This is a genomic window from Vibrio penaeicida (assembly GCF_030689305.1).
GTDB lineage: Bacteria > Pseudomonadota > Gammaproteobacteria > Enterobacterales > Vibrionaceae > Vibrio > Vibrio penaeicida_B.
The window spans coordinates 57,672-519,044 of record NZ_JAUYVM010000002.1 but is presented as its reverse complement, the minus strand read 5'-3'; the positions used below and the strand labels follow the sequence as shown (position 1 = coordinate 519,044).

Annotated in this window: 388 protein-coding genes, 4 tRNA genes, 2 pseudogenes and 1 riboswitch (2 of these 395 running past the window's edge); of the genes and pseudogenes, 172 read left to right on the top strand and 222 right to left on the bottom strand. The window is 43.6% G+C overall.

Translation table 11 applies throughout. The features are described 5' to 3' along the window. From Q8W40_RS05405 to tagH, 20 genes are all read right to left on the bottom strand, one after another. On the bottom strand, nt 1-875 hold the 5' portion of the coding sequence (locus tag Q8W40_RS05405) for an RHS repeat-associated core domain-containing protein (protein WP_305396212.1). Its footprint begins 3,541 nt before the window's first position; only the first 875 of its 4,416 coding nucleotides appear in the window; its start codon is at nt 873-875; its stop codon lies beyond the left edge, outside the window. Nucleotides 876-889: 14 nt separating this feature from the next. After that, the gene (locus Q8W40_RS05400) at nt 890-1,801 is read right to left on the bottom strand and encodes a hypothetical protein (protein WP_305396211.1); all 912 of its coding nucleotides are present in this window, start codon (nt 1,799-1,801) and stop codon (nt 890-892) included. A gap of 41 nt (nt 1,802-1,842) precedes the next feature. Continuing rightward, nucleotides 1,843-3,654 carry a type VI secretion system tip protein TssI/VgrG gene (tssI, locus tag Q8W40_RS05395; protein ID WP_305396210.1) on the bottom strand — a complete coding sequence of 604 codons (1,812 nt, stop codon included), beginning with the start codon at nt 3,652-3,654 and terminating at the stop codon, nt 1,843-1,845. 56 nt (nt 3,655-3,710) lie between these two features. Next, nucleotides 3,711-4,190, bottom strand: coding sequence for an Hcp family type VI secretion system effector (locus Q8W40_RS05390; protein WP_101115393.1), 480 nt, complete (start codon nt 4,188-4,190; stop codon nt 3,711-3,713). Between the two features lie 222 nt (nt 4,191-4,412). Continuing rightward, nucleotides 4,413-6,980 carry a type VI secretion system ATPase TssH gene (gene tssH / locus Q8W40_RS05385; protein WP_305396209.1) on the bottom strand — a complete coding sequence of 856 codons (2,568 nt, stop codon included), beginning with the start codon at nt 6,978-6,980 and terminating at the stop codon, nt 4,413-4,415. A gap of 35 nt (nt 6,981-7,015) precedes the next feature. Then, nucleotides 7,016-7,981: a type VI secretion system baseplate subunit TssG gene (tssG, locus tag Q8W40_RS05380; RefSeq protein WP_305396208.1), complete on the bottom strand. Its 966-nt coding sequence runs from the start codon at nt 7,979-7,981 to the stop codon at nt 7,016-7,018. After that, nucleotides 7,978-9,801, bottom strand: coding sequence for a type VI secretion system baseplate subunit TssF (tssF, locus tag Q8W40_RS05375; protein WP_305396207.1), 1,824 nt, complete (start codon nt 9,799-9,801; stop codon nt 7,978-7,980). Before tssF ends, tssG begins: the two co-directional genes overlap by 4 nt. Next, nucleotides 9,798-10,280, bottom strand: a complete 483-nt coding sequence (tssE, locus tag Q8W40_RS05370; RefSeq protein ID WP_305396206.1) for a type VI secretion system baseplate subunit TssE — start codon at nt 10,278-10,280, stop codon at nt 9,798-9,800. The genes tssF and tssE overlap by 4 nt, the downstream gene beginning before the upstream one ends. 9 nt (nt 10,281-10,289) lie before the next feature. Further along, nucleotides 10,290-11,093, bottom strand: a complete 804-nt coding sequence (locus Q8W40_RS05365) for a type VI secretion system accessory protein TagJ (RefSeq protein ID WP_305396205.1) — start codon at nt 11,091-11,093, stop codon at nt 10,290-10,292. A gap of 14 nt (nt 11,094-11,107) precedes the next feature. Beyond that, nucleotides 11,108-12,613 carry a type VI secretion system contractile sheath large subunit gene (tssC, locus tag Q8W40_RS05360; protein ID WP_305396204.1) on the bottom strand — a complete coding sequence of 502 codons (1,506 nt, stop codon included), beginning with the start codon at nt 12,611-12,613 and terminating at the stop codon, nt 11,108-11,110. A 39-nt stretch (nt 12,614-12,652) separates the two neighbouring features. Then, nucleotides 12,653-14,146 (bottom strand): type VI secretion system contractile sheath large subunit, encoded by a 1,494-nt coding sequence (gene tssC / locus Q8W40_RS05355; RefSeq protein ID WP_305396203.1) that lies wholly within the window; start codon nt 14,144-14,146, stop codon nt 12,653-12,655. Further along, on the bottom strand, nt 14,147-14,677 hold the full coding sequence (tssB, locus tag Q8W40_RS05350; protein ID WP_305396202.1) for a type VI secretion system contractile sheath small subunit: 531 nt from the start codon (nt 14,675-14,677) through the stop codon (nt 14,147-14,149). It lies immediately after the preceding gene. An 18-nt stretch (nt 14,678-14,695) separates the two neighbouring features. Continuing rightward, nucleotides 14,696-15,823 (bottom strand): type VI secretion system protein TssA, encoded by a 1,128-nt coding sequence (gene tssA / locus Q8W40_RS05345; RefSeq protein ID WP_305396201.1) that lies wholly within the window; start codon nt 15,821-15,823, stop codon nt 14,696-14,698. Between the two features lie 2 nt (nt 15,824-15,825). Then, on the bottom strand, nt 15,826-16,611 hold the full coding sequence (locus tag Q8W40_RS05340; RefSeq protein WP_101115383.1) for a PP2C family protein-serine/threonine phosphatase: 786 nt from the start codon (nt 16,609-16,611) through the stop codon (nt 15,826-15,828). 13 nt (nt 16,612-16,624) lie between these two features. Beyond that, the gene (gene tagF / locus Q8W40_RS05335) at nt 16,625-17,320 is read right to left on the bottom strand and encodes a type VI secretion system-associated protein TagF (RefSeq protein WP_305396200.1); all 696 of its coding nucleotides are present in this window, start codon (nt 17,318-17,320) and stop codon (nt 16,625-16,627) included. After that, the gene (gene tssM, locus Q8W40_RS05330) at nt 17,302-20,826 is read right to left on the bottom strand and encodes a type VI secretion system membrane subunit TssM (RefSeq protein ID WP_305396199.1); all 3,525 of its coding nucleotides are present in this window, start codon (nt 20,824-20,826) and stop codon (nt 17,302-17,304) included. The genes tagF and tssM overlap by 19 nt, the downstream gene beginning before the upstream one ends. Then, nucleotides 20,823-22,151: a type VI secretion system protein TssL, long form gene (gene tssL / locus Q8W40_RS05325; protein ID WP_305396198.1), complete on the bottom strand. Its 1,329-nt coding sequence runs from the start codon at nt 22,149-22,151 to the stop codon at nt 20,823-20,825. The genes tssM and tssL overlap by 4 nt, the downstream gene beginning before the upstream one ends. A gap of 15 nt (nt 22,152-22,166) precedes the next feature. Then, entirely contained in the window at nt 22,167-23,492 is a 1,326-nt protein-coding gene (tssK, locus tag Q8W40_RS05320; RefSeq protein ID WP_305396197.1) for a type VI secretion system baseplate subunit TssK, read from the bottom strand. Between the two features lie 31 nt (nt 23,493-23,523). Further along, nucleotides 23,524-23,985: a type VI secretion system lipoprotein TssJ gene (gene tssJ, locus Q8W40_RS05315; RefSeq protein ID WP_305396196.1), complete on the bottom strand. Its 462-nt coding sequence runs from the start codon at nt 23,983-23,985 to the stop codon at nt 23,524-23,526. Nucleotides 23,986-23,989: 4 nt separating this feature from the next. Then, the gene (gene tagH, locus Q8W40_RS05310) at nt 23,990-25,390 is read right to left on the bottom strand and encodes a type VI secretion system-associated FHA domain protein TagH (RefSeq protein ID WP_305396195.1); all 1,401 of its coding nucleotides are present in this window, start codon (nt 25,388-25,390) and stop codon (nt 23,990-23,992) included. A 309-nt stretch (nt 25,391-25,699) separates the two neighbouring features. Here tagH and Q8W40_RS05305 point away from each other — a divergent pair, with 309 nt between their 5' ends. The 3 genes from Q8W40_RS05305 to Q8W40_RS05295 all read left to right on the top strand — a co-directional run bounded on the left by Q8W40_RS05305 (nt 25,700) and on the right by Q8W40_RS05295 (nt 30,592). Beyond that, entirely contained in the window at nt 25,700-27,913 is a 2,214-nt protein-coding gene (locus Q8W40_RS05305; protein WP_305396194.1) for a serine/threonine-protein kinase, read from the top strand. 2 nt (nt 27,914-27,915) lie between these two features. Continuing rightward, the gene (locus tag Q8W40_RS05300; RefSeq protein ID WP_305396193.1) at nt 27,916-28,236 is read left to right on the top strand and encodes a hypothetical protein; all 321 of its coding nucleotides are present in this window, start codon (nt 27,916-27,918) and stop codon (nt 28,234-28,236) included. A 592-nt stretch (nt 28,237-28,828) separates the two neighbouring features. Continuing rightward, on the top strand, nt 28,829-30,592 hold the full coding sequence (locus Q8W40_RS05295) for a sensor domain-containing diguanylate cyclase (protein ID WP_305396192.1): 1,764 nt from the start codon (nt 28,829-28,831) through the stop codon (nt 30,590-30,592). Nucleotides 30,593-30,706: 114 nt separating this feature from the next. On the opposite strand, the gene Q8W40_RS05290 is transcribed toward Q8W40_RS05295, so the two are convergent. From Q8W40_RS05290 to Q8W40_RS05270, 5 genes are all read right to left on the bottom strand, one after another. Next, the gene (locus Q8W40_RS05290) at nt 30,707-31,927 is read right to left on the bottom strand and encodes a catalase family protein (RefSeq protein WP_305396191.1); all 1,221 of its coding nucleotides are present in this window, start codon (nt 31,925-31,927) and stop codon (nt 30,707-30,709) included. Beyond that, nucleotides 31,928-34,063, bottom strand: a complete 2,136-nt coding sequence (locus Q8W40_RS05285) for a di-heme-cytochrome C peroxidase (RefSeq protein ID WP_305396190.1) — start codon at nt 34,061-34,063, stop codon at nt 31,928-31,930. 153 nt (nt 34,064-34,216) lie between these two features. Then, nucleotides 34,217-34,591 carry a hypothetical protein gene (locus tag Q8W40_RS05280; protein WP_104399849.1) on the bottom strand — a complete coding sequence of 125 codons (375 nt, stop codon included), beginning with the start codon at nt 34,589-34,591 and terminating at the stop codon, nt 34,217-34,219. Between the two features lie 12 nt (nt 34,592-34,603). Beyond that, nucleotides 34,604-35,878 (bottom strand): ABC1 kinase family protein, encoded by a 1,275-nt coding sequence (locus tag Q8W40_RS05275; RefSeq protein ID WP_305396189.1) that lies wholly within the window; start codon nt 35,876-35,878, stop codon nt 34,604-34,606. A 4-nt stretch (nt 35,879-35,882) separates the two neighbouring features. After that, entirely contained in the window at nt 35,883-36,596 is a 714-nt protein-coding gene (locus Q8W40_RS05270) for a TetR/AcrR family transcriptional regulator (protein ID WP_305396188.1), read from the bottom strand. A gap of 782 nt (nt 36,597-37,378) precedes the next feature. Between Q8W40_RS05270 and Q8W40_RS05265 the strand changes: the two genes are divergently transcribed. From Q8W40_RS05265 to purT, 7 genes are all read left to right on the top strand, one after another. After that, a complete protein-coding gene (locus tag Q8W40_RS05265; protein ID WP_305396187.1) occupies nt 37,379-38,500 on the top strand; it encodes an AAA family ATPase in 1,122 nt (373 codons plus the stop codon). After that, entirely contained in the window at nt 38,501-40,693 is a 2,193-nt protein-coding gene (locus tag Q8W40_RS05260; protein ID WP_305396186.1) for a S8 family peptidase, read from the top strand. It abuts the gene before it with no gap. 553 nt (nt 40,694-41,246) lie between these two features. Continuing rightward, nucleotides 41,247-42,674 (top strand): exodeoxyribonuclease I, encoded by a 1,428-nt coding sequence (gene sbcB / locus Q8W40_RS05255; RefSeq protein ID WP_305396185.1) that lies wholly within the window; start codon nt 41,247-41,249, stop codon nt 42,672-42,674. 13 nt (nt 42,675-42,687) lie between these two features. Then, complete coding sequence (locus Q8W40_RS05250) at nt 42,688-43,050, top strand: CidA/LrgA family protein (protein ID WP_101115362.1); 363 nt, start codon at nt 42,688-42,690, stop codon at nt 43,048-43,050. Beyond that, nucleotides 43,050-43,724: an LrgB family protein gene (locus Q8W40_RS05245; RefSeq protein WP_101115406.1), complete on the top strand. Its 675-nt coding sequence runs from the start codon at nt 43,050-43,052 to the stop codon at nt 43,722-43,724. The genes Q8W40_RS05250 and Q8W40_RS05245 overlap by 1 nt, the downstream gene beginning before the upstream one ends. A 313-nt stretch (nt 43,725-44,037) precedes the next feature. Beyond that, nucleotides 44,038-44,925: a cytidine deaminase gene (cdd, locus tag Q8W40_RS05240; RefSeq protein ID WP_305396184.1), complete on the top strand. Its 888-nt coding sequence runs from the start codon at nt 44,038-44,040 to the stop codon at nt 44,923-44,925. 147 nt (nt 44,926-45,072) lie between these two features. Further along, nucleotides 45,073-46,248, top strand: coding sequence for a formate-dependent phosphoribosylglycinamide formyltransferase (gene purT, locus Q8W40_RS05235; protein ID WP_305396183.1), 1,176 nt, complete (start codon nt 45,073-45,075; stop codon nt 46,246-46,248). 118 nt (nt 46,249-46,366) lie between these two features. Here purT and Q8W40_RS05230 read toward each other — a convergent pair whose 3' ends face one another. Then, nucleotides 46,367-47,017 carry a thiopurine S-methyltransferase gene (locus Q8W40_RS05230; RefSeq protein WP_305396182.1) on the bottom strand — a complete coding sequence of 217 codons (651 nt, stop codon included), beginning with the start codon at nt 47,015-47,017 and terminating at the stop codon, nt 46,367-46,369. A gap of 558 nt (nt 47,018-47,575) precedes the next feature. Between Q8W40_RS05230 and Q8W40_RS05225 the strand changes: the two genes are divergently transcribed. Together Q8W40_RS05225 and Q8W40_RS05220 are read left to right on the top strand one after the other, a co-directional pair. After that, complete coding sequence (locus tag Q8W40_RS05225) at nt 47,576-48,100, top strand: hypothetical protein (RefSeq protein WP_305396181.1); 525 nt, start codon at nt 47,576-47,578, stop codon at nt 48,098-48,100. 136 nt (nt 48,101-48,236) lie between these two features. Beyond that, nucleotides 48,237-49,010: a RelA/SpoT domain-containing protein gene (locus tag Q8W40_RS05220; protein ID WP_305396180.1), complete on the top strand. Its 774-nt coding sequence runs from the start codon at nt 48,237-48,239 to the stop codon at nt 49,008-49,010. A gap of 235 nt (nt 49,011-49,245) precedes the next feature. Here the strand turns inward: Q8W40_RS05220 and ihfA are convergent, their stop codons facing one another. The 19 genes from ihfA to Q8W40_RS05125 form a co-directional block, all read right to left on the bottom strand. Next, nucleotides 49,246-49,542 (bottom strand): integration host factor subunit alpha, encoded by a 297-nt coding sequence (gene ihfA, locus Q8W40_RS05215; RefSeq protein WP_305396179.1) that lies wholly within the window; start codon nt 49,540-49,542, stop codon nt 49,246-49,248. Nucleotides 49,543-50,043: 501 nt separating this feature from the next. Further along, nucleotides 50,044-51,237 carry a hypothetical protein gene (locus Q8W40_RS05210; RefSeq protein ID WP_305396178.1) on the bottom strand — a complete coding sequence of 398 codons (1,194 nt, stop codon included), beginning with the start codon at nt 51,235-51,237 and terminating at the stop codon, nt 50,044-50,046. Continuing rightward, nucleotides 51,234-51,944, bottom strand: a complete 711-nt coding sequence (locus Q8W40_RS05205) for an ABC transporter ATP-binding protein (protein ID WP_305396177.1) — start codon at nt 51,942-51,944, stop codon at nt 51,234-51,236. The genes Q8W40_RS05210 and Q8W40_RS05205 overlap by 4 nt, the downstream gene beginning before the upstream one ends. A gap of 2 nt (nt 51,945-51,946) precedes the next feature. Beyond that, on the bottom strand, nt 51,947-53,170 hold the full coding sequence (locus tag Q8W40_RS05200; protein ID WP_305396176.1) for an ABC transporter permease: 1,224 nt from the start codon (nt 53,168-53,170) through the stop codon (nt 51,947-51,949). Continuing rightward, nucleotides 53,160-54,389, bottom strand: a complete 1,230-nt coding sequence (locus Q8W40_RS05195) for an ABC transporter permease (protein ID WP_305396175.1) — start codon at nt 54,387-54,389, stop codon at nt 53,160-53,162. Before Q8W40_RS05195 ends, Q8W40_RS05200 begins: the two co-directional genes overlap by 11 nt. A gap of 305 nt (nt 54,390-54,694) precedes the next feature. Next, nucleotides 54,695-55,384 (bottom strand): outer membrane lipoprotein-sorting protein, encoded by a 690-nt coding sequence (locus Q8W40_RS05190; protein ID WP_305396315.1) that lies wholly within the window; start codon nt 55,382-55,384, stop codon nt 54,695-54,697. A gap of 265 nt (nt 55,385-55,649) precedes the next feature. After that, nucleotides 55,650-58,070 carry a phenylalanine--tRNA ligase subunit beta gene (gene pheT / locus Q8W40_RS05185; RefSeq protein ID WP_305396174.1) on the bottom strand — a complete coding sequence of 807 codons (2,421 nt, stop codon included), beginning with the start codon at nt 58,068-58,070 and terminating at the stop codon, nt 55,650-55,652. 18 nt (nt 58,071-58,088) lie between these two features. Continuing rightward, a complete protein-coding gene (pheS, locus tag Q8W40_RS05180) occupies nt 58,089-59,072 on the bottom strand; it encodes a phenylalanine--tRNA ligase subunit alpha (RefSeq protein ID WP_305396173.1) in 984 nt (327 codons plus the stop codon). Nucleotides 59,073-59,628: 556 nt separating this feature from the next. Continuing rightward, nucleotides 59,629-60,783, bottom strand: a complete 1,155-nt coding sequence (locus Q8W40_RS05175) for a hypothetical protein (RefSeq protein ID WP_305396172.1) — start codon at nt 60,781-60,783, stop codon at nt 59,629-59,631. 9 nt (nt 60,784-60,792) lie between these two features. Beyond that, nucleotides 60,793-61,572, bottom strand: a complete 780-nt coding sequence (locus Q8W40_RS05170) for an outer membrane lipoprotein-sorting protein (RefSeq protein ID WP_305396171.1) — start codon at nt 61,570-61,572, stop codon at nt 60,793-60,795. A 49-nt stretch (nt 61,573-61,621) separates the two neighbouring features. Beyond that, nucleotides 61,622-63,979 carry an efflux RND transporter permease subunit gene (locus tag Q8W40_RS05165; RefSeq protein ID WP_305396170.1) on the bottom strand — a complete coding sequence of 786 codons (2,358 nt, stop codon included), beginning with the start codon at nt 63,977-63,979 and terminating at the stop codon, nt 61,622-61,624. A 179-nt stretch (nt 63,980-64,158) separates the two neighbouring features. Beyond that, nucleotides 64,159-64,947: a TetR/AcrR family transcriptional regulator gene (locus tag Q8W40_RS05160; RefSeq protein ID WP_305396169.1), complete on the bottom strand. Its 789-nt coding sequence runs from the start codon at nt 64,945-64,947 to the stop codon at nt 64,159-64,161. Between the two features lie 450 nt (nt 64,948-65,397). Next, nucleotides 65,398-66,804 (bottom strand): glucuronate isomerase, encoded by a 1,407-nt coding sequence (uxaC, locus tag Q8W40_RS05155; protein ID WP_305396168.1) that lies wholly within the window; start codon nt 66,802-66,804, stop codon nt 65,398-65,400. A gap of 87 nt (nt 66,805-66,891) precedes the next feature. Continuing rightward, nucleotides 66,892-68,391: a mannitol dehydrogenase family protein gene (locus tag Q8W40_RS05150; protein ID WP_305396167.1), complete on the bottom strand. Its 1,500-nt coding sequence runs from the start codon at nt 68,389-68,391 to the stop codon at nt 66,892-66,894. Then, nucleotides 68,391-69,605, bottom strand: a complete 1,215-nt coding sequence (gene manD / locus Q8W40_RS05145; protein WP_305396166.1) for a D-mannonate dehydratase ManD — start codon at nt 69,603-69,605, stop codon at nt 68,391-68,393. The genes Q8W40_RS05150 and manD overlap by 1 nt, the downstream gene beginning before the upstream one ends. Before the next feature lie 49 nt (nt 69,606-69,654). After that, nucleotides 69,655-70,971, bottom strand: coding sequence for a TRAP transporter large permease (locus tag Q8W40_RS05140; protein WP_305396165.1), 1,317 nt, complete (start codon nt 70,969-70,971; stop codon nt 69,655-69,657). After that, the gene (locus tag Q8W40_RS05135; RefSeq protein ID WP_305396164.1) at nt 70,971-71,615 is read right to left on the bottom strand and encodes a TRAP transporter small permease; all 645 of its coding nucleotides are present in this window, start codon (nt 71,613-71,615) and stop codon (nt 70,971-70,973) included. The genes Q8W40_RS05140 and Q8W40_RS05135 overlap by 1 nt, the downstream gene beginning before the upstream one ends. Before the next feature lie 15 nt (nt 71,616-71,630). Further along, on the bottom strand, nt 71,631-72,602 hold the full coding sequence (locus tag Q8W40_RS05130; RefSeq protein ID WP_305396163.1) for a C4-dicarboxylate TRAP transporter substrate-binding protein: 972 nt from the start codon (nt 72,600-72,602) through the stop codon (nt 71,631-71,633). Nucleotides 72,603-72,629: 27 nt separating this feature from the next. After that, complete coding sequence (locus Q8W40_RS05125; protein ID WP_305396162.1) at nt 72,630-73,322, bottom strand: FadR/GntR family transcriptional regulator; 693 nt, start codon at nt 73,320-73,322, stop codon at nt 72,630-72,632. Nucleotides 73,323-73,851: 529 nt separating this feature from the next. Here Q8W40_RS05125 and Q8W40_RS05120 point away from each other — a divergent pair. The 10 genes from Q8W40_RS05120 to Q8W40_RS05075 all read left to right on the top strand — a co-directional run bounded on the left by Q8W40_RS05120 (nt 73,852) and on the right by Q8W40_RS05075 (nt 82,316). Further along, entirely contained in the window at nt 73,852-74,991 is a 1,140-nt protein-coding gene (locus Q8W40_RS05120) for a PQQ-dependent sugar dehydrogenase (protein WP_305396161.1), read from the top strand. Between the two features lie 100 nt (nt 74,992-75,091). Then, nucleotides 75,092-75,637 (top strand): septation protein A, encoded by a 546-nt coding sequence (locus Q8W40_RS05115; RefSeq protein WP_305396160.1) that lies wholly within the window; start codon nt 75,092-75,094, stop codon nt 75,635-75,637. 205 nt (nt 75,638-75,842) lie between these two features. Then, on the top strand, nt 75,843-76,229 hold the full coding sequence (gene yciA, locus Q8W40_RS05110; RefSeq protein ID WP_101115342.1) for an acyl-CoA thioester hydrolase YciA: 387 nt from the start codon (nt 75,843-75,845) through the stop codon (nt 76,227-76,229). Nucleotides 76,230-76,337: 108 nt separating this feature from the next. Then, a complete protein-coding gene (locus Q8W40_RS05105; protein ID WP_305396159.1) occupies nt 76,338-76,529 on the top strand; it encodes a hypothetical protein in 192 nt (63 codons plus the stop codon). Between the two features lie 130 nt (nt 76,530-76,659). Continuing rightward, entirely contained in the window at nt 76,660-76,956 is a 297-nt protein-coding gene (locus Q8W40_RS05100; protein ID WP_101115340.1) for a YciI family protein, read from the top strand. A gap of 4 nt (nt 76,957-76,960) precedes the next feature. Then, on the top strand, nt 76,961-77,365 hold the full coding sequence (locus tag Q8W40_RS05095; RefSeq protein WP_305396158.1) for a GspS/AspS pilotin family protein: 405 nt from the start codon (nt 76,961-76,963) through the stop codon (nt 77,363-77,365). Nucleotides 77,366-78,156: 791 nt separating this feature from the next. After that, nucleotides 78,157-79,299, top strand: a complete 1,143-nt coding sequence (locus Q8W40_RS05090; protein ID WP_305396157.1) for an ABC transporter substrate-binding protein — start codon at nt 78,157-78,159, stop codon at nt 79,297-79,299. 48 nt (nt 79,300-79,347) lie between these two features. After that, the gene (locus Q8W40_RS05085; protein WP_305396314.1) at nt 79,348-81,063 is read left to right on the top strand and encodes an ABC transporter permease; all 1,716 of its coding nucleotides are present in this window, start codon (nt 79,348-79,350) and stop codon (nt 81,061-81,063) included. Then, on the top strand, nt 81,029-81,676 hold the full coding sequence (locus tag Q8W40_RS05080) for an ATP-binding cassette domain-containing protein (RefSeq protein ID WP_305396156.1): 648 nt from the start codon (nt 81,029-81,031) through the stop codon (nt 81,674-81,676). Before Q8W40_RS05085 ends, Q8W40_RS05080 begins: the two co-directional genes overlap by 35 nt. Continuing rightward, nucleotides 81,669-82,316: a CDP-alcohol phosphatidyltransferase family protein gene (locus tag Q8W40_RS05075; protein ID WP_305396155.1), complete on the top strand. Its 648-nt coding sequence runs from the start codon at nt 81,669-81,671 to the stop codon at nt 82,314-82,316. Before Q8W40_RS05080 ends, Q8W40_RS05075 begins: the two co-directional genes overlap by 8 nt. 82 nt (nt 82,317-82,398) lie before the next feature. Here Q8W40_RS05075 and Q8W40_RS05070 read toward each other — a convergent pair whose 3' ends face one another. Both Q8W40_RS05070 and ppk2 read right to left on the bottom strand, forming a co-directional pair. Beyond that, complete coding sequence (locus tag Q8W40_RS05070; protein WP_305396154.1) at nt 82,399-82,692, bottom strand: hypothetical protein; 294 nt, start codon at nt 82,690-82,692, stop codon at nt 82,399-82,401. 35 nt (nt 82,693-82,727) lie between these two features. Beyond that, complete coding sequence (gene ppk2, locus Q8W40_RS05065) at nt 82,728-83,474, bottom strand: polyphosphate kinase 2 (RefSeq protein WP_305396313.1); 747 nt, start codon at nt 83,472-83,474, stop codon at nt 82,728-82,730. 294 nt (nt 83,475-83,768) lie between these two features. Between ppk2 and Q8W40_RS05060 the strand changes: the two genes are divergently transcribed. Next, nucleotides 83,769-84,659, top strand: a complete 891-nt coding sequence (locus Q8W40_RS05060; RefSeq protein ID WP_305396153.1) for a LysR family transcriptional regulator — start codon at nt 83,769-83,771, stop codon at nt 84,657-84,659. 186 nt (nt 84,660-84,845) lie between these two features. Further along, complete coding sequence (locus Q8W40_RS05055; RefSeq protein ID WP_305396152.1) at nt 84,846-85,559, top strand: SDR family NAD(P)-dependent oxidoreductase; 714 nt, start codon at nt 84,846-84,848, stop codon at nt 85,557-85,559. A gap of 110 nt (nt 85,560-85,669) precedes the next feature. On the opposite strand, the gene Q8W40_RS05050 is transcribed toward Q8W40_RS05055, so the two are convergent. Next, nucleotides 85,670-86,824 carry an aminotransferase-like domain-containing protein gene (locus tag Q8W40_RS05050; protein ID WP_305396151.1) on the bottom strand — a complete coding sequence of 385 codons (1,155 nt, stop codon included), beginning with the start codon at nt 86,822-86,824 and terminating at the stop codon, nt 85,670-85,672. Nucleotides 86,825-86,952: 128 nt separating this feature from the next. Here Q8W40_RS05050 and Q8W40_RS05045 point away from each other — a divergent pair, with 128 nt between their 5' ends. The 9 genes and pseudogenes from Q8W40_RS05045 (at nt 86,953) to Q8W40_RS05005 (ending at nt 95,934) form a co-directional block, all read left to right on the top strand. Beyond that, nucleotides 86,953-87,822, top strand: coding sequence for an AraC family transcriptional regulator (locus Q8W40_RS05045; protein ID WP_305396150.1), 870 nt, complete (start codon nt 86,953-86,955; stop codon nt 87,820-87,822). A gap of 140 nt (nt 87,823-87,962) precedes the next feature. Beyond that, nucleotides 87,963-88,060: riboswitch (TPP riboswitch) on the top strand. A gap of 59 nt (nt 88,061-88,119) precedes the next feature. Continuing rightward, nucleotides 88,120-88,986, top strand: coding sequence for a bifunctional hydroxymethylpyrimidine kinase/phosphomethylpyrimidine kinase (gene thiD / locus Q8W40_RS05040; RefSeq protein WP_370693360.1), 867 nt, complete (start codon nt 88,120-88,122; stop codon nt 88,984-88,986). Between the two features lie 19 nt (nt 88,987-89,005). Further along, nucleotides 89,006-89,797 carry an ABC transporter ATP-binding protein gene (locus tag Q8W40_RS05035; protein WP_305396312.1) on the top strand — a complete coding sequence of 264 codons (792 nt, stop codon included), beginning with the start codon at nt 89,006-89,008 and terminating at the stop codon, nt 89,795-89,797. Between the two features lie 136 nt (nt 89,798-89,933). Continuing rightward, nucleotides 89,934-90,656, top strand: a pseudogene (locus Q8W40_RS05030) (ABC transporter permease); the annotation flags it as partial. A 52-nt stretch (nt 90,657-90,708) separates the two neighbouring features. Continuing rightward, a complete protein-coding gene (locus tag Q8W40_RS05025) occupies nt 90,709-91,659 on the top strand; it encodes an ABC transporter substrate-binding protein (protein WP_305396147.1) in 951 nt (316 codons plus the stop codon). Between the two features lie 13 nt (nt 91,660-91,672). Continuing rightward, nucleotides 91,673-92,350: a thiaminase II gene (tenA, locus tag Q8W40_RS05020; RefSeq protein ID WP_305396146.1), complete on the top strand. Its 678-nt coding sequence runs from the start codon at nt 91,673-91,675 to the stop codon at nt 92,348-92,350. Continuing rightward, nucleotides 92,347-93,132 (top strand): hydroxyethylthiazole kinase, encoded by a 786-nt coding sequence (gene thiM, locus Q8W40_RS05015; protein ID WP_305396145.1) that lies wholly within the window; start codon nt 92,347-92,349, stop codon nt 93,130-93,132. The genes tenA and thiM overlap by 4 nt, the downstream gene beginning before the upstream one ends. An 88-nt stretch (nt 93,133-93,220) precedes the next feature. Next, nucleotides 93,221-93,847, top strand: coding sequence for a thiamine phosphate synthase (gene thiE / locus Q8W40_RS05010; protein ID WP_305396144.1), 627 nt, complete (start codon nt 93,221-93,223; stop codon nt 93,845-93,847). 143 nt (nt 93,848-93,990) lie between these two features. Further along, nucleotides 93,991-95,934, top strand: a complete 1,944-nt coding sequence (locus tag Q8W40_RS05005) for a tetratricopeptide repeat-containing diguanylate cyclase (protein WP_305396143.1) — start codon at nt 93,991-93,993, stop codon at nt 95,932-95,934. A gap of 38 nt (nt 95,935-95,972) precedes the next feature. Here Q8W40_RS05005 and Q8W40_RS05000 read toward each other — a convergent pair whose 3' ends face one another. The 4 genes from Q8W40_RS05000 to Q8W40_RS04985 form a co-directional block, all read right to left on the bottom strand. Then, nucleotides 95,973-96,905 carry a class I SAM-dependent methyltransferase gene (locus Q8W40_RS05000; RefSeq protein WP_305396142.1) on the bottom strand — a complete coding sequence of 311 codons (933 nt, stop codon included), beginning with the start codon at nt 96,903-96,905 and terminating at the stop codon, nt 95,973-95,975. After that, nucleotides 96,902-97,600, bottom strand: a complete 699-nt coding sequence (locus tag Q8W40_RS04995; RefSeq protein ID WP_305396141.1) for a TIGR01621 family pseudouridine synthase — start codon at nt 97,598-97,600, stop codon at nt 96,902-96,904. The genes Q8W40_RS05000 and Q8W40_RS04995 overlap by 4 nt, the downstream gene beginning before the upstream one ends. 189 nt (nt 97,601-97,789) lie before the next feature. Next, nucleotides 97,790-99,412 (bottom strand): methyl-accepting chemotaxis protein, encoded by a 1,623-nt coding sequence (locus Q8W40_RS04990; RefSeq protein WP_305396140.1) that lies wholly within the window; start codon nt 99,410-99,412, stop codon nt 97,790-97,792. Between the two features lie 253 nt (nt 99,413-99,665). Then, nucleotides 99,666-101,000, bottom strand: coding sequence for a sodium-dependent transporter (locus tag Q8W40_RS04985; protein WP_305396139.1), 1,335 nt, complete (start codon nt 100,998-101,000; stop codon nt 99,666-99,668). 492 nt (nt 101,001-101,492) lie between these two features. Between Q8W40_RS04985 and cls the strand changes: the two genes are divergently transcribed. Next, the gene (gene cls, locus Q8W40_RS04980) at nt 101,493-102,947 is read left to right on the top strand and encodes a cardiolipin synthase (RefSeq protein WP_101115317.1); all 1,455 of its coding nucleotides are present in this window, start codon (nt 101,493-101,495) and stop codon (nt 102,945-102,947) included. A gap of 75 nt (nt 102,948-103,022) precedes the next feature. Beyond that, complete coding sequence (locus Q8W40_RS04975; protein WP_101115315.1) at nt 103,023-104,231, top strand: cystathionine beta-lyase; 1,209 nt, start codon at nt 103,023-103,025, stop codon at nt 104,229-104,231. Nucleotides 104,232-104,305: 74 nt separating this feature from the next. On the opposite strand, the gene Q8W40_RS04970 is transcribed toward Q8W40_RS04975, so the two are convergent. From Q8W40_RS04970 to pspA, 7 genes are all read right to left on the bottom strand, one after another. Then, complete coding sequence (locus tag Q8W40_RS04970; protein WP_305396138.1) at nt 104,306-104,869, bottom strand: DNA-3-methyladenine glycosylase I; 564 nt, start codon at nt 104,867-104,869, stop codon at nt 104,306-104,308. 113 nt (nt 104,870-104,982) lie between these two features. Further along, nucleotides 104,983-108,075: an efflux RND transporter permease subunit gene (locus tag Q8W40_RS04965; protein ID WP_305396137.1), complete on the bottom strand. Its 3,093-nt coding sequence runs from the start codon at nt 108,073-108,075 to the stop codon at nt 104,983-104,985. Next, nucleotides 108,072-109,151, bottom strand: coding sequence for an efflux RND transporter periplasmic adaptor subunit (locus tag Q8W40_RS04960; RefSeq protein WP_305396136.1), 1,080 nt, complete (start codon nt 109,149-109,151; stop codon nt 108,072-108,074). The genes Q8W40_RS04965 and Q8W40_RS04960 overlap by 4 nt, the downstream gene beginning before the upstream one ends. A 1-nt stretch (nt 109,152) precedes the next feature. Further along, nucleotides 109,153-110,187, bottom strand: coding sequence for an efflux RND transporter periplasmic adaptor subunit (locus Q8W40_RS04955; RefSeq protein ID WP_305396135.1), 1,035 nt, complete (start codon nt 110,185-110,187; stop codon nt 109,153-109,155). 131 nt (nt 110,188-110,318) lie between these two features. Then, on the bottom strand, nt 110,319-110,711 hold the full coding sequence (gene pspC, locus Q8W40_RS04950; protein ID WP_101115311.1) for an envelope stress response membrane protein PspC: 393 nt from the start codon (nt 110,709-110,711) through the stop codon (nt 110,319-110,321). After that, nucleotides 110,708-110,938, bottom strand: a complete 231-nt coding sequence (pspB, locus tag Q8W40_RS04945) for an envelope stress response membrane protein PspB (RefSeq protein ID WP_101115310.1) — start codon at nt 110,936-110,938, stop codon at nt 110,708-110,710. The genes pspC and pspB overlap by 4 nt, the downstream gene beginning before the upstream one ends. A 20-nt stretch (nt 110,939-110,958) precedes the next feature. Next, nucleotides 110,959-111,630 (bottom strand): phage shock protein PspA, encoded by a 672-nt coding sequence (gene pspA, locus Q8W40_RS04940; protein ID WP_101115309.1) that lies wholly within the window; start codon nt 111,628-111,630, stop codon nt 110,959-110,961. A 180-nt stretch (nt 111,631-111,810) separates the two neighbouring features. On the opposite strand from pspA, the gene pspF reads away from it, so the two are divergent. From pspF to Q8W40_RS04905, 7 genes are all read left to right on the top strand, one after another. After that, nucleotides 111,811-112,827, top strand: a complete 1,017-nt coding sequence (pspF, locus tag Q8W40_RS04935; RefSeq protein WP_305396134.1) for a phage shock protein operon transcriptional activator — start codon at nt 111,811-111,813, stop codon at nt 112,825-112,827. 176 nt (nt 112,828-113,003) lie between these two features. Then, a complete protein-coding gene (locus tag Q8W40_RS04930) occupies nt 113,004-114,626 on the top strand; it encodes an ABC transporter substrate-binding protein (protein WP_305396311.1) in 1,623 nt (540 codons plus the stop codon). Then, a complete protein-coding gene (locus Q8W40_RS04925) occupies nt 114,626-115,588 on the top strand; it encodes an ABC transporter permease (protein ID WP_305396133.1) in 963 nt (320 codons plus the stop codon). Before Q8W40_RS04930 ends, Q8W40_RS04925 begins: the two co-directional genes overlap by 1 nt. Continuing rightward, the gene (sapC, locus tag Q8W40_RS04920) at nt 115,575-116,462 is read left to right on the top strand and encodes a putrescine export ABC transporter permease SapC (protein WP_305396132.1); all 888 of its coding nucleotides are present in this window, start codon (nt 115,575-115,577) and stop codon (nt 116,460-116,462) included. The genes Q8W40_RS04925 and sapC overlap by 14 nt, the downstream gene beginning before the upstream one ends. After that, nucleotides 116,462-117,457, top strand: coding sequence for a peptide ABC transporter ATP-binding protein (locus Q8W40_RS04915; RefSeq protein ID WP_104402499.1), 996 nt, complete (start codon nt 116,462-116,464; stop codon nt 117,455-117,457). The genes sapC and Q8W40_RS04915 overlap by 1 nt, the downstream gene beginning before the upstream one ends. Beyond that, on the top strand, nt 117,454-118,236 hold the full coding sequence (locus tag Q8W40_RS04910) for a peptide ABC transporter ATP-binding protein (protein WP_305396131.1): 783 nt from the start codon (nt 117,454-117,456) through the stop codon (nt 118,234-118,236). The genes Q8W40_RS04915 and Q8W40_RS04910 overlap by 4 nt, the downstream gene beginning before the upstream one ends. Nucleotides 118,237-118,244: 8 nt before the next feature. Beyond that, nucleotides 118,245-119,042 carry a DUF2927 domain-containing protein gene (locus tag Q8W40_RS04905; RefSeq protein ID WP_305396130.1) on the top strand — a complete coding sequence of 266 codons (798 nt, stop codon included), beginning with the start codon at nt 118,245-118,247 and terminating at the stop codon, nt 119,040-119,042. Between the two features lie 181 nt (nt 119,043-119,223). On the opposite strand, the gene Q8W40_RS04900 is transcribed toward Q8W40_RS04905, so the two are convergent. Further along, nucleotides 119,224-119,613 carry a DUF2750 domain-containing protein gene (locus Q8W40_RS04900; RefSeq protein WP_305396129.1) on the bottom strand — a complete coding sequence of 130 codons (390 nt, stop codon included), beginning with the start codon at nt 119,611-119,613 and terminating at the stop codon, nt 119,224-119,226. A 76-nt stretch (nt 119,614-119,689) separates the two neighbouring features. Next, complete coding sequence (locus Q8W40_RS04895) at nt 119,690-120,547, bottom strand: MurR/RpiR family transcriptional regulator (RefSeq protein WP_201797037.1); 858 nt, start codon at nt 120,545-120,547, stop codon at nt 119,690-119,692. 292 nt (nt 120,548-120,839) lie between these two features. On the opposite strand from Q8W40_RS04895, the gene Q8W40_RS04890 reads away from it, so the two are divergent. The 7 genes from Q8W40_RS04890 (at nt 120,840) to Q8W40_RS04860 (ending at nt 128,590) form a co-directional block, all read left to right on the top strand. Then, nucleotides 120,840-121,394 (top strand): TRAP transporter small permease subunit, encoded by a 555-nt coding sequence (locus Q8W40_RS04890; RefSeq protein ID WP_305396128.1) that lies wholly within the window; start codon nt 120,840-120,842, stop codon nt 121,392-121,394. Further along, nucleotides 121,391-122,713 (top strand): TRAP transporter large permease, encoded by a 1,323-nt coding sequence (locus Q8W40_RS04885; protein ID WP_101115300.1) that lies wholly within the window; start codon nt 121,391-121,393, stop codon nt 122,711-122,713. The genes Q8W40_RS04890 and Q8W40_RS04885 overlap by 4 nt, the downstream gene beginning before the upstream one ends. A gap of 64 nt (nt 122,714-122,777) precedes the next feature. After that, nucleotides 122,778-123,830 carry a TRAP transporter substrate-binding protein DctP gene (dctP, locus tag Q8W40_RS04880; RefSeq protein ID WP_104402505.1) on the top strand — a complete coding sequence of 351 codons (1,053 nt, stop codon included), beginning with the start codon at nt 122,778-122,780 and terminating at the stop codon, nt 123,828-123,830. Between the two features lie 48 nt (nt 123,831-123,878). Then, complete coding sequence (locus Q8W40_RS04875; RefSeq protein ID WP_305396127.1) at nt 123,879-125,246, top strand: glutamine synthetase family protein; 1,368 nt, start codon at nt 123,879-123,881, stop codon at nt 125,244-125,246. A 52-nt stretch (nt 125,247-125,298) separates the two neighbouring features. After that, nucleotides 125,299-126,690 (top strand): aldehyde dehydrogenase family protein, encoded by a 1,392-nt coding sequence (locus tag Q8W40_RS04870; RefSeq protein WP_305396126.1) that lies wholly within the window; start codon nt 125,299-125,301, stop codon nt 126,688-126,690. Then, nucleotides 126,690-127,865 (top strand): iron-containing alcohol dehydrogenase, encoded by a 1,176-nt coding sequence (locus Q8W40_RS04865; protein WP_305396125.1) that lies wholly within the window; start codon nt 126,690-126,692, stop codon nt 127,863-127,865. The genes Q8W40_RS04870 and Q8W40_RS04865 overlap by 1 nt, the downstream gene beginning before the upstream one ends. A gap of 11 nt (nt 127,866-127,876) precedes the next feature. Then, nucleotides 127,877-128,590 carry a glutamine amidotransferase-related protein gene (locus Q8W40_RS04860; protein WP_305396124.1) on the top strand — a complete coding sequence of 238 codons (714 nt, stop codon included), beginning with the start codon at nt 127,877-127,879 and terminating at the stop codon, nt 128,588-128,590. Between the two features lie 40 nt (nt 128,591-128,630). Here Q8W40_RS04860 and Q8W40_RS04855 read toward each other — a convergent pair whose 3' ends face one another. Continuing rightward, nucleotides 128,631-130,250 carry a winged helix-turn-helix domain-containing protein gene (locus tag Q8W40_RS04855; protein WP_305396123.1) on the bottom strand — a complete coding sequence of 540 codons (1,620 nt, stop codon included), beginning with the start codon at nt 130,248-130,250 and terminating at the stop codon, nt 128,631-128,633. 259 nt (nt 130,251-130,509) lie between these two features. Between Q8W40_RS04855 and Q8W40_RS04850 the strand changes: the two genes are divergently transcribed. After that, a complete protein-coding gene (locus Q8W40_RS04850; RefSeq protein ID WP_305396122.1) occupies nt 130,510-131,316 on the top strand; it encodes an alpha/beta fold hydrolase in 807 nt (268 codons plus the stop codon). A gap of 219 nt (nt 131,317-131,535) precedes the next feature. On the opposite strand, the gene nagE is transcribed toward Q8W40_RS04850, so the two are convergent. The 5 genes from nagE to Q8W40_RS04825 form a co-directional block, all read right to left on the bottom strand. After that, nucleotides 131,536-132,987, bottom strand: coding sequence for an N-acetylglucosamine-specific PTS transporter subunit IIBC (gene nagE, locus Q8W40_RS04845; RefSeq protein WP_305396121.1), 1,452 nt, complete (start codon nt 132,985-132,987; stop codon nt 131,536-131,538). Nucleotides 132,988-133,364: 377 nt separating this feature from the next. Beyond that, complete coding sequence (locus Q8W40_RS04840) at nt 133,365-135,002, bottom strand: methyl-accepting chemotaxis protein (RefSeq protein ID WP_305396120.1); 1,638 nt, start codon at nt 135,000-135,002, stop codon at nt 133,365-133,367. Nucleotides 135,003-135,014: 12 nt separating this feature from the next. Then, nucleotides 135,015-135,260 (bottom strand): hypothetical protein, encoded by a 246-nt coding sequence (locus tag Q8W40_RS04835; RefSeq protein ID WP_101115290.1) that lies wholly within the window; start codon nt 135,258-135,260, stop codon nt 135,015-135,017. Nucleotides 135,261-135,343: 83 nt separating this feature from the next. Beyond that, nucleotides 135,344-137,404 carry a beta-propeller fold lactonase family protein gene (locus tag Q8W40_RS04830; RefSeq protein ID WP_305396119.1) on the bottom strand — a complete coding sequence of 687 codons (2,061 nt, stop codon included), beginning with the start codon at nt 137,402-137,404 and terminating at the stop codon, nt 135,344-135,346. A 257-nt stretch (nt 137,405-137,661) separates the two neighbouring features. After that, nucleotides 137,662-138,567, bottom strand: a complete 906-nt coding sequence (locus tag Q8W40_RS04825) for a manganese-dependent inorganic pyrophosphatase (protein WP_305396118.1) — start codon at nt 138,565-138,567, stop codon at nt 137,662-137,664. A 371-nt stretch (nt 138,568-138,938) separates the two neighbouring features. Here Q8W40_RS04825 and Q8W40_RS04820 point away from each other — a divergent pair, with 371 nt between their 5' ends. Together Q8W40_RS04820 and Q8W40_RS04815 are read left to right on the top strand one after the other, a co-directional pair. Further along, nucleotides 138,939-140,141, top strand: a complete 1,203-nt coding sequence (locus Q8W40_RS04820) for a quinone-dependent dihydroorotate dehydrogenase (protein WP_305396117.1) — start codon at nt 138,939-138,941, stop codon at nt 140,139-140,141. Between the two features lie 3 nt (nt 140,142-140,144). Beyond that, a complete protein-coding gene (locus Q8W40_RS04815; protein WP_126607286.1) occupies nt 140,145-140,327 on the top strand; it encodes a DUF1315 family protein in 183 nt (60 codons plus the stop codon). Nucleotides 140,328-140,456: 129 nt separating this feature from the next. Here Q8W40_RS04815 and Q8W40_RS04810 read toward each other — a convergent pair whose 3' ends face one another. The 4 genes from Q8W40_RS04810 to torE form a co-directional block, all read right to left on the bottom strand. After that, on the bottom strand, nt 140,457-141,413 hold the full coding sequence (locus tag Q8W40_RS04810; RefSeq protein WP_305396116.1) for a lipase family protein: 957 nt from the start codon (nt 141,411-141,413) through the stop codon (nt 140,457-140,459). Nucleotides 141,414-141,755: 342 nt separating this feature from the next. Next, nucleotides 141,756-144,218 carry a trimethylamine-N-oxide reductase TorA gene (gene torA, locus Q8W40_RS04805; protein WP_305396115.1) on the bottom strand — a complete coding sequence of 821 codons (2,463 nt, stop codon included), beginning with the start codon at nt 144,216-144,218 and terminating at the stop codon, nt 141,756-141,758. Nucleotides 144,219-144,239: 21 nt separating this feature from the next. Continuing rightward, nucleotides 144,240-145,424, bottom strand: coding sequence for a pentaheme c-type cytochrome TorC (torC, locus tag Q8W40_RS04800; protein ID WP_101115283.1), 1,185 nt, complete (start codon nt 145,422-145,424; stop codon nt 144,240-144,242). A gap of 44 nt (nt 145,425-145,468) precedes the next feature. Beyond that, the gene (torE, locus tag Q8W40_RS04795) at nt 145,469-145,645 is read right to left on the bottom strand and encodes a trimethylamine N-oxide reductase system protein TorE (protein ID WP_101115282.1); all 177 of its coding nucleotides are present in this window, start codon (nt 145,643-145,645) and stop codon (nt 145,469-145,471) included. Between the two features lie 490 nt (nt 145,646-146,135). Here torE and Q8W40_RS04790 point away from each other — a divergent pair, with 490 nt between their 5' ends. Next, nucleotides 146,136-146,924 (top strand): ABC transporter permease, encoded by a 789-nt coding sequence (locus tag Q8W40_RS04790; RefSeq protein WP_305396114.1) that lies wholly within the window; start codon nt 146,136-146,138, stop codon nt 146,922-146,924. Nucleotides 146,925-146,978: 54 nt separating this feature from the next. Here Q8W40_RS04790 and Q8W40_RS04785 read toward each other — a convergent pair whose 3' ends face one another. After that, nucleotides 146,979-148,892 (bottom strand): hybrid sensor histidine kinase/response regulator, encoded by a 1,914-nt coding sequence (locus Q8W40_RS04785; protein ID WP_305396113.1) that lies wholly within the window; start codon nt 148,890-148,892, stop codon nt 146,979-146,981. Further along, a complete protein-coding gene (nosP, locus tag Q8W40_RS04780; RefSeq protein WP_305396112.1) occupies nt 148,893-150,101 on the bottom strand; it encodes a nitric oxide-sensing protein NosP in 1,209 nt (402 codons plus the stop codon). It abuts the gene before it with no gap. Nucleotides 150,102-150,400: 299 nt separating this feature from the next. Here nosP and Q8W40_RS04775 point away from each other — a divergent pair, with 299 nt between their 5' ends. Then, a complete protein-coding gene (locus Q8W40_RS04775) occupies nt 150,401-151,069 on the top strand; it encodes a response regulator (protein ID WP_101115278.1) in 669 nt (222 codons plus the stop codon). 48 nt (nt 151,070-151,117) lie between these two features. On the opposite strand, the gene Q8W40_RS04770 is transcribed toward Q8W40_RS04775, so the two are convergent. The 11 genes from Q8W40_RS04770 to pedF all read right to left on the bottom strand — a co-directional run bounded on the left by Q8W40_RS04770 (nt 151,118) and on the right by pedF (nt 164,151). Continuing rightward, nucleotides 151,118-153,142: an insulinase family protein gene (locus tag Q8W40_RS04770; protein ID WP_305396111.1), complete on the bottom strand. Its 2,025-nt coding sequence runs from the start codon at nt 153,140-153,142 to the stop codon at nt 151,118-151,120. Between the two features lie 18 nt (nt 153,143-153,160). Beyond that, complete coding sequence (pqqE, locus tag Q8W40_RS04765; RefSeq protein ID WP_305396110.1) at nt 153,161-154,291, bottom strand: pyrroloquinoline quinone biosynthesis protein PqqE; 1,131 nt, start codon at nt 154,289-154,291, stop codon at nt 153,161-153,163. Next, nucleotides 154,263-154,541 carry a pyrroloquinoline quinone biosynthesis peptide chaperone PqqD gene (gene pqqD / locus Q8W40_RS04760; RefSeq protein WP_305396109.1) on the bottom strand — a complete coding sequence of 93 codons (279 nt, stop codon included), beginning with the start codon at nt 154,539-154,541 and terminating at the stop codon, nt 154,263-154,265. The genes pqqE and pqqD overlap by 29 nt, the downstream gene beginning before the upstream one ends. A 9-nt stretch (nt 154,542-154,550) precedes the next feature. Further along, on the bottom strand, nt 154,551-155,333 hold the full coding sequence (gene pqqC, locus Q8W40_RS04755; RefSeq protein WP_305396310.1) for a pyrroloquinoline-quinone synthase PqqC: 783 nt from the start codon (nt 155,331-155,333) through the stop codon (nt 154,551-154,553). 104 nt (nt 155,334-155,437) lie between these two features. Further along, nucleotides 155,438-156,346: a pyrroloquinoline quinone biosynthesis protein PqqB gene (pqqB, locus tag Q8W40_RS04750; RefSeq protein WP_305396108.1), complete on the bottom strand. Its 909-nt coding sequence runs from the start codon at nt 156,344-156,346 to the stop codon at nt 155,438-155,440. Between the two features lie 178 nt (nt 156,347-156,524). After that, nucleotides 156,525-156,596 (bottom strand): pyrroloquinoline quinone precursor peptide PqqA, encoded by a 72-nt coding sequence (gene pqqA, locus Q8W40_RS04745; RefSeq protein WP_101115399.1) that lies wholly within the window; start codon nt 156,594-156,596, stop codon nt 156,525-156,527. 133 nt (nt 156,597-156,729) lie between these two features. Continuing rightward, nucleotides 156,730-158,919: a 4Fe-4S binding protein gene (locus Q8W40_RS04740; RefSeq protein ID WP_305396107.1), complete on the bottom strand. Its 2,190-nt coding sequence runs from the start codon at nt 158,917-158,919 to the stop codon at nt 156,730-156,732. Continuing rightward, nucleotides 158,891-160,399: an acetaldehyde dehydrogenase ExaC gene (exaC, locus tag Q8W40_RS04735; RefSeq protein ID WP_305396106.1), complete on the bottom strand. Its 1,509-nt coding sequence runs from the start codon at nt 160,397-160,399 to the stop codon at nt 158,891-158,893. The genes Q8W40_RS04740 and exaC overlap by 29 nt, the downstream gene beginning before the upstream one ends. A 257-nt stretch (nt 160,400-160,656) precedes the next feature. Next, entirely contained in the window at nt 160,657-162,399 is a 1,743-nt protein-coding gene (locus tag Q8W40_RS04730) for a PQQ-dependent methanol/ethanol family dehydrogenase (RefSeq protein ID WP_305396309.1), read from the bottom strand. A gap of 344 nt (nt 162,400-162,743) precedes the next feature. Next, a complete protein-coding gene (locus tag Q8W40_RS04725) occupies nt 162,744-163,673 on the bottom strand; it encodes a substrate-binding periplasmic protein (RefSeq protein WP_305396105.1) in 930 nt (309 codons plus the stop codon). Continuing rightward, on the bottom strand, nt 163,648-164,151 hold the full coding sequence (pedF, locus tag Q8W40_RS04720; protein ID WP_305396104.1) for a cytochrome c-550 PedF: 504 nt from the start codon (nt 164,149-164,151) through the stop codon (nt 163,648-163,650). The genes Q8W40_RS04725 and pedF overlap by 26 nt, the downstream gene beginning before the upstream one ends. Nucleotides 164,152-164,390: 239 nt before the next feature. Here pedF and Q8W40_RS04715 point away from each other — a divergent pair, with 239 nt between their 5' ends. The 10 genes from Q8W40_RS04715 (at nt 164,391) to Q8W40_RS04670 (ending at nt 174,721) form a co-directional block, all read left to right on the top strand. Next, a complete protein-coding gene (locus Q8W40_RS04715; protein ID WP_305396103.1) occupies nt 164,391-165,545 on the top strand; it encodes an ABC transporter substrate-binding protein in 1,155 nt (384 codons plus the stop codon). A gap of 30 nt (nt 165,546-165,575) precedes the next feature. Continuing rightward, complete coding sequence (locus Q8W40_RS04710) at nt 165,576-166,565, top strand: YVTN family beta-propeller repeat protein (protein WP_305396102.1); 990 nt, start codon at nt 165,576-165,578, stop codon at nt 166,563-166,565. Beyond that, on the top strand, nt 166,562-167,293 hold the full coding sequence (locus Q8W40_RS04705) for an ATP-binding cassette domain-containing protein (protein WP_305396101.1): 732 nt from the start codon (nt 166,562-166,564) through the stop codon (nt 167,291-167,293). The genes Q8W40_RS04710 and Q8W40_RS04705 overlap by 4 nt, the downstream gene beginning before the upstream one ends. Nucleotides 167,294-167,302: 9 nt before the next feature. Continuing rightward, the gene (locus Q8W40_RS04700; RefSeq protein ID WP_305396100.1) at nt 167,303-168,073 is read left to right on the top strand and encodes an ABC transporter permease; all 771 of its coding nucleotides are present in this window, start codon (nt 167,303-167,305) and stop codon (nt 168,071-168,073) included. Nucleotides 168,074-168,741: 668 nt separating this feature from the next. Further along, nucleotides 168,742-170,523: a M28 family metallopeptidase gene (locus Q8W40_RS04695; protein ID WP_305396099.1), complete on the top strand. Its 1,782-nt coding sequence runs from the start codon at nt 168,742-168,744 to the stop codon at nt 170,521-170,523. Between the two features lie 912 nt (nt 170,524-171,435). Continuing rightward, entirely contained in the window at nt 171,436-171,654 is a 219-nt protein-coding gene (locus Q8W40_RS04690; protein ID WP_305396098.1) for a hypothetical protein, read from the top strand. Nucleotides 171,655-172,029: 375 nt separating this feature from the next. Then, nucleotides 172,030-172,272 (top strand): TIGR02647 family protein, encoded by a 243-nt coding sequence (locus Q8W40_RS04685; protein WP_104402540.1) that lies wholly within the window; start codon nt 172,030-172,032, stop codon nt 172,270-172,272. A 2-nt stretch (nt 172,273-172,274) separates the two neighbouring features. After that, complete coding sequence (locus Q8W40_RS04680; RefSeq protein WP_305396097.1) at nt 172,275-173,114, top strand: NAD(P)H-binding protein; 840 nt, start codon at nt 172,275-172,277, stop codon at nt 173,112-173,114. Nucleotides 173,115-173,122: 8 nt separating this feature from the next. Continuing rightward, nucleotides 173,123-173,761, top strand: a complete 639-nt coding sequence (locus tag Q8W40_RS04675) for a YdcF family protein (protein ID WP_305396096.1) — start codon at nt 173,123-173,125, stop codon at nt 173,759-173,761. 102 nt (nt 173,762-173,863) lie between these two features. Further along, nucleotides 173,864-174,721, top strand: coding sequence for a mechanosensitive ion channel family protein (locus Q8W40_RS04670; RefSeq protein WP_305396095.1), 858 nt, complete (start codon nt 173,864-173,866; stop codon nt 174,719-174,721). Nucleotides 174,722-174,868: 147 nt separating this feature from the next. On the opposite strand, the gene Q8W40_RS04665 is transcribed toward Q8W40_RS04670, so the two are convergent. From Q8W40_RS04665 to Q8W40_RS04650, 4 genes are all read right to left on the bottom strand, one after another. Further along, nucleotides 174,869-174,957 (bottom strand) — tRNA-OTHER (locus Q8W40_RS04665). Between the two features lie 15 nt (nt 174,958-174,972). Further along, nucleotides 174,973-175,059, bottom strand: a tRNA-Leu gene (locus tag Q8W40_RS04660). A 170-nt stretch (nt 175,060-175,229) separates the two neighbouring features. Then, nucleotides 175,230-175,305, bottom strand: a tRNA-Gly gene (locus tag Q8W40_RS04655). Between the two features lie 3 nt (nt 175,306-175,308). Then, nucleotides 175,309-175,382 (bottom strand) — tRNA-Cys (locus tag Q8W40_RS04650). A gap of 433 nt (nt 175,383-175,815) precedes the next feature. Between Q8W40_RS04650 and Q8W40_RS04645 the strand changes: the two genes are divergently transcribed. After that, entirely contained in the window at nt 175,816-177,879 is a 2,064-nt protein-coding gene (locus tag Q8W40_RS04645) for a GGDEF domain-containing protein (protein ID WP_305396094.1), read from the top strand. A gap of 65 nt (nt 177,880-177,944) precedes the next feature. Here the strand turns inward: Q8W40_RS04645 and pgsA are convergent, their stop codons facing one another. Genes pgsA through uvrY form a run of 3 tightly spaced genes read right to left on the bottom strand, consistent with a single transcriptional unit; the run spans nt 177,945 to nt 181,029 of the window. Further along, complete coding sequence (gene pgsA / locus Q8W40_RS04640) at nt 177,945-178,502, bottom strand: CDP-diacylglycerol--glycerol-3-phosphate 3-phosphatidyltransferase (RefSeq protein WP_305396093.1); 558 nt, start codon at nt 178,500-178,502, stop codon at nt 177,945-177,947. A 50-nt stretch (nt 178,503-178,552) separates the two neighbouring features. Continuing rightward, entirely contained in the window at nt 178,553-180,385 is a 1,833-nt protein-coding gene (gene uvrC, locus Q8W40_RS04635) for an excinuclease ABC subunit UvrC (RefSeq protein ID WP_305396092.1), read from the bottom strand. Continuing rightward, complete coding sequence (uvrY, locus tag Q8W40_RS04630; protein ID WP_101115258.1) at nt 180,385-181,029, bottom strand: UvrY/SirA/GacA family response regulator transcription factor; 645 nt, start codon at nt 181,027-181,029, stop codon at nt 180,385-180,387. Before uvrY ends, uvrC begins: the two co-directional genes overlap by 1 nt. Before the next feature lie 504 nt (nt 181,030-181,533). Between uvrY and Q8W40_RS04625 the strand changes: the two genes are divergently transcribed. Beyond that, nucleotides 181,534-183,897 (top strand): DNA polymerase II, encoded by a 2,364-nt coding sequence (locus Q8W40_RS04625; RefSeq protein ID WP_305396091.1) that lies wholly within the window; start codon nt 181,534-181,536, stop codon nt 183,895-183,897. A gap of 92 nt (nt 183,898-183,989) precedes the next feature. On the opposite strand, the gene Q8W40_RS04620 is transcribed toward Q8W40_RS04625, so the two are convergent. After that, on the bottom strand, nt 183,990-186,587 hold the full coding sequence (locus tag Q8W40_RS04620) for a CHASE3 domain-containing protein (RefSeq protein WP_305396090.1): 2,598 nt from the start codon (nt 186,585-186,587) through the stop codon (nt 183,990-183,992). Between the two features lie 472 nt (nt 186,588-187,059). Between Q8W40_RS04620 and Q8W40_RS04615 the strand changes: the two genes are divergently transcribed. The 4 genes from Q8W40_RS04615 (at nt 187,060) to Q8W40_RS04600 (ending at nt 191,015) form a co-directional block, all read left to right on the top strand. Continuing rightward, nucleotides 187,060-187,500: an ATP-dependent zinc protease family protein gene (locus Q8W40_RS04615; protein WP_305396089.1), complete on the top strand. Its 441-nt coding sequence runs from the start codon at nt 187,060-187,062 to the stop codon at nt 187,498-187,500. Then, nucleotides 187,500-188,405, top strand: a complete 906-nt coding sequence (gene rimK, locus Q8W40_RS04610; protein WP_101111393.1) for a 30S ribosomal protein S6--L-glutamate ligase — start codon at nt 187,500-187,502, stop codon at nt 188,403-188,405. Before Q8W40_RS04615 ends, rimK begins: the two co-directional genes overlap by 1 nt. Then, nucleotides 188,392-189,453 carry a succinylglutamate desuccinylase/aspartoacylase family protein gene (locus Q8W40_RS04605; protein ID WP_305396088.1) on the top strand — a complete coding sequence of 354 codons (1,062 nt, stop codon included), beginning with the start codon at nt 188,392-188,394 and terminating at the stop codon, nt 189,451-189,453. Before rimK ends, Q8W40_RS04605 begins: the two co-directional genes overlap by 14 nt. Before the next feature lie 191 nt (nt 189,454-189,644). Continuing rightward, complete coding sequence (locus Q8W40_RS04600) at nt 189,645-191,015, top strand: L-serine ammonia-lyase (RefSeq protein ID WP_305396087.1); 1,371 nt, start codon at nt 189,645-189,647, stop codon at nt 191,013-191,015. A gap of 185 nt (nt 191,016-191,200) precedes the next feature. Here the strand turns inward: Q8W40_RS04600 and Q8W40_RS04595 are convergent, their stop codons facing one another. Together Q8W40_RS04595 and Q8W40_RS04590 are read right to left on the bottom strand one after the other, a co-directional pair. Further along, a complete protein-coding gene (locus tag Q8W40_RS04595; RefSeq protein ID WP_305396086.1) occupies nt 191,201-193,294 on the bottom strand; it encodes a PTS sugar transporter subunit IIC/EAL domain-containing protein in 2,094 nt (697 codons plus the stop codon). Nucleotides 193,295-193,463: 169 nt separating this feature from the next. Then, entirely contained in the window at nt 193,464-194,246 is a 783-nt protein-coding gene (locus tag Q8W40_RS04590) for a nucleotidyltransferase domain-containing protein (RefSeq protein WP_305396085.1), read from the bottom strand. Between the two features lie 225 nt (nt 194,247-194,471). Here Q8W40_RS04590 and efpL point away from each other — a divergent pair, with 225 nt between their 5' ends. Both efpL and Q8W40_RS04580 read left to right on the top strand, forming a co-directional pair. Further along, nucleotides 194,472-195,038: an elongation factor P-like protein EfpL gene (gene efpL / locus Q8W40_RS04585; protein ID WP_126609230.1), complete on the top strand. Its 567-nt coding sequence runs from the start codon at nt 194,472-194,474 to the stop codon at nt 195,036-195,038. Nucleotides 195,039-195,042: 4 nt separating this feature from the next. Beyond that, a complete protein-coding gene (locus tag Q8W40_RS04580) occupies nt 195,043-195,363 on the top strand; it encodes an HI1450 family dsDNA-mimic protein (RefSeq protein WP_305396084.1) in 321 nt (106 codons plus the stop codon). A gap of 160 nt (nt 195,364-195,523) precedes the next feature. Here Q8W40_RS04580 and Q8W40_RS04575 read toward each other — a convergent pair whose 3' ends face one another. Continuing rightward, nucleotides 195,524-197,833, bottom strand: coding sequence for an immune inhibitor A domain-containing protein (locus Q8W40_RS04575; protein ID WP_305396083.1), 2,310 nt, complete (start codon nt 197,831-197,833; stop codon nt 195,524-195,526). 888 nt (nt 197,834-198,721) lie between these two features. Here Q8W40_RS04575 and Q8W40_RS04570 point away from each other — a divergent pair. The 8 genes from Q8W40_RS04570 (at nt 198,722) to Q8W40_RS04535 (ending at nt 207,864) form a co-directional block, all read left to right on the top strand. After that, nucleotides 198,722-200,101 (top strand): ABC transporter substrate-binding protein, encoded by a 1,380-nt coding sequence (locus tag Q8W40_RS04570; RefSeq protein ID WP_305396082.1) that lies wholly within the window; start codon nt 198,722-198,724, stop codon nt 200,099-200,101. A gap of 69 nt (nt 200,102-200,170) precedes the next feature. Then, nucleotides 200,171-201,118, top strand: a complete 948-nt coding sequence (locus Q8W40_RS04565; RefSeq protein ID WP_305396081.1) for a carbohydrate ABC transporter permease — start codon at nt 200,171-200,173, stop codon at nt 201,116-201,118. Continuing rightward, nucleotides 201,115-201,969, top strand: a complete 855-nt coding sequence (locus Q8W40_RS04560; RefSeq protein ID WP_305396080.1) for a carbohydrate ABC transporter permease — start codon at nt 201,115-201,117, stop codon at nt 201,967-201,969. Before Q8W40_RS04565 ends, Q8W40_RS04560 begins: the two co-directional genes overlap by 4 nt. A gap of 17 nt (nt 201,970-201,986) precedes the next feature. Further along, nucleotides 201,987-203,072 carry an ABC transporter ATP-binding protein gene (locus Q8W40_RS04555; protein WP_305396079.1) on the top strand — a complete coding sequence of 362 codons (1,086 nt, stop codon included), beginning with the start codon at nt 201,987-201,989 and terminating at the stop codon, nt 203,070-203,072. Next, nucleotides 203,069-204,781: an IlvD/Edd family dehydratase gene (locus tag Q8W40_RS04550; RefSeq protein ID WP_305396078.1), complete on the top strand. Its 1,713-nt coding sequence runs from the start codon at nt 203,069-203,071 to the stop codon at nt 204,779-204,781. Before Q8W40_RS04555 ends, Q8W40_RS04550 begins: the two co-directional genes overlap by 4 nt. Before the next feature lie 10 nt (nt 204,782-204,791). Next, nucleotides 204,792-206,402 carry a GMC family oxidoreductase gene (locus tag Q8W40_RS04545; RefSeq protein WP_305396077.1) on the top strand — a complete coding sequence of 537 codons (1,611 nt, stop codon included), beginning with the start codon at nt 204,792-204,794 and terminating at the stop codon, nt 206,400-206,402. Continuing rightward, on the top strand, nt 206,399-207,142 hold the full coding sequence (locus Q8W40_RS04540) for an SDR family NAD(P)-dependent oxidoreductase (RefSeq protein ID WP_305396076.1): 744 nt from the start codon (nt 206,399-206,401) through the stop codon (nt 207,140-207,142). The genes Q8W40_RS04545 and Q8W40_RS04540 overlap by 4 nt, the downstream gene beginning before the upstream one ends. An 11-nt stretch (nt 207,143-207,153) precedes the next feature. Next, on the top strand, nt 207,154-207,864 hold the full coding sequence (locus tag Q8W40_RS04535) for a FadR/GntR family transcriptional regulator (protein ID WP_305396075.1): 711 nt from the start codon (nt 207,154-207,156) through the stop codon (nt 207,862-207,864). A gap of 217 nt (nt 207,865-208,081) precedes the next feature. On the opposite strand, the gene rluB is transcribed toward Q8W40_RS04535, so the two are convergent. The 3 genes from rluB to rnm all read right to left on the bottom strand — a co-directional run bounded on the left by rluB (nt 208,082) and on the right by rnm (nt 210,632). After that, entirely contained in the window at nt 208,082-209,008 is a 927-nt protein-coding gene (gene rluB / locus Q8W40_RS04530; protein ID WP_305396074.1) for a 23S rRNA pseudouridine(2605) synthase RluB, read from the bottom strand. Nucleotides 209,009-209,136: 128 nt separating this feature from the next. Next, a complete protein-coding gene (locus Q8W40_RS04525) occupies nt 209,137-209,757 on the bottom strand; it encodes an L-threonylcarbamoyladenylate synthase (protein ID WP_104402567.1) in 621 nt (206 codons plus the stop codon). Then, the gene (gene rnm / locus Q8W40_RS04520) at nt 209,757-210,632 is read right to left on the bottom strand and encodes an RNase RNM (protein WP_305396073.1); all 876 of its coding nucleotides are present in this window, start codon (nt 210,630-210,632) and stop codon (nt 209,757-209,759) included. Before rnm ends, Q8W40_RS04525 begins: the two co-directional genes overlap by 1 nt. Before the next feature lie 390 nt (nt 210,633-211,022). Between rnm and Q8W40_RS04515 the strand changes: the two genes are divergently transcribed. The 7 genes from Q8W40_RS04515 (at nt 211,023) to Q8W40_RS04485 (ending at nt 219,290) form a co-directional block, all read left to right on the top strand. Beyond that, the gene (locus Q8W40_RS04515) at nt 211,023-212,588 is read left to right on the top strand and encodes an anthranilate synthase component 1 (RefSeq protein ID WP_305396072.1); all 1,566 of its coding nucleotides are present in this window, start codon (nt 211,023-211,025) and stop codon (nt 212,586-212,588) included. Between the two features lie 5 nt (nt 212,589-212,593). After that, entirely contained in the window at nt 212,594-213,172 is a 579-nt protein-coding gene (locus tag Q8W40_RS04510; protein WP_305396071.1) for an aminodeoxychorismate/anthranilate synthase component II, read from the top strand. A 69-nt stretch (nt 213,173-213,241) separates the two neighbouring features. Beyond that, nucleotides 213,242-214,240: an anthranilate phosphoribosyltransferase gene (gene trpD / locus Q8W40_RS04505; protein WP_305396070.1), complete on the top strand. Its 999-nt coding sequence runs from the start codon at nt 213,242-213,244 to the stop codon at nt 214,238-214,240. A gap of 5 nt (nt 214,241-214,245) precedes the next feature. Further along, a complete protein-coding gene (trpCF, locus tag Q8W40_RS04500; RefSeq protein WP_305396069.1) occupies nt 214,246-215,643 on the top strand; it encodes a bifunctional indole-3-glycerol-phosphate synthase TrpC/phosphoribosylanthranilate isomerase TrpF in 1,398 nt (465 codons plus the stop codon). 38 nt (nt 215,644-215,681) lie between these two features. Further along, complete coding sequence (trpB, locus tag Q8W40_RS04495; protein ID WP_305396068.1) at nt 215,682-216,872, top strand: tryptophan synthase subunit beta; 1,191 nt, start codon at nt 215,682-215,684, stop codon at nt 216,870-216,872. Continuing rightward, the gene (gene trpA / locus Q8W40_RS04490) at nt 216,872-217,678 is read left to right on the top strand and encodes a tryptophan synthase subunit alpha (RefSeq protein WP_305396067.1); all 807 of its coding nucleotides are present in this window, start codon (nt 216,872-216,874) and stop codon (nt 217,676-217,678) included. The genes trpB and trpA overlap by 1 nt, the downstream gene beginning before the upstream one ends. A 352-nt stretch (nt 217,679-218,030) precedes the next feature. Further along, a complete protein-coding gene (locus tag Q8W40_RS04485) occupies nt 218,031-219,290 on the top strand; it encodes a dicarboxylate/amino acid:cation symporter (RefSeq protein ID WP_305396066.1) in 1,260 nt (419 codons plus the stop codon). An 88-nt stretch (nt 219,291-219,378) separates the two neighbouring features. On the opposite strand, the gene Q8W40_RS04480 is transcribed toward Q8W40_RS04485, so the two are convergent. From Q8W40_RS04480 to Q8W40_RS04460, 5 genes are all read right to left on the bottom strand, one after another. Next, nucleotides 219,379-219,855: a helix-turn-helix domain-containing protein gene (locus tag Q8W40_RS04480; protein ID WP_305396065.1), complete on the bottom strand. Its 477-nt coding sequence runs from the start codon at nt 219,853-219,855 to the stop codon at nt 219,379-219,381. Nucleotides 219,856-220,050: 195 nt separating this feature from the next. After that, nucleotides 220,051-220,881: an alpha/beta fold hydrolase gene (locus tag Q8W40_RS04475; protein ID WP_305396064.1), complete on the bottom strand. Its 831-nt coding sequence runs from the start codon at nt 220,879-220,881 to the stop codon at nt 220,051-220,053. A 193-nt stretch (nt 220,882-221,074) separates the two neighbouring features. Then, entirely contained in the window at nt 221,075-221,470 is a 396-nt protein-coding gene (locus Q8W40_RS04470) for a nuclear transport factor 2 family protein (RefSeq protein ID WP_305396063.1), read from the bottom strand. A 59-nt stretch (nt 221,471-221,529) separates the two neighbouring features. Continuing rightward, nucleotides 221,530-221,922, bottom strand: a complete 393-nt coding sequence (locus Q8W40_RS04465) for a DUF6713 family protein (protein WP_370693359.1) — start codon at nt 221,920-221,922, stop codon at nt 221,530-221,532. 19 nt (nt 221,923-221,941) lie between these two features. Then, nucleotides 221,942-222,394 carry a methyltransferase family protein gene (locus tag Q8W40_RS04460; protein WP_305396061.1) on the bottom strand — a complete coding sequence of 151 codons (453 nt, stop codon included), beginning with the start codon at nt 222,392-222,394 and terminating at the stop codon, nt 221,942-221,944. A 197-nt stretch (nt 222,395-222,591) separates the two neighbouring features. Here Q8W40_RS04460 and Q8W40_RS04455 point away from each other — a divergent pair, with 197 nt between their 5' ends. Then, nucleotides 222,592-223,239, top strand: coding sequence for an amino-acid racemase (locus Q8W40_RS04455; RefSeq protein ID WP_305396060.1), 648 nt, complete (start codon nt 222,592-222,594; stop codon nt 223,237-223,239). 38 nt (nt 223,240-223,277) lie between these two features. Here Q8W40_RS04455 and Q8W40_RS04450 read toward each other — a convergent pair whose 3' ends face one another. The 6 genes from Q8W40_RS04450 to Q8W40_RS04425 all read right to left on the bottom strand — a co-directional run bounded on the left by Q8W40_RS04450 (nt 223,278) and on the right by Q8W40_RS04425 (nt 228,327). Continuing rightward, nucleotides 223,278-223,679 carry an MAPEG family protein gene (locus Q8W40_RS04450; RefSeq protein WP_305396059.1) on the bottom strand — a complete coding sequence of 134 codons (402 nt, stop codon included), beginning with the start codon at nt 223,677-223,679 and terminating at the stop codon, nt 223,278-223,280. 209 nt (nt 223,680-223,888) lie between these two features. Further along, on the bottom strand, nt 223,889-224,101 hold the full coding sequence (locus Q8W40_RS04445; RefSeq protein ID WP_305396058.1) for a hypothetical protein: 213 nt from the start codon (nt 224,099-224,101) through the stop codon (nt 223,889-223,891). A gap of 33 nt (nt 224,102-224,134) precedes the next feature. Further along, on the bottom strand, nt 224,135-224,821 hold the full coding sequence (locus Q8W40_RS04440; RefSeq protein WP_305396057.1) for a hypothetical protein: 687 nt from the start codon (nt 224,819-224,821) through the stop codon (nt 224,135-224,137). Between the two features lie 304 nt (nt 224,822-225,125). Then, nucleotides 225,126-225,347, bottom strand: a complete 222-nt coding sequence (locus Q8W40_RS04435) for a hypothetical protein (protein WP_101111366.1) — start codon at nt 225,345-225,347, stop codon at nt 225,126-225,128. Between the two features lie 139 nt (nt 225,348-225,486). Beyond that, a complete protein-coding gene (locus Q8W40_RS04430) occupies nt 225,487-226,671 on the bottom strand; it encodes a lytic polysaccharide monooxygenase (protein ID WP_305396056.1) in 1,185 nt (394 codons plus the stop codon). A gap of 219 nt (nt 226,672-226,890) precedes the next feature. Beyond that, on the bottom strand, nt 226,891-228,327 hold the full coding sequence (locus tag Q8W40_RS04425) for an aminotransferase-like domain-containing protein (protein ID WP_305396055.1): 1,437 nt from the start codon (nt 228,325-228,327) through the stop codon (nt 226,891-226,893). 333 nt (nt 228,328-228,660) lie between these two features. Between Q8W40_RS04425 and Q8W40_RS04420 the strand changes: the two genes are divergently transcribed. Both Q8W40_RS04420 and Q8W40_RS04415 read left to right on the top strand, forming a co-directional pair. Next, on the top strand, nt 228,661-229,404 hold the full coding sequence (locus tag Q8W40_RS04420; protein ID WP_305396054.1) for a metallophosphoesterase: 744 nt from the start codon (nt 228,661-228,663) through the stop codon (nt 229,402-229,404). A 107-nt stretch (nt 229,405-229,511) separates the two neighbouring features. Further along, nucleotides 229,512-229,970 (top strand): hypothetical protein, encoded by a 459-nt coding sequence (locus Q8W40_RS04415; RefSeq protein WP_305396053.1) that lies wholly within the window; start codon nt 229,512-229,514, stop codon nt 229,968-229,970. A gap of 57 nt (nt 229,971-230,027) precedes the next feature. Here the strand turns inward: Q8W40_RS04415 and Q8W40_RS04410 are convergent, their stop codons facing one another. The 11 genes from Q8W40_RS04410 to Q8W40_RS04360 all read right to left on the bottom strand — a co-directional run bounded on the left by Q8W40_RS04410 (nt 230,028) and on the right by Q8W40_RS04360 (nt 240,524). Then, nucleotides 230,028-231,137: an enolase C-terminal domain-like protein gene (locus Q8W40_RS04410; protein WP_305396052.1), complete on the bottom strand. Its 1,110-nt coding sequence runs from the start codon at nt 231,135-231,137 to the stop codon at nt 230,028-230,030. A 45-nt stretch (nt 231,138-231,182) separates the two neighbouring features. After that, the gene (locus tag Q8W40_RS04405) at nt 231,183-232,373 is read right to left on the bottom strand and encodes a UxaA family hydrolase (RefSeq protein WP_305396051.1); all 1,191 of its coding nucleotides are present in this window, start codon (nt 232,371-232,373) and stop codon (nt 231,183-231,185) included. Then, nucleotides 232,366-232,665, bottom strand: a complete 300-nt coding sequence (locus Q8W40_RS04400; RefSeq protein WP_305396050.1) for a UxaA family hydrolase — start codon at nt 232,663-232,665, stop codon at nt 232,366-232,368. Before Q8W40_RS04400 ends, Q8W40_RS04405 begins: the two co-directional genes overlap by 8 nt. Next, nucleotides 232,665-233,333 (bottom strand): RraA family protein, encoded by a 669-nt coding sequence (locus Q8W40_RS04395; protein WP_305396049.1) that lies wholly within the window; start codon nt 233,331-233,333, stop codon nt 232,665-232,667. The genes Q8W40_RS04400 and Q8W40_RS04395 overlap by 1 nt, the downstream gene beginning before the upstream one ends. 2 nt (nt 233,334-233,335) lie before the next feature. Continuing rightward, nucleotides 233,336-234,457: an ABC transporter ATP-binding protein gene (locus Q8W40_RS04390; RefSeq protein ID WP_305396048.1), complete on the bottom strand. Its 1,122-nt coding sequence runs from the start codon at nt 234,455-234,457 to the stop codon at nt 233,336-233,338. A 6-nt stretch (nt 234,458-234,463) separates the two neighbouring features. Then, nucleotides 234,464-235,324 (bottom strand): carbohydrate ABC transporter permease, encoded by an 861-nt coding sequence (locus Q8W40_RS04385; RefSeq protein WP_305396046.1) that lies wholly within the window; start codon nt 235,322-235,324, stop codon nt 234,464-234,466. After that, a complete protein-coding gene (locus Q8W40_RS04380) occupies nt 235,321-236,238 on the bottom strand; it encodes a carbohydrate ABC transporter permease (RefSeq protein WP_305396045.1) in 918 nt (305 codons plus the stop codon). Before Q8W40_RS04380 ends, Q8W40_RS04385 begins: the two co-directional genes overlap by 4 nt. A 76-nt stretch (nt 236,239-236,314) precedes the next feature. After that, a complete protein-coding gene (locus tag Q8W40_RS04375) occupies nt 236,315-237,634 on the bottom strand; it encodes an ABC transporter substrate-binding protein (RefSeq protein ID WP_305396044.1) in 1,320 nt (439 codons plus the stop codon). Nucleotides 237,635-237,710: 76 nt separating this feature from the next. Continuing rightward, nucleotides 237,711-238,859 (bottom strand): CaiB/BaiF CoA transferase family protein, encoded by a 1,149-nt coding sequence (locus tag Q8W40_RS04370; RefSeq protein WP_126608411.1) that lies wholly within the window; start codon nt 238,857-238,859, stop codon nt 237,711-237,713. Next, nucleotides 238,856-239,983 carry an extracellular solute-binding protein gene (locus Q8W40_RS04365; RefSeq protein WP_305396043.1) on the bottom strand — a complete coding sequence of 376 codons (1,128 nt, stop codon included), beginning with the start codon at nt 239,981-239,983 and terminating at the stop codon, nt 238,856-238,858. Before Q8W40_RS04365 ends, Q8W40_RS04370 begins: the two co-directional genes overlap by 4 nt. Next, on the bottom strand, nt 239,976-240,524 hold the full coding sequence (locus Q8W40_RS04360; protein ID WP_305396042.1) for a MaoC family dehydratase: 549 nt from the start codon (nt 240,522-240,524) through the stop codon (nt 239,976-239,978). Before Q8W40_RS04360 ends, Q8W40_RS04365 begins: the two co-directional genes overlap by 8 nt. Nucleotides 240,525-240,670: 146 nt before the next feature. Between Q8W40_RS04360 and Q8W40_RS04355 the strand changes: the two genes are divergently transcribed. The 12 genes from Q8W40_RS04355 (at nt 240,671) to Q8W40_RS04300 (ending at nt 248,403) form a co-directional block, all read left to right on the top strand. Further along, nucleotides 240,671-241,114: a MaoC family dehydratase gene (locus Q8W40_RS04355; protein ID WP_305396041.1), complete on the top strand. Its 444-nt coding sequence runs from the start codon at nt 240,671-240,673 to the stop codon at nt 241,112-241,114. Nucleotides 241,115-241,218: 104 nt separating this feature from the next. Further along, a complete protein-coding gene (locus Q8W40_RS04350; RefSeq protein WP_305396040.1) occupies nt 241,219-242,274 on the top strand; it encodes a Gfo/Idh/MocA family protein in 1,056 nt (351 codons plus the stop codon). Between the two features lie 197 nt (nt 242,275-242,471). After that, entirely contained in the window at nt 242,472-242,915 is a 444-nt protein-coding gene (locus Q8W40_RS04345; RefSeq protein ID WP_305396039.1) for a hypothetical protein, read from the top strand. Nucleotides 242,916-242,943: 28 nt separating this feature from the next. Continuing rightward, on the top strand, nt 242,944-243,225 hold the full coding sequence (locus Q8W40_RS04340) for a hypothetical protein (protein WP_305396038.1): 282 nt from the start codon (nt 242,944-242,946) through the stop codon (nt 243,223-243,225). A 127-nt stretch (nt 243,226-243,352) separates the two neighbouring features. Then, nucleotides 243,353-243,568 carry a DUF6434 domain-containing protein gene (locus Q8W40_RS04335; protein WP_305396037.1) on the top strand — a complete coding sequence of 72 codons (216 nt, stop codon included), beginning with the start codon at nt 243,353-243,355 and terminating at the stop codon, nt 243,566-243,568. 706 nt (nt 243,569-244,274) lie between these two features. Then, nucleotides 244,275-244,622: a hypothetical protein gene (locus Q8W40_RS04330; protein ID WP_305396036.1), complete on the top strand. Its 348-nt coding sequence runs from the start codon at nt 244,275-244,277 to the stop codon at nt 244,620-244,622. 251 nt (nt 244,623-244,873) lie between these two features. Beyond that, nucleotides 244,874-245,209: a hypothetical protein gene (locus tag Q8W40_RS04325; protein WP_022550338.1), complete on the top strand. Its 336-nt coding sequence runs from the start codon at nt 244,874-244,876 to the stop codon at nt 245,207-245,209. Nucleotides 245,210-245,303: 94 nt separating this feature from the next. Then, nucleotides 245,304-246,056: a class I SAM-dependent DNA methyltransferase gene (locus tag Q8W40_RS04320; protein WP_305396035.1), complete on the top strand. Its 753-nt coding sequence runs from the start codon at nt 245,304-245,306 to the stop codon at nt 246,054-246,056. A 54-nt stretch (nt 246,057-246,110) separates the two neighbouring features. Beyond that, complete coding sequence (locus Q8W40_RS04315) at nt 246,111-246,575, top strand: GNAT family N-acetyltransferase (RefSeq protein WP_305396034.1); 465 nt, start codon at nt 246,111-246,113, stop codon at nt 246,573-246,575. 104 nt (nt 246,576-246,679) lie between these two features. Then, nucleotides 246,680-247,276, top strand: coding sequence for a class I SAM-dependent methyltransferase (locus Q8W40_RS04310; protein ID WP_305396033.1), 597 nt, complete (start codon nt 246,680-246,682; stop codon nt 247,274-247,276). A 178-nt stretch (nt 247,277-247,454) separates the two neighbouring features. Next, nucleotides 247,455-247,835 (top strand): hypothetical protein, encoded by a 381-nt coding sequence (locus Q8W40_RS04305; RefSeq protein ID WP_305396032.1) that lies wholly within the window; start codon nt 247,455-247,457, stop codon nt 247,833-247,835. A gap of 232 nt (nt 247,836-248,067) precedes the next feature. Beyond that, on the top strand, nt 248,068-248,403 hold the full coding sequence (locus Q8W40_RS04300; protein ID WP_305396031.1) for a hypothetical protein: 336 nt from the start codon (nt 248,068-248,070) through the stop codon (nt 248,401-248,403). A 176-nt stretch (nt 248,404-248,579) separates the two neighbouring features. Here Q8W40_RS04300 and Q8W40_RS04295 read toward each other — a convergent pair whose 3' ends face one another. The 19 genes from Q8W40_RS04295 to Q8W40_RS04215 all read right to left on the bottom strand — a co-directional run bounded on the left by Q8W40_RS04295 (nt 248,580) and on the right by Q8W40_RS04215 (nt 266,356). Beyond that, on the bottom strand, nt 248,580-248,936 hold the full coding sequence (locus Q8W40_RS04295) for a YibL family ribosome-associated protein (protein ID WP_101111340.1): 357 nt from the start codon (nt 248,934-248,936) through the stop codon (nt 248,580-248,582). Nucleotides 248,937-249,019: 83 nt separating this feature from the next. Then, a complete protein-coding gene (yidD, locus tag Q8W40_RS28090; protein ID WP_370693358.1) occupies nt 249,020-249,355 on the bottom strand; it encodes a membrane protein insertion efficiency factor YidD in 336 nt (111 codons plus the stop codon). Further along, nucleotides 249,327-249,881 (bottom strand): GNAT family N-acetyltransferase, encoded by a 555-nt coding sequence (locus tag Q8W40_RS04290; RefSeq protein WP_305396030.1) that lies wholly within the window; start codon nt 249,879-249,881, stop codon nt 249,327-249,329. The genes yidD and Q8W40_RS04290 overlap by 29 nt, the downstream gene beginning before the upstream one ends. A 71-nt stretch (nt 249,882-249,952) precedes the next feature. Continuing rightward, nucleotides 249,953-251,695, bottom strand: a complete 1,743-nt coding sequence (locus tag Q8W40_RS04285; RefSeq protein ID WP_305396029.1) for an ABC-F family ATP-binding cassette domain-containing protein — start codon at nt 251,693-251,695, stop codon at nt 249,953-249,955. Nucleotides 251,696-252,065: 370 nt separating this feature from the next. Next, nucleotides 252,066-252,854, bottom strand: a complete 789-nt coding sequence (locus Q8W40_RS04280) for an IclR family transcriptional regulator (protein WP_305396028.1) — start codon at nt 252,852-252,854, stop codon at nt 252,066-252,068. Between the two features lie 157 nt (nt 252,855-253,011). Next, nucleotides 253,012-254,115: a mandelate racemase/muconate lactonizing enzyme family protein gene (locus tag Q8W40_RS04275; RefSeq protein ID WP_305396027.1), complete on the bottom strand. Its 1,104-nt coding sequence runs from the start codon at nt 254,113-254,115 to the stop codon at nt 253,012-253,014. 28 nt (nt 254,116-254,143) lie between these two features. After that, complete coding sequence (locus Q8W40_RS04270) at nt 254,144-255,004, bottom strand: fumarylacetoacetate hydrolase family protein (protein ID WP_305396026.1); 861 nt, start codon at nt 255,002-255,004, stop codon at nt 254,144-254,146. Nucleotides 255,005-255,029: 25 nt separating this feature from the next. Then, nucleotides 255,030-255,788 carry an SDR family NAD(P)-dependent oxidoreductase gene (locus Q8W40_RS04265; protein ID WP_305396025.1) on the bottom strand — a complete coding sequence of 253 codons (759 nt, stop codon included), beginning with the start codon at nt 255,786-255,788 and terminating at the stop codon, nt 255,030-255,032. Between the two features lie 10 nt (nt 255,789-255,798). After that, nucleotides 255,799-256,119, bottom strand: a complete 321-nt coding sequence (locus tag Q8W40_RS04260; RefSeq protein WP_104402387.1) for an L-rhamnose mutarotase — start codon at nt 256,117-256,119, stop codon at nt 255,799-255,801. A 9-nt stretch (nt 256,120-256,128) separates the two neighbouring features. Continuing rightward, the gene (locus tag Q8W40_RS04255) at nt 256,129-256,992 is read right to left on the bottom strand and encodes an amidohydrolase family protein (protein WP_305396024.1); all 864 of its coding nucleotides are present in this window, start codon (nt 256,990-256,992) and stop codon (nt 256,129-256,131) included. 221 nt (nt 256,993-257,213) lie between these two features. Further along, nucleotides 257,214-258,302: a Gfo/Idh/MocA family protein gene (locus Q8W40_RS04250; protein WP_305396023.1), complete on the bottom strand. Its 1,089-nt coding sequence runs from the start codon at nt 258,300-258,302 to the stop codon at nt 257,214-257,216. Between the two features lie 12 nt (nt 258,303-258,314). Then, nucleotides 258,315-259,604, bottom strand: a complete 1,290-nt coding sequence (locus tag Q8W40_RS04245) for a TRAP transporter large permease (RefSeq protein ID WP_305396022.1) — start codon at nt 259,602-259,604, stop codon at nt 258,315-258,317. Next, nucleotides 259,601-260,011 (bottom strand): TRAP transporter small permease, encoded by a 411-nt coding sequence (locus Q8W40_RS28085; protein WP_370693363.1) that lies wholly within the window; start codon nt 260,009-260,011, stop codon nt 259,601-259,603. Before Q8W40_RS28085 ends, Q8W40_RS04245 begins: the two co-directional genes overlap by 4 nt. A 178-nt stretch (nt 260,012-260,189) precedes the next feature. Beyond that, complete coding sequence (locus tag Q8W40_RS04240) at nt 260,190-261,182, bottom strand: TRAP transporter substrate-binding protein (RefSeq protein ID WP_305396021.1); 993 nt, start codon at nt 261,180-261,182, stop codon at nt 260,190-260,192. Between the two features lie 271 nt (nt 261,183-261,453). Beyond that, the gene (locus Q8W40_RS04235; RefSeq protein WP_305396020.1) at nt 261,454-262,743 is read right to left on the bottom strand and encodes a TRAP transporter large permease; all 1,290 of its coding nucleotides are present in this window, start codon (nt 262,741-262,743) and stop codon (nt 261,454-261,456) included. Then, entirely contained in the window at nt 262,740-263,225 is a 486-nt protein-coding gene (locus Q8W40_RS04230) for a TRAP transporter small permease (protein WP_305396019.1), read from the bottom strand. The genes Q8W40_RS04235 and Q8W40_RS04230 overlap by 4 nt, the downstream gene beginning before the upstream one ends. A gap of 95 nt (nt 263,226-263,320) precedes the next feature. Continuing rightward, the gene (locus Q8W40_RS04225) at nt 263,321-264,292 is read right to left on the bottom strand and encodes a TRAP transporter substrate-binding protein (protein ID WP_305396018.1); all 972 of its coding nucleotides are present in this window, start codon (nt 264,290-264,292) and stop codon (nt 263,321-263,323) included. Between the two features lie 116 nt (nt 264,293-264,408). Further along, the gene (locus Q8W40_RS04220) at nt 264,409-265,608 is read right to left on the bottom strand and encodes an N-acetylglucosamine-6-phosphate deacetylase (protein WP_305396017.1); all 1,200 of its coding nucleotides are present in this window, start codon (nt 265,606-265,608) and stop codon (nt 264,409-264,411) included. Beyond that, nucleotides 265,601-266,356 (bottom strand): glucosamine-6-phosphate deaminase, encoded by a 756-nt coding sequence (locus Q8W40_RS04215; RefSeq protein ID WP_305396016.1) that lies wholly within the window; start codon nt 266,354-266,356, stop codon nt 265,601-265,603. The genes Q8W40_RS04220 and Q8W40_RS04215 overlap by 8 nt, the downstream gene beginning before the upstream one ends. A gap of 258 nt (nt 266,357-266,614) precedes the next feature. Here Q8W40_RS04215 and Q8W40_RS04210 point away from each other — a divergent pair, with 258 nt between their 5' ends. Further along, entirely contained in the window at nt 266,615-267,838 is a 1,224-nt protein-coding gene (locus Q8W40_RS04210; RefSeq protein ID WP_305396015.1) for an ROK family transcriptional regulator, read from the top strand. Here the strand turns inward: Q8W40_RS04210 and uxuA are convergent. After that, nucleotides 267,835-269,025: a mannonate dehydratase gene (gene uxuA, locus Q8W40_RS04205; RefSeq protein WP_305396014.1), complete on the bottom strand. Its 1,191-nt coding sequence runs from the start codon at nt 269,023-269,025 to the stop codon at nt 267,835-267,837. The genes Q8W40_RS04210 and uxuA overlap by 4 nt on opposite strands. 89 nt (nt 269,026-269,114) lie before the next feature. Between uxuA and Q8W40_RS04200 the strand changes: the two genes are divergently transcribed. Both Q8W40_RS04200 and Q8W40_RS04195 read left to right on the top strand, forming a co-directional pair. Next, nucleotides 269,115-270,533 (top strand): mannitol dehydrogenase family protein, encoded by a 1,419-nt coding sequence (locus Q8W40_RS04200; protein WP_305396013.1) that lies wholly within the window; start codon nt 269,115-269,117, stop codon nt 270,531-270,533. A gap of 248 nt (nt 270,534-270,781) precedes the next feature. Next, nucleotides 270,782-272,545 carry a hypothetical protein gene (locus Q8W40_RS04195; protein ID WP_305396012.1) on the top strand — a complete coding sequence of 588 codons (1,764 nt, stop codon included), beginning with the start codon at nt 270,782-270,784 and terminating at the stop codon, nt 272,543-272,545. A 65-nt stretch (nt 272,546-272,610) separates the two neighbouring features. Here the strand turns inward: Q8W40_RS04195 and Q8W40_RS04190 are convergent, their stop codons facing one another. The 6 genes from Q8W40_RS04190 to Q8W40_RS04165 all read right to left on the bottom strand — a co-directional run bounded on the left by Q8W40_RS04190 (nt 272,611) and on the right by Q8W40_RS04165 (nt 280,175). After that, nucleotides 272,611-273,642: a LacI family DNA-binding transcriptional regulator gene (locus tag Q8W40_RS04190; protein ID WP_305396011.1), complete on the bottom strand. Its 1,032-nt coding sequence runs from the start codon at nt 273,640-273,642 to the stop codon at nt 272,611-272,613. Between the two features lie 121 nt (nt 273,643-273,763). Further along, on the bottom strand, nt 273,764-274,861 hold the full coding sequence (locus Q8W40_RS04185) for an ABC transporter ATP-binding protein (protein ID WP_305396010.1): 1,098 nt from the start codon (nt 274,859-274,861) through the stop codon (nt 273,764-273,766). Further along, nucleotides 274,862-276,532 (bottom strand): alpha-amylase family glycosyl hydrolase, encoded by a 1,671-nt coding sequence (locus tag Q8W40_RS04180; protein ID WP_305396009.1) that lies wholly within the window; start codon nt 276,530-276,532, stop codon nt 274,862-274,864. It lies immediately after the preceding gene. Between the two features lie 2 nt (nt 276,533-276,534). After that, the gene (locus Q8W40_RS04175) at nt 276,535-277,689 is read right to left on the bottom strand and encodes a carbohydrate ABC transporter permease (RefSeq protein ID WP_305396008.1); all 1,155 of its coding nucleotides are present in this window, start codon (nt 277,687-277,689) and stop codon (nt 276,535-276,537) included. Continuing rightward, nucleotides 277,689-278,690: a carbohydrate ABC transporter permease gene (locus Q8W40_RS04170; RefSeq protein WP_101111316.1), complete on the bottom strand. Its 1,002-nt coding sequence runs from the start codon at nt 278,688-278,690 to the stop codon at nt 277,689-277,691. Before Q8W40_RS04170 ends, Q8W40_RS04175 begins: the two co-directional genes overlap by 1 nt. A gap of 129 nt (nt 278,691-278,819) precedes the next feature. Then, the gene (locus Q8W40_RS04165; protein WP_305396007.1) at nt 278,820-280,175 is read right to left on the bottom strand and encodes an ABC transporter substrate-binding protein; all 1,356 of its coding nucleotides are present in this window, start codon (nt 280,173-280,175) and stop codon (nt 278,820-278,822) included. A 302-nt stretch (nt 280,176-280,477) separates the two neighbouring features. Between Q8W40_RS04165 and hutC the strand changes: the two genes are divergently transcribed. The 7 genes from hutC (at nt 280,478) to Q8W40_RS04130 (ending at nt 289,064) form a co-directional block, all read left to right on the top strand. After that, a complete protein-coding gene (gene hutC, locus Q8W40_RS04160) occupies nt 280,478-281,188 on the top strand; it encodes a histidine utilization repressor (protein ID WP_305396006.1) in 711 nt (236 codons plus the stop codon). Nucleotides 281,189-281,353: 165 nt separating this feature from the next. Next, nucleotides 281,354-282,562 (top strand): imidazolonepropionase, encoded by a 1,209-nt coding sequence (gene hutI, locus Q8W40_RS04155; RefSeq protein WP_305396005.1) that lies wholly within the window; start codon nt 281,354-281,356, stop codon nt 282,560-282,562. Further along, a complete protein-coding gene (hutG, locus tag Q8W40_RS04150) occupies nt 282,555-283,619 on the top strand; it encodes a formimidoylglutamase (RefSeq protein WP_305396004.1) in 1,065 nt (354 codons plus the stop codon). Before hutI ends, hutG begins: the two co-directional genes overlap by 8 nt. Before the next feature lie 88 nt (nt 283,620-283,707). Continuing rightward, nucleotides 283,708-285,390: a urocanate hydratase gene (hutU, locus tag Q8W40_RS04145; RefSeq protein WP_305396003.1), complete on the top strand. Its 1,683-nt coding sequence runs from the start codon at nt 283,708-283,710 to the stop codon at nt 285,388-285,390. Then, entirely contained in the window at nt 285,387-286,934 is a 1,548-nt protein-coding gene (gene hutH, locus Q8W40_RS04140) for a histidine ammonia-lyase (RefSeq protein ID WP_305396002.1), read from the top strand. The genes hutU and hutH overlap by 4 nt, the downstream gene beginning before the upstream one ends. Before the next feature lie 152 nt (nt 286,935-287,086). Then, a complete protein-coding gene (locus Q8W40_RS04135; RefSeq protein ID WP_305396001.1) occupies nt 287,087-287,812 on the top strand; it encodes a DUF3581 domain-containing protein in 726 nt (241 codons plus the stop codon). A 226-nt stretch (nt 287,813-288,038) separates the two neighbouring features. Further along, entirely contained in the window at nt 288,039-289,064 is a 1,026-nt protein-coding gene (locus Q8W40_RS04130; protein WP_305396000.1) for a GGDEF domain-containing protein, read from the top strand. Between the two features lie 6 nt (nt 289,065-289,070). Here Q8W40_RS04130 and Q8W40_RS04125 read toward each other — a convergent pair whose 3' ends face one another. After that, nucleotides 289,071-289,601, bottom strand: a complete 531-nt coding sequence (locus Q8W40_RS04125; RefSeq protein ID WP_305395999.1) for a GNAT family N-acetyltransferase — start codon at nt 289,599-289,601, stop codon at nt 289,071-289,073. Between the two features lie 219 nt (nt 289,602-289,820). Between Q8W40_RS04125 and Q8W40_RS04120 the strand changes: the two genes are divergently transcribed. Further along, complete coding sequence (locus Q8W40_RS04120) at nt 289,821-290,039, top strand: hypothetical protein (RefSeq protein WP_305395998.1); 219 nt, start codon at nt 289,821-289,823, stop codon at nt 290,037-290,039. A 60-nt stretch (nt 290,040-290,099) separates the two neighbouring features. Here Q8W40_RS04120 and ydiJ read toward each other — a convergent pair whose 3' ends face one another. After that, nucleotides 290,100-293,138, bottom strand: coding sequence for a D-2-hydroxyglutarate dehydrogenase YdiJ (gene ydiJ / locus Q8W40_RS04115; RefSeq protein WP_305395997.1), 3,039 nt, complete (start codon nt 293,136-293,138; stop codon nt 290,100-290,102). Between the two features lie 220 nt (nt 293,139-293,358). Here ydiJ and Q8W40_RS04110 point away from each other — a divergent pair, with 220 nt between their 5' ends. The 4 genes and pseudogenes from Q8W40_RS04110 to Q8W40_RS04095 all read left to right on the top strand — a co-directional run bounded on the left by Q8W40_RS04110 (nt 293,359) and on the right by Q8W40_RS04095 (nt 296,881). Next, nucleotides 293,359-294,039, top strand: a complete 681-nt coding sequence (locus tag Q8W40_RS04110) for a DUF3334 family protein (protein ID WP_101111305.1) — start codon at nt 293,359-293,361, stop codon at nt 294,037-294,039. A gap of 185 nt (nt 294,040-294,224) precedes the next feature. Continuing rightward, nucleotides 294,225-294,908 carry a DUF2786 domain-containing protein gene (locus Q8W40_RS04105; RefSeq protein WP_167404859.1) on the top strand — a complete coding sequence of 228 codons (684 nt, stop codon included), beginning with the start codon at nt 294,225-294,227 and terminating at the stop codon, nt 294,906-294,908. Between the two features lie 131 nt (nt 294,909-295,039). Continuing rightward, nucleotides 295,040-295,704 (top strand): annotated as a pseudogene (locus tag Q8W40_RS04100) (OmpA family protein). A gap of 133 nt (nt 295,705-295,837) precedes the next feature. Further along, nucleotides 295,838-296,881 (top strand): J domain-containing protein, encoded by a 1,044-nt coding sequence (locus Q8W40_RS04095; RefSeq protein ID WP_305395996.1) that lies wholly within the window; start codon nt 295,838-295,840, stop codon nt 296,879-296,881. Nucleotides 296,882-297,192: 311 nt separating this feature from the next. Here the strand turns inward: Q8W40_RS04095 and Q8W40_RS04090 are convergent, their stop codons facing one another. Next, nucleotides 297,193-297,327 carry a hypothetical protein gene (locus Q8W40_RS04090; RefSeq protein ID WP_305396319.1) on the bottom strand — a complete coding sequence of 45 codons (135 nt, stop codon included), beginning with the start codon at nt 297,325-297,327 and terminating at the stop codon, nt 297,193-297,195. Between the two features lie 299 nt (nt 297,328-297,626). Here Q8W40_RS04090 and Q8W40_RS04085 point away from each other — a divergent pair, with 299 nt between their 5' ends. The 15 genes from Q8W40_RS04085 (at nt 297,627) to Q8W40_RS04015 (ending at nt 312,734) form a co-directional block, all read left to right on the top strand. After that, entirely contained in the window at nt 297,627-298,061 is a 435-nt protein-coding gene (locus tag Q8W40_RS04085; protein ID WP_101111301.1) for a hypothetical protein, read from the top strand. Between the two features lie 420 nt (nt 298,062-298,481). Beyond that, complete coding sequence (locus tag Q8W40_RS04080; RefSeq protein WP_305395995.1) at nt 298,482-299,588, top strand: phosphoribosylaminoimidazolesuccinocarboxamide synthase; 1,107 nt, start codon at nt 298,482-298,484, stop codon at nt 299,586-299,588. A gap of 1,037 nt (nt 299,589-300,625) precedes the next feature. After that, complete coding sequence (locus tag Q8W40_RS04075; protein WP_305395994.1) at nt 300,626-300,997, top strand: acyl carrier protein; 372 nt, start codon at nt 300,626-300,628, stop codon at nt 300,995-300,997. Between the two features lies 1 nt (nt 300,998). Next, nucleotides 300,999-302,270: a beta-ketoacyl-[acyl-carrier-protein] synthase family protein gene (locus Q8W40_RS04070; RefSeq protein ID WP_305395993.1), complete on the top strand. Its 1,272-nt coding sequence runs from the start codon at nt 300,999-301,001 to the stop codon at nt 302,268-302,270. Nucleotides 302,271-302,325: 55 nt separating this feature from the next. Further along, nucleotides 302,326-303,561 carry a beta-ketoacyl synthase N-terminal-like domain-containing protein gene (locus tag Q8W40_RS04065; RefSeq protein ID WP_305395992.1) on the top strand — a complete coding sequence of 412 codons (1,236 nt, stop codon included), beginning with the start codon at nt 302,326-302,328 and terminating at the stop codon, nt 303,559-303,561. Further along, nucleotides 303,558-304,847 carry a beta-ketoacyl-[acyl-carrier-protein] synthase family protein gene (locus tag Q8W40_RS04060; RefSeq protein WP_305395991.1) on the top strand — a complete coding sequence of 430 codons (1,290 nt, stop codon included), beginning with the start codon at nt 303,558-303,560 and terminating at the stop codon, nt 304,845-304,847. The genes Q8W40_RS04065 and Q8W40_RS04060 overlap by 4 nt, the downstream gene beginning before the upstream one ends. Further along, entirely contained in the window at nt 304,847-305,737 is an 891-nt protein-coding gene (locus Q8W40_RS04055) for a hypothetical protein (protein ID WP_305395990.1), read from the top strand. The genes Q8W40_RS04060 and Q8W40_RS04055 overlap by 1 nt, the downstream gene beginning before the upstream one ends. Then, a complete protein-coding gene (locus Q8W40_RS04050) occupies nt 305,737-306,711 on the top strand; it encodes a polyketide synthase dehydratase domain-containing protein (protein ID WP_305395989.1) in 975 nt (324 codons plus the stop codon). The genes Q8W40_RS04055 and Q8W40_RS04050 overlap by 1 nt, the downstream gene beginning before the upstream one ends. Then, the gene (locus Q8W40_RS04045; protein ID WP_305395988.1) at nt 306,708-307,514 is read left to right on the top strand and encodes an alpha/beta fold hydrolase; all 807 of its coding nucleotides are present in this window, start codon (nt 306,708-306,710) and stop codon (nt 307,512-307,514) included. The genes Q8W40_RS04050 and Q8W40_RS04045 overlap by 4 nt, the downstream gene beginning before the upstream one ends. Continuing rightward, entirely contained in the window at nt 307,507-307,965 is a 459-nt protein-coding gene (locus Q8W40_RS04040) for a hypothetical protein (protein ID WP_305395987.1), read from the top strand. The genes Q8W40_RS04045 and Q8W40_RS04040 overlap by 8 nt, the downstream gene beginning before the upstream one ends. A 15-nt stretch (nt 307,966-307,980) precedes the next feature. Next, nucleotides 307,981-308,718, top strand: a complete 738-nt coding sequence (locus Q8W40_RS04035; protein ID WP_305395986.1) for an SDR family NAD(P)-dependent oxidoreductase — start codon at nt 307,981-307,983, stop codon at nt 308,716-308,718. 2 nt (nt 308,719-308,720) lie between these two features. Beyond that, on the top strand, nt 308,721-309,467 hold the full coding sequence (locus tag Q8W40_RS04030; RefSeq protein ID WP_305395985.1) for a 4'-phosphopantetheinyl transferase family protein: 747 nt from the start codon (nt 308,721-308,723) through the stop codon (nt 309,465-309,467). A 136-nt stretch (nt 309,468-309,603) separates the two neighbouring features. Further along, complete coding sequence (locus Q8W40_RS04025) at nt 309,604-310,074, top strand: GNAT family N-acetyltransferase (protein WP_305395984.1); 471 nt, start codon at nt 309,604-309,606, stop codon at nt 310,072-310,074. 18 nt (nt 310,075-310,092) lie between these two features. Beyond that, nucleotides 310,093-310,824, top strand: coding sequence for a glucose 1-dehydrogenase (locus Q8W40_RS04020; RefSeq protein ID WP_305395983.1), 732 nt, complete (start codon nt 310,093-310,095; stop codon nt 310,822-310,824). Between the two features lie 314 nt (nt 310,825-311,138). Further along, on the top strand, nt 311,139-312,734 hold the full coding sequence (locus tag Q8W40_RS04015; RefSeq protein WP_305395982.1) for a BCCT family transporter: 1,596 nt from the start codon (nt 311,139-311,141) through the stop codon (nt 312,732-312,734). A 112-nt stretch (nt 312,735-312,846) separates the two neighbouring features. Here Q8W40_RS04015 and Q8W40_RS04010 read toward each other — a convergent pair whose 3' ends face one another. The 3 genes from Q8W40_RS04010 to Q8W40_RS04000 all read right to left on the bottom strand — a co-directional run bounded on the left by Q8W40_RS04010 (nt 312,847) and on the right by Q8W40_RS04000 (nt 316,813). After that, nucleotides 312,847-313,233 (bottom strand): transporter, encoded by a 387-nt coding sequence (locus Q8W40_RS04010; protein ID WP_305395981.1) that lies wholly within the window; start codon nt 313,231-313,233, stop codon nt 312,847-312,849. 380 nt (nt 313,234-313,613) lie between these two features. Beyond that, the gene (locus Q8W40_RS04005) at nt 313,614-314,339 is read right to left on the bottom strand and encodes a phospholipase A (RefSeq protein WP_305396308.1); all 726 of its coding nucleotides are present in this window, start codon (nt 314,337-314,339) and stop codon (nt 313,614-313,616) included. Nucleotides 314,340-314,482: 143 nt separating this feature from the next. Then, nucleotides 314,483-316,813, bottom strand: a complete 2,331-nt coding sequence (locus tag Q8W40_RS04000) for a helicase-related protein (protein ID WP_305395980.1) — start codon at nt 316,811-316,813, stop codon at nt 314,483-314,485. A 236-nt stretch (nt 316,814-317,049) separates the two neighbouring features. Between Q8W40_RS04000 and Q8W40_RS03995 the strand changes: the two genes are divergently transcribed. The 3 genes from Q8W40_RS03995 (at nt 317,050) to Q8W40_RS03985 (ending at nt 319,999) form a co-directional block, all read left to right on the top strand. Then, on the top strand, nt 317,050-318,738 hold the full coding sequence (locus Q8W40_RS03995) for an NAD-dependent malic enzyme (RefSeq protein ID WP_305395979.1): 1,689 nt from the start codon (nt 317,050-317,052) through the stop codon (nt 318,736-318,738). 117 nt (nt 318,739-318,855) lie between these two features. Beyond that, entirely contained in the window at nt 318,856-319,179 is a 324-nt protein-coding gene (locus Q8W40_RS03990; protein ID WP_101111283.1) for a DUF3392 domain-containing protein, read from the top strand. A gap of 13 nt (nt 319,180-319,192) precedes the next feature. Then, on the top strand, nt 319,193-319,999 hold the full coding sequence (locus Q8W40_RS03985) for a SanA/YdcF family protein (protein WP_305395978.1): 807 nt from the start codon (nt 319,193-319,195) through the stop codon (nt 319,997-319,999). Between the two features lie 65 nt (nt 320,000-320,064). On the opposite strand, the gene Q8W40_RS03980 is transcribed toward Q8W40_RS03985, so the two are convergent. Beyond that, entirely contained in the window at nt 320,065-321,408 is a 1,344-nt protein-coding gene (locus tag Q8W40_RS03980) for a GGDEF domain-containing protein (RefSeq protein WP_305395977.1), read from the bottom strand. A gap of 410 nt (nt 321,409-321,818) precedes the next feature. On the opposite strand from Q8W40_RS03980, the gene Q8W40_RS03975 reads away from it, so the two are divergent. Then, entirely contained in the window at nt 321,819-322,643 is an 825-nt protein-coding gene (locus Q8W40_RS03975; protein WP_305395976.1) for a DUF2797 domain-containing protein, read from the top strand. A gap of 44 nt (nt 322,644-322,687) precedes the next feature. On the opposite strand, the gene Q8W40_RS03970 is transcribed toward Q8W40_RS03975, so the two are convergent. Continuing rightward, nucleotides 322,688-323,335 (bottom strand): 2OG-Fe dioxygenase family protein, encoded by a 648-nt coding sequence (locus Q8W40_RS03970; RefSeq protein WP_305395975.1) that lies wholly within the window; start codon nt 323,333-323,335, stop codon nt 322,688-322,690. Between the two features lie 367 nt (nt 323,336-323,702). Here Q8W40_RS03970 and Q8W40_RS03965 point away from each other — a divergent pair, with 367 nt between their 5' ends. The 4 genes from Q8W40_RS03965 (at nt 323,703) to cydC (ending at nt 330,623) form a co-directional block, all read left to right on the top strand. After that, entirely contained in the window at nt 323,703-325,421 is a 1,719-nt protein-coding gene (locus Q8W40_RS03965; RefSeq protein WP_305395974.1) for a hypothetical protein, read from the top strand. Between the two features lie 554 nt (nt 325,422-325,975). Further along, nucleotides 325,976-326,932, top strand: a complete 957-nt coding sequence (gene trxB, locus Q8W40_RS03960; protein ID WP_305395973.1) for a thioredoxin-disulfide reductase — start codon at nt 325,976-325,978, stop codon at nt 326,930-326,932. A 198-nt stretch (nt 326,933-327,130) separates the two neighbouring features. Next, the gene (cydD, locus tag Q8W40_RS03955) at nt 327,131-328,912 is read left to right on the top strand and encodes a heme ABC transporter permease/ATP-binding protein CydD (RefSeq protein ID WP_305395972.1); all 1,782 of its coding nucleotides are present in this window, start codon (nt 327,131-327,133) and stop codon (nt 328,910-328,912) included. Next, on the top strand, nt 328,905-330,623 hold the full coding sequence (gene cydC, locus Q8W40_RS03950) for a heme ABC transporter ATP-binding protein/permease CydC (protein WP_305395971.1): 1,719 nt from the start codon (nt 328,905-328,907) through the stop codon (nt 330,621-330,623). The genes cydD and cydC overlap by 8 nt, the downstream gene beginning before the upstream one ends. Before the next feature lie 136 nt (nt 330,624-330,759). Here cydC and Q8W40_RS03945 read toward each other — a convergent pair whose 3' ends face one another. The 8 genes from Q8W40_RS03945 to Q8W40_RS03910 form a co-directional block, all read right to left on the bottom strand. Next, nucleotides 330,760-331,677, bottom strand: coding sequence for a substrate-binding domain-containing protein (locus tag Q8W40_RS03945; RefSeq protein WP_305395970.1), 918 nt, complete (start codon nt 331,675-331,677; stop codon nt 330,760-330,762). A 98-nt stretch (nt 331,678-331,775) separates the two neighbouring features. Next, on the bottom strand, nt 331,776-332,546 hold the full coding sequence (locus Q8W40_RS03940; protein WP_101111273.1) for an ATP-binding cassette domain-containing protein: 771 nt from the start codon (nt 332,544-332,546) through the stop codon (nt 331,776-331,778). Next, nucleotides 332,543-333,616, bottom strand: coding sequence for an ABC transporter permease (locus tag Q8W40_RS03935; RefSeq protein ID WP_305395969.1), 1,074 nt, complete (start codon nt 333,614-333,616; stop codon nt 332,543-332,545). The genes Q8W40_RS03940 and Q8W40_RS03935 overlap by 4 nt, the downstream gene beginning before the upstream one ends. A 126-nt stretch (nt 333,617-333,742) precedes the next feature. After that, nucleotides 333,743-334,762: a sugar ABC transporter substrate-binding protein gene (locus Q8W40_RS03930; RefSeq protein ID WP_305395968.1), complete on the bottom strand. Its 1,020-nt coding sequence runs from the start codon at nt 334,760-334,762 to the stop codon at nt 333,743-333,745. 163 nt (nt 334,763-334,925) lie between these two features. Then, nucleotides 334,926-337,397, bottom strand: coding sequence for a hybrid sensor histidine kinase/response regulator (locus Q8W40_RS03925; RefSeq protein WP_305395967.1), 2,472 nt, complete (start codon nt 337,395-337,397; stop codon nt 334,926-334,928). Between the two features lie 3 nt (nt 337,398-337,400). Beyond that, entirely contained in the window at nt 337,401-338,135 is a 735-nt protein-coding gene (locus tag Q8W40_RS03920; protein WP_305395966.1) for a response regulator, read from the bottom strand. A gap of 212 nt (nt 338,136-338,347) precedes the next feature. Then, a complete protein-coding gene (gene serC, locus Q8W40_RS03915; RefSeq protein WP_305395965.1) occupies nt 338,348-339,430 on the bottom strand; it encodes a 3-phosphoserine/phosphohydroxythreonine transaminase in 1,083 nt (360 codons plus the stop codon). A 154-nt stretch (nt 339,431-339,584) separates the two neighbouring features. Further along, complete coding sequence (locus tag Q8W40_RS03910; protein WP_305395964.1) at nt 339,585-340,847, bottom strand: DUF945 family protein; 1,263 nt, start codon at nt 340,845-340,847, stop codon at nt 339,585-339,587. A 319-nt stretch (nt 340,848-341,166) separates the two neighbouring features. Between Q8W40_RS03910 and Q8W40_RS03905 the strand changes: the two genes are divergently transcribed. Further along, nucleotides 341,167-341,709, top strand: coding sequence for a hypothetical protein (locus Q8W40_RS03905; protein WP_305395963.1), 543 nt, complete (start codon nt 341,167-341,169; stop codon nt 341,707-341,709). Nucleotides 341,710-341,840: 131 nt separating this feature from the next. On the opposite strand, the gene Q8W40_RS03900 is transcribed toward Q8W40_RS03905, so the two are convergent. From Q8W40_RS03900 to Q8W40_RS03860, 9 genes are all read right to left on the bottom strand, one after another. Then, entirely contained in the window at nt 341,841-344,345 is a 2,505-nt protein-coding gene (locus Q8W40_RS03900; protein WP_305395962.1) for a hypothetical protein, read from the bottom strand. Between the two features lie 47 nt (nt 344,346-344,392). Continuing rightward, a complete protein-coding gene (locus tag Q8W40_RS03895; RefSeq protein WP_305395961.1) occupies nt 344,393-348,490 on the bottom strand; it encodes a zinc-dependent metalloprotease in 4,098 nt (1,365 codons plus the stop codon). 29 nt (nt 348,491-348,519) lie between these two features. After that, complete coding sequence (locus Q8W40_RS03890; RefSeq protein ID WP_305395960.1) at nt 348,520-349,377, bottom strand: hypothetical protein; 858 nt, start codon at nt 349,375-349,377, stop codon at nt 348,520-348,522. Between the two features lie 559 nt (nt 349,378-349,936). Further along, the gene (locus Q8W40_RS03885) at nt 349,937-350,794 is read right to left on the bottom strand and encodes an ABC transporter ATP-binding protein (RefSeq protein ID WP_224055447.1); all 858 of its coding nucleotides are present in this window, start codon (nt 350,792-350,794) and stop codon (nt 349,937-349,939) included. Nucleotides 350,795-350,802: 8 nt separating this feature from the next. Continuing rightward, nucleotides 350,803-351,669: an ABC transporter ATP-binding protein gene (locus Q8W40_RS03880; protein ID WP_305395959.1), complete on the bottom strand. Its 867-nt coding sequence runs from the start codon at nt 351,667-351,669 to the stop codon at nt 350,803-350,805. 18 nt (nt 351,670-351,687) lie between these two features. Next, the gene (locus Q8W40_RS03875) at nt 351,688-353,514 is read right to left on the bottom strand and encodes an extracellular solute-binding protein (protein ID WP_305395958.1); all 1,827 of its coding nucleotides are present in this window, start codon (nt 353,512-353,514) and stop codon (nt 351,688-351,690) included. Nucleotides 353,515-353,540: 26 nt separating this feature from the next. Next, a complete protein-coding gene (locus tag Q8W40_RS03870) occupies nt 353,541-354,584 on the bottom strand; it encodes an ABC transporter permease (RefSeq protein ID WP_305396307.1) in 1,044 nt (347 codons plus the stop codon). Nucleotides 354,585-354,586: 2 nt separating this feature from the next. Beyond that, complete coding sequence (locus tag Q8W40_RS03865) at nt 354,587-355,609, bottom strand: ABC transporter permease subunit (RefSeq protein ID WP_305395957.1); 1,023 nt, start codon at nt 355,607-355,609, stop codon at nt 354,587-354,589. Between the two features lie 822 nt (nt 355,610-356,431). Next, complete coding sequence (locus Q8W40_RS03860) at nt 356,432-357,019, bottom strand: TfoX/Sxy family DNA transformation protein (RefSeq protein ID WP_101114984.1); 588 nt, start codon at nt 357,017-357,019, stop codon at nt 356,432-356,434. A 417-nt stretch (nt 357,020-357,436) separates the two neighbouring features. Here Q8W40_RS03860 and Q8W40_RS03855 point away from each other — a divergent pair, with 417 nt between their 5' ends. The 5 genes from Q8W40_RS03855 to Q8W40_RS03835 all read left to right on the top strand — a co-directional run bounded on the left by Q8W40_RS03855 (nt 357,437) and on the right by Q8W40_RS03835 (nt 362,934). Next, nucleotides 357,437-358,360: an HDOD domain-containing protein gene (locus Q8W40_RS03855; protein WP_305395956.1), complete on the top strand. Its 924-nt coding sequence runs from the start codon at nt 357,437-357,439 to the stop codon at nt 358,358-358,360. Nucleotides 358,361-358,384: 24 nt separating this feature from the next. Continuing rightward, a complete protein-coding gene (locus Q8W40_RS03850) occupies nt 358,385-359,293 on the top strand; it encodes a lysine exporter LysO family protein (protein WP_305395955.1) in 909 nt (302 codons plus the stop codon). A 139-nt stretch (nt 359,294-359,432) separates the two neighbouring features. Beyond that, the gene (locus tag Q8W40_RS03845) at nt 359,433-359,945 is read left to right on the top strand and encodes a hypothetical protein (RefSeq protein ID WP_305395954.1); all 513 of its coding nucleotides are present in this window, start codon (nt 359,433-359,435) and stop codon (nt 359,943-359,945) included. A 126-nt stretch (nt 359,946-360,071) separates the two neighbouring features. Beyond that, on the top strand, nt 360,072-361,718 hold the full coding sequence (gene panP / locus Q8W40_RS03840) for a pyridoxal-dependent aspartate 1-decarboxylase PanP (protein ID WP_305395953.1): 1,647 nt from the start codon (nt 360,072-360,074) through the stop codon (nt 361,716-361,718). Between the two features lie 361 nt (nt 361,719-362,079). Further along, nucleotides 362,080-362,934, top strand: coding sequence for a MurR/RpiR family transcriptional regulator (locus tag Q8W40_RS03835; protein WP_101114979.1), 855 nt, complete (start codon nt 362,080-362,082; stop codon nt 362,932-362,934). A gap of 98 nt (nt 362,935-363,032) precedes the next feature. On the opposite strand, the gene Q8W40_RS03830 is transcribed toward Q8W40_RS03835, so the two are convergent. Then, nucleotides 363,033-364,337, bottom strand: a complete 1,305-nt coding sequence (locus Q8W40_RS03830; RefSeq protein ID WP_305395952.1) for an iron-containing alcohol dehydrogenase — start codon at nt 364,335-364,337, stop codon at nt 363,033-363,035. A gap of 287 nt (nt 364,338-364,624) precedes the next feature. On the opposite strand from Q8W40_RS03830, the gene Q8W40_RS03825 reads away from it, so the two are divergent. Then, a complete protein-coding gene (locus tag Q8W40_RS03825; RefSeq protein ID WP_101114977.1) occupies nt 364,625-364,888 on the top strand; it encodes a GrxA family glutaredoxin in 264 nt (87 codons plus the stop codon). Between the two features lie 177 nt (nt 364,889-365,065). Then, nucleotides 365,066-366,748 (top strand): aspartate:alanine antiporter, encoded by a 1,683-nt coding sequence (locus tag Q8W40_RS03820; RefSeq protein ID WP_104400751.1) that lies wholly within the window; start codon nt 365,066-365,068, stop codon nt 366,746-366,748. 70 nt (nt 366,749-366,818) lie between these two features. On the opposite strand, the gene fabV is transcribed toward Q8W40_RS03820, so the two are convergent. From fabV to Q8W40_RS03805, 3 genes are all read right to left on the bottom strand, one after another. Beyond that, nucleotides 366,819-368,021, bottom strand: a complete 1,203-nt coding sequence (fabV, locus tag Q8W40_RS03815) for an enoyl-ACP reductase FabV (protein ID WP_305395951.1) — start codon at nt 368,019-368,021, stop codon at nt 366,819-366,821. 152 nt (nt 368,022-368,173) lie between these two features. Further along, nucleotides 368,174-370,465 carry an acyl-CoA dehydrogenase gene (locus Q8W40_RS03810; RefSeq protein ID WP_305395950.1) on the bottom strand — a complete coding sequence of 764 codons (2,292 nt, stop codon included), beginning with the start codon at nt 370,463-370,465 and terminating at the stop codon, nt 368,174-368,176. A 70-nt stretch (nt 370,466-370,535) separates the two neighbouring features. Next, nucleotides 370,536-371,162: a TetR/AcrR family transcriptional regulator gene (locus Q8W40_RS03805; protein WP_305395949.1), complete on the bottom strand. Its 627-nt coding sequence runs from the start codon at nt 371,160-371,162 to the stop codon at nt 370,536-370,538. A 513-nt stretch (nt 371,163-371,675) separates the two neighbouring features. Here Q8W40_RS03805 and Q8W40_RS03800 point away from each other — a divergent pair. Continuing rightward, nucleotides 371,676-371,834, top strand: a complete 159-nt coding sequence (locus Q8W40_RS03800) for a hypothetical protein (RefSeq protein ID WP_180958482.1) — start codon at nt 371,676-371,678, stop codon at nt 371,832-371,834. Next, complete coding sequence (locus tag Q8W40_RS03795) at nt 371,821-374,037, top strand: hypothetical protein (protein ID WP_305395948.1); 2,217 nt, start codon at nt 371,821-371,823, stop codon at nt 374,035-374,037. The genes Q8W40_RS03800 and Q8W40_RS03795 overlap by 14 nt, the downstream gene beginning before the upstream one ends. Before the next feature lie 117 nt (nt 374,038-374,154). On the opposite strand, the gene Q8W40_RS03790 is transcribed toward Q8W40_RS03795, so the two are convergent. The 5 genes from Q8W40_RS03790 to Q8W40_RS03770 form a co-directional block, all read right to left on the bottom strand. Beyond that, entirely contained in the window at nt 374,155-374,832 is a 678-nt protein-coding gene (locus Q8W40_RS03790) for an ABC transporter permease (RefSeq protein ID WP_305395947.1), read from the bottom strand. Nucleotides 374,833-374,836: 4 nt separating this feature from the next. Next, on the bottom strand, nt 374,837-375,577 hold the full coding sequence (locus tag Q8W40_RS03785) for an ABC transporter permease (RefSeq protein ID WP_305395946.1): 741 nt from the start codon (nt 375,575-375,577) through the stop codon (nt 374,837-374,839). A 122-nt stretch (nt 375,578-375,699) separates the two neighbouring features. Continuing rightward, nucleotides 375,700-376,467, bottom strand: a complete 768-nt coding sequence (locus Q8W40_RS03780) for an ABC transporter substrate-binding protein (RefSeq protein WP_305395945.1) — start codon at nt 376,465-376,467, stop codon at nt 375,700-375,702. A 95-nt stretch (nt 376,468-376,562) separates the two neighbouring features. Then, nucleotides 376,563-377,333 carry an ABC transporter ATP-binding protein gene (locus tag Q8W40_RS03775; RefSeq protein ID WP_305395944.1) on the bottom strand — a complete coding sequence of 257 codons (771 nt, stop codon included), beginning with the start codon at nt 377,331-377,333 and terminating at the stop codon, nt 376,563-376,565. A 243-nt stretch (nt 377,334-377,576) separates the two neighbouring features. Next, on the bottom strand, nt 377,577-379,091 hold the full coding sequence (locus Q8W40_RS03770) for a hypothetical protein (RefSeq protein ID WP_305395943.1): 1,515 nt from the start codon (nt 379,089-379,091) through the stop codon (nt 377,577-377,579). Nucleotides 379,092-379,634: 543 nt separating this feature from the next. Here Q8W40_RS03770 and Q8W40_RS03765 point away from each other — a divergent pair. Further along, nucleotides 379,635-381,179 (top strand): DUF3360 family protein, encoded by a 1,545-nt coding sequence (locus Q8W40_RS03765; protein WP_305395942.1) that lies wholly within the window; start codon nt 379,635-379,637, stop codon nt 381,177-381,179. 306 nt (nt 381,180-381,485) lie between these two features. Continuing rightward, a complete protein-coding gene (pflB, locus tag Q8W40_RS03760; protein ID WP_305395941.1) occupies nt 381,486-383,762 on the top strand; it encodes a formate C-acetyltransferase in 2,277 nt (758 codons plus the stop codon). 98 nt (nt 383,763-383,860) lie between these two features. Here the strand turns inward: pflB and Q8W40_RS03755 are convergent, their stop codons facing one another. After that, entirely contained in the window at nt 383,861-385,741 is a 1,881-nt protein-coding gene (locus Q8W40_RS03755; RefSeq protein ID WP_305395940.1) for a methyl-accepting chemotaxis protein, read from the bottom strand. Nucleotides 385,742-386,017: 276 nt separating this feature from the next. On the opposite strand from Q8W40_RS03755, the gene Q8W40_RS03750 reads away from it, so the two are divergent. The 7 genes from Q8W40_RS03750 (at nt 386,018) to Q8W40_RS03720 (ending at nt 394,560) form a co-directional block, all read left to right on the top strand. Next, nucleotides 386,018-386,995, top strand: a complete 978-nt coding sequence (locus Q8W40_RS03750; RefSeq protein ID WP_305395939.1) for a lipid A deacylase LpxR family protein — start codon at nt 386,018-386,020, stop codon at nt 386,993-386,995. A gap of 193 nt (nt 386,996-387,188) precedes the next feature. Beyond that, nucleotides 387,189-387,929, top strand: coding sequence for a pyruvate formate lyase 1-activating protein (gene pflA / locus Q8W40_RS03745; RefSeq protein ID WP_305395938.1), 741 nt, complete (start codon nt 387,189-387,191; stop codon nt 387,927-387,929). 185 nt (nt 387,930-388,114) lie between these two features. After that, on the top strand, nt 388,115-388,771 hold the full coding sequence (locus Q8W40_RS03740) for an energy-coupling factor ABC transporter permease (protein WP_305395937.1): 657 nt from the start codon (nt 388,115-388,117) through the stop codon (nt 388,769-388,771). Nucleotides 388,772-388,916: 145 nt separating this feature from the next. Beyond that, entirely contained in the window at nt 388,917-389,417 is a 501-nt protein-coding gene (locus Q8W40_RS03735; protein ID WP_305395936.1) for a YfbU family protein, read from the top strand. A gap of 292 nt (nt 389,418-389,709) precedes the next feature. Continuing rightward, complete coding sequence (locus Q8W40_RS03730; protein WP_305395935.1) at nt 389,710-391,644, top strand: PrkA family serine protein kinase; 1,935 nt, start codon at nt 389,710-389,712, stop codon at nt 391,642-391,644. 91 nt (nt 391,645-391,735) lie between these two features. After that, nucleotides 391,736-393,004, top strand: coding sequence for a YeaH/YhbH family protein (locus Q8W40_RS03725; protein ID WP_305395934.1), 1,269 nt, complete (start codon nt 391,736-391,738; stop codon nt 393,002-393,004). Between the two features lie 11 nt (nt 393,005-393,015). Continuing rightward, the gene (locus tag Q8W40_RS03720) at nt 393,016-394,560 is read left to right on the top strand and encodes a SpoVR family protein (protein ID WP_101114957.1); all 1,545 of its coding nucleotides are present in this window, start codon (nt 393,016-393,018) and stop codon (nt 394,558-394,560) included. A 118-nt stretch (nt 394,561-394,678) separates the two neighbouring features. Here Q8W40_RS03720 and Q8W40_RS03715 read toward each other — a convergent pair whose 3' ends face one another. The 4 genes from Q8W40_RS03715 to Q8W40_RS03700 all read right to left on the bottom strand — a co-directional run bounded on the left by Q8W40_RS03715 (nt 394,679) and on the right by Q8W40_RS03700 (nt 398,835). Further along, nucleotides 394,679-395,242: a hypothetical protein gene (locus tag Q8W40_RS03715; RefSeq protein WP_305395933.1), complete on the bottom strand. Its 564-nt coding sequence runs from the start codon at nt 395,240-395,242 to the stop codon at nt 394,679-394,681. A gap of 61 nt (nt 395,243-395,303) precedes the next feature. Next, nucleotides 395,304-396,926 carry a hypothetical protein gene (locus Q8W40_RS03710; protein WP_305395932.1) on the bottom strand — a complete coding sequence of 541 codons (1,623 nt, stop codon included), beginning with the start codon at nt 396,924-396,926 and terminating at the stop codon, nt 395,304-395,306. 238 nt (nt 396,927-397,164) lie between these two features. Next, complete coding sequence (locus tag Q8W40_RS03705) at nt 397,165-398,508, bottom strand: hypothetical protein (RefSeq protein ID WP_305395931.1); 1,344 nt, start codon at nt 398,506-398,508, stop codon at nt 397,165-397,167. A 24-nt stretch (nt 398,509-398,532) separates the two neighbouring features. Beyond that, the gene (locus Q8W40_RS03700) at nt 398,533-398,835 is read right to left on the bottom strand and encodes a hypothetical protein (RefSeq protein ID WP_104400732.1); all 303 of its coding nucleotides are present in this window, start codon (nt 398,833-398,835) and stop codon (nt 398,533-398,535) included. 398 nt (nt 398,836-399,233) lie between these two features. Here Q8W40_RS03700 and Q8W40_RS03695 point away from each other — a divergent pair, with 398 nt between their 5' ends. Then, nucleotides 399,234-400,271, top strand: a complete 1,038-nt coding sequence (locus Q8W40_RS03695) for a glycosyltransferase family 2 protein (RefSeq protein WP_305395930.1) — start codon at nt 399,234-399,236, stop codon at nt 400,269-400,271. Nucleotides 400,272-400,274: 3 nt separating this feature from the next. Further along, nucleotides 400,275-401,045 (top strand): ChbG/HpnK family deacetylase, encoded by a 771-nt coding sequence (locus Q8W40_RS03690; RefSeq protein WP_305395929.1) that lies wholly within the window; start codon nt 400,275-400,277, stop codon nt 401,043-401,045. 46 nt (nt 401,046-401,091) lie between these two features. Here the strand turns inward: Q8W40_RS03690 and kdsB are convergent, their stop codons facing one another. From kdsB to Q8W40_RS03665, 5 genes are read right to left on the bottom strand one after another with little or no spacing between them, the layout of a single operon-like run. Continuing rightward, nucleotides 401,092-401,841 carry a 3-deoxy-manno-octulosonate cytidylyltransferase gene (gene kdsB / locus Q8W40_RS03685; protein ID WP_305395928.1) on the bottom strand — a complete coding sequence of 250 codons (750 nt, stop codon included), beginning with the start codon at nt 401,839-401,841 and terminating at the stop codon, nt 401,092-401,094. Next, nucleotides 401,842-402,021, bottom strand: a complete 180-nt coding sequence (locus Q8W40_RS03680) for a Trm112 family protein (protein WP_101114950.1) — start codon at nt 402,019-402,021, stop codon at nt 401,842-401,844. Then, a complete protein-coding gene (lpxK, locus tag Q8W40_RS03675) occupies nt 402,002-403,009 on the bottom strand; it encodes a tetraacyldisaccharide 4'-kinase (RefSeq protein ID WP_305395927.1) in 1,008 nt (335 codons plus the stop codon). Before lpxK ends, Q8W40_RS03680 begins: the two co-directional genes overlap by 20 nt. Beyond that, nucleotides 403,009-404,763 carry a lipid A ABC transporter ATP-binding protein/permease MsbA gene (gene msbA, locus Q8W40_RS03670; protein WP_305395926.1) on the bottom strand — a complete coding sequence of 585 codons (1,755 nt, stop codon included), beginning with the start codon at nt 404,761-404,763 and terminating at the stop codon, nt 403,009-403,011. Before msbA ends, lpxK begins: the two co-directional genes overlap by 1 nt. 28 nt (nt 404,764-404,791) lie before the next feature. Then, nucleotides 404,792-407,053, bottom strand: coding sequence for a DNA internalization-related competence protein ComEC/Rec2 (locus Q8W40_RS03665; protein WP_305395925.1), 2,262 nt, complete (start codon nt 407,051-407,053; stop codon nt 404,792-404,794). Between the two features lie 5 nt (nt 407,054-407,058). Between Q8W40_RS03665 and Q8W40_RS03660 the strand changes: the two genes are divergently transcribed. Further along, entirely contained in the window at nt 407,059-407,574 is a 516-nt protein-coding gene (locus Q8W40_RS03660) for a DUF2062 domain-containing protein (protein WP_101114947.1), read from the top strand. 160 nt (nt 407,575-407,734) lie between these two features. Here the strand turns inward: Q8W40_RS03660 and lolE are convergent, their stop codons facing one another. The 3 genes from lolE to lolC are packed head-to-tail and all read right to left on the bottom strand — an operon-like array spanning nt 407,735 to nt 410,888. Beyond that, nucleotides 407,735-408,976 carry a lipoprotein-releasing ABC transporter permease subunit LolE gene (lolE, locus tag Q8W40_RS03655; protein WP_305395924.1) on the bottom strand — a complete coding sequence of 414 codons (1,242 nt, stop codon included), beginning with the start codon at nt 408,974-408,976 and terminating at the stop codon, nt 407,735-407,737. A gap of 12 nt (nt 408,977-408,988) precedes the next feature. Beyond that, nucleotides 408,989-409,687 carry a lipoprotein-releasing ABC transporter ATP-binding protein LolD gene (gene lolD / locus Q8W40_RS03650; RefSeq protein ID WP_104400725.1) on the bottom strand — a complete coding sequence of 233 codons (699 nt, stop codon included), beginning with the start codon at nt 409,685-409,687 and terminating at the stop codon, nt 408,989-408,991. Then, nucleotides 409,680-410,888 (bottom strand): lipoprotein-releasing ABC transporter permease subunit LolC, encoded by a 1,209-nt coding sequence (gene lolC / locus Q8W40_RS03645; RefSeq protein ID WP_305395923.1) that lies wholly within the window; start codon nt 410,886-410,888, stop codon nt 409,680-409,682. Before lolC ends, lolD begins: the two co-directional genes overlap by 8 nt. A 177-nt stretch (nt 410,889-411,065) precedes the next feature. On the opposite strand from lolC, the gene Q8W40_RS03640 reads away from it, so the two are divergent. The 4 genes from Q8W40_RS03640 (at nt 411,066) to Q8W40_RS03625 (ending at nt 416,547) form a co-directional block, all read left to right on the top strand. Continuing rightward, on the top strand, nt 411,066-411,653 hold the full coding sequence (locus Q8W40_RS03640; RefSeq protein WP_305395922.1) for a PilZ domain-containing protein: 588 nt from the start codon (nt 411,066-411,068) through the stop codon (nt 411,651-411,653). Nucleotides 411,654-411,658: 5 nt separating this feature from the next. Next, entirely contained in the window at nt 411,659-415,117 is a 3,459-nt protein-coding gene (gene mfd / locus Q8W40_RS03635) for a transcription-repair coupling factor (RefSeq protein WP_305395921.1), read from the top strand. 80 nt (nt 415,118-415,197) lie between these two features. Next, complete coding sequence (locus Q8W40_RS03630; protein ID WP_305395920.1) at nt 415,198-415,962, top strand: peptidoglycan binding protein CsiV; 765 nt, start codon at nt 415,198-415,200, stop codon at nt 415,960-415,962. 39 nt (nt 415,963-416,001) lie between these two features. Continuing rightward, the gene (locus Q8W40_RS03625) at nt 416,002-416,547 is read left to right on the top strand and encodes a GNAT family N-acetyltransferase (RefSeq protein ID WP_305395919.1); all 546 of its coding nucleotides are present in this window, start codon (nt 416,002-416,004) and stop codon (nt 416,545-416,547) included. Nucleotides 416,548-416,677: 130 nt separating this feature from the next. On the opposite strand, the gene Q8W40_RS03620 is transcribed toward Q8W40_RS03625, so the two are convergent. After that, nucleotides 416,678-417,967 (bottom strand): NAD(P)/FAD-dependent oxidoreductase, encoded by a 1,290-nt coding sequence (locus Q8W40_RS03620; RefSeq protein ID WP_305395918.1) that lies wholly within the window; start codon nt 417,965-417,967, stop codon nt 416,678-416,680. 534 nt (nt 417,968-418,501) lie between these two features. Here Q8W40_RS03620 and Q8W40_RS03615 point away from each other — a divergent pair. Further along, nucleotides 418,502-418,984 carry a type II secretion system protein gene (locus tag Q8W40_RS03615; RefSeq protein WP_305395917.1) on the top strand — a complete coding sequence of 161 codons (483 nt, stop codon included), beginning with the start codon at nt 418,502-418,504 and terminating at the stop codon, nt 418,982-418,984. Nucleotides 418,985-419,113: 129 nt separating this feature from the next. Here the strand turns inward: Q8W40_RS03615 and ycfP are convergent, their stop codons facing one another. The 6 genes from ycfP to hinT all read right to left on the bottom strand — a co-directional run bounded on the left by ycfP (nt 419,114) and on the right by hinT (nt 423,559). Next, nucleotides 419,114-419,662 carry an alpha/beta hydrolase YcfP gene (ycfP, locus tag Q8W40_RS03610; protein ID WP_101115470.1) on the bottom strand — a complete coding sequence of 183 codons (549 nt, stop codon included), beginning with the start codon at nt 419,660-419,662 and terminating at the stop codon, nt 419,114-419,116. A 144-nt stretch (nt 419,663-419,806) separates the two neighbouring features. Continuing rightward, nucleotides 419,807-420,664: a phosphotransferase gene (locus Q8W40_RS03605; RefSeq protein ID WP_305396306.1), complete on the bottom strand. Its 858-nt coding sequence runs from the start codon at nt 420,662-420,664 to the stop codon at nt 419,807-419,809. Between the two features lie 79 nt (nt 420,665-420,743). After that, complete coding sequence (gene lpoB, locus Q8W40_RS03600) at nt 420,744-421,334, bottom strand: penicillin-binding protein activator LpoB (RefSeq protein WP_101115468.1); 591 nt, start codon at nt 421,332-421,334, stop codon at nt 420,744-420,746. A 9-nt stretch (nt 421,335-421,343) separates the two neighbouring features. Further along, nucleotides 421,344-421,736: a YcfL family protein gene (locus Q8W40_RS03595; RefSeq protein ID WP_104400715.1), complete on the bottom strand. Its 393-nt coding sequence runs from the start codon at nt 421,734-421,736 to the stop codon at nt 421,344-421,346. Continuing rightward, nucleotides 421,736-423,064 carry a COG3014 family protein gene (locus Q8W40_RS03590; protein ID WP_305396305.1) on the bottom strand — a complete coding sequence of 443 codons (1,329 nt, stop codon included), beginning with the start codon at nt 423,062-423,064 and terminating at the stop codon, nt 421,736-421,738. Before Q8W40_RS03590 ends, Q8W40_RS03595 begins: the two co-directional genes overlap by 1 nt. A gap of 144 nt (nt 423,065-423,208) precedes the next feature. Beyond that, nucleotides 423,209-423,559, bottom strand: coding sequence for a purine nucleoside phosphoramidase (hinT, locus tag Q8W40_RS03585; RefSeq protein ID WP_101115466.1), 351 nt, complete (start codon nt 423,557-423,559; stop codon nt 423,209-423,211). 360 nt (nt 423,560-423,919) lie between these two features. Between hinT and Q8W40_RS03580 the strand changes: the two genes are divergently transcribed. After that, nucleotides 423,920-425,911 carry a methyl-accepting chemotaxis protein gene (locus Q8W40_RS03580; protein ID WP_305395916.1) on the top strand — a complete coding sequence of 664 codons (1,992 nt, stop codon included), beginning with the start codon at nt 423,920-423,922 and terminating at the stop codon, nt 425,909-425,911. Nucleotides 425,912-426,158: 247 nt separating this feature from the next. After that, on the top strand, nt 426,159-427,322 hold the full coding sequence (locus Q8W40_RS03575; RefSeq protein WP_101115231.1) for a DUF1887 family protein: 1,164 nt from the start codon (nt 426,159-426,161) through the stop codon (nt 427,320-427,322). Nucleotides 427,323-427,398: 76 nt separating this feature from the next. On the opposite strand, the gene udp is transcribed toward Q8W40_RS03575, so the two are convergent. The 7 genes from udp to Q8W40_RS03540 all read right to left on the bottom strand — a co-directional run bounded on the left by udp (nt 427,399) and on the right by Q8W40_RS03540 (nt 436,507). Further along, nucleotides 427,399-428,157: a uridine phosphorylase gene (udp, locus tag Q8W40_RS03570; protein ID WP_305395915.1), complete on the bottom strand. Its 759-nt coding sequence runs from the start codon at nt 428,155-428,157 to the stop codon at nt 427,399-427,401. A 503-nt stretch (nt 428,158-428,660) separates the two neighbouring features. After that, nucleotides 428,661-430,949 (bottom strand): zinc/cadmium/mercury/lead-transporting ATPase, encoded by a 2,289-nt coding sequence (locus tag Q8W40_RS03565; protein WP_305395914.1) that lies wholly within the window; start codon nt 430,947-430,949, stop codon nt 428,661-428,663. 160 nt (nt 430,950-431,109) lie between these two features. Then, nucleotides 431,110-431,583, bottom strand: a complete 474-nt coding sequence (locus tag Q8W40_RS03560) for a response regulator (RefSeq protein ID WP_305395913.1) — start codon at nt 431,581-431,583, stop codon at nt 431,110-431,112. Next, nucleotides 431,570-432,907, bottom strand: coding sequence for an ATP-binding protein (locus tag Q8W40_RS03555; RefSeq protein ID WP_305395912.1), 1,338 nt, complete (start codon nt 432,905-432,907; stop codon nt 431,570-431,572). Before Q8W40_RS03555 ends, Q8W40_RS03560 begins: the two co-directional genes overlap by 14 nt. Nucleotides 432,908-432,911: 4 nt before the next feature. Further along, a complete protein-coding gene (locus Q8W40_RS03550) occupies nt 432,912-434,330 on the bottom strand; it encodes an SLC13 family permease (protein ID WP_305395911.1) in 1,419 nt (472 codons plus the stop codon). 144 nt (nt 434,331-434,474) lie between these two features. Next, a complete protein-coding gene (locus tag Q8W40_RS03545; protein WP_305395910.1) occupies nt 434,475-435,980 on the bottom strand; it encodes an MATE family efflux transporter in 1,506 nt (501 codons plus the stop codon). A 107-nt stretch (nt 435,981-436,087) separates the two neighbouring features. Further along, nucleotides 436,088-436,507 (bottom strand): CBS domain-containing protein, encoded by a 420-nt coding sequence (locus Q8W40_RS03540; RefSeq protein WP_126608373.1) that lies wholly within the window; start codon nt 436,505-436,507, stop codon nt 436,088-436,090. 786 nt (nt 436,508-437,293) lie between these two features. Here Q8W40_RS03540 and Q8W40_RS03535 point away from each other — a divergent pair. Beyond that, nucleotides 437,294-439,294, top strand: coding sequence for a bifunctional diguanylate cyclase/phosphodiesterase (locus Q8W40_RS03535; RefSeq protein WP_305395909.1), 2,001 nt, complete (start codon nt 437,294-437,296; stop codon nt 439,292-439,294). 311 nt (nt 439,295-439,605) lie between these two features. After that, nucleotides 439,606-440,583, top strand: coding sequence for a chemotaxis protein CheV (locus Q8W40_RS03530; protein WP_305395908.1), 978 nt, complete (start codon nt 439,606-439,608; stop codon nt 440,581-440,583). 188 nt (nt 440,584-440,771) lie between these two features. On the opposite strand, the gene Q8W40_RS03525 is transcribed toward Q8W40_RS03530, so the two are convergent. The 15 genes from Q8W40_RS03525 to Q8W40_RS03455 all read right to left on the bottom strand — a co-directional run bounded on the left by Q8W40_RS03525 (nt 440,772) and on the right by Q8W40_RS03455 (nt 460,423). Continuing rightward, on the bottom strand, nt 440,772-442,415 hold the full coding sequence (locus Q8W40_RS03525; RefSeq protein WP_305395907.1) for a methyl-accepting chemotaxis protein: 1,644 nt from the start codon (nt 442,413-442,415) through the stop codon (nt 440,772-440,774). A 336-nt stretch (nt 442,416-442,751) separates the two neighbouring features. Then, nucleotides 442,752-444,026: a sensor histidine kinase gene (locus tag Q8W40_RS03520; protein WP_305395906.1), complete on the bottom strand. Its 1,275-nt coding sequence runs from the start codon at nt 444,024-444,026 to the stop codon at nt 442,752-442,754. Continuing rightward, on the bottom strand, nt 444,010-444,684 hold the full coding sequence (locus tag Q8W40_RS03515; RefSeq protein ID WP_305395905.1) for a response regulator transcription factor: 675 nt from the start codon (nt 444,682-444,684) through the stop codon (nt 444,010-444,012). Before Q8W40_RS03515 ends, Q8W40_RS03520 begins: the two co-directional genes overlap by 17 nt. Nucleotides 444,685-444,921: 237 nt before the next feature. Continuing rightward, the gene (locus Q8W40_RS03510) at nt 444,922-445,191 is read right to left on the bottom strand and encodes a Rho-binding antiterminator (protein ID WP_305395904.1); all 270 of its coding nucleotides are present in this window, start codon (nt 445,189-445,191) and stop codon (nt 444,922-444,924) included. Between the two features lie 150 nt (nt 445,192-445,341). Continuing rightward, a complete protein-coding gene (locus Q8W40_RS03505; protein ID WP_305395903.1) occupies nt 445,342-446,646 on the bottom strand; it encodes an inosine/guanosine kinase in 1,305 nt (434 codons plus the stop codon). 309 nt (nt 446,647-446,955) lie between these two features. Further along, complete coding sequence (locus tag Q8W40_RS03500) at nt 446,956-447,930, bottom strand: ABC transporter permease (protein WP_305395902.1); 975 nt, start codon at nt 447,928-447,930, stop codon at nt 446,956-446,958. An 11-nt stretch (nt 447,931-447,941) separates the two neighbouring features. Continuing rightward, nucleotides 447,942-449,039, bottom strand: a complete 1,098-nt coding sequence (locus Q8W40_RS03495) for an ABC transporter permease (protein WP_305395901.1) — start codon at nt 449,037-449,039, stop codon at nt 447,942-447,944. Then, nucleotides 449,039-450,580, bottom strand: coding sequence for an ABC transporter ATP-binding protein (locus Q8W40_RS03490; protein ID WP_305395900.1), 1,542 nt, complete (start codon nt 450,578-450,580; stop codon nt 449,039-449,041). Before Q8W40_RS03490 ends, Q8W40_RS03495 begins: the two co-directional genes overlap by 1 nt. Nucleotides 450,581-450,871: 291 nt before the next feature. Further along, nucleotides 450,872-451,870 carry a BMP family lipoprotein gene (locus Q8W40_RS03485; RefSeq protein ID WP_101115212.1) on the bottom strand — a complete coding sequence of 333 codons (999 nt, stop codon included), beginning with the start codon at nt 451,868-451,870 and terminating at the stop codon, nt 450,872-450,874. Nucleotides 451,871-452,088: 218 nt separating this feature from the next. After that, a complete protein-coding gene (locus tag Q8W40_RS03480) occupies nt 452,089-453,285 on the bottom strand; it encodes a hybrid sensor histidine kinase/response regulator (protein WP_305395899.1) in 1,197 nt (398 codons plus the stop codon). After that, nucleotides 453,272-455,950, bottom strand: a complete 2,679-nt coding sequence (locus Q8W40_RS03475; protein ID WP_305395898.1) for an ATP-binding protein — start codon at nt 455,948-455,950, stop codon at nt 453,272-453,274. Before Q8W40_RS03475 ends, Q8W40_RS03480 begins: the two co-directional genes overlap by 14 nt. Further along, a complete protein-coding gene (locus Q8W40_RS03470; RefSeq protein ID WP_305395897.1) occupies nt 455,947-456,963 on the bottom strand; it encodes a substrate-binding domain-containing protein in 1,017 nt (338 codons plus the stop codon). Before Q8W40_RS03470 ends, Q8W40_RS03475 begins: the two co-directional genes overlap by 4 nt. A 193-nt stretch (nt 456,964-457,156) precedes the next feature. Then, entirely contained in the window at nt 457,157-458,131 is a 975-nt protein-coding gene (locus Q8W40_RS03465) for a TAXI family TRAP transporter solute-binding subunit (RefSeq protein WP_370693357.1), read from the bottom strand. Nucleotides 458,132-458,273: 142 nt separating this feature from the next. Further along, nucleotides 458,274-459,092: a 3-keto-5-aminohexanoate cleavage protein gene (locus Q8W40_RS03460; protein ID WP_305395896.1), complete on the bottom strand. Its 819-nt coding sequence runs from the start codon at nt 459,090-459,092 to the stop codon at nt 458,274-458,276. Beyond that, nucleotides 459,080-460,423, bottom strand: coding sequence for an aspartate aminotransferase family protein (locus Q8W40_RS03455; protein ID WP_101115207.1), 1,344 nt, complete (start codon nt 460,421-460,423; stop codon nt 459,080-459,082). The genes Q8W40_RS03460 and Q8W40_RS03455 overlap by 13 nt, the downstream gene beginning before the upstream one ends. A gap of 271 nt (nt 460,424-460,694) precedes the next feature. On the opposite strand from Q8W40_RS03455, the gene Q8W40_RS03450 reads away from it, so the two are divergent. Next, nucleotides 460,695-461,373: the 5' portion of a LysR family transcriptional regulator gene (locus tag Q8W40_RS03450; protein ID WP_305395895.1), read on the top strand. 203 nt of this gene lie beyond the right edge of the window; the window shows 679 of its 882 coding nt (coding positions 1-679); its start codon is at nt 460,695-460,697; its stop codon lies beyond the right edge, outside the window.

Here is a 461,373-nt window from a genome sequence, read left to right as displayed (position 1 = left end):
TCAATTTGCTTAAGCGTAATATCCCGTATTTGATTCAATTTCCATACGTCATTCAATAGGAAGAACTTGTATTGCGTTCCATCTGGCAGCGTGACAATTCTGTAACCATTCGCATGATGTAAGCAAGAGGCACCTGCTCGAATCTGGTAACTGATTGCCCCTTTGCCTACAGGTAAGAACTCGATGGTATCGCCAAGATCATCGACAAAACACCAGCTTTCTACATTCTCTTCTTCATCTCTAATTTCTAAGAATTCAAAACAATAACTATGGCGCCAACCAAGCCCCATCCCCTGGTCTTGCTGACAAAGTGAAGAGCGATAATGGCGAACCCATTTCAAACCTTCTAGGTTTGTAAAGTCCTCAAGAGATAAGAGCTCTTCACCTGTCACCATTGAAACTGGGTCACCGCCCGTTTCGTGATCTTTGGCACTCACAGGTGTATCGCTGTCGGATGAAGCACTTTCATTTTCTTGTGCCTCTTCCGATTTTCCATCTGAAGGCGCTTTTTTTTCTTCCTCTGCCTCTTCATACACGACTTCTTCAAGCTCTGGGCTTGAAATAGAAGGCGTCGACACTTCGACGAAGCAAAACAGCTTGCCGTTAGCCAATGAGTTGGCTAACGCTTGAATTTGGGCATTTTGGCGCTCAAACACCTTAAGTGGTGCTGAAGTATTCGTCACACTAAAGGTAGATAATTGACTAAGCAAAGCCAAAGACTGTGAATCTGATTTTGCAAATAAGAATTGTGCAAAATTTAACGCTTCACATTCGTCTTGGAACGACTTTAATTTCCCTTTTCCCTGCTTGGAGTTGGAAAAAGTATAAAGCTCAGATCCGCGTCGAATCGATTTACTGAAGTTATCCTTAATCATTAATTGCTAGCTCTTTATACACGCCATGTAAGTGCTGCTGCCGCCCTAAACTTGTTGTTAGACACATCAAGTTGAAAACAGTGAAAGCCATCCACCGGATTTGTTCTTTGCTCACGCTCTAGTTGGAGAATTTTCCAAAGACCGCTGTTAGCCCCTAAATCACCGACTTCTGTTTCAGTGAAAGAATAATCGCTCTGTTCGTTCACATATTTGTGAATATGATGAATTTCGTTACTCCATTCTTCGACGACATTTTCTGGTGCACCAAACGGGAGGCAGATCTTTGTAAACGAAGTGCGAGCCGACTTTGCTCCTGCTCTCATGAGAAAACGAATACTGTCGCCACATTGTTTATCCAACGTCGATGCATCAATTTGTCCCCATTCAAAAACAAGACCGTCTTTTGAGCTAACGGCTTTGACGAGGAAAAAACTGTCATTAATCGAGATTTCCGGCTCTGCGACTTCATCTTGAGTACAAAACGCCGAGGATGAATCTATGCCTAACAACCAAACCCCTGAATCAGAGTACTGCTGAATTAACTTATCGAGTTTGGCCAATGACATCAGAAACGAAGCTCGTCCATACGTATAAATCAACTTAGGCATAGAACTTCTTAATGGGTAGAAGTACCTTTTCAGTTCCTGATACAAAGGAGTGAAATCATCTGACGTTTGTTTTTCTGGCAAAAAAATAAGACAAGGAGCAGGTTCAGATACCTTCTCCAAGTCCGTGCGACACCTGTTAACAATGCCGCAAAGCCGAGAAACTAAGCTTTCTGATTGACTTGAGATCATTCGGTTCGCAGGACCCGAAACATGCTGCGAACTCTCCATATTCATTTCGTACTTCGATGTTTTCATCAAAACACTGTTTAAATTTTGGTGACCAGCTTTCAGTGATGCCGGTCTAAGCGTAAAAGGCATTCGTATTCCAATTAAAATGAAGCCTTCACTCTCTTGCTAAACTAGTTGAGAGCGATCTTCCCTGCTTTTAAATCAATAGCCGACCCATTTATTGCAATTTGATTGCCTTTAATATTGATTTCGCCAGAACTAGACATCGTTATCGATGCACCTCCAACTTTAATCTCAATATTCTTACCTGCGCTCAGGGATAATACTTCTCCTACGTCGATACTGAGGTTTTTCCCTACGTTATGCGCTTCATTGTTATTCACCGTTTCAACTTTGTCTTTTTCCACCAAGATATCGGCACTGTCTTCAACAACAGACTGAAAGTCTTTTTGTGAATGTAGGTAAACCAACTCTTTTCCTGGCTTATCATCAAATCTCAATTCATTAAAATCACTCGCACCACCTTTTACACTTCGGCTCTTAATACCACTTTGCGTTTTTTTATCTGGAAGCGCATATGGGGTTGCATTGGCACCGTTATACAGCGCCCCCATAACAATAGGTTGGTCAGGATCTCCGTTAATAAATTCAACGATTACTTCCTGCCCTACACGAGGAATAAATGTACTGCCCCAACCGTTTCCGGCACTTTGCTGGGCAACACGGATCCAACAAGAGCTTTGTGCATCTCGCTTTCCCTCACGATCCCAATGAAACTGGACCTTGATTCGACCATGTTTATCTACATGAATATCGCCTTCAGAAGGTCCTGTAACTATGGCCGTCTGGATACCTTGAACTCTCGGCTTTCCAAGAGGAATGGATGGTCTAAAGAGCTTTTTAACATCCATACAATAGAACTGAATTTCAACGCCCTGTGCCGAGTTGCCATGGCTACCAGTCTGATTAAAAACAGACGCGTTTATGGACACATGAGAAAGAACAAACTCTTTACCAACAAAGGCTTTATCTTCGTGATCTTCAAATTTGAATGTTTGCCCTGTAGTAAATGTGCGACAACTTGAATTACCAGAAAAGACTTGGCTTTCTCTTTGCAATGACTCAAGGATATGTTGATTGCGAAACGCATACTTATCGGCAGTTTCTTCTTCACCCATGTACTCGTAATATTCACTCATGGGTGGAGTGTAAGACACAGGCGTCATTAATACATTGTGGCTCGGTAAGCTATTTGGTTTGAGCATATCGAAGCCAGATAAACAGCTTGCTTTAGTCGTAATAGTTTGTGTTTCTTGCCAAGAAGATATGTGAGCTTGTTCTGAGCTCCCTGTGGTATGAATAACTTCAGCTTCGGCACTCGGTTGGTAAAAGCTCAAGTCATCAAATAGTTCTAACTTGTGACCCGATTCCTCATGAAGAAAGCTAAAACCAATCCCCTCTTCAGCCAAAAGTCTTAATATAAAATCGAGGTCAGTTTCGTTATATTGAACTTTAAATGTGTACTTCGAATAAGACTTATTGAGCTTTAAATTAAACTCAACAGCATGTTCACCCAATAATAAAGATACAATTTCTTTAACATCTTTATTTTGGAAGATTCGACTATTTTTCCGATAAGAACAAAGCGCTAATCTAGGCTGAATAGTTAGCTCAATGTCTTTATAATTTTCACCGTCATTACTCGAAGAGACTCGACTACCTATAATACGGGCGCTAGTAACAACACCGTGGAAATATCTAGGCGTATCTGTTACTGCTATAGAATTGTCCATTAGAATGACAGCTGGCCTACCAATTATTTGGCTAAGTTCACCTTGAGTGCCGTTAAAATAGGCTAAAGCTTGTAGTGAGAAAAGTTCTGAAAGCCCTTCATAATATTGAAAGCTATTCAGAATTATTGTGTCATACCCAAATGCGGTGGATATTTTTATAAAATTATTACTTTGTGTCGCTTTTTTCATTACAAACTTCTTACTAAGTTAAACAAGTGCGGGACAAAACTGCCCCGCAACATGAATTACATTTGCTGACCTTTAACGCCGCTGTAACCGTAAACAAGAGGAGCAACAACGTTGTTCTTGTCATCAGTTGGAGTAACAGTCATCATCATTTCTGTGTAAGAAATAGTGATTGTCTCAACTGGACGGTCGTCTTGGATAGAAACTGCGTAGTTTGAAATCATTGCATCAGTAAGTTCGATCTTCATGATTTCTTCCACTTTTTCACCTTGCTTAGTGATGTGGAATACAGCTGGTTTACCTTTACCGATTGTCGCTTCTTTGAATAGATCTGGAGAAGCGCGGTCTTGCAGTTTAGTGATAGTCAAGTCGTACAAACGAGTAGAGCTTGCTTCACGATCTTGAGCAGTACCTGTGTAAGAAGTAATTTCACGACCTACGCTCCAATCAACAGAAAGTAGAGTGATCAGATCCTTGTACTGCTCAGCAGTAGCTTCACCTTTAATATCCGCGTATTTAAGGTATGTATTTGCCTGCATGCTAATCTCCTATAGCATTGATAAATTCAACTCATATTTATGAGCAAGTAATTGCCCTTAACCAAATAAATTAGTGAAGGGTTGTTAATTATAAATTAGTCATTTGCGACTGATTGAATACGCGTTTTTATAACTTATATTCAATCAATTTAATAGCTTAAATTAATAAAAAAGCACTTAATTTGAATTGCACCGCAATTAAATTTGCTATTGATAATTCGCTTATTCGACATTTATAGAAATAGTATTTACATCACCTAAAACTGCCACTTTATTAATAGCTTTATCGTTAGAAATTGCGTTTAAAACTTCATCAGATATTTTTGGCAATAAGCTGTTTTGAATAATGGTTTGGATAGCTCTAGCGCCACTACCCTCTTCATTGCAATTGTCAATCAAACTGGAAATCAACTCATCAGAATAATCGAATTCTGCGTTATAGTTTGATGAAATACGCTTTCCAATTTTATTCAATTGAATTTTTGCAATACCTTGTAGCACCTCTCGGTTAAGAGGAATATATGGAATCACATTTACTCGACCTAAGAAGGCGGGTTTAAAGCTTTCCAACAAATCGTCTCGTAGTGCCGTCTTTAAACCATCAATGTCTGGGGCTAGTTCAGGGTCTTGGAATAGCTCCATTGTCGTATCTGTACCAGCATTGGACGTCATGATGATGATGGTGTTTCTAAAATCAATATCACGACCCTCGCCGTCTTTGATGGTTCCTTTATCAAAGACTTGATAAAACACATCTTGGACACCTGGGTGAGCTTTTTCCATTTCGTCTAAAAGAATAACGCTATATGGTTTTCTTCTAACAGCTTCCGTAAGTACTCCACCTTCCCCATACCCAACATACCCTGGAGGTGACCCCAGTAGTAATGAAACTTTGTGTTCTTCTTTAAACTCAGACATGTTGATGACAGTGACATTTTCCTCACTACCATAAACCTGTTCAGCAATCGCTAGCGCGGATTCTGTTTTACCTACGCCACTTGGTCCAGTAAGAAAAAATATACCATTTGGCTTAGTTTCTTCATTAAGTTGGGCACGTGCGGTTTTGATGACTTCCGACATCGTATGTAATGCATGATCTTGACCAACAACGCGTTCACACAACGTGTCTTTTAATGATAAAAGACTATTAATCTCATCGTTTTGAAGTTTTCCTAGCGGGATTCCCGTCCAGTCAGACACGATCTCAGAGACCAGTGCTTCGTTAACGTGTGAAAAGACCATTGGCGTCTTGTTTTCTGCCAGGGTTGCTTCAACTTCTACTAACCTTTCTAAAGCACCTTCTTTTTTCTCTTCAAGAACTTCGATCTTCAATTGCTTGGATTCGTCTACCAAGTTTGATTCTGTTTCCCAGACCGTTTTCAGTTCTGCGATTTCGATCGTTAAAGTATCGCTTTCTTCGTTTAGTGCAGCTAAAACCTCGGTGTGAGCATGACCAAGTGCCTGCTCTTTTTCGAGCTGGGCGATTTGTGCTGTTTTTTGTTCTAATGTCTTCTCAAGAGACTCAAGCTGCCCCGGTGTCCCAGACTGGCTTAGTGCCACTCTTGAACACGCTGTATCGAGGACTGAAACGGCTTTGTCCGGTAGTTGACGTCCATTAATATAGCGATTAGATAGATACACTGCCGCTTTTAAGGCTTCATTTGTAATATGTACGCCGTGGTGTTCTTCCATAACTGGCACAAGTCCACGAAGCATTTCTACAGCGAGTTCAGGAGCAGGTTCATCCACTTGAACAACTTGGAATCGTCGGGTTAACGCAGCGTCTTTCTCTACATATTTTTTGTATTCAGCCCACGTTGTCGCGGCAATGGTTCTCAATTCTCCTCGAGCCAAAGCTGGCTTAAGAATGTTTGCGGCATCGCTTTGACCTGCTTGCCCACCACTTCCTATTAGCCCATGAGCTTCATCGATGAACATGATAATTGGTGTCGGTGATTCATTGACTTCTTTAACAACTGACTTTAGTCGATTCTCAAATTCACCTTTCATTCCTGCGCCAGCTTGGAGTAATGCTAGGTCAAGTGACTTAATCGAAACACCTTGAAGCGCTGGAGGAACATCCCCTTGCACAACTTTGAGCGCAAGACCCTCAACTACCGCAGTTTTACCAACACCGGCTTCACCCGTTAAGATTGGGTTGTTTTGACGGCGTCTGAGTAAAATATCTATCATCAGTCGGATTTCGTTATCTCGACCTACAACAGGATCGATGTCTCCCTTCTTTGCCTGCTCCGTTAAATCAATGGTAAATTGGTCCAAAGATTTTGTAGATGCTTTCTGCGTTGGCGCTTTTTCTGCAACACTTCGCTCTTCGCTTTTCCAAAATTGCAGTAACGTTTCTGGAGTGACTTTATCTAGCTCATTACCAAAGGCGGATGAAACCGCAAATAATGTATCGTCATTCAACAATGCGTAAACCAGGTGCACAATATCGATCTGTTCATCTGAGAAATCGATACTTGAAGCCATCCACGCACTTTTTAAGATAGTTACGGTATGTGCAGATAAGCCTGGTACGGTTTGGCAGCCTGTTTTGAGTTTTTCTAGGCTCTTTTGAATGTCATCTTCTAACTTGAATACATTTAAATTGAAATGATCAGATAGAGTCTGAATTGTCGAGCCTTGCTGCTGAAGTATCGAAATTAGCCAGTGTGTCATTTCAATACTGTGATGAGTTCGGCTGCTCGCTAGTGCTGCCGCTTGTTCTAATGAAGATTTAGCATCACTAGAAAGCCTCTCTACTAACGCGGTTAGAGATAAAGATGTCATTGATATTTCCTTATATATCGCCTAACTGATATTGCTTAAATTCGAATTGTGATGGTGCCGCTTTCTGAACGTTTGTGAGGTGCCAGTACGCTTCCCAATGCTAGCCTTCCTCCCCCTTTTTTCAGTTGTACTTTAGGAAGGTGTTTGTATTGGGCGGTGAGGCTCCATTCAACCGAAGCGGTATTCCCAAGTAAGTCTTTGCACAACGCCTTAATTTCACGAATTCGTTCGCCATTGGGCATCATGCCGTATACCTGTTCTTGCCCTTTAGCAACAAACTCAACCATGAATCCTGCATTGACATTCCATGCTTTTCTTCCAAGACTCGCCCCGCGTCCAAGTTCTGAATACTGCCCTTCAGGTAGGCGTTTAGAACACAAACGCGTTTGCTCACATTCCGTTAGATGCATCCACTTCCCTTTAAAGTCGCGAATAATCACATCGCAACCGGAAAGAGATTCCATGCATGCTTGGACCGATCCTCGGCTTTTTACGGGCTGGCTAAATAAGCCCCCCCAATGAATTGCTCTGTTGCCCAAGTCTCCCGTCAAGGATCCTAAGACTTGATTCCATGATGAAAACTCATTCACAGAAACTTTTCGGTGCTGTACCGCCGGTTGGAAACTTTGCCAAGTTCGATAGAAAAGAGACAAAATTCGGTGGTTAAAAATGTCTAAAAAATCCTGTAGCGTAGGATCGTTATCCTTGAGTCTTTGTAAAATCAATTCACTATAATGTTTGGGTAAAACACCATTTTCACCCGTTAACCCAATCAGATTCGTCATTACGATTAAGCTTTGATTGCGCTTTGATTCCACGGTTGTGAATTCACCAACTTCGTATCCCAACTGTTGAGCAACTTTCAGTTCTATGGTTTCTTGACTTGGTAAATGGTCGGTCCCTAAATTCGCATTAGACTTCAAATAAAACTGTTCAATTAAGTGCAGAGATTCAAAAAGCTGCTCTTTGTCTAGCGCCTCTATAAAGTTTTCTCGCTTCATAGCAGTACCTTTTCACCACATAATGCAGGCCAGCAATGGAATACATCACCCGACCCTTTCAAAGTAATGCGTAGCTTTGTAAATGTGTTGATCTCTGCAAATTGAGCAAAGTATGTCGATAGAACATTTCCCAGTAAGAATATTTGTTCTTTAGATTGTGCACTTTCAGAAACTTCGAGAGTAATTTCAGTTCCGTGGCAAAAGCCCACTCGACCCTTTTGATTCACGCGTCCAGTTGCTGGCTCGACTTTCATCGACACAATAGAGTCGATCATTGACTTAGACTCTGGCGACGCTTTGAAGGCGTACAAATTCAATGTCTCTCTTAACGTTTGTAGCCCGCCGTCATCTGAAAAGTGGGACAACGTAAGTAACTTGGCGAATTGCCATCGTGAGCTTGAATCCATTGAAGGTCTTATGGTTTCCGTCGGAGCAACTAAACATCGTAAGCTGTCAAAATTATCTTTGACATCAGGCATATTTACATTTGGCATACCGCCGCCGAAAGGCAGTTTTTTGGGAAGATTTCGGTTACAACACCAAGCCTGTGCCGACATGACCCAATTGTCGCTTCCTTCAGGCGCGAAAATTTTATGATCTTTATCTATAAATGAAACGTAAACATCACGCCCGGGTTCATCAAAACCTCCCGCCCAGCTTTTGTCTTCTCTTCTCATGGTCCAAAAAATCTCATGCTCAGAAAGATAGTTTGTATGCTCTCCGGCATAAAATGGTGGAAGGCTTTGGTATTTCATTTGCCAGCTTCGCACACCAATTTCTTGAATACTGACTACTTCTGTCGTATCAGGTTCTAAATGCTCAGGGTGCAACGGAAATTCGTATTCCGACGCAACCACTCTTGTCGGCTCCATAGCATGACTGAACATATTGATGACGGGTGTACAGCCTAGTAAGACACTATCTTTTGTGACTTGCTTTTCCAACCAATCGCAACTCTGATCGAAGTAAATCCAAATCTCAGCTTCATCATTCCTACCAAACCAAACTGGATCGAGGCTAACGAGATCCGAAAAAAGAAACTTCTCAGGAAACAAGAAATATTCAACCAACAACCGGCTTCCAACAAAACTACGCTTACTATAAGGAACGACCGAAAATTCATCGGTATATCCTACAGGGCTAACGTGCCTTGGCGTAAGCTGGCGCGTTGTTTCGTCATCAACTACAACTGCCATACCAATCGAAGATTGCAGCAATAATTGCAGTAGGCGATAAGAAACTTGTGGCTGTCCGTTAAAGAAAAGCCGCAATGAATCGAAATCCAATTGGCTCAATTCGATTTCTTTACTCGCACCTTTTAACGTGAGCTTTAAAACCGATTTTGCTTCTTTCTCAATATCCAATAGCTGCCCACGAAAAGGGGCATTTTCAAACGATGCTTCACTAATATTTATTGGCAATACATCTGTTTTGTAACATGTTTTGAACTGACAAGACTTAAACCCGGGCGCTTCAAGTGAGACAGCCTCACCTTGTTTAACGGTTACTTTCGACGTAGCCGATTCATCACTGTCTATTTTGATCACACTCATCGAGGGAATAGGTGCATGAAAATCGGGGAATAGCTGCCCGATCAGAGCTTCCGTCAACTGAGGAAAACTGTTGTCTAAGCTTTGCCTAATTTGTGCAGTCAGAAAGGCGCAGCCCTCCAAAATCCTAGCTACATGTGGATCTTCTACTTGTTCTTCACTAAGTTTCAACCTTGCTGCAATTTTAGGATAAGTGCTTCCAAACTCCTGACCTTTATGACGCAAGTAAGCAAGTTCGCGATTGTAATACTTAAGAAACTCATCACTCATGCTGTTTCACTCACTTTAATTCCTAGGCTGACTGGCTCTACTTCTGAATCCAACACCAATTCATGATGCTTTTGTCCAAGCTCATAAACAGCACTTATTCGCAGCCGTAACACTCGTTCAACATCATCTTTGTCGTTGATTATTGACACGGAAACATCCTTAAACCTTGGCTCAAATTCCAGTAGCGTATCTTTTACAATTTTGCAGAGGTGCTGCTGTCCATCTTTGCTACTAAATGGCATAGATGAAAAGTCAGGTAAACCATAAGTAAGCAGAGACTGTCTAAGTTCGGGCAAAGAGTTGTCTACTTTTACCCAACTTAGTCTTGTATTTAATAGCGCTTCCACATCTCTAATTAAGCCACGGACAATCTGTTGATTGTTAAGCGGAAAATGCACATCTTCGGTATTTCTAGGGTCATGATCAATTAGCTTGTCCAATAGAGAAACACCACTACTAACGTGAGCACGCTTTTCCATAATGGCTTACTACGCTTCAGCGGTTTGCGGTGCTGATTCAATAGAGGTAACCGTAGCTAACGGCAACGCTCCTTCTCCGGCTAACCACACTTTTTGCCCTAAGCCAGCGAATACCACTTCCCCTGATACAGGTTTCCAATCGGTTTCTTTTCCGAGTTTATTGCCAGCAGTTTCGCTACGAGCATAGGTCAGCGGAATGTGAGCTTCGCCTTCAATTACGCCCTTAATTTCAAACTCAACAGGACGCCAAACCGTCTCTAACAGGTTGGTGGCTGGTTTGATATTGAGGTAAACCAATTGATCTAGTGGTGCTAGGTAGTAGTTGCCTGTTGAACTGAATAATTCAATAAAGCCGTTAAGAGAGTCATCTATATCGCGGACATCTTCGTATTGCGTGCCATTGATTAGTAATGGGGTACTAGGTCGTAGCTCTTCAAGCACCTTACTAATTGATTCAACATCCTCTTCTTTTTGTTCATGGATCGCTAAATTCAATTCAGTCAGCTTTGCATATTGCTCTTCATTAGAACCAAGGAAGTTCGCTGTCGCTCCGCCTTGGAAGAAATCTACTCGCGCCTGAGCGGCTTTAACTAAATGTCTAATCTGGCTAGCACCAGCCAAAAACTCCGGGAACAATTTTATTGCTTGCATTAACTGTTCGTCTGCTCGCTCTAACTGCCCGTCTATACTCAAAAGTTCAATGAAATAGCTACGAAGGGCTGCATCTTTTGGGTTTGATTTAATAGACTGAATTACAGAATCAATCGTTTCTTGTAACTTTGCTTGACGTAGCAATTGCTGCCAATCTGACATGTGACTTTCCTTATTTAAAACGCTTTATCTGGAGAGAGCTCTGTGATTAACCGAACACTTGAGACCATTTGATCAAGTTGAAAATGCGGCCTTAAATGTAATATTGAATAGTAGTGTCCGGGACTACCTTGTTTTTCTTTTACTTGGATTCGAGCCTCGTTGAGCGGGTACTTAGCCCTTAATTCATCTGAAGCTTCATCTGACGCTGTTGTATATTGATGCAGCCAACGTTGAAAATCGCTTTCAATTGTCACTGCATTTTGGTAACTCCCGACCTTATCTCTTCCCATTACTTTTATGTAATGGGCAATACGCGCAACACAAAGGGTATATTGCAGCATTGAAGAAAGTCGTGAGTTAACCGTAATTCCTTTTTCTTCGAACAACTTGGGTTTATGCAACGATGAGTTCGAAGTAAAAGCAATAAGTGGGCTATCTGGTACGGGTGATAATGGTATAAAACCACAATCCGAGAGTGCCAACTCTCTCGACTCAGACACCTGATAGTTTACCGGAGAACGATATCGCTTAGCTTTTCCCGGGAATTGAGTTTGGCTATTTACAGGAGGCACAATAACACCCTGCCCATAACTTCCCGCTTTAAGCCCTCTGATATGAGCAAACCACCCTGATTCGCTATAAGCTCTTAAAACCGTGGCGGCGAAACAGTAAGATGCACTTCCCCAAAGAAAATCACTTTCTGAATCACTCACTTTTTCTTTAAACGCGAAAGCTTCCAATCGACTTCCGTCATATTTATATGGCTGCCTCATCAAAACATAAGGTACGGTAACTGCAACAAATTTGGCATCTTCACTTGCTCTTACTGCGCGCCAGTTCTCATATTCCAATTGGTCGAATTGGGCTTGCACATCCAAGATCGTTGCCAGCTCGGAAAACGTATCGACACCAAACAAACTCGGCGTCGCAGACACTAAAAATGGACAAAAAGCAGCAGCCGCTGTTTGAGCAATCTTCCGGATTAGCGTCATGTCTCTATCAAGCTTATTCGTTCCCGCTTGATGTGAAATGCAATAGTCTCCAACAATCAACCCAAATGGTTCTCCACCAGGCGTAGAAAATTCATTCTGATAGATAAGCTTGAATAGACTACTTTGATCAAATTCTATTGCGCGCTGACTATCACGCCGTAACTCTTCCCAACTGCATGACAATATTTTGATTTTTGATTCTTGTTCAGAACCAAAACTTTCTTTCTGATTAACTAAATACTGTACACCACGCCAGCTTGATTCTAATTGCTGAAAGCAATCATCATGAAGAATCACGTTCAATTGCTCATTCAAGATTTCGTCGATCAAATCAATCACGCTTATTAAGCTTTGATTCATATCTTCAGAATTAGAAATATTGTTAGCATCACACCAAAATCGCAGTGAATGTGAGTCAGACTGAATATCTAAGAATCGATCTATCCAGAGAGCATCTAACGTTGGTTCGTTTGGCTTCTGTACGTCATGAACAAGCTGCTCTGGATCTGCAAATTGAAGTTCTGTCATAATTATTGTGGCTGACCCGAAGGTCAGCCATTTTTATCATTAGCTTCCTGACTCAGGAATTTTCGCAACTAAGCGCAATGATGCAGTCAGTTCTTCCATTTGCAGCCACGGCTTCAACCATGCAACGGCATTGTATGAACCTGGGCTTCCTGGAATTTCTTTTACTTCCACTTTTGCGTCTGCCAAAGGATATCTTGCACGAATTTCCTGACCACCACCTTCCGATGCATTCACATAAGTTAGGATCCAGCGGTTTAGCCAAGTTTCAACATCTTCCGCTTCCATAAAGCTACCAATCTTGTCTCGCGCCATCACTTTCAAGTAATGAGCAAAACGAGATGTCGCCATCATATAAGGAAGACGAGCCGAAATTGCAGCGTTTGCCGTCGCATCTGGGTTATCGTATTTCGCAGGTTTTTGACAAGTTTGAGCACCGAAGAATACAGCGTAATTCGTATTCTTATAATGACAAAGAGGCAAGAAGCCAAGTTTACCTAGCTCAGACTCACGACGGTCTGTAATCCCAATTTCTGTTGGGCACTTCATGTCTGGATCGCCATCATCACTCTGGAAAAAGTGTGTTGGTAAGTTTTCAACACGACCACCGCCTTCAGCACCACGAATAGCAGTACAGAATCCATATTTCGCGAATGCGTCCGTAAGCTTAGCACCCATTACATAGGATGAGTTCATCCAGCAGTAATCATTATGTTGGGCATTGATTGCAACACCTGATACTGGGTCTACATCAAACTCTTCATAACCAAACTCTTCAACAGGTGCTGTTGCTTCACCATATGGAAGACGAGCAAGTACTTTAGGCATCGTTAGAGAAACAAAACGAGAATCATCGCTTTCACGGAATGAACGCCACTGCGCATATTCTAGAGATTCAAATACTTTCTCGAGATCACGAGGCTTAGATAATTCAGTCCATTCGTCAAAGCCAAACAATGCTGGCGAAGCGGCGGATAGGAAAGGCGCAAAACCTGCGGCGGCTACATTAGACATTAAGCCTAATGTCTCAATATCTTCAGGGTGGTTAGTGAATTCGTAATCACCGATAATGGCACCATAAGGTTCACCACCGGCACTACCGAACTCAGATTCATAAACTTTCTTGAAGATCTGGCTTTGGTCGAACTCTACCGCTTTACTCAGATCTTTGTGCAACTCTTTTTTAGTCAGACTCATTAATCGAATCTTAAGAGTTGAACTGGTTTCTGAGTTAGACGTAAGGTAATGTAATCCGCGCCATGTACCCTCAAGCTTTTGAAGTTCAGGGTGGTGCATAACTTCAGCAAGCTGTTTAGAAATCTTAGCGTCTAGTGCTGAAATTGCTTCGCGGAACGTTACCGTTAAGTTCTTGTTCCATGTAACTGTACCTTTCATCGCTTCTTCAGTTAATGTTTTGATTAACTCTTCAGCACGAGAAGCCTCGGTTTGCTTAGTTGCACCGATAGCTTGGTCTAAGAAAGATACGCTCTGTTCACCAGTAGTGGGATCTAACTGCTGCTCAGTTTGAGTGCTCATTTACTCACCTCCTTCTTTCTTATCACCAGAACCATCTTCGTTCAGGTTCAATTCACCCGCCAACTGACTCAAGTTGTCGGTATTATTCAGAACAGATTCAAGGACATCTTCAAGCTCCTCTGAACGGTCCACTTTTGTCATAAGATCACGAAGCTTATTACGCGTTTCCATTAACTTACGTAGCGGGTCAACTTGGTTAACAATCGATGCCGGCTCAAAGTCCTTCAGAGATTTAAACTGAAGATCAACGCTGAACGTTGAGTCATCATCAGCCAACTTATTGTCAACCTTGAAAGAAAGACTCGGGCTCATTTTTTTCAAAACATCATCGAAATTGTCTCGATCAATTTGAATGAAGCGACGATCTTTCAAAGGCTTCAGAGCTTCAGTGTTATGGCCTGCAAAATCACCCATAACGCCTAGAACAAAAGGCAACTCTTTTTTCAGTGAAGCATTTTCAGTTTCTACATCGTACGTAATATGGACACGAGGCTTCCTTACTCGTGACAGTTTCGAGTGGATACTCGTCATAGGACTCTCCCTTTTTTGTTATTCACCATTTTGGTCTACTATGCCAACCAAACGGAAGTAGCCATTTTTGGCTTCTCCATCAGAAATAAGCTCTGCCAGTAGCTCTGGCAAAGGCATATCACACCACCTCACCACCTGTTCGATTGAGTACGAAACGGGAGAGTGCGGTTCAGTTTCTTTAAAAAAATCGGCTATCTTTTGCAATTGTTCAATTGCGTGTTCTCTTGAAGCTAAATTGGCTGCCAGTAGTTGCCCGGCTTGAACTGGCGCACTTGCTTCGTTAGTTTCAGATTCTTCTAAATCTGCAGGTAAATCTTCCAATACAGGTTCAGCTTCCACTGTAAGCTTGTCGCCCGCCAAGTGATTAAGCGCAGACTGGATAGCTTCAAGCTTCTTTTGAATATGAGAGCTAGGCATAACCTCACCACAGGCTTCATCCATGGAGTGGCTGTATCGGTCAAATGCTGCAATTGCCTGTTCTAGTTCGCTTCCCAACTGCAGATAAAACTCTTTCGATGTTTGCGCTACTGCATCTTGAATGGACTTGAGATCAACTGCCCCTGAATCAATTTTTTGACGTTTCTTGTCTTCGTCTAATCGCTCTAAATCGATGGCCTGCTGGTATTCCCAGTAAGCATAGGACTGACCTGTATAAGCTTCTGTTAGTGGAATGGAGGAAATAGGAAACAGTAGAGTCCCTTCTTTTTCCATACCATTCAGACCAATAATTGGTGTGACGCGTGTTTCTATCCCATCTTCGTCGGGCATTGGATGCAGTGTTTCCCAAAACCCTTCAATCAGGCCGGCAGCCAGCGAGTAACCTTCTGCAAAACCTTTGAATCCATACGCTCGGGTCATCGCTTCGATTAACCATGCAACGAGTTCTAAATCTTTGGATTGCCCGGTAAGTTGCTCAGGCACTGTCTCTAAGAAAGCACTCCAAAGATTTACATAGCTCAATAGTGGTTCTTCTGAAATGATCGCATTTCGCTCTTCATTTCGAGCAACCATTCTCAAGTCTTTTAAGCGAAAATATGCAGACTGAGGGCTGATATCTGATCTTGGATCTGTACCCGACGGGAGCTCAGAAGAAATAGGCAACAGTGCCTGCTCAATCCATTCAAAATCTGACGCTTCATACACCATGGTTAGCGACCTCTAGCAAAAATAGGGACGGTTGCGTCATTCGACTGTGCGACTTCTGCGGAATACTCAGCTGCCATCGCCTTGATAAGTGCGCATGTCACGTTGTCTTGCGCACCGCGAACTAACGCGGAATGCATTAAGGCTAAACCTGACTGGCTCACTGCATCAGCTTGTAACGTTCGTGATATTTCTGAGTTGTTAAGCTCTTTGGTTAATCCATCACTACACAGAAGAAACTGATCGCCAGGCACCAACTGACCCGAGACCTGATCTATAACAACATCGGGTTCAACACCAATTGCTCTGGTTATTACATTAGCCAGCGGATGGCTCTCTGCATCATCGAAGTTCAATAACCCTTGATCAACCAAGTCCATAACTTGGCTGTGATCACGAGTTTTTTGTACAAGTTGGTTGTCTCTCATCAAGTAAATTCGACTGTCTCCTACCCATAGGCAGTGATAGAAGCCATCTTGTATGTACAACAAAACCAACGTTGTACCCATGGTTTTACCGTCGAGGTTTGATTTTGCGTATTCATAAATTGACTGGTTAGCTTGGAGTACCGCACGTCTTAGATCGTCAATGGCAAAGTCTTGATGCTCATTTGCATACTTTTCAATTGTATCGACCAACATTTGACTCGCGATGTCACCAGCTTCATGCCCTCCCATTCCATCTGCTACTACCCAAACTCTTTTAGCGGACAAATCAAGAAGCGAGTCTTCGTTGTAAGGTCTCACTTTCCCTGGGTGGGTTTTTGAAAAGGTAAAGATATTCCAATTCATAATGTTTTACTCCTTACCAATTCCATTGGTCCCAATTACCATCCAACATGGCTGAAAACTGCCCAACGGCTGGTAAACCATCGGTAAAGGTCGAAATAGCCGGAATACTTTCCGATCCTTCCGTCCACCAGAAACACGTTCTTGGAAGTTGCGTTTTCAATAAATGTTGAAGGAGATGATCTCCTTCTAACGGAATTTGTTCTTCGTATATGAGGTTTTGAAACTCACCACTCATTGGGGTCGCTTTTAACACCGGATCGCGAGATAGAACAGCTTCCCACGCTTCGTTTAGCAACTGAGTATTCCATTGCTCTATCTGGAAATTATCCTCAAGTACAGCTAACGCCTGTTCTTCTGCCCTCTCACTCCAAGCTCTATCCAACCAGTATGAAATTGCGGTTCCATCTACAGGTCGAGCCAAAGTGAAAAAGTAGTAACGACCTACCGAATCTACGCTGGGAATCATCGTGCCAATCATGGCTTTTTCCCCACAAACATTGGCGGGTAATGCAAAGTTCCAAATTGGCGCATTCATGTAGTGGCTCGTCCAGCTTTCTTCTAGCTGTTCACGGCTGACAGCTAAAATAGCTTGTTGCCAATCTTGCCAAGTTTTCAAAAAATCCAATGGTAGGGACTCTTGGATGAAGTCCCCTTTTGCTGGAATTTTCCCAAAATAGCCCCATTGCTCTGTTATAAGGTTTGAGGGCATGAGAAACGCTCCATATCGTTCGACCAAAATGGATTAATTGTGCTGGTTGGGATCAGCTCCAATTGCACTTTATTGCCCTTAAGATCAATCATTACGATATTATCTTTTCTTGTTTCAGGGCGTGCTTTTAGGGATTGATCCAGCATTTTATATAGACCCCACTGCCCTTCATAGGTATGCGATATTTCTCGCGAGGAGTTCGGCGGTATAAATATAATGCGCGTTTCTGAGCTGCTTGAAGGCCACGACAAACTTTGTGTCCTTTCCGGTCCATGGCTATAAACCAACTTTTGAGAACCCAGCTCAAGCTTAAACTTTGAGATGTGTTGATCGAGGTATTTCGGTCTCAATCCAAAATCGATTTTGACTGAGTTATCTGATTCGAAAAACGTTTGTCGTATTTTTTCTGCGCGCTGGAATACAACAAGTGTTTCTTGGCTAACGCCGATTTCTTTTTCAAAACGCCAATTACGACCAGATGTATCAACAAACGGTTCCAAGTAGTCAGTGAAGAAACTGTCTAACGTTCCGCCGTAACCAAAGAAGCGTTTGAAATCTTTCAGGTTCACTTCTCGCTTAGCTGCTGGGCTAAACGGATAGCGTCCCTTAATGCTGCGCTCGTACGCCTTCACGACTTGTGATTTCCAAATCTGATTCAGGTGCACCTGTGAGCCTTTTTCTGCCAAGCGTGTTGATTCATGAGACAAACCCACTAACCACCGATTGAATGGTGAAGGTAAGATGGCATTTGTGCGTTTAAGAGAGCGAGCGACGTCTTCAGTCACCGTGCCATCCAAAATGCTCTTGTAAGCCAATTTTTGATTATTACCAGAGCTGGAAAGATCGGCTAAGTACTCACGTAAACCAACCAAAGACTGATTGATTAGCTCAAAGTCTTGCTGCTCAATCTTAACAATGCCTTTAAATGCTCTTTCTACTTCTTTTCCTGGAAGCGAAATCGCAAGGTTTGTATTCTCTGTAGGCATAAAGCGCCCTATGGCATTTTTCTTATTATGCAGAGCGACATCTGCAGCTTTCGTCGCGACTTCCGCTGCTACTTTCTCATTTTGGCTTAGTGAAACTTTTGTAAGCGACACTTCTTTTTGTACCGCTTTCAAGAAGGACTCAATAGGCCTTTCTGAACTCGAAAGTATGCGGCTTTGAATCAGGCTTAACTCTAAGCTTGGGGTCGCTTTAAGAGAGATGTCATTAATTAGAGATTCCCACTCATAAATGTAATCTCGGTAGTATCGCTCGCGTACGCCCTTAACTGCCAAATCATGATCGACAGTATGAATATCAATATTGTCCCCGTAGACCCAGTTATCTTCCATTAAGTTCTTCACTGTACGGCTTATTTGCATTTGGAAAATGCTATGGAAACCATTGAACGTGTAGAAGCCCGGAACACCTGCAGATAGAGGCTTTCCACTCTTTCTTTCAAATTGACTAAGACTCTGAGATCCCAAAACATCCGTAAGCCTGAAAGAAGGTACGTGGCTTTTGATAAACTGTAATTTCATACGCTGGTATGCGCGCTCAGCCAAAGGAAGCTGTGTAAGAACGTTTCTCGCATCTCTTACCGCATCGTGATTAACGTATAACCCTAAATCGTCATTTAGAAGTAGGTTTTTAGTATGCTGCATGAGCGAAGCTCGCTTTTCTTCATTGAACTCCCCTGGGAAATTCTTTTCGAAATAAAGCTCAAACCAACTTTCTACATGAACAAGATCAAATCTCTCTGTATTGAACAACATCAAATAGGTTTTTAGTGTTTCATACAGGTATTCACGGTGCGCTTGATTTTCATTCATTTCTTCAATCAACGCAGATTCTAAAAGCTTAGAAAAGTACCCCTTTAACGCTTGGTGATACGCCGCTTTTGCAGGCTGACCAATCTTGTCACCTTGGTACAAACCAAACTTCTTAATACCATCGACATCTTCGTAGTAACCCGCGTAACCCATAGGTAACTGCATGACTTGATCGAGCAATGCCAATGACTCAATTAGGTTATCTTCAAAGTTAAAGTCAATGCGTTTCACTTGACTGTCGATTTCTGCGATTCGACTGTCTGATTCATTAATGAGTTGCTTATTCCATTGGAAGCTTTGGAACCAAATCGCACCAAATGCCACAACACTGATTAGGCTAAACGCCAACGCGCCGTGTTTCACCCAACGGTTTTGTTTTTGATGATGACGGTTTACGCTGCCAAGGTACTGCTCTTTAAAAATGATGTCTTCAAACAAAGAGCGAATAAAGTAGCTTACCGATTCTTTGGAGCTTGTTTTGAGAGAAAGTTGAGACAGCCCGAGACCCGATGAAGTTTCGTTCATTACGCGGTCTATTGGCATTCCCTCTTGCACTGAACTAACGACAAAAACGCCACGAATCATCGTTGACTCTTCAAAAGCGTTTTTGGCAAAAATGTCACCTAAAAATTCATCAGCATTGGCTTGAAGCATGCGAAGTTGTTTAGGAAATTCAAAAATCAGCGCTCGCTTATCTAGATCGGTTTCTTGCTCAAGACGCTTATTCATGCGCTTATCTAGACTTTCGAGCATGTGATGAAATTCTTTATTGAAAAGAGAGATGACACCTTTTTCGTCATCACAAGATTCGGGGAACATGAACCCAAGTAACTGATCTCTTTCCTCATCTTCTAAATCGGCAAAGTACTCATTAAAGCCTGCAATTAAATCCGCTTTAGTAAACACAATGTAGATAGGAAATTGCATTCCTAACTGATTTTTTAGTTCTTGAATACGTGCTTTGATTGCTCGAGCATGCATTCCTCGCTCAGTGCGAGTTTGGCTCATCAAGCTGACCAAACTAACGGCAACAATTGCTCCATTAATAGGGCGCTTAGTTCTGTATTTCTTAAGTAAACCTAAAAAACCTAACCATGCTTTAGAGTCTTTTTCTGAATGGCTATCTTGAGTTGTATAGCGACCCGCAGTGTCGATAAGTACAGCTTTGTTGGTAAACCACCAATCACAATGTCTCGTTCCACCAATTCCAGAAAGAGGGTCTTGCCCTAAACTGTCAGACAGTGGAAACTCCAATCCAGAATTTGCTAACGCCGTAGTCTTACCCGTTCCTGGAGGACCGATTAAAACGTACCACGGAAGCTTGTATATACTTTGTTTTCCGCGCTTACCGGATTTGTTTAATACTTGGATCGCTTGGTCAATTCGACCTTTTAACAGATCAATCTCCGCTGCCGATTCTTCATCTTCTTGTGCGTTAACTTCAAGTAACGACTGTATGCTTTCGTCTTCTTCTTTTTTCTCTTTCTTTTGTTGACGAATATTAACCACACCCCAGATAAACATCAGACCGAGTAGGACTAGAAATCGCGATGTTTCACTCTTTAAAGGCTCATGACCCGCTACCGCTATCAATGGTCCAACTAGCCAGATCATTAGAGAAAGGGCGATCAAACCGATTAAGCCAACAAACCACTTTTGGCTGACAAATTTACCTACCGCTTTCAAACTCACTGTTCTTCTCCTGCTGCTCTTTGAACCACCATTAAGTCAATCTCGACCCGTCGGTTTTTCGCACGATTTGCCTCTGTATCGTTGTCAACAAGAGGTCTTGCATCCCCCATTCCTTCAGGAATCAATCGACCAACCAAGTTACTACTCGACGCAAGATGATTCGTAACTGAAGTCGCTCGTGCAAGAGATAAATGCCAATTAGATGGGAATTTACTTGTAAAAATGGGTTTATTGTCGGTATGCCCTACAATCATGATTCGACCTTTGGTCCCTTCAAGTGAACGCCCTACTTTGGATAAAACTGGACGAATATGTTGCACTAGTTCGGCACTTCCAGAATCAAATAACTCGTTGGCTGAGAACGAAATCCTCACTCGATCAGGCAACTGTTGAATCTCAACCATCCCACGCTCTGTTTCTGTCGCTAAATAGTCTTGAATACGCTTAGCCACAGGCGCAACGTCTGCCAAAGGTGTTGATTCAGTTATCTCTACAGAAGGGATAAGATTAAGCAGATTTGTAAATGTTTGGTTCGACTCTTCGTTGATTTTGTAATTGAATCCCATATACGTTGCAGCTAGTAGTGCGCCAGCAATAGATAGGGTTACCCATACAGGTGTACTTTCCGTCGTCTCTTCACCGATACGAACCTTATCTTGCCATCCATCACTAAGTACTTTTGGCGGACGCTCGCTCACAGCAGTAATAACATCATGCACTCTTTGTCTAAGACTGCGATGAGATTCAATCCCATTCTTTTCAAGTCGGTATCGCCCAATGAATCCTAAAGACATACAAATATATTGAAGCTGGAGAATATCTAAGCTTTCTGTTGGAGCAGACATGGCTTTGTCGAGGAAATCATAGAATTGCTCACCACCTTGCGTATTTGAGTAAAAAGTAGAGAGTAGTGAATTGTCCACCCAGATAGATTGACCACCCCAAACCGTATTTAAAACGGTTTCATCAATAAGGCAACATAAACAAAACCGCGCTGTATCAATATCTTGGTTACGAGCATTTTGTAAACGTAAGCGCGTTTCATAATCACGAACTTTTTGCACAAACGCATCACGCAATTGTTGTACATCACCATATTGAGCCGTTGCACGAATTTGCCCAACTAAAGACAAAACAACATTGGCTTCAGCAAGGAGCAAATTTTTTCCAAAAGCAATTACGCTTGATGATTTTTCTTCACGAATTACCTTCGTTAGCAATACTGTGCTGTCGCCTTCTTGTGGAGCAGGCGGTGTTGGCGCTGCTGGTGCAGGTTTCGCACCACCTCTTCGCCCTGGAGTGGGCTTCATTACAGTGTCTTCCATCTCTCTACTTCAACTTTATTGGTTAATTGTCCATAACTCGATATCAATACCTGGATAATTGCCAGATATATGAATAGCAAGACCACCACTTTCTTTTAGGCGTTGCCAGTAAGGACCTTTCTTGGTCACTTCAAAATACTGATACCCTGCTTGATAAGGAATTTGCCTAGGCACGACGGTTAATGGTGAAATGGCTATACCATGAAGCTGGTTGTTGATGAGATCTCGTATATTCTCGACAGGACCCAACTTAATTTGCGATGGTAGTTTTGCTCGTAATTCTTCACTAGCAACATCCGCTTTTATCGCTAAAACAAACTGACACTTCGATAAAATATTTTTGTCTGGAATGCTCGATACACGGATTCCATACTGCCTGATTTCAAGTGGTAACTTAGTCGCAGTTTGTTCAAGTACTACGCTTAAATACTGGCTGAGCATTTGGTGAACCACGTGGAAGAGTTCAGCCATATCTCCATGCTTGTATTTAGGGAGTACAGGGGGTCGTTTTGACTTGGTGGAAAATGTCGCGAGTTCACCAATCAAGCCATACAATGCGGTCGTCAATTGAAAAGGATGCAAGTCTGCACACTGGCTGAAATGGCGTAACGTTGTTTCGTGGCGATTTAGCATTTGTAACATAACAAAATCGACCGCAGATGCAGATGCCGATTTACCCTGCCCTAATCTCTGGGCTAGAGCATCTGCACGTATCTTTATCATCGCGACAATATTGTTTAGATATTTATGGATTGTCTCATTTTTATTGGCATTTAAAGAAGGCGGAATAAAATCCTGATCGAGAACAATCGCTCCTTCCGTCGTTACTTCCTTGATCTTTGCCACCCGAATGGAGTGATAACCAGGTAGCTTATCGTTAGTAACTTTTAGCTGGATACGCAGAGAGGCAAGCTGCAAGATTTCTTCATCTTGCCCTGTGACTACATCAGTAACCGACTGATCCGCATAAATATAACGAGTGACCAACTCCTCGGAATCAGAAGCAATGTTTTGTCCGCGCACTTTATCCGCAGGGATTGCTAGTACGATGAACACATCCTTCGCTTCTTGATCAACGTTTAGCGGATTAGGTGAATTATCCTTAACTGGTACATTCACCAAAGTCATGTCTTGCATGATTGCCTGACAGTGCTCTAAATGAAGTTGACCTTCTTTCAATAAGGCATGATTAAATTTTATAGAAGAGACACCCCAAGAATAGGGGGAAAGCAATTGTTGAATTTCTTTCGCCTCAAAATTGATGGCTCTTTCTTGCTGCTGGAAGTGTTGAGGGCGCAAAAACATGCCCTCACACCACGCGATGGGAGAAAAATCACTCATTAAATTAGAAAACCTATTTGTACTTCAGAAATTACTCAACAGCGATTGAAAGTTCACCAATTATTAATTTGTGCTTGTCATATCCCGTCTTATCTACAGGGATAATCTTACGCCAGTTTGCATTTTCAATATCACGGTATGCCGCAATCACACCTACGTATTTAACTTCAGCATTCATGCTAACTTCATAATGCTCTACGCTGCCTGGTGCAAATGTAAATTCTTGCTTGTTAATTAAGTCAGGACCAAGAACAACTTCCGGTTCTTCGTAAAGAGAAAAGAAATCTTGGCTTTCAAAAAGTGTATTTGAAGTCAGTTCATATACATGAATAACGACAGGAGAAGGGCGTCCATTTAGATCTGGGTTCGCTTTATTACTCACTTCGAACTCTAACGTCGCATAAGCCGGAACGACATAATTAGCTACCGAGCAACCCGTAAGCAGAAATGCAAAAAATAAACTTACTATTGATAATTTTGTTTTAATATTCATGTCCTCACCCTTTTTTCAAAGCCATTTCGTATGATTTCGCAAAGTCTTCTAAATAAAATGGAATTGAATTTCCTTCCAGCTCATTTGTTAGATCTAAATACTGTTTTTCGTAATTCTTCCAAAAATTCGCTTGAGTCTTTCCTGGAATTATTTTTTCTAATACGCCATCACCAGCATTCATAGATGAAATGTAATCTGGATTAAGCAAGCCCATAACACCTTTAACTGCGCCATCTACCCCTTGCATTAACGCTTTCTCGTGCTTTTCTATATCATCAAACGCTTCTTGGATTGCATTTTGTGGTCCGAGAAAACTTGAAGAGTTTCGATTATATAAATTATGTATTGCGTCTTCTAAATTTGCGGAAAACTTAAGCGGGTTGTTTTCATGTCGCTGAAATGCAGTATGGTTCAATCGGTTGGTTTGCTTGAATTCAGCACGATGATGAAGCGTGTCCATTAAGCCACCTAGTAGCAGTGAAAATGACTCTCCCAATTGTTTGAACCACTCATCAGAATGTTGAGTTGGAACCATATTTCGAGATATTCCCAGACCACTTAAAAATGCATCCAACTCATTGGAGTTGGCTTGCGAGTTTACTTGAAGAGGTGAATCTGGTGCTCTCTGCGGTTGACTTGGACGTGGAGCCGATCTGCCCGGTATTGGTCGTTCGATTTCGTTACTTGGTGTAGGAGAAACAGGCTGCGGATTTGACCGAGCTTGTAATACCGCCTCTTCTTTTTCAATGACCTTGTTCTGTACAGGTGATTCTTGAAGAGATGAACGAGCTTGCGTAGACTGTGCATGCTGCACATTTTCAGCAACGGGTGTGTCTCCCACTAACTCATTGGTTACGTGGGTTTCAGACAAATTGAAGAAATCGTCCGTAAGACCAATATCACTTTCGAAAACAGGCTCATTGGACAAGCTATTTACAAAATCATCTTGGAATTTATTATTCACCACTTCAGACTCGAATGGTTTTGATTGTTCAAAACTGCTTATGTCTGATTGACCAAAAATATTATGGTTATCGGTGTCATTATGAAAGTGAAGTGTATCTTGAGCACTGGATTTAAGTTCTACTAATATTTCATACTCACCAAACGTAATGATATCGTTATCATTAAGTTTTATTTCATTGCCACTACCAACTGGAGTTACTGACCTATTAATAAATAAGCCATTTGTTGATAGATCTCTTATTAAATAATCCTCGCCAAATCTAATTAATTCGGCGTGAACACTAGAAACCACTCTTTCTGGGTCAGGTAATATCCAATCACAACTTTCTGCTCGCCCGAGCTTAATTGAATCTTTGACATTATTATCACTAAATTCAAATTCGCTCTGTATTTCAGATGTGAATTTATGAAAGCTGTTTATAGACAGCACTATTCCCATAATAACCTCAAACCAACATTCTATAAATTTTAGTTTTATAAAAAAGAATAAACAGTTACTCTCATTATCAATGATAGATATAACAATAACATGCCAATTAAATTAGCCTGAACTATGATTAAAATAACTATTAATTTGAAATGTATTTTGCAACGAAAAATGATTTATACAGCGCAGTTCAAATTTTAAAAAATATTCACTTCACCAATTTTCTTTTGACTGTTATCTAAGCCGAAACTTTCGTTCGTAGTAATTGTTTCGAAATTCTGGGTGCCTAACCTTACTGACATTCAACTTGGAGTTCGCTAGATGTCAAAAGATAAACTTCCCCCTAAAGAGCCGACAAAACCACAAGATGGTGATCGCACTCAAATTGTTAAGATGGATCGTAAACCTAATGTTCCTTCGCCAAAAGCGAAAGAACCTTCTAAAACGTCAAGTAAGCCGGATCCGAAAAGCAAGGTAGAACCAACGCCCAAACCTTCAGAAACAAAGACTACTCCCGCAGTCTCTAAGTCAACCGATAAAGACGTAACAGTAAGCCCTGTATCCTCAAAATCACCAACCAAACCACCGCAAGCTAAAGCAACAAACACTCAAAATGTTTCAAACGCCGAAAGCCTAGTTGGTACTCTTGTTAAAGGGCGTTACAAGCTAGAAGCCTTGATTGGTCATGGCGGGTTGTGTGATGTGTACCGTGCCAAAGACAAAGTATTGGAGTCTTCGGGCTCTGAGTCTCCGTATGTAGCTTTGAAGATTCTGCAAAAAGAGTACACAAGCCAACCTGAAACAGCACGGATGCTGATTCGAGAAGCGCAAAACACTCAGAAACTAAGCCACCCCAATATCATCCGAGTGTTTGATTTTGGGGTCGATCAACAAATTTACTATCTCGTAATGGAGTACCTTGATGGGGAAACTTTAGAACAGCTGATCCAGCGTTCCCGCCCATCAGGTTTACAATATGGAAAAGCGCTCGCGTTATTGGATCAAATTCTAGACGCACTTCATTACGCGCATCATCAAGACATAGTGCATGCCGATCTGAAACCTGCGAACATCATGCTTAACTCTGATGGTCAGATCAAAATATTTGATTTTGGTGTGTCAAAGACTTTTAAATTAAAACAAGACCAATACGCTGCTGCTCGTAAAGAGACTAACGACAATGTCGGTGGATACACACCTAATTATGCCTCCATTAATCTCATTGATGGCAAAGACCCCAAGCATACCGATGATCTGTTCGCTTTTGCCTGTATCGCCTACGAGCTCCTAAGTTGCAAACATCCTTATGGTCGCAAACCCGCAAATATTGCTTTGAAAGAAAATTTAAAAGCAAAAAAACCGGACAATATGCCAGCCACAAAGTGGAAAGCGATCAACGATTACCTCGATCTAGAGAGCGATCCAAAACTCGACTCGGCTGAGAAAGTAAAGAGCTACTTGCATAAAAACCACACTCCAGCAATTGCAGCTGGAGTGGCTATTATAGGACTCATCGGACTGCTAGGCTACGGTTACGGTCAAATGACAACCGAAATCGAGCTTCATAAAGCTCGTATCAGCCAATTAGAAACGAGTATCCATAACCATGATAATCTGCTTGAGACATCGCATAGCGAAGTCATAAAACTGATAGACAGTAAGCCAAGCCATCATGACGTAATCTCGCAAGGGCTTTTGCGCCACCATAAAGACGCGATTATCTCTGAATTTGAAACTCAGATAGACGAAATCTTAAACGACAGAGAAAGCTCGTATCCGAACTACTACGCTATAGAAAAGGTTTTGGTAGAGGCTAAAAAGTACTACCCAGACTCTCATGAATTGGAAACAATTGTCGCTGACATTCGCTCGAGTAAATTATCGACCCTCTCTGTATTGGCACAGCGAATTAATACTCACCTTGAAAAAGGTCGTTATAGTAAAGCTGACAAAAAAGACAATGTTTTCAAGTTGTTCCTTGATCTGCAAACCATCAATTCAGATTATCAATTCAAACCATCTTCACTGGCTAATGACGTTTACGGTTCAAAATTTGAAACCGCACTTAAAGATAAAGATACGGTCACCCTTTCCGAACTCATCGCGGTTGGCAACACTCTTTTTGAAAGTGTAGAACAACACAAACCGCTGCTTCAAAAAGGCAATGAAATGTCTTCTGCTATCGAAGCTCTAAGCGCCTATCAACTGAGTTTAGACTCGGGTAACACATTACCGTACCCGTACGAAGCAGCTCGCGTTCTATATGTAGAAGAATTGAGTACATTACGTTCTTCACTCGATGCGTCCAACACAATTAAAGAACTGGATAACCTAGTCGGAAGCATCGATAATTTTGCAACAAAAGTACCTGGTGACTTTAGAGACGTTGCGAAGCTAAGGTCCGATACCGCGAATCGCTACTTGGAACTGTCTGACTTATTGCTGAATAAGAGAAAGGCTTCGCAGGCAAGAGCTGCAATGAAAAAAGCCAATGAATTATTGCAGAAAGTTGAGCAGTCCAAGCAAGGTGGTTAGTTTTGGAAAACTTATTCAAATTAATCAACGAAGCGAAGCAGACCAACACATTGGTGACGGATAGATACGGAAATCACTTTCTATTGCTTCCAAAAGAAGTGGTTCCTGCCGATGCGTCAGAATTTGCGGATAGAGTAAACGCGAAGCAATGGTTAAACATGTCTTCGGTTAGGCGTGTTAACTATCACGCTCTGTTTAATCAGGTATCCACTTCAAACCAATTAACTGTAGGTGTGTTCGACTTGGAATCTTCACTCAATCAGCTGCATCTTAAATTGGACAGAGGTGATATTGTCGCTCTCAACTTAGGTAGAAATCACTAGGTCAGTTCTCTTTCGTAGCGTATGAGCCAGATGGTAAATCTGGCTCATTTTTCTTAGCCTTTTAATTAGCGCCCTACTTCTTCCACGGATATAACTAAGATAAAGCTCAGTATTTCCCTCGAAATTCTAAAGAAAAGAACAGACTTTTATAAACCAGCGTCAAAAACCTGTTGTTCACCTGTATCAGTTCAAAAAATTGACCTTTCAAAATCCTCAGTTCTGTAATTTGTCATTATTTCTGCAATATTATCGACTAAAGTTAAGCCCCATCCTTAGGAAGAGGATGTCTTAAGCAGGTAATTGCTCATTTTGTTTGTATCATTTTTAAGATCGATATATCTTACTGATGATCTAGTAAGCTATTATTGAGCTAATAGAGTAATTTTTATGACTTTCTAGATAATTCAATATTATTATAAATATCAATAAAATTTAGCAACATAACGTAGTACAATAAATATCAATACTGTTGTGTTGTTTTTCTAAGCGAATTATGGAACGAGGAAAGCACTTGTTTACGTGCTATTGCATTTCAATGACAAATATAAAACCAAGGATGTTAGTGCGCTTTTTAAGCATCTTCGCAATAGCTATGTTGCAATTATTACTTTCAGCTGGTGCATCCGCATCTGTATTCCCCATCGAAGTGACAGGGGAAGAAAATGGCAAACGCCTTACCGGGCGATACCTTCTTTGGCACGATGCTTCGGGCAAAGCGGACATTAAAGACGCTATTCAATCTTTTGAGAATCAAGAGTTCAAGCCGCTAAGTACTAAGGGGTCTACTGGTTTGCAGCCAGGTGCCTTTTGGAGTATTTTTGCGCTGACCAATACAAGTGATGAAAAAATCACTCTCAATTTGGAATATATTGACCACCAACTCATCTACTTAGAAGCTTACCAACGCTCTGTTTCCAGTAATCATTATTCTATGATTGCAAACCAATTTTTAGGTAACTCATTCTCTGAAAGATTAGTTCCGCATCTGAGGTTTGTCGTTCCTGTTACTTTGGAACCTAACCAAACATATCAATATATTTTCCGGTACGGATCTGATGGTCAAGGGTATGTTTTCCCAGACATGCGCATCTGGTCTTCAGATAACCTAAACTATAGTCAAGCGGTTGAAATTGCACTTATTTCGGTTGGTATTGGTAGCCTACTTCTTATGGCATTAACGTCATTTGTTGTTGGTGGTGCCTCTGGCGACAGGGTTTACATTGCGTACGGTGTCTATGCCATCGCCAAAATATTCACTTGGCCAACCATTCTGGGCTTCACCCACATGTTCATCTTGCAAGACAATTTTCATTGGAGCTTGATGTCGTTAGGTGGCGCAATTTCAATTATGACTGGCATTATCTTTGTCCGTTCAATGCTCCAAACGAAAGATAAAACCCCAAAGCTGGATTGGGTGCTTCGTTTTATGATTTTGAATGCATTCCTACTGGCTTTAGCAGCACTGTTTAGGGAAACAACCTACTCCGTAGTCCTTATTACTATCGCATTACTGCTCTACCCTTTTATGGCTGTTGCCGGCATTATTCGCTGGATCCAAGGGTCTTTAGTCTCTGCCATCTACACCGTTGCATGGGGTATTTTAGTTGCAGGGCTTTTTGCGCAAGCGATGAGGGATTTAGGTTACGTAGAGCATAACTTCGCGACGTATTATTGGCCAGTGATTGCCTCTTTCAGTGAGATGGGAGTAATCCTAATAGCGATGGGAATTCGCTTGCTACAACTTCGTAAACGAAAAGACAACGCTGAAACCTTATATCGTCGTCAGTTGGAGCGAGCTAAATATGAGCTTGAAATGCTGGTTTCTGAACGCACACAAGCATTAGAGCAAGAAAAGCAAAGAGCGGAAATTGAAGCAAGAACCGACCCTCTTACAGGTATTAGTAACCGTCGTAGCTTTATGAAACTCGCAGAAGAGTCATTTGACCGAAGCATGTTAGAAACGAAACCTTTGGCAGTTGTCATGTTTGATTTGGACCACTTCAAAGAAATCAACGATCGCTTTGGTCACTCTACCGGAGATAAAGCACTCAAGCTTTTTGCCAGCACAATTTCAGGCAATATTCCCGACAACGCCATTTTTGGTCGATTGGGCGGCGAAGAATTTTGCATGGTATTCCATGGCGATCAAATGATGGCGATGGATATTTCAGAGTTTCTGCGTAGTACGATTGAAAACATATCCATAGACAACGGTGAAAGACAAGTTCGCTTTACCACCAGCGTCGGTATCTCTGTTTTGGATAACGAAAAACACATCGATCAACTGATTACAAATGCAGATAAGGCGCTATACAGAGCGAAATACTCAGGAAGGAATAAAGTCGTCGTTGATTAGAGTCTGTTAATCTAACCTTACTCAGCGATCAAACCTCTACAAATGTCCAAGCCCCTACACATATCAAATGCGTAGGGGCTATTTTTTTAACCTCAGATTGAATTATTCATCTCTCTAATAGAAATCTTTATTTCCATCCAGTGGCTTGGCGAGGTAGTCAAAATCTCGCTTCCAAGACCAGTTTGGCGTAGACGATATGATTCTTTCCATTTTACATTTCTCGGTTTGATTTTCTTTTAAGCACCACGATGTGGGTTCTGGTACGGAAGCCTTGTTCATCATATGACGGTAGTCAGAAACCGCTTTGTAAACCAATCTTCGTGCTTTATTTAAACTTCCAAGGGGCTCCCACTCACCCACGGCTCTCCAAGGATTCATAGAAACGTTTTCACAAAATTCAGATTGCTCAGGGCTGTTTATCAACTGAGGCGGAATATAAACCGTCGCAATTGGGATAAAGGGAGATGCCTTCTCAGACCAAATTACCGTCGCATCATCAATCGGCATGTAATGGCCAGTAAGCTTCTCTTGCACCATGAATTCAAAGCACGCGTCTCCATTTAAAAGTTGATTTTGGAGTTGGGTGTTTAAATAGTTTTCAGGCGATTTATCCACCTTTGATGGAAACTCCATTCCTTTACACGGTCTTGTAGAAAACTTGATCGCATTACTTCCCAGTTGGTAAGGAAGCATAGAGAAATACTGAGCGTCTAACGGGGTGTTAATTACCGTAGTCACGGTTTGAACAGCGCGGTAAAACTGTTTGGGATGAAACCTAGGGGGAAAGATACTGATAAACCACTTCGTGCGCTCAAACTTCGCTAAAAAGAGCATGTCCTCTGCGTAATCAAAAATATTGCGGTTAAAAAAAGCAGGGACGTTGGTCATGATAAAATCTTGATTCCCAGAATGTCCCAACTCGGGGGCTATTGGGTCCCCTTCAACATTCATGACTTTGATTGCCATGCCGCGAGCATCGCCCTTTTTATCAGCCTGAACGAGCATGTCACCGTTAGAAAAACGGATCCAGCTTGGGTACTCGTGCCCTACCTTGCTAAACAAGCTTTGCTGGAATCTTTCTGGAATATCGGGGTTCACAGTAAATGTGGCTCGCACACACCCCGTCGCTTTCGCGTGAGCATCTCGCCTGTACGGCCTTCCGTTATACTCTTCTGCACGGCGCGAAATTTCGCGCGCACTTATGATTGAGGATTGCACCGCATCGAGTTCAGGTTGCGACATTCCCATTTCAGTAGACATTTCATCCATCGAAATAGAGGAATAAGAAACCAAAGCCGCTGCCACACCTAAGTAAATTGACGTTAATTTAGCCATTTAGTGCACCTCCAAGGGATGGCTTTTAGCCGATTCGAATCGCGCTTCACAGGCTCTTTGTTCAGACTCGAAATAAGGCGCTTCTACATACTGATTCCAATGTTGAGGATCGCCCTCTAACGCCAGATCATAATCCGGATTTCCCAGCACCTTTAAGTACTCAAGCAGTTCCATTCTTTCTTTAACGCTCAGTAATGTGCCTATCCGACCAGTAACATCTGCATCGGTAAACAAGTGCCCCTTATTGCCATTACCATCGATTTTTGTGTCGTGTAAGAAGGCACCTTGCTTGATATCTGTCACGTAACCTAGGTGAATAGGGTCGTACTCTCGATTTCCAACATAGAAAGTTTTAGGTCGTTCACTTTGCGGAGAAAGTAAGTGATAAATAGAAGGAACCGAACCATTATGTAGGAATGGAGGCGTTGCCCAAACACCATGAAGCGGTCTCGATTTATAGGCTCGCTTATTTGCTATTCGGAAAGGGATGTTTAAGCCGTCGTACTCGGGGATCAGAGACTTATCAATATGGTCGTCTTGGTACAGTTTCGGAATCAATCTATTCAGTAAAATCTGTAAGCCATCTCCCGCATTGACAGGAGCAGAGTCAGGAATAATTTTACTCGCATCGTATTTGTGATCCATGTAGTTATTCGCCGCTGTTGCGTCTGTCCCGATGATTTTGGTATCAATCCACGGTAACGCCCACACCACCTCACGCCAGTCCTGACGGATCGCTCTACCCGCTTCATAGGTAATATCGCCATCCATGTCCCATTGCCAGTTCACATCATTTTGGTGAGCTGGGTTCGCTCCTTCATGAGATGCTACCGGCCACTGATACGATTCTGAACGATGAGGACCATGGCAAAACTCGCAGCGTTCGCGAAATAAGTTCTTTCCTTGTGTCGCCATAGCAATATCGATATCGCCGAGGATCTCTTCAGGCCATCTAGGCGGTTCTAGCGTTCTCAATTTGCCTTCAATACAATGCATTCCCGGCAAATCAATGACCGTTTCGCCAAACTCGTCCGATGTAAGGAGTTCACCATTATCATTAACCAATTTGATTGGCGCTAAAACCCCCAAACTCTCGCCAATATTTCGAGCCATCGGCTGGTTGGTAAATCCCGTGTATTGCACCCAATCAAATCGCCACATATCCCAGAGAAAAGGATAACTTACAGGGGCATCTGCGATTCGTAGGTTGCTGGGTTCATCTAGGTCGTAGCCAAACACTACATTCCCGATTCGGCCTACCGCGTCTGTTCTTCCTCGACCTTCTTCAACGGGATAGAACTTAGGGTTACCTGCTGTTTTAGCAAAACCATATCCTTTTACGAGAAAGGCTTTTAGCTCCTTTCTTAGCTTCATACGCTTATCCATATCTTCCCCAACAACGCGGTCGGCAAAGCGATTAAACTTAAAAGGGTCGGCATAAGTAAGAAAGGCAGAAGCGCCCAAAGACAAGATAAACTCACCCTGTTTTACATTTGAAATGCTGTGAAGTGCTTGTCCACCATCGACACGGAGCGCCTTTCCTTGGTAATGCAACTCACCGGTGTGGCAAGCCGCACACGTAATGTCCAGTTTTTCACGCTGCGTTTTTGGATCGATGTGCCTCCCGAAACCGATGGGTAAATTTCCGGGGTTCATGACGCTGGGCTGCTGACCAGGGTCCACGATAAACCCCCAACCTCTCATGTTATCGGTACTTGCTAGCATCCCTCTCGATAAAGGCATTTCGAGGTTCACTAACCAACTGTATTCTAAGCCAAGAAGTTCCGTTCCTTGAGGAGTAAAATAATAGGTTTCTCTATCATTTTCAGTCCACCCTTTGTTCAAATAATGAACTTCATTCACGGTCTCCACCGTCAAGTTAGGTGCTAAATACGCTTTAACCTGAAAATAGATAACAGCCAAAACGAAGATTGAAAATATCGAAACTCTAACCCATTTAGGGCCAATGGAAAGCCAGAGGTTCCATAACGCCTTTATAACCCCCAGCCCCCACTTGTATACTTTTAGTAAGAGCCTTAACACAACTCGGAACATCGCCTTTAGTGCTGTTAGTAGCGCTTTAAAAAGCCATTTAAACGGCAGAATAAGCCACTGAACTGTTTTTTCTAATTGCACATTGTTTTCCTGACATTGATAAATTGCCTGAAACAACAATGTTAATAAACATTAACAAAACACGCAGTAATTTAGCGCCAAAAGGAGATCTCACTATCGCTTTATGCCTTTTAATGCCTAGTATTTACACATTTAGCTCACCCCTTTACCTCCCTAGCCAATCAATCCCAAAACACCCACTGGTAAAAGAAGAATCCATTGAGGAAGAGAAAATAGAAGGTTAGGCAAATGTAAACGCCACGCCACCCAGAGAAAAAGAAGCGCAAACAAAATGTATTGAACGGAAATAAACATAACGCCAATATCCATGTTGGGCTTGTACGCCGAGAAAATTAACCAGACTCCGGATGAAAAGAGCACAATCGTCACCATGTGCCAACACGCATACATTGTACTTTTAACACTGGTTTTCATGTCTGTTAGTAGAAATGGACGCACTGGATCGTAATGCCCTGCTATTAAATGTACGAAAGCGCAAAAAATAGCCATGACTCCCGCCCCTAACCACCAGTAATTTGCAATATTCATATTCTTTCCCTTCTAAAGACTAAACCGAACCTTTGCTTGTGCCACTTGGCAAATTTGTAGGTAGCCATACAAAACTCGCTCATAAAACAACACGTCCGCCCGAGGGTTGAACGGCATTTTTTCATTGTGATGCGCTTTGTATGCGATCTCGAAACCTTGTTCCATATAGTGATCATGTTCAGCAAAATCGAACCCTTGCTCCGAGAAAATTTTAGATTTCCAGTTAACAAAATCTGGGAATAACGCATTAAACGCATCCAGTTCTGTAGGGCATGCATGCTGAACATAAAAATGAGCGCCTAGCGTTTTCACCATGGCGATGTCTTTATCACGGTAAGCTTTGAGTAAAAGAAGAAAGTTATCTGCGACTTCCCTTTCTATTGGGTAGGTGCTGCCAAAATCGATCACGTGTACGGTGAGATCTTTCGAGATGAGGAAATTGCCAATGTTCGGATCGGCATGAAAACGTTGCCCGTTCTTTAAACTATTGATAAACAAATCCGTCAGTTTTTGGCATACAACGTCCCTATCCGCTTTAGAGGGTTCGGATTCCAACCACTTATCTAAATGAATGCCTTCAACATAATGGGTGGTAAACACTTTGGATGTACACAAATGATCAACTGGCTTCGCGGTTTCTACACCTTCAATGCCGTCGGTTGAAAAAGCCTGTGTTTGTTCCAATTCATGTAAATAGTCGACCTCTTCAAGCAAACTCGCTTCAATATGAGGTAGAAGCTCACGAAAATCGTATTCCTTAGGCAGAAGTTTAATAAGGTGTTTGAGCGTAGCCATATCAGAGCGGATCGTTTCATCAATCCCGGGGTACTGTATTTTTACCGCAAGCTGGTTCCCCTCTTTATCCGAAGCAAGGTGCACTTGCCCAAGGCTAGCAGCGGCAAATGGAGCGGTCGAAAAGCTGGAGAAGATCTTTTCCGGATAGTCACCAAATTGGTCCTTAATCACCTTTCTCACCAAGGCTCTGTTGATACCCGGCACTTGATAACAGGCTTTGGAAAGCTCCTTTCTTATCGATTCAGGAATATAGACCTGATTCATACAAAGCATTTGCGCTACTTTCAATCCAGTACCGCGTAATTTCGTTAACGCACCAAACAGTATCTTCGCGACTTCTTCATCGACTATCTCTACGTTTTCACTAGACCTAGCCGATGCTAACCCCGCAAATTTCTTGGCTTTCTGGGTGAGCTTTTTGGCTCCTGCTTTCACAGCGGCTTCGACGACAACGGAGCTACGGCTCAATTTTCCTGTTGGAATATCTGTCATGTGGTTACCTCCGCTTAATGGTGCGAACGGTATTCATCGCTTTGGTTAAATAATCAAACCCAGAGAATAAGTGGTGTCGGAATAGGAACGAAACCATGTCGCTCGCTTTACTCATCACGCCACTCTCTAGAACAGACATCGCAAGCGCGAGGCTCAAATCAATCAACTGTGTGGTTTGAGTAAACTCCTCGGAGTCGTCTTTAAGCCAATAGACAAGAACACCTACGTAGTAGTCCCAAAATAAAGATGAAAGAAAGCTGCTACCAGGCTGGGGAACCAATTCCTCATTTTCATAAGCAGTATGCAGATACCCTTCAAATGTTTCTGAAATTTGATTTTTAACTGGGGACATGGCACCAAATTTGGCTAACGGAGAAAGAAACGCCAGCTCAAATGCTTCTTCCACAAACTCGCGATTAGATAGCAGTAGGCTTAAATGGGTTTCAAGAAATAGCTGAACTTTTTCGTTTAGCTTGTACTCATGAAAATCGGGGGTTTGATTCAATTCTTCTATCGTGTCTTCCACGATGCATTCAAAGTACCCATATAGGATTTTTTCTTTATTGGGGAAGTAATTGTAGATAGTGGCATCACCCACTTCCGCCGCCTTTGCAATTTTACGCATCGACACATTTTTAAAGCCATCGTCCGACATTAGCTCTACCGCTGCGTTGATGATCTTTCTTCTCACCTCAGCTTTCTTTTCTTTCATTTTCATCATAATCACCACAAAACCGAAAACACTATGGATAAAATATGATCAATAAGTGATTTTGTCTATAGTGTTTTCAATTTATTGTTTGTGACTTAAAAAAGAAAATGACACCTGTTTGAATTTACAACTCATAAACATTTGATTTTAAGACCTAACATAATGATGACATTAGACATTTATCCCTATGCAACAATTCACACCATCACCAAACAGTTTGAATTAGTCACAAACTGTATTCATCCCTAATTGAGACTCAGAGCCCTTTGCTCTAGCCCGCTTTATGCGGGCTTTTCTTTATCTCCCCTATTCCGTTTCTTGTTCTTTATCGCGAATCCAAATCGAAAGCTGCAAACACTCTAATTATTCAGTTCTGGTTTACCGGCCGCATTGTTTTTTTGGGATGGTTTGCAAATTGCAAAAACTCACTAATGTTAATTAAAAATATCACCACAAACTTATTTGGACGCAAATGGGAAACGTTAAAGTACTATTTTCTACTAGAAGAAAATTCATCACACTTACGAGCACAATCTAAGTTGCGTATTAGGGTAACCTTCAAAAATACTTTGGCGATATAAAAATGAAAAGCGCCTCACGTAAGGCTGTTTATAAATACAGTGTTAGTAGAATTTATACTTCCTGTCTTCAATATCTAGAACCGGGTCACAAGAGTTATAGTACCCACAATATCTTTCGTAAGAAATTTAGGAAAAAAGTTAACTTAACATCACTTTTAGTTCATCATGTACCATAATTTGTTCATAAAACATAACTTATAGTCAATCATGAAGTACTACACAGAAATCACTCACATTGTTAGTGGTGCGCTCAAAAGCGATAAGTCACTCGTTTCTGCTTATACACAACAGCTTATTGAAAAACTTAGTACCGACGGTGAAGTTTTAGCGGTAAAAGGACTAAGAGAACAACTAAACGCTACTGGCACAAGTGCAATAAAAAGTGCTAACAGCACGTTAAGTTTGTCTCGTCCAATTCCAGTAGAGAAAGACAATCGGTTTTCGTTGGCAGACAAAACTTATCCTACAGTTGAAGACTCTATTGTTTTTTTATCAGATGATAACGAAAGTACCGTAGACGCTTTTCTAAGCTACTTATTAAAAAAAGAACAACTACATAAGCTTGGCATTCCCATTAACCCTTCGCTTCTACTGCATGGTGAACCCGGAACGGGAAAAAGCAAATTAGCTAATTACCTAGCTGCAAAGCTTGAACTACCTCTAATAACTGCCAGAGCAGATGCGTTGATATCCTCTTACTTGGGATCTACCTCAAAAAACATTCGTTCGCTTTTGGAGTATGCTCAAAGCGAGCCATGCGTTTTATTCCTTGATGAGTTTGATGCAATAGCAAAAGCTAGAGACGATAAAAATGAGATAGGTGAACTAAAAAGAGTTGTTGTAAGTTTGCTTCAAAACATTGATAACTTAGGAGATACAATTTTAGTATCTGCAACAAATCACGTACATCTATTAGATCCAGCAATTGGAAGAAGGTTTCACTACAAACTAGAACTATTGCCACCCAAAGAAAGAGAACGAAGGAGCTTACTTTCATCATTAGTTTCTAAGTTCGATTTTGTTGATGAGGATATGGAGATTTGCGTAGTCGCTTCAAGAGGAATGACAGGTGCTGAAATCGAAATGGCAACGTATGAGTATCTCAGATTTGCAGTTATCAATGATCTCAAACCAACATATATTGGACTTCTTAAAGAATTATTACTAGTTATGCACCCTTGGCTAAGCTTCCAAGGTGACGATTCAAGATACGATGGTATTCATAAACTAAAAGAGCTAAATACCGAGCTATACACAGGTAAGCTTTTATCAAAATTATGGGATATATCCCCTAGTTACGTCAGTAGGTTATTGAAGGAACCAAAATAAATGAGCAAGGCCTATAATCCTATAAAACACGTTGAGTTCTCAATGGAGGATTACGTTCGTCCAACGGTAAATCCAGGAGGAAGCAACGAACCTCTTAAAAGTGTTACCGACAAGTTTAGATGTAGCCTCATCGAATCCTTAGAGGATGTAAAAACTAAGTTGCTATCCGGCAAAAATGGTATTGGATTAGATGTGTGTACTGCAGTAGTTGAATTGGAAGACAATGCAACAGCTAAGTCACACCGCCCAACCGACATATTTAATGAGCAAACTTGTCCGTTTTTTGGAGACGCCGGATACGGGAGAATGTTAATTCAAGTTAGCAGCGATGGTTTGAAACATCTAGTAAATAAAATTCGTCAAACTAAAACTAAGGGCGGCATTAAAGCGCTATCGGCTGTAAAGTCAATTTCCAATTACGAAGCCTCTTTAGTACAACCACACGAAACAGACACTGCGATGATTGTCCGTTTATTCCAATATGCCGATATGTCACTTAATCAAAGGATTGACGAAAGGTTTGAGAAAATCCTAGATGAGCTAGGCTGTAAGTGGCAAAAACATCGCTCTCAGACAGTTCGTTTGTACAAAGTTAGCTCTAATACGGGAGATCTAGTAGCTAATGCTCCAAAATTAACGATAATCCAAAGTGCTGTTATTTCGAATGGTATCACTATTCAGCCAATGAATAGTGATGGAATAGACACAGTTCAAGCAGAAATATCTCCACCAGACCCACTTATTGAATACCCGATTGTTGGTGTTGTAGATAGCGGTGTGAGTTTACATTGCAAGCCTTTATCTCATTGGCTTGTAGCACAAAAAAGAAAGGTTCCTGATACTTTTCGGGATTTGAACCATGGCACATTTGTAAGCGGGATGCTTTCAAATTCGCATTTGTATAATCAAGACCCTCGCTTCCCTAAATGCCAATCAAAAATAGTAAGTATAGAAGTACTTGGAAACAATATTGGTGATATTTACGATATTGTAAATACAATGTATGAAGCTGCTGATTCCTACCCAGAAATAAAAGTTTGGAACCTATCATTAGGTTCACCTGAAGCTGTTTCGATGCATGAAATATCTGTAATGGCACTAATGCTCGACGAGTTCCAAGAAAAATACAATTGTCTTTGTGTTATTGCTGCTGGTAACTACACGGAAAAAATGAGAGGGTGGCCTCCTTCAGAAAAACTCAACGACGGTATCTCAAGCCCAGGTGATTCATTAAGAGGTCTAACTGTGGGCTCTCTTGCTCATGTAGATGGACATGTAAAAAGCAAAGACCCTTCTCCCTTTTCAAGAAAAGGACCTGTATCTAACTACGTACAAAAGCCGGACGTAGTGCATTTTGGTGGTAACTTGCTAAACATTGGTGGTACCGCTATACCACTAGGTGTAAACTCTGTTTGTCCTAATGGTCTAAAACGAAACGATATTGGCACTAGCTACGCCACCCCAATTATATCAAATATCGCAGCTAATCTATTTCAGAAGCTCGGCGAAAAAGCCACCCCGAATCTAGTGAAAGCGCTGATTATTCACAATGCGAATATGGGGTTACCTTCTAACTTTAAAGACGAGCACCGACCATACTATGGCTGGGGGATTCCTAGTGATCTTTCGTCGATACTTGATGTTAACGACTACGAGGCGACTCTAGCATTTGAGGGGCATGCTCAAAAAAGTTTTGAAGTTGAAAAACTCCCATTCCCCATCCCTGAATGCCTAAGAACTGAAGAGGGCAAAGTTAGAGGCGAATTTTTCATTACTTTGGTTTATCAACCAGACCTTGATGCAAACCAGGCGTTTGAGTACTGCCAGGTAGAATTAAAAGTAGGTTTTGGAGAAGTTGGAGAAGATGGCGGTTTTACCTCAAAAGTCCCTCCTAAAAAAGATGCTCACCTCTACGAAGAGGACTTAGTAAAAAATGGGGATAAATGGTCTCCGGTCAAAGTCTACCAAAAGCGTTTCCCCAGAGGGATTGATATAGAAAATTGGCGTCTACGTGTAAAAATCTTAGGGCGTGACGGCTATGAAGCAGAAGGTGTGCAAGTGCCCTTCACTATCTTATTAACGATTAGAGATATCGATAAAGAGCAGCCTGTATATAATGAAATGGTCAATCTTATGGACGCGTACAACTGGAACGTTTCCGACCTAATTATCGATCAGCGAATCGAAGTGTAATCATTCCTACTTTCACTTTTCAAAGCTAGAAGTTGCTCCCTAAACTGAACGAACCGCCTAGCAATGTTTAAGTTTTCAAGGAATTTTTTAAGTCATCTACAGGCGGCGGAGAAAGCCGCCTTACTCTCTTATCCCTTAAAGTAACTCACAAGAACACGGGTGCTTTGTAATGCCCAAACGAAAATGGCATAACGCAATTACTAATCAGCAACTTCAATTGCTTTCTTCTACCCATGCACTGGCAGGATTGTGATATTTTCACCGTTGAGGTTATGGCCATTCGCTCAATACGTTGTCACCGAGCAAGTCGCTTATTGAGACAAGAATGACATTCACTCTAGCCCGCTTCATGCGGGCTTTTCTTTGTCTTTCCATTCCATTTTGTTTCTTCTTTAACCGGATATTGGATTGAAGGCCCCTTCTTCTTAACCATGAATCCAAATCGCAGGGTGAAAATGCGCTAATTATGCGGTTCTGGTTTACCAGCCCGCTTTGCAATGGTCTAATACAGAAAGAAATACAATGCGTAAGCAACAACAAATCGGAACCATTAATGCCTCAAGATAATCAGCCCTCTCTGTTTTTCTTCGATTACGAAACCTGGGGAACCAGTCCAGCCAAAGATCGACCAAGTCAATTTGCAGGCGTAAGAACGGATATGGATTTAAATATCATTGGCGAGCCTTTGGTTATTTATTGCCAACCGCCCTCTGATTACCTCCCCTCTCCAGAAGCGGCGCTTATTACTGGTATCACTCCACAAACGGCAGTGTCTAAAGGGCTTCCTGAACCTGAATTTATTCGAAAAATTCATGATGAGCTCTCTACTCCAAACACAACGAGCCTTGGCTACAACAGCATTCGATTTGATGATGAAGTTTCTAGGTACACTCTTTACCGGAATTTCTTCGACCCTTACGCATGGAGTTGGCAAAATGGTAACTCTCGTTGGGATTTGCTCGATGTGATGCGTGCTTGCCATGCCCTAAGACCTGAAGGCGTCAATTGGCCAAAACGCGAAGAAGATGGGCACACCAGCTTTAAACTGGAGCATTTGTCTGTCGAAAACGGGATAGAACACGAAAATGCCCACGATGCGATGGCAGATGTTATCGCAACCATTGAAATGGCGAGAAAAGTTAAAGAAGCGCAGCCTAAGCTGTTTGATTATCTCTTTAGTATGCGCCATAAACGAAAACTCAATGAGTTGGTCGATATCGTCAACATGACACCGCTAATGCATGTTTCTGGCATGTTTGGGGCGGAATGCGCGTATACCTCTTGGGTTGTTCCTTTGGCTTGGCACCCAACCAATCAAAACGCCGTGGCAATGGTTAACCTTGCAATGGATCCTACCCCACTTATTGAACTCAGTTCCGATGAGTTAAGAACAAGGCTATACACACGCCGAGATCAACTGGAAGAAGGACAATTGCCTGCTCCCGTTAAACTTGTTCACCTAAATAAATGCCCTGTTCTCGCACCGGCGAAAACGTTAACGGCAGAAAATGCCCAATTTATCGGAATCGACAGAGAACAGTGCTTGAAAAATTTGGCACTCATTAAGCAACACCCAGAAATTAGAGAAAAGCTTATCGAGCTATACCAAAACAAAGACGAGTACGATGTCGATCCAAACGTGGATACTCAGCTTTATAATGGGTTCTTTTCTCCGGCAGACAAAGCCACCATGGACATCATTCGAGAAAAAGCCCCAGAGCAATTAGCGGGGATGGAAATCAATGTTAAAGATGAACGCATTGCGCCACTTCTGTTCCGTTATCGTGCAAGGCACTACCCATGGACGCTCGACGAATCAGAGCAAGCTAAATGGGCTGCGCATTGTCGAGATTACTTCGAAAGTAATTTGCCCGACTACATGCAGAACCTTGAAAACTTAGTTCACGAACATGATGGTGATGAAAGAAAGGTATCGCTGTTAAAATCCGTATATCAATACGTAGAAAAACTGGTCTCATAAGGTTCGTTTGTAGATGTTGCAACGTGTTCTTGGTTACGTCATTTCCTTTCTGGTCATTATGGCTTGTCTGCTTGTTGGTTTGACTATCCAACACTTATTAGGGCTCGCGATACCCGGCAGCATATTTGGAATGTTGATTCTCTTTACGTTGCTGGTACTTGGGCTCATTCCGGTTGAATGGGTTCGCCCTACTTCACAGCTGTTTATTCGCTATATGGTGCTGCTCTTTGTGCCGATCAGCGTTGGGTTAATGAACCACTTTGACATGCTTGTCGATAACGCGCTCCCGATATTAGCGAGTGCAGTCGGCGGCACAGCCATTGTTCTCGTTTTGCTCGGACTTGGATTAGACAAACTATTGAAGGAGCCCAAATGATGTGGGTGCTCCTGACTTTAGCGGCTTTTTTCTTTGCTCGTGCAGTTGCAAGAAAACTCAATAGCCCAATTGCGAACCCGCTTGTTATTAGCGTTTCAATCATCATCCCGACACTGGTATTTCTAGATGTTGATTTTGACACTTACTACTCGCAAAACGAATGGTTTAGCTTCTTACTACAACCTGCCGTTGTTGCCCTTGCTTACCCTCTTTACGAACAGCTACCAGAAATACGCGCTCGCTGGCGGATCATATTACTGGCTTGCGGAGTGGGTAGCATTATGTCGATGTTTTCGTCGGCCATGATCGCCTATTACTTAGGAACCGAATTGCACCTTATCGCCAGTTTACTGGGTAAATCGGTGACCACTCCCATCGCCATGGAAGTGTCCAGTTACTTAGGTGGCGAGCCCGCCGTTGCCGCTATACTCGTTTTGCTTGTTGGTGTATTTGGGGCGGTTTTCGCGTATCCGATTTACAACTTGATTGGTGTTAAACATCCAATAGCACGAGGTCTTACAATGGGTACTGTATCTCATGCTCTTGGAACCGCTGCTTGCGCAGAGAAACACCCAAAAGACGCGGCATTTAGTTCACTCGCACTCGTCGCTTGTGGGGTGATCACGTCAATTCTCGCGCCTGCATTTTTTGCGTTGGTCGTGTGGTTAGGGTAACCAGCCTCTAACCTTCACGCCTCCCCCTCCTATCTCCCCTTATCTCTCCCTATATCGCTATTTTCGCTAGCTCCCACTTACTCCTATTTACTTTCACTTGCTCTCACTTTTGCTCAAATAACCGCTTAAAAAGCAATCTATTAATAAATTTGATGTCGGTCGCACGAAATTTCTATGTAATCAATTACAAGTTAGATGTCACTCACATAGTGAAACCAAATGACCGATTGCAGACATTTGTGTGATTTACATCACTGCGGTGGCGTGTATATTTTCTAGAATGAAATTGAACGTACCCCCAAAAGGACAAGAAATGAACGCTAGGATGTTAAAGGCGATTAAAGAGTTACCGACTCCACTCGCGGCTGCGATGGAGGCAATTGTTTCTAATCCGGATTTTAACGCGACCATATCACCGCAAGATTTTGATGAGCTTCTCACGGTTTCTGGCTTGAGTGATGAAAAATTGAGAGTCGCACTGTTGCCTGTTGCTGCAACCTATTCTCACGCCCCGATATCCAATTTTTACGTTGGCGCTATTGCTCGCGGGGTTTCTGGGCGACTGTATTTTGGTGCAAATATTGAATTTCTAGATGTACAGCTAGGGCAAACCATTCACGCTGAACAATGTGCTATTTCCCGTGCCTGGATGATGCAAGAGCGTGGGATTAAAGACGTGACAGTGAATTTCAGCCCTTGTGGTCACTGTCGTCAGTTCATGAATGAATTAAACACCGCTTCTGAACTTTCTGTACAACTTCCAAATCGAAAAGCAAAAACGCTCCACGACTATCTGCCGGAAGCCTTTGGCCCTCAAGATATTGGAATCGAGTCTGCGTTGATGACTGAAGTCGACCACGGTAAAACCATCGATTCTGATAACGATCTCGTCATCAGTGCGCTGGCGGCTCTAAATATTAGCCATGCTCCATACTCTCATAACCTAAGTGGCGTATCTTTACGCACCAAGTCTGGGTTTGTGTTTACGGGCGCATACGCAGAAAATGCTGCGTTCAACCCTAGCCTTCCTCCTCTGCAAGTCGCCATTATTCAGATGATGATGTTGAACATTTCACTGGATCAACTTGAAGAAGCCGTTTTAATCGAAATGCGTGATGCGACATCAAGCCACTTAGCGAATACTCAAGCAACTCTGGAAGCAATAAATCCAGACATTCCACTTGAATACATTTCACTATAAACCGTAACAACTCATACACATTAAGACCTTGAATTTACAAGGTCTTAATGTACTTGGTTGTGAATAACACAAAGCCTTAGCAAACGATTGCGCACCAATGAAAAATGAGTATGATCCGCCTCATATCACTCAAGATAAGGTCGAACAATGTTTGGTACAGCAACAGGTAAAAAGGCAACACGCGTTCTTCTACTGGGATCAGGAGAGCTGGGTAAAGAAGTGGCTATCGAGTGCCAAAGACTTGGATTAGAGGTTATTGCTTGCGATCGTTATCCGAACGCCCCTGCAATGCAAGTCGCCCATCGTTTTCACGTTCTGGATATGCTTGATGGCGACGCTCTCGCGAATATCATCGCCCAAGAACAGCCTGATTTTGTTGTTCCAGAAATAGAAGCCATTGCGACAGACAAACTGGTTGAACTTGAGTCACAGGGGTTAAATGTTGTTCCAACAGCAAATGCGACCAAGCTGACGATGAACCGTGAAGGCATTCGCCGTTTAGCGGCTGAAGAATTACACGTAAAAACGTCGCCTTATCGTTTTGCAGACAACTTTGCAGATTTTGTTAGTGCGGTTGAATTTGTCGGCACACCTTGTGTTGTAAAACCCATTATGAGCTCGTCTGGTAAGGGTCAAAGTGTTATCAAATCCGAATCGGACATTCAGAAAGCTTGGGACTACGCTCAGGAAGGTGGCCGCGCTGGCGCTGGTAGAGTGATTGTTGAAGGGTTCATTGATTTTGATTACGAAATTACCCAGCTTACCGTCAGAGCGGTCGATGGCGTTCATTTTTGCGAACCCATTGGTCACAGGCAAGAAGATGGCGACTATCGCGAATCGTGGCAACCTCAGCAGATGTCGGACAGTGCAAAAGCCAATGCACAGGAAGTTGCAAGCAAGGTAGTCAATGCTTTAGGTGGGCACGGAATCTTTGGTGTGGAGCTGTTTGTAAAAGGCGACGACGTCATATTTAACGAAGTTTCCCCTCGCCCTCATGATACTGGGTTGGTTACGTTAATCTCGCAGGAGATGTCTGAGTTCGCATTGCACGTAAGAGCCTTTACAGGTATGCCAATCAATCACATAACCCAGTATGGTACCTCTGCTTCAGCAGTGATCCTTGGTCAGGGTACGTCGACCGATATTCAATTTAGTGGCATTGGTGATGCATTAAGCAGTGCTCAAACACAGTTGCGTCTTTTCGGTAAACCGGATATTGATGGACGTCGTAGGCTGGGCGTGACTTTGACTCGTCGTGATACTATCGAGCAAGCGGTTCAAGATGCAGTAGAAGCGGCATCTAAGATAAAAATTGAATACTAGAAATAAGATTTTATGACTGCTCGGCTTACTTAGCTGAACTTGGTTAGCGCAATTGAAAAGCCAGCATACAATTATGCTGGCTTTCTCTTAATTTTAATTTGGGCAAAGCCGACTCACTCTATGCTTCCGGTTCTATCACCCAAATCTCTTCTGCAAATCGAGTTAATCCCTTTTGAATTCTAGGATGGCTTTCATCAGCATCTTCACGCGATACCCGTGTGATTTTAAACCCAGAGAACAATTCATATATCTCGGTTGCTGGAACACTGAATGGTGGCCCCGTCATTTCTTTTTGATCATAGTCCAATGAAACCAAAAGAATTTTGCCACCCGGAAGCAGTAGCGATTTCAGTCTTTCTACATAGTCACGTCGTATTTCTTTAGGTAAAGCGATCAACGCAGCGCGATCATAAACCAAATCAACAGGTTGTATCGGCGCTGTAAAATAATCGCCCGTGTAAATACTTAGCTCATCAAATTGATAAAGTTCATGCTGACCAGAAACTGTCGTGACGGTGGGTGTATAAAACTGCTCAGCAAAAAAGGCTCTAACAGCAATATCACTCAGCTCTACACCTTGAACGTCTTCGTGGAATTTGGCTAACCACACAAGATCTTCAGACTTTCCACATAAGGGGACAAATACCTTCTTTTCACGGCTAGGTTCGAGTAATTTCCAATGTTCAATTAAAACGGGGTTTACATCGGTTAAGTGAAACCCTATCTGGTTAGATGCCCATTTCTGATGCCAAATTTCTTGGTCTTGCATTACCATTCCTCAAGCTAATACCGTTTTGTAGAGAATATAGGATCGCCTCTTAAACGGAAAGAGATGATACTGATTGGCAAAGAAATGATATACCCAAGTTACCTCAAGATGTAGGATTCAGAGCCTTATATTCTGTTTCAGTTCAAGCCTCTTTATTTCAAAAAATCAGGAACGCGGCGGAATGATGAGTCCTTTCCAAGTTCTTTGACGAAGAAATGGGACAGAATATGGGCTCCCAAGGGCGAGTTTAACTGGCTTTCATACTGCGTTACCGATTTTTGATTTAGAACCACTAGATCTTCAAATCGATGCCTTGCCTGAAAGCCAGTTAACTCTCGCTGAACCTAGTATCTTGAGGTGACTTGGGTATACAAGCTAATTGGAACTAAAGTGCTAATTATTTGTTTCACTCCCCAGCAACGCTAGCAACTCAAATTGGGTGAACATCACACTTTCATAAAGTTTTGCGTTAAACCTTAGTTTCTGTCATGGATTTAATGCACTAATCACCGTAATTTGTGCCGCATAAAACTACAAATACAAACGTCAGGTTTAAAAATGGCTAATCGCACACTTATATTTGGCAATATAGGCGCGGGAAAGTCTGCTTTAGCAATAAAAATTTCGTCTATCACCGGGCAAAAACACATCGAGCTCGATGAATTAGCGTGGCACGACGAACAGCATTCTATTGCAGAAAAAATGCAGTTTCTTTCTAGTGAGCTTCAACATCTAAACACTTCGGGTAACTGGGTTGCAGAGGGCGTATTCGGACAGTCGCTTTCAAAGCTCATGGTAAAAACCACACAAGTTATATTTCTGGATATGCCTTTGCCTGTTTGTCTGAATCAATTGGATAAACGTTATAGAGATAAACTGCACGTTTCCGATCTGGAACGTCAAAAGCTATGGGCAAGATCATACTACCAAAGGGAAACCGCTAACTCTTATGCCTACCATAGTGAGCTTTTCGATCGTTTTTCAGGGCATAAAATAAGGATATCCGACGCAAAATCGCTGAAGGAATTCTGCGCCAAACTCGATCGCACAAAAAATGCGCACAACCTCACACTAATCGACTAAATATACCGCTAGGGGTTGGAACTTAACCCTTTCATCCCTATCTAATCTATATCTGCCAAATGCAGACTATTCAACTTCTTAACGCGTTCAGTACCCTTTTTGTACACAATTTACTGCGCTTAAACTAGGAGTATGAATGAACCTGTTTCTGAAAACTACGGCTTTGATGCTATTGCTTCTGAGTAAAGCACCTTTTGCTGCCGTAAACTCTCCAACGTATAACTCCGACTCTGCACGCTCTTCTGGTACTTCTCAAAACCAGCCAAATGCCAATGTATTTCGACGTAGCTTGAGCGGTCTGTATAGCATTCCTTCGACTAACGCTAAACCCATTCAACCTTATTCAGACTTTGATGTGTTGTATTCCAAAGCTCATCAAGCGCAATTTGAATTGGAGAACCTTTGTAAAACGGCTGGCATGTTGAGCGGAACAACCCCTTACTTCGCAGGTGTTAAAAGTGAATCCAGAGCAAAAGACAAAATTGAAAAAGAGTTAGACGGAAAGGTATCTAGGATTACCGATTTAGCGCGAGCAACCTTAGTTGCTAAAGACATTCCCAGTTTGGTTGCTGCCTACGAAATGCTTCATAAAAACACAAAAATTCTGAAAGTGAAGAATCGCTTCAAATCCCCTACACCTTCCGGTTACAGAGATCTTAATGTCTTGTTGGAATTGCCCGGTACTAAGCTCATAGCGGAGGTACAGTTGCATTTAAGTGATATTGCAGAAGTAAAGAGTGGTGCAGAGCATAAAATTTATCAGAAGATTCAGTTTATTGAACGTACGGCTGCGATTGAATCTAGAGAAATGAATGATATTGAAATTCAAAATATAAAACAGTTAAGGTCGAAAGCCAAAACCTTGTATCAAAACGCTTGGCAACCTTATATTGCGCCTCAGGCTGCTTGATAGCGTATTGCACAATTTACTAGAGTAGGAATACTAAGCTTATTGGAAGTGTTAAGCTGTTAACGCAATAGCAAAAAAATACACGAGATAGAAAACCAAGAAGCTGCCAGACTTAAGATTTATACCTTAAGTCAAGCAGCTTCAAGCAGTTGAGTTTCCCACGCAGCAAAACGAATACGTTTAAAACCACCACAAACCAAAATGACCGCAAGCGAATGCGGTCAATTTGCTTAGGCTACTTTTCAACCTTGATGTTTTCGACCCGGGCTTTTAATTTTTGACCTGGGCGGAACGTAACAACACGTCGAGCAGTAATTGGAATGTCTTCGCCCGTTTTAGGGTTACGACCCGGTCTCTGATTTTTATCGCGAAGATCGAAATTCCCGAAGCCTGACAGTTTTACCTGTTCGCCATTTTCTAGGGCTTTTCGAACTTCCTCGAAAAACACTTCAACCGTTTCCTTGGCATCCCGTTTACTGTATCCGAGCTTTTCAAACAGGTTCTCAGCCAAATCGGCCTTTGTGAGCGCCATAAAACTTCCCTCAAAGCTGTGTTAAAAAATAGCTACAAAAACTGTAGCGCCAAAGCACTTTGTGGGACCTTTAAGGTAGTTGAAGACCCCACAAACAAAAGTGTATGCCAAGCTTATGATTTTCGCCAATTTTTTTCTAATGCCATATTAAGCGCAAACTGTAAGTAGCTGATAATTTACTCAACAGAAGTAATGTTTTAAGGATTAATAAACCAAGAAACCCACAAAGTACAACACACAAACCCGCAAATCATATAAATAAAAGTGAAATAGACTATTGTAAATTTTGTGTACTTTTTACATGTTTTATTAGGTAATTCATAAAGTTGAGACAAAATTTGCGAACTTTTGCGATTAGAGACACATCATTTATGAAACAAAAATCAGATGGTTCAAATGCATAGCAACAAACAACAATCGGAGCTTGTTATGACTTTTAATGGATAAATTTACACACCAAATACCATCTTTCGCTTTCTGACTTTCGTCGGCACGTTCAACTCAGAAACTCCACTTAATTTGAGCATAAATAGCGGTACCGGATGTTTTACCGAATACGCTATTTTCTCTGCCATTAAAGCGCTGGATCACTCCGATCAGCTGCGCCTCATCTGAAATAGAGTAACTGGTGTTCGCACCTAAATAGAGAGAACCATCGCCATATAATGTAGAACTGGCTGTTAATCGCATGAGCGGGGATACATCGAACCCTAAGTCAACATTAGCGGTATGCTCATCGAAACTCATGGTTCTCGGTGAAGTCGGCTTGTTAAGATAGTTAGGGGTGCTATTTGGCTCTTGTGGTTCAGAGATATAAAGCGTAGCGACTCTTCCCAACCAGTTTCGTCTCCCACCGAAGCTATAATCCACTTCAACACTGGCTATGACAGTGGCGGTGAGTTCTATCTCTTTCCATTTGTCTTTAGTAGGTGAAAAATAGCTTACCTCGCCTCTTACGCCAGCGCCTTTAATATCGCCTGCAAAACCCGCTCCTACTACCGCATCCAGTTTGGCTTTGCCTACCATTAATTGGTAATCCCAACCCGAGTTATTTCCTAGATATCGAGCCGAGTAACTGTTTTGGTCATCGTCTTCGCTGGGTGAATACACCACGTCAAAACTGCTCGCGTAACCCAAACTTCGGCTGAGTTGTAATGCGTCTGCTCCACCTTTCTCCTCATAATCAAAATCATAGATAGAATAGGTGTTGTAGATATCATTTGGGTTCCATATTGTCGTCATCGCCCAGTTAATGCGAAACCGCCCAGCTCTGGCTCGCCAATCACTTCCGGAATAGTCTAGATAGGCTCGATCAAATTGTGTTGTTCCAATTTGACTGCCGTTGTCATGCCAGTTACTCGTTAAATCAAAGAACCCATCATCCTGACCGACTGCGCTTCCGTAATTGGGGTTGTTACTGACGGAATCTCCCCAAATAAAGCGGTTTCTCATGCTAACGTTAGCTCGAAGGGTCGAGCCGAAACGATATTCAAAGTTAAACCGCTGGTGTAAGAGATGATCAGTCGAATTAGCGTTTGAGGAATCGGGCATGTTAAAAGTAGCCATATACTTAATATAGCCACCCAAACCCCAACTTTTTTCGGGTACTAACCCTGGAATCTGAGCAAAGCTGGAAAACGAAGCACAAGTTGCAATCAGATAACTCGCTGAAAACAGATAACTTATCGATTTCATACCAGTTCCACGTCAACTCGTTCGTTTTGTTGCTTGTCTTCTGTCAATTGACCGTCTTCAAAAACGATCACGCGCTTAGCGCGTTTGATGACCCTTGGGTCGTGAGTGGAGAATATGAATGTAGTCCCCTCTTCATTGTTCAAACGCTCCATAATATCTAGCAGCTCCGCTGTGCTTTTTGCATCCAAATTTGCCGTTGGTTCATCTGCCATTACAAAGCGTGGTCCGGGAGCAAGCGCTCTCGCCACAGCAACCCGTTGCTGCTGCCCACCGGATAGTTTGGCAGGCACTTTGTGCATCTGATCTTTCAACCCAACGTTTTCGAGTAGTGCTGAAGCTCTGCTTTCGCACTCCTGAGCCGTTCGACCTTGTAACTGCATGACAAATTCAACATTTTCTAGAGCGGTCAACACAGGAAGCAAACTGTAGTCCTGGAAGATAAATCCAATATGATCCCGACGAAACGCTATCAGCTCTTTTTCTGGCAAATCACAAATATCGCAACCATCAATGCTGACCTTTCCTGCAGAAGGTGTATCGATTCCACCTAGCATGTTCAAGAGCGTAGTTTTTCCAGAGCCGGATGGCCCCATAACCGCGACGAATTCTCCTTGTTCAATCGTCAAATCTAGCGCTTTAACCGCATGCACGGGAAAGTCACTGTCTTGGTTATAGGTTTTGCGTAGCCCATCTATTTGAATAGTCATAATTAATGCTTCTCCGACATAGCTTGCACTGGTTGTTGCTTAAGAATTTGCCTTGCCGGATACAGTGCAGCAATGACACTGGCAAGAACGACCGTAAAGACAATAAGTTGATACTCTGATAGCTGGATGCGCGGATACAACACAGTGTCCACACCATAAGCACCTAACGCATCTGACATGATGCGGAGATCAAGCCCTGTATGATTCAAAATGAGAATCAAGGTTACGCTGGCTAGCACACCCAAACATGCCCCTAACGCGCCTAAGAACGTTGCTTCGCATAGAATGAGCGCGAATATTCGATGTTTTTGCATCCCTACTGCCATGAGCACACCAAACTCTCGTGTACGCTCAAAAACAGACATTAGGAGAATATTGACAATCCCGAAGCCCATCGCGATAACAAACACACCCAAAATTAAGCCGTTACTCGTGGCCATTGAATTTTGCGCCGACGCAAGCATCGGCTGAATTTGACGCCAACCTCGCGCTTCACTCTCATTAGGCAATATGGTGTTTATTGATTCTAAAAATGCTTCTATTGACTCGACCGACGGATCTTTTAGTAGGATGGCCACTTCATGTGAGCCTTCAATGCCGGCTAACTTCGTTAAATCGGATTTCCTTACATAGATATTTCCATCGTCAAAACTGCTTGAAGGCGTTTTGAACACACCTCTTACTCGAAACGCTGCACCAGCAACCTCATTATTGGTGTCTGAAAAAGTGAGCACCACTTTTGATCCGACCCTCAAGTTAAGCCTTTGTGCTGTTTTTTCAGAAACGAGAACGGGGTTACGGCCTTCCTTGCTTAACCAATCCCCTTTAATAATGTGAGATGACAGCGGCGTTATCTTCCGTTCTGAGTCCAAATCCACCCCATTGATTTTTATGCCTCTATTGCTTCTCGCAGACGCAACCATACCGTGGACAAGAAACCGAGCTGACATCTGCACTACTTCGGAACGACTTTCAATTGCCTTCAACATCGCCTCCGAATCCGGAATAAGCGCATTAAGATCTGGGTTGTCAGAATAAGATTTGTGATGAATTTGCACGTGGCTAGTTTGCCACGAGATGGCGTTACTCAGCATGCTATTCATTAAGCCATTCATAAAGCCCATGATGGAAACCACGCCAAGTAACCCAAATACCATGGCGCCCAGCATGATCCCTGTGCGAATTTTATTTCTCCACAAGTTGCGCCAAGCCAGTTTAATCAGCATGTGCGCCCCCTTTTAGTGCATTCACTAAATCCATCCGATACACCCTAAACATCGGGTAAAGCAGGCATAAAACTAACAGACCAATAATGATGGAAACCTGATTCACATATAGGCTTGCAGATAATGCAAAGGGAAGAATAGGCTCCATACCCGCTTCTAGCATAAGCGTTGCAGTGTCACCGGTTAGCTGGATAGGATTGAAGTAAAAGTAAATTAAGATTGGTGTTGCTAATAACATTCCAATAAAAGCGCCAAGCGCACCGATGAAAATAGACTCTATGCCAATCAATGCGAGTAAGCGGCTTCTGAGCAACCCTGTTGCTAGCATTACCCCAAACTCACGTTGTCGTTCTAACGTCATCATGAGAATGGTGGCAAATAGCCCAAAGCCAACAACACCATAAAGCACTAGCATCATAAAAATGCCCCCTGCTTTATCCATTTGAATGTTCTGGGCGGTTTCAGGAGAAAGGTCTCGCCAATCCCTCACTCGTACATCTGAACCAAAAGCGTCTTTTAACTCCTTTACCTTTCGGTCTATATCATTAAGATCTTCAACGTGTATAACCCAATTGGTGATTTGGTTATCTGTACTGAACATTAGCTTTGCTTGCTCAAGCGGAATGTAAACCAGCTGGTTTTCCAATTGGGGAATAGGAAACGAAATTAGCCCAGCTACCTTAAACAACCCTGCCGCGGTTTGTCCTCTGTAACCTTGCCCGTAAAGCACCAACTCATCACCGACAGACAAATTCATATGGCGTGCCAGTGATTCACCCACTAGTACTTCCTGATCTTCTGGATTCAGATAGTGGCCTTGAATCACCTTTTCACTAAGATTTGCATAGCGGTCTTCAAGGTCTGGGGAGATGCCAATAACCATGACACCTTTGGATTTTTCTTTCGCTGCTGCCAACGAAAATGATTCAATACGAGGGAGTAAGTGAGTAAATTCAGGGTCTTTTGTTACTGGGGAAATAAACTCAGTGGAACCCGGAATCAAATCATCAATACTGTTGCTCTCACCAAAATTTGGGTGCTGCAACTGAATTAACCCTGTAGAAAAACGAGCGCTGTTTTCGATACTGTTGGTGTAGGTCCCTTCTTGTAACGAGCGCATAACGAGCGAAAGAAACAACGCTAACGCCAATGCAGAAGCAGTGAGTAGCGTTCTGCGCTTTTGCCGCCATAAATTACGCCAAGCTAACGTAAATAGCATGATATGTCCTTAACGGAGTAAAGGCTGCCGATTCTGAGTTTAGGGTCTGTTGACCTTTCGAGCTGATTTTTGCAGCAATTTGTGGGTGATTTATACAAGGCAGAGCTTATTCGGTGTAGTCGCTCTACATCAATGAGCGATAACGCAGTAGAAATAAGCCACAAATGCTGCCCGAAGGGTTCTTTTCTATGCCTTTTGCTCTTTGTTGCAAGGTATTTGCTTAGAATGACTAGGCGTCACACCTTGCGCCGCGATTAAAAGGCATAGAAGTCGAACAAAATTTAACCACGAAAGGTCAACAGACCCTAGTCACGTAATGTTTTCATTTGTGATTGTGAGAAAAAGTCGTCACCTATCTCAAAATCAAACTGGGCTTCATGCGTGATCATTTCTGTTTTCTGACCGGGCTTATCTGCCGGAATCATTTCCATTCGAGTTGCAATATTTCGACCGCCGAGTTCTTTCACCTCATAGGTACTAAGCGTGTTCACTAACTCATCAAATTCGTCATAAAACTCCACCTTTCTTTGGAGATAGGTGTCTTGTGAAATCCACAATGTAACTTTGCTCCAGACAACAGGCGCATCCGGTTTGGCGGTTGCTTCAATCTTCCATGTTGATACCGAGTCAAACGTATCTTCTCCCGCCAGTTCATGGGTATAGTCGACAACAATGGAAGACTGGTTAATGAGATCATCATTGGTGAAGTCAGACCCCATCCAAGATTGCCCTAACATGGAAGGCGCAATTTTAATCACCCTCTCTATTCCGGGTATCCAGTTCCACATTTCACGATATCTTTTTAATGAAGTAGAGCCTTTGTCCTTTGCAGGCGCCGTGACCAAAACCAAAGAGAGATCTTGCCCTTTGCTCCAAGATTTCATGCTCATAGAACGAGCCCAATCAGGGCGGACAATGTTCATTGTAGAAACGGTGTAACTCGATTCGCCTCTCATTTGCTTATCGGAACGCTCAATAATTTCCGTTGCGTTCAGTGTTTTTCAGACGAAACACTCGTGAGGGGAAGTACCAATAAAAATATCGCTAGCCAACGCTTCATGTTGCCTCCTGTAAAAGATACATATCCAAGTAACCTCAAGGTATTTGGATATATGAACATGATGATATATTTTGGATTAACGATGCGTTAAGGAAGATCAAATTGCCAGACGATTTACAACTATCTGAATGAAAACGGGATAACAGGTACAAAAAAAGCAGGCTAATTCGCCTGCTTTTTGTCTATTTGGTAAGAATCAACTAGTCACGCAGTGAAGCGCCAAACTTCTCAGATACGTGAGCTACGATCGCATCAACAGCACCCGCAATGTCTGCGTCTTCTAGCGTGCGCTCTACTGATTGTAGTGTAAGCGCGATAGCTAGGCTCTTCTTGCCTTCTTCAACGCCTTTACCTACGTAAACGTCGAATAGCTTCGCATCTTTCAAGAACTCACCACCTTGCTCACGACAAGCGCTAACGATGTCGCCAGAAGCGACTGCTTCATCAACAACAACCGCAATGTCACGACGGTTTGATGGGAACTTAGAAAGCTGTACTGCTTCAGGAATCACTTTCGTGTTGATCGCTGACCATTCAACTTCGAATACGATAGTACGACCGTTTAGACCAAACTTACGCTCAAGCTCTGGGTGAACCGTACCGATTACACCTACCTGACGCTCTGTTTCAAGACCAGCATCAACGACGATAGCTGCAGATTGACCTGGGTGAAGCGCTGGGTTCGCTGCTTTATCTTCAGCAGAAAGCGCTGCGAAAGAGTAAGCGACTTCGTTTGCAGTTAACTCAAGAACGGCTTCTAGATCGCCTTTAAGGTCGAAGAAGTCCACTGTGTTTGTCTCGATATCCCAGTGCTCTTCACCGCGAGTACCTGCAATAACACCTGCAAGCATCGGCTCTTGACGCATACCGTTTTCAGCTGATTCACACGGGATGAAACGTAAACCGTACTCGAATAGACGAACACGTGGCTGTTGACGCTTCTGGTTATGAACCACTGTGTTTAATAGACCTTGAATAAGACCTAGACGCATCGCTGACATGTCCGCAGAAATTGGGAATGGCAGAATTAGAGGCTCAACACCTGGAACAACGAGCTTTTGCTGCTCTGGTTCAACGAAGCTGTACGTGATCGCTTCTTGGTAACCGCGGTCAACAAGTAGGTTACGAACGCGTTTTAGCGGGATATTCGCTTCAACGTGGTTGTGCATCTTAAGTGCAGCAGCTGGACGTTGGTTAGGAATATTATCGTAGCCGTAGATACGACCCACTTCTTCAATTAAGTCTTGCTCGATAGCAATATCGAAACGCCAAGTTGGCGCTGTTGCTGTCCAACCTTCGTTCGTGCTTTCTACCGATAGACCAAGACGCTCTAGGATCTCAGCCACATCGCTATCTGCAATATGGTGACCTAGTAAGCTATCTAGTTTAGTGCGACGCAGTGCAACTGTGTTTGCTTTTGGTAGGTCTGCCTCGGACTCAGCACCCACAACTGGCGCCACTTCACCACCACAGATCTCAACGAGAAGTTCTGTCGCGCGTTCCATTGCACTTGTTTGAAGTGCAAAGTCAACACCACGCTCAAAACGCATTGAAGAATCAGTGTGCAAGCCATAGCTACGAGCGCGACCACGGATGTGATCCGGTGCGAAGAACGCACACTCAAGTAGAACGTCTTTAGTCTCAGTCGTTACACCAGACTTTTCACCACCAAAGATACCCGCGATTGCTAGTGCTTTGTTGTGGTCTGCGACAACCAGAGTGTCTGAGTTTAGTTCAGCTTCATTACCATCTAGAAGAGTCAGCTTCTCGCCCTGCTCTGCTAGACGAACCACGATACCACCTTCGATCTTCGCTAGATCGAATGCATGCATTGGCTGGCCTTGCTCTAGAAGAATAAAGTTGGTGATGTCTACCACTGGATCGATAGAACGAATACCACAACGGCGCAGTTTTTCTTGCATCCATAATGGTGTTTCAGCTTGAACGTTTACGTTCTTAACTACGCGACCTAGGTAACGTGGACACGCTGCTGGCGCTTTTACTTCAATCGAAACTGTGTCATCGATAGCTGGAGCTACTGGGTTTACAGTTGGCTCAGTCACGTCAGAGCGGTTTAGTACACCAACTTCACGAGCAAGACCACGAATACTGAAACAGTCAGCGCGGTTAGCTGTTAAGTCTACGTCTACCGTTACGTCATCAAGACCTAGGAATTCGCGGAAATCATTACCGATAACAGCGTCTTCAGCCAACTCTAGAATACCATCAGATTCTACATCGATACCTAGTTCAGAGAATGAACAAAGCATACCGTGGGATGGTTGACCACGCAGTTTTGCTTTTTTGATTTTGAAATCGCCTGGTAGCACAGCACCAACGGTTGCTACAGCAACTTTGATACCTAAGCGGCAATTAGATGCGCCACAAACGATGTCTAGTAGTTCTTCAGCGCCAACATCTACTTTTGTTACACGTAGCTTGTCTGCATCTGGGTGTTGACCACACTCAACCACTTTACCTACTTTAACGCCAGTGAAAGAACCGGCAACAGGCAGTACGTCGTCTACTTCTAGACCCGCCATCGTAATTTGGTGTGTAAGCTCGTCAGTCGATACCGCAGGGTTTACCCACTCACGAAGCCATGATTCGCTAAATTTCATAGTGATGTATCCCCTGGATTACTTGAACTGTTTTAGGAAACGAAGGTCGTTCTCGAAGAACGCACGAAGATCGTTTACGCCGTAACGAAGCATCGCCAGACGCTCAATTCCGATACCAAACGCAAAACCAGAGTATTTTTCAGGGTCGATACCAACGCTGCGCAGTACGTTCGGGTGAACCATGCCACAGCCTAGAATTTCTAACCACTTACCATCTTTACGCTTAACATCCACTTCCATTGAAGGTTCTGTGAATGGGAAGTATGACGGACGGTAGCGAACCTCTAAGTCTTCTTCGAAGAAGTTCGTTAGGAAGTCGTGCAAAATGCCTTTTAGCTGCGCAAAGTTCACGTTCTCGTCTACTAGCATACCTTCCACTTGGTGGAACATTGGTGTGTGCGTTTGGTCGTAGTCGTTACGGTAAACACGACCTGGTGCGATGAAACGGAATGGCGGTTTACCATTTTCCATCGTACGGATCTGAACGCCAGACGTGTGAGTACGTAGCATAAGGTCTGGGTTAAAGAAAAACGTGTCGTGGTCAGTACGTGCTGGGTGATCTTCTGCGATGTTCAATGCATCAAAGTTGTGGAATGCATCTTCAATTTCAGGACCGGACTCAGTACTAAAGCCTAGCTCACCAAAAAACTGCTCAATACGCTCAACTGTACGAGTAACTGGGTGTAAACCACCGTTCTCGATACGACGACCCGGTAGAGTCACGTCGATAGTCTCTGCGGCTAGCTTCGCTTCTAGCTCTGCGCGTTGAAGCGCGTCTTTACGAGCTGCGATAGCTTGTTGAACAACGCCTTTCGCTTTGTTGATCTCTTGACCAGCACTGCGACGCTCTTCTGGTGGTAGTTTACCTAGGCTTTGAAGCTGAGCGGTAAGCTCACCTTTTTTGCCTAGATACTGAACACGCACTTCATCAAGTGCAACTAACGAATCCGCTGCTTCAATCGCAGCGTTCGCATTAGCAATGATCTCTTCTAGATGTTGCATCGTTTCCTCATCTACCTATGTAAAGAACATAAGTGGTAGTGTCTATAAGGTTTCCCTGATGGGATTCTTGGGTATTTTCAAATAGCGTTACATAGTAATCAAAGCGATGGTTAAATCCAAACCCAATTCCACTTTCATGCGCTTTACGAGTGAAAAAACATCAAAAAGTTGCGTTTGATACCCATTGTTAGCAAAAAGCGCTGCTTTCACAGGTTTAATCTACTTTGTTTGGGTTTGTGAAATTCATATCACCCCATCCCCAGAAACCAAGGCGATCAAATATGAGAAAGCACGACATCGGGAACAAATAAACATTAATATGCTCACAAAATAATGAATAAAAATTAAGTCTTTATTTAGGGGCTCAGGAATGAACGAAAATTTGCTTATTTTCGTTTGAAATACTGAGGGTTTAAACTAGGATTACTTATGTGGCGCAAGCTACAGTCTTACTCGCAAAACACTTTAAAGCCGGGCAGTGCCCGGCTTTGTTTTTTAGGTCGCTTCACGAATTTACAGCATTGAAGCGACTTATCTAAATTGCAGCGATTTAGCTCTAAAAATAATACTCCAATGACAGCTCTACAAAGTCATCTTGTCGGCCAAAATAAAGTAGATCTGTCGGCGTATCATTTTGCAGTAACCAAGCATCTACCCGCCACTTCCATTGATTATTGATTCGGCTTGATGCTTCCACCCTTCCGTTAAAAACATCGCTGTTGTCTAAGTCTTGCGTTACTCCAACAAGAAACTCTGTTCCTTCTGCGTCATTAGCGACAAGACGAGCACCAAAAAACACATCATTTTGCCCTATATTTTGTGCATTGTTTCCTCGGGAATCGTAAAGATATTCGGCAATCATTCCTACGTCCCAATCGGATTCAGCAAAGCCCACGAGGGTATATTCAAACCCAGCGACAACCCCAGTGTGATTATCAAAACTGTCACGGTAAATCGTTTCGAGTTTCCATAACCAGTCGCCTACAATCCCTTGAAGGTCGAAACCAACTTGAGACATCTGGGCGTAATACGGTTTTACTTCACTGCCGTTCATTCGAAAATAGGGATCACGGTTTGTACCATTAAAGTAAGATAGCCCGACATCCCAATCCCCAAGCATTTGGCTGTAGCGAAAAGCGAAATCAACATGTTGTTCTTCTCGCGACGACTCATACAATGCATCATCAGAAACGGGGAGTCTCAGCCTTCCATCCTCTCCTGCAAACGTTCGTTCACGGAAATACGGTAGAACCAATGCATCGACAATGCCCCACTCACGATCCATTGTTACCTGCACCATGGGCTGACCCAGCTTTTGCTCCCCATCCAAAGACTCAACCGAATCTGATTGGTTTACCACATCCACTAAGTGCGCCGATTCTGTTACTCCCCAGAACACTTTGCCAATACCTGCTCGCACTTCGTAGCTGTCAAACACATGCAAATATTGAAGCTCTCGAATATCTGCGTGTGTTCTTTCTTTATCTAAGCTGTCTAACCGAGCAAATGGCATAAAGCTCCACTCACCATTGCCAGACTCAGTCGTCCAATACCATTGAGGCTTTAGCACCAAAGAAGATTGCTCTTTCCCTTGTCCATCCAAACCGGATTGAAAAAACTGCCTGTGTTCCAAATTCACCTGACCACTAAATTCTGCTGCTGCAGGCAGTGCAATTAAAGCCGCTAAAGCAGTTGCTATTCGTAATGTCATCGCACTTCCCTATCGCACTCGTTTCAGCGTATTTTTGCTAAAATCACTGTCGCTTAACCCATTTTTGAAAGCGAGTTCTTCGGTGCTTAGAACCGTACTTTTCCCTGATTGGTGGTTCACCATTTTCATTGTGTGAGCACGCCAGTATTTATCCTCGTATACGCGATAGTCTGAAAACGTCAGTGTTTTTAATAATGAACGCTTTCTATCGTAAAACTCGACTTTCAATGGGCGGTAATGCATTTGGTCAAGCCAGACAAGCTGTTTGGTGTAACCCGAGTTTTTATCCGTCGGGATTTGCTCAAGCAGGAAGACAGGTTCCCCTTCTACGACATCATCTTGAATATAGCTAAATTGATACTTTTCTATTTCAAACGAACTTAGGTCTTCATAAGCGAACTCACTGCCCATAAAAGGACCAGATTTGTTACGCGAAGATATACGCTTCACTCGTTTTAACGCAGGGAGGTAAAGCCATTGGTCATCCGGTTCAGTTGCGTGTGAGTGGTTAAGAAACGCCGTTCCTTTAACATCACGGGGTTCGTCAAAAATCGTTAACCCTTTATCACCATCCCCATCGATTTCTAAAGATTTCAATCGCATTAGTCTTGAGCTGCTTTCACCCTGTGCATTTTTTAATACCATACTCATGGTCGCGATTGAATCTTGCCAGCCTGTATCTCTCGCTTTTCTTTCACTAGCAATTTCAAGCCCTTTGGCACTATCAGCAAAGACCTGTCCAGAGAACAAAACACTAGCCAGTAAAACAGAGGTATATTTAAATTTCATGGTGTAATCCTTTAATTCAAAGCAGGCGGCATCACCGCCTGCACAAATGTTATTGAGAGACGGTTCCAGGTTTGTTCAAAGAAACAGTGCGTTCAGTTTTTTCTTCTTCCACTTTGTCTTTATCAAACAGCATCAAAAGGGTCGGCAAGAATAAGAAGTCGACGACCAACGCTAGGAATATGACAAGCGCACTCAACTGCCCCATATCAGAGTTCAGGCGGAAACTCGACATTGCCAAAATTGAAAATCCAACAACCAAAACGACAGTAGTAATACCTAACGCTCTTCCAACAGTGTTAAACGCGTATCGAACCGCTTGCTCAGCGTCCTTACCTTCCTTACGGGCACGTTGATACTTGCTGAGGAAATGAACCACATCATCCACGACAATTCCCAACGTTAAAGTAACCACAACAGACAAGCCTAAGTTGATCTCGCCTGAATACAGCGCCCACATTCCAAATCCAATAACTGCTGGAGCCATATTAGGCACGATGCTGATCACCCCTAATCGAACCGAACGGAGTGCGAATATCATCAGTGCAGAAATCAGAATCAAAGTGATTGGAAGCGTTGCCAGCATGCTTGCCATGTTCGTTTCCCCAATATGGGCAAACATTAAGGTCGGGCTAGAGGCAGAAATTTCATATTGTGGTGCATTCGTTGCAAACCAGTTGTAGATACGGTTTTCGATATCAACCAGCTCTTTGCTCCCAAGATTCTGAGTGGTAAGAACCAACTTTACTGAAGATTTGTCCACATTGACTTGGTTGTTGAGATCTAAGCCGTAAGGCAACGACATTTCATACATCAACAAATACTGAGCCGCGAGTTCCCTGTCTTGAGGAAGCGTGTAATAGAACTCATCGTCACCATGCATGTTTTTATTCAATCGCTTGTAAACGTCAGCAAGAGAAGCAACATGATCGGTTTCTGGCTGAGCACGAAGCCAATCGGTGAAGCTTCCTAACGTTTCTAAGAAGGCTGGTGCTGCGATCCCCTGAGATTCTCCGGTTTTAATCGCGATGTTTATGTTCGTCATACCTGAAACGTTCGCTTCCATGAAATCTGCCGCTTGGCGAAATTCACTGGTATGGTCGAAATACTTCACGGATTCATCGTTGATTTCGTTTTGAGGAATCAAAACAGCAGAAACAACAATCACAACTACAGATAACGGAAGTAGGATTTTTCTTTGGTTTACAACGAAGCTGCCAAAACGATCCATATAGCTCGTTTTGCCCTCTTCTTGTGGTTTAACTTTAATTGGCAGTACTTTTAAGAGAGCAGGAAGAAGCGTTACTGAAAGCACGCACGCAATCATCACACCTAAAGCCGCAAGGTTACCGAAATCTCTTAATACTGGAGAGTCAGACATATTCATCATCAGGAACCCTAGAGCGGTCGTTACTGACGTGATCAAAATAGGCGTGAAATTCAGCCAGACACTATGTGAAATTGCTTCATTTTTGCTTTTTCCTTCAAGCATGGACTGGCGCATGGTTGCAATCACGTGAACACAATCTGCAACGGCAAGTGTCAAAACCAAAGTGGGTATATTGACTGTAGCGGTACTCAGGAACATACCCGCCCAACCTGATAGCCCCATTGTTGCAGCGACAGAACCGATGATAACGACGAGAGTTGCAACAACGCTTAAGAATGAACGTAACATGATGGTCAAGAAAACCAAGATGGCGCCGAGCATTGCAGGTACGAGGGTTGAACTGTCTTTCTGAGCAGAGACCATAAAGGCATCATTCAGTGCCACAATCCCAGCTTTGTAGAAGTCCACATTTGGGTATTGTGCTTCATATTTTGCAATTAACTCGTCTGCAAATGCCACCACTTCAATGAGCTCTGCTGTTTCATCTTTTTTAGGCAGTTGAAGCGTTACGTTAACAATCGTTACGTGACCATTCTCTGAAACAGCAGACTTTACGAGCACTGGCTCTGAAAGTGCTATCTCTTTAATTTTATTAATTCTTTCTGGTGTTAGTTCATAATCTTCGAACAAAAGATCTTCCACCAAGAGGTCATCTTCAAACGCTTCGGTATGTTGATAATTGGAAAGTGAATCCACGCGGCTTGAAAAAGGTACTTGCCATGCGTCTTCAGTCAGCACTTTAACCAATCCTAAAGTCTCTTCGCTAAAGACATTTCCATCGGCAGGGGCAAGGACAATCGCGAGATTGTCGGTTTTATTGAATGTGGCTTGAATCTCTTCAAAAGCTTGAAGTTGTGGGTTACTACCATCAAAGAAAATATTGTAGTCGCCACGGAAATAAAGATTTTTGCCGCCTATAATGGCTGCAACTAATAAGACGGTGGTTATCAATAATACCCATGGCGTATGGCTAATCGGGCTTCTTAATAACCTAGTGAAAAGGTTTTGTTCAACTTTCATCACACTCTCCGTTTGTGACGTTTCGTCATATACTTGCAATTTAAAACCAGCTCATGCTGGTTAAAATCACTCTACTAGATCAATTCGAGGTATTATTCCTCGATACCATGTAAAATATGACGAATCGTCACCGAAGAGCCTAAATAATCCCGCCTAAGCGGGTTTATTAGAAAGCTTACTTAGCGCCCTATAGACTCAAGGTAAGCAATTTCTTCAGCAAATATCTCTTGCTCAACCTTTTGACAGGTCTTGCGATAATCCCATTCAGTAGACAGCGGCTTCCATTGAAGCCCATCTAAAACAATATTAGAGTTTTGCAACACTGAGAAAGGGTCTTGCAAGCGATTTATACAGTAGCTGTTTGTCGAGTTTTTAGCGAGGGCGTTTGAACCAAACGCAACAGACCAATTTACAAATACGATGGCATCAGAGCTTAGACCAGGGCTGTATTTTAAATCCCCAACTTCAACCGCTTGTTGCACCAATTTATCCGCTTGATCAATGACCTGCTCTTCTAAGTCATTCAACTCTTTCACTCTTTCTGGAGAAGCTTTCTCCAAAACCCAAGGCGTTTTCGACGTTATCACGCAATCAGATAAAACAGGCTCTAGCCGAACATAAATTCTATATGCGGTGTGCATTGCCATTACTTTTTCGCGTGTTGTACCTTCGTAAGCCATTGAACGACCAAACATCATGGCTTCTTTTTTCAAAGAATGAATACAAAGTGCAAGTACAACGTCTTCTTTACTGCAAAAGTGGTTATAGATAGTACCTTTAGAGTATGGGCTGCGAGACGTTAGCTTATCCATAGTGAAATTGGCAAAACCTTGCTCTTTCACTAATTCTTGAGCGAGCTCAATCAGTTCCATTTCTCTGTTTGCAATAGCTTGCTGCTTCTTTGTCATCGATAAAGAGCACTTTTGCTTTGCGTACTTACTGTCTTTGCTACAACCAAATCCAAACATGGGTCGATCACCGTATAAATATAAACTTGCTCCTATCTCATTGTAACACGTCCACTATTTCTGTATAGGATGACACTTTCGTGACGATGCGTCATTTTTGACACTTCGTCATAATAGTATATTGAATGAACATATCAAGCGTTTTTATGAAAAACTTACCAATCACCACTGCGACAAATGAATACTAAGGTCTGCCAAACTAAAAAAATTAGCCTACAAACTTACGCATCATTAGGTATGACGAAATAGCTTTATAGACGTAGGGTATGCTTTGAGAGGATTACTAATGAGAATGCCTATAAAAGCAGCTTCCGCTCTAAGTAGCAGAACAACTAACATTTCAATGTCATTTCCTAGTTAAAGCAGAGTTTAAACAGTCGCTAGGAGTATAGTCTGAAAACTAAACTCCCAGCGCTACCTGAGAGGAATGGAGAAGCAAAACACGTAGCTTCATTGGTTAAAATAATTTTTGGCGTTATTGAAACAGATATCCTCGACCATTTGTCCCAACATAGGTAGGTCATTAGGAACTTCGCCCCTCTCTACCCATTGACCAATCATATTACAAAGAATACGTCGGAAATATTCATGACGAGTGTAAGAAAGAAAGCTTCTAGAATCAGTCAGCATTCCAATAAACAGACTCAGCAACCCTAACTGTGAGAGTTGCTTTAGCTGCCGTTGCATACCGTCTAGCTGATCGTTAAACCACCAGCCCGATCCAAATTGTATTTTCCCAGCGATGCCTCCCCCCTGAAAGTTACCTGTCATGGTGGCAAGAACCTCGTTATCTCTCGGATTCAGGCAGTACAGGATGGTTTTAGGAAGAGTATCTTCTTTATCCAATTCATCCAAAAACCTTGATAATGGTAGCGCAATGGGCTCATCCGCTATTGAATCAAAGCCGGTATTAGGACCGACAAGATCGAACATGCGGGAATTGTTATTGCGCAGTGCACCAATATGAAGTTGCATCACCCACCCTCTGCGGTGGTACTCTTTGCCCATCCATACCTGTATGGCAGATGAAAACGCAATTTCGTCTTTCTCTGAAAGCAGATTTCCCGACAAACGTTTTACTAGGATTTTGTTTAACTGTGAAATGCTGGGGATTTTTGAAAAATGTAACCGATCTAAACCATGATCTGCTGCTCGACAACCGTGACTTTCAAAATGATCTAACCGAGTAGTTAACACACTTAGCAGGTCTTCGTAATTTCGAATAACGGTGGATGTCGTTGAGCCTAATGTATGGAGATAATCGACAAAGTCTGGCTGACCAATTAGATAGACGCGGTCAGGGCGCCAAGTGGGTACAACCTCAACATCGAACGTTGGATCTTGTGCAATCTGTTTGTGGTAGGTTAACGAATCAACAGGGTCATCTGTCGTACCAACCATTCTTACATTCATCTTCCGCAAGATGTTTCTTGCTGAAAATTCAGGTTTAGATAGCATGTCATTGCAACGTCGCCAAATATCGTCGGCACTTTTCTCGTTTAGTAGCGTATCTATAATACCAAACGGACGCCTTAGCTCTAGACTGGTCCAGTGATATAAAGGGTTACCCATTGTTTTAGGGACGGTTGACGCCCAAGCTATGAATTTATCGTAGTCTGATGCTTTCCCTGTTATTCGTTCCTCATCGATTCCAACAGCTCGCATTGCACGCCATTTATAATGATCACCTTCCAACCATATTTGGCTTATATTGCAGAACTGGCGATCTTCTGCAATATCCTTTGGGTCGAGGTGACAATGATAGTCATAGATTGGCATCTTCGCCGCGTACTTATGGTACAACTCCGAGGCTATTGAGCTACTGAGAAGGAAGTCTTTGGTCAAAAATGTTTTCATTGATATTCTCTTGTCCGCTTCAGTTCATATTAATTTCACGTCACATTGGTACTGTGTGATGTTCATTTCAAGGAAAAGTTTATCTTGCTACAACCTAGATATTTTTAAGTAGCTAGCTACCGTCTCTAACATCCCTTCCCTATTAATCTGGTGGTAAATATCCGAAATTGTCTGTGAAACCTCGTTGTTATTACTGTTAAGTGCAGGCGGAAATATCGCAGTGAGAGACAAAATGCCTTCCACCGTATTTTCGTTAGCGCTCCCGTCATGGTACATCTTCAATACTTCAGCCATCGGATCCTTCACTTCAATATCGTTACCCAGCAAGTCAATCCCAGACACATACCGAATCCAAGCTGCAATACAAAACGCTTGCCAAGTAAAATCCAAATTGCGTTCTACCAAAATCTCGAGAGATGGAAGTATCCGTTGAGGGATCTTTATGCTTCCATCCATCGCTACTTGCCATGTTGAATGCCGTAAATTAGGGTTTTGGAATCTTGCCAATAATTCGTCTGCGTATTGGTTTACGCATACACCTTCTGGTGGGCTAATTGTTTGAGCTTGAGAGATCATCATTTCTTTTGCGACTTGGTTTAGTACCTCGTGACTCATTGCATCGGAAATCAATTCAAAGCCCGCTAAATAACCAATGTAAGCCAATAAAGAATGTGTCCCATTTAACATACGAAGCTTCAGCTCCTCGTATGGACGAACATCTTCAACAAAATTGACTCCTACACTTTCAAGCTCTGGTCGGGACCCAGAAAATTTGTCTTCAATGACCCATTGCCTGAAGGGTTCACAAATTACCGCGCAGGGATCAGGCACGTCCAACACTGTCTCTATGTCGCTGTGTAGTTCTTCGGACATAGATGGCGCGATACAATCCACCATGGAAGAAGGAAAAGCACCATGAGCCTTGATCCACTCGTATAGGTCTGGATTCGACAACATTGAAAAATCCAGTATCACGGCTCTCAACACTTCACCGTTTTCCCGAAAGTTGTCGCAAGAAAGCAGCGTAAAAGGCTTTACCTTGTTTAGTCGTCTTATTTCCAGCGCTCTGACCAAATAACCAATGGCTGTAATGGGATCATGGGGGTATTTAAGATCATGCTGTACGTGGTCGCTTTTGGTGTTCAAACGCCCGGTGTTCCCATCAATGCAGTATCCTTTCTCAGTGATGGTAAGCGTAACGACTTCGGTAATGGGATCCGCAAGCTTGTTGATGATGGTGTTCTTACCATCCAGAACAGGATGAAGAGAGTCAATAATACTGCCTACCACGCGAGTCTCTGATTGATCGCATGACTGCTCAGTAACACTAAACAAATGGTTTTGGGATCGAAGTGCTTGAATGGTGGGGTAGCCACTAAAAAGGCTTACCGCGCAAATGCCCCAATCACATTGATCATCTTGAGTGAGCAACTTGTCTAAAAATACCGCTTGGTGAGCGCGGTGAAATGCACCCAATCCAATGTGTACCATTTTGCTTTTCAATCGGCTTCGATCATAAGCCGGAAATTTGATGTTAGTGGGAAGCGTTGAGTTACTCAGATTATCCATATCAAGATGCTCATTCATTACCAATTCCAAACAGTGCCGTCAGTCAAGCGCGCAATCGGCAGATAGGCAGATTGATAGGGGTACTTTTCTGCTTCACGTTCATTGAATTCCACGCCGATACCCGGTTTATCACTTGGGTGCATCAGCCCTTGCTCAAATGACCAGTTCACATCAAAAACAGACAACATTTTCTCGGAATAACCCATGTATTCCTGAATACCAAAATTAGGCATCCACATATCCAAATGCAATCCAGCCGCTAACCCAACTGGTGAAATATCAGAAGGACCGTGAGCTCCCATTCTCACTTGATACAGCGACGCAAAATCGACAATGCGACGCATGTGGGTTATGCCTCCCGCATGGCAAACAGTCGCCCGAATGTAATCAACGAGCTGTTCTTCAATAAGCTGCTTGCAATCCCATAGTGAATTGAAGACTTCACCGACTGCTATTGGTGTGGTGGTATGCTGCCGTATTAGCCTAAATGCCTCTTGGTTCTCTGCTGGGGTTGGGTCTTCCATCCAAAAAAGCTTGTATTCTTCAAGGCTTTTACCTAACTGCGCGGCTTCCAATGGTGTAAGGCGATGATGTACATCGTGCAGAAGTGGATCTTCAAACCCAAACTCCGAGCGAATCGCCTCAAATATTGTCGGTGCAAACGCTAAGTATTTGTCGGTAGACCAAATCTCCTCGTCGGGGGCGTTTCCTTTAGACGCAGGTTCGTAAGTGCTGTTTTTTCCTTTGCTAACACCGTAGCTGCTTTCAATTCCAGGCACTTTGGTTTGTACTCGAAATGCGCGATACCCGAGCTCTCTCTGTTTTGCGTAGTCATCGATTAACTGTGAGATTGAATGCCCTGTCGCGTGCCCATACACCAATGCACCTTCTCGGGATGCACCACCCAGTAAGTCATACACTGGCATGTTGGCAGCCTTACCTTTGATATCCCAAAGTGCAACGTCGATTGCAGAGATCGCCGTCATCGTAACTGGTCCTCGGCGCCAATACGCACCGCGATAGAGTGACTGCCAAATGTCTTCGATTTTCCTTGCGTCTCTTCCTATCAATTGAGGGCAAATATGGTGTTCTAGATACGATACCACCGACATTTCGCGTCCATTTAATGTTGCATCGCCAAGACCTGTGATACCGCATTCTGTTGTGACTTTCACGATTACATAATTCCGATCTGGGCAGGTTACAAATACATCCACTTTTTCTATTTTCATGAGTTTTCCTTTCTTTCTAATAATGTTTGTCGTTTACTGCAGACGTCTTTTATCCATATGCAAGATCTGGCAAGAACAGCACCAGTTGAGGGAATACAGCCAACACTATGATGAGTAAGACAATCGCGATAAAAAAGGGAACAGAAGAACGAACATAATCTTTGGTCGGGCAATCTAAAATGGAGCATGCCGTAAACATGGCAATGCCTACAGGCGGGGTCATTCCTCCCAGTGTAATGATGGTCATCATTAAGATTCCGAAGTGAACAGGGTCTATCCCCACCCCTGTTACAATGGGGAGAAAGATAGGGGTAAGCAGAAGCACGTTCACGGTGGCTTCCATAAACATGCCAATAATCGCAAGAAAGATAAGAGTCAACGCGAGTAAAAGGTGTGGGTTGTTTGTCACGCTCAAAATACTCTCTGATAATGACTGTGGGATTTTATTGTCGACAATAATGTAGCCAAAAATTCCTGAAAAAGAGATGATCAGCATAATGACGGCATTGTCGATCACGGTATCATTCAGAACTTCTACAATCTTTTTGAAATCAAGCTCTTTGTAGGCAAATCGCCCCACCAAAAACGCATAGACAACGGCAAATGATCCTGCTTCTGAAGGGGTAAATATACCCATTCGAATCGATACAATAAGTAAAACAGGAAACAATATTGCCCAGTAACATTTGAGAAAAGCATCCTTTATTTCTGGCAATGGCGTTACGTGGTCTTGTTCTTTTACATATCCGCTCTTTCGCGAAACAATACTCACGGTAATCATTAAAAATACGGTTAATAAGAACCCTGGAATAATTCCGGCGAGAAACAACCTTCCAATAGACACCTCGCCGACAAAACCATACAGAATCAACCCAATACTTGGGGGAATGGTGGCGGTAATGAGCCCACTCATACCAATCGAAGCGGCGACAAATCCTTTTTTGTACCCTTTCTTTAGCATGGCTGGACCTAAAATTTTTGACTGCATTGCAACATCCGCAATTGCAGACCCTGAAATACCCCCCATGACAGCACTCAGTAAAACCGTGACTTGTGCTAATCCACCAATCATGTGTGCGGTAACAGTAGAACAAAAATAGATCAGCCTTTTCGTTATTCCTGCTGCATTCATTAAATTACCTGCAAGCACGAAAAATGGGACGGCTAGAAGGGCTGGATTTTGAGAAGCAACAACCATCTTCTGTATTGGGATAATAAAAGAAGACTTGCCATCAACAACAAAAAATAAAACACTGGATATCGCAATAGCAAAAGCCAGTGGCATTCTAAATACGAGAAAGACAGCAAAGCTTATCGCTAATATACTGGTAGGCGTAACCAAAAGATTAATAATATCTTGGATCATTATTTTTCCTCTTTTTTAAATAACTGTAGGATTTGGCCACGAACCATTAATACTCCACCTACAGGAACGGATGCGATGAGAAAAATATAACTCAGTGGTTTTGGGTTGCTATTTAAATCGAGAAAGTAGACTCCACAAGATAAAATCGTAAAAAACAAAGAAAATATAACAACGGCTTTGGCATTACTTTTCTTTTGATTAAACTTCTCTTCTGCTGCAATTAGAGTTGAGAATAGAAATATGGCAATAAAGGCGAAGGCCATTTCGCTGATCACAAGCGAATCAAAATTTCTTCTGCTACGCTCCACCAAATACCAACCGTAATAAACGATAAACAATAGAAACGCGACGATTATCAACGACCAAACCGCCCTTACAAATCTTCGAAGTCTCTCGGGTAACTTTTCTTCAAAGTACTCTACACCAATATGCTTCCCTTTACTTAGGGCAATATCAGCGCCTAAAAATATTACCCATCCAAAAAGCAATTTACCCAGATCATTCATCCACGCCTGTGGATAGCCTGCAGTGCGAAGCACCGCAGACGTAAAGATTAGGGATACAATAAAAAACAGAAATAAACAGGTTAGGTTTCTTTCAAAATCAAGGATCTTGCTATTGACCTTAAATACTAATTTTAACATCCCTAATACCTTTCATTACTTATTCAACGCATCCTGAAGTTCTTGGTATTCCTTTTCATATCCTAATTTTTTGAAAACAGGTTTAGCATTTTCAATAAATGGTGTTTTGTCTACCGGAATAAACTTAACTTTAAATTGATCTTTCATGATTTTCTTAAAACCTGATATTTTTTGGTTTGTTTCGTCAGAAGCGAAACTACCCGCTTTATTTGTCTCTTCTAACAAGATTTCTTGGAAATCTTTAGGCAAGCTTTCAAACCATTCATTACTCACTACCATTGCAGTCATGAGTTGAAAGTGTTCTGTTTCAGCCATGTATTTAACCGTTTCATGTAAGCTGGCGGCATACGTAGCCGGGATCTGAGCTTCAAACCCATCAATTGTGCCTTGCTGCATCGCTGTGTAGGTTTCTGACCAAGGTAAAGAAACAGGCATGGCACCAAGTGCTTTGATTGACTCTGACCACACCGGTGCTCCAGGTGTACGGATAAGCGTACTTTTCAAATCTTCTGGCTTATGTACTTCTTTATTTGTCATGAAGCTTCGGCTGCCTTGAAACCAATTAAAGGAAAGAACACGTAACCCAGAGTCCAGCAACTTAGTTTCCCAGTTTTTAAATACCTCTGTTTCGATGATTCTTTTCATCTCTTCATAATCTTTTGCTGCGTAAGCAACCCCAATGACGCCCAGCTCTTTCGCGAATAGACTTAGCCTTCCGCTATCAGTAAGAACGGCAATATTTTCCCCAAACATGGCCAATTCTTGGATATCTTCTACAGACCCTAATTGCCCACTTGGGTAAATATCGATTTTCAACTTACCATTTGTCCGGCTCTCAACCGCTTCTTTTAATGCAACGCTTCCGCTGTACATCGGATCTTTTTCACCCACCGAAATAGAAATTTTCAGCGAATAGTCTTTTGCAGCAGCGTACATTGGTGATAAACCCAAGATACCTGCGAGTGCCAGTGTTCCTAACAATTTCATTTTTGACTCCTTCCATAAAAAATGAGGTTACTGAGTTAGTTCTTTAATTATGTTACTGATGTGCTCATACATTGCGTTTCTAGCAGCTTCAGGCTCGCCATTTACAATCGCTTCATAGACCTCTTTATGGTCGTTTTCCCATCGACCTCTTGAAGCGGGTTCATCTGCTAATTCATCCATACGCTGCCAAATATCACCGGCCATATGGAGTGACATCAGCTCTTGATGGAATTTTTTGAACAATGGGTTGGTGCATGCATTTGCGATGGCTTTGTGAAACTGCCTGTCCGCATCGATAGACGTTTTTTTCTTCAACTCTTCATCCGAGAAAAACATCGAACTTTCCATCATCTTGATGCAATTAGTCAGCTCCTCGACTAACGCGGGGCTGTTATTTTGTGCCGCTCGAAATGCCATTTCTGGCTCAAGAATTAAACGTGCGTCCAAAATATCGTGTGGGGCAACTTGGATTTCAGTTTGAGCACTGACTAAAGGCTCTTTTCTAATAACGAATACGCCTGCGCCTTTTTTAATTTCTGCAATGCCAACTAATTCCAAATACACCATCGCTTCTCGGACAACCGTTCGGCTGACCTTCATCTTCTCAGCCAATTTTCGCTCTGGTGGAATCGAGTCACCGACTCGAATTTGATTGCTTTGAATTCTCTCAATGATGTCTTCTGCAATCTTCACATACATTCGACCTGAATTTTTTTTCATGCTTCCACTCTGCCTAAATCTCACCAAGTAAAAATCGACCACAGTTGAAAATATTGGTATGGACAATTTTCATACATTGACAATACCAATACAGAAAAAAGGGAATACTAACAATCTCAGTACTTCAACCATGATGAGCTGGGAATATTCAGACTTTTTATAGGGTTATGGAGTTTGATATGCGTATCGATTACTAACAAATTAGATTGCAACTAATTGATTTATATATTAATAACAGACTTGTGATCAACAGCATATTATATGGACGTGCTTTAAAGAAAATGAGATCTCGCTAACCTATTTCCCTTGATAGATAAGCAAGAAGATCCATTACCGTTAATAATGGTGATAATTATTACGATGATATTTATTAAGAAAAATAAATTGGTCTGTACAATTTAAGCAGCAATTCAAGTAAATACTGAAAGTGAATAAATTGACCTGATACTCACTGTCATTATATTCAAGGAATTTCATTTTTCTTTTATGGTCAAATAGAGCAATCAAAGCACTACGGGGAAAGCTTCCTATGTTTAAAAAGGCGATATTATTTAAAAAAGCGATATGGGTATCCATTGCTACTTTTGCGTTGGTTAGCCAAGCGCTTGCCGATCAAGCAACTTACACGTTAAATAAAATAGCTAAAGTGAAAGGCGCACCTTGGGGGCTGACATTTGTTGACGACGGTTTAGCGTTTGTGACAACCCGTGAAGGGAGTGCTTATCTTCTAGATGTTAGAACAGGTGACTTAGCCCGTGTATCTGGGCTCCCTGACGTTTATGCGCGAGGACAAGGGGGATTAATGGATGTCGCAATTCCCCCACAAAGCTTTGCGTCAAGTAACCCAACTGCAACGAACAAGAATGGCAAACAGCTCTATTTCACCTACAGTAAACCTGCTAAAGGAGGCTCTGCAACTGCGTTGGCAACCGCAAAGTTGGTGGGTGCAACTCTAAAAGATTGGAAAGATCTTATCGTCACCCAATCAATCACTGACACAAGCCGCCACTATGGAAGCAGAATCGCGTTTGATGATAATGAGCATCTGTTTTTCAGTATTGGCGATCGAGGTGAAAGGTCCAATGGTCAGGATTTGACGACACATGCGGGTTCCATACTTCGATTAACCCTCGATGGAGCACAACCAGCCAGTAACCCAGATTTAGGTGGGCAGGCACTTCCAGAGACTTGGAGCTACGGTCACCGTAACCCTCAAGGCCTATTTTTTGATAAACAATCTCAGCAACTTTGGTCTGTCGAGCATGGGCCTCGCGGCGGAGATGAAATCAACCTCATTTTGAAAGGCAAAAACTACGGTTGGCCTATCACCTCTCATGGAAAAGAGTATTGGGGACCAATTTCTGTCGGTGAGTCTGAAGAAAAAGCAGGAATAGAGCCGCCGAAGAAAGTTTATGTGCCTTCGATTGCGCCGAGTAGCTTAGTGCTTTATCGGGGAAAACATTACCCAGAGCTCAACGGAAAAATTCTGATCGGTGCTTTGAAGTTGACTCACATAAACGTGGTCGACCCACAGTCATTTGATGAAACTCGTTTGTTTGCCGATCTGGGTGAACGAATCCGATCAATAGCGATATCACCGAGCGAACACCTTTATTTCGGCACAGATAATGGGAATATCTTCCAAATATCAACAGCTAAAATGGAATAGAGACCTGATGCTACAAAGACGTTCAAACTATCTTGAGGTGCAGGCTTTATGTAGACTGGCTTGTATACCCAAGTGACCTCAAGAAAGGAAAATGATGTAAATGAAACAACTGATAGAATTTATTCCTCTCATTATTTTCTTCGTGCTTTACAAGATGTACGACATCTATGTAGCAACCGGAGCGCTTATTGTCGCGACCGCCATTCAAATTGTGTTGACCTTCATCGTCTATAGAAAATTTGAGAAAATACAGTTGGTCACATTTGCTATGGTCGCGGTGTTTGGTGGTATGACGTTATTTCTGCATGATGAAAGCTTCATTAAATGGAAAATCACTATCGTCTATATGGTGTTTGCGATTGGTTTATTTGTCACTCAACTAATGGGTAAACCCCTTATTAAGGGTATGTTAGCCAAAGAAATCAGCCTACCTGATTCTACATGGAGCAAAATCAATTACGCTTGGATTGGTTTTTTCTCATTTTGTGCAGCTTTAAATGTGTATGTTGCCTTTACAAGGTCTTTGGATATTTGGGTAAACTTCAAAGTATTCGGCTTACTAGCCGCTACCTTCGGTTTTATGATCCTTACCGGCATCTACATCTATAAACAGATGCCTAAAGACCAGCAGGAAGATAGCCAATAGCCCCTTGTTCAAAGATTAAGTCAGCTTTCTAGCTTCTTATCCTGAGTTTAGGTTATTTAGAAAGCCTCTAACGTTGTTTGAGGTCTTTTGTCTTGGTAGTATCCCCTCCCCCTAATTAACCCGACTTCTTTATGAGGCAATTTGCCTCTGCTGTTTTGGAAAAATAGATGCGTTATTACCTAACAAAAATAATGGGTGGCTATATATGAGCACACCAAAAGGGCAACTTCTTACTCGAACTTTAGCTATGCCAGGCGACTGCAATGCCAATGGCGATATTTTTGGCGGCTGGATTATGTCTCAGTTGGATTTGGCCGGCGGGATTTTAGCTAAAGAAATTTCAGGAGGACGAATTGTTACAGTCTCCGTCTCCAGTATTACATTCAAAAAACCAGTAAAGGTAGGCGATGTGGTGTGCTGTTATGGGGAATGTACCAAAATCGGGCGCACCTCAATGAGTATTGAGCTGGAGGTATGGGTTAAACCCGTCAAAGAAGATGGTGTTAAAGACCGATTTCAAGTATGTGAGGCGACGTTCAATTATGTAGCCATCGACAGTGATGGAAAACCACGACCAATCCCAACGAACTAACGAACTAACGAACTAACGAACTAACGAACTAACGAACTAACGAACTAACGAACTAAGCAAGGTGTCAGATGATTCATTTTCGACAAGGACAGTCTCGATTCAACTTCATTGGATACACCTCAAGCGATACCGAAAGATAAAGAGTTTTTTGGTGTTGAAGAAGGCAGCCCATTAATTTTCAAATGGTTTCCAATAGAGGAGGCCAAACAGCTCTCTATCTATCCAGAGTTTTTGAAAGAACGTTTGAGTGACCTTCCAAATCACTTAGAGTTCATCAAAGAAGATAAACTTCAAAAGTGATAAAGTTTTTCTAGTTGAAACTCACATTTTTAAGCCATTTAAAAATAAATATCTTTTGCAGAACAAGATCTTTGCTTTGAATCGGTTTAGTATCTCTCTAACTAATCAATTTGAACAGGAAGTCTTATCTATGTGGTACGTGATTTTTTCTCAGGATGTTGAGAATTCACTAGAAAAACGCCTAAGTGTTCGTGAGCGACACCTTGCTCGATTGCAAACACTCCAAGATGAAGGTCGTTTACTTACAGCAGGGCCAATGCCAGCAGTAGACAGTAACGATCCTGGTGCAGCGGGCTTCACAGGTTCAACCGTAATTGCAGAATTTGATTCTCTAGAAGATGCAAAAAGCTGGGCAGACGCAGACCCATATATAGAAGCTGGTGTATACGAAAACGTCATCGTAAAGCCTTTCAAGAAAGTGTTCTAACTTTATGTCGAAATATTCTTTAGCCAAAGTGATTGGCACCACATTGCTGTCTGTTGGGCTACTTGCAGGGTGTGCTTCTTCTGACAGCAAGCAAAAGCAAATAGAGCTTATTGCGCAGCATAGAGCAAGCGTTCTTTCTGCTGGTCTCCCAACTGAAGTTGGTGCTCTTAATATCATGAAAGCAAGAGCCAAGTCTGGCGTGGTTGAACTGCTCATGATTTACAATCAAGATCAGGGAAGAATTGCTCCACAAGAGCTTATGCATAACGCCATCAAATATTACTGTTCAAGCAATGAAGTGAAAGCTGCCTTAGAACAAGGCGTACGATATCGCTTAATGTTGCGAAATACTCGCGGGCAGTTAATCGTTGATCAAGCAGTCGCTATTGAGCACTGCGACAAAAAGTAGATTAGGGTCTGTTGAACTTTCGAGATGATTTTTGCAGCAATTTGTGGGGGATTTATACAAGGCAGAGCTTATTCGGTGTAGTCGCTCTACATCAATAGGCGATAACGCAGTAGAAATAGGCCACAAATGCTGCCCGAAGGGTTCGACTAGGCGTCCCCGCTCTATGTACTTTACTCTTTGTTGCAAGGTATTTGCTTAGAATGACTAGGCTACACACCTTGCGCCGCGATTAAAATGCATAGAAGTCGAACAAAATTTAACCGCGAAAGATCAACAGACCCTAGCAACGGCTATGTGAATTGGCTTAGTCATATCGCTCTATCCGTTCACTTGGCACTACTCCTATAAACGACACCGCTCCTATAAACGCGCCTAACTCGGCGCGTTTTTTATTACTTTGACTAGGTGCCACACGTTGCGCCGCGATTAAAAGGTCTAGAACTCGAACAAAATTCGACCACGAAAGTTCACAGAACCTAAAGAACTTCACAGAAAGTCCTCCGCATTAGACGATTAATTCACCCAATCAATCAAAAATGACCCTCTTTCATGGTCTTAAAGTTAAATTTTTGAAAAATTAAGCCATAATTGAAAGGAAACAGGCGTGAACGAGGTCTGATATTGCGACGGAATAGTTCACTGTCTCGATGTTGTTTTCACTTTTCAGGGGATTCGTTTTATAACGAAATTGGATGTTCGCAATCACAGCTTTCCTAAAGACACTTAAGGATTAAAGTCGAATCAGAAGTTACGTGGTTGCGCATTGTATTTATACATTTAAAAGGATAATCATGAAAAAGCTCATTTCTTCATTGTGTATTGCATTGCTTTCACTGCCAGCAGCGGCAACCGAGCAATGGAAAGACATTGAATTAAAAGCCCGAGGTCAAACCGTATTTTTCCATGCTTGGGGTGGCAGCCAACAAATCAACAACTACCTACGCTGGGCCGACAAGGAATTGCAACGCCGCTACGGTGTTGAACTGAAACACGTAAAAGTCACTGATATTGCAGAAACCAGTTCTCGTCTATTAGCCGAAAAAACGGCAGGAAAAAACAGTGATGGCAGCGTTGATATGGTTTGGATTAACGGTGAAAACTTCAAATCGATGAAAACCAATGAGCTGTTACATGGTCCATTTGTGGAAGGGTTACCTAGTTGGCAATATGTCGATAAGTCATTACCTGTCGATAGCGATTTCTCAGAGCCAACTCTTGGGCTAGAAGCACCATGGGGCGTTGGACAACTTGTTTTCATCCACGACTCTAAAAAGTTGAATAACCCACCAGCGACATTTACTGAACTATTAAGTTATGCGCAAGCTTACCCTAATCGTATTAGTTACCCTAAGCCACCGCAATTTCACGGTACAAGCTTTTTAAAAGCGCTGCTTATCGAGCTAACAAATAACGACTCTCGCCTAATGAAGCCTGTGTCGGATGCCGAATTTTCACAAATAACTCAACCACTTTGGGCTTACTTAGACAAGCTACACCCAAATAGCTGGAAACAAGGAAAGCAGTTCCCATCGGGTTCACAGCAAACGATGCAGCTATTGGATGACAGCCAGTTGGATTTAGCCATTACATTCAACCCTAACGCTGTCTTTTCTGCTCAAGCAGATGGGACGTTATCGGAAAGCACCAAAGCTTATGCAATGGACTCTGGCGCACTATCGAATATCCATTTCCTAGCCATTCCGTGGAACGCGCGTGCAAAAGAAGGGGCAAAAGTTGCCATCAACTTTTTGCTTAGCCCAGAAGCACAATCTCGCAAAGGCGACTTAGAAATATGGGGCGACCCAGCGGTACTGGAATCTAAGCACTTAACAGGCAGTGCACAGAACACTAAATTGTTTAAGTCCGTTGCCGAGCCACACCCAAGCTGGCAGATCGCGTTAGAGCAAGAATGGCTTAAGCGCTACGGTCAATAAACCTATTCCTCCCTCTTTTAAGGGGGAGGTTCAACACAGAAAGTCATGATGTTAAGACTCCTATATTTTTTGATGATCGCTGTATGTATCGCCCCAACAATCCCCGGATTTGTAGGTGTGGTTCTGTCATCGATAAATTACATTCCGCCGCTTGGCTATACCCAACCATCAATAAACGGTTTTCACGCCGTATTTGCTTGGAGCGGAATATGGGAGTCTATCTCTCTAACGGTTTTCACAACATTAGTGAGTACGTTTTTAGCGTGCATACTAACGTTTTTCATTCTGCAAGCGTGTTGGCGTTCTAATTTTTGGCAGAAGGTAGAACTCACCCTTTCTCCCCTACTCGCCTTGCCCCATGTTGCCTTTGCTATCGGCTTTTCATTTCTGTTTGCTCCAACGGGAATGATTGTAAGAGCGCTGCACCCTATTCTGGACATGATGCCTATATTTGGCGATACCGTTTGGGATTTTAATATTGTTCACAATCAAGTAGGTTGGGGATTAATCGCGGTACTGACTCTAAAAGAAATTCCTTTTTTGCTGCTCATGAGCATTCCTATTTTGCAGCAGCTAAAAATCAACCAAACCACGCAAGTCGCTCATAGCCTTGGATATAACGATGCACAAATGTGGTGGAAATGTATTTTTCCGCAATGGCTGCCTAAACTCCGGTTTCCGTTGCTTGCCGTATTGGCTTACGGTGCCTCAGTCGTTGATTTAGCTTTAATTGTAGGTCCAACTAACCCACCGACGTTTGCGGTTTTGGTTTGGCAATGGTTTAACGATCCCGATCTTTCTTTGCTTCCTCGTGCAGCAGCAGGAGCCGTTATTTTATTCTTCGTCTGCGCTTTGTTAATCGCAGTCTTGCGTGGCGTGGGGACACTTTCAGTTAAAAAATGCCGAGCTTGGCAGGTTGGCGGTCGATTCGGCATCAAAATGCCCGGTAAAACACTGTTCTTGGCCACAACGTTAATTGCATTTCTCACGTTACCTTTAATGGTCATTTGGAGTTTTGCCCAGCGCTGGCGTTTTCCCGACTTGTTCCCAACACGTTTAAGTGAACGTTTTTGGTCAAACGAATGGCAAGGTATCATTCCAACGGTGCTTGATAGCCTGTCGATAGCCATTATTTCATCGACCATTGCCCTTATTCTCGCTTTGGTTGGTCACGAATACCGTATTCGACATCGCGTGCATGTTCCGGGGTTCATTATTGCGATTCCGATGTTAGTGCCTCAGCTCTCTATATTATTTGGGCTCCAGATTACTACGCTGCTTTTTTCATCGGACGCTTACTATTTCTGGGTTTGTTGGGCGCATGTATTCTTCGCATTCCCATACGTATTTCTGTCGTTAGACGGTCCTTGGCGCAGCTACGACAATCGCTTAACTCAAGCCGCGCTCAGCTTGGGGAAATCCCCGTTCCGAGCATGGTGGTCGGTTAAAGCGCACATTCTCTTCCCTGCCATCATTTATGCTTGGGCTGTGGGTATTAGCGTGAGTTTGGCTCAATACCTACCTACGCTAATGCTTGGTGCAGGAAGGATCGCAACCATAACAACAGAAGCCGTCGCATTAACCAGTGGGCACGACAGACGAGTCACCGCTATTTATGCGCTTTGGCAGGCACTTTTGCCACTGATATTCTTCACCTTTGCGATGCTCACCAATCAGTTACAAAACAGACGTTTACGTCGTACACAATCAGTAAGGACAGAAAGCCTTCATGACGCTTCAGCTAAAAAACCTCGTCATCCATGATCGAGAAAACAAAGCCCTTTTCAATCCGATTTCTTTTGAGGTCGGAGACGGCGAAGTCTTTACTTTGATGGGACCAAGTGGATGCGGAAAATCGTCATTACTCAGCACCATTGCAGGGCACCTTTCCGACGATTTCAAATATTCAGGTAAGATCTTGATTGAAGACAAAGAGGTCGGCGACATTAGCCCCCACAAACGTAAAGTTGGGTTTCTATTTCAAGATGACTTGCTGTTTCCTCATCTAAATATTTGGGAAAATTTGGCGTTTGCTTTGCCCAACTCAGTGAAAGGCCAAGAAAGAAACCAACAAGCGATGTTGGCCTTAGAAAAAGTTGGGTTAGAGAAACTGGCAAACTCGTTCCCTAACCAAGTATCTGGTGGGCAAAGAGCCCGTGTAAGTTTGCTTCGCATGTTACTTGCTCAACCAAGAGTCGCCTTGCTTGACGAACCATTCAGTAAGTTAGATAAAGATTTACGCGTCCAGTTTAGAGAATGGGTATTCCAACAGTTAAAAGATGCAAACATACCCGCTTTAATGGTCACACACGATGAAGCCGACGTTCCAGCCAATAGTGCCTGCTTGAGCTGGCCGTGGGAGAAAGCCCATGCTTGATAGATTCAGTATTAAGGTAATTCGCGCTCCACTCAACTTGGTGGCTCAATCGCTGGATAAGTTAAACGTCACCGCTAATCAGGCGACATTTGTGGGGTTTCTTATCGGCTGTTTGGCATTTCCAGCATTGATTCTTCAAGAATACAGCTGGGCACTGCTATTTATTGTATTAAACCGGATTGGGGATGGCATTGATGGCGCGCTAGCCAGAAGGCACGGCATCACCGATTCAGGTGGCTTCCTCGACATCAGCCTGGATTTTCTCTTCTATTCGTTAATCCCCTTTGGATTCGTTGTTGCCAACCCAGAAGCCAACGCTATCGCAGGTGCCTTTTTGATTTTTTCATTTATCGGTACTGGGTGCAGCTTTTTGGCATTTGCGGTGATGGCGGGCAAACACAATATTGACAACCCGGTTTACACCAACAAATCCCTCTACTATATGAGTGGCATTACCGAAGGAACCGAAACCATAGCGTGTTTTGTGCTGTTCTGTTCATTCCCGCAATACTTCTCAGTCATTGCCTTTGTGTTTGGTTCTCTATGCTGGATAACCACATTTACTCGGATCTGGTCTGGTTTCCATACTTTGAAGAATATTGAGCATCAAAACGCCGTTGCCACTGACAACACTGATTAAAAAAATAAGAAGAGATCTTACGAAGACTCTTCTTATTTTTGCTTTTGCTACTGGTTACTTGATACTTGTGACCGCGGTTTTCTCACGCAGCCACAGGCTTCTTGTCCGATTTACTGATCTTTTTCGCTCTTTTTATCGCGGACTTTTTAGACACTTTTTTCTGTGCAACTTGAAAGGATTGTGCTTGCTTGAGTTCTTTCTTTGCTTTCTTTAATTTGTCTTTTGCAGCAATAGCGGCAACCTCTGCTTTTTCTGCTTGCTCCATAGCGCGCTTGGCTTCTTCTGCTGCTTGTTTGGCAAGTTGAACCGTTTTCTCGACTTCCTTTTCGCTCTTCTCAAACAGCTTCTTTAGTTTTTTTAGATCGTTTACTGGCATAGTGTTTTCTCCTTTTCTCATTCAGCCTGTTGGTCTTAACCTGCTTTTGTCATGTCTCTCGGGCTTCCCGCTACCTTTGGGTCTAACCGGTTAACGACATCATGATCTTTCCCTGGATAATCAATCATGCTCAAAAAATGGCGCATACAATTGATCCGTCCTCGCTTTTTATCGTCGGAGCGAATTACAGTCCACGGTGCGTCTTTGGTGTCGGTGTGAAACATCATGGCGTCCTTCGCACGGCTGTAATCATCCCACTTGGCTAGAGAAGCCATATCGACAGGGCTTAACTTCCATTGCTTAAGAGGATCGTTCTGGCGGGATTTAAAACGGCGAAATTGCTCGGTTCGGCTTACAGAAAACCAATACTTAAATAAGCGGATACCCGAATTGGCGAGCATGCGCTCTAGTTCGGGGGTTTGTCTCAAGAACTCTAAGTACTCGTCGTCTCCGCAAAACCCCATTACCTTTTCAACGCCTGCTCGGTTGTACCAAGAACGGTCGAATAAGATGATTTCACCTTTGGTTGGTAAATGCTGAATATAGCGTTGGAAATACCACTGATTTCTTTCTCTTGCATTTGGTTTTTCAAGTGCAATAACGTGGGCACCACGAGGGTTAAGATGTTCCATAAATCGCTTGATGGTACCGCCCTTACCCGCTGCGTCTCGCCCTTCGAAAAGAATGACAATACGCTCGTTGTTTTCTTTAACCCACCCCTGCAACTTGAGTAGCTCAATTTGCAGTTCGTGCTTGTGACGTTCGTATTCCACAACATCCATTTTTGTTTTATATGGGTATTTGCCGTCTGCATTCCACGGAATCTTGCCGTTTTTCGCGTTGAGGTCGAATGAGATTTCTGCCGATTTTTGCTTTTTAGCGGTCTGAATTACAGACACCGGATTTGAATTAGTTTGACTCATATACTGCGCTTTCCTTTTCATACGAACTTGCTTTTGGGGCTAAAGCCGGTGAGCTTCACAAAGATGTCTATTTCTTTACCTTAATTATGCTATGGTTATTCATGTAAATTAAATGTTATTCTTCTATAACTTCTATAACTTTTAATTATCGCCATGAACTTAATACAGCTTAAGCTTTTCAGTGATTTAGCTCGTGAACAGAGTTTTGTTAAAGTGGCTAAGTTGAACCACATTAGCCAGCCTGCCGTTAGTGTCCATGTTAAAAAGCTTGAAGATGCACTTGGTCAGCAGCTACTTTCTCGTACTTCTCAAACGACTCAGTTAACCCCTGAGGGGTTACTTATTTTGGAAGATGTGCGGGAAATTCTGCGCTTATGCGAAAACATCAAAATAAAATCAAATTACAGTACTGGTGTTTTAGAAGGGCATATTCGGATCGCCGCTATACATAGTGTAGGCATGTATGAGCTTGGGGACTTTCTTTCTGGTTTTATGAAGGCATTTCCTAAAGTCTGTGTTCATTTAGAATACGAGCACAGTGAAGCGATTTATGATGCGGTTCGAAAGGAAAAAATCGACATCGGTATTGTGGCTTACCCAAAGCCAAACCATCTAATAGAATCCATTCCATTTTCAGAAGATGAGTTGGTATTGGTCACGGGAAACAAACACAGGCTCAGCGGTAAAAAATCCATTTCCATTCAGCAGCTAAAAAATGAGCCTTTTGTGGCATTTGGGGAAGGTATTCCAACGCGCGTCGTTATAGATAAGCTTTTGCGAGATAGTAACGTCGACGTGAATATTCGGATGACACACAATAACGTATACACCCTTAAAAAAGCGGTTGAAGCGGAGATTGGGGTTTCCATTTTGCCAAATGAAACCGTTAAAGAAGAAGTTTCAAAAGGGACGCTTCACCGCATCCGTGTAACCGACATCGATTCCAAACGCCCTCTTTCAATTATCCGCCTTACCGCTAAAGACATATCGACGCCATTAGAAGTGTTTATCAAAGAGCTGCTCAATTTTGCTGATAAAACATAAAGTTGATATAAGGAGCCACTGATCAATCAAGATGTTTTTGATGGTGATTTAACTCTCCCTTTTGAAACCCTCAACCTGTGATATATTGGCGAAACGCGGTTCCTCCGAATTTTGTATTGCTTGCTACACAAGGAATCGCGCCAATAAAAACACATCGAATCTAATAAAAAATCGAAAGGTAAACTCATGGTAAAACATGCCATCATCACAGGTGCTAGCCGTGGCATTGGAAAAGCGCTCGCACTTTATTTCGCAGGGCAAGGATATTCACTCAGCCTAATTGCAAAAAGCAAAGATAACTTGGTGACTGCCCGCACCGAAATACTAGAGCTGAACTCAAAGATCGATATAGATATTTTCCCAGTGGACTTTGCGCAGCCTGAAAAAGTAGAGCAAACACTGACGCAGATCTTGAACGTGCACCAACGCGTTGATGTATTGGTAAACAGTGCTGGTATTTTAACCGCTGGTAACATTGATGTTTCTTTGGAAGCACTGTCTACACTGATAAACATCAACCTTGTCTCAACTATTCAAGTGACAAACCAAATTGCACAGCAAATGAAAAAGCAAGGACACGGGCATATCTTTAACCTTGGCTCAACGGCTGGGTTGTCTCCTGTGAGTAAGATTGCCGCATACTCTGCTTCAAAAGCCGCAATCGCTAGCTACACCGAGTCACTCTACACAGAAATGTTGTCTTGTGGCGTGCAAGTTTGCTGCTTATGCCCGAGTGTGGTCGATACGGATATGACAAACGATGGTCGCATTGATAATGCAGAAAAAATTGAAATCGACGATCTGTCGAAAGCAGTCGACTTTGTTATGAATCTTTCTTCCGGAGCGGCAATGGCAATGCTCCCTATTCGATGCAAAGTCATTGATTTAGAAAAAGCCTAATCGAAATAAGCATAAGTAGAACTGTCCTAAAAATATAAAGGTGACATTTTAAAACGCAAAGGGTGAACAGATAGTCTGTTCACCCTTTTTTGTCTCGTCAATCGAATACGTTAACAAGCCACCTTGTTCAGCCCGGTAACCAACCGTTTTACTGCTTCGACCAATTCATCTTCATTGGCGTTGGTAAAATTCAGTCGAATTGCCGATTTTTGCCCTTCACTGCTTGGATAAAAAACAGGGCTTGGTACAACCGCCACACCATTTTCTAATAAACTTTTCGCAAGCTCGTAGCTATCGCATTCAGGTAGCGTGACCCAGATGAACATCCCCCCCTGAACAGCTTGTGCATCACAACTTGATGGAAGATGTGTATCCAGCGCCTCTTTTAAGCACAGATAACGTTGGCGGTATAGATGTCGGATCGCTGTTAAGTGTTGCTCGAAATCATTGTGAGTGAGCAAACCCAAAAGCACCGCTTGCATGGGGACACTAGAATGCAGATCGGCACCCTGTTTAATTTTGATAAGCGGTTCTAGATATTCATGTTTTCCGGTCACAACGCCCATACGTAAACCTGGAGAGGCAATTTTAGAAAATGACCTTAAAACAATGGAATGTTGCGGACAGAAGTCTGAAACCATGGGTAAAGCGTCTCCTTCAAACCTAAGCTCTCGGTATGGTGCATCTTCGATAAACGCCACATTATGTTGCTTACAGAGTTCAGCGACGCTTTTACGCACCTCTACCGACCAGCAAACTCCGGTTGGGTTGTGGAAATCTGGCACCGCATAAAACATTTTAGGCTGCTCGGACACAAAGCACGCTTCAAGCTCTTGAAGGTTTGGTCCATCCTCGCCTTGTGACACCGTCACTATATTAGCTTGCACGAAACCAAAAACTTGCATAGCACCAAGGTAACTAGGCGCTTCCATGACGACTTTGTCACCAGGGTTAACATAGGCTCTTGCAATCAAGTCAAGACCTTGTTGTGAACCTGTACACACCATTGCTTGGTGCGTCTCTGGCAATTCATAAGCAGAGGATAAGTAATCCAGCAACGGTGGATAACCTGCCGTTAATCCATATTGAAACACATTGGGGTGCTCAGAAAGCTGTTCCAAAACGGGCTTCATCAATGAAATGGGAAATGTCGATTCGTCGGGCAAACCACCAGCAAGCGATATCACGTTTTTATCACTCGCCGCACTTAAAATTTCTCGAATATACGATGATTGGACTTGTTTTAACGATTGAGCGATTTCCATTTTTGTTCCGTTTCAGTATTGGGTACTGTCATTGATATTACGCACAGTTGTAAATATTTGTTTGTCCATTTATGCTTATCATTATGTCTATTTATGCTATTTGTTATTTCTGAAGAGATCACCAAGTTATGAACTCACAGCATGTCTCACGCATTAACGATGTTCTCTTTCATATACACCAAGACATAAGTGAAACCCTCAGTGTCAAAGAGCTTATGTCAATTGCCGCATACTCTGAGCAGCACTTTCACCGCGTGTTTAAAAGTGTTGTAGGGGAATCCATTCACCAATACATACGACGAACGAGAATGGAATACGCAGCAAACCAATTGATGTTCGATACAAACTCGCCCATTTTGGATATAGCCACACACTGTGGGTTTGCCTCTCTCTCTTCTTTCAGCCGCGCATTTAAAGCCACGTTTGATATGTCACCCGGAGAATGGCGCAAGCACGACTTAAAAGTATCGGATAAGCCTTACCTAAAAGATGAGGAAATCGCGCAAGGCTATAATCGGGTTGCACAACGTGAGTTACCCACCCCAAAAATAGTCGATGTTCAGGAAAGAATGGCGGCCTATGTACGACATAATGGATACAGCCGCTCCATTAGAAATGCGTGGCTAACTCTTAGTGCGTGGGCGAACAGTGAAGGCGTCACTTTCACCCATCAATATGGTCTGCATCACTCTAACCCTGCTTGGGTCGAACTAGATCAATGTCGATATGTCGCCTGTGTTGGTATAACGGAACCACTAAAATATCGTGGGGTGGTTAACCAAATGGTGATTCCCGGAGGGTTACACGCCGTATTTCGTTTAACGGGAATTTATGGTGAACTGCTCCCTCAAATCAGCGCCGTATTGGAAAACTGGCTACCAAAATCAGGCTTTAAACTTCGCTCGACACCAGCTTATGTGCATTATCACAAAAACCATTTTCTCAATGATGATGAAGCATTCGAACTCGACTTTTATCTCCCAGTACGCTTCTTTTAGCCCTAAATATACGCATGAAAATGCATTTGCTACACCATTAACCTCGCCACCCTTAATGACAATTAGCTCAATTATTAGACATGTGAACCATACTGAGGATCAATTCGTTGCCCTTTTAACGAGAATTGATATCATCGCGAAATAAATAGTCGGGGAGCCTTTAGGCTGAGATCGCATAGCGAGACCCGTTGAACCTGATTCAGTTAACACTGACGTAGGGAACTATACCTCTCACTTTCGATGGATCGATCTCGGCACCAATCCACTCTCAAGTCAGAACAGTTCTCGCACGTCTGTATGCGGGAGCTTTATATGACACTTTCTAATCAAGCAAGCAAAAGCCTTACTGCTGATACGCCCATCGTTTTAACCATTGCGGGTTCGGACAGTGGCGGCGGCGCAGGTATTCAAGCCGATATCAAAGCCATTTCGGCGACAGGCAGCTTTGCTTGCTCGGCTATTACTGCCATTACCTCACAAAATACCTGTGGTGTTTCCGCTATTTTCCCTATTCCTTTGGATCACGTTGCGAGCCAGCTCGATGCAGTGTTTTCCGATCTCAATGTGATTGCTGTAAAGGTAGGAATGCTGGCCGATTCAGGCATCATAAAAGTCGTTGCTGACAAAATTAGGCAATATCAACCTAAGCATTTGGTCGTCGACCCTGTAATGGTTGCCACCAGCGGAGATTTACTGCTTGAAGAAAGTGCCATCAGCACTCTAAAAACAGAGCTCCTTCCTCTTGCCGACGTTATTACACCAAATTTACCTGAAGGTGCAACGTTAACCGGATCTCCGGTGCCAACAACATTGTCAGAAATGGATCAAATGGTCGAAAAGCTTAGAGCACTTGGTTGTTCCTCTGTTTTGCTTAAAGGCGGCCATTTGGAAAGCGACAGTAACAGTGATGACTTGCTTATTTTTGCGGAGTCCGTAGAAACGTTATCCGCAAAACGAGTCGATACAAAAAATACTCACGGTACGGGCTGCACGTTATCTTCCGCTATTGCTTCTTACCTTGCCCAAGGACACGACCTTATTTCTGCTGCCACTTTGGCAAAATCTTATATTTCTCAAGCCATTAGCCATTCTGATGAATTAGATATTGGTAAAGGACACGGTCCGGTTCATCACTTCTTTAGTGGGCATGCAGATGTACGGTGAAAAACCGGATTTTTCCACCATGACTGGAAAGGGCCTTACCTTAAACATCGAAAAAGGTCACCTCCAGTATATCGATGCGGAAGCTCCGACGCTTTCGGGTATCAACATGACTATTCCTATTGGGGAATGGACATGCCTACTCGGAAGAAGTGGTTGTGGGAAAAGCACGTTATTGCGCCACCTAGCAGGTTTGCTTAATGACAAAGCAAATTGGGATGGTCAGATTGTGCTGGAGTCGATGGGGAACCGGAAAGTGGTTTCCATTGGCGACCAAATAGCCTATATGGGACAGCAAGATTTATTGATGCCTTGGTTATCGGCTTTGGATAACGTTTTGCTCAGCACTCGCTTTTCTGGATTTGGTTCAGCGAGTACTGCAAGCATTTGTAAACGTGAACAAAAAGAAAAAGCACTTCACCTCCTTGATCAAGTTGGGTTGCTCGATAAACAATCTCTTCTTCCACAGAAGATGTCTGGAGGAATGCGACAACGTGTCGCTATTGCCCGAACTTTAATGCAAGACAAGCCTATCGTGCTTATGGATGAACCCTTCTCCGCTCTCGATGCGGTAAACCGACATAAGCTACAAAACCTTGCTTGCGAACTACTAAAAGACAAAACCGTGTTACTCATTACCCACGATCCTCAAGAAGCCATTCGATTAGCTTCCAAGCTTTACATTATGCATAACACCCCCACTGAAGCGCAGTCACTACCCCTACCCATTACGGCGGTGCCCAGAAAGCTCGACACCGAATGTGCTGCACTACAACAAAGCATTATTGAAAGGTTGGAAAAAGATTATGAATAGTTCCAACCAAACCGATGCATCACAGACCAAGGCATTATCAAAAGCCTCTTCGTTATCGAGAGCTTTGTCTTCATCCAAAGCCCTGTCTTTATCGAAAACCATTACGCATAGCGATAACGTCACGTATCCGATTATCCGCGCAATCATTAGCGTTGGGGTGATGTTCGGGATTTGGCAGGCGATAGTCGTCATTTTCGACATGCCGTCATTCATTCTTCCAGCACCGTTAGACGTATTTGAGCGACTGATCGAAAGACAAGATGTTCTACTCAAACACACTTGGGTGACCGCGCAAGAAATCTTACTTGGATTACTGCTCGGGCTTTCAATGGGGTTGATTTTTGCACTGCAAATGTTGATGTTCGACCCATTAAAGCGTTGGTTGCTTCCGATTCTCGTCGCAAGCCAAGCTGTTCCTGTTTTTGCGATTGCACCTGTTTTAATGCTTTGGCTCGGCTACGGGATCACATCCAAAGTCGTGATGGCTGCCATCATCATTTTCTTCCCTGTCACCACTTGTTGCTATGACGGGCTGAGAAACACACCTACTGGATATTTGGATTTGGCCAAAACCATGGGCGCATCAAAATGGCAAACACTGCGCCACATTCAACTGCCCGCATCTTTACCCACCCTCGCATCGGGAATACGTGTGGCGGTTGTGGTTGCGCCAATCGGCGCGGTGTGTGGAGAGTGGGTTGGGTCTAGTGAAGGCTTGGGTTATCTCATGTTGCAAGCTAATGCTCGAATGATGATTGATGAAATGTTTGCCGCGCTCTTTATTTTATCTGCTTTGTCTGTGTCTTTGTATTTCATTGCCGACGAAGCACTTAAAAAGTTTATCCCTTGGGAAGGGTAATCTACCCCACGATTTTTTTGCCTAATTTGGGCATATTTAGAAGGAAACTATTTTGAAAAAGAACAACATTATCAGTGCAATTGCACTTGCTGCATCCACCTTTACATTTAACGTAAGCGCTGAAGAAAAAAGCCTCACTTTAATGCTCGATTGGTTTGTAAACCCTAATCATGGTCCTATTGTTATCGCTAAAGAACACGGTTACTTCAAAGATGAAGGGATAAAAGTTGAGGTTCAAGAACCTGCGGATCCAAGTACACCACCTAAGCTGGTTGCAGCAAACAAAGTGGATCTTGCCATTTCTTACCAACCCAACCTTACGATTGATGTAGCAGCAGGTCTGCCTTTGATTCGCTCGGCAACATTGGTTGCAACACCGCTAAATACACTCACGGTTTTGAAAGACAAAAGCGTTAAGAATTTAAGCGACCTTAAAGGTAAAAAAATCGGTATCGCCATCGCGGGTAATGAAGAGGCCACGATTGGCACCATGCTCGAAACAGGCAATGTAAAGTACAGCGATGTAGAAATCATCAATGTCGGATGGGCACTCTCTTCTTCTCTTGCCTCCGGTAAAGTTGATGCTATTTGGGGTGGGTTTCGCAACTTCGAAAGTAACCAGTTAGCACTTGAAGGCTATGAAGCCAAAGCGTTTTTCCCTGAAGAGCACGGCGTACCTACTTACGACGAATTAGTTTTTGTTGCCAACGCAAACACGCACGACAAAGACGCAATTAAAGCCTTTAACCGCGCGCTAGAAAAAGCGACAACTTACATTGTTAACCACCCTAAAAAGTCTTGGAATGAGTTCGTAGCGTATTCACCAGACACTCTCAACAACGAATTGAACAAACGCGCTTGGAATGACACACTCACACGCTTTGCTCTTCGCCCATCAGCAGTCGATCACAAACGATACGACGATTACGCTCAGTTCATGTTTGACAAGAAAATCATTCAGTCGCTACCTAAAGCTGAAGACTACGTCCCAAGCTTCAACTGATTGAGGTATCACTATGAATCATCAAGATTTGATCCAAGCGTGCCGCAGCGACTGGGAAGAATACACCAAGCATTCATTTGTTCAGCAACTAGCAAGCGGTTCGCTTGAACAACCTTGCTATTTACACTATTTGAAGCAAGATTTTCTGTTCCTAAAACAGTATGCTCGCGCATACGCATTGGCTATTTACAAAGCGAGAACCTTAAAAGACATGCGGGACGCGCTACCCAGTGTTCACGCACTTCTAGATTCAGAGATCGCTCATCATGTCTCGTATTGTAAGGAATGGGGACTAAGCGAAACCGACTTGGAAGCAGAAGCGGAAGATTTCGGCACCGTCGCCTACACTCGTTATGTGTTAGATGCAGGAATGACAGGCGATCTCATCGATTTGTATGCGGCTCTTGCACCTTGCTCTATTGGGTATACGGAAATCGGTCGACTACTGTTGAATGATCCTGCAACAAAAATAGAAGGAAATCCCTACGCCAGCTGGATTCAACTATATGGCGGAGAAGAATTCCAACAAAGCGTCGCCCAAGGTACAAAAACCATTGATAAACTTTTATCAGAAGTAGAACTAGATAGCCCTCGCGGCAAAAACCTAATTCAAGTGTTTAAAACCGCAACCCGTATGGAAGTGGCATTCTGGCAACAAGGGCTGAATGCGATCAAGGACGGAAAAATATGAATACTCAGGACATAGCAAAAGCACTCAGTGCCGTGAGAGACAATAAGCCTCTCGTCGTAAATATCACTAACTATGTGGTGATGAACAATACGGCAAACGCACTGCTCGCCATTGGTGCGTCGCCAATAATGGCGCATTCTCGTGAAGAACTAGCAGAAATGATGACATTCTGTGGTGCACTAGTCATCAATATCGGCACACTAGACAGCGTTTGGATTCCGCGTATGCAGTATGCGGTCGAGCAAGCAAACAAAAACGGTAAAGTCGTCATTCTTGATCCAGTCGGATGTGGTGCAAGCACCGTTCGAACTAAAATCGCGCGCGAGCTAGCTCAATCGGCTGAAAAACTGATCATACGTGGAAATGCTTCAGAGATCATCGCCATGGCTGGTGAGCAGGCGCAGAGCAAAGGTGTTGATGCACTGGATAGCAGTGACACAGCCATTGGTGCCTCAAATCACTTAGCTAAGGCGTTAAACTGCAACGTTGTGGTGTCTGGGGAGATAGATTACGTGGTCACTCCTTCTATGATCTACACGCTATCAAATGGTCACGCAATGATGCCGTACGTAACGGGAATGGGCTGTACCATGAGCGCATTAACCGGTGCTTTTGCAGCCATAGGCGATGAAACTGGGTTATCAGCGGCTGCCGTCTTAGGTGTTGCAGGTGAAATAGCAGCAGAAAACGCTGCAGGACCTGGTAGCTTGCAAGTTTCATTACTGGATACACTTTATCAACTCGATGAAGCAACTTTGATCGAACGGCTTAAATTGTCATAGCTAAAAAATGGGCATTCACTTAGGAGCGCTGTACTAGCAGCGCTTTTTCATATCTCATTGTACTCACCAAACTCATCGAGGATACGACATGAGCCCCTACACACTCTACCTAGTCACAGACGATAAACAGGACATCGATACGTTTTCATCAGTACTGACTGAAGCCGTAAAAGGTGGTGTCACTATGGTACAAGTGCGGGAGAAGCATGGGGATGTCCACGCTTTTATAGAAAGAGCCTTGTGCGCAAAGTCGATACTTGCTGGTACGGGAGTTCCACTTATTATAAATGATCGAGTGGATGTGGCACTTGCGGTCGATGCCGATGGTGTTCACCTCGGTCAATCCGATATGCCAGCAACCCTTGCCCGAAAACTGCTTGGTGAAAACAAAATTTTAGGATTATCAGTGGAAAGCAAATCGCAGCTCGAAGAAGCAAAAATGTTGCCTGTCGATTACCTCGGAATCAGTGCCATTTTTTCAACGCCAACAAAGTCTGACGTAAAGTACGAATGGGGAATTGAAGGATTAGTTCATGCCGTAAAAGGCAGCCCATTTCCAACCGTTGCGATTGGCGGGATCAATGAATCCAATCTATTGGATGTTGTGACCACTGGGGTCCACGGCATTGCTTTAGTCTCTGCGATATGTCATGCACCAAGCCCAAAAATTGCTGCTGAGAATCTTCTTTCCAACATTCTTTCTGCACAAAAATAAGAAGACAGATGAGAATTGAGTCAAATTTGAGCTTCAAGAGAACATTCAATCTAGAGAGAACACACATACCGTTCATAATGTTGTAAGTGCATGGTTGGCATAGTAACATTTCAACGCTTTGGTCACTTGGAAACTGAGCTTAAATGAAAAAAGGCGTATTGTTCTTCATATCCTGTTCGGGTTTAATGCTACTAAGTGTGCTCACTGTATACGTGATATTCTTCGAACCAAGTATTCAAAATCTATCTAATACACAGATCAAGGTCTATCACCCTAAAAATGAGCTCGCTAAAACCGAGACAGGTCGTAAAATAGTAGAAATAACTAACCTGTTGGAATCTCGCCCAAAAGAAGGGCAACAAGCGTTATTAGCTTTTGAAAAAACAATAGAAAATGAGATTTCCGCGCTAGAGTCCACATACTTTACTCTTGCTCAGCGTATCAACGCGATTAATAACAAAGATTCCGCACTAACAAAGTCAATTAATTTGCGATTAGAAGAGTTGTCAAATAATAGAAATTTATACTGGCTCAAGATCCAGCTATTGATAGAAAAAAGCAGTGAGATCAGTAGGCAGGGTAACTTAGCAACAGCATCTAAGCTAGTTAAGCAAGCAATTTCAGAATCCAAGCGTCATCACTTTTTATTTTTACTGCCGAGCGCTTACAACGTCGCTGGTTACATCAGTAACGCAGAAAATCTATTAATGGATGCGCAAACTTACTTCATGAAAGGAATTGAGGTGTCGAATAGAATCGGTGATACCAGTTATCTCATTCGATTTTATAACAATATTGGCATACTTTACCTACACATTGAAAAGTGGACCAAAGCACTAGAGTATTTAGATAAAGCTCAACACTCCCCAATTCCTTACGGGTTAGAAGCCAATCGCGTTCTTCAGGTGATTCATCTAAACAAAGCCTTCATTTACTCCAAATTAAATGAACTAGAAAACATGACGGCTTCTTACGAAGAATCACTCAAGTATTATGATGACAGACATGCCAACCCTAATTTGAAAACTCTGAAATTAAAAGGCGATACGCAATACTACGTTTTCTCGAAACAATATAAGCAAGCAATCAATGCAGCAAACACCTGTTCTCAGTATTCAGAGTCCTTTAAATATCCACTGCAATTGGGACAATGTCAGATTCAAAAAGCTGAAGCTCAACTCAAATTAGGCGACTATCAGGAAGCTCTGTACACCATTGAGGATACTATTGTCACATTCTCATCTATCAACCATAAACGTTGGTTGATTAAGGCCTATGAAAAGAAAGCTGACATTCTTGAAGCGCTAGGAGAAACGGGCAAAGCGCTGCTCATGTATAAACAGTACTACGAACAAGATAAAAATCACCTATTGAGTAAAGTTTATGACCTTGAACATGCTTTTGTGACTCAACATATGAAGCAAGAACAGGACCTGCTGAATGTTCAAAACCAGCTGGGAGCTGCACAATTGGCCAAAGAGAAACTGCGATTTCAAATCGCCTGTACTTGGATTTTTATTGCTTTAATCTTCATCATTTTCGCCTTGCGAAAAGCTTCTCTTATCAAGAATGAAAACAAAGAACTGCATGATCTATCGTACATCGACGAACTCACCAAGCTTCATAATCGGCGACATTACCAACGTCAACTAACTAGCGACGACATTTTAAGCCGAGAGCAACATTATCAAATCGCCTTATTTGACCTAGACAACTTTAAATCGGTCAATGATACCTTCGGGCATGACGTTGGAGACGAAGTACTCATTGAAACGGCTAAACGCTTGAGCGGCCTTGTATCCAGTGCTGAGTTGCTTATCCGCTGGGGAGGTGAAGAGTTTTTGGTGTTATTGAGGTCTGATAGTCACATAGAGACTCGCATCAATGCTATGTTGAAATGCATCAACAGTGAAGCTTTTCTTACGCAAGCTGGAGCGCTCGATATTACTGTCTCCATTGGTGTCAGCAAACCAGCTCTTCCAAGTGAGCTTTGCGACAGCGATGATAGCTTTCGCAAAGCGGATAAAAACCTTTACGAAGCTAAACGTTCAGGGAAAAACAGAGCCGTTTTCCCCAGTAGTGAGTAAATCTGAATTCGTTATTTAGACGCACGCTATTCGACGTTTTAAGAAAATACCATGGCTTTTAAACTCGAGTTTTCATCTCGGTCTTTAAACTCAGGTGGATTGTCTAGTCGGTATTGGTATGTGAGAGCGGGCGCTTCTCTCTTCATTCCTTGAACTAAAAAGTCGGGGCTTACGCTGGGTGAATTGACACAAGCGAGCACTTCCCCACCCTCTGTGAGTAAATCGGGTAAGCGGCGCAAAATCTTCTGGTAGTCTTTGGTGAGCGCAAAACTGCCTTTTTGAAATGACGGCGGGTCAATAACTACGATATCATAAGGTCCATACTTCTTTATTTTCCCCCATGATTTAAAAATATCATGCCCCATAAAACTAACAGAATTCAGGTTATGACCATTAAGTTTGTGATTGTCCCTGCCTCGGCTCAAACTCGATTTCGCCATATCCACATTCACCACTTGATCGGCTTCGCCCTCAATCGCTGCCACTGAAAACCCGCAAGTATAGGCAAATAGGTTTAATACCTTTTTGTGTTTTGCGCGCTCACGTACCCAGTCTCTACCAAAACGCATATCTAGGAATAAGCCAAAATTCTGGTTTTTACCCAGCTCCAATTGATACTTTAGCCCCGATTCCATCACCACCGGTTTTAGATCTGGCTCGCCCCAAATCGCTTCAAAAGGCGCACCATCTTGGTAACGGTGCTGAAGCAAAATGGCATTCAGCCCGCGTTGCAGGTACGCCTTGTTATTTGTTAATTCCAGTAATCCAACTTTCAGTTCATTTAGAAAATCAGGCTCTACAGATTTGAATAGGTGAACAACGAGCTGACCCTGTAGCCAATCTACAGTAAGTTGCTCTAGCCCATCCCAACACCGACCTCGACCATGAAACAAGCGTCTTACCTCATCAGGCGTTTGCTCAATAGCTAAGTCCAGTGCAGCCCATAACTGGGTTAGAGAATCTGTTTTCATTTTGTTTTCACTGTTGGCCATATTAGGTTCCAAGGAGTTGTCCACGCCTCTAGGGCTTCTTTTATTACTGGTGACTGCCATTTTTCGCCACAGTGAGCATGTTCGGCAGGATTACAGAGGAATTCGAAAAGATGGTCATCATACGTAAACCTGAGCGCATACGCATGGAGATACCCGCGGTCCGAAATAGAAGATGGATGGTAAATATCATCACCAACAATCGGAGAGCCTACCGATTTTAACGCGACTCTGATTTGATGAGTTTTACCTGTATAAGGCTTACATAAAAATAACCGCTCTCCCACTTCTCCAGCTGATGAAAAGAACTGTGTAATAGCAGGGTTAGTTTTACTGCCCATCAATTTCCAACTGGATCGGCGAGAGCGTTCCATATCACCCACAATCGTACCTTGCTTCTTTTTAGGCTTTTTTGCCCCAATCGCTAGGTAAAATTTTTCTATTTCACGCTGCGCAAACAGTGATGAGAGTTTACTGGCTGCTTTGGCATGCCTTGCCAGAATGAGCATTCCTGAGGTCATTTTATCTAAGCGGTGCACAAGATAGAGCTGTTCATCCCCTGATACTTTTGCGACCTCAATAGGCAAGCTAACGTCGCCGTCATCTTTATGCACACTGACACCGAAGTGTTTATTAATAATGAGGAAATCGGGATGGGTATAGAGGATTTCAAACATAAATGGCTCCTTCGCAGGCGCTGAATTATAGCGATTCCTACAGAAGAAGCCATTAAATACAATAAGCTCTTACAAACTTACTTGGTTTGCAAACTTAGAAAAATTACCAGCCTAGGTTATAGGAGAGCCTAATCTATTAGAAAACCCAAGTTATTGGAGAAACAAAGCCATTGGAAAACCTAAGGCTACTTAAGAAATTTTAAACTTCGAAACCAAGCCCTTAAGTTCATTCACACGCTCGCTTAAGCCTGTTACGTCGTGTGCACTACGATCGACTAATTGCAATGAGCTCGCAGAAATATCATTAATGGTGCTGATGTCGTTTGCAATTTCTTGAGTCACGGCCGTTTGTTCTTCAGTCGCGGTTGCAATGGCAGCGATCATTCCCTGTACCTGATTCGCACTTGCAACTATCTGATCGAGAGCCGCTCCTGCACCTGCGCTTTGTTCGACACCCTTCTCAACCAATTCAACACTGTCATAAGTAGAAGACATCACCTTCTGTGTACCCTGCTGGATAGCCTGGATAATTTCTGAAACTTCTTGGGTTGCTTGTGTAGTACGCTCGGCTAGAGCACGAACTTCGTCCGCTACTACAGCAAAGCCTCTACCCGACTCACCTGCGCGAGCAGCCTCAATCGCGGCATTCAGCGCAAGCAAGTTAGTTTGCTCTGCAATACCTTCGATCACCTTGATCACGCTACCAATTTGCTCACCGTGCTCGTTCAACTCGCGCATGCTCACAGACATTTCAGCCATTTGAGTTGACGCTTTCTCGATACTACCAACCATTTCTAAAATAACATTGCGTCCACTTTCCGCGGCATCGCCAGATTGCGAAGCACTGTCTGCCGTTGCGACGCTTTGCTGTGCAACTTCACCAATCGTTAGGGTGAGCTCCTCAGACGCGGTAGAGATCAAATTCGCCTTATCGGCTTGTTCTGTCGCACCCTGAGAAATAGACGTGGTGACCTGAGAAAGATCCGTTGTAACGGTTTCCACTTGCTCACTAACCTGCGAAATAGAAGTCAAAAGCGTTTTCAACGAACCTTGCATCGCATTGATGGAATCAGCCAGGTCTGATAACTCATCGCCACTGTTATCTACAATCTCATCAGATGTAAGATCACCATTCGCAATACTCTTTGCAACCACTTCCAATTTCTCAATACGACCAGTTAAAGACGAAGACAAACGATAGGCTATAACCAAAGCAATCAATGAACCCACTACCAGTAACGTCATCATCGTATTGCTCATTGATGACAAAGAATCATTTAGTGTATTTAGACCATTTTCCACGTCGCTTTTTTCTGCCGCTGATTCACGGTCTAGAAGTTTTTCCATAGGAACCATGGTTTTCGATTCTATTGCCATTTTCTTGGCATACAGGTCTTTCATTTGCTCTGCTGTATTCCCTTCGCGACTTGCTAAAGGAAACAGAGATTCTATTGAGCGTTTGTACTCAGAGCCAAAATTTCTAATTTGATTAACGGTATTTTTCGCTTGGGAGCTCGTTTCAATTTGCGCTAGGCTGTTCAGTGCACTTTCAAATTGACGGTAATTATCAATAAAGTCTGATTGCGCCGAGCTATCGCCTAGAATGACTCTCAAAGCATCACGCTGCATGTCTCCAGATTCATCTATCAAGGTAAGATAAAGCTCCATTCCCGGAACATCGTCTGTGCGGATAGCGTTTTCTAAATCGTGAGCCGATTTCACCTGGAAAAAGACGACTGTAACGGATATAGCCATTAAAAATATTATGCTGCCAAAAGCGGCCGACAGCTTTTGCTTGACTGAAAGATTCATAGAACGTCCTTAAAAAGCCCAGTGTAAGAGCCTAAAAAAATAAAACTAAAAAGAATAAAAATGGCAGAGCTCATATCATATGTAAGAAGAAGTGTTTCAATAAGCGTTGTTGATGTACAAAAGCCCCTCTACGTTTAGAAATGTATCTTACAGCATTAACAATATGACATTCGATTTATATTCGAACACAAAAAAGCCCTAGAGACTAGGGCTGAAGTGTTTTCTAATATTCTTATAATTAAGCTGTGATCTTCTACGCAAAGAACACCACAAGCATTAATACAGGGCAAACTACTCGTACATAGATTGGCCAAATTTTCCAAAATACCGAGTTCTCTACTTCAGGGTAACCCTGACGTATTTCTTCAAGTACTTTATTTCTATGCCAAATCCAACCAACAAGCAGTGCCCAAACTAGACCCAATATAGGCTGAGCGTACACCGTTGTTGCCTGTACGACTAAACCAAATAGCGAACCAAAGTTTAGAACGATAATCGCTGAGATTAACGTAATCACTCCACCTATCCATATAACGGCAGCAGTACGGGTTTGCTTTAATTCTTCTATCGCACAAGCAACCGGAACTTCCAACATGGAAATGGATGATGTTAGTGCTGCGATCATCATAAGTGCGAAAAACATCATGCTGGCTACAATCCCGAAGCTACCCATAGTATCGAACATTGCGGGTAGCACAGTGAACACCAATGTGTCTGAGCTTAGTAGAGCGCCAGTATCATCAAAAATTTGAACGCCATGCTGTTTTGCTACGAACATCGCGGGTAAAACAAGCAAGCCAGCGCAAATAGCGATGCCTGTATCGACAAGGGAAACCTGGACAGCTGTTTTAGGAATGTTGGTATCTTTCTTTAGGTAAGAGCCGTACACCATCATGGTTGCAACACCCAAAGACAATGAGAAAAACGCTTGCCCCATCGCACTCACCACTAAATCAGAGTTAAAGTGCGAGAAGTCAGGAACAAGGTACATTTTGAGCCCTTCAGAAGCGCCGTCTTGAGTAAGAATGTAGCCTATCATCACGACAAACAAGACAAGCAGCACAGGCATCAATCGGGTAGACCAACGCTCAATACCATTAGCAACACCGCTTCTTACTACATACATGGTTGCAATCATAAACATGATCATTAGAAACAGGTTTCGGCTATCACCAAAGCTTGTTAGCCATGTAGAGACCTCATTTAGCCCCACAATTTCCAACGCACTTCCAGCAAACTCACCAAACAACCAACCTGCAATAATGGCGTAAAAACTGAGAATAAGGGATGCCGCCATCATTGCTACAACACCTAAAAGTGCTGCACCCATCTTACCGTTTGGCCAAACGGCTTTAAGAGATCGAATGGGGTTGGACTGACCATACCGACCGATAGTGAGTTCTGCTATCAGCATAGGGCACGCCAACACAAAAACCATCACAAGATAAGTAATTAAAAACACCGCGCCACCATTACTGGCCGCTTGAGTTGGGAACCCCCAGATATTACCTAAACCGACAGCACTGCCCGCTGCTGCCATAATGAAGCCCAATTTAGAAGAAAATTGAGCACGAGATGTTGATGCCATAAATACCGCCTGATTAGACTCATCACTGTAAAATTAAGTTTACAGTGATTAATTTTCTTAATTTCAACTGAATAATGGCAAGTAAAACAGTTTGAGATTAGAATTGGAAGCGCCCACAGTCTATTTAATCAATAAATACTCAAAACCAAGTATTGTTCGCTTCTTTTTTAATCAAATCCAGATGCAAATCTTAATTAAAATTAAATATACAATATTAATTACCGCAACAAATCTGTACATTTTTTTCACATATACCCAAGTAACCTCAAGATGCTAGGTTCAGCGACCTCTCAACCAAAGAATAGGGAACTGGCTTTCAGACAAGACACCGATTTGAAGATTTAGTCGTTCAATAAAAAGCGCCAATATTCGGGCTATTCCACCCATTTCTCATTCTTAATAGGGATATGCGAGTAGTTGTTGTTTCTTCTTAAGCTCCTTCTGCTTATAGTGTTAGAATAATTTCGTTACCATCCTGATTTGTCGAGGAAAATGGAAAAGTTTTATCAGTTTGTCGCTCTGTTCGGTCTGGTTGCCTATTGGGTACTCGTTGCAGGGGTTACCATCCGCGTAGTGCTTAAGCGCAGAGCCGTCAGCGTTTCTTTGGCTTGGTTGATGATCATCTACATCATCCCAATCCTTGGTGTTGCATGTTACTTTCTGTTTGGCGAACTGAACCTCGGAAGAAAACGAGCTGAACGCGCTCAACGTATGTTTTCCCCCTACGAATATTGGTTCAATCAGTTGCACGATTGCCAAGCTCATCTTCCAGAATTAATGGAAGGTCAAATTTCCCAAATTCACGATCTGTGCTCAAATCGCACTGGTATCCCTGCTCTTTGTGGCAATACACTTTCATTACAAACTTCGCCTGTAAAAATCCTTCAGTCTGTTATTGAAGACATTAAGTCGGCAAAACACCATATACGAATGGAATTCTATATTTGGCACCCTGGTGGGCTGGCAGACTCCGTTGCATCCGCTTTGATACAAGCATCAAAGCGAGGAGTGAAAGTTCAAGTACTTCTCGATTCCGCTGGTAGCCATCGTTTTTTTAAAAGCCACTGGAAAGCCATGATGGAAACAGCGGGCATTGAAGTCATTCATGCGCTTGCCGTATCTCCAATGCGTGTATTCCTGCGTCGGCTAGATTTACGTCAGCATCGAAAAATCATTGTGGTGGATGACGAAATTGCTTACACCGGCTCAATGAACATGGTTGATCCTGCGCATTTCAAACAAGGTGCTGGGGTTGGTCAATGGATAGACGTCATGGTTCGAATTTCAGGGCCAACTGTTAATGTTTTGTCGGCCATTCATGCATGGGATTGGGAAGTAGAAACAGGTAAACGAGAATTTCCTACATTCCCTCACTGTCCTGTTGATCAAGAAAACGGTCTGCACCCAGTTCAAGTTGTACCATCGGGACCTGGGATGCCTGAAAACCTCATTCAGCAGGTTATGATTCTTTCTATCAATCAGGCGAAAGAATCCGTCAGAATCACTACCCCCTATTTTGTCCCGAGTGATCAGTTGCTAGAAACACTCAAAATGACAGCACAACGCGGTGTTAAAGTGCAACTTATCATTCCTCATCGCAATGATTCCATTATGGTGAAGTGGGCATCTAAGGCGTTCTATAGCGAATTGTTAAATTCAGGCATTGAAATCTATGAGTTCCGCGGCGGTTTGTTACACACCAAATCGGTCGTCATCGATCAACACCAATGTTTGATTGGTACGGTAAACCTAGATATGCGCAGCCTTTGGCTGAACTTCGAAGTAACTTTGGCTGTAGATGACGCTTCTTTCACAAAAGAGCTTTACTGGCTACAAGAATCCTACATAGAAAATGCGCATAAAATCGAGTCGGCTACCTGGTCGGAGCGAGGAATTGTCCATCGAATTTTTGAACGTGCCTATTTCTTACTCAGCCCCCTTCTTTAAAGGGAAATAACACTTGCTTTCTCCCCTCTTAAAATGGTTTAAATAGAGTAAATTTTAATGGGACAAGGAAAAAGAATGTCTGAGAAATACCAGACCAAGCTGGTCACAGCAGGACGCAGTAAGAAATGGACAAATGGCGTAGTTAACCCTCCAGTACAGCGTGCATCAACAGTCGTTTTCAATACAGTTGCAGAAAAACATAAAGCCACTTCGGAGCGCCAAGGGCACACTCTTTTTTATGGACGAAGAGGCACTCAGACACATTTTGCTTTCCAAGAAGCTATGGTTGAAATCGAAGGTGGTGCTGGCTGTGCACTGTACCCTTGTGGCACAGCAGCGATTACCAGCGCTATTCTTTCCTTCGTTGAATCTGGTGATCATATATTGATGGTCGACACCTGCTATGAGCCAACACGTGATTTCTGCAACGTGATGCTAAAAAAAATGGGCGTCGAGACAACCTATTACGACCCAATGATCGGAGAGGGAATTCGCGATCTCATTCAGCCAAACACTAAAATTTTATTTACCGAATCCCCTGGCTCTATCACCATGGAAGTGCAGGATTTGCCTACTTTGTCCAAAATTGCTCACGAAAGCGACATTATTGTTATGTTGGACAACACATGGGGAGCGGGCGTTAACCTTTCTCCATTTGAGCACGGTGTGGACATTTCGATTCAAGCGGCCACAAAGTATATCGTTGGTCATTCAGACGTGATGCTAGGTACAGCAGTCGCTTCGGAGAAATACTGGGATCAACTTCGTGAGCAAAGCTACCTGCTTGGGCAGTGTGTTTCACCGGATGATGCTTACTTAGGTTTGCGTGGTATTCGTACGCTGGATGTTCGTTTGCGTCAACATCACGAAAACAGCCTTAAGGTAGCCAAATGGCTAGAGTCTCGCCCTGAGGTCGACCATGTAAGACATCCAGCTCTAGAATCTTGCCCTGGTCATGAGTTCTATAAGCGTGATTTCAAAGGTTCAAATGGCTTATTTTCATTCGTCCTGAAATCCTCTTACCCTCGTGCCACCACCGCGCTATTAGATGGCATGAAACACTTTAGCATGGGCTATTCATGGGGTGGTTTTGAAAGCTTGATTTTGGCAAATGAGCCTAAAAGCTTTAACTACCTTAGAACGGTAGCCAACCCTAATTTCGAAGGGACACTAATCCGCCTGCATATAGGCTTAGAAGACACGGATGATTTGATCGCCGATCTAGAAGCAGGATTAGAGCGCTACAATGCCATCATTCTTGAAAAAGCATCGTTAGAACAATAGAACTCAATCAAAAGAAAACCCCCAGTACAGACACTGGGGGTTTTCATATAACGCCGTTTTTGCTAGACGCAAATTTAGGTCACTTTGTACTTAGGGCAATCCACGGTATGATCATTGACCATCCCAACCGCCTGCATAAATGCGTAGCAGATAGTTTCACCAACAAACTTAAAGCCACGTTTTTTTAAGAACTTACTCATCTCTTTTGAGTGCTCTGTTGACGCAGGCACTTGATCCGCAGACGTCCAACTATTCACTTTTGGTTTACCATCAACAAATTGCCAAAGCGCATTCGACAGAGAACCAAATTCCTTTTGAAGTTCTATGGTTGCACGTGCATTGCTGTATACAGAGGCGATTTTTCCTTTGTGTCTAACGACGTCATAATTTTCTATAACGTGCGCTACTTTAAGTTCATCATAAGTCGCTAACTTTTCAATGTCGTAATTTTCAAATGCGCTTCTATACCCTTCACGCTTTTTCAAAATGGTTATCCAACTTAAGCCGGCTTGCGCACCTTCAAGAGTGATAAACTCAAATAAAACTTGATCATCATAGACAGGAACTCCCCACTCAGCATCGTGATATTCCCTTTCCAATTCATGATCCGTTGCCCATGCACATGTAGTGTCTGCCATGCCTTTTCCTTAACATTCAACATCTGTCTAACAGTTTAATACTCTATACCCAAGTAACCTAAAAATACAATTAGCCCGCCGAGCGGCGGGCTAAGTTAAAGCTTTTTAGCTAGTTAGCTTTCCACTTTCACTCGATGAAATAGACGATACAACACAGGTACGACAATAAGTGTCAGTACTGTTGCAAAACCCAATCCAAACATGATTGTGACTGCCATTGGCTTAAAGAAGATATCTGGCAGAAGTGGTACAAGACCTAAGATGGTCGTAATTGCTGCCATACATACTGGTCTAACACGGCTTAACGCTGCATCAACCACCGCAATATATGGGTCTTTACCGGACTTCATCTCAATCTCAATTTGGTCCAGAAGAACAATACCGTTTTTCAGCAGCATGCCAGACAAGCTTAAGAAGCCCAAGAGCGCCATAAAGCCAAATGGTGTGTCAAACAGCAACAAGCCGCACGTTACACCAATGACGGCTAATGGAACTGTCAGCCATACGATCAATGGCTCTTTCACTGAATTGAACAAGAAAACCGTAATCAAGAACATGAATAGATAGCCAAGGGGCATCGTCTTAAACAAGGATTCCTGTGCATCACGAGATGACTCGTACTCACCGCCCCATTCTAGATAATAACCTGACGGCATTTCAATGGCCTCAATCTGGGACATCAGTCGTTTCTGTAGCGTCGAGGCAGTTTCTTCTCCTAATGGATCTGGGTCTGCCATTACTGTAAGCATTCTCTTGCGATCTTTTCTTACAATCAACGGGTCTTCCCAGCGAATGTCGTAGCCCAATGTGACTTGCTGCAACGGAATAAATTCACTAAGAGCTGGGCTCCAGATTCTCATCCCCTCAATGTTTCTCAAGTCAACGCGCTCTTCTTCTGGTAGGCGAGATACGATAGGCATTAACGTTGTGCCATCGCGATACACACCAATATTTTTACCAGAGAATGACATCATAAGAAGCTCATCAACATCTGATTTAGTGATACCGTAACGGCGCGCCTGACTTTCATTAAAGACAGGTTCCAGCACTTTGGTTCTTTCTCGCCAATCATGGCGAATGTTGTGCGTTCCTTTATCGGCATTCATTATGTCGATAACTTCTGCGGCAATACCACGAAGCACTGTTGGATCAGAGCCCACGACTCTCGCCTCAATCTTCGCACCGCCACCAGGACCTAGCTCAATGCGTTTTAGCTTGTAGTTAATCTCTGGGAAGTTAGCCTCGATGTATTCGCGCAAAGCTCCCATCAACGGCTCAAGCTTTTCGTGACTGGTCACTCTAGTGGTAATTTCACCATAAGCGGCATATGCCTTTTCAGGGGCATAAGTCAACATAAAGCGCTGTAAGCCTTGACCAGCTGTAGTCGTTATATGTTCTACACCGTCTTTATTCTCTAACCAGTCCGCAATCACTTTCAGCTTGGTGTTTGTCGCTCGTATATCCGTTCCTTCTGGCATCCAAACATCAACCATAAACATCGGTGTTGTCGATGATGGGAAGAACGATTGCTTAATTTTAGTGAATCCGTATAACGAAGCCATCAATGCAACGACAAGTACAACAACAGTCAACCATGCGCGCTTCATACAAAATTCTAAGAAACCACGGTAAAGCACAAATACCATACCGTTGTACGGGTCTGAAGGCTCTTTACTCTTGTCAGTTTTTTGCTCTTTAAAGAACATTTCCGCAAAGAAAGGCGTAAGTGAAATTGCGGTAAACCAACTTAACATCAGTGAAATCAGCAAAACCGTAAACAAGGTTCCACAATATTCGCCCGTCGCATCGTCAGACAATCCGATTGGTGCAAAAGCAGTAACGGCAATAACCGTTGCACCAAGAAGCGGCCATTTGGTTTGGGTTACAATATCGGTCGCAGCCTGCAATCTCGTTCGACCTTTTTGGGTGCCGATGAGTATCCCTTCCACAACCACAATCGCATTATCCACCAGCATCCCTAACGCAATGACCAAAGCACCCAATGAAATACGCTGTAAATCTATGGCTAGATACTTCATAAATATAAAGGTACCAAATACCGTCAGCATCAGAATCAAACCAATTAACAAGCCAGAGCGCAGCCCCATAAAGAACAGAAGCACGACAATAACAATCGCTACAGCTTGCCCTAAGCTGACCACAAATCCGCTAACCGATTTATCAACCTCTTTCGGCTGGCTGTAAATTTCTGATATTTCAATGCCGATGGGTTGCTGGTATTTCAGCTCAGCTAAGCGACGGTCAAACCTTTCGCCTACTTCAACAACATTTACCCCTTGGCTAAACGACACGCCTAAGTTCAGCGCAACTTGACCATTGTAATTAATGATATTTTTAGGAACATCTACGTATCCACGTTTTATCTCGGCGACATCTCGTAAAAAGATAAGCCCTTGAGCGCCCCCCTCCGTCAGAATCAAATCACCAAGCTTATCGACATTTTCGAACTCTCCTGTTGGCTGAATACGAATGTATTCATCGCCGATTCGAATCGCTCCAGCATCACTGACGGTGTTCTGAGTGGATAGAAGGTTGAATACCGTGCTTGGCGCAATACCTAATGTACTCATTCGCTTCATTGAGATCTCAATGAACACTTGCTCTTGCTGTTGCCCCGATACATTCACTTTACCGACACCATCAACAAGCTCTAAGTCTCGGCGAAGGTAATCAACATAGTCCAGCAATTCTTTGTATGTGTAACCATCCCCTGTGACTGCAAGTAGAATTCCGTATACATCCCCAAAGTCATCAATAACTTGAGTAGGGTTAACACCAGGAGGCAGTTGAGACTGGGTATCGTTCACTTTTCGACGAAGTTCATCCCATATTTGTGGTAAATCGTCGGGACCATAGTTACTTTTCATGGTCACACTGATTTGCGATAAACCACGTGAAGATGTCGAATTAACTTCATCGACATAAGTTAACTGCTGGATGGCTTTTTCAAGTGGATAAGTGACTTCCTCTTCAACCTGCAGCGGTGTAGCACCCGGATAAGACGTTATGATCATGGCATCTTTGATTGTAAATGCCGGGTCTTCCAAACGACCTAATCCAAAGAACGCCGATACACCACCTATCAAAAAGATAAGTGATACCATCCAGCTGATCACGCGGTTTTTAATGAAATACGCAGCAACGCCTTTCTCTTCAGGATTTAATGGCTGGTTTGCATTACTCATTGACCTGCCTCCTGCTTGACTAATTCTACTTTCATACCATTACGCAATCTCGCAACACCAGCGGTTACAATCCACTGCCCCTGCTCTAATCCCTCGATTATTTGAACTTCACTCAGGTTCACTTTTCCAGTTACGACTGGTGTTTTTTGCGCGACATTATTTTCGTCTATTACCCACACAAACTTATTGTCCCGGTCCAAATTGTCACCGTCGCTATTGAAAATCGCTTCAATGGGAGCGCTAATTCCTAAACGGAAGTTCAGCCCCTGGTTTTGACCTTGTGCCGCTACTTCAACGGCCATACCGTCCAGAATAATTGTGTCGTCCGGCATTGGCATGGTAAGCGTTACGTTGTAAGTCGCGGTTTTAGGGTCAGGCTCGGTGGTGTATTCCTTAATTACCGCTGGGTATTCCACCCCTTCTTTCAAACGCACGACAACTTGAATGTTTTCAATATCCAAATCTTTGGGCTGTGCAACAAACAATCTGTCTGGTATCTGGACTAACACATCCACTTGTTCGGTGCTGTGTATGTTCACGATATGCTGACCAACTTGAATATTTTCAAACTGATCGACGTTAACACGGGAAATGATCCCCGACATCGGAGCAAGCAGCTTGGTAAAGGAAAGATGAAGTTTGGCGAGTTCAAGTTCGGCTAATGCAATTTCTCTTTGAGCAGCAAGTTCATCAAATTGCGACTGAGCAAGTAGCCCCTTTTTTACCAAAGGCTCTGAACGACGGTATTGGCTATCCGCAACCGAGAACTTTGCCTGTGCATTATTGACTTTCAATTGGTAGTCAGTAGGGTCAAGCTGCGCAATCACTTGCCCTTTCTTAACGCGATCCCCTTCTTTTGGCGTCAGTTTGCTGATTTCACCAGACACACGAAAGCTCAACGCAGATTTGTCGGCAGCCTCAGCGACTGCGGGGAAAAACATTTGTTCTTTTTGAATGGACTCTCCAAGTTCAACGACTTTCACTCTGGGCAAAGGCTTGTCTTCCACCATGGCAACTTGACCGCAACCCGCCAAAACAGATAACGCAAGTAATGTTAAAGGTACTTTAATATTCATATTACAGCCCTCGCTCCTTAATCCACTCGCGCACTTTCATGCCTTCTTCCAGTTTGGAAACACCGGAGATAACAATCTGATCGCCATCTTCGAGACCGCTGATAATGTGATAGTTATCATCCAAGCTCACAGAAGTGTTCTCAACAGAACCATCGCTGTTTCTTTTCCATACAAAGGATTGCCCTTCACTCACCATTACAGCGCTTGAAGGAATCGTTGTTTCTCTCCCCTCAGGGATTTCCACACGCACAATACCTGACATACCAGGCAGTAAACCGACGTCTTCTGGTCTTTCCATCACCATGGTCACTTTATAACTATTGGTTTTTGGATCAGCTTCCGTATCTATTTCTTGGAAAGTAAGAGGGAATGTACGATCAAGGTACGTATCAAATTTCATTTCTGCAGAAACAACATCACCGATGGAAAAGCGACGGAACACATGTTCTGGAAGCTGGAAAACGACTTTCAAAATCCGATCGGTTTGGATGTTCATTACGCCTTGTTGAGCACCTACAAATTCAAAATTTTGGGCATTAACGATGGAAATCGTTCCACTATATGGAGCTTTAAGCGAGGCATAACTTACGTTTGCTTTGGCTTGATCTAGGCTTGCTAACGCCGAGCTATGATTTGCAGCGGCTTTATCGAAATCTTGCTCTGAAACCACCTTGTCTTTACGAAGTTTCTTGAATCGTAAATATTGGACTTCGGCCAAGTTAAAATTCGCTTGTGCTTGTTTCAACAATTGTTGGTATTCATCAGGGTTAAGCGTCGCAAGGATATCGCCTTTATTGACTTGCTTACCCGCAGTTGCTGGAATCGATTGAAGTTGCCCTGGCACGCGAAACGCCAGAACCGCTTTATCTCCGGCTTCAGAAGTAGCAGGGAACTCACGGAAAAGTTGCTTCTCGCTGAGGGAAATGGTGAGGAGTTTTGCTGGTCGGGAATCTGGCTCGGGTACTGGAGGTAACTCTCGACCACAACCAGCTAGAGTTACGACGGATAGAGCAAGTATATGAAATTTGAAACGCATAGCGTGTTCATCCATGTTTTGAAACTTCGTAATAACATAGATGAAAACGGATATGCGTTCCAGTGCAATTCAGAGATAAATGTATGAAATCTAACTTCTTGTTTCATGCTCCCTGAAACAGTTACAGAATGTTAGAGATTCTTGAACTCTCGATTGACTTTGAATGCGTCTGAGGTTACATACGCTTCCATGTTTTGTATCGAAGCTTCGAGATCAGACAGTTCACGTTCGAGGTTATGAATCACTTGGCTAGGAGTGCCCCCTGATTGCCAAGGTTTGCTTTTCAATTTGTGCTCAAATTGAGGTGCACTACTTTGTTTAATACTTTTCGGTTTCTTCTCTAGCATTAGCGCTAACGCGATGTATGCGACAATAACAAAGAAGCCAAAACCTAGTAACGCTGCTGACACGACCAAAATCCTAACCAACCAGATCTCGGCACCAAAGTACTGTGCTACGCCGGCACAAATGCCGGCGATTTTTCCATTTTCAGGGTCTTTATATAAGCTCTTCTTTTGGCTCATTGATTTTGCCTCCAGTTTGGCGATTCAGCATCGAGAATACGCTCTAGCGTTTGAACTCGTTGCTGCATCGACTCTGCGTGGCGAGTGATGGATTGCAGCTTTTCAAAGTCTTCGTCTGACAATCCCTGCGCCGTTTTTCGTTTGCTGCGGTAGTGCAGCACTAGCCATATTGGTGCCACAAAGATTAGAAATACAATCAGTGGGGCTGTGATAAACGCTGCTGACATACAGAGACTCCGTTAGTTAATTACTTGTCTTCTTTATTTTGACTCATTTGCTCTTTCATTTTTGCGAGCTCTTTTTCAATCTCGTCTTGTGCTTGCAACTCTGCAAACTCTTGATCCAGAGAGCGTCCTGTCGATGTAAAGCTGTCCGCTTCCGCTTCTAGTTCATCTATTTTACGCTCGTACTGCTCAAATTTGGACATCGCCTCTGCGGTGCGGCTAGTATGCAGGTGCTTTTGCACATCACGGCGGTTACCAGCGGCTTGGCGACGAATCACAAGCGCTTGTTGCTTGGCACGAGTTTCGTTGATCTTGGCTTCAAGCTTACCAATCTCACCGGTTAACTTAGTAATGGTTTCATCAACTAGCGTTTGCTCTGTGTGTAAGCCACGCGCCATTTCTTCCAGTTTTTGCTTTTCGATTAGCGCAGAGCGAGCCAAGTCTTCACGCTGTTTGGTAAGTGCAAGTGTTGCCTTTTCTTGCCATTCTTCGATTTGACGCTCTACTGTATCAACACGGCGAGACAATTCTTTTTTGTCTGCAATGGCACGAGCAGAGTTTGTGCGAACTTCAACCAACGTGTCTTCCATTTCCTGAATGATAAGACGAATCATTTTTTCAGGATCTTCAGCTTTGTCGAGAAGTGAGCTGATGTTTGAATTCACGATGTCCGCAAAGCGAGAGAAAATACCCATAATTGATCTCCTGTTTATGACTGTTCAACTTGGTATGGGTTCTATAATACACAATGCGTGCCAACTTTTATTTACCATATAATACAATTAGATAGATTAAAATATCATTTTCTCCTGTCTATGTTATGATTAATTGCACCAACACTTGGTAAATTTCGCCACCAGCTTAAGGAACGCATCGTGAAACAGCAAAATCTTATAGGGGAATCCCCTTCTTTTCTCTCTGTTCTCGATAAAGTATCAAGGCTAGCACCTATTGAACGCCCTGTTCTCGTCATTGGGGAAAGGGGGACGGGTAAAGAACTGATTGCCCAGCGTTTACATTACCTTTCAAAGCGATGGGATCAACCACTTGTCTCAATGAACTGCTCGACATTAAGTGAAGGATTAATCGATTCAGAGTTATTTGGGCATGAGGCTGGGTCATTTACCGGCTCAAAAGGCAAACATCAAGGTCGTTTTGAGCGAGCAGAGAATGGCTCTCTTTTTATGGATGAACTCGCTACCGCCCCCCTATCAGTGCAGGAAAAACTCTTGAGGGTAATCGAATACGGCGAGTATGAACGAGTGGGTGGTAGCCGAACGCTGTCTGCCGACGTAAGATTGATTTGTGCGACCAACGCTGATTTACCAGAAATGGCAGAGAATGGGGAATTTAGAGCAGACTTACTTGATCGCTTAGCGTTCGACGTCATTCACATCCCACCACTGCGTCACAGGAAAGAAGACATACTTCTACTCGCCGAGCAGTATGCCATTAAAATGTGCCGAGAACTCTCGCTGCCCGTCTTTATTGGTTTCACCGATCATGCAATACAATCTCTGCTTGATTATCAATGGCCAGGCAACGTACGAGAATTAAAAAACGTTATTGAGCGCGCTATTTATCAGCAAGGCGCTGGGGAATACCCTATTGATGAATTGGTATTCAACCCCTTTGGCACCGATTGGCAAACTGAGCTGGTTCCAAGCAAGGATGCCCCTTCTACCGACGACACGGTGGGCGATATTTCTCGTATGCAATTCCCTATCGACTATAAAAGATGGCAAGAAGACCAAGATCTCGCCTTACTGCACAAAGTCCTCGACGAATCCAAACATAATCAAAGACAAGCAGCGAAAATGCTCGGTTTGAGCTACCATCAGTTAAGGGGCATGTTGAGAAAATACAATCTCGTTGGTCAACAATCTGAGTAAAGTTTCATTTCAGCTTTATCCTTTGTGGAAAAGGGTGTGCGATGATTCTCATTTGCCCATTCGAAATCAGACTAATCATTTGGTCTGTCAGGTAAAAAATGTTAAATTAGCCAGATCGAGAGGTACTAATGAGCAGATACATTATTACCTCGTTAAGTGCCAGAATTCTCGTCTCTATGAAAGCGTTCATACAATTATCTTTAACCGTCGCCAGTGCATGGCTTCTCAGTGCATGCGGCGATGATATTGATCACAGCATCGTAAAAAAACAAGGCTTTGTTTATTGTGGTCAAAGTTCCCCTGTTTCATTTAACCCTCAACAAGTAGATAGCGGATTAACTGCTGAGGCACTTAGCCAGCAAGTATTTAATACGCTTTTAACGCTCGAGCCTGAAACACATGAACCAATATCCAGCTTAGCTACAAGTTGGGACGTCAATGAAGATGGAACCGAATACCTTTTTAATCTAAGAGAAAATGTGGAGTTTCAAACCGCGCCTTGGTTCACTCCATCCAAACCTTTTTCAGCTCATGATGTCGTCTTCAGTTTCGAACGCATTCTTAAAAGTTCACATCCGTTTCACTATTTAGGGCAAGGGCGCTACCCTTGGTTTGAAGGTATCGATTTTAGAGGGTTGGTCAAATCGGTCGAAGCGATTAGCGACAATCAAGTTAAGTTTACTCTCACTCGAGCAGACAATACTTTTCTCCCTAACATTGCGACACCCTATGCGGTCATCCACTCTAGCGAATACGCCGATAAATTGATCAAACAAGGTAATAAGCATCACATTGATACCCAACCAATCGGAACCGGACCCTTCTATTTGGATGAGTACCAAGCAGGTGATCTGATTCGAGTGAAGAAGCACGCAAAATATTGGCAAGGTGAACCCGCGATGGAGCAAGTGGTATTTGATATATCAACGCGCGGCACTGGTACATTGGCAAAATTGCTGCGTAATGAATGTGACGTGCTGTCTTCGCCTGTCTCTAGCCAGTTACCTATTATTATTGAAAATGACGAATTGGTTTTGCATGCAAAGCCTGCGATGAATGTAGCGTTTATTGCATTGAACACATCACACCCTGCATTAAAAGACCGTCGCGTGCGTAAGGCTCTTAACCTTGCAATCAACCGACAAGTAATCTTAGATTCCGTCTATTACGGTACCGGCTCAATTGCTTATACTCTTTTGCCACCTAGCTCCTGGGCTTATCAAAAAGACAGTATTCAAATTCGCTATGATCGCAACTATGCGTTGGCACTATTAGAAGAAGCAGGGCTATCCAAAGGGTTAACTCTATCCATGTGGGTTCCGTTGGAGCCGCGTCCGTACAACCCGAGCCCACGCAAAACAGCGGAGCAAATACAAGCTAGCTTTGCAGATATTGGCGTAACGTTAAATCTACTAACTGACGATCGGTTTAGCCGCGCAGAGCTAAACGAATTTCTACCAAATGTTGATATGTTGCTTACAGGCTGGACAGCTAGCACGGGCGACCCAGATAACTTCCTGCGTCCACTTCTATCTTGTAACGCTGAAAAAGCAGGGTTGAATGTCTCTATGTGGTGTAACCCAGATTTCGATTTCTTGTTGGACTTATCCCGAGAAACCAACCAACCAAGGTATAGACTAAACCTGTATCGTCAGGCACAAAACCTATTGAACCAAGAAATGCCCGTCATCCCCCTTGCACATGGTATTCAATATCAAGCCAACCACAATTCGTTGAGCGGATTTCAAATGAGCCCGTTTAATGTTCGCTCATTTCATACCGTCGAAAGGAGCGAATAATGTTTCTGTATACCATTCGGCGACTGAACTTATTCATTATCACTTTGCTGATCCTTACGTTTGTTGGGTTCAGTATTCTTAGGCTTGACCCAAATTCGCCTGCGGCGTTGGATGATCTGATTCCTGGCTGGTTTCAGTACATTGGCGAAATCAGTCAACTTGATTTCGGTCTAAACGCTCAAGGGACAGCTATTTGGGATGATTTGATGGTGGTCTTTCCGGCCACGTTAGAATTGTGCTTTTTTGCCTTTCTTATTGCATTAATGATCGGATTGCCCATTGGTACTGTCGCCGGTACTCGCCAAGGTAAATGGATTGATACCGTCATCTCATTTACTTCTATGTCTGGCTTTGCTGCCCCACTATTTTGGGTAGCCTTGATGCTGATTCTGGTGTTCTCGTTAAATTGGGAGCTTTTCCCTGTGGAAGGACGTTATGACCTGCTCTATGAAATCGACCACGTAACTGGGTTTGCCATTATTGATGCCATGTTATCTGAAAGCCCGCTCAGAGCACACGCGCTTCATAGTGTACTGCAACACTTAATATTGCCGTGTATTGTTCTTGCTCTCGCGCCTACCACGCAAATTATTAGCTTGATGAGGGCTTCAGTAGCAGAAGTGATGCAGCAGAACTATATACGTGCAGCCAAAATAAACGGTCTGTCCAAGTACGAGATTGTTATTGAACATGTCATTCGAAATGCACTTCCACCTATTATTCCCAAATTTGGCGTTCAGCTTTCTAGCATGCTGACTTTTGCCATTATTACCGAGTCCATATTCAATTGGCCTGGCATTGGACGTTGGTTGCTTGATGCACTCTCAAATCAAGATTACGTCGCGATTTCTGCGGGCGTTATGGTTGTTGCAACCTTTGTTTTAATTGCGAATATTCTATCGGATTTGATCGGAGCGTTTGCAAATCCTCTGGTAAGAAAGGAATGGTATGCTGACAAATAATGTATATCAGGAAGAACGCGTTCCTACACAGTTTGAGCATTTCTGGAATAGCTACCGGAATAACACCTTGGCGATGTTCGGGCTTTGGTGCTTTATCATTCTTCTGGTTATTACGCTGTTGTCCCCGTGGTTAACACCTCATGACCCACAAGCCCAAACCGCAAACTTAAGGCTGCCTCCTTCTTGGAATACTGAAGGTACTGTAGAGTTTTTCTTAGGAACAGACGATTTAGGAAGAGATATTCTTTCTCGGCTGATTGAAGGATCTCAGCTCACATTAGGTGCTGGGATTCTGATTACGTTAATCGCCAGTCTTATTGGCTGTGCTATCGGCATTTTGGCAGGCATGACCAAAGGGTTAATATCAAGTACGTTAAACCACCTACTCGACACAGTCATGTCTATTCCCTCACTCCTCTTGGCGATCATATTCGTTGCCTTTTTAGGATTTGGGGAGTTCAATATTCTATTGGCTATTTGTTTAGCGTTAATACCTCGCTTTATTCGATCCGTTTATGTGGCGGTTCACAATGAAGTGGAAAAAGATTACGTCATTGCAGCACGTTTGGATGGTGCAAAGAATATTCACCTACTTTGGAACTCTATTTTTCCTAATGTGTTGCCCGTGATCGCCGCTGAATTCACTATGGCGTTATCGGTAGCCATACTCGACATTACCGCATTAGGGTTTTTAGGACTCGGCGCTCAAGCTCCGAGTACCGAATGGGGAGCGATTCTTGGTGATTCTGTAGAACTGATTTATTCCGCACCATGGACAGTCACCCTACCCGGCTTGGTGATCATGTTTACAATTGTTGTTATTAATCTAGTTGGTGAAGGAACCCGACGCGCATTAAATGCGGGGACAGAATAATGCCACTACTCGACATCAGACACCTAACAATAGAAATTGAGACGCCGCAAGGTAAAGTGAAAGCTGTGGATCGCATGAGCCTTACCATGAACGAAGGTGAAATTCGTGGTCTTGTAGGGGAGTCAGGTTCCGGTAAAAGTTTGGTGGCGAAAGCGGTACTTGGTATCGCCAAAGACAACATGACGGTAACCGCAGATAGGCTTCGTTTAGGCAGCATTGATTTGCTGCAACTGACACCACGTGAAAGAAGACGCGTTATTGCTCGCGACATCGCCATGATTTTTCAGGAGCCTTCAACGTGTCTCGATCCCTCTGAGCGCGTTGGACGTCAGTTAGCCGAGTCCATTCCACGTGACTCTTTCGAAGGTCGATGGTGGCAATCATGGAAGTGGCGAAAAAAACAGGCTATGGCACTGCTGCACAAAGTGGGCATTAAAGATCATAGACGCATCATGCGCAGTTACCCCTACGAATTAACCGATGGGGAATGCCAGAAAATCATGATAGCAATGGCGATCGCGACCAAGCCAAGAGTGCTGATAGCGGATGAACCGACTAATGATTTAGATCCCATTACTCAGTCCCAAATTCTAAGACTGCTCAGCCGAATGAATCAGGTAAATAACACCACGATTCTCCTTATTGGGCATGATCTGACGACCATTACGCAATGGGCCGACAGAATCACCGTAATGTACTGTGGTCAATCAGTGGAATCTGCCGCAACAAAACAAATATTAAATGCACCTAAGCACCCTTATACCGTTGCTCTTTTGCAAGCCATGCCAGATTTTAACGATTGGATCCCACACAAGTCCAAATTACAGTCTTTGCCAGGCTCTATTCCGCCACTTCAGCATTTACCTATTGGATGTCGCCTTGGTCCGCGCTGCCCTCACGCTCAGCGCCAATGCGTTGAAATACCGCGAACTCAAAAAGTCAAAAATCATAAATTTAGCTGTCATTTCCCTCTGAATATGGAGAAACGTACATGAGCGCGTTGTTAGAAGTCCGTGACCTCAGAAAAACCTTTATCAGTCGCTCTGGTTTGTTCTCTAAAAAAGAGCAAGAGGCAGTAAAACCCGTTAGCTTCACCTTAGAAGCCGGGCAAACACTGGGCTTTATAGGGCAAAACGGTTCTGGGAAATCAACATTGGCTAAGATGTTAGCGGGCGTGATAGAACCAACTTCAGGAGAAATTCGTGTAATGGGGGAAAGATTGGAGCACCGCGATTACTCCACTCGTTGCAAACTCATTCGTATGATTTTCCAAGATCCAAACACATCTTTAAACCCCAGATTGCAAATCGGGACCATTCTCGAAGGCCCGTTGAAACGAAATACAAACATGTCGTCAGAAGCTCGAAAGATGAGAGTGAAAGACACATTGATCCGTGTTGGATTGCTGCCTGAACATGCCTATTTTTACCCTCAAATGCTGGCTACTGGTCAGAAACAGCGGATTAACCTTGCCCGTGCACTTATTCTTCAACCGTCTATAATTGTTGCTGATGAAGCTCTAAATGGTCTCGATATGGCCATGCGCTCTCAGATAATAAACTTACTATTAGAGTTGCAAGAAGAAATGGGTGTGTCTTTTGTTTATGTATCGCAGCATATTGGCATAATCAAACACATCACCGATAAAATAATGGTGATGCATGAAGGGGATGTAGTCGAATCGGGATCGACTCATGACGTGATTGCCAACCCATCTCATCAGATTACGCAACGTTTGATAGAAAGCCACTTCAATAAAGCTCCCGCACATTAGGGTTCGTTATGTCGAAAAGCACAAAATTTGCGTCTTATCTCATCGGCTACTTGGTGCTTTTCTCTTACCCAATTTATTCATATTCACAAACCAGTCATCGCTGGTTAGACACCGCTTATTTGGAAGAAGCATTTTACGAAGTTGCATTAAAAAACGAATACGAATCTGAAAAACAGAACGTTAGGAAGTGGCGCGAGCCCATCAAGATTTTTATTGAGCATAAAGTACCGGATGAAGGCATTCATACGGAGCTTGCACAAATGCATATAAAGCACCTCTCCTACCTCACGAATCACCCAATAAGCCTGACGAATAACTTAGAAGAAGCCAATATTATTTGGGTTTATACGCGATTAAGTCTTTGGGAAGACGATATCGTCAGAGTACTGGGAAAGCCTTCATTGCAGCATTCAGGCAAAGCCATCTGTATGGCGAATTTTAAAACTGATATAGGCGGAGAACTGATTAGAGGTGGAATAATCATTCCCGTTGATCAAGCGCGTTCTAAAGGGAAACTACTCGGCTGTGTGGTAGAAGAAATCACGCAGTTACTCGGGTTACCAAACGACTCCGATAAGGTATACCCTTCAATTTTTAACGATGCGTCGCCAGAAGATTTGCTTTCCCCGCTTGATGGATTGCTGCTAAAAATTCTCTACCACCCTTCGCTAAAAGTAGGTATGAGCAGAGAAGAAGCGGAGCCTATCGTGAAGCAGATTATCGCGGATTTCAAAAACGACGGTACGTTAGAAAGCGCTATTCGCGAAGTTAGGAAGGGAGAATTATACCCGCTTATGGGGTTTTAATTTGAACCGTTAGTACGTCTCGCCGCAAGATTGAATTTATGAGAGTAGTGGAAGAAAAATATACCCATGCATCTTCAAAACGCTTGGGTACTTCTTTTTGCATAGCCAAATTTTAAACAGCTAGGTTTAAACAGCTAAACTTTAAACAGCCACGTTTTAAGTAGCTGTGTTTTAGAAAGCTCTATTTTTTATTCGCTTGTTTCTTCAATTCAGAATCAAATTCATCGGGGAATAAAATCACCCCTTCTTCATTTTCATTTGGAAAAACAACCACAGAAAGTTCATCATCCGCTAAACCATGTGTCCATCTGCTGTGCCATTTATTCAAAGAAATAGGCTCTGGCTTACATTCTTCCCAATCACCATTCGCCCATGCTTGAGCAAATTCTTTGTTTGGCCAAACTGGGACACAATCTTCATCCTCAGTGTTTAGCATGACACAACCATGCTCATCAGTCAGGATCCAGATCTCTCTGTTTGCTACGACCTCTTTCACACAGTATTTCAGGCGCTTTTCAGTATCGTAACGATTAATGGTGTCAATTTGTTCTTGGTCAAGTTGCTTAGACATGAAGGGTGCTCATTCAGGACTGGAATGCGGGAATTCTTTAGTATTCTCCCCATCGAGTCAAACAAAATTCATCGGGTCATACAAACTTTTTAAATAATTTAGCTTTATCCAACAAAACTTCCAGATCTTTCATTCGGTTACTGGTTTCAGACCACGTTGCAGACTGTATAGCCTCGACAATAGCTTCCACTAAAAACGTAATAGCAACGGTCGAATCCCAAGCAGATGGCGCTTCAATTCGAGCATGAAACACATGCTGCGCCAATTTAACAACAGGTGAACCCCATTGATCGGTAAACAAAATCAATTCGACATCTCGACTTCGAGCGATTTCTGCCAACGTTAAAATGTCATTTTCATATCGCCTAATATCAAACACCACTAAGGTATCGCCCGGTTTCATGTTGATCACATAATGCGACCAGCTGTTTGCGTTCGGTTCAATCATGGTGACATTGGCACGAATGACCTGCATGTGCGTGAACATGTATTCGGCAATGGAGTGACTAATACGCCCTCCAACTATGTATAACGGGCTATCCGGCTTACTTAGCAGTTCCACCACTTTGCTAAAAGTGGCTTCATCCACCTGCGCAACTGTCTGCCTGATATTGTTCATCACCGTGTCTGCAAACCTATCCAAAAGGTGCGACTTTTCGTCCATGCTTGGAATAGAGGCGTGCTTTTCAATTGGGCTTTTCAGCGTATCCCCAATTTCCTCATGAATGCTACGCTGCATGTCAGGAAACCCAGTAAAGTCGAGCTTTTTCGCTAGGCGTACCACGGTAGGCGTCGAAACTTTTGCAGCTTCCGACAGTGAAACAACCGTTCCTAGACTCGAAGCTGGGTAGTTTTCTAGCATCACATTAGCAAGCTGCCTTTCTGCTCGCGTTAACTTAGCAAATCTTGCCTTTATCCTTTCTGAAACGGTCAAATCTTACTCCATGAAGTAGTGGCTCTATCAATAATGTCAGCCCACCTAATTGATAACATTGTAACAAACATAACACGAGATCAAAAACTGAAAAAATAATTTCTGTAAATATATTGACAGCAATTAATTTTCTGTAAATATAGGTACAAATAGATCAATATTTAAACATATTTAATAAATTAGTTATCTCTTGAAGATTGAAACGGAATTCATATCTTCTGGTGATATTGATTAATTATCAGATAGTTAATTGATATTAGCAGTAAGACCATATGGAACAATGGAGTCATTAATGGATCAGGATCCAGTCGCATCTTTACCTACACCCATTCGGTCATTTGTCCGCATAGTGGAAATAATAAATCGAAGAATTGGTCGGTTCGCCATGTACCTCGTCTTTGTGATGATTGGCATTTTACTTTACTCATCTATTTCAAAGACCTTCTTTTTCCCTTCCCTTTGGACATTGGAAATGGCTCAGTTTGTTATGGTGGCTTTCTATATGCTTGGCGGCCCTTACTCCATGCAACTCAATAGCCATGTAAGAATGGATTTGATCTACGGTAGCTGGAGTCCGAAAAAGAAAGCCATCATTGATAGCATCACTATCATCATGCTGCTGGTCTACCTTTCAATACTGTTGTACGGCGGAATATCGAGCACCAGTTACGCACTTGAATACGGTGAACGAAGCTATTCGGCTTGGCGACCCTATATGTCTCCCATAAAAATCATCATGTGTCTCAGTATCGTGTTAATGCTTTTACAAGCCATTGCGGTCTGGTTCAGAGACATCGCCACCATTATGTATGGCGACAGCTCTGAAAATGCGGAGGCGCAATCATGAGTTACGAAATGATCGCCCTGCTGATGTTCTCCGCCATGATGTTAATGCTGCTTACTGGTCAGCGTGTTTTTGCCGTTATCGGATCCATTGCAGTTATCGCTGCCCTTCTCCTTTGGGGAGATGGCGGATCTGAAATAGCCTTTAGCTCTGCCATTAAACTGATGAAATGGTACCCATTGTTGACCCTTCCGCTTTTCATATATATGGGTTACATGCTTTCAGAATCTGGAATTGCCGAAGATCTATATCGAATGTTCCATGTATGGATGGGACCACTCAATGGCGGTTTGGCCATCGGCACAATTGGCTTAATGGTCGTGATTTCTGCCATGAACGGGTTGAGCGTAGCCGGGATGGCTATTGGCGCAAGTATCGCTCTGCCAGAACTGCTAAGACGTGGTTACGACAAGATCATGGTAACTGGCGTCATCCAAGCGGGGAGCTCTCTGGGCATTCTTGTTCCCCCAAGCGTCGTTCTGGTTCTTTATGGCATGATAGCTCGGCAACCTGTTGGGCAACTTTGGCTCGCTGGCGTTTTCCCTGGGCTCTTAATGGCCACGCTGTTCATCATTTACATTGTCATTCGTTGCAAAATTCAGCCAAACCTCGGTCCTGCGTTACCCGAAGAAGAACGCAACGTCAGCTTTAAAGAAAAGTTACTCTTACTGCGCGCAGGTATTACCCCACTTCTGATTTTTGTATCCATGACTGGGCTGTTTTTGATGGGCGTAACGAGCTTAGTCGAAAGCTCCGCCGTGGGTGCAACCGCAGCGACGATTGCCGCAATTGCGAAAAAACGATTAAACCGTTCTGTAATGGAAGAAACGCTGCGCAAAACACTCGCAATTAGCTGCATGTTTATGTGGATTATCTTGGCAGCACTTTGCTTTGGGGCCGTTTTCGATGGTATCGGTGCCGTTAAGGCCATCGAAGGCTTCTTTATTGACCGCCTCAACCTGACCCCTTGGCAAGTGTTGATTTTAATGCAGCTCTCTTACCTTCTAATGGGAACATTTTTAGACGACACCGCCATGTTGGTCATCGTCGCTCCATTGTATGTTCCTTTAGTTGGCGCATTAGGGTTCGATTTGCTCTGGTATGGTGTGCTTTACACCATCACGTGCCAAATCGCGTACATGACGCCCCCCTTTGGCTACAACTTATTCTTAATGCGAGCCATGGCTCCACCTGAAGTTTCCTTGAAGGATATCTACCTCTCAATCATTCCTTTTGTCCTGATTATGATTTTTGGATTGATTTTGGTGATGGCCTTCCCACAACTGGCTTTGTGGCTACCTGAGTACCACTACAGCCGATGAAACATAACCTTAAGTGACACCCTTACACTTGGACAAGGACACCCATTCCATGGAGGAATAAAACATGTCTAGTAGAAGAGATTTCCTTAAAAAAGCAGGTGCGGTATCTGCTGCGGGTGCGACGGCGATTGTCGGCGCTCCTGCCATCGCAAACAGCAAAAAAACCATTAAATGGCGTTTGCAAACCTACGCTGGACCAGCATTGGGCGAGCACGTTATCAAACCAGCGGTCGATGCTTTTAACAAAGCCGCAAATGGCGAAATGGTTATCGAGCTGTTTTATGCCGATCAGTTAGTACCTACTGGTGAGCTTTTCCGTGCGATGCAAAGAGGAACCATCGACGCAGTACAAAGTGATGATGACTCTATCGCTGCGCCGGTGGATGTGTCCGTATTCGGAGGTTACTTCCCATTTGCTACCCGTTACAGCTTGGATGTCCCTGTACTCTTTGAGCAGTACGGGTTGAAAGAGATATGGCAAGAGGCGTATGGCGAGGTAAAAGGCGTGACATGGCTATCTGCTGGCGCATGGGATCCTTGTCATTTCGCGACTGTAGAACCCATTAACAGCCTCGCTGACTTAAAAGGTAAACGCGTATTTACCTTCCCTACCGCTGGGCGATTCTTGTCTCGCTTCGGTGTCATTCCCGTCACTCTCCCTTGGGAAGACGTGGAAGTCGCGATTCAAACAGGCGAGCTTGATGGGATTGCTTGGTCAGGAATTACAGAAGACTACACCGTAGGTTGGGCAGACGTGACCAAGTACTTCTTAACCAACAACATCTCTGGCGCGTGGTGCGGATCCTTCTTTGCCAATAGCGAACGTTGGGACGCCTTGCCTGAACACCTCAAAACACTGTGGAGACTTTGTATGGACAGCTCCCACTACTACCGACAGCACTGGTATTGGGGTGGAGAAGCTAAACTTCGTGTAGAAGGCGACAAACTTGCGCTCACTACCATTCCAGATGAAGAGTGGAAAACCGTCGAGCAGGAAGCGCTGAAATTCTGGGATGAAATCGCGAAAACCAGCCCTAGAACTAAGCGTGTGGTGGAGATATTTAAGAAATACGCCGCAGATATGGAGAAAGCAGGAAAGCCATATCGCTACAGCTAACAGGGTATAGCACCGGCTTGATTTAGCCGGTGCTTAGAGGATTGTAAAATGGATGCAAGATCAGTTAAAACCATCGAAGACGCCAAAAAAATTGTTGAAGAACGTGGTCTTACCCACATCAAAGTTGGGCTGTTCGATAACGATGGGATTATGCGTGGGAAGTACATGTCAAAAGGCAAATTCTTTTCATCTCTCGATAAAGGCTTTGCTTTTTGTGATGTCGTTCTGGGTTGGGATTCAAAAGACCAACTTTACGACAACACCACATTTACTGGGTGGCACACAGGATACCCAGATGCACCAGTAAAAATTCTGCCAGAGACGTGCCGAGACGTATTGGATGAAGACGGAATGCTTCTATTTATCGCAGAGTTCGACGAGAAAGCTGCCAACGTTTGCCCAAGAGGCACACTGGAGCGCATCCTTAAAAAGTTCGATGATTTAGGTTTAAACGCCTTTGCCGCGTTTGAATATGAGTTCTTCGTTTTTAACGAAACACCCAAATCCGTACGAGAAAAAAACTACCACAATTTGGAACCTATAACACCAGATTGGTTCGGTTATTCCATGGTCCGAAACTCCACCTATCTAGAGTTATACCAGCAATTGATCGACCTTGGTGAAACGATGGATTTTCCGATTGAAGGGATCCATTCAGAAACGGGGCCTGGAGTATTGGAAGCAGCGCTTGAAGTCGATAAAGCGATGGAATCCGCTGACAAAGCGGCGTTATTCAAAACTTACACAAAAGTTCTCGCCCAGAGAAATGATCTAATGGCGACCTTTATGGCGAAATGGAGCAACGACTACCCTGGTCAAAGTGGGCATATCCACATTTCGCTGCAAAACAAAGACGGCAGTTCCGCTTTTTACGACCCAAAAGGCGAACACAATATGAGCACGCTACAGCGTCACTTCGTGGCGGGTTTACAGCGCTTAATGCCTGACTTTTTATGCATGGTCGCCCCCACGATAAACAGCTATCGCAGAATGATTCCCGGCTTTTGGGCACCCACCCACTCCACATGGGCAGTAGAAAACCGAACCACGTCTTTACGCGTTATTCCCGGCTCGCCGAGCAGTCAAAGAGTGGAATACCGAATCGGAGCCGCCGACGGTAACCCGTACCTCGCGCTGGCTGCTGCTTTGGCTTCCGGTCTGTGTGGAATCATGAACAAATGGGAACCCGGTGAACCCATCGTTGGAAACGCTTACGAGCAGGATATTCCTGAAGACTTAAAACTCCCTGCAACACTCTGGGATGCTGCTCAACGCTTGAAAGGTTCTCAGCACGCGCGGGATATGTTTGGCGATGAGTTTGTGGACCACTTTGCCGCCTCTCGTGAATGGGAAGAGCGAGAATTTAGAAAAGCGGTAACGGATTGGGAAATGAAGCGCTACTTCGAAATTATTTAAGCTTATCCGTCGATATTGAAAAGAGCGAACACAAAAAAAGGTATAGGAAAACATGGAACAGAAAACCCTATCGCCGATCAATGGCAATATCTGCGTCACACGCACATTAGCATGCGAAGAAGACATCGCGCTTGCCATTGATAGAGCCAACAAAGCCCAAAAGGAATGGCAGACAACACCTCTAAAGGCAAGAAAAGCGATTTGCAAACAAGCCATCGAAAATTTTGTTGCAAACAAAGCGGTCCTTGCTGAAGAAATTACCATGATGATGGGCAGACCCATTTCTTACACGCAAGGCGAGATCATGGGCGTTGAAGAGCGTGCGCTCTCAATGATTGAGCAATCCGACAAAGCCCTTGAAACCATCACGCTACCAGAGAAAAAAGGGTTCACTCGCTACATCAAGCGCGTCCCAGTTGGAAACGTTTTGATCATCGCACCTTGGAATTATCCGTATTTGACAGCCATCAACGCTGTGATTCCGGCCTTGCTTGCTGGGAATACCGTGATCTTGAAACATTCTGCTCAAACCCCGTTGTGCTCAGAACGGTTAGTGGAAGCATTTAAAGGTACTGGTATACCTATTGGCACTTTTCAATATTTACATACAGACCATGCTTCCACTGAAAAACTCATTCAAAACCCCAGTATTCATTACGTCGCGTTCACGGGTTCTGTAGCTGGAGGCGAAATGGTGGAGCGCAATGCCGCAGGTCGGTTCATTGGTGTTGGGTTAGAACTTGGCGGCAAAGACCCAGCGTATGTAAGAGCTGACGCCAACCTAGACCACGCGGCTGAAACGCTGGTAGATGGTGCGTTCTTTAATTCTGGCCAATCTTGTTGCGGTATCGAGCGAATCTATGTTCATGAATCGGTTCACGATGCATTCGTTGAAAAAGCCGTTACTTTGACTAAGTCCTATCAACTCGGTGATCCCAATCATTCAGATACAACACTTGGTCCAATGGTGCGCACGGCGGCTGCGGATTTTGTGCGAGAACAAATTAATGATGCTTTAGCTAAAGGGGCGACCCCACTCATTGATGAATCTCTGTTCTCCACAAGTCAGGAAGGCACCCCCTATCTCGCCCCCCAGATTTTAACCAATGTCGACCACTCCATGAGTGTTATGACAGAAGAATCCTTTGGACCCGTTGTTGGCATTCAATCGGTAAGCAGCGATGAAGAAGCCATTCAATTGATGAACGACAGTGACTTTGGGCTGACCGCTTCCATTTTTTCTACTGATGAAGAAATCGCAAGCCGACTTGGAGAAAGCGTTCAAACTGGCACTTTTTTTGTCAATCGCTGTGACTATCTTGACCCTCAGTTGGCATGGACAGGTGTTAAAAATTCCGGTCGAGGGTGCACCTTATCTCCAATAGGTTTTGAAATGCTAACGAGACCGAAATCTTTCCACATTAAATCTTTGGGAGAGAAATAATGACACATGCAAACTGGAACTACCCAACAGCAATTAGCGTTGGAGAAGGCTGTTTGGATTCACTGGCCGAACACTGTAAACGCCTTAACATGTCGTCTCCCTTGTTGGTCACCGATCCATTCTTAGCGGATTTAGACATCGTGAGAAATGCGCTATCAAACTGCCAATCACACGGTGTTTCAGTGGGTTTATTTGCCGATATTCAAGGCAACCCAACCGATACCAATGTCAATCGTGGAATTGAGGCTTTCAATAATGGAAAACACGATGGCATTGTTGCGTTTGGAGGCGGTTCTAGCCTAGACGCAGCCAAAGCTATCGCACTTTGCGCCAAACAAAGTCTCCCATTATGGCGCTTTGAAGATGTCGGTGATAATTGGACCCAAGCCGATGAAAGCAAAATAGTCCCAGTAATAGCGATTCCTACCACGGCGGGTACAGGGTCTGAAGTGGGCAGAGCATCTGTGATTACCGACTCTCAAACTCATGTAAAAAAAATCATCTTTCACCCGAAAATGATGCCAGTGCAGGTGTTACTCGACCCCAACGTTACTGTAGGGCTACCAAATCACATTACAGCGGCAACAGGTATGGATGCGCTCTCGCACAGCTTAGAAGCTTATTGCGCTCCCGGTTATCACCCAATGGCTGATGGCATCGCGGTTGAGTCAATAAAACTCGTGAAGCACTACTTGTATCGAGCGTATCTAGACGGAACGGACATCGAAGCGAGAACTCAACTCCTCGTCGCCTCAAGCATGGGAGCGACGGCATTTCAAAAAGGGTTAGGTGCAATGCATGCCTTAGCGCATACCCTAGGCGGGTTATACGATAAACATCACGGACTGCTAAATGCCATTCTGATGCCCTACGTTTTGGAAGCTAATCGCGACAAGATCGAAGATAAAATGTTGGTGCTCGCAAGATCGCTTTCTCTCCAATCCCCCAGCTTCGACGCCGTACTTGAGTGGGTTTTGGGAATGCGTAAAACGCTAAACATCCCACACACTTTGGCGGAAATAGGGCTAGACGGAAGCGACGCAAAGCGAATTGGCGAGCTCGCCGTTCTTGATGCCGCGGCAGGTGGAAATCCGATTTTATTCAACGCTGAAGAGTATTCGAATCTGTTTATGCACGCTCTAACGGGTCAACCCATGAATCAACCAACCTCGTAGCGGTGAAGACTATGAAAATCGGTATACTGATCTGTGATGACGTCAATCCTAAGTTAGAGCCAGATCATGGCAGCTATAAAGATATGTTTACGCGGCTTCTGCATGCTGTAGATGAAACACTTCAGCTTCGGTTCTATTGGGTCAATCATTCCGAATTTCCTGACGATATTTCCGAATGTGATGCCTATATTACTTCCGGTAGTAAATCTGGTGTCATGGATAGCGACCAATGGATCCAAGATCTAGAGAGTCTGGTTCGTCAGATCCACCAGAATCATATACCTTTCATTGGGATATGTTTTGGCCATCAATTATTGGCTAAAGCGCTGGGAGGACAAGTTGACAGGGCTGATGTCGGCTGGGGAGTCGGTACGGCAATTGCTAAAATCGTCGCCCCCTACCCTTGGATGCACCCATACCAAGACACGGTAAACCTACTGGTTAGCCACCAAGATCAAGTTATATCAATGCCAGACGATGGTCAGGTTGTCGCGGGGAACGATTTCTGCCCCGTGTCCATTATGGTGGTCGGGAAAAGCTCACTTGGGATTCAGGCACATCCAGAATTTTGCGCGCCCTATTCAAAAGCCTTAATAGAGGTACGAAAAGACGCGATTCCAAAGCCTGTTCAAGACAAAGGCTTAGCGTCTTTAAAACTGCCGACAGACGGCTTGCTGGTTACTCAGTGGATGCTGAATTTCATTAAGCATGCCAGCCCCAAGTGAGGATGTTTGGCTAAGAATACTGGAAAGGTACGCTATCAGATTAACGAGTGTTTTCTAGAGAAGACTGCAAAATAGTCAGCTCCGACTGAACTAAGAAATCCTCGCTATCGACTTCTAGCTTAGTGGTTAGCTCTTTAGCGTCAGCATGTTGGCCAGATTGAATCTTCCAGTAAATCAAATCGAGAAGAATACTCGTCTCTGCGCGGCGCGATCCGACCATTTCATTGATCGCCAATGCTTCTTCCAAAGCAGTGATACGTACCTTGGTCTCTAGATTTTGACTTCGACTAAAGCGAAGCAATGCCATCATCTTTTGAGGGAAACTGGTTTGATTTGTATGGTTGCTTACCGTTAACTCTGCTCCCGCGACTGACGTGTGCCAAGGCGGTACTCCTACGCTCGGGATTGCATCAGAACCTAACGGAGAGCGCTCAAGACGCTGCCGATTTAACAAATAACCCAAGTAGTATTCGATTTCATTGCCTTGTTCCAACCAAAAGTAGTTGGCACCTATCACTTCAGAATAATGACTTTGGGATAAATGCATCTCCGCTTTATCTAGCTCACCTTTTCTCATCCACATTTCCGCTAACCATAAATGCGACATTGCGACAACAATGGCATCGGGTGAACTCTCTAACAAAGACCGCAGGTTTATTTGTGCTTCTTCTCTATTCCCGAGTTCCAATTGGCAAATTGCGTATTGAAGCACACTCCACTCGTGAGACAAATCAATCGTATATGAGGCAGCGAAATAGTGCTGAGCAAGTTTACACCCTCGCTGACTTAACGCGTGCTGCCCTTTCGCATACTCGTGCATCGCATTCACTTCAAACTCATATTCGGGTAACGCATCAACGTTCTTTGCTGGGCGCAGCAAGTGCACAATGCTAGACGCTATGCTCGGCATGCTAAGCGCCAAGTCTTGTTTTTCTATTTCGCCAGATGTTTGATTTAACTGTTCGTCCAAAATGGTATAGGTAATTATCTGCCTTCCCTGCTTTAACGATACGGAAGCAAAGATCGCTACATTTACACTGGCAGAAGAAAAATCTTTACTTCGCCAGTCTTCAAGAGCGTTACTCTTTGCTTTGAATTGGTTAGGAGGGTAAACCTGAACATCTGGATACAGCATAAGATCAGTGGCAAGCATGTCGCTTAAGCCATATTCAATCCAATGATAGGAATCAAGCTGGGTGGCATTTTCAAAGGGCAACACCGCTACTCTGATTTTTCTGTCAGAGAAATCCATCGAGCCCTCTTGGTTGAACACCCAAAGTAGTGTCACAAGTATTAGGAGTACACCGGACAGTACGGCAAAGCTGTTTCTTCGCCAGTGTGACGGTTGTTCATCCACTTGTGTAATGGGGGCAATCCATTTGTAGCCTTGATTAGGAATAGTTCGAATAAACCTAGGGCTAGAAGCCGAATCACCCAATAGCTTTCTCAGCTCCAACACGCTCTGAGATAAGGAACGCTCTCGATAATCTCCATTGGTCCAAAGCGCAGCTAAGAGCTCTTCTTTAGAGATAATACGTTCAGGGTTTTCAAGAAAATAGCAGAGAAGTTGGTGGACTTTATTGCGAACAGCGACGGGTTCATCATTAAGTATTAGGCACTCTTTCTCAGCATCAAACCTGTATTCCCCAAACTGAATCATAAATCCCTTTCTATATTTCATCGAATAGCTCAGAAGGTAAGAAGACTATCGCGAGCGAACTGTTCTTTCAATCAAGAATCGACGAATAAGGTGATCACTCTAATTGACGATCAATGCCCCTTCTTTTAAAGAATATAAATCTAAATTTGACATCTTTTGTAATCTCTTGCTTTTGAATTGATATCATTTTTAGTCATTTTAATTGAACAAGAAGCCTAGGCAATGCACTTTGAAAATCACATAAAACAAGGAGTTTAAAATGAAAAAGACGGTTTTTATATGCACTGGATTATTGTTCTCAGCAGCCACTTTTACCACCAAAGTATTCGCAACGGAGAACTTGGTTTTTGTGCATGGAGCTCACTTCAATGCCGAATCTTGGAAACGGGTATCGGATTCCTTATCTTCTAATATCCAACCGGTCTTCGTGAATCTGCCAGGACGAATGGAATCGGAAAATGCCGAAATCATCACACTCAGCTCATCTGCAAAGTCATTGTGTAGGGAAATCAGAGCACTGGAGGGTAACATCCATTTTGCTGCACATAGCCAAGGGGGAGCAATCGTCAACCAAGCCGTGGGGTTATGCCCTTCAAATCAATTCCAATCCATCACCTATGTAACGGCAGTTGCTCCTCAACAGGGGGAAACGGCATTCGGTTCGTTGAGTAAACAAGACGAAACGAATTATTTTGAAGGCGTTCGTTACAACGAAACAAGCCACCGAATGGTCATCGGAGATAGCACCAAGTTTGCTGAAACCTTCGCACAGGACGCGAATGCAAAGCAAAAGGATCTACTCCAACGCCTTTCCCTTTCTGAGCCCGCACATATAGCAGAAGAAAAGGTGGCATTTGAACACTCTAATATGGAACGAATCGACAAGCACTACGTCTTTGCTAATAACGACAAAATCATTTCACTGGAATCTCAGCTTAAGATAGCCAAAAACGCACAAATCAAAAGTGTGTACGCCATGCAGACAGGGCATCTACCCATGCTCACAGACAGCGAAGAGCTAGCCCGGATATTGAATTCGATTGTTCTATATCCCAGTCAAAAATAATCGGGACAGTTTATAGCGAACGTAACGTTAGCGCGGAGCTAAAAGTAAAACAAGGCAGGTAAAACGAGAATAAAAGTAAAATGGAAATAACATTACATCGGATGTAAAAGAAGAAAACCGAGCGTAAAAGCACGCTCGGTTTTAAAAAGGTTTTGTTCGGCAAACGGTGACTAATCGTAATTCAAGTAACTTAGGGGGAACTCTAGCCGAACAAAATTCTTATGCGTTTAGGTTTTTCATTGCCGCGGCAACTTTATCAACCTTGCCAACACCAACGATAACTTGGATAGATGTTTTACCCAGTTTAACCACACCAGCGGCACCTAGTGCTTTCAATGCTTCGTCGTTGATATTTTCTGTGCTCTTCACTTCAAGACGTAGGCGTGTAATACAGTTGTCGATTGTTACTAGGTTTTCTTTACCACCTAGCTCTGCAATGTATTTAGCCGCCAACTGATCGATGTTCTCTGCACCTTCTTCAGCCATTTCTTCACCACGGCCAAGCGTCTTAAGGTTGAACTTAGCGATAGCGACTCTGAATAGCACGTAGTAAAGCAAACCAAAGACTAAGCCCTGAGGGATCAGCATGTACCATTGGGTTGCTAGTGGGTTTTGGCTACTAAGAACGAAGTCGACAAGACCAGCGGAGAAACCGAATCCGGCCATCCACTCCATTGATGCTGCGATGAACAAGCTGATACCCGTTAGGACAGCGTGAATCAAAAACAGTACCGGTGCAAGGAACATGAATGAGAATTCAAGCGGTTCGGTAATACCTGTGAAGAAAGAAGCAGCACCTGCCGCCAACATAACAGAGAATACTTTGCCTTTATTTTTCTTATCTGCGCTGTGGTAAATCGCCAACGCTGCCGCAGGTAGACCAAACATCATGATAGGGAAGAAACCCGCTTGATACATACCAGTAACACCAGGAGTCGCCGTGCCATTTGCAATAGACTGAGCACCACCTAGGAAGTTAGGAATATCATTGATGCCAACTACGTCAAACCAAAATACTGGGTACAACGCGTGGTGCATACCAACTGAAAGGAAAAGACGGTTTAGGAAACCGAACAAGCCAGCACCTAGAGGGCCGAGATCTTGCAGTGCCGTGCCAAGAGAAAGTAGCGCATTAAAAATAACAGGCCATACCGTCATTAGGATAAACGACAGTACCATACCAGCGATGGACGTTAGGATAGGAACCAAACGCTTACCACTAAAGAACGCAAGGAACTTAGGCAATTCTACGTGTGAGAATCGGTTGTATATTTCAGCAGATATAATACCTACAACAATACCTACAAACTGGTTAGCAACGCGGTCAAATGCCATGTTGACATCGTCAGCTGAGATTCCTTGAAGCTGAGCTAACGTCGCAGGAGAGAGCAACGTAGTCACTACCAACCACATAACAAAACCCGACAAAGCTGCCGAGCCATCTTTATCTTTAGACAAACCGAACGCAACACCAACCGCAAACAACACAGCCATGTTGTCGATGATGGCAGCACCCGATTTAATTAAAAAGGCAGCAAGTACACTTTCACTGCCCCAACCAACTGGGTCTAACCAGTAACCTACACCCATCAAAATTGCAGCAGCAGGTAAAGTCGCTACCGGCACCATAAGTGCCTTACCAACTTTCTGCATATAACCTAATACGCTCATTTAAATCCTCAAGAAGTATTTCAAAATCTTTGGCGGATTTTACAAACGTAATTTCACGACGCAAAAAAACTCATCACTATTGTGCCTAGTGTCACTATTACGAACAAAAACAACACTAACTCTGGGTCTTTTATTGATATTTATATCTACTAAATATATAATAGATAGGTTTAACATCCAGTTAAAATCATATTAACAGTATTATAAATACCATTCAGGTATAGATATTTCGCAGCATGTAATTTCATTTAAGAATTCAAATTGATCCTTCAAACCCTCAAGTAAAACGTCATATGTAAAAACGCCAAAGGTATTAACTTTGGCGTCATAGTGAAAAATTAAAGTGTTTAAGCTAATTGCCTGACTCAAGAAAAATATTAAGCCAACTTAAATCGATTGATCATCCTCATCATATCTTCAGAGACTTGGCTTAACTCTTCACTTGCCGCAGCCATCTGAGTCGACTCGCTGGCTAATGAGTTTGACCCATCATTCAGACTGGATACATTTTGGTTGATGCTGTTTACCGTAACGGTCTGTTCTTCTGTAGCTGTGGATATTTGCTGATTCATACCTTGAATAGCATGAACTTCTTGCGCAATTTCATTCAGCGCATCACCGGCTGAAGACGAAATTTCAGAGGTATTGGTTGCCTTTTTAGCCCCTTTACTCATTACGCCTACGGCCTCTTCTGCACCTTCTTGAAGCTTCTCTATGATGGTTTGAATTTCAATCGTGGATTCCTGAGTTCGTAGGGAGAGCGTCCTCACTTCATCAGCCACTACAGCGAAGCCCCTGCCAGCTTCACCCGCACGAGCCGCCTCTATTGCTGCGTTCAGTGCAAGTAAGTTGGTTTGCTCTGCAATACCTCTTATAACCTCTAGAACGGTATCGACATTTCGGCTGTCAGTAGCAAGCTGAGTTATGACCTGACTGGCTTCCCCGATGTCTTCCGCCAAAAGCTGAGATTCACGTATGTTACGTTGAATGATCACCAAGCTCTGTTCAGTTTGTTTTGCCGCCTTCACGCTGTAATCTGATGCGTCTACAGTACGACCAGCTACCTCTTCAACTGCTGTAAGCATTTCACTCATCGCTCCTGCCAGCTGAGAAGTATCACTTTGCTGTTGATTCAAATTCACATCGACCGATGAAACCGACGAAGAAAGCTGGTTGGCAGAAGCTGCCAACTGGGTGCCCGCATCACTCACACTTCTCATGATCTCCTGAATTGAGCTAACAAAACGGTTAAAGTACTGCGCAAGCTCGATAAGCTCCTGACTTCCCTCTTCCTTCAAACGTTGCGTTAAATCACCTTCACCGCTTGATAAATCGCGCATAGCAGCAACGGTTTTATTAATTGGTGTGGTAATGGTCTTCACGAAATATGCGATCAGTGCAGAAAGCACAATCAGAATCATACCTGCATTGGTCATGGATATGATTTGCGACTGCTGAATATCTCGCTCAAGTGAGCTCATGTTAATGCCAGTACCAATCATCCATCCCCACTCATGGAAATAGTCGGCATAACTTGTTTTTGGAGAAAGCTCTGTCGCATCTGGTGATGTTTTCCACATGTAATCAACAAATCCACCTCCTTGTTTACCTGTCGAGTAGAGCTCTTCTACGAACAGTTTTCCATTCCCGTCTTTAAGTGGAAGGATATTGGTACCAAGCAATCGCTTCAGCCCAGACGCCAACTGGATGCCGTCTTTGTCTGCAACAAATATGTAGTTTCCGTTGTCAAATCGCATTGCGGATATCGACTCTAACGACAGCCTCTGCGCTTCTTCTTTCGATATTGAGCCATTCAGGCTTTGTGCATGGTAATAGTCAAGAACACCTACCGCCCCTTCAACGATTTGCTGAACACCACGCTCGTAGTTTGCTCGCATATGTTTTTTCGTGGCAGACGCATCCAATAGCGAATTTGCGATTAGCCCAACAGCAAACAGAACCAGTATCATCCATGCCCGCATACTTATGGGTGCGTTTTTTAGAGAAAAGTTCATAGTGCCTCCTCGTTACTCATGCGGACCAGTGACATTCTCACTGGCGTAGCAAAATTCATGGCTTTCATACAGCTGACGTAATGCATCTCTGCATTTTTTTTCATCTTTTGCATTGTCTTCAAAATGCTGAATGACTGTTTGAAACTGCTGCAAAATTTGACGAGAGCTTTCTTCCGATTTTTGGCAGACACCATGAGCGTCTTGTAACTTTTTATGCGACAGCTTTTTTCCCTGCGCACGTTTAAAAACACTATTCATAGCTAACCCCTGACGTTGTTTTTGTACGGTTCACAATGCGTATACCCAACCCATGGTCCAGTCATAGCGGTATACAGGTGACGTTAATTATCAAATTTATAAACATTAACTCTATTCAGCGCGCAATCGGGTAAATAGACTTTGCTATTTTTCACGTGGAGCAAGTAAGGCAGCCATAGTTGACCTTTTTCTCTATCGGCTCCAAAACCACTGAATGATTCGACATACTCTCCAGAACACTTGAAGATTTTTATTGCTCGGTTCACGAGATCGGAAACAAACAGGTATCCGTTTTCGTGGTCAATACTGGTAGGAAGCAAGAAATTATCGTTATTCGTTCCATACCCTTCTTTACCGAAGCTACGCACCCACTTTCCACTCTGATCGTACACTTCGATTCGGTTGTTATTCTGATCGGTTATAAAACTGATTCCGTTTGCATCGACAGTGATGTCAGATGGCGTATGGAATTCTCCATGCTCATCCCCAAGCTGCCCATAGGTATGAACTAAACCAGCCGCACCGGTTTCCGATAAACGCCAACGGCAAATTCGATTATTGCCAGAATCCGCAATCAGAATGTCATTGTTCGTTGGATCAACGGCAATTCCTTGAGGTTTATTTAACTGCTCAGGGCTAGCGCCTAATCCACCAAAAACGGTATAAGGAACCAGTTCACCTATCACATCGTTGTATTGCAACACAGTGACAATTCCACTTAGGTAATTACTCACTACAAGCAGTGGCACTTCCGGATCCAATTGACCAGGTAACGGCTTGTTAGGCGTTAATGCAGCGATGCCAAGTGAACCCGGCAGCATGGGTAAGCTTATCGGACGAGCGGAATTGCTCTTTCCATCTTCAGTGGCTTGAAGTTGGTAATTTCCTGCGTCAACCATCCAAAGCAAATCCTCTGGATCATCAAATTTGTCGTTTAAGAAAATTCGGATCATTGTTTGCTGCCATCGCTGAACCCATTCAGTTTGAGCAGACAACGCAATACTTAACCATGATGGAATACCAGCAGGCTGCATGGCTTTAAGTACCTGATCTTGTATCGAAAGCTGATGTTCTAACCAGTTTTGAATCGCAGGGGCGTCTCCTGTTTGCCCGCCGCTTTGCGCGGATGTCACGTCTCCAACGACAGAGGTTACAAAGTGAAGTTGCCCTGGGTTATCTCGTTCATCACCGACAGACTTCAGGACCTTTGTTGCCCGCGTTTTGCCTCCTTTTAAAGTGGCAAGATTGACTTTGTGTTTTTGGAGAGACGCAAGGAATGGTTCGGTAATCAGCATGGTTTGAGGTTCAGTCGATTCGGTGATCTGAACGGGCGCAAAAAATCCGTCCAGTTGCCCCATAAATTGACCATCGAGGTTATATATTGAAATAACGTTTGGTCCCCCACCGGGAATCAATACGCGATTCTGAATGACTGAAACGCCACGAGATAAATCAAGACCATCGATGTAGCATTTTCCGCGTTCACTAAAAATAATACCTTTGCCTTGCCAATCACAGCGCACGACGGTTGCAAACCCTGTATTAGCAATATAGATATTGCCCTGCTTATCCAAGCTTAACCCTTGAGGCCAGAGTAAATGAACGGGATCTCCTCCGTTTTCTGGGGTAATTTCATCGATCGTGTATTCAAAGTTGCCATCTTCGCTAAAAACCACAAGACGAGACTGGCTATCTGGTCCTTCATAAAATTCATCAGCGACACAGACTTTGCCTTCATGGACAACAATGCCATTCGGTCCCTTTAAGTCCACCTCGGGGTCATCACCAAATACTTTGATGGATTGAATATCAAGTTCTTCATTGTATTCAAGAATATGGACACGGAAGTTTCCTATGTCTGTAACGTATACCCAATTCTTTTCGGGGTGTGATAACAACCTAAATGGCATATTAAATTGCTGTGGGCCTTTACCTACTGTCCCAAAGCTGGCGAGAATTTGATCCATTTCTGAATCAAACACAAGGACGCGATTGTGCGCGGTATCGGCTAACCAAATCCGACCGAAACGATCTACGCAACTACCGACAGGCGTGTTAAGCGAAAGGTGTCCAGAAGATGAACACGGCAGTTCCGGCAACTGATCGACTGTTGTGCCGATATAGCTGTGATATGCAATTCCCATAATACCTAGCCTATTTTAGTTTTCTGTTCATGTTCTACCTAAAAAGAAGAATTCTCAGGTATACAATGATTTATATTTTTATGTGTACTGACACATAAAAAAGTAGCAGGTGATAGGTAACTCGCCAGTCGATGGAGCAGGAAATATCGAAATTATTATAGATTTAATACATATGTCATAGTTTGCGCTTAAAAAAGGACATAAAAAAAGCCGGAGCAAATGCTCCGGCTTCTAATAATACTTTAATAAATAAAGAGTTAAGCAAGCTCACCTTGAAGCCAAGGCCAGCCTTGTTTTTTACGGCTTAATGTGTTTTCCATCATTAAAATACCGTCTTTTTCATGCTTAACTAACTTCTCTGCCCACTCACCTTTGTAAAGAAGGCGAGTTTGAGAAGTCGTGATGTCAGTTAACATAACAGCAGCGAATGCTAGACCTTCTTCAGAACAGCGACGCTCTAGATCAGCTTCTAGGTCTTCAATCATGCCATCTACTTGCTCTAGAGTTGCAAGCTCAACCTGACCTACTACCACATCGCGACCGTTAAATGGGTAAGCTTTTAAGTCTTTCTCTACAAGTTCTGCCGCAGACAAACCTTCGATGTTTGTTTTTGCAATCAGAAGATCTTTGATGAATGTATCGACATCATCTACACCAGCAATTTCAGCCAGCGCGTAGACCGCATCTTTGTCTTTTTGTGTGCAAGTAGGAGAGGCAAATCCAACAGTATCAGACAAAATTGCAGACATCATCATGATCGCTAATGGCTTAGTGATTTCAGTCTCTTCCATCTTGAATAGCGCGAATAGAATTGTACAAGTACAACCTACAGGCCAAATCCAAGCTTCTAAAGGGTTTACTGTCATCACATCACCAAGACGGTGGTGATCGACAATACCTAGAATTTCAGCTTCACCAATATCATCAGGAGCTTGAGCTAAGTCTGTGTAGTCAACCAACCAAATGTTTTCACCTGCTACAGAAGTACGTAGCTCAGGTTGATCTGCGCCAGCAACTTCTAGAACGTGCTGAGTTTCACGGTTAATTTCGCCTTGGCGAATGCCTTTTGCTTCAAGTCCACGTGCTTTCAATAGCTCAGCGGTAACGATAGCACTACAGATGCTGTCTGTGTCTGGGTTTTTATGACCAACTACTAGAATCATTTTGCTTCCTAATTACTTTTAAATTTTGCCGACAATCACACAAAAAACCATACAAGAATCTTGGTGCCTGTGACGGTAGCTTTTTCAAAAGTCGTTACTTTACCTGATTTCAAAAAAAAGTCATTCCTGATCCGAGTTAAAAGTACGGTTTCGTCGCCATTAACTGTGTATATTTGATATATTTATAAATGATAATCGTTTGCATTCGCATTTTCATTTAATTAGAGTTAGTAACATACCAAGGCAAACTTGGTTACAAAAGAAAGTACCCTCTATGTTTTGGGGTTATTGCGAAATCTGATGGTTTTCGCAGTGAACCTGTTTCAATTGAAGGGACATAAAAAGTCAACCAATAACAAGGATAGAAAGTCATGAGCTTCCTAATCGGCGTGAGAAACCTCGTTCTGAGAGTGTTCTATCGCATCGTTCGCCCACTAATATTTCTTATGGAACCAGAACAAGCCCACTCTGTTTTGAAAAAGATTGGCGTTGTATTGGGTTCAAATGCCCTTACTCGCGGGCTAACTAGCTTACTCTTCAACTACGAAAATCAGGCACTGAATACAAAGGTAGATGGTGTTACTTACCGTAACCCTGTCGGTCTGTCCGCAGGTTTCGATAAAGACGGTGAGCTAACAAAGATTTACCCTTCATTAGGGTTTGGTCTCGCAGAGCTGGGGTCATTTACTGGTGAAGTTTGCCCCGGCAACCCTGGCAGAAGACTTTTCCGCATGGTGAAATCCAAAGCCATCGTCGTTTGGTATGGTTTAAACAACCAAGGCGCTGAAAAAATAGCGAAGCGATTGGCTAATGTTGACTTTGGCTCACTAAGAGTGGGTATCAACGCAGCTAAATCCAACGTCACACCGGAATTTGTTTTAGAAGATTCTATTCAGGATTACCTAAAAACCATGCATGCGTTTAAGGATATTGGTGACTACTTCACAATCAATATCAGCTGTCCGAACACGCAAGATGGTGAACCGTTTGTCGACAGAGGTAATCTAGACGCATTGCTCAATGCCGTTAATGATGAAATCCGCCCTCTCACCGACCGTCCAATTTACGTTAAGTTAGCCGCCGATATGACATTGGAAGAAATTAACATCATCGTTGACGCGTGTGTGGAACACAAAATGGACGGCGTTGTTCTAACCAACCTTGCTAAACCAGAAGGAAATGAAGAACACGTACCTGAAGAGTACCCATCAGCACAAGGTAAACTTCCCAAAGGTAAAGGAGCGATGAGTGGCTTGCCGCTTCAACGCATCTCTACTAATGTTATTCGTCATGTTTACCGCCGTACTCGTGGTGAGCTCACCATAATTGGTGTTGGTGGTGTATTCAGTGCAAAAGACGCTTACGAGAAGATCACTTCTGGTGCCAATTTGCTGCATATGATCACAACAATGATTTTCGATGGACCGCAAAACATCAATGAGATTAACCGCGGATTGGTGCAGCTTCTTAAGCAGGATGGTTTTAATTCGATTGAAGAGGCCGTTGGTTCAAGAAACCCACTGCCAGCTTTGAAACCAACTGAATTGCAGAATCAGGAAGACAAGGCAGCATAAAACATGAACGGCAATAGCTTTAATCTTATTGTACACGGTCTACCTGACGAACTTTATTCTGAATTTAAACGTGCCTTAAGAAAAGGCTATTGGCGTAATGGAATGCTAATGACGGAAAAGCAACGTGAAGCATGCCAACGAGCCATTCTGGTTCGTGAAACCCAACATCCCGTTGCACTGCAGTAATTAGATCCTAATGAAAGACTTCAAGGTTCGGCAGCAATGCCGAACCTTTTGTTTGTTAGCGATTATTGCTAATAGCTAGTTGCCAATGAATAGTTGGTTACCAATAAATAGTTGGTTACCAATAAATAATTAGTTGCCAATATCTTGAAAGAGGCTTGGTAGCGAATTGATTAGGTAAGTCACTTTAAACCACAAAATGTCCCACTCATCCAAAGTCCAATCAATGAAATATGGGTTAATAATGTAATTTAGCTCTTCACGAATTGGGGATATAAAATGGCGCGTTAAAGGTGTATCCCAAATAAATTTTGGAAAAGGCGTAAAATGTGAGTCACTCAAATAATAGATATCGCCATATTGCTTGGCATTTATGCCTATCACATCCGCATCTTGCTGCCAGTCTCCGTCTGAGACAAACTCACCAACGAAATTGTAGTTGTCTATAGCCGCAGCATGCAGGGTTAGCACAAACTCACTGCCAAGCTTTTCCGTGATATGCGATTTGAGGGCATCATTAATTCCCGTAGCATCGAAAGCCACCGTAGATCTACCCGTTACTAATGCGGCCACTGTACTTAACCCACCGCCTAAGCTGTGCCCCGTGTATCGAATGGTGTGATTTGGATAATCGCGCTCAACTTTTTCAGCCAAATTGATCGCTTGAAGAAACTGCTTGGGCACTTCGTCGTTGGATAGCATACCGTCAGTCACCCAGTCTGAAGTCCCTAATTCACTTCCTCGATAGGCTAAGACAACATTATTCCCTTTTGTAAACACACTCGCATTGAAACCAGATTTGCGAGACACATCTTTTACCCTTGCCCAGCCACTAGGTGTCCCAGATTGGCTGTAAACTTGCTCCGCAAACTCCAACAGTTCCAGCGCTTCTCGCGCTTTGGTTTCAGATGGGGGATTGTTTGGTGAATGGATAGTGCCAGAATCGCTTTGTGTGTATGCCATATTAGGGCTAACAACGTTATTGTAAAAATCCTCTAGGCTTTCTAGATCACTCGGTGAAACGGTAGCATGTGCGGAATATGAGCAACTCAGTACAGCAGATAAAACTAAAGTTTTCTTTAAAGACATAGTATTCCCTTACTTCTATTGGTTTTCAAATCCAGTGCCAGACTTTTATACCCCCTTGAAAGAAAGTGAACCTTGTTACTTTAGTCTATTGTTAACTTTCAACTTATAATTCAAATTGTTAACTAAATGTTAATTGAAAGTGTTTGTTTTTGAGCTCATTCGTACTTTCTAAACCCATGACTTTACGCATCACTATCACACAAATAAAGCTCAACAAGACGCATAGTAAATTAGAGAGTCCGAATGTTTTTTGAGCATTTTTAAGACTTTAGTCTAAAAAAAAGCCAACCATAAATGGCTGACTTTCTCAAAACTAAGACGACAATCAGGTTTAGCTTAAAGCTACATCACCTCAATAGGTCCGCCAAAGGATGTAACAGGTGGTACGTTTCCTGAGAACTTCTCGAAGTCTACAATACACGTATTAGCGGAGGTTGCTTGAGCCAATTCAGATGTTGGAATGTCCTGAGTTAAGGTATTTGGATCACCATAAGTACAGATCGCGCCTTCTTTTTCACTCAGCGGTCCATACCATGCACCCTCTTCAATACGAATAACACCTTGTGGATAGCTGTCTGTTACCACCGCCCCAGCCATTAACTGGCCACGGTCGTTGAATACACGTACTAAATCGCCATCTTTAATGCCTTTCGCTTTAGCATCAACAGGGTTAATGTAAACTGGCTCACGACCTTGTACCGCATACGTTGAACGAAACTCTTCGGATTCACACATTTGAGAGTGTAAACGCTTATCTGGATGACAAGATTGCAGCCAGTACGGATGCTTGTCTGAACCCGGTCCGCCATGAGAACGTTCTGTTTTCTCAAACCACATTGGGTGATCTTGGCAATGTTCGTATCCCATACGACCAATGGTGCGGCTCGAAATTTCAATGAACCCAGATGGTGTCCCCAATGCATTGATTTCTGGGTCTTTACGGAAATCAGCGTGACGCACCCAAGGTTTACCTGTACCAAAGTCCAGAACACCTTTCTCCCAGAATTCATCAAACTCAGGCATGTCGAACTTACCTTTGTTTGCGTTGCGACAGTCTTCATAAAGCGAGCGTACCCACTCCATCTCATCCATTCCGCGTGTGTACTCTTTGTGACGACCAAATCGACGAGTTAGCTCTGTAAAGATATCGAAGTCAGTACGAGACTGGAACAATGGATCCACCAACTTCTGCATCGCCACTAAACCGCGACCAGAATACGAACCGTACACGTCGATGTCGTTGCGTTCCCATTGCGTACAAGCTGGCAGTACGATATCGGAGAAACGACACGTTGCTGTCCACGCAAACTCGATGGTGACAACGGTTTGAAGTTTACGGAACGCTTTCTTCATACGGTTGCGATCCTGATGGTGGTGCCAAGGGTTGTTCCCAGAGATCACCATCATTTTGTAATCAGGCAGTTTTACTTTGGATCCGTTGTAACGAATCTCTTTGCCGGGCTCGAGCAAACAGTCTATCCAGCGAGCAACCGGAATGGTGCGACTGTATCCGTTGTAATCTTTGTTATCCCATTTTGGCTTCATGCCTTGGTCTAGGTTACGCGGGAAGCCACCCGGAGCAGCAAAGCCAGTAGAAGGCACACCGATACCAGAGTAATGGTGACCATAAGAAACCCCGCCGCCTGGCAGACCTATTTGCCCAACCATAGCTGCAACAACAGCTCCAGCCCAGTAAGGTTGTTCACCGTGTTCTTGGCGCTGAATACACCAACCAAATAGAATCTGTGTGCGACCGCTAACCAGCATGCGAGCAAACTCGCGAATCTTATCCGCTTCTACGCCACAAATTTCTGCCGCCCATTCTGGTGTTTTTTCAACTTTGTCTTTGGTTTCTCCAAGAACATATTGAATGAATGGGTCAAAACCTAAGCAGTAAGTTTTAATGAACTCTTTATCGTGCAAATCTTCTTTGTAAAGCACGTGCGCGACGGCCAGCATAAACGCCACATCAGTCATCGGGTTGATGTACATGTGATCATTTTGCAAGTAACGCTGTGTCTTGTTCTTCACAGGATCAACAGAGAGAACGTTGATCTCACCTTTCGCAACTTTTTCTTTAAGCTGCTCAAGGTAAGGGAACGATTCGTGTGTTTCACAGTTCCAGCCAACCTGAAGGTTTTTCACTGGATCGTTCGCCCACAGAATAATGTTGTCACTGTGCTCTAAGATTTCAGACCAAGACGTGCCTTGAGCATATACTTCGGTCGATCCCAATACGTAAGGCATAATGGTTTGACCCGCCCCCGTAGAGTAATCCCCTACTTTGGTAATGAAGTTACCGTGCATGCCCACCGCGCGTTGCATGTGGCTGGTACAGCTGTGGAATTGCCCCGTCTGACGCCAACCTGTCTGACCTGCGTGGAGTGCCCATGGACCGTAGTCTTTCTGCACACGCTCAAGCTCACGGTAGAAAAGATCCAGAGCTTCATCCCAAGTTACACGGATAAAACGATTGTTACCGCGTGTATCCGCGCTGTATTTGTGCTTCTTGAGCCAATCGAGACGAACCATCGGATAACGGACACGAGATGGGCTGTAAATAATGCCTTTAATGCCGTTAATCATATCCGTTGGGTGCGAGTCCATCTCCAGCGGTTTGATTTCTTGAACCTTGCCGCCGTAGATGTGGGCGCGAAATGCGCCCCAGTGAGAACCGGATACTTTCCACGTTCCCGTTGTTTCCGCTGCATTTGCTGAAGCCGATGCCAATAAGCTAGGGCCAATGACAGACGCTGCGCTCGTTGTCGCTACACCTTTAAGAAAACTTCTTCGTGTAATTGCCATTTCTTGTACTCCGTCTGACGCTTAGTGGTGACCTTCAGCAAAATCTGAAGAGTGTTTCTGTAGGTATTTCAATACTAGGGCTTCGCTGTCTTTATCAAAGTTTACGAATGCAAGCATTCCATTGAACATGCCCGGCCAGCCATTTGCCGTGAAGTGCGCTTCGTCTGGCTGTGTGTGACACACTGAACAGTTGGTTTGATAAGCTTCTTTTGCTTTGTCCCAGATTGGTGTTACGTCACCCAGCATGGCGGTTTTCTTCATCCACAGTTTCGTTTCTACACGTTGCCATGGAAGACCCGTCAGCTCGTCTTCTTTGGTTTCAAATGTTTTCACTAGATCTTCATTAACAGCGGTCTCTTTAAGAAGAGAACCAATAGCGATGTTCAAGCCAAAGTCTTCCTGAATAACACGTCCAAAGCCTTTCGCTTTACGCCAACCAGAAATTTCCACCAGTACCGCATCGCCTTTATCATCAACCACTTTTACCGTCGAAGCTGGGTTCAATAAGCCCGCTTCCTTGGTCATTCCAGCATCTTCATACATAGGCAAGTGACGAACACTTGTGACGCTGTTACCGGTGGAGTAATCAGTGTTAGAAGCCAGTTGTTCCAATTCACCAATCATGCCACCTGAGCTGTCCATATTTTTAGGCAAGTTGTGAGCGATGCCTTTGTGACAATCGATACAGCTTTGGTCTCGCTCCGCCGCATTTTTCATTTGAATGCGTGCGGCTGGCTTCATTTTCTCGAAGTCCATTGAGTCGTAGTTGTGGCAGTTTTTACATTCCAGTGACTTGTTTGCAGAGAAACGGTCCCACTCGTGTTTAGCAAGCTCAATGCGGCGTTCTTCAAATTTCTCAGGCGTGCCTAAGTCGCCAAAGATCTGCGCAAACACTTCTTTGGAAGCCTGCATTTTACGGGCAATTTTTGCCGTCCATTCATGTGGAACGTGACAGTCAGGGCAAGTAGCGCGAACACCTGAACGGTTTTGCCAGTGGATGGTTTCTTGTAGTTCTTGATACACATTGTCGCGCATGGTGTGACAGCTAACGCAGAACTCTTCTGTATTCGTCGCTTCCAATGCGGTGTTAAAGCCACCCCAAAAGATTACACCAGCAATAAACCCGCCCATTGTAAGCACACCCAAGCTGATGTGAACGGCCGGGCGAGTCATCGTGTGCCAGATTTTTACGATAAACGATTTCATGATCTGTTCTCTTTAAAAAATTCGCTCAAAAAATGGAAAGGTGTTTAGCCGTGTACGCCTGGAGGACCTAAGAAAAAGACCTGCAGCATCCAAACGATAAAACCGTATCCACCAACAAACATGACGCTTAATACGGGAAAGAGAACGACGGTAATTAGGAGAAAAGATTTCCACTCAAATGAGCGAACTTCTTTTGGTTCCACTTTATTAACATTACTCATACATTGCCTGCTTATAGTATTGATAATTTCATCTGCACCAAGCCCAGCGACCCAGTACACCTACAACTTATAATGAGAAATTTTAGAACGATCGAATCTTATGATTCAATGGTTTGATTCCTTATATAGCAAGCTATTCGACACTTTTTTGAGCTCATACAGAGATGTGTTTAATTAACATTTTATGTGTAAATTAATGAACAGATATGACAATTTAATATTGTTGCATATATGTATTGTTTGATGATTTTTTGTTACCAAACACTCTTTACTAGCGTTCAAGAAACCGAGAAAAGCCGCTTAAATTCCTAACCTATTCAGCAATAAATGTAGAATATTTGTTAAATGTAATCGCTTCATTTGTGAGAATTTGAAGCAAAATAAAGTGCCTATCCTCAAGCTATTCACCATCACTAAAAACTTGGATAAGTTGGGCTAACAAGCGGTAGGGATTTGAGTATAAAATGGAGGAAAAACAACCGAGGTTTCTATGCAGGAATCAATTGACATTGGCTGGGCTTACTTACTGCTTTTTTCTCTTACGCTTTGTATTCCCCTTTACATTAATCGTCACTTTCAACTTGGACTGGCAAAAGACACGCTCATCAGCGTATTGAGAATGACCGTTCAGCTAATTTTGGTGGGTGCATATCTGGAGTTTGTATTTGAACTCAATAGTCTAACATTGAATATCATCTGGGTTTTGGTGATGTCAGGCATCGGAACAAGTGCGATCATCGACAAAGCCAAACTTCCGTTAAAACCTCTCTTTTTACCAGTCATGTCAGGGTTGTTGATTGGTCTTTCACCCATCATCATTGTGCTTTGTGTTGTGATTGTTCAACCCACACCGGTATACAGCTCACAGTATGTTATCCCTCTATGTGGAATGCTCATTGGCAACAGCATGAATGCCAATATCATCATGCTTCAAAATTTGTTCAGCGCCTTTAAAGAACGAGAAGGTGAATACCACGCTGCGCTTTCATTGGGTGCCTCTCCGACCTACGCTTCATTGCCTTTCGTTCAAACCGCGATGCAAAAAGCGTGGTCACCTATTCTCGCCTCCATGGCGACCATCGGTTTAGTTACCCTACCCGGCATGATGACTGGGCAGATTTTGGGTGGAACATCCCCCTTGGTCGCAATCAAATATCAGTTGATCATTATGATTGCGATATTTGTCATGATGACCATATCGTTGTCGCTTTCGACCAAACTGGGGTTGCATAACGTTCTTTCAAAAGAAGGGCGGGTCTTGGTTTCGATAAAGAACTGATCCTGGTGTGTTGAAGAGGCTCAAGCTTTGGAGAGAATATTCGGGTGATGACCTTCAGCCTTGAGTAACCTGTGACTGGAGGGGGAGCTGAGAATTCGAATGCAACTGGCTAATAATGGTGGTTTTTAACCTAACAGGAGAAACGGGCTTATTGACCAACAGATAGCCACTTTCTCTTACTTGTTGCTTGAGTGTTTCGCTTCGATTTGCACTTAGCACAATGGTTGGTACAGAGTGGGGGCGATTAAGGTGTACATGCTCAGCAACTTCCAAACCTGTTTTACCCTCATCTAAATGGTAATCCACAATCAGCAGTTCAACCGAATCCGATGAAACATCACATTGCACCTGCAATGCAGCTAAAGACTCTGCCGTTACCACGTCACATCCCCACTGGCTAAGTAACTCCTTCATTGCCATGCAGATATTATTATCATTATCCACAACCCAAATTCGACACCCTTGCAAAGCAGCGCTTGCATCCAGCTCTTTCGGCTTCAGAATCGGCATGGTGGTTGCTTTCACGGTGCCATAAGGGACTAAAACCGAAAAACGCGATCCTTTGTGAAGTTCTGACTCCAATGAAATTTGGTGCCCTAGCACTCCTGAAATCTTATCTACAATGGCTAACCCTAGCCCCAGCTGGGTTCTGTTTTCTGCTTTTCTAGGGCTAAGGCGTTTGAATTCTTGGAACACCTCTTTTTGCTTGTCTTTAGGAATACCATCTCCTGTATCCAATACATCAATTCTCACGCCACTTTCAGTGCGGCGGCAGCCCAGTAAAACTTTACCCGACTCGGTATACCTTAATGCATTGGTCATTAGATTCCTGATGATTCTCGCAAGCAGTACGGAATCACTGTAAATTACAACTTTACTGGGGACGTACCTCACTTCCGTTTCAGACTCAAACGCTATTTGATGGAACTCATTGGCGATGTTGTCTAATAACTCGTTGAGAGCGAAAGGTTGCTTGTCTGCACGAATGGTTCCTGCATCCAACTTTGAAATATCAACCAGCATGGTGATAAGCGATTCAACATCAGAAAGGGAGTGATCCAATGAATCCACCAGCCTACGCGCGGGCGGTCCTAGCCTTTGCGCACGTAACGATCCTAAAAATAGCTGCGCAGCATTCAATGGCTGCAATAAATCGTGGCTGATAGCCGCGAGAAATTTCGTTTTTGATAGGTTTGCCAGTTCGGCTTCTTGTTTCGCCTCTAGCAGCCGACCTTGGATCTCCCGACGCTCAGTGACTTCTTTACTTAACTGGTTGTTCAGATCTTCCAGCTGAGCGGTTCTAAGCTGAACACGTTTTTCTAGTGTTTGATAAGACTGGCGTAATTTTTCACTAATGGCGGCTTCATACCTTGCCGATTCTGCTTCTTTGAGAAGAGTAATATCGGTGTACAGCATCACTAACCCACCATCAGCCGTTCGGCGCTCGCTCACTTGTACCCAGCGATTGTCTCGTTGCTGAAAAACTCTTCCGCCATGCAAGTCGGAATACGGCAGTTCTTTGACGATAAGCCCCTTAGTGTGCGCGAGCCTCTTTACTTCCGCCAGCGTGACGCTCGACATATCTAAGGAGATATCATGATCAAGCCAATATTGTTGAAATCGGCTATTGGAATGCACTAAATGTCTGTCTTTATCATACAAAGCAAACCCATCTGAAATGGATTCGATTGCATCAACAAATCGCTGTTGGGCGCGCTCGACTTTTTGGTTGGCAAGCGAAAGCGCTCGGTTGATGCTTTCCAGTTCATGAAGAGTGTTATTGAGCTCTTCGGTTTTTTCCCGAACCTGATCAGCCAACACAACGGAATGCTGAAATGCAGCGTATGGGTCAACTCGATGACTGTTGTCTTGCTCTACACGACGCACCAAAGAGTCGATGATTTTTTTCTGGCGTTCATTTTCTAATAACGCCTCTTCAAGTTGGCGTTTCAGCGCTTCGTCCGACATCTAGCCCACCTTTTCGCGCACTTCCGTCATATCAGAAGAGAGTTGATAAACATTGGGCTGACGGCCTATTGCGACGCCTGTTAGCGTCTGGTTCATATGCACGCCACCGAGCTGCTCTCCATAGGTATTAAACCCAACCATGCGGAAGTCGCTGAAAATGCTTTTGATGGTTTCTAACCCGTTAGTTTGCTCTATTTCCTTGCGTCGTAGAAAACAATCGCATCCGATAATGATTTCTAACTCTCCAACTCTTTCAGACACTTCACTGAGCTTTTGCTTCGCATTGGCGTAAATATCGCCCGGTTTCATCGCAGTAACGACAATGCCGTCATCAACCGCGCAGTAAAAATCCAAACTCAGATCATCATTTACTTTCTGAATAGACCGAATATAAAACTCCCCGCCCACTTTCACCGCTAATGGATGCAGAGCGTATATTTCTGGTCTGAGATCGTTGAGTAAGATCCCCACTTCTCTCGCATACACCAGTGCAGCAGGCTCAGCGTTGAATTCATAGACTCGACGGCATTCACTGTCGGCTTTCGTCACCACCAATTTACTTCCTAAGCTTTGAATGTGGTGCGTCGTGAAGACTTCAAAGGGGCAGGTAGTGTTGAACATCACCACAATGGCGGAATCGGCATAGAATTTACCGTCGAAATACACATGAGTATTTGCCAAGTTTTCATCGTCTCCGGCCGACCCTCCAAAATGCGGAATTCGACCCAGAGCCGTATCTAAAGTGACAAGGAAATTTTCTTCTTGCGGCGACAACCCATCTATTAAGGTAAGCACAAAACTACTGTGCTTTATGGGCGCTTTTAGGTGGCTTCGGCAATTTTCAAAAAGGGTTTCGACGCACTGCTGCGCAACACTTAACTCAAAATTTTCTAGCGGTATCACCATGCCAGATACCGTAAACGCGCTTTGGGTAAAGCCAATCGCACTGATGCTGCTTTTCGCATAACCGCTGCTGGTAATTTCCCCCGCCGAAGTGCACCCCATCACTTTGCAATGAGTAAATGCGCGATCCATTTCTGATTCAAGTTCTTTTAAATCGTAGGCAGCGGAGCAGAAGAATAAAACAAACCCAATGTTTGGGGTGTTCAAACGTGCAGCAAGCTCTCTTACCGCCTTAACGGCTTCAAGCTGATAGGATTCAGCCGTCACCACGGCAGCTTGGTCTGGTATTGGACTGGCAGAAAACATCCCTCTTCCTTAGTTGATATCTTTGGATCTATCTTTGATTAAAGAAACATGCATACATTCAGTCTAGCTTGGTCTGAGGCAACGTTAATCCTACTTAAGGAGGATATTTGTCGTTCATCTTCTCCTCATATAGTCGATGTCTCATTATTAGAACAAGCATTATAAATTGAGCTGATTACACTAAAAGGAACTACTAAAAATAGGGTTATTTACTTAGGTATCCGTAACCCAATGAAAATTAAACATAACGTCAGTAGGTACGAAGAATGATAAGAAAACCTTAAGGAAGAGGGATTCGCATGTACAAATTCTTGATTGCCGATGATCATCCGCTGTTTCGAGACGCCTTGGTCTCCGTCATTAGAGGACGATTTTTAGACTGCTCCATCCATCAAACGGAAGATGTTGCTACAACGTTGGAATACGTAAATGAGCATTCTGATACCGACCTAATCCTACTGGACCTAAACATGCCCGGCATGGGGGGACTTAACGGGCTACTTGAGCTTAGAAATCAAGCACCTTCTGTACCTGTCGCCATCATATCGGCCGAAACGAATAAGCAAACCATTCTTCAAACCATCGCGTATGGCGCAATTGGCTTTATTTCTAAATCCTCTTCTCGCGAAGAAATGACGAACGCATTTTCTCAAATAATTAATGGGAATGTGTATTTACCAGCCAACATCATTCGAGCAACAGACGATACCAAATTTTCTGGGCAACGAAACAAAGAACCCGCCTTTTCCGCTGATATGTTAAGCACTTTAACTCGTCGGCAGTTGCTGGTATTGAAATCCATGTCTCAAGGCAGTGCGAATAAGCAAATCGCTTACGACCTTAATATCTCTGAGACCACAGTGAAATCGCATGTCTCTGCGATATTGAAAAAGCTTGGTGTTCATAACCGAATTCAAGCCGTAGTTGGTGTTACCAATATCGACTTTGATCGCTACTTAAGGCGTTGAGCGGTATCCATGCGATAAGCACAACAAAAAATATAAAAACGAAATCGGCTATTTTTCCTGTTTCGCCTTTAAGTACGGAGCGAGTGCGGTTTTCCACATAGCAAATGTGAATGCGAGATCCGACGAACCCATTGAATCTGGCATTTCCAGTGATATGCCCAGTAACCGATAGGCTGTTTTGTAGAACTCGGGTTGAGACTTACTCAATTGCGATGCCATTAAGCCACGTGCGCCTTGAAAAACACCCTGTAATTCAGAAGGAGAAAGAGACTTAAGCCTAAAAGCTTGAATTTCTTCACACAATATTCTGCGTGTATGGTGAGGATTTTTATCGAAATGACTGCAAATTTCCAATGCATTCAACTCCGGTTTTATTGAACTGCTGATACTGTACAGCTGCCCGTTGAGGCGCATATTGATTATAGGCTTTCGCTGCATTAACCATTGCACCGCGGCGCACTGGTGAAAAATCGACACGGTTCTGGGCAAGCGAAACTTCATTCTAACGCTGTCGTGATTTTGCTCAATACAGACAATCGGTTCACGATGTAAGCGATCGGCATCGCTATGAGGCATATGATCAGGCATAAAGATCACCTGTTCAGACTTTAGTAAGTTGAGCATAAAGCCCGGGGGCTCATGTTGGCGAAAGTGATCATCAAAATGTTGCCAAAAGATAAGTGCAGAACAAGATAAATGAATAAACAAGCCGTGAATGTCGCTGTGAGCACCATGGATGGTTTGTTCATGAAAAGCCACAGAATGTCGTGTCGATTTAAAATGTTGGGTCACGTAATGGATGAGCTCATGAATCCATGTTTGATACGCAGTACATAAATTTGTATCGGCTTTAGGTAGCCGAGCGTAAATTGTCACCGTTTGATGGTGAATTGGCTCAGGCAACCAGTCCCCTATTGGTTCCGTTTGGCTTTTGGGCGTATGCATTTCATGAGTTAAAGGCTGGTTAGAAAGGTAAAGCGCCGTCAGGCTCTCTCCCCACTTTTTCACTGTGTCTCGGCGCTGCTCCATACAGTACCGAAACCACATATTTTGTGCCTCTTGGCTTTGAGTCCACTGGCTAGCCAACATGCTGAGATAACGTGCTATCAGTTCGTCAAATTCTCCTTTTGCACTTTTCATCCTTATGGTTGGTTTTGGATCAAGCAAGGTCGTCAGAGGCTGCAATTGGTAGCCGAGCGTTTGTAAGGTCGATTGAATATGCCCTTCACTAAGCATTTTGTAGATCTGGACCGCTTTTTTGTCCGACATTTTCAACGTCAACGTACAGTCACACTCATCGGTTTGAGCGCTCTTTATCCACCGAGTGGTTAACGGTAGCTTTTCAGGTTCATGCTTTATTCGGTAAGCCAGTGCGGTAATAATGCTTTGCCAAATGTGAGTCAGATTCCAGTCCCCTGCCGTTACAACACAGAAGTATTCTGGGCGGTAGTGATACCAATAGTATTGGCGTATCTCCGGTAACGACAAACGAGATATGCATTTTGCACTCCCCGAATACAGGGGATAATTGAATTCCTTGACGACTCGACATGCTTGTTGGAATTGTTCATTGTTTTCATACCCCTGCAACTCCTGATACAAGGCGCCTAGCTCTCCCCTTTGAACATAAGTGCCATCACGAATCTCGGCTTGCCATTCCTGTTCATTTAAAAGTGGGCAAAGCGTGGATTGAACAAAGTAATCCAACCCTAAAAAGGCATTGTCTTTGTGGCTGCCAGACAAGTGAAATCGTGTATTACCTCGGCGAGTTGTGGCATTAAACTCTTCCAATTCCAAGCTCGAACGCAGTTGCCAAAAGCGGCGAGAATCTGGGTATTTGTAGCACCCGCGTAAAACCATATGCTCTACAGCATGGGTAACACCGCTGTCGTCATACGAAGGCGTTTTGACCATAACAGAGGCAGAAAACTGCGGCTCCGGATCACTTCGATATAGGTTTGGGCAGTGCCAATGCCTCAAGCCCGAAGGATGCTCCCAACAAAACCAGACGTCTCCTTTGGGCGTGACCTTTTCTTGAGTTTGCTTAAATGGCGGAACACCTAAATCACTCATAGCCGTATCGACTCAAAATCAGGGTTTTGACATTAAAATGGTTTGGCTGTTTCTCATATGTCGCATAACCAGTTCATTGTGACAGCCAGAAGAAGCTTGGAAAATTGCATCGGTTATCTTGTGATGATGAGGCGATTTGCTGCACACGGGATCCGTTGCTGTGGCACTGCCCGTGAGTAACATGGCCTGACAGCGGCATCCACCGAAATCCGATTCCTTTTCATCGCAACTTTTACAGGGCTCTTCCATCCACTCAAACCCTCTAAAAGCATTGAAGCTCTCAGATTCATACCAAATGTGTTTTAAGCTTCGATTTTTAACATTAAGGAAAGGCAGATCCAGCACCGCTGCGCTGTGGCAGGGTAGAACTTTCCCATCAGGAGCAACACAGGTAAAGATACTCCCCCAGCCACTCATGCAAGGTTTGGGGCGTTCTTCATAATAGTCTGGGGTAACAAATATAAACTTGGGAGCATTTCTGTCGCAGGCGTCTCTGAATGCATTCACTTCGTATTCCGCTTGCTCAATTTCGGCTTTAGACGGCAGTAGCGATGCGCGATTTTCGAGTGCCCAGCCATAATATTGCGATGTGGCCAGTTCTACGTAGTCGGCATTCAGCTCACAACTCAATGCCATAATGCTTTCTATATTGTGAATATTCTGCCGAGTGATAACCGCATTCAGCACCATTGGAAATCCAGCTTCCTTCACGGCTTTTGCCATGTTCACTTTGTGCTGAAAAGCATTTTTCTTCCCTGCAATGGCATCACTCATTTCAGGGTCTGCTGCTTGAAGGCTTATCTGAATATGATCCAACCCTGCTTGTTTTAAGCCATCGATGCGCGATTGGGTCAAACCAATTCCTGAAGTGATCAAGTTAATGTAATAACCAAGATCGTGAGCATGCGCAACGATATCGGTGAGGTCTTTACGCATTAATGGCTCACCACCAGAAAGCCCCAACTGAACGGCACCAAGCTCCCTTCCTTGCTCTAAAACATCGAACCATTGTTCTGTAGAAAGTTCTTGCTCTTTACTCCCCAAATCAATGGGGTTAGAGCAATATGGGCAATGGAGCGGGCATTGGTACGTCAGCTCAAGTAGCAACCAGAACGGTGGTTTAATAGGGTTGGAGCCATTGTTTGTCATACGCTACATCCAGAAATTCGATGATGTCACTCTCAATATCTTCGTTCGGGTACCGAGCACATAGCCGAGTGATTGCAATACTCGGCGTCGTTTCTTGTTCGAACATCGCAAGCACCTCTGCTGCGCTGTCGCTTAACGTGACCATCCCCTCAGGAAACAGCAGCACATGGCTTTTCTGAGCTTGCTCGTATTGCATTCTAAAGGTCGGGTTTCGTTTCCATTTTTCGTTGAAGTTTTTCTTGCTATGCATAGCATCCCCTTATTCCTGAAAAAGGTTTCGGTGCCAGACAGCTTCGCTAGCGGTAAGATTTTGATATGGCGCTCGATTGAATTCATGCGCCATGCTAATGGCATCAAGCATTGACCACAAAATGTCGAGTTTGAACTGCAAAATATTTAGCGCATGTTGCTGTTTCTCTGCGCTATCAAAATGCTCTAGAGTGATCGCCAAACCCTGTTCGACATCTCGGCGAGCCTGAGACAAACGTTGCTGAAAATACGTTAAACCTTGTGCTTCAATCCACGGGTAGTGTTGTGGCCAAGAATCCAAACGGGATTGGTGAATCTCTGGTGCAAATAATTCGGTGAGTGATGAACACGCCGCCTCTTGCCACGTTGCTCTTCGCGCGAAATTGACATAGGCATCCACCGCAAATCTGACCCCAGGGAGTACCCATTTTTCGGCTACCACTTCTTCGCGCTTCAGCCCCACCGCTTCAGCAAGTTGCAGCCAAGCCTCAATCCCACCCCATTTTTCTTCCTGATTTACGTGACCATCGTGATCCAAAATTCGCTGCACCCACTTCCGGCGGATATCTGGGTGGCGGCAATTCGCCAGTATTGCTGCGTCTTTTATTGGTATCGAAATCTGGTAATAAAATCGGTTCGCAACCCAAGCTCGTATTTGCTCTGGGCTGCACTCCCCTTGGTACATTGCTTTGTGAAAGGGGTGATGAATGTGGTAAAGCGCTCCTTTGCTTAACAATGCTTCACGGAATTGCTCTGGCGTCATCGCAGCCGTAGCTTTATCTTGATGGCGCATGGCTTTATCTTGGTAACGCATGGCTCTATCTTGATGGTTCATCCCTTCACTTCTCCAAGTTTTCGCACACTTCCGAGTTCACCCGTGTTGAGATTGAGTGAGCCCTAAACCTCAAATTTCATTCCATCAAAGCCGACTTCAACTCCTGACCTGACCACTTGTAATCGCTCGAAGCCACGTTCATCTAAGATCGGATTGGTATTGTTGATATGGACCAGTATTTTCCGAGGCTTGAGAAACTGGCTAAGAAGCGCCAGCATGCCGTGTTTCCCACTTATGGGAAGGTGTCCCATCGATGTGCCCAAATCGCTCCCGACCCCTTCTAGGATCATCTCGTCATCTGTCCACAATGTGCCATCGGCTAAAATACAGTCGGCGTTGCTCATCGCCATTTCAATGTGAGAGCTTGGCTTTTCAAGCCCTGGTGCATACACCAGATTTCGACGCGTCCGTGTATCGGTCACACGAATAGCAATGTTGTCGCCAGGGTGTGGGTCATTTCGATGAGAAGAATAAGGCGGTGCTTTTGACTCCAAGTTAATGGCTTCAAACCTTAAGTGAGGGACCGAAGGGATATGCCAAGACTGCTCGTTTATCGTGTGCTGTTGGTAACCACCATGCCAATGTGAAAGCACATTCAATAAAGGGAAAGAGTCGGTTAATTCTGAACGGACTTGCTCTGTACAGTACAAATCCATGGGTAACCCTTCACGGAGGATCAACAACCCACTGGTGTGATCGACCTGAGCATCCGTTAAGACCACGGCTGCAATAGACGAACCACGTTTGCCCGTACACTCATGAATATCCGGATTTTGATTGATTTGCTGGCGAATATCAGGCGACGCATTAATGATGACCCAATGTTCACCATCTTCACTGACTGCTATAGAAGATTGGGTGCGAGATTCTGCTACGATCTTTCCGTTTCTTAAACCGCTGCACATGGTGCAATGGCAATTCCATTGCGGATAACCGCCTCCTGCTGCTGAACCCAGTATGATGACATGCATACCACTCTCCTTGTCCCTGGATTTTAACCATGTTGCTCGCCGACGCTATTCAAAGACGCTATTCAAAGACGCTATTCAAAGTAAGAAAACACAGGACATGCCCAAGGTCTATTGACCTTAACTACTCATCCATAGAAGCAAGCCCTGTCTTCTCATATCGCATCTAGAATCTGTCGACCTAGCGGTTACTGATGTATAACGTCACTTCCATACCTAAGCGAAGTTCCTTGTAAGCGGGTTTTTTCCACATGTGCACTGCTCCTTTGCTATTGTTCCTGAACTCCAGATTACGGGTTAGCCATAAAGTGAACTATCCTACTTTGTGATGAATTCTTTCCTACTTTTCAGAGCCGGTCCGATTTATACCTATATGTGGTATACGTTTACGTATCGGAAACAGCACTGACTGGGATCCGTCTTTGCTTTCGGCGTTTCTTAGCCCCGTACTTTTCTACTACACAACGATCTTTGTCTGCGGCAATAACCACACACTCCAAACACTGCACACATTCGTCGTAGTCGATACTCCCATTGAGCTTGATGGCGTCTATGTCACAGGCTTTATGGCATAGCTGACAAGGGCTGCCACATTCCTTTTTCCGATTAAGCCAACTGAATGCCCTAAACTTCCCTAGAACAGCCAACCCAGCCCCGAGTGGGCACAAATAGCGGCAGTACACTTTGTTGATCTTGAGTGCAATAAAAAGAAGTAAAAGCGCGTAGGCAACGAAATACCAATCACGAACAAACCATAATGTAATCGCTGTTTTGAACGGTTCTAACTCCGCTAGGTTTTCTGCCAACGTCAGTGAGGAGAAACTTGTTAGCACCAGTATCGCCAAAATCGGGTACTTAATGCCTTGAAGTCGGCTGTGCGTTTGTGGCTGAATTTTCCACTGCTTAATTTTCAGCTTTTTCGCTGCCAGCCCAATCAGCTCTTGCATGGCACCAAACGGACAAAGCCAACCACAAAATACGCCTCTTCCCCATAAAAAAAGAGAGACAAACACAAACAGCCAAAGAATAAAGATAACGGGATCAAGCAAGAAGACAGTGATTTCAAACCCATTCCAAACCGAAAGCAGTAAGGTGTAAATATTAACGACCGAGAGCTGCCCCTGCGCATAGAAGCCAAGAAAAAACAACGTAAACATCAAACACGCAAAACGAAATTGATGAAACCTATCAGGAAACGTTACCCAGTATTTTTGCCTTACAAACAGACAAGTCACCATTGCAAGGTACAGAATAACAATCGCAGTTTCGAGCCGCCACTGCTGCCAAATCTGTTTCCAAAGAGGTGTTGGTGTTTCTTCTACAACGGCTGGGTAGCGCCATAAAGTGTTGGGGATTTGATAGCTTTTCGTCACTTGCTTGATGTCGTATTCCAAAAAGCTTTTTTTTACGGGTACATTGAGTTGAAACGTAACGGGATGCGCCGGATCAAATCCACTGCTGCTTTTTAAGCGAAATACTTTGATCAGGTCAAATTCTGGAAAGCCTTTCTCCAGCTTGGGTTCGTAAAAACTATAGAAATCCTGATCTCGAATGTCGATGCTCACGTTCTGCTGGGTCACGCTAAACCTTGCAGGGGTAGTGCCCGACACAAAATCAGCAGCTAAAGGTGAAAAGCCACCACTGGACGATAGCAACAAGGCGATTTCGCCAGGTTCCAGTTCCTCCATAAGCCGCTGGTATTCAGAATCGCCCAACAGGCTTTTGCCTATTTGAGGTGGGTTGAGAAACGCCAGATTATAATTGAGCGCATAGTGAGGCTCGGGATTTTCTAGCAAACCCTGTGCTCGGTTTTCAGGTAACGCCAATAGCTGCGAAAATTCGCTTAGCGTCGCTTGCCAATTTAACACCAAGTTTTCACTTGTTAACTGCTGAAAGTCATACCTCTTGGGCGAATCCATTTCAAACTGAGCAACGGCGTTCGCACTGCCAAAACCATCCAGTTTATGGCGTGCTACCTTGCGAGCAGAGTTCAAAATCGTGTCATTTATCACCATCACCGACACGGTGGCTTTGGTTACACCATCAAAATATTGAGTTTTCCCATCGTTAGTACGGCTTTGTTTGCTGCCTACCAAAAAGCGATGCTGGATATTATGGTTAAGGTATTGAGCAATAAACGCCAGCATGGGTTCTTCGCCTAACCCGTGAAGGAAGATTGGCTCGTGATGTCGCTGGACTTTAATGCCCCGAATCACCCCTTTCACATCCAACCCAACTTTTAGATTGACGGTTTCGCCAGAGAATCCGGGGAAATGCGTTAAGTCATCAGATTCAAACACATAGCCCAACAGCGAATTGAGTTGATAGACAGGCGTAATGGCGAGCTCTTTTTCTTCTGGCAGTGTACGAGTAGCAGTAGGGAAAAAGGTGAGAATATCTTGGCTTGGATCCTGCCAGTCGTTCGCTAGACTATTAAAGCTGGAAGCCCACAAACAAAGAGCCACCAGCCATATTTGAAGGAAAAGCGATAAGCGCTTTTCCTTCATTTCTTTAGATGAGCCTAAGTACTCAGAAGAGCTCAAGCTTTTAGAAAAACCCGAGAGGATTAACATCATAGCTGACCAAAAGGTTTTTGGTTTGCTGATAATGTTCAAGCATCATCTTATGGGTTTCACGCCCGATGCCCGACTTCTTATAGCCGCCAAACGCAGCGTGCGCTGGGTACAAGTGGTAGCAGTTTGTCCAGACACGACCTGCCTGAATCGCACGCCCGACTCGATAAGCTTTGTTCACATCACGTGTCCAAACCCCTGCCCCCAATCCGTACTCAGTGTCGTTAGCAATTGCCACTGCCTCGGCTTCATCTTTAAACGTGGTTACGCCAATAACCGGACCAAAAATTTCTTCTTGGAAGACGCGCATTGAGTTCTCACCTTTAAAAATCGTTGGCTGTATGTAGTAACCGCCGCCGAAATCTTCCGCGCTGCCACCCATAACTACCTTCGCCCCTTCGTTGCGGCCGATCTCTAGATACTTCTTGATCTTGTCGAACTGCTCGTCGGATGCCTGCGCGCCGACTTGAGTATCAGTATCTAATGGGTTGCCATGTTTGATCGCTTTCGCTTTCGCCAAGACTCGATCCATAAATGCATCGTAAATGCTTTCTTGGATAAGCAACCTTGAAGGGCACGTACACACTTCACCCTGATTGAAAAACGCTAGAACAGCGCCTTCTGCTGCCTTCTCAATAAACGCTTCTTCTTGCTCCATGATGTCGGCAAAGTAGACGTTTGGCGACTTGCCTCCTAGCTCGACTGTCGAAGGAATCAAGTTATCTGCCGCGCAGCGAAGCACATGGTTACCAATGGCGGTGGACCCCGTAAATGCTATTTTTGCAATTCGCTTAGATGTTGCCAGCGCTTGCCCTGCTTCTGGTCCCATACCGTTGACGATGTTCAATACACCAGGAGGTAACAAATCACCGACTAATTCCATCAATAACAGGATCGTCGTCGGTGTTTGTTCAGCGGGTTTCAAGACAATGCAATTACCAGCCGCTAACGCAGGTGCCAATTTCCAAGTGGCCATTAATAACGGGAAATTCCATGGAATGATTTGCCCTACAACACCGAGCGGTTCGTGGATATGATAGGCAACGGTTTTTGAATCGATCTCTGCCGCGCTGCCTTCTTGCGCGCGAATACAGCCTGCAAAGTAGCGAAAGTGATCAACACACAGCGGAATATCGGCATTCAACGTTTCACGTACTGCTTTTCCGTTTTCCCATGTTTCTGCTACGGCAAGCATTTCTAGGTTGGCTTCAATGCGATCAGCAATTTTGAGCAATATGTTAGATCGCTCTGTTGCCGAGGTAGCCCCCCACGCATCTTTCGCTTTATGTGCAGCATCCAGTGCGAGTTCTATATCCGCCGCATCTGAACGAGGAATTTCTGCAATCACATCACCAGTACAAGGTGAGGTATTGGTAAAATACTGACCTTTCGCTGGCTCGACCCATTGACCGCCAATGTAATTTTGATAACGGGATTTGAAGCTAACAACCGCACCTTCCGTCCCTGGTTTTGCGTAAATCATAAGCACCTCTCTATTGGTATATGTCTAGACTGCAATGGGGGCTTTTGATTGTGAATGCCGCACCAATCAGCAGATAGACCTATCTTCTCAATACACCGCAATGGGCTCTATCCGCTGTTGGTTGGCAAAAGATCATCCTTTGGGATGAAGGCAGATTTCGCAGATAAAAAAAGCGCTACTCAGAAAGCAGCGCGAATAGGGGCATAAATTGCCTTTGTTTTGAAAAAGCCCAAGTCATCTGGGCTGATTAAAAGCGATTATTTCTTGGCAATTTCCATGGATTTAGGCAATTTGAACGTCCATACCATGCCGCCCTGATTGAAGTTTTTTACCCGTTTGGCGACATCACCGCCCCACAATGGTACAGCGCCCCCCCAACCTGAGAGTACGGATATGTATTGTTCGCCATCCATTTCCCAAGTAACTGGGCTGCCGACAATCCCTGAACCGGTGTTGAATTTGTACAGCATTTCACCCGTTTTATCGTCGAACGCCATCAAGTAACCCTCTGGGTTGCCAGTAAAAACCAACCCACCAGCGGTAGTCAGCACGCCGCCCCACAGTGGCGCGTAGTTTTTGAACTCCCAAACAATATCACCAGATTTAGGATCCACTGCTCGCAACACACCAATGTAATCTTCATGATGCGCCTGAATAGTAAAACCAGCACCTAAATATGCCGCGCCTTTTTTGTAGGCGGTGGGCTCATTCCATATGTCCATCTTCCATTCATTCGCTGGCACATAAAACAGCCCTGTATTTTGGCTGTATGCCATTGGCATCCAGTTTTTACCTCCAAGAAAGGAAGGAGCAGCGACCACTGTTTTCCCTTGCTTGCCATCTGCCGATTCTTGCGGATTACCCGGTCTGTTTTCTTCGTCGTATATTGGACGACCCTTTTTGTCTAACCCTTTCGCCCAAGAAATGGTTTCGACGAAAGGAAAACCTCGAATAAACTCGCCGTTGGTGCGGTTTAACACGTAAAAGAATCCGTTTCTGTCTGCGGTAGCGGCGGCTTTTATGGTATTTCCGCTGCTTTGGTAATCAAACGAAATGAGCTCGTTGACACCATCAAAATCCCAGCCATCGTGCGGTGTGGTTTGAAAATGCCACACTATCTTTCCATCATCTGGATCTATCGCCAATCGTGATGAAGAGAAAAGGTTGTCACCCGGTCTCATGTGGGAGTTCCACGGCGCTGGGTTACCTGTACCGAAGAAGAGTAAATCGGTATCTTGATCGTAAGTTCCACCTAGCCACGGCGCTGCACCACCGGATTTCCAAAGATCGGCTGGCCATGTTTTTCCTGCCTGCCCTCCTGAGATACCATTTTCGACTTTCTTTCCGTCTTTCCAGACATACCCCATGTGCCCTTCAACGGTAGGGCGTTCCCAAACGATAGTACCGGTTTTTGCATCATATGCTCTTACTTTTCCTACAATCCCAAATTCCCCGCCAGATACCCCAGTAATGACATTCCCTCTCACAATAATGGGGGCTGCGGTAATGGAGTAACCCGCGCGATAATCTTCTACTGTTTTCTTCCAGCGTACTTTCCCTGTTTTAGCGTCTAGCGCCACCAACTTAGCGTCGAGCGTTCCGAAGATGACGAGATCATCGTACAAGGCGACACCACGATTAATCACATCACAGCAAGGCATAATGCCGTCGGGCAATCGAGCATCATATTGCCAAATCTCGTCGCCTGTTCTTGCGTTAATGGCATACACTCGCGAATACGACCCAGTAACGAACATCACCCCATCTTTAATCATGGGTTGGGATTCTTGCCCGCGCTGTTTCTCTCCACCAAGCGAAAACGCCCATACCGGTCTGATTTCTTCAACGGTCTTTCTATTAACTTTATCGAGTGAACTAAATCGTTGAGCGCGAAGCCCTAACCCATAACTCACTATATCTTCAGGTGTTTCCTGATCTTTTAGGATATCTGCATCGGTTACACCTTGAGCGGCGCTGCTCGTAGATATCAACCCAGACATACCTAAAGCAAGCGACCAAATGCACCACTTCCCTTTCGATAACATCGTATTGCTCCTTTGCTTACTTTCTTTAGCTGATCGTTTAGAACGGCTGATCATGTAGAACGCACTTTCTTGAAGGACGGAATCTTTGCTAGGTCATACTCTCAAGGTCATAGCTTTGTATAGCTATGCCAGACAATGGCTTTGTAAGACACTAGATTTGCGAGAGTCCAGCTTCGAAGATCATTCGCTCTTATTCAGTGTGCTCGCGTTTAAAAATGAGGAAAATTGGACTCTGGATGAAGTTTTCTCATCCCTTAGTTGGAGGGAAAGTCTCCACCCTAGGGTGGAGAGGAATTGGGCTACTCGGTTACTAATTCTTTGTATAGTTCAGGAATAGGACAATCAATCGTCATTGCAAGACACCAAGCCTGCATTCGCCCATCAGAAAGCGTGGCAATAACCACATCTTCTAAGGCGTACGATAGCTGACGGTAATCGGCTTGAACCGCCATACCAATGTCCCACCGGAGAATACCTAAAGTGGGAAAATGCGTGTCCGAAAGTTTGATCGATTCACCAGACCGATTTTTCATCCACTGAACTTGCCCACCTAACCCCATTACCGCGTGTACCTCTCCGGTGTTAAGTGCACCAAATGCTAGCTGCAGGCTATTGTATGTTTTGGTGTTTTGACGAAAGCGCCCACCAAATGCTGTCGCGAAATAGAACTGAGGGACAGTATCTATCTCCACACCCACGGGAATGTATTGAAACATCGCAACCGTTTCTATTTGGGCATTCTTAGAAGCATCAAATGCCACTCGCCATCGCTCTGTTTGGTAAGGGGCAAACATGTACACGCGTTCATGTGCAGGTAAGCCAAGGTCGTCCCTTTTAAGTTGCCATTTTCTGTCATAGGGAACACGCATCATGACATCGGCTTTTACTCGCGTTCCGTCGTTTGTATGCAGATTTAACCCTTTCCATAAGTAGTTACGCATATCATCTTCAGCGGTTTCGTCTGCCGTCATCCATAAGAATCTCAACTCGACATCGAGCGCCTCTGCAAAAGCGCGGGCAAGTTCAACGTCAATGCCTTTTTCCTTTTCACCTTCAATGAATGAGTACGGTGGAAAATCACGATAAAACGCGACTTTGATGTAACCGCTATCGACAATGTCGTCCATCGAACGGGCAGAAGCCAGCATGGAAGGCAGCCATAAAATCGCCACCGCTAAGCAAATGTAGATGATCGCTTTCATATCAACTGTCTGGTGCAACAGATTCAAGCCAAGTCCGTATTGCCCATAACGCCTCTTGGTTTAGATGTTCCGTCATTTTTGGCATGTAAACAGCCCCGTTTCTGACTGCGCCATTCTGAACGCGGTAGACATACCATTCATCACCATCAAAGTCGGGTTCAAGAAAACGAAGATCTGGGGCGATGCCGCCAGAAATGCCCTCTAAACCATGGCATCGAGCACAGTTTTGGTTGTAAGCAGATGCACCAATTCGTTCTATTTCAGCGCGTTCACTGGCTTGCAGTTCGCGATATGGGTTGGTGTCTTGCCAATCTTCCCCTAGTTGAGGAATAGACGATGTGTCTATCGATTGGGGGGTGACATTTCCGTGTGCCGCCACTGGCTCGGATAAGAAAATCAGGCTTGGCACAACAGCGGCAACTGGCACCAAAAATCCACCTAAAATGGTTAGAACGGCTTTTCTCGGTTGCCATTTTTTACGTAACTTCCATATAATTTTTTTCATGATTCGTACTCCTTCACTTCACTATTTTTCTAGCTTCAGTGTATGGGTACATGGCATCGAACAAAATCATCCATAAGCTCCGTATTTTGTCATCCTTTAGGAGGAAATCGCCTGTTTTACTGGGTTACAGCATGGTCAAAACCAAACTTAGTTGATTAGAGTAGTCAGCAATAGGAAACGGAATCGGAGGCAGAATGCTTCATTTTTTTAGGCGAAGACCGCAGATAAAGCGAAGTTGGATGAAGATCGTTTTGATGGGTATTTCTCTGTCATCCTGTTCACATTACGCCTTTGCTTTGGACGTGAGCGTAGCTTATTTGAAGCTAGTTCAAGACGCGATAACAGCGACTCCAATTTACCTAAGACCTCACTCCGACAGTGGCAAAGCTGGAGCCGAATTATCCATTGAAGACAGCAACGGAGCTGGAAAATTCTTGGGGCATCAATACACGCTATCTACCGTAAGAGAAACCAGCCAAGACGCACTCGTGTCCCACGCCAAATCGTTTTATCAATCAGGAACGAAGCTCTACTTAGTGGATAGCGGCGCCGCGACGTTGAAACGCGTTCAAGCGGCTTTACCTCCTGAGGCACTGATATTTAATGTCAATTCAGCCAACCAAGCATTGCGAATCGATACGTGCCTCACCAATGTTTTACACACTTCGCCAAGCTATCGCATGTTGTCCGATGCCATAGCCCAATGGCTTCGGTACAAAAAGCTCACAAAAGTTCTGCTGATTACCGGTTCAACAGAGCAAGATTTAGAAATGGCAGACAGTGTTCGTGCAAGCATCAAACGCCTCGGATTACAGATCATCGCAGACAAACCATGGACATTTGATGCCGATTTAAGGCGCAGCACCGCCAAAGAGATCCCGCTGTTCACTCAATACAAAAACTACGACGCTGTTTGGGTAGTGGATGTGCACAACGTATTTGGTCAGTACCTCCCTTTTAATACCTGGCTACCAAGACCCATTGTGGGAACTCATGGGTTACGAGCAGACAATTGGCATAAAGCGATTGAGCAATGGGCCGCCATACAACTTCAGCATCGATTTTTTGAGCAATCGGATCGATTTATGAATGCTCATGACTACTCGGCTTGGGTTGCCATTCGTGCTCTCAACGCGGCAGTCACTCAAACGAACTCGGTAGAACCTGATCGTATTCTGAAGCACTTACTCAGCTCTACCTTCGAATTTGGTGCTTACAAAGGCAGAAAACTCAGTTTCAGACCATGGAATAGACAGTTACGTCAGCCTATTCCACTTGCTCATCCAAATGCGCTTGTCGCCTCCGCTCCATTGGAAGGCTACTTACACCCTTTCAATGACTTAGACACATTAGGGGCAGACAAACAGGATTCGAAGTGCGATTTAACGGATTAAAAAGGTATATAAATTTAAAAGGACAGGAAGATGAATCGGTATTTAACACGTTTAACCCTTTATTTGGTTTGCACATTACCGTGGGTAGCTGCTGCCTCTTTTGCGTCAGAGGTCGCCTATGTTTCTAATGAAAAAGACGACTCAATTAGTTTGATTGATATGGGCAGCTTAGAGGTGTTCAAAACGATCACCGTGGGCGATCGGCCGCGAGGAATTTTACTGAGCAAAGACAAGACACAACTCTATATCTGTGCCAGTGAATCGGATACCGTGCAAATATTGGATTTAGCCACGCAAGACATCATCGGAGAGCTGCCTTCGGGGGAGGACCCAGAGCAATTCGCTTTGCATCCGAATGGCGAAGTTTTGTATGTGGCCAATGAAGATGACGCCCTTCTTACTGTTATAGATATTCCATCCAAAAGCGTGATTACCCAAATTGATGTCGGCGTAGAGCCTGAAGGTGTCGCTGTGAGCCCGGATGGCTCGACCGTTATCGTTACCTCGGAAACCTCAAACATGGCGCACTGGATAGATTCTAAAACGAACCAAGTCGTTCATAACACGTTGGTTGATGAGCGACCAAGACACGCTGAATTCACCAAAAGTGGCGAAAGGCTTTGGATCAGCTCCGAGATTGGTGGCACTGTAAAAGTGATTGATACTGAATCAAGGCAAGTATTAAAAACACTCACCTTCAAACCGAAAGGCATCCATTCCCACAAAATTCAGCCAGTGGGCATTCAGCTTTCGAGCGATGGAAAATTCGCATTTGTCGCCCTTGGCCCTGCAAATCATATCGCGATTGTCGATCAACAATCTTTGGAAATTCTCGATTATCTCTTGGTTGGAAGGCGTGTCTGGCACATGGCGTTTAACGCGGCAGAAGACAAACTTCTTACTACAAATGGAGTCAGTGGCGACGTATCGATCATTGATGTCCCCAATCTAAAGGTTTTGAAATCCATCAAAGTTGGTCGCTATCCTTGGGGAGCCGTCATCAAAGAGACACCACAATGATTCCAGTTAGTGTTAAGAGCCTAACGTTTCAACGGGGCAATAGAATCACGCTCAAAAATGTCTCTTTCGAGCTCTCTGGTGGTATCACAATATTGCTTGGCCCTAATGGCTCTGGCAAAACCACTCTATTTTCATTGCTTACTCGCCTTCTTCCTCAGCAGGAAGGTGAGATTTTAATGTTTGGTCAAAGTTTGATTGAACAGCCTCAGCACAGCGCAAAAAATACAGGCGTGGTTTTTCAACAAAGTGCTTTGGATTTAGATTTAACCGGAGAACAAAACCTTTTTTACTACGGTGGGTTACGAGGGTTAAGCAGAACAGAAACCACCACTGCGTTTTTGCCTTTGGTTAAAGAGTTTGAATTGGAGAACACTTTAAAAAAGAAGGTAAGAGAACTGAATGGCGGGCACCGGCGGCGGTTGGAGATTGTTCGGGCGATGTTGCACTCTCCACGTCTATTACTTTTAGACGAACCAAGCTCTGGGTTAGATCCTGAAGTAAGGAACGTGCTCGTACGCTTAATACGAAAAACCGCCACACAAAGTGAAACATGCGTGCTTTGGGCAACGCACCTTATTGATGAAGTAGAGCCCAACGATAACGTGTTAATGCTGTTAAAGGGGAACTTGATTGAGCAAGGTAGCGTGAGTCAACTATGCCAAAAATACCGCTGTGATTCTGTTCAGCAATTGTATCAAACGTGCCTTGGCTCTGTTGAACTCAAATAAGGATGCAACGTGAACTATTGGTTTGGTTTTTCTAGCATTGTGTACCGTGAGTTTTTAAAGTTCACTCAGCAAAAAACACGCTTCGCCAGTAGCTTAGTGCGCCCCCTGCTCTGGCTAATCGTATTTGCAGCCGGTTTTAGAGCCGCACTGGGGATTTCGATAATAGAGCCGTACGCCACGTACATTAATTATGAAGAGTACATATTGCCCGGGCTGTGCGCCATGGTCTTACTTTTTAATAGTATGCAAAGCGCGCTCTCCATCGTGTATGACCGAGAAATGGGTTCGATAAAGCTGCTTTTGACTAGCCCCCTCCCACGATGGTTCCTCATATTATCTAAGCAAATTGCCAGTTCATTAGTTTCGTTACTTCAGGTTTATGCCTTCTTAGGTATTGCCTATTTATATGGGATTGAGCCACCAACAGTGGGTTTTTTCTATGCGCTACCTGCTTGCTTCATAACGGCGATGATGCTTTCAGGTCTCGGGATCGTAATCGCGTCCTACATTCATCAGTTAGAAAACTTTGCTGGGGTAATGAACTTCGTCATTTTCCCTATGTTCTTTATGTCATCAGCCCTTTATCCATTATGGAAAATGCAGGAATCCAGCGAATGGTTATACCAAATCTGCCGTTTTAACCCATTTACCTATTGTGTCGAGCTAATTCGGTACGCTCTCTATTCCCAATTCAATCAAATGGGAACAATAATAGTGATAACTCTTGCTCTATTATTTTCTTTATTGGCTTCCTCTCAATTTAATTTAAAAAAACAGTAGTCATGAGGTTTTATTATGATATAACATATCAATAGAAAACATAATTAAATCTACCTTGGTTCAAAAATTACGTAATATTAGTAATCTCAATTTCAAAACTTTAGCACTGTAATCAAAATTCACAGATCAATGTTAAATATTCTCTTTTCTTATTTACGAAACTTCTTTTAATTAATCATCAGTAATTGATAAATAAGCTCATTGCATAAACAATTAAACTAACTTTTTGTTTCAATATCATTTCAACGGTAGATTTATTGTAGCGTTCCGATAAGCTTTAGAATATTTATTGTTTAGACGCCAAGCTCAGAATAATATTCTACCCATGTTTTTTTTGGACCAATACCACACTTTGTCTTGATTATTTATTTTACAAAAAGTGTGATAAATAGAATTTTTATGCACTTAGACGGGTTGAAATGCAAGCTTTTGATTTTCACTGCATTTAGATCCACTTTCACATTTTATTTATTTTCCCTGTGAAAGATTATAATTATATTTGATATGCCCATTTTTCAATTACTACCATGGGTTGTTTCCCTATATCCGAAAAACCTAATAAGTGTGTAGCGCTCAACGCACGATTTATTTAAGTAAACGTTATTTAAATATAACTTCCTTGGATATAGAAACGGAACACTTAAAGTCAACTTCAAAGGAAATGAATAATGAAAATGGCGAACACTAAGTTATCTTTGATCGCGATCTCGGTCGCGTCAGTCATGCTCTCTGGCTGTACTCCTGAATTATACGCAAAATATGTCAGCGACCAGATAGAGAAAGACGCGGTAGTAAAGCATCTCGATAAATTAGAAAAGCGTGCGGTGCCCACTCCGGATGGTAGTGCTCTTACTCGTGCCGCAGGCACAAAAGGCTATAAACGTTCACTGAAATATATCGCTAAGAAATTAAGAAAAGCCGGATATAAGGTGACTAAGCAAGGGTTTGATTTTAGAAGCTGGCAAGAATTACCAAACACCTCTGTTACGGTTGATGGTAAAGCTCTCCTCTCAACTAAAGATGCAGGAGAAGGCGAAGTCGCTGATTACGCAACCATGTCATACTCCGGCTCATCGAATGGGACAGTTGACGGTAACATCGTTTTTGTCACACCTGACTTCCGTTTTGATCAACCAGACTATGATGATACAGATGGCTGTGAGGCGACCGACTTTGATGGTAAGGATGTCACTGGCAAAGTAGCGGTGATTCAACGCGGTGGTTGCTCGTTCAACGCGAAAGCGACGAATGCTCAAGCAGCCGGAGCAACTGGTGTGATCATCTTTAACCAAGGTAACTCAGAAGGGCGTAAAGGCGTAGTGGCAGGTACGTTAAGCCGCGACAGCACCGTCACTATCCCGACATTTGGTTTGCGTTATGACCTAGGTAAACAATGGTTCGACGACCTTGCCAATGGTGCGATCAACGCTTCCTTAAATGTTACCGTCATGAACAGAATCGTGAAAACACATAACTTGATTGCAGAAACTCGCCGTGGCGATGATGATCAGATTGTTATGCTAGGTGCACACTTAGATTCTGTTCCTGAAGGCCCAGGCATCAACGATAATGGCTCTGGTTCTGCAGGCTTACTTGAGTATGCGTTAACTCTTGCTGATACGGGTATCAAGCCTCGAAACAAAATCCGCTTCGCATGGTGGGCAGCGGAAGAAGCTGGATTAATCGGTTCAAACTACTACACCGAAGAACTGTTCAAACCTATTCTGGATGAAGCGCGTAAGCAAATCATGGAAGAACTAGGCATTGAAGATCCGGCCGATCTTACTGAAGAACAAAACAAACTGGTGGAAGCTCGTTACAACGAAATGAACAACGTGAAGTTGTATCTAAACTTCGACATGATCGGTTCGCCTAACTACATTTACGGTGTTATGGATGGCGACTTGTCTGACACGAAAGACAGCCCAGATAACGCGTATACTGGCGACTTCGAGCCTCCATTTGGTACATCAGACATAGAAACTCAGTTTATCAATTTCTTTGGTGACAATGGCGAGACAACTGTCCCTCAAGCACTTTCTAAACGTTCTGACTACGCAGGATTTGCAGATTGGGGAGTCGCATTCGGCGGGTTATTTACTGGTGCAGAGAAACTTAAGTCGGCTGAAGAAGTCGGTGAATTTGGTGGTGATATCGATGTCGCATACGACAAGTGTTATCACCGTGCCTGTGACGATTCTACTAACGTCAGTCACAAAGCACTGTTCATGAACACCAAAGCTCTAACTTATGTCACGACCTACTATGCAATGAGTGAAGACTTATTCCCAGAGCCAGCTGAACCTAAAGCAGCAGCACGACAAGCTCGTAGCTTCTCAGCGACATCAGCTCCAAAAGAAACACTGCGCATTGGTGAACGTCTGAAAGCAGCAGACAGCGTATCTGATCACGATCACTTCCATGGTGATTTTGACCAAGACTTCGAATAACACGGTCTGAATCCCAGCCATACTACTGGCTGGGATTTTTTTGCTCATTCTAACTTCGGTACCCACTTTCTTCAGGGTATTTTGTAATTTGAGTGTGCTTTGTTGATAGAGTCTGCTGACCTTTCGAGATGTTTTTTACAACAATCATCCGTTCCTGCAACCTAAATGCCTTTCAACCCTTATTGATAAACTTGTGGAAAAATATGTGCTACGGCTTATTTCTGCGAGGGTTACCCACAACCCAAAAACCCTTCAACCCCATTAAAATAAGACAACACTATTTAATTGGTTATTTCTGCACCACCTAAATTACTAACAAAACTAGCGGCTAACTCGCTAGGAATGGCACACGTTATGGAAATAGGTTTAGTGGAATAAGCGGTAGGTTACACAGCAAAATTAACAGGTATTAACATGAGTTAAATCTAGCTTAAAAAGCTTTAAATTCAATAACTAGATACAAGTTTCTCTATAAACCGTCAGCCCCAATCTATACTGATTACATCAACGGATTTACTGAGTGCCATTGCGTAAGCGGCGTGCAGTTAACTTGCGTCTCCGTTCAGATTTGTACTCTCGAAAACGAAAATCATAGGAATATCATACGCTGGTAAAGAGTGTTAACCGAGTTATCCACAGAAAATGTGGATAACATTTTTAAAACGTTGTCAGATCACAAAACAGTAATAAAAAAACACATTATTCAGATTTTTTACTACTGTCATTAAAGTGAAAACTGTATGAGCCATATTTCACAATAGTAAACTCAAATGGTTTTATACCCAGTAACCTCAGGGTATAGGATTCAGAGCCTCATAGTCGGTTTCATTTCTTCGACAACGAAGTGACACAGACTATGAACCCCAAAGGTGAGATTATTTGGGTATAAGATACAAGGATTGAACTTTGCGTATGGAATTTCAAAATCATCTGGCTAGACCATCAGTAAAAAGCACTTTGGGTTCAGAGCCCTCTAGCGATAGCAAAAATTGGCTTAAAGAGCCCGTAAAAGCGATTGTTAAACCTGCTTTGCGTGTTAACCCAGAAGAAGGGGTTACCACTGGCTTTGTTGGCAGTGCAACAGAAACAATTGCTGGTGTCATGACTCCGGAAAGTATGGTCTGGTACTAAACCACTACAATATCGAATCTAACCATGCAGATTCCTAGCGTTTCCCCTATAACGCCAGAGGCAAAGAGCTCCCTAACGAGCTCTTCTACTTGCTTGTCACTAACCTAATTAAATTCGAACAGTACACATTCTTCTATATACCCAAGTAACTTCAAGATGCTTGATTCAACGGCTTCTCTACCAAAGAATATGGAATATCTTAGCAACGAATATCAACTCCACCGGAACAATCCATCTGACAAGCAAAACAAGTACAAATAATGTGTCTACATTGCGACCAATTTGATTCAACCTAACAGATCTTTATTCCCATGGTTGTACATGCCTAATCAGCGTTTTAAGGTGAGAACAGATTAATCGCTAAGAGGTAGTTCCATGAAATACACACAAGATCATCTCGACGAATTGAACCTTCTTCTTCAATTCGATATCAGTAGCTCAGCCACTGGCATTAAAGTTCATCAAGACGCATCAGAGTCGGTACAAGGAGCGGTCCAGCGATTGTTTGAGAAAGGTCTATGTACACAAGCCGATGGTGGCTATTTAACGGATGAAGGTATCGAAGTGGCTGAACACGCCGACAAAGTCCTTCGCGTTTTAAGCACTGCAGGTGCTTAAGCATGAGAAAAATCGCCATTGTAGGCGCAGGCTGGCTAGGACTTCCCCTAGCCAAATTGCTGAAAGAAGCCGGTCACGAGGTTATTGCAAGTAAAACAACCCTCGAAGGTTGTGAGCAACTTAGGCAGGAAGCCATTGAAACGTTTCTGTTCCGCTTGTCTGAAAATGAACAGGAATGCGCTAACCAGCTCACCCAACACCTGAAAAACCATGACATTGACGTTTTGATAGGTGCATTTCCACCCGGCTTTCGCAAAGGAAACGGTCTGCATTATTTGAATCACTGGCAAGCTATGGTTAAAGCCGCAACCGACGCTGGTGTTAAGAAAATAGTAAAAGTCAGCTCCACGACAGTTTATCCTGAACAACCAACCAAAATGAATGAAGCGTGCGCTTCTCTTTCCATTGCACTTGAAAATAACGCATTTTCTGAAAAAGCTGTCATCATGTTGAAAGCTGAGCAAGCCATTATAGATTCTGGCTTGGACTACGTTGTGGTTCGATGCAGTGGTTTGGTTGGCGCAGATAGACACCCATCCCGTTTTGCCGCGAGGTTAAAATCGGTCAGTTCTTCTGCTCCCGCCAATATGCTGCATCAGGATGATGCTGTTGGCGTCGTCGCTTTCGCTGTGACCAATCTCCAAAATACCGTTGTCAACGCAACCAGCCCGTCAACCGTGAGTAAAGCGGAGTACTATCAACGAGCCATTGAATCTGTGAGTTCAGATAGTGTCCTTTCATTACCACCCGTGGTAGACCAACCCGGTAAAATGATCGTGACGGACAAATTGATTTCTTTGGGCTATCAGTACCTCTATCCGAGTACTTTAGATGCGCTATAGGAGAGTTTATGGCAACCCGGCTATATCAAGATATAGAAACTGTTTGGCATTACATGCAAATGCACCAACGTATTGAAAATGCAGATTGCATATTTTGTATGTGTAGCAATGATGAAAGAGTGGCGGAATACGCGGCTAGCCTCTATGTGAAAGGCATCGCTCCAAAATTGGTGTTTTCCGGAGCACAAGGTCGCTTAACTGAAGGCTTATTTGATCTCAGTGAAGCAGAACATTTTGCAGAAATCGCTAAGCAAATGGGCGTTCCCTCAGAAGATATATTACTAGAAACACACGCCACCAATTCAGGTGAGAATGTGGTTTTCACTGCCAATTTGTTTAGAGAAATTGATTTTTCCCCAGACCGGGTTTTGTTGGTTCAAAAGCCTTACATGGAAAGACGTGCTTACGCGACGTTCAAGAAACAATGGGACTTGCCATACGTAGAGGTGAACGTCACATCGTCTGGAGGCAAGTTTTCAGACTACTTCACCGATACGATACCCTCCAATTTAGTTATCGAAACCATGCTCGGAGATTTTGAGCGTTTGCAAACTTACCCTGAAAAGGGATACCAGATCGAACAAGACATCCCAGATGGGGTTATGCTTGCTTATCAGAATATAAAAGCGCGACCTTCTTTTTCTTAATAAAAAAGTGATAATCACAACTCAGCCCAAACCTCATTTGAGGCTTGGGCTGAGTATAAAAGAAGTGAACTCATAAAGAAGGCGCATAGCAGGAGAAATTTAATGGAAGTCTTGAATCAAGCTGTCGGCTTTCTTGCAGAAAATAAACTCATATCAAGTGCACTGCTGATTTTGCTCATTGTACTGGTTAGAAGAATCATCATTTCTTTGATCCGAGGTGACGTCAATTTCCTCACTGAAGACCAAAGAAAATGGATCTCTCGCACCAAAAACAGCGCGTTTTCAGTCATTATTATTACGCTATTTTTATTATGGCAATCTGAAATCAGTGAATTTGCACTGTCACTTACCGCAATTGCTGTAGCTGTTGTTGTCGCATCTAAAGAAATTATTCTGTGCTTTACAGGATCGATTCAAAGGGCGAGCTCTCGTTCATTTAGAATTGGAGATTGGATTGAGGTTGGTAACCTTTGCGGGGAAGTAATTGAGCACAATTTGATGGCAACAGTGATTCAAGAAATTGATTTGCACCACGGTAACTATAACTACACTGGAAAAACAGCAACACTACCAAACAGTATGTTTTTCAGTGTTCCCGTGAAAAATCTAAACTTTATGAAACGCTACGTTTATCACAGTTTCAATATTGTGGTTGGGGAGTTTCGTAACCTATACCCTATGTTCCCTAGCCTCTTGGCAAAAATTGATGACCACTGCGAAGACTTTATTGATGTCGCTAAACGATACAACGTTGTCATTGAACGTCATGCCGGCGTCGATTTACCTGGTGCAGAACCGCATATATCCGTTTCTAGCGCGAATACTGGCGAACAAATTGTTCATTTCATGCTTTTTTGCCCAACAGATCGTGCATTTGAAATTGAACAGCTGATTCGTGAAGATTTTATGGCTATGTATCAACGCCATTTCGGTCAGAACAACCCTGTTTCACTAACCTAAAATCAGATTGATAATTCGTACTGTGCTCCGCGTGCTACATACAAGAAACCAAGCGACTGGCTTGTTTTTTTAGTTGTATTGGAGCTTAAAAGTTTAGGTGGTTAAAAACGAAAAAATCTCGACATTTCTGTCGAGATTTCAGAATTTTGGAGCGACACACAAGGTTCCCGATCTTCAAGGCGTAATCGTGACCTCAACCTGGCAAGGTTGCGCTCTACCAGCTGAACTAGTGTCGCATAATATTCGAGAGATGGTGCCCCGGGCCGGACTTGAACCGGCACAGCGCGAACGCCGAGGGATTTTAAATCCCTTGTGTCTACCAATTCCACCACCAGGGCACACAATATTCATTGTGATGGAGACACCATCCTGATATCGCAGTAAAGCCATACCATTTTAATTTGTAGCGACACACGAGGTTCCCGATCTTCAAGGCTTAGGCATGACCTCAACCTTGGCAAGGGAACACCTTGCATCACAATTTGATGAAGTATCATCAAACAAAATTTGGAGCGACACACGAGGTTCGAACTCGTGACCTCAACCTTGGCAAGGTTGCGCTCTACCAGCTGAGCTAGTGTCGCAAATGGAGGCGCGTCCCGGAGTCGAACCGAGGTCCACGGATTTGCAATCCGCTGCATAGCCACTCTGCCAACGCGCCTTCAACTCAATCCGAAGAACTTAAATCAGTTCCTCTTGAGTACGGGGAGGCATTCTACGCATTCCCGCGAGAGCGTCAACTGTATTTTTTAGTTTTTTGATTCGCTTGGCTATTTTCCAGTCAAAACACGCAAAACAGTCATTTTAATCATCGTATAGCTAGGCTCTGTTGACCTTTCGAGATTATTCTTCAAGCAGTTTGCGCCCCTGTATCGAAGGCAAAGAGATAAGATTGATGCAGGGTATAAACTCGGCGAAACCGCGCAACATCAACAAGCGATAACACCGAGAATAGGAGCCTTCTCCCCGTCTATAATGGTGAATTCATCAATCAGCTCATTAGCCAAGTATTAATTGTGAGTTTTTCGACCAATCTTATATTTTTAAAAGTACGAGGTGCTATAATCTGCGCCTTATTATGATAGGGACCGTCAATGAATAACTCGCAATGGCAAACGGATCTGCTGCAACGCGTGCGCAATGTTTTCACCTCTGCCTCAGCAGAAGAAGTGATAGAACGGCAGCAAAAAATTCGCGAGTTATCAGAAAAGTACGGTCATTCTATTCCAGTAGAGTATCAATCTTTTTTTAGCGCCTACACACTTTATCGAGGTGGTAAATTAATTCCTGCGCTAAAGGAATTTTTTGATTGTGTATCCCTATGCCAAACCCACCAACAGCATTACCTTCTTCTTATTGCCTACTTCAATATTGGGACCATTTTCGGGTTACTAGGTGATCACTCTCATGCCAGTGAATTTCTGACAAAAGCAGAAAGGATCCATAAATACGGTGACAAGCGCCTAGTATCTCTAGTTAAAAACAACATTGGTGATCTATTTGCTGCAGTAGGACAACACCAGAATGCAATAAAATATTTTACTGACGCCATTAAAGGCCTGAAAGAGGATGAATTTCAATTTTCACTGATTTCCTACATTAATTTGGCGGGATCTCATATCGAATTGAAGCAATACGAAGAAGCTAAATCCATTTTCGATATCATTGAAACTCATGCTTCTGGAAATGTCCGATACCTCAGTTTTTACTATCAAAGAAAAGCAAAGTACTACATATCAATTAATGAAGTGGAACTAGCGAAGCAACAGCTCGACCTTGCAATAGAAGCCATCAAACAATGCAAAAACGATTACTATTTGTCTGAGATGACTTTAGATTATTGTGAGCTTTTGCTTACTCAATCCAATTGGGATGAACTAGACAATCATTTAGAAAACGGGCTTTCACTAGCAAGAGAGATTGGTGCCAACAAGCTGATTGATAAATTCAATCACATCTTGTTGTCTCGAGTTGAACAAATGCCATCTGGCGAAGAACGAGATCAGCACTATCAATTGATGTTTGCATCACTTCAAAAATCTCGTGAATCAGCGATATCACGAGAACGTGACTATTTAAGCCAGATCTATCAGCTAAATATGGATAGGCTGGCATTAGAATCAGCACAAGACATCAATAAAAACCTTCGTTTAATCAATAGAATTGGGCAATACCTCAGTACATGCGACAATTTCAAAGATGTTATCTTTCAACTGGTAGCAGACCTAAAAGGCTTATTTAAAGTCGGCACGTTAGCCATTGGTTTTTATCAACCAAAACGCAATCGTATCTTCGTAGAGCATTACTATGAAGATAGCGAAATAAAAGATTCGCATTACATCGACTTCTCAGAGCAGGCAACATTCTTCGAGTACTGCGGGAAAAACAAGTGCCCTCTCTACTTCAATGATATGACCGTAGATAAAAAAGTCGCCATGTTAGGCAACTCGGCAAAACACGGAAACAAAAACTCGCTGTTATTCGCCCCTATTACCATAAACGGTGAAGTAAACGCGATATTTACTATCCAAGCTGGTGATTGTTATGCGTATCAAACTTATCAGTATGAGCTTTTTCTCCAGCTAACAAACTATCTTTCAATTGCGCTTGAGAACCAGATAAACCGAAGAAAGCTAACGTTACTTTCTCAGACGGATCACTTAACAAGGCTTTGGAATCGCCAATCGCTTGATGCCCACTATCTTGATCTGCAAAAGCAGAATATCTCTGAGTACAGCATCGTGATGATCGACATTGATTGTTATAAACAGCTAAATGATTACTACGGTCATGTTGAAGGGGATAAAGTCTTGGTGGCGATCACGCAGTTGATAAAGGGAAATTGTGAGCTACTAGATGCCAAATGTTATCGCTACGGCGGCGATGAGTTTGTTGCCGTTATTCCTAATCAAAACGTAGACTCTGTGGCTCAAACGGTTCAGAACATACAACACTCTTTGTATGAATTGAAAATACCGAATAAACATTCCTACTGCGCTGATCGTGTTTCGCTCTCTATTGGTGTAGCACACTTTTTTCACAGTGCTTCAGACGTAAGCCTTTCTGATTCGTTACATCACGCCGACACGGCTCTCTATCACGCCAAACGCAGTGGAAGAAATCAGTTTGCAGTATCACAAATTAAAAAAGCGGATTAATCATCCGCTTTTTCTTTGAATCTTTTTATAGCCCGACTTTCGACCATCGATTATTCAATTGAACTCTATTGATGCTTCTCGTCTAGTAAGTCGTCTTTTGCTGCAGCTAAATACTGCATCATTGACCAATAGGTTAGGATTGTCGCAAGGTACAAAGCAGCATAACCTAGCCATACCATCCAGTCGTCATAGCGCCAAATGAGAACCCATAGAGCAAACATTTGCGCTAACGTTTTCACTTTACCAACCCAAGAAACAGCCACACTTGAACGTTTACCTATTTCTGCCATCCACTCGCGTAGCGCTGAAATGATAATTTCTCGAGCAATCATGGTAATCGCCGGAATAGTGATCCACCACGTTGCGTAATACTCTGTGATGAGAATGAGCGCGGTCGCCACCATCACTTTGTCGGCAACAGGATCTAAGAACGCTCCAAAACGCGAAGTTTGCCCTAGCTTACGAGCCAGCATGCCATCAAGCCAATCGGTGAACCCAGCAACCCAAAACACCATTGCCGCAGCAAAAGGGGCCCACGATGCAGGGATATAAAACACAATGACAAATACAGGAATCAGTACTAATCGAAGTAAGGTAAGAATGTTCGGTATGGTAAAACGCATATATATTTTAGGCTCTTAGACATTGCGCGCTTAATGGTGCGTCAAAACGGTTATTGTTTCAATGCTTGATGAATGTTTTCTGCCAAAGAAAGGCTAATACCAGGAACTTTGGCTATTTCTTCAACACTTGCACGCTTGAGCTCCTGTAATCCACCCATGTATTTGAGCAATGCTTGGCGTCGTTTGGGTCCAACACCTTCAATTCCTTCAAGTGCACTGGTTCTTCTGGTTTTTCCACGCTTGGCTCTGTGACCAGCAATGGCATGGTTGTGGCTTTCGTCTCGTATGTGTTGAATAAGGTGTAACGCTGGTTCATCCGTCGCCATGTTAAATTCATCGCCATCGGTCGTAATCATGGTTTCTAAACCAGGTTTACGCGTTATCCCCTTTGCTATACCAATGAGCCTTGGGCGCTTAGGCCAATCGTCCCAATGTTGTGAAATAATTTCGTGCGCACGATTAAGCTGCCCTTTACCCCCATCGATAAAGATAATATCGGGAATTTTCTCCACATCCAGTTGCTTTGAATAACGGCGTTCAAGCACTTGCCCCATTGCAGCATAATCATCGCCGCCGGTTATCCCTTCAATGTTATAACGGCGGTATTCTTGCTTCACGGGTCCTTCTCGATTGAAGACAACGCAAGAGGCAATGGTACTCTCCCCCATTGTATGGCTGATATCAAAACACTCCATACGTTGAATAGAATCCATGCCAAGATGTTCTTGCAGCGCTTTTACACGCTGGTTGATGGTCATCTTGTGGTTGATTTTGGTCGTAATTGCCGTGAGTGCATTGGTATTAGCCAACTTCAAGTAACGAGCTCTCGTCCCTTTTGGATTGGTTTGAATGGTAATTTTTCTGCCTGCAATCTCCGACAATATATCTTGGAAAGGCTCTGCATCTTCAAATAAATCTTGATCCAAGATAAGACGTGACGGGATGGTTCTCGCCTCGTTATGGCTCAAGTAATATTGGCTCAAAAAGCTATGGAAAACTTCATGCCTGTCGGTATTCTTCGGGATTTTTGGAAAATGACTACGACTCCCCAACACCTTGCCTTGGCGCACCATTAAAATGTGAATACACGCAACGCCATTCTCTTGTGCAAAACCAAGTATATCCAAATCATCCATTGAGTCTTCAGATACAAATTGTTGCTCTTGCACGCGTCGGATAGCTTGGATCTGGTCACGAAGTGTCGCTGCATCTTCAAACCGTAATTCCATGCTGGCTTTTTCCATTTTGGAAACAAGGGTTTCGACAACCTGCTTGTCTTTTCCGTGCAAGAAAAGACGCACATAATTGACGATCTCTGCGTATTCTTCATCGGAAATGATGCTGGATACACAAGGCGCAGCACAACGACCAATTTGGTACATCAAGCATGGTCTTGTTCGATTGCTGTATACCGTATCTTCACATTGCCTAACAGGGAAAATCTTTTGGATCAGGTGTAATGTTTCTCGAACGGCACCAGAATCTGGGTAAGGACCAAAATACTCGCCTTTTCGCTTTTTAGATCCTCGGTGCATTGATATGCGAGAGTGCTTATGCCCACTTAAAAAGATGTATGGATAGGACTTATCATCCCTGAGTAGCACGTTGTACTTGGGAAGATACTGCTTTATATAGTTGTGCTCTAAGATGAGCGCTTCAGTCTCGGTGTGAGTAACTGTGACGTCTATTTTGTCAATGTGACTGACTAACGCACGCGTCTTTTCGTTATCGACTTTTTTGCGAAAATAGCTTGAGAGGCGTTTCTTAAGATCTTTGGCTTTACCGACATAAATTACCGTCGACTCGGCGTTATACATTCTGTATACGCCGGGTTGACTGGTAACGGTATTAAGGAAGGAACCGGAATCGAACGTCTGAGACACTACAACGTCTCGGTGTCGATCATTCCGTGACGAATGGCTAAGTGGGTCAATTCAACATCGCCGCTAATATCCAGCTTGCTGAAGAGACGGTATCGGTAACTGTTCACCGTTTTAGGGCTCAGACTTAATTGCTCTGAAATGTCAGTTACTTTTTGCCCCTTAGTAATCATCATCATGATTTGAAGCTCTCGTTCCGAAAGGTCTTTAAAAGGGTTTTCAGATGCGGAAGAGAATTGGCTTAACGCCATTTGCTGCGCTATTTCAGGTGAAATATAACGCTGCCCAGAATGCACCATTCGAATAGCATTCACCATTTCGTCTGGTCCTGCTCCTTTTGTCAGATACCCTGCCGCTCCCGCCTGCATTACTTTAGTTGGGAAAGGGTTCTCTGTATGCACTGTTAGTACAATGATTTTTACATCGGGGTTAAACCGAAGCACTTTTTTTGTGGCTTCTAAACCGCCAATGCCTGGCATGTTCATATCCATTAAAACAACGTCAGCATGGTTATTTCTACACCACTTGACGGCTTCTTCACCGCTGTCAGCTTCCCCTGCTACGTTCATACCACGGACGTCTTCAATAATACGTCGTATCCCTGTGCGAACCAGCTCGTGATCATCTACAAGGAAAACATTAATCAAACTTGTATCTCCACACTAATTTTTTGGTTCTCGCTATGTTTTCAATTCACCATCCAGTGAACCAATCACATAAATATCAGATGAACTCATCATATCGCAATTCTGGCTTAAAAATTACAACGAATATGCGTCCTAACGCAAACTTTAGTCATAACTTATAATCAGACTCGTTAAGTCGCCCTCCATTTGAACCAAATTCCACCGTTTGTTGTAGGAATTTTAGTCACCTATAGAAAAGAATGCGAATTAACACTTTATTGATATTTCAGTAATACCAACTTAACGTCTTAAATTCCATTAAATAATCCGACGCAGACCTCATAAATAAAAATTCTAACTTATAACCAAACTGCAAAAAACGGATGGATCTGGCGTTATGTCAGCGAAATAAATGCAACCATGCTCTTACCTATTTATAGGGAAAAATCTCATGGGTGGCACACCTTTGGCGGACTCAGGTATACTCCATCACTATCTGTATAGCCATTTACAAAGGCACAAAGTTTGACCGTTCAAGATGGGTTCGTTTTAACAAGACAAGCACGTGATGTGTCTGGAAAGGCGCAAGTCGATTTATGGCTGAATACAGATGGGGGTCCCGTTCATGTCATCATCCCAAACCAGAAGCCTGTCTTTTTTATTGAGACAGAACAGAGCGTATTGGCTTCCAACCTTATCAACGATGCTAATATTGAACACCAAATTAAGCCATTGCCACTCACAACGTTCGATCAGACACCCGCGTCTGGCGTTTACTTTTCATCCATCAAAAATGCCAATGCCGCTTCTCAAATTCTTGCTAGCAATGAGCTGATTACGTACGAATCGGACGTACGACTTGCCGACCGATACCTGATGGAGCGATTCATCCAAGGCAGCATTCAATTTCAAGGTAACTTAGTACCGAAGCGAGATCACAACCAATACCTGAGTGCTCAATGTAAAAACGGGACCTATCACCCTACTCTGACTCAAGTATCACTCGATCTGGAATGTAGTGAGAAAGGCATACTCTATTCCATTGGGTTGGATAGCGAAATGGATAGCCGAGTCATTATGATTGGGGATCCGGAACCCTGTGACACAGCCGTTCAATGGGTAGAAAATGAATTTCAGCTACTTCAAGCCATGTGTGACTGGTTTACTCAGTTTGACCCAGACATTATAGTCGGTTGGAGTGTAATCGATTTTGATTTTCGATTACTCCATAAACGATGCGAGTGGCATAACTTGCCTTTAAAAATCGGTCGGGGTGGGCAAAACGCGCACTTTCGTCAATCGAATACCACCAATCAAAGCTTCATTCGAATTCCTGGCCGAGTTGTTCTTGATGGAATCGACACTCTGAAAACCGCAACGTATCACTTTCGATCTTGGTCATTAGAATCTGTATCACAAGAATTGCTTGGCGAAGGAAAAGACATTCACAACGTCCATGATCGTATGGATGAAATCAATAGAATGTTCAGAGAAGATAAGCCGTCGCTGGCCAAATATAATTTGCAAGACTGTAAGCTGGTCAACCGAATTTTTGAACATACCCATTTGCTCGAATTCGCAATAGAACGCTCAAAGCTAACGGGTGTCGAGCTAGATAGGGTTGGCGGATCGGTAGCAGCATTTACCAACTTATACCTACCTCGGCTTCATCGTGCTAACTATACCGCCCCTAACCTTCAGCCCGAAAATTGGCTTGCAAGCCCCGGTGGTTATGTCATGGATTCGGTTCCAGGACTATACGACTCTGTGCTGGTTCTCGATTTCAAAAGCCTATACCCTTCCATTATTCGTAGCTTTCTCATCGACCCATTAGGATTAATTGAAGGGCTTAAACTCGATATTGGCAACACTCAAGATTCTGCCGTTAAAGGGTTTCGTGGTGGGCAGTTTCACCGCGAAAAGCATTTTTTACCTAAAATGATCGAACAGTTGTGGGCAGCAAGAGACATAGCCAAAAAGAATAATGAGAAAGCATTCTCGCAAGCCATTAAAATTATTATGAACTCTTTTTACGGAGTGCTTGGTTCTTCTGGCTGTCGTTTCTTTGATACACGTCTTGCGTCCTCCATTACCATGCGTGGTCATGAGATCATGAAGCAAACTCGCACGCTAATCGAAGAGAAGGGTTATCAAGTTATCTATGGCGACACAGACTCTACATTTGTGGCCTTAAAGAAGCCGCACTCCCAAAAAGACGCCGATGACATTGGACATACTCTCGTGAACCATATCAACGAATGGTGGACGTCTCATCTCACCTCTGAATACGGCGTCACCTCTCACCTCGAACTTGAATACGAAACGCACTATCGGAAATTCCTAATGCCAACTATCCGAGGTTCAGAAGCTGGTTCTAAAAAGCGTTATGCTGGTTTAATTGGGGAAGGAAACGAAGAAGAAATCATCTTTAAAGGGCTAGAAAGTGCCAGAACAGATTGGACACCACTTTCTCAAGAATTCCAGCAAACTTTGTACGACATGGTGTTCCATGGCAAGGACCCGGAAGATTACATTCGCGAGTACGTCGAAAAAACCAAAAACGGAGCTTTCGACCATCAGCTTATCTACCAAAAAAGGTTACGTCGTAAGCTGGCTGATTATCAAAAAAACATTCCTCCGCAAGTAAGAGCTGCTCGGTTAGCTGATGAAAAAAATGCAGCCCTTGGTCGACCACTGCAATATCAAAACAAAGGCCGAATAGAATACGTCATTACTTTAAATGGTCCAGAACCAAATGAGTATTTACAAAGCCCAATCGACTATCAACACTACATAGATAAACAACTAAAACCTGTAGCAGACGCTATTCTCCCCTTTATTGGATTAGACTTTGAAAGCTTGAACGCGCCGCAGCTTGGGCTTTTTTAGTCTTTTCCTTTTCACCTTAAAAAAATGAGCCAGACAATATCTGGCTCTTTTCTACATTATGGATAAGTTAACTCAGTGTGAATGTTTAGCAGCTATGCACCTACTTTAAATTGTGCCACTAATGTTTTCAGCTTATCCGTCTGAGAAGACAAATCCCTAGCAGAAGACGCCGCTTGATTCGCTTGGCTGTTGGCATTTTTAGACACTTCGGAAACCGTTTCAACGCTTTCACGTACTGCGACGCTTGCGTTTGCTTGCTCTTCCGATGCCGCCGCTATACTGTCTATCATCGTGGCAACCGCTTCGGCACCTGCAACAATATCTTCTAAGCTTGTTCCCGCTTTTCCTGCCAGTTCCACCCCTTCTTCCACATGGCTAGTACCGGCGTTCATTCTATCTACTGCAAGCTTAGTTTCACTTTGAATCGCTTCGATTGAGCCTGCAATTTCTTCCGTTGCTGTCGTGGTTCTATCAGCCAACGTTCTCACCTCATCCGCAACCACCGCGAAACCTCGTCCGGCTTCGCCTGCACGTGCTGCCTCGATAGCCGCATTCAAAGCAAGTAAGTTGGTTTGCTCTGCAATGTCATTGATTACATTAATAATGTCACCAATCTCGGAACCGCGTTTACCCAATTCAGCCACACTTTTCGAAGACGCCATTACCGCTTCGTTAATGGAGCTCATACCCTGTATGGTGTTTCGAACAATATCACCACCAGAATTGGCGGTAACACCTGCTTCTTTGGCGCTACTTGTTGCATCAGTTGATTGCTTAGCCACCTCGGCAACGCTTTGCATCATTTCATCAATAGACGTTGAAATATGTTCCACTTGTTCAGCTTGAAGGTCGAGGTCTCGCGCCATTTGCTCACTTGTCTGGGCGATTTCATGCGTTCCTTCCGCGACTTGATTCGTCGTTGAAAGGACTTCTTGCATGGCTTGGTTGGTTTTGGAAACCGCTTGATTGAAGTTTTCTGACATTTTGCCCAACTCATCTTTGGAATCGACAGCAATACTCACGGTTAAATCCCCACCAGCAAGTTTACGCAACCCGCTTGCGACCTCCTCAACAGGTTGAACAATACTTCTCAATACAATCCAAGATACGGCTCCTCCTATCAATACCGCAGCTAAAGTACCAATAATAATGGTGTAAGCGGTGTTTTCCGTCGCCGACTCTGCGGCTCCTTGCCTTTGAATCATCAAACTTTCTTCTATTTGAATAAACTCGGCAATTTGCCCTCTAAACTTATCAAAATAGACTTTACCACGCGCCTCCCCAACCAATTTTGCTACGTCGTTCATTGTTTTGGCATCGCCAATTCTAGAGCGTAACGCAATAGCTGGCTCGGTGACATTCAACCTCCACTCTGAAATGGTTGTTCTGATTTCTTCAAGCAATTTGACTTGCGCTGGGTTATCGCTCACCGTTTTTTTCTGTAAATCAACGCCTTTATTGAAATTCTGAAAACCCTGTTCGTAAGGTGCTAAAAATTCCACTTTTCCTGCTAACAGGTAGCCTCGCATACCTGTTTCCATATCCACGGCTGCCGCTTGAATATCAATTGCCTGCGATATGACCTTATGTGTATGCTCCACCCATTTAGCCGACTCATTAAGTTCATTTATTGCGGCATTCATGCCCTCAAAGCTTTGCGCCGATTCTTTACTTCTCTCAACGATGAGCTTTTCTTCCTCAGCAATGATCTCGCCAATTTGCGCTCGGAACTTATCAAAGTACTGTTTGCCTCGCGCTTGCCCAACCAAGTTTGCAATGTAATCCATGGAAAGCGCCCCAGAGACTACTCGTTTTCTATCTGCAATAGCGGGTTCCGTTATGTTTTTGTTCCAGCCTTTAATGTTCTTTTCAATTGCACTAATTCTAGAAACTTGTATTGGGTTATCACTCACCTTTTCTTTCAGCGCTTTACTTATGTCGAAAAAACGACTTTTCCCACTGTTGTACGGTTCTAAGAATTCAGATTTGCCAGCAAGCAAGTACCCGCGCATTCCCGTTTCCATATCAACGGCAGCAGCAGTAAGGTCTAAGGAAAGGCGAATTACCTCATGGGTGTGGTTAACCCATGAGTTATTGGTTTCTAAATCTGAAATGGTTTGATAGGCATTGGCTGAAACCTCTCGTGTCGATTCTTGACGAGCCTGCAACAGTTTATTTTCACGACTGATAAAGGTCGCAATTTGTTCTCTAAACTTATCGAAAAACACTTTACCTTTTGCCTCGCCAACCAAATCGGCCATATCATCCATGGTTTTGGCGTTACCGATGTCTCGGCGTAACGAAATAGCAGGTTCTGTCACATTGGAAACCCAAGCATTAATGTTGCTTTGTATTTCAGAGAGGCGCTGAACCTGCGCAGGGTTATCACTAACGGTTTTTTGCAATTCAGAAACTAAATTGCCGAAGCGAGTTCGTCCATTAACATAAGGCTCTAAGAATGCTTCCTGACCCGCAAGCAGAAAACCTCGCATCCCAGTTTCCATATCCACCGCAGCCCCTTCAATTTTCATGGCTTGCTGTATGACTTTGTGCGTATGGTCCACCATATGACCTGATTCGTCTTGATTATTTGAGCTATTTAACGCGACGACTGAAAGAAAAATCAGCAGTACAAGTGGGATACCTGTGCCTAATGCTATTTTCAAAGTGAGGGATAAATTCTTAAACATACGAAACCTTAGCCTTACCTTTGAGCGCTTCGCACTCTGCAGATGTTGTTTTGTCAAATAGATGTGGAGGTAAATGCTCGGAGCCTGCTTATGAAGGTTATTTTATCCACACACTCTCTACGGGCAGTTGAGCTTACAAATAAAGATATAGACCATGAATCGTATTTTAGACAATGCTTAAACTAAATAAATGACGTGTCATCAGACCACCTAATGTAACCATGTAAACTTTATTATTGAGCTCCATATAACAGAGCCAAAAACAAGCTCTCGATAACCATCATTTTTTTTAATCTTGAAGATAAAAATGTTTGTATGACGCACGGAATATTCCTTGATACATTCGCCGCCACTGAGTACCTAAGAGGAAAATCAATCTCCTCCACTCAGATTAGTTATCCGTACTATAAAGGTCTGTCGACCAAGTACATCGCTTCATGGCTGTTCCCAGCCTTTACATTAAGTAATCGAAATGAATAAGAAGATCATCGTAGGGTGGCGAGAAGTGCTGAGCCTACCTGAACTTCGCCTAGATCGTATCAAAGCGAAAATAGACACAGGTGCACGGACTTCATGCTTACACGCATATAAGTTGGAAACGTTCATTCAGAACAGCACGCTTTGGGTACGATTTTGGATGCACCCAGAGCAAGACAACACAGAGCTTAGCCAGGTTTGTGAAGCCAAAGTCATCGATGAACGAATTGTGCGGGATTCTGGCGGTCATGAAGAGAAGCGATACGTCGTAGAAACTCTGCTTTCACTTGGTGGGAAGCAATGGCCTATCGAAATTACATTAACAAATAGAGAAAACATGCGATTCAGAATGTTGCTTGGCAGAACTGCCATGCAAGATCGAATCATTGTTGACCCAACCGAATCATTTTTAGTGCCACTTGAGGAGAAAAAATAGTGAAAATTGGCATCCTTTCTCGTAACGCGTCTTTGTATTCTACTCGCCGTTTAATTGAGGCGGCAAAGGATCGTGGTCATGAAGTTAAGGTTATTGATGCCCTGCGTTGTTACATGAATATCAACTCAGATAAACCTGAAGTGCACTTTAAAGGTGAGGAACTTACTGGGTTCGACGCTGTTATCCCAAGAATAGGCGCATCGGTAACGTTTTACGGTACAGCGGTGTTGCGCCAATTCGAAATGATGGGTGTGTTTCCAGTAAACGAGTCAGTAGCAATTACTCGTTCACGCGACAAGTTACGCTCGCTGCAACTACTTTCTCGCAAAGGAATTGGTATGCCTGTAACGGGTTTTGCAAGCAAGCCCGATGACGTAAAAGATTTATTAGACATGGTGGGCGGTGCGCCTGTTGTGATCAAACTGCTTGAGGGAACTCAAGGTATTGGTGTGGTTTTGGCAGAAACTAAAAAAGCAGCAGAAAGTGTTATCGAAGCTTTTATGGGGCTGAAAGCCAACATCATGGTTCAAGAGTTTGTAAAGGAAGCAGGCGGTGCAGACATCCGTTGCTTTGTCATCGGTGACAAAGTGATCGCGGCTATGAAACGTCAAGGAGCTGAAGGTGAGTTTCGCTCTAACTTGCATCGTGGGGGAACGGCATCTTTGGTGAAGATCACCCCGGAAGAACGTAAAACAGCCGTCGCAGCGGCTAAAGCTATGGGCTTAAATGTTGCAGGTGTAGATTTGCTGCGCTCTGAGCGTGGTCCTTTAGTAATGGAAGTTAACTCGTCTCCTGGTCTTGAAGGCATTGAAAAAGCAACAGGCAAAGACGTGGCTGGAATGATCATTGACTTCATTGAAAAAAATGCAGCAATTAAAGGAACTAAGACACGTGGTAAAGGCTAAAAGAAATCAGAGCTTTGAATTGCTCAATCACATCACGGAACCAGGTGAACGATCCACGTTTGAACTGGAAGCGGCGAAACTGTATACCCACTCACCACTTTCTATTCAAATTGAGGTGATCAATGGTAAATACGCTGGTCCCGTTATGATGGTGAACGCAGCTATCCATGGTGATGAGCTCAATGGTGTTGAAATGGTGCGCCAGCTATCGAAAACGATAGATCCCGCTAAACTCAAAGGCACGGTAATCGCTGTGCCTATAGTGAACGTATTCGGGTTTATTCATAAGTCACGCTATTTGCCTGACCGACGCGACTTGAATCGCTGTTTTCCGGGTTCAGAAAAAGGGTCGCTCGCTTCTCGAATGGCGCATTCGTTCTTTAGTAAGGTAGCGACTCGCTGCGATATCATTTTGGATCTTCACACGGGTGCCATACACAGAACCAATTTGCCCCAAATTAGAGCAAACTTGGACAATGACGAAACGCTAAGGCTTGCTAAAGCGTTTAATACACCCGTTGTTGTCGATGCAGCACTACGCGATGGTTCGCTTCGTAGTGAAGCGGAACGGCTTGGTATTCCAACTTTAACTTATGAGGCTGGCGAAGCGCTCCGGTTTGAGCCTATATCAATCAGCGCTGGTTTGCTTGGTATAAAGCGAGTTATGCAAGCAGCAGGCATGTTAAGGGAAAGCCGGAAGAAATACCCAGAGCCTGTGATAGCGAAATCGACAAACTGGACCAGAGCCAATAGCGATGGCATGTTACGCACAGTGGTTACTTTGGGTGAAAAAGTAGCGAAAAATCAGGTATTGGCATACATAAGTTCGCCTCTTGGTGATACCGAAACGTGCATCATTGCCCCCAAAGAAGGCATTGTTATTGGGCAACAAACATTGCCATTAGTCAATGAAGGCGATGCCGTATTCCATCTTGCATTCTTTACTCAAGATACTGAATTGGTTGAACAAGCTGTAGAAAGTTACATAGACGAAATCAGTGATGTTGAAAGCGATATCATCACTACCGGTCAATTAGCATTAACTTGAAATTAAACACACACCCGTTTAGGCCTTAATTATGATACCCAGTCAATATGACTGGGTATTTTTTGGCTCTAGCTCCCGATCTAATTCATTGCTCCGCCTCTAACTTTGAATATACGCAAACTCAAAATTACAATTACAATTACAATTACAATTACAATTAACATATTAATAACAATTACAGTGAGTAATGTATGCTTTCTATATTCGATATCTTCAAAGTAGGTGTAGGGCCATCGAGCTCACACACTAATGGTCCTATGATAGCGGGTTATCAATTTGGTCAAAAACTGATACCGGTTTTGCACAAGATATCTCGAATACAAGTTGACCTATTTGGTTCACTTTCCCTAACGGGAATTGGGCACCACACAGACAGAGCGGTATTGTTAGGTTTAATGGGGAATGAACCTTCTAACATCAATATTACCGACGCTAACCAGCTACTTGAAGAATGCTCGAAAAAAGACAAGCTCTTACTGTGCGGGAAACATTCCATCAAGTTTATTCGAGATGAAGATCTCCTGTTTCATAAAAGCGCTTTACCTCTCCATGAGAATGGTATGTCCATAACCGCGTACGATATCGATAATAACGAATGTACTAAAGAAATCTATTACTCGATTGGTGGTGGATTCATTGCAACAGAAGCCCAGTTAAATAACCCAAACAACGATGAAAAGCATGATGTACCCTACCCTTTTTCTAGTGCAGAAGAATTGTTGACCCAAGCGGAGAAAAATGGCTTGAGCCTTGGTGGGTTGATACAAAAAAATGAGCTGGCATATCGCTCCGAAGCCGATTTAGAAAACAAAGCTGACCAAATCTGGGAGGTAATGAGCCAGTGCATGGATAAAGGGTTTGAAACCGAGGGGATATTGGATGGTGGGCTTAACGTCACCCGACGTGCCCCTGCTCTGCTCAAAAAGCTGGAAGCTAATGCGTCAATAGAAACGGACCCAATGGAAGTCATGGACTGGATAAACTTATTCGCTTTCGCCGTCAGTGAAGAGAACGCAGCTGGCGGACAAGTGGTGACTTCCCCTACCAACGGTGCGGCTGGTGTTATACCGGCCGTATTAATGTATTACCACCAATTTTTGCGCCCACTAGATAATAAGCAGATCCGAGATTTTTTAGCCGTTTCTGGTGCAATTGGCATGCTCTACAAAATGAACGCTTCCATCTCTGGAGCCGAGGTCGGCTGCCAAGGCGAAATAGGCGTTTCCTCTTCTATGGCGGCCGCTGGGTTAACAGCCCTAAGAGGTGGCAGTAATGAACAAATTTGCATTGCAGCAGAAATTGCAATGGAACATTCACTGGGGATGACTTGCGACCCAATCGGTGGGCTTGTTCAAGTTCCCTGTATTGAAAGAAATGCAATGGGCGCGGTTAAAGCAATCAACGCGTCTAGAATGGCACTCAAACGAACCAGTAAGTGTCTAATATCTTTAGATAAAGTTATCGATACCATGTATCGCACTGGTAAAGATATGAATAAAAAATACCGCGAAACATCGCTGGGCGGTCTGGCTATGATTCATCTCGCGCCTCCGTGTGAGTAGCCAAATATCTGAGTTAATTGGATACGCAGTAATAGCATTAATTTCTATATACATAATGCCGATAAGGGAATAGGTGGAAAACACGCAAACCACTCAAACGACTAGCTGGGTATGTGGATGGATAGGTGATCGAGCTTATAGGTGAACGAGCTTATAGATAAACAAGCTGGTAGAATTGGCTGGTATCAAACTTTAGTTTTTTCTTTTCTCTCTTGGTAGTAACGGACAAATTCTTTGCTAGCAAGCGATTCACTGAAATACCAACCTTGTACTGAAATACCACTTCTTAAGGGAACAGATTCCAGTTGACTGCCCTTCTCAACGCCTTCTACCACCACATTTAGTTGTAACTCTGACGCTATTCCTAACAAGCTATTAAACACTTTTTTCCCTTTTTCTGTGTTCAGAGCATCTACAAAACTTCGATCTATTTTAAGGGCGTCTATTTCAAACTTGTTGAGATAGCTTAAAGATGAAAAACCGGTACCAAAATCATCAATGTAAATCTGGACACCCATGAGGTGTAACCGATTCATCACCATTGTTATTTTACGTTGATCAGACAGTAATGTTTGTTCGGTAATCTCAATATGTATATTGCCAGCATACGGAGTGACGAGCCGTTCAATTTCTTGTAACGTATGTTCATCCATGAGCGATTGAGGGGTGATGTTGATACTTACTTCAACATTTACACCTTTGCGTATCCAATAATCTAAGTCATTAACCACATTTTTAACGACCCAAAGATCAAGTTCTTTCATCATCCCTGCTTGTTCTAGCCACGGAATAAATCGATCGGGGTATTCCACGTTGCCACTCTTATCCTTCGCTCGAACTAACGCTTCACACCCTACAATTTCTAAGGTGTTTGCGTCGATTTGAGGTTGATATTCAAGGCAGAACTCTTTGGTACTAATATTTTCAAGATGACTTTCTAGATTAGCTTCATTTCTCACTCGGGTTTGCATGGTCGAAATAGGGTCATCGTTCAATGTAAATGCCTCTTCCTGCCGCCTCGTATAGCTGGTATCCAGTGCGGTGAAAAAGATAGCGTGCCGAGAATATGAGCGCTCTATCCGCAGAACAAATGGCAAATAAATTAAAGTCCCTAAAAAGATATTAAAAATTTGTAAGAAGACAGCTGCCATATCACCATTAGTTGCAATCCATGCATTCACAAGAACGGGGCTAAGAAAAGGCAAAGAAACACTTGGTGAAGACACCCAACCACTTTCAATTGCAAACAGACTCACCGCGACATTCATCATAGGAACTAAAATAAAAGGTATGATCAGCCTAGGGTTGAAAATAATAGGCAACCCAAAGAGCAATAATTCGTTCACGTTGACAGCGGCAATAGGTATGCTTGCTAAGGCAATCACTCTAAAAGACGGTTGTTTAGCAACCATCAATAAAGCGATGATCAACGAAAATGTTGCCCCACTTCCACCAATAAACACAAAGCTTCCCATAAAAGATAAATTCATATGATAGAAAGCTTCACCGCCAGAAATTACAGCGGAATGATTAAGGTTAATCGCCTCGATAAGTAATTCAACCATCGGCAGCAATGCATAATATCCGTGGACACCAACAAACCAGAAAACAGAATTCAACAAACTAAATACTAACCCAAATGAGTAGGGTTCATTGGCGTAATCCAACAGCCTCATATCCACCGATATGATGTTGGATAAAGATGTAATAAAAACCAAATTGACAAGAATGGTGCAGCCGCCAACCATGATAGCAGGCAATATTAGGTTGAGAGATTCTTTCACTATCTGACCAGCGTTGTCCAAGTTGGTTAATACACTCCACTTTTGCTTTACTAACCAACTCAAAATAGGGACAAAATACAAAGGTGTCACAATTGCCATGATGACACTGTACATAACCATTACTTGCTCGTCGGGAATGAGTTCTTGGACAACGACCAAATACGCTATGGACAATAAAGCTACGGGGGGTCTGGGTAAGCGATATTGCATCGCTAGAATCGTAGATATAGACGCGGTGAGCAAAATAGGGAATATCGCGGTTAGCTCTGAATAAACAGTAAAACTAACCTCAACCCATACTGGTCTGTCACTGTATGCAAAATCACCAATTGCGGCAATAAATAAGACTATAGAAGACAGCATTAAGCACGGAACTGTCCACAGCATGCCTTCACGCAATGCAAATAAGGAGGACCAAAAATACTTAGTGAAGGACTCTCGGTTTCCCCAAAGTATCAACGTTTTTAGCTTGTCTGCTCGATTCCATATCTGCATGTCAAATCTCGACAAAACCACTCTAGCTAACATTAGCACAGGGTTACAAAGAACCTCTTCCCGAAAGTGAGACCACACTGATTTCGTACTATCCACGGAAGATTTCAGGTCTTGAATACAAAAAAACGCCACATCCTGTGGCGTTTTCTGCTGATCCTATTCTTAGATTTTACCCAATTCGAAACTCTGTTTTTTCGTATGCTTTCACTAGCCACTTTCCGTAACCGTCGAGTATCCCAATAATAGAGCGTTTAGGTACTGGTTTACCTTGCAACAAAATAACAAGGCGTTGAATTTCAACTTTTTTCTTTGGGTAATAACGTAGAAATTGTTTCCCGCATTCTACTGGATTCTCTATCCATTGTTTATCTTTGTACATAATCAACGAATAACTGGCTCTAAGCAGCTTCTTTGCAATCACTTTTTGAAGGTAACGTACTTCAATATCGGCATTCGCTTTTGCAATTTTTTCTCTGTAGAGCGTTACCCAGTCCCCCACATCCATGTTCCAATGTTTGGCAATTTCCCAGCTGGGTTCGAAATCCCCAAAACTTTGTGAAAGATCTTCACCATGTACGCATACACAGCAATGCCTAAGCATAAAACCCCATGTAAAGATGCCATCTAAACTCAGAATTTCTGGCATCATGCCAAACTGGAATTGAATTCCGGTAATCAAGTGGTTGTATTGTTTAGAGAATCGCCATTTGATGGTTTTGACTATGGTGTGTTCTTTATCGGAGAGTGGCCTTTGGGTCACGATAACAATATCGAGATTGGAATGCCCTACTTTTGCACTCTTTCGAGCAACACTACCAAAAATATAAACACTGTGAAGGTTAGAGGTTAACCCTCTGGTAAGGAAAGCTAGTACTTCATTAATGACCGACTGAAAGTCGGGTTGGAAAGGCTGTTTAGGGTCGATAACCGGCAGTGAAGTGGCTGTGTTCAAAAGAGTATTCCGCATTTTTGACTGGAGTATGTAAACTCAATCATATTCGCCCAGCATTCGCGTTCGATCAAGTCTACTCGTAGAAATAATGCCAACTTATACTCCCATCCTCTTAAACCGGGTAGCTTGAGTAGACTATCATCCTCTTAAACTGGCGTGTTGAACCTAGCATATTGAAGTTACTTGAGTATAATTTCAGGTTGTAAAAATATTTAGGAATCTTATATGCCAAGGGCTAGCGAGTTAAAAAAAGGGTTTGCCATCATCTCAAATGGTAAAACACTGCTAATTAAAGACATTGAAGTGACCACCCCTGGTGGGCGTGGCGGCGCAAAAATCTACAAGCTACGTTGTACTGACCTGTCAAATGGCTCGCGCGTTGATGAGCGCTTTAAATCTGACGATGTTGTCGATACGACCGACATGGCAAAACGCAATGTTGTCTTCTCTTACATCGACGGCGATGAGTACATCTTCATGGACAACGAAGACTACACTCAGTTTAACTTTAAGCAAGACGACATTGCCGAAGAGCTGCTATTTATTAATGAAGAAACTCAAGGCTTACAGGTACTGGTTGTTAATGACCAGCCCGTTGGTCTGGAACTACCGTCTACCGTTGAACTGGTGATTGAAGAAACCGATCCTTCAATCAAAGGCGCTTCAGCGTCTGCTCGTACCAAGCCAGCCCGTTTTGCTACAGGCTTGACGGTACAAGTCCCTGAATACATTTCCACAGGTGATCGCATCGTTGTGCATACAACCGAACGTAAATACATGAACCGAGCTTAATAATATGACCGATTTAATTTCTTTTGATGATGTCATCGATGCCGCTTACGATATCTTCCTCGAAATGGCACCCGACAATTTAGAACCAGCCGATGTCATCATTTTTACGGCTCAATTTGAAGATCGCGGCGCTGCAGAGTTAGTCGAGACACGAGACGACTGGGTTGGTCATGTTGGATTCGACGTAGATAAAGAAGTTTACGCTGAAGTGAGAATTGGCTTGGTCAACGAAGAAAGCGACGAGCTCGACGATGTGTTTGCTCGCCTACTGGTTAGCCGCGACCCAGATAACAAATTCTGCCATGTACTTTGGAAAAGAGACTGATCGTTCCTTTGGCAATACGCTCTAACAAAAAAGCCCACAGACTTTATGTCGGTGGGCTTTTTAATTGCTACTAAGTTACTAGGTTACTAGGTTACTAGGTTACTAGGTTACTAGGTTACTAAATCGTAAGTGACTCAGTGAGTGAGAAAAAGTATCCCCGTTACCAAAGCTTCATTAGATTAACCGTTGCCGTACTGCCATCTTCGGCTTGATCCACAACCTGAAGTACAATTCCATAGTGTGGGGTTAATCTACCTGTCGCTGGGCGAATTGGGTTCGAGTAATCCTCCCAGTCTGCAAACATTGGGTTTGCGACAACATATGGGTCGTCTAATGTTAGCCCCTTCTTATCCACAAGGTGAATTTGCTTACCCGTTTTTGTGTTAAACGCAGCATCACGTACTTGATAGCGAGAAGTCGCTGGCGTACCGTCACTCCAGAACTGCGGGTTGCGATCCGCATCAACTACACCTAACCAACCTTCACCGGGGTGAGAAGCAACACCATTGTCGGTGTGAGAAGTGTCGACATACCAGAGCACCAGCCCCTCATCAAACGTCATGATGTGGTTGTTGCGATTGATGTGCGCAAGACCTTTATCAACACCTTCATGTTGACGCCACTCAGCAAGATAGTAGTGCTCGTGCTCAAAGCTGCCGTTATTCAGCGCCATGCCATCAAGGGTTAGCTCAGGTGCACTCGACTCCGCATTGAAGTAAGCCAAAGTTTGAGAATCTGCGCTAACGGTAACTTCATCAAACCAATACCCATTTTTCACGTATCCGCCATCCGTTAGATAGTTAAATGAAATGGTTACTGTCTGACCTGCGTATGCAGTTAGGTCAAACGTCGCGTCTACCCAACCATTCGAAACACCTGTAAAGCCGATGCCATAACCTATTTCGTGCGGATCGTAAGTGGTCGTAATGTTACCTGCAATAGGGGTTCCATTAACCAAAACTCGGCCAAAATCGTATTCGTCTTCTATGTCGTAGTTCACCTTAAACGTCAGTGCTGCCGATGCTGCATTTGGAATAGCCACATCAAAATGAATATTGGTGTTTAGGTTATCACCTCGCTGAGAGTAAAACGATTGAGCCCCTACAACATCCATTAACTTCACGATTTTCGGTGGAAGGTTAATACGTAAATAGTCGTGGTTTGCACCTTTCGAATTCGCCTGATCAAGCGTGATCGATTGAGGAACAGTATTTAGCTGGTCAAACTCGACCGTTTTACCATGTAGCCAATTTCCGCCCAACGAGTTTTGCAAGAACTGTCTCGCCCATGGGCTAAAGCCTGTTGGCTCAGTACCCGGGATCAACCCAGCCCAAGAACCAGAAGACATGATAGACCAATAAGAAACAGGTTCCCCTGGTGTACTTCCCCATTCATCCTGACCATAAACCGTGTCGTATTCGTCTGGAAGACCGAGATCGTGCCCATATTCGTGCGCCGCAACACCCGCCGCAGCGTCAATTGGTTGAATGGTGTAATCGTATGCGGCCATCAAACCACCCCAGTTAGGAACTGACGATGATGTGCCTTCAAGTTCAAAGACTTTACCCAAATTCCATCGATGCGACCATATCGCGTCGGAGCCCAAGTTACCGCCCCCAGCTTCTTGCCCAACACCGGAATGGAAAATCATGATGTGATCAACCAAGCCATCGGGTTCGCGGTAATTGCCATCACCATCTAGGTCATAACGGTCTTCAAGATCATAATCGCTCAGGTTTACATTTGGATCTGCGGCAGCAGCCACTAGTGCTTCCCTAACCAAATCACGAGCGTTTACATCTTTTGTGCTCCCCTTTTGTGCACCGTAAAAAGCGGCGGGATGCTGAGCTTTATACCACCCAGCTACGCCTCCAATTTGCGTATATGAACCACCAGATTGTTGTTCATAAAACTGCACCATAGAAATGAGATTCTTACCATTACTTCCCACGTAACCACTTTGACCAAATAACATATCTTGATAGTGTGAAGGCGTGTAATCGTCGTAGTAATTTGACGTTTCGTCTGGAGTAACCATATTGGCTGGATAGTCTGGAAACTCAATTAAAATAGCGAGAACTTTGTCTTGGGTAATCGATCCAGCCCATTCACTTTCAGGCATCGATCTCGCAATTGATGCTGGTATTTTGTCTGAAATACCAGAAGACATTAGCCCCAATAGGCGCTTATTTCTTTTTTCCTCAAAGCTGGCTAATTCCCCTTTTTCAGGTTTTTGAACATGAATAGAAGAAAGGTATGCATAAAGTGCCCTTTCAGATTCAGTTTCATTTGCTTCTTTTGAAATAACACCCGTCTTTTTCAGCATTGTGATCAATCTATCCTGATTAACCACCCCAAAATCAACGCCGTGAGAAGAAGGTGCGCCATGCGCGATAGTAGAAAATCCAAGTAGTGAGCATAGAATGCCCGCTGCTACTTTACTTTTTATTGGTAATACATGTGAACTCATTACAAGCCTTTTTTCCCTGATTATTTAATACATATTTGCCAACTGAATTGGTCAAAATTCCATTTATTAAAAAAGGCGATATATAGCAAACAATTCCATATCGTTAATTTTATAGATTATCTACAAACCTATATATCTAAATTCTAAAAGTTAAAAATATTAATATCCCCTTAGAATCTAACTCTATTAAGTAATACAAAGATAGGAATCTGTCCACTTTGAATAAAATAAATTTAATTAAAACAAACCTCTTATTAATCTAAATGTAATTACATGGTTCAGAGTTTATGATTGAAAAATCTCGCATTTACAGACCAAAAGAATACTCAACATAAAAGGTTAACAAAAATGAAATAAAAATAATGTTTATTAAAATCATAGCTTTGAAATGAATGACTACTTGTAATGATAAACTTAAATATAATAAAGAAGAAAACTAAACACTAGAGTGTTATTTTTTATTCACTTTTTTTAAATAAAAATATAACAAAAGTACAATTACTAAATATTGAATAATGATCTCATTCAGTTGAAATTAATAAAGTAGTAATTCAAAATTATTAAGACTATAAACTTTATTCCCACTCAATTTAGATTAACACCATATTGGTACGTTATTACATAACAGAAAGGTGTTGCTATTTTTATAATCAGAGAAGAAAAGAATTTATTAGCGCTCACTCCAATTTCTGTCTCATTTCTTAAAATCCTAGCTTTAATTCTGGTTTTTCAAAAATGCCCGTTGATCATTTTTTGTACAAATGTTTAATATATTACTAACAGTATTACTTAATCAACATTAAGTAATACTTATAGGTATGAATCAGCCTGAGTAGTGTGGTGATTTGGCAGAAGTAAGGAAAATGAGTTAACAAAAGGAAGATTGAAATGGACCGTTCAAACAGCAAACTGAACCCTTACCCTAAAGGTATGGACCGCAGAACTTTTTTAAAAACCTCTACAGCCGCCAGTGTTGCTTTGGCGTTTGGGTTGCCTGGAATGTCATGGGCAGATGCGCATGACCACATGCTGAGTACATTCCTAGCCGCAGATGTGGATTGGAAAGCTTATGCTGGTGAAACCATTGTTTTGGGTGCCATGGAACACCCTTGGGCACAAGCCATTGCTCCAACCCTCCCTCTCTTCGAAAAACTAACGGGCATTAAAGTCAAACTTCAAAAGCAATCGGAAACGGAATACGTGGGTGAAATGCCCGTCAAACTTGGGGCGGGATCGCCTGAGCCCGATGTCATGATGGTGCACGCTCTGGGGCAATTCATTAGTTCTGGCTGGTTAGAGCCACTTGAAGATTACTACGCTAACAGCGCCTTATTTGATGCAAATTGGTATGACGCAGACGATATATTCTCTATGGCCAACGACTTCCCCATTTGGTCTGACAAGGTTCGTTATAGTATGGCTGTGACCGCAGAAGCGCAGACCTTATTTTGTAATACCAACGCCTTTGCAAAAGCGGGAATATCGATCCCCAAAACATACGACCAATTATACAGTGCAGCCACCAAACTCAAGTCCAACCAAATGGCAGGTATTGTCCTGCGTTCAAAATCCGATGGTACAGCAGGAACCTGGCCCTGTGGTGGCTTCTTGTTCTCTTACGGCGGTGAAGTCATCAAAGAGGGTCACTGTGTACTCGATAGCGACGAAGCCATTGCTGCGATCGATATGTACGGGCGACTGCTCAAAGATGCCGGTCCACTGGGTGTAGGTAATTACCACTGGTATGAAGTGTTGAATGACTTTTCGGCGGGTGCAGCCGCCATTGCAATGGACTCATCCAATTTCGCAACCGATTTCCAAAACCCAGAAAAGAGTCTGGTGCACGATTCCACCACCTACGCGTCAATGCCTACGCATTTAAATCATACGGCTAAAGCCAACATTTGGACTTGGCAAGCAGGCATCAACCGACATTCAAAGAAAAAACATGCTGCTTTCTTACTGTTAATGTTCCTGAATTCCAAACCCGGTTGCGCACTGACCTCCGCCAATGGGTTGGCCACCATTCGTAATTCCGCATGGGATTCTAAAGCGTTTCAAGATCGTTTTGGTACCGATGCAGCAAAAGCCGCACTCGCCAACCTCAACTCGGGTGATGCAGAAATCTTCAAGGCTTGTTGGTTCCACCCTAAAGCTGCGCAAATTCTTGACGCGTGGGGCATTGCCATTAACGAAGTCGCAACTGGAGCAAAAACGTCAAAGACCGCCATGACGCTCGCCACCAACAAAATCAACGATATTTTGTAAGCCGCGAAGTACGAGTTCGCCTCTATAGCGATGAAACCACACATAAAGTTGGATAAGGAAGGTACGGAAATGAAGGCAATGTTGTCAAAGGATATGGCAGTCACCAAGCCCCCTAAAGCACTGCGATCGGCTAAGAGGCACCGTAGAAATTTTATTTTGGCGATGCTTCTGCCCGCTACCGCGGTTCTACTTTTAACAACGTTGTTTCCATTCTTACTCAGTTTGTACTTATCTTTTACCGACTACTCGTTACTGAACGCCGGTGAAAAGAGCTTTATTGGGTTTGGAAACTACAGCAAATTGTTTCAATCCGATGAGTTCTGGTCCGCCACCAAAGTGACGTTGGTTTTCACCATGGTGGCGGTCACGTTACAAACGGTCTTAGGTGTAGGCATGGCCGCCCTTTTGCACCATGAGTCCAAGCAAGCATCTTGGCTTCGGCTGCTTTTTTTACTTCCCATTGCAATTACACCCGTTGCCGCCACGTTCACCTTTCGGTTGATGTTCAACCCATCCTTAGGTGTATTTAACTATATGCTCACATCGATTGGGTTGGAACCCAGCGCATGGACAGCAGCACCTGAGTCGGCGCTACTTTCTCTTATCTTGGTGGATACATGGCAGTGGACGCCCTTCATCTTGTTGATCACCGCGGGAGGATTAGCCTCACTGCCCTCCGAGCCCGAAGAGGCAAGCGAAGTCGACGGCGCAAATGGCTGGCAAACGTTCTTTTATGTCACACTGCCACAATTGAAACCATACATAGCACTCGCCTTGCTGTTTCGAGTGATCGACGCCTTCAAAACCTTCGACATAATCTTTGTTTTGACCGGAGGCGGCCCCGGGATCACCACTCGTACATTAAATATTTTGGCGTATAAGCAAGGCATCGAATTTCTTGAAATGGGGTATGCGTCTGCCATCGCGATTGTCATGCTGCTCTTTACCTTAATCGTCAGTCAGGTTTTTCTTAGAAAGCTTGGATTATTCGACTTGAAAACAGGGAGCGCAACATGAACGGACGTAAATTCACTCCCAGCATCTTGATTGTTCGCCTTTTTGGTTCCATATGGGCGCGTCGTATCTTGCTGTATTTATTTGCGATTTGGTGCTTGTTTCCACTGTATTGGATCTTTTTAACGTCGTTGAAAACCCCTATCCAAGCCATGTCTCGTCCGCCGAGCTTTTGGTTTGAAGCCACACTGCAAAATTTTGAAAAAGTACTATCAAATCCAGCCATATTGGATTTCTTCATCGACAGCGCCATCGTCGCGGCGGGTTCAACCTTACTGAGCTTGCTTATTGGTGCACCAACGGCTTACATCCTTGCTCGTTTCCATTTCAAAGGACGTGGGGATTTTGGTTTTTGGATTCTGAGCACTAGGATGACGCCTCCCGTGGCCATGCTTATACCTTTCTTCGTCTTGTTTTTTCAACTCGGACTTTTGGATACGCATATTGGTTTGATCATTGCTCACGTCGTGCTCAACTTGGCTATCGTCGTATGGCTACTTCGTGGGTTTTTCTCTGAGTTACCGGTGGAACTTGAGGAAGCCGCCTACCTAGATGGCGACACCTATTTCAGTGCGTTTTTTCGCATCACCTTACCCCTTGCCCTTCCGGGACTCGCTTCTGTTGGGATCTTGATTTTCTTGCTGTCATGGAACGAATTTCTATTTGCACTCGTGCTCGGCGACAGCGAAGTCAGAACCGTGCCAATTGGTTTATACGGGTTCATTGGGTATCAAACCATCCGCTGGGCAGAGTTGTCCGCTTCCGCAGCGCTGATGATCGTTCCAATTATTGTTTTTATTGTTATTTTCCAACGTCACCTTCTAAGAGGCTTGACGATGGGATCATATCGTTAGTGTTTTAGGAGTAACCGATGACACAAGTTTCACTAAATGCGGTCAAAAAAGAGTGGTCCGGAATCAAAGCCGTCAATCAGTTTGACTTAGATATTGCGGATGGGGAGTTCATTGTTCTTCTTGGTCCTTCGGGGTGCGGTAAAACGACAACAATGCGGATGATCGCCGGTCTAGAGACGCCAACGTCGGGTGAAATTCGATTTGACGATACCGACATGACCGACCGTCTACCTCGAGACAGAAACATCGCGATGGTGTTTCAAAATTACGCACTTTATCCCCACATGACCGTAAGAGATAATATTGCATATCCGCATAAGATCGCCGGCGTAGACAAATCGACTCGCTATCAAAAGTCTCTTTACGCCGCAGAAAAAGTGGGATTGCTGGATTACCTAGACCGCAAGCCTAAAGCCTTATCGGGAGGTCAACGTCAGCGAGTTGCGCTTGCCCGAGCCATTGTTCGCAATCCGTCGGTATTTTTGATGGACGAGCCTTTGTCTAACTTAGATGCAAGACTAAGAGTTGATATGCGAGCCGAAATCAAGCGGCTGCAACGTGAAATGGCCGTCACCATGATCTATGTAACCCACGACCAAATCGAAGCCATGACCTTGGCGGACAGAGTGGTCATTATGTCTTCTGGCGAAATTCAACAAATCGGCACACCAGACGAAGTCTACGATGACCCTGCCAACCTGTTTGTAGCCGGTTTTTTAGGCTCCCCTTCCATGAACAAGATCCAAGGTCAGATTCAAAACCAATCTTTCCAAACAAATGCAGGAAACCTGCCAGCACAAGGTATAGAAGATAACGACACCGTTGTGTTAGGCATAAGACCGGAAGATTGCACCCTATCAAACCAACCCTCCCACCTAACTGGAAAAGTTTATGCCGTTGAACCTACCGGAGATTCCACGCTAGTGGTATGTAAAGTTGATGGTCAATCTATCACCTTAAAAGCCGACAAACATTTCCGCCCAGAGCTGGATGCAGACATTCATATTCAGGTCAATCCAGAACGTATTCTCTACTTCGATGACCAAACTGGGTTACGTCTGCGTAGCATGTCAAACGCCAGTAGCTTGGGGGCAGAAACATGAAAAAGAGGCGATCTCAAGCTTGGTTCAGCCCAATGGACAAAGACGGATTCATTCATCGAAGTTGGATGAAAAACCGAGGCGCGCCAGACGACATGTTTGATGGTCGACCTGTCATCGGTATCTGCAATACTTTTTCTGAACTCACTCCATGCAATGCGCATTTTAGAGAGCTGGTTCAGGAAGTGAAAAATGGTGTGCTCGAAGCCGGCGGTTATCCATTGGAGTTTCCTGTATTTTCATGCGGAGAATCGAACCTGCGCCCAACTGCCATGCTGTTTCGCAACCTTGCTTCCATGGATGTAGAAGAATCCATCCGTGGTAACCCGATAGACGGTGTGGTGCTCATGGCAGGCTGCGACAAAACCACTCCGGCGTTACTAATGGGTGCAGCCAGCGCCAATTTACCGACTATTCTTGTCTCTGGCGGTCCAATGCTAAATGGGCGATTTCGCGGGGAAACGCTTGGTTCAGGCACGGATGTATGGCGATTCTCAGAAGATGTTAGAGCAGGAAAAATCGACGTTAAAACCTTTATGGACGCCGAGTCTGCCATGTCTCGCTCTGCTGGTCATTGTAATACGGTAGGCACCGCGTCAACTATGGCCGTTATGGCTGAATCCCTTGGCGTCACCTTGCCTTACAACGCCACTTATCCTGCTGTTGATGCGAATAGAGCCCGAATTGCGAGGTTATCAGGTAGGCGCATTGTCGATATGGTCGAAGAAGATTTATGCCTAAATCAGGTATTAGTCCGAGACGCTTTCTTAAACGCCATTCGAGTCAATGGAGCCATTGGCGGGTCCACCAATGCCGTTGTGCATCTCCTCGCAATTGCTGGGCGTGCAGAGGTTTCGCTAACTTTGCAAGATTGGGACGAATATGGACGTGAGATCCCTACCCTTGTCGACTGCTTGCCCAGTGGCCGTTTTCTGATGGAAGAATTTTGCTACGCCGGGGGTGTCCCTGCGGTGATGAAACGTATTGATACGTCATTAAATTTAGATGTTATGACTGTAACGGGCGACTCATTGAAACACAATATTGGATCGGCGCAATGCTACAACGATGAAGTGATTCGCCCATTGAATAACCCGCTAGTTAAACAAGGTGGCATTGCCATTTTAAAAGGCAACCTCGCCCCTCAAGGTGCTGTGTTAAAGCCGTCAGCCGCCACCCCTGAATTAATGAATCACCGCGGCAAAGCTGTCACCTTTTCTAGTATTGAAGATTTCAAAGCGCGAATTGACTCTCCTGAGCTCGATATCGATAAAGACTCCGTTCTGGTACTAAAAGGGGCAGGGCCAAAAGGCTACCCCGGAATGGCCGAAGTGGGCAATCTGCCTTTGCCAAAAAAACTGTTGGAGCAAGGCGTGCGTGACATGGTCCGGATTTCGGATGCCAGAATGAGTGGTACGGCGTTTGGCACTGTGGTGCTGCATGTTGCCCCAGAATCCGCGGCAGGTGGCGCTATCGGGTTAGTGGAAGATGGAGATGTCATCGAACTGAACTTAGACCAACGCAAACTGCACTTAGAGGTGGCAGACGATGAACTACAAAAGCGTCGAGAACGTCAGGTTATCGCGCCTAGCCCAATCACCAGCGGCTATCAAAAATTGTATATCGACCATGTTTTGCAAGCCGACCAAGGTGCAGATTTGGATTTCTTATTGGGATGTCGTGGTGCAGGCGTACCACGCGAAAGTCATTAGGAGAAAAAGCGTGACGGATTACATTATTGTAGGCGGTGGCAGTTCAGCGTGCGTTGCGGCGAATCGTCTGGTAAAAAAGTACGGTGCAAGTGTATTGATGCTCGAAGCGGGCTACCCGGATCTTCACCCGCTTTTTAGCATGCCTGCCGGATTTATAAAAATGTTATCAGGCTCAAAGTACCTCACTTTTCATCATACTAAACCCCAAGATCAGCTTAACCAGCGCGTGCATGATATTCCACAAGGTAACGTACTTGGTGGAGGCAGCACAGTGAATGCCATGGTTTACATGCGGGGGTGCGAAGAGGATTATCAAAATTGGCATCAGGCTGTTGAAGGTGACGGCTGGAGCTACCAAGATGTTCTTCCTTATTACATCCAACAAGAAGGAAACCAGCGCCTGAACAACGAACTTCATGGTATTGATGGTCCCTTGAAAGTATCGGATCCCGTCCAAGTATGTGACATGAGCTTTTTGTACTTGCAAACCATGCAAGCCATGGATGTTCCTCTAACGCTCGATTTCAATCGAGGTGAACAATTTGGTACAGGTCTCATGCAAACCACAACATACAAAGGCCGGCGTTGCTCCGCTTCAAAAGCTTTCCTTTCTGACATCAAACATGAGGAAATATTTGAATTGAAGTTGGGTGCTAAGGTAAGCCGAGTTCTTTTTTTAGATAAGACGGCAATTGGTGTGGAGTATCAACATAAAGGGCAAACCTACACAGTAAAAGCCCAGAAAGAGGTGCTGTTGGCTGCAGGCGCGATAGTGACGCCACAGCTATTGATGCTCTCAGGGGTGGGTGACAAAAAACACCTAGCTGAACACGACATTGATGTAGTACACGATCTCCCAGGCGTTGGGCAAAACCTGCAAGATCACCATGAAGTTCCGATCGTTGTTTCTACCAAAGAAAAGCTGGGGTATTTCGGTGAAGACAAAGGGTTAAGAATGCTCAAAAATGGTCTTCAGTTTTTGCTACTTGGTAATGGTCCTGTCGCAAGCAACGGCTGTGAGACTTGTTCATTCATCAACCCCATCGATCCAAATGCGAGGCCAACCATTCAGCATTACTGTGTCCCAACCGTGTACTTAGACCGAGATGTGATGGATGTAGAGCCCACCCACGGTGCCACGTTTAATGCCTGTGTCATTCAACCCAAATCCCGTGGTAGCGTTCAACTGGCTTCCAACCGATCCGAAGACAAACCTATCGTTAATTCCAACTATCTTAAGCACCCAGACGATATGGCGTTGCAAGTCGCTGGCTTTAAATATTCACGGGAGTTGTTAAAAAAACCACCTCTTTGTGACGCAGTAAAAGAAGAAATTTTCCCCGGTCCATCATGCGTGTCGGATGAAGACATTATGGCGCACTGCAAACGTACCGTTAAAACGAACTATCACCCAGTGGGCACCTGCAAAATGGGAGTAGCAACCGATGAGATGGCCGTCGTCGATAGCTACCTTCGTGTGTTCGGTATAAAAGGCTTACGAGTGATCGACGCATCAATTATGCCAATAATCATTAGCGCCAATACCAATGCACCTGCCATGATGATAGCGGATTACGCAATTGATCGGATGATGGGTGGCTCAGCAAGGAGTTCATCATGACGGTTAAATACCCTGATTTACAAGGCAAGCATGTTTTGGTCACCGGTGGTGCAACAGGGATAGGACGCGCATTGTCATTGGCTTTTGATCAGCAAAACTGCAACGTCAGCTATTTAGATATTGATGCTGATGCGGGTAAAACACTGCAACATGAGCTTAAAAATGGTCGGTTTATTTCTGTCGATATTCGCGATGTATCCGCAATGCAACGAGCAATATCCGAATTGGAAACCGCGTTTGGTCCCGTAGATGTCCTCATCAACAATGCTGCCAATGATCAACGACATTCTTTAGCTGATTTGACCGTCTCCGATTGGGACAACCTAATGAATGTGAACCTTCGATCATACTTCTACAGTGCACAACATGTGCAAGAGAGAATGAAAATAGCCGGAGGCAGTATTATTAACCTGTCATCAATCAGCCATTTGCTAGGGATTTCGGGTTACCCTGCCTATTCCACTGCCAAGGCGGCGATCCACGGTTTGACGAAATCCCTAGCGCGCGAACTGGGGGAATCGAACATTCGGGTCAATACCCTAACCCTAGGCTGGGTTGCGACCGAAAAACAGAAGCAGCTCTGGTTAACCAAAGAATTGGAAGCAGAGTGGCTGAAGAACCAATGCATTAAAGAAATGGTAAAGCCGCGAGACATTGCCAATGCGGCATTGTTTTTGGCATCAACCACCTCATCAATGGTCACAGGGCAATCTCTGGTGATTGATGGCGGGCGAACTTAGGATGAAAAAAATTGACCAAGAAGCAGTTTTTACATGAACACGTAGCCACAGAAATTGGGCAGCGTGTTGTTAGTGGTCGTTACCCTCCAGGGGTAATGTTTGGAAATGAGCAAGACCTTATTGAAGAATTCAGTGTATCAAGAACTGCTGTCAGAGAAGCCATTAAAGTACTGAATGGCAAAGGAATGGTGGAATCTGTGCCGCGCTTGGGTTTAAGAGTTCGCCCCACTTCAGAATGGCACATGCTCGACAGTGAAGTTCTCTCTTGGGTGGTAAAAAGCTCTTTAAATAGTGATTTAATTGTTGAACTCTACGATTTGAGATTGGCATTTGAACCAAGAGCCGCTTACCTAGCTGCAAGCCGATTTTCAAAAGACGACGATATTGCGATGCGTCGTACATTACAAGGCATGACTTTGTACTTGGACGAAGAAGACAGAGTCCGACATGACTTAGCCTTTCATTGTGCCATTCTAGATGCGACGGGAAACCGATTTTATCGCTCTCTTGGTGACATGATATCCGTGGTTTTACAGCATACATTCCGACTTGCTCAGAAAGATCTGGATGACGAATCTTGGGTAGAAGAACATAAAAAAGTCTACGACGCGATTGTGGCAGGCAATGGGCAACTGGCAAGTGATTTAATGTCGTCTCTGCTGGAGAATGCTTTAAGTGATCTCAAGCAAGCAACGGGCACTAATACCAATCACAGTAAGTAAGTGTTCATAAATAGCGAAGGAAAAACGCTTGATAACAAGGCAAAAAATTTCGATAAGTAGTTATTCTACAATCAAATTTTTTAATGCAGTTATCGAGTGTTTTAACAAGCTAGAATGAGCAATTACTTACTACGATTGGTATAAAGTAGAACAAAGCTAGAAAAACAAAAGCCTCGCACATTGGCGAGGCTCTGAACAGAAAACTGTATGGTTTGGGTTAACCTTGGCGACGAGTCGATTTGGTTGGTTTCGCTGGCTTTCCAGGCTTACGTCGCTGGTTGCTTCTACCTGCTGGCTTGCTCACACGCTCTTCGTGACGCTTAACTGCGCGTCGGATTTTCTGGCTACGTGAACGATCACGGTTGCGAGATGAGTTGTGTGGATCAATCATTGAAGTCTTTTCTGGTTGAAGCTCGACCATCTCTCTCAAGTAGTTCACTTCTTTTAGTTCAAGCTCCATCCAACCGCCACGAGGCAACTTCTTGTCTAAGAAGATATCACCATAACGAACACGCTTAAGTCGGCTTACAGTCGGACCTTGAGATTCCCACAAACGGCGAACTTCACGGTTACGACCTTCATTGATTACGACGTAGAAAGTATGGTTCATACCTTCACCACCAGCGTAAACAACATCTTCAAAACGAGCCATGCCATCTTCAAGCTTAACGCCACGAACCAAGTTCTGGATCATTTTTTCGGTTACTTCACCGAACACACGAACAAGGTACTCACGATCAACCTGACGAGATGGGTGCATCAATCTATTTGCAAGCTCACCATCTGTGGTAAACAACAACAAGCCAGAGGTATTCGCATCAAGACGACCAACTGATACCCAGCGAGCCCCTTGAATTTTAGGCAAACGGTCAAATACCGTACGGCGACCTTCAGGGTCGTGGCGAGTACAAAGCTCACCTTCCGGTTTGTAGTAGGCTAGTACACGACAAACCACTTCTTCCGATGCTTTTACAGATACGTTATGTCCGTCAATACGAACAACTGCATTCTCATCTTCCAAGCGTTCGCCAAGCTTAGCAACGATACCGTTCACGCTAACACGCCCAGTTTTGATTAACGCTTCAATCTCACGGCGTGAACCGTGACCAGCACGCGCTAAAATTTTCTGTAACTTTTCGCTCATTTATTTACCTATGTGTCGCCTTCACAGACGTCGAGTGCAAAATTTGATGCCACCAGTTTGGTGGGCGCGTATTATCGCAGACTTTCACCATGAAAATCTAGGGGCTGTTTCTCTTTCGGTATGATTTCTTACTCAAATGCCGCCGGATCACCAGCACCAAGACGAGCAATAACAGGATCGCCTTCGCTAAAGTCAACCACCGTCGTTGGTTGCTCGCCTAGATAGCCACCATTTAGAATCACATCAACCGCATGTTCTAGCTTATCGCGGATGTCTTCAGGATCCGATTCCGCTACGTCACTGCCCGGTAAAATTAATGTCGTAGACATCAAGGGTTCACCTAGCGCTTCTAACAGCTCTAACGCAATCACATTATCTGGAACACGAATACCGATGGTTTTTTTCTTTGAGTTCATCAAACGACGAGGTACTTCTTTGGTGCCCTTGAAGATAAATGTGAAAGGCCCGGGAGTATTGCTCTTCAAAAGCCGGAATGCTGTATTGTCGACTCTGGCGTAAAGCGAAAGCTCCGATAAATCACGGCACAGCAACGTAAAATTATGTTTATCGTCCAGTTTTCGAATTCGACAGATGCGATCTAGCGCTTGTTTGTTTTCAAGCTGACAGCCGAGGGCATAACCAGAATCGGTTGGGTACACGACGACACCACCATTGCGAATAATCGCAACAGATTGGGTAATTAAACGTGCTTGCGGGTTTTCAGGATGAATGTAAAAAAATTGGCTCATTAATCTTCCTCGCTTACGAGCTCTTCGTCTCTTGAGTGTGGGGTGAGACCCCAATCTTTCCATACTGGCTCAACGCCAGAGGGCAGCCATAGATTTCTTCCCAGCTCCATCCACGGTGAAGGATAATGGAAGTCAGAACCTTGGGAAGCTAATAGTTTGTATTGTATAGCATAATCGGCAAGAGTGCGTCGTTCTTGTTGCGCTTGTTGTGGCTGAGCCACTTCCATAGCATCTCCACCCGCTTCACAAAACGCAGTAATAAGGCGCTTTATCCATTTCGCCGTTAACTGATATCGACCCGGATGTGCCAGTACCGCCTGACCTCCAGCTTGATGAATTGCATCTACAGCTTCAGGAATAGAACACCATGCAGGTGGGACATAGCCAGGGTTGTTGCGTGTGAGATATTTTTTAAATACTTGCTGCATGGTTTTCGCATAGCCATTATCCACGAGCCATTTAGCAAAATGCGCTCGGGTTAGCGAAGCTTCTCCGGCTATGGCTCTTACACCGTCTAGCACGCCTTCTTGAGTAACCTTTTCCAGCCTCTGTGCCATCAGCTCTGAGCGCTCAGTCCGTCTTTGCTTTTGTTCTTTGATCAACGTTTGGAGCGCTGGATGATCCGTATCCACACCGAGTCCAACAATATGAATGTCTTTGTTTTGCCAAACCGTTGATATCTCAATCCCATCAATCAACGTGAGTGGTAGATCATTTTCTCGAATGTACTCATGCGCAATAGGTAAGCCGTCAACTGTATCGTGATCGGTAATCGCAAGGGTATGCAACCCAAATTCGAGGGCTCTGTCTATTAATTGTGATGGTGTCAGCCGTCCATCCGATGCGGTGGTATGGCTATGAAGATCTATTTTCATATTTATGCTTGACTTTTTTTCCTTGCACTAGTTAACTAGTACACAGTTTCAGATTACGCACTAAGGTTGCTCATGTTACAGGAATTTAACTCACAACATAACGACAAAGTAACAGCAGACAATGTTGTAGCAAGCTTAGTTGCTGCTTCAAACATAGTTGTTGCTTCGTGGTGGCGTGTGTGGTTAAAACCTACGCGGGCTATTGCGTTAACCTGATTTATAGAATCTTGAAGAAATAGCCCGCTCACTGAGCGGGCTTTTTCGTTTTGTCGACTTACTCACATTCAACCGAACAATAATGCAGCAAAACAACGCTTTCCAAGATTGGGGCGAAGAGTTGAATATGCGAGTATGTATTTTGAGAAACGTGTTTAATCAAAAGGAGGTCTTGTGAATAAGGCCATAATGATAAAAGAGAAAGGACAAGTAACACTTCACCCAATGTCCGTGCCTTACAGCGAAGATCCTACACGCCTTTTTCAGGTGCTTTGCTCAGAAAAAACCAACAGCCTCTTACTTGAGTCTGCTGAGATCGATTCCAAAGAAAACCTAAGCAGTTGGTTGCTCGTTGATGCTGCTGTTCGAATTGTCTGTCGCGGTCACCAAGTGGTGTACGAAGCCCTAACAGAAAACGGTCGTCACCTGATTAAACGCCTTTCGACCAATTTACATCATGATGTTGAATATGTCTTAAGCGACGATAGCTTAGTTTTAGATTTCGAAGAACCTGATGCCAATTTAGATGAAGACAGCCGCCTACGTGAAGCCTCAAGCTTTGATGCGCTTCGTCTTGTGCAACACAGCTACGACCTTAAAAACAAAGATAAGCACACGATATTTATGGGTGGATTGTTTGCGTATGACCACGTGGCAAACTTCGAACCACTTGGACATGCAGACGCCACTAACTCATGCCCTGACTACGTATTTTATGTAGCTGAAACCCTTATGGTGGTGGATCACCAAACTAGACAGTGCACAGTTCAAGCTACGCAATTTGATGGTGATAGCTCGACAGAACAAACATTAAAAGCACGATTAGCAGATATAGCCGAAAAAAGTCATGAGCCAGCTCCGCTAAAAGACGCTCAAAAACTGGCTGACGTAAAGGCCGTTCCAAGCATCTCTGATGAGGTATTCTGCCAAACCGTTACCGACTTGAAAGAATACGTGGTAAAAGGTGACGTCTTCCAAGTCGTTCCGTCACGACGTTTTACGCTACCTTGTCCTTCGCCACTGGCTGCATACAAAGAACTGAAGCGCAGTAATCCAAGCCCATACATGTTCTACATGCACGATGAGCTTTTCACTTTATTTGGTGCCTCTCCAGAAAGTGCTCTGAAATACGAAACCACCACCAACCAAGTCGAAATCTATCCTATTGCAGGAACACGCCCTCGTGGAAAAAGACCGGATGGCGGTATCGATTTTGACCTAGATAGCCGCATTGAATTAGAACTGCGTGCAGACATGAAAGAAAACGCAGAACACATGATGCTGGTTGATTTAGCACGTAACGACGTAGCTCGTATCTCCGAAGCAGGTACCAGGCATGTTGCAGATTTACTGAAAGTCGACCGTTATAGCCATGTTATGCATTTGGTGTCTCGCGTTGTGGGGCAACTGCGTGAAGATTTAGACGCACTGCATGCTTATCAAGCGTGCATGAATATGGGCACGTTAACTGGTGCCCCAAAAATTCGTGCGATGCAACTTATACGTGATGTAGAAAAAGCGCGTCGGGGCAGTTATGGCGGTGCGGTTGGATACCTGACCGGTGAAGGGGATTTAGATACCTGTATCGTTATTCGTTCCGCTTACATCGAAGATGGTATTGCACAAGTACAAGCAGGTGCAGGTGTGGTTTACGATTCTAACCCTCAAGCAGAAGCCGATGAAACTCGCGGTAAAGCGCAAGCGGTTATTTCAGCAATCCAAACAGCGCATAAGGAGTAAAGAAGATGGCGAACTTAGTATTTGTAGACAACTTTGACTCCTTCACTTACAACTTGGTGGATCAATTTCGATCGCTTGGTCATCACGTCACCATTTATCGCAATCATATTGCTGCCGCTGTCATAGAAGAAGCCATTAGCAAATTAGAAAGCCCAGTTGTTGTTTTATCACCGGGTCCGGGCGCACCTTCTGAAGCGGGATGCATGCCGGAATTGATCCAACGCCTGAAAGGAAAAGTACCAATGATAGGTATTTGCCTTGGTCATCAAGCCATCGTAGAGGCATATGGTGGTACGGTCGCCGGCGCGGGTGACATCGTTCATGGAAAGGTGTCCATGATGGCGCATCAAAATCATGCGGCTTACCAAGGACTGCCCTCTCCTATTGCAATTGCGAGATACCATTCTTTAGTCGCGACATCGGTACCAGAATCACTGGAAATCACCGCGGAAGTCGACGGGCTTGTCATGTCCGTGGTAAATGAAGAAGATAAAGTCATTGGTTTTCAGTTCCACCCTGAATCGATCATGACCACGCAAGGCGCAAACTTGTTAGCAAACACCATTCACTGGGCACTGGCGTAGTAAGAATAAAAACAAATTACGGATACTCAGCCTTGCCGTCTAAGTCGGGGCAAAATGAAGGAAGAATTTATGGAACACATTATAAACAAGCTCTACGACCAGCAATCTCTGACCAAAGACGAAAGTCAGCAGCTTTTTGACGTCATCATCAAAGGTGAAATGGATCCTATTTTATTGGCCGCTGTTCTTACGGCTTTGAAAATCAAAGGTGAAACACCTAACGAAATCGCTGGAGCCGCTTCAGCATTACTGGCAAATGCCAACCCTTTCCCACGTCCAGATTATGACTTCGCTGATATTGTTGGCACGGGCGGTGACGGCTCTAACACCATAAACATCTCAACAACAGCGGCGTTTGTTGCTGCCGCGTGTGGTGTCAAAGTCGCAAAACATGGTAACCGTGGTGTTTCCAGCAAATCTGGCTCGTCTGACTTGCTGGACTCTTTCGGCATAAATCTCGCTATGAGCGCTGAAGATACGCGTAAAGCGGTGGATGATTTAGGTGTCGCGTTCCTATTTGCACCTCAATATCACGGTGGTGTGCGACACGCGATGCCTGTTCGCCAAACCATGAAAACTCGTACCATCTTCAATATTCTTGGCCCTCTGATCAACCCAGCTCGCCCAAACATTGAATTAATGGGTGTGTACGATGCGGCACTGGTTCGCCCTATCGCAGAAACGATGTTACAAATGGGTATGAAGCGTGCTGCTGTTGTCCATGGCAGCGGCTTAGATGAAGTGGCGATCCACGGCGATACGTTAGTTGCCGAAATCAAAGACGGTAAGATTGAAGAATATACGTTGTCCCCTGCTGATTTCGGTGTCAATACCCACCCATTGGAAGCCATTAAAGGTGGAGAGCCCGCTGAAAATCGCGCCATTATTACCGATATTTTGACGGGTAAAGGCACAGAAGCTCAGCTATCGGCGGTAGCAGTTAATGTCTCTTTACTACTGAAACTGTTTGGGAATGAAGATCTGAAGGCTAACACGCAAAAAGCTATTGATGCGATGAATTCTGGCAAAGCGTATGAACTCGTAAAACAATTGGCAGAGAGAGGCTAAACACAATGTCTGAACACATTACCAAGCACAACCGAGATATGGCTCAAGTGCTAGCAAAAATTGTTGATGACAAACACGTTTGGGTTGCCGAGCGTAAGAAATCTCAGCCTCTAGAAACATTTCAATCTTCGCTAGTGTCTTCTGACAGAAGCTTTTACGATGCTTTATCTCAAGATAAATCCGCGTTCATTTTAGAGTGCAAAAAGGCGTCCCCTTCCAAAGGGCTCATTCGTGAAGATTTCGATTTGGATTACATTGCCTCGGTTTACAACAACCATGCCAGCGCAATCTCTGTCTTAACGGATGAAAAATACTTTCAAGGTAACTTTGATTTCTTACCTCAAGTAAAAAAGCAAGTTTCTCAGCCGGTATTGTGTAAAGACTTTATGATAGACATCTATCAAGTCTATCTTGCACGTCATTACCAAGCAGACGCTATTTTGCTGATGCTTTCTGTGCTGGACGACGACCAATACAAAGCGCTTGCAGAAGTCGCTGACAGCTTGAATCTCGGTATTCTGACCGAAGTCAGCAACGACGAAGAACTTGAAAGAGCCATTGTGCTAAAAGCGAAAGTGGTCGGCATCAACAACCGTAACTTGCGGGATTTATCCATCGATTTGAATCGAACAAAAGAACTGGCACCTAAGTTACCTGAAGGTACGATTGTCATCTCTGAATCTGGCATTTATAACAACCAGCAAGTCCGCGATCTTGCAGAATATGCCGACGGTTTCTTGATCGGCAGTTCACTCATGTCTGAAGACAACCTTGAGCTTGCTGTCCGTCGAGTTTTACTCGGTGAAAACAAAGTCTGTGGGCTTACTCAAGCAGATGACGCTGCCAAGGTTTACCAATCTGGAGCGGTTTACGGCGGTTTGATCTTTGTTGAAAAATCCAAACGATACGTCGATGCAGATAAAGCTCGCCGAGTCATGAGTGGTGCACCGCTTCAATATGTGGGCGTTTTTCAAAATCATTCCGTACAAGAAGTCACTTCTATTGCTAATGATTTGGGGCTTGCGGCTGTCCAGCTTCATGGCGACGAAGACCAAGCATTTGTCGATATATTGAAAACAGCTCTTCCTGAACAATGCCAAATCTGGAAGGCATACGGTGTGACCGATAAAGCACCTCAGCTTTTAGAACAACACGTCAATCGACACCTATTAGATTCCAAAGTCGGAAATCAGTCCGGCGGTACAGGAGTCACATTTGATTGGTCGCTCATTGGTGAAGAAAAGAACGTCATGCTTGCTGGTGGGCTCTCGCCAGGAAACGTAAGAGACGCCGCGAATCTTGGTTGCCTTGGGTTGGATCTAAATTCTGGAGTAGAAAGTTCTCCGGGTCACAAAGATCAAACCAAACTAACCGAAGCATTTAAAGAAATTAGACACTACTGATCACAAACGAAAAGCTCGTTTAAAGTTAAGGAATTATCATGGCAAAACTTGATGCCTACTTTGGAGAATATGGTGGTCAGTATGTACCACAAATCTTGGTGCCAGCGCTTGAACAATTAGAACAAGCGTTTATTGATGCCCAAGAAGATCCCGATTTTCATGCCGAGTTTATGGGTTTACTGCAAGAGTACGCGGGTCGTCCAACCGCTCTAACGCTGACTCGTAATTTAACGAAAGGGACAAAAACAAAACTGTACCTTAAGCGCGAAGACTTGCTTCACGGCGGCGCGCACAAGACCAACCAAGTACTTGGTCAAGCATTACTTGCCAAGCGCATGGGTAAGAACGAAATCATTGCAGAAACAGGCGCAGGTCAGCACGGTGTGGCAACAGCATTGGCTTGTGCGCTTCTAGGCTTGAAGTGCCGCGTTTACATGGGTGCAAAAGACGTAGAACGTCAAAGCCCCAACGTATTCCGTATGAAACTTATGGGCGCGGAAGTGATTCCTGTACACTCGGGCAGTTCTACGCTTAAAGATGCCTGTAACGAAGCTCTGCGTGACTGGTCTGCATCTTATGAGACAGCGCATTACCTTTTAGGTACAGCAGCGGGTCCTCACCCATTCCCAACCATTGTTCGTGAATTCCAACGCATGATTGGTGAAGAAACCAAAAATCAGATCCTTGCTAGAGAAGGTCGACTGCCAAACTCTATCATTGCGTGTGTTGGCGGTGGTTCGAACGCCATTGGTATGTTTGCCGATTTCATAGAAGAAACCGATGTAGCACTTATTGGCGTAGAGCCAGCAGGTTTGGGGATTGATACTGACCAACACGGCGCGCCACTCAAACACGGTAAAACGGGCATCTTCTTTGGTATGAAAGCACCGTTGATGCAAGACAGCCACGGACAAGTGGAAGAGTCTTACTCTGTCTCGGCAGGTTTGGATTTCCCTTCAGTTGGTCCTCAGCATGCGCATTTGAACGCGACAGGCAGAGCGGAGTACGTGGCGATAAGCGATGATGAAGCATTGGAAGCCTTCCAAACTCTCGCTCGAAACGAAGGTATTATTCCTGCTTTGGAATCTTCTCACGCGCTGGCTTACGCCTTGAAAATGGCACATGACAACCCAGAAAAAGAACAACTGCTGATTGTGAACTTATCAGGTCGTGGTGATAAAGATATCTTCACTGTTCACGATATTCTTGAGAAAAAAGGAGCGCTGTAATGGATCGTTATCAAGCTATGTTCGCCCGCTTGGCTGAAAAAAACCAAGGCGCATTTGTTCCTTTTGTCACCGTTGGCGATCCAAACCCAAAGCAATCTCTGAAAATCATGGAAACGCTGGTCGAAGCAGGTGCAGATGCACTTGAATTGGGCTTCCCGTTCTCCGATCCGCTGGCGGATGGCCCAACGATTCAAGGTGCGAATATCCGCGCGTTGGATTCAGGAACCACACCCGATATTTGTTTTGAAAGTATTGCGGCAATCCGCAAGCAGCACCCAGACTTGCCAATTGGTTTATTAATGTACGCCAACTTGGTTTACGCAAACGGTATCGAGAGTTTCTACAAACGTTGCTCAGATGCTGGAATTGACTCTGTACTGATCGCCGACGTACCAACAAACGAAAGCAAAGAGTTTGTAGAAGCCGCGCACAAATATGGCATTCATCCTATCTTTATTGCACCACCAACTGCATCAGATGAAACACTCCAACAAGTGTCTGAATTGGGTGGTGGCTACACATACTTGCTCTCGCGTGCGGGCGTAACAGGTGCAGAAACAAAAGCGAATATGCCTGTCGGCGACATGTTGAGCAAACTTTCTCAATTTAATGCGCCACCAGCATTACTAGGCTTTGGTATTTCCGAGCCAGCGCAAGTTAAAGAAGCGTTGGAATCAGGTGCGGCTGGTGCTATTTCGGGTTCTGCTGTTGTTAAGATCATAGAGGCAAACGTAAGTGACGAATCAGCTATGCTTACTTCGCTTGCAAGCTTTGTTGAGCCAATGAAAGCGGCAACGCAAAAATAGTCAAGCGAGCTCAAACCAATCCGCTCGGAACACTCTGGCTATAACACTCTATACATGAAACAAAAACGCAACATTTGTGCTAAATGTTGCGTTTATTTTACGTAGCGTTTAATCATTTTTGTTTGTCTCCCTCGAACTCGAATAAACAACCTCTCACATATCTCTAGCAAACGATTGCCTTGCATATTTATTCAAATACTCACAGAGCACCTATTTTTTCTAACTTATTCACCTAGGTTATATTGATCGCATTTCGAATTCAGTGTAAAAAGCCAAGCAAGATTTTCATCTATTTTTGATCGTTAAGTTAGATGCAAAAACCATCATTGGTAACATATACAGCACAGAGGTTATGGAAGTGTTAAAAAATAAGGGTTTATTAAGTAATATCGGCGTTCAAGTCGTTATTGCTATGGTTCTAGGTACCGTTGTTGGCGCCTATATGGGAAGCTCTGCGTCATTGTTTGCGCCTTTAGGCTCAATCTTTATTGCGTTGATTAAAATGCTAGTGATCCCATTGGTTGCAGTCGCGCTGATTTCAGGTGCTGCTGGGCTAGGTGATAGCCACTCAGCAGGGAAAGTGGGTGTATTCACACTGGGCTTTTTTGCTGTTACCTCAGCACTGGCGGTGGCACTAGCATTGATAATGGGCTCTGTTTTTCAGCCGGGCGTCGGCATTGATGTATCTGGTGTCGAAAGTATGTTTTCAAACCAGTATGCCTCTAAAGGTGAGCTCCCTACTTTCTGGGCGACCGTTATCGGTATGATCCCGACCAACGTTTTCCAATCTTTGAATGAAGCGAACATTCTTCAAATCTTGGTCTTTTGCCTTTTCTTCGGGATCGCGGTTTCAAAATTAGAAAAAGAAAAACGCACACCACTTATCAATGGCGTAAACGCAATTGTTGATGCCATGGTATGGATGATTAACTGCGTTATGAAAATTGCACCAATTGGTGTATTTGGCTTAATGGCAGACGCTGTGGGTACTTTCGGATTCAGTGCTCTAACTGTTGTGATTAAACTCTTCTTTGTATACGTTGCTGCCATTCTGATTTTTGGCTTTGTTGTATACCCAGCATTGGTTCATATCTTTACGAAAACCTCAGCGAAGAAATTTATCTCTGCAATGAAAAAGCCTCAAGCCGTCGCGCTTTCTACGGCATCTTCAATGGCTACGTTGCCAGTAACACTAGATACCGTAGAGCACGAGCTCAAGGTACGAAACTCCACGGCTTCATTCGCTTTACCGCTAGGTGCAACCATCAACATGAGCGGTAACGCCATTTACTACGGTCTTGTGGCCATTTTCTTTGCACAGTTGTTCAATGTAGATCTTAGCCTTGCCTCATACGCCGCTATCATCGTAACGGCAACGTTGGGTGCGGTAGGTCAAGCTGGCGTACCTGGTCCGTCTTTCCTTGTTGTTGCGGTTCTATTGGCTGCCGGTATCCCTATTGAAGGCTTGCCACTGCTGTTTGCGCTAGATCGCATCTTCGACATGATTCGTACGGCTCTGAACATTACAGGTGATGCTGCATGTGCGGTTATCGTGGATTCGCTTATCGACGAAGGCGAGACTAACGCCCAACATAAAGTGCAAGACGCCTAGTTAAACTTTAGTAATAGCTAATTAAAAGAGACAAGAAGGAAGCCGATTGGCTTCCTTCTTCTTAATTTTTGTTGTGTCCGTGTATTGTTTACTTCTTCATTCGCTTTTCTATTTCTCTTTTTTCCCAGTCATCACCAAAAAAATTAAGCAAATCAAAGGCACGAACTCCCTGCGATACAATGCCGATTCCCCAACCAAACGCTACCCACCACGCCCACATGTATTCGGGGCTTGTCACTAGGTTTACAATAAATAAAAGCCCAACAGTGACAACGTAAGATAGCAAGCTGGAGTAAAACTTTTTCAAGCGTTTCACTTTTCTTGTTACTTGTACTTCTTCTGTATGAATACCTTCGTTCGTAACTGTTTCTACGTTTGTCATGGGTGTCTCCTGCTGTAAAGTTTTAATGTCTAATTCAAACACCGCTGCTAGTGATTTGAGAGATTCCATTCCTGGTTTGCTCCCCTGCTCTATCCTTTGGATGGTTCTCACACTCAACCCACTCATTTGAGACAGTTGTTCTTGCGACCACCCTCGATCATTTCTTAGAGCTTTCAAATTCATAGCAACGCCTTGTTGATGTGACTAACTTTACCCAAATTTAGACCTGACATTGAACGACACCTTGCCGACAAACACATGACAGTCTTTATTTTTCAATAATTTAGACTAAATCATACAGATAATAAATCAAGTATCTGTTTACAAAACTTGGAAGGGAATGGGGATATAAAAAGTACAGAAGCGTCTTTTTTAAGGTCACAGTTGGTCTACTTTAATTCCATCGTTTTTAATTCTGCTTTTTTTCAAGATGGCTTGTAGGTGTTTGGCAATAAGGGGGATGTTTTGCCAAAGAACAAAATGCCCTTCATTTTGTGCCCAAAAGAGTTTTGACGTTTTTGACGGAAGTTTATTTATTGCAAAGGATGAATTACCTGGGTCGGCAATGTCATCTTCTTCACCGTGCACAATATGAATTGGCATCGTCAGTGGTTCCCAATTCTGGCTGGCGAGTTTTTTTAGTTCGTCAGACAATGACATCATTTCAATATTAGATTGGTTCCACTCATCAGGAAGCAACCATTTCGCCAGTACGGTATCTGCAATGTAGTTGTACCATTTTGGGTGCTCTAACTCTGGGTCAAATGCAGGGGCGACCAATACCATCCCGTGCACTTTTTCTGGCGCGATTAGTGCCAGTTGCAACGCAATCGGGCCACCGAGTGAATGACCAACGAGTATATTCGCTTTCTCGTTTGATAAGTAAGGGAGAATGGCTTGGGCTTGGCGTCGAATAGAAGTTTCTGGTTCAGGGTTCGATGCACCGAAACCCAACCTATCGATAGCCACTAAATCGGCTATGGATTGCAAATCAGGGAGATCTAAATACCCTAAATACCCTTCTTTGGAGCCAGGGGAGCCGTGTATAAACAAAATTTGAGCATTGGAGTCGGCATTAAGACGCTCAATCACGCCTAATGTATTTGGAATGGGATTAGGTACATCTGCTGTACGAAGCTGGGCAAACACAACTGCAGTGATAAACACAATGCTGAAAACACTGCCCCAGATTTTCATTTTCTTCTTCACTTAAACCACCAGCCGCCTTACTTATCATTGCTCTAACAGAATAGGACCAATACAAGCTGCGCATCAATATTTCGCGCAGCAAGATTTTATACCCAAGTGATCTCTAGGGTATATTTTGCTACTGGATATAAAAGAACGCTGAAAACCTGAGTTTATTTCAGCTCATCGAGCTTAAAAAGATCTAGCCCGTGATTTAAAGGCTTTTCACCCAATTCTTCCGCCATTCTGGTGCGTCGTAATCATCGGGCCAATATTCTGTTTGCTTGGTAATTTTTCCGTTGAACACGGTGTGGAACGTCACCGCTTTTGCCACTTCTTTTCCATCCGTCACTGTCACATCACTCACCACTTGCGTTCCATCTTCTACTAAGGTGTTAATGGTAAACGTCCATTCGCCATTAGATGGGTATTCAGAATTGATAGATGCAAAATTCTCACGTCCAGAAATCAGTTCATTGGATTGTGGCCAAGTACATTCAAAGTCTTCGCTTAACCATTGCTGCGCGACGGCATGGAAATCGTTTCCAGCCATTGCGTTCCAATAATTTGCGACAACTTGCTTAGGTGTGAGATATGAGGTTTTTTTCACGTAGATATCCTTTTTCATCGTTATTGGGAATGCTCTACTACTCACAGGCAAACAGGTTGTTATTTGTGTACCACGGTTCCCTGTTTTTGCCCTGTCTGAAATATGAGGAAAACAGCACTGCAAATAGTGCCACCAAATATCCATAAATTAGACAAAAACGAATCGAATTCGTAATGTTCGTGAGTCATGAAAGCGGAGTGCAATATGCCATGAATAACGATGAATGTTGCTATAGCCGTTTGTACTTTTTCGATCTTACTCAGAAAATAAGTGGGCAACATAAACATCATAATGAGAAAGAGAGGGATATGAGCAAGAACAAACAAGGTTTGTGCATATTCCTCCGGTATCCACACTGTGAGTGGTAAAACCAACCAAGCGTGATGCATCATGGCGTCAATTTCATGTGCCACAAAACAAAATATTCCTATAAAAAAGAGTGTGTTCTTCATTCTTTACTTAACTATCAGATTAAATCCAACGACGTACCCGAGTTTGATATTCAGGGAATGCCTGTGGGAAAAGTTCTGCCAAGAACGCTTCTTCAGGCTTAATTTGGAAACGAGTAATGTAGTTTACAAACCCAATACAAAATGAGAAAGCCAGCCAATTGTTTAAGTAGAACCCAACACCTATCAGCACCAGTAGCATACCGAGATACATTGGATTACGCGTAAATTTATACACACCAGAAGTCACCAGTGCCGTTGTTTTATCGGTTAATGTTGGATGGAAAGTAGTATGAGCCATTCGAAAAGAAATCAGTCCCAGTATGGCAGTAACGATCCCTGACAATGCAAACAGTAACGCCAAGAAAGTAAGATTAATTGAGCCACTTATTGGAACCGCAGGCAAAAGCCACATACCCATTCCACAAATGACTGCGACTATCGGAGGAGGTAACTTCACTTCTAGCGCCTGCATCGACTTCCTTATATTATTTTCAGATTAGCTCAAACTACCGCAACCTATAGATATTGAAAAGACTTTACTCAATAACATAATGGAATTTGTGCCATTTCGCATAACAATTATGATATTTTGAATAATTCGTGTTACAGGCATTAGAACGGTAAGTGTTACCCTAAATACCTCAACAGATACGATACCGGATTTCTAATTTGAAAAATTTTGATATTGCTTTCTTGCACACTTCTGCTGTTCACATTGACACTTTTAACGAGTTAATCCGGAAGCATGCTCCCAATTTAAAAACAACATATTCTGTTTGTGAGGATATTCTCAAAGAAGCAACAGTAAACGGTGTGAGTGCCAGTGTCGCCAAATCAACCGAAGTAGAAGTTCGAAAACTTGCCACGCAATCTAAACTCACTATCTGCACATGTTCGACACTGGGTGGGATCGTTGAAAAGGTCGCTCTCCTCCATGATTTAAACGCCATTCGAATTGATCGAGCCATGGCAGACGCTGCGATCAAATACGACAATGTCCTTGTTCTCGCAGCATTGGAAAGCACATTATTGCCGACTAAAGAGTTAATGAATCAGTCCTGCTATAACACTCAAGCAATGCCAAATATAGAGTATCAACTGATTCCAAATGCATGGGAATGTTTTATGGAGGGAGATTCCGAAGGCTATTCCGACCTTATTGCACGCACTCTATTAGCGAAACAAGGCCAATTCGATGCCATTGTATTGGCGCAAGCTTCTATGGCTGTCGCGCTTTCAACAAAACCCTATTCCATTCCTGTGTTAAGTAGCCCTGAATTGGGAATGGTTACCGCGATTCAAGACTACTTTAGCTAGGGTCTTTAACATTGAGAGTTGACTGATTTAAAGCTGTATTAGTACGCCATAACACCGAGTACAAATAGTGCAATTAAACTGACAGCGGTTCCCGCAAAGACAACGCTCCGCGCAATTTTCCAGTTAACGTAATAGCAAATCATATGCGCGACTCGCGATGCAAAATACACCCACGCAAACAAATTTACCCAATACGGAGTTGCTGAGGATAAAACGGCAAAGATCGTAACAAGAATAAAGATGGCGACGCTTTCGTTTGAGTTCAGAAATGCGCGATTGACTCGAAACAGCAAGTTATCGTGGTCTGATGTAATGGTATGACCGGGTTTGTGCTTTTTGACTATGCCTGTAATATCGGCGACCAAGAGTTGGAGAAATATGAGTGCGCCTGTCAATCCAAAAACCAATACTACAGATTGGTACTCAGCTATAAATGACATATGAATCTTCCTTGATATAAAATTAGTCGCTCTACCTTACTAAAGCTTCCTAAAAATACCAATTAAACCTTCTGATTCGCGTGCAATGTTGATTAATCAAAATACAACAAAGCGAAAAGCCACCCAATGCTCCCAAAACTAGCGCACAAAAAAGCCATCGCGGTGGCGATGGCTTGATACGAAACAGTTTGTAAAAAGTATACTCAATACTACTGATTAAGCCCTTCTTGGTAGTCCTCATAACTCATTCGAGAATCATCCATACAACGTTCGTACTCTAGTTTATCTGCAATACTCTGACACTGATTCTGCTGCGAAGATCTTGTACCGTAGTAACCTTGTGGTCCAGTACAGCCAGCAAGTACAACTACTGCAGTAAAGAGCGAGATTGTTGTTAAGAGCGAAGTTGTCGCTGTTTTCATTATGAGTTCCCTATTCTGTTCCAGTCCGGGAATTTAGACCGTTTCCGTAATCTTTGGTTCGTTATCTTTTACAAAACTGTACACGCGGAATGTGTAGGCTGTGATCAAAACCAATAGAACAGAACTTATTGCTCCTACAAAGAAGTCGACAACCATGTTATCTATTTCTAACACGTTCAGTAGAATTGAAATGAAATACGTTGGCATAGCCTGAAGTAACGCCACTAATAAGTAGCCGCCCAAAATTGGCCATTGATGTTCTTTCGTCGCCGCCCAGCTTGATGACAATGCTTGGGTGTACGTTTTTTTCTCTAATACACAATAAAACTCAGCCAAGCAGAGTCGACCAATTAAGTAGATACCGGGAATGATCAATAGCATCATGCCGAATAAAATGGCTATGCCCATTAAAATGTACATAACGAGAAGCCTAACAAAAGCTTGGCTACCAAAATTATAACATTGAGAAGTGGTTAACGTGGCACCGTCATAACGCGATTGGAACAATACAACCAGAGCCGCTTGGTAAAGAGGAAGGAGTACAAAAGGAATAAGACTTATCATAATTCCCTGAGCGTTGGACATATCTTCAAAGTCCACAGGATTTAAAGCATAAAACAAATCCACAATCGCGATCACAGGTATCATGATCAAAAAAACACCTTGAATATGGCGCGCGTAGTAATTCCAAGATTCTTGAATGATCTTAAAGATGTCCATCGTATTCCCTAGCAAGTTAGCCTTGCCCAAAGCCTGTTATATAAATGCAGCCTAAAAATATAGTGTTTAAGGCAATCTTTCAAACATTTGTCGGCGATAACGCTTAGCAATCTCAAGATCTTAGCCTCTTGTAACCTCTCGTTACAAGATCCTGTGTATTTGCTGATGGAATGGATGTAGCTGAAAATAAAAAAGCCCCGAGACAGGGGCAAAATACAGAGTATGGCATCAGCTTGAGTTACTCTAAAACTGTATTGGGTTACACCGTTCTAGAGCTTCCGCGACTGACTAAGGAAGTAATGGATCAGGAGTTTTCGCCAACCGAGTCTTCTGCTTTGCTTGCCGTTCGAACCGCGACGTAACAGATGACCACCATAAGTAGGGGAATGGCCGCTGCCGTCACTTCAACCCAAACGTAACCCATGAAACTTTTCGCTAAAATCAAATGACCAAATACAAGCATTAGCGCACATACGATAGCAACGATAATCAATTTAACCTCTTGTGAGGCAGAATGTTTTTTCATGGTTCGACTCCTTGGTTGGACTTACTGATTTATGCCATAGATACATCAATGCTGGGTAGAACAGATCTTGCAAAAAGAAACCGAACAGTTGAGAAAGAAAACGCCTCCGAAGAGGCGTTGCAGAAACATAGTGATTGAATTAGCGCCAAGCACCCCACTTACCTGTCGTGCCCGGTTCTTCGCCTTTTGTCCACCATTGCGCAGTCCAACTACGACCTGCATGGGATACAACCGCGCCTTTTTCATAAGCTTTGGCAGCAACCCACGCGTCATTTGCTGGAGGAGTTGGTGGCGTTGGATCTACCGCTTTAATGAGTGAGAGTTGATAAGAAGGCTCTGCATTAGGGGCATGAACTTTGTTCGCCAAAACATTGGAACTGTCATACATGTAATGGTTCATCTCAGAATGCCAGATACCAATAAACCATTTCCCTTTGTTTTGATCATTAATTTGCGCTGCAATCAAACCAGCCCAGTTCGATTGGTTGTTTGCCGTGATTGGCAATTGAATATCGTGAATCTCTTGACCAGTAGGACTAAATGTACGGAACCGTGCGGTATCCCCAACTTCTACAGAACCAAAATCAGGCGCTACAAAATAGCCAAGCTCAGTTAGGTTTCTCGTTGGAGGCGTAGGATCAACGGGACCTGGATCTGGGTTCGTACCACCGCCATTCAAACGGATATCGCTGCAGTTGTAAAAACCTTCACCGCCTGGGTCTTTACGTTGCCAACGTGTGTAAAGTACAGCATCGCCAGTTCTTCCTTCTGGAATTTTTACTGTGAGTCGATACCTTCTATCGGGCCCGAGCACAACCTTATCGTTCCTGACCAGCATATCAAGATCAGACCAAGTTAACGGCGCATCCCCAGTGTACGAAGCGTTGGATAGATAGACCTGCCAATACGATGGATCATGAGGCGTGTCAGCATAAAAGACCAGTTCAAACTCATTGTTTGCGTCAAGTTGGACAGACGTTTTTTGCCAATGCGGTGACGCCACATCTAGGCCAGCTTTCGAGTTTGCACCTGCCGAACATAAGCTACCATCTTGGATTACCGCTTTGACATGTGCCATGTCTCCGTAATTGGCAACGTTCGCAGCAATTTCGTTTCTTTGTACGAAAGGAAAGGCACCCGAAACATCGAATGCCGCCTGACACGCTTGGTTAGGAATCGCATCAACCCAAAAACCACCATCTAAATAACATGTGTTTTGTCTCGCACTCGGGAACTCAACCCACCCATGCGCGTTGGCAAGGTTAGGCACCAAAACCTGCGATAATCCTGCCAGTGCGACAGAACAAATAGCCAGTTTATTCATTATTTCTCTCCGTTTAATTTTCCTGAACATGCTCGCTTTGGCGTAAATGTCTACGCGAAGTGATCAGCGAGCAATTTCAGATTAACAAAGCGAAAATAGGTCGGAGTTGAATGCAAGTTTATAAATGAAAAGGATTTGTTAAAACGATAAAGTGATTCCATAATCAATCGAACTCATTGCAACCATTTCGGTTGTTTTGCGCTTGAATTCAAAGTGACTTTATCTGTTTTCACGCAGCATATCTGAAAGGATCGAGGCGAGGGTTTTTATTGCATTCCGTGTTGTCTCGTCCCAGTCGAAAGAGCAGTTCAAACGAATATGATAACAAAAGTGTTGGTCAGAGCTAAAAAGGGTTCCGGGAGCTATTCCAATTTTTTGTTGAAGTGCTTTTAAGTAGACTTCTTGCGCCTTTACTCTTGCAGGCAATTCTAGCCATATGAAGTACCCTCCTTTGGGTTCCGTTACTTTAATCTCACTTGGTAACCAATCTTTCAACCCTTTTAAAAAGGCGTTTTGTCGTTGTTGCAGGGTTCTTCTTAGCTTTCTTAAATGCGTGTCATACCCGCCCGATTGAAGATACTCAGCAATACCCATTTGAGTAGGAATGCTAGCCGAAAGGGTCGACATCAACTGCGCCCGTTGCAGATCCTTTGCGTACTGACGATTGGCTACCCATCCAACCCGATAGCCAGGCGCTAAACATTTGGAAAAAGAACCGCAATGCAGGACTCGATGTTCAGAATCAAAATGTTTGGCAGGCAAAGGTTTGGTTTGATCAAAATACAATTCGGAATACACATCGTCTTCAATGAGAGGAACATCATGCATCGCCAGCATACCGATTAACTGGCGCTTTTTCTCTGGAGGCAACGAATGTCCAATCGGATTCTGAAAAGAAGTCATAAACCAACAGGCTTTGATTGGTAACGTAGACAGCGCTTCTTCAAACAATTCCAAGTTAATGCCAAACTTCGGGCAACTGGGGATCTCGACAACTTTCAATTGTAGCCGTTCAATAGCTTGCAGCGCGCCATAAAAAGTAGGCGATTCAACCGCAACTAAATCTCCGGGTTTCGTCAGAACTTGTAAACTTAAGTTCAGCGCTTCCATCGCTCCGGATGTCACCACAATATCGTCCGGTACGACATGAATGCCTTCAAGGTTATATCGCTGCGCAATACAGCGCCTCAGTGCATCGTTCCCTGGTGGTAAATTAGTGACTGTAGACTGAGGGAGCATCTTTCGCCCACTGCTCGCTAGGTTTCTCGTGAGCACTTGAAATGGAAACAATTCTGGGTCTGGAAACGCACTACTTAACGGAACAATGTCGTTATCACGTGTTTGTTGAATGACATCAAACAGTAAATCGTTAATGTTCACGCTATCTGATTGGTTGACAGATTCTCGAGTGCTAGGAAGAATAGGTTCAGGCTCTATAGGTGATACTTTTCTTGGTGAGACATAGTATCCAGATTGTGGTCTAGCTGTAACCCAGCCTTGGCTTTCCAGCAGCTGATAAGATTGCATAACAGTTGAGATACTAAAACCAGATGTTTTGCATGTCGCCCGTACTGATGGCAATTTGTCTCCAGCTCGCCAAACACCACTTTCTATCTGCGTTTTTATATCTTGTGCTAACTGCTCGTATCTCGTCATTCTATTGGGGCTTCCTTGGAGCTATTGTATCGAGCTCGAATAGTAGTCTCTCTTATTCGAATTTCCATCAAAACACTGATGTTCTATTTTCTATTTGTGAAGAGACGCACCGATTAGTCAGATATGCATCTCATACAAAGAAATGGGTCTGGATAAACGCTCCGTATGAAAGATAGTGCTTCTGTAACGTAGCTAGTTGGGTATATAGTCAACAAGAAAACTTTCGTATAACGTTCACAAGACGGTTCTGGCTCAGTTTCTAGTTGTTTTAACGAATAAGTTTTTAACAAATAAGTGTTTTCGAAGAATAAAGAATAAAGTGGTTTCAAAGAAATGGAATTCAGGCATCAACATATAAACGTATCTAGTTTCAATCGTGTATTCGTCATTGGCGATATTCACGGAAAACTAGGGCATTTAAAACACACATTACAAGATATTGATTTTAATCCTGATACCGATTTACTTATCTCGGTTGGCGACCTTATTGATCGCGGTCCGCAATCGGCTGAAACTTTACGTTTTTACTCAGAAAACGACTGGTTCCTCTCCATTATCGGAAACCACGAACTGATGATGTCTAATGCGATGTCGGTTTGGGAGCTTGAAAATAAGAATAAAGATCAGAGAAGGCTATTGGAGCTCTGGTGTAAAAACGGCGGTGATTGGGCACTAGAAGAATCGGTTGATACCTTAAGGAGCCTACAGGCAATTGTCGAAGATATGCCCAGTGCCATCACTTGTGACCTCCCCGATGGAAGAAAAGTCGGCATAAGCCACGCTCAACCTCACAGCCTTGATTGGACAGAAATGCAGAACTGGCAAGGCAATATGCTAGAAAACCCTAGGTGGATTTGGGGAAGAACGCGTATAAAAGGTGAACCATCGGATCCCGTTACGAATGTAGACTTCACCATTCATGGGCACACAAGAAGTGACAAAGTTGTCCGCATCGCAAACAGCTACTTTATTGATACAGCATCGCGAAATGACTACGCCGGAGAGTTCACAATGATCGAGATACTCTCTGGTGAATTTTTCTCTGGTATCACTTTGGAAGAGTGGGAAGGATTGTAGATCAACTTACTTGATATTTAACTCATTTTTCATACTGTTCAATTTGTGTTCTTGGCATAAGCTTAATTTAAGTTGACCTAAAGGAAGCAACGCTAAAGGAATGAAGAATGAAATTAAAATATTTACTTGTGACGCTGGCTTGTACTCTATCTTTTCAGATTGCTGCTAAGCCTAGCGTTAACGATATGCAGCAATGCCAAGCTCTCATTGATTTTATTGAACAAAAACTCACCAACCCACCAGCAAAATACAAATCCGACCTTGTAGATACGGCAAAACTGGGTCTGGGGAAATACGACGATTACATTCAAAGTGACATTGTCACACCTGGGTTGGTCGAGTTTAATGGGGGTGACAAAGCAAAAGCCGCTGAGATGCAGAAACAAGTGGATGCGTTTAAGTCTTCCTTAACAAAAGCTTTAAACCAAAGATACTCTCAATCAGGGTTGTTTATGGATCAAGTCGTGGCATTAAATGAATGCACGAAGAAAGCCGTTCCTTCGGGCGAAGCATTAGACGATCTAAAGCGTTCCATGGAATCATTAATCGCCTTAGTACAAAGCTAGAGCCCTCAATAATGCCAAGTACTTATTGTGCTATGATGCCCCTTATAAAAAGGGGCGTCATAAAATTTGAATGGTCGCGTTATCAATAAAATCCCAATCCAATTCCGCACCCAACCCTGCTGTTTCTGGGAGGTTGGCGTAACCCTTTTCTATAGGTAGCACCTGTTTCAAACCAAATGAAAATGTGTCCGTCGGATACAAGAGTTCAACATACGTCGTGTTGCTGATTGCAGCCGCCACATGCATATTCACTAACTCCAATGGATGGAAAATTGTGGTGTGCAGTTCGCAATTCATATGAAACGATTCCGCTAAGTTTGCCGTTTTAAGAACTCCGGTAATACCGCCGGACCAAGATACATCTGCTCTAACTGCATCATAAACACCAACCGACAGTGCTTCCGCAACAGAATAAGGATGATGCGGCAATACCTCTGCTCCCACAATGGGAATAGACACCTTCGACTTCAGCTTTTTAAGTGCGGTAAATGACTCATCGGGCAACGGCTCTTCCAACCACGCATAGTTCAACGCTTCCAACCCTTTAGCAAACTCCACCGCCTCTAAAAGTGAATATGACGCAACCGGATCGGACATAAGTGTGAAATCTTCACCAACCGCTTCCCGAACCGCTCTGTGAATCTCCAAATCTTCACGCATGTTATTACCCGGTGGGTGAATTTTGTATGCATGATACCCAGCGTTTTTTACTTCCAGCGCTTCTTTCTCGTAATCTTCCAGTGTTGGCAGCACCAGTGACGAAGTGTAAACAGGTACGCGCTGCCTTGAACCACCGATGTAGCGCCATAAAGGCTGCCCTGCATGCTGAGCGCCTAAAAGCCATAAGCAGCAATCAAAGGGACCATAACTGTACATAGGCAAGTGATGCCACCATCGATTAAGGGTTCGGTATTCCTGCCATAGCTTTTCTCGGTCGAATGCATTTTTGCCAATTAGAAGTGTTGGCATGCTAGACGCTGCTAGATGACCCGCCCCTAATGCTGACTTTCCTGCAAAACCAAACATGGACGCATTCATCCCGCATTCGGTTTTGAGTGTCACCACAAGAAAGTTCAACGCCTCTGATTTGCCTGCTTTCTTTAGCGCGTGCGCATTCATAGCTGTGTCTGTTTGACAGCAGCGTATTTCGACCTGTTTGATGATCATGATTGTTACCGTGATAGGTTTGAGGGTTGTTACCCCGAGTTAAGGCTACTTATAAGTAATTAAGCACTCAGCATGCCCCAGCGCCTCTGACTTGGTTTGCTGACCTTGCGCAACAGAAACAACGAGGTCCGTAATCTCATTGGCTACAGAATCCAGCCCAACACCTTCCAACACTTTGCCGGCATTCACATCCATATCATTGGACATGCGGCTGTATGTTTCTGGGTTTGCACAAATTTTAATGACGGGAGAAATCGCACTTCCGACTACCGAGCCTCGCCCAGTCGTAAACAACACCATATGAGCCCCACAGGCGATCAATTCTGTGATTTCTGCATTATCAGCGATGTTAGGAAAGCCGAACCGCACTTCGCCATCAGGCACAACATCCAGTAACCAAAGCCCTTCTTGAGTAGGCAATTCCGCGGGCTTGATTATGCCTTCAATCGGGCGTGTACCACTTTTGGAATACGCCCCTAAAGACTTTTCTTCAATGGTAGATAGCCCACCGTCTGCATTACCCGGCGCAAAGCTCGCAAAACCGAGTGTGCTGTAATAGCGAGCCGCCTTATCGACTGACTCAACCAGTGCTTTTGAAATCTCAGGTGTCGCACCACGCTCGCTCATATGTGTTTCACAACCGATCAGTTCACCTGTTTCTTCAAAAATACAGGTTGCTCCCATATCCACTAATGTGTCAAAGCTTAGACCTACAGCCGGATTCGCCGTTATCCCTGACGTGCCGTCAGAGCCACCGCAAATCGTTGCAACGGAAAGCTCACTGATATCCATATTCACTTTGGTTTCAGACGCCAATATGTCCATCACGCCCGTGACCCACTCTATCCCTAAATCAATGGCGTTTTGCGTGCCACCCACCTCTTGAATACTGATGGTACGTGAGGGTCTGCCACTGGCTTTGACCAGTTTATCCAACTTCTCTCTGTTCATGCTTTCGCACCCAAGAGAAACAAATAAGACCGCGCCAACATTTGGATGCGTCGCCAACCCAGACAACACGCGCTCTGCATGAGAATTGGGGTAACACCCCGGAAAGCCGACTTCATGCACGATACCCGGCGCGATGCCTTCAAAGTGGCGAACAATTTTGCTCACCACAAAGTGGCTGCACTCGACCAAATACGCCACCATTATTTGATTACGAATCCCTTTTCGCCCATCGCTTCTTAAATAGCCTTGCAAGTGAACTTGAGGGGTAGATATGGCATCACTCATGAACATGCCCTCCTCTTTGATGCGATGGGATATATTGGCTGTGGAGGTTATGAGTATGAATCAACTCCCCCGCCTCTACATCGGCGCTGCACTGCCCAATCGGCACACCGTACTTGATGATCAATGTGCCTTTTTTGAGTGCCATTCGTGCAACCTTAAACCCTACAGGTGTCGGTTGTTTAACCTCAATGACCAGCTCGGATCCTTCCATCGATACGACTTCTTGCTGGCGCAACTCCCGACAAGCAATTAACACATTGTCGTCCTCTTTAAGCAAAATCACCGACGCCATTAGAATTTACCGTATTGCAAATAGGCTTCCTGTGCATCCATTCCATCAAGAATCGCGCTGCGCACTTTGTTCTCAACTTTAGTGGATGCATAAGCGGCTTCGGCCACTGATTTAGCAATGGATTTAGGAATGATAATGGCACCATCGTCGTCGGCGAGTAAATAATCGCCGGGAGAGATAGTGACACCACCAATTTCAATCGGAACATCGAACCCAACCGGTTTCCAGTACCCAACAACGTCTTCTGGTGTATAGAATCGGTGCCACAACTGGAAACCAATTTTTCGAATAAACCCAGTATCTCTTGCTCCGCCATCCACCAAGCAGCCCAGTACCCCCTTGTGTTGAAGTGTCTCAGCCGAAAGCTCTCCCATGTGGGCAACCTTGTTGTCATTTGGCTGACATACCCAAATATGCCTAGGTTTTGCTTTGGAGAGTAACCCCGTCCATTCCAGCAAACTCTGATGACCATCCATAGATTGATCAACTTCACCCAGAATGGTGAATACGGGTCCGGCTAAGACTTGATCCGTAATAAGGGGGCGCAATTCACGAGGCAAAACATAGTTCGTCATGCCCTCTCCTCGCATTACATCATTGACTACACCGGTATAGCAGTGTTGGAGCAACTCTGTAATTTCATCTTGTTCACTGGTATGGCTTGTCATGGTTACTCTCCGTAAGAGCTCTCAGCTAAAAGGGACTGCTCGGTTCCTTTATCAAAGAGATGAATACGATCCAGCCCGATAGCAAATTCCAAACGCTCTCCGTTTCTCACATCCCTCGGGCTTAACATTTTCGATTGAACTTCTTTCTGCCCTATTTGCACGAACAAAATGGTCTCTGTGCCTTGCGGTTCAGAAATGATCACGCTTTCATGAAATGGCGTACTTTGTGCGCCGTTTTCCATACCATGCCCTACTGGGTAGAGATCATCGGGTCGGATACCAACCACAATTTTTTGTTCATGGGTCACTTTGCCTAAAAATCGTTCCGGCAGTTCAATCTCGTGTGCACCTTCCAAATGCAACAACCACTTCCCGTTTTGCTCATACGCGATGGCGTCGATCATGTTCATAGGGGGGCTTCCGATAAAAGAAGCCACAAACATGTTCGTTGGCGCATGGAAAATCTCCATAGGCGAACCAATCTGCTCTATGTAACCATCTCGCATCACCACTACACGGTCGGCCAATGTCATGGCTTCGACCTGATCGTGAGTCACGTACACCACCGTTGTTTTAACCGTTTGGTGGAGTTTTTTAATCTCGGTACGCATCTGCACTCTCAGCTTTGCATCTAAGTTCGACAGAGGTTCATCGAACAAAAATACGTCCGGCGTGCGTACAATGGCTCGCCCCATCGCGACACGTTGACGCTGCCCACCAGAAAGCTCGGCAGGCATCCTATCCATCAAACTGTCTAGCCCTAGAATCTGGGCCGCGTTTTGTACTCGTTTTTCGATTTCAGATTCTTCTATATTGGAAATTTTCAATCCAAAACCTAAGTTCTCTTCCACCGTCATATGTGGATATAGTGCGTAGCTCTGGAACACCATGGAGATGTTTCTGTCTCTTGGCGGTAAATCGTTTACCACTCTATCTCCAATCACTACGTCACCGCTTGTGATGCCTTCTAACCCTGCGATAATTCTTAGGGTGGTCGACTTTCCGCAGCCAGACGGACCAACCAAAACCACGAATTCATTGTGTTTGATATCCAAATCGACACCGTGAACTACTTCAGTTTTGCCGTATCTTTTTACTACCTTGTTCAGCTTTACGTCAGCCATAGATGTTTATCCTTTTACACCACCAAATGTCAGCCCTGAAATCAGGTGCTTTTGAACTAAAAACGTAAGAATAAGTGCCGGAATAATGATGATTACCGCCATGGCACACATACCTGCCCAGTCAATCGTAAATTGAGCGGTAAAATCCATTAACCCAACGGGCAACGTCTTACTGTCTGTGGAACGGGTAAGCTGACTCGCCAGTGCATATTCGTTCCAAGAGGTAAGGAAGGCGAAAATACCCGCCGATGCCAAACCCGATTTTGCTAAAGGAAATTCAATTTTCCAAAACGCTTGCCAACGTGTACAACCATCGACTTGCGCGGCTTCCGATAAGTCCTTCGGTATTTGTCGGAAAAAACCATCAATCAACCAGATCGTGAAGGGCACATTCAATGCGACATACACCAAAATCACCCCAAATTGTGTGTCTATCCAACCGAGCTTACTCCACAGAATGAACACTGGCAGGCTGAGGGCGATACCGGGGATGGTTCGCGAGAGCATTAAGCCCAAAAACAGAGCGTCTTTCCCTTTAAAACGATACCGAGCAAAAGCGTATCCACCTGCAATACCAATCAAAATGGCTATAACCGTGCTGGTTACCGCTATGATCAGGGAGTTCATAAAATAGCTGCCAACCGGAATCGCGATTTGATCCACCCCAACACCTAGTATTGACATGAAGTTGGATAGCCCGAATTCTTGCGGAATCCAAACCGGAGGCTTGGCTAGGATCTCTCCATTCGGTCGAAAAGCCGAAAACATCACCCAGACACCAGGGATACACATCAAGGAAATCAGTATGAATACCCCAACTCGAACCGCCAGTTTATGAAACGTGACACGTGTTGATGCCAAAATCATTGTGCACCTCCCATGAAGCGACGAGCCGCCATTAATTTACGAAAGAAATAGAAGGTAAAAGCGATAGAAAGCAGAATCGATACGTACGCCATCGCATTGGCTTGCCCCATTTTGGCGTTGTCGTAACCGACTCGCGCAATCAACGTCCACAATAGCTCAGTTCGCCCTGCGGGACCGCCTCCTGTCATCACGTCGACAATATCGAACGCTCGCGCCACATCCAGTGAGCGAATCGTCATCGCAATAAAAATAAAGGGCATTAAAAAGGGTAACGTAATGTGCCTAAACACCTGAATGGGTGAGCATCCATCCACTTTCGCAGCTTCAATTGGGTCTTGTGGCATCGCATATAGCCCTGCCAGTAATAAGATGGCAAAGACACTGGTACTCATCCAGATTTCAGCGATCATGATGGACATCATGGCCAAAGTGCCATCCACCAGCCACGGGATCGCTTGGTCAGCCCATCCTAGTGTTTGAAGTAAGTTGTTTAAAATGCCAATGTTGTCGTTAAAAACAAATTTGAACTGGAAGCCGACCAATATTGGAGAAAACATCATCGGGAACATCATTACAGTGCGTAACAAACGCTTTCCTTTCGTGATTTGATTCACCAACAAAGCGATGACTAACCCAAGCACCAGCTCCACATTTAAAACGATGGTTAAGAAAAACACCGTTCTTGCGAACACCCACCAGAAATCTGCGTCGGAAAATATTCGGCTGTAGTTTCTCAGCCCGATAAATTTCCAAAGTGTTTCAGGTCGAGTGATTTTGTATGGCGTAAAACTTGTGTACAGAGAAAATATCAATGGTAACAAGACCACGATGAGTATAGTGACTATTGCTGGTAATAGCAGCATATAGGGGACTGACTCTTCTCGGTGTACAAAACGCCGAATTGCTCGAAACATACCTATCCTTGTATTGGTTGAAAGCATTCAAGCTGGGTGGGTTTCCCCACCCTTATATGCTTATTTCCCTACAGCCTTATAAATAACCTGCGTCTTCCATCACTTCGCGTGCACCTTCAGCAGCATCATCTAACGCTTCCTTCACGGTTTTATCGCCAACGACGGCAGCCTGAAGTTGTGGCCAAATTTGGTTAGAAACTTCGATCCATTCTGGGATCAACGGCGGTGTAAACGCATCTTCTGCCATGGACTGTTGGAAGGTTTTGAATACCTGTACCATAAAGTCGTTATTCATGGCACGATTCGCTTCAATGATGTCTTCCCATACACGTTCGCGAGTGGGTAGCAAGCCTCGACGTGCTTCGAGGATTTGACCTTCATAGCTCGTTAAGAAAGTAATGAACGATGCCGCTGCCTGTTTGTTTTCACACGCTTCTGTAATAGAAAAAGTGTGAGACCCAGACCAACCCGTGCGTTTACCGCCCGAGCCTTTAGGCGCTTTGACTAACCCTATATCGCCTGCCACTTTGGAGTTTTTAGGGTCGTTGAAAAACGCAGCCCAACCAGCCCAATCCAAATCTAATGCAACCGTGCCTGAAGCAAATCCGAGCCCAGTATCATCCCACAAGTAGTTTGGCACCCCTGCTGGAACCGCTTTGGCTTCATACAAATCCACAAACCATTGCAGCGCTCGCTGACCTGCTTCGGAGTTAAAGGTTGGATTCCAATCTTTATCAAATAACGCGCCACCTTCTGCCACCAGCATCTCGTAGAAACGACCTGTGATTGCTTCGTCTTTACCGACATACTGGGTGCCGTAGAAGTTCGGTGGATCCGCGAAGAAAATCGCCTGATCTTTCACTTGGCTCCACGTTTCAGGTGGCGTTAAGTCATAACCGTATTTGGCTTTGAACTTAGACTTGTTGTCTTCGTCTTCAAACAAAGATTTTTTGTAGTAAAGATTTGAAATATCACTGTGCCTTGGCAACTGCACCAAGCGCCCATCAATGGTTCCGTGCTCAAGCGTCAGTGCAACAAACTCATCAAGTACACTCTTGCTGATCAACTTGCTGAGATCCGTATAAATAGAGCCATACTGAGGCGCGAAACTAGTATGGTTAGACGCCACACAATAATTGATGTTGTTGGCGGCGATATCTTGTTTGATTTCGCGATCTAACTCAAAATGGTTTTTGCGTGAAAGCACTTCGACTTTCATGCCCGTTTTCTTTTCCCACTTTGGAATCAAAGTGTAGAGAGGTTCATACTGCGCGCCCCCAATGAGCTTAACGCGTAGTACCTTGTCGTCTGCGGCATTTGCAACAGAAACAGAGGCAGTTAAACAAGCCAATCCAATGGCTTTAGTTAGTGTGTTCGATCCTAATAAACGCTTCATCATGTCCTCCATGACGCCGTCCTCCCTGTATTGAGAGCCGGCTAAAGATTAGTCGTAAAGATTAAACTTACGTGGGTCACTTAAGTAAAAACTCCTTGGTGATCGATCCGGTATGCTGACCTAGTGTTGGTGCAGCTACCTTGCTGTTCAAAACTTTCCCGTCAAACCTTATGGGTAGACGGGTTGTCAGTAATTCTTCTACATCTTGGTGTTCGAGTTTTTGAAGCATATCGAGGTGCTGAAATGCTTCTGTTTCAATCAAATCATCCCAGTTCAATACCTCCGATGCCCATACATCGTGTTGCGAGAATATCGACATCCAGTGTTCGGTCTTTTCTTCCAACAACTTGGTTTGTATTTGCTCTTTAATTTCATCTCGATGGCTAAACCACATTTTACTGTCGGTGTATTGAGCGATGTTTTCGTCGCCCATTAATTTCCCAAGCTGGTCAACTGGTCCCATCGCGATCGCGATATAGTTATCTTTGGTTTTATAGATGCCATAAGGCGCTGATAAATACGCATGAGCATTGTTCATTTGGCTACGTTCTTGTTTTTTCTTGCCGCTATTCAAGTACGTGGTAAGCACCTCAAACTGAAAATCAATCAACACTTCCATTAAGCTGGTTTCTACTTTACCGCCTTTTCCTGTGGACTGGCTTTTTACCAATGCTGCCAACACACCTTGAACCAATGCATTTCCCGCCAACATATCCGCGACGGCTAACCCCATTGGCGTCGGTGGCATATCGCTGTTTCCACTGAGCCATGTCAAACCAGATAGAGACTGCGCTAACAGGTCTTGTCCAGGGCGATTCACCCATGGTCCCGTTGTGCCATAACCAGAAACGGACCCATATATAACTGTAGGATTAAATTGACGAATTGTTTCATAATCCAATCCCAATCTTTCGATCACACCCGGCCGGAAATTCTGCAAAACGATATCCGCTTTCTTTAAGAGATTCTTTACTGCGGCAATGTCTTCAGGCTTTTTTAAATCGGCACAAAAGCTTTCTTTATTGCGGTTAATGGCTTGAAACAATGAATTCACACCACCCACATCGGTGTCTGTTAAGTACAAGTGCCGACATAAATCCCCTGAGCCTGGGCGCTCTATCTTGATTACACGAGCACCTAGATCCGCAAGCTTTAACCCTGCTAACGGTCCAGCTAGAAACTGGCTAAAATCGACTACCAACTTCCCTTCTAGTGGCAATGTCATCTTTTGCTCCTTGCGTACTCTTGCTGAATGTTTTCGATCGTTTTTTCCGTTGAAAGCTGGCCTTGTAGGCAAGCGTTAACCCAATCGCCTGCCACATCCTGAAATTGCATGTACCCATTATGTCTCGGGCGCAGATAGGCGTTTTCTAGCGTGGTTAATGTGTCTTTAAAAAAGTGGTTGGATTGCTGATTACAATGTTCATCCTGCCACGCAACCAAATTCCCTGGCTGCCCACCAGAGTTAAAGAAGAGATCTTTTTGCACTTCAGCGGAGGCGATCCAAAAAGCGTATTTCAATGCGATGTCTTTGTGTTGGGTAGACGCAGAGATAGCAATACCGGTTCCCCCCAATGTTGTGCCACCGACTGCGTTGCCACCAAATACTGGCGCGTCGCAAGAACACACAACATGTTGACGAAACCCTTCTCGCCCATAGTTGCTGTAGCCATACAAATAAGGGATGTATGCGGCATCTTCGCGACTGGCTAGCCATTCATAAGCACCAATGGGGTTCATAGAGAAGCAACGCTCATCCAGATGCTGGCTTACACGCAGAAGCTGGTTAAGTGTCGCGATGCCCTGCTCAGTAGCGACACCGTTTACATCGTTGCCAAATGGGTTTCCTTGGTTGGCGAGCACATTGTAAAAAGACATGAGTGCGTCGATAGGCTTTAACGGCCAAACAACCTTGCCGGCTTCCGCTAGTGCAACCACTTCATCCCATTCACGTGGAATACTGTCTAATTTATCGGGCCGGTATGCCGCTACAGGGGTAGCCGCGTCAATCGCCAATGCCCATTGGTGCCCATGAAAATACGATGGATGCGATTGCCCGACTGATTGCTCGGCTAGTGTTTCCAGTTGGTCGTCATAACCGTTTCCATCGAGAGGAAGCAGCAAACCGGTTTCGGACGCCGCACCAGCGTGAGGGTGATCAATCACCATTAAGTCGAACTCAGTGGTCATTTCTTCAAGAGGACGATCGGCAAACGCCTGCAAAGATCGTTTATGCCAAATGATCTCTACGTCTGGGTTAAGCTCTGCAAACTTATTTGCTGTCGCGACCATTGGGTCGTATCCGCGGCAGTGATCCCAAGTCATACCATGTAGTTTTAACTTACTCACCCGCTGACTCCTTCTTGCCGTCATTATCTTTATAGAGAACCGTCAATAAGTGCTCGCAATAAAGCACAAGCTCACCATCGCCCTTATAAACGCTGTAGCTCACGCGGACTAATCCCATCTCGTCGTACTTGGGTTCTTTCGATAAGTTTTTTCGCACGGTGTATATGGTGTCGCCAATAAAGGTGGGTTTGATAAAGCGGAGTTTGTCGTAGCCGTAGGAAAATGAATTGAGGCAGTTGGTTGCTACCAAACCCAAACCGTAGGAAAAAACTTGAGCCCCAGCCACCAATCGCTTACCAAAATGCCCTTCTTCTTTGGCAAAGGTGTCATCGGCAACATAAGGATGGAGATCCATTACCAAGCTATTAAATAGCATGGCTTCACCTTCAGAAATGGTGCGCCGTAATGATCGAATGGTATGACCGACTTCGAAATCCTCGTAATACCAATCTTCTGCATTCCAAACCGGAATATCAGCGTGGTCAGTGGGCATACCTTTTACCGGACGTGATGAAACGCCCACTGTCGGCTTTCTTTCCATGATAACCTCAACTTTAATTTCATATTCGAAATCTAATTTCAAAATCAACACTAGCACTTGACTAAAAAATGATCAACAATAAATTTCAAATATAAATCTAGATTGTGAATATGAAATTCGATAAGCGGGAAATATAGGTAACGACCATGGAACGAGCACGATATTTTGAAGACTACGAAGTGGATGAAATGCGCCTTACATTAGGCCGCACCATTACCGAAACGGACTTTGTAGTGCATGCAGGTCACACTGGGGATTTTTTCCCACACCATATGGATGAAGAATTTTGCAAGCAACAACCTTGGGGTAAGCGCATTGCCCACGGCACGATGACGTTTGCTATTGGCATCGGATTAACTGCAACAGAAATTAACCCATTCGCTTTCACTTATGGATATGAAAGGCTTCGCTTCCCGAATCCGGTCTATATTGGGGATACCATCAAAAGCCGAATTACCATAAGCAAGAAGATGGATGATCCGAAACGTGAAGGTTTTGGGCAAGTCACTGAAACGGTCGAAGTGCTGAATCAGGATGGAAAAACCGTTCTCTATTGCGAACACATATTGTTAGTAGAGAAGAAGAAATAAATACTTTCTTTTTCAAGCGAGCAGCTTTCACATATAAAAACTTTTTCGCATAACTGGCGAAACACCATCGCAAAGCGCTAAATTTAAATTCAAAGGAGTGAATAATGACAATGGAATTGCAGCAAACTTGGCCACAACCCAGTAACCCCAAACCAATTGTAATCATTGGTGCTGGCGGAATAGTTCATGATGCGCATTTACCGGCCTACAAAAAAGCCGGTTTTCATGTTCAGGGGATCTTTGATATTGATACTTCTAGAGCAGAAAAAGTCGCCAGCGACTGGGGAATCGAGACTGTATATAAAAGCTTAGAAGACGCCACCCAGTTTACTGATGTGGTTTACGACCTCCCTCTTCCCCCTGTTGCAGCCCCACAAGTGCTCGAAATACTCCCCGATGGCGTACCCGTTTTGATTCAAAAGCCTCTAGGCTTGGATCTTGAACAAGCAAAAGTGATCCGTAACATTTGCGAGCGCAAAAACCTCATAGCAGCCGTGAACTTTCAGCTTCGATTTTCTGCCATGATGCTGGCACTAAGAGACGTCGTTCAAAGCGGTAAACTGGGTGAGCTAACGGATATTGAAGTACACTTAAACATTCATACTCCGTGGGAGATGTTTCCGTTTCTACTCAAAATGGAGCGAATCGAATTGCTGGTTCACTCGATTCATTATATCGACCTCATTCGCTCAATCGCAGGTAACCCAAAATCGGTCTATTGCCGGAGCATGGCAGATCCACGCTCGCAAGACTTCAAACAAACCCGCACCAGCGCCATATTGGATTACGAATATCCTCTGCGCTGCCTAATGTCGATCAATCACAATCACGATTACGGTCGTAAAGCGCAAGACGCCAGTTTCCGCTTTGAAGGAACCGAAGGCTGCGTGATGATAAAAATGGGCGTCCTGCTGGATTACCCCAACGGCGAGCCTGATGAGTTTTTGTTTTGTGAACGGGGCAAAGAATGGCAATCCGTCCCACTTGAAGGCGGGTGGTTCCCAGAAGCGTTTATCGGCACCATGAGCAACATTCAGCGCTTCTCATCCGGTGAAGATGACACCCTACATACTGCTGTTGCAGACGCTTTCCAAACCATGGCGGTTGTTGAAGCTTGCTTCGAAAGCAACAAAGCAAGAGGGATGGATATCCAATACTAACTCATTAACCCCCACTCATTTAAAAAGGCTGCCAAGTGACATTGGCAGCCTTTTTTTGATGAAAGAGAGTTCACTCACACAACATTAATTCACAATAAATATGTGCCTAATTTCATTATATAATCCCCGTACTTTTAAAAACCACATACCTTATAGGATGAAGCGTAGATTCATTCACTTCAGTATTAGGAGTACAAATGGACAGATTCGAAGAAGCTGTAATGGAGTATATTTGCTCTAAACCCGATTGTTTTATTAAAACTCAAATGTCTTTACCGTGGGATGATAAAAATAAAATTGGAGGTAGTTTACCTGATTTTGTGGTGCTAGATTTCCGAGAAAAAACAGTCTATATCGTAGAAGTTACAACAGCTTTCAATATCAAAGGCATACTAACTAAGGCAAGTGAGCGCGAAGCTCGTTGGTATCGCCCAATTAGGAACTATGAAGCTGCATGGGTAAAAAACATAGTTGAGTGGGAGTTCCGTGTGTGCCTATTTTTACGGGATCAATTAGTTGACAAAGCAAAAAAAGAGGCGTGTGACTGGGAAGACGTAAGCATTATTTCTTTAAATTGTACTACTAACCCTTGGGAGTGGGAATGGAACAATGATAATGTTCCAAGTAATCCTTTAAGTTAGAGATTAGATAGTTGAAAAGGTATGTGGCATGCATCTAGAAAAAGCAAAAAAGCGAATCGATAAATACGTTAAGAAAGGCTTCAATGGTTACCCCCAAATAACATTGACATATTACGGGATGACAAAAGATTGCGCCACGGAAGTGGTTGTTCAATTTACACCATCAGAGGGCGATAGCATTCAAGAAGAGCGTTTCTCTTGTGAAACTGAAATAAGAAATAGTGAGTTAATACAAACAACACTAGTGAAGATCATAGACAGAACAAACGCTAAATCTGTCCTTGAAACTCAAGGGGTTGTCGCACTTTAAATTTTGTACTGCTGTTTTTGTTAACTAGCTGAGTTGGTTAAATGTGAGCTATAACACTTCAAAAAGACATGAAACTGAAAGCCAAGATCAGCAATCTAAGTGGTGCTATAAAGAATTAGGGGATCTAATGGAAAAAGTTGATTGGCACAGCAATCATATTGAAGACACCACTGTTATAACAGACACTTATAAAACAACTCAAAATGTTCGTCGGTACTTCAAATCCAAGCTTGGAGAAGAATTTAAATTCGACCGTAGTTTTATGCAGTGGATGCAAGAAGCGACCGGTCAAACAATGTCAGATGCTTGCCAAGAGTGGACTAATCGCCAAAAGTTAAAGTAACCAGTCAAACCCTCTTTCATCAAAAAAGCTGCCTACAAATAGGCAGCTTTTTTGATGGAAGAGAGATAGCTCGCACAAAATACATTTCCGCTCATTATGAGCATCATTGCACCGTATGATTATCAGAATTTAAAGACTAGTACCCTTCGAATAACGGGTATTTGGATTGAAAGCCAAGTTAATACCTCTAAGTATAATTATGTATTACGAAACTATAGGAAATGCCTTGTGATGAGAGTATTTAGAAAAATTTTATTAGCCTCAATGTTTGTTTCTCCTATGTGCTATGCGGAAAATATTCACTTAAACTCCCTTGAAATAAAATTCATTAGAGCTGTAGGCGACTATAGTGGTAGTACATACGACAATACGATTGAACTTTGGTTCACGAGCCCACTAGTTTGGCCTTCATCTTCTTGTACTGATACTCGTAGGGTATATGTAGATTCAAAACACCAACATATTATAAGTGCTGCCTATACTGCTTTTGCTGCAAACAAAAAAGTCAATGTTCATGTTGATTCAACACTGCCAAAACGAGGCGGTGCATGCGAAGTTTCATATTTGGACATTTTGAATAATTAACGTGGAAAATACCTATTTTGGATAAAAACGTGGCATTTTCTGTCTATTAAAAAGTGCCACAACTTCATCGAATTTAAGGTCCGAAATCACATGGAGAAACAGGGCAGTGCAAAGAGTGGAAATGAGTCCAAAAACCTTATTAAACGAAAAAGAATTCAGACAATATAGAAAAAGTAACAGAAAGTGGTTTCTTTTTCACACTATTATTCTGGTTTCAATCCTTGTAACAGTAGCTATATCAATTTTTTACAAAGAGTTAGAAATGAGTATTTATACTGGTTCTCTAGTTTTTCTGTACATTATTTCCCTAGGCGTCATTGCGTCAAAGAATAAGTTGAATTGGATTTTATGGGTGTTACTCACCTTTATCGCAATGTTTACATTACCAATAATAGGTATGCTCATTTCACATGCTCTGATCGCCAGAAAGGGATTTAAGAATAATTGGCTATCCAGCCTGGATACCTAAAAAGTACTGTCAACTCGCCCCATTAATTTTTGGTGGATAAATGGACTATGAAGATAGGTCTGTCTGACAGACTGAGATACCAATGAAAATGACCTAGTCAAACTAACGCACTTTGATTGAAGGAGAGTTCACTCACACAAAACACATTTTCAATAAATATGAATTAAGTTGCAATGTATAATCACCTCGATTTTACAGAGCTGATTTTGGTCTTTAAGACTCTGTTATTCATAATAAATATTGGAGAAAAAATGAAAAAGCTACTCTTGTTGTTATCTTTGGTGGTTTCTACAAATGCATTTGCCGCTTTCAATTGTGAGGTGACCGTTAATCGAGTACTCGTTTACGGAAATGGAAGTGTTAATATTCTGCATTCTGGCAGAAATGATTTTACCTATATATGTAATACAAAAGGCACATGGAAAGGCATCGATACCGTCACATGTTCATTGTGGGTTGGCATGCTGCAAAATATCCAAAATAACGCCAAGAAAGCGATATTTTATTATGGCGGACAAGGCACATGTGCAACGCTTCCAACCTATGGTAATACACCAGCCCCCGTATACATTGGTTCAATTCAGTAACGGTTAGGCAGATACAGATAGATAACACGATGCGCTACACGCCACTTGGTTTGGCGTTAGCGCTTATTCTTTTTTAAAGAGGGAACGCATTGAATTGAAACAAAGTAAATCGGAATTTTGGTCTGGTGAGGAATACGATGCCCAATATGGTCATTTATATTCCGCTGAAATTTCTTTTCTACAAGAGCTAGCTCAACAGAAAAATTTTAAGAGCCTATTGGATGTTTGTTGTGGGACGGGCATAGTTACCATTCCTGTATCCGCGGATCTAACACGCTGTGTAGGCATCGATTTTTCACTGCCCATGATCAACCATGCAAATAGTAAGTCACAAGGATTACTTAACGTAGACTTCCTTGATATGGATGCAACTGCCTTCGACTTAGGCAAAACGTTTGATTTGGTATCGATGACAGGTAATGCATTTCAGGCTTTCATCTCTGATGAAGACCTCTTGTCAGTTTTGAGCAACATCCGCCAACACATGGACCACAACAGCCTGTTTGTATTTGATACTCGGCTACGCGGTTTAACAAGCCTTGAAATGACGAATAGCTATGAACATTGGGATAGCTACATTAGCTCTACAGGTCTTGAAGTTCAGGTATATGGTAAAGGTAAGCAACATGAACACATCGCGAACACAATATTGCTCGATATTCGTAGGGAATATCAAAACAGCGACCAATACGATAGCCAGATCGAACTAAAATATCGCTCGTTAAGTGAAATCAGAGAACACTTAGCTCGCTGTAACTTAGAACTGGTTGAGCTTTACTCGAACTGGGAAAGATCACCGTTTGAGAACTCTTCTAAAAGTATCGTTGGGGTTGTCAGAGCGTTATAACATAATGCTAAAGATTCCCAGCTGTAAACATAGGTTAGATCAAAAGGAGCAAAATTGAACCACTTGGAATTGAAAGGTCCTGAAAAAGGGCTAGGAAAAAAATGTGAGCCTGTACTTCGCACTGTCCCTGAATGGTTTGGGCGCGAAGAAGCGCTGCGTGAATACGTTGATACGATTGAAACCTTAGATACCTATACTGCGTGGCAGAAAGATAAGTTGGTTGGGTTCTTTTCCGTCGATTACCACAATGACTACTCTGCTGAATTACATGTACTAGCCGTGGATAAGGAATACCATCGACAAGGTATAGGGCGAAAGTTACTGGTAGCTATAGAGTCAGACCTAAAAGCGAGAGCGATTAAGCTTCTCCAAGTTAAAACGTTAGGAACGTCTGCTTGCGACGATAACTACGACAAAACGAGACATTTTTATATAGGTATGGGCTTTTACCCTCTTGAAGAACTTGCGGATTTTTGGGGAAAAGGAACCCCTTGTTTACTTATGATGAAATGCATTTAACCTAATATTTGCCTCAACCAATAATGATGATTATATGGAACTTAGTAAGACATTAAATTTCCCAATTGGTGCAGTTTGGTTTTTCTCACTACAAGGTACAAAATATGGATGAAAACACCAAAAACTGGCGAATATTCTATAAGAAAGCGTTGTCTCGCCCTCATGCTAAACGTACTGAATTAGCGACAAAGCTGAATGAATCTAAATCCAACGTAGTTATAGATTGTGGCTGTGGAACAGGAAGCGACATTGATTACCTCGAACAGCAAGGGTATCAAGTGCATGGCTTTGATGTGAATCCTGATTCCATAAAAATTTGTCGAGATCGGTTCAAAACAAAACCTTTAGTGGATATCACCAAATCCTCGTTTGAATTGTATGATTACCCTCACTCTGGCGTTGTGATCGCCAATTCGAGCTTATTTTTTGCAGACCCCACTCATTTCAATAGGACTTGGGAAAAAATCGAAAAGTCGATAGAAATCGGCGGTGTGTTTGCAGGCGATTTTATGGGTGTGAAAGACAGTTGGGCTTCAAATTTTCGTCAGCCCACTACCCCATTGAGTGAACAACAAGTAAGAGGGTTATTCGTTAACTTTGAGATAGTAAGGTTTATTGAACGAGATGAAAGCTCCGAAACTACAATCGGAATTCTCAAGCATTGGCACACGTACTCTGTTGTTGCTGTGAAAAGAACGTAGCACCACACAACAGCGAGAGTTTTCCAATTCAAATTGAGTCATTTTGGCTAAAGATGATATGACTCGCACAGATAAGGAATCTAAGATATTCAATCCGATTTACTCTGTATACTCGCCCCTTTTTTGAAAACCCAAGTCCGTGTTGAAAAATGGACGTTAAAATGAAACGAGGGATCCGATGTTTTGGGGAATAGCTTTTTCGATCTATGTCATTTATTTATTAGGGATCATTCCTTTAAAGATATATCACTATTGGACTGGTAAAGAAACGAGTGCTTTAAAGGTAAAAATTGAAGAGTTTTCAGGTAGTTTATTTTTCTCTATTGGACTCATTGCGGTATATGGTCAAATCAACCAACAGTTTTTCTTTGTTCATGAGTTTTGGGTAGCTTGGCTAATTATCTATACTGCTTACTGTATTATCAGCCTTTTTTACTCACCAAAAATGCGGCATGTAGCGAATGTAGCAAGCAAAAAAGTACTTATCATTGGGACGATCATAGCTCATCTAGTATCACTTCCTTTGTATTACGCTGTGTTTATTCAAGCTGGTTTCTAGCCATCACAAATTGTCGAAATAACAAGCACGGCTTTTAATGCATAGCCCTAGCACAATGCTTTCAAAATCATGAAGGTGAGATCGCTCGCACAAGTCAAGTAGCCCACAAATATAAGCTTGGTGACCTTGTATGATGCTCCATAAATTTAGTTCACATTTAAAGTAGTATGCAGTAGCGGTAGTTCTCCGCTCTTGGCTACTTTATTGGGCGTTAGTTTGCTATGGAGAAAGCATGAAGTTTTTAGTAAAGATGATCCCAGTACTTTGTATGGCGACTTTTGGTGTTCACGGTGGCACTCAGACTGGCAAAGTAGAAACTCTATATGCGAGAGCATCCGATAATTTGCATCTTGTAACATTGAGTGGCGGTACTGCAAAAACTGGCTCCCCGAGTTGTGCAACAAGAGGTTACTGGCTGATTAGAGATGAAAACTCTGTCGCTGGAAAATCGCAGTTTAGCCAGTTACTTGCAGCAAAACTGGCTGGTGCAACTGTCACGATTACGGGTCTCAACACATGCAGCCGTTGGGGCGATGGTGAAGACATAAACACTATAGTAATTAAGTGATAGATACCTTTCACAAAACATAGCGTAAAGCATCATTTGTTTGATAATAATCGCAGCAAAAAGCCTATGCGGGCATTTCGATTTGGAAAGGACAGATGATAGTGATTTAGCAAATATTAGAGTGGGTGTTCAGGGTATTCTGAACACCCACCTTTTTTAGATTTGGGCTGAAAAAATTAGAACTTTTTCGGAGCGTAACCTGTCATTGCTTTCAACTGAAGTTCTTTACCCAATTTTGTCGTCGGGTGCACGACAACCAAGCCTTTTACTGATTTCTTCAGTTTGCCCATATCCGCTTGTTCAGCTTTAGTGATTTCACGAGAAAATGGCATATCAAGCAAGCTTTTACGCTCTTTGTTCATGTCGTACTGTTGCTTGTGCTTCATCGAGTTCGCTTTCTTGTTCATCTTTTCTATTTCATCAACAAACTTTGAAATCATTTCTTGATCGCCACGCCCTTTCGCTGCGTCTAGTTTACGTTGGCAGTTATCTAAACGGTTGTGAAGCTTTTGAAGTTCTTGCTTTAGGCTCATGGTGATCATCTCATTGAAACAGAAAAGGGCGGCGAGTGTAGCATAAGCTCCCTTACTGCCCTAGCTATAAATGGAACTGTACACTACCAAGAACAGTCGCACACGCCATCTGAGCAGTCTTTCTTGGTCCAAATGACATTGGAACAACAATCCGCATTCTGACAAAATTGATCGTTTTCTTTTTTGTCTTTTTTCTTTTTCCTATCTCGCTTCAAAGTATCGTTAGCGACTCTGCATGCTGAAAAGCGCTGTGAGATCCTTGTTCTTGATGAAAATACACCGTGCTCCTGAATGATTTTTTTAACAGCTTCAGAGCATGAATCCCCTTTATGCAAGCAGGCATGGGCACATCGAAATCCTTTATAAGGAGAAATAAAACGCTGGTAAAACCTAATAAGTACGACAGCTAGAAACCTCATTCACGCTCCTAAATTGCATCCACTCTTCTTTTAGTATTCCGTATCTTACGGAGTCGTAGTACTCGCCCTTATAGAAACGCACTTTTCGCAGCCTGCCTTCAAGTTTGAAGCCAAGTTTTTCGGCGCACTTCATCATTGCAGGGTTACCTGACCATGTTGTGAGCCCGACTCTTTCCAGTTCTCTAGTTGCAAATATATTCGAAACCCAAAGGGTTAACGCTTGTTGAGCGATACCTTTTCCCCATGCTTTCGAATCATAAATGACAATACCGGACTCCAACCAACGGGTGTTTTCATCTTCCCAATAACAGCTAACGGTTCCTACTTGTTCACCATTCCATTCAATTACCTGAATGTCTTCACCTTTGAGAAGCCGCTGAAACGTGGTTGTACGAAATATGTCTTCTGTTGGGCGTGTGTAGCCAAAGTAAGGACCATTGTATTTCGCCCATTCCTCGTCTTTGGTCACCAATTTATGTAAAGCCTGACATTCGTCTTCGAACGCCTTTCTGATAATAACAGTCATAGAAACACCTAAATATCCTGAACTCAGGATAAAAAGAAGCTCCCAATATGGGGAGCATTCATTTTTATATCTTATAGGTTTAACTTACTATTAATTAACGCAATTTCTTCTCGCCATTGCGACTGAAGCTTTGGCTTTTGATGCTTAGGCTTTCGAGCCAGATCGTCTTCAAGCCATATTTCTAGCTCCAATAACCTTTCGAGCATGATCTCTTCATCACTTTCCGAATGAACAGAATTGCTTACGTCCTTGGTGTTACTTTCCTTATTGAGTTCAGAAGAGCTGCCAATTTGGAGACCACCACTTTCAAAAGCCAAACGCTGGTACGCTTCATCAACGTCGAGGTACTCTTCCAGTTTTCCATCGGTCACTAGCCAAAATCGATTACAACTGGATTCGATAAGCCGACGATCGTGACTGACCACCAACGTGCCGCCTTGGAAGTTTCTTAAAGTTTCGAAAAGCTCTTCTTTCCCTTCTAAATCCAAGTGGTTGGTTGGCTCGTCCAGCATGAGAAGGTGGTAATTTGCGAGGGTTAACCCGATAAATAGCAATCGAGATCGCTCTCCACCACTTAGCTCTTTTACCTTTTGTTCGTGGCGGCTAAATGGAAAACCGGCACTGATTAATGAACGCTTTCGTACTTCTTCCGTTAAATTCCCGTAGGAATACAGCGCGTCGAGTAAGCTTTCCTCTCCGTTAAGCTGCTCTAAGCTTTGGTCGTAGTATCCGATGTTCGCTTTGGGATGAAGTACTATTCCTCCAACGTCTTGATCGTCGGTATACGCGTTCCAAAGCATGCGCATAAGAGAAGATTTACCACTCCCATTTCGACCCAATATCGCGACTTTATCACCACTTTTGATTTGCTGGTGAATGATATCAAATAGCAACGGAAGATGAAGCTGCGCTTTCACTTGGGTGTTTTCGAGTTCTAACAGGCGATTCGCTTGCATACGCTCACCCGACAAGGTCAGCGTCCACGGTGAACCTTGCGTAAGTTCGGTTTGCTGCTCGACCAATCGATCTTTGCGCTTTTCCATATGTTTGGCTTTACGAGCTAAGTCTTCGTTGTCGTAAACTTTGCCCCAAACGGCCAAACGCTTGGCGCTTTTTTCGATCCGGTCAATCTCCTTTTGCTCCGACTTGTGGCGCGCTTCATCAGCCATGTCTTTCTCTGAGAGCGCTTGCCTCGCTTCGCTACAAGGTAACTCAAAGCTATAGAGCCCTTTGTCTCTCATAATCCAAGTGGTATTGGTTACGCTATCTAATAGAGTCTGATCGTGAGACACCAAAACAAAGCTGCCACGCCACTCATTAAGAAAACGCTCTAACCATAGTAAGGTGGGTAAATCCAGATGGTTGCTGGGTTCATCTAAAAGCAATAGATCGGGCTGGGTAATAAGCGCTCTTGCCAGCAAGAGTTTCATGTGCTGCCCACCACTGAGGGAGGACGCAAGCTGTTGCCATTGGCTTTCGCTAAAGCCAAATTCCGCCAATAACGCTTCTACGCGCCATCGTTCATCGGACTCTGGTAATTGTTCTGCTAATGCTTCAATCAAACTGGCGTGCTCAACTGCGGTCGGAAGGTGCTGCTCTACGCTGGCAACCACACAGTGGTGTGCTTTGGTAACACTTCCAGTGTGAGAATCTGATTTGCCACTTAACACGGCAAGTAGCGAACTTTTTCCACAACCGTTGTGCCCAATTAAGCCAATTTTGTTGCCTTTTTGCAGGGTGAAAGAAATCGCTTCAAACAAAGTGCTTGAAGGTTGTTCAATAGTAAGAGTTTGTGCTGATAATAAAGTACTCATAAGTTTCTCAAGAATTGCGGGCACAATGCCCTTGTCAAACTACGCTGACAACAATCCAAGAGCTCAAGAGAAGAGCACTCTGAATAGAATGGTTTGTATTCGCTCAAGCCTGGATTATCGCAGCACGATATCGCAATGTCTTGAGTGGTTCACTATAGCAAAGTGACGTGCGCTAAACGGGCGACACACAAACATAATTAATTCCTCCTTTTTGGTTAGCGGGTAATACCCTATGTGGAACAATGGAAGAATAATAAGACGTGACTTGATAATAAGACAGCTTTGAGGTTAATGAGACATAAAAAAAGAGAAGTTCGTCACTTCTCTTAATTCGTTTAAGGTGTTCGCATTAATTAATTATATCAAAAGGTTACTGTATGCTGCCCTCATGAAGATTTCCACCCATCTGCTCGTTTAAATATTCAGCCGCTTCCAGCATAGCTTCGCGGCATTCTTTCCTGATGGCACGGTTATCGCCTTCAACACTTTCTATTAAAGGAATGGTCAAACAGGCGATTGCCTGCCCAGAATAATCCGTTATTGGTACTGAAATGTTGACGACGCCTTTAATGACATAGCTTTTGCGCTCTTCGTATCCTTTATTGCGAACTTTCGCTAGCTCCGCTTTTATCTGGCTAATGTCTTCTTCACTACCGGGAGGGTGGGCAAGGATAAACTGCTCCAACTCGCTGTCTGGCGAGTGCGCTAAAATAACGCGACCAGAAGACGCTTTCCACACATCCAATTTGGCGCCTAGGCGAACGCTCATCAAGTGGTATCCCGGAGAATCAACTTGCCCAATAACCAACAATTTTCCTTCAGATACTATGGCTAGATGAACCGATTGCTGAAGCTTTTCAGCCAGTGTATTCATAACCGGAACCGCAAGGGATGTTAGGCGTTTTATCTTTGGATAACGATGCGAGACTTCGAACAGCTTCGTGGTAAGCGCATACCTGTCGGTGTGAGAATCTAGCGACAAATAACCTCTATCGCACAGCACCACCAGCATTCTAAAAATCTCTCCGACACTTCTGCCTAATTCTCTGGCAATTTCGACCTGAGAAAGCCCAGAAGCATGGCTTGAAAGTACTTCTATGATGTCTAAGCCCTTTTCCAGGGCTGGCGCTTGATACTTTTTCTCTTCTTTCGTATCCAATGGTTTTCCTTACTGGTGAATAACTTGCTCCCAAGCTGCCTTTGTGGCGCTATACCCAGTAACCTTAAGATACTTGGGTACAAGACTGTCGCTTATTGGAACCAATACTACTGAATACTTTACCAAGTTTCATCTGCGAGACATCACTTCATTCATACTATGTGATCGCATTTTCCACTTTAGTTGTTTGCCGTATTTTGTCCCAATCCCAGTTTATACCTAAGCCAGACTCAGAAGGAGCAATAGCTTTACCATTATTTATTGAAAGTGTGTTCGATGTAACAGAACCTAACTGCGGGATATATTCTAACCAGCGGCTATTAGGCACTGAACAACATAACGATACATGCAGTTCCATTAAGAAATGCGGGCAAACAGATACGTTATACGTTTCAGCCAAATGCGCGACTTTTAGCCAAGGGGTAATCCCCCCTACTCTTGCCACATCGACTTGAACAATATGGCATGCGCCCCGCTCTAAATATTCTCGAAAACCACGCGTGCCGTACATGGACTCGCCGACCGCAATAGGCAGCCCTGCAGTCGCACACAATTGCTGATGACCCGAGATGTCTTCCGCTGGCATCGGCTCTTCTAGCCAACTGATTCCGAGTTCGGCGAATGCTCTGCCTCGCTTTATGGCTTCATCACGACTAAAGCTTTGGTTGGCATCAACCATGATGTGGTAGTCGTCACCCACCTGCTCTCTCACGTATTCCAATCTGCGAATATCTTCCGCTAAACTCGGTGAGCCGACTTTTACTTTGGAGCCACCAAACCCTTGCTGTTTAACCGCAATGGCATCTTCCGCAAGTTGTTCTGCCGTAAGGTGTAACCAACCGCCTTCAGTGGTATACAGCGGGATCTCATTTTTCGCTCCTCCCGCCATTTTCCACAATGGAAGCTGAGCTTTGATCGATTTTCTGTCCCACAGCGCAGTATCAATCGCCGCAAGTGCTAGGGACGTAATTGCGCCTACCGATGTGGCGTGTGAATGAAAATACAAAGAGCGCCAAATCTCTTCAATACAGTCCGGATCTTTCCCAATTAGCTGAGGCAAGAGGTGATCATTTAGAAGCGCAACGACAGAAGAGCCTCCAGTACCAATGGTGTAAGTGTACCCTACACCCGTTACACCGTCACTATCGGTAATTTTAACAATAGGTGTTTCTTGACAAACAAACGCCTGAATGGCGTCAGTTCGTTTTACTTCAGGAGTCAGATCGACCCAAAAAAGCTCTGCTTTCACTATCCGTGTCATGGCTTTGATTCCTTAACCCTGATTCCATTCAGGCATTTTCATACGAGACGGCAACTTGACTAGAAACACCCAGCCCATCGATACCAAGTTCTACGACATCGTTCTCTTTCAAATATCTAGGTGGGTTGAACCCTAGCCCAACACCAAACGGCGTACCTGTCGATATGACATCACCTGGTAATAAGGTCATATATTGGCTGATGTAACTGACTTGGTTGGCGATTGAAAACACCATGTCACTGGTGTTGCTGTCTTGCAGTATTTCACCATTCAAAGATAACCATAACCGGAGGCTTTGCGGATCCGCGCACTCGTCGGTGGTAACCAAGTAAGGTCCAAGCGGCGCAAAGGTGTCGCAGCTTTTGCCTTTTACCCACTGCCCTTCTTGTTCAAGCTGGAATTCACGTTCTGAGTAATCGTTGTGTAGCGCATACCCAGCAACATAATCCAGTGCTTCGTCTTCCGAGACATAACTGGCTTGCTTGCCGATAACAATGGCAAGTTCCACTTCCCAGTCGGTTTTCAGGCTGTTTTTTGGAATGATCACCGGATCATTTGGCCCACAAAGCGAGCTCGTCGCTTTCATAAACAACACTGGTTGGCTTGGGAGTGGCATACCCGATTCCTCGGCGTGTTTCTTGTAATTCAGACCAACGCATATAATTTTAGATGGGCGGCAAATCGGGGCGCCATAGCGTTCTTTTTCATCAAACTCTGGGCAATTCCCTTGGTGCTCGTCTAGCCATTTCGCCAACCTTTCTACACCGTCATTTTCAAAAAAAGCTTCGGTATAATCTTCACCAAAAGCGCTGACATTGATGCGTTTTCCATTGGCTAGTTCGACACCGGGCTTCTCTTGCCTCGGTTCGCCCACTCGAATCAATTTCATTTTGTTGTCCTTAGAATCATTCTGTTTAACGGAGTTGAACCACGCCACCATCTATGTCGTAGCTTACGCCTGTAATAAATTGGGCTTTGTCGCTGCAAAGAAACACTGCAATATCAGCAATTTCTTCCGGTGTCCCCATTCGCCCAATGGGTTGATATTCGCTGAGTACCTTGAACATTTCGTTTTTATTGTCGGGGTAGTGTTTATCTAAATACCCATCTACGAAAGGTGTATGAACTCGAGCAGGGCAAATGCAATTGCAACGCACCCCTTTATCAACGTAATCTCTTGCGACACTGAGCGTCATGGCGGATACCGCACCTTTAGAAGCGGAGTATGCAAACCGATCGGCTATACCTAATTTCGCAGCGATAGAAGAAAGATTGAGAATGGATCCTTTTGCCGATTGAAGCATTGGTATCAAGTACTTGGTGAATAAAAATAAGCCATTCACATTCACTGAAAATACTCGTTGAAGCTCATCCAGTTCGGTATTTTCAACGTTACCAATGTGTGCAATGCCAGCATTGTTAACAAGAATATCCAATCGACCAATTTGCTGTTTCAGTTCAGCAACCAAGCGCTTCACATCGGACTCCGAAGACACGTCACACGTTAACGCTGTGATCCGATCAGAACCAAATTCTTCCGCAGCACTCTCTAGGTGCTCTGGATTAATATCTACTAAAACGACATGTGCGCCCGCTTGATGAAAACCTTTAGCAATCGCTAACCCAATCCCAGAGGCTGATCCGGTAATAAGGGCTACTTTTCCCTGTAGCATGGGTATCTCCTTAATTGAGTTCAAAGACTTGTTCCATGTTTTGCCACCACGCTTCACCTGCTTCTGGTAACGGCTGCTGCATGGGTTTCATCCACGCCCACCATTTTTGAGTAATGGGGTCTGCAGCCATCGCAGCCATGTCACCTTCAAAGTCATGACCAACGTATTCAAAGTAGGCAAACAGCAAACCGTCGTGATGAAAAATGGAGTAGTTCTGGATGTGTGACGCTTTGATTTGAGCCAATACTTCAGGCCAAACTTCAGCGTGTGCTTTAACGTATTCGTCGTAATGTTCAGGCTTTAATCGGATAACTTGACCAAATTTCTTCATGAGCATCTCCTAACGTAGCCGTGACAAATAAAAACGTTGTGCCGTCTTATGGAAAAGGTGCTGGCGCTCTTCTTCTGTCCAATTTGAAACCATAGTGTTTAAGCGTTGATGCCATTCCTGAGCTGACTCCACTAAAGCCACTACCGGCCAGTCGGAGCCAAACATTAGCCTTTCTGCACCAAATGCAGTTTTTAGATAAGCAAGCACATCGCTTAGCAAGCCGTCTGTTTTTGAAAGATCCCCAGCTTGGGTAACAAGACCAGATACCTTACAAACAGAATTTGGCATCGCCGCTATTGAGGCAATATCTTGTTTCCATTTTTCATAGGCTTTTTCATCTTCCAAATAGGAGGCAATGGCAGGAATACCGCCATGGTCGATAACGAAATGCGTATCTGGGCAATGCTTGATGAGTGCTGTGGCATCCTCTAGCTCTTGAGGGCGAATACAAATATCGAAAGAAAACCCAGCATTACCTATCGCCTGAGCACCATGAATAAAAGGCGCTTGCAAGCAGTATCCTTGTGGTCGCTCCTCTGTATGAAGTACCTGTCTGAATCCAACGACATGTTTTGCTTCGCTGTGCACGCGTTGTAGATAAGGGACAATGTCGCTTCGTGTGACATCAAGAGATGCAACCATAGCGACAAGCGGAGATTGAGGATCTCGACAAAGCAGCCCTATAGCTTCAATTTCCTTACCTTTTTGGCTCTCAACGACATCCACTTCCACGTAGATGGCGTGATCGACGGATTTAAAATCGGATTGGTACATGTCCAAACTGAACGTTTTATTGAGCGCTTCAAATCCTGAGACCCATGGCAAATCGAACTCATTCAAATCCCATAGATGTAAGTGACTGTCTATGATCATTTCTGCTCTCCTTTTTCAGTTCGATATTTTAAATATAAAATTACATTTTAAATACGATATGTAAATCGATTTATGGCTATTATTTGATCAATTTAGCAGCTAGCGTGAAGTTGATCACGAAGCACCGTCTTTTAAGGAAGAGACGTTTCTTATTCGAAGAACCTTAAAATGAAAAAAGGCTCCACAATGGGAACCTTCTTGAAATGAGGTCGTTGCTTCTATTAGAGCAAGTTGTTGATGCTGACGACCTCTCCGCTCGCTAAAGATTGGTCTACAGCACATCCTATACTCGTCGAAATCAATGCTTCTTTCCCCGACGGATAACACCCTTCCAATGAGGAAAGGCTGCGGCCATTGATTAGCTCTTTCACCACATCAATGAAATACGACATGGAAGAAAACGTGTACCCTTCTGTAGTATTGCCAAACAATGGGTGGTCCTGCTCCAATGCCCCATAAGGGTTGACCTGCAAACTAGATGATTCGCTGCTGTGCGATGAAAAATAGCCTCTTTCTTGACTGTCCACTTCGGCAATTCCTTCTTCACCCACTAATTTAATGCCTTGGTTAACAATAGAAGGAAATGAACGTGGCAGTATCCAACTCACATCATAGGTAATCGACACACCGGATTGGTATACGACTTTCGCTTGAATGCTGTCCCAAGCCCCCTCAATCCCTTCAGATTCCAGTTTTCCTTTGAAGCCATGGGCATAGACTTTCTCGGGCTTGTCACCCGTTAACCAATAGACCAAGTCGTAAAAATGCACACCAAGAAACCAAGAAGGAGAGGATTTGGCAGCCCAGCTTCTCAGCCAGTCTGTCGGAACAACGATTTTGTCTTCCATATGCACGTAGCCATATTGAAGGGTGCCAAATTTATCGCGTTGAATGTCTTGCTTTAACCTTATGTGAGCAGGGTCGAAACGTTTATGAAAATCAACATACAAAAGAACTCCCGCCTCTTCACACATGGAAATCAATTGTTTAGTGCGATCTATGTTTACGTCTAGCGGTTTTTGAGAAAGTATGTGAACGCCGTGCTTGACCGCTTCCTCAATGATTTCGTAATGAAGGTGGTCGGGAGTCGCAATGGCAATCGCATCCAGTTTCGTGTTTCGCAGCATATCTTGATATCGGGTAAAGGTTTCCACACCAAATTGTTTTTTTCGTGTTTCTAAGATATCTGGGTTAACGTCGGCGAGAGCAACAAGGTTGACCCGACCCTGCCTTTGTTGATCATAAAAACACTTCAACATATGGGTGCCGTATACGCCCCCGCCCACCACAGCAATATTAATGTTACTCATTAAGCAAGTCCTTTATAAATATCCATAGAATAATTTAGGCAACCAAGTCGATACTTCAGGGAATACAATCAGAATGATGATAGAAGCCGTCAACGGAATAAAAAATGGCAGCACCGCTTTAAATACTTTCTCTATCGGTAGTCCAGAGACTCTTTCTAATATGAAAAGAACAATGCCAACAGGAGGTGTGATTACCCCCACCATTAAAGTAATGACCATTACCACACCCAGTTGTAATGGAGAAATACCAGCAGCCGTGATTACTGGCATAAAAAGAGGTGTAAATATAATGATGGCGCTGACTGTTTCCATAAAAAAACCAACCATCAGCAATATAAACGCAATCAAAAATAGAATAGCCGTGGGGTCAGATGTACTTGATAAGATAAGTTCAGATAATTGCCTTGGTAGTCCTAATCGAATAATCAAATACCCAAACAACGAAGCGGTAGCAACAATCAGCATGAGAGGGGCAATTTCTCTTGCCACTTTCTTCATTATTTCGATTAAGTCATTAACATTGATTTCTTTATAGACAAAAACACCAAGGACACTGGTATAAATCACCGCAACGACCGACGCTTCTGTTGGTGTAAACAGACCACCAAAAATACCGCTAAGAACAATAACAGGTGTCATCAGTGGCAAAAATGCACCTTTTAATGATTGGAACAACCGAGAGGTTGAGAAGGTACTTCTCGGCGCGCCCTTTCGGCTCCCCCAAATCCACACCGTCACGCTAAGTAATACGCACATCAAAAAGCCAGGTAACACCCCCGCTAAGAACAAACCTCCGATAGAGGTTCCAGACACCACACCAAACACGATCATAGGAATCGAGGGCGGAACCATAGGACCAACCGTGGATGAAGCCGCCGTTAATCCGACGGAGAAAGGCAATGGGAACCCTCTTTCCTTCATCGCTTTAATCTCTATTGCCCCAAGGCCCGCTGCGTCGGCTGCAGCAGAACCCGACATACCAGCAAAGATCAAACTGGACGCCACATTCACGTGCCCAAGCCCACCGGGAAGATAGCCGACCAGCGCATCGGCGAAGGAGAACAATCGCGTGGTTGCGCCTGAACGGTTCATGATTTCACCCGCAAGCATAAAAAACGGAACTGCAACCAACAAAAAGCTGTTTACGCCGTAGTACATGCGCTGAGCAACCAGATCGACAGGAGCGTCCATACCGAAAAGCATGACCATCGAAACCAGAGAGGTCACTCCTAAAGAGAGAGCAATAGGCATTCCAATAATAATTAGCCCTAACAGCAGCCCTAATATCAGAAACGTCGTCATATTATTTCATCCGAAGAGTTGTTACTCTTTAATTGGAAAGCCTTTAAGAAAAAAATACCCGCCATCAAAAAGGTACATATAAATACAATAAGAAATAGATACCCAACCTCAATAAAGGGTACCGTTGGTATTTCTGCACCCCAGTTGATCATCATGTAGCTGTAATTCCCATATGAGCAGACAGAAAAAAACACACCACAAGTTATCGATATCCCTTTATCCAAATAACAAGAAACTCTTGTGCTAAGTTTATTTTTAATCGTACTGACCTTTACATGAGCATCGTTAATGGTCGCGAGTACACACCCTATAAATATGAGCAAAATATAGGAGATTCTGGTCAATTCCTCCGTCCATGGAATAGACTGTTGTATGAGGTGCCGGTTGACTACTTGTATACTGACCATTAGTAACATGATGATGAGTAAAAGTAGTATGCTTCCATTTAAACACTTTTTTACTTTATCCATGCTTCTGCCCTTCAAGTTCTCACTTTCGCTCCTTTATTCGATAACAAAGGAGCGATTGATGTACCCAAGTATTGCTCTTCAAACCTCTAAAAGCAGACCTGAGTCTAGAAGAGCGCTACTTCGCCGCTTCTTTCACTTTTTGGTACAGGCCCGGTTTTAGGAAGGTATCGGCAATTTCTTTTGATTTAGACATCGCTGCCGCAAACTCTTGCGGAGATACTTCTACCACCTCGGTACCCGCCTCTTTCAAGGTCTTGATGTAAGCGGCTTCAGCGTCAGCGAGCAATCCATCGCCAAATTTTGCCGCTTTCTTCGCGGCTTTTTCTATAATGGTTTGTTCGTCTTTACTCAGTTTTTTCCATTTACGTTCAGAGATTTGAATCTTATATACATCCCTTACGTGACCGGTTAACGCGACGTATTTCTGAACCTCATAAAATTTCGCGTTAACAATGGCTTCTAGTGGGTTTTCCTGTGCTTCCACCACACCTGTTTGCAAAGCGGTATACAACTCAGTAAAGGAAATGGTGGCAGGAACGGGTTCTAATTGCTTCCAAATGGCTATCCACAATGGGTTTTCTGGTAGACGTAATCTCAGCCCTTTCATATCAGAAGGTTTTTCGATTCTGCGGTTGGAAGACACATTGCGTGCACCTCGGTTCATCACCGCGAGCGTTCTTAGCCCTTTTTTCTCAAGCATCAACTGGTCAATTTCTTGCCCAATCGGACCGTCGTAGACTTTGCGAACGTGTTCCACACTCTCAAAGAGATAAGGAACCGATAAGAAGTATTCTGGTAACCAATACACAACATCGGAAATGCCCGCCAATGACATGTCAGTTGAACCGATGACCAATGACTCCAGTATTTCCCTTTCGTTCCCTAAAGCGCCATCACTAAATAAATTAACTTTAATCTCGCCATCAGACTCACTTTCAACGAATTTCTGAAACTGAGTCATGGTTTGTCCAATCTGCCCACTTCCGCCTGCAAAGCCTGTTGCGAACGTAATGTCTGTTTCCGCATTAACATGGCTAGTCATGAGAAAGCCGAATGACAATGCTAACAAGCCGCTTTTTACCTTTGGTAAGTACGTAAAGATGTTCATAAATTTCCCTTTCTGTTTTAGGGTCGTTAACCCCAGTCCCAACCTGAGCCTGCCTTCGTGTTATAGGCTCAGGACTTGACCCACCTACATCCTATTAAGTAGATCATCCCATGTTCCTTTTACTTCTTTCAGCCTCTCTGTTAGGTACAACCTTTAATTTAATTACAGATACTGTAAATAAATAAACCTACACCTGTGCCTAGCCAGCTAATCCACGCCTAGTGGTTCGCTATCTAGGCTTCAAAAAAACCACAATTTACAGATTTTTAAACTACAGAAGTGATGGCAACCACAAGGTAATCGCAGGCATATAAGTCACCAGCATAAGCACGACAACCATCGCCAAATAGAAAGGCAACATGTGCCGAGCCGTGGTTTCTATTTTAACCTTACCTATTCCACACCCGACCATCAGTGAAGTGCCAACCGGTGGAGTACACACGCCAATACCTAAATTGAGCAGCATGATGATGCCAAAATGAATCGGGTCGACACCTATGGTTTTAGCTATGGGTAAAAGAATGGGGGTCAGGATAAGAATCAGCACCCCCATGTCCATTAACATCCCCAAAACCAGCAGCAGTATGTTGATGGCTAACAGCACCACATAAGGGTTATCGGATAGCCCCAAGATAAAATCAGCCAGTAAACTTGGTACGCTGAGGAACGACAACAAATAACCAAATGCAGAAGAAGTCATGATAATCGCGATCACCATCGACAGTGTTTTCATGGTGTCGCTCATGATTTTCTTCATTTGAGTACGGTTGACGCTTTTGTACACCAGTACTGTGACTAACAACGCATACGCCACCGCAACTGCCGCAGACTCTGTTGCGGTAAAGATGCCTAACACTATCCCACCGATAATAATAACGATGGTAAATAACCCAATTGAAGCTTCGCTGGTAATCGCTATCCCTTCTTTAAGCGAATACTTTTTTCCTTGCGGGTGACCATGACGTATCGCCAATAATCCACACAGAATCATCAAGGAAACACTCAGTAATATGCCTGGCACATAACCTGCGACAAACAGCTGGCTAATCGGTAACCCACCAGCGGCCAACGCGTAGTAAATCATATTCTGGCTTGGCGGAATCAATACCCCCTGCACAGAAGATGTCACAGTAACCGCTACCGAGTATTCCGCTGGGTATCCACTGCGCTTCATGGCTGGAATCAAAAACGACCCAATCGATGCCACATCTGCCACTGAAGAGCCCGAAATGCCACCAAAGAACGTACTGGCGACCACATTACCCTGTGCCATCCCGCCTCTAAATCGACCTACTAGCACTTCTGAAAAACGCACCAATCGGTCAGAAATCCCGCCTTCCGTCATTATGCTGCCGACGAGAATAAAAAATGGCACCGCAAGAAACGTAAAGCTGAACATGCCGTTGACCATTCGTTGCGCCACAAGCAACAGTGGAAGGTCCAACTGCCAAGCGGTAAGCACTGAAGATATGCCTAGCGCAAAAGCAATAGGCACTCTTAGTAGCATTAAGGTTAAAAAACTACCCAGTAGTACCGCAATCCCTACTTGATCCGCACTCATAAAGATCCCTCTTCTTTTTCCCTTACGTCTCCCGTCACAATGTTGGTGATCGCATTAATAAGAGTCAGAATAGCCCCAACAACGGCTGAGTAATAAAGTAGCTGCTTTGGCAAACCGGAAGCAGGAAGTATTTGTGCTCCTGCAATGTTTACCAGCGTTTGCGCATTCATTAGTAGAATGAAAGAGAAGCCAGCAATACAGAAATAGGCAAAGTAATCGAGTGACTTACCAATTGGGATTGGCGCTTTGTCTCGCAAGTAAGTGATGGCAACATGAGAATGCGTTTTCACTCCCACAGCAATAGACAACATTCCGTACCACACCAAAAACAACATAGCGACTTCTTCAGACCAACTGGTTGGTTTATTGAATACATATCGTAAAACAACCTGCATGACCGTTATCACGACAATCAATTCGAGTAGTCGATTAGCCACCCATGCAACAATTTGATTTATTTTCGTTATTAGCAGACTCATCATTTTGGCTCCGAGAGCTTTGTGCTTGCCTTACCCCTACGTTCAATCACAACCCTATGTTTCAACGTAACCCTACGGTTTAAGGCAAGCACTCCGCACTATTTCACTGCCTTAATTTTGCTAACAAGAGGTAACAGTTTCGGAAATTCTTCATACACTGGCTGAACCGCTTCTTGGAAAGGTGTATTGTCGATAACCGTGACTTTCACACCCGCTGCAACCACTTTCTTTTTTGCATCAATGTTGGCGCGAATCATCAGGTCTCGCTCAAAAATCGCCGCTTCCTTCGCTGCTCTAGAGATAGCTTCGCGCTGATTTTGAGGAAGGGAGTCATATTTCGCTTTATTCATGATCAGTATAGCGGGTGGGCTCAAATGGCCATCTTCTACATAGTTTGGCGCAACTTCATAGTGACCAGATGTTAGATAGCTAACGTAGTCGTTCTCAGCACCATCGATCACACCTGTTTGTAAGCTAGAAAACACTTCACCGTAGTTCATGGGTGTCGCTACGCCGCCAACAAGGTTGACCATGCTGATCGAAATAGGTGATTTCTGAACTCGGATCTTTAGCCCTTTCATGTCTTCGATAGAGTTTACAGGGTTGTCTTTCGTGGTATAAAAACTGCGGGTTCCCGCTTCCATGTATTCGAAACCGATCAAGCCGTATTTCGCCATATCGGCACGAACTTCATCACCTACTTCACTATCTAAAACACGGTATTTGTGTTTCACATTTTTAAAGATATAAGGAAGCGTAAACACACCGATACTCGGAGACACGTTCGCCAGAGTCACACTGTTTACGCGAGTTAAGTCGATAATCCCAGCTTGAGTTTGCTCAATGGTTTCAGCCTCTTGCCCTAACTGAGCACCCGAGAACACTTTGACTTTTATCTCTCCGTTTGAATATGTGGATGCAAGCTCGGCAAACTTATGCATCGCCACGGTAACGGGGTTGGATTCCGGCTGGTTTTCTGCCAAGCGTAACGTTGTTGCCATCGATAAGCTCGGCATCAGTATTGCTGCAACTGTGCAACTAATTAAACCTTTCGTTAGTGTCCATTTCATGTCCTATACTCCTTGTTTACTCGGCTATTCCTAAGCCAAATATTGGGTTATTGAGCGGGATACGCTTTCGCCATGCCGCCTGTTCCTTTATTCATTTCACGGTGTCGCTTAATCGCCTATTTGTGGCTCTCTTTTATCGTGTGACTGATCGAGTGCTTACCTAAATACGCAGCCATTAAAAATGGACCACCAGGGGTTAAAGACCATTCAAGAAACTCTGCTCTATCCCCTACTCTAGGCAATGTGTTTGAATGTGATAGCAATTGGAGCGGGTTGTGCCGTGTGATTTGGAGCAGTTCAGACATCGTAAGATCACACCACTTCATTGTGTCACGTAGCATTTTGTCCATTCGTGCTGATGAACCCGCAAAGTAAGGTGAACCAGGAATGCGAACCACTCCATCGGAACAAAGCTCAATCTCAGCTTCTCCCAACCAGTAACGCCCCGGTTGCTGCGATAATCCTCCAGCTGCTGTCGCATCCGTTGTTAAAACAGCACGTGGTAACGTTTTTGCGCGCAACCACGTCTTAAGCATTTCGGGTTTCACATGAAGCCCATCGGCAATGAAACTGGCATAGAGACCATCATGAGCCAATTGCGCCATCAGTGGGTTATCCACCTTATGCAGTTGATGCGCCAAACCGTTTCCTAAATGCGTCGAAAGAATCGCGCCTGCGTTTACTGCTTCACTTATTTTTTCTGAGCTTGCATTGGTATGCCCTAACGCTACGGTAATCCCTTCCGATTTGAGAAATGAAATCAGATCAATCACGCCGTCAATTTCAGGAGCAACCGTCATGAGCTTGATTGGCTTCGAAGACAACGACTGCATTTTTTTAACAATGGCAACAGAACCCGGAATCATCGCTTTTTTCGGATGTGCTCCAACAAAACCCTCTTTTGGAGACAAAAATGGTCCTTCAATGTGATAGCCCATAACCATTTCTTTGCCCAAAGCACTTTGCTTTACGGCGTCGTCTAACTCTTGAAGGAGGCGGTAGAGTTTGCTTTCTTCGGCCGAAATTAATGTTGGTAAGCAGCGGGTCACGCCACATTCCAGCATTGCCGACAAAGCGCTATCCAACTTCTCGGCTGTTACACCATAAGAATTAAAATCAAGCCCATTGAACCCGTTGATTTGAATATCCACTAGCCCCGGAGTAACAACGGATTCCTGCTTATTCATATCAAGACAAAATGCCGGCACTTCGTTTGTGATCCGAGAGATGATGCCTAATTCATTGATGTGATATCGCATCAAAGGCCGATCATCACCTGAATAGACCAGCAGGCTTTTCAAACTAGCGCTACTCATCTCGACCTCTTAGGTTCAGTAAGCTTGCGGCGTCATTGTCCAAAAATACGGATGTAGAAGGGTGCTTTTGCAACACAGACGCCGGATGAAGAACGGATAGTTCTCCTTCTAAGCAGTTTCGAACAGCTTGCGCTTTCCTCTTCGATGGCACGGTACAAATAATGTGTTCACTTTTCAGAATCTGCTGAATAGACATAGATATCGCGTGGGTAGGAACCTCTTCCAATGAAGCAAACCATCCTTCGCCTAACTGCTGTTCTCGACATGCTTCATCTAATTCAACTTGGATGTACGGCGTGGTCACCTCAAAGTCAGCGGGTGGATCATTAAACGCTAAGTGACCGTTTTCACCAATTCCAACAAACGCAACGTCGATACTTACTGCGACCATCTTCTCGTTGAGCTTTGTTAATTCTTCATGAAGGGGAGACGCATCTCCACTGACATAAGTGATGGAATGAAGACCTAGCAGTTTATCGGCAACTCGCTCTCTCAGATAACGTCTAAAGCTAGCCGGGTGTTCATCACTCAAGCCCACATATTCGTCGAGATGGAAAATGGATACCTTTGACCAATCAATTCCTGCGTCAACGATCAAATTAGAAAGCATTGAAAACTGGCTGGTGCCCGTAGCCAAAATCACGTTAGCATGCCCTTTCTTTTCAATAGCTTGTTGAACGAGCTGCGCTCCGTGCTGGGCAGCTGCTGCCCCCATAGATGCTTCGTCTAACCATCTAGATAATTCCATTATTTCTTACTCCACAAATCTGGTTATGTGCGAATCACATGTTCATTCTTTAAACACAAATCTGTCATTAATTACACTTGCTGTAAATAACTATTTTTTACACAATGTGTAATTATATAAGTGAGCTTTTAGAAAAAGCGGATAGGCGCTACTTTCAACTATTTGTTTTTTATTGGATAAAAGACAAGGTCCTAGCCAGATTCACGTCGTTGCCAATCCCATAATTGAATGGCAAAAATTTGAAGGAAATCACCATTTATGCCGTCTGCATCAACCTCAAAAACGTCGACTAACCTCTCTTTTTGTGAACGTCTCGCGACATCATTGGAACAACTCGATTCGCAATTGAGCCAACTTTCTGACAAACGGAAAAACCAGCTATTACGTGCCATTTTTAGCCAGCCAGCACCTACTAGAAAAAGCTTAAGCCAAGAATACAGATTGCGCCCCGCGACGGTGACTGAACTGGTTGGGGAGCTTATTGAACTGGGTTTGGTTATCGAAGATCGAACCATTAATCCATCGAAGCCAGGGCGACCTGAAGTGTTTTTACGCGTTCAGCCTAACGCGCTGTCGGGTATTGTCATTACCATCGATTCACTGACCATTTATGCGCATCTTATTAACTTGAAGGGCGAAGTTGTTGGTTCGTCTTCAAAAACGCTTAACGACCACGAGCTTTCAAACCAACAAATATTGAATCAGTTTGAAACACTGGCAAATACCTTAATCCAGTCGTCTCCAGAGTCCCACATTGTGGGCATCACCTGTTCATTACCGGGCTTAGTGGATGAAGATAAGGTGAGTTGGGTCTACGCCAATCGTTGGCCTGAAGTAACCAACCTATCTTTCGAACCTCTTTCTAACAACACCAAACTGCCCGTTAAAATAGCTAAAAACCTCAACAACGAATTACGAGCTCGTTTACTTCGCCACCCAGAAAACAAGAAAGATTCAGTGCTGAATATTCATTGGGGTTACGGGATCGGAACATCCTATGCGTTGCGCGGACAAGTACTTCATACCCCCATAGGTGGTTTTGGCGAACTGGGGCAAACGTCCATTTTTATAGGAGAGAAACTGGTCACGGTGGAATCGGTTGCCTCTCTTCGCGCAATTGAAGGGGAGCTGGAAGCACACATTCAAAATGTTCCAGCCAACGAAGCAGGGTTCGAGGAGATGTTCAATGATAAAGAGATCACCGATTTACCCGTGATAAACCAAGCAATAGAGCTAATGAGCGCCACACTAATGAATGCGTTTTTGGTTCTGTTTCCTCAACAGATCGTGATTACCGGTCCTTTTGCGCAAAGCCCAGAAATATTCAAACGTTTAGAGCAACGTTTTGCCGAAAAACTACCCAAATTTGTATCAAGGGAGGTTTCGCTGCATGTCGGTCAGCGCGCCAAAGCGGATGAACTATTTGGCGCGCTTTCGCCGCTATTTCAAACTGAAATACTCACGCGATTAAAAAGCCGTTAGACATTGCTCGACTCTAACATCCGCTTGATGCCGAGCTCTAGCCCACGGAATTCAGCGAGCCCTTTTAAGCGACCTATGCACGAGTAGCCAGGGTTAGTCGATTTGTTCAAATCGTCTATCATCTGGTGCCCGTGATCTGGGCGCATAGGAATGGAACGGTTATTGCCATTTCCTCGCCTTCGGGACTCTTCTTTCAAAAGTGCCAACACTACCGAATACATATCCACGTCCCCCTCCAAATGGGCAGCTTCATGGAAACTTTGCGGGTTAGATTCTCTCTGAGTCGAACGCAGGTGCGTGAAAAATACCCGGTTGTGAAAGGCGTTAATCATACTCACCAAATCATTGTCTGCTCGAACACCGTAGGAACCTGTACAAAAGGTAAAGCCATTATTTTCACTTGGAACAGATTCCGCCAGCCAAGTCATATCTTCAATGGTTGATACAATTCTTGGGAGCCCCAAAATGGGTCGCGGAGGATCGTCGGGGTGAATCGCCATTTTGATATTATGCTGTTCGCATATTGACATGAGTGCATCAAGGAATAGTTTAAGGTTAGAACGAAGAGCCTCCTTGTCGATTCCATCGTAACGGGAAAGGTGAGCGCGAAACTCATCCAGTGTATACCCTTCTTCTGCCCCCGGAAGTCCAGCTATGATGTTTGCCGTTAGCTTATCAATATCGTCTTGATGCATTTGAGAAAACACGTCACGAGCAGCTGCTTGTTCAGCTTCACTGTACTGCTGAGCGGCTCCCTCTCGTTTCAGAATGTGCAGCTCAAATACAGAAAACAGTGTGTGGTCAAACCGCAACGCCTTTGAGCCATCAGGCAGCTCATATCCCAAGTCTGTCCGTGTCCAATCCAGAACTGGCATAAAGTTGTAGCACACGGTATCAATGCCACATATTGCGAGGTTTTCTAGGGTTTTCTTATAGTTTTCAACCCATTGTTTCCATTCATCTGTTCGGAGTTTTATGTCTTCATGCACGGGCACACTTTCTACAACCGACCACGTTAACCCAGCGCTTTCTATTTGATTTTTTCTGATCTTGATCTCTTCAACGCTCCATACCTCTCCATTAGGGATATGGTGTAATGCAGTGACGATTCCTGTCGCACCTGCTTGCCTAATATCTTGTAAAGACACGGGATCTTCCGGCCCGTACCAGCGCCAAGTCTGTTCCATAACTCACTCCATTTGAATGATCGCTTGATTGAAAATAATTAATAACATAACCTGTTATTAATTATTTTGTAAATACCACTGGTGAAAATATGAGCTCTGAAATCGTCAAAAGCGTACCGACAAAGGTTGTTCATTTAGGGTTTGGGGCGTTCTATCGTGCACACCAAGCGGTTTATTCTCACGAGGCAATGGATGCTAAAGATCCGTGGGGGACGTGTGTGGTAAGCCTATTTAGCGGACAGCCAATGATATCGGCTCTAACGGAGCAAAATTATCAATACTCTGTCATTGCTAAGGGGGACGGCGGTGCGAATATCACTAAAATTCAATCCATTAGCAACGCTCTGCATCCTACGATTCATGGCAAAGACGCGATCTTGGATACGATGGCGTCAATCGATACCCACATCATCTCGCTCACCATTACTGAAAAAGGGTATTGCATAAACCCTCAATCTAGGCAATTAGATACAAGTGACCCTCTCATTCTGCATGACTTAGCCAAGCCCAGTTCCCCACGTTCGGCAATTGGTTACATTGTGGAATCTTTGAGAAGGCGATTTGAACGAAATTTAGAAGGGGTAACGGTACTTTCTTGCGACAATATCCCAAATAATGGAGAAGCCGTTCAAAACGCGGTGACGCAATTTGCCGAGTTGGTTTCCCCCGAACTCGCGCTTTGGATAGACCGAGAAGTCACTTTTCCATCATCAATGGTTGATCGAATTACGCCAGCCGTCACCAACGAAACCCAACAAGAAATCGATCGTATCGTGGGAGAATACGACCCCTGCGGCATCATCACCGAACCTTTTAGCCAGTGGGTGATAGAAGATAACTTCCGTTATGGCAAACCAAACTGGGAAATGGCGGGTGCTCAATTTGTTGAGGATGTCACGCCCTACGAAGACATGAAATTGAGAATGCTCAATGGGGCGCATTCTTTCATTGCCTATTTGGGTTACTTAGCAGGTTACAAAACGGTGGCGGAGACGATTCAAAACAAAGACTTCGAGATAGCGGTTCGACGGCTCATGACATCGCAAGCGCAAACGTTACAAATGCCTCAACATGAATTGGAAGTGTATAAAGAGTCGCTTATCGAGCGTTTTCGCAATACTCAACTGAAACATAAAACCTGGCAAATCGCGATGGATGGTAGCCAGAAATTGCCGCAACGGATCCTTGCTCCTTTCACACTTCGCTTGCAAGCCGATCAAAACTGTGACGATTACTATTTGGCGATCGCAGCTTGGATACGATACGTAAGCGGAGTGGACGACAGTGGAGAAAGATTTGAAGTTAAGGATCCAAAATCAGCACAGTTCGATACTATTCACAAAAGCGCCCAACCTAACATTCTGGTCGAACAATTTGTTCAGATGGAGGACGTGTTCGGCGCTCAATTAATCCACAACGATACCGCCGTTGCAGGGATCAGGAATGCGTATGAATCCATCGCACAACATGGTGCGAAAAACACGCTGAAAAGGTTCAACGTGTCCTAACTAATCGCTAGGTCTGGCAATACAAGTGACTGCCACATAACATTATCACCAACAAGCTTAGGGTCTTTTCTTACACAGTTCACACTTTATAAATATTGATTCTGTGTAAAGGATTGCATTAGTGACTATTTATGCCAATTTAATGCGAAATTAACATTCTCAAAATTACGCTGCTTCCAAGTTTCATATAAGGCTCAACTTTCCCCAAAAACGTCATTGCTGAGCCGTTAACCTAACTCGGAAGAACAATGAAAAAGTTGCTAGTTACTACGGTTTTATTAGGTCTCACTGCCTGTGGCGGAGGGTCCGGCTCAGAAACAACCACCAATCCAGTGACACCAACCCCCGCGCCCACTCAACCAACAGAGCCTGCTAATGGGTCGGGTATCTCAGCCAAGTGGAAAGTGTTTGCCACCATCTCTCTGCCAAATGGCGATTATGTTTCAGCACGTTCGGATCAGCAAACAACGAAAATACACCAAGAGCTGCCTCTTATTCCCGCTCCTAATGGCTACGAATTGTTAAATCAAACCACGGCTTTAGCGCAGTTCGCTCAGTGGACGATTACCAACCCAGACAATTCAGTAGTAACGAGTGACGCCAAAAGAACGGTATTACTTCAGCTAAGAGAGGAAGGAACTTATCAAATAGAAATGTGCGTTTCTGAAACCAGCACGATTGTGAGAGCGTATCCTTTTTGCGCCAATTTTGACTTGATCGTCGCTACGCCAAAGTCTCATCCAAAACTCATGTCTAATGGCACGCAATTGAATGTGAGTGCATCTGATCTGGTTTCAGGTACGAACGCCGTTTTTGATGTCGTCACTTTAGACAGTTCTGATCGTGGACTGGCTACTGTGAATACTGAACGCACAACGTTAACCTACGAAACGTTGGATGAATACGCCTATCTTTCATCAAGTGAACGAGAAGAAGTTCGTTTGAATGTACAGGCTAGCAGCGACAGCGAACGTTGGTCTGGTGTTATTGATGTAGTTATTAACGGCACCAACTCGACACCAGAATGCACAGTGCAAACCAGCACGATCACCATTCCAGAATCTGCCCTCGACAGTGAAACGTTCACAAAAGTCCCTGCAGGTCATTGTTTTACTGTTGGATCAAACTCGCTCTCAGCCAATTCTGACTGGCAAGGCTCCATTCATAACAACACTACCGATACCCTTCTCGGTATCTTCCGTTATGCGGGTGTGGATTCAACAGACAACGTTCTTCATATGAAAACCACATCACCAGGGAAGATAACCCTATCTAAGAAGCTGTATGGTGGTGATATCGATGGCAACAAAGAATGGAACATTGAAATCATCGATAACGAGAACGTTGCACTGCCCGAAATAAAGGATTGGAAAACGCATCAAACTCTCTCTATCAATGAACGTCACCAATTATCCGTTCAAGCGGAAGGTGAAGCGCAAAATTGGATTTACCATTGGCGCGTCTCGGATGTGTCATTTGGTGAGAAGCAAATCATCCACGTTGCAACCAAATCACCCGATTTAAATTTGGGCGCGTTCTCAAACAGCAAAAACGTGAAAGTCGAACTAGTCACCGACAACCGACATTATTTGAAGAGTCAATCCGCCAGTTTCGGTCGCGATTCACTCGTCATTGCTGGAATGAAAGGGTCGCACAAAAAATATAAGCAGTACACGCTGATACGAGGAGATGAGCCAACACCGCCAGCGGTCATCGTTAAGGTCAACGGTCAAGACTACAAAGCTGGTTTACACAGGTTGCGATTGGATAGAAGTGAGAAGTTAACGATTGACGGAAGTGCCTCTGTATACAATGAGAATGACGCATTCCTCAAATTTCATCACATTAAGAACTTCGGTTCTAATAGTACGGTAAATTGGGTAAGCGATCAGGCAACTCACACATACAACAACACTCTAGACGTAATGACACATCATTTTTGCATTACCGGAAAGTTCCCATGGACAAGTTCGGAGAATTCTTGTGTGAAACTGCATATTCTGAGCAAGTAATTTTTCATACACTCAATCTCTCTTTTATCCCCAATCCGTCGATAAGTGGTGCGGGGATATTTGATTCAAGCACTGGTCCGAACTTTTAGCTCACTGTCGATTACACAGCTTTTCAATGGTTCCTTACCTAAAATCATGTACGCTGCCAGTCGCCCTTTCTCTCTTTGAGCCTGATGGATCGTCGTTAGTCCTGCTGTTTCAGCCTGCGGAATATCATCAAACCCAGACACTCTCACATCGTTAGGTACTGACAACCCAGCATCCTGACACGCCTGTATCGTGCCTAATGCAATCACATCGCTCATGCACAAAATAACATCTGGCTTGCTTATTTTAAGCGCCTGCTTTGCGGCTTGATAAGCATCGCCAAACGAATTGTCTGGTACGTTCCAAATGTGTTTGTCTTGCAGAAAATGTCCTGTCTTAGCTTTGATCACATTCTGCATTCCTTGTAGGCGTCGATTAGACACAGACATATTGGAATCCAACAAATCACTGGTCTGAATGGGTTCAACCTTGGGCGAAGCCGTCAGCCTTAACCCCAAAATGCAGACTTGCTTAAAGGGTTGCCCAAGTGTGTGATTCGAGATGAGAGAAGCCGCCCCCTCGTCATCGGTATTGATGTGGCAAACACCATCAATATCCACATCGACTGAAACCATAGGTTTGTGTTGGCGAATCAGCCTTGCCAACATTTCATCGTCTTTTGGTGGACCATAGACAATAAAGCCGTCGGCATACGCATCGAAAGAACGACTCTCAGCGAACCCGACTCGGCTAGGAAGTAAGAGAATGTTGATGTTCTCTTCGTCAAACACTTCGGAAACACCCGTTAAGAACTGCGTTGCGATGGGATCGCTAAAGTTATATTGAAGGCGCTCTGCGAGCGACACACCAATAATGCCAGACTTCCCAATTTTCAAGCTACGGGCCGCAGCATTAGGACCGTAAAACCCCATTTTTTCACATTCAGACAAAATGTGCGCCCGAAGCTTTTCTGAGAGTTGGTTGGGTCGGTTAAAGGCATTAGAAATGGTCGCGGTCGATACACCAAGAGCGAGTGATACGTCTTTTAATGTCAGCTTTTTCGCGTTCATAATAACCTTTAACTTCCTTATATTGACTTGAAAGATCCAAAGCAGAAAGCGCCCCCATTACCCGATGGGTCGCTTCCCCTTTAAGTGCCACTTTTGCATGTGGACCACATAGATTATCAGTTTACTTCCGTAATGTTTGTCCTTTTTCTGAGTCAAACAAATGGATTGCGCTAAGATCGAGATACCCAATGAAATGGCTGTTTTCTGAAGAAAAATCATCATCAGCAGGAACTTCTAAAGACAATGGTTGGTCGCCAATTTCAGCGCGGATCAACATGCTCGCTCCCAAGAGTTCGTAATCCACCAGCTTGCATTGTACTGTGGCATAGTTGGTGTGCCCTACAAATTCCGGTTTCAAGTGAATGTCGGTTGGGCGAAGCCCCAAGGTCACTTTGCTGCCGTTGGTTGGGCGTTCAAAATCCTCTGGAACAGGAACACTTTCCCCGTTCAAAGGAAGCACTGCCGTCTCGTTTTCTTGCTGAACAATGGTATCGATCATGTTCATACTTGGATTCCCGATAAAGCCTGCGACAAACTTGTTCACGGGGCGGTTAAAGACTTCTTTGGGTGAGCCAATTTGAGCAATAATCCCTTTTTCCATGATGACGATTCTGTCTGCCAGCGTCATTGCTTCTACTTGATCGTGGGTGACGTAAATCGTTGTGGTTTCAAGTTCCTTGTGCAGCCCTTTAATTTCTGCACGCATTTGCCCCCTCAACTTGGCGTCTAAGTTCGACAATGGTTCATCAAACAAAAACAACTTGGGTGTTCGAACCATGGCTCGCCCCATCGCTACACGCTGGCGTTGACCGCCAGATAGCGCTTTTGGTTTTCGTTCGAGTAATGGCGTCAGCTCCAACAAGTCCGCAGCCCATTCAACACGCTTGTCGATGGCGTCTTTCGACATTTTCTTCAGCTGTAATGAAAACGCGATATTGTCGTACACAGACATATGGGGATAGAGGGCATAGCTTTGGAATACCATAGCGAGATCGCGATCTTTCGGGTCTACGTCGTTAATGCAGACATCATCAAGATAAATCTCTCCACTGCTGATGTCTTCTAGCCCTGCCACCATTCTTAATGTGGTCGATTTACCACAGCCTGAAGACCCAAGCAGTACAACAAATTCACCATCTCTGATCTCTAGGTCAAATCCTTTAACAACCTGAGTGCCGCTGTAGTCTTTTTTGACATTTTTAAATGTTACCGATGCCATTTATTTTTCCTCATTCCCAGAAGCTGCTAACTCACCCAGCTTTGCAATTAAGCCACCAGCCGAAGGCACGCTTAACTGATCATTCAAAAGCGTATGCGTTAAACCGATGTCTTCAACAGAAGCGATATCAATCCCTTTTTCGCTTAAGTTTTCGATAACCACCTCGTTACCAGTTAGGTTCAAAACGACGAGTAAGCGGGTGCCATTTTCAAATCGTTCAAAACTGATCAGATCCGCGTGCAGTTGATGCCACTTAAACTGACCCGTTTTTAGTGTTGGCTGTGTTTTTCGCCACGCAATGAAACGTTGCACAAATCGCAAGACCGAGCTTTCTTTCTGTTGCTGCAGTTCTGGATTTAATGCCAAATGTGCTGTTTCTATCGGCAGCCACGTTTCAGCATTCTGGCTAAACCCGCCATCGCTATTCCAAACCATCGGGGTTCGGCAGCCATCTCGCCCCTTGAAATCAGGCCAAAATTCAATGCCAAACGGGTCTTGAAGATCATCAAACCCTACCGTCGCTTCAGGTAAGCCCAGCTCCTCACCTTGATAGATGCAAGCGCTGCCTCTTAAACTGAGTAAAAACACTAAGCTGGCTTTGGCTAATGCTTCTCGGTCCAGCACGTTGCCTTGTTTATCCGTGCCCCAGCGAGAAACGCTGCGAACGACATCGTGATTGCTCAATGCGAAGCAAGGCCACCCCGACCCTAGGTTTTCTTCAACGCGTTCAAGCGTATCCTTTATATACGACGAAGTATGATCTTCACCCAATAATTCGAACGTGTAAGCGGAGTGCAATTTGTCGCCATTAGACGTGTAAGACGCCATCACTTTTAACCCTTCAGGTGCGCCAATTTCACCGACGGTAAAGCGATCAGGGTACTCATCCAAAACCGCTCGCAGTTTCTTCAAAAATTCTAGATTTTCAGGCTGCGTCAGTTGGTGACAGTGATATTGATAGCTGAATGGGTTTTTCTTATCTGTCCCCACAAACTGCTCTTCCGGTTTTCTCACGGGTGGATTGTCTCTGAGCTGTTGGTCGTGGAAAAACATATTCACCACATCCAACCGGAATCCATCCACCCCTAAATCCATCCAGAACTTTGCTGTATCTAAGGTGGCTTGCTGAACCTCTGGGTTATGGAAGTTCAGATCCGGCTGCGAGGTTAAAAAGTTGTGCTGGTAGTACTGCTGACGACGGCTATCCCACTGCCATGCCGAGCCCCCAAAAATACTGAGCCAGTTATTCGGTGGTGTGCCGTCTTCTTTTGCATCAGCCCATACATACCAATCAGCTTTGGGGTTGGTTTTGTCTTGTCGGCTTTCTTTAAACCAAGCATGTTGATCGCTGCTGTGGCTGTATACTTGGTCCACAATCACTTTAAGCCCCAGCTTATGCGCTTCATCCAACAACGTTTTAAAATGCTCTAACGTGCCAAACATCGGATCTATCTCGACGTAGTTGGCAATGTCATAACCAAAATCATCCATGGGCGAGGCAAAAATAGGCGATAGCCAAATCGCATCTACCCCTAGGCTCGCAATGTAGGGCAACTTGCTGGTTATCCCATTTAAGTCGCCAATACCATCACCGTTGCTGTCCATGTAACTGCGTGGATAGATCTGATAGATCACCGCTCCGCGCCACCATTCTATGTTTGAGTTTTCCATGATTATCCTCCCTTAACCGAACCGGACAGCAATCCGCGAACAAAATATCGTTGTAACGATAAAAATACGACAAGCGGTACGATGATCGTTATGAACGCACCACTCGTTAAAATTTCCCAGTTATCCCCACGCGATCCCAGCAGTTCACGAAGTTGCGCCGTGAGCACAATTTTGTCGCCACTGTTTCCTAGGTACACCATGGCCACCAGCAAATCATTCCACACCCATAAGAATTGGAAAATAGCGAACGATGCCAGTGCGGGTAATGAAAGCGGCAGCACCACCTTGATAAAGGTTTGAAAATGATTGGCTCCGTCCATGCGCGACGATTCCATGATTTCTTTTGGCAAACCCGCCATATAATTCCGCAGCAGATAAATCGCCAGCGGTAGCCCAAACCCTGTATGGGCTAGCCAAACACCGGGATACGATTTGGTCGCCACGTCGAAAAAGCTTCCGACCTCGTTGTACAACCTAAGCACCGGTATCAACGACATTTGTAATGGCACAACCAATAAGCCAACAATGATGGCCAACATGATGCTTTTACCTCTAAAATCCATCCACGCTAATCCGTAGGCAGCAAATGCCGCGATCATAATGGGAATAAACGTGGCCGGTATCGTCACCGTAAGTGAGTTAACAAAAGCTTGTCCTACCCCTTCCGAAGCCAATACCTCTATGTAGTTTTCAAAGGTAAATCGAGGTGGAATATTTGCCACATGGAAAATCCGTTTGCCTCTTTTATGCGTAAACGGTGCATCGGATTCCCAGCGATATTCACCATTTTCCATCACCGTTAATACACTGCCGTTTTTCAACTCAACAGCCTCACCGGGTAGATGTTTATCGATTTCTTTCGCCCGTTCACCCCAGCTGTCTACCGTTCTTCCTGAATTTTCTTCAAACAAGTTACCTGCAATGACATATTGGTCACCATCGCGGATGGCACTCCCTTTCTTCCCAGTTCTGACCACTTCATTTCGCTCTGTGGTGACCATGGCGGTCCACCAACCACTGATCGCAAGCTGGTCTTTGTCGCGCACTGAGCTCACCAACAATCCCAACGTTGGTAAGGTCCACGCCAGCACGAAGAACAAGATCAGGCCATGTTTAAAAAGCGTACCTGCAGACAGCTTTTTTCTGTTTCTTTCCATCACTCTTCCCTTGCCTTCTTAATGTTCCACAACATAACGGGAATGACCGCTACCATAAGAACAACGGCTATTGCACTTCCTTTGCCGAAATCCCCTCCCCCTCTGAACATCCAATCGAACATGAGGTTGGCCATCACTTCGGTATCCCACTGACCGTTGGTCATGGTAAGAACGATGTCAAAGACCTTGAGAACAAGAATGGTAATGGTGGTCCACACGACCAAGATGGTCGGTATAATTTGAGGCACCAGAATTTTGACAAAAATTTGAAAATCGTTCGCACCATCGAGTTTTGCTGCTTCGAGTACTTCCTCAGACACGCCTCTCATTGCCGCACCTAACAGCACCATGGCGAATCCAGTTTGAATCCAGATTAGAATGACCATGAGCAAAATGTTGTTCCAAAATGGCAAGGCGATCCATGCTTGAGGTTCTCCCCCTAACGCCACGACGATGGCATTCAATAGCCCAATTTGGTCGCTGTCGGCGCCTCGGTAGTCGTATACAAATCGCCAAATGACGCTGGCACCAACAAATGAAATAGCCATAGGTAAGAAAATTAATGTCTTGGCTACCTGCCCCCACCATATTCGGTCGGAAAGGTAGGCAATCACCAAGCCAAAAAACGTGCTTAGCGTAGGCACTAATATCAACCAAAGCAGATTGTTTAAGATGGCTTGAGAGAATTCTTCATCCCCGAATGCCCAGCTGTAATTACTCAACCCGACGAAGTCCGTTGCCGTGCGGTCATACATAGACAAACGCAGGGTTTCCACAACGGGATAAACGAGAAATATAAGCAGCAATAGCAAAGCAGGGCCGACAAAAATAAAGGGTTGCAGCTTAAGCCTAAGCTGATCCTTTTTTCGCTTTTCCTCACCTTGTAAGTGCTTACTGGATAAAGCTTTCTCTAAGCCAAAATACGCCGTGTAGTAAAAAGCAATCGATGCTATTACCGCAACAAGCATGGCAAACAGAGAATCTAGGAGTTGATCGATCAAAATCGTTCTCCATAACGTAGAAATTGAATGGTTAGGGCGAAGCTCATTGCTACGCCCTTATTGGCAGTTAGTGACACTTGGTCGCTAACCTAGGTCTGTTGACCTAATGGCTCTATTGGAATAATCGCTTTACTTGATGTCATCCCAGCTTTTCTGAATCGACTTAGTGACTTTCTCAGCGGACTCTCCACCTACGTAGTCCACCATGCCCGTCCAGAATGAACCTGCACCCACAGCACCCGGCATTAAGTCAGAACCATCAAATCGGAAAGTGGTCGCATTAAGTAGTATTGCACCTTGCTTTCTCTGCGCGTCGTTTTCATACGTCGCGATATTGACGCCTTTGTGTGCCGACAGGAATCCACCCTGTGCCATCCAAAGTTCATTCGCCAATGGGGTTAACAAGTAATCCATCACAGCGCGTGTCGCCGCAGAATCTTTTGTTACCGCATAAGCCACACCGGCACCTAAAACAGGGTTACCCAAGTCTTTGGATTCATAAGAAGGGAAATAAAAGAAATCGGCATCTTCACCTATAACTGTCCCTTTAGGGAAAAATGCTGGGATGAAGCTTGCTTGGTGATGCATAAAGCATTTGGCTGGCACAGTGAACAAGCCTTTAGGGCTGTCGCGGAAATCTGTTGTGCCGACAGAAGCGCTTCCACCAGCCACGTATTTGTCGTTCAGTGCAAAAGCACCAAACTTCTCAATGGCATCAATAATTCGTGGATCGCTAAATTTAATGCTGTTGTTTACCCAACCGTCGTACACTTCCGGTTTTTGGGTTCTTAACAGTAGATCTTCCACCCAATCGGTCGCTGGCCAACCTGTTGCACCACCAGATCCAAGTCCAATACACCAAGGAGTATTGCCGTCTTTTGCCATTTGTTCCGTTAACGCTAACAATTCTTCCATTGAATTGGGTGTCTCATATCCTGCATCTTCAAAGTTATCTGGGGAGTACCAAACCAAAGACTTAATGTCGGTTTTATAGAAGATCCCATAAAACTCTTCTTTTCCTTCCTTATTTTTATAGGTACCCAGATCAACCCAAGAATTACCTGCAGCGTAATTTTCTTTAACATAGTTTGAATACTTATCACCTAACGGCACCAGCAAATTTTTAGACGCCAAGTCCGCTGCCAACCCCGGTTGAGGGAACGCGGCAATATTCGGCGGGCTACCTGCTTGAGTATCAATCACGATTTGTTGTTCAAAGCCATCCGAGCCTGAATATTGAACTTCCACGCCCGTCGCTTTTTCAAAATAGGCGAGCACATTACGTATTTTGGTGTCTTCCGGAGCCAAAAAAGGTCCCGCCATCGTTACCGTTTTCCCTTTTAGATTAAGCCCTTCAAAAGCTTTGAGATTATCCCAAGAGAAATACCCTTCTCCTTCTGGAAAAAGTAGATCTTGCGACCATACACTTGTAGACAATGATGCCGCGACTGCGGTAGCGAGTAACTGGACTTGGTAGCGTTTCATTTAAAGTTCCCTCTTAACGTGTTTTCAGCGTGGTTGATGTCTAGAAAGCCAGCTCATTACCTAAAAGGGAAAAATTAGAAGGCGAGGTTAGAAGCTTTTTTCTTAACATTTAATTAACCTTAAACGTTTAAGTTAATTTAAAGCGTGATTTTGATCGAATTTTGAACACTTATTTGAGTCTCAATTTCGATACACTTGACGTACGGTAGACTCACTATAGTTAAAAAATGTGAGGTTGCTGACTTGCTATCTGAACGGAAATTGCGCATCATTTGTATAGTCAATAAAGGACGAAAGCAGTCATGACAGGCGCTCCGCTATATATACAAATCAAACGCTACATTCAGGAAAAAATTGATTCAGGTGATTGGCCTGTAGGTCACAGAATCGCGACTGAACTCGAACTCACAGAGCAATTTGAAGTGAGCCGAATGACAGTAAACAAAGCCATTCGAGACTTGGTGTCTGAAGGTAAACTCAAACGCACACCTCGTTTGGGCACGTTTGTATGTGCTCTAGAAGAGAAAGCCGAATCCCCCCTGCTCGATATTCGAAATATTGCTGAGGAAGTGTCTTCTCGCGGGAAGCAATATCACAGCCAAGTGCTGACTCAGAAAGCACTTAAAGCAGACGACATAATTGCCACAAAGTTAGGCGTTATGTTAGGTAGCGACGTTTTTTACAGTGAAATTATCCACTTTGAAGACAAAACACCCATTCAGCTTGAAGTGCGTTGGGTGAACGCTGTCTATGCCCCTAACTACCTTAAGCAGGATTTTTCAACCATCACGCCAAATCAATATCTATCCGACAACTGCCCACTGAGTGCAATTGAACACACGGTAGAAGCGATTAACCCCGAAGTAACCATAAGGGACGCGCTGGAACTGAAAAACTATGAGCCATGTTTATTGTTGAATAGAAGAACGTGGAGCGGAGATAAGCTAGTCAGCTCTGCACAGCTTTATCACCCCGGCACTCGCTATAAATTAAGCTCTAAAATCGATATTTAGCCGCACAGTTACCTATCCCAATCTACGCCCTTGATGTGCTCAGACATTTCGGTTTGAGCACATCAAATTCACTCCCATGATCACACTTTTCTAACATCTCTCTTGCTCCGTTTTCTTAATTCATCTATTTATTTGTATATACATTTAAATTCAAAAGATGAAATCATGCTTCGGAAACTCATTAACGCGAGATTGGTCACCATGGTGGCTGGCACACAGGGTTACACCGTTTCCCCCTCGACGTCAGTGCTGATCAGAGATGGAAAAATCGATGCCATTGGCGATTCATTCTCAGCGAAAGTGCCTGAATCCGACACGATCGATTGTCAAAATAAATTAGTGACACCAGGTCTTATCGACTGCCATACCCACTTGGTATATGCAGGTAATCGAGCGAACGAATTCGAAATGCGTTTAACGGGTGTGCCTTACGAAGAAATCGCCAAACAAGGGGGAGGCATTCTTTCAACTGTGAAAGCCACCCGTGCAGCAAGCATTGAAGAGTTAGTTGAGCTTTCCCGCCCAAGAATGGAAGCGTTGCTCAATTCCGGTGTAACCGCGATTGAAATTAAGTCTGGCTATGGTCTTACACTCGAAGACGAATTAAAGATGTTGCGTGCCGCTAAGTTATTGGGCGAGCAATACGACGTACATGTAGAAACCACATTACTCGCCGCCCATGCTGTCCCTCCTGAATACCGTGACAATCCCGATGCGTACATCGACTTGGTTTGTAACCAGATTATTCCGGCAGCGGCAACTGAAGGGTTGGCATCAGCGGTGGATGTTTTTTGTGAGTCCATTGGTTTTAGCCTAGCGCAAACTGAGCGTGTTTTTGAAAGTGCCAAAAAGCACGGACTTAAAGTCAAAGGGCACACCGAGCAGCTATGTAACTTAGGTGGCAGCGCGTTGGCGGCGCAGCATGGCGCACTTTCGGTAGACCACATAGAGTATCTAGATGAAGCCGGAGTAAAAGCAGTAGCAAGCGCCGGATGTGTCGCTACTTTGCTGCCCGGCGCGTTTTATTTCCTGCGTGAAACTCAGAAACCACCTATTGATTTACTGCGACAACACCAAGTCCCTATGGCAGTTTCAACCGATATAAACCCTGGCACTTCCCCTTTTGCCAGCTTAACACTCATGATGAATATGGCCTGCACCTTATTCAATTTAACGCCGGAGGAAACGTTAAGAGGTGTCACTGTTAACGCTGCTCAAGCGTTAGGTTTACAAGATCGAAAAGGCAAAATACAAGTCGGTTTTGATGCAGATTTCGCTGTATGGAACATCGAACACCCAGCCGACCTGAGCTATCAAGTTGGTATCCAGCACTTACATGCTCGTATCGTCAACGGAGAATGGATTCATGTCTAAACAAAGATTTGAGTGGCAAGGTCGAAACGACATAGAAGACGGCGAGCTCGGTCATCGGGTTCATCATGTCATCCGCCATGGCACACCAAATAATGCAAATTTAGGCGACGTCACCATCTTAGGTTTCGCGTGTGACGCTGGTGTAGCAAGAAATAAAGGTCGAACCGGAGCACAAGCGGCACCAAACAAAATTCGGGAAGCGCTGGCCAATATGGCTTGGCACGAAACCACCCAGTTATTTGATGGTGGAACGGTTGTTTGCGAAGGCGATCAATTAGAGCAGAGCCAACATGCATTGGCAGACGTACTTTCCTCCACGCTTAAGCACACCCCAGCAGTTACCTTGGGTGGTGGGCATGAAATAGCTTGGGCTTCCTTCTTAGGGTTGGCTAAATTTCTAATCAAAGAACAGAAACAAAAAGAACAACCTGATCCCAGCGGAGACGTCTCCCCTCCCCGAGTCGGCATAATCAATTTCGATGCTCACTTTGACCTGAGAGTATTCGATTCTAACGGTTTGGATTTCAATAGCTCTGAACTGAGCGGCTCTGAATTAACGACCGCGAAAGAAAGCATCCAACCCAGCTCAGGAACGCCATTTAATCAAATCCACCAATACTGCCAAAAACAAGGCTGGGCATTTAACTATGCCTGTCTAGGAGTGAGTGCAGCAAGTAACACTAAAGCCCTATTTAAGCGCGCGGACGATTTGGGGGTTTGGTATGTCGAAGACACGCAAATGCGCGCGGGTACGCTAGCCAAGCAGTTGACTCAGTTACAACGATTTATCGACCAAAACGATGTGATTTATCTGACCATCGATTTGGATGTTTTCCCTGCTGCCACTGCTCCAGGAGTCAGTGCACCAGCAGCCAAAGGGGTGAGTATGGACATCTTCTCGCCCTATTTTTCATTAATTTTGAATAACTATAAAAAACTAAAAATTGCAGACATTGCGGAATACAACCCGAGATTTGATATCGACGGTCAAACCGCAAGGCTTGCCGCTCGGCTGTGTTGGGATATCGCGGCATCGATGTCGCGTAACCAATCCTAACGGCTTTGCCAATGCCCTATAAGTCGCTGAAAGTGACAAAGGCTCGCAGCAGTCTGCCCAATAACCTGAATTCATAAAGGAGTATCCGATGACGGATCCAAGACTCGATACAACAAGAACCATTCGTGCCCCTCATGGAACGAAACTTCGTGCGAAATCGTGGCTAACAGAAGCACCGCTGCGCATGTTAATGAACAATCTTGACCCTGATGTTGCTGAACATCCTCATGCGCTGGTTGTATACGGTGGCATTGGTCGTGCAGCTCGTAACTGGGAATGCTACGACAAAATTGTCGAGGTTCTGGAAAGGCTTGAAGACGATCAAACGTTGCTGGTTCAATCCGGTAAGCCTGTTGGGGTATTCCCGACTCACAAAAATGCACCACGTGTTTTGATCGCCAACTCCAACCTCGTTCCTCATTGGGCAAACTGGGAACATTTCAACGAACTCGATAAAGAGGGGTTGATGATGTACGGGCAAATGACAGCGGGTTCGTGGATTTACATTGGCTCTCAGGGCATTGTTCAAGGCACCTACGAAACGTTTGTTGCGGTGGCTAAAAAACACTTCGATGGACAAGCAAAAGGACGCTGGGTACTCACCGGTGGATTAGGCGGTATGGGTGGTGCGCAACCTCTAGCTGCAACAATGGCCGGTTTTTCAATGCTTGCAGTAGAATGCGATGAAACACGCATCGATTACCGACTGCGTACTGGCTACGTCGATAAAAAAGCCACCAGCATTGATGAAGCACTTCAAATGATCCAAGACTCAGACACACCTATCTCTGTTGGCTTATTGGGCAACGCGGCGGATATTTTCCCAGAATTGGTTAAGCGTGGTATTACGCCAGATGTCGTCACCGACCAAACATCAGCACACGATCCACTCAATGGCTACCTTCCTCAAGGTTGGACAATGGAAGAAGCCAAAGCGCGTCGCCTTGAAGATGAAGCAGGTGTAGTGAAAGCCGCCAAACAATCTATGGCTATTCAAGTTCAAGCGATGTTGGATTTGCAAAGCCAAGGTGCTGCGACACTCGACTACGGCAACAACATTCGTCAAATGGCGCTGGAAGAAGGCGTAAACAATGCCTTTGATTTCCCAGGGTTTGTTCCTGCTTACATTCGACCTTTATTCTGCGAAGGTATTGGACCGTTCCGTTGGGCGGCCCTTTCTGGTGACCCAGAAGACATTTACAAAACCGATCAAAAAGTCAAAGAACTGATCCCAGACGACCCACATTTGCACAACTGGCTGGACATGGCTCGCGAACGCATCCAATTCCAAGGTTTGCCTGCGCGTATCTGTTGGGTTGGTCTAAAAGATCGTGAACGTCTTGGTCAAGCATTCAATGAAATGGTGAAAAACGGTGAGCTAAAAGCGCCTGTTGTCATCGGTCGTGACCACTTAGATTCAGGCTCCGTTGCCAGCCCTAACCGTGAAACGGAAGGCATGATGGACGGTTCTGACGCTGTGTCGGATTGGCCGCTGCTTAACGCTTTGTTGAACACGGCGGGTGGTGCAACATGGGTATCGCTTCACCACGGTGGTGGCGTGGGAATGGGTTTCTCTCAACACTCCGGTATGGTGATCTGTTGTGACGGTTCGGATGATGCGTCTGAGCGTATCGCCCGCGTATTACATAACGATCCAGCAACAGGGGTAATGCGCCATGCTGATGCAGGGTACGACATCGCGAAGAACTGTGCGAAAGAGCAGAAATTAGATCTGCCAATGCTAAACGAAGAACTAAGCCGCCTGAAATGAGTGAGAAACCAATGATCAATTTAGAACTAAACCCAGGAAACATCAGCTTAAACCAGCTACGCCAAGTAAGCCGCGCGCCAGTCAACTTGTCGCTCGACCCATCGGCTATTCCGGGTATCGAAGCAAGCACTCAAGTGGTTAATGAAGTAATTGCAGAAAACCGAGTCGTTTATGGCATTAACACAGGTTTTGGTCTTTTAGCGAATACGCGTATTGCCCCAGAAGATCTCGAAGTGCTGCAAAAGAGTATTGTACTTTCTCATGCAGCGGGTATCGGCACACTGATGCACGATGAAACCGTTCGCCTAATGATGGTTTTGAAAATCAACAGTTTGGCTCGTGGCTACTCTGGCATCAGACTGCAAGTCATTAATGCGCTAATCACGCTTGTTAATTCGCAAGTTTACCCGTGCGTCCCTCAAAAAGGGTCGGTTGGTGCGTCTGGCGACTTGGCACCACTGGCGCACATGAGCACCGTATTGCTCGGTGAAGGTGAAGCGCGCCACAATGGCAAGATCATCTCCGGTATCGAAGCACTGAAGATTGCAGGTTTAGAACCTATCACCCTTGCACCAAAAGAAGGGTTAGCGCTACTGAACGGTACACAAGCTTCAACCGCTTTTGCGTTGGAAGGCCTGTTTGCTGCTGAAGATTTGTTTGCCTCAGCAACCGTGTGTGGTGCAATGTCGGTAGAAGCTGCGTTAGGTAGCCGCCGCCCATTCGACCCTCGTGTTCATCGAGTTCGTGGTCACCGCAGCCAAATGGATGCCGCGGCAGCGTACCGATACCTACTGGATAACAGCAGTGAGATCGGCGAATCCCATACCGACTGTGAAAAAGTTCAAGACCCATATTCGCTGCGCTGTCAGCCGCAAGTTATGGGAGCATGCTTACAGCAAATTCGTAATTCCGCCGAAACATTGCAAGTTGAAGCTAACGCGGTTTCTGATAACCCATTAGTTTTTGCAGATGACGGCGACATCATTTCGGGAGGCAACTTCCATGCAGAACCTGTTGCAATGGCAGCCGATAACTTGGCGCTAGCGATTGCTGAAATAGGCAGCCTATCTGAACGTCGAATGGCGTTACTGATCGACAGCGCATTGAGCAAGCTTCCGCCCTTCCTTGTCGATAATGGCGGTGTAAACTCGGGCTTTATGATTGCTCAGGTAACGTCGGCGGCGTTGGCGAGTGAAAACAAAACCCTAGCCCATCCAGCTTCGATCGATAGCCTTCCAACATCAGCTAACCAAGAAGATCACGTATCTATGGCAACGTTTGCAGGCAGGCGCTTACGTGATATGGCAGAAAACACCCGAGGAATTCTTGCCGTTGAGTATCTTTCAGCCGCCCAAGGGCTAGACTTCCGTGCACCATTGAAGTCTTCTTCACGCGTAGAAGAAGCAAAGAATATTCTGAGAGAGAAGGTGTCTTTCTACGATAAAGACCGTTATTTTGCTCCAGATATTGAACAAGCCAACGCATTGTTAAAACTGGCTGTTCACAACCACCTGATGCCAGAAAAGACGCTAGCGTCGGTATAGCAAACTGTTTGAACGGTATTTGAACAAACTGTCTTTTTGCGCACATAACCATAAGATAACCTCCCTTCGGGGAGGTTAATTTTCACTGGATAGACCATTTATCAATAAATGTCGGATATAATCGCGGCAGTTTTTGTAATTAACCGTGAATTATGTTTCTAACACCTTATTTCTCAATCCAAGACAACCAATTTCAGTTCACTCGCCAGCAAGCAAGTCATTTTGCTAAGAAAGTGGCGGGCGACTACAACCCAATCCATGACGAAGATAACAAGCGCTTCTGTGTTCCTGGCGATTTGTTGTTTGCCGTTCTGCTGAACCAGGAAGGCGTAAGCCAGAAAATGCGATTCGATTTTTCGGGAATGGTTTCGGAAGGCATTGCCTTGTCTGTAGAGGAAAAAGGAAAAACAGAAAGCGCGCTCGTCGATGCAAATGGCAAAGAATATTTGCACATGCACCATGAAGGTGATGTATCGACAGACGCCAAGTTCATTGAATGCCTGACGAAATCTTATGTGCAGTTTTCTGGCATGAACTTTCCTCACATCATGGTGCCTCTCATGGAGGACAAACAAATGATGATTAATTGCAAACGTCCACTCGTCATGTATGAAAGCATGGAAGTCGAGTTCAATCGTATCGATTTGTCTGAACCTTCTGTCGAGTTTGCAGGTGCGACGTTTGATATTGAAGGCAAGCGCGGACAGGTAACGCTTAACTTCCGCTTTACAGAAAATGGTGAAGTGGTTGGTAAAGGCGTCAAACGCATGGTTGCGTCTGGTCTTAAACCATATGAAAAAGAAGCCGTCGATGATTTAGTCGAACGTTTTAATGCTCGTAAAGACGCCTTCATTGCCGCACAAGTCGAAGCCGCTTAAGCTCTATTTCGCACTCAATTTCTTTAATCCCGAGCAACGCTCGGGATTTTTATTTCTGCTTCCTTTTTCAAGTTTGTCGCCTAATTCACAATCCACTCAGTTTCTATGCAATCCTTTGACTCTATTTGGGTAGAGTTTGTTATACTTTTGTAAAATAACATTGCTTTCCGGTACCTCAAACATGCAATTCGGTGTTTTGAGTGCTGCCTCGATATGAGGTTTATGTATGCTAAGAAAAAGAACGCCCGAATGGATGGCGTCTAATTACGGGCTACTGGAACTAAACGAGCATCATAAGGTGCTGCGTTTTATTACCATTGTTTCATTGCTCACCTTTTTGCCGTTTTCGATTAAGAATGTTGTGCTGGGGGAATATGTCTATGCTGCACTGCTGATCACCTTTGAACTTTCACTGTTATTAGAAGTGTATTGGTTTTACACCAGGCAACGTCCCATGATCAGTTATCTGCTTCCTGTGACGTTGCTCGTGGCGTGCGGGATTTTTGCCATTCCAATACTGGGGATCAATGGGTCCTATTGGGCGTTTCCTATTGCGGTATGCGTTGTTTTTGTTATGCCCACCAAAATATCGCTGATCTTTAACATTATTATGATCATCGGCATTGCCATTACAGGTTATTTCTACATTGACCACTACGCCCTACTTCGCCTTGTTGGGGCACTCTCCATCACCGCATTCTCCTCTCTTTTTGTCACCACTTCGTTTCTTAACTTGCAAGACAGATTCAAAGAGCTGTCTATTACTGACTCAATGACTGGCGCATACAATCGCGCTCAACTCGATGCCTTTTTAGGAACAGCACTTGAACTTCATCAGAAGACAGGGCTTTCTTCCACGATCGCACTTATCGATATAGACAACTTCAAACAAGTGAATGATAGATTTGGTCATGATGTGGGCGACTTGATGATTCAGTCAGTCGTGAGGATTTTCAAAGAAACGGCTCGCCCCAATGATTTCATTTTTCGCTTAGGGGGCGATGAGTTTTTGATTTTGTATAGAAAGTCTGGCTTGAAAGACAGTTACATCCGATTGGAAAAGTTGAGGCAGAAAGTGTCCGAGTTACGTATACACAATAATCTTTCCGCATCGATTAGTGCGGGGATAACTTCTTCTAACGCAGACATCAACATCAGCCAATGGATGAAAAGCGCGGATCTCTCACTGTACAGCGCGAAACACAACGGTCGAAACAGAATAGTACACCACAAGGAAAAATGTGCCGGATAAAACGAACTACAGTACGTGGAGGTTTAATCGATATTCATAACAGTCAATCATACACCCGTTGATGCACGTGAAATCGTTAACTGTGCCTGTATGTTGGAACTGGTTATTAAGGAGCACTCTTTGGGAAGCGACATTTTGTGTTGCGGCGTACGCCCTAAGCGTTTTCAAACCTCGGTAGGTTTTTGCATAATGAATCAATTGCTGAGTCGCCAATGTCGCTAGACCTTGCCCACTTGAGCGTTCGGCAATTCGATACCCTACCCACGCTTCACCTTTCTTCATATCAATACCATGCAGATTCGCACGTCCGAGGATCTCACCCCGACCATTCTTTATCAAAGTCGGCAGCATCGTCATGCTTTGATAATCCTTCAAGCATTCTCGAATGTGCAGGTTTACGCCTTTCATGCAATAAAAACCTTCCGGTCTTTCATCAATAAACGTTTCAAACCATTGCCGATTAGCACGTTCAAAACGCAGCAAATCTTCGCAATCTAAATAGCTGAGTACCGGAAACGTGAACAGATTATCTTGCACCGCAATGACCTTTATTCAGATGAGCCAAATGAAAACAAATAGTGAACTCTATGCAGTAAAACCACAAATATTGAAGTGATAAATTTTTTAGATTGTTGAGATTGATAGCAAAACGGCAATGCATCGTTTTGCACACTTTCTTAGCAAAGTGATAAGGAGCGATGTTCATCACCCCATCAAAATGATACGTTATAACAAAACACAATTGGAACTAAATTTATGACTACGTCTGTTATACCAAGCAACTTTGCCGAATGGCGTCATTGTATTACCGTTGAATGTGGTATTTCATTAACACCGAGCTATATTGAAAAGCGAATTCAAGCTTTGCAATCCGAGAAAGACGAGCACACAAGGCAATTTGTAAGGCTTTATGGAGAGCAGTATAAGCAGCAGGTTGTAACTTGGTTTGAGCGTGCAAAAGCGGAAGCAGCCTAAAAATGAAAAAGCGAAGCCTAAGCTTCGCTTTTTCTATTATTTAACAAATAAGTTTGGGCTTTAGACCAAGGTAAGTAGAGCCTGCAGTGGATGCTGTAATTTCTCGCTAGCAAATCGCTTCACTTGGCTTCGACAAGAGTAACCCGTTACAAGGCAGCGGCTCTTGTCAATAGAGTCCAATTTAGGTTCCCAGCTCAGACCATAGATATCTTTAGACATCGTAAGTTTATCGACTTCATGCCCAAAAGTACCGGCCATACCACAACACCCAACAGGAACCGTATTTAATCGAGCGCCAAAATGGGAGAAGATGGCACCCCACTCTTTTTCTGCGTTCGGCATTTTTGTTTTCTCGGTACAGTGTGCAAACAAATACCAAGGTTTATCTTCACTGTCTTTAGACAAATTCAGCTCGTTCAATCGAGGCAATAGCCATTCGTGAACGGTAAGTACATCAAACTCCCCTCTCTTTGCACCCAATACTTCTTGGTACTCATCGCGGTAACAAAGCACTAACGCAGGGTCTACTCCCACCATTGGAATGCCCGTATCTGCGACAAGTGAAAGAAAATCTGCCGTGTTCTTAGCCGACGAGGCAAACTGAGAAAGAAAACCTTTTATATGCTGGGCCTTGCCGTTGGGTTTGAATGGCAATAACACAGGCTTTTTCCCTAGCTTTCTAGCCAGTAGAACAAAGTCTTCAACCACTTCCGCATCATAAAAACTGGTAAATGGGTCCTGAACAATGAGTACATAGTCTTTCTTGTCACTCTCTGATAACCCATTCAGCAATTTCAAATCAAACTTCGTGCTTTCATAAGGCTTTAAGCGCTGAACGAGCGTTGGCACACTCATTAGCGGTGCATCAACGTACCCTACGGTTTTAACCGTTAAGGACTGTACCCACTTTTGATTCAACGCTAAATTCACAGTTTTGGGGATTTTTGCCATCAATGGCAACATGGTTTCAATGTTGGCGACCAAATAATCTTTAGCCGGACGCTGGTATCGAGAGTAGTAAATATTGAGAAAGCGAGAGCGAAAGCTCGGCACATCCACTTTTATTGGACATTGACTTGCGCAAGCCTTACAGGCTAAACACCCATTCATCGCTTCGTATACTTCATGAGAAAAATCATACTCATGACGCTTGTTAATCGTATTTCTGACTCGATTCAGAAGCGTCTTAATCGTGGCACTGCCTTTCAATGTTTGCTGTTCTAAATCCAGAATATCAATCCCGTGCTCAGTCAGCTGCCTAAGCCATTCGCGTACCATCCCAGCCCGACCTTTAGGCGAATGGCGACGGTCTGCTGTTACCTTCATCGATGGGCACATTGGGGAGCTGGTATCGTAATTAAAACACAATCCGTTACCATTACACTCCATTGCCTGCTTAAAGCTATCACGCACCTCTACGGGGATTTTCCTGTCATACATTCCACGTTTGGCGTCGGTCACTTTAACCAATTCGGCATCACTACCTAGCGGCGTACATATCTTGCCCGGGTTCATTTTATTGAGTGGATCAAACGCGGCTTTTACTCGGCGAAGTTCTAAAAATAGTGACTCTCCAAAAAACTCTGGACCGTACTCAGAACGATACCCTTTACCATGCTCACCCCACATCAGTCCGCCATATTTGGCGACAAGCTTAACCACATCATCAGAAATCTGATGCATCAACGCTTCTTGTTCTGGGTCGCATAAATCTAAGGCAGGACGAACATGAAGTACGCCAGCGTCAACATGACCAAACATTCCGTAGTTTAAATTTTTAGCATCTAACAGCTCACGAAATTCCTGAATGAAGTCCGCTAAGTTTTCAGGTGGCACACAGGTATCTTCTGCAAATGCGACGGGTTTTGCTTTCCCTTTTGCTGCACCAAGTAAACCAACCGCTTTTTTACGCATGCCATAAATACGGCCAATGCTCGCGAGATCGTTACATACCTGATACCCAATAATGCCGCCTTCTTCACTCTCCAACATTTGGTCAAGCTTGCTCGTCAGGCTTGAGACTTGATGCTCAACCAGTTCGCTATCTTGACCAGCAAATTCAACGATGTTGATACCTAGCATCTCTTTGCCAGGAACGTCCGTGAGCAATTCACTCACGGTATGCCAAACAATATCCTGCTTCGCTAAATTCAATACACGAGAATCGATGGTTTCAACAGACAGAGCACTTGCTTCAACCATAAAAGGGGCGTTTCTAAGCGCAGAATCAAACGTGTTGTATTTCACGTTTACAAGTGTTCTGGCTTTCGGAATCAAAGTGAGATTAAGTTTGGCTTCAGTAATAAAGGCCAGAGACCCTTCCGCTCCACACAATACACGAGTGAAATCAAATGAATCCTCTTCCTCATTTAAGGCGTTTTTTAAATCATAACCCGTTAAGAAGCGGTTGAGTGGAGGGAACTTGTCTACAATTTCGGCGCGCTTTTGGCGGCAGACTTGCTCAGTAACGGATAACGCTTGATGAGCAAAGGTCCCTTCTTCAGGCTCTACATCACTGAGATCACTTTCAATGAGTGAGCCATCAGTAAAAACAGCCTGAAGTGACAATACGTGATCCGAGGTTTTACCGTACACGAGCGAACCTTGCCCAGAGGCATCGGTGTTGATCATACCACCTAGCGTCGCACGGTTACTGGTAGAGAGTTCAGGGGAAAAGAAAAAGCCGTACGGACGAACGACATCGTTCAGCTTATCTTTTACGATCCCAGTTTGTACTCGAACCCAACCCTCTTTCTCGTTAATTTCCAACACTTTGTTCATATGACGAGAAAGGTCGACAACAATACCTTTTGTTAAAGATTGCCCGTTTGTCCCTGTTCCGGCACCTCTCGGCGAAAACGTCACTTTTTGATATTCCGGCTGATGTCCAATTCGTCCAATCAGCTGTACATCTTCTGTCGTTTTGGGGTGAACAACGGCTTGAGGCAACTGCTGGTATACGCTGTTATCGGTAGCAACAGCTAAACGACTAGAGTACATAGACTCAATATCGCCTGTAAAACCAGCACTTTGAAGTTCTTCGAGGTATTGTTTAACTAAAGGATCAACATCCGATTGGTGTTGTAGTCTTGGTAACATTATGCTTCCTGCTCCCTTGTGGCTGATCCGTTCAGCCGGGATAAAAATGGTTTAGACATTGCGATTTATTTTTTGATTTTCGTCACTTTACAACATTTCAGAGCTTGATAAAAACAGAAAGTACGCATGAAATTAAAACGTTTGCTTACTTTTTTGAATTTTTCGTCCACACTTCAATACAAGCAAACATTTTCTCCTATCGTTGTTAAGCGAATTCTATATGAAAAAAAATAAAATAGTTACAACAGAAGATATCCTTTTAAAGCTGTGTCAATCGGTTTCTGGTGTGCTTCAATCTGCTACGAATTCTAAAATCTCATACTCTGCTATGGTACAAAAGATCAATAAAACAAGTCTAAAACCTGATTTTGGATGTTTTGTACTGTTTGATGGTGGGTTTTCAGGGTTGGTCGTCATCAACTTTACGGCTCAGTCTGCGCTAGAGCTCTATCAAAACTACATGCGTAACATGGGTATGCCAGAAGAAGAGCTCGCCATCTTGCACACTTCTGATGAAGTCGGTGACGTTCTGGGTGAACTGATGAACCAACTTGTTGGTGACTTTACGAATAAAATCCGAAAAGAGCTGCAAACCAACATTACGCAAAACCAACCTAAAATGCTGGCCATTAACAAGCAGGTCATGCTTTCAGTTGATACGAACTTAGATAGACCGCAAGCGCGACGTGTGTCTTTCTCTACAGAGAAAAACAACATTTTCTATTTAGAGCTCGCAATGGACAAAACGGAATTTATCCAGCTTGAAGAGTTTGAAGCAGAGGATGAAGCCAGCGTTGATGACATTCTTGAGCAAGAGCAAGCAAAATCAACAACAAAAGTAGAAGATATTCCACCTTCAGATGATATTGCAAGTGATTTGCTTGATGAGCTGGGCATCTAAATAACACTTGAACTCAAGTTAGCGCAACAGGCTAATTTCAATGTGTTAAGTTGCTTGGACATTTAAACTTTCAAACGCCACGGTAAACCTACTGTGGCGTTTTTACCATCTATAGCGCATACCTCTTCCCCTCTCCTTTCTAACACGGTAAAATGGTCGACTTTTCAAATTGACTTGCTGTGGACATGGACAAAAAAAAAGCCCTAAAGAAAATTGCCAAATGTTTGGAGCTAGGTAACTCTGCTAACGTAAACGAAGCCGCTAACGCCATTAAGATGGCGCACAGTTTAATGCTCAAATACGGGCTTGATAAAGACGATATCGAATTTATCAAGATGGGAAAAACACAGTCCAGCCACCTGCTACCCGCTAGTGTTTCTTCTACTCTGCTTAGGATCATTAGGGGGATAAACACTAAGTTTGGTGTTGAAGCTGTTTTGCTTAACCACAAAGGTCTCAAGAAGTTAGAGTTTATAGGTGAAGCCGACAGGGCCATTTTTGCTGCGTTTGCCTTCGATATCATTTATCGCGAAATGAATGAACAAACCGGTCAATTTAGAAATGGCTTTGCTGGCTCTGGTACAAGCAGTGCTGAAGTTCAACGACGTGTTTCTTCTTTTCTTTCTGGTTGGATTGAAGGCGCTTTAGAGAAGCTGCCCGAGATTGCACCAGATGATGACTCTAACAACAAAATCAATAACTACATCGACAAAGAGTTCCAAAATATTGATCGCGAAACCTTCAAACAACAATTAAAAGAAGCGATGAAGAACATTACTGCGGATTATGAAGTTGGTTTGAAAAAAGGTCGCCGCGTATCTGTTAACCGCCCTGTCGAAGGTGGACAGGCACCCAAACTCCTCAAGTAACTTATTCGACAAATATCCAATTCCATAAACGCCCAGTCGGGCGTTTTTTTGTATATAAACACAAACAGAACACCATGTTGTATTATTAAAAATATAGGGTATGATGCTCGATATAATCAAGAGAGGCATCTATGAAATTTCTATCCTATCTTCTTATCGGCACTTTCGCTTTAACTGGTTGCCAAGCAACTCAGCGTCACAATGCGACAACAGGTCAAACTGAAACTAATTCCGTAACGAAAGGTGTCATCCTCGGTGCATTAGCTGGCGCAGCTGCTGGTGCCGTCACGGGTGACGACAGCAAAGACAGACAAAGACGAGCGTTGTATGGCGCGCTGGGCGGTGCTGCTGTTGGCGGTGGGGTCGGCTATTATTTCGATAAACAAGAAGCTGAGTTCCGCAACACATTGGTCAATTCCGGCGTACAAGTCCAACGACTCGACGAAAACCAACTATTACTTATCATGGAAAACGGGATCGGTTTCCAATCTGGATCTTTTGCACTAGACAGTCCAATTCACCAAACATTAAACGGGGTTGCCGCTGTAATCGCACGCTACCCTAGACTAAACTTGTCGTTAATGGTCATACTGACAGCTCCGGCAGTGACACGACCAATCAAGTATTATCCGAACATCGTGCCATACAAGTCGAATCCTATCTTATTGGGCAATCTATCAAATCGGGAAGAATCAACGTAAAAGGGTATGGCGAGCGTCATCCAATTTGCGACAATGCGACAATTCAAGGACGCGCTTGCAATAGACGTGTCGAGATTCAAATACTGCCTATGTAATCCAGCATATTGGTAGAAGCTCAACTAAACTTAATGGTGTATTACGTTTATTGTTATGTCCTAGCATCTTGAGGTGACTTGGGTATAAAATCAGCCCCTCTGGGGCTGTTTTTATCTCTATCGAATTGGCTATATGAAACCTTTTTTATTTATTACCGCTGTCTTCTTTTCCATTGTGCTATCGAAAGCTAATGCTGCCTCTATTGAGGAATTGGAATCAAAAGCAAACAAACAAGACCCAGTTGCTCAGTACTCTTTGGCTCAGGCGTTCTTTCAAGGTAATGGGGTTCCCAAAGATCCGCAATCTGCCATTGTTTGGCTTAGGAATTCTGCCGAAAACGGATACCCTTTGGCTCAGCTCAAACTCGCTAATGCGTATGACTCAGGGCTCGCTATTGAAGAAAACCGAGATAAAGCAGTCTATTGGTACACCAAATCTGCCGTTCAAGGGCTTGCACGAGCTCAGTTAAAGCTGGGTGCCATTTATGAGCGCTTATATCGTGATTCAAAGAACATTGGTGATTTAGAGACCGCAGAAGTGTGGTACCGAGTGGCGCTAGAAAACAACAGCCATCAAGCAGAAAGCGCGTACAACCGCGTTCTGGAAAATCAATTCAATCACAGAAAAGCAGCGCAACTTGGTCAATTTGATCAATTAGACAAAGCGCACGAAGAACGAGTCTCCTCCGAATCACAGAATGCACAAAACGCACCGCCTCCTCCCATTAAAAAAGACTTGGATTGGTATCTAATCAAATACGAAAAAGAGATCATATACGGCTCAGCAGGCTTCGCTCTATTCGTGCTAACGCTCGTTGCTATGATACTTGTCGGCAAGAGTCGAAGAAATAACAAAAATGCGGCATTAGAAAGCAAGGTTTCAGACCAATCACAGCAATCCAAGAAACTCAGAAGAGAGCTAGAGAAAGCACATAAACAAATTCTAAAACAAAACGGAATGCTGGAAGAACTCAAGTCTGCCACTAAAGATCAGAAGTTTCATATCGCATGTGCGGTGTTCGGATTTAACCCCAAACGTTTGCCTAAAAAAGATGTGATCAAGAACCGTTACAAAAAGCTCTGCCGCGTATATCATCCCGACGCGAATGGCAGTGATGAAGAGATGCGACGGTTGAACACAGCGCTAAAGCTCATTTTGCAACAAAATGTTAATTAAATGTAACTTTTACTTAACATTTCAATTGTCGATATGTCATAATTTTCTGCTTATATGTACCCAGAGTCTTTACTCACTGAACACACAGCTCCATTAATGAATGTGTTTGACCAAGATTGAGCTCTTTCTTGTAATGTCGCCTTAGGAATTTCATTTGGAATTCTGATGAGCTCTTTTGAAATGCCATAGAGTGAATGAGTACCTCGCGGCGGAGTCAACACACTTAGAGAGTAAAGACCGAGATGTTTTGAATAGGGGGAAATGTGTTCGAAATTGAAGGAATTTGCGATTGGTGTAAAAGACCAAGCTATCTAACTCGCCATAATTATGTCGATGGTAAATATCATCATTCTTGCGAAAAATGCAATGATTTGGCAAAGCTTGATGTTCGTCAGTTTAATTTGGCTGAACAACAATTGAGAGACCAACGCGAAGAGTAATTCCATTAGTACACCAATATAGAAAGCGCCTTTATATGGCGCTTTTCTCATTTTTGCTTGCCAATACTTCAAATCAAAAAATCATCACTACTGTACAACACTGTATAGAGTACAGAGGCACCACCACAGCCACCTCCTAACCTGTTTATTTAAACAGTATTAAGAATTTCCAAATATCACCTATATATCAATAACTTAAATTAATATCGAAAAATAAAATCAAAAAAATATTAAAAACATGCTTGCTAAACAACCAAAACAACATTACTGTTAATCCATACAGTATGTATAAGGAAACAGTAACCATGTATGACTTACAGCGTGCCAAACGAAATCAACACACTTCACTTAACCGTTTTAATGCGTCGACTTTTGACAAAAGTTCTACCGAATCCGGATCTAACGTTGATCGATGTGCTGAACTTGCAAAGCTCTCGCAAGGTTCAAAGTGGGTACTGTTAACGAACGAATGCCCAAAACCACAGGCATCGACATTAAAGCGCTATCAGATTAACGCTAAACATTTGCTCCAAATGATGCCATCAAGAAAGATGACCGAGAAGGAAGTGGTATTAAAGGCACTTCAATCAGGTAATGCCAGTGCTGTGATTGCAAGCAAGAGTATCTCTGCCATCGATCAGAAACACTTGCTACAACGTGCAGCTCAATTAAATTGCACCTTACTTTTCACGCACGATGCGTCGGAGCTTTTTCCTGTAGAAGGTTCATTAGTACACTAATTATCTAACAGGAGATGGGTCTATCTATCCTTCATGCCCACTTCTAGTGAAACTATCCATACTGTTCATATTCCACTGCTAGCCCCATTCTGGGGCTTTTCTTCTTTTTAAAACAGGTGGAACAAATCAGCTCCGAAGCCCAGCAGAACGATTCTGCGCTGCCAAAATAGGCATACAGGTCTTTTCACTGGCAAACGTTTGCTTTTTGTCTGGAACAGTAAAAAAGTTCTGGTATCATGCGCAACATCTGCACTTTTCGGAGTTGGCATTACCACTCTGAGGTTAGTTTGGTCTCTTCTCGTATAACAGCAACAGCGTACTCATCGCTGTCATTTATTCGGGCTTTCAAAACCTTTTAGAGCAAACCAAACTGACTCTTTGTGCCCTCTTTGACGTTTGAAATTAGATAGGAATGTCGCAATGAGCTTAGCTGATCAAGTACTTGCCGTTAATGATGATCTCCCAATTCGTACTAACAAACCCGTTCATAGCGGTAAAGTTCGTTCGGTTTACTGGCTAACAGAAGAAGACAGCCAAAGACTGATCAAAGAAAAAGGGTATGACGTTTCACCAGACGCACCTTTGGCAATCATGGTTATTAGCGACAGAATTTCAGCTTTTGACTGCATTTGGCACGGTGAAGGAGGATTAAAAGGGGTACCTGGAAAAGGTGCCGCATTAAACGCCATCTCCAATCATTGGTTCAAGTTATTCAAAGATAACGGCTTGGCCGACAGTCATATTCTCGATATCCCTCACCCATTTGTTTGGATCGTACAAAAAGCAAAACCCGTTATGATTGAGGCTATTTGTCGTAAATACATTACCGGCTCAATGTGGCGCGCCTATGCAAATGGCGAACGCGAGTTCTGTGGCATAGAGCTACCTGAGAACCTAGAAAAAGACAAAGCCCTTCCAGAACTGCTCATGACACCATCTACAAAAGGAATCTTAAAGGGTATCCCAGGTGTCCCTGAAGCCGACGATGTCAACATCACTCGAAAGAACATCGAAGATAACTACGAAGCTTTCAATTTTACAAAAGCAGAAGACATTCCCCATTACGAGAACCTCCTGAAAGAGGGATTTGAAGTAATCAGCAAAGCACTGGCGGATGTTGATCAAATTTTTGTTGATACGAAATTTGAGTTTGGTTACGTCACCGATGCATCTGGTACAGAGAAACTGATTTACATGGACGAAGTGGGAACACCTGATTCGTCACGCATTTGGGATGAAGCGGAATACAGTGAAGGTCGGATTGTTGAAAATTCAAAAGAAGGCTTCCGACAGTTCTTACTAAACTATTTCCCCGAACCCGACATCCTACTGAACAAAGAACGTATGGATGAGCGTTTTGCTCTTGCTGAGAACAACGACCTGCCAGAGTCTGCTCTTATGAATATCTCCAAAACCTATATCGGTATCGCTGAAAAAATCACTGGCAAAGAAATCGTCCTGAGCGATAATCCTAAACAAGAAATCATTAACGTTCTTCGTAGCCAGTACAACCTTATCGTCGATTAATACGACAGAACTCTCCGGTTCATTTATTAAAAGCCAGTTCATCATTGAGCTGGCTTTTTTGATTTGCCCTTCTTGCTCTCCACACAGTCTTAGAAAGTGTGACAATGATCCTTCATTTAAACCCAAACGCACTGTAAACGGAACTAACCTCTCTTTACCTTATCGACTTATTGCATATTTGCAGCTAAATTCATGACCTTCAGCTGGCACCGCTATAAGCAGAACTTTTCTGTCTAATCGGGGATACTTTGTCGTTACCACATAGGATTGCTTTGTAAATGATGTAGTTGTAGCAAGAATGGGCTTCTAGGCCGTAATAACGCACTATGCCTAATTACACATCGGAGCCAAGGAAGACATTAGCGGTAGGGTCAACAGAGCCTAGACACACTCCCCCTTTATGCATGGGAAACATATTGAGTTCATATCATTATACGATTTTAAGTATATTTTCAGCCTTGAAATCTAGATTACTAACGCAGTATATCTGAGTAATACTCGAGCTTCATGATTCAATTCATTTTTGAAGTACGTATTTATTGTACTTCAGAAAAGATAAAACATGTATATCTGTAACTATGCGAATAGAAAATTTAAGTGCCCCATATTGATGCCCAAAATGGATTAATAATCAGTATCAATATCATTTATTACATTTCACTATCAACCGCTTGCCTGTAATTTATAAATTAATAAGTAAATTATTTTTCGCTTGTTTTGATCTAAATCTATTTTTTCACAACTTGTCTTATATTAAAAAAATAATCGTTATTTTTAATTAATCATTTAATCAATTTTAACATTTAAAATAACAAAAAAATCAATAAAGAAAGTTCAAAAGGAAATAACCTTAATGATATAAAAATTATTTAAATTTATTATAAAAATGCGACGCAGTGCTAATTCTTTTTATCATTAGTAAAAGGAAGGATTAATATCGCCTAGATTTTTTTACTATAAATTATTGTTTTACAAGGCTTTTTTAATCATGTTAGAGTTTTAAAAGATGTCCAGACACACAGTAAAAAGGAAATACAATGTTATTTAATGAAGTAAGTGAAATTCTAGTAGAAGTATTAGGTGTTGAACCTGAAGAAGTAACAGAACAGGCAAATCTTGTTGATGACCTCGCTGCAGAGTCAATAGATTTTGTCGATATCATTTATTCAATCGAACAAAAATACCAACTTAAAATATCGGCTGGAGATATATTCCCAGCATTTTTACAAGAAGAGAACTTTTTAAACCCAGAGGGAAAGGTTTCCGGAGAGGTAATTTCTCGACTAAGAAGTGACTACCCTCATTATTCCGATGAAGTTATAAATGAGTTTATAAATAGCCAGTCGGCGGATGTATTTTTCAAAGTCGATAGTTTAGTAAACTTCGTTTCTCAAAAACAGGCAGCATAATATGAAACCTTCAGATGTCGTCATTACTGGAATGGGTTTATATACATCATTAGGAAACACAGTTCCGGACGTATGGAATCGAGTTCTAGATAACCAATCCGGAATTAAACTAATCAGCCACCAAGACTGGCTGTCTGGTCATGGTGTTCATCTGCTGGCTTCTTGCAAAGACTCGTTTGATTTTTCCAACTTCTATGGAAGTTGGAATATCAATAAAAAAAACTTGAGAAACATGGGCAGAATAAGTTCAATGTTCTGTCATTCTGTACTGAGCGCACTTGAAGGTGCGGGGTTCAATTCTCATAAGTCACTACCGAGGCACTCTTCAGGAATGATCGTCGGAACAGGCGTCTCGCTGTGCGATGAGCATCAGCCCACTCCTCCCGCTTCACGAAATCCAAAGTGGTTTCTCGATACCTATCCAAACATTGTACTTGCTCAATCTTCGGTTGCGACTGGGATCACTGGTTATGGAAACACCATCGTCAATGCATGCACTAGCGCCAGCCTGGCTATTGGGCAAGCTTACAATATGATTCGCTCTGGCGAGGCAACTGTTATGGTTGCAGGCGGTGCTGATAGCCGACTTTCACCTTCGTTTCTGTCGGGATTTAGTCAACTCAACATGCACTCTAAAAGCGACGATGCGATTCGCGCCATGCGGCCATTCGACAAACTTAGAGGTGGGTTTGTGCTTGGAGAAGGCGCAGGTGCATTGGTGCTTGAAAAGCGAGAGCACGCGATTCAAAGAGGCGCCAAAATACTGGCTAGCGTCGCAGGTTTCTCTTCGTCAATGGACGCCTTCAGGATGACCGATCCCTGCCCGAAAGGAAAAGCGAAAGCGATGCGTGGTGCACTTGCCGACGCCAACCTGCAGCCACATCAAATCGACTACATCAACGCACACGGCACTTCAACGCTATCCAACGACAAAGAAGAATCGAAAGCGATTAACGATGTTTTTCAAAATCGCTGTCCATTAGTCAACAGCAGTAAAGCAATGTTGGGGCATACATTAGCAGCGAGCGGCGCAATTGAGTCCATCATGTGTGTCCAAAGCCTTATCTCCCAGACATTGCACGCCAACCCAAATCTCGATCACCTCGATCCTTCATGTGATATCAATTTGGTTGGGAAGTCCCCGATTTCCCACCCTCTTCGTTACTGCATGAACAATTCAAGTGGGATAGGAGGATCCAACACCACTTTAATATTTGAACGCAATTCGATACCTGGGGCAGACACAGAACACGCTAATTCCTTTCAAATTTAGCCTAGGATTCTGTTTCGTCTCAGAGCTAGTTAGTCTCGTAAAATAAGGAATACTCATGCCAACACCTGTTGCGGTTATTACCGGACTGGGCGGGTTTACTTCGCTCGGAATAACCCTAGAAGAACATTTAGCAGGCCATCAGCAAGCCGAAACTGGGATTCGATATGATGACACTTATCCCTATCCGCTTGGCGCTGTGCCCAATTTCAATCCACGCGATTTTATCAAAGACAAAAAATCCATTCGAATGATGACTCCCCAAGTTAAGCTCGGTGTATCAAGTGCGGCATTAGCTTTTAGTGATGCGCAGCTGGATGCCAACCAACTTGCCCAATATGAAGAAACCAGTGGTGTCATCTACGGCTCTTTTTTCTGCCAAGGATTTCAAAACAGTACATCGCCCTATCTTGCAAGCTTGAACGATGATCTTTCCGTCAACTATGAATCGTTAGGTTTGGAGCATTATCGACAATTCCCTCCCCTATGGATTTTACCTCGCCTACCTAATACGACTGGCGGGCAAGTGTCTATTCAATATGGGCTACGTGGAATGAGTTACAGCATTGTGAATGGTCCGGCTGGAGCCGTCATGGCGGTAGGTGAAGCGATGGAAGCCATTCAAGATGAACGTGCTAGCCGTATCCTTGCTGGCGCTTCAGAATCAGAAGCCTCGCTCGACCATACTTTTAGGCTTGAACAAAAACACCCTGTCGCTAAAACGTTGAACGATGAAGGCATTGTATCTGCTGAAGCTGGGGTTAGTTTTGTCATTGAAAACGGTGACATTGCGAGTCAGCGTGGTCTCGATCATTATGGTGAAGTCACCGCTTATCAAAACAATTACTTACCCAAGCTTTTTAAGCAACCAAAACAGAGCACCATTGCTGCCATTGAAGCGCACTTCAGAAAGCTGTTACACAAAGCGAATACCCATTCATCAAACATCGATGCCATCCAACTGACTCTCTCTGGCATTCCAGAGCTAGACGAATGTGAAGCACAAGCCGCACTTAATGTTTTTGGTGGTGAAGTCCCGATTGTTTGCTCAAACGACTACACCGGATTTGCCTACGGTGCTGCCGGAGGTTGCTCGTTACTTTATGCCTGTTTGCAGTTAAAACACCAATACCTTGCTCCTGTTTTGAACATCGAACGTAAGCCATTGAATAGTGGTCTGAATTACGTTTCGCATTTACGCAAAGATATATCGCTAAAACAGATCATTTGCCATCACATTGACTATCTCGGCAATGAAGTCAGCTTATTGATAAACAAGGAGTCAGAATCATGAAACGCGTGGTCGTAACCGGTATGGGAGCCGTCAGCGCATTTGGCGCAGGGTCAGAAAATTTATGGCAATCATTATTGGCTGGTGAGAATGGCGTCAGATCCATCAACCACTTGCCAGTGAGCGGTGACATCGTATCTATTGCAGCCACGATGCCTTCAATGGAAAAGCACATTGTTGCGAACAAGAAATTAGCATCCATCTCCACGGCGGATCCATCCATTAAAAAATTCTTCCTTGCTATTGAAGAAGCCGTCAATCAATCGGGGATTGATTTCTCAGACCCGAACTATCAAGACACCGCTTGTATGATCGCTGACCGCCCCTATAGCGCGACAATGGATGTCGATATTTATTTACCCACTTTTGCAAAAGCCACCAGTAACGGTGAGGTCGATCTTGAAGCTTGGCTAAGAGAGCTTCGGCAATGCCCTGCTCTTGCAGCTCGAACGCAAGTCGATGATACCGACAGCATTAATCATTTTACCTCACGCTATTACGACCTTACAGGTCCAAGCTTGAGCGTCGGGACCGCCTGCGCTTCGGGTAACAATGCCATTGGCGAAGCGTTTGAGAAAATTCGTCGTGGTCGAATGACGTCTGCCATTGTTGGCGGAGCGTACGATTTCGACCTAAATGCCATGATCGGCTTCACCCGTATTGGTGCACTCACGACCAATCCAGACACAGATACCGCTTGCCGACCTTTCGACGCCGAACGAAGCGGTTTTGTTATGGGAAGTGGTTGTGGGGTGCTCATCCTAGAAGAACTAGAGTCAGCACAAAAACGAGGCGCGAACATTTTAGCGGAAGTAACGGGATATGGTTCTTATACAGACGGATATCGAGCTACAGACCCAGACCCAGAAGGAAGAGCAGCGTGCCGGACTCTAACAGGCGCATTGGATACTGCTGGGCTGAAACCTGAGCAAATTGACTACATCAACGCTCATGGCACCTCCACCAAGATGAACGACAAAACAGAAACCAATGCGATTAAAAAGGTGTTTGGTGAGCATGCTTACAATATTCCTGTCTCTTCAACTAAATCCATGATTGGACACGGAATAATGGCAGCTGGCGCATTAGAGGCCATCGCGTGTATAAACGCCATGCGCGATGGTGTGATACACGGCACACGCAACTACCAAACGCCCGATCCAGAACTCGATTTGGATTATGTCGCGGAAGGCAAGAGAGAGTTGGAAGTTTGCCACGCGATGTCGAATAACTTCGGCTTTGGTGGTCAAAATGCCACGGTCATATTTTCTAAGTTTGGAGAATCATAATGACCTCTAGCCTGATACAAAATAACCTTGAATCTCAATATTTTGAAAATCAAACCCTGCGCAGCATTCTGAACATCAATTTAACCGAACATCGCTATTTGTATTCACACAAAATCAGCGGTGAGGTAGTGATCCCAACGGTTTTCTTGCTGGAATACGCGGTTGCGCTATTACAACAAAGCCCGTTTATTGAAGAATTTGAAAACGGGGAACTCGACATTCAAAGCTTCTCACTGTGCAACATCAAATCTAGGCGCTTTATCCAAGTTCAGCAGAACATCGATAACAAACTGTACATCGAATGGAGCAAACAAGAAGACATTTACAATTTATCGATTGGGTGCGACAAACTCTCTAAAGGCGGAAGCGTCATTCGCGCAGACGTACTCGCCCTCACTGCGACACTAGAATGCAAGCGAGATAACGTTCCTACTCACAATAAACCGACTGATGTAGAGCCCATCGAGATATCGGTATTACATAACTTCCGTAAGAAGTCCGCAGCCATTATGGGTTCGCTGTTTGCCACAACGAATTTTTGCTACGAATGGTCGCCAACGGAATGTTGCTTAGACGGTTACTCCGACCTTAAAGATAGCCTGCATTACTACCTTGGCAGCAGTGCCGATATCACCTTTGCCACGCCTGCTCATGGTGCCATTTCCGGCGTGCAGTACCTCGTCTTTTATTCTTACCTGACCAATCGACCTGCCTGGCCAGCCGATATTGAATCGATGAGATTTTATGGTCCTGTAAAAGAATCACTCCTCATTACACAAGTCTCCCGAGGAAAGGATGACGGTCACGTAAACGTTACTGTGTGGAATAGCTCAGACATGAGCCTAATTGTGGAATTCAAGAACTACCAATTGCAGGAGAAACGCAACTAATGACGACTTCAACGCCTTTTTTCATTCATTGGGCTGATTCCATCCAAAAGACGGAAGATCGAGTACAACTCAACATAACCATCGACCCCAACAAAATGGTGGCTTTAAAACATCATGTGTTTAATCGCCTTTGCCTATTTCCATTTGCGTATACAACAGAGCTGCTGGTACAAACAGCCGCGCACTGCGCCGATGTCGACAACCCTTTTCCGCTGTATATCGAAAAGGTCGAACAACTTCGCGGCATCGCCATTCCTTTTGGTCAAACTCAATCACTCTCAGTGAATTGCTTCAGAAACAGTGCGGGAAAATTCGAGCTCAGCTTAACGATGGACTTAACCAACAAAAACGGAAAAGTAATTCGTAAAGATTGTGTCGTCGCAACGGCTACCATTGACGTTCAAAGCCAGCATGTGATCGGTCATCATAGCGATAAACCGAAAGCACTAAACCCGCTGAAATTACCACAATCGCTTTACTACCAAACGTTCCATCCAACTCATGGACCATTATTTCAAACGATTACAGGCGATATCTATCTGGACGATGAACTGGAAGGCATTGCCGGAAAGTTCAATTTAGCGCAATTGGAAAACTGGCAATCCATCCAGCCTGGTCTGAGTTTCTGGTTATCACCTTTGGCTTTCGATTCCGTTTTGCAACTTTCTGTTCTTAATTGCATTCAAATTGAAAGCACGACCAAACCTCAGTTTCACGCCAAACTGCCTGTTCAAATGGAAGGTGCTTATTTCCCAACGTCTTTCTCAGCCGACACTGAATACACCATGCGTGGCTTTGTTGATAAGGTCGATGACAAAGACCAACAATCGCGATTTTGCGTAACAAAAGAGAATGGCGAACACGTTGCTTGGCTCTCTAGTGTGACACTGCGCCGCGCTCCTCATAAACATTTTGAAGCTCGTAATCTCCTAGAAGATTTCAAGCAATATCGACATGAAGAGGTAACCTTGTGAAGTACACCACCCCCAAATTTGAGCTTAGCTATGCAGTCAAAGGCAACCAGAACGCAGAAAAAACGCTGGTTTTCCTAAATGGTATTTTTCACGGGGAACCATCTTGGATCAAACAAAGTCGTTTTCCTTTTTTTAAGAAAGAACACAAGCAAGTGTTTATTGATTACCCTGGATGCGGCGAATCACGCGTATCTTCCACGTTCTCATACGATCAATTGTGTGATGCTATTGCGGGGTTACTTGAAGAACTACAACTGCCGAACATCACGTTAGTCGGATACTCATTTGGTGGAATATTGTCGCTGGAGCTGGCAAAACGAAATCCTCGCCTTATTAGTCAGCTTGTGATGGTGAACTCGGCAATCGATATATCGATGAAAGGCAAAAAAATGATGGCCAGCGTGAAACATATGCTGGAAACCGATGTGCCGCTCGCCACCATATTCCAAGGGACATACTCTTGGTTTTTTAGCGATGACTATTTGGAACAATTAGAGGACTTTCAAACGCAAGTAGTCCAGCGATATGTCGAATACAACCACAACAGGCATTCAGTCATTGCTTTTTTAAACGCGATCGGTGACCGCTCGAATGTCGATCCACTGCCATTAACAATACCCGCATTATTGGTAGGAACTGAGGGCGATTTTATTTGCCCGCCCAAGCTACAAAAAGCGCTTGTCGATTCGAATTCTACATTCGAGTGGGCTTGCCTACCGCTAGACACACATGCCGCGAACATCGAAGCGCACGCACTCGTAAACCAAACCATTCGCGCGTTTCTGGAGTCCCAATATGATTAATCCATTTTGTTTGTACGTCACCAACGCTGAGCAGCAATTACAAAGGTTTCCTGTCTCAGCCGAACAAGACCTACCCGATGAAGTAGTCAAAACGCTGGCCGAAACAAAACAGCCGATAGTTTTGAGCTACCAAGGAAAAAGCGACGCAAATGCGTTGAATGAGTTGTTCCAAATTTTCCACAAGCTCTATCGCCCTTTAATGCGAAAACGCGGTTGCCAAGTATGGGTCCACTGGGGACAGAGCGACAACGCCATCATTCAAAAGGGAGCTCAAACGCTCTGCCAAATTGCAGCAATGGAGCTTGCGGGGAAAAAAGCTCGAATCAACTTCATTAGTAGTGATAAAGCAATGGACAAAAGCACTTATTTTCAATTACTTGAACTCAAAGGCTGCGAATACCTAACCGCGCAGTCTGTGCAATGGAATGTTGTAAATGACCAATTATTGTAGGATTAAGGGCATAAAATGAAAACGGTATTAATTACAGGCGCAGGGCAAGGGATCGGAATGGCCATCACGCAGCAGTTTTCTCAATGTGATTACGCGGTATACCTAAATATCAGAACACTGACACCAGAAATAGAATCGCGAATTGCTTCACTGCAAGCCGATGGCGCTGTTGTTCTTCCCATTATTTTCGATATCAATAACGAGGCGCAAACACTGAAGGCTCTAGGATCAATAGATAAACTCGATGTTCTAGTGAATAACGCTGGAATACTTCGAGATAACCTCATCCCCCAAACATCAATGGAAGACTGGCAATCGGTACTTCAAACCAATTTCTATTCTGCTCAAGATATGTTTACGCAATGCACCCCATTACTTAAAAAATCGGATGCGCCTTGCGTGATCAATATGGCTAGCATCTCCGGTGTACGGCCAAGGGCCGGTCAAGGTGCTTACGCCGTTGCTAAGGCAATGTTGATTGAATGGACAAAGCAACTTGCCAGTACTCCGCCCACCGCTCTCCAAACCTTAACAACTTATGCGATTTCCCCAGGGCCGGTAGCCACAGAGATGATAAAAAAGGCACCTTGGTATAAACAACCAGGCGCATTTGATCGCATTCCTCTAAAGCGGTTTGCTCAACCAAATGAAGTCGCTGAATTGGCCGTTAGCCTTGCAAGATACCAGCGACTGAGTAACGGTCAGAATATCGTCTTGGATGGTGGATTTACTCAGACGACCAAAACTGCATAGCCATGGAGTCAAACACTCATCCTATGGCAACGCCACAACCAAACTCTGTCGACGTTTGGTTGTGGATTCCTTGCAAGAATTGGACACTCTCAAAGCTTAATGACCTGTCGAAGTCTGAGCGCACGCAATTTCAATTGAAGCCAGAAATAGCACGATGGCAATTCGCTGCCAGTAAGTTGTTTCAGCGTCATGTATTAAGTATGTATATCAATAGAGAGCCAAGCCAACATGTTGTCTTGAAGAAAACGTTCGGAAAGCCTTATTTGGATAAGGAATCTCTGCAATTTAATGCGTCGCACAGCCAAGGAATAATGTTAGTTGCCGTTACTTCCAAAACTGAAATAGGTCTCGATATTGCTGTTCACAACCATGCATCTAAATGGAAACGAAGAGCCAGGAGTGTTTTGCACGAAAACGAATGTGTTGAGAATGCCACGCAGTTTTACCATTTGTGGGCACTAAAAGAATCACTGCTAAAAGCGACTGGCGAAGGGCTAATTCATGGCTGTCGTCACTTGTGCCTCAACTCTGACGACCTAAATACAGATGGCTTAGGTAGAGATGGCTTAAGTAAAGACGGTTTAAATACAGATAGTATTAGCAACAACTCACTCATTACTTATACCAAGCAGACTCAGCAATGGTGGAGTTATTTGATCCGGTCGCCTATTCGCCATGCGAGTTTAGCAGTATCGAGTAACGCGCAGTTAAATGATGTCAGAATAATGAGTTTCATTCCTCAATCGTGATATTGAATAATCGCACCAGTAAGTCGTCTCATTCCTAATGAGCTCTACATTCATTTGGTGGAGCTCATTTTTCTTGCTCACCTAAAGGCATATTTGATAGTATTCATTATCATTTAGAAATAAGAAACAACAAGATATGGAAATCAAAATCGACAAATTAGACGGTAAAGAAATCGTCGCTCTTCTCAATGAGCACTTAGATGATATGTACGCAACGTCTCCGCCAGAAAGTGTCCACGCCTTAGATCTAGTCGCATTAAAAAAGCCCGAGATTACGTTTTGGTCGGCATGGGACAACGGCGAGCTACTTGGCTGTGCAGCCTTAAAACAACTTGATTCGTCCCATGCGGAATTGAAGTCTATGCGTACGGCTAAAACAGCTCGAAATCGAGGTGTGGCCTCAAACTTATTACAACATTTGCTTTCTGTGGCGGAAGATCGAAAATACGAAAAGATCAGTTTGGAAACAGGCTCTATGGATTTTTTTAAACCCGCTCGCACCTTGTATGAAAAGAATGGATTTGTCTACTGCACACCTTTTGCTGACTACCAACCGGACCCGAACAGCCAATTCATGACAAAAGATTTGCTTGAAAAAACCTCTTGAGAACTCTAAGGAATACATATGAACAAGGTTGTGATCGTTACGGGTGGAAGCCGAGGTATCGGAAGAGCTACCTCTCTCCTATTGGCTTCAAAAGGCTATCGAGTATGTGTGAATTATCGAACGCGTCAAAATGAAGCCATCGAAACCGTTAAGCTGATTGAAAAAGAGGGAGGCAAAGCCATTGCGTGCGCCGCCGATGTATCCGTTGAAGCCGACGTTATTCGTTTATTTGATACCGCAGAAAGAGAGTTTGGAACGCTCACTCACTTAGTCAACAACGCCGGAATTCTATTCACCCAATCTCGCCTAGTGGATATGGATCTTGAACGCTTTAACAAAGTAATGGCAGCCAACGCCACCAGCTGCTTCTTATGTTGTAGAGAAGCGGTGAAACGCATGGTTGAAGGTGGGGCTATTGTAAATGTCTCTTCCGCTGCATCAAGGTTGGGAGCGCCGTTTGAGTACGTGGATTACGCCGCCTCCAAGGGCGCGGTCGATTCGTTAACCAAAGGTCTTTCTTTAGAGGTTGCGGCTCAGAACATCCGCGTTAACGCCGTTCGTCCTGGGCTCATTTACACAGATATTCATGCCGATGGTGGCGAACCCGGTCGTGTTGATCGTCTCGCTTCTTCTTTGCCTTTACAAAGAGGAGGGACGCCAGAAGAAGTGGCCAATGCAATTGCATGGTTACTATCTGATGAAGCTTCTTATGTTACTGGCTCATTTACAGAAATTGCTGGTGGGCGATGACCCAATATGCGGCAGTACGATATGTCATTTAGTTCTAACTGCAAAAGACCCTAAATAAATCATCCATTCTGTAAATAAAATGAGTAAGATTTCTGCTGCATTTTGTAATCTTAACGTGATAGGATCGCACGCTTTTATGATCAACCTCACAGTTATTTTTCGCTGTGAGGGAAACTCACAATCTGATATCAACCACTTATCTGGACTCGTCACATACATATGTGGGCGAATTTCTAGAGCATCGACTGGCGAACGTACCTAACTTCATCGCCGTAGAAATGCTTGGTTTATCAGTTTCAAAAGCGAAAAATTATATGTCTAAAACTATCCTGAGTCCTGAACAGCCCAGTATTGCAGAGGCTGACAGCTCAGCGATTCAATCTGCTCAACATGCCAGTACAACCCTCCAGAAACTTGGATTCAACAACCCTGTATTTTGGCTGAGCGGAAGTTTCCTTTTAATGTTTGTATTGCTTGCTCTCGTTAACACTTCACTACTGTCATCTATAATCAACTCTGGATTCACCTATGCCACTCAGTGGTTTGGCGCATTCTGGCAAATCTTATTGCTGGTAAATTTTGTAATTGGATTAGTGCTAGCGCTCGGTCAAACGGGTTATGTGCGCTTAGGTGGTCTCGCTCTGCCTGAAATTGACACATTCAAATGGCTTTCTATTGTACTTTGTACGCTACTGGCTGGCGGTGGAGTATTCTGGGCTGCTGCTGAACCCATCGCACATTTCGTTTCTGCGCCACCTATATTTGATGAATCTTCAGCAAGAGATATGGCGATAAACGCCCTTTCCCAATCTTTCATGCATTGGGGGTTTCTTGCTTGGGCAATATTGGGCTGCTTATCGTCAGTTGTGTTGATGTACCTTCACTACGAGAAAGGATTGCCACTTAAACCACGTACGCTGCTCTACCCAATTTTTGGCAACAAAGCGATTCACGGCAAGCTAGGCAACGCTATTGATGCGGTATGTATTATCGCTGTAGCCGCTGGTACGATTGGACCAATTGGGTTCCTTGGCTTACAAGTAAGCTACGCGCTGAACGCGTTGTTTGGCATTCCAGACAGCTTTGCTACGCAAACTATGGTTATTCTCTTTGCCATGGCTATGTATACCCTTTCAGCATTGAGTGGGCTCAGCCGCGGTATTCAATTAGTTAGCCGTTACAACATTATTCTTTCCGTTGCGTTAGTCTTCTTTATTCTTATTGCGGGTCCAACAAGCTTTATCATCGATGGTTACATGCAAGGTATGGCAACCATGATCGATAATTTTGTGCCTATGGCTTTATTCCGAGGCGACACAGGCTGGTTGAGTTGGTGGACCGTTTTCTTCTGGGGATGGTTTATTGGTTATGGACCAATGATGGCAATCTTTATTGCTCGTATTTCTAGAGGTCGCACTATTCGACAGCTGATTCTTGCGGTAAGTGTTGCTGCACCACTGATCACTTGTTTCTGGTTCAGTATTGTTGGCGGTAGCGGATTGGCGTTTGAGTTGGCAAACCCTGGTGTGATTAAAGCTGGCTTTGAAGGATTCAACTTACCGGGTGCATTACTTGCTATTACTGAGCAGTTACCTTACTCAACATTGATCGCTATTTTGTTCTTAGTTTTAACAACAACGTTCATTATCACAACAGGTGATTCAATGACTTACACAATCAGCGTTGTTATTACTGGCGACACAGAACCAAATGCAATGATGCGTGCATTTTGGGGCGTAGTAATGGGTTCAATGGCGATTGTCTTGATATCTCTCGGTCAAGGGGGAATATCTGCATTGCAGTCTTTCATCGTGATCACTGCGGTTCCGGCATCGTTCATCTTAGTGCCTTGTTTGTGGCAAGCGCCTAAAATCGCTCATAAGATGGCAAAAGACCAAGGCATTCTGTAATGTGCTGGTCCAACACACTCTAGAGTCTGTTTAGCCAAATAAAAACCCCTGAATTCGATTCAGGGGTTTTCTCTTTCTAATGCATTCAATTAAGCACTCAGGTGCCTGAAATTTACTCTTGTTCCAACACGATTAGAAACTGGTCTTCATTCAGATCCGTGATCACCGAGTGACTCTTCTTACCTATATTGGCTTTCTGCTCTTGTTCTAGTTCATAAGGCATAATGAGAGTAATTTTCTCGATCCCTTCAGCTCTTGCCAGCTTCACTAACCTAACAAGGTTTGTTTCATCACTATTTTGAGCAGACATTGCAGATAAAGCCTGATCCCAGATTCTATCTTGCGGAGTTTGCATTTGATTCAAGCTGTCTTTCCACACCACGCCAAAGATCGGCGCGAAAGACTGAATCGCCTCCAAAAATGTCCATTTCCTGCGGCAAACTACACCTAAAAACGTGGTGTAATCAAAAACAATGTCCGCCGTTTTAGTTTTATCCATAATGCCCCCCGACATTGAGAATAGCGAAATATCCGAAGACTATTTCTTAAAACACAACGCCTTTGCATCGTTGTTTGTCACCTTTTGGTATGTATTACAAAAAGGTTTTGGCTGGGTCAAGCGAACCCTAACGCCATATTAGCAATACCACCTAAACCGTTACGGAATTGCATATAAACTCACTATTAACCACAATTTGCTATATAGCAATATGATATAAAACAATCGTCTGTTATGACCTTATTTCACAAGAAAAGGCTATAAAAAAGTACGGTTATTTACACAATATGAACATAGTTGAAATGAATCAAAGGAAAAGATTTGGAATCCTGTCAGTTACTTGGCTGGTGAATCAACTTAGCCAACTAAATGAAGACAACTTATTGCCAATTAACCAGTTTAAGACCAATCCCAACTCGAGTGTGGCTGTGGTTGTATTCAATCAACGTTTCTCCGTAGCCATGGTAAACCTGGGTATATAAGCCGACAAAGTCATTCATATAGAACGTATACCCAGCTTCAACACCACTTCGATCTGTATCAAAATTGTAAAACCCGCTTAAATCGAAGACACCAAAGGTCGAGTGAATCTTCATCCACGCATTCCATGGCGCGTAGTACTCTGCGATATCTGGGTTTTCACCTGTCCGACCGAACACAGACCAAGCATGAATGCCGTATTCAAAGGGTCCATCAAGCAGTTCAAGAGCGAGGTAAGCTCTATCCCAACTGCGAGATAGTGACGCAGTTTGCCCATTAGATTGGTGTTTATAACCTAGCTCAATATTGTTGATGATGAATAGATCAGGACGATACATCACAAAAATTTGCGGCTTGTAGTTTGTTTCACGAAAAGGAGAGGAAATTTTATTGTTCGCTACTTGCCATAATGACGTTTGAGAATAAGCGGCTACCAAGGATGAATTTGAGGTAAATTGCAGCAAAGGAAATGAAAAGGAAAACTTAAACTTCGCCTCAAGTGATTGTAGCTCTCCGGCACCTTCAAACCCACCCGCTATGTAGTCTGCTTTATTGATGTCATTGGTATAACTTCCAATAACATACGTATCCTCATAGGAAGAAATACTACTTAGGCTTTTAGCCATCAACGGACAAGAAAAAGCGATTGATATTGAAATTCCAACAATGGCGAATAATGGTTTTTGCACAGGCGGCAACCTTTGTCTTTTTATTAGTGTTTTCAAGTAGACAAGCAAAGATTACGCCAAAACCCCAAATAAAATAGCTCTTAGTTTTTAATATCAACTATTCGGCTGGCTTTGCGATACTGCACACGCCATCCGCTCCAACGTGGCAACTCCCAGCGTTTAGGGTCACCTTTTCTTAGACCGCGAAGGTACAAAACATGGACGAGCTTTTTACTTGGGAAATACTCTACGGTCAGTTGCAAATCGCCGATATTGAGAAGAGTTGGAAATTTTTCATCAAAATCCTCTCTTTCCCAATATGGAATACCTTCGAATTGAATATCTTCCGGATCAAGTAATTCAAGATCCGCAAGTGTTTCAACGCCGAGGTCTCGTAACTGTTGCTCTAGCCAGCACGCTGCACTTTCTACTTTGTCTTCGGAATTGTTTTTTTCCAGTGCTTTGTACAAGTTCCACGCCGCGATATCCGCTTTGAGTTTTTCTGCAAACCCTTTCCACGCTTTGCCTTGAATAAGGGCATTGGCAACCGATTCCACACCTTGTGGTTCACTCAAACGTTCGGCAATTACCCGACCTGCGTAGAGATATTGAGAGCGTGTAACCCACTCTGCTTCAATTTTTATCATGTCGCCATTTGCCCACTCTCCGATATCCAGCGCTTCTATTTGCTTCATCGCCATGGGCAACATTATGGTCGCGAGGTTTAGCGTTTGTTTGACCCCTCTTCCCGGTAAGCTGTGCTGATCCAGTACGACTGCCACTTCTGCTGTATCGGGAAATCGCGAATCCCTTCCGACCGTCAACTCACTGTAGCCATTGCCCAGAGCTTGCCTACGTTTCTCTCTACGAACAAAAACAAGCTCGGGATGAAGCCGCGCGATTTCATTTACAAATACGTTTGAATCGAACCGAGACGCAACCTCTAAATCGGGTAGCGATAGCGCATCCCGCATTTGTCTCGCTAGTGCTTGTGCTTCGCTCAGTACTTGCGCATCAACAAAAATGGCATCACATGACTCTCCGCGAATAAGTTTGATCAGGGTGAGTGCGTCGCAGCCTTTGGGTTCCCATTGGTTGAGTTTTTCTAACTTGTCTTCACTTTCTGGCAGCTTGAAGAGGCGCGCTGGTGTACATAAGACAGCACTTAGATCCACCATCGCTTCGCGCAATGGTTTGGTGGGTAAACGAGTCAGTAAATCTGCGTACAATGCATCAATAGGAAGTGGATAGAGAATTTTGCCATGAGTGGTAATTACACCTTGATCATCAATTGCGCCCATTTGCGTGAGTCGCTCAATGGCTTGTGCGACCGATTTTTCTGGTAGTGGTTCAAGAAAGGTTAATGTGTCTAAAGGATACCCACAACTGGCACTGGCTAACATCGCCTCGGTGAGCTCTTCGCGGTGCAATTCTGGTGGTGTTGCTGCATCGAGTGGCGCGTGCTCCCCGAACAACCGGACACAAATACCGTCTTGAACGCGCCCCGCCCGCCCCGCTCTCTGCTTCGCGCTCGCTTTTGAAATGTGCTTTAAGCTAAGTACCGTTCGACCATTTCTTTGCAAAGTCCGCCTTTCCAACCCGCTATCTATCACCACCGAAATATTGGGAATGGTCAGTGAGGTTTCTGCTACGTTGGTTGCCAATACTACTTTCTGCTGGTCCTGTCGCTTCAAAGCCAGTTCGCGTTGAGTATCCGATACAGAAGCATGAAGAGGCGTAACAAGCACATCATCTAGGCTAGACAGGGCTTGTTGGCATTGTGTGATTTCTTTTCTACCCGGTAAAAAAACAAGAATGTCACCTTCGGTTTCTTGTAAACAGTGCTCGACCTCGGTTCGCACTTTTTGTTCGAGCCCCCTGATATCGGGTAAGTGCCTTGTATCCTTTGCGCGATAACCAACACTCACAGAATACACACGCCCCTCAGCGTATATTCGTTTTCCGCCTATGTAATCAACCAATCTTTGGGACTCTAGAGTTGCGGAGGTAACAATCAAGCGATGCTGCTCTTCACGGCGTAATATAGAAACAAGAAGATCCGTATCCCAACGCCTTTCGTGAAATTCATCCACCATCACCGTATCAAAATTACTCAGTTTGTTTTCAGAGTACCAGCGCAGCGCCACACCAGGTGTGACAAACACTACTTGAGTGTTTTCGGAATAGAAGCTTTGCAGTTTGATTGCATAGCCGATCTTGTCGCCAAGCTTTGTTCCGTCTTCCTTCGCCAAATATTCAGCCAGTGAGGTACACGCTATTCGCCTTGGTTCAACCACCAATATTCGACCAAATTTTGCAGCCCATAGCGGCAACCGAGTCGATTTACCTGATCCGGTTTCAGCCTCAACAACTAAATGGTGCTGATCTATCAAAGAATCAAATTCAGGTTTTATCGCGTCGATTGGAAGCATGTGAAAAGGTCGTCTAGAGAAATTTGAAAATATGGCGCAGAGTATATACCCAAACCTAAGTGGTATACATGGAGAAAGCACGTTGCGCTTTTGTGAGCTCCAAATAGTAGTTTGTGGAACATAAACTTCAAACTATTGCTAATTAATTAGCGAATTAGAGAAGTTCGGTTTACAAGAATGTAACCAAACCGCTATCATTTCAATCTACGCCCGATACATGTCTTACCGAGTCACTAATGAATAACGATAAACGCCCTTTATATATCCAATACGCGGGTCCAGCTCTTCTGAGTACGCCTCTTTTAAACAAAGGCAGTGCTTTTTCCGCAGAAGAACGCATTTCTTTTAACCTTGAAGGTTTGCTGCCGGAATCGACCGAAACAATACAAGAACAAGTTGATCGCGCATATCAACAGTATAAAAACTTCGAAAGTGATATGGATAAGCACATCTACCTGCGTAATATCCAAGACACGAATGAAACCCTTTTCTATCGCTTAGTTCAAAATCACATCAGCGAGATGATGCCAATCATCTATACGCCGACAGTTGGTGCGGCTTGTGAGAATTTTTCGAACATTTACCGCCGCGGTCGAGGTATTTTTATCTCCTACCCGAACCGTGATCGAATTGATGACTTGATCAACAATGCCACCAACCACAATGTAAAAGTGATCGTAGTGACAGATGGCGAGCGAATCCTTGGTCTGGGTGATCAGGGGATCGGTGGCATGGGTATCCCTATTGGTAAGCTAGCGCTTTATACGGCATGTGGCGGTATCAGCCCAGCCTATACTTTACCAATCGTGTTGGATGTTGGTACTAACAACCCTCAACGTCTTGCCGATCCAATGTACATGGGCTGGCGTCACCCTCGTATCACTGGTGCTGAATACAACGCATTTGTTGAAGAATTTATGCAAGCCGTCCAGCGCCGCTGGCCAGATGCATTGATTCAATTTGAAGATTTTGCACAAAAGAATGCAATGCCTCTTCTAGAGCGCTATAAAGATCGCGTTTGCTGCTTTAACGACGATATTCAAGGCACGGCTGCCGTTACAGTAGGTTCTTTGATAGCGGCTTGCCATGCGGCTGGAAGCAAACTTTCTGAGCAGCGCATTACTTTCTTAGGCGCAGGCTCCGCTGGCTGCGGGATTGCTGAAGCCATCATTGCTCAAATGGTCTCTGAAGGTCTATCCGATAAACAAGCGAGATCACAAGTTTACATGGTCGACCGTTGGGGCTTGCTTCAAGAAGGCATGCAAAACTTGCTGGATTTCCAAAAGCGTTTGGTTCAAAAAGATGCCAATACTAAAGATTGGGAGTCTGATGACGCTGGGTTCTCTCTATTGGAAGTGGTTAAAAATGCCAAGCCAACCGTATTAATTGGTGTTTCTGGTGCGCCGGGCTTATTCAGCAAAGAAGTTATTCAAGCGATGCATGACGGTTGTGATCGCCCTATTGTGTTCCCACTTTCGAACCCTACAAGCCGTGTTGAAGCGACGCCAAACGATATCATTCGCTGGACGGATGGCGCTGCGCTCGTTGCAACTGGAAGCCCGTTTGCTCCTGTGATTCATGATGGTAAAACGTTTGAGATTGCTCAGTGCAATAATAGCTACATTTTCCCTGGAATTGGCTTGGGCGTTCTTGCGGTTTCTGCGTCACGTGTGACGGATGAAATGCTCATGGAGTCAAGCCGAGCGCTGGCAGAATGTTCACCTCTAGCCCAACAAGGAACTGGTGCATTGCTTCCTCCACTGGAAGAAATCCATATGGTTTCCAAAAAGATTGCGTTCGCCGTTGGGAAAAAAGCCATTGAGCAGGGTGTTGCACTAGAAATTACAGACGAAGCCCTAGAAAAAGCCATTAACCAACATTTCTGGCAACCAGTGTACCGTAAGTATAAACGCACAGCGTTCTAACATAACTTGATGAGTTTCTAGTCAATTTACACAAATTGTCGGCACAAATGCACGTTTCATTCAGAAAAGCCCTTTATGGGCTTTTCTTTTTAGCATGAAACCGTAAGATTAGTGGTTATGTTAGAGATACTTACCACTCTAGGAACGAAACTGGTTCCCTACCTATCTGAAATTTCCACAGCCGTAATTGCCTGTGGATTGGTGGTGTTTGGTTCGGATATTAACCGAGTTATGCGCCGCGTACTTTCTGGCCATCACTTTATCGTACGAACTTTTGCTTTCATTGCTATCAATGCATTTGGGTTTGGTTTTTTCATTGTGAAAATGTCTCCTCTTCTTTCACAATGGCTAACGCGGCTTGATCGTGATTGGCTAGTGATAGCCTTACTATTATGGTTTACTCTTGTGGGTATCTGGGCACAGCGAAATCGGCAGGTTTGATATTGGAACTAGCATGCTGAAACTCTCTCTACCATCTTCACTTATCTTATGGCTTCGCAGAGCAGCGTTGGTCATTCTACTGTCTGGAATTACCTTACTCGGCACGCTCATTTTCATTGATCGCTGGATAAGTTGGCAAACCGAATCGCAAGTGTATTTTGAACCTGAAACGCTTCCCGATCACGATGTCGCACTGGTTCTAGGTACTAGTAAGTACATTGGTAGAACCCTCAACGACTTTTACACCCACCGCATCAACACAGCTATTCAATTATTTTTGGATAAAAAGGTGTCGTCTTATTTATTGAGTGGCGACAACGCCCACCGCTCCTACAATGAGCCATGGACCATGAAGCGGGATCTTTTAAAAGCGGGTATTCCTGAAGATGCCATCTACCTCGACTACGCTGGTTTTAGAACTCTAGACTCAGTAGTAAGAGCAAAAGCCATTTTTGATGCTGATGATTTTATAATTGTGACGCAAGCATTCCACTGCGAGCGTGCTTTGTATATTGCCAATTATCATGGAATAAAGGCTGTGTGCTTGGCAGTACCGGGGCCCACTGGATCGGGTGGCTGGTTTGTTCGTATAAGAGAAGTGCTTGCGAGAGCAAACGCGCTAATCGATCTCTATATTATTGATAAGCAACCTAAGTTCATGGGACCTAAAGTTCCAATTGAAAACATCGAAGGTCCACACTTACCTATCCCACCTCTCGATAGTCACTCTTCAGAGCAAGTAGGCAACGCACAAACATCAGAAGAGACTCTAGAAAAAGAAATCAAAAAAGAGGGCTCGCCTGAGCCCTCTATGCTCTAAGCTCTAAGCTCTAAGCTCTAAGATACAATATTTACTAATATGAGCCTGAGTTCATTGGGTTTGCGCTAACCGATCTGCTCTGATGCTATCTCACAGCGCCGAAAGTGAACTTCAACTCGATCACGTCCTAGGTGCTTGGCTTGGTATAACGCTTCATCGGCTCTGGCCATGGTTTCGGTCATTCTTTCATTTTCCATCTCTGCCACACCCGCACTACACGTTAACGGTTCGCCGTGAAGCCAAACATGCTCTCTAACATTGCATAGGATGCGCTCAGCAATTTCTTGAGCCTGTTCCAATCCGCTATCTCGACAGAATACAATGAACTCCTCTCCTCCCCATCTCACTAAGTGATCACTAGGTCGGATAACAGCACTGACCACAAGAACGAACTCCTTCAATATGTCGTCCCCAATCTGATGACCAAAGGTATCGTTGATTCTCTTAAAATGGTCTATATCCAAGTAAATCATCGACAATGTATCTAAGCCGGCTTCCGTCTGCTTGGCAGCGTTATCCAACCAGTTTCTTACTGAATGGCGATTCCTTGCCCCAGTCAGAGCATCAACTTGCGCCATTTCGGCAAAACGTGTGTTTTGTTGACGTAACCGGTCATTAACCGTCTTCAGGTGGAGGTGTCGTGCATTCGCTTGGCTGATGGCTGTCAAGCTTCTACTGTGATCGAACCAAAAGAGTGCCACACCAAGTACCGTCCATATCAGTACCAAAGTAAGCATCAGCTTTTCTCCATCAACAAAATGCCCTTCGAATTCTATGCTATATATTTTGATGTCATGCTCACCAAGCCCTGTGTGTGAACCTGTCGCGATCTCAAATAACACCACATTGCTGAATTCTGGAGCAGCGTGCTCGATATCAGTATCAAAATCCGCTAACCACCAAGTCATTACTTGGAAGTTCTCCATCGGAATAACAAGTGCGCCTTTCCCGACGCCTGGAGCGAACTCTAAACCATTATATTTAACGGAATACTCGTTATCTGCCCTTGAATAGGCTGAGTTATAGTTCCTTAAATACACTCTTAATCGGGCTTCTGGGTCGTTAGTATGGTAGTCGATATTCAGCCTAACTGTATGATAGTTAGATAAATCGATTCCCTTCGTTATATCATTAGAAAGCTGTATAGAAACCGAGCAATATGGCCATGCATATTCACTCCGTTTTAACTGACATTGAAGATGCGCTTGATGCCCTTCCACCTGCATACTCGACTCCGTAGAGCCACCTGATTGCCTGTCATCTGTAGACAAAAAGGCAAAATGTTCAGGCGAAATTACTAGGCGCTGCGTATCCCCAAATTGGTAATAAAGTGTTATCACCGACAATGTACCAAACAACAACACCAAAAAAACTTTTTGTACAAAGCTCATTTGATGCTTTCTATTCATGCTACACCTCATATTACATGTGTAAAACCCTATAAAAATGGAACTGGAGTCACACAATAATGCATATGTGCAAGATACCATAACTGCACTTATAAGCACGTATTTTATGGTGAAAATGAAGTCATAATTTAGTAAATAAAGATGTACATCAATAAAAATCAATGACAAAGAACACCATTCTATATTTAGCTCAAAACACAATAAGAGCCCCGCAGAACATTAATGGTTAGATTTCGTTCAACCTATACCGCTTTAGCACCAATTGGTGTAGGGAAATAAGGTCGACTTCCCGTAATACCTGTAAATCCCATTCGGGGATAATTGATAACTTTGCTAAAATCTAGAAACAAAACAAACACACCTAGGGTCTGTAGCCCTTAGTAACGGTGTGAACAAATAAGAGTAATGTCATGTCAATCAATACAAAAGGTACTCTGAAAAAGCTGAGTTCTCAGCTTTCAGAAGGTGTCGAATATTCCCTACCTGTCGGCGAAGATCGGGTTGGGCTAAATGCGTTTATTGGAAAACCCATTAAACTCACCCACACTGGTAACATTTTCTGTAGTTCTTGCGGTAAGAAAACCAAAAAAAGCTACTCTCAGGGTCACTGCTTTGTTTGCATGCGAAAGCTTGCAAGCTGCGATATGTGCATAATGAAGCCTGAAACTTGTCACTACGAGGAGGGAACTTGCCGAGAACCTCAGTGGGGCGAAGAGAATTGCATGGTCGACCATTACGTCTATCTATCAAACACCTCAAGTTTGAAGGTGGGAATTACGCGTCATACGCAAATTCCGACTCGATGGATTGATCAAGGTGCCACGCAAGGGCTGCCTATCTACAAAGTAAAGAATCGTCATATATCGGGTTTAATCGAAGTGGAACTCGCTAAACACGTCGCTGACAAAACGAACTGGCGGACGCTTCTAAAAGGCGATGCTGAACCACTGCCATTAGAAGAACTTGCTAAAGAACTGATGCCTCATGCGAATGAAGTCATCAAACAAGTTAAAGAGAAATATGGTGAAGACTCCGTAATACCTCTTGTTGATGCTCCCACCGAGATTACTTACCCAGTACTTGAGCACCCAACCAAGATCGTATCTCATAATTTTGACAAGAATCCAGAAGTGACGGGGGTTCTCAAAGGCATTAAAGGTCAGTACCTTATTATGGATACGGGCGTGATAAACGTTCGTAAATTCACTTCATACGAAGTCACGTTTGAAGCCTAGTAGAACAAGTTAGCTGGAGTGCGTGTGCTCTCCAGCTTTCTCGATTACATAGCCAGGTTGCCATCCGTCGCAGTTAGAACAAAGACGTCCATATGACCTTCGTTATCACGAATGATTGATCGAATGGGCTGGGCGTTATGCCATAACTTGTGATCGTCAAGAATCGCAATTTCTCCATTCTCTAGGACTTTTCTAAAAAATGGGGCTTCATGGTTATCTTGATAAAGCATGATCTCTCCGCCTACGATGTTGTGCCTGTCTATACCCACTATTGCAATATGATCAAAGCCATCCTGGTGAACTCCTTCCGGGGCGACTGGCGTTTCATCAAAAACCGTCGCGATGCGTATCTGGTGGATTTCGATTTCCTGACCACAGGGCAACGCATTGGCTTCGACAAACAGCTGACACATTTCATGCATGGCATCCCCACTTAAGGTATCAGCCTCAATGCCTTCAAATTGACGAATCACATCTCCCTGAAAGTGGTTGATATTTTCCGACTGCACGAAGTTGTGTCTATTCACTTCTTTCAAGCTATTCAACTGAAATTCAACAACAGAGTACCGTCGCAGCCGATATTTTCCATCAGCGTGTTTTGTATGAGGTAAGGAATCAAATGAAGGAGATAACTGAGCGATAGCATTATGGCTAAGTTGAGTGATTTGCAATGTACTTTCATGCGAAAACATAGTGACGCTCCTAGAAGCTTTTTAGCTACACATCATTCACAAACTATTTACATCAAGAATCGACCACTTATTCTGCTGGATCAAATTTTTCACATCACATATGTCGCCTTATTACCAAATAAAGAATATAGAACTGCACATAACGCGAATTAAAGATAGATAAACCAGCAATTCACTTGGTCGTTTATCAATATCAAAACTCTCCACTAGGCATAGTTGTAACACTATGATTTAAATGAATATTAAGTCATCATTGTGATTCAGTTCTTATCTATTTGACTTCTCTCTACTTTATTCGCACAACAGATTGTTATTTAGATCAATAAGTTCTATTCTCGGACGCTATATTTATAAAAGGAGTAGGCTAGTGAATAAGTTGGTCATCGCTGCAGGTATTGCTGCAGTGGGAGCTGGTGGATATCTTTACACCCAGCAGCAGGCATCTCAGTCCGTATCTGTCTTAGATCAAATCCCGTCTGATTCAGCGTTTGTTTCAGCACAATTGACACCACTGGAACTGGACAAATTTTTGGGTTCCATGGGCAGCGTCCCTTCAATGGATGACATTCTGGAACTAACAGAAACTGATCCACAGCAGATGACGAATCGTGAGACTTTCTTTATCACGCTTGGCGATACTTACTTTAAAGCTATCCAAAGTGGCGAAGCATACAAAGCAGCCTTTGGTGCGCCAGACACGCTAACGAGCTATGTATACCTCGTGGGTTTAGCACCTGTGTTTAAATTTGATGTTGCTGACGAACAAGCCTTTTGGGCAACATTCGATAAAGTAGAAACAGACAGTAATTTCAAGCATGTTGCTAAAAAAGTCGGCGATGTGGCTTATCGCTCGTACAGCATGGCTGAAGAAAACAATGAAACAAAACTTGAGTTTGTTGTCGCTGTTCATCAAGGCATTGCAACCATTACCCTAGACTCTGCAGACTTTGGGGCAACAAGCCCTCTCAAGGTTGCTTTGGGTGTTGAAGCACCAGTGCAGTCAGTGGCGCAAGCAGACACCATAAACAAGATGCTTGCGGCGCATCCTGAGCTTGGTAAAGACTCTGTTGGTTACCTAGATCATCAACAGTTCGCGACCGGCTTCACAACAACTGATGGCAACTTGCTTGCGAAACACATCACCAAAATTAGTGAGCTAATCAACGCAGAGAGTCCGTCTTCGGAGAACCCGTTGGCCATTGTTCAATCGGAGCAATGCAAGACTGAAATCGCTGGTATTGCTGCAAACTGGCCAAGAACGGTATTCGGTGCAACCATCAATGAAAACACAACGATGGACATGGATATTTTAGTTGAGAGCAAAAACTCTGTTGTCCTGGATGCACTTAAGTCTATCCGTGGCTTTATTCCAGCATTGAATGACACACAAAATAGTGCGCTGTCATTTGGATTGGGTGTTGATGTGAACACATTGGCGCCAGCTCTGAATGCGATTTGGCAAGATAGCCTAGCGACGGGATACAGCTGTGCCCCTCTAGCAGAAATGCAAGCAGGTCTTCGTCAGGCGAACCCGGCGATGATTGGTATGGCAACAGGCTTTGTAAATGGTCTGAAAGGTGTAAGCTTCAACCTGTTTGATTACGGTTTTGGTGAAGGCGAATACGGTGAAGAGCTGAACATGCTGGATGCGTCGGTATCAATTTCAGCAGATAACCCAGTTGCACTGTTCCAAGCGGCTCAAATGATGGAACCTTCCCTATCGCAAATCCAGATTCCAGCAGATGGAACACCGGTTGAAGTTCCGCCACAACTGGCTGAGCAATTCGCAGACATTGGTACAGTCTATGTCGCATCGAAAGGCAACCATCTGTCGTTCTATACTGGCGAATCGGCAACGAAAGCAGCGACGAACCTGTTTGGTCAAGCTCTTGAGTCCAATGGCTTGTACAACACTTACATCAACTACAGCAAACTATTTGGTCCGTTTGTTGAGATGATGGAACGCAGTGGTGAACCAGTTCCTGCGGAACTAGAGCCGTTCATTCAAGATGATATCGAAGCGAACATGACGTTTGATGTGACAGACAAAGGCTTAGCTTTTGAAATGAGCAACATTCGCTACTAAGCCAATCTCTAAAAAGCAGTTCGCTGTAGAGTAATTCGCCATAGAGCAGCTCACTATAAAGAAAATGATGCTTTTATGCCTTAGAAGCTTCGTTAATTGAACAAGAAACCACCAAGTTTTGGTGGTTTTTTTTTAGCTCGATAAAAACAACATCCCCGACCAACCAAAAATAAGAGATATACCCAAGTAACCTCAAAATGCATAGTTCAGCGAGAGTTAACTGGCTTTCAGGCAAGGCACCGATATGAAGATCTAGTCATTCTAAATCAAGAATCGGTAACGCAGTATGAAAGCCAGTTAAACTCGCCCGTGGGAGCCCATATTCTGCCTCACTTCCTCGTCAAAGAACTTGGAAAGGACTCGTCATTCCACTGCGTTCTTTTCCTTGAATTGAGGCAGAATATGAGGCTCTGAATCCAGCATCTTGAGGTCACTTGGGTATACGTTCTAATCTATAACCATTTAATTGCCCTAACTGCGTTGCAATTACTTTCTTTCGTCCCCACTATTTTTTACAATCTACCCAAAATAATTATTCAAATTTCGGAGTCCTAATGAGCGACGTAAAGCACTGTAGTCTTTTAATTCTTGGTTCTGGTCCTGCAGGTTATACCGCAGCCGTATATGCTGCGCGAGCAAATCTTAACCCAGTTCTTGTCACTGGTATGCAACAAGGCGGACAGTTAACCACCACTACAGAAGTAGAAAACTGGCCCGGCGACGCAGAAGGGCTAACTGGTCCAGATTTGATGGAACGAATGAAAGAACATGCTGAACGTTTTGAAACTGAAATTTTGTTCGACCATGTCAATGAAGTTGATTTCAGCGAGCGCCCTTTCCGCTTGAAAGGCGATTCAGCTGAGTACACGTGTGATTCACTTATTATTTCTACTGGCGCTTCTGCAAAATACTTGGGCTTAGACTCAGAAGAAGCGTTCAAAGGACGTGGCGTATCGGCTTGTGCAACTTGTGATGGTTTCTTCTATCGCAATCAAAAAGTGGCGGTTATTGGCGGTGGTAACACTGCCGTAGAGGAAGCGCTTTACCTATCGAACATTGCTTCTGAAGTTCACCTTGTTCACCGCCGTGACACGTTCCGTGCAGAGAAAATTCTCGTTAAGCGCCTGATGGAAAAAGTAGAAAGCGGAAACATCGTTCTTCACACAGATCGCACCCTAGACGAAGTACTTGGTGACGACATGGGTGTAACTGGTGTTCGCATTAAAGAAACGCAATCAGACGCAACTGAAGATTTGGATGTAATGGGCGTTTTCGTCGCGATTGGTCACCAACCAAATACGGCGATGTTTGAAGGTCAGCTAGACATGAAAGACGGCTACATTGTGGTTAAGTCTGGTCTTGAAGGAAATGCAACGCAAACCAGTATTCCAGGTATTTTTGCTGCGGGTGATGTTATGGATCACAACTATCGCCAAGCAATCACTTCAGCAGGAACAGGTTGTATGGCGGCGTTAGATGCCGAAAAATTCTTAGATGGTCTAACTGATTAATTCTACAACAGACCAATTCTCTGAGTGACTCGCTATCTAATCGAGCAGCTGACCACTTAGATTGATTAAAAATCCGGCTTCATTACCGGATTTTTTGTTTTTATTTTCGACTCTTACGAAGCTTACCGCTGCATCTTTGGCACACTTAGGTATATAATCCCCCTTTCAAAAATAAATTCTGAATTTAAAGTCTCTTACATGGACAAACATAAGCAGCGCGCCTTAAATAAATGGCTCAAGCAACAAAGCAAACTCGCCAAACGCTGGTTAATGATTACCGTCGGTCTGGGCGTCATATCTAGCCTCTTCCTTCTCGCTCAAGCAGCTCTGCTGGCCACCATTCTTCATCAGCTCATTATTGAAAACGCCGACAAATACGACTTGCTTCCTCATTTTGCAGGTTTAGTGGGTGCCGTTATCGGAAGAGCAATTTGCAGTTGGGGTCGAGAATTAGCTGGGTATCGCTGTGGCGAACAGATCCGCATTTACGTAAGACAACTTATCCTCGATCGCCTTCGCGAGCTCGGACCTGCCTACATAAAAGGCAAACCTGCTGGTAGCTGGGCAACCTTACTGCTTGAGCAGGTAGAAAACCTCCAAGACTTTTTTGCCCGTTATTTACCTCAGGTATCACTGTCTGTACTGGTTCCGTTTGTTATTTTAGTGGTGGTTTTCCCAACAAACTGGGCTGCGGGGCTTATCTTTTTAGTGACGGCTCCATTAGTCCCCTTATTTATGGCATTGGTCGGCATGAAAGCCGCCGATGCTAACCGTAAAAACTTTAAAGCGCTGCAACGCCTATCCGGGCATTTCTACGACCGATTGCAAGCAATGACCACGATTCGTCTGTTTGACCGAGCGCAATCGGAAACCGATGTGATGCGAGGCGCTTCTGAAGTCTTGCGCTCACGTACTATGGATGTCTTACGCGTCGCGTTCCTATCTTCAGCCGTTCTAGAATTCTTCACGTCTATCTCTATCGCCATTACCGCGGTTTACTTCGGTTTTGCCTTTATCGGTGAATTGAACTTTGGTTACTATGGCGCAGCCATTACGCTGTTTTCAGGCTTGTTTATCTTGATTCTGGCTCCTGAGTTTTATCAACCTTTGCGTGATCTCGGTACTTTCTATCACGCCAAAGCCCAGGCCATCGGTGCAGCGGAAAGCTTAGTCGAGTTTCTCGAAACAGACGTCGACAGCGTTACCTCGGGTACATCGGAAATTGCCAAATCCGAACCGATATCTCTAAAAGTGAAAGATTTAAAAGTATTCAGCCCAGAAGGAAGTCAATTACTTGGTCCTGTCTCGTTTGACTTAGATACCAGCCAAACGACAGCAATTGTTGGTCCAAGTGGTGCCGGGAAAACCAGTCTTATTAACGCCATACTAGGCTTCTTGCCGTATGAAGGACGCATAGAAATCAACGGCATTGATTTAAAAGAGGTCGATTTAATCAGTTGGCGTAAAAACATAAGCTGGGTGGGCCAAAACCCCCTACTCCTGAACGGTTCTATTTTGGAAAACGTTACGTTTGGTCGTGAAACGTCTACAGAAACTCTAAATCAAGTTTTGAAAGACAGCTATGCCAATGAGTTTGTATCTCAACATGGTTTAGATTACATGGTCAGTGATCGATCAGGTGGTCTTTCTGTCGGTCAGGCACAACGACTCGCACTCGCAAGAGCAATGCTACAAAATGGCGAATTTTGGATTCTTGATGAACCCACTGCCAGTCTGGATGCAAGAAGTGAAAAATTGGTACTGGAAGGCTTAGCGAGCCAGATTAAATCCAAAACGACGCTGATGATTACCCACCAACTCTCACCATTGAAAGACGTCGACAATATTTTGGTTATGGCAGATGGACAAATCGTGGAACAGGGGCATTTTGACGCTCTCAATCAACAAAATGGCTTGTTTTCAGACATGCTGAAGTCGACTATGGATTCACACAGCGATAAGGGGAATCTAGATGCGTGATTTATTGCCCTATCTGAAACTCTATAAGAAGCATTGGTTTGGTTTATCGCTAGGCATGTTACTTGCCTTCGCAACGTTATTCGCTTCTATTGGGTTGCTGACGTTGTCTGGCTGGTTTATCGCAGCTTCTGCTGTGGCTGGTTTGTCTATTGCTCGTGAAACCTTCAATTACATGCTGCCCGGAGCGTTTGTACGTGGTTTCGCAATGAGCCGAACGGCTGGTCGCTGGGGTGAACGCGTTGTGAGCCACAATGCAACGTTCAAGCTTCTTACCGATTTACGTATTTTCTTTTTCGAAAAACTAACTCCGCTGATCCCAGGTAAAGTTGCCAACATTCGCGATGCTGATCTACTCAACAGATTAGTCGCAGACATTGATGCAATGGACCACGTGTACCTGAGGCTTATTAGCCCACTAGTAGTCAGCACGCTTGGTATTATTTCACTGACGGTTTTTCTTTGCTGGTTTGATCCAGTATTAGGGTTAACCTTGGGTGGCATTCTACTCTCCCTAGTCTTTATCTGGCCCATCATTTTTTATAAGTTAGGTAAGCTCAACGGTCAGCAACTGACGCTCAATAAATCGGACCTTCGGGTTGCTACGCTCGATTGGATTCAGGGTCATGCCGAACTGGTGCTGTTTGGGGTTGAAGAACGCTACCGCCGTAACATTGCGGATAAGCAAACCGATTTAATGGTAAACCAAGCAAAACATGCCCGAATTACAGGGCTTGCTAGTAGCCTTCTTATGCTTGCCAGTGGTTTGACATTAGTGCTCATGATTTGGCTAGCGGCAGATGGCGTCGGAGGACGAGCACCTGATCCTTATATTGCAATGATTGCATTCGCGACAATGGCGAGCTTCGAAGTGCTGATGCCCATCGCTGGCGCGTTCCAATATTTAGGGCAAACCGTCACATCGGCTAGACGCCTCAATGAAATTATTCATGCTGACCCAGAAGTCACATTTGTGGAGCAAAGTACCACTCAGCCCGCTCATTTCTCGATGGAATTGTCTGACGTGACATTTGGCTATGACCCTTCGGTTCCGGTTGTTAAAAACATTAACTTGTCGGTTGAGCAAGGGGAAAAAATAGCGATTGTTGGCCAAACAGGCTCTGGGAAATCGACCTTGCTGCAATTGGCTACGCGAATTTGGGATCCACAATATGGTTCAGTATCCATTGGTGGGAAAGATCTTACTCAATGGAATGAAAGTGCCCTAAGACAATCCACTTCGGTGATTAGCCAACGTGTCGATATCTTAAATGGCACTTTACGAGATAACCTTACTATCGCCCTACCGGATGCTGAGGATGCGCAGCTTATTGATGCGCTAGTACAAGTTGGGCTGTCTAAACTGAATGAAGACAAAGGGTTGGATACTTGGCTTGGCGAAGGCGGCAGGCAGCTTTCTGGCGGTGAGAAAAGACGAATCGGCATCGCTCGTGCCATTTTACGCCGTTCCCCTATTGTCCTAATGGATGAGCCAACCGAAGGTCTAGACAAGCAAACCGAGCAACAAATGGTTGCCTTATTTGAGAAACACTTTAGCGACAAGACCATGATATTCATTACCCACCGATTAGTCGGTTTGGACACCATGGATAAAATTTGCCTCATGGAACAAGGTGAATTTATTGAAACAGGCAGTCACGCTGAACTCATAGAGAAGAAAGAGCGCTATTATCAGCTTTGCCAAACGCTATAACTCGCCTTTGCACCATACGTAAATTGGCGCATGTAAAAATGTGAAATAAATTGAAGCCAGAGTCCACGACTCTGGCTTTTACTTAAGTGATCTCAAAATAATGCATAAGCACTTTAACGAAGTTTGAAGGCGTTACTTACCAACCGGAAAACGCCCTGTAATTTGATGCGTTAATAAATTCAGGCTGAATCAAGACGAGCTCTTTCTCTACCTTTCCACCGCCAATCAGTTCAAGCCCTATTTGCACAGCTTTGCTGCTCATTTGCGCCGGAAACTGTGCTGCCGTCCCCAGCCAGTTTTGACGATTTTCCTTTAATGCCTCAATCACTAAAGGTGCACCATCAACGGAAGTTATCCAAACATGGGCACCAGATTGAAGCAATGCTTGCTCTGCACCTAACGCCGTTGGATCGTTAATCGCAAACACTCCATCTATCTTTTCATAGGCATGAAGCGCATAGGCCATGGCTTCTAAGCCGCCATCATAGCTGCCCGTTCCGTTGAGGTTCGCATCCAGTAATTCAATGTCGGGGTAGTCATTAAGAACGGATTTACAACCCGCAACACGATCTAAACTGGCAGAAACAGGAGGGCCATTGATGATAAGAACTTTGCCTTTTTCATTGAGTTTATTCACTAGGTTCAAACACGATATTTCGCCCGCTTGAATATTATCCGTTGTAATAGTGACATCCGCGCCCGAAGCTCTTACATCTACCGCTATTACGCGGATTCCGGCGCGTTGTGCGCGGATTACCGCTGGTGCAATCGCTAATTCATCGGAAGCGACAAGCATGATTAAGTCCACTTTTTTATCAATAAAAGACTCAATCTGCTGGATTTGCCGATCTAAATCGTAAGCGCTAGAACGAACGATAACGTCGATACTTTTGTTCGGTAATTCCGCCACTTCCGACTTAATGCTTTTAATCATTTTGACAAAATAAGGGTTGGTAAGATCAGCAACTGACACGCCAATAGAATAGTCAGAACTTGCGTAAACTCTGGGAACCAAAGCAACACTCACCATCAACAAAAGCAAAAATTTACGCATACATGACACCTTTATTTTCCAACTCCCCCTTTGGACAAGGAACCTTTGCAACAGACGTTCAAATAGTGCCATCAAAGGGGGAAGTTGTTTTGTATTATTCAGGCAGCTGTGCCCGGTTCTACCGCTCCTGTCATAATAGCAACCGCGTCCGACATAGAGTGTGTTTTCGGTGTAATTATATCTGCACGTTTACCCAGTCTGTGAACATGAATACGATCCGCGACTTCAAAAACGTGGGGCATATTGTGGCTTATCAGCACCACTGGAAGCCCTCTGTCCCTTACCTGACGAATCAAGTTGAGTACTTTTCTGGATTCTTTCACACCCAAAGCGGCTGTAGGCTCATCCATGATGACTACTTTACTACCAAACAAAGCTGACCTTGCTACCGCAACGCCCTGTCGCTGACCACCAGACAACGTTTCTACCGTTTGGGTTATATTTTGAATGGTCATCAAACCAAGATCCGCTAACTGCTGCTTTGCCCTTTCATTCATGGTTTTCTTATCCAGCATGCGAAAAACTGAACCCAGTATTCCGGGGCGACGAATTTCGCGCCCTAAAAATAAGTTATCGGAAATATTCAGAGCGGGTGCGACCGCCAAGTTTTGGTACACTGTTTCTATGCCCATTTCTCTTGCGTTCATCGGGCTTTTAAATGAAACCGCCTGCCCATCTAACTTCACTTCACCTGCATCAGGAACAAGTGCTCCCGATAACGCTTTAATCAAGCTGGATTTCCCCGCACCGTTATCACCAATCACTGCCAGAATTTCACCCTTATAGAGATCAAAATCCGCTCCATCCAAGGCCGTGACTCGACCGTAACGCTTCACTAATCCTCTTGCTTGCAATACGACATCACTCATACCGATACCTTTCTGATCCAATGATCCACACCAACCGCAACAATAATCAACGCCCCAACGGTAAACTCTTGCCAAAGCACATCCACACCAAGCAGAGCCAAACCGTTTCGAAACACACCTACAATGAGCGCACCAATCAGAGTACCGAATATAGAACCTCGCCCACCAAACAAGCTGGTTCCACCAATCACCACCGCGGTAATGGAATCGAGGTTGGCGGTGTAACCCGCTTGAGGGCTTATCGACCCAATTCGACCAATTAACACCCACGCTCCAATGGCACAAACGAAACCAGCGACCACATAAACCGACATCAATATCTTCTGAGTACGAATACCGGCTAGTCTGGCGGCATCTGGATCGTCGCCCGTGGCGTAGACATGCCGCCCCCATGCCGTCCAATTCAACGCATACCAAATAACGACAAAGAGCACGATCATGAGCATAGAGCCGTAGGTTATCCGCGCACCAAATAATTCGACGGTTTCGCCCATCCATTGCAGCAATGGCGCATTCTTGGCAATGGCTTGAGAACGAATAGTTTGGCTGTTGGAATACCAAAGGTTCAGTGCGAAAAAGATGTTCCACGTACCCAGTGTTGCGATGAATGGGGGAAGCTTAAAGCGCGAGACCAATAAACCATTAATCATGCCCGCCAAAGTACCCACCAGCATGCCTATACCAAACGCCAAAACGGGGGGTAAACCAAAATCCATCGCCATGCGCCCCATAACAACGGAACATAAGACCATAATCGCGCCCACCGACAAATCGATTCCAGCGGTTAAAATGATGAGCGTTTGAGCAATACCAAGTACACCAATAATCGTAACTTGCTGCAGGATCAGTGACATATTGAATGGGTGTAAAAATCGGTCACCAATCAGAAAACTAAAAATGGCAACCGCCAAAATAAGGACTAAAAATGGGGCTGCGGTCGGCTGATTATGTAAAAACCTCTGCACGTTTAAGCCAATCGAAGTTGGCTCTTTAAATTCAGCAAAGCTTTTGTCCGTGTTTTGCTCCGCTGTTTTTTCAAAATTGGACTCTGATGACGAAGGGTGTGTCATAGCGTTTTCCTTAACTTTTTACATCTGACCTGATCGCACTCGACGTTTCGATCAGGTTTGTTCCTCATTCACCTCAATATAATTTAGGTGAATGAGGATTACGCTTTCATTAGTGAACTCTGAACACTACCCCCAACACTTACCTAACCCTTGCGCTGATGTTGAAGATGCAACTCCATCAACGGGTTCATCTGTAATCAGCTCAACGCCGGTATCAAAGAAGCCCTTACCAGGGGTCGCTCCGGGTTTAACACCCGACTTCGCGTATTCCGCAATAGCCTCTACGCCCAGAGAGGCCATTTTCAATGGGAACTGCATCGACGTTGCACCGATCACTTTGTCTCTAATGTTTTCTACGCCCGAACAACCACCATCAACCGATACAAGGAGCACGTCTTTCTCTTTTCCAACCGCTTTTAGTGCCTCGTATGCGCCCGCTGCTGCTGGTTCATTAATGGTGTATACCACGTTAATACTCGGATCTTTTTGTAGAAGATTTTCCATTGCACGGCGACCGCCCTCTTCAGAACCTTGGGTCACGTCATTACCGACAATACGAGAGTCATCTTCATCACGCATTTTATTTGCGTCTTTGACGTCAACACCAAAACCTTTCAAAAATCCTTGGTTACGAGCGACATCGACAGTAATACCAGCAGTACTTAAGTCTAATAACGCAATTTTGGCGTCTTTCGCTTTTGCACCCAGTTTGGCTTTTGCCCATTTACCAATCAGTTCACCTGCAAGAAAGTTGTCGGTAGCAAACGTTGCATCGGCAACATTGGCTGGAGAAAATGGCGTGTCCAGAGCAATCACAACTATGCCGGCTTTACGAGCACGCTCGATAGAAGGTGTTAATGCGACAGGGTCACTTGCGACGATCAAAATGCCCTTCGCGCCAGATGAGATGAGATTTTCTACCGCTTGAATCTGTGAATCGTTATCTCCATCGTATCGCCCAGCGAAAGAACGCAATTCCATTCCCAATTCATTCGCTTTGGCTTCCGCCCCCTCTTTCATCTTGACGAAAAAAGGGTTGGTGTTGGTTTTGGTAATTAAACCCACAATGGTTTTGTCCGCAGAAAATGCATGAGGTGCGCTGAACATGGCAGCCGTTAACGCGGCGATGGTGACTAGCTTTTTCATGGTTTACTCCCTTACAAGTTATAAATCCAAGGTCAGTTCCTTCCTTGGTTTTACAAAAGTGACAGGGAAAAACTAATGAATGATTTCAAAGCGAAGAAAACTCGTTAACAATTGAAATAATACATCTAGCCTTTTGATTTAATGGGATTATTTATGTGCACATTTACGATATGTTGATCATCGCTTTTAATTGTTCGTACTGAAAAGGTTTGGCGATAAAGCGCCATTCAGGATTGAAATGATGGTGTTCGATTAGAGATTCAATCGGTAGCCCTGAAGTGAGTATAACGGGCAAACTAGGGTTATCAGAAGCAAGAGTCTGGCGTAGCTGAACACCGTCTTCAGTTGAGCCCAAATTCACATCGGAGATAACCAAGTCGCATGTATTTACCGCCAAATGTTCCAGCGCATGCTGCACTGAATGAACCACACTCACTTCGAACTCCATTAGTGCAAGCTGCTCTCTAATAACACCGGAAACTTCGATGTCATCTTCGACTAATAGAACCGATGCATTACGCTTAACAGTAATAGCGGGGTCACTGAATTTTTGTTGTCCATTCTCTAATTTAGGCTGCTGACCAATTGGAAGAATGAGCTTAACGCTTGTGCCTTGTGAAAGAGACGATTGAATGTCGATCTCCCCTCCACTCTGTGTAACAAACCCATAAACCATACTGAGACCTAAACCGCTCCCTTCACCAGTTTGCTTGGTCGTAAAAAATGGCTCTAACGCGCGCTGCATCGTTTCTTCACTCATTCCATCACCGGTATCAATAACTTCTAGAATAATGTGTTCACTTTGGGACGATTTATATGTCGACAGCGTGAGTTCTCCACCATTGAGCATAGCCGAAGAACTATTCAAAATTAAGTTTAAGAGCGCATTCTCCAACTGAGAAGGGTCAACATAGATGCACTGCTCCCCCAGTGCCAAATCAGTATTTACTGTGATATTCGGCGTTACGCAGTAGGCAGAGATGTCTAGAACACTCGCAATTAGGTCATCCACGGGCACCCATTCCGGATACAATTGCTGCTTGCGGCTAAATGCCAACAGCCGCTCCACCAGCTGGCTGCCTTTTTCTGTCACTAAGAGCGCTCTGGAAAGATATTTTTCTTGGCTTTCACTGAGGTTTGGCAACATTTCAAGCAATTGTAGATTCCCCATGAGTGAGGCCAGTAAGTTGTTAAAGTCGTGCGCGACTCCACCTGTAAGCTGCCCCAGCATTTCCATTTTTTGGGCTTGTTGTAGTTGCTGCTCTATCGCCTTTCTTTCTGAGAGATCACTGTAAAGTGTTACAAAGCCACCTTCTGGCATAGGCTGGCTCCGAAATTCAATAATTCTGCCATCATCGAAATAGCGCTCAAATACTGCTGAACGGTCTTTCCTTTCTTCATTTAACTCTTGTAGCTCTAGCGTTTCTTGCATTAAGTTGCGCGTGCGAAAAGGTGTTCTTGCCATGAGTGTTTGTAAGTCATTTAAAGGCATGCCAACCTTCACTTCATTAGGTCGGAGCTTAAATAACGTCAGGTAACGTCTATTCCATGCAACCAAGTTATCTTGATCGTCAAACACACTGAGCCCATCTTGGATATTGTTGAAGATGGCTTCGAGCAAATTCTTTTGAACTCGCAAATCTTCTGTTACTCGGACTTTTTCGATGGCTTCTTTTTGGAATGCTTCGAAGGTTCGAGCCAGCTCCCCTATTTCATCATTACGCTGAATATTCGCCACGGCGATATTGGTCTTACCTTGCGCTAAGCTCGACATTTCTTCGGTCACTGTTTTGAGATCTCTGGTCAACACGGAGTTGAACCGGTGGAGATAAATACCGCTCAGCAGCAACAGTAATATGATGATAGATATAAACACAGTCGCCCGATCTATTGCCCGTTCGGATTGCTTTTGTTGAAACCTCAAATGTTGCTGCAAGGCAATCACAAACTCATGTACCGATGCGGTCATTTGATCCGATTGCGCCCGAATGGAAGAAAGAACATAGGCATTGTTACGGCGAACCTCAGACACATTTTTCTGCTGGGCTTTGAGCTCCGATAAAATATTTGAGATTCCAGAAAGTGCTTGTTGATTCGTATACGTTTCCATTTGTTCAATGAGAACGTGGGGCACAGCCATTGGATTTCGAGTAAAGGCGTTAATGAATACCTTTCCTTGACTGTGAGCCATTAGAGGATGCAAGTCGAATTGAAGTGAAAGAAGGTCTTCACGAGTGAAAAGCTCTTTCGTTACGTTGGCTAGCAAGGCTTGAATGGATGTATCCAGCGTTTCTACTTTTTTCAACAAGGTATCTTTGGCTTCTGGATTGTTTAGGTGGTCCGCTACGGACTTAAGATCCTTGATTTTTTCTTGTAGCCTTTGGCTCTCATTTTGAACATGGAATGGTCTTGCAAAATCCGCGGCATAAGGTGCCATTGCCGCCACTTGAGCAACGCTTTCTGAAAGACTGAGCGCGGTATTGATATCTTCGAGGGTTTCTGAGGCAATGTCGTCGATAAGAGCCTGGTTCTGCTGGGTGGTATAGACAAAAACACTGGCAAGAGAAAGGGTAAGCAGCAAAGTACCAACAACCGAAAATAGGAGCTTAGTGCGGATACTCTGCAATCGAATCATAGGTTAACCTACCCGAGTTACGTTGCTGCTAAACACGTAACCTACACCTCGTTCCGTTTGAATGAACTCGGGCAACCGTGGGTTGTTTTCAATTTTCCTTCGTAATCGGAGAATGAGGACATCAACCGTTCTGTCACTCGAATCCGAGGCTAGACCATGGGTTTTATCCATCAGTTGATCCCGTGACAACACGCAGTTTGGTGAGGTAATTAACGCTTGAAGCAGTGTAAATTCTCCGTACGTTAAACTGACCTCCTTACCCGATTCGTGAAGAAGCTGTCTTGTCGACATATTCAGGCTCCAAGGTCCAAAGCAATATTGTTCGTGCTCTACGTGAATTGCCTTCGTTTGCGTTAAGTCTGACCGTCGAAGCAATGCATTGACACGAGCAATCAGTTCCCGAAGGTTAAACGGCTTCATCATATAATCATCAGCAGCGATTTCTAAGCCGATGATACGGTCGGTTTCATCACCTTTACCGGTAAGCATCATGATTGGGACTGTGCTTTGTTCCCGAATTGCCTTTGCTAGCTGCAAACCATCCTCTTGCTTCAACCGTAAATCCAACAATATGACATCAGGATTGTATTGTTTGAACGCAGACATAAGCTGATCGCCATTCTCAGCCAATATGACATTATGCCCTTGCTGAGATAAGGCATCTCCAAGTACATCTCGAATGTCTTGGTCGTCATCCACAACAACGACTGTGCGAATACTCTTTTCCTTGAGTTGCAAACTTCAGCTCCAAATTGTGAGAAATTTTATTGTGATAACACTCATTTAGTCAGTTTGGCGAACAAATGCTCAAAAATTGTGACTTGTGTAAAGTCTATACCTTATAAACACCCTTTGCTTTGAGCACGTAAGACAATCAAATAGCGCACGAAAAATGGAGACAAAAAAACCCAGCACATGGCTGGGCTCTTAAAATTAAACTTTGTGAATTGTTAGGCGTATTCGATCTCGAACTGCTTCATAAATTCAACTAAAGCTTGCACACCTTCTAGTGGCATTGCGTTGTAAATAGAAGCACGCATACCGCCCACTGCTCGATGACCTTTTAACGCCTGTAAACCGGCTTCTTGAGCTAACTCTAAAAACTTACCGTCTAATTCAGGTTTCGCTAACTGGAAAGGTACGTTCATGCGCGAACGGCTGTTTGGGTGAACCTGATTGCGATAAAAATCAGAAGCATCAATGTAATTGTACAGTAGATCTGCCTTCTCTTTGTTTACCTGCTCTATTGCTTCTACGCCACCTTGCTCTTTCAACCATGCAAAAACTAGCCCAGATAAATACCATGCATAGGTAGGTGGTGTGTTAAACATGGAGTCTTTTTCAGCCAATACCTTGTAATTAAGAATGCTTGGAAGTGCATCTGATGCCAATTCAAGCAAGTCTTCACGAACGATTACTATACAAATACCCGCTGCACCGATGTTTTTCTGAGCGCCTGCGTAAATAGCACCGTATTGAGATACATCGATTTTGCGAGACAGAATAGTGGATGAAAGATCCGCAACAATGGGTTTATCTGTAACAGGCAGTTCTGTAATCTCTACGCCATCAATAGTTTCATTCGGGCAAAAGTGTACATAAGCAGCGTTTTCATCAATTTCCCACTCAGAAGGTGGAGTAACCGCAACTTTGCCATCAACTTCCGTTTTCGCGTCGATAACGCGAGGTTGGCAATATTTCTTTGCTTCCGTTACAGCACTTAGCGCCCAGTAACCTGCATCAACATAGTCTGCTGTTGTTTTATCGCCGAGCAGATTCATTGGTACTGCCGCGAACTGAGCGCGAGCACCACCATGGCAAAACAACACTTTATAGTTGTTAGGGATGGACAGGAGATCTCTTAGATCTTGTTCTGCTTTTTCAGCAACAGCAATGAATTCTTTACTGCGATGGCTGATTTCCATTACCGACGTGCCAATACCATTCCAGTTGATGAATTCAGCTTGCGCTTTTTCCATTACCGCTTTAGGTAAACCTGCTGGGCCTGCACTGAAATTATAAATCGGTTCCATGATGAAGAATGCTCCTGCGTTAAAATACAAATCGAGATTTACATCAGTAATACCACTTTTTGAGATCGGGAAAAAGAAAAAAACGGAGAAAACACAAAAAAAGAAGTCTTATGACTTCTTTTTATATTCAATTCGCTATTTTCGGTAAAGAACTCTACTTACCACCAGCCATCAAAGGCATGAATAGTGCAAGAAGTGGTATTTGCTTCCCGCTAGAGAAGGTTACCTGACCATTAATCAGCTTCGCATTCAAACCAACACCTTTGGCGTCTTCGCTAGCAAACTCCATAATCAAAAGCTCATCTATGTTTTCTCGCACAAATGGATAGGATTGAAGTAGCTCATTAGAAATAAAAGCGTCCAAATTTCCCTCAACGACATTCAATAGTACAGATGCATTTTGAGAAACATTTTTTTGCCCAGAGGGAACGGTTAACTGCCATGCTGATTGGAAGTCCCCTCCATCCAAATTGAGTGCAAACTTGTTAAGCTGAACGCCAAAGCCGGTTTCGACCAATTGATCCAGCAACGGCATACTTTCGTTCATTCGCTCTTCTGTCAGGTTCTCGCCAGTCCCATAAATCGAAATAAGTTGCTCTAGTGCTTGGCTGTTAATACCGTTAAAAGCAAAATCTAGCTCCAAATCTCTGGCGTGATTCTCCCCAGTTGAAGCACTTTTAATGGAGAGTGTTTGCACGCTGTCAAATTTTTCACCTGATTCGTCTTTATTGGTTTTCAGCACATATTGCAGATCTTCAAGTTGAAAATCGTTTTCCCCAGAAGCTGATGAAAGCTGAAAACCTTTGACGCTGATGTTTTGCTGGCCAACCCACAAGTCCCCTTCACGTTGCCCTGCCCCTTCACCAATAAAGCTGTTCAAAACCAAATTGTCGCCGTTCGAAAAGTTAACCGACGCTTTTGGCACAGTAACTGTCGCTTCTAACGCACCAGCAACAGAGGCTACACCTTGTGCTGCATACTGACCGACAATAAGTTCGGCACCTTTAGAGTCAGTAAAATTAAATTTTCGTCCCACTAACTCAAAGTGAGTGTCTCCGTTCAATTTAGTCTGGGTCGCCAGCTCGAATTGAATGAGCAGTGAGTCCTTCACATAAGAATGCGCATCGATTCCAACCAAGCCATGGCTTATATCATGCACAACTTCGATTGAAGCAGGCAAACCGTCGGCTTCTAGGCTTTTGACTAACTGCGGGTCGGTGATTGTGTAGCGAGTGATTGCAGTCGCAGAAAAGTAACCTCTGTCGTATTCGGCTATCTCTGCTTTAACAGAACTGCTATTTAAATTTTGTACACCATCTTCGATAACTTTTTGCGCTATCTGACCGACTGCAAGTGGCCAACATGCCACCAGAAGAATAGCACCGCCAATGGCGCCCATTTTTTTAAGAGAATGCATGCTGTCTTTAATATGAAGTTAAAAAACGCAGTCTACATCAATTTACGCAAGAAGTGGAAAGCGTATGTATATCTAGAAACACTTCCATTTTAACCGTGTAAATACGCGAGCAAGATGTAACCAAACACATTGAATTGCGTGACGAAGAGGGAATTTCAGTCAATATGGTTAGAAAACCTCCACAAAAATGGAAATTCTTTTAAATTTTTGATGAATCCTAGGTTGGATGCATTATCATATTCCCTAGTAATTCAAAGAACTTAAAGGCTTTGCTCTATCATGCACTGCCTGTACCAACTACATAAGGTTTGTCTAAATTATGCGTAAGACACTGTTAGCCATTGGTTTGATGGCAGTATCTGCTTCTTCATTTGCTGCCGACAAAGACAACGTCGCGTCAATGAGCAACTTTAACTACGACTATGCTGAAGCTCGAATTGGTGCAAGCCCAATGACGTTTGGTGGTGGTTTTAGCAAATCAGTTCACCCAAATGCACATATGGTTGCCACCATTGATTCTAGATTTAAAGGTGACTTCAACCTAGCTGCAGGTTTTGGATTTCATGCTCCTGTAAACAACTGGGCTGACCTTACAGGTGAAATGCTGTTCCGCGCGGTTGATAACGATAGCCAAGATATCGATACCGGGATGCAAATCAACCTTGGTGTACGCCAGTGGCTTGGTCCACAATTTGAGGTGGGCGGTAAAGTGGGTTACGTATCCATTAAGCAAAAAGATGAGTGGACAGGCTCTGTATACGGTCGCTTCCATTCAACGGAACTGTTCTCAATTGGTCTAGAAGGCTTACTAAATGACTTCTACGGCGACCAATTTATGATGACAGCAAGATTTAAGTTTTAATCTTATTTCCTAGTTAAATTTAAAAAGCCAGAGACTTTAGTCTCTGGCTTTTTTGTGTTTGGTTTTCGCTAGTTGTCGGCTCAATTTAATGTTGATGTAAAAAAGCCCCAACTTAGTGTTGGGGCTTTGAGTTAAGGTTGCTCAGGCTCTTTTGGAAGAAGAATCGTCGGGATGTGTTCTACCCTTAATGTTTCAACATGGTCATTTGCTTGTCTAGTTGAAGAAAGGGGACCTCGTATTGGGTCAAACCAATTTAAAACCTTAGGTGTACGATGAATTGTAACTTCAAAAAAATCACTTTCTGCGTAGTTAGTACTTAGGTTTTCAAAATCATTACTCGTATCATATAAAAACGCACAATTTTCACCATGTGTTGACACTCTACCGAGTCTAAAAATATCTCCCTTGGAAGAAATCACTTCCGATACAATTAGCTTCTTACCTTTGGAGGCAGCTCCGTCATCATATCCAAGTTCACTACAAGTTCTATTAAATTCCAGACTTAATTGAGGGTAGATATTTTGTTCCGGAGCTTTTTTCTCTTCGCCTTGAACATAAACAAGATTAGCGTCTACATAGTCTGGAGATTGCGCTCGCTTGCTTGTTTTCGCAAGTGTCAATATAGCGCCACTGAATCGATTTACATAAAGGGGATCCCCATTAAAAAAAGCGTCTTTGCCATACTGAAAAGATGTAGTAGACCCAAAAACAAAGCTTTCAATAGGGTCTATATCCTCTACTGTTGCTACCTCATAGACGCCTTGGTGATAAGTCTGATTGCCGAGCACATCAGTTAAAGTAAATGCAGTCAACCCAGTTGAACCCTGTGAGTTGAACCAAACGTCAAGAGCATAGGATTTATCATCTATAATTAAATTTATTTTACTATCATTTGAGGTGTATGTACCAATTTCAAAATACTCAGGGTTTTGAGGGCAAGCAGAGTAATTTGAGGCTTGGAAGGTATTTGAGAATACTTTACCCGAATCAAATTTAACCAGCTTACATTGAGCATAAAGATCTTTAGCAGCTGTAAAAGGACTCGCTTTAAAACCAAATATATTAGACTCTAGAGTTCGAACGTTATTAGCATGAGCCAACGACTTGACGGTGATCTTAACAAATTCTTCCGATACAACGACATGATCTAATACGTTTCCGTCTTTGCTTAATACCTCATGTTGATAGGTATACCCAACGGAGTAATTACCAACGGCATTATTAGCCACGTTTCCATATATAACCCATTGCTCAGAGGTTTCTAGCGCTTTTCTATCATCCTCAGTGACGTTTTCCATCATAGAAAGCTTATGCTCAATTGCGTTTGGTAAATTCTTTAACTGACCAAGTGTCAAATCACCAAAAGAAGCATCAATACTTAAATTAAACCGCTCTTCACCAACGCTACTGGCTTCTATACCCGGAGAAAACAACTCTCCAGTAGATAGCTCGACGAAAATCGTATCACCACCAGTAACTGATTCCTTGAATATCGAAGCTAACCGTTCAAGTTCACGTTTCCCGGTTGTAGTTAATGTTGGCTTAAGATACTTTGGCTCGACATCTAAAGTGAGAATAACGTGCGAATTTCGCTTTTCTTTATCTTTTACTATCTCAGTTGCTTTAAGAATAAACTTATTAAGACCATCCAAGTAAGGAGTACCAGAAATAGTCAATTGAGTATCAGACACGCTCAATTCAAGACCATTTAGAGAAGTCAGTGGTTCGCCTAAAGTACTTAAAATTTCAAGATTAACTTTCCCTTCAAATAGGTTAGATATGTCAATATTTTGGGTATTTAACTCTGAGCCAACTTTCGCAGATAATCCTTTAACTGTATCACTCAAAGCTTGAAGCTTACTGTTTTCGGACGAGAAGTATGCCTCCGTTCTTACAGAATCGACGTATACAAAGCCGTCCCCAGCATCGTCGATGTCGCCAGTAATATATGTATTGTGATCACTTAACACATTCTCACTTAGTGAATTAGCTTCTGAGACAAAATAAGGTAACAAATCTGTAAGGTAGTCATCATTACCAGATTTTTCTGCTTCTACAAGAGACAGCGCTACTTTGTGTACTTTTTTGGCAAATAAGCTGTTATCAGCTACGAAATCGTAGCTCAAAATATCTAAGTTATCTGGTGCACCTAGCACTTTTAACTCTGACTCAATAGTCTGTGCAGCCTGAGCAACGTATAAATCAATTGAGTCAACAGAACCAGCCTTTAAGCGCTCAGCCTCACGATATACTAAATCCGTGAAAGGAGATACAACTGTAGAACCATTTGGAGCATGAAGCTCAAACGTTCTTAAAACAGCATGATAAGGTCTGTCTTGATCTGCTGTTTCATACGGAACAGCAATGGCTCCCAGTGAGTGCTTTAATTCATCGGTTTTTACTAAAATTAAACCAGACTCGCTTGTAACCCCAATTTTTTCGGTATTTTCAAAAACACCGTTATCATTCTTATCAAGATATACATTGGCATTAGATAAGTAACCATCTATGACCCTAATCTCTGTATGGTCTGAACGGCTTTGAGCTATAGGACTTGTTTCGTTTTTATTCGAATCTCCACCGCATGCCGTTAATAACATCGCAGGGATAAGACTCGCTAATATTGTTCTTTTCATTTATCTCTCCATGAATCGGCCAGGCTTTGACACCTGACCGAAAAATTTTAGAACTGACTTACTCTCTGATTTTCATCAATAATAACTAGGTTTCTCAATCCAACATCATCAACCTCTTTAATCGTCGCTGCTGCTGGTGAGCTAACATAAGACCTAATAGTGTTAGCACTAATATCAAATAGCTCTCCTAAGTTCGCATTTTGATAGCTGCCTGAGTATTCGGCTATAAATCTAGAAACTGATTGAGTATTACCAGTCTTATAGATATCCCAAGCTTTGAACACTATGTCTCCAGCTACACTAGTTGCTGTACCTGCGTAATCGAGATTATTTGTATACATACATCCAAGCTGACCAAGAACGTAACAATCCTTTTCAGCGTCAAAAACGAGTGTGCCTGAGCTAATTAATTGATCTCTTACTGTCCATAGAGCTTCCAAATACACGGCCCAGCTAAACAACCATTCACGGGGATAGCTTTTTGAGTTGTAGTGAGCAGTTACCGCATCAAAGAATACTTTTGCGTCAAGACCAAATGACGCAATCTCTTGAGCTTCAGTGGAAGACTTAAGAAAACTTTGTTCTGCTTGAGATGTAGTAGCAGCTGTAGCTGATGCATCTATGATTGGACTTAACGTACGCGCTCTTAACTCTAGGTGAGTATTCAATTCAGTAATTGAGTAGGATTTAAGTTTATAGGTATCCGTGCTTAGAATATCGCTGATCATAGAATGGCCAATAGAGTTATCTATTCCAGCAAAGTATGTCTCACCTAGGATATTGATATATTTTGGGTTAGAGGATACCCAACCGCCGTCACGTAAGCCTATTTTCTCTAAAAGCTCAAATGCTTCAGGTTTAAACAAATCTGTTCTATAACTATCATTTTTCGTGATCGTATATAAAAGCGCCTTAGAGATCGGAGTAGATCCGCTATTATTCGTTCCATACCATCGATTAAGGTGCCAAGAAAGTCTTCCTGGTGTCGGCGAAATCTCTACATTCGTCCAGGCTGGCTTGTAAGTAGTAACTGATACCGTTCTACCTTCAGAGTCTACAAATTCGTATGGATTAAGTACTTTAGAAAACTCACGCGCAACCGCTGTTTGATCTGATACGGAAGGAAGTGGAGTCCCTAAAGTCCAGTGATTAACTAAAGTATCAATTTCTTGGCGAATACCGGGTAGATCAGCTAGGGCAAAATCGATACCTCTCAGTCCAGATGGTTTTAGGAGGTATTCCAAAGCTAGAAGTTTGTCCAGCCAAATTCCCAAATGATCAACCTCATATCCAATGTATGAAGCATGCTCTGAGCTCGCTCTATTTGTAAGAGTGACCTTGTTTAGGAAGTTACCATGCTTAGATTCTGCTATAACACTATAACCATACATTTGACCATTAATTGGTCTGAGGCCTGCTTCAAGTGCATTTACCAATTTTTCGTCAAAACAAGAGTTAGGGAGATGATTTTGTTCTGAATATACGTTACCACCAGTAATACCAGCAACCCAGTTTAGAGCACTAAGAGGCCAGTTTTGTCGTACTTGATAAATCTCCCCATACCCACCACGGCTACTTGGAGCGTGCACTGTTACGTCAACTTCACAAGTTTTCTCAGGTAATTTTAAAAGATCTAAGTAAAAATAAGCCTGTTTATATGCTGCGCGAGTGATATCACAACGATTTTCTTCCTCACTATTGGAAGGAGAAAGACATGCTTGTATAGGGTTGAGTTTTTCTGAAAATCTGTACTCACTAGCATAGTCATCAGCTACCATATTACCGCGGTCAAATGTGCGATGTAAGGTGATGAATTTAGATAGATACCTATTGTTTTCATTGAACTCTACGCGATCTCTACGAGCAGTTCTTGACTCGAAAGTAGTGTTATATCTGTTTATAACACTTTGAGTAATTTCCTCGTGACTTGTACCTTCATCGAATACTAAACAGCCTGTTTCTGAATTGCTACGACCTCTACCGTCAGTACAGAAACCAAAGTATTTAACCTCTTTTCCATCGCTATTTAGAGTCGAACCGTTGACTAAAGAAGAAAGAGCGGATTTCTGGGAAAGATCATTTCTCTTAGCTTGGTCTAGTTCAGCTAAGTCATACATGTCCGTCTGGATTACCGCTTTTGCTGAATTTATTTCAGCATTTGTCAGACGTTCTTCGTCAATCTCTTGATGAACTTCAACTTTTCGTTGATAAGCAAATCTAAGGGCTGCACGATCATATAGACCAAATGCAGGATGCACATTGATTTCCGATGGAGTGTAATCCATGATCGAAGAAGTAGCAGAGATGCCCTTCAATCCAAGAGATTGAGCTTGGTGAGCCGTATAAAAGTTGTGATGGTCAAAGGAGCCAGCAAAGTTGTGGCGAAGACCTATATTATGTCCAATTTCATGGACAAGAGTAGTTAGATATTGATGAACAGTAAACGCATGGGTTACTGCACTACGTTGTTCTGAAGTCAAGTCACTCCATGATTTAAGTTTTCTGTAATCGAGATGTGCATCCGGGTTTACAAAGTAACCTTGGTTAACAAAGTCTAACTCCGTAATATCGGTCTTGTTTGCAACAATCTTTGAAGATACAGAATATAACTCAGCAGGATACATGTTGTTTGCCATCATGTGCTGCATCTTTTCGCGATCTTGGGCTAATTCGACTTCAATATCGATACGATCTTCATACCTGACTTCTTCAGCCGGTAATTCCATTTCAGATTTTGCCGCTGCTAAGTCAGATTTTTCAGTATTAGCGGTGTGCAGCTGTGACTCTGTTACCGAGACATTACTTACAATTGATGAAGAATTATAAGTTGAATAACCTTGGGATGAACTTTGATTATATGGTGAAGATAACTCATCTTTATTATAAAGCCTTACCAACTCATCCCAGCCTGAACTAACACCCATTTTTGAAACGCCAGGATACATAATTGTGTATGCACTAACGATTTCGCCCGTTAATGGGTTTACAGTACTTGGACCAAAACCTAACAAACCTGAACGACTGGCTTCTGGAACAATATGAATAACGTTAGAACGAATGTCTCCAACTTTTGCATTCACTGCTTCAGTTTTATTTGTAATTACAATTTCCGGAATCAGGCGACCATTAGGGGAAAAACGATCTTGCAAACTATTATTGATATACTCAAATCCTTTAATAGTTGCTTCTAGCCAAACTTTATTTACAAGGTTCCCATTGGCATCTTTTCGGAAAAATTCATCGCTTAGCTGGTACTCAATACGATCTTTTCTAGGGTCGAAACGATTAACGAAATAACCTTCGTAGCCATTTTGATTTGAAATGTAATTTTCATCTAACTTTTCATACGACGTTTTGAAAAAACCAAAGCGATTGTGTTCTTCCAAGTCATAATGAACAGCTTGATATCCCGGAGTGGCTAGCTTATCTAGACGAACTAATGAATAAAAAACATCTGCTTTTTCTGGGTTGCCAGCTTTAGAGACGATATTGTGTTCATGCTCAATGTTGATTACACCTGCGTTCTTAGGATCGAACTCAAGGTGAGTCAGAGATTTGCTTTGTTTATCACCTAGCCACTTCTCGAAGAAATATTGCTCATCATGCATATCTAAACTAACAAAATCAGGCGTAAAGTGAGTTTTTTGCCACCACCTTACATTAGGATCAGATATTTTCTCTTCTGCATTGGTACAGTCACCATATGAATCTTCTTTACATTGATAACCTTCATAAGTACCAGTGATGGTGAACAAACGTGGTTCATTATGTTCTTGTGGGAATCGAGTTGTTTCCCCTTCAAAAGTAATGTCACCTTCAACTAGCTCAGCCACTAGACCATCTTTAGTAAACTTGAGCTTTACAAGTCTTTCGCCATTAATATAGTCGTACGCATATGGCGTATTTCGAGATGTTCTGGAAAGATCACCCATAGACTGTTGAAATAACCACAAACCATCAACTGGAATTTCGTAGCAATCAACACAATTCTCATCGCTTATTTTGCGAGGAGTACCCGCTGTCAGACTAGATAGAGCATATTCATACACATCTCTATCTACATATTCGTATGCTTGGTCATCAGCACCACAGCCTACTAGTGCTGCACCCATTGCTGTGACCAAACTCAGTTTCTTAAAATTCATAAGTAACTACCTGTTGTTGTTTTTATTTCCTAAAAAGAAATCTTTGCTGTTGCGACGTAAACCGCTTTTTCACTATCAAAGAGTTCAATATTTCCTAGAGTGCCTCGCTCGGCATCTGCGTATACGCCACTGGATGAAGCGCTTAGAGAAAGACTTATGTTATCTGTCGCTTTGTAGCTGCCGGATAAGCTTCCTTGATAGCTAAAACTGGATCTTCTGCTACCTTGATAGCTGATCGTATTACCGCCGAGAACGGAAGCAGAAAGCGAAAACTTACCAATTGAATAGCTACTTCCAGCTGATATCGAATAAGTCCATTCGGCTAAAGATTTACCTGCAATGGTTTTATATTTATGGAAGCTCTTTCTTACTCGAGGTGATAATGAAAAGCTAACATCTGAGATCTTATAACTCACCGGTAATGCAAGGCGGAATGCTGTATTCAATTGGTCTTTTCGTGAAGCTTCAGACGTTGGAATAGTAAATTGTCCGCTGATAGAGACATTCCCACTATCACCAAACTTGGTAAGGCTAGAATGTGACAACCCAATTACTGAATCAGTAAAGAAATCACCTGTTTTATCTTCTAATGCCCTCCTCGCCCCTGTGGATACAAAAGCGCTATAGTCTCCTTCAGTTGCCGAAAAACTAGCGCTCCATGTTAAGGTACGTGAAGAACGATAATCATCTGGATGATAAATATTGGTTTGATAACCGAGCGATAAACTACCGCCATATTTGGTTTCAACGACTTCTTCCTGAACGGCACTGTTCGCTACTTCTTCTTGTTTAACTTCCTTTTGCTCATCTGCCAACGCATTACACGAGGCTAAAACACCAGTCATTAAAACAAGTTTTGGCAACGCAAATTTATTTGTGTGCTGCATAAACGTTTCCGTTTTTCCTGTTTAGTTTTCCTAAATTTGAAGTGCACGCGACCTTCCCTAAAAAATGAAAGGGATAAAAAGGTTTACTGAAATTAACTCAGTCGCTACTCTTCAAAATATCAACAGTAATTAAAAGGCATAAATATAGTGCGCTCACTAAATCAGAACGTGTTATAATATAACAATATTAACTACTGAGGTTTTATTCAGATATATAAAATAAATAATCATGGCGACTATAAGATTTTTCATAGCTATTATTCATTAAATATAACTAAATAATTCTATAATTAGATTTGATGCTTATTCATATGCTGTCTTTCCTGTAATTCCTTTTACGATATAAAGTGAGTATTAAATACTCAATCAAGCCCAGCCAAGACTTTGTTATTTTTGATATGATATATAGTCTGTTTATTATCCGTATGAGCAAACTATATTTAAATTGATAGGCGATAACCTAGTATTAACTATCTCTTAATTTTATATAAAGTTCATCTTATAGAGTGTATCTAATTATTAATATTCGACTTACTTCATCTTTTAAATGTAAATATTTCTAACCATCTATTAATAATCTTTCATTTTCATCTTTCGAAGGTGGTTTTGTATTTTTATGCTCACGGTATTTAGGGTGCGTGATCGGTATCGCTGATAAAAGTGTTTTGGTGTAATCCGCTTGGGGATGGTCATATATCTCTTTTACATTCCCTAGCTCAACAATCTTACCAAAGTACATTACCGCAACTCTATCCGATACATGGCGAACAACGGACAAATCATGTGAGATAAAAATCATCGCAAGATTCATCTCCTTTTGTAATCGAAGCAATAAGTTAAGAATCTGTGCTTGTACTGAAACATCTAATGCAGATACAGATTCATCACATATAAGAAGCTTAGGCTTTAGCGCTATCGCTCTGGCGATGCCTATACGTTGGCGTTGCCCACCTGAAAATTCATGCGGATAACGTTCAACTGAATTAGCAGGTAATCCTACTTTTTCTAGTAATTCCAGTACCCATTTCTTACGTTCCTCATTGGTCCCCACACCATGGATCACATAAGGTTCTTCTAAAATCATTCCGATCGTATGGCGCTGGTTGAGAGATTCCATTGGGTCTTGAAAGACAATCTGCATGTCTTTACGTAGGGGGCGCATTTGTCGTGGGCTTAGTTTGGTTATATCTTCACCTTCGAAAAATATTCTGCCTTCTGTTGGTTCAAATAGCTTTAATATTGTGCGCCCAAGCGTGCTTTTCCCACATCCAGATTCGCCAACCAACCCCAGTGTTTCACCACGAGCAACAGAAAACGAAACACCGTCTACTGCTTTTACGGTGTAGCCCTTCTTTAAAATCCCTTTACCAGACACAAAATGCTGTTTAAGGTCAACAATTCTTAGTACTTCATCCATAACAGCCATTAGCCTCTAAACTCGGGAAATGCGTTAACATCTATTGGTTTAATTTCAATGGGTTGCTTTGGCTCATCATCTAAGCTTGGCATAAGACCCATCAACCTTTCTGTGTAAGGATGTTGAGGGTTGTCGAATAAATCGAATACATCAGCATATTCGACAACTTTACCACCATACATTACTGCTACGTCATCGCATATTTCCGCAACAACACCAAGATCATGAGTAATGAATATCATCGCCATTCCCGTCTCTTCTTGAAGCTCACGCATAAGATCAAGAATTGAAGCTTGAACCGTCACATCAAGTGCAGTGGTTGGCTCATCGCAGATCAAAATATCAGGCTTACAAGCCAATGCCATTGCAATCATGACACGTTGCCTCATTCCACCAGATAGATTATGCGGGTATTCGTTTAACCTTTTTTCAGGCATTGGAATACGTACTTTTTCAAGCATTTCAAGCGAGTATGCATTCCTTTCCGCTCTAGAGAGTTCTGGACGATGCAACTCCAGAACTTCGTTCAACTGCCTACCTATCGTATGTACAGGGTTTAGCGCGGTCATTGGATCTTGAAAAATGATCGAAATATTATCACCGCGCATTTTGTACATTTCTTCAGGTGGAAGAGTGACAAGATCGGTTCCGCGGTACAATATTTCACCTTTAGTAACCCGACCATAAGGCTTTGGGAGAAGCCCCATGATGGACATGGACGTGACGCTCTTTCCACACCCTGATTCGCCAACGATACCTAAGGTTCTACCAGCTTTTACATCAAAGTTGACCCCATGCAGAATTTTCACTACGCCATCGTCGGTCGTAAATTCTGTTTCTAGGTCCCTGACACTTAATATTGTTTCCGCAGACATACCACTACTCCTGACTGACTAAAGCTTGTAACGCGTATCCATAACCGTTACTGGTTCGAATGTTTTTCCGCTTTTTACTGCTTTCTTCGTTGCTTTCTTTTCTTCTTCATCAATCCAGAACGTGTGAAGACCTACAACACGATCAATTGGGAAAATGCTGTCAGTAAAACGACTCATTGCTTGCGCTGGGTATTTCAGGTAACGCCAGTGAGCTTCACGAGTATAAGGCACCATGTACCCAGGGACGATTACATGAGCTTCTGTAATTTTCTGTTGAATTTGATGAGAGAGCTTATGCTTTTTCTCTACATTAAATTCTTGTCTATACTGCATGATCAGCGCATCTAGCTCCGGTGAGCTAAAGTTTGTATGGTTATTGGTTTGAGCTTTGTTAGCATTAGCAGAATGGAAGTATTCCCAATACGCTGGAACTTCACGTCCGCCCATATTAAGGAAAGCGAGTTCATGCTTTTTCTCTAAAATAAATTTAAATGCGGATGAGCCGTCTACCAGATTCAATGAAAAATCAATTCCAGCTTTCTTTCCTTGTTCTCTAAGAAATGCAATTCGAGGGGTCCAAGAGTTGTAGCCATAAGTAATAGCAAAACTCAGTCGATCTCCTTTTGCGTTAACTCTAATACCATCAGCCCCCATTTTGTCGAACCCAGCTTTAGCAAAGAACTCACCTGCTAACTCTGGATCAAACGTAGGTGGAACAGGGTTTGGCATATCGTATTTGCCATGACCAAAGCCCATTGCGTGCGGCTTACGAGAGTAGTCGCCACGAGTAATTTTATCGATCATTCCATCGTAATCAGTAGCATGCATAATGCCCTGACGAAGATTGATATCATTCAAATGAGCCTTAGAGGAGTTAATCCAAACGCCGCCAGCTCCTTGAGGTCTTTCATTAAAGCCCCAAAAGCGGTGTATATAACCTTTTTGGTAAGGTTCCGTATTGGTTTTTTCGTGCCAAATTCCAGGAAGGATGACACTAAACGCGTCTAAGTTTCCTTTTTCAAAATGTTTGCGGGCAATATCGTTATCACGAATCACTTTGAAGCGGATTTTCTCTACATTGAAACGATTTTTGTAATACTGATTGCTGTATCCCCACCAGTCGTCGCCGACATGTTTAAAGGTTAGGCTTTTCCCTTTTTTCACTTTGTCTAGATAATATGCGTAAGTCGTTGGTTCACTTTTAAAGTTGTACTTACGAACAAAGTTATCGTCAATTCCATCGCCGTTTTCATCTTTGGATGGCTTGTAAAAATGCTCGGGTCTTGGCCGAAGGCTACCAAGCATACGTAGTAGTTCATCTGGATTTTTTTCTATGGCAGATACCGCAGCGATTGTGTGTTCGTCAATCTTAACGACATCAGCAATTTGCTCTGTGTAGTAAGTATTATACCAAGGCGCAACAATATCTTTTGAGCGGAAGAACTTTAAGATAAAAACAAAATCGTCTGCCGTTACCTTTTCACCATCAGACCACTCAGCCTCTGGGTTCAATTTGAAATAAACCGTTTTATTATCACCAGCAAATGCCCACTCATTTGCTAAGTCAGGAATCCACTCTAAAGTATCAGGGTGTTGACCAACCAGTGATGGAACGCTGTCTAGAAAGTACGAACGTAGTCCTGAATTCGAGTCGGGACCGACACTACGCAAGGTTTGTGGAAAGCTGAGGAGATGTGTTCTGTAGGTTCCACCACGCTTGGCTTCTTCTGAACCAATCAAAGGTTCATCCCAATTTGTTTCCCAGTTTAACCCTTCCGGTAACGAAGCTGCTTGAGCTGCAAATCCTGTTGCAGAAAGCAACGCAGCTATGACTATCTTTTTCATAAACATTCCCTATTTGATTATTCTAGTTATACGTAACGAGTAAATTTCTTTGGATCAAAGGCTGCACGTATCGCTTCACCAATGAAGGTAACCATAATAAGTACAGATACGATTGCTACAACTACCGAAGACACAATCCATGGTGAGTCCAAGTTAGATTTGCCTTGTTGTAACAACTCGCCCCAGCTTGGCGTTGGTGGACGTAGACCCAATCCTAAATAATCCAATGCAGTAAGAGCGGTAATGTTGGCAGCAATGGTAAACGGAGCAAGTGTCACGATCATAACCATTGTATTGGGCAAAATGTGCTTAAACAGAATTCTTGAAGTGCTAGCACCCAATGCTCGTGCAGCCATTACGTATTCACGAGCCGACTCTTTGTAAGTCATGGTTCGCATATACCAAGTCAAACCCATCCAACTAAAGAGAACATTTATGGCAACAAACAGCGTGAAAGTGGGCTGAGTGATCGATACCAAAATCATAATGACGTAAAGGAACGGGACCATTGACCAAACTTCGATAAGACGCTGAACAAAAAGATCAAACTTTCCGCCAAAAAAGCCCATTGCACAGCCAACAGCGGTACCTATCGCGTACGAGATAGCCATGGTGAGTAATGCAAAACCCATCGCAATTCTAAAGCCATAAACAAGTCGAGCTAGAATATCGCGTCCAATAACATCTGTTCCTAAGTAGTGCTGAGTTTCTGCGTTAGGAGACGTTGGAGGAAAATCGCCACTAAAATCTTGTTCATACGGGTTCCAAGGAACAATTGGCATTAAAATAAAATCATCAGTATCGGTCGTTGCAAAAGACTTAGCTAACTCACGGTAATTGGCTTCACCTGAATGTGTCTGCCCAAAGGTTTCTGCAAGGTGAACATCACTCACTACTGGGAAAAACCATTCACCCTGATACTTAACAACCAGTGCTTTGCTATTTACAAAAACTTCTGCAAATAGAGACGCAACAAGCAGTACAGATAAGATTAGGAAAGACCAGTAGCCACGTTTAATCTCTTTAAAACGTTTGACTTTCTTTCTTGTTAAAGGCGTTAAATTCAACATCATCACGCTCCAAACTTCACACGTGGATCGACCAGCGCAACACAAATATCAGACACAATATTGCCGACTAAAAGCATTAAGGCATTAATGGCGACTATCCCCATAACAACTGGGTAATCTCGCTCCATGATGGATTCATATCCAAGTAAACCAATGCCATCAATATTGAAAATTACTTCTATTAAGAAAGACCCAGACATAAAGAACAATAAGGAGTTGCCAAAATGACTAGCAATTGGAATCAAACTATTGCGTAACGCGTGCTTTCTTACTGCTTTTTGAAACGGTAAGCCTTTGGCTATAGCAGTACGAATGTAATCTGAGGATAGGTTTTCCATGAGGTTATTTTTCATGGTCATAGTGAGGGTTGCGAAGTCACCAATTAGATAACAAATTAGAGGTAAAATTGCATGCCACATAATGTCTTTGACGCGTTCGTAGACCGTTTCATAATCGTCAAAATCATCCCCTACAAAGCCTCCCATAGGAAACCACTCTAGGTTATAGCTAAACCACGTAATAAGCAGTACGCCCACGACGTATCCTGGTAATGCATACCCTAGAAAAATAAGAATCGAAGAAGATGAATCAAACACACTGCCGTGCTTGAGGGCTTTGTAATAACCCAATGGGATGGATATGAAATAACTGATGAAGAAGGTCATACCGCCGTAAAACAGAGAAACAGGCAATCTCTCAGCGATCATATCGGTTACAGGTTCGTAGTAACGAGTTGATTCTCCAAAATCTAGAACAACAAGTTTACTTAGCCAGTCAACGTAGGCTTCAAGTACAGGTTTGTCTAATCCATAGAATGCGTTTAATTCTGCCATTTGGTCTTCTGATAAGGCAGAACTGTCACCCGCCACCGATGTTGACGCGCTGTCTCCTTGTGGCTGCATGTTTGCGAGCATTCGCTCAACTGGTCCACCAGGGACAAACCGAGTAATGGCGAAAATTAAAATGGTTATTCCTAAAAATGTTGGAATAACAAGCCCTAAGCGGCGTAAAAAATAAGATAACACGTACCGACCTTCTCCGAGTCTTTTGCTTCTCCGCCATAAAAATGTCATTCACGTACTATAGTATTCATAGTGCCATGAAGTTAGGCGGAGCTGGATTGAACATCATTGTCCCAGTACCGCTTCAAATTTAGCGAGACTGAACTATCTTAGACGGTTCTTGTCAGACTAGATCTGAAACTACCTTATTCCATTATATTTATGTGTTCCTTATATGATACGCGGTATCAAATTCCTGATTACAGCAAACGTTTCCCTAAGCTAAAGAAAAACTAAAGACATATCGTCTGATGATTAGCAAAAAAATAGCTTTAACAATTAAACAATTGGTTATAATCAAATTTTAACACCAAACTAACAAAGAAAAACAGTTAACAACTTCGATACGAGAACTATACTTCATTCGTGTCATTTCATTTGTAAATATGTCTATTTGTAAATATGGAGAATTAAAACCCAATATAGATCTCATAAGTGATACTTACCCCTATTAATACCTACTCTATTAGAGCCAGACATCAAAGTTAAAAATCCGGCTCACTTATTAAGACCCTATTGACATAATAAACAGAAATAAGTATATGTAGGTTTGTTTGAATAATATTCTCTTAATATAAAGCGGTGAATAATCGCATAGAGCTAATGGTTGATATTAACTAGTGACCCGACACCACTATTAACAGAACCCTCAATTGTCACTTTTCTTAATGTACTCTTTTTAATCCTCGCACTTTCAATACCTACATAACTATCAATTAGACACCTGACAGTTACACAAATATTAAAAAAGGCTCGCTAGTGCGAGCCTTTTTGCTAATTCAATTTTTACGCTTCCTGACACAATGCAAGCAATTCATCCTTTTGCTGCTCTTGAATCAGTTTCCAGTGACAACCTTTTACTGCACCAGCAAATTTCCATAACAAACGAATATCCACTTCGCCGCCATATGTTTGCTTAACACGTCTAAATACATCAACAGGACCTAACCGCATAAAAGTACTGACATCTTCTACACCGGATTTTTTCACCATTCTTTCTAAGGTTAATTGCATGTTTGGGAGATCACGCAATCTTCTACTGTCTTTAGACTTTTGAAAAGCTCTTTGCTGTTTAGAGAAATTTATAGATGCTCGAACGATGCTTTCTAGCTCCTCGTGCATGGCGTCAAACAAATCAGTAATGTCGTAATAGTTAACAATAGCTGTTGTTTGCTTTTTAACATGCTTATATTTTTCACATCCAAGCTCTACCAATTTCTTATCTAGGTTTCCACCGCCTCGAATAAAAATTGTTTCATTAGTAATTAGTGCGTACATCGCTCCTTCGTTGAATAAGCCAATTCCACCGAACATTGATCGTTTTTGATAACTACCAAACTGATCAACAAAATCATAGAACATTGATTCCTTCATGTTCTGTAACCTCCAAACTTATGTGTTAACCCCCCGATCAATACACAAGCGCCGAATATTAAATAAATATCGACTTTAGAGATGCAACCAAATATACGGTTACAAAAAACACTTCAAAATTAGAAATGTGACTCGAAGTTTATGATGAAATTTACCTTTATGAAACCGCATACTTAACTGAATGAAATAAGTTAAGATATTGCTCACAGTAACTCTGTATCAATAAGCAAAAAAGTGAATACTAATCACATCTTTATGTAACAGAGGTAATTAATCACAGTTAAAATGTCGTAAACGCTCGGTTTATTGAGCCTTTATGTACTGAAATGCTGGACTTTTTTTCTTGTGCGTTTTGTTGCGCGACCTATAGATAGCGCGCTAAAATGGAGCCCATATTAGACTGTTCTAAGTACCCAAATGAATCATTTATCATTTTACTGGTTACCTCATAACAACCAGTTACTGCTCCAAGGGCTTGAGTCCGAATTTGCTCAATTAGTAGAGCAATCCATAAATACTGGCAAGATCAGTCTTCCGCCAATTCCAGACGCTGTCTTAAAGATCCAGCAACTTTGTACAATGGATACCACTGGTATTCCAGATATTGCTGAGTGTCTTATGGAAGATCCAAGCCTTACCGCTGTGGTTATTCGAGTCGCTAATTCTGTGGTTTTTAATCGCAGAAATATTACCTGTACTGATTTGCAAACTGCGGTTTCTCGATTAGGCATCCTTCGCGTTCGAGATATAGTGACAGCGCAGGCAATCGAACAGTTAAAGAATTCGGTTAACCTTAATAAAGAATGCAATCATGTATTAACAAATAGCGCATCGGTATCTCGTAGGTTAGCGGCAACGATGGTTCTTGTTGTTCGTTCATTCCAAGCGACAGAAGACGGTGAAAAGTACGAATACATGGAAATAGAGAAAGCGCTTCTCAGCGGTCTACTGGCCGACATTGGTGTTTTCTGTCTTGTTAACGAATACCACCTATACCTTGATCGAGGAAATTACCTTGATTACGACATAGCACTTCAAATTTTCCAGTCTCGCTGTGCTGTTACCAGCCAACTTGTACTAAAAAGTTGGGGATTTGATCGAGACTTTATTGAAGTCGCGACGAATAAATCGGTAGAAGAACAAGCGCATCCAGTCACCTACTTGGATGTTGCCCGAATAGCGAACCATCTCCTAATGTTCCGTGATGAAGATGATGAGATTGACGAACACGAAGTTGAATTCGATGTTGATGGCGCGGAAGTGCTCTATGAATTGAGTAATCTATCGGACTCTGAATTCGAAAATGAAATTAAAAAGATAATGAATTCAACTGGGTTCTAATCTCTCTGATATTTTGAGGATTTTATGTATTCAGGGATGATTCTGATATTCACGCCTTTGGTGATTGGTTACCTCCTTCCTTTCACCAATAAATCTTATTTGGATTACGTCAACCGAATCACGCACTACTTAATCTATTTTATTCTATTTTTGATGGGCTTGAGTCTCGCGGCACTGGATAATCTTTCTAGTAACCTCCAACTCATTCTTAAAATAGCAATGACCTTTTTCTTTGTTATTGGACTTGCTAACCTGCTAGTCCTGCCCATTCTAGATAAGTATTTCCCTGTGCAAACCGAAAGCACAGCTACTAAGTTGCCATTCCACAAGATGATGATGGAATCAGTCAAATTAGTACTCGTCGTATCTTTAGGCTTGGCTATTGGCTTATTATCCCTCTTCTCTCTTCAATGGGTTGATCAAACGAGCGAAGCCGTTCTTCTATTTCTTTTACTCTTCATTGGAATTCAACTAAGAAATAGTGGATTAACCCTAAAGCAAATCTTGATTAATAAGCACGGCATGCTGATCGCATCAGCTATAATCTCAACATCTCTATTTGGTGGCTACATCACATCACTATTGCTAGAAATCGACCCTTTCCAAGGCATGGCGATGGCTTCGGGGTTTGGCTGGTATTCATTAGCTGGTATTTTAATGGGCGACGCATATGGTCCTGTATATGGTGGCGCTTCATTTATACTGGAACTTGCACGTGAACTTGTAGCACTTGCCTTAATACCAATGTTAATTCAAAGATTCCCATGTACCTCAATTGGCTATGCAGGGGCAACTGCAATGGATTTTACTCTTCCGATAATACAATCAACTGGTGGAATACGGTGTGTTCCCATTGCGATAGTGAGTGGGTTTATCTTGAGTTTGTTGGTTCCAGTCCTAATGCTATTTTTTGTATCTTTAAGTGGAACATAAGCTAACAGCGTCTAATATCTCAAAGAGTTAGAGATGAAACGTTTACCTCCACCAAATCAACGATTAAAATAAGGTTATTCAGGCATCAATAATTTAACAAACCCAAATAGCCTGAAGTCTGACTCTAAAGGAACTCGCAATGAAACGTTTTGCCTTCGCCCTACTTTTAGCTAGCTCATCAAACTTTGTGCATGCGGATCAAGCATTGTGCTTAGAAAAGAAATACGACAATTATGTTGATGCTTCTTTGACTTGGTATGAAGACCTCGTCTCTTTTACTATTCAAGATAACCCTGCACTCACCGATGTTGGTCAATGGTTTTTGAACGGACGAAAGAATCACTTCGAGCTCAATAGAGAAGCTGTGCATTACTATTTGAGCAACGACCCTAGCAAAGTTTCCACAGAACGATCAGTTGAGGCATGGTTAAAACTTGAGCAAAAAGAAATCAAAGTTCTCGCATCCAGAAGCGATAAACTTGGTCAACTCGCTAAAGTCACCTTCGATGATCGTCAATCTCAACCACATTCCCAAAACTACGAATTAAGAACCGCCTTTGCTGAACTCCTGAGTCATCCCAAGAAGATCGACAGCGCTTTGAACAAGTACAACCAAAGCATCAGTAAGCTAGAACAGGAACGCTGCCAGTAACGCACTGGCACGTCAGGTTAAAGTTTCGGCAAACATGCAAAACGGTAATAATTAAGACGGGACTTTGTGCCCGTTTTCGTTTAGATTGACCCGCTTGCAAACGTAGAAATATAAGTAAATAAGGTTATGGTATCTGAGAATAAGACAGCAGATGTAAGCTTTGAAAGTTTGCTGAAAATATTTACTGTGCCGGAAGCACCAGATTCAACACTTGGTCATATCGAGAATAAGTTATCGCAAAACTTAAACCAGTTTTTGCGAGAACATATCGTTGCTGAAGAAAAGCCTTTGGCCGACATTGAAAAGCAATTCTCTAACCCCTATTTGCCCGAACAGCCTCAGTTTGTATCTGAACACACGCAAAGCTTACTGGACAATTTAGTTTCTCAATCAGTTCACACTTCAGCGCCAAGCTTTATTGGTCACATGACCTCGGCACTCCCTTACTTCCTGATGCCGCTTTCAAAAATCATGATTGCGTTAAATCAGAACTTGGTAAAAATTGAAACGTCGAAAGCATTTACCCCGCTTGAACGCCAAGTGCTCGGAATGCTTCACGGGTTAATTTACCAAGAAACGCCCGATTTCTATCAGAAATGGATGCACAGCGCGAACCATTCGCTTGGTGCTTTTTGCTCTGGTGGAACCATCGCAAATATCACGGCACTATGGGTTGCGAGAAATAACGCTCTTAAAGCAGACGGTGAGTTTACAGGTGTAGAAAAAGAAGGTCTTTTCAAAGCCATGAAGCATTATGGCTATGACGGTTTAGCTATTTTGGTATCCGAACGTGGTCATTACTCCTTAAATAAAGCCGCAGATGTACTTGGCTTAGGAAGAGATTGCTTGGTTTCTGTTAAAACCGACAACCAAAACAAACTTTGCCCGAATGATCTAGAACTAAAAATTTCCGACCTAAAGCAACGCAATATTAAGCCTTTCGCCATTGTAGGAGTCGCTGGGACTACGGAAACAGGCAACATCGATCCATTAGAAGATATCGCTCGAATCAGCCAAGCACACGGTTGCCACTTCCATGTCGATGCAGCTTGGGGTGGTGCAACATTAATGTCTAATAACCACCGTCATTTACTCAAAGGCATCGAGCTAGCGGATTCCGTAACAATTGACGCTCATAAACAGCTATACATCCCTATGGGTGCGGGAATGGTGCTCTTCAAAGATCCGAGTGCCATGACTGCCATTGAGCATCATGCCCAGTATATTTTGCGTAAGGGTTCGAAGGATTTAGGCAGCCATACATTAGAAGGATCGCGTTCAGGAATGGCAATGCTGGTTTATTCAAGCATGCATATTATCAGCCGACCTGGTTATGAATTACTTATCGATCAGAGTATCGATAAGGCAAAATATTTTGCTTCTCTCGTTTCCAAACAACCCGACTTTGAGCTGGTGACTGAACCTGAACTTTGCTTACTCACATATCGATATATTCCGGTAGTGACAAAGCAAGCCCTTGAAATTGCGAGCGACGAACAATTAGACGAATTGCATGAAGCATTAAATGCGTTAACGAAACAAATTCAGAAGAAGCAACGGGAAACAGGTAAAACATTCGTTTCTCGAACCCGATTGAACCCTGAAAAATGGGGCTTTAGGCATACCATCGTATTTCGCGTTGTACTCGCCAACCCACTGACTACTGAAGACATACTCCAATCGGTTCTTCAAGAACAACGAGAAATTACGGCTGAGTTGCCGAAATTGATGACTCAAGTGACTGAGCTTTCTAAGAAAATATTGGACAAATAGCTCAGCACTGAAAAAATACGCAACTCTACACACATATTTTTGAAATTTACAAAAATGAAATTTTCTTTCCACCATTGAAAATTGATCACAGTAAAATAGGCGCAAATAGCGCTATTTGAGCGATTTCTCCAACAATTGGATTTCGGAACTGAAATTAAGTTTGAGGCTTGTCATATTATAGACATTTAATTCCCAAATTGCGGGTCTTTTAGTCAACCAACAGACCACCTTAGTTTATACTCGTCTGTATAAGCCATTGACCATCATCGATCATTCTGACTCGCTCCTTGTGGGTCCCATTTTACAGAATAAATGAAAAGATCGAGTCAATGAAGATGTTCTCTATACCTTTGTGAACGCGATGAATACATTAGAAAAAATACAGAAAAATTTGGAGAACTTCAGCAAGTCTGAACGTAAAGTTGCCGAAGTGATCATGGCATCTCCTCAAACCGCCATACACTCTAGTATTGCCACGCTTGCGAAAATGGCAGACGTTAGTGAACCAACCGTTAACCGATTCTGTCGTCGTCTGGATACCAAAGGTTTCCCAGATTTTAAACTTCATTTAGCTCAAAGTTTGGCGAATGGTACGCCTTATGTAAACAGGAACGTCGAAGAAGACGACGGACCCGATGCTTACACTCATAAGATTTTTGAATCGACTATGGCGTGCTTGGATGTTGCCAAAAATAGCATCGACTCAATGCAAGTTAACCGAGCCGTAGATCTTCTTACTCAAGCTAAACGTATCTCGTTCTTTGGTTTGGGGGCATCCTCTGCTGTTGCCAAAGATGCACAAAACAAATTCATCCGCTTTAACATCCCAATCAGTTGCTTTGAAGACATTGTGATGCAGCGTATGAGCTGCATCAACTGCACAGACAACGACGTTATCGTTCTGATTTCTCATACTGGTCGAACAAAGAGTTTGGTTGAAATTGCCAACCTCGCCCGAGAAAATGGCGCAACCGTTATAGCAGTTACAGCAAAAGATTCGCCACTTGATCGCGCTTCATCACTGTCTATTTCATTGGACGTGCCAGAAGATACGGATGTTTATATGCCAATGGCAAGCCGTGTTGTTCAAATGACGGTTATCGATGTTCTCGCTACAGGCTTTACGCTACGTCGCGGTTCTGGGTTTAGAGAAAACTTAAAGCGCGTCAAAGATGCACTGAAAGATTCACGTTACGACAAAATAGCGCAATACTGAGCCTAAACTGATCTGCTAAACCAAAGGCAGTGGCAGTTATCTATTTGGTGACAACTATATATCGATCTATTTAATACGGAGCCTTATGGCTCCGTTTTTTATTCTTCCTTTTCAAAATCATTATCTAAGGTTCGTTGACCAAACGCTTCCATGCTTTCTGTTTGTGAAGCCCGATCTGTTTGTGAAACCAGACCTGTTTTTGAAACACGATATTGCTCAGAGGTCCGGGTTATAGGGTGAGGAATCGCTCCCGTACATGGGCATACTTTTGACAATATATAGATCAGCCGATCGTAATTAAGCGGTATTGGATTACCTTTAATTGCAACGGTGCGCAGCGCGTCTTCCGCCACTTGCTCAAATGAGGTGTTACAAACTCCAAAAGTAGAAAGTTTAGGCAGTTTCAGCTTGTCGAGCATCGCACGTACCCAAATCACGCTGTCTTCTACATGCGCATCATCTTGTGCTGTTATGATCTGAGCAATTTTTTTGTAGCGGGATAATATATCTTCTCGCCCAAGCTGTTCCGCCGCATGAATGTTTTCCAGCATAACGTAGGGCGCTAATTGCGCAGTGATCACGCTATGAGGAGCTTTTAGTTTTCCACCTAGGGCAAATGCTAATCCATGGGCGGCACCCAACTTGGCATTGGTGGTTGCCATCCCACCCAACATTGCTGCAAAAGAAATGTCGGAGCGCGCTTCAGGGTGGTCATCTAAGCACGCAGGCAAAATCGCGCCTGAAAGTCTGCGTAGCCCCTCTTCACAAATCATATCCGTGAGCGGATTCGGATCGCCACACACGTATGCTTCCATTAAATGGGTAAAAGCATCCATCGCGCCTCTTCCTGAGGTTTGTGGCTCGGTCCCATACGTGAGTTCAGGATCTATAATGGCAAGATCTGGCAGCATATCAGGGCTTCGTAAACTCACTTTTACTCTATCTTGCCCAGAGCGAAGCACCGCATTCTTGGTCACTTCTGCACCAGTACTAGCGGTTGTAGGGATGGCAATAAAAGGAATCGGTTTTGATTTCAAAGGAACATCTCGACCTACCACTTCAACGTAATCGTAAAGATTACCTTGGTTTGGAATAATGGCTGCCAGAGCTTTCCCAGTATCAATTACGCTGCCGCCACCAATCGCTATCACCATTTCTGGGCGAAACTTTCTGCCTTGCACAGCTATCTCTTCAATCATCGCAATAAAAGGCTCACTTGAAATGGCGACATGATGAAAACGGATAGATTGCGAATTAAAATATTCAATGATAGGTAAAGCACGATTTCGATCTTCACCAGTAACAAGCAGAGCACTGTAGCCGTATTGAGAAATGGCCGATAGAGACGATGCTAGCGCACCTTCACCAAATACAATTTTTGTCGAAGTCATAAATTGAAACATGCAACCACCTTAAAAAATGCATAGTTTGAGCAGAGTGCCCTAGCGCACAGACTTGAACATTGATTTGCTTCAACTCCCCATTATTAATATTAGGCTTAAACCCTATTTTGACATCCCTTCGAATCAATCCATATTAGCTCGATAGCATAAATTGATCTTTGCCGAAAATCACAACTGTACTCCATAAAAAATTGATAGGTAGTACCTATTGAAGCAAATGGTTTTCCATACTTTATTTCCCTAGCCTATTCAGGCATAGTGGCACCATTAGAACAAAGGAGAAGAATATGTTTGTAGTGATTTTTGGTCGTCCTGGTTGCCCTTTTTGTGTGCGTGCAAAAGACCTTGCTGATAAATTGAAAGAAGAACGTGACGACTTTAACTACCGTTACGTTGATATCCATGCAGAAGGCATCAGCAAAGCTGACCTAGAAAAAACCGTAGGTAAGCCAGTTGAAACTGTGCCTCAAATTTTCGTTGACCAAGACCACGTTGGTGGGTTCACCGAATTTGAAGCATACGCAAAAGAAAACTTGGGTCTATACGATTAATCCCAAGACTCTGATTTTATTAAATTGCAGCTCGTTTCGACGAGCTGTTTTTGTAGGTTTGAATAACTAATAAAAAAATAAAGAAAAAGCGAACAAATCCCTTATTCCCTTTGACACTTTCAGTTACACTTCACATTCCTTTTCCATTCTGTCGCAGCGATTCCGAGTTAAAGAGCAGTGAACATCGATATCGTCACGTTATTAGAGCAAAACCCTATTTTGCTTATCTTCGTCGTGCTTGCCATTGGGTTAGGCATCGGCAAAATTCAATTTGGTCGTATGCAATTAGGCAGTGCCATTGGGGTATTGATTAGTGCCATACTCATGGGTAATCTTGGCTTTTCCTTTAATGCCGACGCATTAACCATTGGTTTCATGCTGTTTATATTTTGTGTAGGTATAGAAGCAGGACCAAACTTCTTTGGTATTTTCTTTCGCGACGGCAAGCATTATTTTATCTTGAGCCTTACCGTCCTCAGCTCCGCACTCGCTATAACGTACTTTGTGAGCAGTTATCTCGAGCTTGATTTTGGATTCTCTGCCGGAATGATGGCGGGTTCTTTAACGTCTACACCTATTTTGGTGGGTGCTCAAGATGCATTGAAAACGGGCTTAGCCACTGTACCGTCTGATATCACAATGGATAAAGTCCGTGAAAACCTCTCTGTTGGATACGCTATTGCCTATCTGGTTGGATTAACCAGTATGATTTTAATGGCTAAGTTACTTCCCAAATTTCAGAGGCAAAACCTTCATGATTCGGCCACACAAATTGCTCAAGAACGAGGGCTAGATACCTCCGCCCAGCGAAAAGTATATTTGCCCATTATTCGAGCCTACCGAGTTGGTACAGAATTGGTGGATTGGACAGACGGTAAAAACCTAAGAGAGCTGGGTATTTATCGCCAAACGGGGTGCTACATTGAGCGTATTCGACGAAATGGGATCCTAGCTCATCCAGATGGCGACGCTATCTTACAGCAAGGAGACGAAATCGCTTTAGTTGGTTACCCAGACAGTCATGCTCGACTGGATCCAAGCTTCAGAAACGGGAAAGAAGTGTTTGACCGAAATCTATTGGATTTGCGTATTGTTGAAGAAGAAATCGTTGTAAAAAGCGACAGCATTGCCGGTAAAAAGCTTTCGGATTTGAATCTTTCCGAATATGGGTGTTTCTTAAACCGAGTAGTGCGCGCGCAAATTGAAATGCCAATGGATTTGAATATCGTGCTTGCTAAGGGAGACATCCTTCAAGTAAGCGGGGAAAAAAGTCGCGTTATGGGTTTAGCTGAGCGAATCGGTTTCATCTCTATCCACAGTCAAATGGCCGACTTATTAGCATTCTGTAGCTTTTTTATTCTAGGTATTTTATTTGGTTTAATCACCATGACATTTGGGCAGGTGACTTTCGGGCTAGGGAATGCTGTTGGGCTTTTGCTCTCTGGGATAACTCTGGGATTCCTACGTGCTAACCACCCTACTTTTGGCTACGTTCCTCAAGGTGCCTTGAACATGGTCAAAGACTTGGGTTTAATGTTCTTTATGGTAGGCATTGGTTTAAGTGCTGGTGACAGTATTGTTTCTTACATGTCGAAAGTGGGCCCTCAGATATTAGGCGTAAGTTTACTTATAAGCGTAATCCCCGTCATGATTGCTTATCTAGTGGGCGCTTATGTGCTGAAGATGAACAGAGCACTATTAATTGGTGCTATTGTCGGTGCAAGAACGTGTGGCCCTGCAATGGATGTCGTCAATGAACAAGCTAAATCTACGATTCCGGCTTTGGGCTATGCGGGCACGTACGCGATCGCCAACATCTTGATGACTCTCGCTGGTACATTCTTGATCATCATTACCTAGGGTTATTACTTTTACTCAGGCATAAAAAAGGCGCTCACAGAGCGCCTTTTCATTAATACATTACAACTGGTTAGATATCTTGAACGTCGAATTCTACCAGTGGATTCACATCGGCTTCGTAGTCAACACCTTCGCAACCAAATCCGAATAACTTCAAGAACTCTTCTTTGTACTCAGCGTAGTCAGTTAGCTCTTTTAGGTTATCTGATGTGATTTGTGGCCAAAGTTCACGGCAGTACTTTTGAATGTCATCACGCAGTTCCCAGTCATCCAAACGCAAGCGGTTTTTGTCATCGACTTCTGCTACAGAACCATCTTCTTTGTATAAACGCTCGCTGAACATACGGAAGATTTGTTCCATACAGCCTTCGTGAACGCCTTCTTCGCGCATCTTCTTAAACACCATAGCAATGTAAAGAGGCATAACAGGAATAGCGGAGCTAGCCTGAGTAACAACCGACTTAAGCACAGCAACATTTGCGCTGCCGCCTGTGGTGCTAAGTTTGTCATTTAACGCTGTCGCTGCACGGTCAAGGTCCATTTTCGCTTTACCTAGCGCGCCATCCCAGTAGATAGGCCACGTTAGCTCAGTACCAATGTAGCTGTATGCTACTGTCTTACAACCTTCTGCCAAAACGCCAGCTTCTGATAGTGCTTGGATCCATAATTCCCAATCTTCACCACCCATGACTGTCACGGTATCTTTAATTTCCTGCTCGGTAGCAGGTTCAACACTCGCTTCAATGATTAGGTCTTTGTTTGTATCGACCGCTGTAGACGTGTAAGTATCACCGATAGGCTTTAGAGATGAGCGGATCACTTCACCTGTATCCGGAAGCTTACGTACTGGAGAAGCCAGTGAGTAAACCACCATATCGATCTGACCTAGGTCTTCCTTGATCAGATCAATTGTCTTTTGTTTTGCTTCATTTGAGAATGCGTCGCCATTTAAGCTTTTTGAGTACAAGCCTTCTTCTTTCGCTAGCTTGTCAAATGCAGCAGAATTATACCAACCGGCTGTTCCTGGTTTTTTCTCTGTGCCTGCTTTTTCGAAAAACACACCAATGGTTGATGCACCACCACCGAAAGCAGCGGCAATGCGTGAAGATAGGCCGTAACCGCTTGAAGAACCAACAACGAGCACGCGCTTAGGGGCATTTTTGATAGGACCTTGTGCTTTCGTATATTCGATTTGTTCTTTTACGTTTGCTTCACAGCCAACTGGATGTGTAGTGGTACAAATGAAGCCACGAATTCTTGGTTTGATGATCATATTCATTTCCCTTTAAAAAACGTTGCTAGGATAAAAGTTTACACACCGTTTAGCACCTAATTTCTTACAAAATGAGAAAGTGGTTGGAGCTGTTTGATCAAAAAAAGCGCTGCATTTCTGCAGCGCTTTTCCAATACAGGATAAATCCACGCTTACGCGACGCTATTTAGCGAAACCTCATTCGTTTTGTGAGTACGCGTTTCGACCAAATCATGGCTAAAGTGATCCACTTGGATTGCCATGTAGCGAAGTTTGTCTGCACTTAAGATTTCGTCCACTTCGACTTTGTTCAAAATCTTATGCTCGAGTGCTTGATCCAGTCGAACATTGAGTGGGGCTTTCTTGTCGATTTTGCCTTCTCTTATGCCTTGGATGACCTTGCGCTCATGACCTCTTACTTTGTACATAGCCATGAATGCATTTTCCATTAAACCAACAGGATCGTCGTTATCTTTACCGACATAACAGAGATGAGTTAGGCGATCTCGGTGGGCTCCAGGGGTCATTAGGCTGTTCGCAATCGCAACAGCATTATCATCCGATGCTTTCTTGAATCGGTTCCCCAGAGGGAAAACCAAGAAATTAAGGAATTTACCCGCAACTTTAGACGGGAAGTTTGAATACGCTTCTTGCAACGACTGAGCAGCATGGTGAAGACAATGGTTCATGGCGTAATGGACGTAATCCAAATCGGACTGCTGTCTACCGTCGTCCTCGTATTTCTTTAGCACTGCTGAACCCATGAATAAATAGCTAAGACCATCTCCCAATCGGGCGGAAATCATCTCTTTTCTCTTGAGTTCCCCACCAAGTGTCAGCATGGCAACATCTGCACTAATAGCCAAGGCACGGCTTAAGCGAGTCATGTGTTGGTAGTACTCTTTTGTTTCGCCGCTCATAGATGCAGAAACAAACTTGGAACCCGTTAGGGCAGCACCAAAAGCGCCAAAGGCATTCTTAGTTGCATGGCCTATATGCTTGAAAAGCAAGTCATCAAACTCTTTCGCTCCTTCTTTGGAGTCTGGATTCGCTGCCGCTTCCATTTCCTTCAATACATAAGGATGACATCGCGTTGCACCTTGACCAAATATCATCAGGTTGCGGGTCAAAATGTTCGCCCCTTCCACCGTAATCGCGACTGGAATTCCTGAATAATGGTGCGCCAGGTAATTCATCGGTCCTGTTTGAATTGCACGACCTGCGTGAATGTCCATTGAATCGTTCAGAATATCCCGCGCAATTTCTGTCATGTGATATTTAGCGATAGCGGTAACAATCCCTGGCTTTTCCTTCATGTCCAGTGAAGTTGTCGTTAGCGTGCGGGTGGCTTCAAGAAGGTAAGTAAGCCCCCCAATGCGACCCATGGCTTCCGCTACACCTTCGAACTTACCAATTGACATACCAAATTGTTTACGGACGTATGCATATGCACCCGTCGTACGCGCCGATAAATGTCCTATCGATGTGCCAAGGGCTGGTAATGAAATACCACGACCTGCAGAAAGGCATTCCACCAGCATCCGCCAGCCCTTTCCGGCATATTCAGATCCACCGATCAACCATTCCATAGGAATAAAAACATCGTTTCCGCGAGTCGGTCCATTCATAAACGCCAGACCGAGTGGATCGTGACGCTCACCCAATTCAACACCTTGGTGATCAGCTGGAATTAACGCACAGGTAATCCCTAGATCAGGGTTATCTCCAAGCAGTCCTTCTGGGTCTTTGAGCTTAAAGGCTAAGCCCAATACCGTCGCGACCGGTGCAAGGGTAATGTAACGCTTGTTCCAGCTAAGCCGAATACCAAGTACTTCTTTACCGTCATGTTCACCCATACAAACTGTTCCCTGATCAGGTATACCACCTGCGTCAGAGCCCGCTTCAGGGCCAGTTAAAGCGAAACAAGGAATATCACGACCATCAGCCAGACGCGGCAACCAGTAGTCTTTTTGTTCCTGTGTTCCGTAGTGAGAAAGCAATTCTCCGGGGCCAAGTGAGTTTGGCACCATCACACATACTGCGGCGCTGATGCTCTTTGTGGCAATTTTGGTCACAATGGTTGAATTGGCTAAAGAAGAAAACTCCCGTCCACCGTACTCTTTGGAAATAATCAATGAAAAGAAGCGCTCTTTCTTCAAATAGTCCCAAACTTCGTCAGGAAGATCTCGATCGTGCCTGACGATTTGGTCATCATTCAACATCGAGAGCAACGTTTCTAATTCATTATCAACGAAGCTTTGCTCTTCATCCGTCAGTTCAGGTTTAGGATATTGATGCAACATATGCCAATTTGGGGAGCCGCCAAACAGTTCGCCATCCCACCATACGCTGCCTGCTTCCATTGCCTCTTTCTCGGTGTCAGAGAGTGGTGGAAGCACTTTTTTGAAGAATTTGAACGCAGGGTCACTGACCCATTTTCTTCTTAGTTGTTTTAGAGAGCTCATGTTTCAGTCCTTTTGTTTCTTTATATAACTGATATTTATTTTTATTGGTTAGGTTCTGTTGACCTGTTTTTTAGTTTACGGCAACGCCTGCCGCTAAATAGGGTATGAGTTGGTCAATGATGGCTTCTGAGTCCACCTGTTTATCAAAATCATTAAAAGCAATTTCGGCTAATGCTTGGCTTGAAGCCATGGTGAATACACAAGTTCCTAGAGTGAAGTGTAGCCGCCAGAAAAGTGTTTCAGGAGTCAGAGAGGGGTTCGCTTTGCTAACCGAAGAGGTAAATTGAGTTAGTACTTCGTCATAACGCGTGGTAATGAACCAACGCAAGTGCCCCTGCACATCGGTATACCCTCGCCCAATCAATGACATGAATCGGCTCGCACCGTTTGGACGAAGCGTGTTTAAAGAAAGAAGCGGCTGCTTTAACGTTTGGAAGACCTCTTCCATTGAATAGTCCGTTGCTTGATTTAACTCGGAAAGCGCCCCCCCCAATGCAGGCATGAAAGCCTCTAGATATCTATTGAGCACTGCTCGTACTAAGGTTTTTTTGTCTCCGAAATGATAATTAACAGAAGCTAAGTTCACGTTCGCTTTACTTGTTATGGTTCTTAACGAAGTATCATTAAAGCCATGTTCAGCAAAGAGCGCTTCTGCAACATCTAAGATTTTGTCTTTGGTTTTATTCTTTGCACTCATTTCAATCACTCGTATTAAACGCTTGTTTGAAAATATACTCCTCTACAACTTATTTAACAAGGCGATAACATCACAAATCCATCACCTCATCGGTAACCACTTTTAGAAACTAGAAAAAATTTTAAAAATAATTTGAACTAAACGAATTTTGGTTAGTCCTAATTAATGTAACAAGCAGAGCATTTTGAGTTTAGGGCCGTATTAGACTGATTTAATCACTGTAACTTGTTACAAACGCTGCTTTTTTCTTATTAACTCCTATTTGTATCCGCCCAAATCCTTGTGGTTTGGGCTTTTTTTATCACTAAAACCCACTAGTACCTCACACACCAATTCATTTAATAATTAGCTCAATCTTTTCTCCCGAACACGATCCAATAATCACACCAAGACTAATTTATCAGCCACAACACTTTGTTTATTTGATAAAAATAAATAACATTATTTATTGTAATGATTTCTTGTGACAGTCTTCTATATTTTATTTTGAGGCTTACATTAGGGAGACATTACATGAACAAAGTCATCGTTGGCGGCTTACTTACCTTAGTTATGGTTTTAGGACTAAGTGGCTGTGACAGTAGTAGTTCTGCTGCTCAATCCCAAGCAACACCAACTTCTCAGTTGGTTCTTCCAGAACAGTTGGAGGTTGTGACTAATGAAAACAATTAAAATATTACTCGCCAGTAGCGTTCTTTTCTCTGGAGCAGGGTTGGCGGCTTTCGACGATATTGGAACCGATTACTCAAATGCTAACCAGAGGTCACATGTGTGGATTGAGGCGTTAGAGCCTATTGAGCTCGTAAACAGTATTTTGTGTTTTACAGCTCAGTTCAAAGCGACCAATTTTGCTAATCAAGGTCCCTATCTTGTTTTAGCTGATGAAGCTGCATGTTTTGATAACGAAGACGATGGATCAACTGGGCAGTCCTCAGGTGCAGCTAATTCCCCCGCTTATCTAAAAGCGGTGGCAAACGTTACTCGTGCGTCAGACAGTGACCCTCTCGTGATTAATGTCTGGATTCCAGAGATGTCTGGTGGTGATGGTGACCAAGCCATCAAATTTAAGGCTGAAGTGACATCTGGCGCGAGCGAAAGCAATCCATTTGGTGCCTTTACATTTAATTTCGAACTTTTCGACCAATTGGAAGGCACACAAAATGGTGCAGGTGAAATTGTTGCCTCGGACTCCGTCGAAAACTCCATTGGGTTTACTTTATATGAGTCCAGTACACGAGGAGCTGACACATATGTCCAAAGCGCAAGTGTGGTAATGAGCGCCGATAGATCAACGGGTAGCGCAATTACTTCAGCCGATCGTGGCAGTAATACTGGCAGCGCATACGCTTTGGCGTTCAATTCCAACAATGTATTGATCCAAAACGCCACAGACATTGACAGCCTCCCCTTTAAAACGGGCAGTAATACCGGGCAATGTCTAGACAGAACCCAGTTCAATGATTCCGTACATAGATACGATTTGTTTAACGCATCGACAGGAGCCAGCATTTCACTAAACAGTGGATTCTCTTTCCGCTATGACAGCAACAATGATTCACAAGTGGATGCCTACGGACATGTTGGGTACTGGGGAGTATGGACAGAAGGTGATACTACACTACCAAACGGGACAACTTTAGTAGCCGAAGATGAAAGTACAGGGACAAGTCAAAACTACACGTTGGTTACAGCACCAGGACGCTTAATTAAAAATGAAGTGAAAACGCTTGCTTTAAGTAATGCTCGTGGCGTTATTTTTTCATATTGGGATTCAAGCGTTTATAGCGCTGGTTACAATCAATGGGTTGTGAAATATCTCACGGTCAATGACGACTCTGTTGGTACTGATGGTTTCTATATTACCGACGGACTTAACTGGGGGGATAACGGGCAACAAATCACAGATGTGACCGACCAGCTGATATCGATATCCGCAGGTGAGTCTATCTACATGTGGTCTGAGCAACTTGGGGGAGAAGTAAAATACTTATATGGCAGTACAAGCTTAACTTTCTACGAACAAACCTTCATTAATGGCAGCGAAGTGGGGGTAGGAGATTTACTGGAATCAGGTTCTGTTGCCCTCAAGTGTTTTGACCGATGCCCTGTCGGTACGCTTGATTTGAGCGATTTAGCGAGCTTTGATGGTTCAGGTAGCCCTTATTCTGCACAAGTCGCCAACGTTGCTTCCGCTATTGATTTCTCATTCTCTGACTCAGGCAGTAACACACTAACATTGATGCGAACAAGTAATAGCGAGCCGGTTCAATACAACTCATCCATTACCAAGCAACAGTTAAATAACTCGCCTTACAACTGGGGTGTGAGATCAGGGCCAATGGTAACAAGTGACGTAGCAGCAACCATGACTAACATTTGGGATATTTATGACCCTAGCGTTGTGACCACCTATTATGTGTGGGAAACAGGGATCAGCCAATGGAACCAGCTCTCCACTGTTCGTAATAGCCAAAACAATATTGTCACCTTTGATAAACCAATTCAGTTCAGTTATACGCACAGTAATGCTAATGACCGCTCCGGTAGCGCAGGAAGCTATGCTGGGCAAACGTTCATGCTGAACTATGGCGGTAATGGCGACTTGTGGGGAATTCCCTATGAGAAGCAAGGTAATCAATATCGACCTAAGTTCTCATTGGCGGATGGTACGCTTGTTGGCCCTAGCGACATCTACGTGGTGAAAGCAATTGAAATCGAGCAGCAAATGCAAGACGCGACTGGGCAATGTACTGCACTAACCCTAGAGGAGCCTGCCGTGCCTGTGCCCACCTCCATCTCTGGTAATGCCAATATTGGGGTGATGCCAACGGTATCAGGGGAGCCATCTGTCATTGCAGGAGAGATCGTAGAATAAACGAATGAGCCCAAACTCAAAAAGCTCAATGCATCGGTTTTCATCCTCTGCATTGAGCTTTTTTTAATGCTTCTGTTTTTGTTTTATACCCAGATACTTTTGGTTCGATAAGAGCTGTTAGGAAAGCGGGCGTAAGTAAGCCAGAAATCTTTTCTCCGCGACTTTGAAGCAACCCAAAATGATGAAGGTCAGCCCCATATAAAACAGCCCAGCCGTTAAAAATGATTCGAAGGGAGCGTAGTAACGAGAGTTCACCAACCTAGCTGCCCCCGTCAAATCCATGATGGTAACGATGCCTGCTACTGCCGAACCATGAAGCATAAATATCACTTCATTACTGTATGCTGGCAGTGCTCTTCTCAAGGCACTTGGCAAAATAATTCTCCGATATGTCTTCCAAGTACTCATTCCGTATGCTTTTGCGGCTTCGACTTCCCCTTTAGGGAGCCCATTAATCGCGCCACGTATAATTTCAGCGGTATAAGCCGAAGTGTTCAACACAAACGCAACAAGCGCACAGAACCAAGCGTGTTCCCACAACGTATCTTTCACCGGAAAGAACTGATCCATTCCATAATAAATCAGATAGAGCTGAACCAAGAGCGGGGTTCCACGAAAGAAATAAATGAAACCCCAAGATGGCGTACTAATCAGATAATTCGCACTATTACGCGCTACCGCCAAAGGTATCGCAACCGTCAACCCAATGATCAGTGCCAAACCGACTAACCACACCGTGGTCCACAAACCTTCTAAGTAAACCGGGAAACTTTCTATTATCAATGAAAAGTCCATGGGATTACCTCGCGTGAATACTGAACTTACGCTCTACAAGCTTTAGGAAGCCAGTAGAAACGCTGGTAAAAATGAGAAAGATAACGGCAACAGTCATGTAAAAAGTGAAAGGCATTTTAGTTGAGCCCGCAGCCAAAGAGCTAACACGAACCATATCTTCTAAACCAATAATGGATACTAGAGCCGTCGTTTTGAGCAATACCAGCCAGTTATTACCGAAACCAGGTAATGCATGACGAATCATTTGAGGCAACAAGATACGTCGAAAGGCGAGAACATTACTCATGCCATATGCTTTACCGGCTTCGAGCTCACCTTTGTCCACCGCCATGATAGCGCCACGAAATGTCTCCGCCATGTAGGCCCCGAATATAAACCCTATCGTCAACACGCCTGCAACAAACGGGCTCACATCAATGTAATCCGGTAGGTAGGACACCCACTCATGGTCTGGATTGCTAGACGTCATCCACTCGTTCAACCATTCATTGATCGAATACAAGCTATTGTTAAGAAGAATCTGACCACCGAAGAAAATCAACATCATCAGAACAAGATCGGGTATGCCGCGAATGACGGTTGTGTACAACGTAGCGATGGCACGAGCCCAGCGATAAGGTGCGAGTTTGGCGAGTGCGCCTAGCATTCCTAATGCCATCGCAAGAATCAGTGACAGGATCGCGACTTCAATTGTAAGTAACGCGCCCTTTAATATCGAGACTTCGTATCCTTGAAGATCCAGCATATTTACATCCAGTAATACAACGAGCTGAGAAGAAAAAATAAGACCGTTTTTTTGAAGTAGCAGAGGCTGAAAAGCCCCTGCTTTTGTCGTCTAATCTTCTTTATTGAAGAGAAAAGCGGAAATTAATCGCCGTATACGTCATAGTTGAAGTATTTAGCAGCAATATCTTGATAAATGCCTTTCTCGCGTAGAGACTTGATTGCTTTATCAAGTTTAGCTGTAAGATCTTTATCTTGTTTGCGAACCGCGATACCAAAGCCATCACCAAACCACTTAGGATCGGTTAGCGAAGGACCCACAAACTCATATGCTTCCCCACCGTCTTTGTTAAGCACGCCTTCTTCAAGTGCAGATGCATCACCCAAAACCGATGCGATTCGCCCATTTGCTAAATCTAAGTAGGCCTCATCAAATGAGCCGTAACGTACAATCTCAACAGCCTTGTAGTTATCTGTTAGGTATTTGTCGTGCGTTGTGGCACGCTGAACACCAATCTTCACACCATCAAGGTTGTCAAAATTAATATTTGCACCTTTTTTAGCAATGAATTTGTTTGGAATCAGTGCGTATTTACCAGTGAAATCGATTTTCTTTTTACGTTCTTCAGTGATCGACATTGCCGCAATGATCGCATCGTATTTGCGAGCGAGAAGCGAAGGAATAATACCATCCCAGTCTTGTGGAACGATTTTACATTTCACAGCCATCTCTTTACATAGAGCATTGGCCATATCCACATCAAAGCCCTTCAAAGAACCATCAGCTTCCGTCCAACTAAACGGAGGATAAGCGCCTTCAATTCCAAAACGTACTGTCTTCCAATCCTTTGCTTGAACAGTACCAGCAATAGCCGTAGCTGCTAAAGTTGCAGCGAGTAACCATTTTTTCATTTCCATACTCCTGTGAATGGTTTCAAATATTGTGTTTACTTACTTTGGTGCTTAATGACCAATTATTCTTAAATCAATACTTAAGCAAACAATGCTTAGTAAATTGAAGATATAAACTGCTGAAGCCTTTCGGATTCAGGGTTTGTAAATAGTTTAGATGGATCTCCCTGTTCTTCCACCAAGCCTTGATGCAAAAACATGACATGATTAGAAACATCGCGAGCAAAAGCCATTTCATGTGTGACGACAAGCATGGTTCTGCCCTCTTCCGCGAGATCACGCATAACCCCCAACACTTCACCAACAAGCTCCGGATCTAGTGCCGACGTCGGCTCATCAAATAACATAACTTCTGGATCCACAGCGAGTGCCCTTGCAATTGCCGCACGCTGTTGTTGCCCACCAGAGAGATGACCAGGATAATAATCTTTACGCTCGTAGAGACCCACTTTCTTCAGCAGTTCTTCTGCCTTTTCTTTCGCTTCCGCTTTTGGCACACCCAACACATGAACAGGCGCTTCCATAACGTTCTCTAAAACTGTCATGTGTGACCATAGATTAAACCCTTGAAAAACCATGGCTAAACGAGAACGGATTCGTTGCACTTGCTTTTCATTTGCGGGTAAAGATTCGCCACGACGATTTTGCTTCATTTGGATCAACTCGCCGTTAACCCATATTTCGCCAGCAGTAGGCGTCTCAAGTAGGTTGATACATCTAAGGAAGGTACTCTTTCCTGAACCGGAAGAGCCGATAATTGAAATTACGTCCCCTTTATGGGCTTCTAGTGAAATGCCTTTTAAAACTTCGTTCTGTCCGAATGTTTTGTGCAGTTCTTTTATATCCAGCGCGGTTACATCCTTCATGCGCTTTTACTCCCTGTATTTTTCCGACTGCAAGGTACTCCGACCTCTAATTGTGTTACAAGCTAGCATTCAAGAAACCTTCTTGCAACATATTATTAACTTTGAAATTTTCATTATTCAGACAATATAACTGAATAAGTATTCATCGACCAGACTTTATCATCGGTAAATCTGGATAATGATGTAAAAAGAGCCTCTTTAATGAGGCTCTTAAAAGTTAATTTTTGTGACGTCAAAAATGCGTTAGTTCACGCTATTCGAGATCGTAATACTTGTTTTACCCATTAACGAAATATAGCGTGTCTTTTCAGATGAAGGCTGTATTACCGGACCATTTACGTCGAAGTTGTTACTCGCCGTACCTGACGCCAGATTTTGGACATCAATAAAGTTGGACATAAAGTGCTGAGTCATAGCAGTGCTTGTCTCACTCAATGATCCCAGCCCGATTTCTATTCTATTGGAAGAAGATGGAGATAACGCTGAATACTTGCTCTCCATCAATACCTGAGTACTACGAGGCATTGAAATAATCGTTTGGTAATAGTTGCTTCCATCCGACGTATTGGAGCGGACATGAACACGCTGGATGTTGTAATTTGAAGCGGTATACCCTTGGCTTTCTACACAGCGTGTACCACTACAGTTAGATGTCGTAACAGACGCTGCAAAATTAGTCAGAGTTGGGGGAGTGATAGTCTTTGCGGTTGAATTAACAGAATACATTCCTTTATACGCCCAAGACCCGTTAGTTGTTGTGCCGTTGATTTTCATTGCCCATGTGCTGAATGGACCATTTCCATCAACAAATGAAAAGTTTGTGCTTGACTGATAGATTGGCTGCCACTGATAAAGATGCCCATTGTGAGATACTTCTATCTCGTTTCCACTAGATAAGGTTAAGTCCGTAAAGCTTATACCTGGCTGGACTAAATTGGTGTCGGAAAGCGTAACCGTTTTGTTATCGGGGTGAGTGTTCTGATTATGTGCGAAGTCACCACCAACAAACGCATAATTCCGTAAATCTAGCGCCTGAGAACTTGTGTAGGTTTCATACTGTGTGAGTAGAATTTTTTCAGTCGCCGGAATTGGCGCGATAACAGGAATTTTGTTTGGAAATGTTGCCACAGCACCAGAAACGCTCTTATCAATGTAGCTTGATTGCACGTATTTAGATGCAGGGGCATTAACCGTAATACCCGCGTTTGTGTCTGGAGTGATTGAAGAGGGGAGCGCTTCTCCGGTTGAATAACAAGAGTATGCGCCAGGTTTACGCAAGTTGAAGACCATATTATTTATAAATGGTTTTTCAACAGAATAAGAATACAGTGCTCTTCCTGAACCGATTAACCCATCCACTTCTTCAACGGTGACATATCCATTCGCTGGAATGTCGTCATAGTTAATACTTACCGTACCGTAAGCGTTGGGGGCTAGTTCTTTTACCAGTTTACCAATCGAATTATGTATCGATGTCACTACATTTTGTGTAGCACGGTATGCATAGATGCGCTTTGAATTGTCATTCGTGTCTATCGCGTAAACTGCACAATCGGCATTTGCTGAACTAGGCACTTCTGACCGCAGATTAACAAGTTGCCAGTTGTAGATTGTTGGTGCTGGGGGTGGAGTAGGCTCAGGGGCTGGAGGTGTTGGTGGCTTGCTATTACTACCCGTGCTGCTTTTGCTCTCTGAGCCGCAACCAGACAATGCCACCAATGAGGCGACAATAATGGCGCTGTACTTCATCTTGTTCATTCTTTATCCCCAAAAGTGGCAACCTATTGCCACTGAAAGTTCATTTCTCTTTATAAGGACATAAAAGCAAAAACCAAGCCATGTTTTTTAACTCTTTAGGTTTAATACAAAAAAAGCGCAAAAACGGATTTTTAAAAACGTTTTTATCGTACTGAAAATGGTCAATTCATCTGATTTCTCATGACCTTATTGATAGGAATCATGTTTTTACAAGTCGACCTGATAGGTGCTTCGCAAATTTTGTATATTTCCAAAAATAAACGTAACCAACTTACGTATTCTGTCCTGCCTCTCATGCTTACACCGCCGTATTGTAATTTTATTTCATCTTTAGCCTTAAAGTGATCAAGATCAATCATTCAAAAGCGGCTGTTGATAAACTCGCATTAAACGAAAAAACAAGAAATTAGTCCGAAATTTAGTTTCATATTATGCCAAACTAGCTCAATTATTTCGTGCTACTAATTAGATTGATGAATGGTGATATCTTTTCTCCAATTCATCGCTTTGAAGAATTACTAACTTTAAGAAAACGAGGATTCTATGTCCGACGCCGTCCATAAAGACAACTCAGACGCAATAGATGAAAAAAGCTATAGCGAACTGCATAGACCAGCTTCAGAATTCGACAATCGTTCCGATTATCTAGATCACGAGCTTCAAATCATGAAGCCTCGCCGCTACGGTTTGAACCTTCCAGGTCGCGACTTTCGATTTGAGCTTGAAGATCTGGTCCCTGCATTAGCGGGCACCATTGGCATTATTGCAATGTACTCAGCCGTAATGATGTCATGGGCAGACGGTCTTACTGCTGCTTGGGATCATGTTAATCTCGGTAAAGAGTTTGCCATTGAAGTCGCACGAGTAGAAATGCTTATTCCTGCCCTTCTATTTTGTATTCTGGCATCTGGATTTATAAACCCTAGGGCAAACTTAGCCGGTAACCACGGTCCAATGATTCCACTAATCGGTACGATTGCTCTTGCCGGTGCTCACCCTCTTGCTCTAGCAATTCTTCTTGGTGTCTTTGGTCTCCTTCTCAGCTATTTCAAGGGAGGTTCAAAACTGGTTAACCTCACCTCGGAAGGCACCGCTGGTGGCTTACTCATATTCCTCGGCTTTACTGGAACCATGAGCCAAATTGGTTCTATTCAAAGCTGGGCGACAGGCCTACAGTCGGCAGATGTTGCCGCTGGTAGCATGGGTTACGTCGGTTTAGTTGTGTTAGCTGTCACCATCGTTATTTATGCGTTTCTTGCGAAAATCAACATGCGCTGGTTAGCCATACCGGTGTGCGCTGCTGTCGGTTTAGTGATTGCACTCGCACTGGGAGCAAGTTTCGACCTTAGATTTGAAACAGAAATGGGCTTACCTAACCTAAACCCTGTTTATTGGTGGGGAAGCACAGAAACAGGTTGGCAATTAGGCTTACCTACCATGCAGCACTTTATTGCTTCGTTGCCTTTCGCCATTCTAGCCGTTGCGATGTGGTCACCAGACTTCCTTGGACACCGAATTTTCCAAGAATTGAACTACCCAAAACGTACAAACAGAGTACTGATGGATGTCGATGACACCATGACCATGTGTTCGGTTCGCCAAATGGTTGGTACAGCAGTCGGTGGCGGTAACATCACTTCTTCATGGGGTACTTACATGATCCCAGCCGCCATTGCTAAACGTCCAATTCCTGCTGGTGCGATTTTGCTTGGCTCACTGTGTATCATTGTTGCCATACTTGGTTTCCCAATGGATGTAGCGGTTTGGCCCCCAGTTATGCGAGTAGCGCTGTTAGTAGGTGTATTCCTTCCGCTTCTTGAAGCAGGCATGCAAATGGTTAAAGACACCAAAGACTCACAAGCTGCTGGTATCTGTATATTTGGCAGCGCAGTTGTTAACCCAGTACTTGCATGGGCAATCACTATGTTGCTAGACAACAACGGCCTTATTGGTGACAAAGAGCGCTCAAAGAAACTTTCTTTTATAGACAGAGTTGTGATCCCTGGTGGTGTACTCATTATTTGCTTAATTGCTATGCTGGCAGTTGGTATGCTAGAAAGCCAATACGGGCTTACATCTTGGTTATAAATTAAAATATTTTGTGGGTGACAAGCTTTGTCACCCACTTTTTATCAACTTTTTTTGATATTTATTGATTTAGTTTAAGGTTTGCAAAAATTTTTTAGCCTATTCTAAGACACGAAGAAAAAAGAAAGCACTTTTCAAATTGTAGATAAAAATGAATAACCAGTAGCAACATGCATGGTTTCATGAAGAAAAATCGAGACTATTCATATTGTTATTAATTAGAGTGTACTGCTCCTTAAGAAAAGGATAGCTGGCTCAACGGCGAAGACAGTACGGTTTTTTTGCTACTAAAAAGGTAGGTATGTCATGGCAGAGCAATTTGCTAAAGCTTGGGAAGGTTTTGCTAAAGGTGACTGGCAAAACGAAGTTAACATTCGTGATTTCATTCAAAAGAACTATACGCCATATGAAGGCGACGAATCTTTCCTAGTATCTGAAGGCACTGAAGCAACAAACACGCTTTGGGCTAAAGTAATGGAAGGCATTAAGCTAGAAAACAGCACTCACGCTCCTGTTGATTTCGATACTTCTGTTATCTCTACCATCACGTCACACGATGCTGGTTACATCAATAAAGATCTTGAGACTATCGTAGGTCTTCAAACAGAAGCTCCGCTTAAACGTGCAATCATGCCTAATGGCGGCGTACGTATGATCGAAGGTTCTTGTAAAGCATACGGTCGCACTCTTGACCCGCAAGTTTCTAAAATCTACTCGGAATACCGCAAAACACACAACCAAGGTGTTTTTGATGTCTACTCTCCAGACATCCTAAAGTGTCGTAAGTCTGGTGTTCTAACCGGTCTTCCTGATGCATACGGTCGTGGTCGTATCATCGGTGATTACCGTCGTGTTGCACTGTACGGCGTAGATTTCCTAATCAAAGACAAGGTTGCTCAATTCCACTCTACTCAAGATCAACTTGAGTCTGGTGAAGATTTGCAAATGACAATGCAACTTCGTGAAGAGATTCAGGAACAACACCGCGCACTAGGTCAGTTGAAAGAGATGGCTGCTTCATATGGCTATGATATTTCTGCTCCTGCGACTACTGCTCAAGAAGCGATTCAGTGGACATACTTTGGCTACCTAGCGGCAGTTAAGTCTCAGAATGGTGCAGCAATGTCTCTCGGTCGTACTTCTACGTTCCTTGATGTGTACGTTGAGCGCGATATTGCAGCAGGCATCATCACAGAAGAACAAGCTCAAGAAATGATCGACCACTTCGTAATGAAGCTGCGTATGGTTCGCTTCCTACGTACTCCTGAGTACGATGAGCTATTCTCTGGCGACCCAATCTGGGCAACAGAATCTATGGGTGGTATGGGTATTGATGGTCGTACGTTGGTTACACGTACTAACTTCCGATTCCTAAATACGCTATACACTATGGGACCTTCTCCAGAGCCAAACATCACTGTACTTTGGTCTGAGCAATTACCTGAAGGCTTCAAGAAGTTCTGTGCGAAGGTATCTATTGATACTTCTTCTATACAGTACGAAAATGACGATCTAATGCGTCCAGACTTCAACAACGATGATTACGCTATCGCATGTTGTGTATCTCCAATGATCATCGGTAAGCACATGCAGTTCTTTGGTGCTCGTGCAAACCTCGCTAAAACACTTCTTTACGTTATCAACGGTGGTGTTGATGAGAAACTGAAGATGCAGGTTGGTCCGAAGAGCGAACCAATGACTGAAGAGTACCTAGACTTCGATAAAGTTTGGGCAGGTCTAGACAACCTAATGGATTGGCTAGCGAAACAGTACGTAACAGCACTAAACGCTATCCACTACTCACACGACAAGTACAGCTACGAAGCAGCGCTTATGGCTCTTCATGACCGTGACGTTCTTCGTACTATGGCTTGTGGTATCGCTGGTCTTTCTGTTGCTGCTGATTCTCTGTCTGCTATTAAGCACACTAAAGTTAAACCAATCCGTGATGAAGACGGCATTGCTATCGATTTCGAAATCGAAGGCGATTACCCGAAATTTGGTAACAACGATTCACGTGTTGATGACATGGCTTGTGAACTTGTTTCCAACTTTATGGCGAAAATCCGTAAGCTTAAGACTTACCGAAATGCAGTACCAACTCAATCTATCCTAACTATCACTTCTAACGTGGTATACGGTAAGAAAACAGGTACTACACCAGACGGTCGTAAAGCCGGTGCTCCTTTCGCTCCTGGTGCTAACCCAATGCACGGTCGTGACGAGAAAGGTGCAGTCGCCTCTCTAACATCAGTTGGTAAACTTCCGTTTGCTGATGCGAAAGATGGTATCTCTTACACATTCTCAATCGTACCAAACGCACTTGGTAAAGAAGAAGATTCACAACGTGCTAACCTTGCTGGCCTAATGGATGGTTACTTCCACCATGAAACAGGCATTGAAGGTGGACAGCACTTGAACGTGAATGTTCTTAACCGTGAAACGCTAGAAGATGCTGTTAAGCACCCAGAGAACTACCCTCAGCTAACAATCCGTGTATCGGGCTACGCTGTTCGTTTCAACTCTCTGACCACTGAACAGCAGAAAGACGTTATTGCTCGTACTTTCACTGAATCTCTGTAATCACTGAGTTCTAAAATACAAGCCCCCGAAAATTCGGGGGCTTTTTTGTTTTATAGCGTTTCCAATTGGCATATACCCAAGTGACATATACGCAGTGACTAAACTGCAAATTGATTGCATTCTTTAATTAATACACCAGATCGTTCATCTACTCGGCTGCTCGCCTCTCTAAGCTGGGTATTATTTTCTTCAATTGTGCCCATTGAGGAGGATATTTGAGACATGCTATCCGCCATGGATTGACTGGTGGTTGCCAACTCTTTAATCGATGATGAAATTCGCTCGGTTTGTTCCGTAGCCTCGCTGACTTGCTCGGTAATCAACTTCAATGCTTCCATCGCTTCATGGCCTTTTTCTCGCCCCTGCTGCATGGACGATTCGGACTGCCCAATGTATTGAATCACTTCAGCACTCTCTTTTTTCATGGTTTCAATCGTACCCGATATTTCGGCGACAGCATCAACAGTTCTTACGGCCAAGCTTCGTACCTCGTCTGCAACAACGGCAAAACCTCTGCCTTGCTCACCCGCTCTAGCGGCTTCGATAGCTGCATTCAGCGCAAGCAAATTGGTTTGCTCAGCGATACCATTGATAATATCCATAACGGAATCCACTTTTGAAGAAGCATCCTCAAGAGCATTGATGTGAGTCGCTGCACTTCCGAGGATTTTCCCAATATCCTCAATTGAATCTATTGCGCTGGTAATGATCGTTGCACCCTCTTGTGCTGACTCACTGGATTTTTCACTCACTTGCACCACCAAATCCAGACTACTTGATACTTCTTGCGTAGTAACGCTTACTTCCTCCGTTGCCGAAGCCAATACTTGAGTTTGACCCACAACATCGTGTTGACTTGCCACTAAATCATCCAAGCCAGAGTTCAATTCATTCGCGTTAGATGCTAGCGCATTACTGCTGTGCTGCACGCCTTTAACCAACTTACCCAAGTTTTCACACGCTTGATTAATATTGAGTGCCAAGCGATTGAACTCATCATTTTTGTTGTTCGAAACGGGCATTCTCTGAGATAAATCCCCGCTGGAGACAAGCTCGAGAATCTGCGTTACCTTTTTAAGCGCACGTGATATGGATATGTTCTGTGATACAAAAATAAACAAAGTAAACAGAGCTAAAACGAAACAAGCGATCAGTGTAGAAAGTTGCACTGTAGAAGACGTTTGCTGCGCTGCCTGCCCATACTCCGTACTGATCACATTCATTTTCGCGCCTAGCTGTCTAACGACAGTTTGCACATCTTTCTGTCTTTGAAAGAGTGATTCTTCGACAGATTCTAGTTCAACGGATAATTCGCTGACGCGAGCAGAATGTGCTTTAAATAACTCCACTTCTTTTTCATATAAGTCGAGCATTGCGTATGAATTTGACATATTGATAAACATTGCCAACGCACGGTTGAAGTACTTTAGATTCTCTTCATTGGGTTGCAAAAGATAAGTTTGCTGCGTCTTCACCATATTCTGAAAATCGGAATTGATGCTCACCATTCCGGTTTCAGCAATCTTTGCCTCTATGGTATTGGCTAGCTGTTTTAATTCACCCAGTTTTCCATCATCAACATTAAACCCCATCTCTTGCCTTATCGCTAACCATGGTGCCAATGCATCCTGATACGCCGAAATAGACTCAACAAAGCTTTCCGCTCCATCGTGCAGCCCAACCTCAGCTAACATCGCTTTTTTCCCCAATGCCTTTTGAGAGATATCTTCAAGCATGGCGTTAATTTCTTCGACCTGCTCTCCAGTCATATTGTTTAAGCGCGCCGCTAAATCCAATAAACTGATTTGCGTTTGACCGATTTCGGCAACGCCTTCGTGAATAAACCCCTGATTTTGATACTGATGAGTTACCGAGCTGATTTTTATTGAAATAAACACCGATAACCCAGCAAAACCTACCATCAGCGCTGCTAGGTATATCCATACTTTTTGCTTCTGTGAGAGCGCAAAACTTGTCATCACTCCCTCCTCTACTTTGGAAATTCAGACTAATAAACCAATGTTGGTACATTCAATGTTCGAAAGTACTATTAAGTATACGACGACACTTTAGATTAATTTACAATTTTCTAACATTTGATTATTGACAAATGCATCATTAATTATTTCAAACTTCTACACATGTCTCTTTTTGCAAAAAGTTATTCGCTTCCACTTACTTGATTTATTGCATAAAAGTTGGGAAAGTTTCACATTGCGTATATCGAGTTCACTTACTAAGGAGTCAGTATTGATATGAAGGCTGTCTGGATTCCCGTTATTTTACTGTCGCTGTCTTCTTTGACTGCGCAAGCCAAATCGCACTTATCTCTCACGATGGACAATGACTCTTTAGTAAGGAGCGATGAAGATTACAGTAGTGGTATTCAGTTAGGTATTCTGTCTGAATTAGATTCAAGTGGATCCAGTGAGCTAAGCCATTCCTTAAGCACAATAGGTTTTGGGGATAGCAATGCTCGCTATTATTGGAATCTAAACATTGGGCAAAAACTATGGACTCCCACTGATATTGAATCCACAACGCCAAAGATGAATGAACGCCCATACTCTGGAATCAGTTTCATCAGTGGCTCACTGATCGCAAGAACAACCGAAAAACACCAAACTCTCAATGTTATGCTTGGGACAATGGGAAAAAATGCCCAAGCCGATTCTGCGCAAGTTTTTGTTCATGATCTAATTGGGTCTGCTCGCCCCCAAGGTTGGGCATACCAAATTGAAGAACCTTGGGTTTACCAATTGGGTTACACGCAACAAAGCTTGCTTCATAGAAGCTCGGGTTATTTTGAAAATCACGAATCTGAGGTTAGTTGGATCAATCGAGCAGCATTAGGGAACTTTCGCACCGAAATAGGCAGCGGCGTAATGTGGCGAATGGGCGCAGAGCTTGCTAATACTTTTGGGTCAGCTGAAATTAAGTACGACAACCCAGCACATAGACTTCATTTAGATTATGGTCGCACTGGATGGTTTGTATTTACTGGACTCGAAGCTCGATATCGCTTTAACGACATCACAATTACAGGAAAGCGCCCACCTCTAGTCCCACTTGTTTCTGTAACTCACTTACAGTCTACTGCCGTTCTAGGTGCTCTAGCGCATTACAAAGAGATTGGTGTATCGCTCTCTTACTCCCTTAAAACGCCAGATTTTAAGGAAGACCAAGCTCGTTTTCACGCGAACGGGTCCGTCTCTCTGTTCTGGGTATTCTGATGTTTTTTATACCTTTATCATTGATAGCTATTGTAAATGGCTATCATTTCGATCTCAAATGTTCATTATTTCTATTCGCGATGTTTTGCAAAATAATAATTTTGCCCTTCAGACCAAATAACCTCAGTTTTTCCTAGGGTACGCTGTCATTTTGTAATAAAATGACAGCAAATAATTCCTAAGAGATTAGCTCATGTCTACTACTGGTCGTATTCATTCTTTCGAATCTTGTGGCACGGTGGATGGTCCGGGAATACGCTTTATTGTGTTTCTCCAAGGCTGTCTAATGCGTTGTAAGTATTGCCATAATCGAGATACGTGGGACACTCACGATGGCAAGGTAGTGAGCGTGGACGAAATCATTAGCGAAGCAAAGTCTTATAAGCACTTCATGAGAGCTTCTGGCGGTGGCGTCACCTGCTCAGGAGGTGAAGCCATGCTTCAACCTGAATTCGTACGTGACTTTTTCCGAGCAGCCCAAGAAGAAGGGATGCATACCTGTTTGGATACTAACGGGTATATTCGGAAACATACTGAGGTTGTCGATGAAGTGCTTGAAGCCTCAGACCTTGTCATGCTTGATATCAAGCATATGAAAGATGCGATTCATCAAGACTTTATTGGTGTTTCCAACAAGCGTACTTTAGATTTCGCACGATACCTTCACAAAATTGGGCAAAAAACTTGGCTTCGATATGTCGTTGTACCTGGGTACACAGACGACGAAGAGGCCGCGCATATGCTCGGTGAGTTTATTCAAGATATGGATAACATAGAAAAAGTGGAGTTGCTGCCCTACCACAAGTTGGGCGCACATAAATGGGAAGCGTTAGGGCACGACTACCCACTTGAAGGGGTTAACCCACCACCGAAAGAAACGATGGATACGATAAAAGGAATACTTGAGCAATATAACGACAATGTGAAATACTAGTTTTCATGTAAGCCTTATACTCAAGCTATACAGAGTAACCAATCATGAGCAAAGCCAGCATAATGCTGGCTTTGCTGTATTGATACCCAAGTTACCCTCGAGTATTGAAATAGCGGCGCTAAACTCTCGATTTTGAAACGTTCGGGTGTGTTTTCACAAAAGTTCGTGCCCTTAGGAATTACACTATGTCGATACTTCAGTTTCTTTGTCTCGCCGTTACTGCCTTTGTCGTACAACGATGTTGGGCTGATACAAAGCACGTCTTTTTTCCTAAGTTCCTAAGCGAAAGATCTTTTCAGAATCTCACTATCATTACCTTGGCAATACTCTTTTTTCTCTGGCAAACCAAAGCAGGAGTCAAAAGCGGATTAGACATTCACTTTCTTGGTGTAACCGCTTTTACTATGATGTTTGGTTGGCGCGTCGCCTGCTTTCTTAGCCTGCCTATCTTTTGTGCACTCGCCATTTTCAACCAGTGGTCATTAATAGAGTTACCCGTACAAATTACAATTTCAGGCTTCATCCCTATTTTCTTAAGCTATTTCATATTTGCCCTTAGCTACCATTACTTACCCAAAAATGTCTTCGTTTTCATTTTTGTCGCTGGTTTTTTCAATGCCATGTTTGTTGGCAGTACACACCTTCTACTGAAAGGAAGTTACTATCTTTGGCAGGGTTTGTATGATTTCACTACTGTAATGGATAACTTCTTCATTCTAATTCCCTTAATGGCATTTCCCGAAGGTCTGCTTAACGGGATGACATTAGCGGTACTTTGCGTATATAGACCAGAATGGTTGCGCGTATTCTCAGACAGGCATTACCTTTTCCCTAACAAGTAGAATTCTCAGGCTTGCAGTAGCACGAAAATATCCGCTCAATCTCCAACCAAACCTTATTAAACATGTGTTGAGATCATGTTTCGTTACGGATATTTGCTGTTACTCTGTTTCGTAGATTAAGTAATAAAATTTAAGAGACCATGCTATGGAAATGACGAACGCTCAACGACTCATTTTGTCGAACCAATACTACCTAATGTCGCAGATGGATCCGCAGAATGCCGGAAAATATCAACGTCTTCAAACGATTGTAGAGCGTGGATATGAGCTACAAATGTTGGAGCTAAATAAGGACTATGGCTGTTTGGACGAAACGCAGTGTCGAGAGATTCTCGAAATTATGGAAATGTATCATGCGATGCAAGAATCGAACAAAATGCTCAGCCACGATGAAAGAGAGAACGTCGATCAGCGTAGACTCAACTTTTTAGGGTTTGATATCGCAAGTGAATCACAGCTTGTTCACTATGTGCGTTTTCTCGTCGACTCTGAAGGGTTGTACTCTCAATTCGACAAAGGCGAACATCACTTCAACGCACAAATGCCAATGCTTGAAAAATACCAAAGAATGCTGGCATCTTGGAAGCGTTGTCCACGTCAATATCACCTCTCATCGGCTGAGTTTAATCAAATCTTCAACGCTTAGTCCTATTTTTTGACCTAAGTCTCTCACATTGTTTGATATTTTTATCAAAGCACCACTGTTATGTGGTGCTTTCCTATTGCAGCCGTAGCTTGCGCAGCACTCCAGCCTGTTTGAATCACTTCAAGCATACTCATACAAACCCGTACTTGCTTCATACTTTTTCCTTAAAAAATCGAAATAAATATCGAATTAATAAGCAGAATTCAAAATCTGGGTCTAATCTTATTTAGTGAAGGACGTGACATTTTCGCTGTTAATTAGTCGATTTGACAGGTTTAGAGGGGTATTCGCTATGAGCATTTTTGACCACTACCAGGCTCGCTATGAAGCAGCCAAGGATGAAGAACTATCGCTGCAAGACTTTTTATCGCTATGTCGTGAAGACAAAAGCGCCTATGCCAATGCAGCTGAGCGCCTATTAATGGCGATTGGAGAACCTGAAGTCATCGACACCGCATTAGACCCGAGACTCAGCCGTATTTTCTCTAATCGCGTGATATCCAGATACAAAACCTTTGAAGATTTCTACGGTATGGAAGATGCGATAGAACAAATCGTTTCTTACCTAAAACATGCCGCTCAAGGATTAGAAGAACGAAAACAAATTCTATACCTTCTGGGTCCAGTTGGTGGCGGTAAGTCATCACTCGCTGAGAAACTGAAAGCCTTAATGGAAAAAATGCCAGTCTACGTTCTTTCCGCTAATGGAGAGCGAAGCCCAGTCAATGACCATCCTTTCTGTTTATTCAATGTTAACGAAGATGGTGATTTGCTTAAAGGTGATTATGGCATCGAAAAACGCTACCTACGCTCCATCATGTCTCCTTGGGCAGCAAAACGCCTAACGGAGTTTGGTGGTGATATTTCCAAATTTAAAGTCGTGAAAGTAAGGCCATCTATCCTTGGTCAAACTGCGATCGCGAAAACGGAACCGGGTGATGAAAACAACCAAGATATTTCATCACTGGTTGGTAAAGTCGATATCCGTCAACTTGAGCACTTCTCACAAGATGACCCTGATGCGTACAGCTACTCAGGTGCATTATGTCGAGCTAACCAAGGCTTGATGGAATTCGTAGAGATGTTTAAAGCGCCAATTAAAGTTCTGCACCCTTTACTTACTGCTACTCAGGAAGGTAACTATAACGGTACTGAAGGGCTTTCGGCCTTGCCATTTGATGGCATGATTCTGGCGCACTCGAACGAATCAGAGTGGCAGACCTTCCGCAACAATAAGAACAATGAAGCCTTCCTCGATAGGGTGTACATTGTAAAAGTTCCTTACTGCTTGCGCGTTTCGGAAGAAGTTAAAATCTACAAAAAACTGTTGGATCACAGTGAGCTTTCAAAAGCGCCATGCTCTCCAAGCACATTGGACATTTTGGCTCAGTTCAGCATTCTTTCTCGTATGAAAGATCCAGAGAACTCATCCATTTTCTCGAAAATGCGTGTGTACGATGGTGAAACACTGAAAGATACCGATCCGAAAGCGAAAAGCTACCAAGAGTACCGAGATTTTGCAGGCGTCGATGAAGGTATGTCGGGTCTTTCTACTCGTTTTGCATTCAAGATTCTTTCTCGCGTATTTAACTTCGATCAATCCGAAGTGGCGGCGAACCCTGTTCATCTTTTCTATGTCATTGAGCAACAGGTAGAACGAGAACAGTTCCCACAAGACATGGCAGAACGTTACTTAGAGTTCTTGAAAGGCTATTTAGTACCTAAATATGTCGAGTTTATCGGAAAAGAAATTCAAACCGCCTACCTCGAATCATACTCCGAGTACGGTCAGAACATCTTCGACCGTTACGTAACCTATGCCGATTTCTGGATTCAAGATCAAGAGTATCGCGATCCGGAAACAGGGCAATTGTTTGACCGTGCCGCGCTTAATAATGAGCTAGAGAAAATTGAGAAAACGGCAGGTATCAGTAATCCGAAAGATTTCCGAAACGAGATCGTTAACTTCGTATTACGTGCTCGTGCGAACAACAAAGGGCAAAACCCCGTTTGGACCAGTTACGAAAAACTCAGAACGGTCATCGAGAAGAAAATGTTCTCGAACACAGAAGAACTGCTTCCTGTTATTTCCTTCAATGCGAAAACTTCAACCGATGATCAGAAAAAACACGACGACTTTGTCGCTCGTATGATGGAGAAGGGCTACACCAAGAAACAAGTTAGATTGTTGTCGGAATGGTACCTACGAGTACGTAAATCCTCTTAGTACCAAGTGTCTTAGATATGGTGACTGGCAAATATTGCCAGTCACTCATGACACACAGTTCGACACTTTGACGTTTCAGAGGGACTAACGTATGGCGCAATTTATCGACAGAAGGCTCAATGGCAAGAATAAGAGCACAGTCAACAGACAACGCTTTTTACGCCGCCATAAAGAGCAAATTAAGGAATCGGTAGCCGATGCCGTGAATCGCCGATCTATCACCAATACAGAAACAGGTGAAGATATATCGATTCCACATAAAGACATCAAAGAGCCAATTTTTCATCAAGGACAAGGAGGCGTCAGAGAACGCGTTCATCCAGGCAATGATCAATTCATCACTGGAGACAAAATTGAGCGACCAAAAGGCGGTCAAGGAGGCGGCTCTGGCGAAGGTGATGCAAGTGCTGATGGCGAAGGTCAAGACGACTTTGTTTTTCAGATTTCAAAAGACGAATATCTCGATATTCTTTTTGAAGATCTGGAGTTACCTAACCTTCAAAAAAACCAAATCAATAAGATCACAGAATGGAAAACCCATCGCGCTGGTTTCCAAACCGCTGGTATTCCAGCCAACATCAGTGTGGTGCGATCTCTTCAACAATCACTCGCGCGAAGAACAGCGTTAACTGCTGGCAAAAAGCGCCTGCTTGCAGAACTAGAAAAAGAGTTAGAGCGAATTGAAAGCAACGAACCCGCTCAACCTTTAGAGGAGAAGAAACTTCAAGAGGAAATCATAGAACTTCGTCAGCGTATTGCGCGCGTTCCGTTTATTGATACTTTTGATTTGCGTTTTAAAAACTACGAAAAGCGCCCTATTCCGTCGAGCCAAGCGGTCATGTTTTGTTTGATGGATGTGTCAGGATCTATGGACCAAGCAACTAAAGACATCGCAAAACGCTTTTATGTGCTCTTATATCTATTCTTAACAAGAACTTACGAGAATGTCGAAGTCGTCTTCATACGCCACCATACTCAAGCGAAAGAAGTCGATGAACATGAATTTTTCTATTCGCAGGAAACGGGCGGCACCATCGTATCCAGCGCTTTGAAATTGATGAATGAAATCGTAAAAGACAGATACCCAACTAACGAATGGAATATCTACGCAGCACAAGCATCAGATGGGGATAACTGGGCAGATGATTCCCCGCGCTGTAAAGAGCTTTTGGTGAACAATATTTTACCTGAATGTCAATATTACTCCTATATCGAAATAACAAGAAGAACCCACCAAACCTTGTGGCATGAATACCAAAAACTCGAAGACGCATTCGACAATTTTGCCATGAAAAATATTCGTACTGTGGATGATATTTTCCCAGTATTTAGGGAACTGTTTCAAAAAGAAACGGCATAGGGAGGCGCACTATGGCGACTAAAGCAGCTAAAAAAACAGCGACAAACAGCAAGCGCTTGCCAGATGGTCCGGATTGGACATTCGAACTTCTGGAGCGTTACCACAAAGAAATCAAAAGGGTAGCAGAACACTATCGCTTAGACACCTACCCTAACCAAATTGAAGTGATCACAGCGGAACAAATGATGGACGCATACTCAAGCATTGGTATGCCTATCAATTACAATCATTGGTCATTTGGCAAAAAATTTATCCAAACCGAACAAAATTACAAGCACGGTCAGATGGGTCTTGCGTATGAAATTGTAATTAACTCAGACCCATGTATTGCGTACCTAATGGAAGAAAACACCGTAACCATGCAAGCCTTGGTTATGGCTCATGCTTGCTATGGTCACAACTCTTTCTTCAAAGGCAACTACCTGTTCCAAACTTGGACGGATGCAAGCTCCATTGTCGATTACCTATTATTCGCTAGAAACTACATTACCGAGTGTGAGGAAAAGCACGGTGTAGACGAGGTTGAACAGCTGTTAGATTCCTGCCATGCGCTAATGAATTTCGGTGTCGATCGATACAAACGCCCCGAAAAAATCTCTATTGTGGAGGAGAAGGCACGGCAAGAAGCTCGCGAGGAATACCTTCAATCTCAAGTTAACGAGCTTTGGAAAACGGTTCCTAAAAGCGAGGAGAAGGAGCAGTCTCAAAAGATTCGTTTCCCAACGGAACCTCAAGAAAATATCTTGTACTTCATTGAGAAGCACGCCCCACTTCTAGAGCCTTGGCAGAGAGAGATAGTACGTATTGTTAGAAAAGTCAGCCAGTACTTCTACCCTCAGAAACAAACACAAGTCATGAACGAAGGTTGGGCAACATTTTGGCACTATTCCATACTGAATCATTTGTACGATGAAGGCTTGGTGTCTGAGAAGTTTATGCTTGAGTTCTTGCATAGCCACACCAATGTTGTCGCTCAGCCTCCATACAACAGCCCTTACTTTAGTGGCATCAATCCGTATGCTCTGGGTTTTGCGATGTTCCAAGACATTCGTAGAATGTGTGAAGACCCAACCGATGAAGACAGAGAGTGGTTCCCAGATATCGCAGGAGCAGATTGGTTAGATACATTGCACTTCGCCATGGCAAACTTTAAAGATGAAAGCTTCATCAGCCAATACTTGTCGCCTAAGTTAATGCGTGACTTTAAACTCTTTGCTATCAGTGACGACGACAGAAAAAACCACATAGAAGTCAGCGCAATACACGATGAAGTAGGTTATCGCCAAATCAGGGAGAAACTGGCGGCACAATATAATTTAAGTAACTTAGAGCCAAACATTCAGGTGTGGAATGTAGACGTACGCGGCGATCGATCGTTGATCTTGCAATATGTCCCTCATGATAGGATCCCATTAGGCGACAGCCATCAAGAAGTATTGAAACACCTCTATAGGCTTTGGGGATTTGATGTCATTTTGGAGCAACGGAATGAATCTGGAAGAAAAGAGATACTAGGCAGTTGCCCTGAACGTGAAGACTACAACTCTGAAATCTAAGCCAATAACTCGAATTTACCAATCCTCCTATTTGCCCACGAAGTCTGTGGGCTTTTTTGCGTTATGAAAAAGAAAAGCCAGCTATATCAAGCTGGCTTAAAACTAGCAATTGCTACGATTACTTAAAAACAAATTGGATGGTCTTGGCTTTAGGGCTCTTGGTTGAAACCGTCAGCTCAACGTTATCAATGGTGTAGGTCCCATCAGTAAATAGAGACTTATCCGTTTTTAGTGAATGAAGATTGTTTGGAGTTGAGAACGAATAGTCATTCGGAATGATAATGACCGTTTCATCTTCATTTGTGGAAACGGATGCCAAAGTTATACCTGTCCCAAATTCTGGCGTGCCTGGTGCACTCAGCTTCAGATCATTGACTAGTGTTGGGTTTTCCATCATCCAGTCAAAGCGATTATTTTCAGCATTGAACCACAACCAGAAGTGGCCGTTCTTGGTATTCAAATGAATCAATTGCAAAGTATTTTCCGTTGGATCGAACCCATTGAGTTCAACCGTTTTAGATCCATTCACTTCAGAAACTTTACTTGGGTTTACTCTACCTAGTCGATATTGAAAGTACGGTAATACTTCTTGACCAACCTCGCCTTTTCCGCCCATTACGCCGTTGTATACGCCATAATTGAACGCTGAATATTTATCGAACTCTTTATGATACTTTTCCATTATCTCTTTGTTTAATTTTTCTGTTTTATTCCAATCGCAAGATTGATCAAAATTAAACGGGTTACCAGTGCTTGTAGGAGCAAGGAGAAACTGAAGCATGCCCCAAACCTAAACCATGTAAATACTCGTGCGCAAATAGAACCTGATCTGGCTTCAAGCTCTTGCTTTCGCTGTCCAGCCCAAGCTTAGAAACGCGTGATTGACTTGTGAGGTCACTGTTGATTAAAAAGCGATTTTTAAGAACAGTTCCATCCTTTAGGGTAACTGTCTCATAGATGTTTCCGTAGTTGCTCAAACCTAGGTTGTTTTTGGCAATATAAACAAATGCCAATTGGTCATACTGAGTTATGTCAAGCTTAGAACCATCTTCAGCAAGTATCGATTGGTAAAAAATTTGGTCTTTATAAGGCAGTAGAACTTTATTGTCATCGTTTGTTTCTAAACCTGTCACATTCAGTTCAGTAGCGACAGTTAACTGCACATCTTTGGCTAAGGTCGATTCTAGATACTTATCAACATTTGACTGTTCACCAAATCTAGCAACAACTTCTTGGCGGATACTATTCGACGGGAGCGTATAACCATCAACAACGACAGGGATAACCGCTATGTTGATTTGTGGTTTAGTCACGCGGCATATCATGCGAATGCGGTCATCATCAGAACGATACACTTCCGTTAGTGCCGATTTCACATCACCAGCGCAATTTGAAAAATCATGGACAGTGTTTGATGTTGTGATAGATGAACACTGCTTTATGCTAGTTTTCAAGCTTGCATTCATCGAATCTGGGGCATTACTTAAAATCGCATCAAGCGCATCAGATGGAGACTTACCTGCTATAAATTTCTGAATATCAGAATCTAATACAGCGATATCCAATATCTGTTGCTGAGGCAAAAATGCCATATGTTCAGGTAAGTGCCACTCTCCGCACTCTGGTGCAGAATTCACCTGTTTTTTATATGCAGCTTGGTCAAAAGCAACCACAGAGCTAACATTACCTGCTTTATCTAGGTTCAGCGTTTTACCCTTTAAATTAGTAACATCGCCTAACAATTGCTGCCCAGCACTGGTCGCAAGAGCTTTCAATAATTCACGCTCTTTCGCACCTTGCTTTTGTGCTTGAGCCAGTGAACGTGCAACGACTTTCGCCTTATAACTTTCATCATCGGAATCCGAAAGATAGTTGTGAAAAACTTTGCTTGAATCTAATCCAAGCTTCGTCGCGAAAGCTTCTTTAGTTAAATTTTCTTTCACGGCGATATCAGTGATAGGGCTAACCACCCCATAATTTAACTTCGACTGAAAAAACACATCGTTAGCAGACAGAACGTTAGAGTTTGAGAAAGCTTTTACTGCTATTGCGTTATCTTGTCTTACACAAACTACCGCTTTGCTTGAACTGCTTTTCGTTTTGATCGCCCCCTGTGAGTTCGTCTTACCTAGGTATTGGTCACACTTTCCATCATGGTTGCTGTCCAAGAAAACATCAGCATTTGACAAATATTGCTCACCACCTAGTGCAATAAGAGAGTAGGAATTGGATCCTGCGCTTGGTTTCGTTGGTAAAGTAGGCGGTGTTATTGGAGAAGAAGAGTTTGAATCTTTGTTACAACCAGAAATCATAACGGTAAAAGCGGAGACCACTGCCATGGTCATCAGGGAACGATTAAATTTCATAAATTTTACTCAAAGCGATTAGATGAAATAGTTATTTTTAGGCAGATTTCAGTTCCCTTGATTGAGCTGCAAGCGCATATTACCAATTAACGCCCCAACCAAATGTAAGGTCGTGTAAGCATCGTAATTTGTACTCGCTTTGAATATCACCTCTTTAAATCATAAGTTATTAATATAAAAAGCCAGCAACCTTTCGTCGCTGGCTTACAAACCTCACTTATCAGTTCAAACTTTTGAACTACTTGATACTTTCCCAAGCTTTTGAGTCCACATCATTTTGCTTGTAAGCAACGTCTGACAAAACCAGATCGTTGATCGCTCTTAAGATTTTCTTTTCCTCTTCATCCGTAATATTTGATTCAGTGTGTACTATGTGATTGTTTGAATCGGAAGAGTCTGTAATCGTAAAAGAACCAAAATCTGGTGAGATAACAAACGATGTTGGGTTGTATAGACCGCTACCATTAAGGACGTCGTTCAACCCGAACTGACCAATTAGGTTCATTAGTTTTATGCCGTTTATGTCGGTTGGGTTTATTGAAGCATTTCGACCCACTACGATCCCATTCTCAGTATCAAATAAGTCTATTGTGGACCCTGACGCACGGTACTCGACCAGATGAACCTTGTCTGTTTCGCTAACAAAGCCAGGGGCAAGTTTTCCAGCGTTTTCAATTGCAGTGCCAGCTGAATATTCAAGCACACCATCAACAGTGCGTTTTGCCTCTATTTTAAATGACTCACTGTCCGAGCCACACTGCTTACAAGATACATTACTCGTAAATTCGCTGACCGAACCCTTTACTTCGTCACTTACACGATATCTTCTAAAAATGCCATCGTCTGGAGTACCCTCAGAGTTAGACTGATAAAAAGTAAACGTTTCATAGTTGGCTTTAAAGCCAGGCTCTTCGTGAATACTGTTTTCAAAGATGTAAACCAACTCCCCCTGTGAATTACCCACTTCAGGTGAATAAGCAATGATATTACTAGGCAAAGATTTGTAATCCGCTTGTGAGCCTGATTTCTTAAGATTGCCTACCCAGGAGCTTGCTTGCCCACAATCGTCCCCAGATACGGGATCATGGATAACATCAACAATAACAGAGTCAAAGTCGTACTTGGCAGAAGCCCAATACTTAGCCACGATGTCGTCTATCCCAGGCCAGTGTTTTGCTTCAACTCCTTGCGATGAACAAAAAGTCAGTGTTTCGTTTACGATCCTCTTGGTATCTTCGTTATCTGCAAGGTAATCAATAACCAATCCAACCTCATTAAACGCATCGGCTAGGTCCTGACGTTGCTCATCAGTGTATTTTGTCTCTTTATAAGCGACTTCCAGCTGTTTTTTCAGTTCGATTGGGGTAGCTTTGTGGCTATTGACACTCAACACATCCATGTACAATGCTGCAGAAGAGAAAAATGAGGCCTGAAGCTTCGCCATGATCATCTCATCAATGCTCTCTTCCATCGCAGTATTGACTTTGTAAGCCCCAGCATATAAATCAGTTGCACTTACTTGGTAAGCCGTCATTCCGCAGGCTACTAAAGCGGAAACCATTAGAGTATTCTTAATTTTCATAATCATCTTCCTTATCGCAGCTTACTACTTAGACTGTTGTTTCTTTTTCACAGCACTGAACTTGCTGGGTACTGATATCGATAGACTTGTCTTTCCTACCGGTAAATTGATAACGGATTCAATCGCATCAGAACCGAGAGTTTTACCGTCCGATTTAAGCAATGAAAGTTTTTGTTCTAGATCCGAGTTTTTAGGAGCAATTGTCGATACTTTTGGCGCAGTGGTTTTAGGGGCTACACTCTTAGTTGTTTCGTTTTTAGCGCTAAAACAACCTGCAAGTAGAAAAACTGAGATTATTGGGACTATAGTCGCTAGATTTCGCTTCATACCTTTCTCCTCATGAGCACTTCACATTTGAGCTATATGAAAAACAAAAACCTGACTCTATTGATGTCTTGGCTGCTTATCATTTCTCGTCTTGAAATCAATCTAATCGATTGCGTTCACCAATTACATTGATGAGATTAAACAAATCAGGTCAAATAGTTAGGCGTGAGGACTTTCAAGGTGTTCAAGGCTATAGAAACTTTCAGTTCCATAATTGTTATCTTTGTTAAATTGAGCTTTATAAGAATAAATTTTCTCGCGAACTGACTCGATAAGCTGGAAGCAATACGAAATATCAAGTTGTGTTTATTTATTACTAAGGTCAAACCTGTTTATAATGGCGCGTTGTTGTCCTTTAGGTTAATTGCCGAAGGTAAATCCAGATTGGTGATAAAAATATGAGCGCTTCAAACGCCCCTCGCACAGAAAGCCAAAATCGTCGTGATCTTCCTAATATGATCACATGTTTATTGCCTGCTTATAATGAAGCAGAGAATCTTCCGCATGTCGTGCCAGAAACATACAATTACTTGAAGCAGTTTTGCCAAGAAGTTGAAATTCTTATTGTTGACGATGGCAGTGCAGATAACACTGTAAGCGTCGCTCAAGAGCTTGCGAATAGTTATCCTATTTCTGTCGTGAAGTTATCCAGAAATTTTGGTAAAGAAATTGCTCTTAGCGCCGGTCTGGACAATGCCCGTGGGGATGTGGTCGTTATCATGGATTCGGATGGTCAACACCCGTTACCTGTCATCGAACAGTTCATTGAGCACTGGCGTGAAGGTTTCGACATGGTTTACGGGGTTAGAGCAAACAGAGACGACGAATCTTTCGCGAAAAGAGCGTTCACTAAAGTCTATTACGGGCTTTTAAACCGAATCTCGGATGTGGATATACACCCAGACGCTGGTGACTTCAGGCTGTTAAGCCGAAACGTTGTTAACGCGTTGGTCTCATTACCTGAACGTACCCGAATGATGAAAGGTCTTTACGCGTGGGTTGGCTTTAAAAGTAAAGCTGTGTCGTTTGATGTTGAAGAGCGATTAAGCGGAACCAGCACCTTTCGTTTCAGAGATCTCACTTCCCTCGCGATAACTGGGTTAACATCATTCAGTAGCATCCCTCTAAAAATATGGATGGTAGTCGGTGCGATGATCTCTGCCATGTCCTTTGGATATGGAATGTTAGTACTACTTCGTACTCTTTTCTTTGGGACAGATGTTCCCGGCTGGCCATCTCTGATTGTTTCCATTTTCTTCTTAGGAGGCATTCAATTGCTGTCTATCGGGATCATGGGTGACTATCTTGCCCGAGTGTTCTCAGAAGTTAAAAAGCGCCCCCTCTATATTGTTGAAGAATACCAAAAAAGCGTAGATAAAGGCGTAGATGGGCATGATGTAGGCGATACGTTTCAAGACGAAAAAGTAGAAAAATAATTGATGAAAAACATCATAGTTTGCGCAGACGATTATGGCATGTCTCGAGAAGTTGACGACGCCATTCTGGAGTTAATTGAGAAAAAACGTATTTCTGCCACCAGTTGTATGACACTAATGCCGAATTGGAGAGCGTCTGCGAATCGATTGAAAGAGCTTGAAGGACAAGCAGCTTTCGGATTGCATTTCGATTTGGGTCACGTTGCAAGCTTAGGTAAGTTAATGCTGAGTGCAGTACTGCGCACGTTGAATAAGTCAGCCATTGAAACAACACTTAATCAGCAGCTGGATAACTTTGAAAACGAAATGGGCAGAGCACCAGACTACATTGACGGTCACCAGCACGTTCACGCATTTCCTGTCATCCGTGACGCTTTAGCCTCTGTCGTCAACCAACGCTACGCAGTTAAGACTCCATGGATTAGAAGACCATCAGTGCCGCTAACAGGACACGATTCCGCTTTAAAAGCCATCGTGATCCAAGGATTGAATTTGGGTTTTGATTCAGTCATAGGTAAACACACCAATGCACAAACCAATTCCAGTTTTGCTGGCTTATATTCCATTAGCGAAACGGCTAACTTTCCTGAGCTAATGGAAGGTTGGGTCAACAATATCGATAACCACGGATTAATTATGTGTCACCCAGCCGTAGAAGGGGTAAACGTGGAGCACAGTTTAGCGAGGATTAAGGAATATGATTACCTTCGAAGTGATCGTTACATCTCGCACCTTGAAGCAAATAATGTAACGCTCGTTACTCATCCAGAATAAAAAATAGCAGCGATTTAGCTGCTATTTTTTAAACGCTTGAAGTAGTCTAACGAGATAGCAGTTTTCTAACCACTTCTAAGTCTTCTGGAGTATCGACCCCTGCTGCGGGTGTTTCTTTGGCAACTTCTACGTGGATCTTCTCACCGTACCAAAGCACTCTCAATTGCTCTAAACATTCGATCCGCTCTAGCGCGCTCGGCTCCCAATTAATGTAGGTTTTAATAAACCCAGCTCGATACGCATAAATCCCAATATGACGCTGTAATGGCTGATGAATAGACGGTTCTGCCTTCGAAAAGTCATCTCTATCCCAAGGAATCGAAGCACGGCTAAAATACAGTGCGTACCCTTTTTCATCCGTAACTACTTTCACTACGTTAGGGTTAAATACTTCATTTGCATCTTCAATTTCCACTGAGAGCGTTGCCATTGGCGCCTTGCTTTGCTGAAGGTTGTGCGCAACTTGAGAAATGATAGATGGGGGAATCAAAGGCTCGTCACCTTGCACATTAACGATAATGTGCTCAGGCGGAATATTCATTAAATCAACCACTTCCGCCAAGCGCTCAGTGCCCGACTCATGTTTATCCGATGTCATGCACACCGTCGCACCAAACCCTTCAGCCGCTTGTTGTACGCGCTTGTCATCGGTAGCAATAATGACGTTTTCAGCACCAGCTTGAATAGCTTGAAGGTAAACCCATTCAATCATAGGTTTACCCGCTATATCTGCAAGAGGTTTACCTGGTAATCGCGTCGATTGATATCGGGCAGGAATGACAACCGTAAATGCCATTTACTTTCCCTCATCCATTGAAATACTGCGAGCTTCTGGCTCAAGCAGAACAGGAATGCCTTCTTTAATTGGGTAAGCAAGGCGATCTATTTTACAGATAAGTTCTTGCTTATCTTTATCAAAAGTCAGTTTACCTTTGCATACAGGGCACGCCACAATCTCAAGCAGTCGATGATCCATATTCTTTCATTACCTCATTTATTCTTTGTAATATCTTATCAGTATCTTGTGCAGGTAGGGTTGCAGAGACCGGTAGATACCACCAGTTATCCTTTGCAAAAGGCAGACATTTGACGGCATCTTTTTCTGTCATAATAAGCGGCTTACCTGCAATCTCAATGGCACTAATCTGTTGTTCTGTCATTGCCTGATGATCAGCAAAACCATGTTCAGCCAGGACATTCAATCCCATACTCTTCAAGGATTCGAAAAAGCGAGGAGGATGACCAATTCCCGCCATTGCTACCGCACTTTCAAGTTCAATGGCACTTCTCTGTTCATTCGTTACCAAGTTGATGGCTTTAGAAGGCTCTAGAATCATTGGAAATTCGTTTGCACGAGCACTGCCACCGTTGGTGATAACGAAGTCCACTTCATCTATCCGCGAAACAGGCTCACGTAGTGGACCCATAGGGATAAGTTGCTCATTTCCCATGCGCCTGACACCGTCGACAACAACAATTTCGATGTCTCTGTTCAACGCGTAGTGCTGTAAACCATCGTCAGTGACTACAATATCAACCCCTGAATCCAGGAGCGCTTTTACAGCATTACTTCGGTTCGGATCGACGACAACAGGGGCATTTGTACGACGATGAATTAAAAGAGGCTCATCTCCACAATGTTCTGGGCTAGAATCCAGCGTTACCGAAAACGGATAGCTTGGTGCTTTAGCTCCATAGCCCCGTGATACCACCCCTGGCTTAAGCCCTTTAGCCTGTAGTATTTCCACAAGCCATACTACGACAGGTGTTTTGCCATTCCCACCCGCGGTAATGTTACCAACTACGACGACAGGAATGGGGGCGTGGTAACGTGCTTTTTTTTGACTCAAGAAATCTTGTTTGCGCTTTGTACTTACAAAACTAAACAACAGGCTGAGCGGCCATAATATGGGCCAAAGCAAAAAGCTCAGCCAATGGCGCTCAAACCAGATCTTTTCTACCATCAATTTGACTCACTAAATTGAATGGAATAAAGCGAAGCATATGCGCCGTCTTCTGACATCAATACATCGTGCTGACCGCGCTCTATTACCTTCCCATCTTCAATAACTAATATCTCATCAGCATTTTCAATGGTAGACAAACGGTGAGCAATCACCAAGACCGTCTTGTCTTTTTGCAGCACATCCAGCGCAGCTTGAATCGCGCGTTCAGATTCAGTATCCAAAGCAGATGTGGCTTCATCAAGAATCAGAACTGGAGCATCACGCAGCAATGCGCGAGCAATGGCGAGTCTTTGCCTCTGCCCACCTGACAGAGTCGTGCCATTCTCGCCGATCACTGTGTCGTACCCGTTATCTAGTGCCTCGATAAACTCATGCGCATACGCGAGCTTGGCCGCTTCAATGATTTGTTCTTTTGTAAACTTATCTTCCGCGGCATAAGCGATGTTATTTGCTACCGTGTCGTTAAACAGGTGAACGTGCTGAGACACGATACCAAAGTGAGTGCGAAGATTCTGTAAGTCGTAATCTCGTACATCATGTCCATCGAGGGCAATTGAACCTGAATCTAAGTTGTAGAAACGCGTAAATAGGCTCGCTATCGTGCTCTTTCCGGAGCCTGAGCGACCTACCAATGCCACCGTTTTTCCCGACGGTATATTGAAGCTGACATCTTTTAACGCGGGAGTGTCTTTAGTTGGGTACGTAAAGGTGGCGTTTCGGACTTCGACATCGCCTTTCACCTTTTCTTTAACTACCTTCCCTTCATCATTTTCTGTTGGCATATCCATCAGGCTAAATAAAGTTTGGCAAGCCGCCATTCCGCGTTGGAAGTCGGACATAACCGAAGTTAATCCGCGAAGAGGTCGAAGCATACTTAACATCGCAGAGAAGACGACTGTAAATGTACCCGCAGTCAACTCTGCGCGAATAGAATCAACGGAAGCTAAGAACAACACAGTAACTAACGCAGAAGAACCGATCATTTGCACCACAGGGCTAGATATTTGTTGTACCACAACCATCTTCATATTTTGCTGACGCATCGCGTTGCTGACGTGATTGAATCGCTCTTCTTCTACTGGTTGACCACCGCAACTTAATACTACTTTGTGTCCATTTAACATTTGCTCTGAAGAAGATGTGAGGTTTCCCATTTCAGTCTGCATATTTTTAGAAATTTTGCGGAGCCGGCGCGATACCGTACCAATTGCAATGGCAACAATTGGCCCCACAACCAACAGCACCAAAGAAAGCTGCCAACTGCTCCATACCATTAAACCAATAAGCCCTAACAGGCTTGCAGTTTCGCGGACGATATTCACCAAAGCTTGACTCGTAGCCCCTGCCACTTGCTCCGTATCATAAGTAATGCGAGAAAGTAGTCGACCAGTAGACTCTCTGTCGAAAAAGGAGACTGGCATTTGCATGAAATGATTAAACACCTGCCGGCGAAGTTTCATTACCACATTATTAGAAACCCAGCTCATAAAATACGCTGACACAAACCCACTTCCGCCACGGACGATCATTAACACCAGAATGATGATCGGCATTGTGCGTAAAAATTCAGAGTCTGACTGACCAAAGCCTTCGTCTAGTAAAGGCTTAAGTAAAGAAAGCATGTATGTATCGCTGAGCGCATTAATCACCAATGCAATAATCGCGAAGACAATACCGGCTTTGTATGAGGAAATATAAGGCCATAAGCGCTTAAAGGTTTGAAAGGTCGATTGATCTATTTCTTGCGACATAAGAAAGGTCATTGTCAAAAAATTCCGCTTATTCTACTCCTTTCCTTACTATCTGCCTATACCAGCGAGGGGAATGTTCAGCTCTAGCGGTTTTAATATCCCATTTGTCCTTGTAAATCAGGATTGATATTTGTCCTTCTTCCCCCGTATCCATCCATTTAATGTCTTTTGATTTGTACACTTCGCGGACTTGCACCGATGGCAAATTCCATCGATTCCCCTTTGCCAACGAGGCAATTGCAATATCTGGGACGACACGGTCAACAAACAAACTCTTAGACGACGTACTTGACCCGTGGTGAGGGACGACAAGAATATCTGAAGCTAAGTGTTCGCCCTGTTGAGATAATATAAACTCGCTGATGGCATCAATATCACCCGTTAATAATATCGATGTTTTGTCATCGCTAATCCTAATAACGCATGAATGAGGGTTATACGCTCGACGCGTTAATCGAGGAGGCCACATCGCCTCAAAACGCAGTCCCTGCCAATACCATTGCTCCCCGCGAATACAAGGCTGATAGCCCTCAAGACTTTGGCTTGCTCTACGCCAATTCGGTTGCAATACCGATTCAACATAACCTTTTCCACCAGCATGGTCGGCATCTAGATGGCTCAGAATAAAACCATCTAAGTACTTAATTCCTTGATTCCTAAGTACTGGGTGAATAACGCTTTTCGCGTAGCTCCCTCCTTCCCACCCCATGCCGGTGTCATACAAAATAGCTTTACCATTTTTCTCAATAAGAACCGCGAGTCCATGACCCACATCCAACATATCCACACGCCATATTGGCTTGGGTTCGTGAGGAAAGCGCCATAACATCATCACTGCTAAAAACATCACAGGAATGACAGAGCGAAATTGAAAAGACAAAACCAATAAAGTAACAAAGGCAAAAGCGAGAAAGGCGTAACGAGACGAAAGAGATAGCCAACCATATTCTCCCCATTCTAAAGACCAAATAATCGGGTTTAGTGACCAATCCGCAACTTGCCAAAACGCATACGCAAGATTTGGTGAAACCGTGGTGAACAACAAAGCAAGGCTAACAAAAGGTAATGTCACCAAACTTACTAACGGTAAAAAGATAAAGTTGTATATAGGAGAGAGCACGCTGAAGCCTGAAAATACAAAAATCGAAACTGGCGCAAGAGCGATGAGCAACCAAAATTGCATTTCACACAAAAAACGGGCTTTTTGCCATTTATTACTTTGTTCCAAGCGCCTTAGACCGATAAAGATAAAAATCACTGAAACAGCAGAAAACGAGAGCCAGAAGCTGGCTGAAAGTACAGCAAACGGATCCAGTAATAAGAGGATCGAACAAACAATCAGTAGCAGACGCCAATTACTGAAATGAACACCCGCTAGTTTCACGGTTGTGAGAATAATACATGCGACAAGTGCGCGCTGAGTCGGTATAGAAAAACCCGCTAAGCTGGCGTAGATTGAGGCGGCTATAAGCCCAGTTATGATCGGTAGCCACACTCTCACCGAAGGTAGTGGCAGAACAAGTGCAATAACTCGACCAAAAAACCACCCTAACCCAAATATCAAACCAATATGCAATCCCGAAATCGCCATCAAATGAAGAAGACCACTGCTTTGTAGGTGCCGCCAATCTGAATCCGTTAAACCTCGCCTGTCTCCAAAACTGAGCGCAAGCAGATATGGTGCACTTTTGAAATCGTATACGAGATTAAAAACACGACTGTGAAGGCTTTGCCTATAATCAGTGGTGTTGTAAAGAAGTGTCGCTTGCTTAACAACCGCTTTCCCATGCCAGCGATTCGCTACGTAGTGTTTTTCTTGGTCTCTGCCTGCTTCATTTAACCGACCATAAACTGGTTTGAGAGCGGAATCTAAGGTTAAAAATTGACCCAGCAACGGTGGCTCGCCATCCATAGACCAAATAACTCTAACGGTCGGTCGGAGCAAATATGGAATTTTCCTGCCGTTAAGTTGATGCACCACAAAAGACGCTTCATATCCATGACTTATTTGTTTAAAAAAGCTGTCAATCTGCCCAGTTATGGTACTATTCTGACCTTCAGAAAAAAGCAAACGTTGCTGGTGTTGAAATAGGCTGGAATGGACGACTACCACTATTAAACCGAGTAACATGCCTTTCAGGCAATCAGTATAAGGTCTATTCCAAACGAGCAAGCATAGGATAATTGCAGGAAAGACCCAGAAAACACTCGGCATTGTTGTCCAAAGTGCGGACGAAGCAATCAATGTCGTGAAAGAAGTTAGTGTCCAGTTAGATAAGTGAGTTTTCATATCCTATGCCAAAAAAACTAATCCGACGTTTCTTGCCCGATCACGAATTAATCAAACGTCAAAAAGCCCTTAAAATCTTTGGCAACGTTCTATATAACCCAAACTTATGGTGCCTCAATCGTCGTTCTGCCGCTGGTGCATTTGCCGTTGGTTTGTTTATGGCATTTGTTCCACTCCCTAGCCAAATGATCATGGCAGCCGGTCTTGCTATTGCTTGCGGAGTGAATCTGCCACTTTCTGTCGCTCTCGTTTGGGTCAGTAACCCTATTACCATGCCCGTTTTGTTCTACTTCGCTTATAAAGTAGGCGCAGTCGTTATGTCTGTTCCACCGCAAACCTTTCACTTTGAGCTGTCTTGGGATTTTATTGTTGCTCAAATGTCGACCATCGGTCCCCCGTTCATTCTTGGATGCGCCATCTGCGGCGTGGTCAGTGCCATGGCAGGCTACTTTGGCATACGCGGGATTTGGCGTTACTCCGTTGTCCGTAGCTGGCAAAAACGCGGAGTGCGAGTACGTTAGAGGATTTTTCTAACCATAAGTAACTGAAAGTCTAACGCTCCGAGCCGATATACAGCTAAATGTAATCACGCTGTTTCTCATAATCAGATTTAGTTACAACCATCAAAAAAGGGCTCACATTGAGCCCTTTTAAGTTCGTTACTTTCCAATTCAAATCGGGTTATTTACCACTTAGCACTTTCGCTGGGTTTGTTTGACTGGCTCTAGATGCAGGATAAAGCGTAGCGAATAGGCTTAAGATAACTGCGGTGCCAGAAACCAGCGCTACGTCTTGCCAAATAATCTCGGAGGGTAAGAAGTCGATAAAATAGATATCTCCCGACAAGAATTGATGGCCAACGAGACTTTCAAGCCCTTTAATTAAAACGGTCAAATTACTCGAAACGAGCACCCCTAAAGCACTGCCAGCAAGGCTTCCCGTTATTCCAGAAAACACACCTTGCCAAACAAAAGTACGACGAATAAGCCCGTCCGTCGCACCCATCGTTTTTAGAATGGCAATTTCTGAAAGCCTGTCTTTTACCGCCATCATCAGAGTGGACACGATATTGAAACAAGCAACGCTGATCACCAATACCATTACTAGATACATGATAGTTCTAACCAGTTGTATATCTCGGTACAAGAAGCCAAACTTTTGCTGCCAGCTTTTTAGGTACACCTTTACTTGCAGCGTGTTACCCGCTTCTCGCACAATCATTTGAGCATTAAGGACATCGGTCGTTTTAATGGAAACACCCGTAACACCTTCAGTAATATCAGAGTATTTCTGTGCATCCTCTAAAGGCAGCAATACCAGCCCATGATCGATTTGACCACCCAAGGACAGAAGCCCAACGATTTTCAAGCGAACACGCTTTGGAGAGCGTACTTTCAGTGAATTACTCGTTTGAGGAATCAACAAAGTAATGCTCTCACCCAGCGTTACTCCAAGATGATCGGCAATCCCCTTTCCTAATATCACTTGATTACTGCCGGAGCGAAAATTCTGCCACGCTTCCTCACCAATATACTCAGATAAGTTCGACACCCGAGATTCCAATTGAGGATCGACACCTCTTATCTCAACTGCTTTTAATGTTTGCCCTTTCTCAGCTAAACCGGTTAGCCGAATATAGGGGGCAGCAGCGATCACTTTTTCATGCTCTTCTGCTGTTGTCGCTACGGTTTGCCAATCTGAAATAGGGGCATTAAACCCTTCAAACTCACCATGAGGAATAACCGCAAGCACACGGTTTTCAAGTTCGCGCTCAAAACCGTTCATCGCAGATAAACCGATAAGTACAACCGCCACACCGACAGCAATACCAATCGTAGAAGATAAAGAGATAAACGAAACTAATTTATTCCGTTGTTTTGCACGGCTAAAGCGGCTTCCAATAAGTAAGGAAAGAGAAAACATCTGGTCAGCCTCTTAGTGCGCGGCACGCATTTCATTTTCGTGAACTAATAACCCATCTTGCATGTGCAGCTTTCGGTCCATCTTGTCAGCAAGTTCATTGTCATGAGTAACAACAAGAAATGCCGTACCTGACTCTCGATTTAATTCGCGCATAAGGTCATAAATAGCCAAAGCCGTAGTGTGGTCTAGGTTACCAGTTGGCTCATCGGCCAGCACCAGTGCAGGCTCATTCACTAAAGCCCTAGCAATAGCCACTCTTTGCCGCTCACCGCCAGAAAGTTCAGCAGGTCGGTGAGCCAACCTGTGTGCTAACCCTACTTTAGTGAGCAAACTCTCCGCTTTTGATTTCGCTTGCTTTGGAGATGAACCGCCAATCATAAGAGGCATGGCAACGTTTTCAACTGCGGTGAAATCAGCTAAAAGGTGATGAAATTGATACACAAAACCAATGTGTTGGTTACGCAGCTTCGCTTGTTGATTACTCGATAATGCCTTTAGGCTTTGCTCTTGAAACGATACTTCTCCTTCAGAGGCATCATCTAGCGCTCCTAAAACATGCAATAAAGTGCTTTTTCCCGATCCCGAAGAACCCACAATAGAGACCAGCTCTCCTGCGTCCAACGCAAAGCTCACCCCTTTCAGAACTTCGGTTTCCACACTCCCTTCGCGATAGGTTTTACAGACAGAATCACAAAGAAGTAGTTTACTCATAACGAAGTGCCTCAGCAGGTTTGACGGACGAAGCCCGATAAGAAGGATACAACGTGGCAATAATACTCAATGCCACTGCAAGTATGATGATGGTGAAAACTTGCGAATAATTGATAAGAACGGGCAGTTCACCACCGACGGCAAACAAACTCAAATTAAACGTTTCTAATACACCGTTTATGTTTGTCGCAAGCGCTATGCCTAACAAGCCCCCCACCAAAGAGCCAATAATTCCGCTACTCGCACCTTGAACAACAAAGACGGTCATTACCTGAAAATTGGATAAACCCTGCGTTTTTAGAATGGCGACTTCAGCTTGTTTCTCCATTACCACCATGATCAACGCAGAAATAATATTAAATGCCGCAACAGCAACAATAAGCCCTAGCATCAGGCCCATCATATTTTTTTCCATCTTAACGGCTTGAAATAGCTCACCTCTTTGCTCGCGCCAATCGCTCCATTTCCACCCACTAGGTAGTGAGAGCGAGGCATATTCAGACACGATGAACGGATCATCAAAACTCAGTCTCCAACCCGTAATCGTGTCGGAAGAATATCGAAGCAGGCGACCAGTATCATTAATATTCGCAACCATCAACTGTGCATCCACATCGGATCCCGTATTAAATACGCCGGCCACAATAAAATTTCTTTGGCTAGGAATTCGTCCTAAAGGAGTGAATCGGCTCGCACCTGTCACCATGATCCTCACTTTATCGCCAACCCTCGCTTTTAATTGACGAGCCAAGGTATGCCCCAAAAACACTCTGTATTCACCCTGCTCCAACTGGTCTAGTTTTCCACCAAGCAAATGTTTCCCTATTGGATCATTTCGCGTAGGATCAATGCCTAAAAGCATACCAGCACTTAATTGAACTGGGCTTTGGATAACTGCTTCAGACCGAACAATAGGGGAAGGTTTGGAAGATAATGAATACTGAGACAGAAATTCTGGTGGCGCATCAGTTCTTGCCGCTTTTCCGGAATCCTGACTAATAACAGCATGAGGTAATACCCCTAAGATTCGCCCTTTCAATTGCCCTTCAAATCCATTCATTACGGATGTGACCGTAATTAGCGCCAGAACACCAATCGTTATGCCAGCTGTCGACATAAAAGAAACAAAGCGACTGAAGCGATCTCCTGACCTTCCACGCAAATAACGCAACCCGATGTAAATTGAAATGGGATGGAACATATTAAGGGAACCTTGATAAATCTCTGGTCGGTAATGTAACGAGAAAGACACTGATTTAGTAGTCTTTACTGAGAATTGAAGAATTAAATTGACGAAAAAACGACATATACGAGGGGTTTTCTTGATTCATACGTCTACATGACGATAATCAAAAGGTTAACAGAAAGGAATTGCCGTATGAGCCAGCAAGAGTATTTTACCGTCCAACATGGTCTATCAGTCAACATCGAGCCGCTAGATTCAGAATTCACTTTACCGGATTTAGAGCAGTTTGTTACTGAGATCCCGGCACCTTTCTTGGTCGCAAGCGAATTTAGTTCCCTCGACACCGTAACGGAGAAAGCCATTGGAGAACTCCGCAGTAGCGACTTGTCTCATGTTGTTCAATTGCTGGAAACTCAGAACAGTAAGCTTAATTTATTGCTTACTTATATGCTTTCACAACAAAATGACCCTGCATTCAGTCATACCACGACTTCTTTTGGCGCTAGCCAGTTCACGTACTTTTCAAAAAGCGCGCCGCAACTAGGTCAACAAGTACGAACCAAAATTTTTCTGGAGTTTCCAGCCGCAGCCATTTACTGTTATGGCGAAGTCGTGGAATGTGAAGCTCTCACTGAGCGTGAAGAGAATGAGCAATCCCATAAAATCACGATATCATTCTCTCTCTTGCGTGAAGAAGATCAGGATTTGCTGATCAAAGCCGCACTTCATCAACAACAAAAACTACTAAGACAACGTTCACTGGAACGTGACCGAAAATAAACGTTATGCCTAATTCAAATCTTCTTTCTCTGGCGTTACCAAGTAACGCGGGAGATAAAAAGCACGTCGGTAACCTTAAAGGTTCGGCACTATCGATCGCGATCGCACAGCTTTCAGAGCAACATCAAGGGCACCTGTTACTTGTTGTCCCAGATCCACAATTAGCGCTCAAGCTTTCCGCTGAGGTCGAGCAATTTTCACAGCGAGATGTCCACCTGTTTCCCGATTGGGAGACATTGCCTTATGATAATTTTTCGCCGCATCAGGACATCATCTCTGACAGGATTGCACACCTTTATCAAATGCCGAGTCAAGGCGATGGCATCACTGTCATCCCAGTAAGCACCCTGCTCCAACGTCAGTCTCCTCGTAGTTTCTTACTTCAACACACGTTGATGGTGAAGAGTGGAGATAATTATTCACTGGATGCATTGCGCCTTCAATTGGAGAAATCTGGTTATAGGCATGTGGACCAAGTGTTTGGTCCGGGTGAATACGCAAGCCGTGGCTCAATCATCGACTTGTACCCAACCGGGGCAAGTGACCCTTATCGTATTGATTTTTTTGATGACGAAATAGACAGTATTCGTACTTTCGATCCTGAAAATCAACGTTCGATCGACGACATCCAAGAGATTCGGCTGCTACCCGCTCACGAATTCCCTACCACCGAACAAGCCATTGAAGACTTTCGTGGGCGTTGGCGCCAGAAATTTGAGGCGCGCCGAGAACCCGAATCCATTTATATGCAGATCAGTAAAGGGACATGGCCAGCCGGTATTGAATATTGGCAGCCATTGTTCTTTGAAGAAACAGAGACGCTGTTCGACTATCTTCCTGACAATACGCTACTTGTTACCGTCGGTGACTTAGACAGTGCGGTAGACACATTTCTAACGGATGTGGATTACCGATTTGATCAACGTAAAGTCGATCCACTTCGTCCTTTACTTGAGCCTGAAGCCCTGTGGCTTAAAAAAGATGAATTGTACGCTCGCTTCAAATTACTGCCTCAATCACTGCTTAGTATCGAAGCCATTTCAGAAAAAGCAGGTCGTACAAACGAAAATATATGCGGTCTGCCTGAATTACACGTTCAGCACCAACACAAAGAACCTATGGCATTGCTTCGCCAGTTCATTGAACAATTCAGTGGTCAAATTGTGTTTTCGGTTGAATCCGAAGGTAGACGCGAAGCCTTGTTAGAACTGCTGCAACGAATCAAGCTAAAGCCTGTCGAGCATAATCATCTCACTCATGCTTTAGAGTCTAAAGACAAAACCACATTGATTCTCGGTGCGGCCGAGCATGGTTTCATCCATGAATCTGCAAATCTCGCGATAATTTGCGAAAGTGATTTGCTCGGTGATCGAGTGATTCAAAGGCGTAAAAAAGATCGCAAAGCGGTCAATTCCGATACCGTTATTCGCCATTTAGCGGAGCTGAAACCGGGGCAGCCCGTCGTTCATTTAGATCACGGTATCGGTCGCTATACTGGGCTTCAAACGCTAGAAGCGGGTGGAATGCAAACGGAATACGTAACGCTCGAATATCAAAATGGAGCAAAGCTTTACGTTCCGGTATCTTCACTCAATCTCATCAGCCGTTATTCAGGTGGCGCAGAAGACAGCGCACCTCTTCACAAGCTTGGTGGAGAAGCGTGGGCAAAAGCACGAAGAAAAGCAGCGGAAAAAGTTCGAGATGTTGCTGCTGAACTATTGGATGTATACGCCAAGCGTGAGCTCAAACCTGGATTCAAATTCAAGCTAGACCGAGAGCAATACGCTACCTTCAAAGCAAGTTTTCCTTTTGAAGAAACCGATGACCAAGCAATGGCTATTAACGCCGTACTGTCTGATATGTGCCAAGCGAAAGCGATGGACAGATTGGTCTGTGGAGATGTAGGTTTCGGAAAAACGGAAGTGGCGATGCGTGCTGCGTTTGTCTCTACCGACAATAGTAAGCAAGTCGCAGTGCTCGTTCCGACGACCTTATTGGCTCAACAGCACTTTGAAAATTTCCGAGACCGCTTTGCTAACCTCCCCATTCGCGTGGAAGTGTTGTCTCGCTTCAAATCAGCGAAAGAACAAAAGCAAATACTTATCGATGTCGAAGAAGGCAAAGTCGATATCATTATTGGCACTCACAAACTCCTCCAAAACGACATCAAGTTCCGAGACTTAGGCTTGCTCGTTGTTGATGAAGAGCATCGCTTTGGTGTGCGCCAAAAGGAAAAAGTAAAAGCCATGCGTGCCGATGTGGACATATTAACGCTTACCGCAACGCCTATTCCTAGAACACTGAATATGGCAATGAGTGGTATGCGTGATCTTTCTATCATTGCAACCCCACCCGCGCGCAGGCTGGCAATTAAAACGTTTGTTCGCGAGCGAGAAGATAGCGTGACGCGAGAAGCGGTACTGCGTGAAATCATGCGCGGTGGACAGGTTTACTTCCTGCACAATCAGGTTGAAACCATCGATAAAGTCGCTGCTGATCTTGAAAAATTGATTCCAGAGGCTCGCATTACCGTCGCTCATGGTCAAATGAGAGAAAGAGAGCTGGAACGTATCATGAATGATTACTATCATCAGCGTTTCAACGTTCTCGTCTGTACGACCATTATCGAAACGGGTATCGATGTACCAACGGCAAACACCATAATCATGGATAGAGCAGACAATTTTGGCTTGGCACAGTTGCACCAATTAAGAGGACGTGTTGGTCGTTCACACCATCAAGCCTACGCCTATTTACTCACACCACATCCAAAAGCCATGACAAAGGATGCCATTAAACGGTTAGATGCAATAGCATCGCTTGAAGACTTAGGCGCTGGCTTTACACTCGCCACGCACGACTTAGAGATTCGTGGTGCTGGTGAACTATTGGGTGATGATCAGAGTGGTCAGATTCAATCCGTTGGCTTTACCCTTTACATGGAAATGCTAGAACAAGCGGTAGAAGCACTAAAAGAAGGGAAAGAGCCGTCTCTGGATGAACTTCTCCGAGATCAAACCGAAGTTGAACTGCGCTTACCTGCACTATTGCCCGATGAATACATCCCTGACATCAACACACGTTTATCGATGTACAAACGCATTGCTAGTGTGAGTACAGAGAATGAATTGGCAGAAATGAAAGTCGAACTCATCGATAGATTTGGCACGCTTCCAGATGCCGCTAAAAACTTACTGGCAATAAGCGAAGTGAAGCTGACAGCTGGCAAAATGCACATCAAGAAAATCGAAGCACATGCTAAAGGTGGATTTATTGAATTTTATCCTACCGCTGACATTAACCCTGCATTTCTTGTTAAATTGCTGCAATCAGCACCGCAAAAATATGGAATGGAAGGTCCAACCAAGCTGAAGTTTGCGATACCATTAACAGATCGCCGTGAAAGAGTGCGTTTTATTAACGACTTACTTCAACAGTTTGCTGAGAATCGCCTGCCAAGTTAAACCGTAATTTGGTACGCTTACCGAATGCCTATTTACAGCCAAAGAGCGCCGTACCGTCGCTCTTATCTGACGGAGCAACAATGAAAAAACTGATCCCATTACTGCTGTGCCTGTTTTCATTTGAATCTATGGCAGCCCGACAATTTGATATCGAAGTCATTTTGTTTAAACGCGCAGTGGATCCCGAAATTCTTAACGAAGCTTGGCCCAATCAAAAACCGAAAATCACTTTAGAGGGTGCTTATTCTTTCCAAGATTCAGAGGGAATGCGCCGTAAAGGGGCCGCCTTGCTGCCCAAATCAAGCTACGCGCTCAACGCACAATACAACGCATTAAGAAAACACGCGGCATTTACCCCTCTTCTTCATGTTGCTTGGCGACAAGGAGACAGAGGCAACCACAGTGCGCCAGTATTTAAAATTAACGCGGGCAAAGATTATTCTCAGCAGTTCGATGAAACAGGTAAAGCTCGTACGAAAAACCAGTTAGTTGCAGATTTAGGTGATGGGATTACCGAAGAAACCCATTTCCAACCAAACTATGAACTGGAAGGAAAACTTCAAGTTTACGTACAGCACTACCTATTTGCAGACATTAAACTTGATTTAAAAAAGCCAAGTATTCGCGATGTAACATTCGAAGAAAAAGATTTAGAGCTAACACCCGAAGAAGGTAACGATACTGTTCAAGTTGGTAACTTGGAGTCCGTTTCCCCAACATTGCAAGTTGAAGAGTTTCTTAAATCTTACCGCATGGACCAGAAGCGACGTATGCGCAGCACTGAAACCCACTATTTGGATCACCCATTAATGGGTATGATAATTCAAGTTCGTCGTGTTGATTAAGCCCGACGTATTGATTAAGTCATTTGGTCTCTACTGACTATGCACTTTTCACCTGATTTTTGCATCATCACCCAACGGCTCGAACTTCGTTTGATTAAAAATGAAGAAGTCGGGTCGTTTACGCAAGCGATTCAAACCTCCCCGTCTCTCCATCAATGGCTCGACTGGTGCGACAGCGATTTTTCGACTGAAGACGGTTATGACTTCCTCATAGCCAATCGACTTAACTGGTTAAAAGGTCTCGCTTTTGGATTCGGTGTTTTTGATAGGAAAACTAACCAATTTATGGGGATGGTCGCTCTCACTGAACGCTATTTGTCCTTCAATATGGGGTGTTTAGGCTATTGGATTTCTGATTCATATCAACATCAAGGTTATGGAAAGGAAGCGCTAGAGGCTTTAATCGAATGCTGCTTTAGTAAGATGAAATTGACTCGACTGGAAATAGTGTGCGACCCCGAGAACATCATCAGCCACAAAATTGCTGAAAAATGTGGAGCCATCTGCGAAGGAGTTGCACGAAACCGTTTCGTTCATAACGGCAATCCCAAAGATGGCATCGTATATTCGATCATTCCTGAATAACAACTTTTTCTGAGTATTCGTCGCATCTGAAAATGGTCGTACTAGTGAACGGACAATCTCGAATAAAGATGAATTTCAAACAGAAAGGGCTCATACGAGCCCTTTTCATTGAATAGTAAAAAACACAGAATTAATGCAATTTTAAGTTTGGACGCAACACGCGATTAATTCGACCAACGAGCATCATAAGCCCCGTTTTAATCACACCGTGTAAGGCCATTTGGTGCATTCTGTACAATGATATGTAAACCACCCTGGCAATCCTACCCTCAACCATCATGGAGCCTTTTGTAAGGTTACCCATCAAGCTGCCTACTGTAGAGAATCGGCTTAACGAAACCAGTGAGCCATGGTCTTTGTATATGTATGGCTTAATATCGCGTCCGTTCAATTTCGCCACAATATTGGTAAACGCTTGACTTGCCATTTGGTGGGCAGCTTGCGCACGTGGTGGCACAAATTTTCCATCAGCTTGAGTGCATTGCGCAAGATCACCAATAACAAAGATGTCATCATCACGCGTAGTTTGTAGTGTGTCTTTAACGACCAGTTGATTTATGCGGTTTGTTTCCAAACCGGCGATGTCTTTAATAAAGTCCGGGGCTTTGATTCCCGCAGCCCAAACCATAATTTGAGCATGAATTTTCTCGCCATCCTTGGTCGTTAAACCGTCTTTGTCGGCTTGAGTTACCATCGTTGCTGTGCGTACATTAACACCAAGCTTGGTTAACTCTTGATGCGCAGCGCTGGAAATACGAGGTGGTAGTGCAGGAAGAATTCGCTCGCCCGCTTCAACAAGGTTTACATTGAGCTTGCTAGAGTCCAAGTCCCCAAAACCGTAAGTTCGGAGTTCTTTGACAGCATTGTGAAGTTCGGCCGAGAGCTCTACTCCCGTTGCACCAGCACCAACAATCGCAATATCAACCGTGCCTTGGCCGTTTTTCGCATGTAGCTTCAAGAACTCATTGTTCATTTCAGTACGGAAACGGTGAGCTTGCTCTGGACTATCAAGGAAAATACAGTTGTCTCGAACACCTGGCGTGTTGAAATCATTTGAGGTAGAACCGATTGCCATAACGAGAATATCGTACTCAAGTTCTCGCTCCGGCATCAAAAGTTCATCTTGCTCATCTCGAAGCTCGGTTAAGAAAATAACCTTACGCTCTCGATCAATGTCTTTTAGGCTGCCCATTTGAAAATCAAAGTGATGATTTTTAGCATGAGCTCGGTAGCTCAATGCATCGACACCTTCATCCAAAGAACCCGTTGCCACTTCATGCAACAAAGGTTTCCACAAATGGCTGGCTTTACGGTCAACCAAAGTCACGTTTGCGCGCCCTTTTCGACCCAAAGTCCGCCCTAGCTTGGTCGCAAGTTCAAGTCCACCTGCACCACCGCCTACAACTATAATACGCGTCACAACGACACTCCTATGTAATATGAAAAATATTTGCTCCCGCTGATTAAACAGCCAAAGCATTGAATTCTTTTGGGCTTGTAACGAAGCCTCATATCAACGAAGTGAAGGGAAACCTAAGGAATCACAATTTGGATCAAAGTGTGCTCTAGCACATATATATTGGGCAAGTTTCTTACTCGCTCTCAAATTTTTTTGATATTTATCAAAAATATCTTCAAAAATCATTATAAAGCCCCACACCAGCTTGGCAACTTATGTTTGTAATAAATCCTTTGTTTTCAGACTAATTGATGAGCTTTTGAACCATTAGATGTCATCCTTTATGTGGTAGCACCGCCATAGGAATTGACAAGGATTCAAAGTATTAAGGCTTTACTTACCGTTGGACAATATAGAGGAAGGAAGCTTAAGTGAGCGTTAACTTAATATATCGATACTTTCGTTTAACCTTTGCGCTCGCACGCCATAAAAAGCTTCTATACGGTAGGTAATAAATGTTGAGCATTCCAGAGTTTATACAAGTTGAGTACGAATATGCAGCGAGGGTTTACTCTCCTCGAAATGATTGTTGTCATCGCAATTTTAGGTGTTCTAGCATCAGTAGCGACACCTAGATTTATAGAAGTTATCGATACATCAAAAACAAGTGTTATTGAAAGTGCTGGTAGTGCCGTGCGTAGCGCAAACACATTTGTGCGAGGTATCGCACTCACCGAGAATATTCATCTTCGCTCCGACGCAACAATCGAGGTTGAAGGAAAGCAGCTACAGATTACAAAAGGAAATATTGTCACAACTTCCGATAACTTAAAAAACGCCATCGACACATCAATTACAATGACGGATTACGTACCTCGCGGAGAGGTTAACGGTAAGAATGGGGTTATCTTCCACTTTGGGCTGAAAGACGACAATGTCGATAGTATTAGAGCAAAAGGGTGCTATCTAGATGTAAGGAATAACTCGCTGGGCTACATCGAATATTCATCAAAGACTTGCAAAAACGGTATGAATTAAGAGCCCAACGTCCCATTACTATCTAAGAGACTCAAAAAAATGCCACTTTAATGTGGCATTTTTTCAAGGTAAGCCAGACGCTTATTGGGTTCTAAGTGCATGAAGTGAAAAATTTCGTCGATTCGATTCTCAACCTTCGCTTTGCTCTTTAAACTGCTTCATCATCTGTAAGTGTTGCGAGATTTTTTTGAACTTATGGGTTTCAGATTCATCCCAAACGACTTGATAGTATGGTTCAAGCTCGTCAGCCGAGAGTTGGTTGTTCCGGATTTCATCTTCTCGTGACAATATCACAAGGCAATTATCTTTATTTTTTGTTCTGAATTTCTCTACACATTTAGTCGCGATGTCTTCATATTCTTCGGGACGGTCAATACGACCTTGCATGTTGTCTTCTGGGTGTAAATTTGGGTTAAAAATGACTTGTTTAATACCAGACAAGAAACCAATACGCTCAGACCAATATCCACCTAGCCCTACCCCACAGATCAGCGGGTTTGGATCGGAAGACATTTCCATTGCTTTGTGGACTTCTTTTAATAAATGCTGCATGTCATGCTTGGGGTGCAAAGTGCTGTAGTTTACAAATCGAATATCATCATCAATAAACTGAAGTTGAAGTACTTTCTCGTGATTTCCGGGGCTAGTTGAGTCAAAGCCGTGCAAGTAGATAATCATGGAACCTCCTACGGTGCCATTTTATGTTGTTATTCAACAAATCTACCACGAACATTAGGGTTTTAAAGAATCAATAAAAGAGAATGTTTAGGAAAGTGATCTTTCTAGCAGTTTTATACAAAACCGTCTTCAATGCGCTTACGCTCAATTAAGCGTTTTCAACAACTCCATTTTAAGCTGCTGGAATCGTTCATAATACAAATCGTCACCCCACAACTGGTAACCTATTTGATACCACAACATCCCTAACAGTCGGATTTTAGGTAACCACAATTCTACATTCTGTTGCCACTCACCCATATCGGACAAATCGATCCCACGATAATGACAATACATTGCTACCGCGATTTCAGGGCTAAGACCGGAAACTTCAATCGTCATTGCAAGATCCATCCTAGGATCACCAATAGCCGAATATTCCCAATCGATGACACCAATCCCATCGCGCGCTCGAATTAAGTTGTAAGCACCTAAATCCAAATGACATAAGGTTTTTAGTGATTCAGGTAAATACAGTGGTTCACGATGCTTTTTATATAGACTAACTAAGGCTTCGTCTTTCTGTTCGTTAGCAAGTTGCATCCACAAGTGATCAACTTTTTCGGAAAACAGCAGTTTTTGAATGGGTTTATCGTTTATCTGGACGTTATGAATTGTTGCGAGAGTATTCAAAAGTTCATCTTGAGAAATTTGATCGCCAACTGGTTGCCCGTCAATCCAATTGACGAGTAATCCACGCTCATTGTTTAGAACTGGATTTGGTGAGAATTGATAAGGGGAAAGCGCCATTAGAAGGTGGTATTCGTTAGCACGTGAAATACCGAAAACTGACGTACTTTTTGAAACTGGTCGCCATACGTATTGGCGATCCTGATGGGATATTTTCCAACATCTATTGCTAAGCCCACCAGAGAGAAGTTCCATCTCTTCTGGTGGGTCAGGAAAGTAGTCGGTAAGTGATACTAAGGAATCATCGAGTTGAACTGCCTCTTGCCATCCCATTTTTGCCACTTAACACTACCTCTTCATTTAGCGTTTACAATCCTAGAGCGTATAGATCCTATGCTTATAGTTCTGAAGCTTATAGACCTAGGAAGCTCTTAGATTTTTGCTTACGAATTTCAGTTTCGTCAGCCCATTCAATTAGACCCGTTTCTAGGTCCATTAAACGCATCGTCATTTTGTAGTAAACGTCTTGGTCACTTCCTGCGTTCTTAACGATACTTGCTAGGTTTCCGTACAACATGTACTGAGCACCCACCATCTTACCAAACTGGATAGCGCTGCTTTGATTTACAAGTTCGTCATTGTTTTGGAAGTTCAGTTGTTCACGTACCGATTCAACACGGTCCATATCAACGAAACGGAACTTACCAGAGTTCAGCATTTTAGTACTGATTGAATCCGTGATGGATTCAGTATCGATATGCTCACTGGTTTTGTTCTTGATTCGCTCAACAAAAACAATTGGACGGCTCTCACGAGTGATTGCCGCTACAGAACCTGACATCAGCATACTGTCTACCATTTGACCTGCAATAGTTTGTAGGTCAGTAGAACCAAAATCTATAGTGGTCGTTTCAACGGCTTGAGCGTCACCATAAGACACTTGGTTTGAACAACCACCCAAAATTGCAGCGAGTCCAAGTAGGGCAATAGCACTTTTTTTCATAATGTTTCCTTAGTTATTAGCTTGGCGAATTTGAACACGGTATTGAGTCGCATTAGGGTTCACAGAGACTTCTGAAATCGAAATCGTCTCAAAACCTCTAACAATGACTTTGCGCCAAGCGCCAGGTTTACTGTTTACTTCTAAGCCTTTGTCATCGTACCAATAAAAGCGATATTGAACATGCTGGTCGCCTTTGTATTGGCTTGCCAGACGAACAATGCCACGTGCGTGACCATTCACTTCATCCGTATCAATATTGTCGATATCTAAACGACCGCCTAACGCATTGTCGTTCATAATCACTCTTTGCGATTGTCCATCGATACTCAAACCAGCGGTAGGTGCCTGAGCACAACCGAACGCTGCAATCGCAGACAATAATACAATCGATAATCTTTTCATTAGATAGCCCCTAATTGTTTGTGCCACACTGACGACCCTGTCCCTTGTCGTGATACCCAAACCAAAGTAGTTTGTCCGGCTTTAACATTGAAAGTATAGTTTTGACCGTTCACAACGAGAGTATGTTCCCCTGAATTCACTTGTTGACTGCTACTGTACACCTTGGCAGGTAATGTTTGCCAACTGCGGGTGTCTGCTTGCTCTGTAAGTGCATTCCAAATACTGAATAATGCGTTACCGACATCATCACCTTTTGCTGCTTCTCTTCTAAGCTGATCTTTTGCAACAACACGCAACGCTTGACGAATCACAATGCTTGGCATCCGCTCGTTAAGATTGTTTTGTGCCATAAGATTGACATCCACTAGCTCCGAACCGTTTAAAGACCGACCATTTAGCATCAAACTTGCCGAAGGGTAACTTTCAATATTCGGATAATAGGGTAACGCCAAACTATAGATTGATGTCAGGTCATCTCTAGAACTGTAAATGGGTAGAGAATAGTTCCAAGAGTCCATCGCTTTCACGATACGTTGCTCATCTAAAACAATCACTCTACCTTTATCTTTTGACGGTTTAGAGTATTTGCCGTAGCGCGCTTCGTACGTTTTTAAATCTTGCCTCATGCCGAGTTTATGACCGACTCGCAGCACACCATCAACGACTTCTTCATTCTCAGGCATAACAGCTAACGCACGCTTGTAGTCAATGTAAGCGCTGTTTAGATCGTTATCTGTTTCATAAAGTAACGCTGACAAGTAAAGTAAGTAACCATTTTGAACGGCTTGAAGCGTTTTACCTGCGTCTGGATAATTAGCCATGATTGAGGCAATGTTTGGCGAGACACCTTGTTGTGTTGCCGATTCTTGCGCTGACTCTAGTTCAGACTGCCTGCGTTTTTTGGCCTGCTCTTGAACTTGATTCGCCCTGCGCATTTCAACGAGAGCACCGGATAAGTCATTTTTCTTAAGGTAATTCAGCCCTAAATATAAATGTAAAAATCCCAATTCATAATCTGCTGGTTCATAGGTCGTAAGGTTGTCATTGGTAGCCAATGCCCCTACCGATGAAGCCGTCTCACTGACAGAAATGATGGCTCTATCGTTTAATACCTTTACCGCGTTATCACTCACTTGGAGAAGCGATAAACTTTGTGAGTAGTCTTCTGCCAAAAAAGACACCCTGCCTTTTTCCATATTATCTAAAATCGGACCGGCAATATCGTGAGTTAAACTGGCTTGGGCTTCAAGATAATTTCCGTTACGAACAGCAAAATACACTTCTTTTGTTTGCGCACTATAGTGGCTAAACAGGTTTCCGGCAGACATCGTCGCACAAGCACTCAAAAGAGCACTTGAGCCAATAACTGCCGCTTTCTGGATTAAACTTGTTTTTCGAACAAAAAACACTCCGGCCCCTAACGTTTGCTTTGTATTTTTAATTGATGATGAATACTATCAAATCCATCTTAATTAGCTGATAAGCATAGGACCAAGTGGTTGCCCACCAACCAAATGCATGTGTATATGGTACACCTCTTGACCGCCGTGAGCATTGCAGTTCACGATGAGTCGGTAGCCATCTTGTGCCACGCCTTCTTGCTCTGCGATTTTTCTCGCTGCGGTAAACATACGCCCCATCATAGCTTCATCTTCAGCTTCTACGTCGTTCGTGGTAGGGATAAGTTTATTGGGGATGATAAGAATATGCTTAGGAGCGCGAGGGTTAATGTCGCGAAATGCCGTTACCAAATCGTCTTGGAATACAATATCTGCTGGAATTTCTTTATTGATAATCTTTGTAAATATGGTTTCTTCAGCCATGGTCGCGAGCTCCTGAGTGATTGACCGTAGTAATGAATGCTAAGTTCATTGATATTCTACAAATATCTTTTTGATATAGAAACAATAGTATGGCGGAACCCAATACATATAACAATAAAAAACACTGTACATAACAGATGCATTATATAGTACGTCGTAGTGATAGTTTTATTACCTAAAATGCTTTTGAACCCATATCACATACGGAAACTTTAAAGCTCGTCAAAGTAAATTTTTGATACTCGTCGTAGAATACCTCGGCAACATTTATTTATTTTTTGGCTCAGTCGATACCTCAGTTAGAAGATTAATTGTAGATTCTGACACTTTTCGAGCCTTTTTTGATCTGGGAGAGAACGTATGAAGGGTTCAGTCATACGGCGCATGTATGCGGGCTTTGCACTCATTGTAGTGCTCTTCATTGTGACCATCACTATCATGATGGGTGGAATGGAAAAAATACACACCAACTTCGAGACGGTTTCAAATACGTCTTTACCTTTAGTTTCAATGTCTAACCAAACAAGTGTTCGATTACTTTCTGCTGATAAAGCATTTAAGGATTTCCTAACCACACAAAGTCAATCTCGAATGGACAACTCCAAATCGGCGTTCATCGAGGCTCAAAATAGTTTTCAAGAAGCTTTGATTGCTTTGGAAGAAGCCAGCCGTTCTATTCCTGAAATCGCTCCTAGAATTGAGGAGTTACGTCAGATGGAAGGTCAATATTTTGAGGAAGCCATCGAAGCGATGGACAACTACAAAGCCATGTTTTCGGCTCAAGAAGATGTACAAAAATCATCTCGCAGCTTTCAAAGATTGCATACAGAGCTCAGCGTTCGTATGAAGGAATACGTAAACAAGCAAGATAATGTCGTCGTAAAAGTTATGTCGGGGAGTTATTTCGATAAACTGAAAGACTCCCAAACTGTCACGTCTGATGCACTTGCAAGCAGTGATGCGGAATTTGTGAAAGCAGCCGTAAACAAAAATAAAAAGGCCGTTACTCATTTAAATTACGCATACCGTGGACTGGTGAATCAACTTCCTCCTTTAAAAGAAGTCTTCGATGAGTCCGTTAACCAGTTTACTCGGGATGTAGGAAAAGCGGGCGGCGTACTTGATCAGCACCATACCTATTTAGTTGCACGTCAAAAGCTTTACGACAATATTGCTAATTTAGCAATTAAAGTCGATGACTCGATGCAGCTACTTGAATCATTCAATGAAACCGCTTCAAACCAGCTTGGAAAGTCGCTTGAAGAAGCGGGAACAGTGTACGAAGAAGGCTATATTAAGGCTATTGGTATCGGTGTAATTGTCTGTGCAATCGCCCTTGGAATTGGCTACCACGTTGCACACAGTGTTCGAGAACCGCTTACGCGAATATTGGCAACATTGGAAAGCCTCACTGCTGGAGATATGACAAAACGGATTGATATTCGCTACAACAACGAGTTCAGCCGAGTAAGCCGTCATATAAACTCACTGGCCGACAACCTTCACGATATCTTGCAAGAACTCAATGAAGCAGCCGATGAGTTAACCGAAGTGGCGTCTGCGAATAGAAGCACCTCTGTCGGAGCTCAAAGCCAACTGAACGCCCAGCGAGAGCAAGCCGCAGGAGTTGCTACTGCAATGACGGAAATGGAACACTCGGTTACCGAAGTTGCGCAAAGTGCACAAAGCTCATCTGATATGGTTCATAAAGTGGAGTCTGCATCCGAGTCTGGCAGAAAGATTATGAATGCGAATATTTCAACGATCAATCAGCTTGAAACCCGATTAAATGATTCTGTTAATGCCGTTTCTCAACTTCAACAAATGAGCAGTGAGATTGGCTCCATATTGGATGTTATTCGAAGTATTGCTGAGCAAACCAATTTACTTGCGCTTAACGCAGCCATTGAGGCCGCTCGCGCTGGAGAACAGGGTCGTGGTTTTGCCGTGGTTGCGGATGAAGTTAGGGTATTGGCTCAAAAAACAACACATTCCACCAGTGAAATTGAAAGCATGATCAGCAACCTCCAAAGCAGCTCTCAGTCAGCTAATCAAGTGATAAAAAGCTGCATGAGTGATATGGAGCAATCTGTTACTCAGGCCTCCGATGCGAACAGCGCCATGGAAGAAATTCAGGCTCTGATTTTAGAGATTAGCCATATGAGTAATCACATTTCGCAGGCGGCAGCAGAGCAACAAGCGACATCCAGCAGTATTGCTAGAAGCTTAAACGACATCAACAGCATAGCGAATCAAAGCTATGAAGCGATGTCGGAAATTGCCACGGTAAGCCAAGACCTAACGCGTCTTTCCAGTCAGCAAGGTGATATTGTTCACCGCTTCAAGCTTTAAGCCTGAGCATTCAAATAAACAACGTCTAGCCCACTTTCAAAGTGGGCTAGCTTTCTCGCTAAGAACAGTTTTATTAACAATACAAATGAACCGTTCTTGTTCTCTCTTCTAGGCTTTAAGTCCTTTTTTGAAGATGCAGTTTTCAATGCATAGCTCTTGTTATTTATTTACCCCATCCCCATAACTTAATTACTTGCTGATTTTTTAACTCTCATTTTCCAGCAGGTCCGTTTATTGAGGACATGAAATGGCCGTACATGTAGGTATTATCGATCAAGATCCTGTGCGACTGGTGACGCCACTTTTGGATCACAGAACAGTAAGTACGCATATCGTATTCATTGGTGATAAGAACCAAGAATCAATGTACCAAAGACTCTACTCGATACTAGCGCCTAGAGGCATAACTTCCGAATTTTACGAAATACCAAGTGCGGTTAATACGTCAAAAATTAAAAAATCCATTCAAGCACTTGCGGAAGACTTACAAACTCGAAATGTGGAAGTAAAGCTCAATGCCAGTTGTGGATTAAGGCATCGATTGCTGTCTGTTTACGAGGTATTTCGCACCTATCACTGGCCAATTTTTGTGGTTGAACCTTTCAGTGACAAGCTTTGTTGGCTATACCCTGACGGTCGCGAAGATGCCCAAGTACAAGATCATATAAAAATTGAAGATTACCTCACCATTTTTGGGGCTAGAAGCGAGTTTTCCGAACAAGTCATTCCAGAGCAGCTCGATCAAAAACTCTATCAATTAGGTGAGCGCTGGGCAGGAAATGCCCTTGAACTTGGTCCTGGTCTGGCTACTCTCAACTACCTAGCGACAACCTGCCGTAAAGAACAGAAACTGGATGTATCACTGACTGAAAAGCAACAAGGTTACCGAGAGCTAGACATGCTCATTTCTGATCTTGTTGATACTGAACTGGCTACCTATGAAAATGGAATCTTAACGTTCGCCAACGAAGACGCACGGCGCTTTTCAAATGGTGAGTGGTTGGAAAACCTAGTTCATAGCACTGTAAAACAAATTCAAGACGAACTTCCTACCATTCAAGATCGTTCATTGAACGTTCAGGTCTATCGTCAATTGGGTGAAAAAGAAGTACGGAATGAATTAGATGTCGCGACAGTCGTTAATAACAAGCTGCACATTATTGAATGTAAAACGAAAGGCATGAGAGACGACGGAGACGACACGCTTTACAAGTTGGAGTCACTCAGAGATTTACTGGGAGGCTTGCAAGCTCGTGCTATGTTGGTGAGCTTTCGTCCACTTCGTCACAATGACATCACTCGTGCGGAAGATTTAGGGTTAGCATTAATCGGACCCGATGAGTTAAAAGATCTAAAGTCAAACCTCACTCATTGGTTTAAAGATGCTGGTGGGCACGAAGATTTAGACTAAAGCTCGCTAAGCCTCTCTCTCAATACTCAAAAAGGGCATCACTGATGCCCTTTTTCGTTTCATTTATTTACTGGTTTTACAGCATTTTACGTGCAGCCTCGACCACAATTTTGATCGATTTCGCTTCTGTCTCTTTCAGTGTGCTGTGATCAGGTGTTTCTTTTTGAGTACGGTTAATAATAACGCCTGCGACACAGCCCGCTTTAAGCCCAGAACTCGCACACATGGTTAGCAGTGTTGCAGATTCCATTTCAAAGTTTAGAACGCCCATGTCCTGCCACTCTTGCATAGAGCCTTGGAAGCGCTTAACAACACGACCAGAAAAAGTATCGTAGCGCTCTTGGCCTGGGTAAAAAGTATCACTTGATGCCGTTACACCTGTATGCGCAGTCGCACCAGCTTCAACAACTGCTTCTTTCATCGCTGTCGCAATGTCAAAGTCAGCAACAGCTGGGAATTCCATTGGTGCAAAATGAAGGCTAGCACCATCTAAACGAACAGAACCCGTGGTTACAATCATATCGCCCACATTCACATGTGGTTGAATAGCACCAGTAGTACCTACACGTAAGAAAGTACGGACGCCCAATTGAGCAAGCTCTTCAACAGCAATAGAAGTTGAAGGACCGCCGATACCTGTAGAACAAACAACAACAGGCTTTCCATCTAATTCTGCTCGGTACAACGTATATTCACGGTGGCTTGCCAAAAATACAGGGTTTTCCATTTGCTCAGCAATTTTTTGAACTCGAGCAGGATCGCCAGGGATGATAGCCAATGTAGAACCAGCAAGATCTTCTTTGGTAACACCTAGGTGAAATACAGCTTCAGACATAAAGGACTCCTTTGTTGTCGTTTTGTTTCTGTCACCCCAATAAATTATAAAAGGAATTTTATCCTTCACTTTATTTTTTTACTTTCTCCAGAAAAAAGGAGAACAAGCCGAGCTCATTTGAGTTCAGCTTGATAGAAGCTTTGGGGATGTTAGATTGATTAATGGGTACCCAAATACTGTAACCGACTAAAAGCCAACAATTGGTGATCGGATTCACGAATTCATTTGGCTATTATCAACAAATTTCACATTTAATCGATTTGCATCACATATAAATGCAAATTCGAATAAAGTTTACCGAATAAGAACCAAACACAGTTGCTGTATAGATTTATATTTAGGTACTTAATTTCTTGCTGGCTGGGTCACCTAGAACACTTAATGAGGTTTTTAAGGATGGTTCAAACAACAAACCATCCTTAAAAGTTATGAGCTGAATATGCACCTAGAGCTGGGCACTAAATCTAAAAAGAAGTATCAAGAAGCCCTTTCAAGGGCTTCCCTCAAGCCTGCGGTTTAAATCGCAGCAAACGCAACGCATTTAATGTCACCAATGCCGTTGCTCCGCTGTCAGCAAGCACAGCAACCCAAAGACCAGTAATGCCCAATAAGCTAGTAACCAAAAATATGCCTTTAAGCCCTAACGCCAATACCACATTTTGCTGAATGTTTCTTAACGTTGCTCTAGATAGCTCAATCATTGCAGGTAACTCTACCAGTCGGCTATGAGTTAATGCAGCATCAGCTGTTTCAAGGGCAACATCCGTTCCACCTCCCATTGCAATACCGACTGAAGCGGCTTTCATCGCTGGGGCATCGTTAATACCATCTCCAACCATTGCGGTATTTTTTAGAGAAGCCATCTGATTTACGTAAGTGACTTTATCAGCAGGCAATAAACTCGCTTTGTAATCCATTGATACTTGTTGTGCCATCTCCTTAGCCGCTAATGGATTGTCACCAGTTAGCATTATGGAGTCGATACCTAGACTTTTTAGCTTTTGAATGGCTTCAGCTGCATCGGAACGAAGTGTGTCTTGCCATGCAACTAACCCTTCAAGTACGTCATCGATAATAACCAATACAACTGTTTTTCCTTTGGACTCTAGGGATTCAACCCGCTCTCTATCGATTTCAGTAACAGTACCTCGAAACTTGGAAGGTGAAATCAAGGACAAAGACTTCCCATCCACAATACCAGTTATCCCACTTCCCACCAGCGCTTGCTTATTTTCAGCCTCAGGCAATGCTATACCAGCAGATTCCGCTTTCTTTACTAACGATTTTGCCAATGGGTGTGATGACCCTACTTCTACCGAAGCGGCGTCTCTAAGGAGAGATTCCTCAGAAAGCTCGTTTAAAGAAATGATATCCGTCACTTCAGGCTTGCCTTGAGTCAGCGTGCCTGTTTTATCGAACGCTATCGACTCAATATTGCCAAGTTGTTCGAGAGCGGCCCCCCCTTTTATCAGCGCACCACGTTTGGCTGCAGTCGCCAAACCCGACGTAATAGCAGCTGGCGTTGAAATTACCAAAGCACAAGGGCATGCAATCAATAGTAAAGCTAATCCGCGATACACCCATGTTTCCCAAGGCTGTGAAAAGAATAAGGGAGGTGTAATAATAACCAATAGAGAGACCAGCATCATCAGTGGCGTATACCAGCGACTGAATTTATCTAGAAAACGTTCCAGAGGCGCTTTTTGGGATTCTGCTTCTTCAATTAGATGGAGAATGCGGTCTATCGCATTTTCGCCTTGTGCGGAAGTAATCGTCAGCCTAATCACTTTGTCGGCAACAACCGACCCTGCCATCACCTGCTCGCCTGCCTGCTTTTCGACGGGAACCGATTCGCCAGTCAGCGCACTTTCGTCAATACTGGCACTGCCGCTTAACAACTTCCCGTCCGCAGGTAAACGATCGCCAGGTGCGACTTCGATAACATCCCCAATGGTCAGCTCGGAGGCAGCCACTTCAACGCGAGCATTACCTTCAATGCGAATCGTCGTTTCAGGGACTAACGCCATGAGAGACTGAACCCCGCTTCTCGCTCTCGAAGCGGCATAGGCTTCCAACCTTTCACCGAGCAAGAACAGCAGTAATACCATCGCCGCTTCGACGGTTTCACCGAGATACAGTGCACCAATTGCGGCAACACTCATCAATGTCTCGATTGCAAAAGGTGTCCCACTCCTTGCTAATTGGAAGGCTTTTTTAGCTACGGGATAAAGACCAGCAAGGCAAACCAGCGTAAACAGCCATGAGGCTATCACCGGGGAAAATTGGTTGATAACGGCTGACACCGCCATTGCGCTGGATAGTGCAATAATGTTGAGGTTACTTTTAAAAAGCAATAACCATTTGTTTTCATCTGAATTGGACGGTTTAGAACTTTGAGGCTGTTCGAATTGAAAGCCAGCTTTGAGAACGGCTTGCTCAACCAGTGCCAAGGTTTCCGTTTTTGAATATTGCACCACCAGTTTCTCTGTGGCGAATAGAACCTTTGCTTGTGAAATATCAGAAAGTGAAGAGACCGCATTTTCAACTTTACGAGCGCATGACGGGCAGTCCATACCCAATATTTTCCAACTGCCAGAAAGTGTATCACCTTCTGGCAGCCGCTCACTTTCCTCTTCTATCGAAGAAATTTCGCCTCCACCAGAACATGCATCGCTGTCACAACAGCGTCCAATTTTGGTGTTACTGTCTAATGGAGCGATAGGAGCGCAACTGCTAATAGACAGAGTAGAAGCAGTATTTTTGTTACTGCAGCCTTCATGTTTTATGCACATAGTCATTATCCTTTTTATCGTTTGTACCCAATAGCTCATGGCAAAATCTTTGGGCTCGCATATGAACAGTAAGTCGTATGCAATAACTGATATTGACTATACACCTTGGAGTCGAGTCTAAGGTCAAGCTTATTTTTGGCAAAGGTTGTTTTTGTGAAAATTACCTCAAACGACTGAACACTGTTTGTTGATCCAATTGTAATTGATACGATTCGTATTCCATTCCTGCATCAAAAATGTATTCCGTTACCAGCCTACGAGCACAGTCGACCAACTCTGTTCCATTCCACGGTTTTTCGAAGTAGCTTTCTATACGTGCTTTGTTAATTGCACTGATGGTGTCTTGGTGTGTGGCTTGCCCTGTGAGAAGTACCTTTTTAGTATGAGTAAATCGTCTATCCTCAGAGATCTCCGTGAGTAACTCCACACCCGACTTACCGGGCATAACGTGGTCAGAAATGATCAGTGCTATGTGTTCTCCCTTTGCGTCCAAATCATCGATGAGTTCAAGAGCCTCTTCTGCGGATTCGCAGTCCTCTATCTCTAACCAGTCCTCCAACGACGCGAGGTCTTGTACCACAGCGCTCAGCACTTCTCGTTGGTCATCTACGCAAATAACATTAATTTTTTCCATTACCAACCTCCATGGGTAATTTGATTCTGAAAATGGTTTTTTCAGGGCCACTTTTTACCACCACCGTTCCCTGATAACGGCTCACAATTCGTTTCACTATTGAAAGCCCTAGCCCTAACCCAAACGACAATCCGCCTTTCTTGGTCGTAAAGTTGGGGTGAAAGATTTTTCTACGGATACTTTCTTCTATTTCAGGTCCATTATTGGCGATCGTCACCTTAATGTGTGCCTCGCTCACACGAGTAATAATATCGATTCCAGGATTATTGGTAGGCGTTAACGCATCACAGGCGTTCTTCAGTATGTTGGCCCAAACTTGAACCAACTCACTTTCACTTCCGGCGATCACCGCTGTCGCAGCAGGGCTAAAACGAACATCTATTCGGCGCAAGTCATTTTGAAGTAGGGCAAGCGCTTTATGAATGCTTTCGTTCACGTCAACAGGCTCGCTTACTTCAGAGTCTCCCCTTCCAAGCTGCTTAACCGATTTAACAATGCTAACCGCATGGCGAGAAGCAACTCTCATGTCATGTAAATCGCGCCCAACTCCCCAATATTTCACCGCCTCTTCCGGTGTATTAAGCCAATCTTGGGTTAAGTCGTTAACCGACAAAGCTCTGGCTAAGGATTTCGCAATCTTTCTATCTAAGCCGTGTTTATCAATAATCTCTTTTGCCCGCGCGCGAACTTCTGCCGAACCTACGTTTTGACCTTTCATTAACCCTGCATCGACGAACTGACTGGCACCGGGATGCAGCTCTTCGAGTAAGGCAAGAATTACATCTTGTAGACGCTCCGTTTTGCTGCTTAATACACCCACCGCATTATTCAACTCATGAGAAATCCCCGCGGCTAGCTGCCCCAATGTTGTCATCTGCTCAGCGGTATGCAGTTGGGTAAGTACTTGTTCTTTTTCCACGGATTCTTGCATTGCTCGCTTTTGGCGACGAGATAGCTCATTCAATATAACGGGTGTGAATTGTTGAGTTAATGACCCCAAGCTGTCTTCGTCTATCGGGCGCGTATCGTTATCAATCCAAGCCAACACACTTGGGGATCGAGAAACAACGCTGGATGAAGCTAGGTAATTGCCAGAAAAAAAACTATGAACGCCAATAAATGCCCCTTCTGACGCACTAAAGACCTTTGTGTTTACATTGGTCCCGGCAAAAGAAACTAAGCCTTCTAATTCCCCAGAAACCACATAAAAAAGCCTGCGATTTTCTTCACCTTGCACCAGCAATGGTTCACCTGCTTCTAAAGATAGATAGCATTGAGGATTAGAGAAATAGTGTTCAACAATCTTTTCTACACTGTTATGCATCCATTTATCCTATGTGTCCAACTGCATGAAGGATCCAGACCAACACAAAGCTTAATAAAACACCGACAACTCCGAGGATAACGCCCACTTTCGCCATTTGACGACTCTCCACATTACCTGTCGCATGAGCTAGCGCGTTCGGGGGCGTGCTAATAGGCAAAGACATGCCAAGCGATGCCGCGAAAGTAACAACGAGTATAAGTGTTACCTCCCCTCCTAACGGTGCCAACGAAGTCATAGACATACCTAATGCAGCCATGATTGGCATAAGCAAGTTTGCTGTCGCGGTATGAGACATAAAGTTTGCCATTAACAAACATAAGAAGGCGGCTCCAACAAGTACAACGTAGGGAGAGAACTCATCGAATGGGATACTGTGCACAACTAATCGAGCTAACCCTGTTTTATCGAGAGCAAGACCCAGCGCAATACCGCCAGACACTAGCCACAAAACATCCCAAGAAATCTTCTTAAGATCTTCTTTATTGATAATTCCAGTTAAAGAGAATACGGCGACAGGAATAAGTGCCACGGTATAGGAATTCATCCCATGAGACGATCCCATTAGCCATAGTAGAATGGTTAACGCGAACACTACGTAAACGGTTATGGCTTTGGGGGTTTTAAGGAATTTTCCTTTAATATTCAGGTTAATCTTCTTTTCATTGGCTGGGTAAAACCGACCGATTACAACCCATGCTAGTGCCATCATGACAACCACAAATGGCACGCCAAACACCATCCATTCGCCAAACGCAATCACGTTATCGCCGGTTAAGTATTTCAAAGCAATGGCGTTGGGTGGCGTGCCAATGGGGGTACCGATTCCACCAATATTTGCAGCAACGGGGATAGACAAAGCAAATGCGATTCTACCAGGGTCCTTCGGACCGAAGACTGCAATTACCGGAGCTAAAATAGATAGCATCATCGCTGTTGTCGCGGTATTAGACATGAACATGGAAAAGACACCAGTGATCAACATTAACCCTAACATCACGTTATTTGGGCTGCTACCAAATGGTTTGAGCAGAACACGAGCTAAATTCACGTCTAAACGATATTTCGTTGCAGCCATTGCCAAAAAGAACCCGCCAAGAAACAACATGATGATAGGGCTAGCAAACGTTGCCATTATATCGCTGTGTTTGAGCAGTTCACCAAAATGCGGCTGGCCTTGATCCATTCGAAAAAAGATGAGCCCTTTATCGGAAAGCAATAACAACTCCAATACAATAATGACGACTGATGTGGCGTAAATAGGAATGGGCTCAAAAACCCAACATAGTGCGGCAAGCAAAAAGATAGCAATGACACGTTGCTGAAGTATGGTCATCCCCTCAAATGGAAACGCCGTCAAAGGCAACATCCAAACGAGGAGGGGAATAAAAATTGGAACGAAATACTTGATGTACTGACGCATATGACGACTGTGCTTCCTTATACTGCGGATGTAGATATTATCCGCGATATAAGGAAGCAAGCTTATGGCGTTAGATCAATGAATATGCAAACTTATTCGTTAGGTTCCTTAGACCCTAATTATCTTCCAAGCCAATTCTGAAAATTACACCTCTGGTAAGTGCGAGTTACGCTGCTGTGTCGTCTTCGCCATTTCACAAACAGGTTTCTGAGCGGTGACTTCTTCCATCATGACTGGATCACAGTTACAAAAGGGGGCCATATTAACGGTTGTTGTTGCTGGGTCGATCTCCTCAGGGATGATTTCTGGTGTTGATTTTTGAGATGCAAACATCGATTGAACATGATGCTGTAACACGCCAATGCCCAATATGCCAAATACAACAGCACCTACTGCCTGCCCATACAACACACCTAAAGCGCCAAACCACTCGGCACCTAAGTATACAAATGGAATTGTCCCTAAAGTCGCTTTACCTAAATTCAAAGCGGTCGAATAAATCGGTTTTCCCAAATTATTGAACGAGGTATTCGCTACAAACAGTGCTCCATTGAAAACAAAACTAAGCGATACTACGGTGCAAAATGCAGCTACTATGATTTGTGCATCACCAGTAAGGCTAAACCCAGAAATGATGAAATCTTGTACGAGATACAAAATCCCTGACACAAGCAAACAGTAAACCGTCACAAATAACAAAGAGTTACGTAGAGTGTCCCTTACTCTATCTACCCTTTCTGCACCATAATTCTGCCCAATAATCGGTCCTACGGCGCCCGATAGTGCAAAAATCACCGCAAAAGCGACCGGTATGACACGACCTATCACCGCAAAACCCGCGACATAATCTTCGCCAAATTGGGCAATATTGGCTGTAACTACAGCATTACCAATTGGCGTTGCAGTGTTTGTGATAACAGCAGGAAGTGCGATAGTTAAAATGGTACGTAAGTCCTTTCCAACCTCGGTTATATTTGGCCATTTCACCAATTTATGAACTTTAATTAAAGGCACGAATGAAACGTATAGCACCGTGAATCGTGCTACAACGGAAGCAGCCGCAGCACCTTCGACGTTCCAGTCGAAGCCAAAAATGAAGATAGGGTCCAATATCGCATTCACTATACCGCCAGACAGTGTTGCCCACATGCTTCGCTTTGCATCGCCGCTTGCGCGTAAACCTGCTCCACAGGCCATTGCCAACGCTAAGAATGGACTGCTTGGCAACATGATCTGCAAATAAGCCTTGGCACGCTCCAACGCCATTCCTTTTGCGCCCACAGCACTGAGCAACTCATCCAAATACGCGTACATGAACAAGGTAACGACCAGCGTTATAAAGAAAGAAACCACCAGCGTATTGCTAGCAAGCCTCACAGCCTTTTCATGCTGCTTAGCCCCCAAAGCTTTCGATACCAACGCTCCCATTGCAATAGAAGAACCAATGGAGACCGAGGTAGAGAAAAACAGTAATGTTCCGGCAAACCCAACTGCAGCAGCTAGCTCAACTTGCCCCAACATACTGATAAACAGCATATCAAGAAGATCGACCGCAAATAATGCCAATAAACCCACCGAGCCTGCACCAGACATAGTAAGTATGTGCTTCATCGTCGAACCAGTTACAAACTTAGCTTCTCCCTCTGCCATATTGACACCTTTATAATTTATTCTTGGTAGGAAACAATAACAAAAAAGGCGCAATATGCGCCTTAATAATTCATTTCATTATCGAGATTTCACACATTCGCGATAATTTAGACCGGATGTTGGAAACAATCTTTTAAGTTTACGCCAATAGCTTTAAGCACTTCGGTTCGCGTTATGATCCCTAAAAATTTTCCATCAACGTTAACGACGGGATAAACTTTGGGCTTTCCAACTTTCATCATATCTGCCAGCTCAATGACGGACATTTCAGGTGTCACCGTAAGCACATCTGAACTCATACAATCTCCGACTATATGTGTATCTTGGCAGTAGTAACTTACCTTTACGAGCTTATCGAGCAAATCTTGTTCAGAAAGAAATCCGATGACCTGCTTTCGCTCGTCAATAACGGGTCCGCCCATATGCTGTGAGCTCATTACCTTATCGAGTGCTGCGGTCAAAGACATGTCCTTAGAAAAGGTAACTGCATGGTGCACCATGTAATCTTTCACTTTTAATGATTCCATCTTCGCTCCTTATATGTCCCTAAGCGCAGTTAACCTAGGTAACATTTGCTCTTAAATTCCAATTGTATCCCGACCCGCCACCACGAGACTCTTAAGCCGCTCTATTGTAGGGGTATAGATCAAGTGTCGTTCAATTTCTTGTAATTACTAAATGGAATTCAACTATTTTGTTAATAGGTGCCACCTATCTCACTAATAATACGTTTCAGTTCAGGATAAATCGTGATGACACGCTCAGAAATACTCCACTTTAAAGCCAGTAACATTACTTCCATATCAATATCTTTATTAAGGGTATTTAGCATCCTTTAACGCATGTATCCCAAGGCTTAGAAGCAATAAGTCACTTAATAAACATTCACTTAAAAAAAATCGAGTTAACTCATTAAAATCTATTACACTTTTTAATAGCGCTAATAAAGATTAACGATATGACTGAATGGCAGAAAATTTGAACTTTGTTCCAGCTTTCTCTCGCCTCGCTAATGAAATCAATATTGTGGTCGAAAAGAGTTCCTCTAAGCCTTAGTGATAATTAAGTTACTAACTTATCACTTGAGCGCAAGCGAACAATACCGATATGCACATTGGTGCGTTATCTTTATGTTTTTTATGGTAAAGCCCAACATAGGTGTATCACTATTGAAGATCCGACCAAAAAAAACAAAGGTGTGAGAACTTTTTGGTTAGCCTAGAACATATAACAAGCTAGCATAATGACAAGTCAACGTAACTTCCTGAAATAGCAGGAAGTGATGTTAGGGATTATCCACGGACAAGAGGTCTATGCGAAAAGAATTTGTATCCATAGCCAGTAAAGTTGCTACTCAAGTTAAGAAGCCTCTTCTTTGGCTTACGTTGGCAGCATTGCTTATGCTTTCTGCTACCAGCTACTACTTATCGTTAACTGAGATGAAAAAAAATGCGTACTCGCGTGTTAATTCAGTTGAGCGCTCTACTGCTTCTGCTATTTACAACTTCGATTTTGAACAACTTTCCGCTATCACCGCTACTTTCGATAACGACCATCTTTTCCTGCATTTTTCTATTTGGTCTGAAGGTGAAATGCTGGCTCAAACTCGTGAGCTAGGCGTCCCAACAAAAGAGTTAATATGGAATGAATGGGAACACAAATTTCCATTAAGCTACGTCAATACCTATGGCGAGGAGATGAGCGTGGGTCATATAGAGGCTTACGTAAACCCAGAATATCTGCTGAACTTTTTTGCGCTGTCCATTTCGATCTTCCTTGCTTCACTCCTTCTTATATCTCTGTTGATACTGATTATAGTTAGGCGCTCATTCCATAAAACAGTCGCATATCGACTGAAACACCTCTCTTCTCAATTTAATCTTCAGAGAGAGCAAAACGAATATGAGCACTTAACAAAAATTGAAGACTACCCCCAAAAAGAACGAGATGAGATTTCCGATCTTGTGGATGCTTATAATCTTTCCTCGTTACATGCGGCCCGATACATCGAGGCTATAAACAAAAACAACGAGTTATTAACGACTTTGGCACAAAAAGATCCGTTAACGGGTAACCTTAACCGTCAAGCATTTCTAGAAAATATGAATAAGACGTTAGAAAAGCTCGGTACCTACGGAACCCTCGTCAGGATCAATATCCTCAACTTTTCCTCGATAAACCTAAAGTACGGGCAACAGCACGGTGATGATATTCTAAAGAGAACCAGCCTTGCTCTTACTCAACACAGCCCAGCAAATGCATCGGTATGCCGATTGGGTGGCGATGACTTCTTTCTATTCTTACCTGCTTGTGAGCTTTCGGATAGCAAGTCAATCTTCTCAAACATACAAGATAGCCTCACCCCTTTAGACGTTAACATTAACATCGGTATATCTAGACACCCCGAAGACGCATCAGAAGCAGAGCTCCTCATACATTGTGCGGAAATTGCTCTGCTCGAAGCGACAGAGCTTAAGCTGGATTATTGTGAATACCATGAGGAATTCGAAAGTGCTCTTAAGCACACGATATACATTGATTCTTTTATCGAAGAGCTTATTGCCACCCAAAAATTCCACATGCATTACCAGCCTCAGATGCACCTTACAACATTTGATATCTTTGGTGCTGAATCGCTGCTCCGACTTGAAGAAAACGATCGCTCTTCTCCGTGGGAAGTTATCACACGAGCAGAAAAAACAGGCACTATGCATGCGCTTACGTTAGCGATAATCGAAAAAGTCTTTAAAGATTGGCAGCAATCTATTCATACTTGCCCAAACAGTTTTACGCTTTCGATTAATATATCTCCTCTTTCTTTAAGCAAGGCTCACTTTTCTCAAAAATTGCTGTCTTTGGCGAGCCGCTATAACTTCCCACTGAACAAACTTGTTTTGGAATTAACCGAACTAGCAAAAGTTCAGCAGCAAAAAGAGGTGAATGACAACCTTCAACACCTTAGAGCAAGTGGCGTAAGATTTTCTTTGGATGATTTTGGTACTGGTTTTTCTTCTTTGGAATACCTACTCAGCTACGGTTTTGATGAAATAAAAATTGACCGAAAATTTGTTATGGATTTAGACAAGAGAGAAGAATCGATTCAAATCATTAAGGTCATCAATTTCTTGTGCCAAACATTAGGTATGCAGGCTATTGCTGAAGGTATTGAAACAGAAGAAGAAGAACGGACATTGCAACGCCTTGGGGTGACAATTGGACAAGGCTTTCGCTACTCCAGAGCGCTCCCAATCAGTCAATTAATGGACTACGTATCACAACGCAAAAACATGGAGCTAAAACGGTCGCTAAATTAATGAGAAAGTCATTAAAGCGAAGACGGTGTCTGCCGATAAACCTGAAAGTGTTGATAAAATTGTTCCCAATAGCGATGCATGGCGACCCATATAGTAAATTTCTGCATTTCCTCAGTATTAACTATAATGTCAGTGTATTGCTGGGCTTCACCAAGTCTTAACCCAAGGAATTGTTGCTAGCATTGCCTTCTGATGTCGCTAGGCACATTTTTTAGCAATCTTTTGGAATCTAGCACCTTGAGGTTACTTGGGTATATACTAAAATAAACATCAATAACTGCCTGTCAGTCATAACTTGAAATGTGGTATCTATGAGTAACAACCTTAACAGTACGGTTTTAACCGAAAGTGGTACAAATGAGCTTGAAATTATAGAATTTCATCTACAGAAACAACTTCCAGACGGTACGACTAAAACCTGCTATTACGGTATTAACGTTGCGAAAGTTCGCGAAGTAATTCAGGTTCCAGACACAACGGACTACCCTAATGCCCAGCCTCATATGGTTGGTGTGTTTTCTTCTCGAGAAAAGCTAACACCTTTGGTTGATTTAGCAGGATGGTTAGGCGTACCAACGAAACCCGATCTCGAGCGCAAGTTTGTCATTGTTACGGATTTTAACCGAATGACTAACGGATTTTTGATCGACAGTATTAGCCGAATTCACCGGATTTCTTGGGAAGATGTTGAGTCACCAAGTCAATTCTTAGAAGCGGGCGAAAATGATTGTGTTGTTGCCGTTGTTCGACAAGAAGGCAACTTGATCATGATTTTGGATTTCGAGAAAATCATCGCTGACATCAACCCAGAACTGAGTATGGAAAAGTACGATGTCACTATAGATAAGAATGTAGATCTAAACCAGAGAATGGTGACCAAGCGTCAAGCTCGTACGGTTATGGTTGTTGATGATTCGGCGTTTATCCGTAGCCTTATTGAAAACACACTCCGATCGGCAGGGTACAATATAATTACCTGTAAGGACGGAGGGGAAGCGCTGGATAAACTGACAGAGTTCGAAGCGTTATCTAAGAAAGAAGACGTACCCGTTAGCGAATTCGTTGATGCAGTTGTTACCGACGTAGAAATGCCTCGCATGGATGGTATGCACCTGCTTAAAAGGCTACGAGACAATGAAACATACAGCGCAATGCCAATTGTTATGTTTTCCTCTTTAATGAGTGATGACAACCGTGAGAAAGCATTACAACTAGGTGCGAACGACACGATAACTAAACCTGAAATTGGTCGTATGATCACAATGATGGACCAATACATCTTCGTATAACGAACATTTCATCGATTGACTAAAGCTGCTCGTCAAGCAGCTTTTTTTATTCGTACTAGAACCTATCCTTTCACAATAGCTGAACCGTTAAGCTTCTAAAACGCCAAAAAGCCCTAAGTGATATCACCCAGGGCTTTATTTTTTTAACTTGAAGTATCTAAGAGAAAATACTTAAGAGACTAGCAAGCCTATACTTTAAAACGTCCCACAAGGTTATCTAAGCGTTCACATTGAATAGCTAAGTTCTTAGAAGAATCATTGGCGTCTTCCACTACATGAACGATCTGCTGGCTGTTATCTGCAATTCGCTGAATATTGCTGTTTACGTCTTCACTGACTGTCGTTTGTTCAAATGCCGCAGTTGCGATTTGAGAGTTCATTTCATTGATGATTGAAATTGAACGACTGATTTCATTCAGAGAATTTGAAGCTGTATTCGCCTTTTCGATGGTGCGCTCACCACCTTGTTGGCTAGACTCCATCGCGGTTACCGCTTCTTTTGCACCAGCCTGCAATTTCTCGATCATCACCTGAATTTCACCAGTGCTATCTTGAGTTTTGCTAGCCAATGCACGAACTTCATCCGCAACAACTGCGAAGCCGCGCCCTTGTTCACCCGCTCGTGCCGCTTCAATCGCAGCGTTGAGTGCCAGTAAGTTTGTCTGCTCGGCGATGCCACGAATAACATCCAGAATAGAAGCGATGTTAGACACGTCTGAATCAAGCGTATGTATCACCGTGCCTGCATGTTCAAGTTCGTTTGCCAGCCCTTGAATAGATGTGACGGTTTGTGTAAGAACATTGGCTGCTTGCTGCACCTCTGAATGCCCGGCTTCACTCGCACTCGCCGCTTCTTGAGCATTTTGGCTTACACTTTCGCTGGTGGCTCGCATTTCATTGATTGCCGCTGCAACCATCTCACTTTCTTGTTGCTGGGAAGTCACTCCCGTCACTACATTTCCAGTGATTTGATTAAATTGATTCATCTCGTTGCGCACATGATGAGTGGCATCAACAACTTCACCAATTGTGGACTGCAAAGATTGTACAAACGTATTGAAATTTCGACCAAGTTCGCCTATTTCATCAGAAGACTCTACTTCCACACGTTTTGTTAAATCACCTTCGCCTGATGCAATTTCCGCCATATTTTCATTGAGTCGACGAATCGGTGCAATAATCCACCCTGATAGCAGCCAAGTTAAGAAAGCACCAATCAGAATTGCTAATCCACTGCCCACTTCAAGCGCCAACTCGGAACTTCTTGCAGCTTCATTGGCTTCTGTTCGAAGGTTTGCCTGCACATTTTCAATCGCTTTACGAACCGATTTAAGCTCCTTTCGCATAATCGCAAAATCACTCATTAGACCCGCTTGGTTTTGGCTAAACAATACTTGAGCCTGCTGCGGGTCAGCGAACATAGTCTCGTATTTATCAATCCATCTCTCTGTTGCTTTGATGAGCTGATCAATGCTTGCTTTCGAGCTCGATGGCAATATTTCTCCATCTAACAAGCTATAGAGGCTTTTCAAACGAGGTAGCGCTTTATAGGCGTTATCTTCGAACTCAAACTTTTGCTTTTTAATTTCTTCCTGATCACCGTTTGCTAGCATCAACCCCTGCGCCGCCGAGATCACTTGGTAGAGATCCCGATAGGCATCTTCGAGTTTTTCCAATACGGGTTGAATATCGTTATTCAAGGTATTATTTGCTCGGTTTTGCGCACCAAACAATTGGACGTTGTATAACGTGATTGAGGAGAATAAAAGAATCATTACCGTAACAGGTAACGCCATTTTCATTCTCAAAGAGAGGTTAGATAACCAATTCATACTTCACCTATATATAGAGTAAATACTCTAAAAATTAATATCACATACCCGCACAGAAACCTGTTAAGCGGAGGTAACGAAATTCTATATAAGCGTGCTGCTTACCGACGTCACCAGAGTCAAATTAACACCTCAAGACTATGATTAAATTGAGTTACTTTTGACCCGTATCACTTTCCCCTTTTACCGTAGAAAAGCAGCCAAACGTTTGCTTTATATTCATAACAAACATTTATATAACAATAAGTTAAAGACCGATTTTCGCTCTTTCCGTATGGGTGTACTAAATACCACTTATTTTAATTTTAAACAACATTTTTTGTATGGAGATTAGAATTAACTAATGTAGATTCTAACTCTCAAACCTGGTCGATTATCTTTAAACAGGAGCTGCGCATGATGCTGTCGGACAACGGCGTCAACCAGCGCTAAACCTATTCCATTTCCAATTTCACTGCGGCTTTTATCTGCTCTAAATAAAGGTTCGCAGACGTGAGGCTTATCGGTATCCGCGATTCCTATTCCCGAATCACTGACAACAACACCTAAACTATCAACAATCACCTCTATCCGACCATGCTCAGGTGTGTACTTCACCGCATTCTCTACCAAGTTAAACAATGCTCGGAACATCAGAGAGCGATCACCAATAAGCTGGCATTGACCATCTTGCCTCAGGGTCATTATTTGCTGTTTTTGTTCAGCGAGCGGTATCAAAAACTCTGTCACATCATGGGCAATTTTGCTCAAGTCTACGACGTCGTCACTGATGACCATTTGCCCACTGTTTAAGCGTGCAATCTCCAACATACTGTTAAAAAGGGCGAGCAACATATCCAATTCATCTTGGCAAGCCATTAACTTGTGAAGTTCTGGTTCTGCCAAATTTTTAGAGTTGGAAAGCTCTTCGAGTCTCAATTTTAAGCGAGCCATTGGCGTTCGCATATCGTGTGCCATACCAATTGAGAGAGTTTTGAGAGTCTCTTCATTCTTTTCCATCTGCTCTATCATAAAATTGAGATGTATTGCCAAAATATCGAATTCATCATCACTGGTCGAAACGGGCAATTTCACCTTTTTTTCACCACAGAGAAAGCGATTCATCGCGTGATTGACTCTATGCAACTTGCGCAATATCACAATGGCGAATGTTGCAGCACCGATAAACATCAATGTGACGGGTATTAAAACACCGGAAACAATCATCGGGACCACTTGAGAGCGATACGACTGCAACAGTTCGGGTTTAATGCCTATTTCTAGCGTACGACCATCAAAAAGAATGACTTGGTTATGGCTCACTTTTTTCCGCACAACCGGGTATGAGGGTGGAATGGAAATACGGTTAATGTGATAGATGAAAGGACTCTCTGATTCGCGTTTTCTAAGGATCAATCTTTCGACTTCACCAACACCTCGGAGGTTGGCTTCGTCAAACTCCTGAATTTCATCACGAAGTTGCTTTGTTAGTTGTTGCCGGTGAAATGATTCTGAATGAACAAAGACCTGATGAACAAATAGGGAATAGAGCAGAGCAATGGATATAACGAGCAGGAGTAAAATTTTAAAGACGGAGGAACGTGTAAGATCATGATCAACAGCGAAGGACATAACCTGCTCCCCTAACGGTATGGAGTAGATTCGTTCCGCCAACTTCGTCCAGTTTTTTGCGAAGATTGGCAATGTGCACATCGATTACGTTAGTTCTAGGATCAAAATGGTAATGCCATATCGCCTCAAACAAACGCATTCTAGAAATGACCTGTTCTTCGTTTTCCATGAAATACTGAAGTAACTGAAACTCTTTAGGTTGTAGATGCAGCTCGTTATCGAGAAAAGTGACCCGATGCGCTTTCAAGTCCAATTTAAGACCTTCGTATTCCAAATAACTAAGAACTTGAGTTACGGGTTTGTGGCGACGCACGATGATATCTGTGCGAGCAATCAATTCTGCGAGGGCAAAAGGTTTCGTTAGGTAATCATCACTGCCTGCTTGCAAACCAACGACTCTGTCTTCGACGCTGTCCATTGCACTTAAAATTAAGACAGGTACATTCACTTCGGTTGCTCTTATCGCCGCAAGAACCTTCATTCCATCTAATGCGGGTAACATCCGATCGAGAATAATCATTTGATATTCGCAGCTGACAGCCATCATTAAACCTTCTTGCCCATCTCCCGCTTCATCAACGATATAACCATGTTCACGCAGCCCTTGAGAAACAAATTCTCTTGTTGTTGCGTCATCCTCAATCACTAGAATTTTCATGTAGTTAGCCTCTAAATCTGACGTATGAATAGTATCAGACAGAGAATGAAAAAATCTTGTTGCATACCAAAGAATGCGGTTTATGTAGAAGACCGAGAATCAAAATGGGACAGAAAACGTTGAGGGGCGGAGGCAACAATCCAAGTCTGACAAAAGCTAACTTATTGAAACTTAATATCTAAACCTTTTCTATTACCTACCTAGCCAACGAGTAAGGGGATACCGCATAGAAAATCATTAAACATCATTAATGTGAATAGTTGTGAAGTGTGGGTTAGCCGTTTTTGCGCTCATAGTATGTATATCATCTAATCGTACAGCGGTTTCCTTGACGTCAGTCTCATCTACAACCCAGTGTGTGAGAATCAAATACTCAACGCGATCAGCACCTATTTTTGTATTGTGAGCGACGCCCTCTATCTGCTCGCCAGACAACATAGCTAAACTCACTTTCAATTTGAATAGGCATGCCAGCTCAATGAAGTCGTATTTATCACAACTGATCATAATCGGGTCCACTCCTTATCGCGTTTCAGTTGAATTAATCATGGCATCATACTCAAAGTACCTCAAGGTGCGTGGTTCCGCGAGAACAAAACAAAAAAAACCGCACAAATAGGCGGTTTTTAAAGCACTAAATTCAAAGTATTAAAAATACTAGCGCTCCCAGTACGCCTCTTCCAAGCTATCTTCGCGCTCTGGAAGACCGCGCGATAAACGAGGTGAATGTTGAACTAACACCTCGTAACTTGCGCGGTTCGAGTATTTACACACCTGAGAGAAAGAAGAATATGTCAAGTACGGGTACTGATGTTTACTTGAATTCGGCACATTTTCTTTATGGTAGCGATTGGCCGCCATGTCATGCAGCAACGCTGATAGCGCTGCATCGCCTGCACCATTGGTGTTCTTTATTTTCTCTGGTCCCCCCATATAAGGTGCAATATGCGAATACACCTTAATAGGGTTAGCGGTATTGGCTTTTAACACTGGTCGGCTAAACTCGTAGCGGTTGAATTCTGCAATGGCTCCAGGCAGCAGCGGGAGTGACGTTTCCCGTTTTGCTGTGTCTTCGGCAAAGCCAGCCATGTATAACCCAACCGGACCTGCTGTGCATAGCACTAAATCGACCCAATCAAGTGTTTTATCGGAAGCTAAAAGCGGATCGCTTTCCCCTGTTAATGCTTCTGCTTCATCTTCATTCATCGCTACGACCGATACATGGTCGTGTAAAAATGTTTGCCAGAACTCAGGGTCATCTTGGATAACGTATTTTGTTCCCAGCGTAAGAACTACGGGAACGTCGTATTTTTTCGCGAATTCGATCGCCTGCATTGTCGCTTCAGGCATAGGGTCGCCAGGCTTGCATCTTACAAGATAAGCGGTAAGGACCAGTGCAGAAGCTTTCTTAAAAATGGCTTCTGGGATGTTATCAGGCTTTAGCTGATTCATATGACCTTCACTGATTGCAAAGGTACGTTCACCATCTTCACTGATCAATGCGAAGCAGCGACCAATGGCACCGTTCACTCCCTGCAAATAGTTGAGATCCATCCGGCTAGATGTATTACAGAGGTATCGATACCCGTAGCTTCCGATCTTGATGTCTTGGCTCATTACCCCTAACAGGATAGATTTGTCGTCAGCAAGAACCGAGTAATTGTGCAAAGTATTTCCAATCGTACCACCAGCAAACTCGTTGGTGACTAACCCTTGGTCTTTTAACTCGTTGTACAAATTCTCCGCCGTTTCATCGTCTATAACCAGTGAGTGTCCCTTACTCAAAGAAAACTTTTCGATAAATTCATCGCTTACTTTGGCTTCAATATCCACGAGAGTCTGGTCGATACCAACAATGTGAGTGCGTGCCATTTTCTTGCTTTCTTGTGCTTGTGTCACCAATGGATCACGCGCATGCACTGGAAAGTAATGTTTAGATTTTCTTTGACCGGGAAACTTCATAATCAATAAAACTTATTAAGGGACAAGTTGGGAGCGCGATTGTAGCTCGCATGTTAATAAGCGGCAACATCACCAAAAAAGGCAAACGTTTGCTCGTTAATTTAAAGAACTTTATACCGATTTAGCTCAATTTCCAGTTTAGCTTTCTTTTTTTACTTTTCTTAAATCAGCGAACCAGTTTGAGTTTGTATAGAAGTATAGGTCATCTCCTATTCTGAATCGTTTATTCGATAAAAAAAGCCAGTTGATTCCTCAACTGGCTTTTAGCGGGTATTTGAATAGATTCAAAAAATTCTATTTATCGAATCCCTATCGCTCTTTAGTGTATGGCTTGGCAATCGCTTTAGGGGCAACGGCTTTTCCGATGAAGCCTGCTAAGAGAACAACGGTTAAAACGTAAGGCAACGCAGAGAATACTTGGGTTGGAAGTACACCAACTAGTGGAATTTCTACACCTTGCATGCGCGTTTCTAGTGCCGATAAGAAACCGAACAGTAAACAGGCGAAAAACGCTGCTTTAGGATGCCATTTACCAAATATCACCGCCGCCAATGCAATGTAACCTTGCCCTGCTGTCATTTCCTTACCAAAACCTGCGTTCTGGGCGGTAGAGAGATAAGCACCGGCCAATCCACACAATACACCTGTGACGAGTACGGCTCTAAAACGTAACGAGAATACTGAAATACCCGCCGTATCCACAGCATTAGGTTCTTCACCAACAGCACGTACACGTAAGCCGAAGCGAGTTCTAAACAATACCCACCAAGTCGCAATAACGGCAACAAACGCTAGGTAGACAAGAATGTTATGCCCAGAAATAAGTTCAGAGTAAATCGGACCAATAACAGGAACATTTTCGCCTAACCACTGCGCACCAGGTAGGTCAATAGGTAGGAAACGCTGGTCGTTATGCAATGTTGGCGTTTGACCGCCTCTAGAGAACCATGCGTGCCCTAGGGTTATCGTCATTCCGGAAGCAAAAAAGTTGATTGCCAAACCTGAAATGATTTGATCACCCTTTTGAATAATTGAGGCATAACCATGAACAAGCGCCAATAGAACAGACGCGCCAATACCTGCCAACAATCCTAACCACGGAGAACCGAGTGCGTAAGCTGTTGCAGCTGCAACAAACGCAGCAAACAACATCTTGCCTTCGAGACCAATATCGGCAATACCTGAGCGCTCTGAAAATATCCCAGCCATGGCTGCAAATATAAGCGGTACTGCCAAACGAATAGTCGAATCAAAAGTGGACAATAACCAGTTAAAAATTTCCATCGTCACACCCCCTATGCTTTCACTTGACGAGTAAAGAGCCGCTCTACTGGCTCGCGAATAAGTCTATCCATAGCGCCTGTAAAGAAGATGACCAAGCCTTGGATAACCATGATGAGTTCAGGGTTCAAGCTCGGCATTTCAAATTGCAGCTCGGTTCCGCCTTGATACAAAGCACCAAACAGAATCGCGGCAATAATGATTCCAACTGGGTGATTTCGCCCCATAAGCGCCACAGCGATGCCTATAAATCCAAAGCCACCGGTGAAGTTTAGAATTAGGCGGTTATGCGCACCAAACACTTCGTTAACGGCCATCATGCCCGCTAAACCACCTGATATGGTCATTGCGATAATGATGATTCTCTTTGCATTAATTCCTGCATATTCAGCAGCAGACGCATTTTGTCCAACCACTCGGATGGCATAGCCCAAACGAGAGCGGAACAATAATAGCCATACTAACCACGCCATGACTAACGCGATAAGCAGTGATGGGTTAAGTAGGGAAAATGGCAATTCAAACCCGTTTGCAGCGCCCCATTCATGCAACTTAGGGAACACCGCTTCAGGGTTGAAATAACGTGAATCTGTCGAGTTACCGCCATATTTAGCAATATGCTCTACCAATGCATACCCCATCACAGAAAACGCGATAAAGTTGAACATGATGGTGGTAACAACAATGTGCGATCCACGCTTAGCTTGAAGGTAGCCTGGGACAGCTCCCCAAAGCGCACCAAAAGCAGCGGCAACGATAATCGCTAGGGGTGCCATCAACCAAACAGACAAAATGCCGTCGAGCAACAACATCAATATGCCGATACCTAAGCCAGCTATATAGGCTTGCCCTTCACCACCGATATTGAATAAGCCGGCGTGAAAAGCCACAGCCACTGCAAGACCCGTGAAAATAAAGTTTGTAGAATAATAAAGCGTGTTACTTAAACCGCCATATTCAAGGTTAGTCGCCCCTTTAATCATGACTGAGAATGCTGCCAAAGGGCTTTCTCCAACCAATAACACGACGAGGCTAGATACCACCAAAGCGAGAATCAGCTGGAGCAGCGGAACCAGCGCTACATTTACCCATCCAGGTACGGTCTTGTTCATTATGCTTCTCCTTCAGCACTGGCATTGGCCATGAGCAGACCAAGACCTTTCTCGTCGGTTTCGCTCGCTTTAACTTCACCCGATATCTCACCGTCGACCATTACAATAATTCGATCAGACAGAGACATTATTTCGTCCAACTCTGTGGAAACAAGAAGTACCGCAGCGCCATTATCTCTGGCTGCAATAATATTTTTATGAATAAACTCTATAGCACCAATATCCACACCACGCGTCGGCTGACCAACCAAAATGACATCGGGATGTTTCAACATTTCACGCGCGATAATCAGCTTCTGTTGATTACCACCGGAAAAATTAGCGCTTTTAAGATGAGGGTCGACGGGTCTTACGTCATATTGCTCCATCATGTCGCGCGTGGCACCATCAATAGCTTTCAAATCAAGAAGTTTAGAGCCGTATTCTTCATTATGATGGAAGCCAAGGATGGCATTTTCTGCCGCTGGCATAGTTTTCACCAATCCCTGCTTGATACGGTCTTCCGGTATATGACCAATACTCAGTTCGCGCATGAGTGCAGCATCACGGTTCACAGACGAGGTAAATTGATGCGAACCTTTCGAGGTCGATACCCTCAGTTCGCCTTCTTGTGGCACCAGCGTGCCGGAAAGGACATGAAGAAGCTCGGACTGACCATTACCAGAAACACCTGCCACTCCAAGGATTTCTCCCGCTTTGACGTGGAAATTAAGGTTCTTGAGACGCTTGACGCCACGATCATCAAAATAGCTGACATCTTTCACTTCAATGCGCGTTTCTTCTGGCTCAGCTTCTGATTTATCGACATTGAGAAGAACCTTACGACCCACCATTAGTTCTGCAAGTTCTTGCGGATTGGTTTCAGCTGTCGGTCGATACGCTACCATCTCACCTGCTCGCATAACGGATACATTATCCGTTACCGACATAATTTCTTTTAGCTTATGGGTGATCAGTATGATGGTCACACCCTGCTCTTTTAAGGTGCGTAAAATATCAAAAAGCTGCTCAGTTTCTTGTGGTGTAAGAACCCCCGTAGGTTCATCCAAGATAAGAATACGGGCACCACGATACAGCGCTTTTAATATCTCGACTCGTTGCTGTAAACCAACAGGCAACGAGGAAACCAGCGCGTGGTTATCAACTTCTAGACCGTACTTCGTTTCAATTTCATGCAATGCCTGTTCAGCATCTTTTGCGCTATGAGAAATCAAGCTGTGGCTTTCAGCGCCGAGCATAATGTTCTCAATAACCGTAAAGGTTTCTACCAACATGAAATGCTGGTGAACCATTCCGATTCCAAGATCGATGGCGTCTTGAGAGTTTTTTATGGCAACTTGCTTTCCATCAACGTGAATGGATCCCGAATCCGCTTCATAAAAGCCGTACAAGATCGACATTAGCGTCGATTTACCCGCACCGTTCTCCCCCACAATGCCGTGAATGGTGCCTGGCTGGACAGCAAAATTAATATCTTTATTTGCCCAAACCGCGCCAAAGCGCTTATTAACGAGTTTTAACTCAATGGCAGGACTGCTCATTCTCTCTCCCTGAGTGACTGAATGAATCGATAACTAACGTTGGTTTCGATGTGTATCTTTGCAACGACAAATCTTTAGACTTTAAGATTATAAATGCGACTTTGAAAAGCTCATTGAATTCAATTCACTGAATTCTTTACTCATTTTCACCGCTTGTTCTCGCAATATAACCCAGTAACATCTGCCACAGCACCACCAATATTGATAATTATATTTATACTCAATACTTGGGGCTCAGAAACTAAAAAGCCGGACACAGATCAGCCATGTCCGGCATTTCTTACTACTATATTAGTAAGTACAAGCGCTATTTGAGAAGTAATCGTGGACAACTACTTTACCAGCGATAATGTCGTCACGAATTTGCTCTACTTTCGACGCCATATCTGGACCAATCAGGCTGCCATTGTGCTCATCAAGAGCCCACGCAACACCTTCTTCTTTCAAACCTAGAGATTGAACACCTGAAGTAAATTTACCTGCGTAAGCATCCATGAACGCGTCTTTAACAGCGACGTCCACACGCTTAACCATAGACGTCAGCATCACGCCAGGGTGAAGGTGGTTTTGGTTTGAATCTACGCCGATCGCGTATTTTTTCTCATCAACTGCGGCTTGATAAACACCAACGCCAGTACCACCCGCTGCTGCATATACAACGTCAACACCTTGGTCAAACTGAGACTTAGCTAGCTCTGCACCTTTTGTTGGGTTGTTCCATGCTGCAGGTGTAGAACCTGTCATGTTTTGCACAACTTTTGTGTCTTTGCTGATGTATTTCGCACCTTGCTCATAACCACAAGCAAACTTACGGATAAGAGGGATATCCATACCACCGACAAAACCAACAGCATTTGATTCACTCTTCATTGCTGCTAGAGCACCAACAAGGAAAGAACCTTCGTGCTCTTTAAACACAACACTACGAACGTTTGGAAGGTCTACCACTGAATCAATAATAACGAAATTCGTTTTTGGAAATTGCTTCGCTACTTTTTCAACGATAGGTGCTTGTTGGAAACCAACTGCCACGATAGGATCATGACCACGCTGAGCCAAACGTAGCATTGCTTGCTCACGTTGCGCTTCGTTAGTGATTTCAAACTCACCGTACTTAATTCCTGTGTCCTTCTTAAATGCTTCCGCACCATTGTAAGCCGCTTGGTTGAAAGATTTATCAAACTTACCGCCCATATCAAAGATCACTGACGGTTTAAAATCTGCTGCTTGAGAAGCAAAAGTTGCTAGTCCAAGCGCTACACCTACCGCGACTGACTTAAAGGTCATCATCCAATTTCTCCATGTCATTTGGTATAAAGTAGTAAAATTAGCACCTATCCCCAAATACCTGTGTAATTATCGCCCAATTTTTTACAGTTTCTTGACATGATTCACGACTGTGAAGAAGAACATATTCAATTCGAACAATAGTTAATCGTTTGCGCAAATATTTTGAGCACAATTCTTGTATACAAAATCAACAATTCGTTCACAAGTTGAAACATTCACTAGGATATTTCGCATGGAAAACAGAAGGTAAAGCGAGCTCCTTTTGATGATTTTATCAGCTCAATTCGCCCTTTTAGGTATTGAGTAACCAAAATATAGGCGACATGCAAGCCTAACCCGACGAACCCTTGGCTCCTCTCTGTCGTGATGAAAGGTTCAAATAACGTTTCCTCTACATCAGAAGACACCCCTTTACCATCATCAATGTAGTCCACTTCTAACTGCCCATTATTGTGACGTACATTGACCCAAATCTCCCCTTGCTTATCTCCGGAAAATCCATGGTGATAGGTATTGGTTACCAGCTTTTGTAAGACATCATGCACAATCCAAGTATTGAGTTTGACTGTAAGTGCAGGGTCGCACTCAACATTAAAGCTCACTCCAAGCTCTTCCCTCGTTGCGACCGATTCCAACCCTTCTGTCATAAAGCGCCCTACATTAACCGGCTGAACTCGGGTTTCGGCACCGACAGCATCCAACTCTCTAAATGAATCGATTAAACGGGATTGCTTCGATGTGTTGTTAAGACCAATCGTGGTGAAATCACGTATTGATTCTAACGTTGAGACCATATTACTCTTAGAAAGAGCACCACTTTCAATCGAATTTTCTAACGTATCAATCGTGTCTCGAATAGCTGAAAAAGTACTGATGCAATTCCCTATAGGCGTATTCATTTCATGAGCAACACCCGACACCAATTTCGCCAGTGAGGCCATTTTCTCAGATTCAACCAACTTGTTTTGCGTACTTCTTAGCTGGTTTATTGCATCCGTCTTTTCTTGAACTAAATTCTCCAGCTCTCTTTTGGATTGACTAATGCTCAAATGATTTTGCACGCGAGCGATCAGCTCTTTCTTTTGAAAAGGTTTGCTTATGTAATCCACTGCGCCAGAAGAAAAGGCTTTTTCTTTTGCATCTTGGTCTGTCAATGCCGTAAGAAAGATGATTGGAATATCAACGAATTCAGGGTTGCTGTTAAGAATTTGGCAAACTTCAAAGCCATTCATCTCAGGCATATTTACATCCAAAAGAATCAATGAAGGCTTGATTCTCTCCACCCGACTTAATGCAGTTTTACCATTATTTGCAGTGGCAATCTTATAACCCAACTCTTTTAAAAAGCCGGAAGCGACACCTAAATTTGATGGGCTATCGTCCACTATAAGTATTGAAATATCATGGTCGCTCATTAATGTAATCATCCACCATATCGATTATTTTCTGATCATCAAACTCGTGAGCGAATTTAACGACACGTTCTGTAAACTCAGGGAAATCGGTTGAAAGAGGCTGTACCATCTCTTGGATGTCATCTATGAAACCATCGACGGCTAACGTTCGAATATTGGAAAGCACTTCCCCACTAGGCACTCTAATTTCCCCTTCTACTTCAATAGATTGTGACTGTAATGCTACTGCGCCATTCATCACCCTACTCACGTTAGTATAGGCGAGGAATCTTTTAAGCTCTTCAATAAGGCTATCTCTATCAACAGGTTTCGTGATGTAACCTTCACAGTGCTTTATGTGGCTTTCGAGCGACTCCGACAATGCAGACGCCGTTACTGCAATGATTGGAATATCCTGATATCGAGGGTCATTCTTCAATATTTCAGAGGCTTCTCGACCATCCATATTGGGCATTTTTATGTCCATCAAAATTAGGTCAGGTGTACTCTTCTCTACTCTTTCTAGCATTTGGATGCCATCGTCCGCATAGTCAATCGTGAATGGGAAATCGGTTAAAAACTGAGCCAGAATTTCTTGGTTGTAATCCACATCATCCGCTATCAAAATTTTGGCTGGTTCAAATGAAACAATAAGGTTTTCATCTACTGGAACATCTTCTCCTTCAATTGCTTTCGCTGGCTTAACCAGTGGCAGAGTTACGGTAAACGTTGTACCTGAACCAAACTCACTGGAGACAGAGATTTGTCCTCCCAACAACTCAATTATTTGTTTGCTAATAGCAAGCCCTAAACCTGTCCCACCAAAGCGGCTTTCCGTTGCTTCTGCCTGTTCAAATGACCCAAATATTTTGTCTATCTGGTCTTTTTTGATCCCTATCCCTGTATCTTCTATCTCAAATTCCAGCTTAAAATCTTCTTCAACGGGAATGGCTCGAGCCGTGACCTTCACATAACCTTGCGTGGTGAACTTTACGGCATTACCAATCAAGTTAATGAACACTTGCCGTAGTCGATTTTCGTCCATGAGCAGGCTTTCGGGCATGCCTTTTTCGATTTCATAGATAAGTGCAAGGTTACTGCTGGTTGCCTTGTGGTCGAACATATCGTGCAATTCTTCAAACATTTTGGGCACCGATGTAGGCGCCATATGAAACTCAAGCTTACCGGCTTCCACTTTTGATAGGTCCAGAACGTCATTAATTAGATGGAGAAGGGCTTTTCCTGAGGTTCTGATTTTATTGATGAAGTTGAGCTTTTTAGGATTGGCTTCTTCCGAATGAAGTATTTCAGAAAACCCAAGGATCGCATTCATCGGAGTGCGAATTTCATGGGACATATTTGCCAAAAACTCCGACTTGGCTCGGTTCGCTTTTTCAGCGCCTTCTTTGGCTTTCTCCATTTCATTAACCGCATGACGCAATTCTTCTGTCCTTAACATCACCCGATCTTCCAACTCTTCATTGAGCTTTCTCACTTTTCTTTCTGCAACATCTCGCTCCTGAATCTTCAAATTTAGCTCGGTGATGTTGTCTTTTATGGCGCTTTGCATGAAGTAAAAGTTACGGGCTAACTCACCGAATTCGTCACGTCGGGTAATGTTGATTTTGTGATTGATATTACCGTTAGCAATCGCACTAAAATCTTTAATTAGCTGGGATATCGGTTCAATGAAAGAACGCGCCATTAAAATAGCAATCGCAGCAGCTAACAAAACGAGTACCAAACCAGAAACAATCAGTAACACGGCAACACGCTTAGTGGCATCTTCTATCACTTGTTGAGAAATAGAGGTAACCAAATACCCAAGTACAACACCTTTATCTTTTATCGTGGATGCGAGCCCCGTGTGAATTTGTCCATCAATATCTTTAAGGTCTAACTGTTTTTTCCCTGTACCAATACGAATATCGTCCTCAAGCTTTGTGAACAAACTAGAGCCGTCTATCCGATTTCTAGACTCGTCGTATAGCGAAATTTCTACCCCTAAATCCACTTCTTGAATCGCCAAATCAAAATCCCAGCTCCTTTGCAATACCAGTACACCACCATTATCGAGCTCGAAGCTGTAGCTAATGCCTATTGTGCCGTCCGAAAGCGTCGTTAATTCTGTTCTGGGGGAACCAAAAAATTTCTTCGGAAAGTTAAGAATGGGTTCGATGTCTTTTTTACGTAGAAAGTTACGCGAGTCCCAGCGAATCAACGTCGTTTCATTGATGATGATCCCATCTAATTCGCCATTAAATTGCGCATAAAGATAGTTAACGCTTTCATCAAATACGGGGGAGGAAGAGTTAGGATCAGCCGGTAAATAAATCGCATAGCTGGATATATCGTAAAGGCGCGAAAATTCAAGTAGGTACTCGCGAACATCTGGATAGAAAGTGAGTACCCCAATAAAATCTTCAGCGGTAAAAATACTGCCTCGCTCAACACCCATTAAGAATTGTGTAGATCCGCTATTGCGAAACGCTTCATATTGGCGATGAATATGAGGGAAATCGTCTGAAATTCGTCTTTGTAGAGAGCTCGTGGCGTTATGCAAACGCGCCTCGTTTTGACGATTTATTTCACTTCTCATCAAGACATTAGAAGCGACAATCGAAAGCACGATTGTGAGCGCAACCAACAGTGGAGTAAAAACAAAAAGTTTGGTTTTAAAGGTCATTCAGCCTTCCAGCTATTTACTAGATTCTTTCGTAAAAAATGAGAGACATTTTCTTGATTGACGACGACCGCGCCAATATTCACCACCTCAGGAAGCAGGGTGATACCAATGGATGAGATATCATTAGCAACCGGAATATCCTCACCGACTCTATTGTGGTAGTCCTCCAACAAGGAAATGGAGAGATAACTCATCATGGCTGTTTTCGCTACGATAGAGGAATCAATCACACCGCTTTCAATAAATTCGAGAACTGTGTCCTCTCGATCATGGACCACAATTGCTAAGTCTTTGTCCATTAATCCAAGCTGACCTATCGCATTCCCTATCCCTACACCAGAACTGGAATTCAGCCCTATTAACCCACTAAGGTCTGGGTGATCACGCAAGAGCTTCATGGTGACTTGACTCGCTTGATCGGTATTGGTTTTATCGTCCACTTCAGCAACTATTTCCCATTCCGTATTTTTTAACCCATCGATGACGCCTTGTTTTTTTAAGGCTGTATTACTGGCTAGATTAAGAACTAAACCGAGCTTACCTTTGTTGCCACCAATACGTACGAGCTCGCGGGCTGTTAAGAGACCAGCCTGATAGTTGTCCAAACCAATGTAAGTATTGGCATTGTGGTTTTCAGGCGCTGCTTCAATAGCAATAACTTCAATGCCTTTCTTTCTTGCTTCCACTATCAATGGCACAACATTATCTACCCAAAGAGGGACGATAATGCCGTCAGGATTGGCGGCAATAGCGGTTTCCATTGCTTTATATTGAGCATTCCAATCCGGCCCCTGCGGTCCTAGCGTGGCAATATTCACATTCAGTTTCTTGCTGGCGTATTTAAAACCTAACTTGATGTCACGAACGTAAGGATGAGCTAGAAAAGCGCCTACAAAATAATAGGTTCGTTTGCTATTTTCTTCTGCGATTACATTGGGGATAGAAAAGACAAGCAAAAGAGCAGGCGCTATGAGAATTCGCGCCAAGGCTTGTTTAACAAGAGCTATCAGCATAGTAAGTTCCATCTCAATCATACCTTTCATTCAGTATAGACAGTCATCACGCATTATGTGTAAATTACCAATAGATTGAACACGTTGAGCTGTTAAAGAAAAAATTCACTTTACTGTCAGGAAGCTTTGACGGTACATCAGGCACAAAAAAACCCGCTTAGCTAAGCGGGTTTTGAATAAAAAGCGATGTGATTTACTTCACTAAGCCAGCTTCTTTGTAGTATTTTGCTGCACCAGCATGAAGAGGCGCAGATAGTCCATCTTTTGCCATTTCTTCTTTTTTCAGGTTGTTGAATGCAGGGTGAAGGCGCTTAAAGGTATCGAAGTTTTCGAATACTGCTTTCACGATTTCATATACTACTTTCTCTTTTACGTCAGTAGAACTTACGAACGTTGCACCCACACCAAACGTTTGTACATCTTCTGTATTGCCACGGTACATACCGCCTGGGATGGTTGCTACGCGGTAGAAGCTGTTGTCCGCAATAAGTTTCGCTACAGCAGGACCGCTTACTTCTACAATCACACTGTCACAAGATGTTGTTGCTTCCTTAATTGCTCCACTCGGGTGACCAACTGTGTAGATCATTGCATCAATTTTGTTGTCACAAAGCGCTTTAGACTGCTCAGACGCTTTCAGCTCTGAAGCAAGTTTAAAGTCTTTCATTGTCCAACCTAGCTCGCCCATCAGTACTTCCATCGTACCGCGCTGACCTGAACCTGGGTTACCAATGTTTACTCGCTTACCTTTAAGATCTTCAAATGTCTTAATGCCTGCATCTGCACGTGCTACGACAGTAAACGGTTCTGGGTGTACAGAAAATACAGCACGAAGATCCTTAAATGGACCTTTGTCTTCAAACTTACTTGAACCATTGTATGCATGGTACTGCCAATCTGATTGAGCAATACCCAAATCCAACTCACCAGCACGAATCGTGTTGATGTTATAAACCGAACCACCAGTACTCTCTACAGAACAACGAATACCATGGTCTTTACGCCCTTTATTCACCAGACGGCAAATAGCGCCTCCCGTTGGGTAGTAAACACCTGTAACGCCACCTGTACCAATAGTTACAAAGTCATCAGCTGCGTTCGCGGTTGTTGCTAAACCCAATGCACCAGTCAACCCCATCACAACACAAGCCGTTTTCAAGAACGTCATATCCCTTTCCTTCTGTTGGTTAGCATGCAACACACATGCGTTTCTGTCTCTGGAAACATAGTTCCGTTTACGTAAGTTTTACAACTTTAACAAATAACATAGTCTAATTTAGTATGCGAAATTTTCATCTTAAAACATGAAGTTATTCGCCACATCTCAATATTGACTCAAATTCTTTAGCATTGATCACATTCAGGTTGATTGCGTTTGCTTGCTGAACAAGTTGAGCGACTTGGAACTCGTTTCCCGGAGACAATTCTCCATTTGGTAAAAAATGATTATTTTCAAACCCAACCCGTGCATCTCCACCTAATAACATAGCAGAGATAAGGCACTGCTGTTCCAATCGCCCAAAAGCGCACACGCCCCAAGCAATATCCGAATTAAGAAGCTGTGGAGTCAGCATAGGCAATAGATCAGCGGGATGAGATTCTAATTGTTTGTGGTAGCGCCCAAGAACAATCAATAAATGCTGGTTCGTATTAGGGATAATTTGCCGGTTGAGCAAATCAAAGTAGCGCGTGAGGTCCGTTTGGTTATAAACAATCCACTGTATGAGGATGTGTTGTTGGTTGGCTAAGCTGAAAAAGTCTCGCGCTGTCGCTTCAGACGCTTTATTTGGAATCAGTTCTTTGATGGCACACGAAACTGCGGGCGGGCGGACTTTTTCAATTAAGGTCATTTGCTCTGTTGAGGAAAACTGCCCAACAGCTTCCGTGGTCAATTGAATCAGAATTTGATTCCCTAATTCAGCTTTGAGTTCAGAAAGCAGAGCAGCGTTTTCTCGTATCCCAAGTGTATGCTTTCCCTCTAACGTTCGAGCATGCACATGTGCCATCGCTGCGCCAGCTTGCGCGCTGGCTTTCACATCTTTAACAACATCTTCTATAGATATTGGGATATTAGGGTGATCGCCCTTCATCTTTCGTGCGCCATTTGGAGCAACGATTATGGCTGGCATACTGCCTCCAATGAAAATAGTCGGCTAAAGGTAGCTTGCAGTTTTTCAACCAATTCTGATACTTGCGATGGTGTCATGATGAAGTGTGGCGCCAACAACACGTGATGACCATTTTGACCATCAATGGTGCCTTTCATTGGGTAGCACATTAGCCCTTCTTCCATCGCCATTTTCTTCACCTTTTTTTCCAATTGGCTATTTGGAGAAAAAGGCGTTTTCGTCTGTTTATCCTCTACAAATTCGATACCAATGAATAATCCTCTTCCTCGAATATCACCGATATTAGGGTGATCACTAAACGCTTCATTCAGCTTCTCGAAAAGCAAATCACTCGTGGCCTGAACGTCTGAAACTCTGTTTCCTTCAACAATTTCATTGATTGTCGCTAATGCGGCAGCGCAAGCCATTGGGTGCGCATTGAACGTATGCCCATGTTGAAAATACCCGGAACCATTGGCGATGGTTTTGTAGATCTGGCTGCTTACGATGGCTGCACCAATGGGTTGATATCCACCACCGAGCCCTTTCGCAACAGTCACAATGTCGGGCACAATCCCTTCTTGTTCAAATGCATAGAATGACCCAGTTCTACCCACTCCACACATCACCTCATCTAAAATCAGTAACACATCGTATTGGCTGCAAATTTCACGTATACGAGCAAAATAACCCTCTACAGGCACCAATGCACCGGCTGTCGCTCCAACCACTGTTTCCGCGACAAATGCCATCACATTCTCTGCCCCCACTTCAAGAATCTTATTTTCTAGTTCGTTTGCGACACGTTGCCCGTATTCAAATTCGGATTCACTTTCTAGCTTATCTCGGTATGGATAGCACGGGGAAATGTGATGCGTCGTTTTCAGCAATGGTCGAAATGGAGCACGACGCCATTCATTGCCACCAACGCCAAGCGCACCTAATGTATTTCCGTGATAACTCTGTTGGCGCGCAATAAACTGAGATTTACTCCCCTGACCTTTTTCCAGATAGTATTGGCGCGCAAGTTTCAGTGCCGATTCAACGGCTTCTGACCCACCACTAACAAGGTAAACATGGTTAAGTGAGCTAGGACTTACAGACACCAATGTATCGGCTAATTTTTCTGCAACATCGGTTGTAAAGAAACCACTGTGAGCAAATGGCAACGCCTCCATTTGTCGCATCATGGCATTCTTAATTTTTTGGTTGTTATGACCGAGGTTAGAGACCGCTGCTCCGCCACACGCATCTAAATAACGCTTGCCATTTTGATCGTAAAGATAGATGCCTTGTCCATTTTTCACTGTGGGAGGTACATGGTGGCAATGTCGGTGAATGAGATGAGTCATGGCGAATCCTTACGTGCCTTATTCGGCTTGTTAAATTTCTGAATGCTTAACTTTCGGTTGCTTAGCTTTTCGTTTGCTTAGCTTATGATCACTTAGCTTCTGCTTACTTAGCCTCTGACTAATTAATAACCAAGATAAAGCTTTGCGATTTCCCGACAAGCGAATTATTCTCACTAGTATGAGTAAATGGAATAATGGTGATTCACCTTTAGTCTATTCTCTAAAATCTTAAGTAAGCAGAAGTTGTCCACCCATACGGAAAGTAACCACCATGCAGTTAACCAAACACCTGCCCTCTAGCCGAGCACTTCAAGCCTTTATTGTTGCCGCAAGGTGCCTCAGCTTTTCGGAGGCAGCCAAACAGCTTTACGTTACCCAAGGGGCAATAAGTAAACAAATTCAATCGCTTGAAACTCAGCTTGGGCAAGCCTTATTTGTTAGAAAAGGAAGTGGATTGGTACTGACAGAAGCGGGAAACCAGTACCTCAGTAAAGTCGTGCCAAGCATAGAAGCCATTCAGACAGCCAGTGCCGAAATGCAGCAAACTCATTCGGAAACAAACTTACTGCAGCTTAATGTGTCCCCTTCTGTTGCCAACCTTTGGCTTTTGCCTGAAATAGACAAGTTTCTCGCACAAAATCAGCGCTTAAGAATATCAGTTAACACCGGAGATGGGCGGCTACCCAAGGGGGGAATAGATGCTGATGTTTCAATTCGTTGCCTACCAATAGCCAAGCACTATGAGCATTCGGAATGGCTATTTCAAGAAAAGCTCATCTTGGTTGCCAATCCAAGCGTTGGTAAGCTCAGCTCGATAGATGAAGTACTCAGTTTACCTCTGCTTCCCCAATCTACCCGCCCGCAGCTTTGGGAACTGATGCTGAACAAAAGCCAGACTCAAATTTCGCCCAATTATTACCCTGTCGCATTTGAACATTTTTATATGTCTT

Coding starts and splice junctions, on each gene's coding strand:
- Q8W40_RS05060 (WP_305396153.1), top strand. CDS start 83,769: ATGAACTTAATACAGCTTAAGCTTTTCAGTGATTTAGCTCGTGAACAG.
- Q8W40_RS05035 (WP_305396312.1), top strand. CDS start 89,006: ATGACTGGAAAGGGCCTTACCTTAAACATCGAAAAAGGTCACCTCCAG.
- tssJ (WP_305396196.1), bottom strand. CDS start 23,985: ATGAATATTAAAACAAAATTATCAATAGTAAGTTTATTTTTTGCATTT.
- Q8W40_RS03930 (WP_305395968.1), bottom strand. CDS start 334,762: ATGAAAAAGCTAGTCACCATCGCCGCGTTAACGGCTGCCATGTTCAGC.
- cls (WP_101115317.1), top strand. CDS start 101,493: ATGGAAAAGTTTTATCAGTTTGTCGCTCTGTTCGGTCTGGTTGCCTAT.
- Q8W40_RS03900 (WP_305395962.1), bottom strand. CDS start 344,345: ATGAAAAGAACAATATTAGCGAGTCTTATCCCTGCGATGTTATTAACG.
- Q8W40_RS04335 (WP_305396037.1), top strand. CDS start 243,353: ATGGAAAAAGTTGATTGGCACAGCAATCATATTGAAGACACCACTGTT.
- Q8W40_RS04600 (WP_305396087.1), top strand. CDS start 189,645: ATGCTTTCTATATTCGATATCTTCAAAGTAGGTGTAGGGCCATCGAGC.
- Q8W40_RS03990 (WP_101111283.1), top strand. CDS start 318,856: ATGTTAGAGATACTTACCACTCTAGGAACGAAACTGGTTCCCTACCTA.
- Q8W40_RS03460 (WP_305395896.1), bottom strand. CDS start 459,092: ATGCCAGCCATAATCGTTGCTCCAAATGGCGCACGAAAGATGAAGGGC.
- Q8W40_RS04970 (WP_305396138.1), bottom strand. CDS start 104,869: ATGGCAGACACTACATGTGCATGGGCAACGGATCATGAATTGGAAAGG.
- Q8W40_RS04135 (WP_305396001.1), top strand. CDS start 287,087: ATGTTTCTAACACCTTATTTCTCAATCCAAGACAACCAATTTCAGTTC.
- Q8W40_RS05305 (WP_305396194.1), top strand. CDS start 25,700: ATGTCAAAAGATAAACTTCCCCCTAAAGAGCCGACAAAACCACAAGAT.
- Q8W40_RS04020 (WP_305395983.1), top strand. CDS start 310,093: ATGAACAAGGTTGTGATCGTTACGGGTGGAAGCCGAGGTATCGGAAGA.
- Q8W40_RS04525 (WP_104402567.1), bottom strand. CDS start 209,757: ATGAGCCAATTTTTTTACATTCATCCTGAAAACCCGCAAGCACGTTTA.
- Q8W40_RS04210 (WP_305396015.1), top strand. CDS start 266,615: ATGCCGTCTGCATCAACCTCAAAAACGTCGACTAACCTCTCTTTTTGT.
- Q8W40_RS04300 (WP_305396031.1), top strand. CDS start 248,068: ATGAAGTTTTTAGTAAAGATGATCCCAGTACTTTGTATGGCGACTTTT.
- Q8W40_RS04310 (WP_305396033.1), top strand. CDS start 246,680: ATGGATGAAAACACCAAAAACTGGCGAATATTCTATAAGAAAGCGTTG.
- Q8W40_RS03590 (WP_305396305.1), bottom strand. CDS start 423,064: ATGTCTGCCGGAAACCTGTTTAGCCACTATAGTGCGCAAACAAAAGAA.
- Q8W40_RS03925 (WP_305395967.1), bottom strand. CDS start 337,397: ATGATTCGATTGCAGAGTATCCGCACTAAGCTCCTATTTTCGGTTGTT.
- Q8W40_RS04485 (WP_305396066.1), top strand. CDS start 218,031: ATGGAAGTGTTAAAAAATAAGGGTTTATTAAGTAATATCGGCGTTCAA.
- Q8W40_RS04570 (WP_305396082.1), top strand. CDS start 198,722: ATGGACCGTTCAAACAGCAAACTGAACCCTTACCCTAAAGGTATGGAC.
- Q8W40_RS03690 (WP_305395929.1), top strand. CDS start 400,275: ATGAAAAACATCATAGTTTGCGCAGACGATTATGGCATGTCTCGAGAA.
- trpA (WP_305396067.1), top strand. CDS start 216,872: ATGGATCGTTATCAAGCTATGTTCGCCCGCTTGGCTGAAAAAAACCAA.
- Q8W40_RS05000 (WP_305396142.1), bottom strand. CDS start 96,905: ATGAAAACAGATTCTCTAACCCAGTTATGGGCTGCACTGGACTTAGCT.
- Q8W40_RS04030 (WP_305395985.1), top strand. CDS start 308,721: ATGGAGTCAAACACTCATCCTATGGCAACGCCACAACCAAACTCTGTC.
- msbA (WP_305395926.1), bottom strand. CDS start 404,763: ATGTCGCAAGAAATAGATCAATCGACCTTTCAAACCTTTAAGCGCTTA.
- pheT (WP_305396174.1), bottom strand. CDS start 58,070: ATGAAATTTAGCGAATCATGGCTTCGTGAGTGGGTAAACCCTGCGGTA.
- Q8W40_RS03735 (WP_305395936.1), top strand. CDS start 388,917: ATGGAAATGACGAACGCTCAACGACTCATTTTGTCGAACCAATACTAC.
- sapC (WP_305396132.1), top strand. CDS start 115,575: ATGCTGACAAATAATGTATATCAGGAAGAACGCGTTCCTACACAGTTT.
- pqqB (WP_305396108.1), bottom strand. CDS start 156,346: ATGCATGTCATCATACTGGGTTCAGCAGCAGGAGGCGGTTATCCGCAA.
- Q8W40_RS03780 (WP_305395945.1), bottom strand. CDS start 376,467: ATGAAAAAATGGTTACTCGCTGCAACTTTAGCAGCTACGGCTATTGCT.
- Q8W40_RS04925 (WP_305396133.1), top strand. CDS start 114,626: ATGTTTCTGTATACCATTCGGCGACTGAACTTATTCATTATCACTTTG.
- Q8W40_RS04830 (WP_305396119.1), bottom strand. CDS start 137,404: ATGGGAATTGCATATCACAGCTATATCGGCACAACAGTCGATCAGTTG.
- tssF (WP_305396207.1), bottom strand. CDS start 9,801: ATGAGTGATGAGTTTCTTAAGTATTACAATCGCGAACTTGCTTACTTG.
- Q8W40_RS05295 (WP_305396192.1), top strand. CDS start 28,829: ATGTTGCAATTATTACTTTCAGCTGGTGCATCCGCATCTGTATTCCCC.
- Q8W40_RS04910 (WP_305396131.1), top strand. CDS start 117,454: ATGAGCGCGTTGTTAGAAGTCCGTGACCTCAGAAAAACCTTTATCAGT.
- dctP (WP_104402505.1), top strand. CDS start 122,778: ATGTCTAGTAGAAGAGATTTCCTTAAAAAAGCAGGTGCGGTATCTGCT.
- Q8W40_RS04450 (WP_305396059.1), bottom strand. CDS start 223,679: ATGTCATTTATAGCTGAGTACCAATCTGTAGTATTGGTTTTTGGATTG.
- nosP (WP_305396112.1), bottom strand. CDS start 150,101: ATGTTTTCTGCCAGTCCAATACCAGACCAAGCTGCCGTGGTGACGGCT.
- Q8W40_RS03775 (WP_305395944.1), bottom strand. CDS start 377,333: ATGAAGGATGTAACCGCGCTGGATATAAAAGAACTGCACAAAACATTC.
- Q8W40_RS03755 (WP_305395940.1), bottom strand. CDS start 385,741: ATGACAAGTTTTGCGCTCTCACAGAAGCAAAAAGTATGGATATACCTA.
- tagH (WP_305396195.1), bottom strand. CDS start 25,390: ATGGGAATAGTGCTGTCTATAAACAGCTTTCATAAATTCACATCTGAA.
- Q8W40_RS03975 (WP_305395976.1), top strand. CDS start 321,819: ATGTCAATCAATACAAAAGGTACTCTGAAAAAGCTGAGTTCTCAGCTT.
- Q8W40_RS03835 (WP_101114979.1), top strand. CDS start 362,080: ATGAATACATTAGAAAAAATACAGAAAAATTTGGAGAACTTCAGCAAG.
- Q8W40_RS04265 (WP_305396025.1), bottom strand. CDS start 255,788: ATGCTACAGGGAAAAGTAGCCCTTATTACCGGATCAGCCTCTGGGATT.
- serC (WP_305395965.1), bottom strand. CDS start 339,430: ATGGAACCGATTTATAATTTCAGTGCAGGCCCAGCAGGTTTACCTAAA.
- Q8W40_RS03845 (WP_305395954.1), top strand. CDS start 359,433: ATGAAACGTTTTGCCTTCGCCCTACTTTTAGCTAGCTCATCAAACTTT.
- fabV (WP_305395951.1), bottom strand. CDS start 368,021: ATGATCATCAAACCAAGAATTCGTGGCTTCATTTGTACCACTACACAT.
- Q8W40_RS03785 (WP_305395946.1), bottom strand. CDS start 375,577: ATGCTGGATCTTCAAGGATACGAAGTCTCGATATTAAAGGGCGCGTTA.
- Q8W40_RS04510 (WP_305396071.1), top strand. CDS start 212,594: ATGGCGAACTTAGTATTTGTAGACAACTTTGACTCCTTCACTTACAAC.
- Q8W40_RS04460 (WP_305396061.1), bottom strand. CDS start 222,394: ATGCAGGCGCTAGAAGTGAAGTTACCTCCTCCGATAGTCGCAGTCATT.
- Q8W40_RS05005 (WP_305396143.1), top strand. CDS start 93,991: ATGAAAAAAGGCGTATTGTTCTTCATATCCTGTTCGGGTTTAATGCTA.
- Q8W40_RS05205 (WP_305396177.1), bottom strand. CDS start 51,944: ATGACTATTCAAATAGATGGGCTACGCAAAACCTATAACCAAGACAGT.
- Q8W40_RS04825 (WP_305396118.1), bottom strand. CDS start 138,567: ATGATTCTAGTAGTTGGTCATAAAAACCCAGACACAGACAGCATCTGT.
- Q8W40_RS04340 (WP_305396038.1), top strand. CDS start 242,944: ATGCATCTAGAAAAAGCAAAAAAGCGAATCGATAAATACGTTAAGAAA.
- Q8W40_RS04285 (WP_305396029.1), bottom strand. CDS start 251,695: ATGAGTACTTTATTATCAGCACAAACTCTTACTATTGAACAACCTTCA.
- Q8W40_RS03665 (WP_305395925.1), bottom strand. CDS start 407,053: ATGAAAACTCACTTATCTAACTGGACACTAACTTCTTTCACGACATTG.
- Q8W40_RS04410 (WP_305396052.1), bottom strand. CDS start 231,137: ATGATCATCAAACAGGTCGAAATACGCTGCTGTCAAACAGACACAGCT.
- Q8W40_RS04775 (WP_101115278.1), top strand. CDS start 150,401: ATGTACAAATTCTTGATTGCCGATGATCATCCGCTGTTTCGAGACGCC.
- yidD (WP_370693358.1), bottom strand. CDS start 249,355: ATGAGGTTTCTAGCTGTCGTACTTATTAGGTTTTACCAGCGTTTTATT.
- Q8W40_RS03980 (WP_305395977.1), bottom strand. CDS start 321,408: ATGAATAGAAAGCATCAAATGAGCTTTGTACAAAAAGTTTTTTTGGTG.
- Q8W40_RS03715 (WP_305395933.1), bottom strand. CDS start 395,242: ATGGAAAAGTATCATAAAGAGTTCGATAAATATTCAGCGTTCAATTAT.
- Q8W40_RS04645 (WP_305396094.1), top strand. CDS start 175,816: ATGAATAACTCGCAATGGCAAACGGATCTGCTGCAACGCGTGCGCAAT.
- Q8W40_RS03730 (WP_305395935.1), top strand. CDS start 389,710: ATGAGCATTTTTGACCACTACCAGGCTCGCTATGAAGCAGCCAAGGAT.
- Q8W40_RS05365 (WP_305396205.1), bottom strand. CDS start 11,093: ATGTCAGATTGGCAGCAATTGCTACGTCAAGCAAAGTTACAAGAAACG.
- Q8W40_RS03525 (WP_305395907.1), bottom strand. CDS start 442,415: ATGAATTGGTTATCTAACCTCTCTTTGAGAATGAAAATGGCGTTACCT.
- Q8W40_RS03770 (WP_305395943.1), bottom strand. CDS start 379,091: ATGAACAAGATGAAGTACAGCGCCATTATTGTCGCCTCATTGGTGGCA.
- Q8W40_RS05220 (WP_305396180.1), top strand. CDS start 48,237: ATGAACCTGTTTCTGAAAACTACGGCTTTGATGCTATTGCTTCTGAGT.
- Q8W40_RS04435 (WP_101111366.1), bottom strand. CDS start 225,347: ATGAAAAAACATTCTGCCTCACAAGAGGTTAAATTGATTATCGTTGCT.
- rluB (WP_305396074.1), bottom strand. CDS start 209,008: ATGAGCGAAAAGTTACAGAAAATTTTAGCGCGTGCTGGTCACGGTTCA.
- Q8W40_RS04835 (WP_101115290.1), bottom strand. CDS start 135,260: ATGAATAGTGTTTTTAAACGTGCGCAGGGAAAAAAGCTGTCGCATAAA.
- hutC (WP_305396006.1), top strand. CDS start 280,478: ATGACAGGCGCTCCGCTATATATACAAATCAAACGCTACATTCAGGAA.
- Q8W40_RS03695 (WP_305395930.1), top strand. CDS start 399,234: ATGAGCGCTTCAAACGCCCCTCGCACAGAAAGCCAAAATCGTCGTGAT.
- Q8W40_RS04990 (WP_305396140.1), bottom strand. CDS start 99,412: ATGAATCTTTCAGTCAAGCAAAAGCTGTCGGCCGCTTTTGGCAGCATA.
- Q8W40_RS04250 (WP_305396023.1), bottom strand. CDS start 258,302: ATGAGTAACATTAATATTGCTGTGGTGGGCGGGGGCGTATACGGCACC.
- Q8W40_RS04595 (WP_305396086.1), bottom strand. CDS start 193,294: ATGCAGATATGGAATCGAGCAGACAAGCTAAAAACGTTGATACTTTGG.
- Q8W40_RS05090 (WP_305396157.1), top strand. CDS start 78,157: ATGAAAAAGCTCATTTCTTCATTGTGTATTGCATTGCTTTCACTGCCA.
- Q8W40_RS03470 (WP_305395897.1), bottom strand. CDS start 456,963: ATGCTGATAGCTCTTGTTAAACAAGCCTTGGCGCGAATTCTCATAGCG.
- cdd (WP_305396184.1), top strand. CDS start 44,038: ATGAACGCTAGGATGTTAAAGGCGATTAAAGAGTTACCGACTCCACTC.
- Q8W40_RS04005 (WP_305396308.1), bottom strand. CDS start 314,339: ATGGCTAAAAGCCTAAGTAGTATTTCTTCCTATGAGGATACGTATGTT.
- Q8W40_RS05135 (WP_305396164.1), bottom strand. CDS start 71,615: ATGTTAAAATTAGTATTTAAGGTCAATAGCAAGATCCTTGATTTTGAA.
- Q8W40_RS03795 (WP_305395948.1), top strand. CDS start 371,821: ATGAAAACAATTAAAATATTACTCGCCAGTAGCGTTCTTTTCTCTGGA.
- Q8W40_RS04220 (WP_305396017.1), bottom strand. CDS start 265,608: ATGAGTAGCGCTAGTTTGAAAAGCCTGCTGGTCTATTCAGGTGATGAT.
- Q8W40_RS04705 (WP_305396101.1), top strand. CDS start 166,562: ATGATTCCAGTTAGTGTTAAGAGCCTAACGTTTCAACGGGGCAATAGA.
- mfd (WP_305395921.1), top strand. CDS start 411,659: ATGCCTAATTCAAATCTTCTTTCTCTGGCGTTACCAAGTAACGCGGGA.
- Q8W40_RS04060 (WP_305395991.1), top strand. CDS start 303,558: ATGAAACGCGTGGTCGTAACCGGTATGGGAGCCGTCAGCGCATTTGGC.
- Q8W40_RS04175 (WP_305396008.1), bottom strand. CDS start 277,689: ATGGAAAGAAACAGAAAAAAGCTGTCTGCAGGTACGCTTTTTAAACAT.
- trpB (WP_305396068.1), top strand. CDS start 215,682: ATGGCAAAACTTGATGCCTACTTTGGAGAATATGGTGGTCAGTATGTA.
- Q8W40_RS03710 (WP_305395932.1), bottom strand. CDS start 396,926: ATGAAATTTAATCGTTCCCTGATGACCATGGCAGTGGTCTCCGCTTTT.
- Q8W40_RS05175 (WP_305396172.1), bottom strand. CDS start 60,783: ATGACATTACGAATAGCAACTGCTTTAGCGGCTTTAATTGCACTGCCT.
- Q8W40_RS05260 (WP_305396186.1), top strand. CDS start 38,501: ATGAGCAAGGCCTATAATCCTATAAAACACGTTGAGTTCTCAATGGAG.
- torE (WP_101115282.1), bottom strand. CDS start 145,645: ATGAGTAATGTTAATAAAGTGGAACCAAAAGAAGTTCGCTCATTTGAG.
- Q8W40_RS03515 (WP_305395905.1), bottom strand. CDS start 444,684: ATGAAAATTCTAGTGATTGAGGATGACGCAACAACAAGAGAATTTGTT.
- Q8W40_RS04615 (WP_305396089.1), top strand. CDS start 187,060: ATGAATAAGAAGATCATCGTAGGGTGGCGAGAAGTGCTGAGCCTACCT.
- Q8W40_RS05160 (WP_305396169.1), bottom strand. CDS start 64,947: ATGTTTGGATTTGGTTGTAGCAAAGACAGTAAGTACGCAAAGCAAAAG.
- Q8W40_RS04960 (WP_305396136.1), bottom strand. CDS start 109,151: ATGAATATTAAAGTACCTTTAACATTACTTGCGTTATCTGTTTTGGCG.
- Q8W40_RS04815 (WP_126607286.1), top strand. CDS start 140,145: ATGAACGGCAATAGCTTTAATCTTATTGTACACGGTCTACCTGACGAA.
- Q8W40_RS03455 (WP_101115207.1), bottom strand. CDS start 460,423: ATGACTCATCTCATTCACCGACATTGCCACCATGTACCTCCCACAGTG.
- pedF (WP_305396104.1), bottom strand. CDS start 164,151: ATGAAAAAAATTATATGGAAGTTACGTAAAAAATGGCAACCGAGAAAA.
- Q8W40_RS03765 (WP_305395942.1), top strand. CDS start 379,635: ATGTCCGACGCCGTCCATAAAGACAACTCAGACGCAATAGATGAAAAA.
- Q8W40_RS04095 (WP_305395996.1), top strand. CDS start 295,838: ATGAAACCTTTTTTATTTATTACCGCTGTCTTCTTTTCCATTGTGCTA.
- tenA (WP_305396146.1), top strand. CDS start 91,673: ATGAATCATCAAGATTTGATCCAAGCGTGCCGCAGCGACTGGGAAGAA.
- kdsB (WP_305395928.1), bottom strand. CDS start 401,841: ATGGCATTTACGGTTGTCATTCCTGCCCGATATCAATCGACGCGATTA.
- Q8W40_RS04025 (WP_305395984.1), top strand. CDS start 309,604: ATGGAAATCAAAATCGACAAATTAGACGGTAAAGAAATCGTCGCTCTT.
- Q8W40_RS03535 (WP_305395909.1), top strand. CDS start 437,294: ATGCGAAAAGAATTTGTATCCATAGCCAGTAAAGTTGCTACTCAAGTT.
- Q8W40_RS03475 (WP_305395898.1), bottom strand. CDS start 455,950: ATGACCTTTAAAACCAAACTTTTTGTTTTTACTCCACTGTTGGTTGCG.
- Q8W40_RS03630 (WP_305395920.1), top strand. CDS start 415,198: ATGAAAAAACTGATCCCATTACTGCTGTGCCTGTTTTCATTTGAATCT.
- Q8W40_RS04580 (WP_305396084.1), top strand. CDS start 195,043: ATGACCGATTTAATTTCTTTTGATGATGTCATCGATGCCGCTTACGAT.
- tssC (WP_305396203.1), bottom strand. CDS start 14,146: ATGAGCACTCAAACTGAGCAGCAGTTAGATCCCACTACTGGTGAACAG.
- Q8W40_RS05070 (WP_305396154.1), bottom strand. CDS start 82,692: ATGCCAGTAAACGATCTAAAAAAACTAAAGAAGCTGTTTGAGAAGAGC.
- Q8W40_RS03890 (WP_305395960.1), bottom strand. CDS start 349,377: ATGCAGCACACAAATAAATTTGCGTTGCCAAAACTTGTTTTAATGACT.
- Q8W40_RS04070 (WP_305395993.1), top strand. CDS start 300,999: ATGAAACCTTCAGATGTCGTCATTACTGGAATGGGTTTATATACATCA.
- Q8W40_RS04565 (WP_305396081.1), top strand. CDS start 200,171: ATGAAGGCAATGTTGTCAAAGGATATGGCAGTCACCAAGCCCCCTAAA.
- pflA (WP_305395938.1), top strand. CDS start 387,189: ATGTCTACTACTGGTCGTATTCATTCTTTCGAATCTTGTGGCACGGTG.
- tssL (WP_305396198.1), bottom strand. CDS start 22,151: ATGGAAGACACTGTAATGAAGCCCACTCCAGGGCGAAGAGGTGGTGCG.
- Q8W40_RS05290 (WP_305396191.1), bottom strand. CDS start 31,927: ATGGCTAAATTAACGTCAATTTACTTAGGTGTGGCAGCGGCTTTGGTT.
- Q8W40_RS03465 (WP_370693357.1), bottom strand. CDS start 458,131: ATGACGTTCTTGAAAACGGCTTGTGTTGTGATGGGGTTGACTGGTGCA.
- Q8W40_RS04080 (WP_305395995.1), top strand. CDS start 298,482: ATGAGCTTAGCTGATCAAGTACTTGCCGTTAATGATGATCTCCCAATT.
- Q8W40_RS03505 (WP_305395903.1), bottom strand. CDS start 446,646: ATGAAGTTTCCCGGTCAAAGAAAATCTAAACATTACTTTCCAGTGCAT.
- hutU (WP_305396003.1), top strand. CDS start 283,708: ATGACGGATCCAAGACTCGATACAACAAGAACCATTCGTGCCCCTCAT.
- Q8W40_RS03850 (WP_305395955.1), top strand. CDS start 358,385: ATGTATTCAGGGATGATTCTGATATTCACGCCTTTGGTGATTGGTTAC.
- Q8W40_RS04035 (WP_305395986.1), top strand. CDS start 307,981: ATGAAAACGGTATTAATTACAGGCGCAGGGCAAGGGATCGGAATGGCC.
- Q8W40_RS05080 (WP_305396156.1), top strand. CDS start 81,029: ATGACGCTTCAGCTAAAAAACCTCGTCATCCATGATCGAGAAAACAAA.
- Q8W40_RS05230 (WP_305396182.1), bottom strand. CDS start 47,017: ATGCAAGACCAAGAAATTTGGCATCAGAAATGGGCATCTAACCAGATA.
- Q8W40_RS04710 (WP_305396102.1), top strand. CDS start 165,576: ATGAATCGGTATTTAACACGTTTAACCCTTTATTTGGTTTGCACATTA.
- Q8W40_RS04165 (WP_305396007.1), bottom strand. CDS start 280,175: ATGAAACGCTACCAAGTCCAGTTACTCGCTACCGCAGTCGCGGCATCA.
- Q8W40_RS04715 (WP_305396103.1), top strand. CDS start 164,391: ATGAAGATCGTTTTGATGGGTATTTCTCTGTCATCCTGTTCACATTAC.
- Q8W40_RS05045 (WP_305396150.1), top strand. CDS start 86,953: ATGAACTCACAGCATGTCTCACGCATTAACGATGTTCTCTTTCATATA.
- Q8W40_RS04270 (WP_305396026.1), bottom strand. CDS start 255,004: ATGAAATTGATTCGAGTGGGCGAACCGAGGCAAGAGAAGCCCGGTGTC.
- Q8W40_RS03995 (WP_305395979.1), top strand. CDS start 317,050: ATGAATAACGATAAACGCCCTTTATATATCCAATACGCGGGTCCAGCT.
- Q8W40_RS04855 (WP_305396123.1), bottom strand. CDS start 130,250: ATGATTCAGTTTGGGGAATACAGGTTTGATGCTGAGAAAGAGTGCCTA.
- Q8W40_RS04690 (WP_305396098.1), top strand. CDS start 171,436: ATGGAATTTCAAAATCATCTGGCTAGACCATCAGTAAAAAGCACTTTG.
- Q8W40_RS05340 (WP_101115383.1), bottom strand. CDS start 16,611: ATGAATTGGAATATCTTTACCTTTTCAAAAACCCACCCAGGGAAAGTG.
- Q8W40_RS04480 (WP_305396065.1), bottom strand. CDS start 219,855: ATGAATTTGAAAGCTCTAAGAAATGATCGAGGGTGGTCGCAAGAACAA.
- Q8W40_RS04390 (WP_305396048.1), bottom strand. CDS start 234,457: ATGGCTGACGTAAAGCTGAACAAGGTAGTAAAAAGATACGGCAAAACT.
- Q8W40_RS04975 (WP_101115315.1), top strand. CDS start 103,023: ATGTCTGAGAAATACCAGACCAAGCTGGTCACAGCAGGACGCAGTAAG.
- Q8W40_RS04790 (WP_305396114.1), top strand. CDS start 146,136: ATGCAGGAATCAATTGACATTGGCTGGGCTTACTTACTGCTTTTTTCT.
- Q8W40_RS04430 (WP_305396056.1), bottom strand. CDS start 226,671: ATGAATAAACTGGCTATTTGTTCTGTCGCACTGGCAGGATTATCGCAG.
- Q8W40_RS03810 (WP_305395950.1), bottom strand. CDS start 370,465: ATGAGCTCTCTAAAACAACTAAGAAGAAAATGGGTCAGTGACCCTGCG.
- pqqC (WP_305396310.1), bottom strand. CDS start 155,333: ATGCGCCATCAAGATAAAGCTACGGCTGCGATGACGCCAGAGCAATTC.
- purT (WP_305396183.1), top strand. CDS start 45,073: ATGTTTGGTACAGCAACAGGTAAAAAGGCAACACGCGTTCTTCTACTG.
- thiD (WP_370693360.1), top strand. CDS start 88,120: ATGCGGGAGCTTTATATGACACTTTCTAATCAAGCAAGCAAAAGCCTT.
- Q8W40_RS04680 (WP_305396097.1), top strand. CDS start 172,275: ATGAGAAAAATCGCCATTGTAGGCGCAGGCTGGCTAGGACTTCCCCTA.
- Q8W40_RS04360 (WP_305396042.1), bottom strand. CDS start 240,524: ATGGAAAGAAAGCCGACAGTGGGCGTTTCATCACGTCCGGTAAAAGGT.
- Q8W40_RS05390 (WP_101115393.1), bottom strand. CDS start 4,190: ATGCAGGCAAATACATACCTTAAATACGCGGATATTAAAGGTGAAGCT.
- Q8W40_RS03970 (WP_305395975.1), bottom strand. CDS start 323,335: ATGTTTTCGCATGAAAGTACATTGCAAATCACTCAACTTAGCCATAAT.
- Q8W40_RS04345 (WP_305396039.1), top strand. CDS start 242,472: ATGGACAGATTCGAAGAAGCTGTAATGGAGTATATTTGCTCTAAACCC.
- Q8W40_RS04355 (WP_305396041.1), top strand. CDS start 240,671: ATGGAACGAGCACGATATTTTGAAGACTACGAAGTGGATGAAATGCGC.
- Q8W40_RS04445 (WP_305396058.1), bottom strand. CDS start 224,101: ATGAAAACAGCGACAACTTCGCTCTTAACAACAATCTCGCTCTTTACT.
- Q8W40_RS04110 (WP_101111305.1), top strand. CDS start 293,359: ATGAAAAAAAATAAAATAGTTACAACAGAAGATATCCTTTTAAAGCTG.
- trpD (WP_305396070.1), top strand. CDS start 213,242: ATGGAACACATTATAAACAAGCTCTACGACCAGCAATCTCTGACCAAA.
- Q8W40_RS04820 (WP_305396117.1), top strand. CDS start 138,939: ATGAGCTTCCTAATCGGCGTGAGAAACCTCGTTCTGAGAGTGTTCTAT.
- Q8W40_RS04670 (WP_305396095.1), top strand. CDS start 173,864: ATGGAAGTCTTGAATCAAGCTGTCGGCTTTCTTGCAGAAAATAAACTC.
- Q8W40_RS03490 (WP_305395900.1), bottom strand. CDS start 450,580: ATGAGCAGTCCTGCCATTGAGTTAAAACTCGTTAATAAGCGCTTTGGC.
- Q8W40_RS03485 (WP_101115212.1), bottom strand. CDS start 451,870: ATGATGACCTTTAAGTCAGTCGCGGTAGGTGTAGCGCTTGGACTAGCA.
- Q8W40_RS05265 (WP_305396187.1), top strand. CDS start 37,379: ATGAAGTACTACACAGAAATCACTCACATTGTTAGTGGTGCGCTCAAA.
- Q8W40_RS04075 (WP_305395994.1), top strand. CDS start 300,626: ATGTTATTTAATGAAGTAAGTGAAATTCTAGTAGAAGTATTAGGTGTT.
- Q8W40_RS04290 (WP_305396030.1), bottom strand. CDS start 249,881: ATGACTGTTATTATCAGAAAGGCGTTCGAAGACGAATGTCAGGCTTTA.
- pqqE (WP_305396110.1), bottom strand. CDS start 154,291: ATGACAAACAATGGCTCCAACCCTATTAAACCACCGTTCTGGTTGCTA.
- Q8W40_RS04560 (WP_305396080.1), top strand. CDS start 201,115: ATGAACGGACGTAAATTCACTCCCAGCATCTTGATTGTTCGCCTTTTT.
- uxaC (WP_305396168.1), bottom strand. CDS start 66,804: ATGAAAACATTTTTGACCAAAGACTTCCTTCTCAGTAGCTCAATAGCC.
- Q8W40_RS05125 (WP_305396162.1), bottom strand. CDS start 73,322: ATGAAAAAAAATTCAGGTCGAATGTATGTGAAGATTGCAGAAGACATC.
- Q8W40_RS03605 (WP_305396306.1), bottom strand. CDS start 420,664: ATGGGATGGCAAGAGGCAGTTCAACTCGATGATTCCTTAGTATCACTT.
- Q8W40_RS04575 (WP_305396083.1), bottom strand. CDS start 197,833: ATGAGTTCACATGTATTACCAATAAAAAGTAAAGTAGCAGCGGGCATT.
- Q8W40_RS05130 (WP_305396163.1), bottom strand. CDS start 72,602: ATGAAATTGTTAGGAACACTGGCACTCGCAGGTATCTTGGGTTTATCA.
- Q8W40_RS05280 (WP_104399849.1), bottom strand. CDS start 34,591: ATGAATATTGCAAATTACTGGTGGTTAGGGGCGGGAGTCATGGCTATT.
- Q8W40_RS04255 (WP_305396024.1), bottom strand. CDS start 256,992: ATGATCATAGACAGTCACTTACATCTATGGGATTTGAATGAGTTCGAT.
- Q8W40_RS05275 (WP_305396189.1), bottom strand. CDS start 35,878: ATGACAGATATTCCAACAGGAAAATTGAGCCGTAGCTCCGTTGTCGTC.
- Q8W40_RS05150 (WP_305396167.1), bottom strand. CDS start 68,391: ATGAATGAGCATCTTGATATGGATAATCTGAGTAACTCAACGCTTCCC.
- Q8W40_RS03615 (WP_305395917.1), top strand. CDS start 418,502: ATGCAGCGAGGGTTTACTCTCCTCGAAATGATTGTTGTCATCGCAATT.
- Q8W40_RS03545 (WP_305395910.1), bottom strand. CDS start 435,980: ATGGCAGAGGGAGAAGCTAAGTTTGTAACTGGTTCGACGATGAAGCAC.
- Q8W40_RS04245 (WP_305396022.1), bottom strand. CDS start 259,604: ATGACGACGTTTCTGATATTAGGGCTGCTGTTAGGGCTAATTATTATT.
- Q8W40_RS03555 (WP_305395912.1), bottom strand. CDS start 432,907: ATGCATAACAGTGTAGAAAAGATTGTTGAACACTATTTCTCTAATCCT.
- Q8W40_RS04305 (WP_305396032.1), top strand. CDS start 247,455: ATGTTTTGGGGAATAGCTTTTTCGATCTATGTCATTTATTTATTAGGG.
- Q8W40_RS04555 (WP_305396079.1), top strand. CDS start 201,987: ATGACACAAGTTTCACTAAATGCGGTCAAAAAAGAGTGGTCCGGAATC.
- pflB (WP_305395941.1), top strand. CDS start 381,486: ATGGCAGAGCAATTTGCTAAAGCTTGGGAAGGTTTTGCTAAAGGTGAC.
- pspB (WP_101115310.1), bottom strand. CDS start 110,938: ATGTCAGCAGCGTTTATCACAGCCCCACTGATTGTATTTCTAATCTTT.
- Q8W40_RS04325 (WP_022550338.1), top strand. CDS start 244,874: ATGAAAAAGCTACTCTTGTTGTTATCTTTGGTGGTTTCTACAAATGCA.
- Q8W40_RS04930 (WP_305396311.1), top strand. CDS start 113,004: ATGAAAGCGTTCATACAATTATCTTTAACCGTCGCCAGTGCATGGCTT.
- Q8W40_RS04985 (WP_305396139.1), bottom strand. CDS start 101,000: ATGGCATCAACATCTCGTGCTCAATTTTCTTCTAAATTGGGCTTCATT.
- Q8W40_RS04375 (WP_305396044.1), bottom strand. CDS start 237,634: ATGAAGCGTTTATTAGGATCGAACACACTAACTAAAGCCATTGGATTG.
- pgsA (WP_305396093.1), bottom strand. CDS start 178,502: ATGCGTTTTACCATACCGAACATTCTTACCTTACTTCGATTAGTACTG.
- Q8W40_RS03575 (WP_101115231.1), top strand. CDS start 426,159: ATGGCCGTACATGTAGGTATTATCGATCAAGATCCTGTGCGACTGGTG.
- thiM (WP_305396145.1), top strand. CDS start 92,347: ATGAATACTCAGGACATAGCAAAAGCACTCAGTGCCGTGAGAGACAAT.
- Q8W40_RS03910 (WP_305395964.1), bottom strand. CDS start 340,847: ATGCATTCTCTTAAAAAAATGGGCGCCATTGGCGGTGCTATTCTTCTG.
- hinT (WP_101115466.1), bottom strand. CDS start 423,559: ATGGCTGAAGAAACCATATTTACAAAGATTATCAATAAAGAAATTCCA.
- Q8W40_RS04730 (WP_305396309.1), bottom strand. CDS start 162,399: ATGTCTGGGTTGATATCTACGAGCAGCGCCGCTCAAGGTGTAACCGAT.
- Q8W40_RS04395 (WP_305396049.1), bottom strand. CDS start 233,333: ATGACAAGCCATACCAGTGAACAAGATGAAATTACAGAGTTGCTCCAA.
- Q8W40_RS03510 (WP_305395904.1), bottom strand. CDS start 445,191: ATGATCAGTTGTGATAAATACGACTTCATTGAGCTGGCATGCCTATTC.
- Q8W40_RS04120 (WP_305395998.1), top strand. CDS start 289,821: ATGACTACGTCTGTTATACCAAGCAACTTTGCCGAATGGCGTCATTGT.
- trpCF (WP_305396069.1), top strand. CDS start 214,246: ATGTCTGAACACATTACCAAGCACAACCGAGATATGGCTCAAGTGCTA.
- udp (WP_305395915.1), bottom strand. CDS start 428,157: ATGTCTGAAGCTGTATTTCACCTAGGTGTTACCAAAGAAGATCTTGCT.
- tssG (WP_305396208.1), bottom strand. CDS start 7,981: ATGAAGCGAGAAAACTTTATAGAGGCGCTAGACAAAGAGCAGCTTTTT.
- Q8W40_RS04260 (WP_104402387.1), bottom strand. CDS start 256,119: ATGAAGAAATTTGGTCAAGTTATCCGATTAAAGCCTGAACATTACGAC.
- nagE (WP_305396121.1), bottom strand. CDS start 132,987: ATGAGCGTATTAGGTTATATGCAGAAAGTTGGTAAGGCACTTATGGTG.
- Q8W40_RS04195 (WP_305396012.1), top strand. CDS start 270,782: ATGAAAAAGTTGCTAGTTACTACGGTTTTATTAGGTCTCACTGCCTGT.
- Q8W40_RS03540 (WP_126608373.1), bottom strand. CDS start 436,507: ATGGAATCATTAAAAGTGAAAGATTACATGGTGCACCATGCAGTTACC.
- sbcB (WP_305396185.1), top strand. CDS start 41,247: ATGCCTCAAGATAATCAGCCCTCTCTGTTTTTCTTCGATTACGAAACC.
- manD (WP_305396166.1), bottom strand. CDS start 69,605: ATGAAAATAGAAAAAGTGGATGTATTTGTAACCTGCCCAGATCGGAAT.
- Q8W40_RS04405 (WP_305396051.1), bottom strand. CDS start 232,373: ATGAGTGATGCCATATCTACCCCTCAAGTTCACTTGCAAGGCTATTTA.
- Q8W40_RS05050 (WP_305396151.1), bottom strand. CDS start 86,824: ATGGAAATCGCTCAATCGTTAAAACAAGTCCAATCATCGTATATTCGA.
- thiE (WP_305396144.1), top strand. CDS start 93,221: ATGAGCCCCTACACACTCTACCTAGTCACAGACGATAAACAGGACATC.
- Q8W40_RS03565 (WP_305395914.1), bottom strand. CDS start 430,949: ATGTGCATAAAACATGAAGGCTGCAGTAACAAAAATACTGCTTCTACT.
- ihfA (WP_305396179.1), bottom strand. CDS start 49,542: ATGGCGCTCACAAAGGCCGATTTGGCTGAGAACCTGTTTGAAAAGCTC.
- lpoB (WP_101115468.1), bottom strand. CDS start 421,334: ATGAAAAAAAGTGCTATTGCCCTACTTGGACTCGCTGCAATTTTGGGT.
- tssB (WP_305396202.1), bottom strand. CDS start 14,677: ATGACGAGTATCCACTCGAAACTGTCACGAGTAAGGAAGCCTCGTGTC.
- lpxK (WP_305395927.1), bottom strand. CDS start 403,009: ATGGTAGAAAAGATCTGGTTTGAGCGCCATTGGCTGAGCTTTTTGCTT.
- Q8W40_RS05195 (WP_305396175.1), bottom strand. CDS start 54,389: ATGCTATTTACGTTAGCTTGGCGTAATTTATGGCGGCAAAAGCGCAGA.
- rnm (WP_305396073.1), bottom strand. CDS start 210,632: ATGAAAATAGATCTTCATAGCCATACCACCGCATCGGATGGACGGCTG.
- tssA (WP_305396201.1), bottom strand. CDS start 15,823: ATGGTGTATGAAGCGTCAGATTTTGAATGGATTGAGCAGGCACTGTTG.
- torA (WP_305396115.1), bottom strand. CDS start 144,218: ATGGCAATTACACGAAGAAGTTTTCTTAAAGGTGTAGCGACAACGAGC.
- Q8W40_RS03520 (WP_305395906.1), bottom strand. CDS start 444,026: ATGTCCTTCGCTGTTGATCATGATCTTACACGTTCCTCCGTCTTTAAA.
- Q8W40_RS04385 (WP_305396046.1), bottom strand. CDS start 235,324: ATGATTTTGGCATCAACACGTGTCACGTTTCATAAACTGGCGGTTCGA.
- Q8W40_RS03740 (WP_305395937.1), top strand. CDS start 388,115: ATGTCGATACTTCAGTTTCTTTGTCTCGCCGTTACTGCCTTTGTCGTA.
- lolE (WP_305395924.1), bottom strand. CDS start 408,976: ATGTTTTCTCTTTCCTTACTTATTGGAAGCCGCTTTAGCCGTGCAAAA.
- lolC (WP_305395923.1), bottom strand. CDS start 410,888: ATGTTCCATCCCATTTCAATTTACATCGGGTTGCGTTATTTGCGTGGA.
- Q8W40_RS03660 (WP_101114947.1), top strand. CDS start 407,059: ATGCCAAAAAAACTAATCCGACGTTTCTTGCCCGATCACGAATTAATC.
- Q8W40_RS04840 (WP_305396120.1), bottom strand. CDS start 135,002: ATGAACTTTTCTCTAAAAAACGCACCCATAAGTATGCGGGCATGGATG.
- Q8W40_RS03640 (WP_305395922.1), top strand. CDS start 411,066: ATGAGCCAGCAAGAGTATTTTACCGTCCAACATGGTCTATCAGTCAAC.
- Q8W40_RS05245 (WP_101115406.1), top strand. CDS start 43,050: ATGTGGGTGCTCCTGACTTTAGCGGCTTTTTTCTTTGCTCGTGCAGTT.
- Q8W40_RS28085 (WP_370693363.1), bottom strand. CDS start 260,011: ATGGTCAGTATACAAGTAGTCAACCGGCACCTCATACAACAGTCTATT.
- Q8W40_RS03875 (WP_305395958.1), bottom strand. CDS start 353,514: ATGAAAAAGATAGTCATAGCTGCGTTGCTTTCTGCAACAGGATTTGCA.
- ydiJ (WP_305395997.1), bottom strand. CDS start 293,138: ATGTTACCAAGACTACAACACCAATCGGATGTTGATCCTTTAGTTAAA.
- Q8W40_RS03595 (WP_104400715.1), bottom strand. CDS start 421,736: ATGAAAAGATTATCGATTGTATTATTGTCTGCGATTGCAGCGTTCGGT.
- Q8W40_RS04225 (WP_305396018.1), bottom strand. CDS start 264,292: ATGAAATGGACACTAACGAAAGGTTTAATTAGTTGCACAGTTGCAGCA.
- Q8W40_RS03985 (WP_305395978.1), top strand. CDS start 319,193: ATGCTGAAACTCTCTCTACCATCTTCACTTATCTTATGGCTTCGCAGA.
- Q8W40_RS05115 (WP_305396160.1), top strand. CDS start 75,092: ATGAAACAACTGATAGAATTTATTCCTCTCATTATTTTCTTCGTGCTT.
- Q8W40_RS03530 (WP_305395908.1), top strand. CDS start 439,606: ATGAGTAACAACCTTAACAGTACGGTTTTAACCGAAAGTGGTACAAAT.
- lolD (WP_104400725.1), bottom strand. CDS start 409,687: ATGAGTAAACTACTTCTTTGTGATTCTGTCTGTAAAACCTATCGCGAA.
- Q8W40_RS04965 (WP_305396137.1), bottom strand. CDS start 108,075: ATGAGTAATGCAAACCAGCCATTAAATCCTGAAGAGAAAGGCGTTGCT.
- Q8W40_RS03880 (WP_305395959.1), bottom strand. CDS start 351,669: ATGTCTGCGGAAACAATATTAAGTGTCAGGGACCTAGAAACAGAATTT.
- Q8W40_RS04230 (WP_305396019.1), bottom strand. CDS start 263,225: ATGATGAGTCTGCTAATAACGAAAATAAATCAAATTGTTGCATGGGTG.
- Q8W40_RS03800 (WP_180958482.1), top strand. CDS start 371,676: ATGAACAAAGTCATCGTTGGCGGCTTACTTACCTTAGTTATGGTTTTA.
- cydC (WP_305395971.1), top strand. CDS start 328,905: ATGCGTGATTTATTGCCCTATCTGAAACTCTATAAGAAGCATTGGTTT.
- Q8W40_RS04105 (WP_167404859.1), top strand. CDS start 294,225: ATGGACAAAAAAAAAGCCCTAAAGAAAATTGCCAAATGTTTGGAGCTA.
- Q8W40_RS05170 (WP_305396171.1), bottom strand. CDS start 61,572: ATGAAATTTAAATATACCTCTGTTTTACTGGCTAGTGTTTTGTTCTCT.
- Q8W40_RS03895 (WP_305395961.1), bottom strand. CDS start 348,490: ATGAATTTTAAGAAACTGAGTTTGGTCACAGCAATGGGTGCAGCACTA.
- pheS (WP_305396173.1), bottom strand. CDS start 59,072: ATGCAACATCTAGAAGAGATCATTGCTAATGCGAACGCTGCGATTGAA.
- Q8W40_RS04215 (WP_305396016.1), bottom strand. CDS start 266,356: ATGGAATTATCTAGATGGTTAGACGAAGCATCTATGGGGGCAGCAGCT.
- Q8W40_RS04540 (WP_305396076.1), top strand. CDS start 206,399: ATGACGGTTAAATACCCTGATTTACAAGGCAAGCATGTTTTGGTCACC.
- Q8W40_RS03855 (WP_305395956.1), top strand. CDS start 357,437: ATGAATCATTTATCATTTTACTGGTTACCTCATAACAACCAGTTACTG.
- Q8W40_RS05165 (WP_305396170.1), bottom strand. CDS start 63,979: ATGAAAGTTGAACAAAACCTTTTCACTAGGTTATTAAGAAGCCCGATT.
- Q8W40_RS03725 (WP_305395934.1), top strand. CDS start 391,736: ATGGCGCAATTTATCGACAGAAGGCTCAATGGCAAGAATAAGAGCACA.
- uxuA (WP_305396014.1), bottom strand. CDS start 269,025: ATGGAACAGACTTGGCGCTGGTACGGGCCGGAAGATCCCGTGTCTTTA.
- Q8W40_RS03935 (WP_305395969.1), bottom strand. CDS start 333,616: ATGACACACCCTTCGTCATCAGAGTCCAATTTTGAAAAAACAGCGGAG.
- Q8W40_RS03830 (WP_305395952.1), bottom strand. CDS start 364,337: ATGTTTCAATTTATGACTTCGACAAAAATTGTATTTGGTGAAGGTGCG.
- Q8W40_RS03720 (WP_101114957.1), top strand. CDS start 393,016: ATGGCGACTAAAGCAGCTAAAAAAACAGCGACAAACAGCAAGCGCTTG.
- Q8W40_RS04200 (WP_305396013.1), top strand. CDS start 269,115: ATGAGCTCTGAAATCGTCAAAAGCGTACCGACAAAGGTTGTTCATTTA.
- Q8W40_RS04370 (WP_126608411.1), bottom strand. CDS start 238,859: ATGACATTGCCACTAGAAGGGAAGTTGGTAGTCGATTTTAGCCAGTTT.
- Q8W40_RS04955 (WP_305396135.1), bottom strand. CDS start 110,187: ATGCGTTTCAAATTTCATATACTTGCTCTATCCGTCGTAACTCTAGCT.
- hutI (WP_305396005.1), top strand. CDS start 281,354: ATGCTTCGGAAACTCATTAACGCGAGATTGGTCACCATGGTGGCTGGC.
- Q8W40_RS04400 (WP_305396050.1), bottom strand. CDS start 232,665: ATGGCGTCGGTGATTTTGCTTAAAGAGGACGACAATGTGTTAATTGCT.
- Q8W40_RS05225 (WP_305396181.1), top strand. CDS start 47,576: ATGGCTAATCGCACACTTATATTTGGCAATATAGGCGCGGGAAAGTCT.
- Q8W40_RS03580 (WP_305395916.1), top strand. CDS start 423,920: ATGAAGGGTTCAGTCATACGGCGCATGTATGCGGGCTTTGCACTCATT.
- Q8W40_RS04015 (WP_305395982.1), top strand. CDS start 311,139: ATGTCTAAAACTATCCTGAGTCCTGAACAGCCCAGTATTGCAGAGGCT.
- Q8W40_RS05120 (WP_305396161.1), top strand. CDS start 73,852: ATGTTTAAAAAGGCGATATTATTTAAAAAAGCGATATGGGTATCCATT.
- pqqD (WP_305396109.1), bottom strand. CDS start 154,541: ATGCATAGCAAGAAAAACTTCAACGAAAAATGGAAACGAAACCCGACC.
- tssK (WP_305396197.1), bottom strand. CDS start 23,492: ATGAGTGATTTTTCTCCCATCGCGTGGTGTGAGGGCATGTTTTTGCGC.
- Q8W40_RS04870 (WP_305396126.1), top strand. CDS start 125,299: ATGGAACAGAAAACCCTATCGCCGATCAATGGCAATATCTGCGTCACA.
- Q8W40_RS04420 (WP_305396054.1), top strand. CDS start 228,661: ATGGAATTCAGGCATCAACATATAAACGTATCTAGTTTCAATCGTGTA.
- hutG (WP_305396004.1), top strand. CDS start 282,555: ATGTCTAAACAAAGATTTGAGTGGCAAGGTCGAAACGACATAGAAGAC.
- Q8W40_RS03500 (WP_305395902.1), bottom strand. CDS start 447,930: ATGGAAATTTTTAACTGGTTATTGTCCACTTTTGATTCGACTATTCGT.
- yciA (WP_101115342.1), top strand. CDS start 75,843: ATGAGCACACCAAAAGGGCAACTTCTTACTCGAACTTTAGCTATGCCA.
- Q8W40_RS04740 (WP_305396107.1), bottom strand. CDS start 158,919: ATGATGTTAATCCTCTCGGGTTTTTCTAAAAGCTTGAGCTCTTCTGAG.
- Q8W40_RS05075 (WP_305396155.1), top strand. CDS start 81,669: ATGCTTGATAGATTCAGTATTAAGGTAATTCGCGCTCCACTCAACTTG.
- Q8W40_RS04190 (WP_305396011.1), bottom strand. CDS start 273,642: ATGAACGCGAAAAAGCTGACATTAAAAGACGTATCACTCGCTCTTGGT.
- Q8W40_RS03705 (WP_305395931.1), bottom strand. CDS start 398,508: ATGAAAATTAAGAATACTCTAATGGTTTCCGCTTTAGTAGCCTGCGGA.
- Q8W40_RS04995 (WP_305396141.1), bottom strand. CDS start 97,600: ATGTTTGAAATCCTCTATACCCATCCCGATTTCCTCATTATTAATAAA.
- Q8W40_RS04685 (WP_104402540.1), top strand. CDS start 172,030: ATGAAATACACACAAGATCATCTCGACGAATTGAACCTTCTTCTTCAA.
- Q8W40_RS05210 (WP_305396178.1), bottom strand. CDS start 51,237: ATGAAATCGATAAGTTATCTGTTTTCAGCGAGTTATCTGATTGCAACT.
- Q8W40_RS04465 (WP_370693359.1), bottom strand. CDS start 221,922: ATGAAGAACACACTCTTTTTTATAGGAATATTTTGTTTTGTGGCACAT.
- Q8W40_RS05055 (WP_305396152.1), top strand. CDS start 84,846: ATGGTAAAACATGCCATCATCACAGGTGCTAGCCGTGGCATTGGAAAA.
- Q8W40_RS03905 (WP_305395963.1), top strand. CDS start 341,167: ATGCGTAAGACACTGTTAGCCATTGGTTTGATGGCAGTATCTGCTTCT.
- Q8W40_RS04675 (WP_305396096.1), top strand. CDS start 173,123: ATGGCAACCCGGCTATATCAAGATATAGAAACTGTTTGGCATTACATG.
- hutH (WP_305396002.1), top strand. CDS start 285,387: ATGAGTGAGAAACCAATGATCAATTTAGAACTAAACCCAGGAAACATC.
- tagF (WP_305396200.1), bottom strand. CDS start 17,320: ATGCCCTCAAACCTTATAACAGAGCAATGGGGCTATTTTGGGAAAATT.
- torC (WP_101115283.1), bottom strand. CDS start 145,424: ATGAAATCGTTTATCGTAAAAATCTGGCACACGATGACTCGCCCGGCC.
- Q8W40_RS04000 (WP_305395980.1), bottom strand. CDS start 316,813: ATGCTTCCAATCGACGCGATAAAACCTGAATTTGATTCTTTGATAGAT.
- Q8W40_RS04185 (WP_305396010.1), bottom strand. CDS start 274,861: ATGGCATCGGTAACATTTAAAAATGTCAAAAAAGACTACAGCGGCACT.
- ycfP (WP_101115470.1), bottom strand. CDS start 419,662: ATGATTATCTACTTGCACGGCTTTGACTCAACTAGCCCCGGAAATCAC.
- Q8W40_RS04550 (WP_305396078.1), top strand. CDS start 203,069: ATGAAAAAGAGGCGATCTCAAGCTTGGTTCAGCCCAATGGACAAAGAC.
- tssI (WP_305396210.1), bottom strand. CDS start 3,654: ATGAAAAAAGCGACACAAAGTAATAATTTTATAAAAATATCCACCGCA.
- Q8W40_RS04890 (WP_305396128.1), top strand. CDS start 120,840: ATGGATCAGGATCCAGTCGCATCTTTACCTACACCCATTCGGTCATTT.
- Q8W40_RS04050 (WP_305395989.1), top strand. CDS start 305,737: ATGACGACTTCAACGCCTTTTTTCATTCATTGGGCTGATTCCATCCAA.
- trxB (WP_305395973.1), top strand. CDS start 325,976: ATGAGCGACGTAAAGCACTGTAGTCTTTTAATTCTTGGTTCTGGTCCT.
- Q8W40_RS04425 (WP_305396055.1), bottom strand. CDS start 228,327: ATGACGAGATACGAGCAGTTAGCACAAGATATAAAAACGCAGATAGAA.
- Q8W40_RS03550 (WP_305395911.1), bottom strand. CDS start 434,330: ATGCGTCAGTACATCAAGTATTTCGTTCCAATTTTTATTCCCCTCCTC.
- cydD (WP_305395972.1), top strand. CDS start 327,131: ATGGACAAACATAAGCAGCGCGCCTTAAATAAATGGCTCAAGCAACAA.
- tssC (WP_305396204.1), bottom strand. CDS start 12,613: ATGACAGAACTTCAATTTGCAGATCCAGAGCAGCTTGTTCATGACGTA.
- Q8W40_RS04875 (WP_305396127.1), top strand. CDS start 123,879: ATGGATGCAAGATCAGTTAAAACCATCGAAGACGCCAAAAAAATTGTT.
- Q8W40_RS05085 (WP_305396314.1), top strand. CDS start 79,348: ATGTTAAGACTCCTATATTTTTTGATGATCGCTGTATGTATCGCCCCA.
- Q8W40_RS04295 (WP_101111340.1), bottom strand. CDS start 248,936: ATGAGCCTAAAGCAAGAACTTCAAAAGCTTCACAACCGTTTAGATAAC.
- Q8W40_RS05200 (WP_305396176.1), bottom strand. CDS start 53,170: ATGCTGATTAAACTGGCTTGGCGCAACTTGTGGAGAAATAAAATTCGC.
- exaC (WP_305396106.1), bottom strand. CDS start 160,399: ATGATTTACGCAAAACCAGGGACGGAAGGTGCGGTTGTTAGCTTCAAA.
- panP (WP_305395953.1), top strand. CDS start 360,072: ATGGTATCTGAGAATAAGACAGCAGATGTAAGCTTTGAAAGTTTGCTG.
- Q8W40_RS05270 (WP_305396188.1), bottom strand. CDS start 36,596: ATGAAAATGAAAGAAAAGAAAGCTGAGGTGAGAAGAAAGATCATCAAC.
- Q8W40_RS04900 (WP_305396129.1), bottom strand. CDS start 119,613: ATGTCTAAGCAACTTGACCAAGAACAAATTGACACCATTAATCGTTAC.
- Q8W40_RS04905 (WP_305396130.1), top strand. CDS start 118,245: ATGTCGAAAAGCACAAAATTTGCGTCTTATCTCATCGGCTACTTGGTG.
- Q8W40_RS04275 (WP_305396027.1), bottom strand. CDS start 254,115: ATGACACGGATAGTGAAAGCAGAGCTTTTTTGGGTCGATCTGACTCCT.
- pspA (WP_101115309.1), bottom strand. CDS start 111,630: ATGGGTATTTTCTCTCGCTTTGCGGACATCGTGAATTCAAACATCAGC.
- Q8W40_RS03940 (WP_101111273.1), bottom strand. CDS start 332,546: ATGAGTGATGTCGTATTGCAAGCAAGAGGATTAGTGAAGCGTTACGGT.
- Q8W40_RS04415 (WP_305396053.1), top strand. CDS start 229,512: ATGAAATTAAAATATTTACTTGTGACGCTGGCTTGTACTCTATCTTTT.
- Q8W40_RS03870 (WP_305396307.1), bottom strand. CDS start 354,584: ATGTTGAATTTAACGCCTTTAACAAGAAAGAAAGTCAAACGTTTTAAA.
- Q8W40_RS03825 (WP_101114977.1), top strand. CDS start 364,625: ATGTTTGTAGTGATTTTTGGTCGTCCTGGTTGCCCTTTTTGTGTGCGT.
- Q8W40_RS05250 (WP_101115362.1), top strand. CDS start 42,688: ATGTTGCAACGTGTTCTTGGTTACGTCATTTCCTTTCTGGTCATTATG.
- Q8W40_RS04620 (WP_305396090.1), bottom strand. CDS start 186,587: ATGTTTAAGAATTTATCCCTCACTTTGAAAATAGCATTAGGCACAGGT.
- Q8W40_RS04180 (WP_305396009.1), bottom strand. CDS start 276,532: ATGGAAAACTCAAACATAGAATGGTGGCGCGGAGCGGTGATCTATCAG.
- Q8W40_RS05400 (WP_305396211.1), bottom strand. CDS start 1,801: ATGCCTTTTACGCTTAGACCGGCATCACTGAAAGCTGGTCACCAAAAT.
- tssE (WP_305396206.1), bottom strand. CDS start 10,280: ATGGAAAAGCGTGCTCACGTTAGTAGTGGTGTTTCTCTATTGGACAAG.
- Q8W40_RS04785 (WP_305396113.1), bottom strand. CDS start 148,892: ATGTCGGACGAAGCGCTGAAACGCCAACTTGAAGAGGCGTTATTAGAA.
- Q8W40_RS04130 (WP_305396000.1), top strand. CDS start 288,039: ATGCTAAGAAAAAGAACGCCCGAATGGATGGCGTCTAATTACGGGCTA.
- Q8W40_RS03945 (WP_305395970.1), bottom strand. CDS start 331,677: ATGCGTAAATTTTTGCTTTTGTTGATGGTGAGTGTTGCTTTGGTTCCC.
- Q8W40_RS04695 (WP_305396099.1), top strand. CDS start 168,742: ATGAAAATGGCGAACACTAAGTTATCTTTGATCGCGATCTCGGTCGCG.
- Q8W40_RS04860 (WP_305396124.1), top strand. CDS start 127,877: ATGAAAATCGGTATACTGATCTGTGATGACGTCAATCCTAAGTTAGAG.
- Q8W40_RS04810 (WP_305396116.1), bottom strand. CDS start 141,413: ATGTCTTTAAAGAAAACTTTAGTTTTATCTGCTGTACTGAGTTGCTCA.
- Q8W40_RS04235 (WP_305396020.1), bottom strand. CDS start 262,743: ATGAGTGCGGATCAAGTAGGGATTGCGGTACTACTGGGTAGTTTTTTA.
- Q8W40_RS03700 (WP_104400732.1), bottom strand. CDS start 398,835: ATGAAGCGAAATCTAGCGACTATAGTCCCAATAATCTCAGTTTTTCTA.
- Q8W40_RS04040 (WP_305395987.1), top strand. CDS start 307,507: ATGATTAATCCATTTTGTTTGTACGTCACCAACGCTGAGCAGCAATTA.
- pspC (WP_101115311.1), bottom strand. CDS start 110,711: ATGAGCCAAAAGAAGAGCTTATATAAAGACCCTGAAAATGGAAAAATC.
- Q8W40_RS05095 (WP_305396158.1), top strand. CDS start 76,961: ATGTCGAAATATTCTTTAGCCAAAGTGATTGGCACCACATTGCTGTCT.
- Q8W40_RS05100 (WP_101115340.1), top strand. CDS start 76,660: ATGTGGTACGTGATTTTTTCTCAGGATGTTGAGAATTCACTAGAAAAA.
- Q8W40_RS03805 (WP_305395949.1), bottom strand. CDS start 371,162: ATGAGTGCAAAGAATAAAACCAAAGACAAAATCTTAGATGTTGCAGAA.
- Q8W40_RS04240 (WP_305396021.1), bottom strand. CDS start 261,182: ATGAACATCTTTACGTACTTACCAAAGGTAAAAAGCGGCTTGTTAGCA.
- Q8W40_RS04350 (WP_305396040.1), top strand. CDS start 241,219: ATGACAATGGAATTGCAGCAAACTTGGCCACAACCCAGTAACCCCAAA.
- Q8W40_RS03885 (WP_224055447.1), bottom strand. CDS start 350,794: ATGGATGAAGTACTAAGAATTGTTGACCTTAAACAGCATTTTGTGTCT.
- Q8W40_RS05140 (WP_305396165.1), bottom strand. CDS start 70,971: ATGATCCAAGATATTATTAATCTTTTGGTTACGCCTACCAGTATATTA.
- Q8W40_RS04055 (WP_305395990.1), top strand. CDS start 304,847: ATGACCTCTAGCCTGATACAAAATAACCTTGAATCTCAATATTTTGAA.
- Q8W40_RS03625 (WP_305395919.1), top strand. CDS start 416,002: ATGCACTTTTCACCTGATTTTTGCATCATCACCCAACGGCTCGAACTT.
- Q8W40_RS03750 (WP_305395939.1), top strand. CDS start 386,018: ATGAAGGCTGTCTGGATTCCCGTTATTTTACTGTCGCTGTCTTCTTTG.
- Q8W40_RS03680 (WP_101114950.1), bottom strand. CDS start 402,021: ATGGATCATCGACTGCTTGAGATTGTGGCGTGCCCTGTATGCAAAGGT.
- Q8W40_RS04065 (WP_305395992.1), top strand. CDS start 302,326: ATGCCAACACCTGTTGCGGTTATTACCGGACTGGGCGGGTTTACTTCG.
- Q8W40_RS04850 (WP_305396122.1), top strand. CDS start 130,510: ATGAAAAAGACGGTTTTTATATGCACTGGATTATTGTTCTCAGCAGCC.
- Q8W40_RS03790 (WP_305395947.1), bottom strand. CDS start 374,832: ATGGACTTTTCATTGATAATAGAAAGTTTCCCGGTTTACTTAGAAGGT.
- Q8W40_RS04085 (WP_101111301.1), top strand. CDS start 297,627: ATGTATGACTTACAGCGTGCCAAACGAAATCAACACACTTCACTTAAC.
- Q8W40_RS03860 (WP_101114984.1), bottom strand. CDS start 357,019: ATGAAGGAATCAATGTTCTATGATTTTGTTGATCAGTTTGGTAGTTAT.
- Q8W40_RS04440 (WP_305396057.1), bottom strand. CDS start 224,821: ATGGACATCTTTAAGATCATTCAAGAATCTTGGAATTACTACGCGCGC.
- Q8W40_RS03480 (WP_305395899.1), bottom strand. CDS start 453,285: ATGAGCGACCATGATATTTCAATACTTATAGTGGACGATAGCCCATCA.
- Q8W40_RS04865 (WP_305396125.1), top strand. CDS start 126,690: ATGACACATGCAAACTGGAACTACCCAACAGCAATTAGCGTTGGAGAA.
- tssH (WP_305396209.1), bottom strand. CDS start 6,980: ATGACATCTTTATCTCTAACCGCGTTAGTAGAGAGGCTTTCTAGTGAT.
- Q8W40_RS04330 (WP_305396036.1), top strand. CDS start 244,275: ATGAGTCCAAAAACCTTATTAAACGAAAAAGAATTCAGACAATATAGA.
- Q8W40_RS04885 (WP_101115300.1), top strand. CDS start 121,391: ATGAGTTACGAAATGATCGCCCTGCTGATGTTCTCCGCCATGATGTTA.
- Q8W40_RS04915 (WP_104402499.1), top strand. CDS start 116,462: ATGCCACTACTCGACATCAGACACCTAACAATAGAAATTGAGACGCCG.
- ppk2 (WP_305396313.1), bottom strand. CDS start 83,474: ATGGATGTTGTGGAATACGAACGTCACAAGCACGAACTGCAAATTGAG.
- Q8W40_RS03560 (WP_305395913.1), bottom strand. CDS start 431,583: ATGGAAAAAATTAATGTTATTTGCGTAGATGACCAACGAGAAGTGCTG.
- Q8W40_RS04770 (WP_305396111.1), bottom strand. CDS start 153,142: ATGAGTGATTTAGGTGTTCCGCCATTTAAGCAAACTCAAGAAAAGGTC.
- efpL (WP_126609230.1), top strand. CDS start 194,472: ATGCCAAGGGCTAGCGAGTTAAAAAAAGGGTTTGCCATCATCTCAAAT.
- Q8W40_RS03495 (WP_305395901.1), bottom strand. CDS start 449,039: ATGAACAAGACCGTACCTGGATGGGTAAATGTAGCGCTGGTTCCGCTG.
- Q8W40_RS04090 (WP_305396319.1), bottom strand. CDS start 297,327: ATGGAATTACTCTTCGCGTTGGTCTCTCAATTGTTGTTCAGCCAAATT.
- Q8W40_RS04010 (WP_305395981.1), bottom strand. CDS start 313,233: ATGGATAAAACTAAAACGGCGGACATTGTTTTTGATTACACCACGTTT.
- Q8W40_RS04380 (WP_305396045.1), bottom strand. CDS start 236,238: ATGTTTCGAGCAATTCGGCGTTTTGTACACCGAGAAGAGTCAGTCCCC.